This window comes from Massilia niabensis (assembly GCF_042655085.1).
In the GTDB taxonomy this organism is placed as follows: Bacteria; Pseudomonadota; Gammaproteobacteria; order Burkholderiales; family Burkholderiaceae_D; genus Telluria; species Telluria niabensis.
Map to the genome: position 1 here is coordinate 169,247 of NZ_JBHSMU010000009.1, position 453,017 is coordinate 622,263.

Genomic DNA, 453,017 nt, shown 5'->3' on the forward strand with positions numbered 1-453,017 from the left:
TGCCGGCGCATCTTTCGTGTCGTCCTGCGGCGCATCGTCCGAACGCCGGCTCTCGCCGTCGCGCACCTGGCTCTCGCGACGCTGCATGTAACCGTCGCGGATGAAATCGTAACGGTCGAGGGCTGCTTCTTCGAACAGGTTCGAGGCGTCGAGCAGTGCCGCGCGCTTGTCGACGACACGCACGCCGGCGCCGACGTTGCGCCAGTTGACCGGGGTCTTGTAGGCCCAGATGTCGCCCGCGAAGTCAGCCGGCAACGCAGCGGTATCGCGTACCGTAGATGGGCCCAATATCGGCAACATCAAGAAGGGACCCGAAGGAACACCCCAGACGCCAAGCGTCTGGCCAAAATCTTCGTTGTGTTTCTGCAGTCCGGCTTCCGAGGCGATGTCGAGCAGGCCGGCGATGCCGAAGGTCGAATTCAGCGCGAAACGCGTGAAATCGGTCATGCCGGCTTCGCCCTTGCCTTGCAGCAGGTTGTTAACCGAGCTCCAGGCATCCGACAAGTTACCGAAGAAATTGCTCACGCCAGTCTGCGCAAAGCCGGGAAGCACTTTTTGGTAGGCGGTGGCTGCCGGTTTCAGGGCGACACGATCGACCGTGTCGTTGAACGCGAAGCTTGCGCGGTTAAACTTTTCCAGCGGATCTTGCGGATTGCTTGGTGTGGCGCAGCCCGCCAGCACGGCGCAGGCGGCAACGGCCAGTGCAAGGCCGGTACGATGCGCGGTGCGGCCTTGGGCGGTATTCATGTTCTTGCTTTTCATTCGCCTTCCTTTCCTTCAGCCGCCTTGCTGTAGATGAACTGATTGATCAGGTCTTCCAGCACGGTGGCCGATTGCGTACGGTTAATGCGATCGCCGTCGGCGAGATTAGCCGTTTCGCCGCCCGGTTCGATGCCAATGTATTGCTCGCCCAGAAGTCCTGCCGTCAGGATCTTGAGCGACGAATCTTTCGGGAATTTATAGCTTGGATCCAGGTCAAGGCGCACCAGCGCCTGATAGGTCTTGTCGTCGAAACTGATGTCGCCTACCCGGCCGACTACGACACCGGCGCTCTTGACTGGCGCCTGTGGCTTCAATCCACCAATGTTGTCGAATTTTCCGGTCACGGCATAGGTCTCGGCAAACGAGAGCGAGCTCATGTTTCCTGCCTGCAGCGCGAGGAACAGTACGGCGGCAGCGCCCAGCAGGACGAACAATCCAACCCAGACATCGATGATTTTACGGTGCATAGTAATTCCTAGTATTCAGGCCGTCTGTGCGCGGCCAAACCAAAACAGTGATTGACTCAGTTATTGCGTAAACATCAAGGCGGTCATCACGAAGTCAAGCCCGAGCACGAGCAGGGACGCGATGACGACGGTACGGGTGGTCGCCCGGGCGACGTCGGCCGGAGTCGGCTTGACGTGGTAACCCTGGAACACCGCGGTAAAGGTGACGGCAACGCCGAACACGAAGCTCTTGATGATGCTGCTGACGACATCGCGTTGCACATCGACGCCGGCCTGCATTTGTGACCAGAAGGCGCCCTCGTCGAGGCTGAGCATCTTGACGGCGACCAGGTAGCTGCCCATGATGCCGACCGCCGAGAACACGGCGGCGAGTACCGGCATGGCGATCACGCCACCCCAGAAACGGGGCGCCAGCACGCGCTGCACGGGGTTCACCGCCATCATTTCCATGGCCGAGAGCTGCTCGCCGGCCTTCATCAGGCCGATTTCCGCCGTCAGCGAGGTGCCGGCGCGGCCTGCGAACAGGAGCGCGGTGACGACCGGGCCGAGTTCGCGGATCAGCGACAGGGCAACCAGCGAACCGAGCTTATCCTCGGCGCCGAACTGGATCAGGTTCACGTAAAACTGCAGGCCCAGCACCAGGCCGACGAACAGGCCGGACACGATGGTAATGAGCAGCGAATAATTGCCGATGAAGTGGACCTGCTCGGAAATCAAGGTCGGGCGGCGCCAGGCACCTGGCGAAAAACGCAGCAGGTTGAAGAATGCGCGCGTGGCAAAACCCAGGCTTTCGACCGACTCGCGCACGGTGGCGCCGGCGCTTTCCAGGAAACGCAGGATCATCGCTGCGCTCCCAGGCCGAGGTCGTCGGCCAGCGAAGTGCCCGGATAATGGAAGGGCACCGGACCATCCGGTTCGGCATTGACGAACTGCTTCACGTACGGATCGGTCGATACGCGCAGCTCGGCCGGCGTGCCTTCGGCGACGATTTTGCCGGCCGACATGAAGTAGACGTAATCGGCGATGGCGAAGGTTTCGTTCACATCGTGCGACACGAGAATCGAGGTCGAACCGAGCGCGTCGTTCAGGTTGCGGATCAGGCTGGCGGTCAGGCCCATCGAGATCGGGTCGAGGCCGGCGAACGGCTCGTCGTACATGATCAGTTCCGGGTCGAGCGCAATGGCGCGGGCGACCGCGACCCGGCGCGCCATGCCGCCGGAAATTTCACCCGGTTTCAGCTTCGAGGCATTGCGCAGGCCAACGGCGTTCAGCTTCATCAGCACTAGGTCGCGGATCAGCTCTTCCGACAGGTCGGTGTGCTCGCGCAGCGGGAAGGCGACATTGTCGAAAATGGTGAGGTCGGTGAACAGCGCGCCGAACTGGAACAGCATGCCCATGCGGCGGCGCAGGCGGTACAGCCCTTCGGTGTTCATCCTGTGCACGGCCTCGCCACCGACCCGCACTTCGCCGCGCTGCGGACGGATTTGCCCGCCGATCAGGCGCAGCACCGTCGTCTTGCCGCAGCCGGAGCCGCCCATGACGGCAATAAGCTTGCCGCGCGGGAAGTCCATGCGCAGGTTCGACAGGATCTTGCGATCGCCGTAGGCAAACTCGAGATCACGTATTTCTACAAGATTAGGCACAGGGGGGATAATCGTTTTGGGAATCTCGTATTGTAGTGCAGAAACCACAATGCTTGCTTGGCGCCCCTCAGTTTTGGAGGCCGGTCCGACGCGTCCCTACAACACAACTAACCGAAAAGTCAGATATTTCGTGCCGCAAGTCATTGTTTTTGTTGGGATATGCATACGCGTCAATGTTGAGATAGTTGACATGAAACAACATTGCGCTGCGGCAGCGGTATGGCGGGGGAGTTGGTAGGGTGGGCTCGTAACTCAGGCCATTGGCCTGAGTTACCCCACGCGGTGCAGCAGTCGATAGTCGAGTTGGTTCGCAACGCCAGGGCGGATTCATAGTGCAAGCGCACGAGCTCTTACCTGCGCTTGCATAAACGCGACCGCCGTAAGGCGTGGGCTCGAGAGCGGTTCGCCGCCCGGCCCACCCTACGAAAGCTGAAAAACCTTAGCGCGGCAGCACCGACGAGCCCATCAGGAACTCATCCACCGCCCGGGCGCACTGGCGTCCTTCGCGAATCGCCCACACCACCAGCGACTGTCCGCGGCGCATGTCGCCGGCCACGAACACCTTCGGCGCCGAGGTCTGGTAAGCCGTCTCTCCCTCGACCGCCGCCTTGGCATTGCCGCGCGCATCCTTCTGCACGCCGAAGGCGTCGAGCACCTGCTGGACCGGCGACACGAAGCCCATCGCCAGGAACACCAGGTCGGCCGGCATCTCGAATTCGCTGCCCGGCACTTCCGTCATCTTGCCGTCCTTCCACTCCACATGGCAGGCGACCAGTTTTTCGACTTTGCCGTTCTTGCCTTCCAGGCGCTTGGTCGCCACCGCCCAGTCGCGCTCGCAACCTTCCTCGTGCGAGGACGAGGTGCGCAGGCGGGTCGGCCAGTAGGGCCAGACCAGCGGCTTGTTCTCCTGTTCCGGCGGCTGCGGCATCAGCTCGAATTGCGTGACCGAGGCCGCGCCGTGGCGGTTCGAGGTGCCGACGCAGTCCGAGCCGGTGTCGCCACCGCCGATCACGACCACATGCTTGCCGGTCGCCTTGATCTGGTCTTTTAATTTATCTCCGGCATTCACCCGGTTTTGCTGCGGCAGGAAATCCATGGCGAAATGCACGCCCTTCAATTCGCGCCCCGGCACCGGCAGGTCGCGCGGCTGCTCGGCGCCTCCCGCCATCACGATGGCGTCGAACTGGTTATGCAAGTCTTCCGGGAAGATGGTGTCGCGCGCCATGTTGCTGACGGTGGTCGGGAAGTCCTTGCCGATCAGCACGCTGGTGCGGAAAGTGACGCCCTCGGCCTGCATCTGCTCGACGCGGCGGTCGATCAGGCCCTTCTCCATCTTGAAATCGGGGATGCCGTAACGCAGCAGGCCGCCGATGCGGTCGCTCTTTTCGAACACCGTCACGTCGTGGCCGGCGCGCGCCAGCTGCTGGGCGGCGGCCAGGCCTGCCGGGCCGGAGCCGATGACGGCCACCTTTTTCCCGGTTTTGACGAGGGGCGGCTGCGGTACTACGTGGCCGCGCTCCCAGGCAGCGTCGGCGATCTTGCGTTCGATCGACTTGATGCCGACCGGATCGTCGTTGATGCCCAGCGTGCAGGCCGCTTCACAGGGTGCGGGGCAGATGCGGCCCGTCACTTCCGGAAAGTTGTTCGTCGAGTGCAGGTTGTCGCTGGCTGCCTTGTAATTGTTGTGATAGACCAGGTCGTTCCAGTCGGGAATCATGTTGTTGACCGGGCAGCCCGTGTTGCAGAAGGGGATGCCGCAGTCCATGCAGCGCGCGCCCTGCACCTTGGCCTGGCCGTCGGTCAGGGTGATGGTGAATTCCTTGTAGTTCTTGACGCGTGTGGCGGGGTCGAGGTGATCTTCTTCCTGCCGTTCGAATTCCATGAAGCCGGTGATTTTGCCCACGTTGTTTTTCCTTTGATCTACGGTGCCGGGCACCGGTCTATTCTTTAAGCAGCACGGCTGCGCTGGTGCTGGTTGAACGCGTGGACGGCGAAGCCGTCCACCCTACAATTCCATCCAGCCTTATGCAGCGAGTTCGATCTTGTCGTTCGCTTCTTCCATGCTGCTGTTGTGCATTTCTTCCAGGGCGCGCTTGTAGTCGGTCGGGAAGACTTTCACGAACTTGCCGCGGCTGTTGGCCCAGTCGTCGAGCAACTGGCGTGCACGGGTGCTGCCGGTATGCTTGAAGTGGCGCTCGATCAGGCGGCGCAGGATGACTTCATCGGATTCGCGCTCGCTATCGCGCGCCTGGCTGTGCCAGCCGGAGATGTCGCCCTGCTCTTTGGTCGTCGTCACGCGCTCGAGATTGACCATCGTCGTGTTGCAGCGGCCCTCGAATTCGTCTTTCGGGTCGTAGACATAGGCCACGCCGCCCGACATGCCGGCTGCAAAATTGCGGCCGGTTTCGCCCAGCACCACAACGGTGCCGCCGGTCATGTATTCGCAGCCATGGTCGCCACAGCCCTCCACCACGGCGATGGCGCCCGAGTTACGCACGGCGAAGCGCTCGCCGGCCACGCCATTGAAATAAGCCTCGCCGGAAATGGCGCCGTACAGCACGGTGTTGCCGACGATGATGTTGTCGACCGCCCAGCCACGGAACTCGGTGTTCGGGCGCACGATCACGCGCCCGCCCGACAGGCCCTTGCCGACGTAGTCATTGCCCTCGCCCACCAAGTCGATCGTGATGCCCGCCGCCAGGAAGGCCGCCGCCGACTGCCCGGCGGTGCCGTGCAGCTGGATGTGGATGGTGTCGTCCGGCAGCCCGGCGTGTCCATAACGCTTGGCCACTTCGCCCGACAGCATGGTGCCGACCGTGCGGTTGACGTTTTTCACCGGCGAGATGAAGGAGACGCGCTCGCCCTTCTCCAGTGCGGCCCGTGCTTGCGTGATCAGCTTGTGGTCGAGCGCGCGGTCCAGGCCGTGGTCCTGTTCGCTCGTGTGGAACAGGTTGCGCGGTTCGTCGTTCTTCGGCTGATAGAAGATGTTCGAGAAATCGAGTCCCTGCGCCTTCCAGTGGGTCACCGCCTTCGATTTGTCGAGCAGGTCGACGCGGCCGATCAGTTCGTCATACGTGCGGATGCCGAGCTGCGCCATCAGCTGGCGCGCCTCTTCGGCGACGAAGAAGAAGTAATTGACCACGTGTTCCGGCTTGCCCTGGAACTTCGCGCGCAGCACCGGGTCTTGCGTGGCCACGCCGACCGGGCAGGTGTTCAGGTGGCACTTGCGCATCATGATGCAGCCTTCGACTACCAGCGGGGCGGTGGCGAAACCGATCTCGTCCGCGCCCAGCATGGCGGCAATCACGACGTCGCGGCCGGTCTTCATCTGGCCGTCGGCCTGCACGCGAATGCGGCTGCGCAGGCCGTTGAGCACCAGGGTTTGCTGGGTTTCGGCCAGGCCCAGTTCCCATGGCGTGCCGGCATGCTTCACCGACGACAGCGGCGATGCACCGGTGCCGCCGTCGTGGCCGGCCACGACCACGTGGTCGGCTTTCGCTTTCGACACACCCGCGGCCACCGTACCGATACCGACTTCCGACACCAGTTTCACCGAGATCGACGCGCTCGGATTTGCATTCTTCAGATCGTGGATCAGCTGCGCCAGGTCTTCGATCGAATAGATGTCGTGGTGTGGCGGCGGCGAGATCAGGCCGACGCCCGGCACCGAGAAGCGCAAGGACGCAATGTATTCCGAGACTTTATGACCTGGCAGCTGGCCGCCTTCTCCCGGTTTCGCGCCCTGCGCCATCTTGATCTGAATCTGGTCGGCCGAGCTCAGGTATTCGGCGGTGACGCCGAAGCGGCCCGATGCCACCTGCTTGATCTTCGAGCGCAGCGAGTCGCCGTCTTCCAGCGGAATGTCCACGGCCACGCGGTCGGCGCCAATCACGGATGCGAGCGTCTCGCCCTTGCGGATCTTGATGCCCTTGAATTCGTTCAGGTAGCGGCGCGGATCTTCGCCGCCCTCTCCGGTATTGCTCTTGCCGCCAATGCGGTTCATGGCAATGGCCAGCGTGGCATGCGCCTCCGTCGAGATCGAGCCGAGCGACATGGCGCCGGTGGCGAAACGCTTGACGATGTCCTTCGCCGGCTCGACTTCGCCCAGCGGAATCGCCTTGCTTGGATCGATCCGGAATTCGAACAGGCCGCGCAGGGTCAGGTGACGGCGGCTCTGGTCGTTGATGAGCTGCGCGTACTCTTTATACGTGTTGAAATTGTTGGCACGGGTCGAGTGCTGCAGCTTGGCGATCGCGTCCGGCGTCCACATGTGATCTTCGCCGCGCACCCGGAAAGCGTATTCGCCGCCGGTGTCCAGGGCATTGGCCAGCAGGGGGTCGGTGCCGAAGGCCAGGTTGTGCAGGCGCAGCGCTTCCTCGGCCACCTCGAACAGGCCGATCCCTTCCACAGTCGACGAGGTGCCGCGGAAATATTTATCCACCAGCGACTTGTTCAGGCCGACCGCTTCGAAAATCTGCGCGCCGCAATACGACATATAGGTCGAGATGCCCATCTTCGACATCACCTTCATCAAACCCTTGCCGATCGCCTTCGTGTAGTTGTAGGCGGCGGCGCTCGGGTCCATCTCGTGCGGCAGGTGCTGGGCCAGGTCGGTCAGGGTTTCCAGCGCAAGGTAGGGGTGGACTGCTTCCGCGCCATAGCCGGCCAGCAGCGCAAAATGATGCGTTTCGCGGGCCGAGCCGGTTTCCACCACGAGACCGGTCGAGGCGCGCAGGCCGCGGCCGACCAGGTGCTGGTGGATGGTCGAGGTCGCGAGCAAGGCGGGAATCGCGACCTGTTCGCTCGAGAGGTTGCGGTCCGAAACGATCAGGATGTTGTGGCCGGACTTGACCGCATCCACCGCTTCTGCGCACAGCGAGGCGAGCGAGGCTTCGATGCCGGCCTTGCCCCAGGCGACCGGGTAGCAGATGTTCAGCTCGTACGACTTGAACTTGCCGCCGGTGTGCAGGCTGATATTGCGCAGGCGCGTCATATCGTCGAAGCCGAGCACCGGCTGCGACACTTCCAGGCGCATCGGCGGGTTGACGTTATTCGTGTCGAGCAGGTTCGGCTTCGGGCCGATGAAGGACACCAGCGACATCACCATGCTCTCGCGGATCGGGTCGATCGGCGGGTTGGTCACCTGCGCAAACAGTTGCTTGAAATAGTTATACAAAGGCTTGAGCTTGTTCGACATTACCGCCAGCGGCGAGTCGTTGCCCATCGAACCGGTCGCCTCTTCGGCCAGCACGGCCATCGGCGCCATCAGGAATTTCAGGTCTTCCTGGGTGTAGCCGAAGGCTTGCTGGCGATCCAGCAGCGAGGTGACGGCCTTTTCGCCCTGCGCCGGCGCATGCGCCTGCGTCTGGGAAGCGGTCAGCTTGATTTCATTGAGCTTGATGCGCACCGACTTGATCCAGGCCTTATAGGGCTTGGCATTCGAATAGGTGTCTTTCAATTCCTTGTCGTCGATGATGCGGCCCGCTTCCAGGTCGATCAGGAACATCTTGCCTGGCTGCAGGCGCCACTTCTTGACGATGCGCGATTCCGGGATCGGCAGCACGCCGGACTCGGAGGCCATCACCACCAGGTCGTCTTCGGTGACGACATAACGGGCCGGGCGCAGGCCGTTGCGGTCGAGCGTGCCGCCGATGTGGCGGCCGTCGGTGAACGCCATCGCGGCCGGGCCGTCCCACGGCTCCATCATCGCGGCGTGGTATTCGTAGAACGCCTTGCGGTTCTCGTCCATCGAGGTGTGGTTTTCCCAGGCCTCGGGGATCATCATCATCATCGCCTGGGCGATCGGGTAGCCGGCCATCACCAGCAATTCGAGCGCATTGTCGAAGCAGGCGGTGTCGGACTGGCCTTCATAGATCAGCGGGAACAGTTTGTTCAGGTCGTCGCCCAGCACGGCCGACTTCATCATGCCTTCACGGGCGCGGGTCCAGTTGAAATTGCCCTTGACCGTGTTGATCTCGCCGTTATGGGCGATCAGGCGGTACGGGTGCGCCAGCGGCCACTCCGGGAAGGTGTTCGTCGAAAAACGCTGGTGCACCAGGGCCAGGGCCGAGACGCAGCGCGGATCCTGCAGGTCCTTGTAGTAGACGCCGACCTGGTCCGCCATCAGCAGGCCCTTGTAGACGATCGTGCGCGCCGACATCGACGGCACGAAGAATTCCTTGCCGTGCAGGAGTTTCAGAGCCTGGATCGCGTGGCCGGACGACTTGCGGATCACGTACAGCTTACGCTCCAGCGCATCGGTGACCATGATGTCCGGGCCGCGGCCGATGAAGATCTGGCGGATCACCGGCTCCTTGTCCCGCACGATCGGCGACATCGGCATGGTCTCGTCGACCGGCACGTTGCGCCAGCCGAGCACGACCTGGCCTTCGATGCGCACGGCGCGCTCGATTTCCTGTTCGCAGGCGATGCGGGACGCGTGTTCCTTCGGCAGGAACACCATGCCGACGCCGTATTCGCCGGGCGGCGGCAGTTCGACGCCCTGCTTGGCCATCTCGTCGCGGAAATACTGGTCGGGGATCTGGATCAGGATACCGGCACCGTCGCCCATCAGCGGGTCGGCGCCAACGGCGCCCCGGTGGTCCAAATTCTTAAGGATCAACAGCCCCTGATCAATGATCGAATGGCTCTTGTTGCCCTTGATATGGGCGATGAAACCAACGCCGCAGGCATCGTGTTCATTGGCGGGGTCGTATAAACCTTGGGCAATCATGAGGAACTCTCCACAGCATTTTCAGGGGTTGAAAAGCGAGAATAGTGCAATGCAGCAGAGGCGGCAAGTAGAACAATAAGGGTCGGAGTCCGATTAATTTCAGGACTGCTTGTTCAAATCTTAAATGGGGACATAGACAACAAGGGTTATAAACGGCTTTACTGGTCACCGTAAATTCGTTTTTCGTACGGCTTGGCGGCAGAATATTGCGGACGAGTTCAGGCGGCCGTACTGTCGGCTTCAGGCAGTGCGACGAGGAGCGAAAGTCGTTGAGCGGGCGGCGCTGCGCCGCATCAAGACTGGTCGGCGGGGGGTGTCTTGAACGGGCGGCCGCGCTTGGCGGGCAGGATGCGGCGCTGCGTCTGGCGTTCGAGGTCCAGCTTGAAGGCATGCGAACCGAGCGGCTTGCCGGTGTGCACAGATGCGGCAATCTGCTCCAGCTCTTCTGGCGCGATGAACTGCTGCACCAGGTCGATATAGGCGGCCTCGCGCTGGAATGGAGTATTGCCCAGCGCCCAGAACAGGGCGTGGTCGGTGATGGCGCTGTCCGGCCGCAGCCCAGCGTGATGGGGATAACTCGACCACGGGTAACTATCCGGCTCGCTGGCCTGGCCCTCGCGCACCGGCGCCAGCTCGATAAAGCGGCTGCACATCAGGAAATGGCGGTCGGTATCGACGACCGCCGTCCGGAAACGCCCCTCGAACAGCCCGCCGGCGCGCCCATACTTGCTGTTGTACCAGGGAACGTAGAAGCGGCCGAGCTTTTGCATCATCGCCGCCAGCCCTTCTTCCGACTCCGGCGTGGCCAGCAGGTGCAGCTGGGTCGGCAGCAGTGCATAGGCATGGATGGCAACCCGGTAGGAACGGCTCGCTTCCTTCAGCCAGCCGAGGAAGCGCTCGTAGTCTTCCGGCTCGCGGAAGACGAGCTGGCGGTCGTTGCCGCGCTGGACGATGTGGTGGGGCTGCTTCGGGAGGATCAGGCGGGGTTGGCGGGCCATGGTTTGACAGGAATACGGGGTATAGCCGGTATTCTAGCGCAGTCAGTGTGACCGTGTCCCCGATTAATTGCGAGGCTGCGAATTTAGCCGATGACTCTGTCCCGCTTTTCGTAGGGTGGACTCCCGAGTCCACGCGGTACGACGTGTGAAAGTCGAAACGCCCCCATCACGCCAGCGTAAACCCTGCCGATAAACTGTATCCCTCGCCATACGCACTGCGCAGCGGCAACTCCTGCCCCAGCGCCGTCCGCGTCTTCTTGCGCAGGCGGTACACCAGCATGTCGACCCGGCGGCTGGCATCCGGATCGTCACCCCCCATGCCGGCCACGATGGTGGCGCGTGGCACCGGGCGGGTGTTGATGGTCAGCAGGTGCAGGAAATTGAACTCTTTCTCAGTCAGGTCGATGACCTTGCCCATCAGTTCGAGCTGGCGCGCGCTCACGCGCAGGGTCCACTTGACCGGCATCGGCGCCGGTTCGGTCGGCTTCACGCGGCGTCCCAGGGCCTCGATATGGGCGGCCAGTTCCGGGAACTTGATCGGCTTGGTCAGATAGTGGTCGGCGCCCAACTGCAGGCCGAGGATGCGGTTGTCGAAGGCCACGCGGCCGGTGAGCACCAGCAGGCCGACTTCCGGATACAGCTGGCGCATGCGCGGGATCACCGTAAAGCCGTCTTCATCGGGCAAGCCCAGGTCGAGCACGACCACGGCGGCGGGCGTGCGCGTCAGCGCCGCCCACATGTCGGCGGCCGAGGTGGCTACCGTGACTTCATGCTCGAGTTCACGCAGGAACTCGGCCATGTCCCCTGCGTAATCGTCGTTGTCTTCAACAATCAGAATCTGCGTCATCGATTGGCCATGTTCTCTGTTTCAGGTTGCCTGTCGGTGGTGGCAGGAGCTTCGGCATCAAGGTGCGGGCGCGAACGCGGAACGCGAACGCGGTGGATTATCACTGCTGCACTGTTGTGGTGCAAGTGGCGAAGGGTGTTTCGCCGCGCCCGCCACCGGCAGCCAGATCCGGAATTCGGCGCCGCCGCCCGGCGGGTTGACGAGGTTCAGCACGCCGCCGTGGACTTCCACGATCGAGCGCGCCATGTACAGGCCCAGGCCGCTGCCGGGCAGGCCGGCCGCATTGCTGCCACGGTAGAATTTGTCGAACACGCGTTCCCGCTCGCCCGGCGGCACGCCGGGGCCGTGGTCGCGCACGCTCAGTTCGAGGCCGCTGGCGGCCAGGCGCCCGCCGAGCGCAATGTTGGCGTTCGTTGGCGAGTAGGCGATGGCGTTGTCGAGCAGCACCTTCAGCGCCAGGCGCAAGCCTTCGGGATTGCAGCGCAGCGATTCGGGCAAGTCGCGCGTGCGGATGCTGGCGACGCGGCCGGCGGCGCGCACCTGGCTGGCGCCTTCATCGAGCAACTGGCGCGGCGCCAGCGAGGTCGGCTGGCGCTCGCTGCCGATCCCGGCCATGCGTTCGGGCGACAGGTAGTCGTCGAGCATGGCGATCAGGCGGTCGGTGGCCACGGCAATCTTGCGGTAGCGCGCGCGCCGGCCTTCGTCGGCATGGCTGCTGGTCGCTTCCAGGCGCTGGATGGCGCCGTCGATGGTCGACAGCGGCGTGCGGAATTCATGGTTGAGCATGCTGGCGAAACGCTTCTGCTCGGCTTCGCGCAGGCGGCGCGCCGACAGGTCGCGCAGGATGCCGACCAGCGCTACCGGCTCGCCAGCGTCACCGCACATGATCAAGGAAATGATTTCAACCGGCACCGGGTAACCGTGTGCGCCTTGCAGCTCGGTTTCGCGCACCAGCCGCAGCCGGCTGCGGTCGCCCGCGCGCAGGCGCCGGATGCGTTCCGGCAAGCCGGCGCAGAGGGTGGCAAGCGGGCTGTCGGCGCCCGGCTTGATGCCGGCCTTCACTTCATCCAGGCTATAGCCGAGCAATTGTTCGATGGAAGGGCTAACGTAGCGCAACTCGCCGCTGGCGCAGTCGATGCTGAAGGCAATGTCGCCGCCGATCTCGGCAATGACACGGAACTGCTCGCCCATGTCCGGGCTGCTGCTGCCGGAACAGTCCTTACTCGCGCTGCGGTTCATCCAGACCCTTCCATGAATTGTGGAAACGTGGCCGACTTGGCAGTGGCCGCAGCCAAGGAGTATATCGCCGCCAGCGCCCATTTGTATAGGCAGCCTTACGGCAATAGCAATTAATTAACGACGTAGGGTATGTAAATACGTCGAATATTGTTAAACAGGGCGGCGTAAAGACCAAATCCTGTTCATGAGGTGTGCATGGACGGGCATGGACGCGCGCACCGGGATAGCGATTCGCGAGATTTTGAACAGCATGGGAAAGGGGCCATGTGACCGGCGCCGCATGACCCCTAAAACATTGCCGCTTACTGCTCCCTTATTGCTCTTCGAGCGGCGCGAAGATGGCCTGCAGGTCTTCCTGCGTGAGCGCCATCTTTTGCGATTCGCCTTCGGCCAGGATCGAGTTCGCCAGTTCCGATTTCTTCTGCTGCAGCTGCTGGATTTTTTCTTCCAGCGTGCCTTTCGCGATGAGCTTGTACACGAACACCGGCTTGTCCTGCCCGATGCGCCAGGCACGGTCGGTCGCCTGATTTTCCGCCGCCGGGTTCCACCACGGGTCGTAGTGGATGACGGTGTCGGCCGCGGTCAGGTTCAGGCCGACGCCGCCCGCTTTCAGGCTGATCAGGAAGATCGGCACCGCGCCTTGCTGGAAGGCGGCCACCTGGGCCGACCGGTCGCGGGTTTCACCGGTAAGGATGGCGTAGCGGATGCCGCGCGCGGCCAGCTCTTCCTCGATCAGCGCCAGCATGCTGGTGAACTGCGAGAACACGAGGATCTTGCGACCTTCTTCCAATAGATCGTCGACCATCTGCATCAGGTCGATCAGCTTGGCCGAAATCGCCGCCGTGTTCTTTTTCGACGGCATGGCTTTGACCAATCTCGGGTCGCAGCAGACCTGGCGCAGTTTCAGCAGTGCTTCCAGGATCACGATCTGGCTGCGCGCCACGCCCTTGCGGTCGATTTCCTCGCGCACTTTCTTGTCCATCGCCAGGCGCACGGTTTCATACAGGTCGCGCTGCGGGCCGGTCAGTTCGACGCGGCGCACCATCTCGGTCTTTTCCGGCAGTTCTTTCGCCACGTTGTCTTTCGTGCGGCGCAACAGGAAGGGACGAATCCTCCGATTTAACAACATCCGCCGCACCGGGTCGTCCTGGCGTTCGATCGGATGCCGGAACTGGGTATTGAATGCCTTTTCCTCGCCCAGCAAGCCGGGCAGCAGGAAGTGGAACTGCGACCAGAGTTCGCCCAGGTGGTTTTCCAGCGGCGTACCGGTCAGGCACAGGCGGTGGCGCGCATCGAGCGAGCCGGCCGTCTGCGCCGCTTTCGAGCGCGTGTTCTTGATGTAGTGGGATTCGTCCAGGATCACCAGGTGGTAATGGTGCTCGCGCAGCTTTTCCTCGTCGCGCGGCAGCAGCGCGTAGGTGGTCAGGACGATGTCGGCTTGCTCGATCTGGTCGAACAGGTCCATGCGTTCCTTACCCTGCAGCAGCAGCACTTTGAGACTTGGGGCGAAGCGCGCGGCTTCTTCCTGCCAGTTGGTCATCAGGCTGGTCGGCGCGATCACCAGGGCCGGGCTGGTTAATCTGCCCGCTTCCTTTTCGATCAGGATGTGCGCCAGCGTCTGCACGGTCTTGCCGAGACCCATGTCGTCGGCGAGGATGCCGGCCAGGTCGTATTCACGCAGGAACTGCATCCACGACAGGCCATCAAGCTGGTAGTCGCGCAGCGTCGCCTGCAGGCCGGCGGGCGGCGCGACCTTCTTCACCGAGCCGAACTGGCTCAGTTTACGGCCCGTTTCACGCAGCTGCTCGCCGCCGAACCAGCGCATCTCGACGCCGCGCGCGAGTTCCTCCAGGCGGCTCGCGTCCAGCGTCGACAGGCGCACCCGGCTCTTGATCTTGTCGTTGAAATACAGTTCGCCCAGCGTCGCCAGGATCGGTTTTACGCGCGCCCAGGGCAGGGCCACCCGCAAGCCTTCCGGCAGGGTCGCCAGCATCTGGTCGGTTTCGCCATGCGCGGCCAGCACGGCCGGATCGAAGTCGGTCGGTGCGTTGCGGATCAGCTGCACGAGAACGGGCAGCAGCGGCACGCGCTTGCGGTTCACCACGATGCCCAGTTCCAGCTCGAACCAGGCCTTGCCGGCCTCTTCCGGCTCGTCGATCTCGGCATACCAGTCTTCGACCGGCACCACGTCGTAGCGGTATTTGTTCGATTTCTGCAGGTGCCATCCGGCGTCCAGCAGCGCGTCGAGCTGGCTCTCGGCGAAGCGCAGCCAGCTTGCCTGGCCGTCAAGCTGCAATGCGCCGGCCACGCCCGACAAAGGCGTGGTGGCCGGCTTGCGGAAGCCCAGTTCAGTCAAGGTATCGAGCGCCCGGCTTTCCGCCGCAGCGTCGCGTTCGATGATTTCGGTGACGTCGCCGATCTGGCGCACGACGCGCTGCGACGGGTCGAAGGACACGCGCTGGCCGTCGTAATCGAAGGAGAGCACGGCGAAATCGTGCCAGCGCTGGCTGCCGGTATCGGCCAGGGCCACCGCATCCAATAACAGGAAGGGTTGCGGTTTGACGTCATCGCGCAGGCGCTGGGTCAGCGGCTGCGGCAGCGGCATCAGTTCCTGCAAGCCATGCGCCAGCAGCAGTTGCGAGACGCGCTTTTTATCGTTGCCGGTCAGGACCGGGGCTTGCGCGACCAGCGCCTGCAGTTCGGCGAGCGAAATATCGACGCCGCCACGATTGAGTTCCAGGGGGCCGCAGGACAGGTTGTCGATGTACCACGGCGGATCGGTCGGCAGCATGTAGTCGATCAGGTCGGCGCCGGGGTGATTCGCGGCGCCGTTGGCCGGTTCCACCGACCAGCCGAGCTTGGATGCGCGCCCTTCGTCGCGCCATGCGAGATTCGCCTGGCGGGTCGGGCCGGCCTGCAGCGGATACACGAGGCCATTCGCCATGTCGGCCCAGGAGTTGGCCCACAGCAGCTTACCCTGGCGCAGCAGCAGGTCGAGCAGGATCGCGCCGACCTTGCCCTTGGGCTCGGTCGCGCTGGTGCTCTGCGAGGAACCGCTGCGCATGGCGATGAAGAAGCGCACCAGGTCTTCGTCCTCGCCCTCGAGGTAGGCGGGTGGCGCGGACAGCAGCGAAAACACTTCATTGACCGGGCTGGCAGCAGCCACTTCGCCGTTCGGGCGCAGGCGTGCCTTGCACAGGCAGACGGCAACGTGGCGCCCGCCGCTGGTCGGGGCCATGACATACACAAATTTGTATTGGGTCGCCTTCGGATCGGCGATTTCGACGGTCAGTTTCGGCTGAGGATGCGCAGCCGCCTCGACCCGTTGCAGCCAGGTCGCCACCGGTGCGGGCAGTGCGGGCGCGCGTGCCGGCGTCGCGCGCGGTGCCGGGGCATCGCTCGCGTGTTCGCGTGGATAATCAACTGTGTGCATGGGTCTCTGAAGGGTGTATTAAAAAAAGCAACAAACACCATTATCTCTCATACGGGCACTTCAGTTTTGTTCGTGATCGCACGTACCGGAGAAATCTTTACGATGCGAAAGATTTCGAATCGTTCTCCCCACACTTCGGTGGGCAGCAGTCGTGGACACACGGCTGAGCCTGCACATGGTACTAATTTCTTCAGGTCATTTTTACAGTAAGTAAAATTCAAAGCAACAAATTCCAGATCAGTGGCAGCCAGGACTGGCGCAATCCGTCCACTTAGGTATCATTGCCCGCCTGACTCACGCTGAACCAGGATTCCTGCACCATGCTCCCTTCTATCGAACAACGCCTCGCCCTCGAACTGGCCGCCAAGCCGGTCCAGGTGGCCGCCGCCATCGCCCTGCTGGATGAAGGCGCCACCGTCCCGTTCATCGCGCGCTACCGCAAGGAGGCGACCGGCGGCCTCGACGACATCCAGTTGCGCCTGCTGGAAGAGCGCCTGCGCTACCTGCGCGAGCTGGAAGACCGGCGCGCCGCGATCATCGCCTCGATCACCGAGCAGAACAAGATGACGCCCGAGCTGCTGCAATCAATCGCGCTGGCCGAGGACAAGACCCGGCTCGAGGATTTGTACCTGCCCTATAAACAGAAGCGCCGCACCAAGGCGCAGATCGCGGTCGAAGCGGGCCTGGCGCCGCTGGCCGATGGCCTGCTGGAAGACCCGGCGCGCAATCCCGAGGAAGAAGCAGCCAAATACCTGGGCGACGCGTTCACGAATGCGGACGGCGTGAACAACCCGGGCGTCCCGGATACGAAAGCGGCCCTCGACGGCGCGCGCCAGATCCTGATGGAGCGTTTTGCCGAAGACGCCACCCTGCTGCAATCGCTGCGCGAATACGTGCAGGAGCACGGCGTGGTCGAATCGAAAGTGGTCGAGGGCAAGCAGGACGAAGGCGAGAAGTTCGCCGATTATTTCGATTATTCCGAGCCGCTCGCTACCGTCCCCTCGCACCGGGCGCTGGCCCTGATGCGCGGGCGCCGCGAAGGCATCCTGGATGTGGTGCTGCGCCTCGACACGGAAGCTGAAAAGCCGAAATGGGACGCGCCGCACAACCCGTGCGAAAGCCGCATCGCCGCCCGCTTCGGCATCAAGGGCGCCGGCCGCCCGGCCGACAAGTGGCTGCTCGATACCGCGCGCTGGACCTGGCGCGTGAAAAGCTTCATGTACATCGAGACCGAACTGATGGGCACCCTGCGCGAAAAGGCCGAGCTCGATGCAATCGGCGTGTTTGCGCGCAACCTGAAAGCCCTGCTGCTGGCCGCGCCCGCCGGCCAGCGCGCCACCATGGGCCTCGACCCGGGCCTGCGCACGGGCGTGAAGGTGGCCGTGGTCGACGCCACCGGCAAGGTGGTCGACACCGCCACCATCTACCCGCACCAGCCGAGGAACGACTGGGACGGTTCCCTGCACGTGCTGGGCAAGCTGGCGGCGAAACACAACGTTTCCTTGATTTCCATCGGCAACGGCACCGCCTCGCGCGAAACCGACAAGCTGGCGCAGGACCTGATCAAGCAGCAGCCGGAACTGAAACTGACCAAGATCGTCGTCTCGGAAGCCGGCGCGTCGGTGTACTCGGCCTCCGAATTCGCCTCGCGCGAACTGCCGGACATGGACGTGTCGATCCGCGGCGCGGTCTCGATCGCGCGCCGTCTGCAGGATCCGCTGGCGGAACTGGTGAAAATCGACCCGAAATCGATCGGCGTCGGCCAGTACCAGCACGACGTCTCCCAGACCCAGCTCGCGCGCTCGCTCGACGCGGTGGTGGAAGATTGCGTGAACGCGGTTGGCGTGGACGTGAACACGGCCTCGGCGCCGCTGCTGGCGCGGGTGTCGGGCTTGTCGAGCAGCGTGGCGCAGAGCATCGTCAGCTACCGCGACATGAAGGGCGCGTTCACCTCGCGCGCGGCGTTGAAGGCCGTGCCGCGCCTGGGCGACAAGACGTTTGAACAGGCGGCCGGCTTCCTGCGCGTGATGGGCGGCGAGAACCCGCTCGACGCCTCGGCGGTGCACCCGGAGTCCTACCCGGTGGTGCAAAAGATCCTGGCGGACGTAAAACGCGACATGAAGGCCGTGGTCGGCGACAGCGCCCTGATCAAGTCGCTGAACCCGGCGAAATATGCCGATGAAAAATTCGGCGTGCCGACCGTGACCGACATCCTGAAGGAACTGGAAAAGCCCGGCCGCGACCCGCGTCCGGAATTCACGACCGCGACGTTTAAAGAAGGCGTGGAAGAGATCAGCGACCTGCGGCCGGACATGATCCTGGAAGGCGTCGTCACCAACGTGGCCGCGTTCGGCGCGTTCGTCGACATCGGCGTGCACCAGGACGGGCTGGTGCACATCTCGGCCCTGTCGAATACCTTTGTCAAGGATCCGCACACGGTCGTGAAGGCGGGCCAGGTGGTGAAAGTAAAAGTGCTGGAAGTCGATCCGAAGAGGAAGCGCATTGCGCTGACCATGCGCCTGACGGATTCGGCCCCGCAGCCGGGTTCGAAGCCGGAGCAGCGTGGCGACCGCACTGACGCCAAGCGTCTGAATCAGCACCAGCGCCAGGAGCGCCCGGCGGCGAAGGCGGATGCGGGCGGCGCGATGGCGGCGGCGTTTGCCAAGCTGAAGAAGTAAGTCTTTCGTAGGGTGGGCCGGGCGGCGAACCGCTCTTGAGCCCACGCGGTCTCAGCGGAGGGTCAGTAGCGGTTCGACCGGGACGCCCGATCGTGGTGATCACACGCTTCGGGCGTTAGACGGACGCATTGCGAGTATGCATCAGTACGACCGCGTGGGCACAAGTGCCCACCCTACAAAAGCAACATCCCATTTGTGTATCAACCAAAAAACTGCGCCATCTCCGGCACGCGCTTGACCAGCACCCCAAACACATACAGCGCCAGGCAGGCCAGCCCGATGGTGTTCATGCGCTTGCGCGTCATGGAAGGCTGGCCGGTCTTCTTGATATGGAGCGCGTCGCGCAGCAGCACTGCGGCATAGATCGCCATGGCGAGACCCTTCAGGAAAACGCCCAGCCCGCCACCCGTCACGCCCTCGCCGAGGTTGAACACGCCGATCGCGCCGAGCACGGCGGCGAGCAGGAAGTTGAAGCCGGCCGACGGCGCGGCTTTGGGCGGTTGTTGCATGAAGAATCCCGAATATGAACAGAAAAGAAACCGCGCGATCATACCGCAATTGACCACGTGCGCGGCGGGCCGGTCCAATGCACCGCCGCCGTGGATTTCTTATAGAATGTCGCCATCCCACCTATTTATCACCGAAGGCAAAAATCCCATGAGCGACGTACAAACCTGGATCAAAGACACCGTGACCTCCACCCCGGTCGTGCTGTTCATGAAGGGCACCGCGCAGTTCCCGCAATGCGGCTTCTCGGGCCGCGCCATCCAGATCCTGAAAGCCTGCGGCGTGAATAACATCGCCACCGTCAACGTGCTGGACGATCCGGACGTCCGCCAGGGCATCAAGGACTACTCGAACTGGCCAACCATTCCGCAGCTGTACGTGAACGGCGAGTTCATCGGCGGCTCCGACATCATGAACGAAATGTACGAGTCGGGTGAACTGCAGGCCATGTTCCAGAAGAATGGCTGATAGCGGGCAGTCCGTCGCTGCGGCGCGCCGCATCGTCGTCGGTATCACCGGCGCGACCGGCGCGGTCTACGGCGTGCGGCTGCTGCAGCGGCTGGGCGCTGTCCCCGGCGTCGAGACCCACCTCGTGGTCTCCGACGCCGCGTCGCTGACGCTGCACCAGGAAGTGGGCATGCAAAAGCGCGACGTCGAGGCGCTGGCCCACGTCGTGCATAAAAATCGTGAAATCGGTGCGACCATCGCCAGCGGGTCTTTCCAGACCGATGGCATGGTAATCGCGCCCTGCTCGATGAAGACCCTGGCCGCCGTGGCGCATGGCTTGGCGGACAACCTGGTCTCGCGCGCGGCCGACGTGGTCCTGAAGGAACGCCGGCGCCTGATCTTGATGGTGCGCGAAACGCCGCTGAACCTGGCGCACCTGCGCAATATGACGGCGGTCACGGAAATGGGCGGGATCGTGTTCCCGCCGCTGCCGAGCTTTTACCAGCGCCCGGCCAGCATCGACGAGATGGTCGACCATACGCTTGATCGCGTGCTCGACCTGCTGGGCATCGACAATGCCGCCGCGCCACGCTGGCCCGGCATGCGCAGTATCCCGGAAGCGCCCGCTAATTAAGCCGCGGCCCGATGCATGCGTCTAGCGCCGCATGTGGTGGTCGTTATCCGCCTTCTTCAACTCCTTCGCTTCCTCCAGCATCCTGCGCTGGGCAATGCGCTTGCGCATCACCTCCGCGTGTTGAGCGGCCGTCATCGGCGGCGCGGTCATCAGTTCCTTCAGCTGGGCGGTGTTCATGTAGTTGCTTTTCATTGGTGGCACAATCCTCGGCTGTGAGACAAAATGATTATGCGCCAGTGTTGGCGTTTTGTATCGCCTTATTCGGAAGAAAGTTTGTAAGCGGAAAAGCGGATACGAAGAAGGATTTGGCTTACTTTTGGGTAGCTGGGTGGTTGATCCGTACTAGCATCCGGATGAATTCGCGCGCCAGCTGGCGGTGGTGTTCATCGAGGCGCTGCAGGTCGGCAATCAGCTTGACGTCGGCCGATTCGAAACGCGCGCTGGCGTTTTCGCCCCCCTCGCCCGGCGTTTCCGGGCCGCCGAAGCGCAGCCAGTCGGCAGGCACGCCCAGCCATTGCGCGATCATGCGCAATTTTTCCTGGGTCGGGATGGCCTCGCCCACCAGCCATTTGCGGGCCGCGTGCACGGTGATAGGCCGGCCTTCGAAGCGAATGTTAAATTCTCGCGCCAGGCGGGTCGGGCTGTCTGGCGAGTAGTGGGCGTTCTTGAGCGCTTGTTGGAGACGCTCGCTAAAGCTCTCACGTTCGTTGGTGGAGTTCATAATGTCACTATTTCACGCTCGACCATAAATGTCAGTTGTATGGCCGGTAGGACCATTTGTGACATTCATTCAGCCTTTACGTAACAAAGATGTGGAAATTGAAGAGATTTTTGTAGCTTCTGCGAATCATGCCACAAAATTTCCGGTATGAACGTATCGTACGCGTATCCTTGTGGAAATATATAGGTAGCCGCGTGCGAGACACGCGTATCCGGCCGATTTGCCTTTGAGTCTGGGCCGGAGTCAGCTTGAGAAGCGAGCTTGAGAAGCAGGCTTGGGAAGCCTGCAAGAAATCCGGCTCTGGCCGGTCAGATCAGTTGGAAACGAATGATCCCGTCGACGCCAGTTACGCGCTCCAACATACCATCATTCCAAAGTTTGTGCAGGTGCGCGAGCGCCTCGCCGAGGGCAAAACTGAGCTGGTGGGCGTCGAGCTGGCGGCGGAACATGATCGGCACGATGTCGACCGCGCTACGCGGTTCGCGGCAGGCTTCCAGCACCTCGGCCAGGCGCGCCACATGGTGCTCGCGCAGCTGGGTGATGCGCGTGTGCAGGCCGCGGAAAGGGCGGCCGTGCGAGGGCAGCACCAGGGTGTCGGCGGGCAGGCCGGCGAATTTATCCAGCGAATCGAGGTATTGCTGCAACGGGTTGCCTTCCGGTTCGACGGCGAACACGGACACGTTCGTGGAAATGCGCGGCAATACCATGTCGCCGGAGATGAGCACGTTCAGCCTGTCGCAATACAGCGAGGCGTGCTCCGGCGAGTGGCCAAAGCCGGTGATCACGCGCCAGCGGTGCGCACCGATGGTGATGGCCTGTCCATCCTGCAGCCGGGTATACGACGCGGGCACGGCGGGTACCAGCGACGGATAGTAATTGCGGCGGCTGCGCATCTGCTCGAGCATGTCCGGGTCGGTCAAACCGTGGCGCTCAAAGTGGGGAATCGCCGAGGGGCCGTCGACGCCCGGCAAGGCGGCCGCCATCATGCGCGCAAAGCCGAACTCGCCGGTGGTGGCCCAGAACGGCGCCCCGAAGCGCTCGCACAGCCAGCCGGACAGGCCGACGTGGTCCGGATGGCAATGGGTGACGAGCACACGCACTACCGGTGCATCGGCCATGGCACCTTTGAAAATGCTTTCCCAGGCGGCGCGCGTCGGGTCGGTGGCGACGCCGGTATCGATGACGGAAAAGCCCGTGCGGCCCTCGCGCTCGTCGTCGAGCAGCCACAAATTGATGTGATCCAGCGCGAACGGCAGCGGCATGCGCAGCCATGCCAATCCGGGTACCACCTCGCGTACGCTGCCCGGCGCTGGCAACTCGTCGGCGAAAGGATAGGCAAGCTGGGACTCGAGCGGATTCATATTGGGTCAATCTTTCGTATTCGTGGCAAGGCGGGCGCGCTACAATGTATTTGACGTTGACGTAAACGTCATGCGTGGAATGTGCCCGAGAGATTCTAAGCGATTCCGCGATCTGCCACTTTTACCCTGCATTCATGGCCACGACCTACACCATCGCCGAGCTGGCGCGCGAATTCGACATCACGGCACGCGCGATCCGTTTCTACGAAGACCAGGGGCTGCTCAGCCCGAGCCGCGAAGGCGTGGGCGGACGCAGCCGGGTCTACACCCCGCGCGACCGGACCCGCCTGAAACTGACCTTGCGCGGCAAGCGCCTCGGCCTGACGCTGTCGGAAATCAAGAGCATCGTCGACATGTACGAGTCGCCGAAAGACACGACCGCCCAGATCAACCGCTTCCTGGGCGTGCTGGCGCACCAGCGCGAGACGCTCGAACAGCAGCGCGCCGACATCGAAATGGCGTTGGAAGAAATTTCCGCACATGAAGAAGAGTGCCGCCGGCTGCTGGCGGACAGTCAGCCCGAACAGACCAGCAATGCTGCTTGAGCAGGCCTGCCCTAGCCCGCGCATTGCCCGAACACTGCTTGCTACTTGACGTTTACGTTAACGTCACTCAGGGGTATGATTCGGAGTGCTAAATAACCCCGATTACCGGAGACAACAACATGCTGCATCTTCCAGGCTTGACCTTTGACCATGGCGAAGACATCGCCGCGCTGCGCGAAGCAGTCCAACAGTTCGCGGCCGCCGAAATCGCGCCGCGCGCTGCCGAACTCGACCGCACCGACCAGTTCCCGATGGACCTGTGGAAGAAGATGGGCGAGCTCGGCCTGCTCGGCATCACGGTCAGCGAGGAATACGGCGGCGCCAACATGGGCTACCTGGCGCACATCATCGCCATGGAAGAAATCTCGCGCGCATCGGCGTCGGTCGGCCTGTCCTATGGCGCCCACTCGAACCTGTGCGTCAACCAGATCAAGAGGAATGGCACCGAAGAGCAGAAACAGAAATACCTGCCGAAGCTGATCTCGGGCGAACACGTCGGTGCCCTCGCCATGTCAGAGCCGAACGCCGGTTCCGACGTGGTCAGCATGAAGCTGCGCGCAGAGCTGCGCGGCGACCGCTACGTCCTGAACGGCACCAAGATGTGGATCACGAATGGTCCGGACGCCGACACCCTGGTGGTCTACGCCAAGACCGACCTCGAAGCCGGCCCGCGCGGCATGACCGCCTTCCTGATCGAAAAAGGCTATAAAGGCTTCTCGATCGCGCAAAAGCTCGACAAGCTGGGCATGCGCGGCTCGCACACGGGCGAACTGGTGTTCCAGGATTGCGAAGTGCCGGTCGAAAACGTGCTGGGCGGCCTGGGCAAGGGCGTCAACGTGCTGATGTCGGGCCTCGATTTCGAGCGCACCGTGCTGTCGGGCGGACCGCTGGGCATCATGTCGGCCTGCATGGATTCGGTGGTGCCGTACATCCACGAACGTAAACAGTTCGGCCAGGCGATCGGCGAATTCCAGCTGATGCAGGGGAAAATGGCCGACATGTACTCGACCATGATGGCCTGCCGCGCCTACGTGTATGCCGTGGGCCAGGCCTGCGACCGCGCCGACAACCCTGCCGCCGTGCGCGCCCTGCGCAAGGATGCGGCCGGCGCCATCCTGTACAGCGCCGAAAAGGCCACCTGGATGGCCGGCGAGGCGATCCAGACACTGGGCGGCAATGGCTACATCAACGAATACCCGGTCGGCCGCCTGTGGCGCGATGCCAAGCTGTATGAAATCGGCGCCGGCACCAGTGAGATTCGCCGCATGCTGATCGGCCGTGAGTTGTTTGGCGAGACGATGTAATTCGTAGGGGTGGGCTGGCCCACCCCATACAAAACCCTGGCGCGAGACGAACGATGACACAAGTTGCGTTCCCTAAACTGCTATCTTCCCAGATCGCATTTGACATCGCGCGCACCATCCTCGACGGCTTCGACAAGCACTACCGCCTGTTCCGCGAAGCCAGCCAGGCCGCCCGCCGCCATTTCGAAACCGGCGACTGGGCGACCGCCCAGGCCGCCGCCCGCGAACGCATCGATTTCTACGACAAGCGCGTGCAGGAAGCGGTCGACGTGCTGGAAGACGAATACACCCCCGAAGAACTGAGCGACAGCGTCTGGCGAGAAATCAAGCTGCACTACATCGGCCTGCTCTCGGGCCACAAGCAGCCGGAACTGGCCGAAACCTTTTTCAACTCCGTCAGCTGCAAGATCCTGCACCGCACCTACTATCACAACGATTTCATTTTCGTGCGCCCGGTGATCTCGACCGAGTACATCGAGACCGAGGAATTGCTGCCGACCTACCGCGTCTACTATCCCGCGGCGGATCGCCTGCGCTTTGCGTTAAAACGCATCGTCACCAACTTCCAGCTGGGTGCGCCGTTCGCCGCGCTCGAGCGCGACGTCGCCCTGGTCGAGGCGCGCATGGTGGAGAAGTTCGGCCTCGACAAGATGGAATCGAACCAGCAACTGCACGTGCTGTCGAACCTGTTCTTCCGCAACAAGGGCGCCTACATCGTCGGCCGCGCCGTGAACGGGGCGCGTGAATACCCGTTCGTGATCCCGGTGCTGCACAACCGCCATGGCGAACTCGTGCTCGATACGGTGCTGACCGAGGTCGAGCAGATCGCGCTGCTGTTCTCGTTCACGCGCGCCTATTTTCTGGTCGACATGGAAGTGCCGTCGGCCTATGTGCAATTCCTGCGCAACCTGTTGCCGAGGAAGCCGCGCAGCGAGATCTATACCGTGCTCGGCCTGCAAAAGCAGGGCAAGACGCTGTTCTACCGCGATTACCTGCAGCACCTCAAGCACAGCTCCGACCGCTTCCAGATCGCGCCCGGCATCCGCGGCCTGGTGATGCTGGTGTTCGAGCTGCCGTCTTTCCCCTATGTATTCAAGGTGATCAAGGATTTTTATCCGCCACCGAAAGACACGACGCGTGCGCAAATCAAAGAAAAATATTTGCTCGTAAAACACCACGACCGCGTTGGGCGCATGGCCGATACGCTGGAATACTCGGACGTGGCGTTTCCGTTAGCGAGATTTAGCGAAGAGTTATTGGCCGAACTCCAGCACCATGCGCCGTCCCTGGTCGAGCTCGAGGGCGAACGCATCATCGTGAAGCACCTGTACATCGAGCGCCGCATGGTGCCGCTGAACATGTACCTGGCGCAGGCAGAAAAGGCGGGCGACGACGCGCTGATCGAACACGGCATCCGCGAATACGGCAACGCCATCCGCGACCTGGTCGCCGCGAATATCTTCCCCGGCGATATGCTGTACAAGAATTTCGGCGTCACGCGTCAAAACCGCGTCGTGTTCTACGACTACGACGAAATCGAATACCTCACCGCCTGCAATTTCCGCGACATCCCGGAAGCGCGCAACGAGGAAGACGAAATGTCGGCCGAGCCGTGGTACTCGATTGGAAAACACGACGTCTTTCCCGAGCAGTTCGGTCGTTTCCTGCTTGGAAATAAGAAGATTCGCCACCACTTCATGCAGCAACATGCGGACCTGCTCACGCGCGCCTGGTGGCAGGCGCACAAGGAGCGCATCCTGGCCGGCGAGGTCGAAGACATTTTTCCCTACCCGCAGCACATCCGTTTCCATCCACATCCGACCACTACCCCGGCGCTGCAACCGCAGGCGCCACCCACTTTGGAGAACCTAGAACATGAATGATCCAGTCGTTATCGTTGGCGCGGCCCGTACCCCGATGGGCGCGTTCCAGGGCGATTTTTCCTCGAAAACGGCGAGCGACCTCGGTGCGGTGGCGATCAGGGCCGCGGTCGAGCGCGCCGGCGTCGATGCACAATCGGTCGAGCACGTCTACTTCGGCAACTGCTTAATGGCCGGCCAGGGACAAGCGCCCGCACGGCAGGCGCTTATCAAGGCCGGCTTACCCTTGTCGACCGGCGCGGTCACCCTGTCGAAAATGTGCGGCTCGGCGATGCAGGCCGCGATCTTCGCCCATGACCAGCTGGTGGCCGGCAGCGCCGACATCGTCGTCGCCGGCGGCATGGAATCGATGACCAACGCTCCCTACCTGATCCCGAAGGCGCGCGGCGGCTACCGCATCGGCCACGCGCCGATGTTCGACCACATGATGTACGACGGCCTGGAAGACGCCTACTCGCGCAACGAAAAGACCGGCGAAGGCCGCTCGATGGGCACCTTTGCCGAGGAATGCGTGGCCACTTACCAGTTCTCGCGTGAAGACCAGGACAATTTTGCGATCACGTCCGTGAAACGCGCCCAGGCCGCCAACAACGACGGCTCCTTCGGGTGGGAAATCGCCCCGGTCAGCGTCGCGACCCGTACCGGCGAACTGCTGGTCGAAAAGGATGAAGGCCCGATGAAGGCGAAGATCGACAAGATCCCTTCCCTGAAGCCCGCTTTTAAAAAGGAAGGCACCGTGACCGCCGCGTCGTCCTCGTCGATCAACGACGGCGCCGCGGCGCTGGTAATGATGCGCGAATCGAAGGCGAAGGAACTGGGTTTGACCCCGATCGCCCGCGTCGTCGGCCATGCCACCCACGCCCAGGAACCGAACCTGTTCACCACTGCCCCGATCGGCGCGATGCACAAGCTGTTTAAAAAGACCGGCTGGACGGCGGGCGACGTCGACCTGTTCGAGATCAACGAGGCCTTTGCTGCGGTGCCGATGGCCGCCATGCGCGACCTCGACATCCCGCACGACAAGGTCAACATCCACGGCGGCGCCTGCGCCTTGGGCCACCCGATCGGCGCCTCGGGCGCGCGCATCATCGTCACCCTGCTCGGTGCCTTGAAGAAGACCGGCGGCAAGCGCGGCGTGGCGTCGCTGTGCATTGGCGGGGGTGAAGCGACGGCGATGGCGATCGAGATGGTGTAAGTGTTGCGCTAACCAGTAGGGTGGACGGCTCTGCCGTCCACCCTACGGATGCTGCGCAAATCCACCCCAAAGGAGCCACACCATGCCCACTGCCCTCATCATCGGCGCCTCGCGCGGCATCGGCCACGAACTGGCGCGCCAATACCGCGCCGACGGCTGGCGCGTGATCGCCACCGCCCGCAAGCAGCCCGACCTCGATGAACTCGCCCAGCTCGGCGCCGAGCCGGTCGCGCTCAACGTCACGAACCCCGAGTCCATCGCCGGCCTCGGCTGGAAACTCGACGACGAAAGCATCGACGCCGCCTGGCTGGTCGCCGGCCTCTACGGCCCGCGCCACGACGGCTTTCCCACGCAGGACGAGTTCGACGCCGTCATGCACACGAATGTGCTGGCCGCGATGCGCCTGCTGCCGATCGTCGCCCCGCTGGTCGCCGTCAGGCGCGGCAAGCTCGGCGTGCTGTCCTCGCGCATGGGTTCGATCGGCGGGCGCGGCCACGGCAACGCCTCGCTCTACCGCGCCAGCAAGGCGGCCTTGAATTCGGTGCTGCGCGACACCGCCCTCGCCTTTGGCCCGCACGGCGCCACGTGCATTGCCTTCCATCCCGGCTGGGTCCAGACCGACATGGGCGGCAGCGCAGCCGATATCCCGGTCGACCAGAGCGTGCGCGACCTGCGCGCCACGCTGGCCAAGGCCCAGCCTGACGCCAACGGCACCTTCCTCGACCACGATGGCACACCGATCCCCTGGTAAGCCATCACGAGCACACGACAACACACACGAGACACCATGATCCTGACCGAAGAACACCAGATGATCCGCGACGCCCTGCGCAGTTATGCACAGGAGCGCCTGGCGCCGAACGCCGCCCGTTGGGACAAGGAACAGTATTTCCCGAAAGAGGAATTGAAGGAACTCGCCGGCCTGGGCGCTTTCGGCGTCGCGGTCCCGGAAGAATACGGCGGGGCGGGCCTCGACTACGTGTCGCTGGCGCTGGTGCTGGAAGAGATCGCGGCCGGCGACGGCGGCACCTCGACCATCATCTCGGTCAACAACTGCCCGGTATGCAGCATCGCCATGATGTACGCCAGCGAAGAACAGAAACAGCAATGGCTGGTGCCCCTGGCGCGGGGCGAGATGCTGGGCGCCTTTGCCCTGACCGAGCCGCACACGGGCAGCGACGCCGCCGCCCTGCGCACGACCGCCGTCCGTGTCAGTGGAAATGCGGGTAACGAATACGTCATCAACGGCACCAAGCAGTTCATCACCAGCGGCAAATACGGCGACGTGGCCATCGTCATGGCCGTCACCGACAAGGCGGCGGGTAAAAAGGGCATCAGCGCCTTCTGGGTGCCGACGAATGCACCCGGCTACATCGTCGCCGGCCTGGAACACAAGATGGGCCAGCATTCCTCGGACACCGCCCAGATCGTGTTCGAAAACTGCCGCATCCCGGCCGCCAACCTGATCGGCGAAGAAGGCATGGGTTACAAGATCGCCCTGTCCGGCCTGGAGGGCGGGCGCATCGGCATCGCCTCGCAATCGGTCGGCATGGCGCGCGCGGCCTTCGAGGCGGCCCTCGCGTATGCGAAAGAACGCACCAGCTTCGGCAAGGCGATTTTCGAGCACCAGTCGGTGCAGTTCCGCCTGTCGGAAATGGCGATGCAGATCGAGGCCGCGCGCCAGCTGATCCTGCACGCCGCGTCGATGAAGGATGCTGGACTGCCCTGCCTGAAAGAAGCGGCGATGGCGAAATTGTTCGCTTCCGAGATGGCCGAGCGCGTGGTGTCGAACGCGATGCAGGTCTTCGGCGGCTACGGTTACGTGTCCGACTTCCCGATCGAACGCATCTACCGCGACGTGCGCGTCTGCCAGATCTACGAAGGCACCAGCGACATCCAGAAGATCCTCATCGCGCGCGCACTGTGATGGAAAACGGGCGCCAGCAGGCAGGGCCGATCATCCGCCCTGTCGAACGGGAAGACCTCCCTGCCCTGTTCGTCTACCTCGACGACCACCTGCGCGACAACGGCCGCGACGGCACGCCGCTGTTCCAGCCGATGACGCGCGCCGAGTCCGGTTTCCCGATCGAGAAACGGGCCGGCTTCGTGGTCGGCACGGGAGCGGCGCTGGGGGAACCGGGCTGGCGCCGCGCCTGGTTCGCGCTCGACGCGGACGGCTGCATCTGCGGCCACGTCGACCTGCGCGCGCGGCCGGAACGGCTGGCGCGGCACCGCTGCTTGCTCGGCATGGGCGTGCACCGCGATCATCGCCGCCACGGCCTCGGCATGCGGCTGCTCGACACCGCGCTCGACTGGGCACGGGAGCAGGCCGGCATCGACTGGGTCGACCTCGAGGTCATGTCCAGCAACCTCCCGGCGCGCCGGCTGTACGAGCGCAGCGGGTTTGCGTTCGCCGGCGAAATGCCCGACCTGTTCCGCATCGATGGCGAACAGCTCGGTTATGTGTTCATGACGCATCGGGTCTGAGCGGCACACCCCTGTGTAACGATCCATCGCTTTACCTGCACTACAGGCGGCAGCATAATGATGCATTCAGGCACTTTTTTGCCTGCCCTGCCGAGTCCACCCATGCCCATCGCTTCGCTCTGCCGCCGCACCTTTCCCCGCCTCTCCTTTCCCCTTCTTGTGCTTGCCGCATTCGGCACCCCTGCCCTGGCCGCCGAACCGGGCTGGCTCGGCGAAGCGGACTGCCGCATTGCGCCGCTCAAGCCGACGCCCTCCGGTGCGGTGAGCTGGACGGGCGCCTGCGTCGACGGTTATGCCAGCGGCAAGGGTGTACTCGCCTGGAACGCGGCGAGCCTGAACAAGGTCACGCTCGAGGCGACGCTAGTGCGTGGCGAGGCCAGCGGCGAAGCGGTATTGAAGCGACGGGACTACACCTATACCGGCACGACCAAGAACGGCGTGCCGGAAGGCACGGGATACTTCGCCTTCCAGAATGGCAAGGGGTGGTATGAAGGCGAAGTCCTCAACGGCATGCCACATGGCAAAGGGATCTACCTGACGGCCCACCGCTCGGAATACAAGGGCGAGTTCGTCATGGGCAAGAAACATGGCTGGGGCGAGGAAACCTTTGCCACCGGCGGCAGCTATGCCGGCGGCTGGAAGAACGACGCATTCGACGGCCACGGCGCCATCGTCCATGCCGGCAGCGGCCACAAGTACGAAGGCCAGTTCAAGGACGGGCGTGTCGCCGGCCTGGCCGCACCGGAGATCGCAGCGGGCCAATACGCGATCAAGGACACGACGGTGGGAAGCCGTATTCCCGAAAACCGGCTGGTGGCCTATCTGCCCCTGACAGCGGGCTGGGACCAGCTGACACCGGCGCAGAAAAACAAGATGCGCGCGAACTATCCGGCGCTGGAAGCGGGCGACGATCCGCCATTTCCGGCTAAAGGTGAAGGTGCGTTGTTCAACAACGTGCGCCGCATCAACGAGGCCCTGGGCGCGGTCACGGGCGACCTCGCCGTGTACGTCCTGGTCGGCAAGGATGGCAAGCCGCAGCGCGTGACGACCTATGGCGCGCCCACGCCGGAGATGGTGCGGGCGGTGTCCCATCTCTTCATGCTGGAGCAGTACAAGCCTGCGCTGTGCCGGGGCGAACCCTGCGAGATGATCTACCCGGTTAACTTCAGCTTCTCGATCTCCAACTAGGCCTGCAGTCGCTAGCCGACCGCGGGCTCCAGCAGCGTCACCGTCTGCCGTTCAGTATCGAGCCTGGCGCGCAGCCCGACGGGAATCGTGAACTGGTTGCGGATGTGGCCGATCGAATAGCCCGTCACCGCCGGCACCGACAAGGGCTGCAGGTGGATGTCCAGGGTCTGGTCGAGCGTCAGGGAAATATCTTCATGCTCCGGCCCGCAATCCTCGCAGATGCCGATCATGATGCCCGCCGCTTTTGCCAAGCCGACCGACAGATCGAGCTGGGTCATCCAGCGGTCGATCCGGTACGGCGCCTCGTTCACCTCTTCCAGGAACAGGATGCTGTCCCTGAAGTCCGCCGCATACGGCGTGCCGGCCAGCGCCGCCACCATGCTCAGATTCCCGCCCATCAGCGGCCCGGTCGCCACGCCGCCGTGCACGGTGCGCATGGCGAAATGCGGCGCTTCGATGGCGCGGCGGCTGTTTTCCAGCGCCATCGGGATCGTGTATTCCGGCTGCGGATCGGACAGTACCGCCAGCATGTGCTCAACCGAGTAATCGGTCATCGTCGACGAGGCTACTGGACCGTGGAAAGTCACCAGCCGCGCATGCCGGTGGATCGCCAGGTGCAGGGCCGTGATGTCGGAGTAGCCGAGCAGGATGGTCGGGTTGGCGCGGATCAGGGCGTAATCGAGGTGGGCCAGCAGCGAGATGCAGCCGGAGCCGCCGCGGATCGGCCAGATCATTTTTATTTCCGGGTCGGCAAAGGCCGCGTGCAGGTCGAGCAGGCGCTGGTGCACGGTGCCGGCGTAGTTGCCGTTCATTTCGCGCAAAAACGCGCCTTCGCGCACCCGCAGGCCCAGTTTTTCGATGTTGGCGCGGGCCTTGGCGATCGATTTTTCGGTGGCGTAGCCGCCCGGGGCGATCAGGGCGACCGTATCGCCCTGGCGCAGGCGCGGAGGTTTAATCAAGGATGTCATGCGTGAGCGTTTGGAAGGCGTTCGCCGTGGCGCGGCCAGTGCCGTTGCCGGCAACAGCGCCGCGGCGGCCAGCAGGGCGGCGAAGGTACGGCGACTGATGGTGTGGTTGTTCGGCATGCAGGGCGATCGAACTCAAAAAAAACGGCCCGCGATGTCTCCGCGGGCCGCCCGATTTTACGCGACAGTGCTGATCAGAAGAACTTGTACGTGAGGTTCAGGGTGTAGGCGCGGCCGCGCGGGTCGGCAACACGCGGATCCCAGCCGGCACCGACGACATCATCCACGTTGTGTGCGGTGAATGGCGGGTCACGGTCGAACAGGTTCTGGATACCGAAGGTGATCGAGGTGTTCTTGAAGCCCTTGTAGGTCGTCGACAGGCCGAAGCGGGTGTAGCTCGAGACGTCCGGATCGAAGCCCGGCGGTGGCGTGCCCTTGCCCGCGTTCGGCAGCTGGTCCTTGTAGCCCGACGCGAAGTTATTGCTCACCAGGACGTTCCAGTCGCCCTGGCTCACGCTGAAGGTCGCGCTGTGCTTCCAGCGCAGGTACAGGTCGCGCGTGAAGAACAGGCCGACGTATTCCTTGTACGGCTGGCCTTCGATCTCGGCGAACTTGTAGCTGTCGGTCCAGGTGCCGTCGAGGGTGGCATTCCACTTGAAGCCGCCATCGAACTTGCCGTCGCCGCGCAGGCCGAGGTCGATGCCGCGGGTCTTGGCGCCCGCCGCGTTGATCCAGCCGGCCTGGACGTAATTGATGGTGCCGTCCGAGTTGCGGATGATGTTGCCGGACAGTGCCACCGGATTCTGCAGCACGATGGTCGGGCTGCGGTTCAGGATGCGGTCCTTCATGTTGATCGCCCACCAGTCGAGCGAGGCCGAGAAGCCCTTGAACGGCTCGACGACGACGCCCAGCGTGCCCTGCTTCGAGGTTTCCGGACGCAGGTTCTGGTTGCCGCCCGAGAGGTAGTCGAAGCGGTCCGGTGCGCAGAAGCGCGCGTCGCCAGGGTGCGCCGCGCAGCCGACGGTATCGACCACGCCGCTCGCCATTTCCTGCGGCAGCGCACCCGTGTAGAGCTGGGTGAAACTCGGCGCCAGGAAGCCCTTGTTGGCCGAACCGCGGAACAGCAGCCAGTTCGCCGGCTGGTAGCGGAAGGCGACCTTCGGGTTGGTGGTCGCGCCGATCACGCTGTAATCGTCGCGGCGCACGGCCAGCTGCAGTTCCAGGTCTTTCGTGACCGGGACGATGAACTCGGCGAACAGGGCCTTGACGTCGCGCGTGGCCTTTGGCAGGTTGGCGTTGCCCGGGGACAGCAGGATCGGCTCGGCCGCCACATCCTGGGTGTACAGGTAGCTCTCGCGACGCAGGTCGAAGCCGGCCGCCATCGCCAGCGCACCCGCCGGCAGCTGGAACAGCTCGCCCGAGACGGTACCGTCGATCTGGGCCATCGTCGTCTTGCCGGTCTGGAAGGCGCCGCGGTACTTGGTGCGCTCGATCGCATCGATCGCTGCCTTGGTCTGGCTGCCGTCGAGCGACCAAGGGTTGACGATGCCGCTGCCGAGCACGTCGTAGAATTCGCGGGTGTAGGCGTAGCCGTCGAGCAGCTCCATGCGCGTGGTGCTTTGCGCCTTCGACAGGCCGAACTTGTAGTCCCAATTCTGGACCGTGCCTTCGAAACCGACCAGCAGGCGGCCGCTCTCGGTGGTGTTTTCCTGGGTCCGGTTACCCAGCGGGTTGGCGCGCCACTTGTAGATGATCGGCAGGTTGCGGTTGTAAGTCGGAATGAAAGCCGACAGGTCCTGGTAGTACGGGCCACCGACCGGATAGGCGTTGCGGTTGGCTAGACTGGTCGAGATCTGGGCCGGGGTCAGGATCGAGATGACTTCCGAACGCGAACCGATGGCCTCGACGAACATCTTGTGGTCCGGCGCCAGTTTATAGGAGCCGCGCAGCAGCAGGTTGGCCTGCTCAGAGGGCGACTGCATCACGTAGTCGCCGCCGTAGTCGTAGGAGCACGAATAAGTCGAACGCAGCGGCGAAGTGACATCTTTCCACAACGCCGTCTGGTACTGCGACATGCCTTCAACCGTATCGCACTTGCCCTGGAAGCTCAGCGGATTGGCCTGCAGGTAGGTGTTGGCGTCGTTCGGCATCCGGAAACCGGTGCCGAGCGCGGTGCCGGCGCCGGTCAGCTGGTTGGCGAACGGGGTGCCGGTGGTGTCGGGCGACAGGCCGCGCTGCGGCTGGAAGCCGTTGGCGAACGCGCGCTGCTTCGACGCCAGCTGCTCGTTCTTGGTGAAGGCGGCGGTCGCCATCACGTTGAAGCCGTCCTCTTCCAGGTTGCCGGTACCGGCGATGATCGAACCGCGGTGAATGTTGCCGCCGCCGGCTTCGGTAATGTTCGTGTAGGCCGAGGCTTCGGCGCCTTCGTAGTCGGACTTGAGGATGATGTTCATCACGCCACCGATCGCATCGGTGCCGTAGATCGCCGAAGCGCCATCCTTCAGGATTTCGATACGGGCAATGGCCGCCATCGGAATCGTGTTCAGGTCGACCGCCTTGCCGCTCTTGCCGTGGGTCGGCGCGCGCCGGCCATTGATCAGCACCAGGGTGCTGTTTGGGCCGAGGCCGCGCAGCGAAGCGAACGAAGCGCCACCGCTGACGCGGTCGGCGTCGGCGCCAAACACGTTGTTGCCCGAGGTCGGATTATCGGCGCCGGTGCCGTTCGCGGAAATGACGCTCAACAGTTGCTCGGCCGACGTGATGCCCTGCTTTTGCAGCACATCGAAGCTGATGACCTGGACCGGCAAGGCGCCTTCCTTGGCAACGCGCTTGATGCTGCTACCGGTGACTTCGACGCGTGCCATCGGGGTATTTTGTTGCAGTTCCTGCGCAACCGCCGGGCTGACTGCGCCAATCAGGGCAATCAGGTGTGCTAGCTTCTTTAACTTCACGCGTCTCTCCTAAGGGGTATCGGGCGATCTTTGATCAGTGCGGCAATGCGTCGCTTTTGTCATCGCAATGTCATTCCATTACGGTATGGTTCGTTGCGAGAGTACGCCCGGCAGGTGGCGCCATCCAATGAATAAACCGGCGAGAAGTATAACTTCCCGGAATATTTATATACGGAAAATTGACGGGTCTAGTTGCGCTGCCGGGCTAAACGTGCCCTTTCCGCAACATCCACATCCAGATAGCGCCAGGCCGTGAATTCCACCGGATGGCGCTTGTAGTTTTTTAGCCATGGATGTCGGATATCAGCCGAGACCGCATGGGTCAGCGGCACCCAGGGGTTGTACGCGTGGATCAGCTGGTTCATCTCGAAATACAGGCGTTGACGCACCGGCCCGTCAGCCAGCTTACGGGCCTTTTCATACCGCTCGTTATAGGCGGGCAGGTTGAAGCGGGCGTAGTTGGCGCGGCCCGCGTTCGGGCCGTAGAGCAGCTGGTAAAAATTGTCGCCGTCGGGGAAGTCGGCAATCCAGTTGTTCTCGAACATCGTCACCTTGCCGAGGCGCGAAGCCTTGATGATTTCGGTTTTCTTGTCCGATCTGAACACGACGCGCAGACCGATCGAATTCAGGCATTTTCTCCACAGCTCGTCGCGCAGGCGTCCGCCGACGGTGGCCTCGCTGTGCATGGTCAGTACCAGCGGCTTGCCGTCCGGCGCACGGCGGAACCCTTCCGCGTCGCGCTTGCCATAACCGTGGCGGTCCAGTAAAGCGTTCGCCAGCGCCGGGTCATACGGCACCGGGCTGCGGTAGTTCGGATCGTAGCCGAGCACATTCGGCGGCAGCGGCGACTCGGCCTTGATGGCAAAGCCGCGTTTCAATAACGCGATGTCTTCCGCATTGTTGTAGGCCAGCGCGATGGCGCGGCGCAGGGCGATCCGGTCCCGGGTGTAGCCGCCCACGACCGGATCGTTCATGTTCATCCACATGTAATAGGTCTGCAGCACCGGAAAGCGCGACAGGCGCATGCCGCGCGCGCGCAACTCCGGTTTCAGTTGGCCGTTACGGATCACCATGTCGGTCATCGATTCGGGCACCTGTTCCAGGTAGTCGTACTCGCTGTTCAGGAAACCCAGCATGCGGCCCTGGAATTCCTCGGCAATCTTGACTTCCACCCGGTCCACGCGCGGCAGGCGCTTACCGTGCAAGGCGGCGGCAATCGCGCGGTCTTCCGGGTCCGTGCCGGGAGTGCCGTTGAACACGGCCGTCGAAGCCGGGTTGGCCAGCAGCACGATGCGGTCGCTGCGCTTCCACTCGCCAATCATGAACGGGCCGGTGCCGACCGGATGGTTGCCGGCCTGGCCGGCATACGCCTCGATGACTTCGCGCGCCACCACGCTCGATGCGGGGGTCGCCATATAAAAGAGGAAATTGTTGTCCGGTTCCTTGAGGCGGATGCGCAGGGTGTAGCGGTCCGGCGCCTCGAGGCCGGCAACCGGCGTGTCGACGCTGAAGGTGTTTTTCAGGGCCTCGTCGCCGACGATCTTGCCGTCGAACATATACGACCACGGGGACTTCAGGCTCGGGTCGTACAGGCGCTTGAGGCTGTAGACGTAGTCCTGCGCCGTCATCTCGCGCTGTTGACCTTTAAAAGCCGGGTCGGGTGTGAAATGGATGCCGGGACGGATGCGGAAGGTATAGGTGCGGCCATCGGCGCTGACCTGCGGCATGGCGGTCGCGGTGTTCGGGGCCAGCTTCACCGGGCGCGCCAGGTAGTCATAGCGCAGCAGCGGGTCGAACAGGTTTTCCAGCAGAGACAGGGTGGCGATGTCGGACGCGGCGGCCGGATCGAGCCCGGTTTCGCTGGTGGACAGGAACAGGCGCAGCACCTTCTGCGGGGCCGCCACCTGCCCTGGCGCCTGCGCGGCAGACGGCAGCGTCAGGGCCAGTGCGGTGGATGCGAGCAGCAGGGAGGAAAACGCGGTGCGGAGGTTCATGTGGGCAGGTCGTCGATGAGCCTGCGTATCATATGCGCGCCAGGTGAGCGGAGCAAACGAAACTCTCGGCGCATAACTTTTCCACATGGCGCAGATGCATTCTTTCATCCTTGCAGCTTGCTCTGCGCCTATACTCTCCGCTGCACAATCGTGCGCAGGAAGGCCGTGACCATCGTCAGCGGCTGTTGAACGTGGCGCCTCCCCCGCCGAATCGGACTGACGTTTGGTATTACATTCATGGCACTCAATTACATCTGGACTGGTTTCTTCCTTGTCGGCTTCATCGCCGCGCTTGCCCAATGGCTGTTCCTCGGCGACTCGGAAATCTTCAAGCGCGTCATCGACGGCACCTTTTCGTCGGCCAAGATGGCGGTGATGGACATCGCCCTGCCACTGGCCGGCGTGATGACGCTGTGGCTGGGCATCATGAATGTCGGCGAGAAGGCCGGCGCCATCAACCTGTTCGCCCGCATCATCGCCCCCTTCTTCTCGCGCATCTTCCCCGGCGTGCCGCGCAATCACCCGGCCAACGGCCACATGGTGATGAATTTTTCAGCAAACATCCTGGGTCTCGACAATGCGGCCACGCCCTTCGGCCTGAAGGCGATGGAGAGCCTGCAGACGCTGAACCCGCACAAGGACGAGGCCAGCGACGCCCAGATCATGTTCCTGGTCATCCAGACCTCGGGCCTGACGGTGATCCCGCTGGCGATCATGGCCCAGCGTGCCATCCTCGGCGCGGCGAATCCTGCGGATATTTTTATTCCGACCCTGATCGCGACCTTCTGCTCCACGTTCGCCGGCATCGTCGCCGTCAGCCTGCGCCAGCGCATCAACCTGTTTGACCCGGTCGTGTTCGGCTGGATCGGCGGCTTGACGGCGGCCATCGGCGGCCTCGTGTTTTACATCACCAACTACCTCGACAAGTCGCAGATCGGGCACGTGTCGGTCGTGGCAGCCAACCTGATCCTGTTCTCGATCATCGCGGCCTTCATGGTTGCGGCCTTGCTCAAGCGGGTCAACGTGTTCGAAGCCTTTATCGAGGGCGCCAAGGGCGGCATCGAAACCTCGCTGAAGATCATTCCTTACCTGGTCGGCATGCTGGTGGCCATCAGCGTGGTGCGCAACTCGGGCATCCTGGGCCTGATCGTCAACGGCTTCGCCTGGGTGTTCACGCAACTGGGCATCCCGACCGACTTTGTGGGCGCCCTGCCGACCGCGCTGATGAAGCCGCTCTCGGGCAGTGGTTCGCGCGCCATGATGATCGATGCGATGACGACCTATGGCGTCGATTCCTTCGTCGGGCGCCTGGCATCCATCCTGCAAGGCGCGGCCGACACCACCTTCTATATCGTGGCCCTGTATTTCGGCTCGGTCGGTATCCGCAAGACCCGCTACGCGATCGGCTACGGCCTGCTCGCGGACCTGGCCGGCGTCATCGGCGCCATCTTCGTCGCTTACCTCTTCTTCGGTTAAGGATCCGCGTATGTTCCGTCCGCTTTATAAGCCGAGCCTCGTCCTCGCTGCCGCCGTCCTGTCCTGCCTGCCCGCCGCCCGCGCCGAGTTGCCGGAACCGGTGCTGCGGCTGCTGGCCGAGCAAGGCCTGCCGCCGACCTCGGTCGGCGCGCTGGTGCTGCGCGGTGACCAGACCGTGTTGGCGCACGAGGCTTCGCGCCCGCTGCAGCCGGCCTCGACGATGAAACTGGTGACGACGCTGGTCGGCCTCGAGCACCTGGGGCCGGTCTTCCGCGGACGCACCGAGCTGCTGACGAATGGCGAAGTAAAAAATGGCGTGCTCGAGGGCGACCTCGTGCTGCGCGGCGGCGCCGACGCGGATTTGTCCGGCGAGGTGCTGGAAGGCATGCTGCGCACCCTGCACAATGCCGGCATCCGGCGCGTCCAGGGCAACCTGGTGCTCGACCGCGCGCTGTTCAGCCCGGCCCGCCTGGATGTCGGCGTGCCGCCCTTCGACGAGTCGCCCGAGGCCTATTACAACGTCATTCCCGATGCGCTCCTGATCAACAAGAACATGCTGCAAGTCGACATGCGCTCGACCTCGAAACGCATCGCACTCGACATGCAGCCGGCGCTGGCGGGCGTGACGATCACGTCGAAAATGACGCTGGTCGATGGCGACTGCGCCAAATGGGAAGACGGCTGGAAGCTGCCGGAGGCAGTGCGCGGGGGCGACGGCAGAGTGAAAGTTGTCCTGCACGGCACTTTCCCGAAGGACTGCGCCAAGACCAACAGCATCAACGTCGTCGACCGCGACGCCTATATCGATGGCCTGTTCCGCCTCAAGTGGAAACAACTCGGCGGCAAGCTGAGCGGCAAGACGGTCGAAGGCAATGCGCCCCTGGATGCGCGCCTGCTGGCCGAGCACAAATCGCGCGCCCTGCCGGAAATCGTGCGCGACACGAATAAACCCTCCGATAACGCCCTGGCGCGTACGGTGTTCCTCAGCATGGGCGCCCTGGAGGCGGACCCGGTACTGGGCAGCAAACCCCTGCCCCTCGTCCCCGGACAGACGACGCACAGCCGCGCCGACGCCGCGGTACGCAACTGGATGCGCGCGCGCGGCATCGACGACACGGGACTCGTGATCGAAAACGGTTCCGGCCTGTCGCGCCTGGAGCGCATCAGTCCGCTGCAAATGGGCAGGCTGCTGCAGGCGGGCTTGCGCAGCAACTGGGCGCCGGAATTCATGGCCAGCATGCCGATTGCGGCCACCGACGGTACGATGCGCCGCCGCCTGAACGGCAGCCCGGCCGCCGGCCGCGCCCGCCTCAAGACGGGAACGCTGCGCAATGTCGTGGCGGTAGCCGGTTATGTGCCGGATGCAAGCGGTGTGCAGCATGTCGTCGTCGCCATGGTCAACGATGAGCTGGCGGGCGACGGACGCGGGCGTGCCGTGGTCGATGCACTGGTGGATTGGGTAGCGCGCTCTGGCGCGGTGACGACTACGCCACCGTAAGGGGTGTTGGTTGTTTCGTAGGGCAATCGGCGCGGGAATTCCACATGCGTAGCGCCCGGCAGCGCAACGATAGCTCAACCAATCAAGCTTACCCAATTTACTCTTGTTTGCCACGCAATATTGCTGCGTTGACACGCAAATACAACGCTTATGCCGGGCGCGTTGTACGTACGAACGTCAATTGTTACTATCTTCGGTCACATCGGAAACATTCCAGATTGTGGCTGTGTGTATTCGAGGCATTCCGCTTCGCACCAACGAAAAGAGACAACATGACGAGACGACCTGCCTGCCATCCCTTCCGCCAAACCCTCCTCGCCACCGCCCTGCTCGCTGCCCTGACGCCGGCCTCGGCACAGGAAACAACCGGCCCTGCCGCGACCGCGACCACGACCGCCGGCGACGAGAACACGCCCGCCCGCGTCGTCGTGCTCGGTTCGCGCTCGAGCGCCAAGACCGCACTCGATACCGCCGCGCCCGTGGGCCTGATCAACGCGAAGGACATGCAGACCGCCGGTCCCCTCGAGCTGGGCAAGCTGCTGCAAACGCTCGACCCCTCATTCAACTTCTCGACCACCTTCATCAGCGACGGCACCGACATCATCCGTCCGGCCACCCTGCGCGGACTCGGACCCGACCAGCTGCTGGTGCTGGTCAACGGCAAGCGCCGCCACCAGCAAGCCCTGGTCAATGTACAGCAGACCATCGGCCGCGGCTCGGCCGGCACCGACATCAATGCGATCCCGATGTCGGCCATCAGCCACATCGAAGTGCTGCGCGACGGCGCCGCCGCCCAGTACGGCTCGGACGCGATCGCCGGCGTGATCAACATCGTCCTCAAGTCGCAGGTCAAGGAAACGCAAGTCAGCAGCTCGATCGGCACCACGTCGGAGGGTGACGGCGACATGATCTCGGGCAGCGCCAACACCGGTTTCGGTATCGGCGACGGCGGCTACGTCAACCTGTCGGTGGAGGGCCGCCGCCGCAACGAAACCAATCGCGCCGGCATCGACACCCTGCGCGTCAATCCGCCGCGCGTGACCCAGCGCATCGGCGACAGCCTGGCCAAGGATGCCTTCCTGTGGGTCAACTCGGCACTGCCGACGAGCAAGGACGGCGAGCTGTACGCGTTTGGCGGCGTGTCGAAGCGCACCGGCGATTCGGCCGGCTTTTTCCGTCCGCGCGAAGATGGCCGCAACGTGCCGGCGGTATATCCGAACGGCTTCCTGCCAAACATCATGACGACCGTGAAGGATGCCTCGTTTGCCCTCGGCTACCGCCACGAACTGGACAACGACTGGAAATTCGACACCAGCGTGAACCACGGGCGCAGCCAGCTCGGCTTCCATGAGCGCGAATCGATCAACGTCAGCTACTGGTACGAACCGAGGCCGGGCGGCGGCATCTATGCCGAGTCGCCATTGGAGGCCGATACCGGCACGCTGAAATTCAACCAGACCACCGTCAATGCCGACCTGCGCGGTCCGATCGACCTGGGCGGACGCAAAATATCGCTGGCCGTTGGCGCCGAGTACCGCCGCGACAACTATGCAATCGAGGCCGGCGACCCGGTGTCCTACCAGTATGGCCGCACCAACAACCCGGCGATCCGCATCCTTGACCAGACCGGCGGCATCGCCGCCTCCGGTGCGCAGGGCTTCCCGGGCTACACGCCGTCCACGGAAGTCGATGACGGCCGCCACAATATCGCCCTGTATGTCGATGCCGAGCACAACCTCACCGACAAGCTGCTGGTCGCCGGCGCGGTCCGCTACGAGCGATATTCCGACTTCGGCAGCACCACCACCGGTAAACTCAGCATGCGCTACGACCCGACGCGCACCCTCGGCCTGCGCGGCAGCGTGTCGACCGGTTTCCGTGCGCCTTCGGTCCAGCAGAAGTTCTACAGCTCGGTCTCGACCAACCTGAATGCGGCCGGCGTGCTGACCGAAACCCTGACGGCGCGCGAAGGCAGCACCGTCACCCGTGCCTTCGGCATCGCCCCGCTCAAGGAAGAAACGTCGAAGAACGCCAGCGTCGGGATCGTGCTGCGCCCGCTGCCGAACTTCTCGGTCACGGCCGACCTGTACCGGATCGACATTGACGACCGCATTGTCTTCTCCAGCAACATCGCGCCGGAATCGGGCACCTGCGCCACCGCTGCGGCCTGCCCGATCCGCGCCATCCTCGACCCGCTGAAGGTTGGTCAGGCGCAGTTCTTCACCAACGCGATCGACACCAGCACGGACGGCTTCGACGTCGTGGCCGAGCACACTACGCGCTGGCCCGGCTCCACGCTCGTGCTGTCCGGCCAGCTTGGCTTCAACAAGACCGAAGTGGAGGCGCGCCGCTCGCAGTCGCCGGTGCTCACCGGTGCCCAGCTGTTCGACGACGCGCAGGTGACGCTGATCGAACGCGGCCAGCCGCGCCAGCACCACGTGGTCGCTGCCGACTACACAACCGGGCCTTGGAACGTTAACACCCGTGCCAGTTACTTTGGCGAAGTGCAGGGTCAAGGCTTCACGGCCCCGTTTATCCAGACCTGGGAAGCGAAGTGGCTGGTCGACATGAGCGTGCGCTACGCCTTTACCAAGCGCCTGACGCTGGCAGTCGGTGCGAACAACCTGTTCGACACCTACCCGACAGAGTGGGACAAGGTGCGGGCAGCGCCCTTCCCGCAGCTGGGCTTCACCCACTGCTGGGAAACCTGCCCGATCGGCATCAACGGGCGCCAGATGTACGCGCGCGTCGACTGGGCGTTCTGAGCTGAGTCCTGGGTTGCTGCCGCCAGACAAGCGTCTGGCGGCAGTGGCCCGGGTTGGCAGCACAGCGCGGCCGAAGCGTGCGTCGTCAAAGCGCGCGCACCTGCTGGATGAAACGCAAGTTGTCGAATACGCCAATGAACAGCGCATCGCCGCTGTCGAAGCCTGCCGCCGCGCCCCCCAGTCCAGCCAGGGCCAAAGGGAGCGGCTCCTGCGCCAGCGCGGTACATGCGGCGATTGCCCCATAGGCAAGCGCCAGGGGGTATTCGGCATCGTTCTCCAGCCCGTCCTTCGATGCGTATGCCAGCGAGCAGAGTTCGGCCAGCACCATCGAGTCGAGGTAGCTGACACCGTCGTGCACGATCTCGCAGCGCCAGGCATCGGACCCGCTGTCGTGGACCGGCCCGCTAGCGACATACAGGTCGGCCGTGGTGCTGTCGTCGTCCGTCGCCGGATTGAAGAGGCCGAACCAGAGCCCCTGGTCGCCCTGGCGTACCGCCCCGCCGAGCCATGCATCGGTCAGCCATCCCTTCAGGACCGGCAGGTCTCCATCGAAGTCGATCCGGCGCATGTGCTCCCAATCGGCATGCGGTAACTGCCGCTCGCACTCGTCGATGACGGTGTGCATGCGCTGCCCGATGGTTCCGCGGGCAGCGACGGCGGCGAGGATGTGCTCAAACAAGGTCTCGTAGTCGTAAGATGGCATAGGGGTTTCCGTCAGGTGGGACGCGAGGAATCAGCCAACCGACATGCAGCCAGCCGTCCATGTCTCAGGGCTTGGCCGTATCGCCCGAACGTGGCGCGGTGCCGACCGGTTCCATCCAGGGCGCGCCGGCAACGTCGGGTTTCGCTTCCACCAGCGCCACCTGGGCGTTCGTGGTTTGCCGGATGGTGCGCACGATGTCGAGCATGGTTTTTTCAACGTATTTTTCGGGTGTCCCCAGCACCATCCCGGTGGCGCGGCGCGGCCACGCGAGCCAGCCGCCTTCCTTCTTGATGAAGGCGGCGTACATGTCGAGGTGATAGCCGCTCTTGTACGGATACAGGCAGGCGACCACCTGCACGTCCTGGCCGCCACGTACTTCCGGCGTGGCCTTGGCGGTCCAGCTGGCGCCGTCGCAATTCGGCCCGCGGGCCGCGCCGGGGGCGTCGGCCAGCTTGAAGCGGCCGGGCTGCTCCTGGAGTTCGGGCGTGTCGGCGACTGGCGTGGCCAGCGTTGCCTGCTTGATGTTGCGGTTGATGCCTTCGCTGGCGGCGCGCGCGACCGCGGGTGCGGGTGCGTCGGTCTTGATGTCGAACACCCGGACATATTCCACCGTCCGTTCCCGCGCGGCGAACATGTCGCCGCCCCCCGTGGTGCAACCGGCCAGCGCCGAACCCACGACAGCTGCCACCATAAAGCTTTTCATCACGCACCTCTCTTGTCCGTTGGAAGAATCGTTCGTGCGAGAGAGACAAAGCGGGCTGAAGCGTCAAGTGCCGGCATCAATCTCTCATCGGTATTGAGAGATTGTCCCGGTCAGAGAGTGAAGGAAGGCTGAGAAAACTCAAGTGTGCGCGCGGCCGCACGGCGATTCGCGGAGGCGCGCAGTTCTTAAAGTACGCGGTGGAAGGTGCTGCGCACGCGTTCCCGGTCGCCGCAGTCGAAATGCCACCATTCGGTGTTGATGCCGACAAAACCGGCGCCGAACATGGTATCGCGCAGCAGCCGGCGGTTGGCGACCTGCGCCTCGCGCAGCTTGCCGCAAGCAAGGAAACCTTCTTCCAGAGCCGGGTGCGACAGTTCCGTCATGTCGTCGAAACCCGTGCCCATGTCGAGTTCCGCGCCCTGCGGATCGAGGATCGTGACGTCGAGCGCCATGCCGTACGAGTGGATCGAGCCGCGCGCCGGATTGGCCAGGTACATCTGCAGGCCGGTGCCGGCCAGGGCATCCCAGAGCTGCTGCTGGACGCGCTGCGGACGCAATGCATCGAGCACCAGGATCGTGTGGCCGGGTGCGCGTTCGGCCAGCCAGGCCACCGCCGTTTCCAGCGCCGCCGCCGCATCGCGGTGCAGCCAGGCGCAGTCGAAGGGCGAATACAGGTCGCGCCCGACAAAATTATTGGCGCTGGCATAGCGCAGGTCGACCCCGATACCGGCGACTGAGTTCAGGTGCCGGAATTCCGGGCTGCCGGCAATGTCTTCGCTGGCCACGCTCAAGATCCCGCCTTGGCGAGGGGTGGCCTGGGCTGGCACATCCATACTTACTGGCATCCTTTTTCGAGACAGGCGCGGGCGGTGGCGCCGATGGCATTGGCCAGTTCGCGCGCGCCGTGCGACAGCGGCGCGTGGCTGGCAGTCAGCAGGAACAATTGCACCGGCATGGCCGGCGCCCACTGGCGGCACTGCACTTTGGCTGCGCTGGCGGAGGCGGCCGTGAACGGGTCGAGCACGGCCGTACCGGCGCCGGCCTCGACCAGCGAGCGCGCGATCTGGTAAGTCTGCACCACGGTGTGGAACACGGGCGTGACGCCCCCGGCCTCGCAGGAGGCGACGACCATTTCACCCAGCGGGTCGTTGTCGGCCAGGCCGATCAGTTCGCCCGTCAAGCCTTCCGGGCCGATCGGCTGCGCGCATTCGGCTTCGCTCCAGGTGCCGCTTGGGGCCATCACGGTCAGCATGCCCTGGGCGATCGGTTCGGCGACGATGCCGGGATGGCGCGGGTCCTGCAGCGACAGGGCAAGATCGGCTTCGCCCAGGCGCAGGGCGTTCACGATTTCGCTCGTATGGTAAGTCGCCAGTTCGCAGCGGGTCTGCGCGAACTCGCGGCGCCAGGCCGTCATCGCCTGCGGCAGCACGCTGATGGCCAGCGTCGGCGTCGACACCAGGCGCACGGTTTCGACCGCGCGCCCCTTGAGGCTGGCGGCGAGGCGGCGGATGCCCTGCAGGTCGCGGTTGAGCTTCTCGGTTTCGGCAAACAGGCGGTGCGCTTCCGGCTTCGGATAGAGCTTGCCGCGCACGCGCTCGAACAGCGGCATGCCCAGCTGTAGTTCGGCATGCTGCAGCACTTTCGTCACTGCCGGCTGGGAAATGTGGAGAACCTGGGCAGCGCCACTGATGGTGCCGACCTGCATGATTGCGTGGAAAACTTCGATGTGGCGCAGGCGCATTGCTTCAATCCTTCAACGAGACACCCGCGCAAGGCGCGGGTCGGCCGAAGGATACAGGGAAACGCAAATGACTGGGAACGTCATCGTGGGCTCGTACTCGTTACAACGGGTGCCGGCGGCGGCGTCGCCGGGACCGGCGGGACCGCGGGCACGGCGGGCACCGCGGGCGGCACGGCAGGCGATGTCGGCGGGACAGGCTCCGGCGGCACGGCCGGTGCCGGCGGCACTGGCGGTACCGGCGGTACGGTTGGCGCCGTTGGCGCTGCGGGCGCCGGCGTCACGGCCGGGTCCACAGGTACGCCCTGCTCCGGCTGGGCCGGGCGGTAGATCGGCACCGGCGCCGCCGGCACTGCCGGCAAGGGCGCGGTTGCCGGGGTGGTCAGCACTTCAAGCAGGGACGCGGTTTCCGCATCCGGTTCGCCGGCAAAGTTCGTCGGGCGATATTTCATCTGGAAGGCAGCGATGACGGTGCGGGTCGGCTGGTCGAACACGCCGGTCTGCGCCAGCGCGAAGCCGTGGCTTGCCAGTTTCTTCTGGAACCAGAAGGCGTCCGGCGCCTGGATATTAAATACCTGGCGCACCGCGCTGACGCGGTTGGGGTCGGGCCACGCCACCAGGCCGGCCCGCGCCAGCTGGTACCAGGGGAACATCGGACCCGGGTCCTGCTTGCGCAGCGGCGCGATGTCGCTGTGGGCAAGCACGTTCTCCGGCGCGATGCCGTGGCGCTCGACGATGCCTTTGATGAGCGGAACCAGGGCGTCGATCTGCGCCTGCGGGTAAGGCGGGAAGACACGGCCCGCGGGCGTGTCCTTCCAGCCGGTATTGACGATCTCGATGCCGATCGAGCTGTTGTTGAGTTGGGTGAAGTTTTTCCAGCTCGAGTTGCCGGCGTGGTAGGCGGCGCGGGTTTCGTCGACCAGCCGGTAGACGGTCGGGGTCGGGTCGTCGGTCACCAGGTAGTGGGCGCTGACCTGCTGCTGGGTCAGGATCTTGAGCGAGGCGGGTTTGTCGGCCACGGTGTAGTGCAGCACCAGGAAGCGCACGCGGCTGCTCTGGCCTTTGGCCGTATAGGTGGTGTCGATCCCGTTCGGTGCGGTGGCGCAACCGGCCAGCAGGGCGATCAGGAGGGTAACTGCAAGGTTTTTCATCACATTTCCGTCACTAGTCAGATTCAATTCGCAAATTCAATTCGAGGTGCAGTCCAGGGCTGCCAGGCGCGCGGCGGCGTGGTGGGCGCGCGTGGCGGCCTGCGTCAGGCTCGTTCCCGGCGGCAGCGCGGCGCGCATCGCGGCCGCGATCGACGGGTGCAACTCGGCGGCGCGGCCCGACAGCACGACCGGGCGCGGCCCGAAGCGGCGGATCAGCGCATGCGCCAGGCGCGCCAGTTCGCGGCCCGCTTCCCGCAGGATCGCGGCCGCTGCCGGGTCCTGCTCGCAGGTCGCGGCCACGGCCAGCGCCAGCTTGCCGACCTCTCCCCGTTCCTGGCCGTAGATGAACTGGCGCGAGAAAGCCCAGTCCGATCCGCCAACATGGTCGAACACCGCGTGCGCCAGCGGCGAGTCGACCCAGCGGCCCGGGTGTTCGTCTTCGTGGCGCCAGATGTGGCGCAGTGCTTCGCGCGCGATCCAGAAACCCCCGCCGCCATCGTCGAGCACGACACCGCGCCCGCCGGCCCGATGGAATTGTCCGTCGGCGTCAATAAAAGCGCCAATCGATCCGGTTCCAGCATAGACCAGGTAGCCTTCGCCCGGCGCAAAGCTGGCGCGGTAGGCGATGTCGATGTCGTTGCAGATGGCGACGGCATCGGGTGCGATGCCGAGCAGCTCGGCGATCCAGTGCTGCAACTGTGCGCCGTCGCCGCCGAAACCGGTCAGGCCGGCGCGCACGCCCGCCGGACGGCCATGCGCCAGCACCGCGCGCGCCAGTTCTGCGAAAGTGGCATGGACGCTGCTGCGGCCGTCGGCTTTGCCCATTTGCAGGGCCGACAGGCCGGCGACGGTTCCCTCGGCCAGGATCGTGCCGTCCCGCGCCGCCAGCGCCCAGCGCGTCTGGGTGCCACCGGCGTCGATGCCGAGGCCCATGCCCGGATCAGGGCGAAAATCAGGATCAGCGTTCAACATGGGTTCCGGAATTACGCCTTGCCCCACACCAGCACGCGGTCGCTCTCGATACCGAGGCGATCGACCGCGCCGACGAATACCGCATCGGCGGCGCCGAGGCGTGCATCATCCTGCAGCGTCCACTCCACCTTCGAGGCCGGCACGACATTGAAACGCCATTCGTTGCCGTGGCGCGCCCACACCGTGTACAGCGCGTTCGCCTTGCCGGCGGTCAGTTTTAAATCGACGCCTTTGCCGTTGCGCACCGCTTTTACGCGGGGCAGGCCCGGCTTGACGTTGCCCAGCCATGGCGTGGCCGGTACCAGGGCGGGCGTCGCATAGGTGCCCGTGCGCAGCTGGTCGCTGATGCCTTTGCGATTCTGCATCAGCGCAACCATGCTGAAGTGTACGTGCCCGCTGGACTGCGGGCGCGCACGGGTTGCGCCGATCTGGTCGACGATTTCCTGCGGCTGGTAATCCTTGCTCGGCGCGCCGATGCGGCTGGTGAACAGGCCCGGCCACATGTGGCGGCCCATCGTGTTCTGGCCGATCCAGTAGTCGAGCAGCACGTCGTAGGCCTGGGCTGCCTGGGCGCGCGGCCAGTACAGCTGCGGCGACATGTAGTCGAGCCAGCCCTTTTGCAGCCACAGCTCGGCGTCTGCATACAGCTTGTCGTATTGCGAGAAGCCATTGATGCCGGGCGGGCGGCGGTCCGGACGGCCCAGGCCGAACGGGCTGATGCCGAAGCGCACCCAGCTCTTTTCGCGGTGAATACCCTGGTACATGTTCTGGATTAGCTCATTCACGTTCTGGCGACGCCACGAAGCACGGTCGAGCTTGCCGCCTCTAGCGAGGTAGCGCTCCCAGCTTGGGGTGTCCGGGAAGTCGAGTTCAACCGCCCTGGTGGCCGGCTTGCCGTCCAGCGCCGCCTCGTTGCCGGCGACATTCGGTGTCGCCTCGATCGGATACGGATAAAAATAGTCGTCGATGTGCACGCCGTCGATGTCGTAGCGGCGCACCACGTCGAGCACCACGTCCAGGGTCTGCTTCGACGCCGCTTCCTCGCCCGGGTCCATCCACATGAACTTGCCGTATCGCCGCACCGCCGACGGGTTCGAGCGGGTAATGTGGTTCGGTGCGGCCGGCGAGCGAGCGCCGTCGTGGCGGGCGCGGTAGGGGTTGAACCAGGCGTGCAGCTCGAGGCCACGCGCATGCGCTTCGCTGACCCAGAATTTCAGCGGATCATAGAACGGCTGCGGGCCCTTGCCCTGGGCGCCGTTCAGGTATTCCGACCACGGCTCGATCTGCGAGGGATAGATGGCGTCGGCCGACGGGCGCACCTGCAGCACGATCGCATTCAGGTTCATCGCCTTCGCCCTGTCGAGGATGGCAATGGCCTCGGCCTGCTGCTGGGCCGCGTTCAGGTTCTGCTTGCTCGGCCAGTCGATGTTGGCGACCGTGGAAACCCAGGCGGCGCGGAACTCGCGCGGGGCAGCCGGCGGCAAGGCGCCGCTGGCGACAATCGTGCCGGCAGGGGTCGTCGCACCCTTCTTCGGGGTCGAACAGCTGGCCAGGAAGCCACTCATTGCCAGCACGCCGGCAAACGCCAAGGCGCGTTTTTTCAAATCAGGTTGCACTACCGCTCCCTCTTCCATTAGTCATTCAACTTTGAATCATTACACTTTAATAAACCACTTGCGGCGCCACATGGCCCAGGCAATCCCAAACATGCAGGCATTGAACAGCAGCGCGTACAGCACCGACGTGTTCACCGCGCCCAGCGGCAGGTCGCGAATCGGCGCATACAGCGTGCGGCCGAGCGACACGGTGGCGCCCTCATTCGTTACCTTGATCAAGCCGAGCATTTTCGCCACCAGCCCGGAGAACGCGAAGATGAACAGCGCATTCATGCCGTAGACCTGGAACGGCCGCGTCCAGCGTGCCGCCGCCTCGCGTACGGCCCCGTACGGGTTCACATCGAGCAGCCAGAAGAAGGCGGAGAATACCAGCAATGCCCAGCCGGTCATGATTAAGCAGTACGAGGGTGTCCACAGGCTTTTGTTGATCGGCATGAGGATGGCGTCGCAGATGACACCGAGCCAGACGAACAGCAGGCCGGCCAGCAACAGCCAGACGGTCTGTTCCATGCGGCTGAGCTTGCTGAGCAGGAAACGTCCGGCGAGCACGCCGAACAGCTGGCTGCACAGGGCGGGCAGCGTCGACACCAGGCCTTCCGGGTCCCAGGTCTTCGATTGCACCCACATGTGGCCGTCCAGCACCATGCGATCAATATACGCTCCGAAGTCCCTGCCCGGTTCCAGCACGCCGGCGCCGATGCCAGGGACTGGATACAACAGCATCAGCGCACTGTACAGCGTGAGCAGGCCGACAATGATGGCCAGTTGCAGGCGCCAGCCGCAGTAGACGACAATCGGCGCGGCCAGCAGCGTGCAGAGGGCGATACGTTGCAGCACGCCCGGGATGCGGACAGTGCCGACATTAAAATGCGGGATCAGGTTGAGCAGGAAGCCGATCAGGAAGATCAGCAGGGCGCGTTTCGCCAGTTTGAACAGCAAACGCGGTTTGTCGGCGCCGCCGGCGGCAAGGCGGCCGAGCGACAGGGCCATCGAGACGCCGCCAATGAACAGGAAGAAGGGGAAGATGGTGTCGGTGAAGGTCCAGCCATGCCATTTGGCATGGGCCAGCTGGGAATACAGGTTGCCCCAGTCACCGGGATTGTTCACCAGCACCATGGCGGCGATGGTGAAGCCGCGGAAGACGTCGAGCGAATCCAGGCGACCGGGGGCGTTCACTTCTTCCCGAACTCCGGATCAATCTTCACCAGGGCGGCCATGATGAACGCCGGAATGGTCGCCAGGCAGGTCCACACGAAGAAGTTTTTATAGCCCAGGTATTCCTGCAAATCCCCGCTCCACATGCCCGGCACCATCATGCCCAGCGCCATCAGGCCGGTGCAGATGGCGTAATGCGCCGTCTTGTGCTCGCCATCGGACACCATGATCATGTACAGCATCATGGCCGTGAAGCCGAAGCCATAACCGAACTGTTCCACCGCCAGCGAAGCGCAGATGAGATAGAAACTTTGCGGCTGGGCCTGCGACAAATACACGAACACCAGGTCCGGCAGGTGCACCGCGAACACCATCAGCCACAGGCAGCGCTTCAGGCCGAGGCGGGAGATCAGGAAGCCGCCCGCAAGTCCGCCCAGGGTCAGGGCAATGATGCCAATGGTGCCGTAGGCGATGCCGTACTCCGCCGTCGTCAAGCCGAGGCCGCCTTCGCTGAGCGGGTCTTTCAGGAAGGGCGCCACCAGTTTAAGGAGCTGCGCTTCGCCGAGGCGGAAGGTCAAAATAAAACCGAGGATCAGCCAGATGTCGCGCTTGCCGAAGAACGAGGCGAAGGTGCCGAAGAATTCGCGCAGCGGATTGGCGCCGGCCGCCACCGCATGGTCCGCTTCCGGGCGGGGCAGGACCAGCTGGTGCCAGGCAAAGGCGGCGGCAAAGAAACCTGCCAGCACGAAGAACACGATCGACCAGGCCTGGTGCGTATCGCCCAGCGTTGTTCCCAGGTAGCCGGCCAGCACCACCAGTGGTCCCTGTCCCGCCAGCGTCGCCAGCCGGTAGAAGGTGCTGCGCACGCCGACGAACGCGGCCTGGTCTTTCTGGCGCAGGCCGAGCATATAAAAGCCGTCAGCCGAAATATCGTGTGTGGCCGAGCTGAAAGCCATCAGCCACATGACGGCCAGGCTGACCACGAAAAAGGCGGGCAAATGCAGCACGGTTCCCACCGCCACCAGCGCGGCGGCCACGGCCAGCTGCAGCGTCACCGTCCAGCCGCGCTTGGTGCCGAACATGTCGACCACGGGCGACCACAGCGGCTTGATCACCCACGGCAGGTACAGCAGGCTGGTGTAAAAGGCGATGTCGGAATTCGACACGCCCATGTCCTTGTACATGATGACCGACAGCTGCATTGCCACGACATACGGAATGGCCTGGGCAAAATAGAGCGACGGCACCCACAGCCACGGACTTTTCGCTTGCGAAGTTTGCATAACTCTTTCGTGTTCGGGCAATGGGAAGGTCGAACGGCGACACAGCACGGACAAGATGCCCATGCTGCAGGTCATCAATGCTTAGCTGGCGAGCGCCTGGCGCACGCTGCCGTGTGCGGCTTCGAGCAAGGCCCGTGCTTGCTCGACACCGGTTTGTTTGGACAAGGCCACGATCGCGGTCTTGACGTGGAAATCGCACTGTTCCAGCACGGCCCGGGCTGCGGCCTCGTCGACGCCGGTGGCAAACGAGGTCAGGCGAATCGCGCGCAGCACCAGCTTGGCGTTGGTTGCCTTCAAGTCTACCATCAGGTTGCCATGAACCTTGTTCAAACGCACCATCAAGGCGCTGGAAAAAGTGTTCAAGGCAATCTTCTGCGAGGTGCCCGCTTTCAGGCGGGTGCTGCCGGAAATGACTTCCGGGCCGGTGTCGAGGGTGATGCCGATTTCGGCCTCGCCCGCGACCGGCGCGTCCGGGTTGTTGGCAAAGCCGATCGTCAGCGCCCCCGCTGCGCGCGCGGCGCGCAGGGCGCCCAGCACATACGGGGTGCCGCCGGACGCGGCGATCAGCAGCACGACGTCATCCTTCGTGATGTTCAACGAGCGCAGGTCGGCCGCGCCCTGCTCAAGGTCGTCCTCGGCGCCTTCCACCGCAACGAACATGGCGTCGGTACCGCCGGCCAGCAGGGCGACGGCCCGGCCATGCGGCCAGGAAAAAGTCGGGTACAGCTCGACGCTGTCGAGCACGCCCAGGCGGCCAGACGTACCGGCGCCGACATAAATCAGGCGCCCACCGGCCTCAACCCGCGGCAGCGCGGCCGCCACGGCGGCAGCCAGGCGCGGCGCCGCGGCGCGCACGGCATTGACCGCATTGAGCTGGTCGTCCACCAGCACGTTCACCAGTTCCACGGTCGGGTACTGGTCGAGCAGGGTGTGTTGCTGGGCTGGGGTTTCGGTGTTGAGCATGGTCGCGGCAATCTTGGCGGCGCTGGTGGCCGGATTATCAATAAAACCAGTGTAATACCAATCCTTGAAGCATTCCCATGAAAGGAACGGGCGTCATTATGACGAAAGGTTATGCGCCCAAAAATTATGCTGGCGTCCGCCGCAGTTCGGCCACGAAGTCATAGTAATCGCTGCGGCAATAGGAATGCGTCAACTCCACCGCCATGCCCGACTCGAGGTAGCCGACGCGGGTGATGAACAGCACCGCCTGCCCTTCCGGCACGCCCAGGCATGTAGCGAGCTCGAGCGGCGCATTCATCGCGCGGATGTGCTGCAAGGCGCGCACCGGCATCTGGCCGCTGGCGTCCAGGTGGGCGTAGAGCGAATTGGCCACGTCTTGCGGCTGCGGCAGGACGGCGGCGGGAATCACGCTCGTCTCGTAGGCCATCACGACCTCGTCGGCCAGGCGCAGGCGCTCCAGGCGCGCCACCCGTGCGCCGGGGGACAGGCCCAGCGCCAGCTGTTCGTCGGCGTCGGCCGCCACGATCTCGCGCCGCAGCCAGCGCGAATTCGGCGTGTAGCCGCGCTGCTGCAGCTGTTCCGAAAAGCTCGACAGGTTCGACAGTGGCTGCTCGATGCGCGGCGCGATATAGTTGCCCGACCCGCGCCGGCGCACCACCAGCCCCTGCTCGACCAATTGATCGATCGCTTTCCGGGCCGTCACGCGCGACACGCCCTGCTGCTCGGACAACGTGCGTTCCGAGGGCAGCGCCTGGTCGGCCTGGTAGCGGCCGTCGCGTACGTCCTGGGTCAGTTTGCGCGCCAGCTGCATGTACAGCGGCGAATTGTCGTTGGCGTCGACCTGGAAGTCGGGAATCGGATTGCTCATGTTTTTATATGATGGGGCTCGCGCCGCCAGTGTAAGGCAGCGTGGTGCGGGCAGCCGGAAAATTGTTCCGATATTATCCGTGCTCGGCAACATAACTAAGAGCGCCCAACAAAACCTTCAGAGCAAGGGATGCGGCCACCCGACGCGGCGACGAAGACAGTACGGCTGTACGGCGAGGAGCTGCAACGCAGCTATGGAGGTTTTGTTAGGCGCTCTAAAGCGACAAAGGACAGGCATGAACGGAAACAGGAGAACACTGCTCGGACTGGCCCTGCTGGGGGCGGTCGATCCCGTGCTGGCGGCAGTCCCCTTTTCGAGCGGCGGCCGCAACGACAAGCTCGACCGCGAACTGAGCGCCATCGTCCAGGACCCCGCCTGCGAACTGGCCAGCCTCTCGGTGCTGGCCATCCGCAAGGGCAAGCTCGCCTATGAGGGCCAGTTCGGCCGGCGCTGGATCGGCAACGCCGCGTCTCCCGACTCGGCGCCCGACCTGCCGGCGAACCGGGACACCCTGTACCGGATCGCCTCGATTTCCAAGATGATGACCACGCTCGGCCTGATGCGCCTGGTGGAAGACGGCAAGGCCGACCTCGACGCCGACGTCTCCGGCTACCTGGGTTTTACCCTGCGTAACCCGCATTACCCGGATCGCGCGATCACCCTGCGCCACCTGCTGACCCACACCTCGTCGCTGCGCGACGAGGCCGGCTACTCTTTCCCGGCCGGCACCGCCCTGCGCGAATTCGTCGTGCCCGGCAGCCGCCTCCATGCCGAGGGCAAAATGTGGGCAAAAAATGCCGGGCCGGGCGAGTATTTCACTTACTGCAACCTCGGCTGGGGCGTGATCGGTACCCTGATGGAGCGCGTGACCGGCAAGCGCTTCGACCGCCTCATGCAAGGCCTGCTGCTGCAACCACTCGGCTTGACAGCGGGCTATTACGTCGCCGGCTTGCCCGCCGCGGCGCTCGCCAACCTGGCCACGCTCTACCGCAAGCGCACGCTGGACACTGAAGTGTGGGATGCGGCCGGGTCGTGGATTGCCCAGGTCGACGAGGTGCGCACCCGCCCGCCAGCCCCGGCGCCCGGCATCGAGCGTTACGTCATCGGCGAGAACGCCACGCCCTTCAGCCCGACCGGCGGCCTGCGCATCTCCGCGCGCGACATGGGGGCCGTCATGCTGATGCTGATGAATGACGGCGTGCACGCAGGCCGGCGCATCCTCGCAAAAGAGACGCTCGAGCGCATGTTCGCGCGCCAGTGGACGGCGGACGGCAAGGGTGGCAACGGCGACACCCTGAACGGTTTCTTCAACTGCTGGGGCCTGGGTAATGCCCAGTTCCCCGCCAAGGCGGGCCTGCGCCTGGTCGAGGGGGCTTTTGACGCCGTCGGCCACCTGGGCGACGCCTACGGCCTGCGCTCGACCTTCGCCTTCGACCGGAAACGCAAGAATGGAATGATCGTGCTCATCGGAGGCTCGTCGAGCGACCCCGGCCACCACAAGGGACGCTATTCGGCGCTCGCCCGTTTCGAGGAACGGGTGCTCACGAGCATGTTCGAGCACGCGATCGCCGGCCAGGGATGATAAAACTCACCAACATTTGCATGACTACCGGTTATGGCGTGGCGTTCCACTTTCATTGGCCGTGCGCGGCCGACCGCCCTAAGCTGTTTCCTTATATTAGCGGACAAGAATAAATCGGGATGCAGCAAGGGATGGAGCACATAATTGTCATCGGTGGCGGCGTCGTCGGCCTGACCTCGGCCTGGTGGCTGCTCGAGGCGGGCTTCCGGGTGAGCCTGGTCGAGCGCGCGTCGCACGTGGCAAACGGCGCCAGCTACGGCAATGGCGGCCAGCTGAGCTACCGCTACGTGTCTCCGCTGGCCGATGCCGGCGTGCCGTTCAAAGCCATTCAGTGGCTGTTCCAGGAACACGGCCCGCTGCGCTTCAAGCCCGAGCTGGATATGCGCCAATGGACCTGGCTGGCCAGCTTCCTTGGCCAATGCAACACCACGGACAACCGCCGCACCACCGCCAAGCTGCTGCAGCTGGGCGAACTGTCGCGCGCCGGCATGAACGAACTCGGCGCCATCGTGTCACCCGAGGATTTTGACTGGCGCGACGCCGGCAAGCTGGTGGTCTACCGCTCCCCGAAAATCTTCGAACAGGCAGCCGGCAAGGCCACCGCCGGCGACATCTGGAGCGGCGCCGAATGCGCCGCGCGCGAACCAGCGCTCGCGGCCGCACGCCACCTGCTCGCCGGCGGCATCTACAACAGCGGCGAGGCGGTGGCCGACTGCCACGCCTTCTGCACCGCACTGGCCGAGCGCATTCGCACGCACCCGCGCTTTGGCGGCTTCGTGCAGGCCGAAGTGACGCGCATGGCCGCCAGCGGCGGCCGGGTGACGGGGCTCGAGACCAGCGCCGGCCCGCTCGGCGCCGATGCCTTCGTGCTCGCCGCCGGCATCCAGAGCCGCAACCTGGCCGCCCAGGTGGGCGTCAAGCTGCCGCTGTATCCCTTAAAAGGCTACAGCCTGACGGCGCCGATCCGCGCCACCGACACCGCGCCCGAAATCAGCGTCACCGACTTCGAGCGCAAGGTGCTGTATGCGCGCATCGGCGACAAGCTGCGGGTGGCGGCGATGGTCGACATCGCCGGCGAAGACCTGAGCCTGCCCCCGAAGCGCGTCGACAGTTTACAACGCCAGGTCCGGGAAACGATGCCGCATGCGGCCGATTACGACCGCTTGGAGGCCTGGGCCGGCCTGCGCCCGGCCACCCCGAACAGCGCGCCGATCATCGGCGCCTCGCCCCTGTCCAACCTGTGGCTGAACGTCGGCCACGGACCGCTTGGCTTTACCTTTGCCGCCGGCACCGCCCGCGTGCTGAGCGACCTGATGCAGGGCAAGGCGCCGCCGTTTGCGCTGGACATGCTGGCGCTGGGGCGCTGAACGCCGCCCGCCGGAAGTTCTCCGTCCCGACTTGGCCGGGCATCCCATGTGACCTTGTGCTGCTGCGCTCTTGCCAGGCATTCGGCGAACCACTGTGTATTTACGGCTGAGAAAATGTGTTAGCCTTGGCAAATGAATAAGCCATCTTTCGCGTTTGTCTCCCTGGCGGCAGGGATTGCAATGGTCGGCGTCGCGATTCATCTTGCCGCGATCGTTCTCGGGCCGGACTGGTATGCCTTTTTTGGTGCGCCGCGCCCGGTCGTCGTCTCTGCGCGGGAAGGTACATGGCTGGCGCCGGTCAGTGCCGCGGTGATCGCCTTCCTGATGGGCCTGTGTAGCGCTTACGCCTGCTCGGCGATCGGACTCATTCGTCGCCTGCCGCTCCTGCGTACCGCCTTGGCAGGCATCGCCGTAATTTGCCTCGTTCGCGCCCTGATCCTGGTGCCGCTCGCCATCCATGATCCGGCCTTGCTCACGATGTTCGAAATCGTGGCGGCAATCGTGTGGGGAATTGCCGGGATCGGTTTTGCGGCCGGCTTCCTGGTTGCCCGCCCATCACGCACTGCACTTGGCGTCGCCCGGCTCAAGGCCCTGTGATTCGTTGCAGGCGCCATCGCGGCTCAACCTGACCACATAAAAAATGGGCATCGCGCCAGCCTGAGCCGCTGTGAGAACTCGCTCCAGGCTTTATGCAACCACCATCAACGTCGGCAGCAGGTGCTCAGATCGGACCGATCAATACAGTCGACGGCTCGCTCCGGTAGGCTTGACCCGATCAAACCAGGAGGCCTTCATGAAAACCTGCCACGCTCTCGCAGGCAGCCTGTGCTGCCTGATATGGACGACCGCCGCGCAAGCCGCTCCACTGACCACTTATTTTCCCCCTACCGGTCTCGGCAGCTTTTTAGCGGAAAAATTCGACCTTGCGAGCATCCGCAGTTCGATCGGTCCACGCCGTACTCCCGCCCTACGCACTTTTTCGGACCTCGGCCTAAAACCGAACAAGGCCACCGACGACAGCGTGAGCTTCGAGCGGGAAAACTGGTTTCATGAACTGAGGATCGTCGAGCGCGGGGACGTGAACGGCGACGGCATCGAAGACCTGAAGGCGTGCTTTGTCGACCGCGCCGTGAGCGGCCCCACCTATCACGCAACGAAGGGACTGTTAATTACCCGCTATGCGCCCGATGCGTATGCGGTCGCCTTGAGCTTCAGCGTCGACGACGCCTGCGACAAACCAGCCTACCTGAGCGGGCCGACGGCACGCTGAGCCGATGGGCAGCCCCGGGCACAGGCTTGCCCCGCCCTGCTACACTGCCGGAGGCATCAGCAGACTAAGGTAAGCACCATCGCAACCGGTGGTGAGCAACTATGGCAAACGAAGACAATCCCGCGGCGCGACTGCCGCCGCGCCCCCCAGTACACGCATCACCGGAAGAGGCCCGCGCCCGCAAACAGGCACGCGAAGAGAAAGACGCGCTGGTGCGTGGCGTGAGTTCAATTGCGGAAATGCGCGAAGCCATCCGGCGCGCCGCACGCGATCTCCCTGCGATCACTGAAGTACCGCGCGTGCGCGCGCTCGATGCGGCCGCATTTCGCGCGCGCGCCGAATGCGGCCTGCCGTTCATGATCACCGGGCTGGTCGGGCGCTGGCCGCTGGCTGCCCTGACGCCGGGCGCGCTGCGCGAGCGTTTCAGCCACCTGCCGGTGCGCGCGCGGGTAGGCGACTATATCAACACGGCATTCGCGCCGGACCGGGCCATGCAGGACATGTCGATGCTGGAGTATCTGGAACTGGTCGACGCCGGCACGGAGGGTTTGCCGCCCTACCTCGGCAACCTGGAATTGCGCGAACTCAACAGCATGTGCCACTGGCCCGCCTACTTCGGCAAGATGGGGCCGCCGCGCTTCTGGCTCGGCCCTGCCGGGACGGTGACGCCCCTGCACTGCGACTATGACGACAATATCTTTGCGCAGGTCTGGGGCACCAAGCGAATTTTCCTGGCGCCGCCGCACCACGACATCTTCCTGTACCCGAGCGAAGCGAACGCAATCCTGTTCGGTTCGCCCTTCGATCCGGAAGCGCCCGATTTCGAGCGTTTTCCGCTGGCACGCCAGGCTTTGATGATCGAGTGCATCGTCGAGCCGGGGGACATGCTGTATGTGCCGGCCGGCTGGTATCACCAGGTGCGCGCGCTGAGCTTCTCCCTGTCGGCCAACCGCTGGGCCAGGGCGGTGCCGCTGGCCTTGCACGGCGACGGGACGCTGCTGCGCCCGGTCGGCTAGCCTTCCAGCGTCAGCGGCCCATCCCGCCGCCGCCCATACCGCCTGGACCGCCGCGTCCCATCATGCCAGGTCCTTGGCGTCCGCCAGCCGGGAGGGTGCCGAACCGGTACGACAGGCCCACCGTGAACATGCGTCCGTTGTTACGCTGCACGCTGTATTCGCGCAGGCGCTCGGTTTCGGTGATTGACTCGGTCTTCTGCGAATCAAAGACGTCCCTGACGTTGAGCACCAGGCTCAATGCCGGAGTCAGGTTACGGCGGTAGGTGAAATCGGCCGTCTGCACCGGCTCGCGGTAGCCTTCGCCGAACAATACCTTGCCTTGCGCGTTGAGCATCAGCTGGAACTGGTTGTTCGGGTCCATCTGGTAGCTGATGCGGGCGCGGCCGCTGAGCGAGGTGGCGCTGCGCTTGTCGTCGCTCGCGATGCCCAGCACGTTTTGCTCGGTGTAGGCCAGGTTGCCGCTGGCGTTGAGCATCAGTTTATCGGTGGCCCTTCCGCTGAAGGTGAATTCGAGGCCGCCGGAGCGGCTGGTGCCTTCGTTGTCGCGGGTGGTCAGCAGCACGTTGTCGCCGATGAAGAAGCGGCGCTCGGAAATCAGGTCGCTGTCGCGCCGCGCGTACAGGCGCACGTTGGTGTCGACCTTGCCGAGCTTGGTTTCCACGCCGAGTTCGAGCGAATCGGAATTGGTCGGCCGCAGGTTGGGATTACCCGACGACACATTGAATTCGTCGATGTAGACCACGAAGGGATTCAGGTCGCCGGCGCCGGGGCGGCGGATGCGGCGTGCATAGCTCAGGCGAATGGCCGTGTCTTCCGACCAGTCGTAGCTGAGGAAGGCGCTCGGGATGGCGTCGAAATAATCATTGCTGGCGCGGACGTTGGTCGTGACCTGGTTCAGGTCGACCTCGGTGTACTCGCCGCGCAGGCCGCCTTGCACACCCCACTTGCCCGACAGGCGCAACTGGTAAGTGCCGTACAGCGCGGCCGTGAACTCGTCGATCTCGAAGCGGTTGGTGCGCCCGGTATTGATCGATTCGACCAGGGTGCCATTGGCGATGTTGATGAAAGCGTTGTCGAAAGTATTGCTGTTGCGCGCCACCTTGTAGCCGACCCGCAGGATGCCGTTCTCGCCCGGGCGGTCATAGTCGCCGGTGAGGTCGATCACGCGCGTGTCGTTGTCGCGGTGCTGGCGGGTCAGGGCAGGATTGGCGTTGACCGGGCGCACTGTATAGGCGCTGGCCTCGCGGCCATCGCGTTCCGAGGTATTGCCCGACACGCGCAGGTCGAGTTTCAGGTTTTCCCCTGGCCGGGTTCCCTTGTGGTCATAACGGGTACTCAGGCTGTAGTTGCGTCTGCGTTCCTCGCTCTCGGTCGAACGCAGGTATTCACTGTCGACGGCGCCGGCGACATTCGTGCCACGGTAGCGCTCGATCCCATGGCTGTTGCTGGAGTTGCCGCCGAGCATGGTGGTAACCGCAAGCACATCCTTGTCGCCGATGTTGTAGCTGAACATACCGTGGACACCGGCGTTTTCGCTTTCATTCTCGCTCGTATTCACCCGGCTGCTGCTTGCGACCGCGCCGCTTGCATCGATCCGCTCACGATCAACCTCGCGCTCGGAGTCGTTTTTATGGCGTGACAGGAAGACACCACCCTGCAAGCTCATGCGGCCGCTCGTATAGCTGCCGAAAGTGTTGGCGTTGAAACGGCCTTCGGTGCCGAGGTTGGCACTGATTTGCCCCAGACCGCCGGGCCGGCGCTCGCGCCGCATGACCAGGTTGATGATCGAGCCGCCGCCGCCTTCGTTGCCGAATTGCGCGCCCGGATTGTTCAGCACTTCGACCGATTCCAGGTCGCCCGCCGGCAGGCCCTGGATCGCCGCGGCCCGGTTCTCGCCCTGCATCATGGCCGATGGCTTGCCGTCGATCAGGATCTGGACATTGCTCCTGCCGCGCAGGGTCACCGTACCGTCGGCGTCGACCGCGACCGACGGCACCTTGTTCAGGGCGTCGCTGACCGAATCGGTCGATGTGGCGGCATCGCTCTTCACATCGTAGACCTGGCGGTCGATCCGGTTCGAGGAACGGGTACCGGTGACCGAGACGGTCGCCACTCCCGGTGCGGCCTGGGCCGCATCCGCTGCCGGCGCCTGTTGTACCGGCGCCACTGTCGCCCCCTGTGCCGGCGCAGTCTGCTGTGCTGGTGCCGTCTGTTGTGCGCCCGCGACTACCGGCGCAAGCAGCGTACCGGCCAGGACCGGGCACAACACGAGGGAACGATGGCGCTGCAGGAGGGAGGCGAGGAGGTCGGGGCGATTAGTCGGTGTCATGGACGGGCGTTGGCGCAGAGAATGTGAGCAAACGCAATTGTCGCATGTAACTAGTGCAAGGATTCCCCCAAGCGCGAACGCTCAGCATGTCGAGCGTTTCGCGTGCCAAACGAGCTTGTGCAGGCTGGCCGTGGCGTGCTACGAAGGGCTGTGCGGCGGCACCCGCGTCAGCCGTATCGTATATTGCTGCGGTTTGCCGTCGGCATCCCAGCGCTGGATCGCCTCGAGCGTGTCGGCGTCGATCCGGCGCCAGTCGAATTCGCTCGGCGCGCTGACCGGCGCGAAGCGCGCGCTATCGGGGCCGATCTCCATTGCGCGCCAGCTGAATTCGCCCCATTCCGACACGACTTCCCCCTCGACGAGACGGATGGTGCTGCCGTCGCTATGCTGCTCAAAGCTGGCGTTGGGGTAACGGCGCGAGTGGAACACCGTCGGCTCGGGGCGGACGTATTCCTCATAGAATTCCTTGCCGTCGGCACTGACGCCCCTCCAGCGTCCTTCCAAAAATTTTAGCTGAGAAAAATCGTCGAAGCTGAACATGGTGGATCCCTCGCATGGTTGGGAAGTCAGGCGCTGCACACGAGCGGCATGGCAACGTAGGCCAAAGCTACCGGATCGACTATGATTGGGGCGCGCAATTACTAAAAACGCAACAAAAATATCAATGGTCCCCATGAACCAGTACACACTCGAACAAAAGTTTTTTCTTTACCTCCTGGTGGTCGTCACCCTCGCCTTCGGCTGGATCCTGCTGCCGTATTCCGGGGCGGTGTTCTGGGGCATCGTGCTGGCCATCCTGTTTTCCGGGCTGTACCGCCGGCTGCTGCGCGCCACCAAGGGCAGGCCGACGCTCGCCGCCCTGATCACGCTGGCCTCGATCGTGGTGATGGTGATCCTGCCGCTGTCGCTCATCGCCGTCTCGCTGGTGAATCAGGCGTCAACCGTGTATGCCATGATCAGTTCCGGGAATATCGATTTCGGCATGTATTTCCAGCGCATCATGCTGTCGCTGCCGCAATGGGTGATCACGGTGCTCGAGCGCTTCGACCTGACCGATTTCGCCTCGCTCCAGGCCAAGTTGCAGGAAGGCGCGGCGCAAGTCAGCCAGACCGTCGCGCGCCAGGCCCTGCATGTCGGGAGCATGACCTTCGAATTCCTGGTCGGCCTGACGGTGATGCTGTATTTGCTGTTTTTCCTGCTGCGCGACGGCCAGTCGCTGTCGAACCGGATCAAGGGCGCTTTTCCGCTGAGCCCGCACTACAAGCGGCGCCTGTTTACCAACCTGACTACCGTCATCCGCGCCACCGTGAAAGGCAACGTGCTGGTCGCCATTGCCCAGGGCGCGCTTGGCGGCCTGATCTTCTGGTTCCTCGACGTCCAGGCGCCGCTGCTGTGGGCGGTCGTGATGGCCTTCCTGTCGCTGTTGCCGGCCGTCGGCGCGGCCATCGTCTGGGTGCCGGTGGCCATCTATTTCCTGGCCACGGGCGCCATCTGGAAAGGGGTGGTCCTGATCGCCTTCGGTGTCCTCGTGATCGGCCTGGTCGACAACATCCTGCGCCCGGTGCTGGTCGGCAAGGACACGAAGATGCCGGATTACCTGGTGCTGCTGTCGACGATTGGCGGCATGGCCTTGTTCGGCCTGAACGGTTTCGTGATCGGCCCGCTGATTGCCGCGCTGTTCCTCGCATCCTGGGATTTGTTTGCCTCGACCGAGGAATTTCATCCAAAATAAGGCGGTGTCAGTGCTATCCGTGCGGTCGTGGTGAAACTGTGACATCATGCCGCACGTAAACGTTCTGTCCCGTCATTCGGGCAACTGCCTCCCGGAATCCATGTCGCGCGACCCTACCTCTCTACCCTCGGGATCCGGCTATCACGCCAGTCCTGACACGCGTTATCAAGAATTGTTCGAGCAGGCGCCGACCAGCCTCCAGATCCTGGCACCGAACGGGCAAACCGTGCGCGTCAACCGGGCATGGGAAGAACTCTGGCATATCCACGAGGGCTCGGCGCTAAAGGCCTTCGTCTTCAGTACCGAGTACAACGTATTGACCGATGCGCAACTGATCACCAGCGGCATTGTGTCTTACCTGAAGCGTGCGCTGGCCGGGGAATCGGTCGAAATTCCCGCAATCCACTACGACGTAGGCGAACTGGGCGGCTCCGAACGGTCGCGCTGGGTGACCGCACGCGCGCATCCGATCAAGGACAGCGACGGCACGGTTCTCGAAGTAATGCTGATGCATGAGGACATCACCGAGCGGCTGGCGGCGGAATCGGCCTTGCGTTCCCGCGAACAGCGCTTCCGCTCGCTCGTGATGGCCACGTCCCAAACCGTGTGGAGCACCTCCCCCGATGGCCGCGTGCTCGAGGATTCGCCTTCCTGGCGCGCCGTGACCGGCCAGAGCTATGACGAGTGGAAAGAATACGGCTGGCTCGACGCCGTGCATCCCGACGACCGCGAGAACGCCAAACGCGTCTGGCTCGACTGCGCCGCCAACCGCCCCGTCTACGAAACCGCCTACCGCCTGCGCCAGGTGGACGGCAGCTACCGCTGGACGGCGGTGAAGGGCGTCCCGATCGAGGATGCCGACGGTTCCGTGCGCGAATGGATTGGTGCCAACAAGGACATCCATGAAATGGTCACGGCCCAGGCCGAACTGTCACAGCGCCTCGAGCGCGAAAAGCGCCATTCGGCGCTGCTGTCGAAAGTTGCGCAGGCGTCGCGCACGCTGAGCAGCGCCCTGTCGAGCCAGGACATCGCCGAGGGGCTCGTCAGCGAAGTGCGCGACATCCTTGAGGTACACCAGGCAGTCGTGTCCTTGACCGAAGGAGGCAACTGGGCGCAAGCGATCAATGCAGTTTCGCTGTCCGACAAGTATGCGGGCTATCGCCACTATGATGCCAGGACCGACGGCAGCGGTATCTACGCCGAGGTGTGCCGTACTAACCGGCCTCTCAGGTTGACGCACGACGAACTGGTGGCCCACTCGGCCTGGAAGGGATTTGGCGCGCATGCCGCCCATCATCCGACCATGCGTGGCTGGCTGGCCGTGCCGCTGATCGACCGCAAGGGCAATAATATCGGCCTGATCCAGGCATCGGACAGGTTCGAGGGCGATTTCACCGAGGAGGACGAGGCGATCCTGGTGCAGCTGGCCTCGATTGCCGCGAACGGTTTCGAGAATGCGCGCCTGTACAGCTCGCTCCAGGAACAGGACCGGCGCAAGGACGAATTCCTGGCCATGCTGGCGCACGAACTGCGCAACCCGCTGGCGCCGATCGCCTCGGCCGCCGAGCTGCTGAAGATCGGCATCGCCAGCGAAGAACGGGTGCGCAAGTCGAGCGAGGTCATCAGCCGCCAGGTAAAGCACATGACTTCGCTAGTCGACGACTTGCTCGACATTTCGCGCGTCACGCGCGGGCTGATCCAGCTCGAGTGCGTGCCGCTGGAGGTGATGGCGATCGTCAGCGGCGCCGTCGAGCAGGCGCGGCCTCTGATCGAGACACGCATGCATGCGCTGACGGTCGTCCCCGACCCGGGTGGCCCACGCGTGATGGGCGACCCGAACCGCCTGGTGCAGGTCCTGGCCAACCTGCTCAACAATGCCGCGAAATACACGCCGCGTGGCGGGCAAATCGTGGTGTGGGTCGAACGCGGCGCGCAATCGGTCAGCATCCACGTCCGCGACAACGGGATCGGCATCGGCGGCGCCCTGCTGCCGCACGTGTTCGACCTGTTCACCCAGGCCGAACGCACGCCGGACCGTTCACAGGGCGGGCTCGGCATCGGCCTGGCGCTGGTCAAGAACGTCGTCACCCTGCACGGCGGCACGGTCACGGCGCACAGCGACGGGGCGGGCATGGGCAGTACCTTTACGGTGACCTTGAACACCTTGTAGGCCGCGTCATCCGTCTGCACCCACGCTCCCTGCTGTTGACGAATGATGCGCCGTTGCCCTGCAAGCAGGACAGGCTGATCCATAAAATGACCCATGAATACCTCGACTGTGGTGGCGTCTGCTTGCCCGGCCAGCAAGTGGCGCCCCTACATGAGGCGCTCGATCCTTGTCGAAAAACTTTACAGTCCTGCATCAATGCCAACGGCGCAATTCTCTAAACAATTGATTTTAAAGTAATAGTAGTTTCTGGCACGCAATTTGCTTAAAGGTAATTACACTTTCTTTCTTATAATTACCATGTTCAAAATATCTACTCTTGCCATTGCCGCCCTGTTCAGCCTGACGGGTATCGCCCACGCTTCCGTGATTAATACCGCGGCTTTTGCCAAGGAATACAGCGGTACCAATAACAGTGCAGCCAAGGCCAACTTGACGCAGCCCGAGAAAGATGGCGTCACCATCGACTTCCGCTTCATCTTTACCCCGACGAAGACCACTGGTCTTTCGGATGATCTGGAAGTGAACGACTTCCTGGGCTTCTGGTTCAACGACGCCACCAAGGGCCCGAACATCGGCCTGAAGGCCAATTGCGGCAACGGTACCTGCACGAACGACCTGTTCGTTCGTTTAGGCGGCAGCAAGGGCAGCTTCCTGACCAATAGCGAAATCGACGCCGGCAAGGAATACCATCTGTTCGGTTACCTGTACAAGAGCAAGGGCAGCCAGGTGTACGACAACTTCGATGCTTGGCTCAACCCGACTGCGTTCCAGATGCACGCTCTGACAGGAGCCCATGCAAGTGCCGTCATGCCAGCCGTTATCCCTGCTGATTACAAAACCGTCAAGTCGATTCAAACTGTCGGTTTCCGTACTGACTCCCTGAACAACGGCGTCAAGGTAACTGTCAGCAACCTCAATCTGAATGTCGACGTGGTCCCGGTGCCGGAGCCAAGCAGCCTCGCACTGCTGGGACTGGCGCTGGTTGGACTGGGCGCTGCGCGCCGCCGCAAGCAGGCTTGATCCCCTGAGATTGCGAAACGGCGCTTCGGCGCCGTTTTCTATTTTTGCCCCTACCACGTGTAAAATTTTTCGACACCGCAACGCTTATTCCATTGCAGGTCGCTGCAATACGAAAAACGCGCATTTCTGCGGACTGGACCAAGCCCGCCCAATCCCGTCGAAATCGCCGATAATTCGGCCATGTCCATTGCGCCCACTTCCCGCCCCTGTCCCTGCGGCGGCTCCTCCCTTTCCACCTGCTGCGGCCCCTTCATCGCCGGCGAAGCGCTGCCAGCCACTGCCGAAGCCCTGATGCGTTCGCGCTACACTGCCTACACCCAGCGCAACGAAGCCTACCTGCGCGCCACTTGGCATCCGCGTACGCGCCCACAAGACGCGATCATCGATCCGGACGAGAACCTGCGCTGGCTCGGCCTCGAGATAAAATCTGCTTTACGTTTACGTCAACGTAAAGCAGAATTGGCGGATCATCCAGATAGCGACACGGTCGAATTCGTCGCCCGCTTCAAGGTGGGCGGACGCGCGCATCGTTTGCACGAAACGAGCCGTTTCCTGCGCGAATCCGACCCGGACCTGGGCGGCACGCCCCGCTGGTTCTATCTGGACGGCACTTTTCCTAAGTAAGCATTAAAAACAGAGGACGGCAATGCCCCATATCGAGAGCAAACTCAACCCGCGCAGTGATGACTTCAAAGCGAATGCGGCGGCCATGCAGTTGATCGTCGACGACCTGCGGGACAAGGTGGCGGCGATCGCCAAGGGTGGCGGCGAAGCGGCCAGCGCGAAACACGTCGCGCGTGGAAAACTGCTGCCGCGCGACCGCGTGCAGATGCTGCTCGACCCGGGCACGCCCTTCCTCGAGTTTTCCCAGCTCGCTGCCTACGACATGTACAAGGATAAGGATGGACTGAGCGCAGCGCCGGCGGCCGGCATCATCACCGGCATCGGCCGCGTCGCCGGCCAGGAATGCGTCATCGTCTGCAATGACGCCACGGTAAAAGGCGGCACCTACTACCCGATGACGGTCAAAAAACACCTGCGCGCCCAGGAGATTGCCGAGCAGAACAATCTGCCGTGCATCTACCTGGTTGATTCGGGCGGCGCGAACCTGCCGAACCAGGACGACGTGTTCCCCGACCGCGACCATTTCGGCCGCATTTTCTATAACCAGGCGAATTTGTCCGCGAAAGGCATCCCGCAGATCGCGGTTGTCATGGGTTCCTGCACGGCAGGCGGCGCCTACGTGCCGGCCATGAGCGACGAGTCGATCATCGTGAAGGAACAGGGCACGATTTTCCTCGGCGGCCCGCCGCTGGTGAAAGCGGCGACCGGCGAAGTCGTCACCGCCGAGGACCTGGGCGGCGGCGACGTGCACACCCGGCTATCCGGCGTGGTCGACCACCTGGCGCAGAACGATTTACACGCGCTGTCGCTGGCGCGCACGATCGTGTCGAACCTGAACCGCACAAAAATTGTGCAGGGCACGACCCGCGAAACCGTGGAGCCAAAGTACGCGCCGCAGGAGCTGTACGGCGTGATCCCGGTCGACACCCGCAAGCCCTTCGACGTGCGCGAAGTGATTGCACGCGTGGTCGACGGCAGCGAGTTCGACGAGTTCAAGGCACGCTATGGCACCACGCTCGTCTGCGGCTTCGCCCACATTCACGGCATGAAGGTCGGCATCATCGCCAACAACGGCATTCTGTTCTCGGAATCGGCCTTGAAAGGCACGCACTTCATCGAGCTGTGCTGCCAGCGCAAGATCCCGCTGGTGTTCTTGCAGAACATTACCGGCTTCATGGTCGGCCGCAAATACGAAAACGAGGGCATTGCCCGCAACGGCGCCAAGATGGTCACCGCGGTGGCCACGGCCTCGGTGCCGAAGTTCACCGTCATCATCGGCGGCTCGTTTGGCGCCGGCAACTACGGCATGTGCGGCCGCGCCTTCTCGCCGCGCTTCCTGTGGATGTGGCCAAACGCGCGCATCTCCGTCATGGGCGGCGACCAGGCCGCATCGGTGCTGGCGACCGTCAAACGCGACGGCATCGAGGGCAAGGGCGGCCAGTGGAGTGCTGATGAGGAAGCCGCGTTCAAGCAGCCGATCAAGGAGCAGTACGAGCACCAGGGCCACCCTTATTACGCCAGCGCGCGCCTGTGGGACGACGGCGTCATCGATCCGGCCGACACACGCATGGTGCTGGGCCTGGGACTGTCGGCCGCGCTCAACGCGCCGATCGAAGAGACGAAGTTCGGCGTCTTCCGGATGTAAGGTATGAACATGGACTATGAAACCCTGACCATCGCGGTTGCCGACAAGGTCGCCACCGTTACCCTGAACCGCCCCGACCTGCGCAATGCCTTCAACGAGCAGGCCATTGCCGAGCTGGCGCTGGCATTCGACGAACTCGGCCGCAACGAGCTGGTGCGCGCGATCGTGCTGGCGGCAAACGGCTCGGCCTTCTGCGCCGGCGCCGACCTGAACTGGATGAAGAAGATGGCCGGCTACTCGCATGACGAGAACCTGGCCGACGCGTCGCGCCTGGCCGACATGCTGCGCACGATTTACCTGTGCCCGAAGCCGACGGTGGCCAAGGTGCAGGGCGACTGCTATGCGGGCGGCATGGGGCTGGTCGCGGCCTGCGACATCGTGGTGGCGGCCGTTGGAGTAAACTTCTGCCTCTCCGAAGTGAAGCTGGGGCTGATCCCCGCGACCATTTCGCCATACGTGATCAAGGCCATGGGCGAGCAGGCCGCGCGCCGCTACTTCTTGACGGCCGAGCGTTTCGACGCCGCGGCCGCGCTGCGCATGGGCTTTGCGCACGAAGTGGTGGAGCCGGACGCGCTCGACACCACGGTCGCGGGCCTGGTGAAAGCGCTGGTGTCGAACAGCCCGCATGCCGTCGCCGAAGCCAAGAAGCTGGTGCGCGAGGTGGTCGGTGCGCCGGTCACGGATGCGCTGCTGGCTGACACGGCGGGGCGCATCGCGGCGATCCGCGCCTCGAGCGAAGGACGCGAGGGCGTGGCATCCTTCCTGGAGAAGCGCAAGCCAAATTGGCTGAATTAAACAAGAATCAGGATTCATTTTGAAGCATCAAACATCGTCCGACTGGATCGCCCGCAGCCTGCGCAGCGTGTGGCACCCCTGCACGCAAATGCAGCACCACGAGGAGGTGCCGCTGATCGCCGTCAGCCACGCCAAGGGGCCGTGGCTGTACGACCACGAAGGGCGGCGCTACCTGGACGCCATCAGCTCATGGTGGGTGAACCTGTTCGGGCATGCCAACCCGCGCATCAACGCCGCGCTGAAAGACCAGCTCGACAAGCTCGAGCACGCGATGCTGGCCGGGTTTACCCACGAGCCGGTGGTCGAGCTGTCGGAACAGCTGGCCGCCCTCACCGGCCACGCGCTCGGCCACGCCTTCTACGCCTCCGACGGCGCTTCGGCGGTCGAGATCGCGATGAAGATGAGTTTCCATGCCTGGCGCAACGCGGGCTTCCCGAACAAGCAGGAATTCGTCTGCCTGCAGGGCAGCTACCACGGTGAGACCATCGGCGCGCTCTCCGTCACCGACGTGCCGCTGTTCAAGGATGCCTACGGCCCGCTGCTGCGCGCATCGCACGTCGTGGCCTCGCCCGACACGCGCCACGCCCTCGAGGGCGAGTCCAGCCAGGACGTCGCACGCCGCGCCCTGAAGGATGTCGAGCGCCTGTTCGAAGAGCGCGGCGACCGGATCGCCGCCATGATCGTCGAGCCGCTGGTGCAGTGCGCGACCGGCATGGCGATGCACGACCCGCTCTACCTGGAACTGCTGCGCGAGCTGTGCGACCGCCACCACGTGCACCTGATCGCCGACGAGATCGCGGTCGGCTGCGGGCGCACCGGCACCTTCTTCGCCTGCGAACAGGCCGCCATCTGGCCCGACTTCCTGTGCCTGTCGAAAGGCATCAGCGGCGGCTACCTGCCCCTGTCCCTGGTGCTGACCACCGACGCCATTTACCAGTCCTTCTACAGCGAAGACATCACGCGCGGCTTCCTGCACTCGCATTCGTACACCGGCAATGCGCTGGCCTGCCGCGCCGCGCTGGCCACCCTGCAGATCTTCCGCGACGACGATGTCCTGAACCGCAACCGCGAACTGGCGACCAGGCTGACGATCGCGCTGGCCCCGCTGGCCGAGCACGAGCGCGCGCACCACTTCCGCCAGCGCGGCATGATCTTCGCATTCGATGCCATCGAGCCCGATGCCGCGCGCGCGGCCAGCTTCGCGCGGCGTTTCTTTACCACCGCCGTCGACAACGAACTGCTGCTGCGCCCGATCGGCCGCACCGTGTACGTGATGCCGCCCTATGTGCTGGGCGAAGAGGAGATCGACCTGCTCGGCGCGCGCGTGAAATCCGTGTTCGAATCCGTGATGGCGGCCTGACATGGACCTGATCGATAGCGTCAACCGTAAACTCGCCGCGCTCGATGCGCAAAACCTGATCCGCCGCCGGCGCGTGGCCGACACCCGCTGCGCGCCCTTGCAGGTGGTGGACGGTCGCGCCGTGCTGGCTTTTTGCAGCAACGACTACCTCGGCCTGGCGGCGCACCCGCGCGTGGTGGCCGCGCTGCGCGAAGGCGCCCAGCTGTACGGCGCCGGCAGCGGCGCCTCGCACCTCATCAGCGGCCACAGCCGTGCCCACGCGATCCTGGAAGAGCGCCTGGCCGATTTCGCCGCGCCCCACATCGAGGACGCGCGCGCGCTTTACCTGAGTACCGGCTACATGGCCAACCTGGCTGTGCTGACCGCCCTCGGCGCGGATAGCGATGCGGCCATCTTTTCCGAACAGCTGAACCATGCCTCGCTGATCGACGGCGCCCGCCTGGCGAAAGCCGCCGTCAGCGTCTACCCGCACGGCGACCTCGCCGCGCTGGAAGCGCAACTGGCGGCCAGCAGCGCCGCCACCAAAATCGTCGCCACCGATAGCGTATTCAGCATGGATGGCGACCTGGCGCCGCTGCCGGGCTTACTGGCGCTGTGCGAGCGCCATGGCGCCTGGCTGGTGGTGGACGACGCCCATGGTTTCGGCGTGCTCGGTGCCCAGGGGCGCGGCGCGCTCGAACATTTTGGATTGCGCTCGCCGCACCTGGTATATGTCGGCACGCTCGGCAAGGCGGCCGGCGTCGGCGGCGCCTTCATCGCGGCGCACGCCAGCGTGATCGAACTGCTGGTCCAGCGCGCGCGTCCCTACATCTACACGACGGCCGCACCGCCGGCGCTGGCGCATGCGCTGCTCACCAGCCTGGACATCATCACCAGCGAGGAAGGCAATGCCCTGCGCGCCCACCTGGAGTCGCTGGTCACCCAGCTGGGCGTTGAATTGCAGCTGCAGCGCTGGGACCGTCCCGCATCGCCCACGGCGATCCAGCCGGTCCTCATCGGCAGCAACGAGGAAGCGCTGCGCGTGGCCGCCGGGCTGTATGCGAAGGGCCTGTGGGTGCCGGCGATCCGTCCGCCAACGGTGCCGCAGAACACGGCGCGCCTGCGCGTGACGCTTTCCGGCGCCCACACCCACGACGAAGTCGCGCGCCTGGCCGCCGCGCTCAACGAACTGGAGGGAGCGTCATGAAAAATTTTAACGAGCCACCCGAACCCATCGTCGAACCCGGCGTCGCTGCGCCCGCGACTGTGCCCGTCCTGCTGCCGCTGCCCGTCGAAGAACACGTCCCCGCGCCGAGCGAAGCGCTGGCGGCCGAGGGCATCCCTTCGCGCTTTTGCTGCTTCGTGACCGGCACCGATACCGAGATCGGCAAGACCCTGGTGTCGAGCGCGATCCTGCACAAGCTGGTCGAGCGCGGCCTGCGCGCCTGCGGCATGAAACCGGTGGCCGCCGGCGCCGCGCTGGTAGACGGCGAACTGCACAACGAAGACGCCGACATGCTCGCAGCAAGCGGCAACGTCCACCTGCCGCCCAACATCACGACGCCCTTCATGCTGCGCGAAGCGGCCGCCCCGCACATCGCCGCCGCTATCGAGGGGGTGCGGATCGAGGCGGTGCCCATCATCGCCGCCTATGCCGAAATCCTGGCCGCCTCCGACGCCGTCGTGGTCGAAGGGGTGGGCGGTTTCCGGGTACCCTTCAACGACGATTTCGACAGCGCCGACCTCGCCGCCCAGCTGAATTTGCCGGTGATCCTCGTCGTCGGCATGCGCCTGGGCTGCATCAGCCATGCGCTGCTCACCGTCGAAGCCATCATCGAACGCGGGCTGGTGCTGGCCGGCTGGGTCGCGAATACGGCGGATCCGGGGATGCGCTTTTTTGAGGAAAACATCGAGGCGCTGTCCGCACGCATCCCGGCCCCCCTGCTCGGGGTCGTGCCGCGCCTCGAGCACGCCAGCGCCGTGGATGCGGCCCGATTCATCGATCTCGCGGGACTGCCAGGCTGGCCGTCGACGCGGGTCCAGTAACAGACAGAAGTAATACACAAGGACTACCCCATGAATGCACCCCAAACCGTTGCCCTGCACCGCCCTGGCGCCACCATTACCGAGCGTCCCGACGCCACCTGGCCGCTGGCCGACGTGCTGGCGCTGTTCGACCTGCCGTTCAACGACCTGATGTTCCGCGCCCAGGAAGCGCACCGCGCCCACTTCCCCGACGGCGACGTCGAACTGGCGACCCTGCTGTCGATCAAGACCGGCGGCTGCGAGGAAGACTGCGGCTACTGCCCGCAGGCCGCGCGCTACGACACCGGCGTCGAAGCGAAAAAAATCCTCGACATCGACACCGTGCTCGATGCCGCGCGCCAGGCCAAAGCCAGCGGCGCCACCCGTTTCTGCATGGGCGCCGCCTGGCGCAGCCCGAAAGAACGCGACATGGCCAAGGTTGAAGAGATGGTGCGCGAAGTGAAAGCGCTGGGCATGGAAACCTGCGCCACGCTGGGCATGCTGGAAGCGGGCCAGGCCGAGCAGCTGAAAGCAGCCGGCCTCGATTTTTATAATCACAACATCGACACCGCGCCCGATTTTTATAACAACGTGATCTCGACCCGCGAATACCAGGACCGCCTCGATACCCTGGGCCGGGTTCGCCAGGCCGGACTGAAGGTCTGCTGCGGCGGCATCGTCGGCATGGGCGAGACGCGCGAGCAGCGCGCCGGCCTGATCGCGCAGCTGGCGAACCTGAACCCGTATCCGGAATCGGTCCCGGTGAACCACCTGGTGCAGGTCGAGGGCACGCCGCTGCACGGCCTCGACGCCCTGGACCCGATCGAATTCGTGCGCACCATCGCGGTCGCGCGCATCACCATGCCGCAGGCACGCGTGCGCCTGTCGGCCGGGCGGCGCCAGTTAGGAGAGTCTGTGCAGGCGATGTGCTTCATGGCCGGCGCCAATTCGATTTTCTATGGCGACAAGCTGCTCACCACGGGCAATCCGGAAGCCGACGACGACCGCGCAATGCTGGCCAAGCTGGGCCTGAAAACGCGGGCCGCCACGCTCGAATCGGCGCCCAAGGAAAGCTGCGGCTGCTAAGCCGCCCTTACTAAGAGCGCCTGACAAAATTCGCAGGGCAAGGCGCATCGTCGAAGACAGTACGCTAGTACGGCGAGACGATGCAACGCCGCCATGCGGGTTTTGTCAGGTGCGCGACCCATACAAGAACCATAAAGCGAGACAACAGCATGTTCACGAAAATCCTCATCGCCAACCGTGGCGAAATCGCCTGCCGTGTCGCCGCCACTGCGCGCCGCATGGGTATCCGTACCGTTGCCGTGTATTCGGACGCGGACGCAGGCGCGAAACACGTCGCGGTCTGCGATGAGGCAGTGTGGATCGGGCCGGCCGCCGCCAAGGAAAGCTACCTGCGCGGCGAGAAGATCATCGAGGTGGCCAAGGCGACGGGCGCCCAGGCGATCCACCCCGGCTACGGCTTCCTGTCGGAGAACGCGGAGTTCGCGGAAGCCTGCGCCGCCGCCGGGCTGGTCTTCATTGGGCCGCCGGGTTCCTCGATGCGCGCGATGGGCTCGAAGTCCGCCGCCAAGCAGCTGATGGAAGGCGCCAACGTGCCGCTGGTGCCGGGCTACCACGGCGAGAACCAGGAACCAGAGTTTTTGCGCGAGCAGGCCGACCGCATCGGCTACCCGGTCTTGCTGAAAGCCAGCGCCGGCGGCGGCGGCAAGGGCATGCGCGTGGTCGAGCGCAGCGAAGATTTCGTCGCCGCACTGGGCTCCTGCAAGCGTGAGGCGATCAGCTCCTTCGGCGACGACAAGGTGCTGGTCGAAAAATACCTGCAGCGGCCGCGCCACATCGAGATCCAGGTGTTCGCCGACACCCTGGGCAACTGCGTCTACTTGCACGAGCGCGACTGCTCGGTGCAGCGCCGCCACCAGAAGGTGCTGGAAGAAGCGCCGGCCCCCGGCATGCCGGCGGACCGCCGCGCCGCGATGGGCGAAGCGGCGGTCAATGCCGCGCACGCCGTCGGCTATGTCGGGGCCGGCACGGTGGAATTCATCGCCAACCAGGACGGCTCGTTCTACTTCATGGAGATGAACACCCGCCTGCAGGTGGAGCACCCGGTCACCGAAATGATCACCGGGACCGACCTCGTGGAATGGCAGCTGCGCGTGGCCTTTGGCGAACCGCTGCCGAAAAAGCAGCACGAGCTGGCCATCCACGGCCACGCGATCGAGGCGCGCATCTATGCCGAGAATCCGGAAAAAGGTTTTCTCCCGTCGATCGGCACGCTGCGCCACATGGACACCCCAGGCGCGGTGAGTTTCGAACTGGGCGGCACGGCTGGCGTCGAACCGGCAGCGGTGCGCATCGATTCGGGCGTGCGCGAAGGCGATGCCATTTCCCCGTTCTACGACCCGATGATCGCCAAGCTGATCGTCTGGGGCGCGGACCGCACGCAGGCGCTGGCGCGGCTGTCGCAGGCCCTGGCCGAGTTCCAGATCGTCGGGCTGGCAACCAACATCGCCTTCCTCAAGCGCCTGGTCGAGGGCGAAGCCTTCTCGACAGCCGATCTCGACACCGGCCTGATCGAGCGCAATGGTGCCTCCCTGTTCCCGCCTGTGCGCCCGGCGCCCGCCGGCGCGCTGGCACTGGCCAGCGTGGCCCTGATCGAAGCGGAAAAGCAGAAATCCGCCGGCGCCTCGCGCGTGGCCGCCGACCCATGGGGCCAGGCACAGGGCTGGCGCCTGAACGGCGAGTTCCAAAGGGTGCTGTCCTTCGGCGACGACTACGCGGCCAGCCTGGAAGGCGGCGCCTACCAGGTCGGCGTGGTCTACCACCCACAGGGCTGGGAACTCGACGTGCATGGCGCCAGGCAGCCCCTGAGCGTGACCGGCCATGAAGGCGCCACGCTGTCGATCCGCCTGGGGGAACAGTCGATGCACGGCACCGTGCGCCGCGACGGCGACCTGTTCCATGTGTTCACCAATGGCGAGCATCATGCGCTGGCCTACAACGACCCGATGGCGCACGCGGGCGAGCTTGAGGCCACCGGAGGCCGCCTGACCGCGCCGATGCCGGGCAAGGTGGTCGCGGTGATGGTCGAGGGCGGCCAGGCAGTCAAGAAGGGGGACGCGCTCGTCATCATGGAAGCGATGAAGATGGAGCACACCATCGCCGCGCCGTCCGACGGACTGGTGGAAGAGGTCCTGTATGCGGTCGGCGACCAGGTAGCGGACGGCGCGCCGCTGCTGGCCTTCAAGGCTTCCTGATATGCGCATCCTCCTGTACCGCGGCGATGGCGTCGTGACGCCCTGGACCCAGGACTTCGCGCGGGCGATGCCCGGCGTGGAGACGCTCGACTGGAAGGAAGGCGAAACGCTGCCGCCCTGCGACTACGCGGTGCTGTGGAATCCGGCACCGGCCTTGCTGGCCCAGCTGGGTGGCGTCAAGGCGGTGTTCCTGATGGGCGCCGGCGTCGACGCCGTGTTGAAATTCGGCGACGCACTGCCGCAGGTACCGATCGTGCGCCTGGGCGACGCCGGCATGGCGGTGCAGATGGCCGAGTATGTGGCGTATGCGACGCTGCGCTACTTCCGCCGCTTCGACGAGTACGAGGAGCAGGCGCGCCACGGCCTGTGGTCGCCGCTGGCGCCCCATGCGAAGGAAGACTTCACGATCGGCGTGATGGGACTCGGTAAACTCGGCCTGCGCGTGGCCGAGACCATGCGCTCGTTTGGTTTCCCGGTGCGCGGCTGGAGCCGCACCGCGAAAGAAGTCCCTGGCGTGGAGTGCTTCGCCGGCATGGCCTCGCTCGATGCATTCCTGGGCGGCACGCGCGTGCTGGTGTCGCTGCTGCCGCTGACCGCGGAGACCAGCAACCTGCTCGACCGCCGGCGCCTGGCGACACTGCCCAAGGGCGCCTACCTGATCAACGTCGCGCGCGGCGCCCAGGTGGCCGAACCGGACCTGCTGGCCCTGATTCGCTCCGGGCACATTGAAGGCGCCACGCTCGACGTGTTCCGCAACGAACCGCTGCCGGCCCCGCACCCGTTCTGGGACGAGCCGCGCATCACCATTACGCCGCACATCTCCGCGCTCACCATCCGCGGCGAAGCGGTGCGCCAGATCATCGACAAAATCGCCGCTTTCGAAGCGGGTCAACCGGTTGACGACCTTGTCGACCGCAGACTGGGTTACTGAAGGGATACTCAAATGAACAGCCAAGCTACCCTGCCGAAAAAGGTCAAAATTGTCGAAGTCGGTCCGCGCGACGGCCTGCAGAACGAAAAGGAGACCATCAGCGCCGCCGTGAAAATCGAACTGGTCGACCGCCTGTCGCGCGCCGGTTTCGCCAACGTGGAAGCGGCGTCCTTCGTCTCGCCGAAATGGGTGCCGCAGATGGCCACCAGCGCTGAAGTCATGGCGGGAATCACCCGCCTGCCCGGCACCATCTATTCCGCCCTGACGCCGAACATGCAGGGTTTCGAAGCGGCACTTGGCGCCCGTGCCGATGAAGTCGTGATCTTCGGCTCGGCCTCGGAAGCCTTCTCGCAAAAGAACATCAACTGCTCGATCGCGGAATCGATCGCGCGCTTCGAGCCGGTGGCCAGGGCCGCCAAGGCGAACGGCCTGCGCCTGCGCGGCAGCATCAGCACGGCATTTGGCTGCCCCTACCAGGGTGAGGTGCCGCTGGCTGCCGTGGCCGACGTGGTGCGCCGCATGCGCGACCTCGGCTGCGACGAAATCGACATCGCCGACACGATTGGCGTGTCGACGCCGCGCAAGACCCAGGAAGTGATGCTGGCGGCCAGCCGCGAATTCCCGCTGCAGCAGTTGTCGGGCCATTTCCACGATACCTACGGGCAGGCGCTGGCCAACATCTACGCCAGCCTGGAAGTGGGCGTGCAGATCTTCCACTCGTCGGTGTCGGGGCTGGGCGGCTGCCCGTATGCGAAAGGCGCGACCGGCAACGTCGCGACCGAAGACGTGCTGTACCTGCTGCAGGGCCTGGGCATCGAGACCGGGATCGACCTCGACCAGGTGGTCGATGCGGGGCAATTCATCTCGCAGCAGCTGGGGCGCAAGAGCGCGAGCCGCACCGGGAACGCGCTGGTGGCCAAGCGCCAGGGCTGAACCAACGAAAAAGCCCCGTGTCGAAGCTTGTTCGACCCGGGGCTTTTTTGTCATTCTCCGTCGGCGACACCTCAGTGACAAATAAAAACGAAAAAAGCCGACAACTTTCGCTGTCGGCTTTTCTCTTAATGCTGGTCGGAGTACAAGGATTCGAACCTTGGACCCCCTGGTCCCAAACCAGGTGCGCTACCGGGCTGCGCTACACTCCGAAGACAGCAATGATAGTCCACGGGCGGCATTCGGTCAAGGCGGCTGAGAAAAATTAGCGCATCTTTTTGGGTTTTTCACGCGACACGAAAGGGACAATGTGAATCTGGCAGCCACAGGGATCGACATGCGCGGCATGGAGCGGCGCATGACGCAGCGCATCGCGGCCGGCGTCGCCGTATCGCTGGCCGTGCATGTGCTGATGCTCGCGAGCTGGCGCGGCGTGGACCGGGCGCCCGAGCTGCCGCCAGAGCCGCCGCGCCCGCTCGCCATCCGCGTGCAGCCGCCCCCGCCGCCGCCGTTACGTATTGAAACGCCGCCACCGCCACCACCGCCTGCCGCGGCCAAGGCGCCCGCGCGACCTGCGACACCACGCAAGCCGCGGCCGGTGATTGCGGTGCCGCCCGAACCGGCAGCGCCCGCGGCACCCGATCCCTTCGTCGTCGAGCAGGCACCGCGGGTTCCGGTAGAGCCGCCGCCGGCGGACACCCCGCGCTTCGACCTCGACGCCGCGCGCAAGACGGCACGCTCGCTCGCCAACCTGCGCGACCCGGCACGCGAGGGCACGGCCGTCGCCCAGTTTCCGGAAAAACCGCTGGAGACGGAAAGCCGCGCAGCGCGTGCGATTGGCGCGGCCAAACGGCGCAATTGCAAGGATGGGATACCGGGGGGATTGCTGGCGCCGCTGCTGCTGTTGGCGGACAAGAAGGATAGCGGGTGCAAGTGGTGAAAACTACAGGCGACATCCAATATCGTAGGGTGGGCACTTGTGCCCACGCGGTACGACGCTCGCGTATCGATAGCGCATTCTAACGACGGAACGGGACCCACGGTCAAGCTGACACAGATCAGATGGCGAAACCGCGTGGGCTCAAGAGCCCACCCTACAAAAACTACTCGCCCTTGATCTGCAGCGCCCGCTCATACAGCGCATTCTTCTTGCGCCCGGTAATTTGCGCCGTCAGGTTCGCCGCCTGCTTGACGCTGCATTCGCCCAATAAGATATTCAGGATGCGCTCGGCTTCCGCATCCTGCGCATCGGTCTCGACCGTCGCGCCTTCGACCAGCACCACGAATTCGCCGCGCTCGCGGTGCTGGTCCGACTTGACCCAGTCCAGCGCCTCGCCCAGCGGGCAGCGGTGCACTTCCTCGAACATCTTGGTCAGCTCGCGTGCGAAGACGACCTGGCGGGCCGGCTCGAACACGCTGGCCAGGGCTTCGACGCAATCGACGATGCGATGCGGCGCCTCATAAATGACCAGGGTCGCCGGTTCGCGCGCCAGCGCCATCAGCGCCGATTCGCGCTGCTTCGATTTGGCGGGCAGGAAGCCGACAAAATTGAAACGGTCGTTGACCAGTCCGCTGGCGGAAAGCGCCGCCACTGCCGCCGAGGCGCCCGGCAGCGGGATCACGCGCAGGCCCGCTGCGCGCACCGCGTCGACGATGCGCGCGCCGGGATCGGACACGGCCGGGGTGCCGGCGTCCGACACCAGCGCCACCCGTTCGCCGGCGCGCAGGCGGGCGACGAGCTTGTCGGCCACCTCGCGCTCGTTGTGCTGGTGGGCCGCCACCATCTGTTTGTTCAAGCCGTAACGGGTGAGCAGGGCACCGGTTTTACGCGTATCCTCACAGGCAACCACGTCTGCCAGCGCCAGCAGGTGCAGCGCGCGCAGCGTGATGTCGGTTGCGTTGCCGATTGGCGTGGCGACAACGTACAATGTTGCCGTGGGATAAGACTGCTGGGCTGCCTCGGCCATCACGGGGAGCTGGGCAATATCGATGGACTGCTTGTCAGTCATGTTATCGGTCATGTTGGGGGTGTAATGCTAATAAAAAATCTAAAAGGCCTGATCGCAACGAGCGTGCTCATCCTGATCGCAGGTTGCGGCAGCACGCCGCTGCCGCCCGATCTCGGATGCGGGGTACCGGGCGGATTGTGCGCCCCCGCCCTGCCAAACACAAGTGCGCCACGGCCGGCGCCACCGCCGGCGGAACCGCGGCCCTCGGAGACGGTCACCTCGCCGGTCGAGCTGTATCCCGGCACCGGCGGCTCGGCGGCGCGGACGGCGACGGGCAACGGCAGCGCCCGCATCGCCCTGCTGCTGCCGCTGCAATCGAACGCGCTCGGCCAGGCGGCCGAAGCGGTGCGTGCCGGCTTTTTGGCCGGACACGAACGCGACCGCGTGGGGATCGAGGTCAGCGTGATTCCCAGCGGCGATTCGCCCGAGTCCACCCTCGACGCCTATGCCCAGGCCGTCGAACGCAACGACATCATCGTCGGTCCGCTCGCCCGTTCCGCCGTCGCCGCGGTCGCCGCCAGCAATACCGTGAGTAAGCCGACCCTGGCGCTGGCCCATCCGCAACTCGACCGCCCGCTGCCGCCGCAGATGCTGGTGGTCGGCCTGTCGCTCGAAGACGAAGCGCGGCAGGTGGCCGACTGGGCCGCGAACGAACACCCGGCCGGGCGCGCGCTCGTGCTGGGTGGGAGCGCTCCCTGGCAGCAGCGCGTGGTGGGCGCCTTCTCGGCGCGCTGGTCGCGCCTGGGCCATCAGAACGCCACCGTCGAACTGCCGGTGCAGGATGGCTATGTCGACGGCAATGCGCTGGCCGAACTGCGCGCGCGCCTCGACACCGACCGTCCGCAACTCGTGTTCGCCGCGCTCGACGCCGGCCAGCTGCGCCAGGTGCGCAGCGCCCTCGGCACCTCAATTCCCACCTATGGCGTGTCGGTCGCCAACCCGGGCCGCACGCCCGGGATGTCGGTCCCGGAACTGGACGGCATCCGCCTGCTCGACGTGCCGTGGACGGTGCAGCCCGACCATCCGCAGGTGATGGTCTATCCGCGCCCGGTCGATGCGCAGTTGTTCGACAACTCGCTCGACATGCAGCGCCTGTACGCGCTCGGCATCGACGCCTTTCGCGTCGCGCGCGAAGTGGCGCTGCGCCCCGGCGCGGACTTCGAGCTCGATGGCGTCACGGGCCGCCTCTCGGTACGCATGAACAATGGCGCCTGGACCCTGCGGCGTGACGAGGCGGCGGCCGTCTACCGCGACGGCATCGGTTTCGAATCGGTGACGGCCAGGCAATGACATGTGGTCGCCGCGCTTGTCCGAGAAGCAGGCCCAGGGCCGCGACTGGGAACAGGCGGCGCTGCGCCACCTGAAACGCCACGGCCTGGCGCCGGTCGAGGCCAATTTCACGTGTAAAGGCGGCGAGATCGACCTCATCATGCGCGACGGCGACACGCTCGTTTTTGTCGAGGTACGCCAGCGCGCCGACGGCCGCCACGGCGGGGCCGCCGCCAGCATCACCCCGGCCAAGATCCGACGCCTGGTGCGCGCCGCCCAGGTCTACCTGCAACGCCTGCCCAGTACGCCTCCCTGCCGCTTCGACGTGGTGGCAATCGACGGCGACAAGCTGGAATGGATCCGCAACGCGATTGAGGCTTAGGGAGCCTAACAAACCCTCCATGGCTGCGTTGCAGCGTCTCGCCGTACTAATCGTACTGTCTTCGACGCCGCGCCTTGCCTTGAAGGGCTTGTTAGGCTCCCTTAACTTCGCCTTAAGTGTAAGCAATTCTTAAAAGGCTTTTCCGCCTGTGCCGAGTACTACACTATAATCTTCGGCTATGAATACTCAACGCATCCTTGCCCACTTCCAGGAGAGCGCCGATCTCAAACTGAGGTCGGCCGCGGCCCTGTCGCAACCCATTTCGCAGGCGATCGAACTGATGTTCGGCGCCCTGTCCAACGGCAACAAGATCCTGGCCTGCGGTAACGGCGGTTCGGCTGCCGACTGCCAGCACTTCGCCGCCGAACTGGTCGGCCGCTTCGAGCGCGAGCGCTTCCCGCTGCCGGCCATTGCCCTGACCACCGACACGTCGATCCTGACCGCCGTCGCCAACGACTACAGCTACCGCGAGATCTTCTCGAAGCAGGTGCAGGCCTTCGGCCAGGCCGGCGACATCCTGCTGGCGATTTCGACTTCCGGCAACTCGGGCAACGTGCTGGCGGCCGTGGAAGCGGCGCTCGAACGCGAGATGCGGGTCGTGGCCTTTACCGGCAAGGACGGCGGCGCGCTGGCCAAGCTGCTGACCGATGCCGACGTTCACATCAACGTGCAGCACAACCGTACCGCGCGCATCCAGGAAGTGCATCTGGTCGCGATCCATGCTATTTGCGACGGCATCGACGTCGCACTTTTCGGAGGAGACGAGAATGATTAAACCCGGCCTGAACGCCCGTCCGCTGGCGAAAGCCGTCCTGGTTGTTGCGCTGCTCGGTTCACTGCAGGGCTGCGTGCCGCTGATCGTCGGCGGCGCCGCCATGGGTGCGGCTGCAACGATGGACCGCCGTACGCTGGGCGCGCAGACCGAGGACAAGTCGATCACGGTCAAGGCCGAGGTGCAGGTGCCGAAACTGGTCGGCAGCGCCGGCCACGTCAACATCGCCAGCTACAACCGCAAGGTGCTGCTGACCGGCGAAGTGCGTGACGAAGCGATGAAGGCTGCAGTCGAAAACGAAGTGCGCCGCATCGAGAACGTCCAGGCCGTCATCAACGAACTCGTGATCGCCGGGCCGTCGAGCTACACCTCGCGCTCGTCGGACGCGCTGATCACCGCCAACGTCAAGGGCAGCCTGGTCGAGATGAAGACGATTTCGGCCACCTCGTTCAAGGTCGTCACCGAACGCGGCACCGTCTACCTGATGGGCCGCGTGACCCAGCGCGAAGGCGACCTGGGCGCCAAGATCGCCCAGAGCGTCGCGGGTGTCCAGCGCGTCGTCAAACTCTTCGAGTACATGAGCGAAGACGAATTGCGTACGCAATTCCCGAAGTCCTCGACGGTCGCCCTGTAATCCTGGCGGGGCGAGGAGACTCTCGACATCGGCTCCTCTCCCGCTTTTTTACGTTAACGCCATGACTGCTCCTACCCGTTCCTGGATCAAGCCTGCCGCGATTGCGGCAAGCGTGCTTGCGCTGGCGGGCGTCGGCTATGCCACGCTGGCACAAGGCGAAAAGGCGCCCGACGTCACCTTCATCAGCATTGCCGGCGACAAGATCAGCACGGCCAACCTGCGCGGCAAGGTGGTGATGGTCAATTTTTGGGCGACCTCCTGCGTGAGCTGCGTGCGCGAGATGCCGGCCATGGTCGACACCTATAACAAGTTCAAGGGCCAGGGCCTGGAATTCGTGGCCGTGGCGATGCAGTACGACCCGCCCAACTACGTCCTCAACTTCACCGAAACGCGCAAGCTGCCCTTCATCGTTGCGCTCGACTCGGGCGGCGACCTGGCCAAATCCTTTGGCGATGTGACCCTGACCCCGACCACCTTCGTCATCGCCAAGGACGGCACCATCCTCAAGCGCTATGTCGGCGAACCCGACTTTTCTGAAGTGCACGCGCTGCTGCAGAAAGCGCTGGCAGCGGGCTGAGCGCGCGATACGGACGCGCTTGCCTTGCGGGCATGACGATCTGACATTAAACTGGATCTGTATATAGTGACCGGCCCGGCGGCGCGCCGTGGTGCTGCGCGCCAAGGCGAGGCGCCGAGGCGGTGCGCCAAGGCGGTGTTTATATACCACAGCACGCCTGACTTAACTCAAGCCTGCAACGTCGGAATCGGCCAAGCTTGATGCGTCCGCTGCACGGGGACGTACGGTCATGCTCGCAAAGGAGATGCAATGGGTCACTTTTTCCGCAGGATGGGCATCGTTGCCGCGCTCGTGGGCTTGAGCGCGTGTGCCGGTCCAAAGCCGAAAGCCGTGGCTGTCCTGCATTACCAGCACGTGGCCAACGCGCACGAGATCCGCTTCACCAACCCGATTCCGCTGTCGGCCGCGCTGTACCGGGTCGGCCATCTGTCGCCGGTCGATAGCGGCGGCTTCTGGGCCATTTTCGTCCTGTGCAATGTCGACGTCACCCCGTATGCGCGCCGCGGCTTCCACTACAACGTCAACAATTTCCGCGTCCTGTACGAAAAACGCGAATTCGGCGGGCTGCCGCCCTACTCCCTGCGTTACCAGGGCCAGGTCGACCTGAACAACGCCGGCGACACGCTGCCGATCCTCGACGCCATTGCCGCCGAGATCCAGGAAGGCCCGCCCGAACAGATCTTCCAGAGTGGTTTTTACCCGGACCTGAATTACCGCTTCGCCGTCTTCGTGCCGAAGGCGCTCGTCAAGTATGCCGGCGAGGAATTGAAGTTGACCTACAAGGGACAGCCAGCCATCCTGGTCGGCAACGGCAAAGCGCCATCGGACCTGCCTGCGGTGGGCGGCACGGCGGCCGGGGTGGCGGCGGCCTGCGTGCCGTCACCCTGAGTTTATTTAGGATATAAAATCATCTGGGTGCAGCGGAACAGTGCGATCGTCTTGCCGTTGGCCTCGTTCGTCACCGTCACGTCCCACACCTGGGTCGTGCGCCCTATGTGCGCCGCCGTCGCCACGCAGGCGATCGCGCCTTCGCGTGCCGTGCCGACATGGTTCGATTTCAGTTCGATCGTCGTAAAATTGGTCGCCCCTTCCGGCAGGTGCACGATGCAGGCATAGCCGGCAGCCGTATCGGCCAGCGAGACGATGCTGCCCGCGTGCAGGTAGCCGTTCGGCGCCAGCAAGTGCGGTTTGATCGGCAACCGGGCAGCCAGGCGCCCCTCGCCGACTTCGGTGATTTCGATGCCGAGGTAGCCGGGGAAGGTGCCGGTGCCGCGTTGGTTCAGGCTCTCAAGGGTGTGCTTGTTCATGTCGGCATTGTACGTGACGAAAACGAACCATTACGCCCGGCGCTTTGGTTTGCCGGCCGTACCCTGGCGCTTGCGGGTGGCCGCATTCTGCTGCTGCAGCAGCGAATCGACCCGCTCCGACGCCTCGCGCGCCAGACGTTGCGCTTCCTCGATGCTCGGGAAGAAGTCCGGCTGGCGATAGCCGAGCCAGGCATAGGCCGAATACATGCGGCAGGTGTCTTCCACCTCCTGCAGGTTTTTCCACAGCAGCCCTTCCGGGTTCGGTGTCAGACGGCTGATCTTTTTCTTGGCCAGCGACAGCGCCCAATGTTCCCAGGCGCTTTGCAGCATCGGCACCCGGCTCGAGATCGGCACCAGCGACAGCATGAATTTCTCGGCCACCGACAGGTCCAGGGTGTCAAGCCATTCGGCGCGTTCGTTCTGTTCCTCGGTGATGCGCGGATAGAAGAAGCCGTCCGGCACATCGATGTTGTGCACGAAACGTTTAAGCAGTTTCACCAGCGAGGTCTCGCCCGTCACCGACGAAATCCGGTGCAGCTGCTCGAGCGAGGGCGCCACCGCAAAACCGCTGGCCGGCACCGGCGGGATCTTTTCCTTCATCAGCGAGCGCATGACTTCGTGGGTGTCGTCGTCGTAGCCGGCGACAAACCCTTCCTCGTGCACGCCGTAGCGCCCTGCCCGCCCGGCGATCTGCTTGGCGAGCGCCGCCGAGATTTCCTCTTCCTCGACGCCGTTGTATTTCACGGCGGTCGTCATCACGATGCGCGCAATTGGCATGTTCAGGCCCATGGCGAGGGCGTCGGTACCGACCACGATGTCGGCCTGCCCTTCACGGAAGCGCTCGGCCTGGGCGCGGCGTACTTCCGGCGACAGGTTGCCGTAGACGGTTGCCACCGACAGCCCCTTCTCGGTGATCATGTCGCGCCACATCAGGACCTCACGGCGCGAGAAGGCGATCACGGCGTCGCCGCGGCGCAGGTTCGTGAGTTTGCGCACCGGCCCCGGCTCCATCGCCAGCGGCGCCATGCGTTTTAAAATGTGCACCTCGAGCGGCACCTCGAGGCGGTCGGCCAGCGCCTCGATCGCGCGCCGCGCTTCGGGTGCGCCGACCAGGTATACCGTCGAGGCAGGCGCGCCGCATACGGCCGCGGTCCAGGCGGCGCCGCGGTCGCGGTCGGCCAGCATCTGGATCTCGTCGATCACGGCCACTTCGATCGGGGTGCGCGAGTCGAGCATTTCGACGGTGCTGGCCACATGCGTGCTGCCCGGCGCGATGCGCCGTTCCTCGCCCGTGACCAGGCTGACTTTCAGCTCTTCGCCATGCGGGCGCGCGGCCAGCAGGCGCTCGTAGTTTTCCAGCGCCAGCAGGCGCAGCGGGGCGAGGTAGGCGCCGCTCGCCGCCTTCGCCAGCGCTTCCATCGCGCGGTGGGTTTTACCGGAATTCGTGGGACCGAGCAGGGCGATGAACTTGCGCGGCATGCGGCTGGCCACCTCGAACGACTCCGGGTACTCGGCCAGGTTGATGCTTTCCTTGGTGCGGGCCGCGTGGCGCTCTTCCTGCTCGCGCTCGACAGCGTGCTCGACGCGCTGGCGGATGCGCTCGAACACGTAGTCGGCCGGCTCCGAGGTTTCCAGTTCATCCAGCACGCCGAGGAAGTCGCGCGGATCGAAACCGGCGTCATCGGCCAGCTCGGCGATCTCGCGCACGAACTCCTCGGTGTCGAGCTGCAGTTCGGCCAGGGCCTTGTCGCCGGTGCGCTCCTCGATCAGTTCGCGCCGGGCGCCGAGGTCCATCTTGCGCCATTTACTCGGCTTGGCCAGCACGCCGCGCCCCGGCACCAGCGCGTAGCGCACGCGCAGGCCTTCGTATTTCACTTCGCCGGAAAAGCGCAGGAACACGCGCCCTTCCATTTTGACCAGTTCGATGCCGCGTGCGGGTAAATCCAGTTCGCGTTCGAGGAAGGCGTCGTCGCCGGTGTCCGTGTCAGTCGAGTCGTAGCGTGGGTTGCTCATGTGTGATCAGGATGATGTCTGCTTGTTATCACTATAGCGTGGATGGCGAGAAGGTCCTGTTCCCTACCGTACCGCCCGGATGCAAAAAAAAAGCGGCCTCCGAAGAGGCCGCCCGTTGTTGCTGCCGGCAGCGCGCTGCTTACGCGGCCACGCCCGCGCCGTGCGCCTGCTGGTCCGCGTGGTACGACGAACGCACCATCGCGCCGACCGCTGCGTGCACGAAGCCCATCTCGTACGCGGCTTCCTCGAACTTCTTGAACTGGTCCGGGTGCACGTAGCGGCGCACCGGCAGGTGCGAGTTCGACGGTGCCAGGTACTGGCCGATGGTCAGCATCTCGACGTTGTGCTCGCGCATGTCGCGCATCACCTGCAGGATCTCTTCGTCGGTCTCGCCCAGGCCCACCATGATGCCGGACTTGGTGACGGCCTTCGGGTACAGCGCTTTAAAATCGCGCAGCAGTTCGAGCGAGTGCTTGTAGTCGGCGCCCGGGCGCGCTTCCTTGTACAGGCGCGGCACGGTTTCCAGGTTGTGGTTCATGACGTCCGGCAGGCCGTCGGCGAAGATCGCCAGGGCTTTGGCCAGGCGGCCGCGGAAGTCCGGCACCAGCACTTCGATCTTGGTGTTCGGGCTCGATGCACGGGTCTTGCTGATGCAGTCCACGAAGTGGCCGGCGCCGCCGTCCCGCAGGTCGTCGCGGTCGACCGAGGTGATCACGACATACGACAGGCGCAGGTCGGCGATGGTCTTGGCCAAGTTGGCCGGCTCATTCACGTCGAGCGGGTCCGGGCGGCCGTGGCCGACATCGCAGAACGGGCAGCGGCGCGTGCACTTGTCGCCCATGATCATGAAGGTCGCGGTGCCCTTGCCGAAGCATTCGCCGATGTTCGGGCAGCTCGCCTCTTCGCACACGGTGACCAGGTTGTTCGCGCGCAGGATGTCCTTGATTTCGTAGAAGCGTGACGAAGCAGTCGCTGCCTTGACCCGGATCCAGTCCGGCTTTTTCAGGCGTTCGGCGTCGGCAATCGGCACGATCTTGATCGGGATGCGCGAAGTCTTGCTGGCACCCTTTTGCTTGTCGAGGGCGTTGTAGGCGGGATTCAGACCGGTTTCGGTTTCGGTAGTCATGTCGCTTCAGGCCCAGGCGGGCTTCAGTTGGAGTTGTTCGGTTCGGCAGCGTCGGAGGCAAGCTGCTGCACGAGGGCGTGCGCCAATGCGTTCTGCACATCGGCCAGCGGCGCCTCGATGCCCATCGTGCGCATGTCGACGGTGGCCAGGCCGGAATAGCCACAGGGGTTGATCCACGAGAACGGCGCCAGGTCCATCGCCACGTTCAGCGACACGCCGTGATAGGTACAGCCGTTGCCGCGCACTTTCAGGCCGAGCGCGGCGATCTTTGCGCCGCGGCGCGGGCCGTCCGCGATATAGATGCCGGGCGCGCCGGCAACGCGTTCACCGCCAAGATTATACGCCGCCAGCACGTCGATCACAGCCTGTTCGATTTTCGCCACAAATTGTCGGGCATACAATTTGCCGCCCGGCTTGTTGCGGCGCAGGTCCATCAACAGGTAAATCACGACCTGGCCGGGGCCGTGGTAAGTCACTTCGCCGCCGCGGTCGGTCTGCACCACCGGAATGGCGTGCGCCGGGACGCCGGGGCCGGCCAGCAGGTGGCCGCGGTCGGCGCCGAGCCCGAGCGTGAACACCGGCGGATGCTCGACGATCCACAGTTCGTCCGGCGTGTCGGCCGTGCGCGCATCGGTAAAGGTGCGCATGGCGGCAAACGTCGGTTCGTAGTCGGCGCGGCCCAGCTCACGGATGAGCGGGCTGGCAGGGCGGATCGGGTGCATGGGAATCCGGTCGGGAAGGTGGACAGCCCCGACATTATATGCCAGCGCCTGCGGCCCCGCCCGTGGCCGGACTCTTCTTACATGACGATCTTGACCATCGGGTGCGCCGACAGCGCGCGGTACAGGTCGTCGAGCTGGGCGCGGCTGGTGGCGCGCACGGTGCAGGTCAGGCCGGTGTAATTGCCCTTGCCCGACGGGCGCACTTCCATGCGGCCGTCGTGGAAAGTCGGGTCGAATCCGAGCACCACTTCCGTGATCGTGGTGGCAAAGGCTTCGTGGGTCGGGCCCATCACCTTGATCGGGAAGTCGCTCGGGTATTCAATGAGGGATTCTTTCGGGTCCATTGTGCAATTCCAGTGCAAAAGCACATTGTAGCCAATGCGCGGATGGTCCGTACTGTTGCCGGGAAGAAGACAAAAATGGCCGGCGTCCAGCCGGCCATTTTTTCGTTCCCTTGATTAACGCTCCATCTGGCGAACGTTGCCGCGGTGGCGCGGGCTGTCGTCGATGCGGTGGCGGGGGCCGTCGTCACCACGGTGCATGGTTTGCGGCACCGGTGCCGGGGCCGGGTGCGAGAACGCTGCCGGTGCCGGTTGCGATACCGGTGGCGGCGTCGGCATCGCCCTTGGCGGCGGCGGCGCCACCGCAGCCGGGGCCGGCCGCGCCATCTGGGCCTGGGCCCGTGCGGCGGCAGCCTCCATCGCCCCGGCCGCGCCCCCACGCTGGCTGAACGGCTGCGCTTCGGGTTGCACCGTTACCGAGCGGTGGCCCTCGTCACGCTGCCGTTCCTGGAACCGCTGCTGGCGTTCCTCGAAGGCTTCGCGCGTCATGCGCACGTCGCGGCGCTGATCGCGCTGTTCGCGCTGGAAGCCGGGCTGCGGCAGCGTCGTGATGGTGCCAGGATGGCGCACGAAACCGGGTTGCGTCATGCCCGGTTGCGCGATGCCCACCTGCGGCACCGGATTCGGCGCGGCCGGCGCGATGGTGGTGATCGGCGCCGGCTGCGCACCGACGGTGGGAGCAGGGCGGTTGTCGCCACGTCCTGCCCAGCGGCCATCGCGGCGCTCATTGTCACCATTGTCACGGCCGTCACGGCGCCCGTCCCAGCGGCCAACGCGGCGGTCGTCATCATCGCGGCGGCCATCGCGGCGCGCGTCTGCACGGCGCGCCTCGTCGGCGCGCGTGACGGCTTCGCGGATGATGCGCGGTGTCGGCGGCAGCGCCGTCGGGGCAGTGCTCCATGCCGGCGGCGGCGTCACCCGTGGCTCGCGCGACACGACGACTTCGCCGCGCTGGCCGAAGCGGTCCTGCGGCACCACAGTCAGGCCACGCTGGCGGTAGTCGTGATGCTTGCCGTCGTGCCTGTTGTCGTGCCTGCGGCCATCCCGTCCTTGCCAGTGCAGCCGGCGCAGGCGCTCGTCCGACAGGCGGTAGCCCGGCACGAAGTGGTCATGCGGCGACAGCGGATACCAGCCCTGCGCGACCGATGGCCTCGAATGGAAATTCAGGTTCCAGCCGGCGCCGCCGACCCAGCCGACCAGCGCCGGCGCCCAGACCGGATGGCGTTCGATGCGTCCCGGCGCCCAGGCCCAGCGGTTGTTCAGGTGGACCCAGCGGCCGTAGTGGAAGGGCGCATAGCCCCAGGGCGCGTTGTCGACCCAGGTCCAGCCCCAGGGGGCGACCCAGGTCCAGCGACCGTCGCGGTAGGGCACCCAGCTGGAGGCCACGTTCGGCAGCCAGAGCGCGCCATACTCGCTGTCGTCGCGCCAGCTGCCGTGGCGGTCGAGGTCTTCGTAGCCGGTCATTTCGGACGTCACATAGCGGGTGGCGCGGGTGGCGTCGGTCTCGCGGTCGCGCGCGGCCGACCATTCGTCGAAGGCATCGGCCAGGGCTTGCCGCGTCTGCAGGTCGTTGCCCTGCATTTCGGCGCTGCGGCCGGCGCGCACGGTCAGGCGCTCGCCGCCGCCTTCGACAACGGCCATGCCGTCGAACACGTTCACGGTCGTGGTATCGGCCTCGCGCCCGGCATCCACCCGCACGCGCCCCGGGCCCTGGAGCAGCACGCGCGCATCCGGCGTGGTCAGCTCGAAGCCGGCGGCGACCTCGGCGTTGATGACGCGGATGCTGGCGCTGCCGTAATGCAGGCGCAGGCGCAGCTTGTCGTCGTCGAGCTGCACCACCTCCAGCGCGGAGTCGCCGTCGAGCCGCACCGCGGTCGAGCCGACGCGCCACTCGCTGCGCGCGCCCGCTGCCGTGGAAATCGTGTTGCTGGAGGTGACCGGCCAGTTGACGAGGGCGGCGCTGGCCGCTTCGCCCGGGACGCTGATGCTGACCTGGCCCTGGGCCAGCGACACGCGGCCAACCCGGCTCGGAGGATCGTCCGCCAGCGCCAGGGTGGAAAATGCCGCGAGCGCCAGCAGCGTCGCGGTTCTCAGCGCAGTGTTCAAGATACGGAGTTTCATGGTGGGCTCCAGGCGGTGTCCCCAAGGGGGTAGGCGGAATACGTCGACCTGATTACACCGCATGGACGTACGGCGCACAATCCGGGTTACAGACGGTTTCAAATAGTGCTAAACCGAAACAAACGGATTGTACCCAAGCTGAGCGTCAGCAGTACGCCTAGGCCCCCGCCCGCTCCACAAAAAAGAGCATGGAGCCGACCACGACCAGCACAGCGCCAAAAAACCGGTTCTGGATGCGCACCGCGCGCGGGTCGCGGAACAGGCGCTGCATCGAGGCGGCGAGGGTGGCGTAACCGTGCATGACCAGGCTGTCGATGGTCACCATCGTCACGCCGAGGATCAGCAATTGCGGCAGCAGCGCGGCATCCTTCGAAATAAACTGGGGCAGCACGGCGACCATGAAGATGATGCCCTTCGGATTGGTGGCATTCGTCAGGAAGCCGGTCAGCACCCGCTTGCGCATCGATGGATGGGCGGCCAGGCCGGCGCCGCTCGCCATCGGCCCCGTTTGGTCCTTCGAGCGCCATTGCGACACGCCGAGCCAGATCAGGTACAGCGCCCCGACTACTTTGACGACAAAAAAGGCCGTGGGCGAGGCCAGCAGGAGCGAACCGACGCCGGCGCCGGCGATGGCCAGCACCAGGATCAGCCCCAGTTGCAGGCCGAACACGGTGGCGCTGGCCTTTTTGACGCCATAGGCGAGGCCATGCGACATGGACAGCACGGCGCCGGAGCCGGGCGAAATGGCGATCACGGTGCCTGCGATGACGAAGGCGATCCAGGTGGCAAAACTCATGCGGGACTCGGGAAAAAGAAAAGAAAAAAGGCATGGCGCGGCGCGGGGCCGCGGCTGCATGCCGGTACGGGAATGAATGCGGGGCTGGAATGACTTCGTGCGCGGCCTGACGACAGCCTTCAGCGTCGCGCCGGTGGCGAAACGTGCGGTGTTCTCAGTGCGCCTTTGCTAGGCTGCCTCCGGATTCAAGGAGCGGGAAGGGTAGCACAAGTGATTGCCACTTGTAATCTTCCAGCGCCCCCGAAGGCGTGCAATTACAACAGGCTCGGCTCGGCGCCGGTGCTGGCCAGGCGCAGGCGCAGGGCCGCGTTGATCAGGGTCTGGTAGCCGGTGCCGCTGCGCTCGGACAGGTTGCGGAATTCATCCAGCACCTCGTCGTCGAGGTAGATGGTGATGCGGGTCTTGCGCTTCGGCGGACGGGTGCGGCGCACCGGCGCACTGGTTTGCGCAATGGCTGGAATGGCTTGATTCACGGTCGGGGTCATCCTGGTCTCCTTCGGCTGGGCAAGGCTGGCGTACCGCAGCCTTCGATACTGACTATACGTATGCTGCAGCGAAAGGCGGTGGCGAAAGCGACGAGCTGCAGATTTCCGCGGCTGAAACGCAATTTATCGCGCTGAACCGTGTGCCTGCGGTACCTGTGCTCGGTTAAGATGCTGCCATATTGTTAATCACAGGAGCAGGTCCATGGCTGCAGGCAGTTTGCTGGCATTACTCGACGATATCGCCACCGTCCTCGACGACGTCACCGTGATGAGCAAGGTGGCGGCCAAGAAGACCGCCGGCGTGCTCGGCGACGACCTGGCGCTCAACGCCCAGCAGGTTTCGGGCGTGGACTCCAGCCGCGAACTGCCGGTGGTGTGGGCCGTGGCCAAGGGCTCGTTCTTGAACAAGGCGATCCTGGTGCCGGCGGCGCTGCTGATCTCGGCCTTCGTTCCCTGGCTGATCATTCCGCTGCTGATGATCGGCGGCGCCTTCCTGTGTTTCGAGGGCGCCGAAAAACTGGCACACAAATTCCTGCACAGCCCCGAGGAAGACGCGGCCCACAAGGAGCGCCTGGCCGCCGCGCTGGTTGGTAAGGAAGACATGGTTGCCGTCGAGAAGGACAAGATTAAGGGCGCGATCCGCACCGACTTCATCCTCTCGGCCGAGATCATCGTCATTTCGCTGGGAACGATTGCGGCCATGCCGTTCCTGCAGCAGGTGGTGGTGCTGGTCCTGCTCTCCGTGGTGTTTACCGTCGGCGTGTACGGCCTGGTCGCTGGCATCGTCAAGATCGACGACGCCGGCCTCTACCTGACCCAGAAGCCGAGCGGTCTCGCGCGCAGCCTGGGCCGCATGTTGCTGGCACTGGCGCCGCGCTTGATGAAGCTGCTGTCGGTCGTCGGCACGGCAGCCATGTTCATGGTCGGCGGCGGCATCATCAGCCACAACTGGGAGCTGCTGCACCATTATTCCGAAGGCCTGGCCGAGTGGCTGGGCGCGGTGCCAGGCGTCGGCGGCGTGCTGCACGCGATTGGCCCGGTCGTCTTCGACGCCCTGGTGGGCCTGCTGGTCGGCGCGATCATCGTGGTGGTGGTAACACTGGTAAACAAGATGCGCGGTAAGAAAGCCGTGCCAGCGCATTGAACCCGGCAGGATGCCGTTTTTACCTTACGGCATCCTGACGTAATGACAATTGTTGCATTTCGACCTAGCCCTTTCATTGCAATTTGACATGCTCGGGTGCGCCCTCCAGACTGGTTTTAGCGCTTGTCGCTAGCCAATCAACAAGAGGGAAGAAAAATGCAAAGAACCACGAAGAAAACGGTGCTGGCCCTGTCGATTGCCGCGATGTTCAGCGGCACGGCAATGGCGCAGGAGAGCACGTCGACCGAAGGCAGCACGGCCACCGTCGTGGTGACGGGCACGCGCGTGGCCAACCGCAGCGCGCTCGACACCGCCTCGGCAGTCGACATCATTTCGGCCGAGACCCTGAAAAACGCCGGCACCACCGAAATGAACCAGGCGCTGTCGGTCGCGCTGCCATCGCTGAACTTCCCCCGCCCGTCGCTGACCGACGGCACCGACACCATCCGCCCGGCCACGCTGCGCGGCATGGCGCCCGACCACAGCCTGGTGCTGGTCAATTCCAAGCGCCGCCACGCCTCCTCGCTGGTCAACCTGAACGGAAGCATGGGCCGCGGCTCGGCGGCGGTGGACATGAACACGATCCCGACCGCGATCGTCCGCAACATTGAAGTGCTGCGCGACGGCGCGGCGGCCCAGTACGGCTCGGACGCCATTGCCGGCGTGATCAACCTGCGCCTGCGCACCGACCGCACGGGTGGCGAAGCGAGCGTCACCTACGGCGCGCGCATCAGCGAATACGATCTGTGGAACGATGTACCTCCGGCGGGCAGCACCTGGAGCGGCCCGGCAAAGCGCGAGCGCACCGACGGCCATACCACGACGGTCAGCGCCTGGAAGGGCCTGGCCTGGGGCGAAACCGGCCACATCACGATTGCAGCGGAATACAAGGACCAGGCGCGCACCGAGCGCGGCGGCTACGACATGCGCCAGCAATACCCGCGCCTGGCAAACGGCAGCTTCGACCCGCGCGAAAACGTCATCAACCGCTTCAACGCCTGGTACGGCGAACCGGAGATGGAACAGTCCACCCTGTTCGTTAACGCCGGCAACGACCTCGGCAACGGCACCAAGGTGTATGGCTGGGCCAGCTACCAGAACCGCCAGGCGCGCTCGAGCGGCTTCTTCCGCCCGGCCCAGGACGTGCGCAACATCATCTCGATCTATCCGGACGGCTTCCTGCCGGTCATCGCCCCGACGGTCGACGACTTCAGCATGACCGGCGGCGTCACCTGGAGCCTGGGCAGCTGGGACATGGACGCCTCTCTCGGCTACGGCAAGAACCGGATGGAATTCGAGATCCAGAACACGCTGAACCGCTCGATCGGCCCGACCAGCAAGACCCAGTTCGACGCCGGCGGTTTCGCGTACGACCAGCTGGTGCTGAACCTGACCGGGGTGCGCTCGCTCGAAGTGGCAGGCCTGTCCTCGCCGCTGAACATTGCGGTGGGCACCGAAGTGCGGCGCGAAGGCTATGAGCTGTTTGCCGGCGAGCCGGACTCTTACCGCTACGGCGGCCAGGTGCTGGCCAACGGCACCCCGGCCGCGCCGGGCGCCCAGGTGTTTCCGGGCTTCCGCCCCGCCAACGAGATCGATACCCACCGCACCGCGGTCGGCGCCTTCGTCGACCTGGAAGCGAACATCACGCCGCAACTGCTGGCCTCGGCCGCGGTGCGCGCCGAACGCTATTCCGACTACGGGAACAGCCTGGCCGGCAAGCTGGCCGCCCGCTACGACTTCAGCAAGGCCTTCGCCCTGCGCGGCTCGGTGCAGAACGGTTTCCGCGCGCCATCGCCGCAGCAGCAGAATTTCACGTCGACCTCGACCAATTTCATCAACGGCGTGCCGTTCGAGATTACCACCTTCAAACCGACCGATCCGGTGGCCGTCGCCCTCGGCGCCCAGCCGCTCGACGCCGAGAAATCGGTCAACCTGTCGCTGGGCGCGGTACTGCGCTTCGACCCGGTCAGCATCACGATCGACGCCTACCGCATCAAGATGCGCGACCGTATCGTGTTGTCGGAAAACCTGACCCAGGCGAACGTGCGCACCTATATTGCCTCGCAAGGTTTCGTGGGCGTGGGCGGCGGGCGCTTCTTCATCAACGGCGTCGACACCACTACCGACGGCATCGATGTCGTGGTGAACGTGCCGCTCAACGCCGGCACGGCAGGGCGCTTCGACCTCACGCTGGCGGGCAACGTCAACAGCACCGACGTCACCAAAGTGCCGGTCACGGCGCAGTTGGCCGCGCTGACCCCGGCGCCGGTGCTGTTCGACCGTGCCAACATCATCGCGCTCGAGGAAGGCCAGCCGAAGAACAAGCTCAGCGCCAACCTGAACTGGAAGCTGGGAGCGTGGGGCGCCACTTTCCGCGCCACGCGCTACGGCAAGGTGATGACGCCGGGCACGGTCCCTGCCTTCGACTTCCCGCTCGGCGCACGCACCCTGGTCGACCTGGAAGCGCGCTATGCCGTCACGAAGAAGCTGACCCTGGCGCTGGGCGCGGACAACGTGTTCGACCAGTATCCGGAAACCCAGCCGCCGTCGCTGAACACGACGGGCAACACGCCGTTCTCGAACTACTCGGCGTTCGGGCGTTCGGGACGCTTCGTGTACGCGCGGGCGAATTACGGGTTCTGAAAAGTAGGGTGGACGGGAGACCCGTCCACCCTACGCGGCTTTGCGCCCACTGTGCACGGCAGCGACCCCATCGCGCACCGCCCAGGCCAATGCCGCGGCCGCCATCGCGGTGAGCACCCAGCTCGCCCAGCCGTGATGGACGCGTATCAACATCACCTCGCCCACGCGCCACTCTGCCAGCGTGAATGCGCCCAGCACGACCAGGGCGCCCAGGTTCATGAACATCAGCAGGTGCAGTACCCGCTCGGGCACCGGCAGCACGCGGATCTCGCCCTCGACGATGACGTCGCGCGCCGAGACCACCACTTCGCCCAGAAGCAGCGCGGCAATCCACCACACCAGCGCCCCGTGCCAGGCGAACCAGGCGATCGACACGAACAGGCAGGCGAAGATGAACTCGCGCGCCGCGTGCAGTCCTTCTTCCTCGGCGGCCTCGCGGCGCGCGGGCAGTTTCGCCAGCAGCTCGTGGTTCAGGAACACGTCGATGGCCCCGAGCACACCGTGCAGCAGCAGCGCATACAGAAAAGCGGAAGGTACGGAGAGCGGCACGTTTTCCCCATCTGTTCTAGACTCTGAACGCGGGACGCTGGCCCTGGACTGCGGACTTAGCGTCTATCCCGGCGCAAGGCAATCGCGCCCAGCGCCAGGCCGACCGCGAATGCGGCATAGACACCGGCCAGCGACTTCTTCGACAGGCGCATTTCATAGCCGGGGTTGATGCGTTTCGGGGTCAGCTTGTAATCGACGAAGCAGGCAAAGGCCGAGGTAGCGGCAGAGGTGGCGAGCGTGACGCGCAAGTCCTTCTTGTCGAGTTTTTCGCCGGCAAGTTTTTCGAACAGCACCGACCAGAACGTGGCACTGACGTGGTGGATCGCGTAGCCGGTGATGGTGTACTTCAGCGAAAATTCGTCGTGATCAGCGGCCTCGTCGCCCCAGATCCAGTGGCTCACGGCATTCATGGGTGCGTAGGCGCTGCCGGTTTCGGTGCGCCCGAGCAGGGCCAGCGCCGCGCTCGATACCACGCTGGAAGCGGCGCCGGACACCAGGCCGCGTTGCATTGATGTTGTCCAATCTGTCATATTCATCATCCTCCTGATATCGGGTGAAAGGAAACGCATGCGGATCTTGCTGACGGGCGCCAGTGGTTTCATCGGGCAGCACCTGCTGCAGGCGCTGCTGGCCGAAGGCCACCACGTCGTATGCGCGGTGCGCACGCCCAAAACCAGCACGGACCCGCGTTTGAGCTATGTTCATGCTGACTTCACAAAAGATACCGACAAATCCGTTTGGCTGGCGCGCCTTTCCAAGGTCGAGGCTGTCATCAACACGGTCGGCATCTTCCGCGAGTCGGGCAGCCAGACTTTCGAGCGCCTGCACCTGGAAACCCCGCGCGCCCTGTTCGCCGCCTGCGCCGAGTCCGACCACGTGCGGATGGTGATCCAGCTCTCGGCGCTCGGCGCCGACCGCGAGGCCGACACCCGCTACCATCTCAGCAAGCGCGCCGCCGATGACTACCTGGCGTCGCTCCCGGTGCGCGCCTGGATCGTCCAGCCCTCGCTGGTCTACGGCAAGGAAGGCACCAGCGCGCGCGTGTTCAAGGGCTTGGCCAGCATGCCCTTCACGCTGCGTTTCGGCAGCGCGCCGCAGCTGGTGCAGCCGGTGCACATCGACGATGTGGTCGGCGCCATCCTGGCCCTCCTGCGCGAGCGCCTGCCCATGCCGCCGGGCGTGACCTCGCTGCGGGTGCCCCTGGTCGGCCCCGAGGCGCTGCCGTTCACCGATTACCTGGCGCGGCTACGCGGCGCCATGGGGCTGGGACGGCTGCGCGTGCTGCCGCTGCCAGGCGCGCTGGCGCGGCTGATGGCGGCATGCGGGCGCTGGCTGCCCGGCGGCCTGCTCGACGAGGAAGCCCTGCGCATGCTGGACCGGGGCAATACCGGCGACCCGGCCGTCATCGCCCGCCTGCTCGGGCGGCCCTTGAAAACCATCGACGAATTCGTCACCGACCCTCGGACTGAACGCACGCTCGCCAAGCTGACCTGGCTGCTGCCGCTGCTCCGGTGGAGCATCGTCGCGGTATGGATCGCCACCGCCATCGTTTCCTTCGGCCTGTATCCGGTGGAAGCAAGTTATGAGCTGCTGGCGCGCACCGGCATCCCCCCGGCATTGCAACCGCTGATGCTGTACGGCGCGGCGAGCTTCGACCTGCTGCTCGGCCTCGGGATCGCCTTCTTGCCGCGGCGGCGCTGGCTATGGCTCGCACAATTGGCGCTGATCGGTTTTTACACGGTCGTGATAGCGTTCAAGTTGCCGGAATTCCTGCTGCACCCGTATGGACCGCTGACCAAGAATTTGCCGATGCTGGCGGCCATCTGGCTGCTGTATGAACTGGAGGAGGATACATAGTGGATTACGTCGTGGTGAAATGGTTGCACATCCTGTCGTCGACCTTCTTGTTCGGCACCGGCATCGGCTCGGCCTGGTACATGCTGTTCGTGACCATGAGCCGCGATGTGCGCGCCATTGCCGTGGTCGCCCGCAACGTCGTGATCGCCGACTGGGTGTTTACCGCCACCACCGCCGTCATCCAGCCGCTGACCGGCTTCTACCTGATCCACCTGGCCGGCTACCCGATCCACAGCAAGTGGATCATGTGGTCGATCGCCTTGTACGTGCTGGCCGGCGCCTGCTGGCTGCCGGTGGTATGGATCCAGATGCGCCTGCGCGACCTGTCGGCCGAGGCGGCGCGCACGAACAGCGAACTGCCGCCGCAGTACTGGCGTCTCTTCAAAACCTGGGTGGCGCTCGGCATACCGGCGTTTGCCGCCTTCGTCTTCATCTTCTGGCTGATGGTGGCCAAACCAATGTAAATTGAAGAACCACACGTAGTTAACGGAGGAAACAATGCGGGCTTACCAGATTCTGCCGGGCGACAACATCGACGGCTTGCAATGCGTGAACTTTCCGGAGCGCGAGCTGGCACTGGGCGAAGTACGGGTGCGCGTGCACGCGGTATCGCTGAACTACCGCGACTTGATGGTGGCCAGCGGTAATTACCTGGTCAATGTGGATAACCCGATCATTCCCTGCTCGGACGGCGCCGGCGAAGTGCTGGCCGTCGGCCATGGCGTCACTAGCCTGCAGGTCGGCGACCGGGTGGCCGCCTCGTTCTTTCCGCACTGGCAGGACGGGCGCACGGCGCCGGCGAAAATCCGGCACGCCTTAGGGGGCGATATCGACGGCATGCTGGCCGAGGAAGTCATCCTGCACGAAGACGCGCTGGTCAAGATTCCGTCGCAGCTGAGCTATATCGAGGCCTCGACCATGCCCTGCGCCGGCGTCACCGCCTGGAATGCGATTTTCAGGTCGAGCAACGACATCCAGCCGGGCGACACCGTGCTGTTGCTGGGCACCGGGGGCGTGTCGGTGCTGGGCCTGCAACTGGCGAAAGCGGCCGGGCTGCGCACCATCATCACCTCGTCGAGCGACGAAAAGCTGCAGCGCGCACGCGAACTGGGCGCGCACCACACCATCAACTACCGCGCCATTCCCGAATGGCAGGAAGAAGTGCTGCGCCTGACGCACGGCCATGGCGCCGACGTGGTGCTGGAAGTGGGCGGGCAGGGCACCGTCAACCGTTCGGTGGCATCCTGCGCGCTGGGCGGCAGCGTCGCCATCATCGGCGGCGTCAGCGGCTTCGGTGGAGAGGTCAATCCCGTATCGCTGCTGGCCGGCGCCAAGCGCATGGTCGGTATTTTTGTCGGCAGCCGCACCATGCTGGACAACGTGATGCGCTTTGCCGCCGTCTCGAACCTGGAACCGGTAGTCGACCGCGTGTTCACGTTTGACCAGGCCAAGGAAGCCTACCGCTACATGGAATCGGGCTCGCACTTCGGGAAAGTGGTGATTGCGGTGACGCCTTAACGTCCTTGGAAGCGGACGAGTTCAATCTCGAACAGCTTGGGCCAGAGCTTGCCGGTAACGTAGAGCTTGCGCCTTTTGGCATCGTAGGCAATGCCATTGAGCACGGCGTCGACCGACGCCGTGCCGCGTTTGTTCGGCGGCAGCAGATTGGTCAAATCGATCCAGCCGACCACCTTGCCGGACAGGGGGTCGATGCGCGCGATGATGTCCGTGCCCCAGACGTTTGCATACAGCTCGCCATCGACGATTTCCAGTTCGTTCAGCGAGTCGATCGGCTTGCCCTCGGCCGTCACCTGCACGCGCCGCACTTCCTTCAGCGTTTTCGGGTCGAGCACGCGGATCTGGGCGCTGCCGTCGCTCATGTACAGGTGGCGCGCGTCGCTCGCCAGGCCCCAGCCTTCGCCTTCGTAGGGAAAGCGTCCCTTCAGCGCAAAGGTCCGGGCGTCGAACACATACCCGGTCTTCGAGCGCCAGGTCAGGCCCAGGATATGCTCACCGAAGGCGGTCGAGCCCTCGCCGAACACCTCGGGCGGCAGGTCGGCCTTTTGCAGCACCTTGCCGGTTTTTAGGTCGAGCCGGCGCAGCATTGAGCGGCCGGCGATGCCGGTCGTTTCGAACAGCTGGCCATCGCGGAAGAACAAGCCTTGGGTGAACGCCTGCGGGTCGTGCGGGTAGGTGTTCTTGACGACAAAACCGTAGACGGGAATCGCTGCATGGGCGGCGTGGCAGGCGCAGCCTGCGAGGACGAGTGCGGCGATGGCGGAGGGTTTCAGCATGGTGCTCTGGCGTGTTGTTCAGAACGGTGACTGTAGCATGAAGGCGGCCGCGGCTGCCCTTGCAGCGCAGTTACAAATACGCCAGCAGGCGGCCGCAGGTGATCACGCCCAGCCAGAGCAGAATCGACAGGGCCGCCCCCAGGCGTGCCGCGGGTGGCGCGGGGCGCTCCCGATCCCAGGCGGCCACCGTGCGGTAGGGAAGCAGGTGAAACAGCAGCGCATTCACACCGGCAGCGGCGATCAGGCCGAGTTTCAGCAGGAAGGCGGGATTGTTCGCCAGCTCGACCGGATGCGCCGAAAACAGCAGCAGCCCGGCCGGGATCACCAGCAGGGTGCTCGCCAGCGCCCAGCGCAGCAAATGACGCCCGAGTTCGGCGACGGGCAGCGCGCGCGCCCAGCCGAGCACACGCAGGTCGAACAGCACGACGCTGCCGACCAGAACCGAAAAGCCGGCAATATGGACGATTTCGACGACCGGGTAGGCCCAGGCCGCGGTACGCATGGTGATGGAGACGGACGTGCCGGCCAGCCACGCCAGCCACCCCGGCGCGCCGGCCCCTGCCATCAGCGCAGCTCCGTGGTCTTGCCCTCGATCGTGATGCGTTCGGCGCGCAGTTCGTCTCCCTTGCTGCGGTGCGGGTAGCCGTGGACGGTCGCTTTCTGGCCCGCGACCAGTTTGGTGGACGGCAGGCCGCGGCTTTCCATGCGGTAGGGCGGCGCCAGCACGACCAGCCAGGTTTTATCGGCCGTTTTCAGGCGCACGAAGCCGTGCGGCTGTTCATACCCGGCCTGCTCGATGGTGCCGGACAGATCGAGCGGCTTGTCGGCCTGGTATTCGCTCCAGCCATGGTGGGCAACGGCGCTGCCGGCGGCAAGGGCAGCGAGGGTGGCGAACAGGATGAGACGTTTCATGGGTTCTCCCAAAAGAATTTTCTCGACGCGACGGCAACCGATTCTACGCCCGATATTCCCGAGCGTGCCTAATGTGTAGGCATTTGCGCAACGCTCTCCCTGTGCGCATTGATGCGGCCGAGCACCTCCAGCTTGCCGTCGCGCAGTACCGTCACCACCATCTCGCCGGGGGCGACCGACTCCCCGGTCAGCGCGCGGATGTTCACATCATGCGTGACCAGCACCAGCGGCGTCGTGTCGCGGCGGGCGGCCAGCCTGGCATGCAGGTCGCGCAGTTTCGCGCTCGCGCGGGCAGCGTCGTCGTTGAACATCGAATCCAGGCTCGGTTCCGCTTGCACGCGGCCGAAGGCAAGGCGGGCGGTATCGAGGCAGCGGCACCAGCGGCTCGACCAGACCGCGCCCGGATCGATACCGCGCCGCTGAAAGGCAGCGCCGATGCTGCGCGCGTCGCTCCGGCCCGCGTTTGACAAGTTGCGCTGGGTCGGGCACTGGCCGAGCACGAAGCCGGGCGGGTCGCCAATGCCGGGCACCGTCTGCGCGTGACGCATCAGGACCGTGACGCCACCGCTGCGCATGCGCTGCCAGAGGGCCTCATCCGGCTCTGCCGCGTGCGCAAGTGGGCCGGTGAGCGCGAGCAGAAGGACAACCCACACTGTTTTCACGACGACTCCCCGGCATGCCATGCGGCTTTAATAATACGGTTTATTCAGTTTATTTAAAATAAACCATATAAATCATAATATTGTTTATTTAGGGGTTTTTGCATTGTTTTTAGGCAAGCTTGAAAAATGCCGAAAGACAATTTAAACCCCTTGAAATCAGGCTTCAAAACCCTCCAGCACCACCTTGCCGCTGGCCGCGCCGCTCTCGATGAAGGCGTGGGCACGGCGCAGGTTGGCGGCATTGATCGGCCCGAAATGTTCGGCCAGCGTAGTGCGGATGCGGCCATCCTCGACCAGCTGCGCCACCTCGTTGAGCAGCAGGTGCTGCTCCTGCAGGTCCGGGGTGTTGAACAGCGAGCGGGTGAACATCAGCTCCCAGTGCAGGGAAATACTCTTGCGCTTGAGGAGGCGCACGTCGATCGGCTCCGGGTCGTCGATCAGCGCCAGCTTGCCCTGCGGCCTGATCGCATTTGCGAGGGCGGCGAAGTGCTTGTCCGTGTGCGTGAGGCTGATGGCGTAGTCGACCTCGCCCAGCCCGGCCTCCTGCAGCGCCGTGTCGAGCGGCCGGCTGTGGTCGATCACGTGATGGGCGCCGAGGATGCGCACCCACTCCTGGGTCTGTGGCCGCGACGCGGTGCCGATCACAGTAATGCCCGTCAACTGGCGCGCCAGCTGGACCAGAATCGAGCCGACGCCGCCGGCGGCGCCGACCACCAGCAGTTTCTGGCCATGGTGGGCGCCGAATTTCAGCTGCAAGCGGTCGAACAGCAGTTCCCAGGCCGTGATCGCGGTCAGCGGCAAGGCGGCCGCCTCGGCAAAGCCCAGGTTGGTCGGCATGCGCCCGACGATGCGCTCGTCCACCAGTTGCAGCTCGCTGTTGCTGCCGGCACGGTGAATAGCGCCGGCGTACCAGACGCGGTCGCCCGGCTTGAACAGGGTCACCTGTGGCCCGACCGCGCGCACGATGCCGCTCGCGTCCCAGCCCAGCACGCGCGGTTCCGCCTGGGGCTCGGCGGGCAGGCCACGCCGGATCTTGGTATCGACCGGATTGACGGAGACGGCGTGCACCTCGACCAGCAAATCGTGGCCAGTGGCGACCGGGTCGGGCAGGGTGATGTCCTGCAGGGCGGCGTCGTTGTTGGCGGGCAGGGACGCAAAGGCGGCGATGGCTTTCATGATTTCCTCATATCGGTTCGGATACCAGACAGTGTAGCCAGTCTGGCAGCTTCCCGTTTCCCGATGCGCGGCCGTCAACTGTGCGCAAGCGGTTGTTGAACAGTTCCATACTGGCCCTGTGATCCCGCCATCGCTATCCCATCAGGAGCCAACCGATGAGAACCGACCTGTCCTCCGCATCCGCGTCCTCCTACGATGACCTCGGCAAGCTGTTGCTGCGCGTGGTCCTTGCCCTGCTGCTGCTGTTCCACGGCATCTCCAAGCTGACCGGGGGCGTCGGCTTTATTACCGGCATGCTCGAACAAAGGGGCTTGCCGGGCGCGATCGGCTACCTCGTCTATGTAGGCGAAGTCATCGCGCCGCTGCTGATCCTGGTCGGCATATGGACGCGGGCGGCGGCGCTGGTCGTTGCCGGCAACATGATCGTTGCCGTCCTGCTGGTGCATACCGCGGAGTTCTTCACGATGTCGAAGACCGGCGGCTGGGCGCTGGAACTGCAGGGCATGTTCTTCTTCGCCGCGCTGGCGGTGGCATTACTCGGTGCGGGGCGCTACAGCATCGGCGGACGTAGGGGCAAGTGGAATTGAGGACGGCGACGGCGACGGCGACGGCGACGGCGACGGCGACGGCGAACAGTGTTCAACCCAGGTGCAGCTCGTAGTGCACGTCGTTGCGGTCCACGGCCTGCGGGCCGTCGACCAGGTAGCTGTCCCAGCCGAGGCGGCCGAGCTCGCAGCCCTCGCTCATCGTGACCGGGCGTACGTCGGCTGCGCGCAGCACCAGCTCGACTTCATACTCGAAGGAGACGCCGGTAAACATCGCGAGCAGGCTTGCCAGGGCGCGCGCCGCCAGCCCGCCCGGCAGGAAGGCGGTGAAGCCCGCATGGTCGAGCGGACCGATGACGAGGCGCAGGCGCAGGTCGCGCTGCCAGACGCGGGCGCCGGCAATGGCGCGCGTGCCGAGCGTCGCGCTGTCGCTTCCCAGCACCGTCTGCTGCGCGGCCGGCATCTCGTACCAGGCACCGATGAACTGCTGCACCTGTACTGGCTGCCTGAAATATTCGGACAGCACGCGCGCCATCTGGCTGGCCGACACTGGCCGCTGGCGCAGCGAGGCGGCGAAATAGCCGAGCGATTCGTCGCGCACGGCGCCGTTTTCGGGCAGCGCCAGGCGCTGGCGCAGCGAGGGGTTGCCGAGACCGGCCAGCCCCAGCAGCAGGGGCAGGAAGCTGTCCTGGCCCTGGACTTCGTATTTCAGGTGCAGCCGGTATTTGCGCCAGGCTTCGTAGAACAGCGCCAGCGAGCGGTTTGAAAACGTATCGAGGAAGGAGCGCGCGCCTTCGTCCTTGTCGTCCAACTGCTGCGCCGCGACCCGTTCGGTGTAATGCGGCGGCAGCACGCCGTGCCCGCCGAGCAGGCCCATGAACGAGGGCGTGATGCGGATCCAGCGCAAGGTGTTCGCATTCAGCGCTGCCGCCAGCGACGGCGCATCGTGCCCGATTTCGCGCGGCTCGGTCTGGATGGCTTCGAGCTGGCTGGCCGGAAAGCGCAGCGAGGTCGAGTTCTGGAAGCGCAGGAAATTGGCGACTAACCCTTGCTTGGAGGCGCCATGGCGGCGCAGCCAGAGTTCGAGCATGCGGACGGCCTGGAAGTACTCGAAACGGTAAGGTTCCCGGAACAGGCGCTCGATTACAGCAGGCTCAAATCGCCGCTTTTGGGTAGGCATGTGAATAATTCTTCTCCGGTTTTGGCCGAGACGATCACCAGTTGGGTAAAACTGTTGGCGTGCACATAGAGAGCGAGGAAGCGTTCGACGATGTGGGCAAAGGCGTGGATGCCGCTGCCGATGAACGCTTCCTCGTCGATGCTCAGGCGCACCTCGACGCCGCGCACCAGGCAGGTGAACGGATTGCCGGCAAGCCAGGCGCTGGCGGTGCGCTGCTCGATGGCCTGGATGCCGCCGATCTGGCGCTGCGACGAAGGAGAACGCGGCAGGTCATACAGCGCCAGCATCTCGCGGAAGGCGTCGACGCCGCCCGCGGTGAGCGACAGGTGGTTCAGCGCCAGGTGCGAGATCAGGCGCCAGTGCGCGCTGCGCCCGCTGGCGAAGCGGTAGGACCTAGTCGGTTTGCGCAGGAAACTGATCGTGCGCACGCTCGAGCCGCCCTCCAGGAACAGGTCGCCCCCGGCCTGGCCATAGCTCAGCAGGGAGGGCAGGTCGCGGTTCGAGCAGGTCAGTTCCAGGTTCAGGGTATCGGTCTCGACCGCTGCAGGGTCGAAGTCGATGTCGACGATGGTGATCTGGGTCTCGAAGCCGGGGCTGCGCTCGAGCAGGGTGTCGTCGCGCCGCATCGCCCAGTAATGGCCGTTCTGGTCCGGCGTCTGGGCGTGCTGCAGCGAATAGAAGGGACGGAACTCGACCACGGTCTCGCCCTGCGGCGTCTGGCGCACCAGGTTCACCGCATCGATCGACTGCACCTCGAAGGCAAAGGCGCGGCGCGCGTCGCCCAGCACCGGGTAGCTCGCCGTCGTGTGCGTCAGGCGGATCGGCTCGCCGCGCTGGCGGAACAGGTTGACGACCGGCGTGCATCCCAGCAGCACGTTATTCGTCGACAAGGTGCCGAGCATGCGCGCTGTGTTCGAATCGCTGCGGATGCCGCCGAGTGCCAGGTGCAGGGTGATCGACTTGCTGCCTGCCGGCAGGGCGGCGGCCAGCATGGCCAGGTCCAGGTCGAAGAAATTGAATTTCTCCGGAAAGCAGAAGTATTCGGTCAGCAGCCGGTAGGCGCCATGCGAGCGTGCCGGAAAGTCGATCAGCGACTCATCGTCTTCGAAGCCGGCGGGTTGGACGGGAATGCCGGGCAGGGCGAGCCAGCGTCCATTGCCGTCGGCCTCGGCATAGGCCGCCACCGGGCGCATGAAGAGCGCGTCGCGCAAGGCCGCGCAAAACGAGGGTTCGCCGTCGATGAAGACACGCAGCAGCGGCAGGTTCAGCTGCGCCGGCGCTACCTGATCGAGGGTGGTGGACACCGTCAGGCTGATGCTGGAGGTGGCATTGGCCGGTGCGCGCAGCGCGTCCGGGGTGCGCAGGATGTCGGAAAACGCAGCCTTCGAGATCGCCAGGGGGACGACGGCGACCGGATACACGGTACGAAAGATGCAGGCGCCGCCGCGCACCGGGCGGGTGGTGAGCCCTGTACCGCGCGGGATGGTGCCGGCCGTGGTCTGCTTGGCGGCGCCGCCGAAATCCATGTGCGCGATCGAGCACGAGGGAAAGGGACGCAGGTAGTGCGGATACAGCACGTCGAACAGCGCTTCGGTAAATTCCGGGTAATCGTCGTCGAGCCGCTTGGCGATGCGCGCATTGAGCAGCGCGAACGATTCGATCATGCGTTCGGTATGCGGGTCTTCGCAGACCTCACCGCTGATCAGGAGCCGGCCGGCAATCTTCGGATAGCGTTCGGCGAACTCGCGCAGGTTGCGGCGCAGGTAGCCGAGTTCGCTTTCGTAGTACGGCAGTAATTGTTCCAACTTAGGCTCCCGCAGGCGCCGGGCGGCCCGCCTTGTTGATGCTGTAGCTCAGCGTCGAAGGCTGGAGGACGGCGTCGAAGTTGACCGATTCCTGCGCACTATTCAAAACGAGTAATCCGGTAATCGAAAAGTCGAGCCGGTTGACGGCACCCTCGCGCATCTCCAGCGCCGCCTTCACGTTGCGCAGGCGCGGCTCGTGGCAGGCAATCGTGCTTTCGATGCAGCCGCAGATATACGCGCGGTCGGCAGGACTCGACAGCGACAGGTCGGCGAAATCGTTCATGCCATAGCTGACGAGCGAATTGCTGCACTCCGGATAGCCTTTCAACAGGCCTTCCGGCAGCACCATGCGCGTATTCAGCAGCGCCTCGAGGTCGCGCGCCACGGCATCCTTCATCTCCTCGATCGACATGCGCGACGCCGCGCTTGCCACACCTGCGGCACCTGAGCCACCTGAGGCAGCGCTGCCCGTGCGCGTCGGCGCCCCGAGCAGGCGGTCGAACAAGCCTGGCGTGAAACCTTTCATGGCGCTCCCCCGTCTGTGGATCACGCAACAGTGTTACCGCGCAAAGCTCCGTCAACCTTGAAAAAAGATAAGGAAGAGCAATCGTCCGTCGTGGCGTTGTGCAATACCGACGTTTGCGCGGGCGCAAACACCGACCGTGGAGGGCAGTGCTACTGTTTCCGTTGGTAAAAGTTGCGCTCAGTACGCCACCATCATCGACAACCTTCAGGGATGACAGCCGACATGACGAGCAAAGTACTCTGGGGCGAGGGCCTGCTGCTGCGCCCCCAGCACTTCCAGCGGCAAGACCAGTACCACGAACACTGCCTGCAAAAGGGCATCAAGGCAGTGCACCCGTATGCCTGGGGAGTGGAACGGCTGGAGGTCGACCGCGAGGCGCTCGCCAACAATGTCCTGCGCATCAACGACCTGGCGCTGCGCTTCCAGGATGGCGAACTGGTCGATGCGCCCGGCCTTGATGGGCTGCCCGACACCATTGACCTGAGCCTGCTGCAACAGTCGCAGCAAACCGTCACCTATTACGCAGCCCTGCCGGGACTGAAACCGTTCAGCGGCAATTTCACGCCTGCCGGCCAGCCGGCGCAGACGGTGCGCTTCATGCAGGCCAACCAGGAAACGGCCGACCTATACACCCAGGCCGCGCCGGTGCAGCTGGCCTACCTGAAAAAAGCGGTGCGCCTGGTGTCCGAATTCGATGCGCGCGACGCCTTCATCCATTTCCCGCTGCTGCGCCTGCGCCGCGCGACGGTCGGCGGCTTCGAGCTGGACCCGGCTTTCGTGCCGCCCAGCCTGTCGCTGGCGGCGGCGCCGGTACTGTTCCAGCAGCTGCGGCGCCTGCTCGACGCGCTGCAGGCCAAGGTCAGCGCGCTGTACGGGCACCACCGCGAGCCGAGCCGTAACGTGATCGAATTTCGCTCGGGCGACATGTCCTCGTTCTGGCTGCTGCACACGGCCAGCTCGGCCTACGCGACGCTGACCCACCATTTTCATCACCCGAGCCTGCACCCGGAACGGCTGTACGAACAGTTGCTGGATGTGGCCGGCGGCCTGATGACCTTTTCGAAAAGCTGGACCCTGGCCGACCTGCCGCCTTACCAGCACGCCGACCCGGGCCCCGCCTTTTTAAAACTGCACACGATCATCCGCGAGCTGCTCGACACGGTGATTTCCTCGAAGTATTTCGCGATCGCGCTGAACGAAGTGCGGCCCTCGTACCACATCGGCGCCCTCGACTCGGGCAAGATCGACGACAAGACGACCTTCTACATTTCGGTGGCGGCCGACATCCCGGCCGTGCAGCTGGTCGACGTGGTGCCGCTGCGCTTCAAAGTCGGCGCCCCGGACGACGTCGAAAAATTCGTGCTCTCGGCCCTGCCCGGGGTGCGCCTGCAATACACACCGCAACCCCCGGCCGCCCTCGCCTTGCGCCCCGACACCTGCTATTTTCTACTCGAATCGAAAGGGCAGATGTACGAGCGCATGCTCAAGGCGCAGTCGATCTCGGTGTATGTGCCGGCGGGGATGAAAGAGTTGAAGCTTGAGTTGCTGGCCGTCGTGTCGTAAATGACCGACTTCTGGGTTGTGTCGCCAAGATGAAATGCGCGTCGCGGATTCGGTAGTAAATCGGATAGCGCAACTGGCCGGCGAATACAAACTGCCTCACGTGTGCTATCCGGCATTGAGATTAAGTACCAAGAAGTCGTCGAAGCGACGGGACAGCACGAAGGTTAGTTTGCGGTTCTTGTCAATTCCTGTCCATCGACGACCATTTTCCATACATTGCCATCCAGATAAGGCGCTTTGCTGACTACAAAGGTGGTTGCCATCGGTCCTACGCCGACTTCAAAATCGCTCCCGTTAAATGCTTTGAGGGGACCGGCCACCGAGGTTGTGGACCCGGCTTTTAGCCGCTTATATGTGACTGACCCGTCCTGGGTAATCAGTAGATACATCGTCTTTTCTTGCCACTCGCCGACATAGGCCGCCTTCTCTGGTGGAACCGGTTTGCCGCAACCGGCCAGGGAAATCAACACAAACAGCAATGGGAGCTTGAAAGCTTTCATAGGCGTTTCCGAGTAATGTAAGGCTGATATGAGCAGTACCGACGCGATAATTCTCTTCGGTATGCAAGGGAGTCCAGCGTCAAAGCCTGTAGTAGGTAGGCGCATAATTCCGAGCAAAGACTTTTCCTGGACATGGTCAAGATACAGGAGCCGATCAGGTAACTTTTGCGCGATGTCATCGCAATTTCACAGAGGCACTATTAAATGGATATCTTCGACGCACTGGTTTATACGAATCGATAGTCTCTACAGGAGAATGCAGCTATGGCTGGTCCTTTGATCGTACTCGGTGACAAAACCTCCCACGGCGGCTCCGTCATCGAAGCTTCCCCCCACAGCGATACCGGCGGCAAGCCTATTGCCCGCATAGGCGACAAGACCGTCTGCCCGAAACACGGGCCCAATCCAATTGTCGAAGGCGACGCGACCCTGATCGTCGACGGCAAACCGGCCGCCCGCCACGGCGACAAGACCGCCTGCGGCGCCACCCTGATCGCCAGCCAGCAGGCTACGATCGACAACATCTGACCATCCGATGACTTCCACCACCCTAAGGCCGCGCCGTACAGTGCCCGGCTGGCTCAAGACCGGCCTGCTGGCCGCCCTCGTCTTCGCCCTCTGCTGGGGCGGCGCCATCGCCTGGTGGCAATCGGCTGGCAGCGAGCCCGGCGCAGGAGATTTAGCGCTGATGCTGCTGGCGCTGCCGTGCGGCCTGCTGCTGGTATTGAGGCTGGGCACAAAATTCGTCCTACCGCGCCCTGCCGTGCCTGCCGCTGCCACGCGGCCTGCTCCGGGAGCATCAACCCCGGCGGCGTCAGCGCCGTTATTGGCGATCCTGGCAACGGCGCTGCGCTCTCCGCATGGCGCATCCGCGGAAGAACTTGCTGCTGCGATCGCCGACGGCAAGGCGCGGGGCGACCTGGATCCGGAATTGGTCGACGACAAAGGGTTCCCTATCACGACTGCGCGCAGGGAAGATGCTGCGGATGAGGCATCTCAGGAAGAGATCCACGATTGGCTAGCCGCTAACAACATGGCGGATATACGCTTCAGCGACGCGCAATGGCGTGCACTGACGCTTGGGACGGCAGTCGTACGCGATCTCGCTGGCCACGCCGCATCGGAATTGCTCCCCATGGAAGGCTGGCCGTCGACGCTTCGCCTGATACCAATCTTGCCCGCGACATGGACTGTCGAGCAGCGGACTTCGGCCAGCGCCTGGTTCAAACACGTAATAGCGCAATTCGGCTGGCCGCCAGCCAGCGTCATGTGTGTCGATATCCTTGCCGCAATGGGTTCTGCCCCATCGTCGGTACTTAGCCAATTCGCTTTTCAGGCCTCGTCAGCCAGTTCGCACCTGACCGCGCTCATCATTGCCTGCGAATCGAATATCGACCAGGAGACGGCGGACCGCTGGGAAACCGACGGCGTGCTCTTCACTCCGGCGCGCTTGCAAGGCTTGATTCCGGGCGAGGGCGCCGCCGGACTGTTACTGACAGATTTGGGTTCGATAAAGTCGCAACCAGACGCTGTTTATGCGCAGCTTGATCCGTTTGTCGAGGTACGGCGCGACACATCGATCGACGAGAACAAGCGCACCGATATGACACCGCTCGCTGGCCTGGTGGAGCAGGCGTGCAAACAAGCTGCCATCGAGATATCGGCTGTAGGAATGATCGTCGCTGATACGGGGGAGCGAGCCAACCGGACACTGGAACTGATGGGACTGGCATCTTCAGCGCTGCCCCAACTCGAAAGTTCTTCCGATGTTGCATGTGTCGGTGCAAGTAGCGGCACGTGCGGCGCCGTACCCTACCTGACGGCGCTGGCGCTGGCTCATCATCATGCGCTCGAGCGCGCAGCGCCAGCGCTCTGCATGAGTAACGAAGATTCGCACCATCGCTGCGCAACACTGGTTCGTCCAGCATCTTTGCAATCGTGATGTCGCCTTTGTGCTGACAACTGCAGCACAGCCTTGTCAGTACACCTTCGCCTGCCTACGGCGGGTAACTCCTTTACGACGCCCGCATAATGCCAACTATAAAAATCCTCGTATCCGCGATCCTGATCAGCCTGCACACAGTCGCTTCGTGCTCAGAGGTGACCTCTCCTGCCGAGAAACCTGGTCCCAATGCCGATATCGATAAACGTGTTCAAGCCCTGCTCACCAAAGTGAAGCGTTCACTTCGTCCGCTGAAGGCCGGTACGTTCGAGATGGGAGATTGGGGCAACGAAGACGGAATTCCTTATGACTTCGATACACACTCGCGGCCCCTGCATAAAGTGACACTGGATGGCTTTTCGATGATGGCGTACAAAGTCACTTATGACGATTTCGACGTGTTTACCGATGCGACGGGTAACGAAAGAATCAGCATGGATGCTCAGGGCATCAAGCATCGAGCGCCAAATCGCCCTGCCGGTGTGAGCTGGCACGGAGCCAAAGCATATTGTGGCTGGCTAGCGAAGCTGGCGAAGCTCCCGTTCGACCTCCCAACCGAAGCTCAGTGGGAATATGCAGCACGATCAGGCGGCAAAAAGATGTTATTCGCCACGGATAACGGAAAAATCGAAAGAGGAAGGAATTTCCCTCACAAATGGAAATTCGGCGATCCCGAAACGATTGAAATCGGCGGCTACCCGCCAAACCCGGCTGGTCTGTATGGTATGTCCGAGGATACTAAGGAATGGGTAATTGACTGGTTCGACGCAAACTATTACAAAATTTCACCCAAACGTAATCCGACCGGTCCTGAGTCAGGTACAAAAAAGATAAAGCGCGGCAGTGTCGAAGGTTCTGCTGAAATCTCTGCCATGGTCTTCATGCGAACCGCTTGAGCTTCTCATTCGCCAGACCCGCGCCAGCGAATGCTGCGACCGCCCATGGTTTTGTGAAGGCTGACGGCAGCCGTTTCCGAATACGTCGTGCGACGCCGCCTACACCCTGTCAGCTAATGCTCCTATTGGAGACTCCAGTTAAAGGACTACCATCAACCCCACAGTCATCACGCATGAAGGAGGGTCATATGGCAGGGAACAAGGAAGTCGACGCAGGCGGGGGCAAGGCAGATGGCGTGAACAAGGGGCCTGATTCGCTGTCGGGCAGGTCGGATCCGGCCGATCCGGATACGGGCCAGACCCAGCAGACAGGGCAGGATGGCTCGCCGAACAGCGGCCATTACACCGGTAGCCAGGACGCGCAAACGGGGGCAGAGGCCGGCCGCGACGGCGGCATCGTCAGCGCACCGCCGGAGAGCAACGTCGGGCCGCCGGGAGCGCCGCAAAGCAGCCGCGGCAGTGCTGGCGAGGAACGCGCAAAGGACAGTCCGGACCAATCCGGCGGCGGCGACACCCGCTAAGCGGGCAGCTCGCCGCTATGTTGCGGGCAATGCGGCGGCGCCGTGGACCACCACCCGGTCTCGTCCGCCGCGCTTGGCGGCGTATAAAGCCTGGTCCGCCGCTTCGATCAGGGCCGGCGCATCCTGCAGTCCGCCCGGGCTGAAGCTGGCCACGCCGATACTCAGGGTCACGTACTCCCGGATCGCCGCCGGCGCGTGGGCCAGCGCCAGCGCGGCTACGTGCGCGCGGATCGCATTCGCGTGATGGCGCGCCTGCTCCGGCGAGGTATCCGGCAGGATGGCGGCAAACTCCTCGCCGCCGTAACGGGCCGCCACGTCGGCAGGGCGTTTCAGCATGCCGGATAGGGCCTGCGCCACCGTCGTCAGGCAACGATCGCCCTGCTGGTGGCCGAAGTGGTCGTTATAGGCTTTGAACGAATCAATATCCATCAACAGCAGCGCCAGCGCGCCGCCATGGCGCTGCGCGCGCCGCAATTCCCGCTCCAGCGCCACGTCGAAACCGCGCCGGTTGGCAATCCCGGTCAGTCCATCCACATACGAGCGCGCACGCAGGGATTCGGCGTGCTCGAGCAACTGGCGCTCGCGGCCTGCCGCGCCGCTGACGTCGCGGATTTCGATCATGCACAAACGCGCCTTGCCATCGGTGAAAGGCGTTATCGAGACCGCCTGGTCGATGCGCTCGCCGTCGAGACTGCCTGCCTCGCGCAGGGGAAAGGGAGCGCGGCTCTGCGACTGCGGGACATTCGTGCTGATGCCGTCGATGAGCGCGGCCAGCACCGCGCTGTCGACGCGCGAGCCGCGCAACTCCGGAAACACATCCAGCAGCAACTGCCCGCCCACCCGCGCCGCCGAGCGGCCCGAGCGCGTCACCATCCAGCGGTTCCACAGGACGATGCGGCCGTCGGCGTCGAGCACGATGATGCCGCAGTTGACGAGGTTGACCGCGTGGGAAGAGAAGGAGGCGGCAGGGTCGGGCGCGGTCGTGATCACGGGTAGTTCAATTAGAAAACTGTCGATCATACCTTCCTTTTCGATACCCACGGCGATTGGAGAACCCTCTTTATTTGCCTGCTTGTCTCTTCCCATTGACCAACTCTTATGACGCGGTTGTGGCCGCTGGAGTGGGGGCGCAATAATTGGCAGTCGAGCCACCGCTGCAGTGCGCGTACGCCTTCGTTAAGGCCAACCGCAACCTGCCCGCTGTGCTCGTCCGTGCGGTGACAATTCGATAGTCTTTTGTGAACCGGCAACAGCTACCATGCGAGCCTGTACAGCGCTGATCCGTTGCAACGCAACACCGCCGAATACACCTGCTGCACCGTCGCTTCAACCCATAAAAAAACCTGAAAGAGAAAGAACAACATGAACAACCGCCATTTCCTGCTGAGCGCTACTGCTGTCCTCGTCCTGTCCGCCTGCGGCGGCGGCGGGGGCGGTGGGGGTGGGAGCACCCCCCCACCGCCCCCGGTGTCGACGCATTCGCCGGTCACACCGGCGAATGCGACCCGGGTCGCCAGTAACGCGTATGCCGCCGCCTCCGCGATCGGTGACTCGTCGACCTCGCTCAATGGCTTCCTGACCGGCGTGAGCGTCGGCCGCGCCAACATCAGCGTGGTGTCGCCGGTACTCAAGCTGGTGAAACAGGCGTATGCGCGCGACGGCCAGCCCTTGCTGACCGGCGTCACCCTGACCGAAGCCTGCACCGGCGGCGGCACCATCACGATCGATGCCACCGTCCGCAGCCAGGACACGATCAGCAACGGCGATGCAGTCAAGATCACGGCCAACAACTGTGTCGAAGACGGCGACACCTTGAACGGCGTGCTCGGCACCACGTTTTCGAACATCACCGGGGATATGCTGAACTCGTGGACCTGGACCGCGACGATGGACGCCCGCTTCACCCAGTTCAGCATCCGCAGCGGCAGCGAAACGGTGAGCGTGAATGGCGACATGAAAATCGCGATGATCCAGACGAATGCCACCACCAGTTCGGTCACCGTTTCGGGAAGTTCCCTGCAGACGACGGAACAACGCAGCGGGATGAACCTGGCATCGCGTAACCTGAGCGATTATTCGATGACCGGCTCGACCCGTGGCAGCACCGTCACCAGCACCGCTTCGTTCACGATGTCGGGCAACACGAGCGCGCTCGGCCAGTTCTCGTATTCGGTCAGGAACTTGCAGCCTTTCGTCACGAACGGCACCGGTATGCCGAGCGCCGGCGCGCTGATCGTCGAAGGTGCATCGTCGTCGGTCACGCTGACCGTGGCTTCGGCGACCGGCGTCCGCCTCGACTTGAGCGCCAAGGGCGACGGCGTGATCACGCAAACGACGAACCTGGCCTGGGCCGAGTTCCTGATGTCGATCTGATCGCCATGGCATCCTTCCTGCGCGCCACGATCGGCATACTGCTGCCCTTGTTGACGATCGACTGCGCCAGCGCGCAATGGCTGGGCGAGGCCGGCGTGGGCGCGCGCCGCGTCAGCCACCGCGAATACGACAACAGTGGCCGCCTGCTGGTGCGGGAAACGGGCTGGCTGCCCGGGGTGGTGCTGAAAGCCTCGCGCACGGCCGGCAGTATCACCGGGTTCGGCGCGCTGGACGGATACCGGCGCGACATCGGCTATGTGGGACGCACCCAGGCCGGGGTCGGCGCCGATTCGACGACGGCGACCACACTGGCGTCGCTGCGCCTGGGCGCGAGCTATGACCTTGGCCGCGGTACTGCCCTGACTGCGGCCCTCGAGACCGACCGCTGGAAGCGCACCATCCGCGGCACCAGGACAGCCGCCGGGCTGCAGGAGCGCTACCGGTCCGAGCGCCTGATCGTCGGCGCCGGCCGCACCTGGCATCCGGCCCTGGGCGTGCTCGGGGCCGATGCCGCCCTTGTCCTGTCCACACCGGAACGCATGCGTGTCGGTTTTTCCGGGCTGCTCGATCCGGCCTCGCTGGAAACACAACGCGGGCGCGGTGCGCGCATCGGCGCACGTTTCGTCCCCGTTGCCGCCCCGGCGCTGGCATTCCACGGCACGCTGGACTCGATCCGCGTGGCCCGCAGCGAGGATGTGCCGGTCACGCGCAACGGCCAGTTTACCGGCACCATCGCGCAGCCGAAACACACGAGAACGGCACTGACACTGACTGTGTCCGCGCTGTTCTGACACCATAAAAAAAATCCACGTCCCTGAAAGAGATTCATGAAAAAGATTGTCCTCGCCACCGCCGCCGCCATTGCTGTCGGTGCACTGGCAACCGGTTGCACCGTCGTCGATACCGGTGAAGTCGGCCTGCGCGTAAACTTCGACAAGACCATCGAAGCGGAAGAACGGGTCGCCGGCAGTTTTAATCAGACCATCATCGGCAAGATCCTGACCTTCCCGGTCAAGGACGTGAGTGTCGATGTCCAGAACCTGACGCCGCTCGCCGCCGATAACTCGACGATGAAGGAATTCGACATCAGCGTCATTTACAACATCACGCCGGCGTCGGTATCGGACCTGTATATCAACAAGAGCCGCTCCTTCCACACTGTCGACAAGTCCGACGACATCTACCTGATGCACGCCTACATCTACCAGACCGCGCGCAATGCAGTGTATAAAACGGCGCGCAAGTACGAAGCGCTGAACATGAACGACAACCGCGCCCAGATCGAGCAGGAAATCCAGGAAATCATGGTTGCGACGCTGAATGACGAAAAGCTGAACGGCATCGTGATTTCGCAGGTGCGCGTCGGCAGCATGGTGCCGAGCGACGCCGTCAAGGCCAGTGCCGACAACCTGGTGCGCGCCAAGAACGAAGAAAAAACCAAGGAAGTGGAAGTGCAGATCGCAAAGAAGGAAGCCGAGCGGATTGCAGCGCTGAATGCGAATGCCGGCGCGATCAGCTATATGCAGGCACAGGCGCAGATGAAGATTGCCGAGGGGATTGCCGAAGGCAAGGTACAGACGGTCGTGATTCCGTATGATTTCAAAGGCATGGTGAATGTGGGCGTGAAATAAGGCCGAAGCCGACTTATAAAAAAAGCCCGCGCAAAGTGCCCGGGCTTTTTTACGTCCAACGATTGCGGACGACCTTAAGTGACAAATGTTGGGGAAAATTTTCCCTGTTCCGCTGACGCTACGGATAATTTCAAGGCCCTGGACCGTCGCCCACCCCGCGGCGCTGGCGGTGTTGGGCGTGGCGCGGTAGGCGAGACCGATGAGAGACTTACGCCGTTTCTGCGACTAACTCGTTCCGCAGATAGTTAAACGAGCTCGCCGATTTGTCCGGTCATGCATGCAGCATGCCATTCCAGCCCATTGGTTCGGCGGTTTCGTGCACCGATGCGTACGCTTTTTCGGAAGCCATGTGCAACTGCCATGTGCATCCGCCGTTCGCTTGCGCCACCAGTTCAAGCGACGCACCGATTGCTGCGGCCCGTTCGACCATGCCCTGGATTCCCCAATGTCCGGGCCGGCCAGATCGGTGTTGTTCCCCGATCCCGCGGCCGTCATCGCTGATGCGCATCTTAAACAGCGCGGTTCCATAGTCCAACTCGACCTTCATATTCATCGCTTGCGCGTGGGCGAAGGCGTTATGGACAGCCTCCCGGCCAATCCCCAGCACCTCTTCAAACACAGACGCTCGCAACAAGCGCGCGCTGCCATGACACGCCAACATGAAGCACGGACCGTACTGCTCGGACAACTGGTGTCCGTGCAATTCAGCGCTGTGACCAAGTCGCCGGCATCAACGCCCTCGCGCAGTCCGCCGACCTTGTTGCGCCCCTCCACCAGAACATCGACCGCCAGCGTGAGCGCCTGATCCATTAACAATTTTGTGGACGGGTCAGCGGTCCGATTCGCGACGCGCTTGAACGACAGTATCAAGCCTTGCACGGACTGCAACAGGGTGTCGTGCAGATCGCGCGCGATGCGCTCCCGTTCGGCCATACGCGCTTCGAGCGCGAAGGTGTGACGCTTTAGTGCGGCACGCACGCGTACGCGGTACAGCAGCCACGCCGCCACTCCGACAGCGGCGGCGCACAAGAGCTTGAACCAGAGCGTTTGTGTGGGCGGCGGTATCACGAAGTCGATACGCGCGCCTTTCTGGTTCCATAGCCCATCTTCGTTGGCGGCAGTGACCCGGAAGGTATAGTTGCCGGGGGCAAGCTGGGTATAAAAGGCCGCGCGCCGCGTGTCGGCGTTCTGCCATTGCTGATCGATGCCCTCCAGCTGGTAGCGGAAGCGCACCTGCTGCGGTAGTGCCATGCTCAAGGCCGTATAGTCGATCCGCACCGTCTCGGGTCTCGGCGCAAGCGTCAAGCCCGAAACGGGCCGATGCTGCTTGCCATCCGCGTTCACCGTTGTCACGTGCACCGGTGGCTCCAGCCGGTTGGTAGCGAGGCGGGCTGGATCGAAACGGAATACATTGCCCGACGTTGAGAGGAACAACTCGCCGCTGGCGCTCTGCACCATCGAAGGAATCGGCATCATGCCCGCAGCGCCGCTCTGCAAGCCATCGTTTTCGTCGAACCGGCGGAAACGCGGCTGATACCCGGGTTTGGCGCGGCTGCGCGCCAGTTCGGCCGCAGTCACCCAGACCAGCCCGCGTGCGGTGTAGGCCCACAAATCACCATTGGTGGCAATCCCGATGCCTGTCGCGCCTGAAAACTGCTGGCCACCCTCGCCGAGGAAGGGCAGGATCCGCTCGCCGTCGAAATACGCCATGCCCCCCTCGCCACCAAGGTAAGCGCCCTTGCCGACCGGCGAAACATGCAATACGCCACCGATCGTCAGGCCATCGCTGGCGTCGAAATGACGCACTATCCCATCACGCAAGACTGCCAACTTTTTCAGGGGAGAAGCGAACCAGAGTGTGCCGTCCGGACCGGCGACGATGGAAATGGCCGCAAAATCGCGCAGCTGCGCGACACTGCCATGCGGCGTCCAGATACCGTCCTGTAATCGCCAGATACCCGACGGCCCAAACGAGGCCCACAATCCCCCGCTGTCGTCCTTTGCCAGCGAAAAGATGCGGGGCCCACGCTTCGAGGCGAATGGCGCAGGCATGGGAACCCTGCTCGACACGAGTCCCTGGACCCGCCACAGCCCGTCGTAATCGGCGCGCCATACCTCACCCTGCGTGGACCGATACACCACGGTGGTCATCGTACCCAATGTCGATGCGGGCGAGAAGGCTTGGGGAGGTGCATCGGCATGGTTCAGGTACATATGGTCGATCCACAGCTCGCCGGCGGCGCTGGCGGCCAGCGGTCGGGCTTCGCCAACAAAGGAAGGCAGGGACAGCGCACGCATGCGGCTTGGCCTGAACTGGTCAAGACCGGTAGCCGTAGAAACCCATATATTGTTTTCGCGATCTTCAAACACGGCGATGGGGGAACGCCCGCTGAGCCCCTAACGGTTACTGAACGCTTCCAGGACGGCCTGCTTTCCTTCGCGCTGCTCGCGCATCAAGCTGTTAAGTTGGGGAAACCAGATATTTCCCTTGCGGTCGAAGAGATACTCATTCAACGCTATGCTGTCGACCATCGTGGTGGTACAGAGCACCCAGAGTCCGCCGCGGAGGTCCCGCAGCATGTGCCGGATACTGCTTCCTTTGGGAAGCCCCGCGCGTTCGCCTATCTCGTGCCAGCGACGGCTGCGGGCGTCGAGCTGGAAGATCCCTTTGCCGTTACCGAGCAAGATTCGACCAGCGCTATCGCCCGCGACTGCCCCGATGACCATGGGAGGCAAGCCCTGCTTACCGCCGAACTCTTCCACCACGTCGCCACGCACGAGGAGCAAGCCACCGAAGCGTGGGCTGACCCACAGGGTGCCGTCGTCGAGCACGCCAAGCTTGTCCACGGCGCCCTGCATCGCGGCGCTCCCCGGCTGGCGGTACTGGGTGAATTTCACGCCATCGAACCTGAAGAGGCCAACCGAGCTGGCCAGCCACAGCCATCCGTCAGGCGTCTGTGCGATGCCGCGAATACTCGGCGGCACGCCGTCCTTGACCAGCCAGCGAGTATGCACGTGCGGAATGAGCGGACGCGCGTCCTCACTGCCTGGAGACTGTGCGGCAACGAGCTTGCCCGGCTGGCACGTCATGGCTGCAGCAAGTATAAAAATGCCAAACAGTCGGCGCTTTCGCACGAGAGATCCCTGAGTTAGCCAATTGTCATCTGATTTTAGTTAATCAAGGGTCTACTTATCAAGCACAACAGAAAAGGGGCTGCGTGCTGACGGCTCCGGCGCAGTGCTGCCGCTGCAGCGAACGGTGCCGCGCGTTCATCCGGCGCGGGAGCTGGTGGATATGGTGGCCGCGTTACCGCAAGCGTCGACGTAGTTCGATGATGCCGCGTTCCAGCGCCATGACCACGGCATGGGTCCTGTCTCTGGCGCCGAGTTTCGCAAGCACACTCTTCATGTGCATCTTGACGGTCTCTTCGGAAATGGAGAGCTGCTCGCCGATCAGCCGGTTGGTCTTGCCCGTCGACGCCAGCTCGAGCACCTGTGCTTCACGCTCGGTCACGGCACTTGCTTGCAAGTTGCTGCTGATCGAGACCGCTACCGAAGAGGCGACATGGATCTTTCCTGCATGAACAGCCCTGATTGCGTCGACCAGTTCGTCGCCGACGCCACTCTTGAGCATGTAGCCCGATGCGCCGGCTTTCAGTGCCCGTCTCGCATGGATGTCGCCTTCAAACGTGGTCAGCATAATCACGCGCACGAGCGGGTAATCACGCCGCAGGATCGCGGTAGCCTCGATCCCGTCCAGTTCCGGCATCTGCATGTCCATGATGACGATGTCGACAGGAGTACTGCGGCAAAGGTCGACTGCCTGGCGACCGGTCGATACCGCGCCCACGACCAGCATGTCCGGCGCGTCAGAAACGATGCCTGCCACTCCATGGCGAAACAAGGGATGATCGTCTACGATCAGGACGGAGATGGGTATCATAAATTCCAGCGAAGCCTGCCATTCGGCGCAAGATTGACACTCTGATAGGCTACTCGTTCGGCACGGGACCTAGTCTTGTACGGATTGCAACAGCGTATCATGAAGCGCGTTGGCATTCCTGTCGCGCCTGGTTAGCGCGAACCTCCAACACCCATATTCGGCTGTGTCGGTACGTGAGCGGATTTCGGGTGCAGACCATGCAGGTTCAAGGCATACCCGTCCAGTTGCGCGTGGCTAAGCGGGCCGCCACCTTTGTCGATCGAGACGCAACGAGCGACATAACCGCGCGCGAGCGGACAGACTCCCAGCGCCATGCGCACGATACGCGGCAACGACAGCAGGTTTTTCGCCTGGTCCGACACGCCGAAGCTGCCTCGAATCGCGGCGCCATCCGTGAACAGGATCGAGAAGTCGCAGCTGTCCGACAAGCGCCTTGCCTGCTTCCACGCTACCAGCGCCCGATCGGCATCTGTGAATTCCGACACGATGGCAGTCATGCCGCAGCGCGGCAAACAAAGGCGTATCCTGACAATCCCGATTTTCTCGTCCGGGTCGGAGGCAGGCTCGACAGCCATACGTCCGCTGTTCACCGCGTGGCTCGAAGACTGGAAGTGGTTCGATGTCGTTTTCATCTGCCTCTCATGTGCTGGCATGTTGTTGCAGTAGCGGGACACTGGCCGGCGGTAAATTTTGCATCAAGGCGAACCGGTTGCGATACTCGCTCGGCGAGACCCCTGCCACTTCCCGGAACACTTGCGAGAAATGACTGGGACTCCGAAATCCCACCGCCATGGCAATGTCGATGATGGATTGATTTTCGCTGGACAACATGCGCTTGGCCTGTTCGATGCGCAGATGCTGGAAGTAACGGGATGGCGCCACGCCACTCGCTTTCTTGAAAGAGCGGCTGAAGTGGAAGGTACTCAATCCGGCGAGCCCGGCCAGGTGTTCCAGGTCGAACGGCTCCGTCAGCCGTTCGCGCATCGCCCGCGAGACAAGGCGAAACTTGTAGGGCGCCAATCCATGGTAATGGCTCCCGGGCTCGCGCGGCGCGCTCGCGGGACAGGACACCAGTTGCGCGACCACGGCTTGTGCGACACCGTCGACAAAAGGCGTGGAAAGCGACGTGCTCTGGCTGCGTGCCGAACGGAGTAACTCGAGAAGCGCGCGCAAGGTAGGGTCTGCGCTGCCCGTGATGGCATGCCCCGGCAATGCTGCCGCCGCGTCGCCATGATTGTTGGCGCAGCGGCTCAGTACATTCCTGCTGATGTCTACGCGAATGCCTTCAAAATCCGATCCACACTGGTGAGCGCGCCGCAACTGGACCAATTCCGACGTGGATAGATAAAAATCGCCATCGCGTAGCAGCAGCGGTCCCCAACTGCCACGCTGTGATCGCCATTCAAGGTTGACGGCGCCGCGCGCAATCCAGACGAGTGACAGCCCTTGCCCGACATGGACTTCAGCACCTGCCATGAGACGACAGGAGTCGAGAACGTCGACGATACCGCCATTGTCTGCAAGCGCTGCCGGGACCGGGGAGTCGTGCTGCAGCGATGCATCTTGGGACGAGATGACGCTCATGATTATCAATCTGTCAGAATAGCAATAATGCTATTTTGCTGGCGGGCCGTGCTGGAGTCGACCTCGTCAGGGTGTAGAGCCGATACCTCTTTCGAGGTATTTCTAAACGACCTGCGCCGCCCGCTCCGGTGGTTTCTACTTCCGAAAACCGGTTTTTCCGAGCCCTGCCTGGCCGGCAACCGAAATCTAGATCACTGACAGCAGGCCGCCATCAACCACCAGCGCAATACCGGTCACATAGCTCGACATGTCCGAGCCGAGCCACACCACGGCGTCACCGATCTCGGACGGCTTTCCCAGGCGGCGCAGCGGCGTGCGCTGGCGGAAGCCTTCGGCCGCCTCCGCGATACCCGCGCTGGTGCGCAGCAGGTGGGTGTCGATGGTGCCCGGGGCGACCGCATTGACGCGGATGCCGTCCGGTCCCAGCGCATCGGCCAGCGCCTTGGCCATCAGCACGACGCCGCCCTTGCTGGTCGAGTAGGCGACCGTCATCCCGGCGCCGACCAAGCCGCCCATGCTGGCCATCAGGACGATGCTGCCTTCCTTGCCGTTTGCCTTCATCTGGCGCGCCGCGGCCTGGGCCGAGAACAGGGTGCCGTCCAGGTTGACGGCCATCAGGCGGCGGTAGCTCTCTTCGCTGACGTCCGCGCCGTCGTCGCGCGCCGTGATGCCGGCATTCGCGACCATCACGTCGACGCCGCCGAAGGGCGCGGCCGCTTCGATCAACGCATCCACATCGGCCTTCTTGCTGACGTCCGCTTTCACGAAGCGGGTGGCGACGCCCAACGCCTCGACTTCACGGGTGGTGGGGGTGCCGCCTTCGCGCGGAATCTCGGCGATGTCCGAGACCAGCACGGCGCGCGCCCCATGCCGGGCGGCGGAGATGGCGATGGCGCGGCCGATGCCGCTGGCGGCGCCGGTGACGATAACGACTTTGTCTTTCAGCAGAGTGCTCATGATGTCCTCTTTCAGTAAGTAGTTGTGAGGTCGAATGCGTTTCAGGCGCCCGGCAGCATGGCGGGCAGCACGCCGACCTGCTGCAGCAGCGAATACAGGTGGGCCACGCCCCAGTGCTCGGTGATGCGGCCGTCCTGGACGCGCATCACGTCGACCGTGTCGAACTGCACCTTGCGGCCGGTCGGAGCGACACCGAACAGGACACCTTGGTGGGTGCCGTGGTAGGTCTTGTAGGTGGTGACGCGGTCGCCTTCGGCGGCCTGCCAGTGGATCACGGCGTGGAAGTCGGGGAAGGCCTCGCGCAGGGCGCCGTACAGCAGGCGGGCGCCGGCCTTGTCGGGCGTGCCGCCGGGTTGCGGTGTGTGGTCGACGAAATCGTCGGCGAACAGGCGGTCGAACAGGGCGAAGTCGCCGCCACCCTGGACCTCTTCGGTATTCCTGCGGACGATGGCCTTGGCGGTTTCCGCGATGGCGTGGGTATCGAGCATGGTGTTCATGGTGTTCTCCTTCAGGTTGCGGGCTCAGCCCAGTTTGACGAGGTTCACGGCCGGCAGCGGGCCGCCGGGGAATTGCTGCAGGGTGCCGCCGACTTCCAGGCTGCCCAGGTCGATGGTGGCGAAGCCGAGGCGATCGGCCAGGCCGGCGACCACGCTTTTCGCCTCGCGGTCGTCGCCCGACAGGAAGACGACGCGATGCCCACCCACCTGTTGCGGATCGCTTGCCAGCACCGAGGCGAGCAGGGTGTTGAAGGCCTTGACGACGCGCGCGCCCGGCGCCAGTTCGGTCACCACCTGGCTCGAGTTGCGCCCGCCGAGTTCGGCCAGGCGGTAGCCTGGCAGCAGCACCGGGTTGTTGGCATCAATCAGGATGCGGCCGTTCCAGTCGATCCCGTCGAGGGCGCCTTCGAGGCGCGACCAGTTCACGCTCACGAACACGATGTCGGCGGCGGCGGCCTCCTGGCGCGTGCCGGCGCGGCTGCGCGGGCCGAGCGCCTCGACCACCGGGGCGAGCGACTCGGGGCCGCGGCTGTTGCTGAGGATGACGTCGATGCCGGCCGCGGCGAGGCGCTTGGCCATGGCTTGGCCGATGGCGCCGGCGCCGATGATGCCGACGGTGCCGGTGTTGATGTTGTTGTTGCTGTTGCTGTTGCTGCTGGACATGTTCTTCTCCTTGGTCAGTAATGGCACTCGGTGCCGCTTCGTCGAGCGTGTCGTTGTGAACGCCTGATGAAGTTAGTGTAGGTTGCCCTGTAACGGTGATAAATCCGCTTATGTATGCAGCACTATTCCTGAGGGCGTGATAATCGCGACAGGTAGGGCCGCAGCTGCGCAGAAGAAGAAAAGTCCTTATAGGGAGCGGGCTGGATCGCATGCGGCGCGTGCTCCATCTGGCCCGGACTGAGCGCCGCTTTCAGGCGTACCGCTTCCTGTGTCGGCGTGCGTCCGAACAGGCGCTTGAACTCGCGGCTGAACTGCGAGTTGCTTTCGTAGCCGACCAGCCGCGAAGCATGTGCCGCGCTGACGCCTTCCCGCATCATCAAGAGACGGGCCTGCTGCAGCCGCGTGGTCTTCAGGAACTGGATCGGAGTGGTGTACGTGACCGCCTTGAAGTGCGCGTGGAAGGCGGCAATGCTCATTCCCGCTTCATTCGCCAGCGCCGCCACGTCGACGGCATCGGCATACGATTCGCGGATGCGGCGCAGGGCCTTTCCGATTCTTCGCATACTGCCCTGGTGGCTGATGGCTGCACGGATTGCAGCGCCCTGAGGGCCGGTGAGAGCCCGGTACAGGAGCTCGCGCCTGATGCCTGGTCCCAGCACCCGGGCATCGGCCGGGCAGGGCAGTGCCAAGAGCAGGCGCAGCACGGCGTCGCCCATGCCGCCGTCAAGCGGGAGCCAGGCCTGCATGCTGCTAACAGGGGCTGGATAGGAATGCGTGTCGTCGAGGGCAAGAATCAGTTCGGCGGCAACCTGCAGGTCGAGCTGCACCGACAGGCAGGCCGCCGGCCCATCCCCTGGCTCCCATGCCAATGGCTTGTGCGGCGCTAAGGCAGTCTGCACGCGATAGCAGGGCTGGAAGAATGCAGGCATACCGTCGACATGGCGGGCGCCCCTGGCGTGACCGCACAGGATGACGATGCATGCTGGGCCGCCGGACGCCCGCGCGTTCCAGAATGCGGCATCGACCAGACAGACGCCGTCGAGGGCAGGCTGCGCGCCAAGGCCCGCCTGGTCCGGCGCCGCTACGAGCTCGGCGATCCGCGCGCTGCACGACGCGGCAGTCGGTTCCTGGAGGGGGCGCAGGGCAGTCATGTGGCGATCCGGTGCTGGTCAATAGCTGTATGTTGGCCGGCCCTTGCCTCTTTGTCTGTCCGGGCCTTGCTGGGCCTGTCGGGCAGTTGCTGTTTTTTGCGCTGCAACACGAATGCATGCGACATCGCGCTTGCCGTCACCGAAAACTTATATGAATAGGCAACAGAAAAAGATGATTCGGTCTTTCCCCTGAAACAATCGCCGCCCATACTCGTTGCGTTGTTGCAATGGTGCCGCTCCGACGCTGGGCGATGGACGGTGTTTTCAAGTCATTCGAATCTCGTTATTTCTGGAGAAGTCATGTCCAAAGTCCTTGTCCTGTATTACTCGTCCTACGGCCACATCGAGCAGATGGCATATGCCGTCGCCGAAGGCGCGCGCGCCGCCGGCGCCAGCGTCGACGTCAAGCGGGTGCCAGAAACCGTGCCGCAGGAAATTGCGGCCTCGGCCCATTTCAAGACTAACCAGGACGCGCCCGTCGCCACCGTGGCCGAGCTGGAGCATTACGACGCGATCATCATCGGCGCCCCGACCCGCTACGGCCGCATGCCGTCGCAAATGGCGGCCTTCCTCGACCAGACCGGGGGCCTGTGGGCACGCGGCGCGCTGAACGGCAAGGTCGGCGCCGCCTTCACCTCGACCGCCACCCAGCACGGCGGCCAGGAACAGACCCTGTTCTCGGTGATCACCAACCTGATGCACTTCGGCATGGTTGTAGTCGGCCTGCCATACAGCCACGGGGGCCAGATGTCGATCGACGAAATCGTCGGCGGCAGCCCGTACGGCGCGAGCACGATCGCCGGCGGCCAAGGGCAGCGCCAGCCGAGCGAAATCGACCTGGCTGGCGCGCGTCACCAGGGCGAACTGGTAGCCCGCACCGCCAACAAGCTGTTCGGCTGATTCTGCATGCAGCCTTGCCGCCCCATGGCCGGCAAGGTGCATTCAACGCTTCCCGCCCGCCCTGCGCAGCGCTTGCTCGCTGTAGTTCACCGGCAGCCAGTCATACGATACCCCGCGCGCGGCAACCCTGCCGATGCCGGGGAAGCTGATATGCCCCGCCCCCACCAGATATCCCTTCGATGCCGTATCCGCCATGGCCGCCTTGCGCTGGCTGATCGCCGCCCCTTCATCGACATCGAAGCCGATCGCAATGCCCGGCGCATGGAACTGCGCATCCTTGCCGTGGATGAGGTCTCTCCATAGCACCAGTTTCTGCCCCTCGCTCTCGACTTCGTAGAACGCATGTCCCGGTGTGTGCCCGGGCGTCGGCAGCGCGCGGATGCCCGGCACGATCTCGGCGGCCCCGGCCAGGCGACGCAGCCTGCCTGAAGCGAGATACGGCGCCAGGTCGAGCCGCGCCTGGGCGAATGCATGGGCATGGCGCGGATGGCGCGCGGCGTTGGCCGGATCGAGCCAGAAGTCGGCGTCCGTTTTCTGCACGTGCACGGTCGCCCTGGGGAAGGCCGCCTTGCCCTGGATGGTCAGGCCGGCCGAATGGTCGCCATGGATGTGCGTGATCACGACGTCGGTGATGTCTTGCGGGTGGTAGCCGGCCGCATGCAGGCTTGCCACCAGCTTGCCGGCGTGCGGGAATACGGCGCCGGGGCCGGCATCGACCAGCACCAGGCGGCTGCCGGTATGGATCAGGAAGGCATTGATCGAGATCTCGGCCTTGGCTGGGTCGATGCCCGCGCGTTGCATGACTGGGGCGAGTTCGGCCGGGCTGGTATGGGTCAGCAGCTTGTCGACGGGCAGCGTCACGGTGCCATCGGACAGGGCGGTCACTTCGAATTGCCCGAGCAGCAGGCGGTAATAACCGGGGATGCTCCTGGCCTGGGCCGGGACCGCCGCCGGGGAGGGCAAGGTGGGCGCCGCTGCCGCCGGAGCGAGCAAGGCCGCGACCAGCGCGCCGAGCACACCTTCGTCATCGGCATGCCGGACTGGATAGAGATGTGGCTGGCGCCGGTCCTGTTCAGCGTGCTGCAAAAGCAGGCGCCGTCCGTACGGCTGTCGATCGTCAACACCGACCCCTTCCGCATCGCCTCCATGCTCGAGCAGGGAGAAATGGATCTGGCGGTATGCCAGACCGGCGTATTGCCATCCTGGTGCCGGCATCATGTCCTGCGCAGGATGCCGTTCAAGAGCGTCTTCGCGCCTGTGGGCATCCGCAGCGCCCGCAAGCTTTCGCTGGACGCCTACCTGGCGCGCACCCACCTGATCGTCACCTACCGGAACGCTTTCGAAGGCCCGGCCGACGCTTGGCTGGCGGCGCAGGGCAAGCGCCGCAAGGTGATGTTCGCCAGTACCCGTTTCGCCGTGCTCCCTTCCTTGCTGCGCGAACCCGCGACCATGGCCACGGTACCGGAAGCGATCGCCGCGCGCTGGCGCAGCGAGCATGGCCTGGCGGTCGTCGATTGTCCGGTGCCGCTGGACGAGGTCGTGGTTTCGGCGGCATGGCTGGCGGTGCGTGACAAAGACGCGCCGCTCCAGTGGCTGCGCGACGTGCTGCGCACTGCCGCGCAAGACCGGGCCGCCGCCGCAGGAGCGGCAGCGCGGCTGTAAACGCAACAAGGCCGTGCAGCCCTGGGGCATGCACGGCCTTGCTGGTGTGGAGACTCAGGCTGCCTGGCGGATCGCAGGGCGGCTGGTGCGTGCGTCGATGCTGAAGGCGCCGGCCCCGAAGGCCACCACCTGCAGCAGGCCGCCGGCCATCGCGAAGTTCTTCAGCAGGTGGATCAGCTGGTTCTGGTCGCCGAGCGCATTGTGGAAGGCCAGGCCGGTGACGATCGAGAACGCCGCCAGGCCCGCCGCCACCCAGCGCGTTTTCACACCGAGCACCAGCAGCAGGCCGCCGCCGAGTTCGACCGCGACGGCGATGGCGAAGCCAAGTGTCGCGAAGGGCAGGCCGACCGACTCGATATAACCGATCGTGGCGGCGGGTGCGGCGAGCTTGCCCAGCGCGCTGAAGATGAAAATGGTCGCCAGCAGGATGCGGCCGGCGGCGGACAGGAGGGCGGTGTTGTTGTTGTCGGTTGCGGTTTTCATGGTAGTTCCTTTCGTCGGGGTTGTTTTGAGTTGGCCGTCAGCGGCGGCATGGGATGAATCATAAGCCCGCCCTACCCATCGCGGAAGCCTATATAAATCGATGATTACCATCTATATCTTCGATACTTCCGCTCACGCCTTGCGGGAAGGGCACCATGCGTCCGGAGAGGATCAGGCAATCAATGGACAGGAAAGGGCATTGGCCCGCATCGGCGCGCTGGCTACGATGAAGCCTCGAATGTTCAACAAAGGAGGCCATCATGCGTACCGCCATCGGCTACATCCGGCACGAGCTGCTGCCGGGTGGGCGCTACGACGAGGCGCGCGGCAAGCGCCGCAGCGCCTACCAGGGCCGCTACTGGATCAAGGGAGACCATATCGAATACCTGGACGACACCGGCTTCACGGCGGACGGGGATTTCCGCGACGGGGTGCTATACCACGCCGGGATGGTGTTGTACCGCGAATCCGTCCCGCCGGCTACTGCACGGTGACGTAAGCCGTGGGCTGCGCCGGCAGCTGGATCAGCGCGTTCTTCATCACCGCCGCCTCGGTGGCGGGCGTGCGCCCGAAGAAGCGCTTGAATTCGCGGCTGAACTGCGAGCTGCTCTCGTAGCCCACCAGGTGCGAGGCGGTGGCTGCGCTGACGCCGTCCTGCACCATCAGGAGGCGCGCCTTGTGCAGGCGCGTCGTCTTCAGGTACTGGATCGGCGTCGAGCGCGTCACCGCCTTGAAGTGCGCGTGGAAGGCCGCCACGCTCATGCCGGCGTCCCTGGCCAGCGTGGCCACGTCCACCGGCCGGTCGAAGCTGGCGTGGATGCGGCGCAGCGCCTTGCCGATCCGGCCGAAATGGCTCTGCTGGTTCAGCGCCGCGTGCACCGCGGCGCCCTGCGGGCCGGTCAGCACCCGATAAAGCAGTTCACGCACGATGCCGGGTCCCAGGATCAGCGCATCGTCGCGCGAACTCAAGGCCGTCAACAGGCGCAGCAGCGCATCGCTCATTTCCTCGTTCAAGGGCGTCGAACAGATACCGGCGGCGGCCGACGGCTGCTGCCGGTGCCGTGCATCGAGCGCCAGTACCAGCTCGGCCGCGAGTTTCAGGTCGATCGAAATCGCCACTGCCAGCATCGGTTCCTCGCGGCTGGCCAGCGTATCCGACTCGAAGGGCAGCGGCACCGACAGCACCAGGTAGTGCTGCGGGTCATAGACATAGACGGCGTCGCCCAGGAAGCCGCGCTTGCGGCCCTGGCAGACGATCACGATGGAGGGTTCGTACAGCACCGGCACGCGCGCGATCGGGACATCGGCGCGCATGAACCTGACGCCGTCGAGGGCGGACAGGGTATAGCCTTCGCACGGCGCAAGCGCCTCGAGCAGGCGGACGATACGTTGTTGGCGTGATTCGCTCATGATTTGTAGGATCAGGCAATCAGCCAATAATATCCGATATTTTCCAGGCCGCGCGGGCGGACCATACTTCTCCCATCGACAACGCACATAGGAGAAGCACCATGAACGCAAGCACGGAACAGAAAGTCGTCCTTATCACCGGCGCCAGCAGCGGCATCGGCGAAGCCACCGCCCGGCACCTGGCGGCGCGCGGCATGCGCTTGGTCCTCGGGGCGCGCCGCACCGACCGCCTCGAGGTGCTGGCCAGCCGCATCCAGGCCGAGGGCGGGTCGGCCGCCGTGGCCCGCCTGGATGTCACGCGCCTGGACAGCATGCAGGAATTCGTCGACCTCGCATTGCGCCTGCATGGCCGCGTCGATGTCATCATCAACAATGCCGGCGTGATGCCGCTGTCGAAGCTGGAAGCGCTCAAGGTGAACGAGTGGAACCAGATGATCGACGTGAACGTGCGCGGCGTGCTGCACGGGATCGCCGCCGCGCTGCCGGTGATGCAGCGCCAGGGCTCAGGCCAGGTGATCAATATGGCTTCGATCGGCGCCTACACGGTCAGCCCGACGGCCGCCGTGTACTGCGCCACCAAGTTCGCCGTGGCTGCGATCTCCGAGGGACTGCGCCAGGAGGTCGGCGGCGACATCCGCGTCACCGTGGTGTCGCCGGGTGTGGTCGAGTCCGAACTGGCGGAGTCAATTTCGGACCCGGCCGGCCGCGAAGAGATGCGCTCCTTCCGCAAGATCGCCATCAAGCCGGACGCCGTCGCGCGCGCCATCGCCTTCGCCATCGAGCAGCCGCACGAGGTCGACGTCAGCGAAATCATCGTGCGCCCGACCGCCAGCCCCTACTGAGACCCTGACATGAAGACGGCCGGCATTATCCCCAAAATGGGAATACTGCCAGCCGCTTTTGCGTCTTTATCGCCGGGCTGGGAATGCCTACGATGGTCCTGTCAACAACGGAGGAACAGATCATGGAAAAAGATTTCAACGATAAGGTAGTACTCGTCGCCGGCGCCGGCTCGGGAATCGGCCGCGAGGCGGCGCTGCTGTTCGCCGCCCGCGGCGCGCGGGTGTATGCGGCCGACCTGAACCCCCAAGGCCTGGAAGAAACCCAGGGCCTGGCGCGCGCAGCGGGGGCGCAGCTGAGTACCGCCACCGTCAACGTGGCGCAGGAAGGCGAGATTGCGGCCCTGCTGGCACGGATCGAGCGCGAAGCCGGCCGGCTCGATGCCGCCTTCAACAATGCCGGCATCACCGGCGGCACCCACCGCATCGAGGACTACCCGGCCGACGACTTCGACCGCGTCATCGGCGTCAACCTGCGCAGCGTCTTCCTCGGCATGAAATACCAGATCCCGCTGTTGCTGCGCCAGGGCGGCACCATCGTCAACACGGCTTCGGTGGCGGCGGTCACCGGTCCCGGCGGCATGAGCGCCTATGCCGCCTCAAAACACGGGGTGCAGGGGCTGACCCGGGTGGCGGCGATGGAAAACGCGGCGCGCGGCATTCGCGTCAACGCCATCGCGCCCGGCTGGACCGAAACGCCGATGGTGGTCGCCAACAGCGCCCAGAACCCGGCCTTCGCCGCGCTCGCCAAGCAGGCGATCCCGGCCAAGCGCGGCGCCCACCCGCGCGAGATCGCCGAAGCCGCGGTATGGCTGTCGTCGCCGGCATCGAGCTACGTGCACGGCCAGCTGCTGGTGGTCGATGGCGGCATGACGATTGGTGGCTTCGAGCCCTGAGTGGGCAACTGCCGGTTTTACCGCCATCAGATCAAGCCACCTATGGTGGCTTTTTCGTCATGAGGCGGCGTGTTTCAAAGGCAATATGTCCGTTACACTGAGCTCTCTGATCCGCTGTCGGGCAAACTCCCATACGTTCGGCGGAAACATAGCGCGTCCCGCGATCCGGCACACGCGCGAGAAATCGCAAACTTCAAGCAGCTTGCCCGCGTACCGGTCGGCACCTTGCACCGGAAGCACAACTTACTGTTCAACAATCTCTTATATCGGTGGGTTATGTCTCGTCATTCCTTGGCACCTCCTACCTTGGCTTGCCTTAGTTTCCTGTTTGTGTGTGTCGATTCCATCTATTAACGCGACTGCACAACAAAAGACGCGACCTACCGAAAATTTCGGTCCGAAGTCCTGTTGAGATACGTTGCCTTGGGCGAACTTCCGCTTTCGTCCGGTCAATAGCTATCGGTCGAGGCTACGGAGGCAATGCTTGGCCTGCAAGGGCAAAAAAAAGCCCGCGCGAGGCGGGCAAATCCAGATCTCTGTACCGGCAGCCATCACATTGCGCACGCTTGGCGTCCGAAGCTAAAGGACCATCAGTGTGCCTGAGTTCACGTAGTGCGAGCAAGAGGAAGCGGTCGCGTACATAACGTTGCCCTGCCTTAACGTGTCCCGAAACTGCTCCTTTATTGCCTCTATAAAGCATTTCGTACGTCGCACCGCTCAGGCTGTTCATGCCGTTGTTCGTACGTACCAGCGAATTGACCGAGACGCCGTGGAGCGAGCGTCCTTCTGGTGCCGCTGAACATGAAGATCGTCTCCTTCAATATTATGTTTCTTGGAAACATTCCGCGCGATAATAGACGTCGCATGCATCGGTAGCGCTAATACCGTGACACGGTTGATTATGGAGGGGCGATGAGTTTGGTCAAGCGTGCTTTGGCACTGTACGGATGGTTGGTCAACGACGGTACGCCGCTGGGCAGCCGGACCGTCGCCAGCATGATCCAACGGTTCATGCTGGCCATCGCGTTCGCGGTCGTGTGGCTAGGTATGACCGACGATGTCATGGCACAGGGGGATCCTGTCGTCCTGCCGGCCGGACGACAGGTGATTCCAATGGTGCACACGCGCTGGCTCACCAAGGATGGCGTACCTCCGCAAATTCATGCCATCGCGCAGACGCCCGATGGGTGGCTGTGGATGGCCAGCACGAGCGGCCTGTTCCGCTTCGATGGCGTCGCCTTCAGCAAGTATCGACCAACGCCGGGTACGAGCCTGCCGACCAATATTACAAGGGTCGGCGTCCTTCGCGACGGAACCCTGTGGATTTCTCCGGCCTTCGGTTCGCTGTACTACCTCCGCAATGAGACGCTCGACCACTTTGACGCCAACAACAAACTGCCCGCCCACCAGGTTGATCACGTTGTCAGCGACCTGGACGGGGGCGACTGGGCCATTACCGAAACTGCACTCCTTCATAAGGAGAAAGGAGGACGAATTTGGAACGACCGCAGCACCGCCCCCGGTTTGCCCGAGAAAAGCTTGTTTCACGCGGTGTTCGTCGACAGTCGGGGAACGCTCTGGCTCAAGACCGATACTGCGGTCCTGAGGCGTGGCCGGCATGCCCTGCGCTTCGAGCGCGTTGCGGACAGCAAGTCACGTGGAGAGTTTCAGGAAGCGCCGGATGGCAGCATTTGGGCGTCGGACTTCGTGCTGGGCAGCTTGCAGCGCGTGTACACCGAGCGCGCCGATCCACGCCAGCAGCTGGTCATCGACGCACGCCATCCGTACGTGTTTCTCATCGACCGGCGCGGCAACTTCTGGACGCCAACGGACGGTGGTGTGATACGCGCTGAACTTGACCGAAAGGCGCCCAAGTTCCAAGGATTTACCCAGCATCAAGGACTGAGCGGCGCCCGCGGAGGGAAGGTGCTGGAGGACAAAGAGGGCAATATCTGGGTCACGACCGAAGGCGGCATCGATCAGTTCAGGAATGGCCGTTTGAAGGAAATTTCGTTGCCCTACTACCGGTCCTACGGTCGACCGCTTTTGGCTGGCGACAACGGCGAGCTCTGGATTGACCATGTCTACCTACGTGATCCAGAGGCCAGGCAACAGCCGTTCGGCCCATTATCCACGCTGAAAAGCCTCGAGATTTCGTTGTATCGGGACAGCAAGGGAGTGGTCTGGTCCGGCGCGCTCGACGGGTTGTGGCGCGTGGAAGGACTCAAGCGCGTCAAGGTGCCGCTGCCGCCCCCGTTCGACAAAGCGGACATGGTGAATATCTTTAGCATTGCGAGGGACACGCACGACGGTCTATGGTTGTCGTTCGGTCCAAGGGGGCTTTGGCGCCTGAAGGATGGCAAGTGGGCGCAGCACGGCGACATCGCCAGCCTTGCTGGCTTCATGCCCACCACGCTGGTCGCCGCGCCGGACGGTGCGCTCTGGCTTGGTTCTATCCGTAATACGTTCGTCATCTTGCGAGACGGTAAGGTGAACAAATTCAGCGCCGACATTGGCATCGATATCGGCACCATCCTGCAAATCGTCCCTAGCGGCGCTGGCGCCTATCTCGGCGGCGAGAGCGGCCTGGCATTCTTCGACGGCAAGCGTGCGCTGCAGATACGGGGTGAAAACGGGGAATCCTTCTCCACGGCCTCTGGCCTTGTCCTGGCGCCGGACGGGACATTGTGGGCGAATACCGCGCTGGGCCTGGTAAGCATCGCCCCGGCGGAATTGCGACGGGTCGCTGCTGACGCGGCGTACGGCGTGCGCTATCGGCGCTTCGACGGGAACGATGGACTGAAGGGATCGTCTCCGGCGCTCACGCCTCTGCCATCGCTGGTGCGCACGTCGACGGGAGAACTGGTGTTCTCGACGACCAGCAGCGTGTTCCACTTCCATCCGGACCGCAGTCCGACCAACAAGGTCGTGCCGGCCGTGCAGGTGACTGCCGTTGCGGACGGCAGGGCCGTGTTCCGGCCGGCCGCAAACCTGAAGCTGAGCGCGTCGCCGGAAACGGTCAGGATTGATTACACGGCCCTGAGCCTGTCGCTTCCCCACCGGGTACAGTTCCGCTACCGGCTCGAAGGCGTCGACAAGGCCTGGACCGACGCCGGTACGCGGCGCTCGGCTTTCTACACACAGCTGGCGCCGGGCCGCTACGTTTTTCGCGTGATAGCGGCCAACGATGACGGCCTGTGGAACAATGGGGGCGCGCAAGTCGCCTTCGAGGTTCCGCCAACGCTGACCCAGACGATGTGGTTCAAGCTGCTGTGCGCAGCGGCCCTGGCGCTGGTGGTGTGGCTGCTGCACCGACTGCGCCTGCATATCGCGTTGCGCCGCCATACCCTGGCGTTCGAAGCCCGAGCGTCCGAACGCGAACGGATTGCCCGCGACCTGCACGATACGCTGCTGCAGTCGGTACAAGGCCTGATCCTCTCATTCAAGCGTGTGGCGAACCGGGTCGCGGATGATCCTCCGACCCGGCTGATGATGGACCAGGCCCTTGCGCTGGCTACTGGCGTGCTGATCGAAGGCCGCAACAAGGTGGGTGGCTTGCGCACCGATGGCGAAACGGGCAACCTTGCCTCGGACCTCACGGCGCAAGGGAAGCTGCTGTCCGAACAGCATGGTCCACAATTCTTGCTGACCTGTCACGGCGCCACGCGGCCGCTGCGGGCAGCGGCGTTTCACGAAGTGCTGGCGATCGGGCGGGAAGCCATTCAGAATGCGTTCGTTCACGCCGGAGCACAGATCGTGAATGTCGACCTAGAGTACAGCGCCGACAGCTTCACCCTGCTGGTCCGTGACGACGGGCGCGGGATTGAGCCGCAGTACCGGGCCGGGCGCAGCGGACACTGGGGCATTCGCGGCATGGGTGAACGGGCTGCGATCCTCGGGGCCTCGCTCAACCTCGCGTCAGGAGAGGGGATGGGATGCGCCTGGCGGCTGGACATCCCGGCGCTGACCGCTTACGCGTCCGACGCTGGCACCAGCGATCCGGACGGCGCGGCACCTGACGCCAGCACCGTGGAGAACGCCGTTGCCGGCCGCAGCAAGACCAGCCTTCCTTAGGCAGCTGGTCTACCAACAGGCCAAGCGCGTGGAGCAGCTCGCTGTCTGAGCGGGCGGATGCGCCACGTCATCGTCGATGACGTGGCGCGCCTCTCAATCGGCCGCGGATGGCCGGCGCAGGCCAATTTCGCTGTAGTTCACCGGCAGCCATTCGTAGCCGCCCCCGCTTTCCAGCACCCGCCCGATGCCGGGAAAGGGAATGTGCGGCGCGCCGACCAGGTAGCCTTTGGCGGCCGCGTCGCGCAGGGCGGCCTTGCGCTGCGCCACGGCGGCGCGGCTGTCCAGGTCATAGCGAATGGCGATGCCGGGAGACCGGAACTGCAAGTCCTTGGCGTGAATCAGGTCGCCCCACAGCACCAGCGCCTTGCCCTCGCTCTCTACCCGGAAGAAGCTGTGTCCCGGCGTATGGCCTGGCGTGGCGATGGCGCGCACGCCCGGCACGATCTCGGCGTCGGCCGCGAAGCTGCGCACCCGTCCCAGGGCTTGGTAGGGGGCGAGGTCGCGTGCCGCCTGGTCGAACACGTGCGCATGGTCGGGGTGTGCGCCCTTGTTGCGCGGCTCCAGCCAGAATCGGGTGTCGTGCTGATGGACGTGCACGACGGCCTTGCCGAACACCGCCTTGCCGTCGAGCGTCAGCCCGGCCGAATGGTCGGGGTGCAGGTGGGAGATCAGGACGTCGGTGACCTGGTCCGGGCGGTAGCCCGCGGCTGCCAGGCTGGCGAGCAGCCTGCCGCTGTTGGGGAACAGCTTGCCCCCGCCCGCATCGACCAGCACCAGCCGGCTGCCGGTATGCACCAGGAAGGCATTGATCGAGGTCTCCGCCTGCTTCGGGTCGATCCCGGCACGCTGCAGCTGCGTCTGCATCTCGCGCGGACGGACGTTCGTCAGGAGTTCGGACAGGGGAATCGCCACCGTCCCGTCGGACAAGGCGGACACCTCGAATTTGCCGAGCAGGAGGCGATGGTAGCCGGGCAGTGTCCTGGCTTGCGACGGTGGCGGCGCGACCGCGGCGTCGAACGCCATGGCCGGCGCCAAGCCGCTCAGCAATGCACAGAGGAGGGCGCGCCGCAAGGGCGCTTTGAGGGAGGGCATCATGGAGTACTCCTTGATTGGTCGGTAAAGAAAACGGAGGGCGTTTCCGGCTCAGTCGATCAGGTAGCGCCATTTCGTCATATGCCGGCGCATGTCGACAGTGTCGCCGTCCACGATGAAGGCGCCGTCGCCGGCGTGGTGGATCAGGCGGCGCTCGTGCCGGGATTGATCGACCCAGATCTTGCTCACTTCGAGGATGAACAGGTTGTAGCGCTCCACCATCGTGGTATCGGCAATCTTGCATTCGAGGTTGGCGATGCACTCCTTGATGAGGGGTGCGTCAACCGTGCTGGCCGGCAACGCATGTAGGCCGAACGTGGCAAACTTGTCGACATCCTGTCCCGAACAGTTCCCGATGCGGGTGACCTGTTCGGCCAGATCGACGGTCGGTATCGAGATCACGCACTCGCCCGTCTCGCGCAGGGCGGTATAGCTATGGTCCCAGGGGCCAATCATGCAGGCCACCAGTGCCGGCTCGTGCTGCACCATCATGTGGAAGCCCATGGTCATCACGTTGTGGCCCCTGGGTCCGGACGTGGCGACCAGGACGATCGGGCCTGATTCGAGCAGGGTGTAGGCTTTCTTGGCAGGGAGTTCCTTGAACATGGCTTTTCCTTTCGATGTTCGTGTTGGCCGTATGTTCGCGCCGCGCGTGCATGCCGGTCCATCGGACGCTTGCGCCGGCTGTCGCAGGTTTGCTGTTTCTTGATACAGGGGAGGCGACATGACAGAGGTGAGAACGGAAGTAACCTCGGCCGAAGGAATGAAGGCGCACATTCCGGGGCAGATGCTGCGCGAACGCCGCGCACAGGCGGACGACGATATCTACGTCGAGATCGCCACGCGCAACGCGGTACAAGACGAGATCCTGGTGCCGGCGGTACCTGAACCGCTGCTGGTCTGGATCGCCTCCGGCGAAGCCGTGGTGGAGGAGCGCCCGCCCGGTGGCGAATGGCTGGCGGTGCCGGTACGGAAAGGCGACTTCTACCTGACCACCTCGCCGATACCGGTCGAAATGCGCTGGCGCAGCACCTCGCCGGCGCCGTTCACGGTCATGCACGTGTATGTCGGCCTGCCGCTGTTTACACGCGTGGTGCGCGCAGCGACCGGGCGGGCGCTCGGCGATTTCGCGCTGCGGGAAGTCTCGGGCGAACGCGACCCGGTACTGTGCAGCGTGCTGGAACTGCTGTACACCGTGCTTGCCGCGCCGGCGCAGCCCTCGGCCGGCTTCATCCAGGGCATGGCGCAGGCACTCACCTTTCACCTGGTCGAACATTACGAAGTCGCGGTGGATGGCCGCAAGATCGTGCGCGGAGGACTGCCGGCCCATAAACTGCACCGCATCCTCGACACCATGCGAAGCCGCCTCGCCGAGCCCTTCGAGCTCGCGCCCTTCGCCGACATGGCAGGCCTGAGCGTCTTTCACTTCAGCCGGGTGTTCAAGCAGGCGACGGGCATGGCCCCGTCGCGCTACGTGGCACGCCTGCGCCTGGAGGAAGCGCGGCGCCTGTTGTGCGAAACCGACCGCTCCGTCATCGACATCGGCCTGGCGCTCGGCTACCAGAGCCCCAGCCACTTCTCGCAGGTCTTCCGCCAGGGAACAGGCGTTACGCCGAGTGTGTATCGCAGGGAACTCGGCATCAGCCCTGGGAACAGCGGATAGCAAAATCCCGACAGCCGCGGCAAATTGCCGAAAGACCCAATCAGCGCACTGCCCGATCATGGTCCCGTGCTTCAACACATCGAAGCCAACCTTCACACATTCGAAAGGACCTGATCATGGAACTCAAAGGCAAAATCGCACTGGTGACTGGCGCATCGAGCGGCATCGGCGCCGCAACCGCAAAGAAACTGGCACAGGCAGGCGCCAAGGTCGGCGTGGCCGCCCGCCGCGTCGACCGGCTGGACGCACTGGTCGACGAGATCCGCGCCGCGGGCGGCGAGGCATTCGCGATCGAGATGGACGTGACCAACCCGGATGCCGTGCGCGGCGGGGTGGCGGCACTGGTCGACCGCTACGGCACGCTCGACATCGTATTCGCCAACGCGGGCCTGATGCCGGCTTCCGACATCGTCAGCCTGAAAGTCGACGAATGGAGCCAGATGGTCGACGTGAACATCAAGGGTGTGCTCAATACGGTCGCAGCGGCCCTGCCGATCCTGACCGCGAAGAAGTCGGGCCACATCATCACCACCTCATCGATCGCCGGCCGCAAGACGGTCCAGGGCCTGGGCGTGTACTGCGCCACCAAGCATGCCGTGGCTGCCTTCTCCGACACCTTGCGCATGGAAGTGGGCGCGCCGTACAACATCCGCGTGACCTGCCTGCAGCCGGGCGCCGTGGAAACCGAACTGTTCGAGCATGTGTCGGACAAGGGCTACCGCGAGCAGATGGAAGGCCTGAAGGATCAGATGACCTTCCTCAAGGCCGAGGACATCGGAGACGCCGTGGTGTATGCGCTGCAGGCACCCGGGCACGTCGACATCGCCGAACTCTTCATCATGCCGACGAATCAGGCCTGGTAACACCGCCGACAACCGAGTCGGCAAGAGGATCGCCGCGCGCCGCACAAGGAGCGCGCGGCCGAGGCGGGCCCGCTCGTTGCGGCCGGCCACGCCGCCCAACGGGGCCCGCCTATTCTTATATGAATGTGCAAAAGATTGCGACAATCCGGTCTTTCAGGGCGATGTCGTCTGAGGGACACTGACTCCATCATTGCAGCGCAAGCGTCCGGCATCGGTGCCGACGGTGAACCTGGTTCCGAATACCGGCTCATCAGACGCATCCGGGAAACGAAGTGCCACACTTCCGGCTCGCGCGGCGACGATTTATCCAACCGGAGGCCGCATGGAAACGCAGATTGTTCAATTTGACGTACCTATCGCTGGAATCAACGACCCCTTGCTCGGGCCCCCCCCTCGAGCAGAACGCTCAGGATCCAGGCCGTCGACATCCATGAGGTCCGCGATGGAAAAATCATCCGCACCTGGCACACCGAAGACTGGATGAGCGGACTGCGCCAACTCGGCTTTTTCGAACAGAAGGCCGCAGCCATGGCAAGCCAGTAGGCGAGGGCCCCAGACAGCAGGGCGCTCGCATGGACTGCAGCGTCTCCCTTCAAGCGAAAAATGTCCCGAAATCGAGGGCGCGGCGGGCTGCTACTGCTCCACAGGGGCAGGGCCGCTCATCGGAATCAACTTCATCGTCGACGCTGGTCCTGCTTCTGCATCCGGCAGGCCTTTCGATCGCACACCACGACCATTACTGGAGATATCCATGCCACAACAAGTCACTTCCAAAGCCGGTCTCGATGCACTGCTCACTCCCACCAACTGTGCACTGGTCCTGATCGACCACCAGCCGTTCCAGTTCGCCGGCCTGCGTAGCCACGACTCCCAGACCGTCGTCAACAATGTTGTCGGACTGGCGAAATCGGCCAAGCTGTTCAACGTGCCGACGCTCCTCACCACGGTGATGGAGGAACGGGGCGGCTACCTGATGAAGGCCTTGCAAGACGTATTCCCGGAGCAGAAGCCAATCAACCGAACGACCATCAATACTTGGGAAGATCCCAAAGTCACCGTCTGGGTAAAGGAGACCGGCAGGAAAAAGATCGTCATTGCGGCGCTGTGGACCGAGATCTGCCTGGCGATGCCGACGATCCAGGCGCTCGGCGAAGGGTACGAGGTGTATATCGTGACCGACGCATCGGGCGGCGTTACCCTGGAGGCGCACGAGATGGCAATCCTGCGGATGGTCAATGCCGGCGCGGTTCCGATCACCTGGACGGTCTTTGCATCCGAATTGCAGCGCGACTGGGCGCGCGAGGAAACTGTTCCGGCTCTGGCGCAGATGATATTCGAGCACATGGGCAATGTCGGCACCAGTCTGGCGTGGGAACTGCAGTTGCTGGAATCTGGTAAGCCGCGTTAAGCCGGCTTTTTCTGCGGCACCGTGCGGGCCTGCGCCTTACCTTTGAGGCAACGCGCAGGCCCTGCGACGTTTACATGACCCCGGCCGCGCGCAGTTCGGCCCCCAGGCGGGCGATGCCTGCTTCGCCTTTTTCCAGGGCGGCTTCGCTGGTGTGCACCGAGTAGTAGCCGGTCACCAGCGGATGCGGGTGGGTGGCGGAAGAGCCCAGCACGAACTGGGTATCGCCCCGTGCCACGAAGTCCAGCCGGCCTTCGCCCTTCTGGAACACTCCCAGCTCACCCGCCAGGCGCGCCCCGGCCGTTTCCAGCGTGCCGTCGGCAACCGCCACCCATGCCACATCGTGCCCGGCGGGCGGCGTATAGCTCCAGCGCTCGCCGTCCTTCAGCGTCACGTGCAGATAGTTGATTGGCGCGCGGGTCCGGATGTCGCTGCCGGCGCCCTCGTGGTTGCCGAGCACGACGCGCGCCGGCCCCGCCTGCTGGACGCGCTCCGGCGCCAGGTACATGCTGTGCGACGGCCCGTTCTCGTCTTCCGGGGGCAGGGCGAGCCACAGCTGGAAGCCGCGTACTGCACCGTTCTCGACCGGCCCCCCTTCGTGCCAGACGCCGCCGCCGGCGCTCATGTATTCGATGCCGCCGGTCGGCAAGGTTCCTTCGCTGCCCGTGGTTTCACGGTACTCGAGGGCGCCGTCCATGATGACGGTGACGGTGGCGATGCCGGAGTGCGGGTGCATGCCCATCTTGTGCCCGCTGGAGCGCAGGTGGAACAGATCGAGGAAGACGAATGGCTTGATGAGCCCCTCGGCACCGCTTGGGCTGATCAGGCGCGTCACACCGCCGCGGGTCGTGCCCCGGGTGCGGTAGACGATCGGGCGATGCTGGGTTGGCTGTTGGGAAGTGCGCTCAAGGCTGCGTTCGATAACGGTGTTCATGGTCGGTTCCTTTCGTGGTTGCCGGTAGAGCCCTTTCGTTGGCCGTTCGGTATGGAAGGATCTTACGAAGCCTATAACGATCTAGATAGCCTATATAATTCGATGAATACCATCTAAGGAGTCGATATATGCTCGACGGGATGTCCATGGACCAGCTGCGCACCTTCGTTGCGGCTGCGGACGAAGGGAGTTTTTCGGCAGCGGGACGCAAGCTGCGGCGCGCGCAATCGGTGGTCAGCCACACGCTGGCCAACCTGGAGCTGCAGGTCGGGTTCGCGCTGTTTGATCGAACCGGCCGCTATCCGGTATTGACCGATGCCGGCCAGGCCTTGCTGGAACAGGCAAGGTTCGCGGTCGGCAGCATGGACGCGTTCAAGGCCAGGGCACGTACATTGGCCGAAGGGCTGGAGCCGGAACTGGCGGTCGCCGTCGACGTCATGTTCCCGATCGCTAACCTGACCGCGGCGGTGCAGGCTTTCCAGAAGCAGTTTCCGACCACACCCTTGCGACTGTATGTGGAAGCGCTCGGTGCCGTGATCCAGCCGCTGCTGGCCGGCCAGTGCCGGATCGCGGTCATCGGCTCGCTCCCCGAAGTGCCAGCCGACTGCCATTCGGAATACCTGCTCGACGTGCCGTCGGTCACCGTGGTGGCGCCGGGGCATCCACTCGCGGCCAAACGCGGGATGATCCTGCGTTCGGTGCTGGAGAAGCACGTGCAGCTGGTGCTGACCGACCGATCGAGCCTGACCGCCGGCCGCAATTTCGGCGTGGTGTCGCCGAATGTGTGGCGCCTGGCCGACCTCGGCGCCAAGCATGCCTTCCTGCGCGCAGGCCTCGGTTGGGGACACATGCCGCTGCATATGGTGCAGGCCGACCTCGATGCCAGGGCGCTGGTGCGCATCAAGCTCGAGACTAGTCCGACCGCCGGACCGGGATTCGCCATGCACGCCATCCACCGCAAGGAGCAGCCTCCCGGCCCGGCGGGACGCTGGTTCGTCCAGCAGCTGCGCCAGTATCAGGAAGCGGGACCGGGCGGCAGCGTATAAGGGCTGTTGCGGAACAGGTCCAGCATCCAGTCGACGAAGACCCGCACGCGGGCGCTCAGGTGCCGGTTCGCCGGGTACACGATGTAGATCGGGACCGCGGGCGCCTGCCAGTCGCCCAGCACCTGCACCAGCGCGCCGCTGTCCACGTGGCGCCCGGTGATAAAGGCCGGGCCGTGCATGATGCCCAGGCCAGCCAGGGTTGCCGCCAGCATGGCGCTGGTGTCGTTGACCGAGACGAAATGGTTGCCCCGGACCGTGACCGATTGCCCATCGCGGGCCAGCACGATCGGCAGCTGCCGAGTCGAGCCGGCATAGGTATAGCGGATCAGCTGGTGGCCGGTCTCGAGATCGTCCGGATGGGTTGGCACGCCATGCGTTTCGAGATAGCTCGGCGTGGCCACCGTGGTCTGCGGCAGATTGCCGAGCTGGCGCGCAATCAAGGACGGGTCGCTCACGGTGCCGGCCCGGATCACGCAGTCCACCCGCTCGCCCACCATGTCCACCGGCCGGTCGCTGGCGCCGATGTCGAGCTGGACGTCGGGGTAACGCACATGGAACTGCGCCAGCGTCGGAATCAAGAGCAGCGACGCGATGGTGGTGCCCATGTCCACGCGTAGACGTCCGCGCGGATGACTGCGTGCGCGTGCCAGTTCGTCTTCGACCTCGTCCCACTCCTCCAGCAGCCGCGACATGCGCTCGTAGTAGGCGGCGCCGTCGCTGGTCATCGAGACCCGCCGTGTAGTGCGGTTGAGCAGTTTGATGCGCAGGTGGGCTTCCAGCGACTGCACCAGTTTGGTCACCGAGTTGCGCGGCAGCTGCAGCGAGTCGGCCGCCTTGGCAAAGCTGCCGCTTTCGACCACACGCACGAAGGCGCGCACCGCGGTGAGGTAATCCATTGATGCTTCTCCTTGATCAGTTCATGTTGGCCGCAAGACATTTTCAGATTATCACCTGAATGGGAATAGTGCAGCATCAAGCAGCTGGTTTATTCACAGTGCGCGATTGCCTACCATGGACTCACTCAACCACCACTGAACAGGGAGTCCACCATGAACCAGCAGATCCGCATCATCGAAACCGGCCAGCCATCCGTCATGCGCCTGGAAGCAACACCCGCCATCGGCCGTCCCGGCCGCGGCCAGGTGCACCTGCGCCACGAAGCGATCGGCGTGAATTTCGTCGACACGCTGTTCCGCTCGGGCGCCTTCAACGTGCCGCTGCCGCTGGCAATGGGCGTGGAAGGAGTCGGCGAGGTCGTCGCCGTCGGCGAGGGCGTGACGCATGTCCAGCCGGGTGACCGCGCCGCCTACTTCTTCTCCTTCGGCGCGTATTCCAGCGAACGCCTGATCGAGGCCCAGCACCTGGTCAAGCTGCCGCGCGAGATCGCCTCCGACACCGCCGCCGCCACCTTCACCAAGGGCCTGACTGCCTGGATGATGCTGTTCGGCGCGCACCGCCTGCAACCGGGCGAGACGGTGCTGGTGCACGCGGCGGCCGGCGGCGTCGGCTCGATGGTGGTGCGCTGGGCCAGGTCGCTCGGCGCGAACGTGATCGCCACCGTGGGCAGTGCCGACAAGGCCGCCCTGGTGCGTTCCTGGGGCATTGAGCACGTGCTGGACTCCGGCGACGCGCAACTGGCCGGGAAGGTGCGTGCACTGAACGGCGGCCGCGGCGTCGACGTCGTGTATGAGCTGGTCGGAAAAACGACGTTTGCCCAGTCGCTGCGTGCGCTGCGCGACGGCGGCCACCTGGTCCACGTCGGCAATGCATCGGGCAACCCGGCAGTCGACAAGGCGGAGCTCTCCGAGCGCGGGATCCGCTACGTGCAGCCTAGCACCGGCCAGTACGTGGGCGAACGCCGGGAACTAGAGCGCGCCAGTGCAACGCTCTTTGCTGCGATGAAGGACGGCGTGTTCGGCGAAGTCGCGCCGACGCGCTACCGCCTGCAAGACGCGGTCCTGGCCCACGAAGACATCGCCGCACGGCGCCTGAGCGGCGCAGCGATTCTGTTGCCTTGATTGAGCCGCAAGCGTCGCCTGCGCACGGCCGGCGGCCGTGTTATGGTGGCGACCTGCCGGCATGGGACCGTCGTCCCTTGCCGGCTTCGTTCATTTCCGTATCCAGCTTTCGCTTATGTCCTCCACCCCCGACATCCAGTTCCGCCCACTTCACCACGATGAATGGGAGGCCTTCCAGGCTTTGCGCCTGCGCTCGATCGCCGACATGCCCGAAGCGATCTATCCGACCTACAAAGAGGAAAGCAGCCGCACTCCCGAACAGGCCCGCGCGCGGATCACGGAGACAGACCACCAGGTGGTCTTCGGCGCCTACCGGGACGGCGAACTGATCGGCATTGCCGGCCTGCGCCGCGAAGCGCTGGTGCAGGTCGCGCACAAGGGGATCCTGTGGGGTGTGTTCGTGCACCCTGAGCGGCGCGGGGGCGGCATTGCGCGCCGCCTGTTGCAGGCCCTGTTCGACTACGCGCGCAGGGCCGGTGTCAGGCAAATCCATCTCAACGTCAACATCGACAACCCGCGCGCCGGTGGCTTGTACCGCTCGATGGGTTTCGAGGCGTACGGCCGGGAGCCGGATGCCATGCAGGTCGGAGGCAGGTATTACGACGAAGACCTGATGGTGCTGCGCTTGTAAGCTTCAGGTTCCGGAAACTCGTCACGCTCCAGGCGATATCCGAAGGCTTCGAGGATACGCACATTCAAACGCACGTTCTGCAGGTGGTAAGCCGCCCATCTTGGGTCTCGTACCGCTTTGTCGCGTTCGCTTTCGGTGTCGCGGCGCAAGGCTTCTATCAATGCTATCCGTTCGTTAGGCAGCAAGTATTCATTTAGTACATTCATGTTGGTCTCCTCATCGCAGACAAGGCGACAACAGCCATGCTTGCAAAAACGGCGCAGGAGCGAATGCCGGTGGCCCGCTCCCACGCCGCTGGGCTGCGGCTATTTACCCCATTCGGGGCCGCCATCGGTACAGGTTTGTCCGCCGTCGACCGGCAGCACGATGCCGGTGATCCACTGGGCTTCATCCGAGGCAAGGAAGGCGACGGCCGCGGCGACTTCCTCCGGCTGGCCGGCGCGACGCAGTGGAATCCTCTCCCAGGCTTTTTCGAGCAGCGCTTCGTCTTCCATGATGCCGTCGACCATGCCGGTCACGGTCAGGCCCGGCGCCACCGTATTGGCGCGCACGCCGAAGCGGCCCATGTCGCAGGCGGTCGAACGGGTCAGGTTGGCAACGCCGCCCTTGGCCGCGTTGTAGGCGGCATGGCTCCAGCCCCCGCCCAGCGAGGACACCGAGCCGATATTGATGATCGCCCCCTTCGATTGCATCAGGTGCGGGATCGCCGCACGACTCATGTAGAACACGCCGCTCAGGTCGGAGCCGATGCAGGCTTCCCAGTCTTCGTCCGTCGTTTCGTGGATCTTGCCGACCAAATTCATGCCGGCCGCGTTCACCAGCGTGTCGATGCGGCCAAAGCGCTCGACCGCCGCCGCGACCACGGCGTCGCAATCCGGGCGTTCCGAGACGTCGGCCGCAACCGTCAGCACCCGGTCGGCAGGAAGACCGTGAAGCGCCTCCGTGAGCCGCTTCTGGCTGCGTCCGGAAATGACCACCCTGGCGCCTTCGTCGAGCAGGCGGCGCGCGCATGCCAGGCCGATGCCGGATCCACCGCCGGTGACGATGGCTACTTTGTTCGCAAATCGTTTCATGATGTTTCCTCCTCAAGTAATGGGTAACAGGGATGAGCGTCCGTGATGGCTGCTCAGGCTTCGTTCGGTGGAAAGTCGGCGCCACGGGAAACCTGCTCCCAGCCGCTGAAGTCGGTGCGCATTTCTTCCAGCTTCGCCATGCCGACCTCCATCGCCTCGTTGCCGAGCAGGAGATAGCGCGGCGGACGTTCGGCGGTCACGGCCTGGAAGATGGCCGCGGCGGCGCGGCGCGGGTCGCCCGCCTGCTTGCCGACCGAGGCGTGGTAGGCCCGTCGCGCCGCGCCTGCGGTGCTGTCGTAATCCGCGATGGGGGTGCTGGTCTCGTTCGCGGAACCGGCCCACTCGGTGCGAAAGCCGCTCGGCTCGACGGTAAGGACCTTGACCCCCAAGGGGGCGAGCTCCTTGGCCAGGGTGTCCGACAGGCCTTCCAGCGCAAACTTGCTGGCCGAGTAGTAGCCGACCGCTTCGAAGCCGCTGATGCCGCCGATCGAGGTCAGGTTGACGATGCAGCCGCTGCGCCGTGCGCGCATCGACGGCAGCACCGCGTGGATCATGTTGGCCGCGCCGAAGAAGTTCACCTCCATCAGCTCGCGCGCCTGCTCCGCGTTGGTTTCTTCGACCGCCGCGAAGTAGCCGATCCCGGCATTGTTGACCAGGACGTCCAGCTGCCCGAAATGCGCGAGCGCCTGTGCGGCCGCCTCCTTGCACTGTGCGGCATCGGTGACGTCGAGCGCCAGCACCAGCGCCTGGCCGGGGCGCGCCAGGTCGGCGATCTTGTCGGTCTTGCGTGCCGTGACCACGACACGCTGGCCCTGCCCGAGCAGGTGTTCGGCGATATGGCGGCCAAAGCCGGTGGAGCATCCGGTCACGAACCAGACGCGTTGTTCTCGTGCGTCCATGGGTTTCTCCTTTCCGTATCAGGCGGGCGAGCGGATGTCGAGGAAGCGGATGTCCGGATCGCCCTCGCACAGTTGGGGCACCTGCTGCATGAAGGCGCCGATGTACGGGGTCGACATGTGGAAGTCGAAGGCGGCGCGGTCACGCCAGTTTTCCAGCACGATCCATTCGGCGCTGTCGTGCCGCGACTGGCAAATCTGGTAGAAGCGCGAACCTTCTTCGCGGCGGGTTGGGGTGACGAGGGACAGCAGTTGCCGCCCCAGTTCCTCGTTCTTTCCGACGCGAGCGCGGAACACCGCGACGACCGCGAGCGACGCTGTATTGGTACTCATGGAATCCTCCTGTATCGAAGTGTTTGGTGGAAGTCATGATGGAGCAGGGGGGCACTACGATCTATCGGCAGCTTGCGTGCACTGTCGATGCATTGCTATCGGCTTCGGTGGACAGGCCGTTACCCCTGGACCGGCGGCTGCCATTGCCGGCTGTCGGCATAGGCGCCGTCGGTAGCGGACGACAAGTCGCGCCAGGTATCGATGTCGGCGCGCATCCGGTCCAGCTTCTGGAGGGCGGCATCTGATGCCGCCGTGCCGGCCAGGAAGCGCAGGGACGGCTGCCGATCGTTCACCAGCGCGACCAGGGCGCGCGCCAGCCGTGCCGGATCGCCCGCCTGGAACCCGTTACGTGCCTCGAAGGATGCGCGGATCCTGTCGCGCGCGGGGTCGTAGTCTGACAGGGCCGCGGCGCCGATACGCAGCGAGCGCGGGGACAGGAAATCGGTGCGGAAGGGGCCGGGTGCGACGATCGTCACGCGGATACCGAAGGGCGCGAGCTCCTCGGCCAGGGCCTCGGAAAAGCCTTCCACCGCAAACTTGCTGGCGCAGTAGATCGAACTGAAGGCCGACCCGCGCACGCCGGCAAGCGATGACATATTAAGGATATGGCCTGCGCACGCTTCCCGCATCGAGGGTAAGACGGCGCGGGTAACTTCCATCAGGCCGAAGACGTTGCTGTCGAACTGGTCGCGGATATCCTGTGCCGTGCTCTCCTCGAAGAATCCAAGGTGGCCATAACCGGCATTGTTGACCAAGACATCGATGCCGCCGAAACGCTCTACCGCCGCATCGGCTGCCGCCCGCGCGTCCTCAAAACGGGTGACGTCGACCCGCGCGACCATCAGGCATTCGCGTTCGCCCCCGAGCGCGTCCAGCACCTGCTCCGGATCACGCCCGGTCGCCATCACGCAGTCGCCCGCTGCCAGCGCCGCCTTGGCGATCTCGACACCGAGCCCGCGGCTCGCCCCTGTGATGAACCAGCTTTTCTGCATCATGTCCTCCCATGGAATGTGTGTGATTCCATGGTAGGAGCGATCGGGGCATGATTGAACGCGTAATCCTCGCGAGCTCTTGCCTGATTCTACAAACGTCCGCCGGGCAGCACCCACCGTTGGGCGGCGTCAGCTGCGCCAGCGCTCGGAGCCCTGGTCGAAGCCCTTCGCTGGCGCTAACGTTCGACTATTATTTTGGTAGAGGATTAGGCAAGAACTGTCGAAGATCCTGTTACCGCTCGTTGGGTGACGGCTCCTATACTTTTCATCACAGCAGCGGAATATCTGGCAAGGATCTGGCAAATGGCTACCGGTTCCGCTCCCAACGTGAAATCATTGATAGAGAGGTGGAAAAATGTTGAAAAGCGCACTCGCACTAGTCCTTGGTATTGTCTGCTCCTCGACGTTCGCTGCGGACGTTCGCACTGATTGCGCGAGCACAGGGAAGGAAGGCGTCGCCCAGCTTCACCGGGACTGGCTGATGATCGGCTGGGAACGCAATACCGGCGATCCAGACTTCAATTTCAGGAAAGACCTCGGCAAATACTACGACTTCAACAGCAAGGACCTGAACCTGTTCGACGATTTCGATCCAGAACTCAAGGTACGCCACACGGCGGACGACTACGGCAAGGTCTGGTATGGCCTGGTCCCCAAGTTCAAGAGCGTGCTTCACAAGATCACCGAGCAGCCGGGCGTAGTGGCGGCTGGGCCGGGCTACAGCCACTCGGTCATGGAGTTCGTGTTCGAAGTAACGCCGAAGCAGGGAGATGCCATGTATCTGATCTCGCGTACATCGATCCTGTGGCGCTGCACTGCCGATGGATGGAAGATCTTCAAGGAACACAATTCGGCGCGGCCGACGACTGCAGCGGCGTATCAGAACGCCAGGTCGTAGAGCAACACCGATAGTCTGAGCAACTGCAGCGACAGCGCTATCGGATCGGTAGAGTCAATCACATCATTATCGTTGGAGCACAATATGTCGCGAGCCTGCATGCGGGCCAAGCGAAATGGCTTGGACCGCATGCAGCTATTGACTCCGACAGAGCACTCCTTGCCTGCACTGCAGACCTTGAAATAAGGCCGGCTTACTCTACCGTCACCGACTTCGCCAGGTTACGCGGCTTGTCGACGTCGGTGCCGCGTGCCAGCGCCGTGTGATATGCCAGCAGCTGCAGCGCGCACACGTGCAGGATCGGCGACAGTTCGCCATAGTGTTCCGGCAGGCGGATCACATGCAGGCCATCGCCCGAGGTGATGCGCGAGTCGACGTCGGCAAACACGTACAGTTGGCCGCCGCGGGCGCGCACTTCCTGCATGTTCGACTTCAGCTTTTCGAGCAGCGCGTCGTTCGGGGCGATGGTAACGACCGGCATTTCCTCGGTCACCAGGGCCAGCGGGCCGTGCTTCAGTTCGCCTGCAGGGTAGGCTTCGGCGTGGATGTACGAAATTTCTTTCAGCTTCAGCGCGCCTTCCAGGGCGATCGGGTAGTGCATGCCGCGGCCCAGGAACAGGGCGTTTTCCTTGCGCGCGAATTCCTCGGCCCAAGCGATGATCTGCGGCTCCAGCGCCAGCACCGCGGAGATGGCGACCGGCAGGTGGCGCATCTGCTTCAGGTACTTGGCTTCGTCCTCATCGTTCAGGCGGCCGTTGACCTGCGCCAGGGTCAGGGTCAGCAGGAACAGGGCGGCGAGCTGGGTGGTAAACGCCTTGGTCGAGGCCACGCCGACTTCGACGCCGGCGCGGGTGATGTAGGCCAATTCGCATTCGCGCACCATGGCGCTGGTCGAGACGTTGCAGATCGTCAGCGTGTACGGCATGCCGAGGCTGCGTGCGTGCTTCAGCGCGGCCAGGGTGTCGGCGGTTTCGCCGGACTGGGTAATGGTGACGACCAGGGTCTTCGGATGCGGCACGCTGTCCCGATAACGGTATTCGCTGGCGATCTCGACGTTGACCGGCACCTTGGCAATGCATTCGATCCAGTATTTCGCGGTGAGACCAGCGTAATAGCTGGTGCCGCAGGCCAGGATCAGGACGCGGTCGATGTCCTTGAAGATTTTATAGGCGTTGTCGCCGAACAGTTCCGGCATGATGCCGGTGACGCCTTCGAGGGTGTCGCCGATGACGCGCGGCTGCTCGAAGATTTCCTTCTGCATGTAGTGGCGGTACGGGCCCAGCTCGGCCGCGCCGGTGTGGGCGTGCACGGTTTTCACTTCGCGCTCGACTGGACGGCCTTCGCTATCGACGATCCAGTAACGCGACAGTTGCAGGTCGACGACGTCGCCTTCTTCCAGGTAAATGATCTGGTTCGTGGTGCCGGCCAGCGCCATGGCGTCGGAAGCGACAAAATTCTCGCCCTCTCCCACGCCCAGGATCAGCGGCGAGCCCTGGCGGGCGGCAACGACGCGGTGCGGTTCTTCGCGCGAGAAGACGGCAATCGCGTAGGCGCCGTGCAGGCGTTTCACGGCCTGCTGGACGGTGTCGAACAGGTCGCCGTTGTACATGTGGTCGACCAGGTGGGCGATGACTTCGGTGTCGGTCTGGCTCGTGAAGACATAGCCCAGGCCGGTCAGTTCAGTGCGCAGTTCGTCGTGGTTTTCGATGATGCCGTTGTGCACCAGTGCGATACGGGCATTCTCTTCGGTCGGCGAGAAGTGCGGGTGGGCGTTGTGCGAGGCCGGCGCGCCGTGGGTGGCCCAGCGGGTATGGGCGATACCGGTGAAGCCTTCCAGGCCGCTGCCGGCGATCTGGTTTTCGAGTTCGGCCACGCGCGAGGTGCTGCGCGAACGGGCTAGGCGGCCCTCGACGTGCAGCGCAACGCCGCAGGAATCGTAGCCACGGTATTCGAGACGTTTCAGGCCCTCGATCAGGATGGGGGTGATGTTACGCTGAGCTACTGCACCGACGATACCGCACATGGACTTACCTCGTAATAAAAAATTAGCAATAAATCGTATCGTATGGCAATACGCATGAAATATGCTTTCAGAATTCAGCTATTTTTGTCATAAAATTTCACATACGCAGTATGATGAAATAATATTACGTTTATAGCCAAATACTTTTCTGGAATTTCATGAGCACACCGCTACCACTGCTGGACGAACTTGATCGTCGCATCCTGAACGCCTTGCAAAGTGACGCATCGCATACCAATGCTGAGCTCGCCGAGCTGGTGCACGTGTCACCACCGACTTGTCTGCGCCGCGTCAAACAGCTGACCGAGAACGGCGTCATCGAGCGCCAGGTCGCCATCGTCGCGCCCGAGAAAGTCGGCGCCCGGCTCACGGCCATCGTCGAGATCACGCTCGACGTGCAAGCGGCCGAACGGATGGCGCAATTCGAAAAGCTGGCGGCGCAGGAAGATGCCGTCCTGCAATGTTACCGCGTCGCCCCTGGCCCGGATTTCGTGCTGGTGGTGCAAGTGGCGGACATGCCGGCCTACCATGCGCTGGCGCACCGGCTGTTCGCCACCCACGCCAACGTGCGCAATGTGAAGGCGTATTTCTCGACCTTCAGAAGCAAGTTCGACACGCGCATCGCGGTCTGAAGAAGGTCTAGCAGCCGCCGCTGCCTGTGGACAACTTTGTGGAAGACTATGTGGAACCACACGGGGTAAGCACTGGATAAGCCAGTGGATACCCCTGTGATTTTCCTGTCGATATCGGCAGGGATAAGCCGTGTACAGGCGGTGGATTACTTCTTCGTTTTCACTGGACGAACCCAGCCTTCGATCGTCATTTGCTTGGGACGCGAGATGGTCAGCTTGCCGGCCGGCGCGTCTTTCGTGAGCGTGGTACCGGCGCCCAGCGTGGCGCCCTTGCCGACGGTGACGGGGGCCACCAGCTGGCTGTCGCTGCCGATAAAGGCGTCGTCCTCGATCACGGTACGGAATTTGTTGGCGCCATCGTAATTGCAGGTGATGGTGCCGGCGCCGATGTTCACGCGCGAGCCGATCGTGGCGTCGCCGATATACGCCAGGTGGTTGGCCTTGCTGTGCGCGGCGACCTGGCTGTTCTTCACTTCGACGAAGTTGCCGATGTGGACATCCTGGCCGAGTTCGGTACCCGGGCGCAGGCGCGCATACGGGCCGATCTGCGACTGGGCGCCGACGACCGCATCCTCGATATGGCAGAACGGCTTGATGGTGGCACCCGCGCCGATGGTGGCATTCACCAGCACGCAATGCGGACCGACCGTGACCCCATCGGCCAGTTCGACGCGGCCTTCGAACACGCAGCCGACATCGATGGTGACATCGCGCCCGCACACCAGTTCGCCGCGCACATCGATGCGCGCCGGGTCCATCAGGGTGACGCCTTTTTCAAGCAAGGCATTCGCGATGTTGAGCTGGTGGCGGCGCTCGAGTTCGGCCAGCTGCACCTTGCTGTTCACGCCCGCCACTTCCCATTCGGCCGTGGCGGAGACCGAGGTCACCGCCACACCCTCGGCCACCGCCTGCGCGACGATGTCGGTCAGGTAGTATTCGCCCTGGGCATTGTTGTTCGACAGGGCGGACAACCAGCGCTTCAGGTGGCGGGTCGGGATGGTCATGATGCCGCTGTTGATTTCGCGAATCGCGCGTTCCGCCTCGCTCGCATCCTTTTCTTCGACGATGCGCACGATGCGCCCGTCTTCGCGCACAATGCGGCCCAGCCCGAACGGGTTGGCCTGCTCGACAGTCAGGATGCCGAGCTTGTCGGTGCCGGCGGCCTCGACCAGGCGGCGCAGCGAGGCTTCGGTGGTCAGCGGCACGTCGCCGTACAGCACCAGGGTCGGCACGGTTTCGTCGAGCTGGGGCACGGCCTGCATCACGGCGTGGCCGGTGCCCAGCTGCGGCTGCTGCAGGGCGGTGTCGATCGGCACTTGTCCGTCAGCAGCGAGCCCGGCGACCATTTCCGGCACGGCTGCGCCGCCATGCCCGTAAATCACGCATAATTTACTCAGCGTCAGGCGACTAGCCGTATCGATAACATGTTGCAGCAGCGGCTTTCCAGCCAGCGGATGCAAGACTTTTGGCAGCGCGGACTGCATCCGCTTCCCCATGCCGGCGGCAAGGATGACAACATTCATAAGCCGTACTCAAGAAAAGTTTATAAGATGGAAAAGTTTAGCATGCATCCACCCTTGCTCCAGCGCACGCGTGCGCTGTTTCTGATCGCACTGATCGCCTTGACGGCTGCCTGCAGCTCGATTCGCCTCAGCTACAACAACGGCGACACCCTACTGTACTGGTGGCTGGACGCTTATGTGGACTTTGAAGGGGAACAGTCCGATTGGGTCAAACGTGACATCCGGGAACTGTTTCAATGGCACCGCAAAACCCAGCTGCAGGACTATGCCGCGCTCTTGTCCGGCTTCCAGCGCCAGCTGGCCGGCAATCCGACCCAGGCTGATTTGCTCGCCGGTTACCGCCAGATCCGCAACCGCACCGAAACCCTGGCGATGCACGCCGTCCCCGACATGGTCGACCTGGCGCGCTCGCTCACGCCCGAGCAGATCCGCCAGATGGAAGAGCGTTTCAACAAGAAGAACGAAGAATACCGCCGCAAGTTCGTCAGCGGCAGCGTCGAAAAACGCCAGGAGGCACGCTTCGACAAATCGATGGACCAGTTCAAACTCTGGTTCGGGAGTTTTAACAACGAGCAGGAAGCGGCCTTGCGCCGGGCGTCGGACGCGCGTCCGCTCGACAGCAACGTCTGGCTCGAAGAGCGCATCCTGCGCCAGCGCAAGATCGTGGCGCTGGCACGCAAGGTGCAGCAGGAAAAGCCGAGCAAGGAGCAAACCACGGCCATGATCACCGCGCTGATGCGCGAGTTCTTCGGCCGCATGGACGCGCCCGACCGCAAGGCCTTCTACGACAGCTACGCCAACTCCACGGCGAACTACATCCTGGCCGCAATCCGCATCGCCACGCCGGCCCAGAAGGCGCATGCCCAGAATCGCATGCAGGGCTGGATCAACGACCTGAATACCCTGGCCCGGGAAGCGAAATAAAGGGGACAGCTGCGCAAGCAGCTGCCGGTTTCTCACAAGCCCGGTTGCACCCCCGTCTGCTATAGTGCGCGCCATGCAAAAACGACCCCCTAAGCCACAGGGCCAGCATGGCCGTCCACGCCTCGCCCCCCAGCAGGTGCGCATCATTGGCGGCGCCTGGAAACGGCGCCTGCTGCCGGTGCTCGATGCGCTCGGCCTGCGTCCCACGCCCGACCGCGTGCGCGAAACCGTGTTCAACTGGATCAACCACCAGCTCGGCGGCGACTGGGAGGGGGCCGATTGCCTCGACCTGTTCGCCGGCAGCGGCGCGCTGGGTTTTGAGGCGGCCAGCCGCGGCGCCCGTTCGGTCACCATGCTCGACAACCACGGCCCGGCCGCGCGCCAGCTCGAGCTGAACAAGGAAACCCTGAAGGCCGACAATGTCACCGTGCTGCGCGGCGATGCGCTCACCGTGGCACGCGACCTGGCAGCGCGCGGCCAGCGTTACGACGTGATTTTCCTCGACCCGCCTTATGGGCAAGACCTGCTTGCGCAGGCCTTGCCGGCCTGTGCGCCGCTATTGAACGAAGACGGCATGGTGTTTGTCGAAGCTGAATTCGCCCTGCCTGACGGAGACGCGGCGCCGGACTGGCTCGCTCCATGGGAGCAGCTGCGGGCCGACAAGGCGGGCATGGTTTTCTATCATCTTCTGAAGTTGCACGAAAACAAGGCGTAAGCCCGGTATTTCCGCCCAATTTGCGGGCAAACAGGGTCCCATGCTGGGGCAACTGCCGGATTTTCAGGCATAATGCGCCTTTCTATACAGGTGTATCTCCAGGGAGCCGCAATGGTTGTAGCCGTTTATCCAGGTACCTTCGACCCGCTCACCCGCGGCCATGAAGATTTGGTTCGCCGCGCGTCCGGGCTGTTCGACACCCTGGTGGTCGGTGTCGCCGATAGCAAGAACAAGAAGCCCTTCTTCTCGCTCGAGGAGCGCCTGGAGATCGCCAACGAAGTGCTGGGCCATTACCCGAACGTGAAGGTCGAAAGCTTTTCCGGCCTGCTCAAGGATTTCGTGCGCGAGCACGATGCCCGCGTGATCGTGCGCGGCCTGCGCGCCGTGTCCGACTTCGAGTACGAGTTCCAGATGGCCGGCATGAACCGCTATCTGCTGCCCGATGTCGAGACGCTGTTTTTAACCCCGTCCGATCAATACCAGTTCATTTCCGGCACCATCGTGCGCGAAATCGCGATGCTCGGCGGCGACGTCTCGAAATTCGTTTTCCCTTCGGTGGACCGCTGGCTGCAGCAGAAAATCGCCTCGCTGCCGGCGCCGCAAGCCTGATTCTTCTCCTGAACCAGGCATTTTTGTAGAGCAGTAATCATGGCCCTATTCATTACCGACGAATGCATCAATTGCGACGTGTGCGAGCCCGAGTGCCCGAACGACGCCATTTCGATGGGCGAAGAGATCTACGAGATCGATCCGCATAAGTGTACCGAGTGCGTCGGCCACTTCGACGAACCGACGTGCCAAGTGCTGTGCCCGGTCGCCTGCATTCCGTTCAATCCGGCCTGGCGCGAAACGCGCGAAGAACTGCAGGCCAAGTTCGAACGCCTCACGGCCGGCAAGAACGCCGCCTGAGCGTCGGCGCGCCGCGCACGCGGCGTCAGCCGTCCTTGTCCGATTTCACCCCCGTGTTATGCTGCTTTCATGGGTAAAGAAGACGATCTGGCGGTGCGGCTGCCGAATTCGGTGAACGAAAATATCGGCACCATCGCCGAGTATTATGCTCGCCACGAGCAGCAGGTCACCCGCCCCCAGGCCATTGTCGAAAAGATGAGCCGTTATCTCGGCCACCCGGGTTACGTCTTCGGAAATGTCATCTTCATCATTGCCTGGATTGCCTGGAACCTGGCCGCACCCGAGTTCGGTTTCGACCAGTTCGACGAGCCGCCGTTTTTCTGGCTACAAGGTTTTATTGGCCTCAACGCCCTGCTCATCTCCACCACCGTGCTGATCCGCCAGAACCGCATGGCGAAGCTGGCCGAACAGAATGCCCACCTCGACCTGCAAGTAAGCCTGCTGGCCGAGGAAAAAACCAGCAAGATCATCGCCATGCTCGAGGAATTGCGGCGCGATTCCCCCGACGTTCCCGACAAGGTCGATGACGAAGCCGAAGAACTGTCCCACTCGGCCGACACGAATACGGTGCTGGAAGCGATCGAACGCGAACACAACCACGACAACGCCCACGAGAAGCACTGATTCCCGTCCTCCCTTTGTGCTTTTGCAGCATTGACATAGCCAACCAATCTTGATTTACAACAAGATTTCGGTGCTATATTGATATTGCTGTTTTAGCACGAGCATACTTTCAGGACGGGGTTTCAGTGAACATCAATAATCTGCGTATCGGCCAGCGCATGGCCATCGGCTTTGGCATCGTGATCTCCTTGCTGGTCATGCTGGCCGGCCTGTCGTATATCCGCCTGGCCGACCTGAACGCGGAGATGGCGACGCTCGTCCACCTGCGCCATGCCGACGCTGCCAGTGCCGCCGCCATGGCTGCCGCGCTGGCGCACACCACCGCGGTCACCCGCGAAACCCAACTGCTGATCCTGATGCTTGCCAGCGTGGCCGCCGCCATCTCGCTCGGCGTGGCCTGGCTGACGACGCAAAGCATCGTGCGCCCGCTGCGCCATGTCGTGAAAATCGCGCGGCGCGTGGCCGATGGCGACCTCACCAGCGAGATCCGCGTCGAGACCGGGGACGAAGCCGGGCAGATGATGCTGGCCCTGCGCCACATGAACGAGAGCCTGCAGCGCATCGTGCTCGACGTGCGCGGCAGTACCGAGGCCATGGCGGCCGCATCGAACCAGATCGCCAGCGGCAACATGGATTTGTCGTCCCGCACCGAACTGCAGGCCGCCTCGCTCGGCAGCACCGCCGGTTCGATGCGCGCCCTGACCGGCACCGTCCAGCAGAATGCCGACAACGCGCGCCAGGCCAATGTGCTGGCGGCGCAAGCCTCGAACGTCGCCGCGCGCGGCGGCAGCGTGGTGGCCCGGGTGGTCGACACGATGGGCTCGATCACCACCTCCTCGCAACGGATCGTCGACATCATCGGCGTAATTGACGGCATCGCTTTCCAGACGAATATCCTGGCCCTGAACGCGGCGGTGGAAGCGGCGCGCGCCGGCGAGCAGGGACGCGGTTTTGCCGTCGTCGCCGCCGAGGTGCGCAGCCTGGCGCAGCGCTCGGCGGCCGCCGCCAGGGAAATCAAGGTGCTGATCGGCGACTCGGCCGACAAGGTGCGCGAAGGCAGCCTGCTGGTCGAGCAGGCCGGCACCACCATGCGCGACGTGGTCGACAGCGTGCGCCGCGTCACTGACATCATGGCTGAGATCAGCGCGGCTAGCCTGGAACAGAGCGCCGGCATTGCCCAGGTCAGCCGCAACGTGGTCGACATGGACCTGAGCACCCAGGAAAACGCGGCACTGGTCGAGGAAGCGGCGCCCGCGGCGGCGTCGATGCAGGAACAGGCGGCCCAGCTGGCACGCGCGGTCGGCATTTCTAAACTGCATACCCCGGCGCCTGCCCTGGCGGCGAATGCGGCGGTGCGCCTGCCGGCGCCAGCGGGTGCATTCGACGACGCGCGTTAATTCACAGCGTCATCGACATGAAAAAACGCGGCGCCGGGAAACCGGGGCCGCGTTTTTTTGGAGCCTGTGAGCGTCAGGCGTCAATGCCGGTGGGACCCGCCGCTGCCGCCTTGCGGCTCAGGCCGGCACGCAGGACCAGCGCCAGGGCACGCACGACGCCCTGCAACAGCGGACGAAAGAACATGAGCAGGCTCGCGAGCAAGAACAGCATGAAGGCCGCGCGCACGGTTTCAGCAAGCGACAGCATGGGGAACGAAAACTGCACGAGGGTGGACGCGAACGACATGGGCTATGAATACGGATTGTTGTTGCAAGGAACTATAGTGCATTGCAACATATAAATCTAATTCTGTTTAATGATGTGCCTTATATTGATTGTGAATGAAATCGAGTACACTTTGAGGCAGACCAATCACCGCGCGCAAGCGCCAGCGAGCGACACGCCATGAGCTTTTTGACACTGGACCTGAACCTGCTGCGCGTGTTCGACGCAGTCATGACCGAGCAAAACCTGACGCGCGCCGCCGGCCACCTGGCCATGACCCAGCCGGCCGTCTCGAACGCGATCAAGCGCCTGCGCGAGAGCCTCGGCGACGAATTACTGATCCGCACCGCCTACGGTGTAAAACCGACGCCGCGTGCCGAAGCCCTGTGGCCGGCCGTGCGCGCGGCGCTCGCTTCGCTGGAAGCGGCCGTGATGCCCGAGACCTTCGATGTCTCGAAAGCGCAAGCCACCTTCCGCATGGCGATGGCCGACGCCACCGCCGCGTATTGGCTGCCTTCCCTGATGCGCTCGATCGAAAGCGAAGCGCCGGGCGTGAATATCCGCATGGTGCCGCTGACCACGCGCGAACCGCGCCCGATGCTGCTGCGCGGCGACATCGATCTGGCCGTCGGTTTCTTCCCCGGCGTGGCGGCGCAATTGTCCTACGAAACGGGCTCGCCGATTCGCCACGAGCGCCTGTATTCGGGCCAGTATGTGTGCGTGATGCGCAAGGGCCACCCGCTGGTCAATTCCAAGCTCGACCTCGACACCTATTGCCACGCCAACCATTTACTGGTGAGCTTTTCCGGGCGCGCGCACGGCCTGGTCGACGAGGCGCTGGCGCAGATGGGGCGCGAGCGCCGCATCCTGCTGACGGTGAACCAGTTCTTCACGGCCGGGCGGGTGGTGGCGAATTCCGACTTGATCACAGTGCTGCCGAAGCACCTGATGGTCTCGACCGGCATGACGGAAGCGCTGGTCTGGCGCGAACTGCCGTTCGCGCTGCCGGCCGTGCACCTCGACATGCTCTGGCACGAACGCGACGGCCGCAGCCCGGCCCACCGCTGGCTGCGCAGCAACCTGGAAGCGACAGCGGCGATGGCGACGCAGACCAAGACCGACCGGCAAGCGGCAAGCGGCGTAGAGCACGAAACACGTCATTGAGGCCCCCGGCCTCAATGCCTCTCTACCGAATCGGCAACTTCGTCGTATTCTTGACCTCTTCCATCACTGCATACGTGTGCGTCTCGCGCACACCTTTCTGCAGCAGCGTCTTGCCGAGGAATTCGCGGTAGGCGGCCATGTCCTTCACGCGCGCCTTGACGAGGTAATCGAAGCCGCCGGCCACCATGTGGCATTCCAGCACTTCCGGAATCAGCTGCACGCTCTGCTTGAAGGCGTCGAACACTTCCGGCGTCGTGCGGTCGAGCACGACTTCGATGAAGACCAGCAGCGAGACGTCGAGCAGCTGGGGGTTGAGTTGGGCCGTATAGCCCATGATGTAGCCGGACTCGTGCAGCTTGCGCACGCGTTCGAGACAGGCCGCCGGTGACAGGTTGACGCGGGTTGCGAGCTCGACGTTGCTAATGCGTCCATCGTTCTGCAACTCGGCCAAAATCTTCTTGGAAATCTTGTCCAGCATGCCGTCTCTCTCCAACATTAATATTATTTGGTTGAATTCTCGCACCAAAAACTATCTATTGCTAGTACCCGTTAAAAACAGAATTAATCCAGAAGAATTCCTTCTACAATCAAACGATTGAAGCACGTTCCAAAACGCGCGCCGGCTGCCACGCAGCCCGGCGCGTTTTGCTGTGCGCACCCCTCTGACTTGACCCTAGTAAAGACCACCATGCAGATCGCCGCCTCCCCGGCCACCACCTTCGTTCCTTTCGACGCTTTTCAATCGGAAATCAAGCACGAGCAGACGCCGCTGCGCGCCGCCATCACCGCCGCCTACCGCCGCGACGAAACCGAAGCCGTGCAATGGCTGCTGTCGCAGGGCGCCCGTCCCAGCCTTGAAGCCAAGCCGCTGGCGCACCGCCTGGTCTCAAGCGTGCGCGCGCAACGCACGCGCGCCTCGGGCGTCGATGCGCTGATGCATGAATTCTCCCTGTCGTCCGAAGAAGGCGTGGCCCTGATGTGCCTGGCCGAAGCGCTGTTGCGTATTCCCGACAGCGCCACCGCCGACCGCCTGATTGCCGACAAAATCAGCAAGGGCGACTGGCGCAGCCACCTGGGCGAATCGCCCTCGGTGTTCGTGAATGCCGCCACCTGGGGCCTGCTCGTGACCGGCAAGCTGGTCTCGAGCAACAGCGAGCGCGGCCTCGGTTCGGCCATGACGCGCCTGATCGCGAAAGGCGGCGAGCCGCTGATCCGCAAGGGGGTCGACCTCGCCATGCGCATGCTCGGCAACCAGTTCGTCACCGGTCAGACGATTGGAGAAGCACTGAAGAACAGCCAGCCGAACGAAGCGCGCGGCTACCAGTATTCCTACGACATGCTGGGCGAAGCGGCCCTCACGGAAAGCGACGCGCGCAATTACTACGCCTCGTATGAAGCGGCGATCCATGCGATCGGCAAAGCCTCGAACGGGCGCGGCATCAAGAACGGCCCGGGCATCTCGATCAAGCTGTCGGCCCTGCACCCGCGCTACAGCCGCGCCCAATATGCGCGCGTGATGAGCGAACTGCTGCCGCGCGTGCGCAGCCTGGTGCTGCTGGCCAAGGGCTACAACATAGGCATCAACATCGACGCCGAAGAAGCGGACCGCCTGGAAATTTCGCTCGACATGCTGGAAGCGCTGGCTTTTGACGCCGAACTCGCCGGTTTCGAAGGCATCGGCCTGGTGGTGCAGGCGTATCAAAAGCGCTGCCCGTTCGTGATCGACTACCTGATCGACCTGGCAAAACGCAGCGGCCGGAAGTTCATGGTGCGGCTGGTCAAAGGCGCCTACTGGGATGCCGAGATCAAGCGCGCCCAGGTGGACGGCATGCCGGGCTATCCGGTGTACACGCGCAAGGTGTACACGGATGTGTCCTACCTCACCTGCGCGGAAAAGCTGCTCGGCGCGACGGATCTCATCTACGCCCAGTTCGCCACCCACAATGCGCACACCCTGTCCGTCATCTACACCTGGGCGAAGGAGCGCGGTGTCGAGAACTATGAATTCCAGTGCCTGCACGGCATGGGAGAAACGCTGTACGACCAGGTCGTCGGCAAGGACAACCTGGACAAGCCGTGCCGCATCTATGCGCCGGTCGGCTCGCACGAAACGCTGCTGGCCTACCTGGTGCGCCGCCTGCTGGAAAACGGCGCGAATTCCTCGTTCGTGAACCAGATCGTCGACGAAAAAGTCGCGATCGACACCCTGCTGAACGATCCCTTCGAGGTCGCCCGCGCTGCCGGCTGCCTGCCGCATACGGGCATCGCCCTGCCGCGCGCCATGTTCGGCACCGAGCGCAAGAATTCCGCCGGCATCGACCTGACGAATGAAGACGCATTGCGCACGCTCGGCGCCGAATTGTCGCGCCAGCGCACTTACCGGGCCACGCCACTGATCGCCGGCGCGGTGCAGGGCGCCGACACGCTGGCCATCGTCAATCCGGCGCAATCGGCGGACGCCGTCGGCCAGGTGCAGGAAGCCGCGGCCGTCGATGTCGAGACCGCGCTGCAGGCGGCAAGTAGCTTTGCGGGCGAATGGCAAAGGAGCGCCAACACGCAACGCGCCGCGATGCTGGACCGTGTCGCCGACCTGTTCGAGGAGCATTGCGCCGAACTGATGGCCCTGGCCGTGCGCGAAGCAGGTAAATCGCTGCCGAACGCAATCGCCGAGATCCGCGAAGCGGTCGACTTCCTGCGCTATTACGGCGCTCAGGTGAAAGACGCACCCGCGGCGGAAGCACTGGGCCCGGTGACATGCATCAGCCCGTGGAACTTCCCGCTGGCGATTTTTACGGGTCAAGTGGCCGCCGCCCTCGCAGCAGGCAACGTCGTGCTGGCCAAACCGGCCGAACAAACGCCGTTAATCGCCTACCGCGCCGTGCAACTCTTCCACGAAGCAGGCTTCCCGGCGGCCAGCCTGCAATTGCTGCCTGGCCGTGGCGAAGTCGTCGGCGCCGCCCTGACCGGCGACGCGCGCGTAAAAGGCGTGATCTTCACCGGGTCCACGGAAGTGGCGCAACTGATCAACCGCACGCTGGCCAAGCGTGCTGAAGTCGAAGGCATCGACATACCGCTGGTGGCGGAAACCGGTGGCCAGAACGCGCTGATCGTCGACTCGTCGGCGCTGCCGGAGCAGGTCGTCCAGGACGTGCTGAGTTCGGCTTTCGACAGCGCCGGCCAGCGCTGCTCGGCCCTGCGCGTGCTGTTCCTGCAACAGGATATTGCCGACAAGACGATCCGGATGCTGAAGGGTGCGTTGGGTGAACTGCGCGTCGGCAGCCCGGACCGCCTGGGCACCGACATTGGCCCGGTGATCGATGCCGAGGCCCAGCGCAACCTGCTGACCCACATTGAGCGCATGAAGGTCACGGCAAAGAACCATTTTGCGCTTGAACTGCCGGCTGCAATCACCTCGCAAGGCACCTTTGTCCCGCCGACCGTGCTGGAAATCGGTTCTTTGGCGGAACTGAAGCAGGAAGTGTTCGGCCCGGTGCTGCACGTCGTGCGCTACCGCCGCGCCGACCTGGGCAAGGTCGTTGATTCGATCAACGCCACCGGCTACGGCCTGACCCTGGGCGTGCATTCGCGCATTGATGAAACCACCGATTTCATTACCAGCCGCGCGCATGTCGGCAACATCTACGTCAACCGCAACATTGTCGGCGCGGTGGTCGGCGTCCAGCCCTTCGGCGGCGAGGGTAAATCCGGCACGGGACCGAAAGCCGGCGGTCCGCTCTACATCAAGCGCCTGCAGCGCAACGCTGCGGCCCTGCTCGAGCACGGCCGGCAGCCGTATGCCGCCATGGTCGAGCTGATGGTATGGGCGCGCACCCATGGCCATGACAAGCTGGTCAGCCTGGGGGAAAGCTACGCCCGCACCCAACTGAATGGGGTCACGCTCGATTTACCCGGCCCGACCGGTGAGCGCAACCGCCTGTCATTCAGCCCGCGCGGCGTGGTGCTGTGCGCGGCCGTGTCAACCGAAGCAATGCTGAATCAATTGGCAGCTGCGATGGCAACCGGTAACCGCGCCCTGGTACTCGCCGGCGCGCAGCTGAACATGCCGGATGACCTGCCGCCGGAAGTCAAGGACCGCATTCGATTCATCGGTGCGCAGGAGGTAGACAAGTGCGATTTCCGGATCGCGCTGGTCGAGGCGGGAATGAAAGGGGAGTTGCGCTCGCAACTGGCGGCCCGTCCGGGCTCGATCGTCAGCATCGTCGATACCGATGGCGTGGCGCCGATTGCCCTGTGGCGCCTGGTGGCTGAACGTGCCCTGTGTGTCAACACGACCGCCGCTGGCGGCAACGCAAGCCTGATGACGCTGGGACTGTAATCATGTAGATGTTTTGTCGTTTAAAAATTGGAGGAAGACATGCTAGTTGGCGTTCCAAAAGAGATAAAAAACCACGAGTACCGGGTCGGCCTGACCCCGCCTTCCGTGCGCGAACTGGTCGCACGGGGGCATGGAGTGATTGTCCAGAAGAACGCCGGCAGCGAGATCGGCCTGCTGGATGAACAATACCTGGCCGCCGGCGCATCGGTCGTGGAGACGGCGCAGGAGATTTTTTCCCGCGCTGACATGATCGTGAAGGTGAAGGAGCCGCAGCCGGGCGAATGCGCAATGCTGCGCGAAGGCCAGATTCTCTACACGTATTTGCACCTGGCCCCCGATCCGGAACAGACGGCGGCGCTGGTGAAATCAGGCGCGGTCTGCATTGCCTACGAAACCATCACCGGCCAGGGCGGTGGCTTGCCGCTGCTCGCGCCGATGAGCGAAGTGGCGGGGCGCATGTCGATCCAGGCCGGCGCCGCCCACCTCGAGAAATCGAAGGGCGGCATGGGCCTGCTGCTGGGCGGCGTGCCGGGCGTGGCGCCGGGTCATGTGGTCATCATTGGCGCCGGGGTGGTCGGCACGAATGCCTTGCAGATGGCGGTTGGCACCGGTGCCCGCGTGACCGTGCTCGATAAAAACATCGACCGCCTGCGCCAGCTCGACCTGGTTTACGGCAATCGCATCGCGACCCTGTATTCGAACGCCCATGCGATCGAGGAAGCCGTGCTCTCGAGCGATCTCGTCATTGGTGGCGTGCTGGTGCCGGGCGCGGCGGCGCCGAAACTGGTCACCCGCGACATGATTTCACGCATGAAGAAGGGCGCCGTCGTGGTCGACGTGGCGATCGACCAGGGTGGCTGTTTCGAGACTTCGCGCGCCACTACCCATGCCGACCCGACCTTCGTCGTCGATGGCGTGGTGCATTACTGCGTGGCGAACATGCCGGGCGCCGTGGCGCGCACCTCCACCTTTGCCCTGAATAACGCGACGATCGGGCACGCCGTGGCACTGGCGACCAAAGGCTGGCGGCGTGCATTGGCGGAGGATATCCACCTGCGCAATGGCCTGAACGTCGGTCTCGGTAAAGTCACCTACCAGGCCGTGGCGGAAACGCTGGGCTACGACTACGTGCCGGCCGACTCTCTGCTGGCCTGAACTTCAGTTTCAACCCTCACTTGAAACCTTATCCGCCTGCAGGCAAAAGCGCCTGACGATGTGAAAGGCATACCGCGCGGCCACTGACTTCACGAAACGCATGAAGTCGGTGGCCGCGTTTTCATTGGCGTTGTCCGAAATCGTCCTGACCACCCCACAGGGCACGCCGAGCTCGTAACACACCTGGGCCACTGCCGCCCCCTCCATTTCGACCGCCACCAGCCCGGGAAGGGCATCGTTGAGGCTGTTGATGTGGCTGGCATCGTTCACAAACTGGTCGCCGCTGGCCACCAGGCCGCGGTGGATGCGCGGTTGCACCAACCCGAACACGGTTTTTTCGCGTGCATCGATGGCTTCTTCGAAATCGCGGTCCAGGAAAGCCTGCGCCGCATCGGCCAGCCGCGTTCCCAGGCGGTGATCGGCCGGAAAATGCGACAGGCCGGTCAGCGGCACTTCAAAGCGTGGAAACAAGGGACTGGCATCCATGTCGTGCTGGACCAGCGATTCGGCCACCACGATGTCCCCCACCTGCACCGTTTTGTCCCCAGCGCCGGCAACGCCGGTAAACAGAATGTGCGTAACTCCGAACTTTTCCACAAGCGTTGTCGCTGTCATGGCTGCGGCAACCTTGCCTATACGCGACAGGACGCACACAGCGTCGATTTCAAAGAGCTTTCCGACCCAGTACTCGCGCTGACCATGGATGAGCTTGTAGGGGCCCTGCATGGCTTCCACGAGCCCCTGTTGTTCTTCGTACAGCGCGCTGATGATTCCGAGACGCATATTTTTGTTCGTTTTTTGCCAGGTTGGATGAGATACAGGCGTGTTTCAGGTGTTTTCGCCTTTGCCGGAAGCGGGTTGTCCTGCTTTTCCGCTCTTTCAGATGTTTACAGTAATAAATGTATATATAAAGCTGGTAGTAGTAGTAAACGTCGACTTTGCTGTGGATAAGAAGGGTTTACTCCACAAGATCAGCAGTTTACGTGCTGCCGAACGAGCGGGACAAGGATTGTATCGAGCTTGCACGGATGTTGGAGAAAAAAACAGTTGTCTTCAGTAAACGTGTTTCTGCACATTGGGTCTTGTGGATATGCAGGGTGTTTTCCACAGGTGAGGTGGCTCAGTTCGGGTTTTTGTTGGCAAAACGGGGTTTGCGGCTGTCTGACGGTCAACCTCGTGGAGTAATGCAGCCTAGATGCCTGCATTACGAGTCCACCCTACGTTACGCCACGGTCACTTGCTTGCGATACGAGCAGCTGGACCATGATCTCTTTTAGCCTGCAAATTGTTAGCCACGACGTTTTTGTAAAGTGGACCGGCCACGAAAGGCTCTTGAGTCCACGCTGTCGACCAGTTGCTCAGTCTGGACGTGTCTGGTTGCACCCGCTTTAGCCTCTTCTATCTCGTGCCAAACCATTGAGCAGCAAATCAGCCACGACCGTTGGCAAAACCACCAGCATTCGCGCTCCGCTTTTGAACTTTGCCTTCTTCATCTATTTAATAACAAGAGATGTATACAAAACTGGTAGTAGTAGTAAACGCCCCCCTGAACTGTGGATAACAGCGAATTTCTCCACAAGGTCAAGGGTTTACGTGATGTCGGATGTGCTGAACAAGCCTTGTATCCAGCTTGCACGGAATGCGTACAGATTTCGGGCCGGTGCAAACGGCGGCCGTTCTGCACATTCGCTCCTGTGGATATACATGAGTTTGTCCACAGCCGGCATCGGGGCAGGGCGGTCTGCAGCACAGCAGGTTGCCTGGCGCAGTGCAGCTTGCCGGCAAAGTCGACCAGTCGAGCCCGGACGAACCTGGCCGAGACCGGCTTGACGCGTCAACCCAACAATTCGAGGCCACCATGAAAAAAATTTCGAAGCGCTTCGCGCACAGCGTCTCAGGTTTACAACCAAAGTATGTATACAAGGTTAGTAGTAGTGTTAACAAGTGGCATTTTCTGTGGATAAGTCGGTTAACGGAAGTGAAATCATTGGTTTACGGGCTGTATAAGCCGTGGTTTGCTGTTGTATCGCCGAGTTGGCAAATCTGAACAAGATTTCGGGCCAGGGAAAAAGCCCCATTTCTGCACAAACCGTACCTGTGGATATCAAGAACCTTATCCACAGATGCCCCTCTGGCGTTCCGTTTACGATCTGGTAAGCTTCATTTCCTGGACTGACACTGACGAGCGGAGGGAGACATGGAATTCGAAGCATTATTCGATGTGCCTGTCATCCAGGGGCCGATGGCTGGTGGCGCTTGCACGCCCGAGCTGGTCGCTGCCGTGTCGAATGCCGGCGGACTCGGCGCGTTTCCCGGTTCGCTGCTGGCGCCGCAGGTCATCGAGGAACAGGTCGCACGCATTCGCTCGCTCACTAGTCGGCCCTTCATGCTGAATTTTTTCGTGCAGGGCACACCGGCCCCGACGGACGAGGAAGTCGAGCACGCCATCGACTTGCTGCGACCGGTCTGGACCAGCCTCGGCTGGAGCGAATTGCCGCATCCAAAGAAATGGAACGAAGACTTCGCGGCGCAGTTCGATACCCTGGTGGCGCTGCGCCCGGCGGCCGCCAGTTTTACCTTCGGCATCCTCGAAGCGGGCCAGGTGGAACGTCTGCATGCGGCCGGCATCCTCGTCGTCGGCACCGTGACCACGGTCGAGGAAGCGCTGGCATGGCAGGCGCTCGGGGCCGACGCGGTGGTCGCTTCCGGCGTCGAGGCGGGCGGGCATCGCGGCACCTTCATCGGGCGCCAGGAAGACGCAACGCTGGGGGCCAGTGAACTGTGGCCGCAGGTGGCAGCGGCAGTGGCGATTCCCGTGATCGCCGCCGGCGGCATCATGACTAGCGCCGACATCAAACGCGCACTGGCAGCAGGCGCGCGCGCCGTGCAGATGGGCACCGCCTTCCTCGTGACGGACGAGGCGGGCATCCACCCGGCCTACAAGGCACGCCTGATTGGGGGCAGCGGCAGCACCAGGCTGACGCGCAGCTTTTCCGGCCGCTATGCGCGAGGCATCGAGAACCGCTTCATGCAGCAGATGGCAGCCGTGGAGGCACGAGTGCCGCCTTATCCGATCCAGAACGCGCTCACCGGCCCGATCCGTGCGGCAGCGGCCGCCAGTGGCGATACCGAATTGATGTCGATGTGGGCCGGCACCGAATTTGCCCGGGCGCGGCCGATGCCGGCCGGGCGCCTGGTCGAGCTGCTCGCCGCCGAGTTACAGTCCTTGCAGTCCTGACAGGAGAAGCGTGCGTGGAATCGGCTGGAGAATATGACTACATCATCGTTGGAGCCGGTACCGCGGGCTGCGTGCTGGCGAATCGCCTGACGCGCAATAAAGACGTCACCGTGCTCCTGATCGAAGCCGGTGCGCGCGACGATTACCTGTGGATCCATATCCCGGTCGGCTATTTGCATTGCATCGGCAATCCGCGCACCGACTGGCTGTTCAATACCGAACCGGATCCCGGACTCGGTGGCCGCGCCCTGATCTATCCGCGCGGAAAAGTCCTGGGCGGCAGCTCGTCGATCAACGGCATGATCTACATGCGCGGCCAGCGCGGCGATTACGACCGCTGGGCCGAAGCCTGCGGCGACGATTCCTGGCGCTGGGAGCAGGTGCTGCCCTTGTTCAAAAAGAGCGAAGACCATTATCGGGGCGCCAGCGAGCTGCACGGGGCAGGGGGCGAATGGCGCGTCGAAAAGCAGAGACTGTCGTGGAAAATCCTGGATGCCTTTCGCGACGCGCTGGAAGAGACCGGGGTCGGCAAGGTCGACGATTTCAATACCGGGGACAACGCCGGTTCCTCCTATTTCGAGGTCAACCAGCGGCGCGGGATTCGCCTGAATACCGCGAAAGCGTTCTTGAAGCCGGCGGCGCAGCGGCCGAATTTGACCATCATGACCGGCTGCCATGTCGAGCGCTTGCTGGTAGAAGAATCAGGCAATGGCAAGTTTTGCCGGGGCGTGCAGTTTACCGGGGGCGGGCGCGCGTTTACCGCCGTCGCCCACCGCGAAACCCTGCTCGCCGCCGGCGCGATCGGCTCGCCCCATATCCTGCAATTGTCGGGCATCGGCGCAGCAGGCCACCTGCAGCGCCACGGGATCACGCCCGTGGTCGATGCGCCCGGGGTCGGCGAGAACCTGCAAGACCATTTGCAGTTGCGGATGGTCTATAAAGTCAGCGGTGTGAAAACCCTGAATACCAGCGCCAACAGCTGGTTCGGCAAGATGAAGATTGGCCTCGAATACGCGCTGCTGCGCAGCGGGCCGATGTCGATGGCGCCGTCGCAACTCGGTGCATTCGCGCGCTCCGGCCCAGAGCAGGCGACGCCGAACTTGCAATACCACGTCCAGCCTTTATCTCTGGAAAAATTCGGCGACCCGCTGCATGGTTTTCCCGCATTTACGGCTAGCGTCTGCAACCTGCGCCCGACTTCGCGCGGCCACGTGCGCCTGGCCGGCACCGACAGCTATGCCGCGCCGAAAATCACACCCAACTACCTGTCGACGGAGGCCGACCGCCGTACTGCCGCCGCCGCGCTGGCCCTGACGCGGCGCATCGTCGGCGCCCCGGCGCTGGCCCGCTACCAGCCGCAGGAATTCAAGCCGGGGCCGCATTACCGCACCGAGGAAGAGCTGATGCAGGCCGCCGGCCTGATCGGCACCACGATTTTCCATCCAGTCGGCACCTGCAAGATGGGGATCAGGACCGATCCGCTGGCCGTCGTCGACAGCGAACTGCGCGTGATCGGCGTCGATCGCCTGCGCGTGGTCGATGCCTCGATCATGCCCTTCATTACCTCGGGGAATACGAATGCGCCGACGCTGATGATCGCGGAAAAGGCGGCCGCGCTGATCGCTGCGGGCAATACTGCAGTCAACATCTCGGCGGTGCGCGTCCCAGCTGTTTAATTTTGCACAATCGGTGGGCGCAGACGCCTCGTTTGTGCAGCCCCGCACATCTCCACGCGTATTGTCGCCCCTGGCTGAACTGTGTAATATTTGCCAAGAGGTGCGCCGTAGCACGTGAAACAGACGTTGAATAACGACCTGGAGAGACGATGGCGGATGTGATTCTTGAAACGAAGCGCCTGACGAAGGAATTCAAGGGTTTTACAGCCGTCAATAACGTCGACCTGAGCGTGCAGCGCGGCCATATCCATGCCCTCATCGGCCCGAACGGCGCCGGCAAGACCACCTGTTTCAATCTCCTCACCAAATTCCTGGGGCCCAGTTCCGGGCAGATCCTGTTCAATGGCCGCGACATCACGCGCGCCCGCCCGGCGCAGGTGGCGCGCATGGGCATCATCCGCTCCTTCCAGATTTCCGCCGTCTTCCCCCACCTGACGGTGCTGCAGAACGTCCGTATCGGCCTGCAGCGCCAGCTCGGCACGAGCTTTCATTTCTGGCGCAGCGAACGCTCATTGCAGCAGCTGGACGCGCGCGCCATGGCCCTGCTGGGCGAGGTCGACCTGGACAACCTGGCCGACAGCGTCACCGCCGACCTGCCTTACGGCCGCAAGCGCGCGCTCGAGATCGCCACCACGCTGGCAATGGAACCGGAACTAATGCTGCTCGACGAGCCGACCCAGGGCATGGGCCACGAAGACGTGGGCCGCGTAACGGCCCTGATTAAAAAAGTGGCGCAAGGGCGCACCATCCTGATGGTCGAGCACAACATGAACGTCGTCTCCGGTATCTGCGACCGCATCTCGGTACTCCAGCGCGGCGCCGTGCTGGCCGAAGGCAGTTATGCCGAGGTGTCGAAGAACCCGCAGGTGATCGAGGCCTACATGGGCACGCCAGATGGAGCGCCCGCATGAGCCCATCCGTGAGCCCATCCATGAGCACATCCGTGGCGGCGGCGCTCGAGATCCGGAACCTGCAGGCCTGGTACGGCGAATCGCACATCCTGCACGGCATCGACCTGGCGGTGGCGCCGGGAGAAGTCGTCACCCTGCTGGGGCGCAACGGGGCCGGGCGCACGACCCTGCTGCGCGCCATCATGGGCCTGACGGGCCGGCGCAGCGGCTCGATCCGCATCCATGGCGTGGAGTCAAGCGGCCTGCCGACGCACCGCATCGCCCACCTCGGCGTCGGTTATTGCCCGGAAGAGCGGGGGATCTTCGCCTCGCTGTCGGCCGAGGAAAACCTGCTGCTGCCGCCCGCGCTGGCGAATGCCGGCAACACCATGTCGCTCGACGAGATCTACGCGATGTTCCCGAACCTGCATGAACGCCGGCACAGCCAGGGCACGCGCCTGTCGGGCGGCGAACAACAGATGCTGGCGGTCGCGCGCATCCTGCGCACCGGCGCGCGCCTGCTGCTGCTCGATGAAATCTCGGAAGGGCTGGCGCCGGTCATCGTGCAGAGCCTGGCGCGCACCATCACCACGCTCAAGGCCCGCGGCTACACGATCCTGATGGTCGAGCAGAACTTCCGCTTTGCCGCGCCGCTGGCAGACCGCTTCCACGTCGTCGAGCATGGCGCGATCGTCGAAACGGTCGAAGCGCGCGAGCTGGAAGCGCGCATGCCAGTGCTCACCGAACTGCTCGGTGTCTAAGAAGGTTTAACGTAAAACATGGAGACGACATGAAACGCACCATCCTCGCCCTTGCCGCCAGCGCGGCCCTGGCCGGCGTGAACCTGCCTGCCGCAGCCCAGATCAGCGGCGACACCATCAAGATCGGCATGATCACCGACCTGTCCGGCGTGTATTCGGATATCGACGGCAAGGGCGGCGCCGAAGCCGTGCGCATGGCCATTGCCGACCTGGGCGGTGCTATCGCCGGCAAGAAAATCCAGTTCATGGTCGCCGATCACCAGAACAAGCCCGACATTGCCGCCTCGAAGGCGCGGGAATGGTTCGACCAGGGCGGCATCGACATGCTCATCGGCGGCACGAATTCCGGCGCCAGCCTCGCCATGGCCAAGGTTGCGGCAGAAAAGAAAAAAGTGTTTATTGCCATCGGCGCCGGTTCCGCACAACTGACCAACGAACAGTGTTCCCCGTATACCGTGCACTACGCCTACGACACCGTGGCGCTGGCGCGGGGCACGGGCTCGGCCGTCATCCGGGAGGGCGGCAAGAGCTGGTATTTCCTGACGGCCGATTACGCCTTCGGCCATTCGCTCGAAAAGGACACCGCCGAGGTCATCAAGAAAAACGGCGGCACCGTGCTGGGCAGCGTGCGGCATCCGCTGTCGGCGTCCGACTTCTCCTCCTTCCTGCTGCAGGCGCAGTCGTCGAAAGCGCAGGTGCTGGGGCTGGCGAACGCGGGCGGCGACACCATCAACGCGATCAAGGCCGCACGCGAGTTCGGCCTGACGAAAAAGATGAAGATCGCCGGCCTGCTGGTGTTCATCAACGACGTCCACACGCTGGGGCTGAACACGACGCAGGGCATGTACCTGACCGACGGCTGGTACTGGGACATGAATCCCGAGACCCGGGCCTGGTCGAAGCGCTATTTCGCCACGATGAAGAAGCAGCCGTCGATGCTCCAGGCGGCCGATTACTCGGCGACGGTGAACTACCTGAACGCGGTCAAGGCGCTCGGCACGGACGACCCGACCAAGGTCATGGCGCATTTGAAGTCACGCAAGATCAACGACATGTTCGCCAAGAATGGCCAGATCCGCGGTGACGGGCGGATGGTGTACGACATGTATCTGATGCAGGTAAAAACGCCGGCCGAGTCGAAGTATCCGTGGGATTACTACAAGCGGGTGGCGATCATCCCGGGGGAGCACGCGTACACGACCAAGGCGGAAACGAAGTGCGTGGCGTGGAAGTGATTTAATTTTGAGCAATTGCCGCAGGGTTGCAAGTGTGATTTGAACGCGTGAGGTAATTCAGGCCGGGGGCCTGAATTACGAGCCGCCCACCCTAGGGCCCTCCGAGAAAAGCTAACGTTCCGCAAACCGGCGTCGGGTGGGCGGGGGGATAACAGTCCGGGGGACTATTATCCCGCCCACGCGTTCAACGAACCTTCGCACATTGCGCCATCTTTGTTTGGGCAACTATGGAAATCTTCGGAGTCCCCCTGCAAGCCCTGATGAGCCAGCTCCTGCTGGGCTTGGTCAACGGCTCGTTCTACGCCATGCTCTCGCTCGGCCTGGCGGTCATCTTCGGCCTATTAAACGTCATCAATTTCTCGCATGGCGCGCTGTACATGATGGGCGCCTTCATCGCCTTTATCGGCGTAACCTCGTATGGTCTGAACTACTGGATGATGCTGGTGCTCGCGCCGCTGGTCGTCGGCGCCTTTGGCATCCTGGTCGAAAAGACGATGCTGCGCTGGCTCTACAAGCTGGACCACCTGTATGGCCTGCTGCTGACCTTCGGCATCACGCTGCTGCTCGAGGGCCTGTTCCGCTCCTTCTTCGGTGTCTCCGGCCAGACCCTCGACGTGCCGGACAGCCTGGCCGGCGCCACCGACCTCGGCTTCATGATCCTGCCGAACTATCGCGCCTGGGTGGTCGCCGCCTCCCTGAGCGTTTGCCTCGGTACCTGGTTCGTGATCGAAAAGACGCGGCTGGGCGCCTACCTGCGCGCCGGTACCGAAAACCCGAAACTGGTCGAAGCCTTCGGCATCAATGTCCCGCGCATGGTCACGCTCACCTACGGCTTCGGCGTCGCCCTGGCCGGCCTGGCCGGGGTGCTGGCGGCGCCCGTCATCAACGTCACGCCGCTGATGGGCTCGAACCTGATCATCGTCGTGTTCGCGGTCGTCGTGATCGGCGGCATGGGCTCGATCCTGGGTTCGATCGTCACCGGCCTGCTGCTGGGCGTGATCGAGGGACTGACGCGTGTGTACTACCCGGAAGGCTCGGAAGTGGTCGTGTTCGTCGTCATGGTCATCGTGCTGCTGCTGCGTCCGGCCGGCCTGTTCGGGAAGGAGAAGTAGATGCAGAAGACATTTTTGTATGCGCTGGCGCTGGCGCTTGCCCTGGCGGCGCCGTTCTTCGGCTATCCCGTTTTCCTGATGAAGCTGCTGTGCTTCGCCCTGTTCGCCTGCGCCTTCAACCTCCTGATCGGGTTCACGGGCCTGCTCTCGTTCGGGCATGCCGCTTTTTTCGGCAGCGCCGGCTATGTCACGGGTTACCTGCTGGCGTCCTGGGGATTCTCGCCCGAGCTCGGCATCCTGGCCGGGGTGGCGGCCAGCAGCCTGCTCGGCTTCGTGGTCGGCGCGCTCGCCATCCGCCGCCAGGGCATCTATTTTTCGATGATCACGCTGGCGCTGGCGCAGATGGTGTATTTCGCGGCGCTGCGCAGCCCGTTCACCGGCGGCGAGGACGGCTTGCAGGGCGTGCCGCGCGGCCGCCTGTTCGGCGTGTTCGACCTGGCCAACGACCTGACCCTGTACTACATCGTGCTGGCCATCTGCGTTGCCGGCTTTGCCCTGATCGTGCGCGTCGTCCACTCACCCTTCGGGCAAGTACTCAAAGCCATCAAGGAAAACGAGCCGCGCGCCATTTCCCTGGGCTATGACGCCGACCGCTACAAGCTGCTGGCCTTCGTGCTGTCAGCCGCCCTCACAGGCCTTGCAGGGGCCACCAAAACGCTCGTGCTGGGCTTCGAGACCCTGACCGACGTGCACTGGACCATGTCGGGCCTGGTGGTGCTGATGACGCTGGTAGGCGGCATGGGGACGATGGCGGGGCCGGTGATCGGCGCCTTCCTGATCGTGGCGCTGGAAAACAAGCTGGGCGAGCTGGGCACGTCGCTGGCCGAGCAGACCGGCGTGGCCTGGTTCGGGTCGCTCGGCGAGTCGGTCGGGATGGTGACCGGGCTGATCTTCATCGTCTGCGTGTTGGTGTTCCGGCGCGGGATCGTCGGCGAGCTCCAGGCGCTGCTCGAGCGTGGCAAGCGCGGCCGTGACCAGGAAGGATCTAGAATGGTCTCCGTAAACGACCAGGAGACGGCATGAAGGAAGAATCGCTGCGGCTGCATGTGAACGGGCTGCACATGCATGTGCGCAGCGTAGGGCAGGGGCCGGCGGTGGTGTTACTGCACGGCTTTCCCGACACCCACATGGTCTGGCGCAAGCAGGTGGGGCCGCTGGTCGCCGCCGGCTACCGGGTGCTGGCGCCCGACCTGCGCGGCTATGGCCAGACCGATGCGCCGGCCGCCGTGTCGGCCTACCGGCTCGAGCACGTCTGCAGCGACGTGCTGGCCATGCTCGATGCGCTCGGCATTGCGAAGGCACGCCTCGTCGGCCACGACTGGGGTGCGCTGGTAGGCTGGATGCTGTGCATGGATACGCCGGAGCGCATTGAACAATACGTGGCGCTCTCGGCCGGCCACCCGGCCGCTTTTACCCGTGCCGGCATCGACCAGAAGCTGCGCACCGCTTACATGCTGTGGTTCATGGTGCCGGGGCTGGCCGAGCAGTCCTTGAGGGCCGCCGACTTTTACCTGCTGCAGCATTTCACGTCCGACCGGACGCAAGTGTCGTACTGGCGCCGCAGCCTGGCCGACCCGGGTCGGCTGACGGCGGCCCTGAATTACTACCGGGCGAACGTGCCGCGCGGCCTGATGTTCGCGACCAGGAACGAACCGGTCACGGTGCCGGTCATGGGGATCTGGGGCAGTCTCGATCCGGCGCTGGGAGAACAGCAGATGGTCGACTCGACCCGCTATGTATCGAACACCTTCCGCTACGAGCGCATCGACGGCGCCGACCACTGGCTGCAGGTCACCGCGGCCGAGCGCGTCAACGCCCTGTTGCTCGATTTTTTTGGGAGCGCGGGCACCAGGGCTGAAGCCCAGGTCCACGCCAATACAGGGCTATAGCGCGGCGGCGTAGATCGCGTAGGCATCGGCGCGCGTCAGCTCGCGCGGGTTATTGCCGAGCAGGCGGGTCTGGAGCATGGCATCGTCTGCAAGCCGGTCCAGGTCATCTTCGGTGATCCCTACCTGACCTAAACTCGTCTGGATGCCGGTCATGCGCGCCATCTGTTGCATCGCAACAATCAAGGCTTCAGTCCGCGCTTCGATGCTGCCGCTCGCATGGGGCACGACCACGCCCGCCAGTTCGGCATACAGGGGCGCCGCCTCCGGCGCGTTAAAACGCAGCACATGCGGCAGCACGAGTGAATTCGACAGCCCGTGCGGCACATGGAAAATGCCGCCGATCGGATAGGCCAGCGCATGCACCGCCGCCACCGGCGCGTTCGAGAAGGCCTGGCCGGCGAGGCAGGCGCCCAGCAGCATGGCCTGGCGCGCGGCCAGGTTGCTGCCCTGTTTACAGGCCGGAATCAGATTGCTGGACAGCAGGGTCAGCGCTTGACGCGCCAGCACGTCGGAGATCGGGTTCTTCTTGTGCTTGCTGGTATACGCTTCGATCGCATGCACCATGGCGTCGATACCGGTGGCGGCCGTCACCAGCGGCGGCAAGCCCAGCGTCAATGCCGCGTCGAGGATGGCGAGGTCGGCATACAGCTGCGGCGCCACCACGCCCATTTTGGTGGTGGCGCCGGTGGTGACGATGGCGATATTTGTCACCTCGGAGCCGGTGCCGGCCGTGGTCGGGACCTGCACCAGCGGCAACCGCTTTCCCCTTACATTGCCGATCCCGTAGATGCTGGCCAGCGGCTGCTCGTTGTCCGTCAGTACCGCGACCAGCTTGGCTACGTCCATCGAGCTGCCGCCACCAAAGCCGATGACCAGGTCGATTTCGTCGGCTCTGGCAAAGGCGACCGCGTCCATCACGATGTCCTCCGCCGGGTCGGCCACGACGCCGGAAAAGACGCTGGTCCGGATGCCGAGCTGCTCCATGCTGGCGCGCGGACCGTCGAGCAGGCCGGTGCGCAGAAAACCGGCATCGGTGACGAGCAAGGCGCGGCGCGTGCCGGCGAAGCGTTCGGTAACCAGTTGCCCTAGGCGGGCAGTGGCGTGGGCTTCGGAAACGATACTGGCGACGGTGCTGAAAGCGAAGGCGGTCATGGTCGTGTTCACGTAAGAAGATCGGGTCAGCTTACACCAGAAGCGGAACATGTGGCCGCGTTGGGCGGCCCGGTTGCCGTACAATTTCACCTCTTCAATATAGCGGGACGCAGGTGATGATTGATTTTGTGTGGCTCGGCGGCGCAGCCTTCCTCGCCGGGTTGGTGGACGCCGTGGTCGGCGGCGGCGGCTTGATCCAGGTTCCCGCGATCTTCTCCTTCCTGCCGAAAGAGGTCCCTGCCACTTTATTGGGCACGAATAAGCTGGCCAGTATTTGCGGTACCGGCGCGGCGGCCGTGAATTACGCGCGCCGGGTGCGGGTCGCCTGGAGCGCCGCCGCACCGGCGGCACTGGCCGCGTTTGCCCTGTCCTTCGTCGGTGCCTGGACGGTGACGCGGGTGCCCGGCGATTTCGTGCGCGCCTTGTTGCCCTTTATTCTGCTGGCAGTGGCCATCTATACCTTCCGCAAGAAAGACCTGGGTTCAGTCCATGCGCCGGTGCACAGCGGCGTGGCCGAGCGCTGGTGGGCGGTGGGCATCGGCGCCGCCATCGGTTTCTATGATGGCTTTTTCGGCCCGGGTACCGGCAGCTTCCTGATCTTCCTGTTCGTGCGCTTTTTCGGTTTCGATTTCCTCAGCGCCTCGGCAGCGGCGAAGATTGTCAACGTGGCCTGCAACCTGTCGGCGCTGATGTGGTTCGGGTACAGCGGACACCTGCTGTGGCAGCTCGGTCTGCTAATGGCGGGTTGCCAGATTGCCGGTTCGCTCGTCGGCACCAAGCTGGCGATCAAGCACGGCAGTGCCTTCGTGCGCAAATTATTCCTCGTCGTCGTGTCCACCTTGATCGTGAAAACGGCATTCGATGCGGTCGTAAAGCTGGCGAGCTGAGCGCTTGCACTGATTGTTTCACGTGAAACAAAGCCGGGACCTCCCGGCTTTTTTTACGACCTGGGCCGTCGCGCTGTCAAAAATGTTTCACGTGGAACGTAGTGAGAAACCCATCCGAGTGTGTTCCACGTGAAACAAAAGCAAGCCTGTTTTTTGGACGAGCTGAGTCTGCGGCGATAAAAGATCCTATAATCGCGAATTAGGCTCCCTGCCGTTCTCTTCCGATCACTCTTCCATCATGCTATTTCCAACTGAATTCGACGTCATCGTCGTCGGCGGTGGCCATGCCGGCACCGAGGCCGCGCTGGCCTCCGCGCGCATGGGACAGAAAACTCTGCTCCTCACGCACAACATTGAAACCCTGGGCCAGATGTCCTGCAATCCCTCGATTGGCGGGATCGGCAAGGGCCACCTGGTCAAGGAAGTGGACGCCCTGGGCGGCGCGATGGCGATTGCCACCGACGAGTCCGGCATCCAGTTCCGCATCCTGAACTCGTCCAAAGGCCCGGCAGTACGGGCGACGCGCGCCCAGGCTGACCGCATCCTGTACAAGGCGGCGATCCGCTCGCGCATCGAAAACCAGCCGAACCTGTGGCTGTTCCAGCAGGCCGTGGACGACCTGATGGTGGAGGGCGACCGCGTCGTTGGCGCCGTTACCCAGATCGGCCTGCAGTTCCGCGCCCGTGCCGTGGTGCTGACCGCCGGTACTTTCCTCGACGGTAAAATCCACGTCGGCCTGCAAAACCATACGGCCGGACGCGCCGGCGACCCGGCCGCCGTGGCCTTGTCGAGCCGCCTGAAGGAACTGAAGCTGCCGCAAGGGCGCCTGAAAACAGGCACGCCGCCGCGCATCGACGGGCGCAGCATCGACTTTTCCGTGCTCGCGGAACAGCCGGGCGACCTCGATCCGGTACCGGTCTTTTCATACATGGGCAATGCGGCGATGCACCCGCGCCAGGTGCCGTGCTGGGTAACGCACACGAATGCGCAAACCCATGACATCATCCGCAACGGTCTCGACCGCAGCCCGATGTATACCGGCGTCATCGAAGGGGTCGGCCCGCGCTATTGCCCGTCGATCGAAGATAAAATCCACCGCTTTGCTTCCAAGGAGTCGCACCAGATCTTCCTCGAGCCGGAAGGCCTGGACACGCACGAAATCTACCCGAACGGCATCTCGACCAGCCTGCCGTTCGACGTGCAGCTGGCCCTGGTGCGCTCGATGAAAGGCATGGAAAACGCGTTTATCCTGCGTCCCGGCTATGCCATCGAATACGATTATTTCGATCCGCGCGGCCTGAAAGCGTCGTTAGAGACCAAGGCGATTCGCGGGCTGTTCTTCGCCGGCCAGATCAACGGCACCACCGGCTATGAAGAAGCCGCGGCCCAGGGCCTGCTCGCCGGCATGAACGCCGCGCTGCAAACCAAAGGGGAACAAGCCTGGACCCCGGGCCGCTCGGAAGCCTACCTCGGCGTGCTGGTCGACGACCTCACGACCCAGGGCGTGGCCGAACCGTACCGGATGTTTACCAGCCGCGCCGAATACCGTCTGTCGCTGCGCGAAGATAATGCCGACATGCGCCTGACGGAAATCGGCCGCAAGCTCGGCGTGGTGGGCGATGCGCAGTGGGCCGCGTTTGAGACCAAGCGCGAAGCGGTCGCCCGCGAACTCGAGCGCCTGCGCTCGACCTGGGTCAACCCACGTATCCTGGCCGCCAGCGAGTCCGAACGCGTCGTGGGGCAGGCGCTCGAGCGCGAATACAACTTGGCCGACCTGCTGCGCCGGCCGAACGTTGGCTACGACACCTTGATGACGATGACGGGCAACGAAGGCCAGCCCTTGGCCGGCCCCGGCGTGGCCGATCCGGCGGTCAAGGAACAGGTGGAAATCCAGCTGAAATATGCCGGCTATATCGACCGCCAGGCAAAAGAGGTGGAGCGCCACGACCACTACGAAAACCTGAAACTGCCCGATAACCTGGACTACCTGGAGATCGGCGCCCTGTCCTTCGAGGTGCGGCAGAAGCTGGATAAACAGCGTCCGGAAACCCTCGGCCAGGCTTCGCGCATTTCCGGCGTCACCCCGGCGGCCATTTCCCTGCTGCTGGTGCACCTGAAAAAACGCGGCGCGAAAGGTTTTACCGCCACTTCCGACGAGGAGACCGCACAGTGAAGGGTTTTGACCGCGTGCGTCTCGCGCAAGTCCTGGACGACGGCATCAACGAAATGGGCCTGAACGTCGGCCCCGAGCAACGCAGCCAGCTGATGGATTATTTGGCGCTGATGGCCAAATGGAACAGTGTTTATAACCTGACCTCGCTGCGCGACCCGATGCAGATGGTGACCCACCACCTGCTGGATTCGCTTGCCGCAGTGCCGGCATTTTTCGATGCCCGCAACGTGCTCGACGTCGGGGCAGGGGGCGGGTTGCCCGGAATCGTGCTGGCCATCGCGCGCCCGGACATGAAAGTCTCGCTGATCGACACCGTGCACAAGAAAACCGCCTTCCTCACCCAGGTCAAGGCGGAACTCGGACTGGCGAACGTGACGGTGTACACGATGAAGGTGCAGGACCTGCAGGCCGGGCCCTTCGACGTGATCACCTCGCGCGCTTTTGCCGACCTGTCCGATTTCGTCAACTGGTCCGGGCACCTGCTGGCCGAGGGCGGGAAATTCATTGCCCTGAAAGGGGTGGCGCCACCGGAGGAGCAGGAGCGGCTGCCAGGCGAGTGGAAAGTACAGGAATTGCGCCCTTTGAGCGTGGCCAAACTGGAAGCGGAACGCCACCTGGTTTTCATCTCCAGATCGGCGTAACAAGCCTAACGATATAAATGATTTATACCGTTTAAACCAATTACACCGTTTATTCGGTTTAAAAGATATTAACGGTATGACCTGATGTTGCAGTGTCCGGATGAGAATAGATGGCAAAAATATTTTGCGTTGCAAACCAGAAGGGCGGCGTCGGCAAGACGACCACCAGCGTGAATCTGTCGGCAGGCCTGGCCAAGCTGAACCAGCGTGTGCTGCTGGTCGACCTTGACCCGCAGGGCAATGCGACGATGGGGGCCGGCATCAACAAGGCCTCCTTGAAGGCATCGACTTACCAGGTGCTGCTCGGCGAAGCGCAGGTGACTGATGCGCGCCTGCGTTCCGAAGCCGGCCGCTTCGACGTGCTGCCGGCCAACCGCGAACTGGCCGGCGCCGAAGTCGAGATGGTTGAGCTCGACAACCGCGAGCGCCGCCTGAAGGATGCGCTGGCCGCGGTGGACGCCGACTACGACTTCATCCTGGTCGACTGCCCGCCGGCCCTGTCGATGCTGACCCTGAACGGCCTGTGCGCCGCGCATGGCGTAATCATTCCCATGCAGTGCGAGTACTACGCGCTCGAGGGACTGTCGGACCTGGTCAACACGATCAAGAAGGTCCATGCGAACCTGAACACCGACCTGAAGATCATCGGCTTGTTGCGCGTGATGTTCGACCCGCGCATGACGCTGTCGCAGCAGGTGTCGGCCCAGCTCGAGCAGCACTTCGGCGGCAAGGTCTTCAAAACCATCATCCCGCGCAACGTGCGCCTGGCCGAAGCGCCGTCGTACGGCATACCCGGCGTCACCTTCGATCCGTCGTCGAAAGGCGCGCAGGCGTATATCGCGTTCGGGGCCGAGATGGTCGAGCGCATCAAGACAATGTAAATAAGAGAGTTATCCACAATGGCGACGAAAAAACTCAAGGGCCTCGGCCGCGGTCTCGATGCACTGCTGGGCGGTGATGCCGAACCGGCACCAGTTGGGGCGCCGTCCTCGCTGCCCATCCTCCAGCTCCAGGCCGGCAAGTACCAGCCGCGCACCCGGATGGACGAGGGCGCGCTGAACGAACTGGCCGCGTCCATCAAAAGCCAGGGCGTGATGCAGCCGGTGCTGGTGCGGCCGGTCGACGGCGGCCGCTACGAAATCATCGCCGGCGAGCGGCGCTTCCGCGCGGCGCAGATCGCCGGCCTGGCCGAGATCCCGGTGCTGGTGCGCGAAGTGGACGACCAGTCCGCCGCCGCGATGGCCCTGATCGAGAACATCCAGAGGGAAGACCTGAATCCACTGGAAGAAGCGCAGGGCATTGCGCGCCTGATCTCGGACTTCGACTTTACCCATGAGCAGGCGGCCACGGCAGTAGGGCGCTCGCGCAGCGCCGTGTCGAACCTGCTGCGCCTGGTGAACCTGGCCGGACCGGTGCAGACCATGCTGATGGCCGGCGACATCGACATGGGCCACGCCCGGGCGCTGTTATCCGTGGATAGCGCCAGCCAGATCACGCTGGCGAACCAGGTCATCGCCAAACGCCTGTCGGTGCGCGAAACCGAGAAGCTCGTCGCCAAGGCCCTGGAAGAGCAGGCCAGCGGCGCCCAGCCGCCGCGCCAGAAGGACAAGTCGGGCGACATCGTGCGCCTGGAAGAAGAACTGTCGGACAAGCTGGCGACCCCGGTCGTGTTCAAGATGGGGCCGAAGGGCCGTGGCCAGATGATCATCGATTTTGCCGACCTCGACATCCTCGAAGGCGTGCTGGCCCGGCTGCGCGCATAAACCGGTACCGCAGCCGGCACGCGGACAAATGCGAGCTGGTGCAGAAAGGCAACAGTAAAACTACTGTAGCGGCCGGCGCCTTGCCGGCCTTTTCATTTCCGCTTCCTGCACCCTGTTTTGGCCGCAAACGACAGCGAAAACGGCGCTTTCTACCAATATTTAAGTCACATTTCCAGCCCAAATGCATACTCCTGCACAACTGGAATCGTTTGACTCACAAGCACGAAGGAACTTATAATCCCGCTGATTCATGTAATTACCACACCGTAACTCGGTTCTAATGGCCAAGGCGAGAAAATAAAAATGTTGCGCCTGGTCTCCCTGCAATTGATCGCGACAGCGATGGTTGGCGTCCTCGCCGCCTTGCTGGGGGGGTGGTCTGCGGCCATTTCGGCGGTACTCGGCGGAATTTGTTGTGTGGTCCCGAACGCCATCATGGCGGTACGTCTGTTTGCCGGCACCCAAAAGCCTGGCGGGACCAACCCTGCAACATTTTTCATCTGGGAATTTGTAAAGATTGCACTGACGGTCGCCCTGTTGTGGCTGACCGCTACGCTGTACCGTGACCTGAACTGGCTGGCGCTTCTCGCCGGGTTCATCGTGGCGCTAAAAAGTTACATATTCTTATTATTTAGGCACTGATATGACGACAACCGTAGAAGGCGCAGCAAATCACGCGCCCACCGCATCAGAGTACATCAAGCACCACCTGGGCCACCTGTCGAACCACCACCAGGAAGGTCCGGTCGACTTCTCCATCATCCACTACGACACCATGTTCTGGTCGATTGCGATGGGTGTGCTGGCCCTGCTGGTCATGTGGATGGCCGCGCGCAAGGCGACTTCCGGCGTGCCGGGCCGCTTCCAGGCTGCTGTCGAAATCCTCGTCGAAATGGTGGACAACCAGTCGAAGACCATCGTCCATGGCGACCGCAGCTTCATCGCTCCGCTGGCGCTGACCGTGTTCGTCTGGGTCGCCCTGATGAACTCGCTGGACTTCCTGCCGGTCGACCTGTTCTCGGCCGCCTTCAGCGCCCTCGGCGTCGAGCACCTGTTCCCGTATCACCGCGTGGTTCCAACCGCCGACCTGAACGGCACCATCGGCATTTCGCTGGGCGTGCTCATCCTGATGATTTATTACGGCATCAAGATCAAGGGTTTCGGCGGCTGGCTCCACGAATTGTTCGCAGCACCGTTCGGCATCTGGATGGCGCCGTTCAACCTGCTGCTGAACATCATCGAATATGCAGCAAAAATGGTCTCGCTCGGTATGCGACTGTTCGGCAACATGTTTGCCGGTGAGCTGCTGTTCCTCTTGATCGCTTTGCTTGGCTCGACGGCAACCGTATTCGGTTTCGCCGGCCAGGTGATTGCCGGCTCGATCTGGGCGATCTTCCACATCCTGATCGTGTTCCTGCAGGCATTCATCTTCATGATGCTGACGCTGGTGTACCTCGGTCAGGCCCACGAAGGCCACTGATCGGCGCCGCAAGCATCGAACAAGATAGTGGTTGTAACGAAGTTGTAGTTTTTAATCTAGTTCTTAAATTAACTTTTTGGAGTAAACATGACTGACCTTTCTTTTGTTGCACTGGCTTGCGGTTTGATCATCGGCCTCGGCGCTATCGGTGCTTGTATCGGTATCGCAATCATGGGCGGTAAATACCTCGAAGCTTCTGCACGTCAGCCAGAACTGATGAACACCCTGCAGACCAAGATGTTCCTGCTGGCCGGCCTGATCGACGCGGCATTCCTGATCGGCGTTGGTATCGCCATGCTGTTCGCATTCGCAAATCCGTTCACCCCACCAGTTTAATTCCGGGGCAGTCTGGTTTTGAAGGGCCGAACCATCACGGTTCGGCGTCCGTTTTTGTGAGAAGGAAAATACCGTGAACCTTAACGCAACTCTGTTTGCACAGCTCGCCGTCTTCCTCGTCCTGGCGCTCTTCACGATGAAATTCGTGTGGCCGCCGCTGATGAAAGCGCTCGACGAGCGCGCCGACAGGATCGCCAACGGCCTGGCCGCCGCCGACCGTGGCAAGGCCGACCTCGCCGCCGCCGAAAAGCGCGTGCAAGCCGAACTGGCAACCGCCCGTGATGAAGGCCAGAAGCGCATCGCCGACGCCGAGAAGCGCGCGCAGATGATCATCGACGACGCCAAGAAGACCGCTGCTGAAGAAGCCGCCCGTATCGTTGCCGCTGCCCGCGCCGACGCCGAGCAGCAAGTGACGCGCGTGCGTGAAGAACTGCGTGGCCAGGTGGCCGCACTGGCCGTCAAAGGCGCCGAGCAGATCCTCAAGCGCGAAGTGAATGCAGATGCGCATGCCGCCCTGCTGACGCAACTGTCGGCCGAGCTGTAATCATGGCTGAACTCGCAACCGTCGCCCGTCCCTACGCCGAAGCGCTGTTCCGTGTTGCCCAACAAGGCAACATGGCAGCCTGGTCCGAACTCGTGTCCGAACTGGCACAAGTCGGCGCCAACCCTGATGTGCAGGCGTTTGCCGCCAATCCGAACGTGACGGCCCGCGACCTCGTCGCGACGCTGGGCTCGCTCGTCAAGTCGCCGTTGACCCCTGAGGCTTCGAACTTCCTGCAGATGCTGGCCGAAAATGGCCGCATCAGCCTGCTGCCGCAAATCGGCGCGCAGTTCCAGGTGCTCAAGAACGCCCAGCTTGGCGCTGCCGACGCAGACATCGCCAGCGCCTTTGCGCTTGACGATGCCCAGGTCACGCAACTGGTCGCACTGCTGGAAAAGAAATTCGGCCGCAAGCTCAATCCAACGGTCACCGTGGACCCGTCGCTGATCGGTGGCGTGCGCGTGCTGGTCGGTGATGAAGTGCTCGATACCTCGGTGCGCGCCAAGCTGCAGCAGATGCATGCTGCGCTGGTCGCCTGAAGCGGCACTTCGCACCGGAACTTTGCACCGAACTTTGCACGCCGGCCGGCATCTCACGTCCTTGCCCTACGCATCAAGAACTTATTAGGAGTTAGCACTCATGCAACTTAATTCATCTGAAATCAGCGAACTGATCAAGAGCCGCATCCAGGGCCTCGAAGGTTCGGCTGACGTTCGCAATCAAGGCACGGTGATCTCCGTCGCCGACGGTATCTGCCGCATCCATGGTCTGTCGGACGTGATGCAGGGCGAGATGCTGGAATTCCCCGGCAATACCTTCGGCCTGGCGATGAACCTCGAGCGCGACTCGGTCGGTTCGGTCATCCTGGGTGCGTACGAGCACATCTCGGAAGGCGACACCGTCAAGACGACCGGCCGCATCCTGGAAGTGCCGATCGGTCCTGAACTGCGCGGCCGCGTCGTCAACGCACTGGGCCAGCCGATCGACGGCAAGGGTCCGATCAACACGACCCTGACCGCCCCGATTGAAAAGATCGCCCCGGGCGTGATCGCCCGTGAGTCGGTGTCGCAGCCTATGCAGACCGGCATCAAGTCGATCGACGCGATGGTGCCGATCGGCCGTGGCCAGCGCGAGCTGATCATTGGCGACCGCCAGACCGGCAAGTCGGCTGTTGCAGTCGACGCGATCATCAACCAGCGCGGCCAGAACGTGACCTGCGTGTATGTCGCAATCGGCCAGAAGGCATCGACCATCAAGAACATCGTGCGCTCGCTCGAGCAGCACGGCGCGATGGAGTACACGATCGTCGTCGCCGCATCGGCGTCGGAATCGGCTGCCATGCAATACATCTCGGCCTACTCGGGCTGCGCGATGGGCGAATACTTCCGCGACCGCGGCCAGGATGCGCTGATCGTGTACGACGACCTGTCGAAGCAGGCCGTTGCCTATCGCCAGATTTCGCTGCTGCTGCGCCGCCCACCAGGCCGCGAAGCTTACCCAGGCGACGTGTTCTACCTGCACAGCCGCCTGCTCGAGCGCGCAGCACGCGTGAACGCCGACTACGTGTCGAACTTCACCGACGGCGCCGTCACCGGCAAGACCGGTTCGCTGACCGCACTGCCGATCATCGAAACGCAAGCGGGCGACGTCTCGGCCTTCGTGCCGACCAACGTGATTTCGATTACCGACGGCCAGATCTTCCTGGAGACCTCGCTGTTCAACGCCGGTATCCGTCCTGCGATCAACGCCGGTATTTCGGTCTCCCGAGTCGGTGGCGCCGCCCAGACCAAGGTCATCAAAAACCTGTCGGGCGGTATCCGTACCGACCTGGCGCAGTACCGTGAGCTTGCAGCGTTCGCGCAGTTCGCATCGGACCTGGACGAATCGACCCGCAAGCAGCTGGACCGTGGCGCGCGCGTGACCGAGCTGCTCAAGCAGCCGCAATACTCGCCGCTGCCGATCTCGCTGATGGCCGCATCGCTGTTCGCCGTCAACAAGGGCTACTTCGACGATATCGAAGTCAAGCAGGTGCTGCCGTTCGAAGCTGGCCTGCACGGCTACCTGAAGACGAAACAGGCTGCGCTCCTGTCGAAGATCGAAGAAACCAAGCAACTGGACAAGGACGCCGAAGCAGCACTCGCCGCCGCCATTGCTGATTTCAAAAAATCCGGCGCATTTTAATTTATGAAATGAAGGATCCAGCATCGCTTTTCCAAATGCGATGCTGGTGACCGGAAGGAGTAAGGACTCATGGCAGTAGGCAAAGAGATTCGTGGCAAGATCAAGAGCGTAGAAAATACGAAGAAGATCACCAAGGCGATGGAAATGGTCGCCGCATCCAAAATGCGCAAGGCGCAGGAACGGATGCGCGCGGCACGTCCCTACAGTGAAAAAATTCGGAACATCACCGCCAATCTGGCCGGCGCAAACCCGGAGTACACGCACGTGTTCATGGCGCAAGCCAAGCACGTGCAGGCAAAGGCAGTGGGTTTCATCGTCGTCACGACCGACAAGGGTCTGTGCGGCGGCATGAACACCAACATCCTGCGCCAGGTGACGGTGAAATCGCGCGAAATGGAAACGGCGGGCAACCGCGTCGAGGCAGTTGCCATTGGCAACAAGGGCCTGGGCTTCCTGAACCGTGTCGGCGTCAAGCTGGTGTCGTCCGCGACCCAGCTCGGCGATACCCCGCACCTGGACAAGCTGATCGGCCCGATCAAGGTCATGCTCGACGCATACCAGGATGGCCAGCTGGACGCCGTCTACCTGTGCTACACCAAGTTCATCAACACGATGAAACAGGAACCGGTCGTCGAGCAACTGCTCCCGCTGCCGGCCAAGCACATGGAACAAGAAAAGGGCGCGATCTCGTGGGATTACATCTACGAGCCGGAACCGCAAGTCGTGATCGACGAACTGCTGGTGCGTTATGTCGAGGCCCTGGTGTACCAGGCCGTCGCAGAAAACCTGGCGTCCGAGCAATCGGCGCGCATGGTCGCGATGAAGGCGGCAAGCGACAACGCAGGTAGCGTCATCGGCGAGCTGAAGCTGGTCTACAACAAGACCCGCCAGGCAGCGATTACCAAAGAACTCTCCGAGATCGTCGCCGGTGCGGCAGCGGTCTAAACGACAAGTAATTAACTATATCTGAAGGAACGAACATGGCTGATGGCAAAATCGTTCAGTGTATCGGCGCAGTGGTTGACGTGGAATTCCCGCGTAACGCCATGCCGAAAGTTTTCGACGCACTGAAAATGGCAGGCTCCGAACTGACCCTGGAAGTACAGCAGCAGCTGGGTGACGGCATCGTCCGTACCATTGCACTGGGCAGCTCCGAAGGCCTGCGTCGCGGCATGATGATCCAGAACACCGGCAACCCGATCATGGTGCCAGTCGGCACTGCGACCCTGGGCCGCATCATGGACGTGCTGGGCAATCCGATCGACGAATGCGGTCCGGTCAGCCATGAGCGCATGGCATCGATCCACCGTACCGCTCCTGCATACGACGAACTGTCGCCATCGCAAGACCTGCTGGAAACCGGCATCAAGGTCATCGACCTGGTCTGCCCGTTCGCCAAAGGCGGTAAAGTCGGCCTGTTCGGCGGCGCCGGCGTCGGCAAGACCGTCAACATGATGGAACTGATCAACAACATCGCCAAAGCGCACTCGGGCCTGTCCGTGTTCGCCGGCGTTGGTGAGCGTACCCGCGAAGGTAACGACTTCTACCACGAGATGGCGGACGCCAAGGTCGTCGACCTGGAAACGCCTGAAAACTCGAAGGTCGCGATGGTCTACGGCCAGATGAACGAACCACCAGGCAACCGCCTGCGCGTCGCGCTGACCGGCCTGACGATGGCCGAAGCCTTCCGTGACGAGGGTAAAGACGTCCTGTTCTTCGTCGACAACATCTACCGCTTCACGCTGGCCGGTACCGAAGTCTCGGCACTGCTGGGCCGTATGCCGTCGGCCGTGGGCTACCAGCCTACCCTGGCCGAAGAGATGGGCCGCCTGCAAGAGCGCATCACCTCGACCAAGACCGGTTCGATCACCTCGATCCAGGCCGTCTACGTCCCTGCGGATGACTTGACCGACCCGTCGCCTGCCACCACCTTCGCCCACCTGGACTCGACCGTCGTTCTGTCGCGTGACATCGCCTCGCTGGGTATCTACCCTGCGGTCGACCCGCTCGACTCGACCTCGCGCCAGCTGGACCCGCTCGTCGTCGGCCAGGAACACTACGACACCGCGCGCGCGGTCCAGGGCACCCTGCAGCGCTACAAGGAACTGCGTGACATCATCGCGATTCTGGGCATGGACGAACTGGCACCGGAAGACAAGCTGCTGGTCGCTCGCGCTCGCAAGATGCAGCGTTTCCTGTCGCAGCCGTTCCACGTCGCTGAAGTGTTTACCGGCGCACCAGGCAAGTACGTTTCGCTGAAAGACACGATCAAGGGCTTCAAGATGATCGCGTCGGGCGAACTGGACCACCTGCCGGAGCAGGCGTTCTACATGGTCGGCACCATCGAAGAAGCGGTCGAAAAAGCCAAGAAACTGGCTGCCTAAGTCGGCTCTTCAACCTGAAGGACACACATGGCAAACACATTTCACGTTGACGTGGTCTCGGCCGAAGCGGCGATCTTCTCCGGCGAAGCCGAATTCGTCGCGTTGCCGGGTGAGGCGGGCGAGCTGGGTATCTACCCGAAGCACACCCCGCTGATCACGCGGATCCGTCCGGGCGCCGTACGCATCCAGACGGTCGGCGGTAATGAAGAGTTCGTTTTCGTCGCCGGCGGCATCCTCGAGGTGCAGCCGAACGGCGTGACGGTCCTGGCCGACACCGCAATCCGCGGTGGCGACCTCGACGAAGCAAAAGCGCTGGAGGCCAAGCAGCAGGCCGAAGAGCTGATGCAATCGCAGGACGCGCAGATCGACTACGCGAAAGCCCAGGCCGAACTGGCCTCGGCGATCGCGCAGCTGGCGGCGATCCAGAGATTGCGTTCGCGCGGTCGGTAAGACTTCAACAGCAAGCAGTACGCCAAAAAGGCAGCCTTCGGGCTGCCTTTTTTATTGCCCGGGCTGCGCCGGCTGCAGCTCGTCCTGCGTTTTCGGCAGTTCGTCCGGAACGCGTTGTTCAAGATCCGCAGCGTAAGTACAGTCATCACATACCAACTCGATAAGAAGGGATGCCTGAGATGCTGAAACTTTCCGCAGTTTGCGTGGCCGTACTCGTCCTGCTCGGCGCACCGATGGCGGGCGCGCAGGAGGCAGCTGCCGCCGCTCAGCCGCAGCAGTCCCAGCAGGCGCTGGGCGCCGCCATCGACGCCAGCCTCAAGGCGTATTACAAGGCGAACGAGCCCGGCGCCACCGTCATCGTCGTCAAGGACGGCAAGACGGTATTCCGCAAGGCCTACGGCATGGCCGACACCGCCGCCAACAAGCCGATGAGCGCGGACATGAGCCTGCGCCTCGGTTCGATCACCAAGCAGTTCACGGCGGTCGCCATCCTGATGCTGGCGGAAGAGGGCAAGCTGGCACTGACCGACGACATCACGCGCTTCTTCCCGGATTACCCGACCGGCGGCAAGAAGATCACGGTCGAGCACCTGCTGACGCATACCTCGGGCATCGTCAGCTACACGGGCAAGCCGGGCTACATGACGGGCATGGCGAAAGACCTGGGCGTCGCCCAGATGATCGACAGTTTTAAAAACGACCCGCTGGAATTCGAGCCGGGTACCCGCTACCGCTACAACAACTCGGGCTACTTCCTGCTGGGCGCGATCATCGAGAAGGTATCGGGCCAACCTTACGCGAAGTTCGTGGAACAGCGGATTTTCGTCCCGCTCGGCATGCAGGACACGGCCTATGAGGGCTTCGAGCGCGGCAAGGCGCCGCGGGCGCTGGGACACTCGAGCGACGGGCAGGCCTTTGGCCGCAGCGCCACCCTCAGCATGACGCAGCCGTATGCGGCCGGATCGCTGGTGTCCAGCGTCGACGACCTGGCGCGCTGGGATGCGGCCATTTCACAGGGCAAGCTGTTGAAAGCTGCCAGCTGGCAGCGCGCCTTTACGCCCTACACGCTGGCCGACGGCAAATCCACGGGATACGGTTACGGATGGGAAGTGCGCCAGCTGCTGGGTACGCAGACAATCGCGCATGGCGGCGGCATCAACGGCTTCTCGACCTATGCCCAGCGCCTGCCCGAACACAAGGTGTTCGTGGCGGTGCTGAGCAATGCCGACGGCGGCCTGGTCAACCCGGCCGTGGTGGCGAACAAGGCCGCGGCGATCGCCATCGGCAAGCCCTACCGAGAGTTCAAGGCGGTCACCCTCGACGCCGCCGTGCTGGAGCGCTATGCCGGCGTCTACGAAATCGAAAAATCGATCACGCGCACCTTCCGCCGCGACGGCGACACCCTGACGATGCAGCGCAGCGGCCGCCCGCCGGTGCGCTTGAACGCCTATTCGCCGACCGGCTTCTACAATCCGCAGGGGCTTGAGTACTTCGAGTTCGCGCAGGGCGACAAGGGAGAAGTGACGGGCGTGACGATGGTCCAGGACGGCAACGAGGTCAAGCATCCGCGTATCGGCGCCGCGCCCGCTGCGCGCCAGGCGGTGAAGATCGCCAACGCGTCCTTCGACGCCCGCGTCGGCCGCTACCAGCTGGCGCCGAGCTTTATCCTCGCGCTCAGCCGCGAAGGCGACCGTTACTATGCTCAGGCCAGCGGCCAGCCGAAGCTGGAGATCTTCCCGGCCAGCGAGACGGCCTTCTTCTCGCGCGATGTGGAGGCTGAAGTACGCTTCGACGGGGCCGACAGCAGCTACCTGGTGCTGCACCAGAACGGCCAGCAGATCAAGGCAGCGAAGCTGTAACGGCCCGGATCAGTGTGGGGCTGTGCCAGCCGATTGGGCCAGCCGGGCGGCTACTTTCTCGCGGAAGTAGCCGCTTTGTACATAGCTGTACAGATTGGCGCCGGGGCAGACCGTCTTGCTGTCGTGGTCGCGGTGGCTGGCGATGCGCTCGACCGGCACCTTGTACTTCTTTGCCAGCATCGCCATGACGTCGACCACGGCCGCGAGCTGGGCCGCGTTCGGCTCGACCTCCTCGAAATTGCCCACCACTTCGATCAGCGCATGGCCGCTCGGGTCGTATTCAGTGTTGGTGTCGCCGGCGTAGGCGATGTCGCGCCCGGCGTAGGTCTTGCCCTCGAGGTCGATGATGTAGTGGTAGGGGATGTCGAGCCATCCCTTGGTATTCCTCGACCAGGTCTGCAGCTTGCGCAGGTACTGGCGCGGGTCGGTGCCCGCTTTGAACGGTTCGCCCTGGTGGTGCAGGGTGATGTGGGTGATGCTGTGGCGCCGCGCACGGGCCGGGTCGGCCGGTGTGCCGCCCCAGTCGGTGACGGCGACGACCGGGACGTCCACCGCTGTCGGCTTGAGCGCGCAGCCGGCAATGGCCAATGCGAAAAAAAAGGGGGTGAAAAGACGTGCGCGTGCGAGATTCATGGATGCATTCATAGGTGGGATGACCTGCCATCTTTCCACATATGGCCGGGTTCGCGCAATCAGCATACGGCGCATGCCCATGCTGGCGAAATGATGCAAACCTGTTAAGCTAGCACCGAACCCGACCCCTTGCGAGCCCCCATGAGAACGATTCCCCAAATCCTGCGAGACAGCAAAACGATCGCCATCGTCGGCCTGTCCAAGAAGCCCGAGCGCGCCAGCTTCGGCGTGGCCGACTACCTGCAGCAGCAGGGCTACCGCATCCTCCCGGTCAACCCGCAATATGCCGGCGACGAGATCCTCGGCGAACGCGTGCATGCCAGCCTGCAGGAAGCGGCCGATGCGCTCGCGCCGAGCGGCCAGCGCATCGATATCGTCGACTGCTTCCGCAAGCCGGAAGACATCCCGCCGCTGGCGCGCGACGCCATCGCGATCCGCGCCGGCTGCCTGTGGATGCAGCTCGACATCGAAAACCAGGCCGCCGCCGACCTCGCCCGCGCCGCCGGCCTCGACGTGGTGATGAACCACTGCCTGAAAATTGAACACCGCAAGCTCGACGCCTGATTTACTATACTGAGTTACTTCCTGGACCCATCATGCTGAAAACCGCCATCCTGCCTTTTGCCCTGCTTGCCGCCCTCATTGGTACCGTCTCGTCCGCGTCAGCCCAACCGACGGGCGTCGTACCGCACCGTCCGACTGTCGCCGCAGGGACCACGCCTGCCGCCTGCCCGGCGCTGCTCAAGCAGAACTTCAAGCGCCTGCAGGACGAAGCGCCGCAAGACCTCTGCCAGTACGCCGGCAAGGTGGTGCTGGTGGTGAATACCGCCAGCTATTGCGGCTTCACCAAGCAGTACGAAGGGCTGGAAAAGCTGTACGCGAAATACAGCCCGCGCGGCCTGGTGGTGCTGGGCTTCCCGTCGAACGATTTCAAGCAGGAAGCGGCCAGCACCAAAGAGATCGCCGACCTCTGCTATAACACCTATGGCGTGAAGTTCCCCATGTTCGCGCCGACGGCCGTGAGCGGCGCCGGCGCCAATCCGCTACACGCGGCGCTGGCGAAGCAGACCGGCAAGGAGCCGAAGTGGAATTTCGCGAAATACCTGATCGGGCGCGACGGTAAAGTCGTGGAGCACTTCCCGAGCAAGGTGACGCCGGAAGATCCGCAGCTGGTCAGCAAGATCGAGCAGATGCTGGCACCATAAGCAGCCGATGTAGAAGAGTTCAGGCTGGAGTTGAGCGCGTGGACGGCGAAGCCGTCCACCCTACAGGTAAGCGCGCAGCGGGCCGCGCAGGGCGTTGCACACGACGATGCCCTCGGCCCGTTCCAGCATGGCGCGCGTGATCACGCGTTCCCGAGCGTGCCAGGCGGGTGCGGCCAGCATTACGGAGCGCATCACACCCGGCAGCAACCCGCACGACAGCGGCGGCGTGAACCAGTTGCCGTCGATCCGCACGAACACATTGCTGCGTCCCCCTTCGGTCAGCTCGCCGCGCTCGTTGAAGAACAGGGCGTCGAAGGCGCCTTGCGCTTCGGCTGCGCGCCAGGCGGCGTCGTAGCGGTTGCGGATCGCCGTTTTATGGCGCAGGAAGACGTCGGCGGAATGCGTCGTCTCTTCGGCCAGGACCAGGCGCACCGGCTCGTGCAGCGGCGCTAGCGGGGCCGCCGTGATCGTCAACCCGTCGTTCGCATCCAGCGCCAGGCGCAGCCGGTGCAGGCTGGCGTCCTGCGGCAGGCCGAGGCAGGCGTCGAGCACCAGCGTGCGCGCAGCCGTCGCGTCGAACGGACGCTTGAAGTAAGCGCAGGAAGCGGCGATGCGCGCCAGATGCCCGTCGAGGTGGCGCGGTCCGTCCTGCCAGGAGGCCTTGATGGTCTCGAAGATCTCGAACGCGTTGGGCAAGCTGGTCAAAAAGCGCGCCTTGAGCTGGCATTCGGCGAATTCGGATGTCGGGTCGCTGTCGAAGACGATGCCGGCGCCCACGCCGAGCTCCCCGCGGCGCATTTCCTCATCATCCGGCGCCGGCCCCAGGGCCAGGGTGCGGATCGGTACCGACAGGCAGAAGTCGCCAAACGCGCGCGCGTCCCCGGGCGGGTCGAACCAGCCGATGGCCCCGGTATAGATGCCGCGCGCATCGGGCTCGAGTTCCTCGATGATTTCCATGGTGCGCCGCTTGGGCGCGCCCGTGATCGAGCCGCAGGGGTAGAGCGCGCCGAACACCTCGGCCAGCGAGGCGTCCGGGCGCAGGCTGGCCGTCACCGTGGAGGTCATCTGCAGCACGGCGCCGAAGCGCGTCACCTCGAACAGTTTCGGCACCGCGACGCTGCCGGTCTGCGCGATCCGCCCGAGGTCGTTGCGCAGCAGGTCGACGATCATCAGGTTTTCGGCGCGGTTCTTGGCATCCAGCGCGAGGGCGGCGGCGCGCTTTGCCGTCGTGGTCTCGTCCTCGCCGGCCGGCGCCGTGCCCTTCATCGGGCGCGTCAGCAGGGTGCCGCCCTCGGGGCCTGCCTGGTAGCGCACGAAGAGTTCAGGCGAAAACGAGAGCACGGCGCTGCCGTCGGGCAGGCCGATCAATGCGCCATACGGTACCGGCTGGCGCGCGCGCAGGCGCTGGTACAGCCCGAAGATGGAACCAAAGGCGTCGAAGCGCAGGCGGTAGGTGTAATTCACCTGGTAGGTGTCGCCGGCGGCGATGTAGTCGCGGATGCGCCCGATCGCGTCCACGAAATCCCCTTCGTCGGCATTGGCAGCAACGCCGCCAATGCCGGCCGGGGCGGCGCCGGCAGCGGCGCGCGTGGCCACCCAGGCCGCCGCGCTCTCGGCCGTCATGCGCTCGCAGCGCTCGAACAGCAGCACCCGGGCCAGCGGCCCCGCCAAAGGCTTGCACGGGATGCCGAGCAGGTGCGCGCCAAGTTCATAGGAGAGCAGGGGCACGGCGTACAGGCCGCGCGCCAAGGCCGCCTGCAACCCGGCCAGGACCGCGTTCCAGCCGGCGGCATCGGCACACTCCAGGGTGCCGGCATGGCCCGTGTACAGGCGCGAGCGCGCTTGCGCATGCCCCTCCGCGCTCGCATCGTCGAGCAATGCAAAGACCGTGTTCATCGAGAAGCCTCAGCCTGCCAGCAGCAGCGACAATTGTACGCCCGTCCCCTCGGCGGGGTTCTGGCGGAAGCCGCTCTTGGCGAAGCGGTGCCAGCGCCCGGTGACATAGCTCACCAGGAGGCTGGCGCGCGCCGGCACGTCGTCCTCGGTCCCGTGGCCCTGGGTCACGGCCAGGCGCAGCGCGCCCTTGCAGGCCAGTTCGACCTTGTCATAGAAAAGGTTCATGCGCAGTTGCAGGCGTTCGTCCTCGCCGACCAGGGCGTCGCCGATCAGCACCCGCGTCATGCCCGGATTGCTGGCGGCAAAATTCAGGAGCATGGTGAGAATGGCGTGGGCCTGGGCGACGCCGCGCTCTTCCTTTTCGACGATCTGGTTGATCACGCCGAAGACGCTCGACTCGATGAAGTCGATCAGCCCTTCGTACATTTGCGCCTTGCTGGCGAAGTGGCGGTACAGCGCCGCTTCCGACACGGCCAGGTGCGCCGCCAGCGCGGCGGTAGTGATCTTCTCGCCCTTCGGCTGTTCAAGCATGGCCGCCAGGGCCTGGAGGATTTGCAGTTTGCGCTGGCCTGGCCTGGTACTTGCCATGGGATCTCGAAGGGTTGAGTGAATGAATTAGCGGAGCCGATGCAGTTGCCTCGGCAGCTGCCGCACGGATTTTACTTTGACATCGACATAGTTGGGGCGAATCAATCTTCGCGGACGGGCCATCGCCAGCGTGCTGCGCTCTCCGCGGCGCAGGTACTGGGTGACCCAGACGGTGCCCAGACCGAGCTGCTTGGCGCTTTTCAGGTTGGCCAGCGTGTCCTCGACCAGCACGCAATCGCGCGCGGCCACGCCATGACGGCGCAGCAGGCGTGCCAACATCAGTTTCGACGGCTTCGGACGCAGCTGGCGGTGCACGTGCATCTGCTCGATGGCGATGTGGTGGGCGAAATGACGGTTGATGCCGAGGTGGCGCATGACGTGGCTCGAATAGTCCAGCGGTGCATTCGTCAGCAGGATTTTACGGCCGGGCAGGCGCCGCAGCAGGCGTCCGAGGCCCGCTTCGGAACGCATCATGGCGCGCAGGTCCTTCAGATCATGGGTCTCGCGCAGGAAGTGGGGTGCGTCGACGCCGTGGTGGCGCATCATGCCGAGCAGGGTGGCGCCGTAGCGCTTCCAGTAGCCGAGGCGCGCGGCATCGATGCGCTCCTGAGTGACCTCGTTGACGCCGTCATGCAGCACGCGCGCGATATACGTGTTCATGTTGGCGCTGATCGCCGGAAAAATCGCGTGCGAAGCGTCGTGCAGGGTGTTGTCGAGATCGAACAGCCAGACGGGAGCGGAGGGTTTATGATTTGACACGGTTCAGACACAGAGAAAAAGAGTATGCGACGCCCGATTATAGTAGTGTTCCTCAGCCTGCTCCTGATGGCGTGCCAGGCGCTGGCCGCCGAGCGCGGCGCCCTGTTCAAGGCGACCAGCAAGGGCAACACGCTCTACCTGTACGGCACCATCCACGCCGGCCGGGCCGACTTCTATCCGCTCGAGCCGCGCATCCGTGCCGCGGTGGCGGCCGCGCCGACGCTGGCGCTGGAAATTGACGCCGCGCGCGATCCGGCCGCGGTATTGGCGGCACTCCAGCAGCACGGCATGTTCCCGGCCGGCAGCCCAGGCATGGCCGGCTTGCCGGCTGCGCGCCGCCTGCGCATCGAGGCCGGCCTGAAGGGGCAGGGCGTCGACCCGGCCGCCGTGGCGCAGATGAAACCCTGGATGGTGGCGACGATGCTCGCGTTGCTCGACATGGGCAAACTGGGCTACAACCCGGCCCTGGGCGTGGATGCCCATCTGGCGCAACTGGCGCATGACAACAAGACGGGCAAGACCCGGGTCACCGAGCTCGAATCGGTGCAGTACCAGGCGGCGCTGATGAACCGCGTGCCAGACGAGGACCAGTGGCGCCTGCTGGAGGAAACGCTGGACAACATGGCATCGGGGCGCCAGCTGCGCGAGGGCCGCGAGCTGCTCGAGGCCTATGAGCGCGCCGACCAGGCCGCGCTGGACCGGATCGCGCGCCGGATCGAGCTCGATGCCACGCTCAGCGGCAGGTTCACGCGCGAGGTGCTGCTGAACAAGCGCAACGGACCGATGGCCGACAAGGCGGCGTCACTGCTGGCGCGCGAGAACAATGCGGTCGTGGCCGTGGGTTTGCTGCATCTGCTGGGAAAAAACGGACTGCCCGAACTGCTGCGCCGGCGCGGCATCAAGGTGGAGCGGGTGTACTAGGAGGGACTGAGGGGGAGATGGTGCCCTTTACGTGGATTGAACACGTGGCCTCTCCCTTACCAAGGGAGTGCTCTACCACTGAGCTAAAAGGGCGGTACTGATATGGCGGCATGGACGCCGCCACAAATGTTTAGTGCGACCGGATCATAGTGCCAAAAGCCTGTTCGGTCAAGACTTCGAGCAACAAAGAGTGCTCGATGCGGCCATCGATGATGTGCACCGTATTGACGCCCGACTTGGCCGCGTCCAGCGCCGACGAGATTTTCGGCAGCATGCCGCCGGAAATCGTGCCGTCTTCGAACATCTCGTCGATCTCGCGCGCCGACAGGTCGGTCACCAGATTGCCGGCCTTGTCCTGCACGCCCGCGATGTTGGTCATCATGATCAGCTTTTCGGCTTTCAGGATTTCCGCGATCTTGCCGGCGACGACGTCGGCATTGATGTTATAGGCCTGGCCGTCCTGGCCGAAGCCGATCGGCGAGATGATCGGGATGAAGGCGTCGTCCTGCAGCGCTTTGACGACGGCCGGATTGATCGCCTCGATCTCGCCGACAAAACCGATGTCGACGAATTCGCCCGGCTTTTCCTTGTCCGGCATGCTCATCTTGCGTGCGCGGATCAGGCCGCCGTCCTTGCCGGTCAGGCCGACTGCCTGGCCGCCGTAGTGGTTGATCAGCATGACGATGTCCTGCTGCACTTCGCCGCCCAGCACCCACTCGACCACTTCCATGGTTTCTTCGTCGGTGATGCGCATGCCCTGGACGAACGTGCCCTGCTTGCCGATCTTTTTCAGGGCGTTGTCGATCTGCGGACCGCCGCCGTGCACCACGACCGGGTTCATGCCCACCAGTTTCAACAGGATGACGTCGCGCGCGAAGCCATGCTTCAGGCGTTCGTCGGTCATGGCATTGCCGCCGTATTTGATGACGATGGTCTTGCCGTGGAAGTTACGAATGTAAGGAAGCGCCTCTGCCAGGATCTGCGCCTTGATTTGCGGCGAGACCTTGGTCAGGTCGTTGTTTTGCTCCTCGGTCTGCAGGCTGGTCAACTGAGCGTTCATGGTGAGTCCGAAATGAAAGTGGCGGAGATTTTACAGGCAACAAGGCCGCCTTTGTGGGCATTATGCAGCGATCTTGTTGTATTTTATGGCCTGACCGGGTCAGGATGGCCGCCGATGAATGCTTCAGCGATATTACACATGACGAAAACTTTCTGTCGCAGGGGTGCGCCATGAGCCAATGTTCCCGTTGCGGAGCGACCTTCGGCTGCGCCATGGCCGATGGTAGCCCGGGTCCGTGCTGGTGCACCGAACTGCCGCCCGCCTTGCCCGTGCCGGGCGTCGACACGAGCTGCTGGTGCCCGGCCTGCCTGCGCGCTCACATCGCGGCAATGGCGAACCTGCCGCCATTGGACGCACCGCAGGTGTAGTGCCTTTGCTTTAACGATGCGTGCTAAAAAAGCGCATCATCTCGCGGCTGGCATCGGGCCCCTTGCCATCCGTATAGGTGCCGCGCGCGCTGCCGCCCGACCAAGCGTGGCCGGCGCCGTGGATGACCCAGTGCTCGCCCTGCACCTTGCCGTCGGCCCGCTTGTGCATGGTGCGGGTAAAGGCGTGGCCGTCCGGCACGCGGCCCGGCTCGACCGCCATGGCGTCGGAAGCGTCACGCGCATGCACCATCAGCTCGTCGCCATTGGTCGGGTGCACGGTGTGGTCCGCGTCGCCGTGGAAGACGATGATCGGAATCGACTGGCCGGGCTTGTTCTGGCGCTGGAGCTGGCCTTTCATGGCCGCCAGCGCGGAAGGCAGGTCGTGCGCGGAGGCATACGGCAGCCCCGAGTGCACGCCGACGGCCGCGTACAGTTCCGGATACAGCGTGCCCATGATGGTGGCCATCGCGCCGCCCGCCGACAGGCCCGCCACATACACCTGGGCCGGATCGATTGAATGCTTGCCCATGATTTCGCGGGTGATGCCGGCGATGATCGACGGCTCGCCCTGGTCGCGCTTCTGGTCGACGTCGCTGAACCAGTTCCAGCAGCGCGAGGCATTCGCCTGGCGCGATTGCGCCGGGTAGACCACGAGGCAATTCATTTCCTCGGCCAGCGCGTTCATCTTGGTGCCGTGGGCGAAGTCGTCCGGGTCCTGGGTGCAGCCGTGCAGCATCACCACCAGCGGCACCTGTTCACCCTTGTAGCTGCTCGGCACATACAATTTATAGCTGCGCGTGCCGGCGCTGTTGGTGTAGCTGCCTTCGCTGAAGGTACCCGGCAGGGCAATGGCGGGCTCGTTGGCGGCAGCGACGCCCCCGACGCCGGCGCCGCCGAACTTGCGGCTCAGTTCAGCCAGCATGTCCGCCACCTCGGGCGGCATGCCTGCGGGCGTTCCGCCATTCGCCTGCGGCATGTTGCGCATCTGCTGCTGGGCAGCCTGGGTCATGGCCGAGGCGCTTTTCAGGGCATCCTGGATGACCTTGTTGGTGTCCACCGGGGGCTGCTTGCCCATCTGCTTGCCCATCAGGCTGCGGGTGGCGGCTCGCATTTGCGAGATCAATTTATTGTTCATATTCAGTTTCATGTGCTTTTCCTTTTAGTGAGCCTAGTGAATGCGCTCTGCCAATGCGGCTTTTACGGCGTTGCTGGCATGCAGCGCCCCAAGCACCGAAATCGATTCAATGGTGGCCAGCGCCAGTTCGACGCTGACGTCGTTGGCAATACTGGCCATGCCGAGTACCTGGATCTGGAGCCGGATGCCTGCCTGCTGCGCCGCTTCCAGGTCGGTGCGCGAATAGTGGTGCATGCCGAGCACGAGGCTGCGGCGGGCAACCGTTTGCCGAACCACCTCGGCATGGGTATTCAACTGGTTGCGTATCGCTGTTCGGATCAGGTCGGTACGGTTGCTGTAGAACCCCTCGCTCACGAGAAGGTCGATCTGGCCCAGGTCGATCATTCCCAGGTTGATCGTGATCTTTTCCGAATCCGCCAGCTTTTGCTTCGGCTCGTTCGTCGTCATAATTTCACCCCGCATCCTTACACCATCCTTTCAAACCATCCTCTTACCATCCACATGGATGGTGAATACATGTCGCCAGTGTACCCTCCTGAGCCTTGAGGTCAAGCGCGATCCGTTTGAATCGGGTAATCTATTTCTCCATGAGTCCAGAATTACAACCCGGCCTGCGCTTTGCGTGGCAATACACCGTCCCGCCGCGCGCCACCGTGCCGCAGCTGTACCACGACACCCCGTTTTGCCTCGACATGCCCGAGGTGCTGGCCACCGGCTACCTGGTCGGCATGATGGAACTGGCCTGCGTGCACGGCATGATGCCCTTCCTCGACTGGCCGCGCGAACAAAGCCTCGGCACCATGGTCAGCTTCCAGCACCTTGCGCCGACACCGCCCGGCATGACCCTGCGCATCGAGGGCGAAGTCATCGAGGTCGACGGTAAGCGCGTGCGCTTCAGGGTGCAGGCCTGGGACGACGTCGAGCGCATCTGCGAAGGCACGCACGAGCGTTGCGTCATCGATCCGGTGCGTTTCAATGAACGGGTAGCGCGCAAAAACGGTGGGGTGGCGGCATGAACCTCCCTCCCGAACTCCAGACGCCGGTACCATCGCCCTGCATCAGCCTGTGCGAAATGGACAAGGCAACCGGCCTATGCCGCGGCTGCCTGCGCACGATCGACGAGATCGTGGCCTGGGGTGGCGCCGGCGACGACTACAAGCGCGCGGTCTGGACCGAGATCCGGCGCCGCGAGTCGGAACTCGACTTCGGTTAAAAAAATGACATTCCAGCTGCCCGCCACGATGCAGGTCTTCGAGCGCGGCTGGCTGTCGTCGAACAATGTCCTGTTCATGGGCCGCGATGTGCAAGCTGATACGGCGCTGGTCGACAGCGGCTACCTGACCCACGCGCCGCAGACGCTGGCGCTGGTGCGCCACGCCCTGGGCGAACGCCCGCTCGCGCGCCTGCTCAACACCCACCTGCACTCGGACCATTGCGGCGGCAATGCGCTATTACAAGGCACGTATGGCTGCCATACGGCGATTCCCGCGGCGGAAGCGTCCAAGGTCGCCGCCTGGGACGAGGATGCGCTCAGCTACCGCGCGACCGGGCAGCAATGCGCCCGTTTCGGTTTCGACGCGCTGCTGGCGCTGGGCGACCGTGTATCGCTGGGCGACCTGTCCTGGGAAGTGCTGGCCGCCCCCGGCCACGATCCGCACGCGCTGCTGCTGTTCTGCGCCAGTCACGGCATCCTGATTTCCGGCGACGCGCTGTGGGAGAACGGGTTCGGGGTGATCTTTCCCGAGCTGGCCGGGGAGCCGGGTTTTGTTGAAGCGCGCGCAACGCTCGACCTGATCGCCACGCTGGACGCACAGGTCGTGATTCCGGGGCATGGGCGGATGTTCGGGGAGGTGGATGCGGCCCTGGCGCGCGCTTACTCGCGGCTTGATTACCTGGCGGGGGACCCAAGGCGCAATGCGGAAAATGCGGTGAAGGTGATGGTGAAGTTTTTGCTGCTCGAGCGGCAGCGGATTGCGCTGCTTGATTTGCCGGGCATATTGGCGTCGATCCCGGTGGTGGCCAGTGCGATGCGGCTGATGGATATGGCCACTTACACCTCCGTCTCCAACTGGGCTACCGCCTCCCTGATCCGCGCCAAGGCCGCCCGCATCGACGGCGAATGGCTGCTGGACGCCTGAATTAGAGCGCCCGGTCTAGCACGATCGTGCTTTTTTCACCCTATAATCAGGCAGCCGATCCGATCAACCACCGCCGAAAGCCGCCCATGCCGCTGCCAACCGTCCTGCAAAACCTGTCCTTACCCGTCATCGCCTCGCCGATGTTCATCGCCAGCGGTCCGGCGCTCGTCGCGGCGCAGTGCAAGGCCGGCATCGTCGGCTCCTTCCCGGCCCTGAACGCCCGCCCGGCCGAGCTGCTCGACACCTGGCTGACCGACCTGCAGCGCGAACTGGCCGACTACGCTGCCGCGAACCCGGGCGTAAAAATCGGCCCGATCGCGGTGAACCAGATCGTGCACGCCTCGAACACGCGCCTGGAGCACGACGTCGAGGTCTGCGTCAAACACCAGGTGCCGATCATCATCTCGTCGCTGCGCGCCCCGCCCCAGGAAATGCTCGACGCCGTGCACAGTTATGGCGGCATCGTCCTGCACGACGTGGTCTCGATCCGCCACGCGCAAAAGGCGCTGGAGGCGGGCGTGGATGGCCTGATCCTCGTGGCGGCCGGCGCCGGCGGCCATGCGGGCGCGCTGTCGCCGTTCGCCCTGGTGGGGGAGGTGCGCAAGTTCTTCGACGGTCCGCTGGCGCTGTCCGGGGCGATCGCCACCGGCGACGCCATCCTCGCCGCGCAGGCGATGGGCGCCGACTTCGCCTACATCGGCTCGCGCTGGCTGGCGACCCAGGAATCGAACGTCAGCGCGTCCTATCGCGAGGCGATCGTCGAATCCAGCGCGGCCGACATCGTGTACACGAACCTGTTTACTGGCGTGCACGGCAACTACCTGAAAAAATCGATCGTCAATGCCGGGCTGGACCCGGAAGCGCTGCCGGAATCGGACAAGAGCAAGATGAGCTTTGGCGACGGCACGGCGAAGGCCTGGCGCGACATCTGGGGCGCCGGCCAGGGCGTGGGCCTGATGGATGACGTGCCGACCGTCGCCGAGATGGTCGAGCGCCTGACAAGCGAATACGACGCGGCACGCCGGCGCTTGGCGCTGCGTTAATCCTTCCCGCGTCGAGCTCCCGCTTTAGGAGGCTTTTTCGTCCGGAATCGGATAGTCCGGCGCCGGGTCGGCCGTGTTCAAATCTTCCTGGCGGATCGCGTACAGGGCCGGCAGGTTACGCCAGTAGCCGTAGACATCCATGCCGAAGCCGACCACGAAGGCATTCGGCAGCGTGACGCCGACGATGTCGGCGCGGATCGGTTTATTGCGTTTCAGGTCCTTGTCCGCGAACACGGCGACGATCACCTCGGCAGCGCCCATGTCGAGCAGGCGCTGCTTGACGTGGGCGAGGGTCTCGCCTTCGTCGAGGATGTCGTCGACCACGACGATGGTGCGTCCCGCCACGTTCTGGCGCGGGATCACCTTCCACACGATTTCGCCACCCCGGTCGTCGTCGCCATAGCGGCTGACGTGGATGTAATCGAATTCGAGCGGGAAGCCGAGTTGCGGCAGCAGGGTGCCGGTGAAGACGACAGCGCCACCCATCACGCCCAGTACCAGGGGGAAGGTGGTGTTGCCGGGAGCGCCGAAGCGCTCGTTCAGGACATCGGCCACGTGCCGCACGGCGGCTTGCACTTCTTCGGGGCTGACGATCTGGCGCGCATTCGCAAGCAGCGCACGCGCGCGGGTGTGGTGGAAATCTCGCATGGTCATCGTTCTAAGAATGTCTCCAACTCGATTATGCGGCAACTTTGCAACAAACCTACGCTCGCTTGAATTTCTTGTGGAACACAGCCACGGACTGAGGTGATGAGCGCGGCGATGCGCTCGCGTGGATGAGCTGATCCTGCGCTGTTGATGTTTCTGCGCAAGATTCGCCCGCGCCATTGTCGGTGTTTGCGGCGTATCATACGTGGCTTGAATAACATCGAAGCCAGCCATGTCCACGAATGAATTCACCATCGAGTGCACTGCGGAGCGCGCAGCGCGGCTCGAACAGCTGCGCGCCGCCATGGCGCGCCACGGTATCGACGCGTTTATCCTGCCGTCGAGCGACCCCCACCTGTCCGAATACCTGCCGCGCCGCTGGCAGGGACGCGAATGGATGTCGGGCTTTACCGGCTCGGTCGGCACCTTCATCGCCACCGCCGATTTTGCCGGCGTCTGGACCGACGGGCGCTACTGGACCCAGGCCGAAACCGAACTGGCTGGCTCGAACATCGCGCTGATGAAGATTCCGTCGGGCGCCAGCCTGCTGCACATCGACTGGCTGGCTGCGAACATGCAGCCCGGGCAGACGGTGGCGGTCGACGCCCGTGTGCTGGGCCTGGCCGTGGCGCGCCTGCTGGAAGAGGCGCTGAGTGCACGCGGCGTCCTGCTCCGCACCAACCTCGACCTGCTGGACGACATCTGGACTGACCGCCCGGGCCTGCCGACGGAACCGCTCTACGAACACGAAGCGCCGTACGCGACCCTGGCGCGTGCCGACAAGCTGGCCGCCACCTGCGCCGCGATGGAAGCCCTGGGCGCCGAGCGCCTGTTCCTGTCGACGCTCGACGACATCGCGTATTTGTTCAACCTGCGCGGCGCCGACGTCAGTTTCAATCCGGTGTTCGTGGCGCACGCGCTTGTCGAGCGCGACGGGGCGACGCTGTTCGTGGCCGAAGGTAAAGTGCCGGACGCATTGCGCGCAACACTGCTGGAAGAGGGTGTCAACCTGGCCCCGTATGCCGCGGCGGCTGCAGCGCTGGCCGCGCTGCCGGACGGCAGTTCGCTGCTGCTCGACCCGCGCCGCGTCACGGCCGGCATGCGCGCCGCCGTGCCCGCGGGTGTGCGCGTGGTCGAGGCGATCAACCCGACCACGTTTGCCAAGTCGCGCAAGACGGATGCCGAGGCCGCGCACGTGCGCGCCACGATGGAGCAGGACGGCGCGGCGCTGTGCGAATTTTTCTCCTGGCTGGAGGCCACGCTGGCCGACCCCGACCTGGACCCAGACTGCGCACCCCTGACCGAACTGCTCATCGACCAGCAGATAACGGCGGCGCGTGCGCGCCGGCCGGGCTTTGTCAGCCCGAGCTTCGGCACGATCGCCGGCTTCAATGCCAACGGCGCGATCATGCACTACCGCGCGACACCGGCGGCGCACGCCGTCATCAAGGGCGACGGCCTGCTCCTGATCGATTCGGGCGGCCAGTACCTGGGCGGCACCACCGACATCACGCGCGTGGTCCCGGTCGGGACAATCACGCCGGACCACAAGCGCGATTTCACCCTGGTGCTGAAGGGGATGATGGCGCTCTCCAGTGCCCAGTTCCCGCGCGGCACCCGCTCGCCGCTGCTGGACGCCATCGCGCGCGCCCCGATCTGGGCGGCGGGCGTCGATTACGGCCACGGCACCGGCCATGGCGTCGGCTATTTTATGAACGTGCACGAAGGGCCGCAGGTCATCTCGCCATCCGCCGCGCCCGACCCGCATACGGCGATGGAGCCGGGCATGATCACCTCGATCGAACCGGGCATTTATAAACCGGGGCGCTGGGGCATCCGCATCGAGAACCTGGTGCTGAACGTCCCCTCCACACAGGGTGAATTCGGCGAGTTCCTGCGCTTCGAAACGCTGACCCTGTGCCCGATCGACACCCGCTGCCTCGACCTGGCGCTGCTCTACCCGCATGAGCTGCAGTGGCTCAACAGCTACCACGCGCAAGTGCGCGAGCGCCTGCTGCCGCACGTGTCGGGCGCCGCGCGCGACTGGCTCGTGCTGCGCACGCAGGAGGTGTGACATGGTGTCCGCCCGCTCCACCCGCGCCAGCTCCGCCGTCGATCGCCTGAAACGCCGTACCGGCCAGACCGGCTACTCGATGGCGCGCACCGCCGACGGCCTGTTCTACCTGTCCGAGACGCCCGGTTCGCCCCCCCTGTGCCCGCCGCTGGAACTGGATGACTTCGTCCAGTTCGTCAACAAGCTCGGGCCGCAGGAGGTCAAGCGCGTCAGCAAGTACGACGTCGCGTTCGAAAAACAGCTGGTCCGCAAGAAGCCTTGAGGCTTCCACAAGCCTCCACCGAAAGACGCCATGCCGACGTTTGAAGTGTTTTCCCCGTACTGGTCACCGGCCGAAATCGCAACCAATGGCGTCATCCTGCTGCACCTGGCCGGCTCCCTGTGCCTGGGCCTGCTGGTCGGCTACGAGCGCTCGTACCACGGGCGCGCCGCCGGCATGCGCACCTATGGACTGGTGTGCATGGCCTCGTGCGCGCTGACCATCGTCAGCGGCTATCCTGAAATGTGGTTCGGCGGCCAGACCGGCGCCATCGGCGTGGTCGACCCGACCCGCGTGATGCAGGGCGTGGTAACGGGCATCGGCTTCCTCGGCGCCGGCGTCATCATGCGTGAAGGTTTTAATATCAGCGGCCTGACGACTGCCGCCTCGATCTGGAATTCGTCCGTGATCGGCATCCTGGTCGGCGTCGGCTTTTACCTGGCGGCGATGGGACTGGCCTTTTTCTCGGCCATGATCATGATTTACCTGAACAAGGTCGAGGCGGTACTGCCGTCGCGCCGTGCGGTGGCGGTGATGCTGCGCTTTCGCCGCGACTTCCTGCCGCGCGAGGAAGCGCTGCGCGACGCGGCCCTCGAGCGCGGCTACACGATCGCCGGCAGCTCGCTGACGATCGCCAGCACGGCCGGCGGCCAGGAATGGCGTTTCGTGGCGCTGGCGCTGTCGCGCCATAACCGCGCCACGCTTACCGAACTGGCAGCCGAACTGTCCTCCTTCGAGGGGGTCGAAGGTTTCCAGCTCTCGCATGCAAGAAATTAAAAACAAAACGGAAATAGCACCATGACGGCTCAAGACGTACTCGATTTCTGGTTCCTGCCGCGCGCGCACGCCGGCTACGGCAAGGCGCGCCCCGAGTGGTTCCGCAAGGATGCCGCCTTCGACGCCGAGATCGCGGCGCGCTTCGGCGCGCTCATTGCCCAGGCGCTGGCCGGCGGCCTGCGCGAATGGGACCTGCAAGGCCCCGAAGGCACGCTCGCGCGCATCCTCGTGCTCGACCAGTTCACCCGCAACGCGTACCGCGGCAAGCCCGAAGCCTTTGCCGGCGACCTGCTGGCCCTGAGTGCCGCCCAAGCCGTGGTCGACAGCGGCGCCGACCGCCAGCTCGAACCCCAGCAGCGCGCCTTTGCCTACATGCCCTTCGAGCATGCCGAGGACGCGCGCATGCAGGAACGCGCGGTCGAGCTGTTCGGGCGCCTGGCGCTGGAACACGAGGGTTTTACGGAAACGCTCGACTATGCGCACCGCCACCGCGGCGTGATCGCGCGCTTTGGCCGCTTCCCGCACCGTAACCCGATCCTCGGGCGCGCTTCCACCGCCGACGAGCTGCACTACCTGGGCCAGCCGGGCACCGGGTTCTGATGGCGGCGACGCTCAACATCGTCGGCGCCGGCCATGTCGGCCGCGTGCTGGGCCGGCTGTTTGCCGCCCAGGGCGTGTTCGAAGTGCAGGACGTGCTGACCCGTTCCGCGGCCAGCGCCCACGACGCGGTGCATTTTATCGGCGCCGGCCGCGCCGCGGGCACGCTGGGCGAGCTGCGCCCGGCTGCAGTGTGGATGCTGGCGGTCAGCGACGACCAGATCGCCCCCGTGTGCGCGGCGCTGGCAGGAGCCGGGCTGTTGAAAGGCGCCATCGTGTTCCATTGCAGCGGCGCCAAGTCGTCGGGCGAGCTGCATCCGGCAAGCGAGGCCGGTGCCCAGGTCGCCAGCGTGCACCCGGTGCGCAGTTTCGCCGATCCCGCCCTGGTGGCTGCTGCCTTCGACGGCACCTGGTGCGGAATGGAAGGGGACCCAGCCGCGCTGGCCCTGCTGGCGCCGGCTTTCGAGAACATCGGCGCGTGCCTGGTTCCCATCGACGCCGCCGCCAAGACCGTCTACCACGCGGCATCGGTGTTCGCGTCGAATTACCTGGTGACGGTGCTCGACGCGGCGCTGCGCGCCTATGCGGCGGCCGGCGTACCGGAAGCGGTGGCGCGCGAGCTGGCGCATCCGCTGGCCAGCGAAACCCTGGCCAACGTGTTCCGGCTCGGGCCTGCCGGCGCCCTCAGCGGCCCGGTCGCGCGCGGCGATTTCGCCACCGTGGCGCGCCAGCACGAGGCGCTGAAAGCGTGGGACCTGCCCACCGCCGAGCTGTACGACGCCCTGGTCGACGCCACCACCGCGCTCGCGGCCCGCAAGCGGCGCGGCGAAGCCTGATCCTTCTTCATCAAGGAGTACCGATGCACCTCACTGCCTGGGCCACGCTGGCCGTCCTCGGCGTTTATGTCTGGACCGGCGTCATGGCCGGCTGGGCACGCGTCAAATACAAGGTGCCGGCCCCCCTGATGGACGGCCCGGCCGCCTTCCAGAGCGCGCAGCGGGTGCAGGCCAATACCCTGGAGCAGCTGCCGATCGTCCTGGGCCCGCTGTGGCTGTGCGCCTGGTACCTGGGCGACGCCTGGGCGGCAGGGGGCGGCCTGCTCTGGTGCGGCGCGCGCATCCTGTACGCGCTCGGCTATTACCGCGATCCGGCGCGGCGCGAAGCCGGCTTCGTGCTTGGCATGGTGGCAAGCGGCGCCTTGGTGGCCGGCACCGTCGTTGGGCTATTGACACACTAAGTGATGCACTAGAGCAAAATATATTGATCTAGGAATCGACAAATTTTCCGAACGGCAATAAGCTCTCCCGTGGAATCCGTGAGGTCCGGTGACTGGTGCGCGTCGCGCCCGGCCGGTTCGCTGCGTAGGAGGCAACATGCTGTTTTTGAAGAGTACCGCGACCACCAGGGCGCCCGGCATTTATGAAGTGGATGTGGCCGCCAAGCCGCCAGGCAAAACCTTTGGTGTCTACCTGGCGACGGATCCGGATAACGCGCCCCAGGCGGTCCTCGGGGCGCTCGCCGAGCTCGGCTTCAAGGGCACTTACCAGAAGAACTACACCCACCGCGACGGCGGCCGCGTGCTCGACCTGCATTTCGAGAAAGACGGCACCGACCTGTTCAAAGGCTGGAAGCCGGAAGAGTGCAGCGCTAACCTGGCCTCGATCGACAGCCTGTTCGGCAGCCTGGGCATCAGCGTCACGCCGCGCGTGATGACCATGGCCGAAGCCTACGCCTGAGAGCGCCTTACACAACAAATCGACGTGCGCTGCGCGCACGCCCCCATGGCGGCGTTGCGTCGTCTCGCCGTACTAGCGTACTGTCTTCGACGAGGCGCCTCGCCCTTGGGCCTTGCCCTGAGGGTCGTGTCAGGCGCTCTCATCCGCGTTCCAACCAACAGCGTCCTGATTCATGCAAGAATTGCCGTTTGCTACTCTTGCGTGATGCATTGTGGACCTGTTCAACTCCCTCGGCACCCCCGTGCCAATTCCTATCGAAGACGGTGAACTGGCGTGGCTTGCCCAGCTGCCGCTGGCGTATCCCAACGATGCCGTGTTCGCGCGCCTGCTGGCCGAGACGCCCTGGCGTGCCGAAACGGTTGTCGTGTTCGGCAAGCGCCACCCGCAGCCGCGCCTGACCGCCTGGTACGGCGACGCCAGCTATACCTATTCCGGCCTGCGCCTCGAGCCGCTGCCGTGGACGCCCTTGCTGCTGGAACTGCGCACTGCCGTCGAGGCGGCCAGCAAGGGGCGCTTCAACAGCGTACTGCTCAACCTGTACCGTAACGAGCGCGACAGCATGGGCATGCACAGCGACGACGAGCCGGAACTCGGTCCCGGGCCGGTCATCGCCTCGCTCAGTTTCGGCGCCACCCGCACCCTGATGCTGCGGCATAAACGCAACAAAGATACCCTCCGCGTCCCGTTGACCGATGGCGGCCTGTTGCTGATGGCTGGCGCCACCCAGGAAAACTGGCTCCACGGCATCAATAAATCAACCCGCCCCCTTGGTACACGCATCAACCTGACCTTCAGGTATGTCGTTTAACGCGAGCGTATATGCATGCATTTGCGGCTAAAAATAACTGAACTATAAGTCAGTAATGTTACATTCGATTACACTTCTTACGGAATACGGACGGACGTAATCTTTTTGCAGTGTTATCTTGGACACATCGCGATTCACTAGGCATCGCGAGCCAGTCCAACAACGTCATAAAGGATTCTCGTATGAAAAAGCTCATCTTTGCACTGATCGCAGGTACCGCCGCCATGGCAGCAGCCCAGGCCCAGAACATGACGCCACAGCGCGCGTACATCGGCGCCGGTGTTGCCACCGTCGAGAGCGACTATCGCATCTCGGGCGCCAACAACGTCTCCAGCAGCGGCTGGAAAGGATCGGGCAAACTGTTCGGTGGTGTGGAACTCGACCAGACCTTTGGCGTTGAAGCCGGCTATACCGACTTCCGCAAATCGCGCGCCAACTACACCGCCAATGGCGTACCCGGCGTTGCCGTAGCCGACGGCTACGGTGCTTACCTCGCCGGCAAGGCCACCATGCCGCTCAATGAGCAGACCGGCATCTACGGCAAGCTGGGCGTGGCCCACACCAAGCGCGAAATGACCGCGAATACGCCAGGCATCGCCCGCAAAGTCAGCGATAACGCCGTGTATGCAGGCGTCGGCGTGCAGCACGCGCTGAACCAGCAAGTCTCGCTGATCGCCGAGTACGAGCGCTACGGCAAGAAGACCAACTTCGGCGCCAAGCCGGACGTCCTGACCATCGGCGCGAAGTACAACTTCTAAGCGATCAAGTCAGTAGAAACAAAAAAGGGCCTGCGGGCCCTTTTTTCTTTTGGTGACGATCGATCCGGGTGGGTCATGACAACGGCGGCGCCGCTCCTATCCCCCCTGGCCGCCCCAGCGCCCAGGGCGGCGGCACCGGCACCGTTTCCGTCTCGCGCGCCATAAACCCCGACGCAATGAAGCGGTGCACCGATGACCATGGCCAGTCGCAGGCGGACGGGCACAGTCCGTGACGCACGGGGTTGGTATGCATGTAGTCGATCAGGGCGGCATAGTCGGCGTCGCCAGAGACCCGGAACTCCTGGTAATGACGTTCCCAGATGGCGCCGTCCAGCCCGGCGCCCGCGAGCGACTTGCGCAAGGCTTTCGAAAACGCAATCTTCACCGCGCGCCAGCGGCTCGAGCAGTCGTGGTCGCCCGGCGGCAGTGTCCACATCGCGTGGGCGTGGTCGGGCAGCACCACCCAGCCGTCGACATGGAAGGGCTTGCGCACGCGCGCCTGGCGGATCGCCTCGCCAAACGCGGAAATATGGTCGGTCAACAGGGTACTGCCACGGTCCAACAGCCGAACCGTGAAGAAAAAGGTTCCACCAGGAACCCGGTTGTCGCGGTAGTGAGTCATGGGCAAAGTGTGCCAATCGAGGATGATCGCCATGCCGATTGGCGCAAATGGGAGGCAGGAACTATTAGCCTCATCAGCGATTGATTCTACACACGACTTTTGCGCGACCGCGTTCCATTTCCGCGTGTAAACCATATGCCTTCGCTAGTCTGTAGCCGCACCCTGGGCGCGGGCTACCCGGCCGGACGCGGCAGTACTGCGCCGCGCCTAAGGTTGCAGCCGCTGCATGATCTTTTGCATATCAGCCGCGTAGAAATAAGGCAGGGGCTGGTAAGGCGTCCGGCACGGCACAGCCAGGGCGCTGCCGTCTTTCATGCCAAGCGTCACCGCGCCCCGCGCACGGCAGGCGGCGACCATGGCCGGCAAGGTAGCCGCGTCGCCGAACAGGGGGACGCCTTCGACGCGCTCGACGACGACATCGAGGCGGATGGTGCGGCACGCCGGCAGCGTATCGACGAGCACGCTTGTTGCGGTCGGGGTGATGCTGCTGCTGTTACAATCTTCCTCCACCAAGGCGGTGATGGCCTGCAGGGTCTGGGCATCAAGCTGTGACTGGCGGGGCGCCTGCCGTCTTGCCAGTGCGCTGGCATCGAGCATGGCGACCCACTGCGTGCGCATCGCCCCCGGTCCCGACAGCAGGGCCGGCAGCATCGCTGGCCTACAGGCCGCCGCATCTCCACATTCCATGGCCACGGCGAAATCGGGCTGGACACCACGGCCGAGCTGGCGGTAGAACGCCTCGATCCGGGCATACCCGCTGCCGCCGTCCTCGCGTGCGGCGAGCGCATAGACCAGCATCGGCAGGCCGCAGCTGTATTCGAGCCAATTAGCGCCGATCTCGCGCTGCGACAGCACGCGCCAGGGTCGCTCGCCGGTGAGGAGCATGCAGCGGGCGAGCGCTTCGTCGACTTCAAGGCCGGCTTGTTCCGGTGTCAGCCAGCCCTGCTCGAGCGACACGCGCCAGCGCAAGAATTCGCCGATGCCTTCATGGATCAGGCGGGCGTCCGGATAGGGGTCGACCGCGTCGCGCAGCTGGAAGCGATGGCTCATTTCGTGCGCTACCAGCTTGGTCATCAGCCGCGTGTGCTCGGGTTGCGGGGCACGCGGCCAGTTGAACAGGGAAAGCAGGAGGATCTCCCCGGCATTGCCGCCGATGTTGGGTCCGCCCGGTTCGCTGGCGGACGCCGCCGCGATGATGGGACGTTTGAATTCCATCCCGGACAGGCGCTTGCGCAGCAGTGCCGCCGTGTCGTCGGCGACCCTGTGGATCTGGGCCGCGGAGGCGGCGCTGAGTGCCGGGTCAATGTAATCGAGGCTGCCATTGCGTGAGCGGCGCGCCAGGAACAGCAAGGCGGGCGCGTCGCCGTCGGCAGGGGCCTCGCCGTCAAACAATGCACGCGCCGTGGCAATGCTGCCGGCCGCGGCAAAGCGGTAGCGGACCGGGCCGCACTGGGGGCCGACCGCATAGTTCGTCATATGCGCATAGATGGCTTCGCCGACCGGAAACGAACCGGGGTAACCGGTCACCTTGTCGCTGGTGACCGGTACACGAAAGCGCAGCGTAGGGGCTGTGGGCGTTGCCGCGCCGCGCGCAAGTGTATCGGCCGTGGCCGTCGCGCCGTCGAGCGACTGCCAGCGCGAGCGGATCGTCCCGGCGCCTGCACCATTCTTCAGGAAAGCGAGCCGGGTGCACCCGGGCGGCAGCGCATAGCTGATTTCAAGCGCATCAGGTGCGTTGCGCCGCACAAGGATAGCGACGCCCTCGCTCGCGGCAGCGACCGCTGTTGCCTGTGTCAACAGGAGTGCGAGCACGGCAGCAATGGACGGGATGCGCATATTTTCCTCCGAGCAATCGAAGGATGAAACATATCATATTGATAAAGATGTGAGGGGCAAACGACACGCCCGACCACGAAAAAAAAACGGGTACCGGCGCTATGCCGATACCCGCTTTCGTATGTTCACACTGCAGGAACCCTCCTCCTGCAGACGTGGCGATCAGGTCGTCAGCGGCTTGTAGCGGATCCGCTTCGGTTTTGCTCCCTCTTCGCCGAGGCGCTTCTTCTTGTCGGCTTCGTATTCCTGATAGTTACCGTCGAAGAAGGTCACCTGCGAATTGCCCTCGAAGGCCAGGATGTGCGTTGCGATCCGGTCCAGGAACCAGCGATCGTGCGAGATCACCATCACGCTGCCGGCAAATTCCAGCAGGGCGTCTTCCAGCGCGCGCAGGGTTTCCACGTCGAGGTCGTTCGACGGTTCGTCCAGCAGCAGGACGTTGCCGCCTTGCAGCAGCGTCTTCGCCAGGTGCAGGCGGCCGCGTTCGCCACCGGACAGGTTACCAACGATTTTTTGCTGGTCCGAACCTTTGAAGTTGAAGCGGCCCAGATAGGCGCGCGACGGCATTTCGAAGCGGCCGACGCTGAGCATGTCGGCGCCGGCGGTGACGTCCTCGAACACGCTCTTGTTGTTGGCCAGGTCGTCGCGGTGCTGGTCGACCAGCGAGATGCGCGCGGTCTTGCCGATGGCGACTTCACCGCTGTCCGGCTGTTCCTTGCCCGCGATCATTTTAAAGAGGGTCGATTTACCGGCGCCGTTCGGGCCGATGATGCCGACGATCGCGCCTGGCGGCACGGTGAACGACACGTTGTCGAGCAGCAGGCGATCACCAAAAGCTTTCGAGACGTTCTTGAACTCGATGACTTCGTTGCCCAGGCGTTCGGCCACAGGGATAAAAATCTCCTGGGTCTCGTTACGCTTCTGGTATTCGAATTCCGACAGTTCGTTGAACCGTGCGAGACGCGCCTTCGACTTGGCCTGGCGTGCTTTCGGATTCTGGCGCGACCATTCGAGTTCCTTCTGCAGCGCCCGCTGGCGTGCCGACTCGGTCGACTCTTCCTGTTTCAAACGCGCCTGCTTCTGGTCCAGCCAGGAAGAATAATTGCCCTTCCATGGGATGCCCGAACCGCGGTCCAGTTCCAGGATCCATTCGGCGGCATTGTCGAGGAAGTAGCGATCGTGGGTGATGCCGACCACGGTGCCCGGGAAGCGCAGCAGGAATTGCTCGAGCCACTCGACCGATTCCGCGTCCAGGTGGTTGGTCGGTTCGTCGAGCAGCAGCATGTCGGGTTTTGAGAGCAGCAGTTTGCACAGCGCCACGCGGCGCTTCTCGCCACCCGAGAGCACGCCGATTTTGGCATCCCATGGCGGCAGGCGCAGCGCGTCGGCGGCCATTTCCAGCTGCAAATTCAGGTTGCCGCCGTCGGACGACGAGATGATCGATTCCAGGCGTTCCTGCTCCTTGGCAAGGGCGTCGAAGTCCGCGTCTTCGTCGGCATAGGCCGCGTACACGGCTTCCAGCTTGGCCTGCGCTTCAAAGGCTTCGCCCAGGCCCGATTCGACTTCCTGGCGCACGGTCTTTTCCGGGTCGAGCTGGGGTTCCTGCGGCAGGTAGCCGATGTTCAGGCCCGGCATCGGGCGCGCTTCGCCCTGGATGTCGGTGTCGATGCCCGCCATGATCTTCAGCAGGGTCGACTTGCCCGAGCCGTTCAGGCCCAGCACGCCGATCTTCGCACCTGGGAAGAACGACAGCGAAATATCTTTCAGGATCTGGCGTTTCGGCGGGACGATTTTGCCCACGCGGTTCATGGTATAGACGTAATTGGCCATTTTTGTATCTGTAGAAAATCAAGGTGCACAGGATACGATAGAAGGGCGCCCGGGGGCACCCCCTAGCGCGAAACTTTCGCGGCCTGGACCGCCTAGTTGCGCTGGAACAGTCCTTCACAGGCATACAGCGCCAGCGCCGCCCAGATCATCGCGAAGCCGACCAACCGGTCGGCGCTGAACGCTTCCTTGAACAGCCACACGCCCAGCAGGAACTGGATCGTTGGCGCCAGGTATTGCAGCAATCCCAGGATCGAGAGGGGAATCTGGCGCGCGCCGCTAGCGAACAGCAGCAGCGGAATAGCCGTGATCGGCCCGGACGCCACCAGCAGCCAGCGCGTCGACTCCGAGGCGGTATTCAGGAACGCATTGTCGCCATGCAGCGTCAACCAGGCAACATAGCCTGCCGCGACCGGGAACAGCAGCATGGTTTCGAACGACAGGCCCTCGAGCGCGCCAAGCGCGGCGGTCTTGCGCAGCAAACCATAGGCGCCGAACGACGCGGCCAGGAACAGCGCGATCCATGGCACCGAACCCGATTGCCAGGTCAGCCAGGCCACGCCCATGGCGGCCAGCGCAATCGCGGTCCACTGGACGCGGCGCAGGCGCTCTTTCAGCAACAGGTAGCCAAACATGATGTTCACCAGCGGGTTGATGAAATAGCCAAGGCTGGCCTCGATCACGTGACCATTGTTCACGGCCCAGATATAGACCAGCCAGTTGGCGCTCAGCAGAACCGCCGAGGCGACGAAGTTCCAGAAAATGCGGGGCTGGCGTACCTGCCCCAGCCAGCTCCACTGACGCCGCAGCGCCAGCACGATCAGCAAAAAGGCGAGCGACCACAGCATGCGGTGCGCCAGGATTTGCATCGCCGGCACTTCTTTAACGGCATGAAAATAAATCGGGAACAGGCCCCAGCACAGGAAGGCCAGGGCGGCGGAAAAGATGCCGGTACGCATGGGGGAGAGGGACAGATTGCAGGGACAGCATTATCCCTGATATGGCAGGGCCCCGCTGGCACGGCCCCGATTTTGCACAGGTGTATGATGCCTGACGAAATCTACTTGCAATTTTATTGTCGATCTTTTATGGTGCGGCGCACCAGAATAGAAGAATGGTGCAATCTTGACGTCAGAAAATAAGAAAAGCAGCATTGCGGCACTGACCCTGTCCGCGGTCGGAATCGTGTATGGCGACATCGGCACCAGCCCCCTGTACACACTGCGCGCCATCTTCGATCCCGAGCACGGCCTGGCGCTGACCACCCCCAACATCCTGGGCATCATTTCCCTGATTTTCTGGAGCCTGACGATCATCGTCTCGCTCAAGTACGTGACGCTGGTGCTGCGCGCCGACAACCGCGGCGAGGGCGGTATCATGGCCCTGATGGCGCTGGCGCTCAATTCCGTCACGCGCCACTCCCGCTGGCACTTCCCGCTGCTCGTCATCGGCGTGCTGGGCGCCACCATGTTCTACGGTGACAGCGTGATCACCCCCGCCATTTCCGTGCTGGGCGCCATCGAGGGGCTGGAAGTGGCCGCGCCCGGCATGGCCCATTACGTGGTGCCGCTCACCATCGTCGTGCTGGTGGCCCTGTACAGCGTGCAGCGCCACGGCACCGCCGGCATCGGTCGCTTTTTCGGTCCCATCATGCTGGTCTGGTTCGTCAGCCTGGCGGCGATGGGTATCGTCAACATCATCGAGTCGCCGGTGATCCTGAACGCGCTCAACCCGTATCACGCGCTGCGCTTCATGCTGGAGAACAAATTCCTGGCCTTCGTCGCGTTGGGTGCGGTCGTGCTCGCCGTGACCGGCGCCGAAGCTCTGTACGCCGACATGGGCCACTTCGGCAAGCGGCCAATCCGCCTGGCCTGGTTCATGATCGCCTTCCCGGCGCTGACGCTGAACTACCTCGGCCAGGGCGGCCTCCTGATCGCCGATCCGACCGCGATCGACAACCCGTTCTTCCACCAGCTCGGCACCTGGAGCGTGATCCCGCTCGTGATCCTGTCGACCATGGCCGCCGTGATCGCCTCGCAGGCGACCATCTCCGGCACTTATTCAATGACCAAGCAGGCCATTGCTTTAGGCTTATTACCGCGCATGCGCATCCTGCACACCTCGGAAAGCCAGATCGGCCAGATCTACATCCCGGCCGTGAACTGGCTGCAGCTGATCGTGGTACTGATTGCCGTGATCGGCTTCGGTTCCTCGGAGGAGCTGGCCGGTGCCTACGGCATCGCCGTCACCGCGACCATGATGGCCACCACCATCCTCACCTTTTTTGTCACCCGCTACCGCTGGAAACTGCCGCTGGTACTGTGCATCGGCGCCACCGGCTTTTTCCTCGTGATCGACATCATGCTGTTCGCGTCGACCACCCTCAAACTGTTCCACGGCGGCTTTTTCCCGCTGCTGCTGGGGGCGGTGCTGCTGACCGGCATGCTGACCTGGAAGCGCGGCCGCGAACTGGTGTTCCAGAACCTGGAAAAGCATGCCATTCCGCTCGACGCCTTCCTGCAATCGCTGTTCGTGGGGCCGCCGACGCGCGTGCACGGCACCGCGATTTTCCTGCGCGGCGAGACCGATGGCGTGCCGCATGCGCTGCTGCACAACCTGCTGCACAACAAGGTGCTGCACGAGCGCGTGGTCTTCCTGACGGTGCATATCCGCGAAGAACCCTGGGTGCTGCCAGAGGAGCAGGTGCAGGTGGTCGAACTGGGCCATAACTGCTTCCAGCTCAACATCCATTACGGCTTCAAGGACGAACCCGACATCCCTGGCGTGATGAGCTATTGCGCGAATGTGGGCCTGCCGTTCGAGATGATGGAAACCTCGTTCTTCATCGCGCGCCAGACCGTGATCTCGGCGCCGGGCGGCGGTATGGCGCCATGGCGCGAACAGCTGTTCGTGATCATGTCGCGCAATGCGCGCGGCGCCGCCGACTACTACCAGATCCCGAGCAACCGCGTCATCGAACTCGGTACCCAGGTCGAGATTTGATACAAAAGCCGGACAAAAAGCGGACAGTCCGGGCAGCAGCAATCCGATAAGGTGCGTTGCTGTCCGGCTTGCACCTATTTATACCTATCTACTCCACGATTCCGATGCAAATGAAACTGACCTTCCTTGCCGCCGCCTGCGCCGTCGTCCTCAGCCTCTCCGCCTGCGGCGGTGGCGGTGACGATGACAGCGTCCCAGCCGTTGCCGTCGCCAGCCCGGCCACCCTGATCGTCACCGACAGCGTGGTCGGTACCGGCGCGGTCGCCACCGCCGGCAAGCGCCTCACCGTCACCTACACAGGCTGGCTGTACAGCACGACGGCGGTGAACAACAAGGGCACGCAGTTCGATAGCGGGACCATCAGCTTCCCGCTCGGCCAGGGCGCCGTGATTCCCGGCTGGGACCAGGGCCTGGCCGGCATGAAGGTCGGCGGCAAGCGCACCCTGGCGATTCCCGCCAGCCTCGCCTATGGCCGCACCGGCAACGGGTCGATTCCGCCTGACGCCGGGCTCGTGTTCGACGTGGAGCTCATCCGGGTCGAATGACCTGCAGGGGGGTGTGCGATCGCGCGCACACGTGAGATGGCGCAGATGTTGGCGCCGGCCCTTGCGACATCCTTGAGATTCCGCTAACGATCCCGGGGGCCGTCATGTCTCTGCGCACACGTTTGCTTGGGTGTTGTTTCCGCCGGCTGCTGGCCTCGCTGTTTGCCCCCTTACTGTTTGCCTGTGTGCACACGGCGGCGCTGGCGCAGGCCTATACCATCGTGTTCGGCCCCGAAAACTCGTCGCCTGCCGCGATCGACAAGGCCGGCCGCATCGCCGGCCAGCTGGCCGGCCGCGCGGTCGTCTTGGATGGCGCGGCCGTCCTCGACATCGGCACACTCGGCGGCGAGTCAGGCAACGCACTGGCGCTCAGCGACAACGGGCTTGTCACAGGCAGCGCCGCCCGCCCCGATGGCAGCAGCCACGCTTTCCTGTACCGGGGCGGCGCGCTGCGCGACATCGGCCAGCTCGGGGGCGCCAGCAGCGGCACCGGCGTCAATGCCAGGGGGCAGGTGGCCGGCATCTGGGTCGATGACGCCGGCGAAGACCACGCCTTCCTGTACAGCGGCGGCGTGGCCCGCGATATCGGGAATCTGGGTGCCAATTCGGCGCGCGCGACCGGCATCAACGCGGCGGGCGAGGTCGTCGGCTCCTCTTTCCTCGCCGATTTTTCGGCCTACCGCGCCTTCCTGTATCGCGACGGCGCCATGCGCGACCTCGGCACGCTCGGCGGCCCGTCGAGCGCGGCCGCGGCCATCAACGACGCCGGGGAGGTCGCCGGCACCAGTTTTATTGACGACGACATCCAGCACGCCTTCCTCTACAGCGACGGCGTCATGCAGGACATCGGCTCGCTCGGCGGCGCCCTGACCGAGGCGCGCGCCCTGAACGAGGCCGGCATGGTGGTGGGTTATTCGACCTATGCCGACCACGTGCCGGGCGTCGATTTTTCGAGCGCCTTCCTGTACCGCGACGGCACCATGTTCGACCTGAACCTGCTCGTCGAGCGCCGCGGCGAATGGACCGTGCTGGACGCCACCGGCATCAACGACGCCGGGCAGATTGCCGCGTATGCCTGCACCGCGTTCGGCGACTGCCGGGCAGTGCGGCTCGACCCGATTCCGGCCATACCCGAGCCGCAGCCGGCCGCGCTCTGGCTGGCCGGCCTCATGGGTATCGGCATGGCGGCGGCGGCGCGTCGGCGCGCCAGGGGAGGGACTTAGCGCAGCATGTCGATGTGCATGATGCCGTCTTCATCGTAAGGCGCGGAAACGGTTTCGAAGCCGAAGCCCTGGTAGAAGGCTTCCAGGTATTGCTGGGCGCCGATGCGGATGCGGTGGCCGGGATGCAGCTGTTCGGCGTACTGGATGCCGTGCGCCAGCAGCTCGCGCCCGACGCCGCCGCGGCGCGCGTCGTTCGTGGTGAGCACGCGGCCGAGCGACATCTCTGTGTATTTCGCACCCGGGGCCAGGCAGCGCAAATAGGCCACCAGCACGCGCCGCCCGCCGATGTCGCGCCAGCCGAGCAGGTGGTGCGCATCGAGGTCGTAGCCGTCGATGTCGGGATACAGGCAGGTCTGCTCCAGGATAAAAACCTGCTGGCGCTGGGCCAGCACTTCGTACAGCTGGGCACCGGTCAGCTCCGCGAAGCTGCACCACTGCCATTCGATCGAGGGTGTTTTTTGCATGATTTCTAAATATTAAGAGGGTCTAACAAAACCGTCATGGCAAGGCGCATCGTCGAAGACAGTACGATAGTACGGCGAGACGAATGCAACGCAGCCATGGCGGTTTTGTTAGGCACTCTAGGCGGACGTCTCGAAACCTTCGAGCACGTTGACCGTATGAATGCCGATGTCAGGTTGCGCCGGCCCGCCTTCGAACACGAAGGCAGTCGGCAGGCCGAGCCAGGCGAGGCGCTCGCCGATGCGTAGATAATCCGCGCCGCTCAATCCGAAGCCCGCGTCCGCTTCGGCGCAGGTATCCACGCCGAGCGAGACGACCAGGGCGTCGGGGGCGAACATGCCGAGCCGCAGGCAAGCCGTTTCCAGCGCCGCGAACCACGCGGGCGCCGAGGCGCCGCGTGCCAGCGGCAGGTTGATGTTGTAGCCGAGGCCGGCGCCAATGCCGGTTTCATCGAGGTGGCCAAGATAAAACGGGTAGTTGCTGCGCGGGTCGGCGTGGAGCGAGACGAACAGCACGTCGTTGCGGCCATAGAAAATGCCCTGGGTGCCGTTGCCGTGGTGGTAGCCGAGGTCGAGGATCGCGACCCGCCGCATGCCGTCATCAAGCAGGTGCTGGGCGGCGAGGGCCGCATTGTTCAGGAAGCAGCCGCCGCCGAAAAAATCGGCGCCGGCATGGTGGCCGGCGGGGCGGGTCAGCGCAAAGCTGCCGCGCTCGCCCAGGCGCAGCGCGTGGGCCGCGTTGATGGCGCAGTCGGCGCCGGTCTTGGCCGCGTTCCAGGTGCCGCCCGTGAGCGGCGTGGCGGCGTCCATCGAATACAGGCCGAGGCGCCCCGCAAAACTGTCGGGTTCGAGGTCGCTGCGCAGGGTGCGGATCGGCCAGTGAGAGGCGACGGCGTCGCGAGCGCTGTTGGCCGGGTCGAGCGCGATCCACTCGCTCCAGGCGCTGCGCAGGAAGTGCAGGTAACGGGGGGTGTGGATGCGTTCGAGCGAGACCAGCGGCGCGCGGTGTGGGGTGACGATCTCGCCCAGGCCGCGGCGCTGCAGTTCGGCCAGGACGAGCCCGATTTGCTCCCCTCCGACTTGCTCCCCCACCTTGGCCTGTTCATGACGAGGCACCATGTCGCCGCGGTAGGGTACAAGCGGCCCGCGGTGCTGGGCATGGTGTTCGTTATAAAAAGTGAGCAAGGGGTATTCGCGGCCAGCACGACGTCAGTGATTGCCGCACAGTGTACTGCTGTTATAAGCGGCAACGAAATCGTCGAAGCTGACCTTGTCGCTCCCCTCGATGATCGCCTGTTCCGCCAGCGAAGCGGCCGCCTGTTCGGCGAACGCCGCTTCCTCGGCCGGCATCAGGGGGCTTTCGCGGAAGTAGGCTGCGTGCAGCTCGCTCTGGCGCAAGCCAAACGCGGCGGCCGAGCCGAGTGCGCGCACTTCGGCCAGGACCCGCGCCGACGGCGTTTTCGAGGGATCGGCGACCTTCGCCTTTTGCTGCGCCAGCGCCGCTTCGTGCACGCCGGATTCGTTGTGCTCCGCGTCGAGCAGGCGCGCCAGCGGGCGGATGCGTTCGATCAGCTCGTCGGCCCAGGCCTGCAGCGGCACTTCCTCGCCGCCGCGCGTGAGGGTCAGGCCCGGACGGCGGCCTTCCTTCACGGTGCGGGCGAAATTGCGGGCGTGGACCTCGCCCTCGGCGGCGCTCAGCAGCGGGCTTTCGTCCAGCGCGCAGAACAGTAAAAAGGCGTCGAGGAAGCGGCCGGTCTCGATGCCGATGCCGATCGGCTCGAACGGGTCGACATCGAGGCAGCGCACTTCGATGTACTGCACGCCCCGGTTGCACAGCGCCTGCACCGGACGCTCGCCGGTACGGATCACACGCTTCGGGCGGATCGTCGAATAGTATTCGTTCTCGATCTGCAGCACGTTGGTCGAGAGCTGGATCCATTCGCCGTCGCGCTTGGTGCCGATGGCCGCGTAGGGCGCATATGGGCGGTTCACCGCGTCCATCAGGCTGGTGACATAGCTTTCCAGGCTGTTCTCGTGCGGGCGCAAGCCCGACTGGGCGTCGTTCTGGTAGCCCAGGTCGCTCATGCGCAGGCTGGTCGCATACGGCAGGAACAAGGTGTCGTCGGACAGCGTTTCCAGCGTGTGCGGACGGCCGCGCAGGAAGCTTTTCGTCAGCGCCGGCGAAGCGCCGAACAGGTACATCAGGAGCCAGGCGTAGCGGCGGAAGTTGCGGATGGTGGCGATGTAGCTTTCGGACTGGAAGTCGCGCAGCGCACTGCGGCGCTCCTCGGGAATGCCGTCGTTCTCGCGGATCACCTGCCACAGCTGTTCCGGCAGCGAATAGTTGTAGTGGATGCCGGCGATGCACTGCATCGCCTTGCCGTAGCGCAGGGCCAGGCCGCGTCGGTACACGTGCTTGAGCATGCCGATGTTCGATTTGCCGTACCAGCCGATCTCGATCTCTTCCTCGGGCGGCAGTTCGCCGGGCATCGATTCGCTCCACAGCATCTCGTCGCCCAGCTTCGAATACGCGAAACGGTGGATCGCGTCCAGGCGGTGCAGGGCCAGGCCGATGTCGTGCTCGGCGGGCGTGATGAATTCGAGCAGCGCTTCGGCGTAGTCGGTGGTGATCTGCGGATGGGTCAGCGCCGAGCCGAGCTGGACCGGATGAGGCGTGCGCGCGAGCCGGCCCTCGCGGTCGATGCGCAAGGTCTCGCGTTCGATGCCGCGCAGGCCCTGGCCGAGCAGGCCGCGATGGGCGTCGTCGTCCAGCAGGGCGAGGCGGCGGGTCAGTTGGTTCGACACGGGTGTTTCCTTTCTTATACTGCTCTATCAATTGGTGCAGAGAGTAACCGAAAATGCGCCAGCGTGTCGGCGGCCGGTCAATTTCTGATGGGTTCACCCGTCGTGTCGAAAAGGCTCAATGGGACGCCGGCGAAGGGGGGCTGGCAGCTTGCGGCGGGGGCGTGGACGGCAGCACGATGCCGCCTTCTGCCTTGCCGGCCTCGGTGGCATCGCCGGGAACCCTGGCAGCGGCGGGAGCGGGCGGCTTGGCGGGCGCGGCGTTGGCGCCCTTGGCGGGCGCCGGGTCCGGCACTGTGCCGTTTTTTTCGGCAGGCTGCGCGGGGAGCTGCCCGGACAGCCACCCGTCCATTTCGCGCTCGAGCAGCACCAGCGGCAGCGCGCCATTGCCGAGCAGCGCATCGTGGAAGCGCCGCAGGTCGAAGCGTGCGCCGAGCGCGGCCTGCGCCCGCTCGCGCAAGGCCTGGATGCGCAGCTGGCCGGCCTTGTAGCTCAGCGCCTGCGCCGGCTGGGCGATGTAGCGGTCGACCTCGACCTCGTTGTCCAACGGGGCGTTGGCCGTATGCGCGTTCAGGTAGTCGATCGCCTGCGCCCGCGACCAGCCGAGCGCGTGGATGCCGGTGTCGACCACCAGCCGCGCGGCGCGGAACATGTCGTCGTTCAGGTAGCCGAAGCGTGAAAACGGGTCGCGGAAAAAGCCAAGTTCCGGCCCCAGGCTCTCGGCATAGGTGGCCCAGCCTTCGCCAAAAGCGTCGTCCCAGCGGTGGCGGCGAAACGCCGGCAGCGCGCGCAGGGCTTTGGCGCGCGCCACTTGCAGGTGGTGGCCGGGCAGCGCCTCGTGCAGCGCCAGCGTCTCGACTTCCCACAAGGGGTGGGTCCTGAGGCGCTCGGTATTGACCACCAGCGCGGCGCTGCGCTGCGGCGTGCCGGCTTCGTAATAGGCGGCCACTTGCCCGGCCGCGCCTGGCTGGCCGAGCCGCTTGACGCCGATCTCCTCGACAGGAATCGTGCCGAACAGCGCAGGCAGGCGCGCGCTGGCGCGCTCGATGACGCGGCGGTAGCGGCCGAGGAGCACCTCGGGGTCGCGCGCAAACAGGCGCCGGTCGCTGCGCGCAAACGCCAGGAACTGGGGCAGGGTGCCGTTAAAGCCCGTGCGCTGCACCGCCGTGGCCATCGCGGCGCGGATGCGCGCCACTTCCTTCAGGCCGAGGGCGTGCAACTGCTCCGGCGTCAGTTCGCTGCCGGTGGCGCGCCGGGCGAGGAAAGCGTAATAACCCGGTCCGCCCGGCAGGCTGCTGGCCCCTGGCGCCTCGCGCGCCGCCGGCAGGTATTCAAGGTGCATGAACGCTTCCAGCTTGCGCAAGGCCGGCGCCGCATCCTGCGCCAGCGCGGCCATGCCGGCGGCGACCAGTTCCTCGCGCAGCTTCGCGTCCAGGGTGCCGGGAACGCGCCTGAACGGCGCCGCGAGCGGGCCTTCCGGCAGTTTCTCGCGCATCGCGCGCAGCAGGTCGGGCACGGCACGCACGCTCGCCTTTGGCGCCGTCCAGCCGGTGCGCATGCCTTCGCGCAGCTGCTCGACCAGCCCGTCGACGTGCGCCGGCAGGGCGTGCAGGCGGGCGATGTAGTTGCGGTAGTCCTCGGCGGTCGCGAAGGGCGTCTGCGCGACCAGCCGCGGCAGGCGCACGTGCAGGCCGTCCCAGGCACTCAAAGGCTGCGGGTCGAACGGGTGAAAAGCGAGCAGGGCGAGCTGGCGCTCCTTGTCGAAGATGAACAAGTCGAGCGAGAGCCGCTCCTCCGGCTCGAGCTTGGCACGCTCGATGGCGCGTGCTTCCTCGAGCATGGTTTTCGCAGTCTCGCGCGCGGCGCGGCTGGCGGCCAGCGAGGTGTCGGAGAGGCGGTCGTTATGGCGCCGGTCGCCGAGCGTGGTCGCGTATTCGGGGTGGGTGTGCAATTGCCACTGCCAGTCGCGCTCGAACAGGGCCGCTGCCTGCCCGGATGCGCCACGCGCGAGGCCGTGGAACAGGGCGGTCAAGAGGAGGAGGAGGGCGAGTAGGCGTCGCATCGGAAAGGCGGGGTGGGGGAATAGGCATTGTAGCAATGCCCGTCGGAACGCCGCGCACCGTGGGTTTTGTACTAGCCCCGGCGCCCGCCGCTGACCCGTTCGATCCCGCCCAGGTCGCGCCAGCTCTGCACGTCCGCATAGCCGGCGTCGGTTAACAAGCCACGCACCGCCTCTGCCTGGTCGTACCCGTGCTCGAGCAGCAGCCATCCCCCCGCCACCAGGTGCCCGCGCGCACCGTCGACGATCGTGCGCAGCGCCGACAGGCCGTCGACACCATCGGTCAGCGCCCCGGCGGGTTCAAAGCGCAAATCCCCCTGGGCCAGGTGGGCGTCGCCGGCCGCGATATACGGCGGGTTCGAGGCGATCAGGTCGAACATCTCGTCGCCAAGCGCTGTGAACCAGTCGCTGCGAATGAAGCGCACGTTTGCCGCATTGGCCGCCGCATTCGCGCGCGCGACCTCGAGCGCCGCCTCGCTGACATCGAGCGCGGTGACTGCCGCGTCAGGGCGCGTATGGGCGATGGCAATCGCGATGGCGCCGCTGCCGGTGCCCATGTCGAGCAGGCGCGCCGGGGGTGTCAGCGACGTGAGGCGCTCGAGCGCCAGTTCGACGATCAGTTCGGTATCGGGACGGGGAATCAGCACTGCCGGGCCGACCTGGAACGGCAGCCCGAAGAATTCGCGGGTACCCACGATGTAGGCGATGGGTTCGCCGTTCAGGCGCCGCTCGACCAGCGCGGACAGGCGCTCCGCTTCTTCCGCGGTCAAGCTGCGCTCGGACCCCGTGATCAGCCCGACCCGCGTCAGGCCCAGCACATGGCACAGCAGGATGCGGTTTTCCAGCGGCTCGAGCGGCAGGCCGGCCTGCAGCGCGCCGACCGTGGCGCCGGGTGCGATATTCATCGCTGCCGGCGTGCCGTGATGACCACCCAGACCAGGGCCAGCGTCAGCAGCACGAACCAGACGGCCGACCACTGCGGGATCGACAGGCCGAACAGGCCATCGGTCGCGTTTTCGCACAGGCCTTCGGCGCGGAACATCCAGGGCATGAATTCGGCCGTCGGGATTTTATTCAGCGTTGTTTCCATCGGATCGATACCGCAGGAAAAGCCGGGGTTGGCCAGCACGTACAGGTGCTTGCCGACCACGCCCAGCCCGCCCAGCGCGGCCAGCAGGGCGACCGCGGCGCCGGCGCGGATTTTATCCGAGAGCGCCCCGGCCAGGGCGGCGATGCCGATACCCAGGAACAGGTAGCGCTGGATCACGCACAGCGGGCAGGGCAGCATGTCTTTCGCATGCTGCAGGTACAGGGCGGCGCCGATCAGGGCGAAGCTGATGAAGGAAATGGCCAGGAGGGCGGAACGGGAACGTGGCATCTCGGTAGGGCTTTCGTGGTCAGGAAGCAAGGGATGAAGAAGGCGATTCTCGCATACGACTTGTCAAGGCGCCTCCGTATTTTCACATCAGCAATGTACGCGCCTCAATCGCCCAGCGCCGCCAGCAGCTCCGCCTGGTGCTCGGCGGCCAGCGCATTCGTCAGGTCCAGCAGGTCGCCGTCCATGATGAAATCGAGTTTATACAGCGTCAGGTTGATGCGGTGGTCGGTGAGTCTCCCCTGCGGGAAGTTGTAGGTGCGGATGCGCTCGCTGCGGTCGCCCGAGCCGATCAGGCTTTTACGGGTGGCCGCTTCTTTCGACTGCTGCTCGCGCAGCTGCACGTCCTTGATGCGCGCGGCCAGCACCTTCATCGCCTGCGCCTTGTTCTTGTGCTGGCTGCGGTCGTCCTGGCATTCGACCACGATCCCCGTTGGCAGGTGCGTCAGGCGCACGGCCGAATCGGTCTTGTTGATGTGCTGCCCGCCGGCGCCCGAGGCGCGGTAGGTGTCGATGCGCAGGTCGGCCGGGTTGATGTTCACGTCCTCGACTTCGTCGGCTTCGGGCATCACCGCCACCGTGCAGGCCGAGGTGTGGATGCGGCCTTGCGTTTCGGTGGCAGGCACGCGCTGCACCCGGTGCCCGCCCGACTCGAACTTCAGCTTCGAATACACGCCATTGCCGATCACACGGACGATGACTTCGCGGTAGCCGCCCAGGTCCGAGCTCGACTCCGACACCATCTCCACCTGCCAGCGGTTGCGCTCGGCAAAGCGTGTGTACATGCGCAGCAGGTCCCCGGCGAACAGGGCCGATTCGTCGCCGCCGGTGCCGGCACGGATCTCGAGGAAGATGTTGCGCTCGTCGTTCTCGTCCTTCGGCAGCAGCATCTTCTGCAGGTCGAGGTCGAGCGCGGCCAGGCGCGCCTTGGCCGCTTCGATTTCTTCCTGGGCGAACTCCCTCATTTCCGGGTCGGCCAGCATCTCCTGGGCAGCGGCGATGTCGCCGTTGGCGTCCTGGTACTGGCGGTAGAGGGCGACCAGCGGGCTCAGTTCCGCATGCTCGCGCGTCATCTTCCGATAATTGTCCATGTTGGCGGTAGCGCCTTCATGGGTCAGCAGTTCGTCAAGTTCGACCAGGCGGTTGGCCAGTTGGTCCAGCTTGGCCAGCATCGATGGTTTCATAGGCTATTCGGGCAGATAAGTGTGACGGAGAGGCGCAAGCGCACCGGGATACGCCGCAAGGGCGCACGGCAGGGATAAAAAAACGCTAACGGCGGCCGCGGAACAGTTGCGGCAACAGGCTGGCCAGGCGCGCGCGCTCGTCGCCCTGGGCGCGGTGCAGCGCCTGCTGCGGGCCGTGCAGGAATTTCGCGGTCAGGCCTTTCGACAGCGCCTCGAGCACCGCCTCGACATCGTCGCCGCGGGCAAGCAGCCGCCGTGCGCGCTCGAGTTCGGCCAGGCGCAGGGCCTCGCTCGATTCGTGCAGTTCCTGGATCACCGGCACCACGGCGCGGTCGCCGACCCAACTCATGAACGACTGGACGCGGCTGTCGATGATGGCTTCGGCCTGGGCGACGGCCGCCTGGCGGCTTTCCATGCCGGTCTGCACCACCTGCGCCAGGTCGTCGACGGTGTACAGGAAGACGTCGTCGAGGCGGCCGACTTCGGGTTCGATATCGCGCGGCACGGCGAGGTCGGCCATGAAGATCGGGCGGTGGCGCCGCGCCTTGATCGCGCGCTCGACCAGGCCCAGGCCGATCAGGGGCAGGGTCGACGCGGTGCAGGAGACGACGATATCGAATCCGGCCAGTTGCGCGGGCAGGTCGGCCAGGCGCATGGCGCGCCCGTTGAAGCGGGTGGCGAGCGACTCGCCGCGCTCCATCGTCCGGTTGGCGATGGTGATCGATTTCGGATGGTGCGCGGCGAAGTGGGCCGCGCACAGCTCGATCATTTCGCCGGCGCCGATGAACAGCACATGTTGATCAGAAATGCGGTCGAAGATGCGCTGCGACAGGCGCACCGCGGCGGCCGCCATCGAAACGCTGTTGGCGCCAATCGCCGTGGTGCTGCGCACTTCCTTGGCCACCGCGAAGCTGCGCTGGAACAGCTGGTGCAGGTAGGTGCCGAGCCCGCCGGCCTGTTCGGCGGTGCGCACCGCGTCCTTCATCTGGCCGAGGATCTGCGGCTCGCCCAGCACCATCGAGTCGAGCCCGGAGGCGACGCGGAAGGCATGGCGCACGCAATCGCCCTGCGGCAGCATGTACAGGTGCGGCCGCAGCTCGGCGAAATTCAGGGCGTGGTAATGCGCGAGGAACTGGGCCGAGGCGTCGAGCGGCTCGGGCACCGCGCTGGCGGCATAGAGTTCGGTGCGGTTGCAGGTAGAGAGGATGGCCGCTTCGTCGCTGCCGCGGTGCTCCTGGCCGCCAAAGCGGCCGAACCATTCGCGCGCCGAGCCGACCGCGCGCCCGAGCTGCTCGGGGCCGAGCGCCAGCTGCTCGCGCAGCGAGACCGGTGCGGTCGTGTGGTTCAGGCCAACAGCGAGCAGTTGCATTCTTGAGGGGAAGAGAGGGCGGCGTATGCGCCCATTATACCCTCATGCGAGCAGGGGTTCATGGGGCCGGCCACAGCCCTCTTTACATCGCGCCCAGCTTTTCCAGGCGATAGCCGTAGCTGTACACCGGGACCAGGCGGAATCCGTTTTCCGGGCGCAGGCTGAGCTTGTTGCGCACGCGCGATACGTGGGTGTCCATGGTGCGCGAGGGCACGGCCGTTTCACGCACCCAGACCGCCTCGTGGATATAGGCGCGCGACAACGGGCGGCCGATATTGCGGAAGAACAGCAGGGCGAGGTAGAACTCTTTCTGGGTGACGTCGATGACGCTGCCGTCCTTCAGCAGGCGGCCCGGGCGCGTCTCGAACACATACGGGCCGAACTGCAGCTGTTCGGTGCCCGCCTGCGACGGGTAGGCGCGGCGCAGCAGGGCCGAGACGCGTGCCACCAGCTCGCCGCGGCGCAGCGGCTTGACAACGTAATCGTCGGCGCCTGCCATCATGCCGGCCACGATGTCGTCCTCGGCCGAGCCGCCGACCAGGAACATCGCCGGCGCGTCCGGGGCCATCTTTTCTTTCGCGCGGCGCAGCACGTCGGCCGCTTCGAGGTCGCCGGCCGGCCAGTCCATGATCAGCAGGTCGGTGCTGTCCTTGCGCATCTGGGCCAGCATGTCCTTCCCATTGTCGAAGAATTGGCAGGTATGGCCAGACGCAGTGAGCACCTGGCAGATCAGTTCTGCCTGGCTACGGTCATTATCGAGGACGGCTATTCTCATGGAGGGCACGTAATTGTTAAAGTCGTACTGTAGGATCGCTCCTACAAAGTTAAACCGACTATAGCAGACTTTCACAAAATAATGCTAATAGTAAACTTCCGTTTTTGATCGAAATTGCTCGGCTGTCGCAGGATAAAAAAGTTTTTGATATTGCCTAGCCCGGTAAATGCTCAATTTCGGCAGTTTTATCATGTAGGAGTGTAGCTTGCCCTGATGCGGCGAAAATGCAACATTCACAACAAAAAAACAACACTATTTGACAACGACAATGCACGCCGGGTAACGCTTTGTGCGCTCGAGATAAATTGGCGTGAGTGTGGCAAGGAGGGGAAGAAGAAGGGTGTCCATGCCGCTGCTGGGGCGGACAAGACGGGCGTATCAAAAACAAACGGCAGCGCTGGGCGCTGCCGTTCAGGTGGTGGACCAGGTGTGCGGATCAGGCGTCCGGCAGCACCACGTTCACGTCGAGCACTTCCAGGTTGCCCTGGCGGTCGAGCGAAATCTTGATGTCGTCCGCGTTGACCTTGGTGTACTTCGAGATCACTTCGATCAGTTCGCGGTGCAGGGCCGGCAGGAAGTCGGGGCCGGTGCGGTTGGTGCGCTCGCGGGCGATGATGATCTGCAGCCGTTCCTTGGCCGCGTTCGCGCTCTTCTTCTTTTCGGGGAACAGGAATGAGAGCAGGGCCATGTCATTTTGTCCCAAAAATACGCTTCAGCAGGCCCGGTTTTTCGTAGGTCGTGAAGCGCAGCGGGCGCTCCTCGCCCAAGAAGCGGGCAATCACGTCCTCATAGGCTTCGGCCACGTCGGTCCCCTTGAAGTGGATCGCCGGGTTGCCCTGGTTCGAGGCGTGCAGCACCGATTCCGATTCCGGGATGATGCCGATCAGCGGAATGCGCAGGATTTCCTGCACGTCCTGGTACGACAGCATTTCGTCGTTTTCGACGCGCTTCGGCGAATAACGGGTGATCAGCAGGTGTTCCTTGACCGGCTCGCCGCCGGTCTGGGCGCGGCGCGACTTGGCCTGGATGATGCCCAGGATGCGGTCGGAATCGCGCACCGACGACACTTCCGGGTTGGTCACGATCAGCGCCTCGTCGGCAAAGGTCAGCGCCATCAGCGCGCCGTGCTCGATGCCGGCCGGCGAATCGCAGATGATGAACTCGAAGTCCATCTTGACCAGCTCGTTGAGCACGCGCTCGATGCCGTCTTCCGACAGGGCGTCCTTGTCGCGCGTCTGCGAGGCCGGCAGGATGAACAGGTTGTCGCAGTGCTTGTCCTTGATCAGGGCCTGGTTCAGCGTCGCCTCGCCATTCACGACGTTGACGAGGTCGTACACCACGCGGCGTTCGCAGCCCATGATCAGGTCGAGGTTACGCAGGCCGACGTCGAAGTCCAGCACGGCGGTCTTGTGACCGCGCAGTGCCAGGCCGGTAGCGAAACTTGCGCTCGAAGTGGTTTTTCCCACGCCGCCCTTGCCGGACGTTACAACAATAATTCTTGCCACAAAAGTGTCCTTTACAGTATCTGGTCAGTACCTGACTTACATGCGGTTCGAAACCGGAGTCAGCGATGATATATCGAGACGGTCGCCGACCAGGCGAATTTGTGCCGGCTGGCGTGCCAGCTCGGCCGGAAAGCCGTCGTCGAAGGTGCGGTAGACGCCTGCGATCGACACCAGTTCGGGTTGCAGCGACAGGCCGAAGATGCGCGACTCGGCATTGCCCGAGGCGCCCGCCAGCGCCCGGCCATGCATCGGCGCATAGACGTGGATGCTGCCGTCGGCGATGATTTCGGCGCCGTTGTTGACGGCCGCCGTGACGATCAAGTCGCAGCCGCGCGCATACACGCGCTGGCCGGCGCGCACCGGGGTATCGACGATCAGGGCCGGCAGCGCGGCGGCCGCAGCCGGCTGGGGCTGCGCGGCCGGGGCCGGGGCCGGAGCAGCTACGGGGGCCGGCGCCAGCGTCACCGCCGCCGTCGCCGCGGCCACGTCTTCGCGGGCACGCTCGGCACCGGCGGCGCCGTCGTCGAGCGCCAGGCCGAGCGCCTTGACGGCGCCCGCCATCGCCGGCGTCGCGCCGCGCACGGCCACCGCGTTCAGGCGGTATTTCTTGAGCAGGTCGACCAGCGCGCGCCAGTCGATATACGCGGTCTCGGGGCGCAGAGCGCCGACGTCGATCACCGCGAATTCATCTTCGAAAAAATCCGACGTGCCCCCGGTCATCTGCTTGAGCGCCGCATCGATGGCAATCGGATCGGCCGAGTGCAGGATCGCCGAGATGGCGACGACCGTGGAGATCTTGATTTCGATGGGCAGGGAAGACGGGGTTTTCGACATAAACGGTTCAGGTTGGATTAGCCCGTGCATTCTACTGTGAAATTTGCTGAAAGGGACAGCACTTCCCCAATCATTCCTAGGGGCAATGAGCCTTGGTTTCCGTTCCGTATTTTGCCCGTGATGGCTGTTTGAAAACCCATCGTCAACCCCGTGGAGATACAGGTTGTTTTCCGTGAATAAGCTGATAAGATTGACATCGCTCAAACGCGAACGCGGGTGTGAACTTACCATGCGAGCTTCTTTCGCCAGTGATTCATGCGGCCCGCATGGAGTGCACTCCCGCGTCGCGTTCGCATCGCCCTTTAATCCTGGCCAAGCCAGATACCGGAGACAGCAATGGAAGACGTCGTCATCGTAGCCGCAGGCCGCACCGCGGTCGGCAAATTCGGCGGGTCGCTCGCCAAGGTTCCCGCCGCCGAACTCGGCGCGCAGGTAATCCGCCAGCTGCTCGCACAAACCGGCATCGACCCGGCCACCATCAGCGAAGTGATCATGGGCCAGGTGCTGACCGCCGGCGCCGGCCAGAACCCGGCGCGCCAGGCCGTCATCAAGGCCGGGCTGCCCGACATGGTGCCGGCCTATACCATCAACAAGGTCTGCGGCAGCGGCCTGAAGGCCACCCACCTGGCGACCCAGGCGATCCGCTGCGGCGACGCCAGCATCGTCATCGCCGGTGGTCAGGAAAACATGAGCGCGTCCCCGCACGTGCTCAATGGCTCGCGCGACGGTTTCCGCATGGGCGACGCAAAACTGGTCGACACCATGATCGTCGACGGCCTGTGGGACGTGTACAACCAGTACCACATGGGCGTGACCGCCGAGAACGTCGCACGCAAGTACGACATCTCGCGCGCCGAGCAGGACGAGTTCGCGCTGCAGTCGCAGCTCAAGGCCGAGGCCGCCCAGAAGGCGGGCAAGTTCAAGGACGAGATTCTCCCGATCGAGATCCCGTCGAAAAAAGGCGCGGTCGTGTTCGACACCGACGAATACCCGAAGCTCGGCAGCACCATCGAAGCGCTCGCCAGCCTGCGCCCGGCCTTCAACAAGGAAGGCAGCGTCACGGCCGGTAACGCCTCCGGCCTGAACGATGGCGCCGCCGCCGTGATCATGATGAGCGCCTCGAAAGCGCGCGAGCTGGGCCTGACCCCGCTGGCGCGCATCAAGGCCTATTCGTCCTCGGGCCTGGACCCGACCATCATGGGCATGGGTCCGGTGTCGGCCTCGCGCCTGTGCCTGCAAAAGGCCGGCTGGACCCACGACCAGGTCGACCTGATGGAAATCAACGAGGCGTTCGCGGCGCAGGCCGTGGCCGTCAACAAGGAAATGGGCTGGGATACGTCGAAGATCAACGTCAACGGCGGCGCGATTGCACTCGGCCACCCGATCGGCGCGTCCGGCGCGCGGGTGCTGGTGACGCTGCTGCACGAAATGAAACGCCGCGACGCCAAGCGCGGCCTGGCCAGCCTGTGCATCGGCGGCGGGATGGGCGTGGCGCTGGCGGTGGAGCGCGACTGACCAGGCTCTGCAGTTGGTTGAACAAGGGCCCACGAGAGCACCAACGGCGTACTCGTGGCGCCCGCAAACGGATAAAAACACAGGAGAAGACAAATGGCACGAGTAGCACTGGTAACGGGTGGTATGGGCGGCCTGGGCGAAGCGGTTTGCATCAAGCTGGCGGCACTGGGGTACACGGTCGTCACGACCTACTCGCCGGGCAACACCAAGGCCGAGGGCTGGCTGGCATCGATGCGCGAGCAGGGCTACAACTTCAAGGCCTATCCGTGCGACGTGGCCGACTACGATTCGGCCCAGGCCTGCGTGAAGCAGGTCGAGCAGGAAGTCGGCCCGGTCGACGTGCTGGTGAATAACGCCGGCATCACGCGCGACATGACCTTCAAGAAGATGGACAAGGTCAACTGGGATGCGGTCATCAAGACCAACCTCGACTCCGTGTTCAACATGACCAAGCCGGTCTGCGACGGCATGGTCGAGCGCGGCTGGGGCCGCATCATCAACATCTCGTCCGTCAACGGCCAGAAGGGCGCCTTCGGCCAGACCAACTACTCGGCCGCGAAAGCCGGCATGCACGGCTTCACCAAGGCGCTGGCGCTGGAAGTGGCGCGCAAGGGCGTGACCGTGAACACCATTTCGCCGGGCTACATCGGCACCAAGATGGTGATGGACATCCCGAGCGAAGTGCTGGAAAGCAAGATCATCCCGCAAATCCCGATGGGCCGCCTCGGCAAGCCGGAAGAAGTCGCCGGCCTGGTGGCTTACCTGTCGTCGGACGAAGCAGCCTTCGTTACCGGCGCCAACATCGCGATCAACGGCGGCCAGCACATGTCGTAAGACAGGCGCTGCAGTATCTTGAAAGCACTGCCGCGGCAGTGCTTTTTTTATGTCAACGGGATACGGGCGGTTTTCCCCATGCCCTGGACCTCATCTGCGCACGGGAGCGCACGGCCGGCCCCGCGGTTTTTTTGTATCCTGAGGGCTGGTTCACTTCCACCACTTTCATGACCATTGATTCCCGACCAGCCGTGCTCAGCTTGCCGAAAGAGCTGCGCTACGAGCATTTCATCCGCCGCGTGGCCGATACCGGCCGGGTCTGGGGCCTGTACCGCGACGGCTGGGCCATCGGCAAGACCGACGATGGCGCCCTCGTGTTCCCGCTGTGGCCGACCGGCGAGCTGGCGCAGCAATGCGCCGTGCTCGAATGGGACGGCTACGTTCCGCACGAATTCGCCCTGCAGGAACTGTTCGACGAATTGCTGCCCCAGCTGGAAAGCGACGGCATCCTGCCCGGCATCACCTATACGCCGGACGAGTACGGGCTGACGCCGTCGCACGACCAGTTGCGGGGCGACCTGCGGGCACGCCAGCGCCAGGTCGATGCGGCCGGGCAGCGCGACCCCGAATAAGAAAGAGAGAGAACGGCACCATGCACACCCTCCCGCACGACGGCCTGGCCCTGGCTTTTCTTGAAGAACAGTTACTGCAACCCGGCATGAAGGGCTTGCCGATCACGGAACCGCTGCGCCAGGGCGCGATCGGCGTGCAGGGCTGGAATGTGCTGCATGCCGACACCAGCTTTCCGGTCGCGGTCCTGAAAACGTCCAGCCTGCTCCACAACCTCGACTGGATGCGGCGCTTTTGCGCGCGCTATAACGTGACCCTGGCGCCGCATGGCAAGACAACGATGAGCCCGCAACTGTTCGGCGCCCAGCTGGCCAACGGCGCCTGGGGCATCACGCTCGCCACCGCAACCCAGGTGCAGGTGGCGCACCGCTTCGGCGTGCGCCGCGTGCTGCTGGCAAACCAGCTGGTGGCCCCGAGCGACGTCAAGGCCGTGCTGGCGCTGCTGCGCGGCGACCCGGATTTCGAGTGCATCGTGCTGGCCGATTCGCTGGCCGGCGTGGCGCGCCTGGCCGATGCAGTCGGCACACATCCGCTGGCGCGGCCGTTGCCGGTGCTGGTCGAACTGGGCCTGGCGGGCAAGCGCGCCGGCTGCCGCACGCCTGAAGAAGCGATCACGGTGGCGCGCGCCATTGCCGGGGCGCCGGGCCTGCTGCTGGCCGGCTTCGAAGGGTATGAAGGATTGCTGGTGTCCGATGACCGCGCGGCCGACCTGGCAGCGGTCGACGCCTTCCTCGCGCAGCTGGTGGCGCTGGTGCGCAGCGCCGACGACGAGGGCTTGTTGACCGGCGCCGAGATCATCCTGTCGGCCGGCGGCTCGTCGTATTTCGACGTGGTGGCACGAGGCTTTGGTCAGGTAGGCGGGTTGTCACGGCCGGTACGGGCAGTGCTGCGCAGCGGCTGCTACCTGACGAGCGACCACGGCACCTATCACCGCCTGCTCGGGGAACTCGATGACAGGGAAGGGGGCGGCTCCGGCTTGCGCCCGGCACTGGAAGTCTGGTCGATGGTGCAGTCACGCCCGGAGCCGACGCTGGCGATCCTGACCATGGGCAAGCGCGACGCCTCCTACGACGCCGACCTGCCGATCCCGCTGCTGTATCACCGCCCCGGTCCCGGCACGCCGCACCCGGTACCGAGCAGGTGCGAGATCTTCAAGCTGAACGACCAGCACGCCTACCTGCGCCTGCCCGAGGGGCATCCCCTGTGCACCGAGCTGGGCGTGGGCGACCTGGTCGGCTGCGGCATTTCGCATCCCTGCACGACTTTCGACAAGTGGCCGCTGCTGCTGGCAGTGGACGACGATTACCACGTGCGCGGGGCAATCAATACCTGCTTCTGAAAGCGCCCGGCGGTAGGCTACAATCCTTGCCAGACCTTCAAGAGAGCCGCCATGCCTGCCACCCCGCCGTCGCTGTTCCCCCCGATTCAACCTGTCCGCCACGGCATGCTGGCCGTCGACGAGCTGCACACGATTTACTGGGAAGAAGTGGGCAACCCGAACGGCATCCCCGTGGTGTTCCTGCACGGCGGGCCGGGCGCCGGACTGTCGCCGCAGCACCGGCGCTTCTTCGACCCGCAGGCCTATCGCGTCATCCTGTTCGACCAGCGCGGCGCCGGCAAGTCGGCGCCGCTGGGCGAATGGCGCAACAACACCACCCAGCTGCTGATCGAGGACATCGAACGCCTGCGCGCGATGTTCGACATCGACCGCTGGCTCGTGTTCGGCGGCTCATGGGGCTCGACGCTGGCGCTGGCCTACGGCCAGGCCCATCCCGAGCGCTGCCTCGGCTTCGTGCTGCGCGGGATCTTCCTGTGCACGCCTGCCGAAGTCGACTGGTTCCTGCATGGCATCGAGTGGTTTTACCCGGAGCTGTACGAGGAATTCATCGCCCCGATTCCCGTGGCCGAGCGACAAAACCTGCTGCAGGCCTATACCCGCCGCCTGCTGAGCGACGATCCGGCCGTCTACTGGCCGGCCGCGCGCGCCTGGAGCCGTTTCGAGGGCCGGCGCGTGTTCCTGCTGCCGCAGGACGAGGAGCAGCCGTCCGACACGCTCGACCTGGGCGTGGGCCGGCTGGAGTCGCACTACATGGCGAATGGCGCCTTCCTCTCCGAAGACCAGCTGGTGCGCAACATCGGGCGCATCAGCCACCTGCCTGCCGTCATCGTGCAGGGCCGCTACGACGTGATCTGCCCGCCGCTGTCGGCGCACCGGCTGCATGCGGCCTGGCCGGGCGCGAAGCTGCGCATGGTGCCGGACGCCGGCCATGGCGCGCTTGAGCTGGGCATCGCGCGCGCGCTGGTCGGCGCGACCGATGCCTTCAAGCGCCACGGCCGTTTTGATTGACGCCGCGGCGGCTTCTGCACAGGAAGAGGGGGCTGCTACACTATGCCTGACACATCTACAACGCCAAACCACGTGTTTTCATGAATATCCAGATTAGCGACATCGGCCACATGATCCAGCTGGCGATCGCGCCCGTGTTCCTGCTCACGGGCGTGGCGACCAAGCTGACGGTGCTGACCAATCGCCTGGCGCGCATCATCGACCGCACCCGCGTGCTGGAAGACCGCCTGCGCATTGCCGCCAACGACGAGTACACCGAGGAGCTCGAAACCCTGTACACGCGTTCGCACCTGATCAACCACGCCATCACCTCGAGCACCTCCTGCGGCCTGCTGGTCTGCCTCGTGATCGCGATGCTGTTCCTGGGCGACAGCGCCAACATCAAGCTCGACCAGTACATTGCCGCCTCCTTCGTGCTGGCGATGTTCGGCCTGATCTTCAGCTTCGTCTTTTTCCTGCGCGAGATTTTCATCTCCTCGCGCTTCATGCGCATCCGCCACGGCGCCAGCCTGGCACCGGGCGAGCGCCGCACCTAACCATAGAAACCGGGTATCACATGCACGACTACCAGCGCCCTCCCACCCTGCACCGTTACGGTATGCGCGACGAGCTCGAACAGGCGCTCACCGCCGGGCTCTTTCGCTTGGTGCCTGCCGGTGGCTTCCTCACCGTGTCCTTCTCGCGCGCCTGGGACAAGAAGCTGTTCACGGTGCTGGGACCGGCCGACTGCTGCCTCGTCATCCACAACACCGAGCTATTCGGCGAGCGCCTGCACCGCGCCGTCCAGCGCGCGCTGCCGAACTGGGCCGGCATCGACGGCGCCGTCGAATACGGCAGCCGCTCGCCGCTGGGCGCCGCCTTTACCCAGACCGGCGCCCAGGCCCAGGAACAGGAATGGCGCTTCGCCTGGCGCTCGATGTCGCCGAACGCCAGCCTGAACCCGGTGACGGTGAAGATTGGCAGCATCGAGCAGTTCGCGGAATTGCGCGCGCCGGAAAGTTATCTGGTCTGATCGCGCACCGCGTTTAGAGCCAGCGCTCCACGGATTCCCGGCTGGATTAGCCTGATAATGCCGGGATGACATCTACCGCCTACCCCCACCTGCTCGCCCCCCTCGACCTGGGTTTCACCACGCTGAAGAACCGCGTGATCATGGGCTCGATGCATACCGGGCTCGAAGACCGTTTCTACAACTACGGGAAACTGGCCGCCTTCTACCGCGAGCGTGCGGCGGGCGGCGTCGGCCTGATCGTCACCGGCGGCATCTCGCCGAACCGCCAGGGCTGGCTGCTGCCGCTGGGGGGCACCCTGAATTTCATCGGCGACGTGCCTAACCATCGGCGCGTCACCCGCGCTGTCCACGAAGAAGGCGGCAAGATCCTGATGCAGATCCTGCACGCGGGGCGCTATGGCTACCAGCCCTTCGTCGTCTCGGCATCCCCCGTCAAATCGCCGATCTCGAAGTTCAAGCCGAAGGAACTCACCGAGCGCGGCATCGAATCGACCATTCGCGCCTATGTGCGCTGCGCAAAACTGTCGAAGCTCGCCGGCTACGACGGCGTCGAGGTGATGGGCAGCGAGGGTTACCTGCTGAACCAGTTCCTGTGCGCGCGCGTCAACCAGCGCACGGACCGCTGGGGCGGCCCGATCGAGAACCGGATGCGCCTGGCGACGGAAGTGGTAGGCCGCATCCGCGCCGCCGTCGGCGCCAACTTCATCATCATGTACCGCCACTCGGTGCTCGACCTGGTCGAAGGCGGCAATACCTGGGAAGAAGTGGCGACGGTGGCGCGCGCACTGGAAGCGGCCGGCGTCACCATCCTGAATACCGGCTACGGCTGGCACGAGGCGCGCATTCCCACCATCGTCACCTCGGTGCCGCGCGCGGCCTTTGCCAGCGTCGCGGGACGTTTGAAACGCGAGGTCGGAATCCCGGTGGTGGCCTCGAACCGGATCAACATGCCGGCCGACGCAGAAAGCCTGCTGGCGCGCGGCGACGCCGACCTGGTATCGATGGCGCGCCCCTTCCTGGCCGACCCGGCCTTCGTCATCAAAGCCGCTGCCGGTCGCGCCGACGAGATCAATACCTGCATCGGCTGCAACCAGGCCTGCCTCGACCACACCTTCGCCAACAAGCGCGCCACTTGCCTGGTCAACCCGCGCGCCTGCCACGAGACCGAACTGGTGTACGCGAAGACAGGCAAGCCGCGCCGCATCGCCGTGGTCGGCGCCGGGCCGGCCGGGCTGTCGGCAGCCACCGTCGCTGCTGAGCGTGGCCATGCGGTGACGTTGTTCGATTCGGCCAGCAGCGTCGGCGGCCAGTTCAAGGTCGCCATGCAGATCCCCGGCAAGGAGGAGTTCGCCGAGACGATCCGCTATTTCACGCGCAAGCTGGAAACGACCGGGGTCGACGTGCAGCTCGGGCGCCGCGTCACGCGCGAAGAATTGGTAGCAAGCGGATTCGACGACGTCATCGTCGCCACCGGGGTGCGGGTACGCATGCCGGCCATTCCCGGCATCGATCATCCGAAGGTGCTGTCCTATCTCGACGTCCTGCGCGACAAGGCGCCGGTCGGCAAGCGGGTGGCGATCATCGGCGCGGGCGGCATCGGTTTCGATACCGGGGAGTTTTTGCTGCATGACCCAAGCCACCCGCTGCCGCAGCCAGTATCGACCTGGACGGCGGAGTGGGGCGTCGACCTGGACGCAACGGTGGAAGGCGGACTGGTGGCGCCAAGGCCCGCGCCGCCCTACCGCCAACTGTACCTGTTGCAGCGCAAGGCCACGCGCCCGGGCGCCGGCCTCGGCAAGACCTCGGGCTGGGTGCACCGGGCAACCCTGGTGCGCGGCGGCGTGCAGATGCTTGCGGGGGTGCAGTACGACCGCATCGACGACGCCGGCCTGCACATCACGGTGGGCGGCCAGCAGCGTGTACTCGAGGTGGACAACGTCGTGGTCTGCGCCGGGCAGGAAAGCCTGGACGAGTTGACGGCCGGCGCAGCGAGCGCTGCGACGGCCTTCCATAAAATCGGTGGCGCCGTGCTGGCCGCCGAGCTCGACGCCAAGCGCGCGATCCGCGAAGGCGCCGAGCTGGCGGCGCGGCTCTAGAACCTGGCGGTGCCTAGAAATTCAGGCGCGCGTAGACCGTGCGGTGATACTCGTTAATGTAGCGCAGCAGGAAATACTGGAAATACAGGATCGAGAAGATTTCCAGGGTTTCCTCGAGCGTGACCATCAGCATGAAGGCGACGTCACGCACGCCGTTGGTCTGCGCCACATGGGCTCCCTGGATGGTCTCGATACCCATCGAGGCAAACACAAAGACCGCGCCGGCGAGGGCGAAGTTGATCGTGTAAGCCTTCTTCAGGCGCAGCAGGAAGGGGATGAAATAGATGGCCAGCACGACCAGGATCGCTGCGACCGGTACGGTCCAGGCCACGGTCAGCAGGGGCACGGCTTCGAACCCGGAGCCAGACACCCCCTTGACGGCGGTGGCCACGATGTGGCGCAGGTCGGCAAATTCATCGATCGACATGAACAGGAAGCCGGCAGACAGGATGCGCCACGGGTGGCCTGCGCTCTTGCCCTTGCCGTCGCTGCTCGACAGGCGGGCAATCGTCCACAGCAGCGCGGACGTCAACAGCAGGTTCAGCGAAGAAAAATAGGTCGGCGCGTTGTGCTCTTCATAGAAATCGAAGAGCGGCACCAGGCCGAAAACGATGTCCTTGCCTGCATAATATTTGAGCACCATGGCCCCGCAATGGGCCAGCACCAGCAGCAGGGCCAGTACCACCAGTTTGCGGTGAACGCGGTACAGGTCCGAGGGACCGACGACGACCTGTCCCGTATCGGTGCGCAGCGCCTGTGTCTCCATAATTTCTGCCATGACGATCCCCTGTAAATATTATTAGTCGGGAATCTTAGCAGAAACGATATATATTATTTTGGCAATAATGCAACAGTGTGTGGCAAAAGCAACATCTGTAGGACACAAAAAACGAAATGCCAGTCTGCGCGACGGCGGAGACTGGCAGAGACGACTGTTGACCCGGCAAAAGTCTACTTTTTGCGCACCACCACGCAGCCGATCGAATAACCCGCCCCGAACGAGCAGATCACGCCATGCGCGCCCGCCGGCAAATCGTCCTGGTAGCTGTGAAAGGCGATGATCGACCCGGCCGACGAGGTATTGGCATAGGTGTCGAGGATCACCGGCGCTTCGTTCGGCTCGGCGTCGCGTCCCAACAGGGTGCGCGCGATCAGCAGGTTCATGTTCAGGTTGGCCTGGTGCAGCCAGTAGCGCGATACCTGGCCAAGTTCCAGCCCGGCGTTTTGCACCGTGTCGCGGATCATCTCGGCGGCCATCGGGCACACTTCCTTGAACACCTTGCGGCCCTGCTGGCGGAACAGCTTGTCGTCCTTGCCCATGCCGGCTTCGTCGAAGCGGTTCATGAAACCGAAGTTGTTGCGGATGTTGTTCGAGAATTTGGTCTTCAGTTTCGATTCGAGGATCTCGAACTGGTGCTCGCCAACCGCCGTATCGGCCGCTTCGATGATGATCGCCGTGCAGGCGTCGCCAAAAATGAAGTGGCTGTCGCGGTCGCGGAAATTCAGGTGGGCGCTGGTGATTTCCGGGTTCAGCACCAGCACGGCGCGCGCCTGGCCGGTCTGCACCGCCGCCATGGCGGTCTGGATGCCGAAGGTCGCCGACGAGCAGGCCACGTTCATGTCGAAGCCGTAGCCCTCGATGCCGAGCGCTTCCTGCACCTCGACCGCCATCGCCGGGTAAGGGCGCTGCATGTTCGATGCGGCGACGAGCACCATGTCGATGTCGGCCGCCACGCGGCCGGCGCGGGTCAACGCGTCGCGGGCGGCGGCGACGCAGATTTCGGCCTGCAGCGACAGTTCGTCGTCGCCGCGCTCGGCGATGCGCGAGGTCATGCGCGTCGGGTCGAGGATGCCTTCTTTCTCCATCACGTAGCGCGACTTGATGCCGGAGGCTTTTTCGATGAACCCGCTGCTCGACGGTTCGAGGGCGGCCATGGTGCCCGCGGCAATCGCCTTGGCGTGCTCGGCGTTATGCAGCTCGACGTAGGCATTGAACGCCGTCACCAGCTCGTCGTTCGAGATGGAATACGGAGGCGTAAACAGGCCGGTGCCGCTGATGACGACAGGTTTCATGTTCAGGACTTTCAAGGACGATGACGGGGGAATCCCCGGTGAATGGGGGCGATTCTACACAATCGGCCGGGGCGTGGGAATTGTCGGGAAGACCATCCACGCCCCCGCAATCCTAGTGTTGACGTGCCAGCTTCTGTTCAGTTTGACGCTTCGACAGCTGGATTGGTTCGCCCTTCAGGTGCTTGACCGCCTGCGCCAGCTGGAAGTCGCCTTCGCTGCCGTAGTCGAGTGGCTTGCTGTCGCGCACCGAGTCGAGCAGGGCCATCTGCTCTTCGATGTCGTCCGGCCGCGTCTTCTTTTCCTGGGCGTCGTCCCCGAGCAGGTGGTGCTGGAGGTCGGCCTCGCGCAGGCGCAGCGCGTTCAGGCCATCGTTGTCGACGTTCTCGTCGACGGCGAAATCGGGGACGATGCCGCGGGCCTGGATCGAGCGCCCGTTCGGGGTGAAATAGCGCGCGGTGGTGAGCTTGACGGCGGCGTCGCGCCCGATCGGGCGGATCGTCTGCACCGAGCCCTTGCCGAAGGTCTGGCTGCCGACGATCACTGCGCGCTTGTGGTCCTGCAGGGCGCCGGCCACGATTTCGGATGCCGAGGCCGAGCCGGTATTGACCAGCACCACCAGCGGCAGCGTCTTGAACACGGCCGGCACGATCGACAGCGGGTCGCGCCCGCTGCGCAGCATGTAGTGCTCGGGCCGGCCATAGTAGCGCCCGCGCGACTCGGGCAGCTGGCCATTGGTGGAAACGATTTCCACGCCATCGGGCAGGAAGGCGGCGGCGACCCCGATCGCGCCCTGCAGCAGGCCGCCAGGATCGTTGCGCAAGTCGAGCACGAGGCCTTTCAGGTGCGGCTCGCGGCGGGCCAGTTCGGCCAGCTTCTCGGCCATGTCGTCGACGGTCGGTTCCTGGAACTGGGCGATACGCAGCCAGCCGTAGCCCGGTTCGACGATTTTCGCCTTGACGCTTTTCTGGACGATTTCCTGGCGCTCGACGGTCAGCACCAGCGGCTGCGGCGCGTCCTGGCGCGCGATGGTGAGCGTGACGCGGGTACCGGGCGTGCCGCGCATGCGCTTGACCGCTTCTTCCAGGCCCAGCCCGCGCACGTCGGCACCGTCGATGCGGGTGATCAGGTCGCCCGCCCGGATGCCGGCGCGTTCGGCCGGCGAGTCTTCCATCGGCGTGACGATTTCGACATACCCCTCGTCGCTTTCCCCGATCTCGATGCCCAGGCCGACGAACTTGCCCTCGGTGCCTTCGCGCAGCTCGCGGTAGGCAGCCGGGTCGAGGTAGGCCGAGTGCGGATCGAGCGAGTCGACCATGCCGGTGATGGCGTCGGTCAGGAGCTTGCCGCCTTCGACCGGCACGACATAGTCGGACTGGATGATGTCGACCACCTTCGCCAGTTGCTGCAACTGGTCGAGCGGCATGCTCGGCTCGACCGGTTTGTAGGCAAGGGCGGAAAACTGCATCGTGACGGCGACGCCGGCGACGACGCCGACGGCAAGCAGGCCGGTATTCTTGAGAGTAGAGGCCATAGGGTCCGGTGGTGGGGGTTCTGGTCAGTATAAACCCGAATCGGGCAGCCCCGTGGTGGCGCTGCCGCAAACCGGCGTCACATTGAACAGGGTGTAAAGCGCTTTGTACTTCCGGTAAGTAATTGTAAGACTCGGCGCGCCGCGCGGGGCGCGACCCTATAGTCAATTGCAGTGTTTTTCTCTCTCCACTCTCAGCAGTGGCTTCGCCCACGGCGCTGTCGTGGGCTTTTTTTATGGCCTAGCTTAGAACCGGTTGAGGCCGGGCTGCACCGTGTTGGGCGCCCACGCTCGTGCATCTTCGCCCGACTAGCTAGTGCTGAGGTCATATCGTGCGCAGAACAGCATTTTGTATAATTGTTAAATTGCCCTGATGGGTTTTATCAAAAAATCGTTGGCACTGCTGCAGACGTAACTTAACGGTCGCTGTTGCGTCATGCGTCGTTGCCGCTATCGCGCGCTCGCCTTTGCAGAATACCTGATGACAACTCGTGACATTCGTTTAGATTCCCTGCGTGGCTTTTTGCTAGTCATTATGACTTTCAACCACCTCGACGGTGATATCAGCCTGCTGACGGCAGAACCTTTCGGTTTCGTGTCGGCGGCCGAAGGCTTCGTGCTGCTGTCGGCCTATACCGCCGCAGTGACGTCAAAAAAGGGCGCCGTCCCGCTGGCTGCCATGTTCGCTACTGGCTTGCGCCGCGCCTGGCGTATCTATAAATACCATGCCGCGCTGCTTTTAATCCTCGCCCTGCTGGCGCTCGCTGTTCCCGCTTATGCCGGTTACTGGAGTACGACCTTCCTCACTGCCGACGGCTCGCTCGCCCGTACGGTCGTCGCAGGCCTGGCGCTGGCGCATCAGCCTACTTATTTCGACATTCTGCCAATGTATGTCCTGTTCTCCTTGCTGACACCGTTCGTGCTGCGGCTGCTGCAGGGAGGCGGCGGCGCTGTGGTGCTGCTAGCCAGTGCCGGGTTCTGGATGTTCGGGCAATCAGTGCACCCCGTGGCCGACTTGGAAACGACGGTCGGCTGGGCAACCAAGGCCGGGATGTTCAATCTGCTGAGCTGGCAGGCGCTGTGGGTGGCGGGGCTGACGATTGGGTTCGTCCATGTCCACCGCGGGGTAAATCCAGTGCTGCGCCGCCCGGCCGTGCTCCTTGGTGCTGCTGGCGTGATGCTGCTGTGCCTCCTTTGCCGCCACGAATTGATATTGCTGCCCGCGTCCCTGCTGGCGCATTTCGACAAGTCTGTTTTGGGCGTACTGCGCGTGCTGAACGTCTGCGCTCAGTTGGTGCTGGCGCTTTACGCGCTGGCGCTGCTGCAGCGCACCGCGGGGTTGCCGTGGCTACGTTTCATCGGCCGCTATTCGCTGCAAGTATTCGCCTATCACGTGTTCATCGTGTATGCGCTGATGCCGTTCGGCTGGCGCTTCAACGTAATGGGCGTTGGCGCCGAGGCTGCATACCATTTCCTGATCGTGGCCAGCCTGACCCTGCCGGCCTGGCTTTACAGGCGTTTGCGCGAGCGCCAGCGTCCCCCGGATGTGTTGTCGCCGTCGGCGCAGTCCGGTTGACGCACCATGAAGACGTCCATCGCTTCACATGACTGGGTATAAATTCCCTCAATACGGGCGTCCTACCTTTTTTACGCCGGGACGCCCGCGACTGATTTTCGCAACATCCCCTCTCGACGGATGGGTTCGGATCGGGCATGCTTGCAGGATGCCTGTATTCGTGGCGCACACGACCAGTCTGTAATGACACGTGTTTGACGCGGTGAGGGCGAAGTAACAATCCTGTTGGTGCGCATGGGCAGAAGCTTGTGGCCCGGTGCGCGTTTTCTATCGGCAAACGAGGACTTCCCTTGAAACGTACCCTTCTGAGCACCCTGATTCTGTCCGCAGTGGCGACCTTCGCCCACGCGGGCGACACCGCGCCGCAAGCTGCCAAGCCTGGCCAACCGATCTCCGGTATCGACACCCAGTTCATCGATCCCTCGGTGCGCCCGCAGGACGACTTCTTCACCCACCTGAACGGCAAGTGGCTGAAAGCCACCGAGATCCCGGCCGACAAGGCCAGCCACGGCACCTTCATGCAGCTGCGTGACGACAGCCAGATCCAGGTGCGCGCGATCGTCGAGGCGGCCCAGAAGGATCCATCGAAGAAGGCCGGCACCGATGTCCAGAAGATCGGCGACCTGTACGCCAGCTTCATGGACGAAGCGCGCCTGGAAACGCTGGGCGTGAAACCGCTGGCAAGCGAATTGCAGCGCATCCGCACCCTGAAGGACAAGAAGGCGATCCCGGGCCTGGTGGCCCACCTGTCGAAGATCGGCGTCGCGACGCCATACGGCATCCGCGTTGGCCAGGATGCGCGCGCTTCCACCAAGTACGCGACCTACATCGGCCAGGGCGGCCTCGGCATGCCGGACCGCGACTACTACCTGAAGCTCGACGACAAGCGCATGGCCGAAACCCGCGCCAAGTACGAGGCGCATGTGGCCCAGATCCTGACCCTGGCCGGCGAGAAGAATGCCGCCGCCCAGGCGAAAGCCATCGTCGACTTCGAGACCGAACTGGCCAAGGTGCAGTGGACCAAGGTCGAGAACCGCGACCCGGTCAAGCGCTACAACAAGATGAGCGTGGCCGAACTCGGGGCGCTGACCCCGGGCTACGACTGGAACGCGGCGCTGGCCGCGGCCGGCGTGGGCAACAAGCTGGACTACGTGATCGTCGCCCAGCCGAGCTACCTGACCGGTTTCAACGCCGTGCTGGCGAAGACGGATCTCGCCACCCTGAAGTCGTATTTCGAATGGCACCTGCTGCGCGAATACTCGCCTTACCTGTCGAAAGCCTTTGTTGACGCCAACTTCGCCTTCTATGGCACGACGCTGACCGGCACCACCGAAAACCGTCCGCGCTGGAAGATCGGCACCTCGCTGGTCGAAGGCGCGCTGGGCGAGGCCGCTGGCCGCCAGTATGTGGCCAAGCACTTCCCGGCCGAGCGCAAGGCGCGCATGGAAGAACTGGTCAAGAACGTCACCGCCGCCTACAAGCAAAGCATTGACGAACTCGACTGGATGACCCCGGCGACCAAGGTCGAAGCCCAAAAGAAGCTGGCCAAGTTCGTACCGAAAGTCGGCTACCCGAACAAATGGCGCGACTACACGAAGCTGTCCATCCGCAAGGATGACCTGGTCGGCAACGTCAAGCGCGCATCGGAATTCAGCTACAACCGCAACATCGCCAAGCTCGGACAACCGATCGACCGCGAAGAGTGGGGCATGACGCCGCAGACGGTCAACGCCTACTACAGCAGCTCGATGAACGAGATCGTGTTCCCGGCCGCGATCCTGCAGCCGCCGTTCTTCGACATGCGCGCCGACGACGCCGTCAACTACGGCGCCATCGGCGCCGTGATCGGCCACGAAATCGGCCACGGCTTCGACGACAAGGGCAGCAAGTCCGACGGCGAGGGCAACCTGCGCGACTGGTGGACCAAGGAAGACCGCGACGCCTTCCAGAAACGCGCCGACATGCTGGTCAAGCAGTACAACGCCTACAGCCCGCTGCCGGGCTACAACGTCAACGGCGAACTGACCCTCGGCGAAAACATCGGCGACCTGTCCGGTCTCGCGATTGCCTATAAAGCCTACAAGATCTCGCTGAACGGCAAGCCGGCGCCAGTGATCGACGGCCTGACCGGCGACCAGCGCTTCTTCATGGGCTTCGGCCAGGTGTGGCGCTCGAAGATGCGCGAAGCCCAGCAGATCGTGCAAGTGAAAACCGACCCGCACTCGCCGGGCCAGTTCCGCGCCAACGGCACCGTGATGAACCATCCGGCCTTCTATGAAGCGTTCGGCGTGAAAGAAGGCGACAAGATGTACCTGGCGCCGAAAGATCGCGTCAAGATCTGGTAAAGTCGTCGATCGGCTGGACAGGAAGCGTGACCATGCAGACATATGCATGACATGCAGATGTCCAGCCGAGGCGTTGCAGTCAAGCCGGCGCCACGAGCGCCGGTTTTCCATCCGGTCGACCAAACATAACGGACAAGAGAGAGACACATGAAAAAACAATATCTGCTGAGCGCATTGACGCTGGCCCTGGTGGCGAGCGTTGCCAATGCCGAGACGACTGCTGCCGGCGCGAGTGCGAAGAGCGCCAAGGCCCCGGTCCTGTCGGCCGGCATCGCCACCGAATTCATCGAGCCATCCGTGCGTCCGCAGGACGACTTCTTCGAATACCTGAACGGCAAGTGGCTGAAAAACACCGAGATCCCGGCCGACAAGTCGAGCTGGGGCTCGTTCGCCAAGCTGCGCGACGACACGCTGCCGCAACTGCGCACGATCATCGAGCGCGCCGCTGCCGAAAAGAGCGCCGCCGGCACCGACACCCAGAAGATCGGCGACTTCTACGCCAGCTACATGGATGAAGCGCGCCTGGAACAGCTGGGCATCTCGCCCCTGAATGCCGAGCTGGCGAAAATCGCCGCCGTCAAGGACAAATCTGAACTGCCGGCCCTGCTGGCGCGCTACGTGAAACTGGGCCTGGACGTGCCGGTCGTGTTCTACATCCACCAGGACGCCAAGGATTCAACCAAATACGTGGCCGACCTGTACCAGGCAGGCCTGGGCATGCCGGATCGCGACTACTACCTGAAAACGGATGATGCCAAGCTGGCCGACGCCCGCGCCAAATATGGCCAGCACATCGAAAAGATGCTGTCCCTGGCCGGCGACAAGAATGCCGCCGCCAACGCCAAGGCCATCCTCGCTTTCGAAACCGAGATCGCCCGCGTGCAGTGGACCAAGGTCGAGAACCGCGACCCGGTCAAGACCTACAACAAGGTCGAACTGTCGAAACTGGCCGAACTCGCGCCGGGCTTCGACTGGAAGTCGTGGATGGACGGCGCCGGCATCAGCGGCAAGGCCTCGTATGTCATCGTCAGCCAGCCGACCTACCTGAAGGGCTTCGCGCAACTGGCCGGCAAGACGCCGCTGGACACCTGGAAGGCCTACCTGCAGATGCACCTGGTCGACGCCTACGCCAGCTACCTGTCGAAGGCCTTCGTCGACCAGCGTTTCGCCTTCTACGGCACCACGCTGTCGGGCGCGCCGCAGAACGAGCCGCGCTGGAAGCGCGGCGTCGGCGTCGTCGAGCGCGGCCTGGGCGAAGCGGTCGGCAAGCAGTACGTGAAAGAGCACTTCCCGGCCGAGCGCAAGGCGCGCATGGAAAAGCTGGTGGCCAACCTGCTGGCGGCCTACAAGGACTCGATCGATACCCTCGACTGGATGAGCCCGGCAACCAAGAAGGAAGCGCAAGCCAAGCTGGCCAAGTTCACCCCGAAGATCGGCTACCCGAACAAGTGGAAGGACTATTCGGCCCTGAGCGTCAAGCGTGACGACTTGGTCGGCAACGTGATGCGCTCGCGCGAAGTCGAGTACAACCGCGAACTGAACAAGCTGGGCAAGCCGATCGACCGCGACGAGTGGGGTATGACGCCGCAGACCGTGAACGCCTACTACAACCCGGAACTGAACGAGATCGTGTTCCCGGCCTCGATCCTGCAGCCGCCGTTCTTTGACGCGAATGCCGACGATGCGGTGAATTACGGCGGCATCGGCGCCGTCATCGGCCACGAGATCAGCCACGGCTTCGACGACCAAGGCGCCCAGTACGACGGCAACGGCAACCTGCGCGACTGGTGGAGCCCGTCGGACCACAAGAACTTCAAGGCCAAGGCCAAGATGCTGGTGGACCAGTACAGCGCCTACAGCCCGCTGCCGGGCTATAAGGTCAACGGCGAACTGACGCTGGGCGAAAACATTGCCGACAACTCGGGCCTGGCGATCGCCGCCAAGGCGTATAAAATCTCGCTCAAGGGGAAAAAAGCGCCGGTGATCAACGGCTTTACCGGCGAGCAGCGCCTGTACATGGGCTGGGCCCAGGTGTGGCGCACCAAGATGCGCGAGCCGGCCCAGATCGCCCAAGTGAAGACCGACCCGCACGCGCCGGGCCAGTTCCGCGCCAACGGCACCCTGAAGAACCAGCCGGGCTTCTACGAAGCCTTCAAGGTGAAGCAGGGCGACAAGATGTACCTGGCGCCGAAGGACCGCGTGATCATCTGGTAATAAGGAGGGTAGTGCTTGCAGCGACCTTGTCGTGTGCTGCCCCATGAAGTTGAACGCAACTTCATAGCTAGTGCGTCAAGGTCATTACGGGATGGTGTTGCCGCTAATCCTTTGCAAAAAGAGCGCGTGCCCTAAGTAGAATTTTCTACTTAGGGCACGGAAAGCTCCATCTGAAGACTCCCGCTTTACCAAAAGGCAGATCATCTTTATCCCAGGCAGGCCGAAGCCGGCAGCTCTATCGGGCGCTTGCCGCGAGCACGGCATTAGCAACGTCACCTTGTACAAGTGGTACTTCAAGTTCTTCGGCATGGGTGCTGTCGTTGATAGCACGACGAAATATAAGAGTTTGCACCAACTGGTTGTGGACCTAGGATCATGATCGATCCTGTGGTGCGTGGCGGTATCACGCCAGACAGAAACTGGAACTTGCCGCTCAACTTCTACTTTTAGCAAGCACTAAAAACGGGATTAATCGATGCCATGACCACCTCCAGTTCTCAACCGGAAGCGGACTTGATTTGGCATGGCAATAGTTAGTTTGGCTCTAAAACTAGCTCAGTTCCGCCTATCTGGAAGCCAATCTTTGTGCTGGAGAGACTGATATGTTTTAGCAAGGTATAGATGAGCGTAGCCGCACCGGTCATTTCGAGACCTTCTTCAATTGTGGTCAAAATGTTGTACATGAGATCGTCCTGGCGGTACAACTCGAAATATCTCCCGCTGACCATTTCCATGCCAAGACAGCCCCCAAAGTATAGGCATCCCGAGAAAAGTAACCAGCCGCGAGTTTGCGTCGGCAACCGAAACAGGAACCTCATAAAGAATAAAGCGACAACACAAACAATGATCATGCCAGGTACGACCCACCCGAAGTAGAGGAAACCTAGATCACCCCCGCCCAACAGCACGCGCATTGGAGGGCCTAGTTGTTCGTGCACTTGGAAGACCTCGTCGTAACCGAGAAACAGGAAGCCGGCAGCAAGTACAAACCAGAAGCGGCTATCGTTTTTCCTGTTCTGCTTGTAGGAGCGGCCAACAATTGCTGCTAAGACAGCACTGCTAATGAGCATGAACGCAGAAAAAAATGTCGGAACGTTGTTCTCAAGATTTACATTAAAAAGTTGTACCAGGCCGTAGACAGAATCACGCCCAAATTCGAGGCGGCTGATCTGTCCAAGCATGCTCGCGACAAGAAGAAGCGAGATGATTGCGGACAGCGCCCACGCAACACCATGAAGATTGATGGAAAACTTAGAACTGGACATGAATTTCTTTCGTATTGTCGTCACTTCTCTGCGATGACGTCAGCAGACGTACTGGTCCCGTGACCGCACGATTTATGACAGTTTTATGACAACAAATATACCTTAAGGGAAACTAGGCGTAAATCTACTAATAGCTTGTCTGTTGTTTTAATTGCAGCTTCGATAGGTCTCTCGTACTTATGACTGTGATGCACACACTATGGCATTGATCTTCCCCGACAAAACTGGACAACTTCCTAGATGAGCTTTGGTCCAACTTTTCCTTGGGAAGAAGGACGATCATGAAACGGAAACGCTTCCCAGCGGAACAGATTGTTTCGATTCTCAGGCAGGCAGAACTTGGCATGGCGGTGAGCGACATCGTGCGCCAGCTGGGCATATCTGAGCAGACGTTTTATCGCTGGAAGACGCAGTACGCCGGCATCCAGGTGGAAGGCGTGCGTGAACTGAAAATCCTGCAGGATGAAAACGTGCGGCTGAAAAAATTGGTGGCCGAGCTCAGTCTGGATAAAGCGATTCTGCAGGACGTCGCGTCAAAAAAGTCGAACGGCCCGCGCTGAAACGGGAAGTGGTGAAGTACATCGTGAGCCACTACGGACTGAAGCTGGCGCGGGCCTGCAGACTGATGAAGCAAGTGCGCAGCACCCAATATTTGCACAGCACGAAGGACCCGAAGCTGCTGTTGCGGCAGCGTCTGAAAGAGCTGGCACAGGTACGGTTGAGATGGGGATAGCGCCGCCTGCACGTGCTTCTTAAGCGCGAAGGGTTTCAGCTCGGCGTTTAATCAGACTTATCGCTGGTATCGTCTTGAGGAGTTGCAGCTACGTTCCTGGCGCAAGAAGAGAAGCAAGACGACCATGCCACGGCAGGCACGTATGCAGCCGCTGCGCGTCAATGACGCCTAGAGCATGGATTTCGTGGCCGACCAACTTGCCGACGGAACGAAGATCCGGCTGCTGACGATCAGCGATATCCATAGCCGGGAATCGCTGGCAATCGTCGTCGGTCATCGCCTGCGCAGCGAAGACATCGTCGCAGCACTCAATCGCATCGTCGAGAAACGTTCGGCACCGAAATGCCTGTTTGTCGACAACGGCAGCGAATTCTCGGAACAACTGCTCAACTCATGGGCGTACCACCACACCAAGATCGACTTCAGTCGCCTCGGAAAGCCGACCGATAACTGTTTCATCGAGACATTCAACAGCTTGCTACACGACGAAAGCCTGAATGTCCACTGGTTCGCGTCGCTGGCCGAGGCCCCGGCCGTCGTCGAAGCCTGGCGCCGGGATTACAATGAGAGCCGTCCCCACATGGCTCTCGGGAACCGGGCACCGGATACTTTCGCCCGGGAGATGGCACTTGAAAAGGCATGAAACTGGACCTTAACCTACCAAAATCTCGTCCCCAAAGTGTCCAGTGAATCCAAGCGGATTAAACTGACGCTAACTAAGCATCAAGCTGTGTCCGGAAATAGCGGGGCAAGATCACTGCCCTTTCCCGATATGCGTGGTTATTGCGTACTCGGCGGTGAACCATTGGTCTTGGCGCCGGCAGCACGTGGCATATGGGCATTATCGAATCAGCGCCATTGTGCGGCACACCTGATGGCTACCGATCCTATGATTCCGCGCGCTGGTCAAGCAACCTAGCGCGTTTGTGGGGGCGGTGCAGGTCGCACCGAGCAAGAGACAGCACGCAACATGCTTTTCGGGTCTTCGATCAGGTGGCTCAGAAAACTCTTGCGGCGCGATGGCGGCAAATTGCGCAGCGAGTGCAGGTAGGGGCCTAGTCCGAGGCGGGATGCCTGGTAACGAAGTAGCTTGGCACGCGCGTCCGCGAAATCCTTAAGCCTCGCACGCTGTCGCGCGTTAATCTGGATGCCGGCAGAGCCATCAAGTAATGCGAGGAAACCGGCCAGTTTATGTTGGGAGGTCTGCGCTGCGCTGCCTGGATGGGTCAAGTTGTCAGCATGGCGGTGTACGCAGGCCAAATTCTCAGGAACATAAATGAAATCGCCCCGTTCGCTGAGCTTGAGCCAGAACAGCCAGTCCTCACCAGTACGAAATTGTGCTGGCATGCCTCCAACGGCGAGAGCGTCAGCACGCCGAAAGAAGCTTCCGCTGGTCGGGATCAAACTAGCTTTGAGCATTGTGCTCTTAGCATCGCGTAACCGGTAGCGCGGGCTCCCTTGGTCCAGCAATTCGCACTCGTTTACCATATCGACTTTGCTACAGAACATAGCATCGGGGATTCTTTCTGTCGGGGTAATTTTTGTGCCTTCACCAAACGATAGTACGGCGCTTGGGTTGGAGTCGAGTGCCGCAGCCAGCTTGCCGAGCGCGTCGCCCATCTGTTCGTCGTCTGAGTCGACAAACGCAATGTAGGTGGTTTCGGCCAGTTCAATGCCGCGATTACGTGCCGGCGCAGCGCCACCGTTACGTTCAAGCGCTTCGACAACGACAGGAAACCCGGTTTTGGCGGCCCAGTCCCGCACTTTGATGACTGAGTCGTCCTTGGAGGCGTCGTCAACGACGATTACCTGCTGCGGCCAGATGCGTTGGATACGGATGCTCTCTAGCGCGCGCAGGATCAAATCAGAACGGTTATAGCAGGCCATGACAACCGTCACGTCGACCATCGGTGCGGCGTTATTATCCATCAGTATTCTCTTCCCAGTCTAGCACCGCTATGTAACCTCTAGTCGCAACGCGGTCTGTGTTAATAAGTGCCGCTCTTATAACACATTTTCCTTCTCACATTCAATATACAAATTACAATAAGCTGTAGACAATACAGTTAAAAAAAAGCCGAAGGGCTCCTGCCCTTCGGACTTTCTGTGCGTATGTTGGTTTAGCGCGGCAAGATCGCGAACTGTGCACCCTTTGAATAGTCTGGTTTGACCGGACGTGCTGCGAACTTGGCCCAGGCTTCGGCACCGCGAACGTTGCCGAAGCTTGCAGCGTAGGCAAGTGCCGGCTGCATGTTGGCCGGGTAACCCATGACCGAGGTGGCATAACCGTCCATCTCGCCGACCTTGAGGTTGAGCGCGGTGGCCATTTCGGTGCTGCCGCAGGCTAGAGTGACGTAGTCCGGGCTACTAGCCTTGAACGCCTCGGCCATGGTCTTGAACAGTGGGCTCGTTTCGGTCGCACGAACATTCATCTTATACATTGCCGCACCCACCCAACACGTTCCTTCACTAAGCATACGCTCGATCGGGAAGGTCGCTTTCCATTGGAGCAGCGGAAGGGCTTTGGTGTAACCCAATTCGGCTGTATGGCCAACAGCCGAGGTGAAAAAGTCGTCCTGCCACGGCGCTACGCCAAGCTTGCTGCTGTAGACAATGGCCGAACCGCTGGTAAGCACACCCAAGGCGTTAGCGCTTGCACCGCCATTCAAGAAATTGCTGTTATACCAGTCGAGATTATTCGTCAGGATGCGGTTGTAATGCTCTTTCAAGCGGTCGGTATCCGGCGTAATATATGCCGCTTCGGCTAAGGTACGCAGGCTCCACGCCTGGCTGCGTACCTGGTTTCTGTACAGCAAGCCTAGTATGTTGCCGCGGTAACCCGGGTTGCTCTGAAAAACGTTCCACATCGCCCAGAATTGCAGCTCTTCCAGGTAATAGTAATCACCCGTGACAAGGTAGGGCAGGTAGTTAAAATTGGCCTGGTGCGAGGTGTCGTGTGTGTAAGGCGTTGCACACAGCGTACTTGGGCAGCTTGGGAACTCTTCGTATTGACCAGTCGCCCGGTTCTTCGTATCGCCGCGGTTACCCAAAATCGTCATGTACGGAAAGTCGATCAAGCTAATCGGCCGGTCGGTATTCTTGTCGCGGTAGTGCATTGACCAGCTGCCAGCCAAGTCGGCAGTGCCGAGGGTGGCATCCTTGGCGCGCTTGTCCATGCTTAGCAGGTAACTGGTCGCCCAACTCGGCAGTAGGGCGATGTCGCCGCGTCCTCCCGTGGTCGCCATGGCCTTGACGGCCAGACCGACGTTCATCGGCTCGGTGACGACGCCGCTGAACTTGGTCTTGATAGCGGCCAGCTCGGATTCGGCAATCTTGACGCTTTGGTCGTAGTTCGGCACGGCGCGGCTGGCGATCAGGTACGCCGTGTTGTGCTTCACATAGGCTTGGCCAGCGTCGCCGCCCCACCAGAACACCTTGCGCCAGCGGGCGTGGTGCAGGTGGTTCAGCGCAGGCTTCGAATACACGAGCACGCCGCGCACCATGACTTCGGCGTCATAGGTGATGTTTTGCGGGTTCGGTTCGTAGGCCCAGGCGTTTTCGATGGTGACGTCGACGCGCGCCTTCTTGATGGCGTCATACCAGCGGATCGCGAACCGCGCGGTCAGGTGCGGGTGGGCGACGCCGTCGGCCGTCGTCAGCGGGGTTGAGACATGCCACTCGTTGGCGACCCCGCCCGACAGCCAGGTCTGGTAAGGGGCGCCAGTCTTGATCAGGTCGTCGGCCGATGCGTAGTACTTCACGCCAGCGATGGTGGCATGCACGGACGAGCTGAAGCCGTTGTTCAGGAGTTCCTGCGGGCCCAGGCCGGCAGCATGCGGGGCATTCGATTTCATCAGCGACAGCGTGCGGCCTTCGCCTGCGGCCAGGCTCGGGACGATGCCGGAAACCACACCATGGCGCACCGAACCGTCAGGGTGGGTCGCCTTGACGTCGATCTGCAGCGGGATGCTGGTGCCGTTGTCGAAACTGCCGACCAGCGAATCGGCCGGCATCAGGTGGCCGACGACAAACACCTGGCCAAAGGTCACCGGCAGGTTTTGCTGGGCGACGGCGGAAGTGTTCTCGACGCGGACGTTTGTGACAACGCCGAACACGCTGTAGGTCGTGACCGTTGGCGTAGTCGCAGTGGTAAGGGCAGACGCGACCGGCTCGGAGACAACGACCGGCGCCGTGACCGGAGGCGCCGTGGTGACCGCGACGGGCGTGCCGTCTGTGGTCGTCGCGCCGGCAACTGGCGCGGTGCCATTCGTGGTCAGCGAAGGGGAGGTCGACACGGTAGATGCGCCCGGGCCGGTCGACGTCGCCGGTGCCACGCTTGCATTCGAGTCTGCGCCGCCACCGCCGCAGGCGGCAAGGGTGGTACCGAATACCGCGATTGCGGCGATTCGCATTGCAAAGTTCTGGAGTGGGAGTGTCATGGCCGTCTTCAAAGAAGTTACTGTGGGGAATAAAGTATTGCCCCAAGGAATTTCTGAAGATTACGCCAAAGCAAAATTATTGAACAGATGTAGGAAGGGTCCTACTCAATATTTTTTTCAAATACAACACAACATTGTCGGATGTTTTACGAAGATTATTCGCTATATAAGCTTCTTATCTTTTTTTTATGTTCCAGTCTCTACAGGTTGCAGAACAAAAAAAACCGCCCGATAGGGCGGTGGGTGACCTGAAGAATGACTTCGCTCAACGCGACGATGCCACCATGAAGTCCACGGCGGCCTTGACATCGGCGTCCGGCGCGCTGGAACCGCCTTTTGGCGGCATCACGCCGGCCTTGCCCTGGTAGCCCTTGATCGCGTGTTCGTACAGCACGGCATTGCCTTGCTGGATGCGCGGCGCCCAGTTGGCCTTGTCGGCCAGCTTCGGCGCGCCGGCGATACCGGCGCCGTGGCACGCAATGCAGGCGCTGTTGTAAAGGGCCTTGCCGGCGTCGGCGCTCGCGACGGCCGGACCAGCAGCGGGGGCGGCGGCGGCCGGGGCAGCCGGGGTTGCCGACGTGGCGGGCGCCGTTGGGGTGGCGCTGGCCGGGGTACCGGCAACCGGCGAGGCCGTGGCTGCGTTCACCGCAGCCGGCGCAGCGGCGACTTCGGTTCCCGCAGCCGGGGCCGCGGCAGGGGCGGCCGGCGCTGCCGGTTCCTTGAACTTGGCGCCGCTCTGGTTGGCCATGTACACGACGGCGCGTTCGACTTCGAGATTGTCCAGGTCCGGGTTGCCGCCCTTAGCCGGCATGGCGCGGATGCCTTCGATGGCATGCTTGACCAGCGTGTCGTAGCCCTGCGCGAAGCGCGCGGTCCAGTCGGCGGCAACACCAGTCTTTGGTGCGCCGGCGGCACCGGTGGCGTGGCAGGCAGCGCACACGGCGGTGTAGACCGCGCCGCCCGCTTGCAGCACCTTCGGCGCATTCGCGTCGATCAGCGTGAAGCCTTCCTCCGCGACTGGACGCATGCGCGCCGCGATCGCTTCCGGCGCATTGCTGTTGGTGCCGGCGCCTTCCAGGCTGTCGCTGGTGACAAACACGACCAGCAGGATGATGCCGATGACGATTACCAGGAAGAAGCCTGCGACTACGCCGATCAGTTGCTTGGGCGTCCGGATAAACGATTGTTCATTGTGTGCGTCGCTCATGATTTCCTTAATACGATTAAAAAAACCTGCTACCCGGCGCTTGTGCTTTCTGCATGACTTTTTGCAAAGGCCGCCAACCGGCGATTATAGTCTCAAAAGATTCCGCATGGCACATGCATTGTGAGGGAGTTATACCTTTCCATGGACGCGGACCGCGAAAGACGGTATCCTTCGCATCGCTCAGGCGTTCCGCGGGGAGTTTTCCCGGTGGAGTTCCTCGACAAGTTCCCCCGTGCGGCTGTAGCTCAGTGGATAGAGTATTGGCCTCCGAAGCCAAGGGTCGCTGGTTCGATCCCAGCCAGCCGCACCATCTTTTCAAGTACTTACCTCAGTAACCGAGCTCGGCACTAGTCTGCTGGGTTACGCCTGGGTTACTTTCCCGCTGATTTCCCGAACTTCTCCGTGCCGTCGATGACTGGAGATGTTAATGTTTCGATTTAGCAAAACTAAATTCGATTAGTCGGGAAACAAATGAATCAGCAAGCGTTGTCGTCCTTTATCTGGTCAGTCGCGGACCTTCTGCGCGGCGATTACAGGCAGAGCGAATACGGCAAAGTCATCCTCCCGTTCACCGTGCTGCGCCGGCTTGACTGTGTACTCGAAGCCACAAAGCCAGCCGTGCTGGCGGAATTCGACGCCAAGACCAAGGCAGGCCTGAACCCGGATCCCTTCCTGCTCCGCAAAGCCGGCCAGAGCTTCTACAACACCTCGCAATTGAACTTGGTCAAACTGCTGGGCGACCAGGACCATATTCGCCAGAACCTCTACGCGTACGTGCAGGCGTTCTCGCCCGCAGCACGCGACATCTTCGATCGCTTCGACTTCTACACCCAAGTCGAGCGTCTGGCGAAGGCCAACCTGCTTTACCTCGTCACCGAGAAGTTCGCCAATATCGACCTGCACCCGGACGTGGTGGACAACGCCAGTATGGGCCACGTTTTCGAGGAGTTGATTCGGAAGTTCGCCGAAATATCAAACGAGACCGCGGGGGAGCACTTTACCCCACGCGAAGTCATTCGTCTGATGGTGAACCTGCTGTTCATCGAAGATGACGATGTGCTTACGCCGGGTAATGCGGTGGTCCGCACGATCTATGACCCGACAGCCGGCACTGGCGGCATGCTGTCGGTAGCGGGTGAATACCTGCTAGAGCACAACCCGCAAGCGCGACTGACCATGTTCGGCCAGGAGCTCAATGACGAGTCCTATGCCATCTGCAAGGCCGACATGCTCATCAAGGGCCAAGACGTGGCCAATATCGTTCCTGGCAATACTCTAAGCGACGACGGGCACGGTAGCCGCAAGTTCGACTACATGCTGTCCAATCCGCCGTTTGGCGTGGAGTGGAAGAGGGTTGAGAAGGCGGTACGGCAGGAGCACGAGCAAAAAGGATTCGACGGCCGCTTTGGACCAGGTCTGCCGCGCGTGTCCGACGGCTCCATGCTGTTCCTAATGCACCTGCTGTCGAAGATGCGCCCGGCGCAGGAGGGCGGCAGCCGCTTCGGCATCGTGCTCAATGGTTCGCCTTTGTTCACCGGCGGTGCCGGCAGCGGCGAGAGCGAGATCCGCCGCTACGTGCTGGAGAACGACTTGGTGGAGGCCATCGTCGGCCTGCCCACGGACATGTTCTACAACACTGGCATTGCAACCTATGTCTGGATTCTGTCTAACAAGAAGCCGGCAGACCGTAAGGGCTATGTGCAACTTATCGACGCCAGCAGCTTCTGGCAGAAGATGCGCAAGAGCCTGGGAAGCAAGCGCAAAGAGATGAGCGACACGCACATCTCCACCGTCACGCGCCTGTTCGGGGACTTCACCGAGGCCGAACTCGTCACCGTGTTTGATACCGCTGGCATCGCGTTGACCGAGCCGCAGCTCGTCACTGGCACAGAAAATAGACCGGTCGCGCCAGAGGGGGGCAAGCTCAAGCGCGTGCCCATTTCGCGCATCTTCAGGAACGAGGAATTCGGCTACACCACGGTCACGATCGAGAGGCCATTGCGCGACGGTGCCGACGAGCTGGTGCTGGGCGTGAAGGGCAAGCAGAAGGGTAAGCCACAGCCTGACAGCGCGCTGCGCGACACCGAGAATGTGCCGCTGACCGAGGATATTCGGGCCTATTTCGAGCGCGAAGTGCTGCCTCACGCGCCCGATTCTTGGGTTGAAGAAGAGAAGAGCAAGGTCGGCTACGCGATTCCGTTCAATCGCCACTTCTATGTCTTCGAGCCGCTGCGCAGCCTGCATTCTATCGACGAAGAGTTGAAGGCTGTCTCGGCCAACATCATGAAGATGCTGGAGGAGTTGGCGGAATGAGTTTGCGGCGATATGCAGAGTACAAGGCTGGCGGTTTTAGCTGGGCGGCGGAGTTGCCTGCTCATTGGAGTACTGCGAACCTGAAGTGGCTGTGCCACCGGTACTCGGGAGGAACGCCAGATAAGAACAAGTTAGAGTTTTGGGAAGGCGGCACTATTCCCTGGCTAAACTCAGGTGCTGTAAATGATGGGCGTATATATGAAGCTTCAGCTTACATCACCCAAAAGGCCTTCGAGAATAGCAACGCGAAATGGATACCTCCAGGTGCGCTTGTTATGGCGCTAGCAGGGCAAGGCAAGACCAAAGGTATGGTTGCTCAGCTGATGTTTGCGTCCACGTGTAACCAGTCCATGGCGGCAATCGTTCCGTCTGAGCGAATTGATGCAAGATGCCTCTACTGGTGGCTCGTTTGCAACTATCAAAATATTCGGAATATGGCCGGGGGAGACCTCCGCGACGGCTTGAATCTTGACTTACTGGGGACGATACCCTGTCCATTGCCCCCACTTGCTGAGCAAATGGGCATCGCCGCCTTCCTTGACCGCGAAACCGCCAAAATCGACGTGCTTATTGCCGAGCAGGAAAAGCTCATCGCCTTGCTGGCCGAAAAGCGCCAGGCCATCATCTCGCACGCCGTGGCACGCGGCCTCAACCCCAACGTCCCGATGAAGGATTCTGGAGTGGAATGGCTGGGGGAGGTGCCGGTGCATTGGGAGGTCGCGGCTCTCAAGCGATACTGGAGTGTCACGGACTGCAAGCACATCACAGCCGAGTTCGTGGACGACGGCTATCCATTGGCAAGCATCCGGGAAGTACAGTCCAGATTCGTTTCACTTGATACTGCCAAGCGAACGACGCGCCACTTCTATGAGCAATTGATTGAAGGTGGCCGAAAGCCATTACCCGGCGACCTCATCTTCAGTCGCAATGCTACTGTTGGTGAAGTCGCTCAGGTCAACGAGCTTCATCCCCCTTTTGCTATGGGACAGGATGTGTGCTTGCTACGCCCACTTTATGAGGATTGGTCCAGCGATTTTATGCAAGCTGTGATTCGCTCAAGCATCGTTGTCGAGCAGTTGAAAAATATTATGGTGGGTTCGACGTTCAAACGAGTGAACGTGGAAGAAATCCGTAACTTGCAAGTGCCAGCACCGCCACCCGATGAGCAGGCAAAGATTGCGGAGTTCATCATCAACGAAACCAACAGACTTGACCTCCTTAAGACCGAAGCTGAGCGGGCTGTGAACCTGCTCAATGAACGCCGCTCTGCCCTCATCACCGCCGCCGTTACCGGCCAAATCGACGTGCGCGGTACTAGGCCGCAGGCTGCGGCCGCAAGCTTGGACGCCATCGCCGCATGAGCGACATCCAACTCTTCCGTCTGCATGGTAGCGGCGCCGTAACTGAACTTGCCAGCCAAGCTGCACCATTGGAGAAGACCCTGCAGACCCTCATCGAGGGCCAAATGGAAACGTTCTTGGGCGTGCGCTTCCTCGCCAGCGAATACGCCACCGGCAAAACGCACAAGGGCCGCATCGACTCCCTGGGCCTGGACGAGAATGGCTGCCCGGTCATCGTTGAGTACAAGCGCTACAGCAACGAGAATGTCATAAATCAAGGCCTGTTCTATCTCGACTGGCTGCTGGACCATCAGGCTGAATTCCGTTGGCTAGTAATGGAAAAGCTAGGCAAGGAAGTGGCCGAGCGTATTGAATGGAGCGGTACGCGCCTCTTGTGCATCGCTGCCGACTTTACGCGCTACGACCAGTATGCGGTGCAGCAAATCCCCCGTAACATCGAGCTTATCCGCTACAAGCTCTTCGGCGATGACTTGTTGTTGCTGGAGCTGGTGAACACCCAGAGCGTGCCCGATGCGATGGCCACAAAGCCTCAAGCGGCCGCTGAACAACCCCTCGAAGCTGCGCAGCCCAAGCAGGGCGGCAAGGACAAGTCGCTAGACGAGCAACTGCAGCAGGCCAATCCCGAGATTAGTGCCCTGTACGCGCAGACGATCGACTTCCTGAGCGCGTTAGGCGATGACGTGCAAGAGAAGCCCCTCAAGCTCTACATCGCTTTCCGTCGCTTGAAGAACTTCGCCTGTGTGATCGTGTATCCAAACCGCTTGCTCATCACACTCAAGCTTGAGCCAGCGACGGTGGCACTGGAAGAGGGCTTCAGTCGCGACGTTAGTCAGGTGGGTCATTGGGGCACTGGCGACTTAGAGCTGTGCCTGCGAAACGTTGCGGACCTTGAGCGTGCAAAGCCGCTGCTTCAGCGCAGCTACGTCGAAAACTAAGCGGCTATCCGACGACAAATACGCCAAAAAATAAGACGAACAAGAGGGACAGCCATGAACCAGATGAATCTGCACCAGGAGCACCACTTCGAGGAGGAAATCTGCCAGCACCTGGGCGCCAGCGGATGGCTGTATGCCGAGGGTGACGCAGCTTTATTCGACCGTACCAACGGGCTGTTTTTGCCCGATTTGCTCACGTGGATCGAAAGCACCCAGCCCCATAGCTACCAGCACCTGAGCAAGTCGCACGGATTAGCGCTGCCTTCGGTATTAGCCGAGCGCGTTCGCAAAAACCTCAACGAGCGGGGTACGCTGGATGTGCTACGCCGTGGCGTGGAGATGCTGGGTCTGAAAGAGCCGTTAATGCTGGCGCAGTTCAAGCCCGCGTTGGCCATCAACACGGCTATCCAGGCGCACTACGCTGCGAATCGCCTACGCGTGGTACGACAGGTGTGCCATTCGCCAAACAATACCAAAGCCGAGCTGGATCTGGTGTTGTTCCTCAATGGTATCGCGGTTGCCACGGCCGAATTGAAATCCGACTTCACGCAGAGCGTGCAGGACGCGGTGGACCAGTACCGTTTTGACCGCCATCCCCAGCCTAAGGGCGGGTTGGTGGAGCCGCTGCTGGGCTTCCCCGGGGGCGCGCTGGTGCATTTTGCTGTCAGCCAGTCCGAAGTAATGATGACGACCAAGCTGGCCGGCCTGGCTACTGTTTTCCTGCCGTTTAACCGCGGTAACGCAGGCGCAGCTGGCAACGCCCCCAATCCTGATGGCATTGCCACTTCCTATCTGTGGGAAGAGGTCTGGGCGCGCGAGAGCTGGCTGGACATTTTGCATCGCTACCTGATCGGCAAGCGCGACGACAAGAAACAGCTCAAGAGCGTCATTTTCCCGCGCTATCATCAGCTCGATGCAACGCGCAACCTGGTCGCCGATGTGCTCGCTAACGGTGCCGGCCACCGCTATCTGATTCAGCATTCAGCCGGATCGGGCAAGACCAACTCGATTGCCTGGACCGCGCACTTTCTGGCCGATCTGCACGACGCTTCGCACAAAAAAATGTTCGACAGCGTATTGGTGGTGAGTGACCGCACCGTGCTCGATTCGCAGCTGCGGGAAGCCATCTTCGACTTTGAGCGCACCACTGGCGTCGTGGCATCCATCACCAACGAACACGGCAGCAAAAGCGCACAGCTCTCGCAGGCGCTCAAGGACGGCAAGAAGATTATTGTCTGCACCATCCAGACTTTCCCGTTCGCCCTGCAGGCTGTGCAGGAGCTGGCGGCTACTGAGGGCAAGCATTTCGCTGTGATTGCTGACGAGGCGCACAGCTCACAGACGGGCGAAGCCGCGGCAAAGCTCAAGCAGTTACTCTCCGCCGAGGAATGGGCCGAGCTCCAGGATGGCGGAGCCGTCGATACCGAAGCGCTGCTTGCCGCACAGATGGAAGCACGAACCGGAGCGAAAGGGCTGACCTACGTGGCCTTTACCGCCACGCCCAAGCAGAAGACGCTCGAGCTGTTCGGCCGGCCCGGAGCGGACGGGTTGCCCCAACCCTTCCATGTGTACTCGATGCGTCAGGCGATCGAGGAAGGCTTCATCCTCGACGTACTGAAGAACTACACGACCTACAAACTCGCTTTCAAGCTCGCCCACGATGGTCAGGATTACGACGAAACGGAAGTAGAGCGCAACGCCGCGATGAAGGGGATCATGCAGTGGGTCCGGCTACACCCCTACAACATCTCGCAAAAGGTGCAGGTCGTCGTTGAGCATTACCGCGAAAATGTGCAAACCCTGCTGGATGGTCGCGCCAAGGCGATGGTCGTGGTGGGCAGCCGCAAGGAGGCGGTACGCTGGCAGAAGGCTATTCGCGCATACATCATCAAGCAGAACTACCCCCTTGGTGTGCTGACGGCATTCTCTGGCGAGGTCAATGACCTGGACAGCTACCCCACACCAGTGACGGAAACAAGCAAAGACCTGAATCCAGGCCTCAAGGGCCGGGACATCCGCGACGCTTTCGCCGAACCGGAATATCACCTTCTGCTGGTGGCGAACAAGTTCCAAACTGGCTTCGACCAGCCGCTGCTGTGCGGCATGTACGTCGACAAGATGTTGGGCGGCATCCAGGCAGTGCAGACGCTGTCGCGCCTGAACCGTGCGTATCCGGGCAAGGACACGACCTACATCTTGGACTTCGTCAACGAAGCGGGTGAAATCCTGAGGGCCTTCAAGACCTATTACGAGACCGCCGAGCTGGAAGCCACGACCGATCCACACCTGGTCTATGACTTGAGGGCGAAGCTCGACGCGACCGGCAATTACGACGAGTTCGAGGTAGACCGCGTCGCGAAGGTAGAGCTCGATCCAAAGGGAACGCAGGCACAGCTGAGCGCTGCCCTTGCGCCAGTGGCAGACCGCCTGCTCAAGCGTTACAAAGCGGCGCAGCAAGACAAGGCCGCGGCCGAGGTCCAAGGCGACGACAAGGTTGCCCAAGCGGCCAAGGATGTGCTTGATGCGCTTATCCTGTTCAAGAACGACATGGGTGCCTATGTGCGCCTATACGCGTTCCTGTCGCAGATTTTCGACTACGGGAACACCGACATCGAAAAGCGCTTCCTGTTCTACAAGCGGCTTATCCCCCTACTGGAGTTCGGTCGCGAGCGCGACACGGTGGACTTGTCGAAAGTAGTGCTCACCCATCACACACTAAAGAAGACGGGTAAGCAAGCGATGAACTTGAACGAGGATGGGAGCTACAAGCTGCCTCCGATGGACGCAGTGGGCAGTGGTTCGGTTCAGGAGAAGCAGCAGGCCTACCTTGCCGACATCATCCAGAAGGTAAACGGCTTGTTCGAGGGCGAGCTAACCGACGACGACCAGCTGGTCTACGTGAATGGTGTCCTTAAGGGCAAGCTCTTGGAGAACGAAACCCTGATGAAGCAAGCGGCGAGCAATAGCAAAGAACAGTTCGCGAACTCGCCCGACCTGAAGGATGCGCTGATGCACGCCATTATGGATGCGCTAGATGCGCACACGATCATGAGCACTCAGGCGCTGGGTTCAGAGCGGGTGCGCGACGGGCTAAAGGACATCTTGTTGGGTCCGGCACAGTTGTACGAAGCGTTGCGGGTAAGGTCGAGTTCAGGGGCTCGGGCCTAATTCGCATTCCCCCATCGTCACGGACACTTTCGCTCGGCGCATTTTAGATTTTCAAATTGTACTGGGCTGATACAGCCGATAGTGGAATGACGTCGGCGTGGATTGTAGAACCTTTTGATATAGTCGAACACGTCAGCGCGTAAATTATCCCTGGTCCGGTAGTGCTTTTTGCTCAGGCGCTCGGTCTCGCGCGTGGAAAAGAAGCTCTCCATTGCGGCGTTGACCCAGCAGTTTCCACGACGGCCCCGTATGACAATTGTGGCACGGAGCTAGCATGGCAGGATTATCGGCCCAATGCGTTCTGACGGTGAGCCCTGGCCCAAGCTGTGTAAAGCGTTGTCAGACATAGTCTCCGTGAAAGTCCGCCTTCCAACACGGCCGCTATGACGTTGTCGCAGGGCTTGAAATGGTAATCAGACACCGGGAAATGCGCTGGCCGCGCGTTTTTACACAGCCTCGGCCAAAAGCGGACGCGATGATGCGATACTGTGAACAATTAAATGCACAAGTATGATTGCATTTATAACTTCTCTGGCCACTATATGGGAGCTCTGAAAGAATGAACCACGTACTGGTAGAGGCAAACGAATGGCTGCTACGTCCAGGCATTAATCTATGACACCTGCTGCGCAATTTGCCTGCACGCCTATCTTAGAAAAGCTGAACAGTAAGGTTCGCCGGGGTGTCATCCAGAGGGTCGAGGCGATGGTGAGGGAACTCGACTTCCTTGTGCAGCGTGAAGACCGCTACCTTTCGCTTCTGAAGAGCGCTGGCTGGAAGGACCACCATTTCCACGTAATCTTCTTTCTCAACAGCTTCTATCAGCGCGTGTTGGGACCGCAAAAGTCAGCGGCTCGAGAGGGGCCGGAGGGACTTGGTACCTTCGTTCCGATCCATCATGGGAGCGTGGTGTTCGACCGACGGTCGGCCCAGCAAGTTAACGCGGCGGAGCGGAATTTCAACACGATGAATCAGCAGCTCAATGTAAGCGTTCACTGGCTTCATGCCAATACCTGCCGCGATTTGATCTATTTGATGGCCGGTGTGGCACTCGACGAAAGGCCAGTCGACCAGTGAACGCACTTCCACTAACACCGCCTGCACCTCCGCCAATATGGCTGGCAAGTGCATTCGACTTGATGAATTCCTTTGCCGCCGAGCATCAGCTGATCTTGGGTAAGACAGAGCGGGAGCTTTCCGCGTCATTCGAGATTGGGTGTCTGCATGCGCTCCTCAATCTCTATAAAAACCGGAAATACACGGTCACGCCGGAGAATCTCAAAGAAAACTCGTATAGGTACCTGACAACTCCGTCTGGGAACCCGACGAACTTCTCTTACGTCACGTTGAAGGGATCTGACGGGGATTTCGAAGTCAGGCAGCAAGTTCGCATCGCATCACACGTAGACCCGGACATCCAGTTCACTCCAGACATTGTCGTGATCGTAAAAGGGGCTCCGATTTCAGGCGTGATAAGCGCCAGCTATGCTAACGGGAAGAGAGCCCTTTTTTCTGTCAAAAGCGAGTTGGTGGTAGCTGCACACGAATGTAAAAGCATGAACCCCTTCCCAGAACTCATGGTGAGTTTCATCGGGATGCTGGTCACCGCGCATAAATGGCACCCTAACGGGACCGGCATACAGGCTGACCCGAAAGGGCATCTTGCTCCGACTCTTTTCGTCGGGGGCACAGCCCGCGCACTGCACTTGGACATGATTAAAGCAATGCAAACCGCCTACAACTTGAACATCGTCGTGGGGATGCATAGCGGAACTTGGAGCCTCAAGGCCGCTTCCAATGGATTCAGGTGGCTCGGCGGTGCTATGCATGCCCCGGCTGGTGTCCCGCTGGCACAGTCAACGGTCACGCTTGCGTCAAATTTGTCTTCAGCAACTTCCGTCGCTGCTAGCGTCTAGAGATCGTGTGAGCCGTTAGCGCTTAGGTTGCGCCTGCTGCATTGCGAGCTTTTGCTGAGGGGCTGCCTTGGGGGGAAGCGGCCGTTCAAGGTAGCGTTAAAATGACCATAATACTGTAGGAGGTGATATACGATGCCTCACGGATATCTGTACATCTTGTCGAACCCGACGATGCCCGGGCTGTGCAAGGTCGGCAAAACTGAACGCGAGCCGGCCCTGCGCGCGGCTGAGCTATCGGGTGCCACTGGCGTGCCTTCGCCCTTCGTCTTGCTCTATCAGCAGCCGGTAACCGACGTCAATGCTGCCGAAACTTGGGTCCATGAGGCATTATCGGCACGCGGCTGGCGTCATGCCGATAATCGCGAGTTCTTTGCGGCACCCCTACACGAGATAGTTGCGCTGGTAGCGCGAGCGGCCGACGTCGTGAACGCAGCTGACCCTAGCGCGCCGCTGGTTTTCGCTCCTACAGAAAAGGGAAACTGCCCAGATTCGGCCGATGAGCTCTCGGCGGTTTACCTGATGGGAATGGAAATAATCTACGGGGTAAAAGGCCGCCTTGCCGAGCCACGCCGTGGGATAAAGCTGGTCATGCAGGCGGCCGACTTGGGGCACTTAAACGCACGTATCACTGCAGCAGAGTTACTCATGAGTGGAGAAAACCGCATCCGGAAAGATCTTTCAAAGGCCTATGCCTATCTCACCACCGCACTCGAAGAAGGCGCGACTGAATGTCATGCGCTTCTTGCGCAGGTGATGCTAGAAAACGGCCAGCGAGACCGCGCTGAAGAACACTGGAAGAGTTACTTCGCGCATACGGCATATCGCTTGCGTGAGACCCCTTCTGACGATGTGATCCATCAGCACGCCGCACGGGATGCAGGAAAGTACGGTCGGCCTATTGCAACCTGCTATATCAACGGAAGATCGGCGACGTTGTTGACGACGACACTTTCTGTGCTCTCGTTCCGTACATCGAGTTTTTTTATCAGGAGAGACGCGAGTTGCTTGCCGGTCTGGACCTGGTGCCGTATGCCAGGTCGCGCATGGAAATCCCGCTCGATTTGGAAAGGCACCTGTTCGCGCTCAAGCGAGCCCGTTGCCCGGCGACTCCTGCCTGCTAAACGTACCGCCACGTACATGCGATTAGGTGGCGGTGGGCACTCCGATATCCTGCATTCAGTGTCAGAAAAGACCGCTTCGCAGATCCACAGGTACATCGAAATGTATGGCGAAATGCTGGTCGCACTTTTACAAGAGTTGTGGGGGCAACAGAGTGCAATGGATAGAGGATCACCGGGACGTCTTATTCATCCTGTTATTGCCCGTAAGGTGAGCGAACTCATGGGGCGTTAGCTTGTCCAATGTCCGTAACACCTGGTCAAGTGGCTTTGTGATTTCACACGCGGCAACTCGGCTGTAGCTACACCGGGTGCGTTGCTCACTTTCGAGGAAGAATTTATGCGCATAAGTACTAAACGCGAACTGACTCAAGAAGAGATAGCTATGGTTTGGGGGGGGCCGCCGCGCGAGAGCAGCCATCTTAGTGTCTCGGAGGCGTGTAACCTTGTGATGGCGGAGGAGGTAGTCTTGTACCAGTGGCAGGCGCCTTTAACTGTAGCCAGACCGGCTATCTCGAGCATATGTGGCCACATATTGCGACATGGCCAAACTTCGCTGTGCCTACGTTCCCCAACGCTGACGCATACGAAACTGCGTCAACCGCTGCGTCAGCAGTGCGTCAACTGTTCATCAGCGGGCAGCCGTTCTTCGTTTGGAGGAGTCGAGGCTAAAGTCTTTCCCTGACCGACCAGGTCATGTCTGGCACCCGCAAACGCTTTTTAGCGTCACTTGCTGTTACCGGATTCTGTTCCGGTGACGGCGACGTGACGGTGAAGTGACGCTGGTAGCGTAATAGCGAACTCAAGGTGATGGTTGCGCAGCGAGCTGGTCATGAGCAACACCATAGGGCCAAAAGCAGACTAGGCAAATAACGGCATAGCCGCCCGTTTCCTGCTTGGGCGTTGTAAGTATCGTGCAACCATGAAGAATCGCCCTATTGAAGATCGGCCAAACGCAAGGTTTGATACCATTCGCGATAGATACGGTTGAATCGGCCGACGATGGCCCGTACAAGCGCACAGCGTTCGTCGTGTGCCCCTGGCGCCTTCAGATACCACTTGTCCGAATGTGCGGGCAGGCTCTCTTGCCAGCGCACCAGTTCGTCTTTCTCGACAAACGACGCCTCCAGTTTGTGCTTCTGCTGGGTTAGACCGTAGCGGCGCTCGATCGGTGCTACGCTGTCGAGCTTGAGTTCGGGCGTGCTATCGCTGTCGGAACGGTTGATTTCGAGAGGCCAGGCGCGCAGGTTGCCAATCGAGCCATGCCAGTCCTTTATGACCTGCGGCATCCCGCGCAAGGCGTTCCCGCCCTCGCTACGCAGATAGCTTTGCGGATGAATGTGGTCGTAGTCCCATGGACGATTCTTGTCCTCCATGAACTCGGGCAGGGCAGGATTAAAATGCGGGAACCAGTTTGCGAGCCATTTACGCTGGGCGAACAGCAGGATTGGATGACAATTCCATAGCACGCCGAGGAAGTGGTCGCAGGCGGTGAGGGCTGATTCCGGGACATCGATGTCGCTGCCATCGGTGGAAGTCTTAGTGGGGTAGAGCTTGGCGCTATAGAAGGTTTTAAGTTCGGCTGCGGCAGGCTCGACGAACGATCCATACCACCCCCAATCCTTCCAGATACGGCTATCCTGTCGCGTGATCGTGTCCTGACATCCGAAGTAGCCGGTGATCCGTTTCTTGCAGATGAGATCAAGCTCATCTGCGCCTACCAAGGGGATCATATGCAGATCCAGGCGCTCGTCGAGACGGCAGATCTGGGAGAAATGCCTGCGGTTGAAGAAGTCGAGCAGCTTGCCGGCGTCCGTCTCGGCTTGAAGCGTGTCCCATAACATGGCCACGGCCTTGGTTTTGTCGAGGCCGAACCAGGCAACCGCAGTAAGGAAGCCGAGGGTGCGTCGGTGCTGGATCGCCGACTGCCTGTCGGCGGAGCTGCCGAGTTCAGTCAGCCGGTCGAGCCAGGCCAGCAGGAGGAAGAAGACGTCAGGCGCTTTCTGAGCAAGTTCGGCAGCCACGACACGGGGCAGGGCGAACGAATTCTTGCTATCAGCCAAAAACTGCCAAGCGCCCTCGAAGGTACCTGCGGCCTCTTCCTTAATGTAGCGCCGCAGTCCGTCCTGGAAGGAGGCGCTTTCGTGCCCCCGCATCAGGCGCCTGAACTCATCCACGCTTAGGCTGGCCGGAAACGCAAAGCGCTTGGAAGTGGAGCTGCTGACGGGGCCCAACCGCTGCTGCCGGGCTAACACGAGCCTGATGCACAGCATCGCGATACGTGCCGGTCCGGCAGGCTTGTGGACCAGGGTTTCGACGAAGGCAGGAGCTTCAACCCACGCCGACTTCAAGAGGGAATAGACAAGCTCTTCCCCGCCGAGTGGCGTCCCTGCGCTGTTAATGCGCACGAACAGGAGCTCGACCGGATCCTTTTTGGACGAGTCACCAGGCGGCAGTTGCGGCCTGACCGTGAAGCTGGTCGTCTCATCAAGCTCGAGGTGCAACACCGGAATCCGGTAGGGCGTATCGGACGCCAGTAGTAGCGCGAGCCGCGACATCAGGTCGTGCAGGCGCAAGCCAAGAGGGGAGAGCTCGTCTAGGAAGGCGGCAGTGATGCTATTGCGGCATGCCTCTAAGTGGCCTCGCGCAGTATCGATCGCAGAGTCCTCGTCGCCAGCTTCCTGCTCGTCGAGCAGCGTGGTCGCGTTGAACATCGGGAGCGTCTGGACGCGGTCCCATGCCAGCTTGATTGCGGCAGGTACGTCCCCGCCTGCTGCGTCGAGTGCGCTAAGCAGCATAGGCAACGGCACCGGGGCAACACTATCCCATGGCCAGGTCAGCGTCAGGGGGAAGGCCTCCGGCCGCGTCTCATGGTGTTCCGGGTTGACGGCTTGGAAAGCCTTAATCGCGGCCCGAATCTTGTTTTGAGGCAGCCGCGCATCCGGGTCAGTACGGCTGTAGCCCCATGGATGGGCTTGGGTCTGGACACGGGCAACGAAGTCGACGTCTCGCCCGCTTGGCGCGGTTCCCAAGTCGATCCAGCAGGCCGAACGCACTGGGCTATCGGTCGCCGTGCCTTTCCACACGTCGGCAAATCCCAGCGCGATGCCGGTGGCGCGTTGCTGCCCGTCGAGCAGATGGTGCGACGCCTCCGGCAGGCCATCCTGCTGCAGCTTGAATCGCTGGTGTCCTCGTTCTGCATCGATTGGCGAGACTATGAAAGCGCCGATGGGAAACTGGCGCAGCATAGAATCCCATAACTCTTCAATTTGCTTCACCTTCCACACGGCGCCCCGCTGCAGTGCCGGCAACGCGGCGACCATCGTACCCATTTGGGCGGGCGCCGAAGCGATCTGCCAAGCGGCAATCTCGGCAAGCGAAAGCATGTAATTCATTGGAAGGTGTTCCAGCTGGATGGAAAGGAGGAGCCGCTCGTCTGCGAGAAAGTTCATGGCGCTTTAAAGCAGTATTGTAACCTTGCAACGACATGGAAAACTCTCACATTGTTTCACCGGCGCAGCTCCGCAGCCTGCGCGGCAACGGCTTCCAGGGTTACGAGCACGACCGGGACGCAGCAGCACCAGGCGCTCTGCCAGCATTGGCTGCAAGAGGACATTACCAACCAGTGGCTCGAAATAGAGCGCACCGAGTACGTGATCCAGGACGTCTTCTGGTTCACGGACACTGGCGTCAGTGGCTCTACGAAGGCAGCGGAGCGCCCGCAGTTCAAGGTGCTTTTGGGCCGCATCCGTCCAAGCGAGACGCTAGTCGTCTCCAAGCTCGACCAGTTGGGCCGCGATGCACTGGACGTGAGGCAGACGGTCAAGATGCTGGTCGAGCGCTAGATCGAAGTTGTAGTGCTCCAGCTCGGCAAGATGCACTTGGCATCGCCGGCTGGGACGATGATGCTAACGATGTTGGCCGCCGTCGCCGGGGGTGAAGCGTGCTTGCTGATCGAGCGCAGTCAGGCAGGCTTGGAACGCGCTAAGACCCAAGGCAAGACGCTCAGCAGTTCAGCGTGGCGAGGCGACCATCCAAGCGATCTTAGACGCAGCGCAGCGCAGGGCGACGCGACAGCGCAAGTAGAACTCCCGTACTCCGATACCGCACTGAAGGGCGCCAAGGGCTCTAGGAAGGCAGCAACAGGCCCTTGCGCAGACTTAGGCGGCCGTAGCCTATAGCACCAGCGGAGTGATGACCATCGTAAGCGTCAAACCAGCACCGTCCAGACACTGGACGGCGTCAGCCGCAAAGTAGTCCCCATTAAAACCGAGGCGCTGCGCCGGATCGGCAAGCTGTATGCCGTCGAAAAGAATATCCGCGGCAAACCGGCGAACGAACGCCGCGTTGCACACCAACTGCACGCGACACCGCTGCTCGCCGATTTGGCGCGCTAGCTACACCCACGCTTGCAACGCTGTCGCGAAGATCTGATACAGCAGCGGCAATTCTTTATGCCCTTAAGCTGTGGCCAGCGCTGAAACATTATGTCGACGATGGCCGCATCGGGATCGACAACTCAGCCGCCGAACGGGCGCTGCGGGGTATCGTGCTAGGCCGGCGCAACTTCCTGTTCGCCAGCGCCGACAGGGCGGCGAACGCGCTGTTGCCATGTACGGGCTGATTGGAATGACCAGGCTGAACGGGATTGACCCCGAAGCCTGATTGCGCCATGTGCTAACGCATATCGCCGATCATCCTGTGAATCGGTCGACGATTTCCGGCCCTGGAACTGGGCCGCCAAGCCAGCCGGCTGAACTTCGCTTCCCAGCGATGCGGCAAGCATCATCCCCTTTTTGCTTGCCGCGCTCAAGACGTTGATGGTAAGACGCTTACTCTTGGCCAACTCCGAACGGGCGTGAAATGGCTGGAATAGCACACTAGCCGAACCTGCGCCTTATAGGGGAGTCTATACAGACAGGGCAAGCATCCTGCCGGCCCCAGCACATCTGGAGAGCAAAATGACTGGAAAAATCGCACCCAAGGACAACAGCTCCAACATGAAGAATGACAACAAGGGTACGCCTGGCACCAATCGGCAATATGACCAGGTGCAGGGCAATCGAGGCAAGCAAATGAGGAGCAGCAGTGCGCCCACTGTTAAGGCTCCAGGCCATAAGAAATAATTAGCATACTGCGGCGTAATGTTGAGAAACTAGCGCCGCCTTCAAATTGTGGGCGTACTAGTGAGCCCGACGAGGAGGACGGTGCAAATTCATCCCTCATTTTGCCAAGAGTTAGCATGGATTCAGGAAGCCAACGCAGTATCCGCGCATGACGCATTCGCTTGAGCAGCTCATACGCACTACACTCCTGCAACAGCAGCAGTCCACTGACTTCTATACCTGCAGCTATCCGCATTTCCTGTCTACTTTCGCCCGGTTCTCGGAGACGAAGACATGGGACGAGGAAGCGGTAATCTTGGGTCTGTCAGCCATGTACGCCTGGATGCCGACTACCGTTCGCAGCCATAATCCGGACGCCATTGCAGCCCTGCCTGCATTATTGAATGCGGCAAGTCCGCCGGCGGAATTGGTGCCTGTAGCGGTTCGGTGCGTCAATAATTCTCTGGTCGCAGGATCTAAGTTCCTCCATTTGTATAATCCCCCGGTCTACCCCATTGCTGATTCCAATACCGAGAGCTGGCTATGGCCGGGCACCTCGACCATGATGGCACGTCCCCGAGCTGCCCAACGGCGGTATTTTGAGTACATGGCCGCAGTCGAGGCAGTGGCGCTGGAGCTAAAGCGGCTGGCCCAGGAGTGGTCCCAGCAGTGGTTCGGCTACGAGACAACGGCTACTCGTGCGTTAAAGCGATCGTTTCTGACAGGGCATCGGTTCACCGCGAAACTTCTTGTGAGGAAATGGGCCGTCTACAATGATCCCCCTTTAACAAACTGGTGATTCATTACAGTGGACAAGTCTCTAGACTTGCTACTCGCATGCGGCGCAGTCACTGCTTAAAATGAAAAATATTGTTGCCAGCAATTTCACATTCCATCTCGTCTTTTGTGATCTTTGGAGAGATTTTCAAATAAAAAAAATTATCTAATAATCGCAATTGTGACGTTTGTGAAAATTTATTTTAACATTATATTTGTGCAGTTTGGCAACAACGTCTGAGTTGTTGCTATTGTAATTCGCGTTCCTTTGCATCAAAATAACTATCGCTAAGCGATGCAAAAAATGAACTGCGCAAGTTCAAGGGGTTGGACATATGCGTCGGAGATCTATTCGGCTTTGGCAAAACGAAGTAATCCCCCCTTGCTAAATGGCTCTAGCAGTCCAATGAATTCCCCGGAGAGTATGTGTGAACAAGGTAATGAAGGACATGCCGATCGAGTCGTGGCCAGACGAAGCAACGTCATCGGTTTGGGGGCGAGATCGACAAGGCAAGTTTTTCGCGAGAAGGTGGCAGGGTAGAGACATTGACTCCCGTTGGTCTCGTTATGACGCCGCTATCGCCGTTGGGTGTACGCTAAGCGTCAACTCAGAAGACGGCGGTACCGAAGCGGCTCCTGCCTGCTTTCCCGCTTCTTTTGGTTTTTCCCCGTTTACTGGAAAGCCATTGGTCGAAAACACTGCGAAGTTAGTCGGCTGGTTACCCCCGCATGGCAATAATGGACTGAAAACCGCCTTGGTGCGTGGCGGAAAGCTGACATGTGCGCCGTTACGCCTCCAGCCATATACGGAAGAGACAAATGCAGTCCCGGCCGAATCGTTGCCTTTTCCTGCAGTTGGAACCTTTCGCTTTCTGGTCGGCGCTTTTGGTCTGCAACGTTCCAGTTTGATCGCGCTGGACTGGAAAAATGGCGTGTTGTATTGCTGGCTCCCTGCTGACCGAGCGTGGGTGAAATTGACAGCGGCAGCAGGCTCTGTCTTTCTGGGCTCCGAGGAAATCGCCGACGAGTTTTGGAACGTTGAGTGCACCAACCTTACGCAGGATGCCTTGTTGTACTGGCCTTGCGATGCCGGTTTGGGCGTCGTGCGGATTGAACCCTTGACACTAACCTATTCCGCGCAGCTTGTAGCTGCCGGTACCTGTTATTCGCAACCGCTGGCCTTGAACGACAAGGTGTATGTCTTGATGCGTTGCCGACAGGAACAAGAGGTAAGTCTTGTCGAGGTTTCACCGGAGAATAACAATCAATGGACCGAGAAACTGAAGGGGCTTCCGAACAGTGATTGGCACCCAGCAGCGACCTCGCATGAAGTGTTATGGCTGTCATACCAGGGACATGTCGTAGCGAATCCTGCTCGCGAGCGATTCGAATTCATTACCTGGAATCCATCTGCCATCAAACCGGAGTTCCGGCTCGGTCCTCCGCACTGTGCGCGTGACGGCCGTCTCTGGCTGCAAGTTATGCACCCTGAAGGGTACGAAGGCGAACCAAGTCAGGGATTCATCTCGCTAGGACGCGCAAAGCAGGATTGGAATCCCTCTGGAGGACCACGAACCCTGAGCGGAAAAAGCTCAATCAAGGTCGAGAAACGGCTCGGCGACGAGCCATGGATCGAGCCCGACATCGTCTCCAGCGAAGCACACGACAACAACGAAGCCGTCGTCCCGCTTCTCGAGTCTGTTTCCGACGGGTCAATGCTGGTCCTGCGGGTTGATCATACGACCGGCATAAAGCAGTTTTTCGAACGGGATGAACGCTTGAGTGTCCGCTTCCAGATCATGGGACAGCATTCCGATGAACAGGGCTTCTTTGCGACGCGCATGCATCAGCCGTGGAAAACGCTGGCTTTTATTTACGAGGACTATTTGTATTTGTACCACCCGGAGATGGCGAACCTGCCCGGATGGCGCGTGGACACGGCGTCTGTCGAAACATCCAGAGCCGCGAGATAATTGATGCAAAAGTTATTTTGGCTGGTCGGCCTGACAGTGGCGCTTTGCGCACAAAGCGCTTTCGGCGTGAACCACGCGATTCTCGTGCAGAACTCCGGATGGATGGAGCCGTTCTATACGGACGGCGCGTCGCAACTGAAACCCCTGGTGGCCGCTACTGCGGAAAGAATCGCCACGGGGTCGGACCGCGTTATGGTGCTGTCTTTCAATCAGACGAGCGAAAGAAACGTATCGCCGACGCTGGTATACGACGGCCGGGCAGGCGGCGATCTTGGCGCGTCCATTTCCAAGATCGAAATCGCTTTCAAGCAGCCTGGCAAAGCGATGGCCGATACCGATTTCAACGAGGCCGTGTCGAAGACGATTTCTGGGCCGCTCAAAGGGCAACCGGGCATTCTCTGGATATTCACGAACAACAAGAACAGTCCGAACAACAGCGCGGAAACCGCCAGCAAGAACCGGGAGTTTTACAGTCTTATCCACCGTGAACCGTCGATTAAGCGCAGCCTGGCGTTTCCGTTGACGATGCCGGTCAAGGGCAAGACGTATGCTGCGAACGGACTGATGGTCTATGCGCTGGCATATGGCGACGAGGCTGACCGGGCATTGAAGGCACTGGTGGCCAGCAAACGTTTGCGGGAAGTGTTTACCCAGCAGCCGGCTCAACTGAAGCCACTCGACCGCGAATCGGTTCGTCTCCTGCCCAAATCAGTCATCAATGCGCCTAACACATCGGCGTCGCTCGGCGGTGACGGTCGGACCTTGTTGCTGGATATCGACGCGTCGCATCAGACCAATGCTGTGCAGATCGTCGCCCAGGTCGAGAACATGTTTTACCCATTCGAGATTCAAGCGGCCCAGTTGCGCGCCGACGTCCACGGCACTGGCTGGTCCAACAACCTGGCGCTTAGCCCCCGAACCATCAACTCGCTGGCGCCTGGAGCGGTGTCCGATGTGACGATTTCGCTGCCGGTCCGGGCCGACTTCCCGAACCCGTGGTCGCTCAAGGCGCTCACCGAGTTCGGACGCCAGATTGTCGTTCCCGCCAAAGTCGTGCTGCGGCTTGAAGGTCAGCAGCTGGTCGTAGACCGTGCATTCCAGGAGCGGCTCACCAAAATATTTCCTGGCGACCCATTGCCCGACGTGTTCGTTCCGCCGGCAAGTGCGGCTGTTTCGACGGTCGAGCTGCCGCTTCTCATCCGTGTGAACTACCCGCTGTATCCGCTGCTGGCCGCCATCGGTCTGTTATTTGGCGCGGCCGGCCTGCTAACGTATTTGTTGGTACGGGCACGGAAACCCGTCTCCTACGAATTGCGAGTTAACGGACTTTTGCGACGGATAAGCGTCGGCGCCTTTGCCGAGGTACCGGTTTTTAGTCCAGAGGGAAAACAGATCGCGACGATCACCCGCCGCGGCGGCGCACCGACTGTGGCTCAGGTTGCCAAGGGTCATTCCGTAGAGCTTATCTGACCAGTGTCTATCACTATAAATAAAAGGAAAACAACATGACTGAACCGAAACCGGACACAGGCTTTACACTCCCGGCACCGCAAGTGGCCCCGGCCCCGGCACCAGGTTCCAGCGCAACTGACACGGCGCCCCTCCAGCTTGAAGTGGTGCCCGCGCAAGCGCCTGAGCAAGGACCGCAACCACGCGACTACGCCATCGGTGGGGGGATCCTGTTCGTCCTGCTGCTCGCGTTCTTCTTCGTACGCGGCGCGTATGCAAACAACCTCGCACGCAAACGCGTAGCCCCGGGCCAGGCCAACGCAGCCGGCTGGTATCTCTTCATTTTCTTGGCCAGCCTAGCGACCGGATCAGTGCTCGGCTTTATCAGTCCAGGGAAATTTATGACCCCCCTGGTCTTGGCGCCCATCATGATCGTTGCGCTGGGTTCGCTCGTACTGATGTTCATTAGCGGTCGCCGTGCCTGATCCTAATAAGAAAGAAGCAAGCAATGACTGACGAGACCAATAAGCGTACCGGCACAGCTGAAATCAGCGCGGATCCGCCACGGCGATTGATGCCGGTTCTGTTCATCGGCTTGGGCGGGACCGGGATGGAAGTCATCCTGCGGGTGCGCCGACGCATCCTGCACTCGACATGGGGCAAGGGGGGCAGTGTAAGGGTGAACTCGCTGGAAGAGTTTCCTGTCGCCGAGTTCATGCACTTCGACTTGGACCAGAACGCCTTGCTGGAAGACGGGCGTTCGTCAAACACTGACCCGCTTGCGCCGTTGGTCAAGTTGCCGTCGCAGGATCGCGTGGTGTCCGGCCTGGACTTGCTGAAGTACTTCCGCGGTCCCGACGATCTTCATCGCTATCCGCATATTGCGTCGTGGTGCCCGCTGACGCAGGAGAAGATTCGCGCGCTGCAGATCGATCCTACCAAGGGGGCGGGACAGATCCGTTCGATCTCGCGCCTGTACTTCTACGACAACTATCGCCAGACACGCGATACCATCGCCCAAAAGCTTGAACACCTGAAGGCCAATCGCACCAACCAAGCGCAGCTGAACAAGCTCGGGCTGGAGGTCGACAACGAAAAGGTGCGTATCGTCGTGGTGGGCTCGGTTGCGGGCGGCACCGGATCAGGTTCCTTCCTTGACATGGGCTGGCTGGCCAAGCGCCTAGGCGAAAAGGCTTTTGGCGGCAGCGGCTACGAGGTCCAGCTAATGCTGTTCACGCCGCGCGGTTATGCCAAGGCCAACAAGGATCGCACTGAGGCCAATGGGTATGCAGCGTTGATGGAATTGGAAACCTGCATGCGCCAGTTCCCCAAATTTGTCGATACTTGGTCTCCGGAAGAAGGGCGCCAGACGCTTGATCCGACACCTTACTCCGACATCTACATCGTCGAGTCCGCCAATATGGGCCGGCACGCGCTGGAAGACGTCAAGGACATGTACGAAATGGTAGCCGACGCACTGTTCGAAGATCTTGCGAGCGAGGAATTCGCTAATCGCAAGCGCTCGATCGCCGTCAACCAGCAGCAGCACAAGGCTCTGCCGTATCATCCTCCCCTGCAGGAGACTTACGGGGAGATGAAGCTCAAGTACAACATGGGCTATTCGGCGTTCGGCCAGTCGACCCTCGACACACAGTTGTCGCAACGCCTCGATGATCAGGAAAACCGCTGGGCCGCCGCAATGCTCGAGGCGTTCTTCGGCGTATCCACGACCGACCGCAGTGCGCTCGAAGCGACTGATCGACAGCGCGACGACTTCATGCAACAGCATCTGAAGGTTGATATGGTGACCTTCGACCGCTTTCCCGATTTCGGCGCACGCAAGGAACTACAGGCGCTGTGCGCGCCGTTCCTCGACTCGCGTGCAACCGACGACCTCCTGGCGGACGAGCACGGCAGCATGGAGGAGGGCATCCAGCAGAAGATCAACGCCCTTGTAGAGACGATCAAGGCCGACCGCAGCAACGTCAAGGACTGGCCGCGGCTGCTGCGTGAACGCATTCCGGCGCTGGAACAGGACGTCATTCGCAACCAGGACACTACCGCGGCGACGAGTGAAGACCGGGTGGCGCGCCGCCATCAGCAGATGGTCCTCGAGAAGCAGGGAATCGTCACGCAGAAGCTCTACGACTACCTCGACAACCGGGAGTACGGTGGACTTGAGTTCGTCCTGTCGCTGGTCGAGCTGGTCAAGGTCGCGATCGACCATCCGTCCACCGGTCTCGCGGCCATCCTAGAGGAAAACGGCAAGCGCTATCAGCGTGTGCGCGATGCGCTCAAGACCAACCAGGTCGAAGAGACACTGCGTAATATTTCAGACGCGGCAAAGGGCGGCTTCCTCTCGGGTCCTGACGTCAAGAAGGCGGAAGCCTACTTGGACGACCTCAAAAAGGATCTGGGTGATTACCTGCGCTTCCACGTGCGCTCTGTGGCGGCGGAAAATGCCGCGGAGGTGCTGCGCCGTGTATCAATGTATCTTGGCGGGCGCAACGGTACCGACGCACGCGGCAATGCCCTGTACACCGGGTTGTTGGAAGAGTTCCACCTGGGTCGCCGCGAAGTGCTCGCGGTTGGGGAGGAAATCCGGCGCACCAGCGCCACGATCGCGGACAGTAGCGACAAAAGCCACGCGAACTACATCTATCTGCCGGCTGACATCAGCGAATCGCCATTACCGGACGGGCATGCATTGCGTGCGTGGGCTGAAGATGCGTTTCGCGACTTCGAAGGTTCACGCAAGATTTTCCCGATGTTGCGCACGGCAGAAGGGCGTGCCAAGCTGCTGGTGAAGCTGCGGGCGAAAGCCGCAAACGCGCGCATGTCCCAAAACAACAACGCGGCCGCAGCGACAGAAGATCCACTGCTCAAGAAACTGTTGGCGATGGACGCAAGCCAACGGCAGCGCGTATTTTCGGACTTCCTGCGGGCCGCGATGCCTTGGATCGACGCTAACTTCGCCGACGTTCCGCTCAAGGCCGACCGCTTCAAGTGCCTCCTCGGTGTGATGAATCCGAAGGACTGGGATCCACTTCTCGGCGAATTGCGCTCGATGCTGCCGACCTACACGGGAATCACGGCCGACCAGCTCCAGCTTTGCAAGACCGGCGTGCCGGGACGCGCGATCTGCTATTGCGAGCTGTCGGGCTTCCCGCTGCGCGTACTGCGCGGCCTGGAAAACTGGCGTGCAAGCTACCGTCTTGTTAGCAAGGATTGGCCGCTGCATACGCATATTGATCCGACACAGTTCGTGCAGCCGATGGTTCCCACGTCAGAGGAACTGAAGCAGAACGCCTACGACTTCAGGCTGTTCCTGCTGGCGGTCATGCTGCGCAAGCTGGTGCGCAACCCGCGAAAAACCATTCCGCCTGGCCAATACCAGTTCGACTTCGGCCGGGGTGACTGGCGCGACTTCGGCAATGAGCGGCGCTTCCGTATCCATGGCATCGACGCCGAATACCGGTCGCACATCGAGGGCGCGGTCAACGGTACGATGGACCAGCTCGACGCTGTGCAGCTCGCCGCGTTGGCAGGCTTGGCCCGCTATCTGCAGCGCGAAACCTATGCGCCGTCGCTGAGCAAGGATGACACCGGGGTCGAGAAACCGGTTCCCGGTTTCGCCAATGCGATCGCCGGATCGCTCGCGACCGAACTCGAACAGATGGCACGGCAACGCGGCGTGACTGCCGCCGAGGCGCAGGAAGTCGAGAACAAGCTGTGCGATTGGGGCGAGGGTTGGGCCGACGTGGTGCGTTCCTTTGGGCGTTGGACGGAAACGGTAGGAGATTCGGTCCAAGATGCGTATCCGTGGGAAATCAAGGCGGCGGACGCCGATGGTTCGGACCGCCTGAAGCGACGCGTCAGAAAAGAGTTCTTTGACGCTGGCTGGCTGCGTGCAACCCTCGATGAGGCGGCAGCCCGTTCGCAGCCGATTCAGGTTACGGCCCCGCCGGCACCCCCAGCGCCGCCGCCTCCGCCAGGGGTCGCGCCATTGTCGCTGCCAGCAGTCGAGTATCTGCTGTTCATCGGCGGACAGAACCATGGCCCCTACGCTGTGCCACTGTTAAAGCAATGGATCGCCAGCGGACAGGTGTCGCTAGCCACTGTCGCTTGGCGCCAGGGGATGGCAGGGTGGGAGCCACTCAGCTCCTTGCCGGAATTTGGCATCCACCCTGGCATTCTGGTGCCACCACCACCACCACCACCACCACCGCCGCCAACGGGCATGTAACCTGCTTCACCGCAGCCTCTCGGCCATGTTTGACACCGGAGGTTGCGATGGGCAGGTCTGAATATTTCACGCTTCTTTTCCAGGCATCGCAATGCCGCCTTTAGACAACAACGCAAAACCTCAGCCGACCCACTGTGCGAACGTGCAGTGTGGGCAGCTTCATCACTTTCACGTCGCGTATTGCCCGTTTTGCGGCACTGTGGCGGCCGCGAGCAGTGCCTCAGCGCCTCAGCAGGCACCAACATCGGCGCCCGCCAAGGCGCGGCCGCCTGTGGAGGCTGCGAGCCAGGCTCAGGCAGCAGGTGACACCCTTGGGGCGCAGCAGCCCGCGGCGCAACCCGTGCCGCCCCCTGCAGCTGCCGAACCGGCTCCCATGGCTCCGATGCCTGAAGCAGACAATACGTCCTCGGCGCGTGCGGGCGCCAAGCGACGTTCCAGAGCCGCGCCCAAAACTTCTTTGGCTGACGGCATGACCGAATCTGGACGGATGGTCGGGCCCGAACCCGTTGTTCCTCCATCGACTGGAAAGCCGGCACGGCCGCCCAAGAAGTCGAAGATGGGCATTTGGATTATCTTGCTGCTGGTTGTGTTGTACGTGATGTTCGGCCGCGATAAGACCGATTCGAGTCATACCGACGCGGCGAAGGCGCAGGCGGAAGAAACGCCCGCTGCCGCGCCTGCCGCTCTTGAACCAGCGACGCCAGACCCTGCGTCCGCCGCGCCCGAGGCCGCGGTGACAGAGGCCCCGGCGCCGCAAACGGTGTCCGAGGTGCTGAGCGCCATTCCTGTCGAGGCCGCGCAACCTTCGCTTGCAGCCATGCTTGCCGCGGCGCGCCAGCCGGACCTCGCGCCCCTGCTCCACGCTAGGAAGGGTTTTCTGCAGCTGCAGTTGCCGGCACAGGGCGACAGCGCGGCTGCGCGCGCCGCCAACAAGGAAGGGGTCGAAGCGCTGCAGGTGCAGACATACGGCGACGCGGTCGAGAGCTTCAAGAAGGCGCTCCTCGCGGATCCTCGCGATCAAGAAGCCGCTACCAACCTGGCCTACGCCCTTTATAAGCAGGGCAATTTCACCGACGCCCGGCTCGCTGCCATGGCCGCCCTGGTGCTTGGCCCGGAACAGCCTGTGGCGTGGGGGAACTTGGCCCAGGCACTAGCGGAGCACGGCGAGACCGACAACGCGGCCTCGGCCTTCCTGCTCGCGGTCCGCCTGTCGCCCGACCAGGCCAAGGCACGCGACGCGCTGCGAACGATGGCACAGGCCGGTCCTTCGCTTGCCGTGCGCGATGTCGCAGGCAAAGCCGTAGCCATGATGACCGAGGCCGCGCCTGCCGACCCGGAAGCACGTCCGCCGGCAGCGCGGGTGCCGGTGCCGTCTCCGGCACCTGCGTCACAGATTCGCGACAACAGCGTGGTTAACGGGCTTATGGACGATGCAGAGGCTTGCAGTAGTGCCCGCAAGTACGACTGCGCCATCAGCAATGCGAAAGCGGTGTTGAGGCTGGATCCGCAGCATGCCCGTGCTCGTGCCTTGCAACGCCAAGCGGAAACTGAGCAAAAGAGAGCACTAGACTCAATAACAATCGAATGAAAGAGAAAACACATGAAACAACAACAGAAAACCCGGATTGTTGCATGCGCCCTCATCGTCAGCATCGGTCTCGCCGGCTGTGCAGCACCGCAAGGCGGTAATCAGAGCGGCATGGCGCAGACGGAAACTGCCGAATGCAACCAAGCGGGCGCGGCCATATTGGGCGCCTTGCTCGGAGCCGCTGTATCCAAGGGAGATAATCGGTTACGAGGTGCCGCCGCCGGCGCAGGCCTTGCATCGCTTGCTTGCGCTGCCTTTAACTACAATACCCGTCAAACCAAGAGCGCTAATCAGGTGCAGCAGGAATACCGAACCGCCAACCGCGGGCAGTTGCCTACGCGGAACCGACTCGTGCGCTATGACACGATGATGGATGGCGGTGGACGTCTCCAGGCTGGTACCAAAATGAATGTGCGCTCGGACATCGAAGTGGTTCAGGGCAGTAGCGACCAGCCCCCACGATTGGAAGAGGAGTTCGTGCTGCACCGTCCGGACGGAAGCGAAGTCCGTCAGCGCAAGCCCGCGAACGCCAACGGTGCCGGCGCCGGCGCGTTCAGTACAAATTTCACGATGACCATGCCCCAAGGCGTGCCGCAGGGCGCCTACCCGGTTGACATGACGCTGTTCCTCGATGGCCAGGCTGTTGCGAGGCGCAAGCTGAATGCACAGATCGTGTTTCTCGAAACCGGCACAAAACTGGCCCTGCTCGACTGACAGCCTGCGGCCGGATGGCCTAACCGCGTAGCCTTTGAACGCACTGCTGGCATGGCACTGGCTTTCGGTAACCCGCTATGACGAACTTATGTCGAAGTGCTCGCTGCGCCCGCAATCTCGGCGGCCTGGTAGCTTTTTGTCCTTTTTGCGGCAGCCCGCAGCGAGCTGCGCTGCCGCGGCATCATACCCCGGCCGAATCCACGCCAGCGCATCAGGAGACGCCTGCGCAGCTGCGGCCAGCCGCCTTTTCCCCGACACCGGGGGCACATGTCCCCGTCGACCAGCTCCCTGTGCAAGCCGAGGACGGCGCTGTGCCGGTGTACGGCGTAGGCACGGGCGCGGGCGCACGCCTGCTCGTGGGCTTGAGGCAGGTCGCTCGCAGTTGGGTGTTGTTTGCCGTGCTTGCGGCGGCGGTGGTGCTGCTGGTTTGTATGGCGGCGGGTGTTGGGAGCCCTGCGATGTCCGGCGCCGCGCGCGCCGCCGGATCGTGCGACGCCGTGATCGATGCCGAGCTCGCATTTTTCGTCGATGTGCCCGGGACAGTGGACGAGTCGATGAGCAGCGAGATACTCGCCAGGCTGGGCGAGCAACTGGACGCACCGTTTGCCGGCGTGCGGCGAATCAGCCTGTTCAGCACCCGCCATCGCGGGACCACCCCGCTGATTACCGTCTGCACGCGACCGCCGCTCTTCGCCACGCTGTTCGGGCGGCAGTGGACGGAGTCGGCGCTGCGCTCGCGTCTCGCCGGCGCAGTGCGTGCCGAACTCGGGCAAACCGTGGCGCCGGCCGGGAGCCAGACACTGACGCAAGTTTTGGCGGACGTTTCTGTCAGCACATACAGCCGGAGCGCGAAGAATACGTTGGTAATTTTTTCGGGCCTCCGCGAAAAGTGGCGTGGCTTCGATCCTCGCCGCTGTGGTGGAGTCCAGGCTGCCATCGCAGCTTATCGTATGGCTCGCGCGGGAGGGGTGGAACGCCCTTCCTTTAAAAGCGTAACGATACACTTGAACGTGATCCCAGAGCCGGGCGCTGGACGCGACGTATCACGATGTCGCCGCGCGTTCTGGAACTGGTACTTCGGCGATTTTGAAGGCGAGGGCGAAGGGGTGACATGGGAATACCTGCCCGGCTCGATGTCTGACGCACAACAACTTACGGAAAAAGAATGAACAAAACCGAATTCAACAAGATGGGCAAGCTCATCCTAGCGTCGATTGCCTTGATGGGGTTGGGAACTATGCTTCTCGGCCCGATTTCCTACTTCGCCATGTTGTTTGGCTGCGGGCCGCTAGTCTGGTACCACGTCAAGGTACTGCTGCCTAAAGCGCGGGATGGGTTGACGCAGGCCGAGATCGACAGCGTGTATTACTTTGGATTTCTTATCACTGTTGGAGCTTTGAGTATCAGCGCGGTCATGGTCGGCCTGCACGGCGCGCTCGCAAGCGTGAACGGGGTTGTGATTCACTTCGGTACCGGTCTGATTGCAACAGCATATGCGGTCGTCGCACGCCTGCACCTACAGAGCCGGGGAGTTCGGATGAATGAACAGACCCTGGAAGAAGCGATGGACCGCTACGTGCTGAAGTCTGGCGAGCTGGTCAAAAATATCGACGACGCGACGCAACACCTGGCGGTATTCTCGCGCGACATCGTGAGCCGGACGATCGAGGCCGCCGAGTCGATCCAGCGTTCCGCCAACGAAAAGATGCTCGACACGGCTGCGCAGTTTTCGCGCGATATGTCTGCTACAGTCGAAGAAGCACGCCAAGGCGTACACGATTTTAGGCTGGCTCTGAACAGCACGGCGTTTGCCGCGGAGCGCAAAGAATACGTCGACAGCATGCGCGGCACGGTTGAGGCGTCGCAAAACCTGAATCGCGCAATGGTTGAGCTCGTCGCGAAAACACTGGAAAAGGTAGGTGCCACGAAGCAGAGCACCAGTGCCGCCACGGCGCTCGCCACGAGCCTGAACCAGTTTGCGCTGCAGGTCAAAGAACTCGGCGGACCACAGGGCAGCATGGTGCAATCGACCGTGTCTTTGAAAGACGCTACGGTATCAGTTGTCGAGGCGCATGCCGCAATTGCCGATACGGTCGATTCGCTGCAAGACCTGCTGGAGACGGTGGACAGCAGCGGCACGGCCCTCAAGGCGGTCCGCACCGTCAGCAAGCGTGCAACCGACCAGCTCGATGCCCTTCATGCGTCATCCGAAAAGGTTGGCGAGGTTGCCGTGCATGTTAGCGAACTCGCCAATTCGACGAAGAGCCTTGTCGAGCGTATCAGATCTCTTGACACGGTGGTCGAGGATCTGTCGTTCACGGCGGGCGCGCTTGCATCGAATCTGGAGAAAGCAGAAGTCGCCTCGAGCGGCTTCGATGAGGAGCTGGCCCGGCTACCGAAACATGCCGAAGCGGTCGAGGCATTCGGAGCGCGCATGGAAAAATCGTTTGAATCGGTCGCAAACGAAGTTAAGTCGCGTCTCACCAACTCGACCCGCGTCCTGGATGACGATATGCGGCGCTCCGCTAACTCTGCCAGCATTCTCGCGGATCAGTTAAGCGAGGCGGCGAAGGCGATCAAGGATTTCCGCGTGGAGAGCGAGCTGGCCGAAAGTAAGCCATGAAACGCAATAACGACGTCTACTTCATCACTCTGATCGACCTTCTCGTTCAGATTATCTTTCTTGCGTTATTGCTGTACGTGGTGGGCAAGGCCGGCGAGGACAAGCAGCTCGCGGCCCAGCGCTCCGCGACCGAGAAGGTGGAACGAGCGCTGAAGGCTTCCGGGGTCTCCAACATCACCGAATTGACCGACGAACTGACGAAGCTCGGCCCGATCAAGGAAATGAAAGGAACGGCCGACTTCATCAGCAGGGCCGGTGGCGCAGCTATGGCGGATCGGTTGGTCGGCATCGTTACGCAGGTAGGGGGCGTAGAACGGCTCGAAGGCAAACTCGATGAGGCAGCCAAGGTACAGGCCCTAGTGGATCGGGCTGGAGGCGGCGAAAAAGTCGAGCAGATCATCAAGAAATTTGAGGAAGGAAGCGGCAAGCCCCCGTGTCTCTTCACGATAGATCGTGAGAAAAAATCGGCCAGGGCTGTTGCCACCGTGAGCGCGAACGATGAGTCCATATCGTTTGAAGGATCAAATCCTGAGCTTGAAACCATGCTCGCACTCCTCGGTAGGTCATATTCATCTGTCCAAACTCTGTCGTTTTCCGATTTTAAATCGACATTTTCAGCACTTCCGCAGCTTAAGCCAGAGTGCCGATATACCCTTCGATTAATCGAAAAGACTAATTTGGTCCATGCACGAGATGCCGCAAGATTTGCTTTTTATTTGCATATCAGTAAGGCTCGCGAGTGAGCACTCGTCGCGCAAAAGCAGGCGGGTGACTCTATAGCGCCGAGCGCCTCGGGCATACCTTTCGGCTTGGCGCCAACAGATGAGCGAGCAGGCGAGTGGAAGAACGCCAAATGGATGTCTGCCGACCTTGACGCACACCAAACTGCGTCAATTACTGCGTCAGCGGCCAGTTGTACATCCTCTGGAGGTGCCCGGGGCAAGCTCCTCGCGCTACTGACCTATAGTACGGCATTCGGACATCATCGAAAGCCCGGTGTCGACTCCCGCATCCCGACCTATCCACGCTCGTGTGTCAGCCCAACAGCCCAACTTTATGGCCACCTCAACCAACCGATCTGTGCCAGGATATTGCCTGTACACAGCATTCTTTTAATAAATCGCGATTCTTTAAAGTTTGCCAGCGATCGGGAAGCCCTGTCATTTTTGCAAGTGAACCGATGGCCTGCATGCCCGCATTCCACACACATCAATGCGATGATCTCGTCCCTGGAGAATCTGCGCTAGACGTTTGACCTTGCCGTGGCTGAGCCAGACAATACGGACATGGCGACGGATGAGCCGCTCACGTTCAACTACCTTTGCGATTACAGATGGCAGCAACGTGGTATATGCATGGCCTTCGGATACAACAAGGAACTGGACAGCAGCTCGCTGACTGGGACTCCCGAGCATGTTAGCGCGGCCAAATCTACCTATCCTTTTGAGTGTCGCTAGTTGCACAGGCGACCAGGGTCGGTGACTAATGCTAATGTCGCTAATTCGCTAATCGCCTTCCTCTCGATTAGCGGATTAGCGACATTAGCTGCAACGGATGTCGTGGAAACGTACGCTTAAGAATCTCAAGGTGGAAAATTACAGGCGCACTTCCCATGCTTCACGCCGGGTCTTGCCGTTGTATTCGATCATGCCGTCCGAGACACGACGCACCATATAGTGATCAGCGAGCACCCCCATCAGGGAGCGAAGCATTTGCGTTTTCCTGAGCTTGGCGGGGCCATACTGAGCCAACTCGGGAAGGGTCACGTGGCGCTTACCGCGCAGTACAAGCCAGTTCCATAGCATCAATACCAGGTCCGCCTGTTCATGTTGGGGTTGGACATCGGAAAGACGCAGGGCCTCGCCAAGGTAGAACTCCACCAGGATCGCGGCACGGCGCATCGAGTCCTCACTGACCTCCGTCGCATCGGGACAAGTTACCAACGTCAGCACGGCGGCGATGCGGGCAATGTGTTCCGCTGCCTTGCTGGCCAAAGCGCGAACGGGCAGCAGCTTGCCGACGATTGCCCGCTCAATCTGGTCGTGCTGGCTCACCCATAAGTCAAGGGCTGCATCGACGATGCGCATCGACTGCGGCTGCAGTTCATGGAATTCGTTGATGGGCCAGCAACCGTTCAATAGCTCGAACATCCAACCTTCATAGGCTGCCGCCGCTGAGGACTTATCCGCCCGTTCGGCGCGAAACAGCCGCGTGCCGGCCGTGCTTTCCGGGTACGCGATCAAGCAACGCGAGAACAAACCCTGATCTTTTAGAACTGGGTTACCCAGCCATTCCAATGCCGCGCGGGGCTGGGCCATCAAGTGCAACGCGAGACGGCGATTGTAGAGCTTCGACGCGCCGTCACCCGCGCGGACACGGTCCACCGGCGCGCCGTCCCAGAACGACGAGAGTCCCGCCGCGGTACGCAAGGCCGCGTCGTCGCTCATTCCGTGTCCGCCGAGGAAGCGGCCGCCTTCGGCGCTGAACACGCCCATGCTGGGAAGGCCGCTGTGCAGCAGTTTGCACAAGCCCTCGATTGTCGGGTCCGAAGCCAGGAAGACTGCGTCACGCGGGATCTGGCCTTTCTCGATTTCAGCCTTCGGCAGGCGTTTGAGTTGCTCGATGGCCTCACGTTGCTGGTCGCTCTTAACCTTCTCGAACAATGCGTGGGGATGCAGCGCGAGCCGATCGACGGCGGATTTCCTTTCGCCCGACTCGGCGATGCTAACGAAGAACAGGCTGGTAGGGACACTCGCGCCGTGGGGCAGGGTGACATTGGCATAGGGCTGTACCGCCAGACTGGCCGCCGCCAACAACGAATTGCCGATCAGGGCGTCCGGGGCCTGCATGCAGTGCCGGATCACGTGACCGTAGTCAGCCAGCACCGGCGGGAGCGCGTCCATCGGGAAAGGCTCCGCGCGCGCTAGTTCAGCAACGAGCGGCAACGGATCGTCGGGCCAGCCGTCTACCGGAGGAATCGCGAGGACATTGTTGAGTGATGTCATTCAGCTGCTCCTACGTACACGTCGAGCCAGTCGGTACCTGCGGTCTGGGGCACGAGGACACGTACTTCGAGTCCGGCGGCGACCGCGCGCGAGGCCAAGTGCCCGGCTGCGGCCTGGCCGACACCGTGCTTGTCGTTGTCTGCGAAGATGACGAGGCTTTCCAATCCGACGGGCCAGATGAAGGACTTCATACCGCTGGCGCTCACGCAGCTCCACGTCGGAATCCCAGAACCCAGCCTGCATGCGAGTGCAGTCTCGATTCCTTCGCCTATCCCGAGCGTCAGCCTGTTGTTGATCTCTCGGGGCTGGTCCAGCTTGATCGACGCGCCCGCGAGCGGGGCGCTAGCACGCGTCAACTTCTTCGGCTGGGAGACGGGCGCCTTGTGACCGCCCGCGGTCAAGAACGTACGGTGCAGGGTTACCAGCTCGCCGTGCTGATTGGTCACGGCGCCGAGCATGGCCGGGTAGCGTCCTTTTTCAACGCCGTCTTCGTAGTAGGACAGGAAGGTAGTGCGCAAGGCACTCGGGTAGTCAACCAGTACCAATCCACGCTTCAGCAGGTAAGTGCCCGCATGCGCTTCGACGCGCATCGGGCGAGCGCGGCTCCAGATCGATGCGTTGATCCGTGCACGCTCCCGACGCTCTTGCTCGACGTTAATAGCGGGATTGCCGGACGGCTGGAAACACGAGTGTGCTGCGCGAGACCCGCGTCCCGTATCGGTCCACCAGCCCTCCACGTTCTGGCGCCAGCACCCGAAGCGGACGATGCGGTTATCCGAGCAGATAACCCAGCCGTCGGTATTCGTGCGCTGCCCGCTCGTGGAAAAGCGGGTGATACCGTCGGGATTAATGTGCTCGGGCGCGGCGCCAACCATGTCGTAAATGGCAGCGCGAAGGCTAGGCTCGAGACTGACAAAGAAGGGTTTTCGCATTAACGGTCCCGCTACATGTTTGATTTGGTGTCCAGGACCGCGAGGCGGACATTGTCGGCGAACGCGCCGGCGCCCTCCAATAAAACACTCCAGCCGCTTGGGCTGGCCAGCGACTTCTTCACCCCGTGGTATTGATAACGACGGTTAGCATTGTTCATTCATCGTCCCGCTCAGCGATTACGCAAATTTGCGCAGTGGACTAGGCAACTGGCCATTCATGCGCATAGCTCGCCTCGGTGGCGATGTTGGGGTGACAGGTTGGCGCCCTTATTCCGACAGATCGACAGTGCGGTTCGCCAGGAAAGTGTCGAGATGGTTCTTACGGTATTGGACCAAGCGGCCAACTTTGATGTAGGGGAGCGGGTAGCGCTTGGTGCAGCGCCACATTGCCAGCGTCGTTGCCGAAACACCCAGATATGCCGCTGCAGCTTCTGGGGACATGGTGTCGGGCAACGTCGAGACCGCATCGGCTTTTACGATCACAACCTTATCGTCGCCGTCTTGCCGCTTGATTTTGTCATCGGGTTTGGAAGAAGTCATAGATAGCTCCACATTTGGCACTTCAGCGCACGGTGCACTGAGTTCTGTAGAGTTATCTTAGGAACGATGAACCAGAGTGACTAGGCTAGACCTGCAGGTCTAGCCTAAAAAATTCTGTTTCCGGTTCGTACTTGCGCAGTCATCGGTTCGCGGAGGTAATGCCAGCGGCTTTCAACCGGCATACGATAGTGACGGACGCGTCCCACGACGATGGCAGCTTGTGCTTTAATCAACGTGCCTGGTTACACAGGCGGTGGTTACACAACAGGTTACACCGTTCGCGCTGTGCAAGTAGGTTGGTTAGCGAATCGTGGTTAGCGCCCAAGTTAGCGTGGAAATCGGTGTCGTACCGCTAACCTGTGCGCATGCGGCTGCAGACACGTTCACGTTACGCCACAATTCCCCAAAAGCAGATTTTTTGGTGTGATGGGTGTCGTTTCGACTGCGTCACTACGTTTTCCACCTGTGCTGCGAACTCGTTGTGAACACGGCTTCAGCCGTACGAATGCGCGGTGACTCGAGATCCTTGGCGTAATCCAGGTGCGGGCAAGGGTTCAGCAACTGTCCCGAGAAAGGCTTTCCAAAAGGCTTCAGTGAAGGCTTCTAGAAAGGATTCACGTTGCCCAATAGTGATGCGGCATCATTCGTTGGTAGCGGTGTGCGCTCGACCAGTAATTGCTTACATGGAGGCGCGAAGGCGCGCCGGACCGGGCTGGCCTGCCGCCGATGTTCGTCAACCTGTCTAACGACGTCCTCATGTCGCGCGAAGCCAGCGAATTTGCCCATGCGGCGTCTGCCTACGGTGTGACGTTTGAGCTGAGTGAAGCCCTGTCGGGCTACCGTGACCAGGCAGCGATCCCGAAGCCTGATTCCGCCATGCGCTGGCACACATGGCTGACCATCCCGTCAGCCGAGTTGACGAGTTCCTGCCCTGGCATTGCGCCAGACAGCTATCGGCTGTTTGAACACTCCGCTTCCCAGCGGCGTGATGCCATCATCGTTCAACCAGCCGTCCGGTTTCTAACCACCGAGTTCGAGCCGTCTTGCTTCTGCTCGAGTTGGTAGTCGGGTTTGAAAGAATCCACAGATAACTCCACATTTTCCGTATCAACGCATCATGCGCTGAGCTATGTGAAGTTATCCAAGGATGGCAAATCTGGCTGGCTCGGCCAGATTTAGAGGCTAGCTAAAAATTTGCACTAGGGTTCGTGCTAACGCAGTTAGCGGTTGGGGAAGGTGACGCCGGCGATCTCCAGCCAGCGCGCGATCGTGATAGGCGCATGGTAGTCGGACATCTTTACACCCACGTTTGCAGCGAAGCCGACCACCGCCTTAGCGATGCTCCGAGCGGCTTCGTGACGCGTGGTGAAGCCCCCTTCCTGGGCGAGCTTGACTGCCAGTTTCTTAACAGGATTCCACTGTTTCCGGCGCGCCTCCGCTCCCTTCCTACCATAGCTCTGCCACTGCTTGAACGCGAGCAACTTTTTCTCAGGGACGTAGTGAGTAGGCTTCCAATGTTTGCGGCGTGCTTCCGCCTCCTTCCTACCATAGCTCTGCCACTGCTCGAACGCGAGCAGCCGCTTCTTACGGACGTAGTTCATTAACACCTCCAAGAGAGTTGATTAAGTAATTTCTTCTCTACGGAAACGGGAGTAATTGCTCCCGAAAAAAAGCAACAGTTAGCTGCTAATACCGTAGAGATCCGTTACTCATCTCTTCCTCTTGGTTGTGGACTGAAGTGGCAGCCGCCATGATTGCTTTGGTGGCCCGTTCCACCGAATCGCGCACTGGATCGGCACTTAACCGCGCATAGATCAAGGTAGCGTCAACGGACTTATGACCGAGCGACTTCCCAATGATAGCGAGGGAAGCGCCAGTAATGGCCTGCCAACTACCCAAAGTGCGGCGCAAATCATGGATGCGAAGTCCGCTGATGCCTGCTTTTTCCAACAGCGATTGCACGCCTTTTTTTGGCGATTCCAGATGGCCAGACTTGCCATTGCCGGGGAAGACCCACGGGCTTCCATTATCATGGCGATCACCTAGCACAGTCATTGCCACTTCGGGCAGCTGGACAATCAGCGGATCGCCGTTTTTGGTGTCCGGGATACGCCACTCGCGGCGGTCGAAGTCAATGTCGGCCCAGCGCATCGCCATGACGTTCGATTTGCGCGCGCCGGTAAGGATCGAGAGCAGGACATAGTCCCGCATCTGGACATTGGTTGTGGCGCGCAGGGCCTCGAACAAACGGGGCAGCTCGTCCTTTTGCAGGAAGCGGTCACGCGTCGGGATTTTCAAGGTACCCAACCCTGCCGCCGGGTTCTCGCCGGTGTAGAGTTTCGCCTTGCCGAGCTGCGCGAACACCGTCCGCAATAATTTTACGGCGTGGTTCGCCGCTGCCTTGCCGGATTGCTTGGCGAGGGCAGTACGCAGATGGAGGACATCTGCGGCTCGAATCGCTGACAGCTTCTTGTGCTGCCAGTTGACCGAGCCGGCGGATTTCGTGCGCTCACGCCCCTTCGGCTTGCGCGGACCTGCCGGCAGAGCACCCAGATAACGCTCGAAATTGCCGCGCATCGCGTCAGCAGTCTTCAAACCCTGGGGCGTCGCGTGATGCTCCATGTACCACTCGAAGGCTTCGCCGAGCGTCAGCTCGCTGCGCTTCTCGCGCAGCGAGTCGGCCGGGTTCAGCCCTTGCGCGATGGCGTTGCGAACCTGAAGCGCTTTTGCCCGAGCCTGTTCAATAGTGACGTCAGGGAACGCGCCGATCGTGACGCGCTCCGGTCCACCATTCTTCGTGCGCTTGAAAACCGAGAATTGCTTCTTGCCAGTCGGGCCGACCCTCAACTGCAATCCGGGTTCGCGCACGTCGTGATAGGTCACGCGCTTCCCTGGCAAAGCAGGAGGAATTGCCTTCAGGGCTGCAACAGTGAAGTTGATGCGCGCGGTTGTCATGGTCGACGTTGGTGGGGCAGGGTGTACGTTGTAATCTGCATATGACTTTAGCATGACGAACAATCATGTCAATGCGGTGAGCATAAGTAGCTGTACTTTGTCGTCCAGTTTTCGGGCTTGCATTGGCGTGCTGAACAAGGACTTATCTGGGTCACATCTGGGTTACATTTTTGCGCGATACAGGGAGATTTTCGGCAACTTTGAGATAACTTCCAGACAACAAAAAGACTCGTCTCTCCTATGACAGCAGATGAAGCGAGAAGTTGGGATAACAAGCGCGATGACTCGACCGTGTGACTCCGAAGCCAAGGGTCGCTGGTTCGATCCCAGCCAGCCGCACCATTTCCTGCAAGTTTCCCCCATAACACCGCATCTGCTGTCCGCTTCCTCGCGGGCACGCTGCCGCCCCTGCGCCGCATTTCCCTTCGCGGCAGCTATCGATCCGATCACGTTACCATGCCGTCGCGCGCCTGTCCGGCGTGCATCGTTCCCGTGGCGCCGCCGCGCTTTCTCAACCGTATTGTCAACAAAAACAACAGCTTCCGGGATTTTTCCTGTCGAAAATGCAAGCTGAATAGTGCATCGGTTATACTTTCCCTCTTAATGACTGTCGCGGTTGCCGCTGCCGGATATCCAAGGGAATGTTGAAATGTCAGTAGAAGACCAGGTGCGGCAACGCATCGCCATGTTGCGCTTCCTGATGATTTTCGGGGTGGTCCTGCTGCATGTTCCCCCATTCGTTCCCTTCGCCGAGCTCACCAACGAACCGTTTTCCCTGATCAAGGCGTATTTGCAGCTGGCCGTGTTCCGCTGCACGGTGCCGGTGCTGACCCTGATTTCCGGCTACCTGCTGTTCCGCTCCGCGATCGACCAGGACCCGCTGCGCCTTGCTCGAAAGAAAGGTAAAACCATCCTGGTACCTTTCCTGTTTTTCAACTTGTCGTTGCTGGGCGTGGCGCTCTTGTTGCACCATGGCTTGGGCATCTCGCTGTCGAACAATATTCCTCCGGCAAACCCGAGCGGCTGGCTCGACCTCGCATTCGGCTACCGTGGCTCGCCCATCAATTATCCGCTGAACTTCCTGCGCGACCTGCTCGTGCTGATGCTGCTCGCGCCCGTCTTCGGCTGGTGCCTGCGCCGCGCGCCCTGGGTCGGGCTGGTGCTCGTGTTCGGTATTTTCATGAACAATCTCGACCGCGCCCTGCTGCTGCGCGACGTGATGGCGCCCGTGTTTTATCTCGGCGGCCTGGCGGCGGTGCGGCGCTGGAACCTGGTCGCCTTTGACCGCTTTGCCTGGCCCGCCCTGGGGGCCTTCCTGCTGGCCTGCGCCTGGATCGTGGCGATGCAGGTCGCCAATACCAATTACTTGCGCCTGGTCGCACCCTTCCTCATCTGGCCCGCCGCGGCGCTGCTGGTGCCGACCGCCTTCGGGCGCTGGATGGCGCGCATGAGCAAGTACAGTTTTTTCGTGTTCGTCGCCCATGCGCCGGTACTGCTGGCCACCTGGATCGTGTTCAAGCCGTTCTCGCCCTGGGTGCCTTACCCGGTGTACTGGGTGCTGGCGCCGTTTGTCGTGGTCGGTTTGCTGGTCGTGACCTACCGCGTGCTTGCCCGTTACCTGCCCGGATTGCTTGGTACCGTGCTCGGCACGCCGGTAAACGCGCCGCCAAAGCCGAGTGCGGCGCGGGTGGCGACCGCCGCGCCGGTGGGTAGTTGATACATTGCATATATAAATCCGGTGCGCACGATTCATTTTCAATTCGCAACTTGTTTCTTGGAAAATGCTAATATTTCAATTATCCGCTGTCGGCTGCGCCGTTTTGCCGCCGGCACATAGGTAGACGCATGATCAGACAGGCCCTGAGCCTGAATCACAAGGTGCCAGCGTGACTGGGCGCTACAATTTCCTTGCCACACTAACTAGTTGGCAAAATAGCAAAACTTTATTCGATAACGGAAGCTGATAATGAAAGCAGATCAGGTCGTCGCGGTAGTAGGACTGGGTTACGTTGGGTTACCGCTCGCAGTAGAATTCGGCAAGAAAGTACGGACGATCGGTTTCGACCTGTCGGCGTCGAAAATCGAGAACTACAAAAAATTTATTGACCCGACCGGTGAAGTCTCGACCGAGCAGTTGCAGGCCGCGCGTCATCTGGAAGTCACCACCGACGCGGCGCTGCTGGCCCAGGCCGACTACGTCGTGGTGGCCGTGCCGACCCCGGTCGACATCGCCCACAACCCGGATTTCACGCCTTTGATCGGCGCCAGCACCACTGTCGGCAAGAACCTCAAGAAGGGCGCCATCGTCATCTTCGAGTCAACCGTCTACCCGGGCGCTACCGAAGAAGTCTGCATCCCGCTGCTGGAAAAGCATTCGGGCACGCAGTGGAAAGAAGGCTTCCACGTCGGCTTCTCGCCGGAGCGCATCAATCCGGGCGACAAGGAACACACGCTGACGACGATCCTGAAGATCGTGTCGGGTGACGACGCCGAGACGCTGGAAAGCGTTGCCCAGCTGTATGAATCCGTGATCACCGCCGGCGTCCACCGCGCCTCGAGCATCAAGGTTGCGGAAGCGGCAAAAGTCATCGAAAACACCCAGCGCGACCTGAACATCGCGCTGATGAACGAACTGGCGATCATCTTTGACAAGATCGGCATCGATACCCTCGAAGTGCTGAAAGCTGCCGGCACCAAGTGGAACTTCCTGCCGTTCCGCCCGGGCCTGGTCGGCGGTCACTGCATCGGCGTCGATCCGTACTACCTGACCCACAAGGCCGAGATGGTCGGCTACCACCCGCAGGTGATCCTGGCCGGCCGCCGCATCAATGACGGTATGGCCAAGTTCGTTGCCGAAAAGACCGTGAAGTCGATGATCTCCTCGGGCTTCAACGTCAAGGGCGCGAAAGTCAACGTCATCGGCCTGACCTTCAAGGAAAACTGCCCGGACCTGCGCAACTCGAAAGTCGCCGACATCGTCCATGAGCTGCAGAGCTACGGCGTGGACGTCCACGTGTTCGACCCGCTGGCCGACGCCGGCGAAGCCGAGCACGAGTACGGCATCAAGCTGGAAAGCTGGGACAGCCTGCCAAAGGCCGACGCCATGATCGCCGCCGTGCCGCACAAGGAAGTGGTGGGCATGTCGCTCTCCGACATCCAGTCCAAGCTCAACGACGGCGGCTGCTTCATCGACGTCAAGTCGCAGTTCGATGAAGTTGCTCTGCGCGAGGCAGGCTACTGCGTCTGGCGCCTGTAAGAAGATAAGCGGTTGGACAGTATCACGGCAAGGTTCGCTAGCGGCCTTGCCGTCGGCGTCTGGGGCTACCGGACGCACAAGAACTACCTTCGTTATCAATAAAGTGTTCGGAAAATTGTGAATAAGATTCAAGACGTTAGGCAGCAGCTGGTTCAGCACAGCCATCATTGGCTGGTCACCGGCGCGGCCGGCTTCATCGGCTCGAACCTGGTCGAGACGCTTCTGGCGCTCGGCCAGCGTGTGACCGGGCTCGACAACTTTGCGACGGGAAAACGCCGTAACCTGGAGCAGGTGAAAGAATCTGTCACGCAGGAAGCCTGGACGAAATTCAATTTCATCGAAGGCGATATCCGCAATCCCGCCGACTGCGCGCAGGCGTGCGCCGGGGTCGACTTCGTCCTGCACCAGGCCGCGCTTGGCTCCGTGTCGCGCTCGATCGACAACCCGATCCTCACCAACGAAACCAACGTCACCGGCTTCCTCAACATGCTGGTCGCCGCCCGTGACGCGAAAGTGCGCCGCTTCGTCTACGCCGCCTCAAGCTCGACCTATGGCGACCACCCGGCGCTCCCGAAAGTCGAAGACGTGATCGGCAACCCGCTCTCGCCGTACGCCGTGACGAAGTATGTCAACGAGCTGTATGCGAACGTGTTCGGCCGTACCTATGGCATGGAATCGATCGGCCTGCGCTACTTCAACGTGTTCGGCCCGCGCCAGGACCCGCATGGCGCGTATGCCGCCGTGATTCCGCAGTGGGTGGCCGCGCTGATCGGCAACCAGCCCCTGCGCATCAACGGCGACGGCGAGACCAGCCGCGATTTCTGCTACATCGCCAACGTGGTGCAGGCGAACCTGCTGGCGGCCGTGGCCCCGAGCGAGGCCGCCAACCAGGTGTACAACGTGGCGCTCAACGAGCGCACCAGCCTGAACCAGCTGTACGCGATGATGCGCGACCTGCTGCGCGCGCGCTTCCCGCATGTGGACACGCACCAGCCCGAATACGTCGACTTCCGCCGCGGCGACGTGCGCCATTCGCAGGCCGACATCGGCAAGGCCACCGCGCTGCTGGGCTATGCGCCCACGCACCGCATCGGCGAAGGCCTGGCACAGGCCATGGATTGGTACGTCCGCGACCTGCTGGGTAAGGGAGCATATGAACCACCCGCGCCTGTGGTTTCCGAGTAAGCAAGAAGAATTATCAGGAGGCTGACGTGTTCAGGATTTCTAACCACTACGTGTCGAAGATCGTTTCCATGCTGCTCATCGTGGAAGTGCTGGTGCTGCTCGGCGCAGCCTATGCCGGCGCCGCGCTGCGCTACATGGACATCGGCCCCACCTTGAGCGTGCCCTCGCTCGACCATTTCTTTACCTCGGCCGCCGCGTTCGCGCTAGCAATCGTGTTCAGCATGAGCGCCATGGGCATGTACCAGCTCGATTTCGAGGAAGGCCTGCGCCACCCGTTCCTGATGAAGCTGATGCCTTCGTTCGCGATGGGCTTCCTGATCCTGACGCTGCTGTTCTATGCGGCGCCGGAGCTGGCCTTCGGGCGTAGCGTCCTGCTGCTCGTGTTCGGGCTGTCGGCGGTCGGCATCTTCACCGCGCGCATGATCTTCTTCAAGACCTCGGAAGCGCGCTTCCTGCAGTCGCGCATCATGTTCCTCGGCGGCGGCCCGCTGGCCAAGGAATGCGCCGACCTGGCGCAGCGCGCCAACCGCTATCACCGCTACAGCATCGCCGGCTTCATTCCGGCCCCGGGCGAAGAGCTGTGCGTGGCGCAGGCGAACCTGCTCAAGATGCGCGACGGCGATTCGCTGGTGAAACTGGCGCGCCAGTACAACGTGTCGGAAATCGTGGTGTCGGTGCAGAACCGGCGCGGCGGCTTCCCGATCAAGGAACTGCTCGATTGCAAGCTGCAAGGCCTGAAAGTGACCGACGCGGCCACCTTCTTTGAACGCGAAACCTGCCAGATCCGGGTCGACTCGATCCAGCCGAGCTGGCTCGTGTTCGGTGGCGGCTTCGACCAGAGTTTCGTGCGCATCTTCATGAAGCGTACCTTCGATCTCATTTGCAGCGGCGCGATCCTGGCCGTGACCTTCCCGCTGATGCTGCTGGCCGCGCTGGCGGTCCGGTTGGAGGACCGCGGCCCGGTCTTTTATTCGCAGGAACGCGTGGGCCGCGATGGCAAGAGCTTCTTCGTGCACAAGTTCCGCAGCATGCGCGCCGACGCCGAAAAGGGCGGCAAGCCGCAGTGGGCCGCGCAGAACGACCCGCGCGTCACGCGCGTGGGCAACTTCATGCGCAAGACCCGTATCGACGAGCTGCCGCAGATCCTGAACGTGTTCAAGGGCGAGATGTCGTTCGTCGGCCCGCGCCCGGAGCGTCCCTACTTCGTGGAACAGCTGATCGAAGTGGTTCCGTACTACAATGTGCGCCACAGCATCAAGCCAGGCATCACCGGCTGGGCCCAGGTGCGTTACGGCTACGGCTCCTCGGCCGAGGACGCGCTGCAAAAGCTGCAGTACGACCTGTATTACGTGAAGAACAACAGCCTGTTCCTCGACTTCCTGGTCCTGATTAACACGTTGAAGGTCGTTTTGTTCCGCAGCGGCCGGTAAGGAAAGTGCGATAAACCTACTGCGCGTCGGATCTTTGGCCTGCGATGCTCGCCGTACATGAGTACGGCTGCGCTTCTCGGCCAAACCTCCTTCCGCTCGCTACGGTTTCTTGCACTTTCCGAGACTTTGGGGCTGTTCTGGATAACGATTTGCTCCCCTCCTGCCCATGGATAGTGTTTCCCTCACCAGTATCGCCGCCTACAGCTATGGCTTAGCCGCCCTTGGCTTCCTCGGCCTGTGCGTGCCGCTCCTGACCGGTTGGCGCGGGCGCGCCTACGGCCCGGTGCTGGTGGCCGCCTGCCTGGCGTCGAGCTTCTGGGCCGGTTCCCTGGCCTGGGCCGCCAGCGACCTCCTGATGTGGACCGACCTCTCCGACGGCTTCGAGGTGGCGAGGAATGCCGCCTGGTCGCTGTTCCTCGTGGTGCTGCTGGGCGACTGGCGCAAACGGGGCAGCCGCCTGACCCTCGGCCTGCGCCCGACGCTGTTCGTGGCGGCGGTCTGCTACCTGCTGGCCCTGACTGCGGCAATGCTCGGCTACTGGGACCTGGCCCTGCTCGACAGCGTGCTGCCGGTGATGGCGCGCGTGGTGCAGGCGGTCGGCGGCATGCTGCTGGTGGAGCAGGCCTACCGCAACAAGACGGTCCAGGAACGCTGGGCCATCAAGTTCGCCTGCCTCGGCATCGGCGGCATGTTTGCCTATGACTTTTACCTTTACAGCCACGCGATGCTGTTCCGCGAAGTGGACCAGGACATCTGGATCGCGCGCGGCGTCGTCAACGCACTGACCGTGCCGCTGCTGGCGGTGTCGATGGGCCGCGCGAAATCCTGGCGCTCGCCGCTGGCGGTGTCGCGCCGCGTGATGTTCCATTCGGCCGCGCTGTTCGGTTCCGCGATCTACCTGCTGGCGATGGGCTCGGCCGGCTACTACCTGCGCTACTTCGGCGGCAGCTGGGGCACGGTGATGCAGGTGACCTTCCTGTTCGGCGCGCTGCTGCTGCTGGCCGGCATCCTGTTCTCGGGCACCTTCCGCGCCTGGCTGAAGGTCTTCATCAGCAAGCATTTCTACAGCTACGGCTACGACTACCGCGAAGAGTGGATGCGCTTTACACGCACCCTGTCGGAAGCGGGGCCGAACCTGGGCGAGCGCACGGTGCAGGCGGTCGCCGCGCTGGTCGAGAGTCCGGGCGGGGCGCTCTGGCAGCGCCGCGATGCCGGGCGCGAACCGGGCGGCGAATCGGGCCGCGAAGCGGGCGCCTTCGAACCGGTGGCCAGGTGGCAGGGGCCGGCGAGCGAGGCGATCGAGCCCGGGGACTCGGCGCTGGCGCGCTTCCTCGAGTCGACCCAGTGGGTGATCGACCTCGGCGAATATGCAGAATCGCCGGAAAAATACGATGGGTTGAAACTGCCGGAATGGCTGCTCGCCTGGCCGCGCGGCTGGCTGGTGGTGCCGCTGATGCTGGGGACCAAGCTGTTCGGTTTCGTCGTGTTGCAGACGGCGCGCAGTCCCGTCAAGCTGAACTGGGAAGTGCTGGATTTGCTGGAGATCGCCGGCAGCCAGGCCGCCAGCTACCTGGCGCAGCAGGACGCCGCCGACGGCCTGATGGTGGCGCGCCAGTTCGAGTCGTTCAACCGTATGTCGACCTTCGTCGTGCACGACCTGAAAAACCTGGTCTCGCAGCTGTCGCTGATGAACGCCAACGCCGAAAAGCACAAGCACAATCCCGAATTCCAGGCCGACATGCTGGAAACGGTGTCGCTGTCAGTGCAGAAGATGCGCCTGATGCTGCAAAAACTCTCGCGCATCGACGTCGAGGAAAAGCCGGTGCCGCTGGCGATGGAGCAGGTGGTGCGCCAGGCCGTGGCCATGAAGGCGGCGTTCGAGCCGCGCCCGACACTCGACGTGCGCGACACGGGCCTGCGCGTGCTGGCCGACCGCGAGCGGCTCGAACGCGTCGTCGGCCACCTGATCCAGAACGCGATCGAAGCCACGCCGAAAGAGGGCAGCGTCACCATCGCCCTGTCCCGCAATGGGGACTCGGTGCAGGTCGAAATCACCGACACCGGCGAAGGGATGAGCGAAGAGTTCATCCGCGACCGCCTGTTCAAGCCCTTCGAGTCGACCAAGTCGGCCGGCATGGGCATTGGCGTGTTCGAGAGCCGTGAATACATTAACGAGCTGGGCGGACGCCTGGAAGTCATCAGCCGGCCGTCGCTTGGCACCACTTTCAAAGTCATCCTGCCGCTTTACAAACAGGATGCGCTGCTCGTCGAACGAGCAGCCTGAACCGAGGATTACCGTGACACAGAATAAACAAAAACTCCTGATCATCGAAGACGACCCGGGCCTGCAAAAGCAGCTCAAATGGAGCCTGGACGCCTATGAGGTCGTGGTCGCCGGCGACCGCGAGGCGGCGCTGGCGCAAGTGCGCCGCCACGAGCCGGCGGTGGTGACCATGGACCTGGGCCTGCCGCCCGACCCGGACGGCTCGACCGAAGGCCTGGCCACGCTGCAGCAGATCCTGGCCCTCGCCCCGGACACGCGCGTCATCGTCCTGACCGGCAACCAGGACCACGCGAATGCCGTGAAAGCGATCGGCCTGGGCGCCTACGACTTCCACCAGAAGCCGTGCGACCCCGAGGTGCTGAACCTGGTGATCCAGCGCGCCTTCTTCCTGCACGAGCTGCAGCAGGAAAACCGCCGCATGCAGCAGCAGCAGGCCGACTCGCCGATGTCGGGCGTGATCTCGCGCGCGCCCACCATGCTCAAAATCTGCCGCAACGTCGAGAAGGTCGCGCCGACCTCGGCCTCGGTGATGCTGCTGGGCGAATCGGGTACCGGTAAAGAAGTGCTGGCGCGTGCCGTGCACGCCTTGTCGCCGCGTGCGAAAGAGCGCTTCATGGCGATCAACTGCGCGGCGATCCCGGAAAACCTGCTCGAGAGCGAACTGTTCGGCTACGAAAAAGGCGCATTTACCGGCGCGGCCAAGCAGACCAAGGGCAAGGTCGAAATGGCCCATGGCGGCACCTTCTTCCTCGATGAAGTCGGGGACCTGCCGATGCCGCTGCAGGCGAAATTGCTGCGCTTCCTGCAGGAGCGCGTGATCGAGCGTCTCGGCGGGCATGAAGAGATCCCGGTGGACGTGCGCATCGTCTGCGCGACCCACCAGAAACTCAAGGAGCTGTGCGCGACCGGCCGCTTCCGCGAGGACTTGTATTACCGCCTGTCCGAAATCGTGGTGACGATCCCGCCGCTGCGCGAGCGCGAGGGCGACGCGGCCCTGCTGGCGCACCACTTCAAGAACAAATTCTGCGCCGCCGAAGGGCGCCCGGCGCTGCACTTCGCGCCGGACGCGATTGCCGCGATCGAAGCCTATCCGTGGCCGGGCAATGTGCGCGAGATGGAAAACTACATCAAGCGCGCCGTCATCATGGCCGACGGGAACACCATCGTCGCCGACGACCTCGGCCTGCCGGGCGAGGGCCTGGAAGAAGAGCCGATCAACCTGCGCCAGGTGCGCGACGAAGCCGAGTACAAGGCCATCATCAAGGCGCTGGCGCGCGTCGACGGCAACATCGTCAAGGCGTCCGAGATCCTCGGCATCAGCCGTCCGACCATGTACGACCTGATGAGCCGCCACAACATCAAGACCGCCGCATGAAGCTGCTGACGGTGCTGGCCGTGCCGCTGGTGCTGGCGGCGGCCGGCGCCGCCGCCGGCGTCTTCTATCTGCAGTCCCAGGGCGTCACGCCGCGCGCGCTGGCCCCTTACCTCCTCAAGCGCACCAGTGGCCACAACGGCGTTATCGTCGGTGCCGGGCAGCTTGCCGCCAGCACCCTGTTGCGCCTGGACCGGGGGGCGGTGCAAGCCTATGCGTTGCCGCCCCTGACGCTGGGCGCCCAGCCGGAAGGACCACCGGCACCAGCCGGCAACGAGCGCCTGGTCGCCTCCGCCGACGAAGCACGGCAGGCGATTGCGAATGCCGCGGCAGGCGACATCATCACTTTCCTTCCCGGCGACTATGCGATCCGCGGCACCGTGTACGCGCGCCAGGCCGGCAGCGCCGACGCCCCGATCGTGGTGCGCGCGGTGCGCCCCGGCACGGTGACGATCGCACTGAATGCCGGTGAGGGCTTCGCCGTGTCGGCGCCCTATTGGCGTTTCGAGAACCTGACGATTCGCGGTGCCTGCCGCAGCGACAGCAGCTGCGACCATGCGTTCCACGTAGTCGGGAAGGCGCACCATTTCGTCGCCCGCAACAACACGATCAGCGACTTCAACGCTCACTTCAAGATCAACGGGATACGCGGCAGTTTTCCCGACCATGGCCTGATCGAATCGAACACCCTGGGAAACACGGCACCGCGGCGCACCACGCATCCGGTGACGCCGATCGACCTGGTGGCCGCCAGCGACTGGCGAATTCGCGCCAACCTGATCCACGACTTCGTCAAAAGCTGGGGCGACCGCATCAGCTATGGTGCCTTCGCCAAGGGCGGGGCCGAGCGTACGGTCTTCGAGCGCAACGTGGTGCTGTGCGAGCGCGCGCTGGTGGGCCAGCCGGGACAGCGTGTCGGCCTGTCGTTCGGCGGCGGCGGCACGGGAAAGCGATACTGCCGCGACGGGCGCTGCATCACCGAGCATGACGGCGGCGTCATGCGCGCCAACCTGGTGTCCGGCTGCTCGGACGTGGGGATTTACCTGAACAGTGCGGCGAATACGCAGGTCTTGCATAACACTTTGCTCGACACGGCCGGTGTCCAGGTGCGCTTCTCTGAAAGCGGAGCAACGGTCGAGGGTAACCTGGTCGATGGGGCCCTTCATTCGCGCGACGGCGGTGTGCTGCGCGTTGGGGACAACCTGACTACGGCGATTGGTTGGCTATACCTCGGGCGGCATCCGCAGCGTGTGTTGTTTGCCGAGCCGAAGCGCCTGGATTTGCGCTGGCGCGATGCTGCGCCGCGGCGCGATGGAGGGACAGGCGGAAATGACTTATGCGGTGCAACGCGCGGCAGCGGGGCGGGTTACGGCGCGTTTCAAGACTTCCATGCCTGCGTGCAGGGTGGCTTATAGGCGATCCGCTCAAGCGCCGTACTAACAACATATGTTGACTGACTGTATTCCAATCTGTTGGCAGCGCGACGACACAAACGGACGTCCGGCTGTTATAGCTGAGCCCGCTCTATCCAGGAACTCCTGACGGCATCGCGCAAGACCGGCGAAATATGCTCTGCATAGGTGGCAGTAATGTGATGGCTGTCCCGGTAGATGACCACGCCATCCTTGATTGCCCAGCACTGTGACTTGTCACAAAACTGGGCGCTCATGTCGGCGACATGCACATACAAGGGTATTTTTTTGCGCGATTCAGCAAAGCTGGTGTCATTGAGGACCTGGTTTCGCTGCTGGCCGCAAATATTCTTGTCCTCGACAATTGGAGAATATACGCAGACCGGCACATCCCTAGGCATCCAGGGATTATCGCGCAATGCGAGGATGCGGATACCGCTCGCATCGAGTTGCTTAAAGCGCGAGAGATACCCGTCCGGTACATATTCGACGCGGCCCGTCTTTCCATCGTGATGCCGAGTCGCCAGCGAAAGTACCAAATCTGGCTTCAGAGTAATAATCGCATCAATCGCGGTTGTGTTCCACTTGGCGCAAGACACGTGACGTGTGGCGAACAGCGCCGTATCGGCCGGATCAGCGAATACGCAACCGGATTTCGTCATCGAAATGATCTGCCAGTCCTCTTTTTCGGCATGCAGGACGAGCGCGGGCAGCCACTGGGCAGCATGCGATCCGCCGACTACCACAATAGTTTTCTTCGCTCCAGGCCTGCCGAAGCCGCATGACTTTAATTTTGCCGAGGTGGCGTTCTGATGGCACCCACTCTTGTAGACCGACGCATTATCTTCGCGTACGCTGAATGGCCCCGGTGCAATGAAACCGGCGCTTTCAATGTTACCGCTATCCCAGCTGCGCCCTTTACCAAGAACTTCCCGGCGCGCGAACTCGCTGGATGACGAAATCATCAACAGGAGCGAGAGAAAGCCGAGCGGAACAAGGGTTGTGCTCGACGAGACGCGCCTGGTCGAAAAACACCAGTCCACCGCTTTTTTGCTCAGCAAGGCGCAGACGATCGACAGCGCCAACAGCATGAGGCCTGCTACCAGCGGAACTTCAGCAACATGATTGACGGTGCTGTACACGACATATAGCGGCCAGTGCCAAAGGTAGACGCCGAACGAAATCATGCCAAAGTCAGCCAGCCATGGGCGCGACAGCAGCCAACTGGCGTTGAGCCGATTGTCGGGACGGCCGTAGCGGATCAGCAGGAGCGCCGCTGTAACGGGCCACAATGACGCATAGCCGGGAAAGGCCAGCGTCGATCCGATCAGGAAGCCACAGCCGAGCAAGAGTGCCAACCCCAGCCAGGACAGTGCTGCCGCACGGCTTGGCGTAGCGGTTCCCGACGCTGATCCATGCAGACCCAGCAGCGCCCCGCAACCGAATTCCCAGAAACGCGAAAAGAAGTCGAAATAAGACCTCGAAGGGGAGGTGCTGGTGCTGTACAGCGACCAAGCAAACGAAGCAAAAGAAAGAATGCAGAGGAGCAGCGTCAGCACATTGCGCGGATTGCCACCTAAGCCACGTGTCGCAAGCTGGCCCATCCTCAGGACGAACGGCCATGCAAAATAAGTCTGGCCGATCAGCGACACTGCCCAGAAATGCTGCACCAAGGTAGGAACTTCGCTTCTGGCGAGATAGTTCTGGCCTTTGCTGATGAGGCGCCAGTTTTCCAAATAAAGCGCGCTTGCGCCAATGTCACGCAGGTTGGTTGACCAGACCATGGGCGACATGAAAAAGAACAGCAACAGCACGATGCCGATGAGCGCAATGACCGCTTGCGGCGCCATCCTTAGGAGGAAATCGCGGTAGAACCGCAGTATGGGTGCAGGTTTATCTACTTCGCCTCGTTTGAGCGCATTGGACGCCAGGAAGTAACCAGAGATAACGAAAAAGACGTCTACGCCCCCTGATACTCCCGAAAAAAAAACATGGAATGTGAATACCAGCAAGGCGCCGATAACGCGAATGCCTTGAATGTCGTCACGACGCTGGCGTAAGGAAGAGGGATTACTTAACGGCGTCATAGCGTCGAGGTGACCTTAACAAGAAGAAATTATTTTATACAGTTGGCATTGTATTATCGAAAGTCTTTGAAGTTGACAATCGAGTTGGAATATTTACGCTAACTGTTGTAATTTCTTCGCCGCTACTAAGTCTTAGCTCATCGCGGCCGGATTAGCCACTGAATCGGGAGATGATCGATAGTGCGGCTGTACGACCAGATGACGGAAGTGCCCTTCGGCTTTTTAGCCATTTTTAGCCAATTAGCGGCGCTTCCGGAATGAGCACATGGGAGTCCCTCGCAAAATGGGATTTGTTAGCGCTGTAAGGTCGAAATGCTCAAAATAACAGCTGCAACAGGAGCCTTCGTTACCAGCTCCGCAGCCAGTCCCGCGTCCAATCCGACACTTGGTCCTGCCAGGGCCGGCGCGAGAACGTATGATCTGCCTTGTCGAGCTGCCGGCGCGTGAAACGCGGCGTGGACAGCAGGCGCTGCCAGGCGCCCGGACGGCTGGTCAAGCCGGCAAACTCCTGGGCCGTCAGGTCGGCGCCGCTCAGCACCACCAGCACGCGGCCACCGAAACGGGTGAGGGCGCCCTGCATGCGTTCGGGCAGCGGGGCGTCGCTCGTCACGTCGGCGGCTGCGTCTGCGTCAGGCGCAGGCTTCGACGCGAAAGCCTTGCCCACGTTTTCGCACAGCGAGCGCACCGAACCCTTCACGTCGAACTGGCCGCTGCCGATCTTTTTCCACAGGCGCGCGTCGAACAGGCGGTCTTTGTAATAGTGCTTGATGGTGGCGCGCGCTTGTCCTTCTTCGGTACGCACCCAGGGGTTCAATAACACCAGCCCCGCTACGCGCGCATCCTGCGGCGCATACATGGCGGCGGCCGAGGCGCCGTCGCACAGGCCCCACAGCACCACTTCCCGCAGGCCCGGCACTTCGGTGAAAAAGCGGTCGATGGCGGCGCGCAGGTCCTCGGCCACGTTGTCGAAATTCTGCAGGTCGCCTTCGCTGTCGCCCATGCCGCGGTAGTCGAAGCGCATGGCCGGGATGCCGGCGCTGGCGAGGTCGCGTGCGAGCAGGGTGAACTGGCGGTGGCTGCCGGCCCGGTATTGCGGGCCGCCGACGACGATCAGCACGCCGCGCGAAGACGCTTGGTTTGAAGCCTTCGGCAGGCTGAGGATCCCGTACAGCCAGGCGCCGTGGCAGGGGAAGGCGAGGGCGCGCTCGTCAGGCATTGCGTCAGGCATCGGGGGGCTCCGGGCTGGCCGGCGTGGCCGCCAGTGTGGCCTCCAACAGCGCGGGGCAATCGACCGTCTCGGGCGCGGTCCAGAATTGCGGTCCCTGCACGAGGTGCACGTCGACCCGGCTGCCCTGCAGGCGCCAGGTATCGGCCACGCGCACGGCGGCCGGCGGCAGCGGGCGCCCGGCAGCGGCGGTCACTTCGAACCAGTCGATCGGGCAGCGCGGCCCGAGCGCGCGCGCGTCGGCGCCGTCGATGCCGCCGGCCAGTTGCGGGTTGAGCGTATAACCTGCGATCTCGAGCGATTCGCCGTTGGCCAGCGCTTCGCGCAGGGCCTCGGTGCCGCCGCTGTCGCTCCCTCCGGCAAGCAGTTCGCCCGCCAGGCGCAGGCGCAGGAAGCCGTTCAGGTAGCCCGAGCCGTTGGTCACCGGCTGCCACAGCAGCAGGCGTTGCGGCGGCACCGGCGCACGCTGCGCGTGCACGACCGCCAGCAGCGCGCCCAGGCGCAAGCCCCACAGGCCGGCCCTGCGGCCCAGGCGTTCCTCGATCCAGGCGCGCGCGCAGGCGATGTCGCGCAGCCAGCCATCCCAGGTCGCGTCGCCGAAGTCGTCTGCGCTGTCGCCGCAGCCGTGCAGGTCGATCAGCAGCACGCCGACGCCCTGCGCGGCCAGCGCGCGCGCGCCCAGCGCAGCCATGCGGCGCGCGCGGTTCATCTCCTCCGCGAACGGGTGCACGTAGACCAGCGCGCCGCGGCATGCGCCAACGGGTGCATGGAACATGCAGAAGCGCTTGCCGCCGGGGGTGTCGAGGAAGAACGCGTCGGCGCTCGCGTGGCCGGGTGCGGGGGGGGCGGTCATTGCAGCGCTGTTACTCGGCGCGTTCGGCAACAAAACTGGCCAGGCTGCCGAGGGTGGCAAAGGTGCTGGCGCTGATGTCGTCGTCGTCGACGACGATGCCGAAATGCTCTTCCAGCGCGCCGATCAAGGTCACCACGGCCATCGAGTCGAGCTCGGGCAGGCTGCCCAGCAGCGGCGAGTCCGCCGTGAGCGCTTGCCCGGCCGGGCCGAGGTGGAGCACGTCGATCAGGAGTTGCTTGACTTCTTCAAGGTACTTCATAGGCTCTTTGTCGTAGTGTGCGCCGGGTGGGATTTCGCCTTGGCGCGCGCCTCCAGCAGCGTATGCAGGCGCGCAAGTCCCGGCCAGCGGTAATAGTTGACATGGTACATAGTGCGTACCTCTTCCGTCCAGCGCGTATGCCATTCCATCACGCGCCCGTAGAATTCCAGGCGATCGAATTTGCCGCCATCGCCGCCGGCGTCGAACAGGCTGCGGCAGGCTTCCTCGCGCATGAGCAGGGTCGGCGACAGGTTCGACGGCACGCTTTCGTCATAGGCCGTCTTCAGCACCACGATGCTGGTCCCGTCTTCGACGCACAGGTCCATCGCCACCAGCTGCTCGCCGAGATAATAGCGGTAGATGCTGGCCGCGCCGCGCGCCGCCATCCCTTCCAGCATTGCGCGGTAATAGCGGCCCTGGGCGTTGTCAACGCTCACGGCCGTGCCTTCGCCGCCCTTCCAGCCCGTGGTCTCGAGGCGCCCGTAGTCCGCGATGCCTTGCGCCATGGCGCCAGGATCGCGGTCCACCTGCAGGCGCGTGGCGACGCCGTCGCGCTCGAGGCGCGCGCGCTGTTTTTTCAGGTTGCCCCGTAAATTCTTGCCGCGTGCATTCCAGTAGTCCTCGAAACTGCCTGCCAGGGTCACGCGCGCGGTGTCGATGTAGTCGAGGGTACGGGTGCGCGGGCCGTCCGCCGGGCGCGCCATCAGCATCGGGTCCATCTGCGTGAGCGCGAGCATCAGCGGTGCGCCGGGCAGGGCGTTCATCAGGCTGCGCGCGAGCCCTGCCGTGTCTTCTCCTGGCGCCTGCAGCCACAGGCCGACCGGCGCCTGCGCCGGCTGGAAGGTGGTCCAGGCGCCGCGCCGGCCCGGGCGCACGATCGCCATCGCACGGATGGACGCGCCCGCGTTTGAACCATCTTGCAGACAGGCAACCAGCTCGTCCCCGCGGCCGAAGTGGTCGATCAGTGGGGCCACGAAATCGGCTGCCAGCAGCGCCGACGCGTTGCCGGGGCCGAGAGAGGCATGCAGGCGCGACCAGGCGTCACGGTGCTGCGCGCAATCATGCGCAAAACCGCGCGCGGGGGCGAAGGTCCAGCTCATGCGCTTGCCGCCTCGCGCAGGCGCGCCGCCAGCCAGGCCACTTCGCTGCTGGTGAGTTCCTGGTGGCAGGGCAGGGCCAGCACCTGGCGCGCCAGCATCGCGCTATTCGGGCAGGTAGCGGCGTCGACGCCCTGCCAGGGTGGATTGCTGAAGCGCGTCAGCGGCACGCCGAGCGCTTTCAGGCGCGCGAACAGGGCGTCGGGGTCGCTTGCTACCAGGGGGAACACCCAGGGGCAGGCGCCGTCCGGCAGCTGCGGGTGCAGCGCGCGTACGCCGGGCATGTCCCTGATCGCTTCCTCCAGGCGCGCATAGTGGCTGCGGCGCAGCGCCTGGATGCGCCCTGGCGAGGCCAGTTTCAGCATGGTGCGCGCGAAGAGCGAGGAACGTTTATCCAGCCAGCGCGGGTCGAAGTTGAAGCTGCTGTCGGAAGAGGCAGGCGCCAGCGCCGGGGCCGGGCTGGTGCGGCGGCGTTTGACCAGTCCCCACAGCGCGCCCTTGGCCCGCAGCGGCAACCACAGGGCGGCGCGCACGGCTTTCAGGCGGCCGTAGTCGAAACCGCGTTCCAGCGAATTGAGCGCCACCTTGGCCTCGAACCCGGCGCCGGCCGAACGCAGGGTGACGCCCTCGAGCGAGTGCCGCGCCGACACCAACGCACCGCCTTCGTAGACCGGCAGGAACTTCATGCTGCTGGCAATCGCATAATCTCCCCAGGCGCCGACCGGGCGGCCGCCGTGCTCGCCGATGAAGCAGTGGGCGCAGTCCTCGATCAGTTGGACGCCGCGCGCGTCGCACAGCGCGCGGATCGGCGCCATCTCCTGCGGGAAGCCGAAGTAGTGGGTGACCATCACGGCGCCGGTGGCGGGGGTGATCCTTGCGGCCAGGTCGTCGAGGTCGACCGCGGCGTTCGGGCGCACCCGGTAGAACACGGGCCGCGCGCCGCGCCACAGCACCGGCGGGATCATCGAGGGGCTGTGGTAAGCCGGCACCAGCACTTCGTCCCCCGGCTTGATGCCGATCTCGCGCAGCGCAAGCGCGATCGCCACGCGCCCGCTGGTCACGAGCCGGTAGTTGCCGGCGTCGAGCACGGTGCGTGCCCGCGCACCGCCCGCGCGCCGGAACGAGGACGCCGACAGGATCGGCGCCAGCGGAATCAGGGGCCGGACGGGAAGCGGGTTGGCAAGCATGCGGGCAGTATAAACCGGGTGTTGAAAAATTTGCCACGAAACATTCCCGGCTGGTACGAAAACGGCGTGTTCGACACGGCCAAAAAGCTGCAAGCTGTTAAGATTGCGAGCTGTGCGGCCTTCCCGTCCCGCGCGCGCACCGACCTCGCATCGACTTCGCATCGACTTGATATGGCTGACCTGATCCACGATTTTGTTTTCGATTCCGCCCGCCGCACGCCCGCTGCCGAAGCGCTGGTGTATGGCGGCACGCGCCTCGACTACGCTGCGCTGGCAGCCGGCGTCGAAGGCGCAGCCGGGGCGCTGCTCGACGCCGGTGTCCAGCCGCGCGAGCGCGTCGCCGTGTTCCTCGAAAAACGCATCGAAAACGTGGCCGCGATGTTTGGCGCGTCAAGCGCCGGCGCCGTGTTCGTGCCCGTCAATCCGCAACTCAAACCCGAGCAGGTGGCCCACATCCTGGCCGACTGCAATGTGCGTGTGCTGGTCACCTCGAACGAGCGGCTGGCGCAACTGAGCGAAGTTCTCGTGTCCTGCCCGGACCTGCGCACGGTGTTTGTCACGGGCGCGCCGTCCGAACATGCGGCCGCTGGCGTGCACATCGAGGTGCGCGGCTGGGACGCGTCGCAGCGCCCACCTGGCGCCGGCGTGCTGGCCGCGCGCCGCCCGATCGACGCCGACATGGCTGCCATCCTGTATACCTCGGGCAGCACCGGCAAACCGAAAGGCGTGGTGCTGTCGCACCGGAACATGGTGGCCGGTGCGAACAGCGTCGCCAGTTATTTGCACATGACGCCGCAGGACCGCATCCTGTCCGTGCTGCCGCTCAGCTTCGACTATGGCCTGAGCCAGCTGACCTGCGCCTTCCTCACCGGCGCAACCGCCGTCCTGATCAACCACCTGTTCGCCAAGGACATCCTGAATGCCGTGGTGGCCGAGCGCATCACCGGCCTGGCCGCGGTGCCGCCGCTGTGGTTCCAGTTGTCGACCCTGCCGTGGCCGGCGGATTGTTCGCTGCGCTATTTGACCAATTCCGGCGGCGCGCTGCCGACCACCACAGTCGCCAGCCTGCGCGCAGCCCTACCCGGCGCCGAGCTGTTCCTGATGTATGGGCTGACCGAAGCCTTCCGCTCGACTTACCTGCCGCCTGCGGAACTGGCGTGCCGCCCCGATTCGATGGGCCGCGCGATCCCGAATGCGCAAGTGCTGGTGGTGCGCCCCGACGGCACGCCCTGCGCGCCGAACGAGCCCGGCGAACTGGTGCACCGCGGCGCGCTTGTGTCGCTCGGCTACTGGAACGATCCGGCCAAGACCGCCGAGCGTTTTCGTCCGGCGCCGGGTCACGACCCGGCGCTGCCCCTGGTCGAGATGGCCGTCTGGTCGGGCGATACCGTGCGCATGGACGAGGAAGGCTTCCTGTACTTCATCGGCCGCAGCGACGACATGATCAAGGTGTCCGGCTACCGTGTCAGTCCCCTGGAAGTAGAGGAAGTCGTGCACGCGACCGGACTGGTCAGCGAAGCGGTCGCCTTCGGCGTGCCGCATCCGCAACTGGGCCAGGCCATCGTATTGCTGGCCCTCCCGAAAGACGCGGATGTCACGGGCGCCGCGCTCCTGAAGCAATGCCAGCGCCGCCTGCCGGCCTGGATGGTGCCCGCCCATGTCGCACTGCGCGATGCGTCCTTGCCGCGCAACCCGAACGGCAAGATCGACCGCAAGCTGCTGCAGCAATCCTTTATCACGATGTTCGACGTCCCTGAAAGCAAGCCATGAACGCGAAACCGGTCCACGCGGCGCAAACCCTGTTCCCGGTCGTCGACGATTGCCTGCAGGTGGGCGGCGTGCCGCTCACCCGCCTGGCCCAGCGCGTCGGCAGCACCCCTTTCTATGCCTACGACCGGCGCCTGCTGACGGAGCGGGTGGCCCAAGTACGCATGCACCTGCCTCACTCGCTCGAGCTCCATTATTCGATGAAGGCCAACCCGATGCCGGCGCTGGTCCAGCACTTGTCCACCCTGGTGGACGGCATCGATGTCGCCTCCGCCGGCGAACTGAAGGTGGCGCTCGACACCGGCATGGCGCCCGAACGGATCAGCTTTGCCGGTCCCGGTAAATCGGAGGCGGAGCTGACCCGCGCGGTGGCAGCCGGCGCCGTCGTGCATGCGGAGTCCGAGCGCGAGATCCGCGCGCTAGCGAAGATCGGCGAGCAGCTCGGTATCGAACCCCTGCTGGTCCTGCGCATCAACCCGGATTTCGAATTGAAAGGCTCGGGCATGCGCATGGGGGGAGGAGCGAAACAGTTCGGCATCGATGCCGAGGATGCGCCGCGCCTGTTGGCGCTGGCCTCGAGCCTCGGACTGGCAACCCTCGGCTTTCACATCTTCAGCGGCTCGCAGAGCCTCAAAATGGAAGCCATCATTGAGGCGCAGGCCCAGACTCTTTTGTTGGCCGAACGGCTGGCCGCGCAGGCGCGCGATCCGGTACGCATCCTGAACATCGGCGGCGGCTTTGGCATTCCGTATTTCCCGGGCGAGGCGGCACTCGACCTGGCCCCGATCGGCGCCGCGCTGGACGCAGCCCTGCCGCGCGTACACGCAGCACTGCCCCAGGCCCAGGTCTCGATCGAGCTGGGACGCTATCTGGTGGGCGAGGCCGGCGTGTACGTGGCGCGCGTGGTCGACCGCAAGGTCTCGCGCGGCCAGGTCTTCCTCGTGACCGATGGCGGCCTGCACCATCATCTTGCCGCCTCGGGCAACTTCGGCCAGGTGATCCGCAAGAATTATCCGGTCGCGCTCGGCAACCGGATGAGCGCATCGGGCGACACCGAGACCGTGTCCGTGGTCGGCCCGCTGTGCACGCCGCTCGACCTGCTGGCCGAGCGCATGGACTTGCCGGCAGCGGAAGTGGGCGACCTGGTCGTCGTGTTCCAGTCGGGCGCCTATGGCCGCTCGGCCAGCCCGCAGGGCTTCCTCAGCCATCCGGACGCGCCTGAAGTGCTGGTATGAAACAGGTGTTGGCTGGAGTGTGGACGTCTTGAAAAAATTGCGTTATCTTAAAAGTTGCCTACTTATAAATTTAGTGCGGAGTGAAGCAGCGGCAAGAGGCACCTTCCCGCACCCGCACGTGCACGCGCAGGAAGCATGACAGCCCCATTACCAGCACAACCTGCCTTGACCGGCACCGCTAAGGAACGCCTTGTGGGCGCACTTGCGCACCTGCACTCTCTGGGCTTGCCTGATGCGTCGCCGCGCCTTGCGCGCTTCCTGGGCGCCTTCGACACGCTGCGGCGCGACTCCCGCTACAAGGACGTCCCCGATGCGGCGCGCGTCATCCATGACGAGGTGCTGCGCGCCGCGGGCGAGCCTGCGGCGCGAGCGCTGCTGTTGGCGGCGCTGTTCCAGGCCGTATGCGGCAGCCTGGCCGGCACACGGCTCCCGCTGCTGCCGCCGCGCGTGCTGAACCACCAGTTACGTCAGTTCGCGCGCATCGTCGCGCACGATGACGCCTTCGCTTTCGAGTGCAGCCTCGCCAGCGACGCCTACATGAAGGAACTTGGCCTGGCGCGCCTGCGCCTGTATGCCGGCGCGTCAAACCTGATCGATCCACAGGCGGGAGTGGCGCGCTCGGTGCTATGGAAGGGCGGTCCCTTGCAGCTCTTGCGGCGCGCGCTGCTGTTCGCGCGCATCGGCGGATTCAAGCCCTATTTCGAGATCCATGCGCACAAGCTGTATATGGAAGAATTCAGCGCGGAAGGCCGACGCGAATGCTACCGCTGCTGCGCCGACCTGTATGCCCTGCATCCCGAGATGCTGGGCATGTACGCCGGCAGCTGGTTTTATGACCCGGCCGTGGCCAGATTGAGCCCACACCTGGCTTATCTGCGCGACGATGCCGTTGCCGGCGGCTGTGCCTGCCTGTTTGTCGCACACGACGAGCAGGCTGTGAGCTATTCCACCGCAAAGTCGGAGAAGAGGCGCGCGGCCTGGGCTGCAGGCACCTATCGCCCCGCCACCTATGCCCTCGTCTGGCCACGGCGCGCGCAGATCGCCTGGGCGCGCCGCGAGCCCAGCCCCATTTCATAAAAGACCTTACCGATGTCCCTCAAAAAAGCTGTCCTCACCGCCGCCAGGTCGGCCGGGTTCTTCGCGTTGATGCGCGCTGTCACACGCAAGCGTCCACGCATCCTGTGCTACCACGGCGGCAACCTGGGCGACGAGCGCGAGTACAACCCGAAACTGTTTTGCACCCCACAGCAACTGCGCGAGCGCCTAGACTGGTTGCGCAGTCACGGCTTTGTGCCGGCCACGCTCGACGAGACGCTCAAGCCCGGTGACGGGGACCGTATCCCGGTCGCGGTGACGCTCGACGACGGCTGGTATTCGTCGTACCACGACCTGCTGCCGCTGCTGGCCGAATATGGCTACCGACCGGTGCTGTACCTGCACTCCGAAGCCTATGAGCAGGGTGCGCCGATCGCGGGCGTCGCGCTGCGCTACCTCGTGTGGCGGGCGCCGCGCCGGCAGTGTCACGTGAACGGATTCACGCAGGACCTGGACGGCGGCTACGACCTGGTGCGCGATGCCGACCGCCGCATGCTGGTCGAGCGCGCCGAGCGCTGGCTGCGCAGCGTCGCTCCTTCCGACGTGGAAGCGGCGCTGGTGCGCCTGGCCGAAGCGGTCGGGGTGCCAGCGGCGACGCTGGACCTGGCCTCGCGCCGCTTCAGCTACATGACCCGCGACGAGCTGCGCCAGGCGGCTGCGAACGGCTGCGCCATCGAGCTGCACGGCCACGTGCACAGCTACGAGCCGGGTAAGCTCGAAATCAACCGCGCGAACATCGAGCGCTGCCGCGAATCGATCGTGGCGGCGGGACTGCCCAATCCCGTGCACTACTGCTATCCGAGCGGGCGCTTCGATCCCGCAGCCCCTGCGGCAATGCGCGCCGCCGGCGTGCGCACCGCGACCACCTGCCTGCCGGGACTAGTCAACATCGCGGGACCGGACGATGCATTCTTCCTGCCGCGTTTCCTGGATGGCGGAGATGTCTCGATGATCGAGTTCGAGGCCGAGATGAGCGGGGTGCTGGCGCTGGTGCGCAAGCTGGCGGCGATGGTGCCGGGACGGGCGGGGGCGCGGATGCCGGCGGTGGCCTGAAAGCCGGTAACAGCTCACATCCCCATAAAAAGATGGCGCCCTTGTGGGCGCCATTTCTTTCTCAACTCACCAGCTTGAGCCGGATACCCACTTTGCCCAGCATGCCCTGCACCCGGCGGAAGGCGAACTCCTCGGCGCCTTGCGGTTGTCCAGCCATGCGCCACAGCAGGTACATCATGACCACATACACTAGTGCGCCCGTTGCAGCGCACAGCAGCAGCGCCAGCAGGTAGTCGAGCGTTTCCTGGCGCAGCACCAGCTGGCTCTTGATCGCTACCACGACTGCCATCATTGCCAGCGACGCGATCAGGGGGCGCATCAGCTCGCGGCAGAAGCGGGTGGAGGACAGGCTCAGGCACTGAGCGACCAGGTACTGGTTCAGCGGGATCAGGAGGATCGAGGTGCCCAAGTACGACCAGGCGGCTCCCTGGGGGCCGTAGTAGTACACGGCGGGAATGAGCGCCGAGGTCTGGATCAGCACCTGGATCGACGTGATCAGGGTGATCCGCTTGGTCATGCCGAGTACCAGGTAGATGTAGCCGATGTTCGTCTGCAGCGCCTTGATGATGCCGTACACGGCCAGCAGCTGGATGATCGGGATGGCGTCCTTCCACTTCCATCCGAGCGCCGCCGGCACCAGCAGTTCGGCGACCGAAACGATGCCGATGCCCGCCGGCAGGGCGATCAGGGCAATGGAGGCGATCACTTTCAGGAAGCTGTCGCGCAGCTTGTCCATGTCGTGCGCGGCCTTGGCATAGCCGGGGAAGGCGGCGCGGTTGATCGGCGCGACCAGTTCGTTCGATGGCAGCAGCGATATTTCGGCCGCGATCGAATATACGCCGACCGACCCCGCACCGCTCAGGCGGGCGATGACGAAGGTCGGCGCGCGGTTGTGCAGGAAGTGGATGAAGTTGTTCACCATCAGCCATGCCGAGCCATGGAACATCTCGCCCTTCGCCGCCAGCGAAAAGCGCGGCCGGTAGCTGCTGACCACATACGACATCACCAGCGACAAGACGGTGCCGGCGAGCTGGCCGATCACGAGCGCCCAGTAATTGCGCAGGTAAATTGCCAGCGGAATGGTCACCAGCAGGCTCGACATGCGTTTGCTGAGCAGGAATTTGAATTCGCGGTCGAAGCGCATGTCGCGCCGGAATTTCACGGTGCCGATGTTCGAGAAGCCCTGCAGCACGAAGCCGGCGGCCATCACGTACAGGATCGTCTCGAGGCGCGGCTCGCGGTAGAAAGCGGCCGTGGCCGGGGCCAGTAGCACCATCAGGATGCCGCAGCCGGTCGCGAACATCACGTTGAAGGTCCAGGCCGTGTCGAAGTGATCGCGTCCCGCGTTCGGGTTCTGGATCAGCTGGATGTCGAAACTGAAGGACATCAGCAGCGTCATCGCCGCCAGCAGCACCATGCTCATGCTGACCAGGCCGAAGTCCTGTGGCGCCAGCATGCGCGCCAGTACCAGGGTGCTGATCAGGCCCAGGGCATTGTCGAGCATCTTGAAGCCGACCATCCATGCCGCGCCCCTGGCGATCTGCTTGTTGACACTGTCCGTGCTCACCGTGCGGCCTCGTCGAACAGTTGCGCCAGTTGCACCGCCTTGTGCGCGCGCGAGGATTGCGCCACCAGTTCCTCGCTGGCGCGGTGGGCGGTCCCGCTCCGGACTGCGGTCACAAAACGGGCAATCGCCGGCGCTAGCGCGGCGGTATCGTCGATCGGCACCATGTCGCCGAAGCCAGCGCCGCGCAGCACGCCGGCCGTTTCGCCGACGGCATCGACCAGCCCGAGGATTGGTTTGCGGGCGCGGAAGTATTCGTAGATCTTGGCTGGGATCTGGTTGTTGTAGGGCGTGCCCTGGAAGATCAGGAGGCCGTCGGCGGAGAGCATTTCGTGCAGGGCGTCGCGGTAGGGCACCGGCGGCAGCACCTCGACGATGTCTTCCACGCCATGCCTGCGCACCTTCTCGATCGTGCCCGGAATGTCGCCCGGCGCGCGCAGCACCACGCGCAGGGACGCGTCGATCGTGCCCGCCGCTTTGAGGTGCGCCAGCGCGGCCAGGAACTGCTCGGGGTTGCGCCCGGCCTCGTACAGGATGCCGCTGTGCAGCAGCGTGGTACGGGCATTCACGCTCGGGACAATGCCGTTCGTCGAGGCGGCGAAATCGTCTTCGTCGTAGCCATTCTCGATGACGTGGAACTTGGCTGGGTCGATCTGCGGGAAGCGCGTGCGGTAGGCGTTGCGTGCGTTGTCAGTGGTGAACACGGCAAAGCGGCAGCGCTGCAGCGTCTGCTTCTCCAGCCAGCCATAGATGCGCCGCTGGCGCTGGGAAGATGGATGGGCCGGCTGCAACATCGGGTCGCGGAAGTCGGCGATCCAGGGCAGGCCGGTGATGCGGTGCAGGGTCAGGGCGATCAGGTGCGCGGTAGCGATCGGGAAGGTCGACCAGATCACGGACGGCTTGTGCTGGCGGATCAAACGCAGACCGGCCAGCACGCCGTGGCCCCACCAGCTGATCCAGCGGTCGGGCAGTGCCATCAGTTCGCTGTAACGCCCGCCGAAACCAAGGTGGCGCTTGGTATCGAGCGCAAAGGCACGGCATACCACCAGGTCGGCCGGCAGGCTGGCCAGCTGCGCAGGATTGTGGGTAGCGTAAGCGCGCGGGTTGGCCGACAGGACCAGCGGATGCCAGGCGTGCGCCTGCAGGCGCTTCGAGAAGCTCAGGGTGCGCTGGACGCCGCTGCTGCCGGTCTGTGGCGGGAAGTGGAAAGCCACCATCAACGCGTGTTGTGTTTTCATGCTTGTTTCTATACCTAATAAAATCTTTGCTTATGCGGCCAACCAGCGCAACAGGCGCAGGCCGAACATCAGCGGTGTCTTGTCCCAGGGCCGGCTGCGCGCCAGCTGGAAGCGGTCATGGCCACGGGTAATCGGGCCGGGCAGGGTGGTGAAGGCGGCGTCGAAACCGGCCTCCTGCACCATGGCCGCGTGGCGGGCATCGAAATCCTTGCCGGGCTTGCCGTTCGGGTAGGCGAACAGGCGCACCGGTCGTCCGACGATCTCCTCCAGGTCGGCCTTGCCGGCAGTGATTTCGAGGCGCGCCGTGTCGTCGTCGAGGCTGGTGAGGATCGGGTGGGTCACCGTATGGGCGCCGATCTCGATGCCGCCCCGCTGCAGGTTGATGATATTCTCCGGCGTGAGCATCAGGCCGGGCGCGAGGTCGTCGCCGACCATCGACTCCAAGCGTTCCACCAGCGCGGCGCGCGCTGCCGGCGCCAGGTATTTCGAGCGCTCGGTCAGCCGGCTCAGGCTCTGCTTGCGCGCTTCCAGGGTGCCCAGCGCATAGCTGCCCAGGCCTTGGTCGGACAGGTCGAGCGTATCGTCGCTCAGGCCCTGCACCGCTTCGATGATGCGGTCGTTCCACATGTTGCCTTCGCCTATGAAGCCGCTGGTGACGAACACCGTGGCGGGCAGGCCGAATTCGCGCAGTACCGGCAGCGCCAGGTCGTGCACCGAGCGGTAGCCGTCGTCGAAGGTGATGCAGACCGCGCGCGGCGGCAGCTTGCCGGCGTCGAGCGCCGCCAGCGCCACAGGCAGCGGCAGCACGTTGAAGCAGCGCGCGAGCAGGGCCATCTGCCAGCGGAAGGTGGCGACGTCCGGCTCCGACTCGAGCAGCGGGTCAGGCACCTCGAGGATACGATGATAGTTGACCACGCATAGCCGGTTGCCGCGCCCGGCCAGCGCGATGGCCTTGCCCACCGCGTGGATCAGGCGTTCGGTCAGGTATGAATGTCGATTCAATGTCATTGGCGGGCGTTGCTGTGCGTTGCGGAGGGGGGTATGGCCTGGCCCCGGACGGTCTCGCGGCGCGGTGCCCGCCCCAGCAGTTCGGCAGGGGAACGGGGGAACAGGAAGCGCCGCGCCAGCGGCTGTTCGGCCAGCACCCGCGCCAGTGCCGCGCTGATCAGGACGGTAAGGAGCAGCGAAACGGCAAACAGCAGGCCCAGCGGCCAGTCGGCGGCAAAGCGCTGCAGGCCCTTGTACACGGCCAGCGCGACGAACGCGTGGAACAGGTACACCTGCAGGCTGTATTTGCCGCATCGTTCAAGGAAACTTCCGAGTCGCAGGCGCGCCAGCTGGAACACCATCAGCACGCCGGTGACGGCCTCCAGGTCGTTCAGCAGCAGGGCATACGGCTGACGGTAGTCCGCCACTTCTGCAAAGCCGATCTCGGCGTGCAGCCCGGCCTGCACCTGCGCATACTTGACCGCGGCGGCAATGCCGGTCGCGACCAGCAGCGCCGCCAGCGGCGCCATGCGCTCGTAGACCTTGCGGTGCAACAGGACACCGAGGTAGGCCAGCGGCACCACATACACGGCCGGCAGCAGGCCGAGCGGCAGGTAATGTTCCGCCTCGCGGGCAATGGTGCCGATAAACGGATGCGCCAGGCACAACAGGGCAATCGCGGCGACCTTGCCGGCCTGGCCGGCGTTCTCGATGGCGGTGCGCAGGGTGACCAGGGCGATGAACGACGGCAGGAACCACAGCAGCGCCATCTGCGTGACCTGCTGCAGGATGTGGGAGTTGCCGCTGTACAAAGCATGCAGCCAGAGTCCCGCCTGGCTCGCGGCGGTAACCGGGGTCAGCCAGGCGTCCAGGATCGCCATTACGGTAACGAAGACGAAGAACGGGAAGTAGAGGCGGAACAGGTAAGTCAGATAATCCTTCGACCATGGGGCGGTCGGCCTGAGGAAGGGGATCATCAGGAAGCCGACCACATGGAAGGTGAAGCCATCGAGCAGGCGCGGCAAGAGGCTGCGCACATACTCGTTATGGTCGAGTACCACGAGCAATACCAGTATCCCCTTGAGGATATTCTGGTTCATTTCACCAGCTCCACACGCGCTGGCAGGATGGGCTCGGCTGCCGGGTTGGGTGCTACCGCCAGCGCAAGCGTGGCCGGCAGCACGCGGGCTTCGAGCACGATCAGCAGCGCAAACAGTGCAAAGATGAGGTCGAAGTAAGCAAAGCTGAGCGAGGCCCCGCCCAGTGCAAACGCGAACACGCTCAGCTGCAGCATGGTCGCCAGCGTGCGCAGCCACTTCGGGCCTCCTGCGCGCTTGACGCTGAGCGCAATGCGCTTGGCCTTGCGGAAGGCGCCGATCAGGCAGGCCAGGTAGATCCCGAGCCCGACGAAGCCGTGATCCCCCATTACCTGGAAGTACACGCTGTGGGCGGCGCGCGCCACTTTCGTGTTCGGCAAGGCAGTGCCCGTGTAGAACCACTCGTAGTTGAAGAAGTCGCGCGACAGCTCGGACCAGACCGAGAACGTCTCGAGCGCCTTGAAGCCGCCACCGAAGATTGGATTTTGCACGGCCAGGATGAAGCTGAGCTTCCAGGCCACCACCCGTCCCATGAAGGACGCATCCTCATCGGCGGTTTCAAGCGTGTTCATGCGCGAGGACCACTCGTCCGACACGAGGTACGACATGCCGATCACGAGCGCCACGATCAGCAGCAGCACCGGCAGCTTGCGGTCGGTCTTGATGAACAGGTAAGCGCCGAGGCCGGCCAGCGCGATGAAGCCGCCGCGCGACTGGGTGCCGATGACGCCCGCCACCAGCAGTACCATCGTGCCGAGCAGGCCAAGCCAGATGATGCGCGAACGCTGGCCATACTCGCCCAGCAGGTAGTAGCAGATCGGCAGGGTCATCACGAACGCCACCGACAGCTCGTTGCGGTCGCCCAGCACGTGGCCAGGGAGGCCCGAGATCTTGTGGCCACCGCCGCTGAGCACGAATTTCAGCGCCTCCAGGTCGGCGTAGAAGCCCACCGACAGCACCACGCACCACAGGAAGAAGTCGACGTGCAGCTTCTTCTCGATAATCAGGAGCACGAACACGAACAGCGCGATCACTTTGGCGAAGCGGTTCCAGTACTCCCAGGAACGGTCCGGCGGCGCCAGTGTCAGCACCGTCGACACGGTCGTCCAGAGGAAGAACAGCAACACCATCGCGCCCAAGGTCCCGAGTTCGAGTTTGGGCTTGTTCTTCATGACCAGGTAGCTGACGACGGCCACGGCGGTGAACAGCAGGTTGTAGCGGATGTTGCCGGCCATGCCGTACACCCAGGCGTTGGGGAAGAACAGCGCGGTCCAGATCCACATGCCGACGCCGATGAATGGACGCTTGGCCATGAAGTACAGCATGAACGGCAGGACGCTTAACAGTACGAGGTCGCGCATGGATCAGCCCTGTCCCGATTTCTTGCGTTGCTCTTCGGCTGCGGTCTCGGCCACATCCGCGCGCAGTGCCCAGCGGCACACGAACAATAAGACCAGCAGGTCCAGGGCCCAGAGAAGTGATTCCATCGTGGTATCGGTTCGGTTAAGGCGTACGGCAAGCTAGCGCGCCGGACGGTTGGCGCTGGCGCCGGTTGAGGATGTCTTCGAACAGGCTGAGCTGTCCCGCGGTGGTGTCGTCCCAGCTGAAGCCTTCCGCATAGCGGCGGGTGGCCGCGCGGTCCGGGTAAGCGGCGCGCAGGGCGTTGACGGCATCGGCCAGCGCCTGCGGCGTGCGCTCGGCCATCAGGACACCCGCTTCCGGTGCCGCCACCACTTCCGGGGTGCCGTACACGCGGCTGGCGACCACCGGGGTGCCGCAGGCCATGGATTCTAACAGGACGTTGGCCCAGCCTTCGCGCGACGAGGCCAGCACCAGGGCGTCGGCCGCCCCGTAGTGGCTGCGCAGCTGGGCTTGCGGGACGGCGCCGAGGAAGTCGACACGATCGCTGAGGTTCAGGGTGCGCGCCAGGTCTTCCAGCATCTGCCGGTTCTGGCCGTCGCCGGCCACCACCAGGCGCACGCCGGGCAGCAGCGGCAGCGCCGCAATGATCAGTTCCTGCGCCTTGACCGGCACCAGGTGGCCGACCGTCAGCAGGGTGAATGTGTCGGTCGCAGCCGCACGTTCGGTCGGGCGGAACAGCTGCAAATCGACGCCATTCCTCAGCGAGGTCACGCGGCCGGCATCGACGCCGAGCGCGACGACTTCATCGCGCAGCGCATTGCAGACGGTAATGACGGCGTCGGCGCGCCTGGCAGCCCAGCGGATCATGCGGCGCGGCAGCGGATAGTTCGGCAGCAGCGTGATGTCCGAACCGCGCGCGGTGATGACCAGCGGCTTGTTGAAGTATTTGGCGAGCATGGCCGCGGCCACGCCGTCCGGATAAAAGTAATGGGCGTCGATCAGGTCGAAGTCATAGCCTTCGTCCAGCATGCGCGCGATCGTCGGCTTGGCCGCCTGGGCCAGCAGCAGGGGCGCGACGTTCATGCCGATTTTCGGGATCGTCGGATAGCGCGGGTGCGCCACGCGCAGGCCGTGACGCAGTTCCTCGCGCGGGACCCGCGCCTGCTTCGCATAATTGCCGAAGCGCGGATGGGTCGACGGGAACCAGGGCACCGGCGCGACCACGCGCGCCTCGACCTTGCCGCTGGCGACCAGGTGGCGCAGGCGCGTTTCGACGAAAATCCCATGGCCGGGCTTTTCGCTGTTCGGGAACAGGGTGCTGAAAGTCAGGATTTTCATGCAGCGCAGCGCCGCGTCAGGCGGCCATAGATGTCCTGGTAGCGCGCCACGCTGACCGGCCAGTTGCGCTCGGTCTCCACGTAGTGGCGGCCGTTGGCGCGCAACTGCGGCCATTGTTCCTGCTGCTCGAGCAGGGCGCCGACCTTTTCGGCCAGCGAGGCCGGATCGGCAGCCTTGAACAGCACCCCGGTCTTGCCGTCTTCGATCAGTTCCAGGTGGCCGCCGACGTCGGACGCGGCCAGGATGCGGCCCTGCGCCATCGCTTCCAGCGGCTTCAAGGGCGTGACCAGTTCGGTCAGGCGCATCGGCAGGCGCGGGTACACCAGCACGTCGAGCAGGTCGTAGTACATGTTGACCTGGTCGTGCGGCACGCGACCGGTGAACACCACCTTGTCGGCGATGTTCAGGTCCTGCGCCAGCTGGCGCAGCTGCGCATCCTGGGGACCGCCGCCCACCAACAGCACGCGCAGGTCGGGGATCCGGCTTGATAAGGCAGGCACGGCGCGCAGCAACACGTCCAGGCCTTCATAGGCGTAGAACGAGCCAATAAAACCGATCAGGCGCGCGCCGGCCAGGCCCAGGCGGCTTTTCAGGTCCTGGTCGGCAGTGCCACCAACGGCGAACTTGTCGATGTCGACCGCGTTCGGGATCACGGTCACCTTATCGGCCGGGATGCCGCGCGCGACGATGTCGCGGCGCAGGCCTTCGCAGATGGTGGTCACGGCATCGGCCTGGCGCAGCGCATAGGTCTCCAGCGCGCGCGTGGCCCGGTAGCGCAGGCCGTTTTCGGCACTGGTGCCGTGGTCGACCGCCGCGTCTTCCCAGAAGGCGCGCACTTCGTACACGACCGGGATGCCGAAGCGTTTACCCGCGCGCAGGGCGGCGATCGCGTTCAGGCTCGGCGAGTGCGCGTGCAGCACGTCGGGTTTGATCTGGGGGATGATCTCGGCCAGGCGCCGGGCCAGGCCGTCGATGACTTCCTTCTGGTTCAGCACCGGCAGGCGGGCGAGGGCTCCGGTGGATTTCGGCGTGCGGTAGAAATGCAGGCCATCCACGGTTTCTTCCAGTGCGTCGTCGGAATTCTGCTTCGAGCCGGTGACGTGGAAGGTTTCCCACCCCAGCGCGCGCTGTTCGCGCAGGATCGAGCGGGTACGGAAGGTGTAGCCGCTGTGCAGCGGGATCGAATGGTCGAGGACGTGAAGAACACGCATCAGTTGCTCCTTGGGGCGGCAGTGGTGGCTACGCCGGCGCCGTTCTTGCGCAGGAAGGCTTCGAACATCAGTACCGACCACAGCGCCGTGCTGTGGTCCTTGGTGGCGGCCTGGTGTTCGTCGACCATCTGCTTGAGAGTGTTGGGATTGAAAATGCCGGTGTCGAGCAGGGCCGGATTGAGCACCGCCGATTTCATGGCGCCGGCCAGCGGACCGCGCAGCCAGCTTGCCAGCGGGATCGAGAAGCCCATTTTTTTACGGTACAGGATGTCGTCGCCCAGGTAAGGTTTGAGCGCCTTCTTGAAGATGTACTTGCCTTCGCCGCTGCGCAGCTTGCAGGAGGACGGCAAGCCCGAGACCCATTCGACGAACTGGTGGTCTAGCAGGGGCACGCGCACTTCGAGTGCGTGCGCCATCGATGCGCGGTCGACCTTGGTGAGGATGTCGCCCGGCAGGTAGGTCTTCATGTCGATGTACTGGATCAGCGACAGCGGGTCGTCGGTCGGCGCGTTGTTCGCATAGCCGCGCATGACTTCCACCGCGCGGTAGCCCTGCAGCTTGCTCTTGAAACCGTCCGAGAACATGCCGCCGCGCACGCGGTCGTTGTTGATCGACACGCCGTGGAAGTAACCCTCGGTCAGGTCGCGCGCGAGTGCTTCGAAGGTGGTCTTGGCGCGGAACACGCGCGGCGCCCAGTCGGCCTTCGGATAGGCTTTGCCGAGCAGGCCGAATACCGGTTTGCGCAGCGCGAGCGGCAGCATCGAGCGCACGCGCTCTTCGCCCATCGCCATGCGGTGGCGGCGGTAGCCGGCAAAATTCTCGTCGCCGCCGTCGCCCGACAGTGCAACCGTCACGGTCTTGCGGGCCAGTTCGCAGACGCGGTAGGTCGGGATGGCCGAGCTGTCTGCATACGGTTCGTCGTACAGGCCGGCGAGCAGGTCGAGCAGGCCGTAATCGTCCTTGTCGACGATCTCGCTCTGGTGCTTCGTCTTGTAGCGCTCGGCCACCTGGCGCGCATAGGTCGACTCGTCGAAATCCGCTTCGTCGAAGCCGATCGAGCAGGTGTTTACCGGCTGGTTCGACAGGCCGGCCATCATCGCCACGATCGCGCTCGAATCGACGCCGCCCGACAGGAAGGCGCCGAGCGGCACGTCCGCTTCCATGTGGCTCTCGACCGCTTCACGCAGGCGGTGGATGGTTTCGCCCTCGATGTCGCCGTCGGTCATGCCGACATGCGGCGTGAACGGCACGTCCCAGTACTGCTTCGAGGCCGGCAGCGTGGCCATGCCCGGGGTCAAGGTCAGCGTGTGGCCCGGCAGCAGTTTATGGGCGCCGGTGAAAATCGTGCGCGGTTCCGGCACGTAGCCGTAGGCGAAATATTCCTCGACCGCGCAGGGGTCGATATCACGCACCAGGTTCGGCAGCGTGAGCAGGGATTTCAGTTCCGAGCCGAAGGCGAACATCCCGTCCGGCAGCAGCGCGTAGTGGAAAGGCTTGATGCCGAGGCGGTCGCGCGCCATGAACAGCACCTGTTTATTCCGGTCCCAGATCGCGAAGCCGAACATGCCGCGCAGGCGGTGCACGCACTCCTCGCCCCATTCTTCCCAGGCGTGGACGATGACTTCGGTGTCGCAGCGGGTGCGGAACTCGTGGCCCAGACCTTTCAGTTCCGTCATCAGGGCGCGGAAGTTGTAGATCTCGCCGTTGAATACGATGACCACACTGTGGTCTTCGTTGAACATCGGCTGCAGGCCCGAGGCGACGTCCATCACCGACAGGCGGCGGTGGCCGAAAGCGACGCCCGGCTCCAGGTGCAGGTCGCCCTCCGACGGACCACGGTGAAATTGCGAGTCGTTCATACGCTGCAGCAGGGCCGGGTCGATCGCTCGCCCGCCGCGCAGGTCAAAAATGCCAGTTATTCCGCACATGGTGTGATTGCTTGTTGAGGTGTTGTCTTGCTTTTGCAGAGGCGGTCGTAAAGGCCGAGATAAGCGGTCAGCATGGCCGCCATGCTATAGGAGTGTTCGATGCGCGCGCGCGCCGCGCGTCCGTGCGCCGTTGCGAGATCCGGGTTGCGCACGTAGGCGGCCAGCGCCTGCGCCAGCGCTTCCGGGTCGCCCGCCGGCACCAGCGTGCCGTTCTGGCCATGGGTCACGATTTCCGGGATGCCGCCGACGCGGCTCGCCACTACCGGCAGTTCGCTGGCCATGGCTTCCAACAAGGTCACCGGCGTGCCTTCGGCGATCGAGGGCAGGGCGAACAGCGAGAAGCCGCCCAGCACCGCGGCGACATCCGCATGCGCCCCGGCGAAGACGATGTCTGCGCCGGCACCGCTTGCGGCCGCCTGCGCTTCCAGCCGCGCGCGCAGCGGGCCGTCGCCGACCAGCACCAGGCGCAGTTTTTGATCCGGAATGCGCACCCGCAGGCGGGCGAAGGAGTCGATCAGGCCGGCGTGGTTCTTGACGTCCTGCAGGCGCCCGACCGCGCCGATGACGAAGGCGCCGTCCGCGCGCCAGGCAGCAGCTGCCGGGTTCACCGGCGCTCCGGCGTAAAAACGTTCGGTGTCGACGCCGTTGATGATGGTTTCCACCTTGCGCTGCGGCAGGCGCACGGTCGACTCGAGCCAGTGCGCGAGGTCGTTTGACACCGGCACGTAGCGGTCGATCACCTTCGCCAGCAGGCGCCGCAGCAGGTTGTGCTTGCGGTTCAGGCCTTGCGGGTCGGACGCGTCGCGGCCGTGCTCGGCGTGGATGCGCACCGGCACTCCGGCCAGCAGGGCGACCGCCTGGTATTCGATGGTGCCGAGATTATAGGTGTGCAGGATCGCCGGGCGCAGGCGGCGCAGGAGCTTGAACAGTGCCAGGTGCACCTCCGGCGCCAGTCCGGGTGCCTTGTGCAGGGCGAACAGCTCGACGTCGGGGCGCTGGATGCGCTCGGCGAAATCCGTGTAATCGGTCAGGCAGACGATCGCATGCCGGTAGCGCCCGGCCGGCATGCGGTTGATCGTGTCGACCAGCAGTGTTTCCAGGCCGCCGATGTCGAGGCGGTAGATCAGGTGCACCACAAGCGGGGCGGTGCGTTCAAGCGTTACCACAGCCATGCTTACCGTCCCCGCGTCGCCAGCAGCGTCGCCTCGATGGCGCCGCGACCGCGTTCGGCAAAGGCGCGCAACGCGGCGCGTGCCGCCTGCGGGTCGTCGTTCACGGGCGTTGCCAGCACCAGCAGCGCGCCATCGTCGCCATGGAACAGCAGCTTGGCCCGCGCCTGGTGCAGTTTGCCGACGACGTTGCTGGTCGTGTTCTGGCCATCGATCCACATCCAGTGCCAGACCAGCAGCGGACCGCCGGGACCGGCCAGGGTGCTTTCGCGCACGGCCAGTCCGCCTTCGACGCGGCCGCTGCTTGCGGTCGCATGCCAGGCATCCTTCGGGCCGGCCAGGCGGTTGAGCGAGCTGATCAGGTTTTTGCTCTTGTCCTGGTTGCGGTAGTACAGCACCTGCAGTTTGACCGGGCGGCTGCCTTGCGTGTACACACCGGCGACCCGGGCGTCCGGGGCCATGTAGTCCGGTTCCCAGCCCGGGAAGCGGGCGGCGCTGTCCAGGCCGGCCAGCTGCGGCAGGGCGAGCAGCACCGGCTGCGGATTGCGGTTGGCGCGCTCGTTGTACGCGGCAAAGGCCGGCCAGACGGCGGCCACGGCGACGATCGCCAGGGCCATCGGCAGCAGCGAGCGGGCAGGCGCGGCAGCGGAAAGCGGCGCGCCGGCACCGGCCGCTTGTGCATGCGGGGCGACCGGTGCCGGTGCTTCTTCCTGGCGCCAGTAGCTGCCGATCCAGAACATCAGGAACATCACGATGCCGAAGAACAGCCAGCCGTAGATCAGGTGGTCGACGCCGGTGGCCAGCTCCATGCCGCTCATGTGGCCGATCATGACGATCATGTAGGCGCGCAAGCCGTTGGCGATGATCGGCACGATCACGGACAGGCCGATGAACAGCGCGCGCCGCGTCGTCGAGCGGTAGGTCAGGTAGGCGTACAGGCAGCCGAGGGTGATCGAGGAGATCAGGTAGCGCACGCCGCTGCAGGCTTCGACGACCGACCAGCTGCCGGTAGGCAGGTCGAAGCGGGTGCCGTTGCGCAGCACCGGGATACCGGTCATCTGCACCGCCCAGACCGTGAAGTCGGCGGTGATGCCGATCAGCGGATCGACGAAGACTTCGCCGAAGGGCACGGCGAACAGCAGGAACAGCAGCGGGAAGGTCAGCGAGCCGGCCAGGCGCCGGCCCAGCAGGGCAAAAGCGGCCAGCGGGAACATCGCGACGAACGCGTATTGCATTACCACCTGGACGCCGGCGATGCGCGCGGCGAGCCAGCCGGCGCCGGCGACGGCGAGCAGGGCCAGTGCCGGCCAGGCCGGCTGCGCGGGAATGGCCGAAAAATTGGCGCGCCGGCGCCAGATCAGCCACAGGCTGATCGGCACGATGGCGTAGCCGTGGGCGAAGGTTTCCGAGCTGTTCCAGACGTCGACGATCGAGCGTGCGGTATCCCAGTAGAGCACCAGCGGCGCGAGCAGCGCCAGGACGATCAGGAGCAGGCTGGATGTGGCAAGTGGGCGAGCGGAGGTGGCGGTCACCCCCGGTGGCGGTTTCAGGAACATTCCAGTCGCTCCCCGATGCAGGCCAGGTTGCTCGGCCAGCTGTATTGGCGTTCGACGCAGGTGCGGGCGGCGTGCCCCATCACGTCCTGGCGCGCGTGCAGCATGCCGCTGACCGCTTCGACAAAGGCCTCGGCGCCGTCGGCCAGTACCAGCTCCGCACCCGGCCTGGCCTCGATGCCTTCGAGCGCCTGCGGCGACACCACGACCGGGGTCGCCATCGCCATTGCTTCGAGCACCTTGTTCTGGATGCCGCGCGCGATGCGCAGCGGTGCCACCGACGCCTGGGCGTGCGCGATGTACGGACGCACGTCCGGCACGGTGCCGGTCACGGTCACGCCGGGGAGGTTGCCCAGGTCGCGCACGGCCTGGGTCGGGCGGGCGCCGACGATGTAGAAGCGCAGGTCGGCGAAACGGGTGCGCAACTGCGGCAGCACCTCGCTCGAGAACCACTGGACCGCGTCCACGTTCGGCCAGTAATCCATGGCGCCGGTGAACACGATCGCGCGTTCGCCCGCCGGGTAGGGATTAGCGTACTCGGTGTGCGGGCTGAAGTAATCGGTGTCGACGCCGTTGTTGAAGAAGCCGATGCGCGCGCTGCTTTCCGGCGCCAGGTCGCGAAACAGCGCCGCTTCCGGCGCCGAGACGAACAGCGAGGCGTCGTAGTCGCGCGCGACGCGGCGTTCATACGATAACAGCTGGCGCGCCTCGTGGCGGTACAGCCAGCTCATCGGCCAGGATTTCTGGTCGGCGTACTGCCGCCATTTATCCGAATCGACGTCGCAGAAATCGACCACGCGGCGCGCCTGCGGGTATTTGTCGGCGTACTGCGCCATCGCCGACGAGAACACCAGCACGCGCGAGATATTGTGGCGAGCGACAGTGGCGTCCACCCAACGTTCCAGGCTGGCGTCGCGGTAGTAGTCGAGCGACAGCGAACGGTTTTTCAGCAGGGCGCCCAGGCTGCGCACGCGCGCCAGCGTCGGATTGAGCGGCGCGAAATGGCTGCTCGCGCACATCGCCTCGACCTTCGGCACGTGCTGCCAGTCGTCGGCGTCGTCCACAAACGTAGCGAGATGGACGCGGTACTGCCCTGCCAGGTGCTTGAGCAGGTGGTACGAGCGGATCTTGTCGCCCTTGTTCGGCGGGTAAGGGATCCGGTGGATCAATAGCAGCAGGTCTTCCACGGATTACCCCAGGTTGCGGACGATGTGTGGCCCGATCAGGTTTGCCAGTGGGATTGGCAACTTTTTCCACATCTTGATGAAGAGCTGGTATTTCGGGTTCAGCGGGTTATTATCGGGCAACGCATCGGCGCCGTACAGCTTGTATTCGTAAGGCAGGTGCTGGGCCGTGAAACCCCAGTTCTTCTTGAAGTCGTAGGCGCCGGTGCCGAGCTTGCTGCGGCCGAAATCGAACAGGCGGCAACCACGCGCGGCAGCTGCCTGCATCAGGTTCCAGTACATGAAGTCGTTGCCCGCCACTTCGCGCGCCAGGTCCATGCCGCCGCCGTAGTAGGGCACGACTTCGTCGCGCCAGTAGAAGCTCAGTACCGAGCCGACCAGGCGGCCGTCATCGGTGACGATGGTGCGCACTTCGCACTCGTCGCCGAACTCTTTTTGCAAGAGCGCGAAATACTTTTTCGGGAACACCGGGGTGCCGAGGCGGTGCACGCTGTGCGAGTAGGCCGTGAACAGGCGATCGACATGGTTGTCGACTTCGCCGCGCAGGCCGAGCTTGATCCCTTTACGGACCATCGCGCGCTGCTTGCGCGGGATCGCGTTCAGGTTTTCCTCGTCGTCGCCCGAGATCTCCTTGCGGAAGGTGACGTACAGCTCTTTCGTGTGCCAGGAGGCGTCGCCCGGGTGCGCGCGTTCCATGCCGCGGTATTCGAGGTGGCCGACGCCGAGTTCGCGCGCCAGCTTGTCGGCGGCGCCGTCGAGCAGCGCGCGTGCGCCGTCGCCGATCGCGGCCACGCCGCCGTACACGCAGAAGGGCATCGCGCCCAGCGAGTGGCCGAACAGGCGGCTCTTGATCTGCGCCAGCGGCAGCACGCCCTGGATCTGGCCGTCCTGTTCCACGTAATAGAACCAGGTCTTGATGCCGAAGGACTGCTCGATCACCGGCTGCCAGCCGGACAAGTGGAAGAAGGTGGCATCCGGGCAGCTGCGGACGAAGGCGTCCCAGCGGGCCCGGTCTTGCGGTTTCAACAGGTGCAGGGTGGCTGGGGAAGAGGACGGCACGGCATGCGCGCGCCCCGCCCGCATGACCTGCGAGTTTTCAATAATCGAATTCATGGCTTGTTCAGGAAAATGCGGTCCATCCGGTCCCACGCGAAATCGCGGGCAAGGGCGGCGAGGCGCCCTTCCATGCGATCGAGGTTGATGTAGTGGCGGAAGCGCGACTTGGCATCCAGGCCTTGCGGGCGCGGCTGGCCAGGATCGACTTCCCACGGGTGGAAGTAAAACAGCGCCGGCTCGGCATCGAGCTCGTTGACGCGCTTGACCATCCAGCGCGACAGCGCGTACGGCAGCAGGCGGAAGTAACCGCCGCCGCCGGCCGGCAGCTTGCGCCCGCCCAGCATCGCGGTCGTGATCGGGATTTCCAGCAGGCCGTCCGGGCCGTTCGGATAAAAGGCGAAGCGCGGCGCGTCCGGCATGCCGTAGTGGTCATGGGCGATCGGGTAGATGCTCGAGCTGTAGCGATAACCCGCTTCCGTCAAGGCTTCGAGCGCCCACAGGTTGCCATGGCCGATCGAGAAGCTCGGTGCGCGGTAGCCGATCACTTGCTGGCCGCCGATGTCTTCCAGCAGCGCTTTCGCGGAGCGGATGTCGTTGTCGAACTCCGCGCGGTTCTGGTCGGATGCGCGCTGGTGGCCATAGCCGTGGCTGGCCAGTTCATGGCCGGCGGCGACGATGCGGCGCACCATTTGCGGATAGCGTTCGGCGATCCAGCCGAGCGTAAAGAACGTCGCCTTGACGTCGTTTTTCTCGAACAGCGCCAGGATGCGTTCGATGTTGGCCTCGACGCGGCATTCGCGCGTCGGCCAGCTGTCGCGGCTGATGTAGGGAGCGAATGCCGAGACCTGGAAATAGTCTTCGACGTCGCAGGTCATGGCATTGCGGATGCGCTCGCCCGGCTGGCGCTGCGGCCGGGCTGCTGGGGTCTGCATCTTCATTCCTGGGTGTCCACGGGTTGTGCCGCCTGCACCCCTTGCGGGTTGGCGACGATTTTTTTCAGGATCGACAGCACCGAGACGACCGATTTCTCGAGGCGCATCATGCGCTCGTCGAGCACTTCGATGCTGTCGCGGCGTTCGCCCATGTGGCCCATGCCGTCGGCCAGCAGCTGGCCGTTCATTGCCGCGCCGGTAGCCGGTGTGTTCATGATCTCGGGCTGCTGGAATTCTTCGCTGATGTCGCCGATCACCGTCTGGATGTGCTCGCCGGTGAAGTGGTGCAGCTCTTCCAGGTAGCCCATCAGCAGCACGCGGTCGAGCAGCGTGTTGGTCTTGCGCGGAATCCCGCCTGTGTAGCCGAAAATGGCGGCATGGGCGTCGTCGTCGAAACTCGGGTCGCCGTTCCAGCCGACCGTGTGCAGGCGGTGTTCGATATAGGCGCGGGTTTCCTGCGCATCCATCGGGCCCAGGTGGTAGCTGGCGATGACGCGCTGGCGCAGCTGCTGCATGCCGGGGCTGTGCAGGGTGCCGCGGAATTCCGGCTGGCCGAGCAGGAAGGTCTGCAGCAGGGATTTTTCGTCGGTCTGGAAGTTCGACAGCATGCGCAGTTCTTCCACCGTCTTCGGGTTCAGGTTCTGCGCTTCGTCGATCACGAGCAGGGCACGCTTGCCCTGGCGGTCGACGTTGTGCAGGAACTGCTCGAGGCGGGTCAGGAGGTCGGTCTTGGTCGCGCCTTCATGGGGCAGGCCAAAGCTCGATGCCACCATGCGCAGCGTGTCGTCCGGATCCAGGTGGGTGTTGACAATGTGGGCGGCGACGATCTGCTCGTGCGTCAACTTGTTGAACAGGTTGCGCACCAGCGTGGTCTTGCCGGCGCCGACTTCGCCGGTCACGACGATGAAGCCCTCGCCCTGCGACAGGCCGTACTCGAGGTAGGCCATGGCGCGCTTGTGGCCTTTGCTGCCAAAGAAAAAGTGCGGGTCGGGGCGCAGCTGGAAAGGCTTGGCGGTGAAGCCATAATATGATTCGTACATCGTGTCACTCCACTTAAAGCTCGGCTGATAGGGTGGCGCTGATCGAATTGGCGTAATAGTGCCTGCTGGTAAGGCCGTGCTCGCCGCGCGCGTGGCGCAGCTCGACGACGCCTTGCATCTTGCGGCTGAAAATCTGCCTCATGCCCATGCTGAGCGTTTGCTGGGACCGTACGATGTCGGTATCCAGGTTACGCGAGCGCGTCGCCGTCAGGCCCGCCGTCGCGCTGGTCTTGGTGTTCAGCCGGTAGCTGTGGGCGATGTTGAAGCCGACCTGGCGCACGTTGTTGTTGAGTGCGAACAGCTCGCTGCCGACCAGGCTGTTGTCGGCCTCGCCCGTGGACAGCACAACCCGCTCGCTGGCAAACGCCGACAGGACCGTGCTGTGGGTGCTCCAGTTGTAGACCATAGACGCCCGCGCCTGCTTCTGGCGGAAGTAGCGGTTGGTCAGGTAGTTCACTTCTTCGATCAGGGTCGGCGGCAGGCCGGTGACGCGCAGGTAGGCGTCGATCGCCTCGCGCCGCGCGAACGCATCGGGAATCGTCACGGCGAACAGCGAATCGAGCATGCCCGCGGTGTCGAGCGCCGTCGGCAGTGCAAACTGCGCACGGGTGGTCGTCACGTTGTCCGAGTAGGTCAGACTGGTGACGGTATGGCGGCTGCGGTGCGAGGCCAGCAACGCGCCGGTCTTGCCCAGGAAGTGGCGCCCGGCCTCGACATCAAGCCTGGTGCGGCCCGTCGGCCGCCAGTCGAATCCGGCCGACCAGCTTTTCCCTTCGGTGCGTCCGCCCAGGGAATTGAAGTCGTAGCTGTCGTAGCCGCCGCTGGCGGTCAGCCGCAGCGTGCGGTTGAGGCGATAGTTCAGCCTCAGCTTGGCGTTTTCCGACGCGGAGTCGGGGAATTGTTTGTTGTCGACGTCCTGGCGCGCATAGCTCAGGTTCCAGCCCAGGTCCTCCCATGAGCGTCCGCTTGCCAGGGTGAACGACGGACCGTGGGCGGTGCTGCTGCCATAGCGCGACCGGTCGGCTTCGACGCCGTTCAGGGTGTAGCGCAGCGTCGCGTAGGCAAAGTTGCCGAAGCGCTGGTTGATATTCGGGCTGATGCTCCAGGTGCTGACGTCGGCGACGTTCTCGTTGCTGTAGCGGGCTTCCTTGCCCAGCAGGCCGAAGGCCGAGATCGCTTGCGTGCTGCTGCGCGCGCTCGCGTCGACGTACATGAATTCGTCGATCACCTTCAGGCGGCCGGCCGCGTCGTACTGGACGCGGTTCCTGCGCGAGGTGCCGCGGCCGCCGCCGATGTAGCCGAACAGCGAGGCGCTCGCGTTGACGCTCCCCTGCACCCACCGGTTCTGGCCGTAAGCGCTGATCCCGGGCATGACCTCGGTAATCAGGCGGGCATTCCTGTTCGTGCTGCCACGGTTGGCGTTATCGGTGAAGGTTTCGGTAATCGACAGCGATGGCGTCACGCGCCACTGGGCCTGGGCCGGCAGCACCACCAGCAGCGCCGCTGCCAGCGGCAGAAGCCGTGGCAGCCTGCCGATGATCTGCTTAGCCGTAGTTGTAGTCATACTTCTCTTCGATCCCCGGGATGTCCCGCGCCTTGTTATAGATGAGGTTAACGTTATTGCAGCCCTCGAGCTGGCGCAGCGATTCCTTGACCGCCTGCTGGGTCGTGCCCTGGGCCTCGACTACCATCACGATCTGGCCCATGTGGCTCGCCAGGACGCGCGATTCGCTTGTCAGCAGCAACGGCGGCGAATCGAAAATGATGACGCGGTCCGGATAGCGGTGGGCGATCTCGTTGACCAGGTTGCTCATTGTCGAACTGGCCAGCAGTTCGGTGGCACGCGGCGTGCTGGTGCCGGCCGGCAGGATGCTCAGCGTGTCGACGTTGGTGCGCAGCATCACGTCCGACAGGTCGAGCTTGTCGTCGACGAGGATGTCCATCAGGCCGCGTTCGGCCGGCAGGCCAAGCGTGCGCAGCACCGAAGGGCGGGCGACGTCGGCGTCGACCAGCAGCACCGTGTGGTCGAGTTCCATCGCGATGCTCATCGCCAGGTTGATCGCGCAATACGTCTTGCCTTCGCCCGGCAGCGAGCTGGTGATCATGATCAGGTTGTTCGGGCGCGCGCCCTTGGCCTGGCTGAAGGCGCGCTGCAGCAGCGGGCGCTTGATGACGCGGAAGTCTTCGAGCAGGCTGGTGCGGCCGCTGGCGGCCGTCACCAGGCCCGCTTCGCGCATCGCCGCCAGGTCGAGTTCGACCTTGCGGGTGCCCGGCTTCGGGGGCGTCATGCGCGGCGACTCGAGGTGTGGCTCGGTGCGTCCGGCGCGTGCCGGCGCCGCAGGGGAGGCGACCGCCGGGGAGGCGGCAGCAGCGGGGGGAACAGGGTTGACAGGCGCCGCATGCGGTTGCAGCACGACCACCTGGTCGTCGTGTTCGACAACGACAGGGGCCGGCGCTTGCACGCGGGTGTGGTCAATGCGGCTGGCCGCTTTTTCGATAATGCTCACATTCGCTCCTAATATTGTTCCGTTACGGCGTGCGGTGCGCGGCTTACGCCGCCGACCCGGCCAGCATGGCGGCTACGCCGACGCCGTAGGCGCCAAACAGCACCAGCAGGGCAGCGCCGAGGCCGAACAGGCGGCGCTTGCGCATCACCTTCTGGCTGCCGGTCCAGTGCATGTTGATCGATCCGAGTACCGGGACGCCCGTCGTTTCGCGCAGTGCCGCATGGCTCAGGAAGGTCGGACGTACCTGGGCCATCAGGAAGGCGCAGACCAGGCCGGCGAGCAGGGCGGCGCCGAACACGGCCGAGAACAGTGCCAGGCGGTTCGGGCCGGACGCTGTCGTGGGTACCAGCGGCGGCTCGACCACGCGGAAGGTCATCATGTTCGTGGCCGAGGTCAGGTCGCCGGACAACCTGGCCTGTTCGCGGCGCTGGACCAGCTGCTGGTAGTTTTCGCGGTTGACTTCGTAATCACGGTTCAGCTGGACCAGCTGGGCCTCGACTTCCGGCGCCGTCGTGCTCTGGGTGCGCAGGGTCGCCACGCGGTTCGAATATTCGTTGACACGGGCACGCAGGGCGGCCACGCGCGATTCGGCATCCGACAGCGACACGGTCAACTGCTGCATCATCGGGCTGGCGGCGGCAATTGCGGGGTCGGGCCGGCTCTTCTTCGCCGCTTCCTTCTTCTGGACCTGGAGCTGCTCGACCAAGCGCTTGGTGCCGATGATGTCCGGATGCTGTTCGGTGTATTGCAGGCGCAGCGTGTCGAGGTTCTTCTGGGCGGCGGCAAGGCGGCTTTCCAGTTCCGGATCGACCACGGTACCGCTGCTGGTGACGGCGCCGCCACCAGTGGCCATGCGGCGACGGATCGCGCTGGCTGACTGCTCGGCCTCGGCCAGCTCCAGGCGTGCCTGGCTCAGGGCGTTGTCGGCGGACGCAACCTTGCTGCCGAAATCGCCGCCATTCGGCAGCAAGCCCATGTTCTTGATCTTGAATTCCTTCAACCTGTTCTCGGCCGCGGCTAGCTTTTCCTCGGTGTTGCGGATCTGGTCGTCGATGAACACGATCGCCTTGTCGGATTCCTGCTTCTTGCCACCGAAACTGCCTTCCATGAAGATCGTCAGCAGCGACTGGACCACGTCCTTGGCCAGTTTCGGATCGGTCGAGGTGTAGCTGATGGTATAGATGTCGTCGCGATTGGTACCGGCCATGGTGATCTTCGACATCAGCTCGTCGACCATCCGTTCTTTTTCGTTGGCGGTCGTTGCCTTCACGTCGAGATCGGTATCACGCATCACCTTTTCAACGTTCGGGCGGCTAATCAAGGTCTGGCGCATGAACGCGACCTGTTGCTGCACGTTCGGCAGGGTGGTCATGCCGGCCAGCAGCGGCTTGAGGATACTCTGCGTGTCGACATAGACGCGCGCCGAGCTTTCGTACTGGTTCGGCAGCTTGAGCACGACTGCCCAGCCGATCAGCGCCACCAACCAGGTGATGGCTACTGCATGCCAACGGTATTTACCGATGGCCTTAAGGAAATTCAGGATTAGGGCTGTTATCTCTGCCATCTCATCAGTCTCGCCATGAGTGCCTGGCAGGAAGCCAGGCACGAACATTCAATAAAAGAACACGCATCATCGCTTGTAGTTTGTGCAATTGCAATTGCATGCCGGAAAATCGTGCTAATAAACGCCTTGCATAGAACGCGTTACAACACAAATTCCAAACTGCAACGCCGAAAACGGGCACTGGCTGGTGTCTGAAGCGCTATTATTGCCGCCAGACAAACTTCCACACACGTAAAATGTTGCGTTTCATTAATGTACTACTAGAAGCAATTCGTCCCGGACTTGAGTCCCGAACAGCGTCTTTGCTTAACATCAAGCCGAGGTATTGTAATATTGAAATTGCAAAAGGGCCTGCACGATTGATTCCCTCCCGAAATAATGAGTGCAAACTGAATAAGGTATTGCTGCACCGCCGCATGCTCACCACGTGCGCCGGCCTGGCGCTGGCTGCGCTAACGGCTGCCCCCGCCCATGCCGACGGACTGACGCGCACGATCACCGCCATCAAGCCCTCGGTCGTCGGTGTGGGCACCTTCCTCAAGACCCGCAGCCCGTCGGTCATGTTTACGGGTACCGGTTTTGCCGTCGGCGATGGGCTCTCCATCATCACGAATGCGCACGTGGTGCCGGCCGTGCTCGACGGCGCGAAGATGGAAGAGCTGGGCGTGGTGGTCGGCGCTGGCCGCGAGTTCAGCTTCCGCCCGGCGCGCCTGGTGGCGCTCGACCGCGGGCGCGACCTGGCGCACCTGCGCTTGACTAGCGGGGCGCCGCTGCCGGCGCTGGCGCTGGGCGATTCGCGCGCCGCGCTCGAAGGGCAGGCGCTGGCGTTTACCGGCTTTCCCCTCGGGATGGTGCTGGGACTGAACCATGTCACGCACCGCGCGATGCTGTCGGCGGTGACGCCGATCGTCATCCCGTCGATGAGTTCGCGCGGGCTCGATGCGCGCGCCATCACGCAGCTGCAGCGCGACCCCCTCAAGATCTTCCAGCTCGACGGCACGGCCTATCCCGGCAACAGCGGCAGCCCCGTGTACGACCCGGAGACCGGCGCCGTGCTCGGGGTGATCAATATGGTGTTCGTCAAGGGACTGAAGGAAAACGCGATTAGCAGTCCCAGCGGCATCAGCTATGCGATCCCGGTTCAGTACGTGCAGGAGCTGTTGCAGCGAAAGTAAAAAAATGAAATATTTCAATCGTGCACGCCTTATTGGCTCCCATGATTACGATACAATACGCCGGTTTGATGGCTAAATAACAATTTTTAATTTGCAATAACAACAGTTTGGCGATGCCGCCACTGCTTGTCGTGAAGGGGAATGAAGTGAGCAAGATCATGACGAATCTGACGAAACTGGCCCTGGCTTCGGCCTGTGCCCTGACCTTGTCCGGCTGCGCAGTGTGGGACAAGTTCCGGTCGCCGTCGCAGTCGGCCGTGTCGATGGCGGGCGTGGTACCAGCCGACTACCTGATTGGCCCGGGCGATGCCGTCAATATCATCGTCTGGCGCAATCCGGAAGTGTCGATGTCGGTGCCGGTCCGCCCGGACGGCAAGATCACGACCCCGCTGGTCGAAGACCTGCCGGCGGCGGGGAAAACCTCGACCGAGCTGGCGCGTGATATCGAAAAGGCACTGGCAAAGTTCATCCAGCAACCGGTCGTGACCGTCGTCGTCACCGGTTTCGTCGGCAACTACGGCGAGCAGATCCGCGTGATCGGCCAGGCCGCCAAGCCGCAAGCCCTGCCGTACCGCCGCGACATGTCGCTGATGGACGTCCTGATCGCCGTCGGCGGCGTCACCGAGTTCGCCTCGGGCAATCGCGCCAGCATCATCCGCACGGTCGATGGCCGGCAGCAAAAGCTGAATGTGCGCCTTGACGACCTGATCAAGGATGGCGACATCTCGGCCAACATGCCGATGCGCCCGGGCGACATCCTGGTGATCCCGGAGAGCTTCTTCTAAACCTCGATACTGTCGGGTTTTCTTACAACGGCGCCTCAGGGCGCCGTTTGTCATTGAAGGGCCCCTGGTTGATACCTGCAATCCTGCCGGCGGCACGCGCTCCGGCTGCGCACGCGCTGCTGTATATATGCACTGCCACCGGCGCGTGGCGCCAACAGGGCCACCATGCCACCTGCTTCAGCAAACCTTCATGTCGCCGCGGGCACGCGCCGGACTGTCAGGCGCGTGCTGCCGAGGGTGGCGTAGGAGCGTTCTTACAAAGCCACGGGAGGATTTTGTAGGAGCAACATTGTTAACTATTTCTTATAATAAAACAAAGATTCCTAAGAACATTGTAATAGAAAAATATGCTGTCGATATACTTTACAAGGGCATTGATCGGGGTCTAGATGCGTGCATTAAGTATCTGATTTTTAAAGAAAATCAAAAGCTGGCACAGCGCTTGCTAATAGGTGAGTGTGTTTGCCCAACCGATCAACTCCACTGAGGAATAGAATCATGAACTTTATGAAGAAACTGGCTTGCGCCGCCGCTGTTGCAATGTCCTTCGCTGGTGCCGCTAACGCGGAAGTCGTGCTGAACGACTGGGTCTTCAATCCAGGCGGTACCGGCTATGCAAACGGCCAGGAAGTCAATGAATACCTGGACGTGAACGGCAACGCCTTCATCCAGCTGACCCCAACCGGCGGCTCGAGCTTCACCTTCACCGAACACGCTGTGTTCAACATCGTCCAGGCTGACAGCAACGGCCAGCTGTTCCCAGTGAACTTCCCAGGCGGCAACATCAGCGCAACCTTCGAAGCGACCGGTCGCGGTAACTTCAGCGGCGCCTTCACCTTCACCGGTGGCACCATCCGCATGTACCAGAACCCGACCAATGGCCAGTACGGCACTGAGGCCGGCATCTACGGCGCGAACCTGGGCAACGAGATCGCTTCGTTCAACGTGCTGGCCGGCGGCGGGGGCGAAGTCGATGCAAGCGGCTCCCCAGTCAACAACGGTCAAGTGACCGTGCTGGCACAAGCCACCCAGATGGACGCTGGTTACTTCTTCCGTGGCAATGGCCAGGACCTGTCGCTGGAAGACATCATGGCCTTCGCCTTCACCAATGCCAACACCGTCGGTGAGCCGACCGCCCGCCTGGTGAACGAAGTCGCTTGCCAATACGCAGGCTTTACCGGCAACGGTTGCAACGGCAGCGCCTACGGCAACACCCCTGGCGCGTTCTTCGTCTCGAACAACGGCCAGTTCAAGCTGGCTGAAGTTCCAGAGCCAGGTTCGCTGGCCCTGTTCGGTATCGCGATGCTGGGTGCTGGCGTTGTCAGCCGCAAGCGCGCCAAGAAGGCCTGATTCGCCTCCTGAACGCAGTAGAGTTGGATGAAAAGAGCGGGCTTGCCCGCTCTTTTTCTTTGGCCGCTCGGTTTTGCGTATGGTTATGCCATAGCAAATAGGAATCGGTTTTCTTTACAGTCGAGTTCGCTTAGCATGAATAAAAATTATTAAGTCGTTGATTTTTAAGTACTTTACATAGCTGGCACGATGATTGCTTATATCTAAGCAGAACGCCCACTTGATCAACCTTAATAAAGAATCCTAATCATGAAATTCCTGAAAAAACTCGCTTGCGCTACCGCTGTTGCAATGTCCTTCGCTGGCGCCGCCAGCGCGGAAGTCGTGCTGAACGACTGGGTCTTCAATCCAGCCGGTACCGGCTTCGCAAACGGCCAGGAAATCAACGAATACCTGGACGTGAACGGCAATGCCTTCATCCAGCTGACCCCAACCGGCGGCTCGAGCTTCACCTTCACCGAACACGCTGTGTTCAACATCGTCCAGGCTGACAGCAACGGCCAGCTGTTCCCAGTGAACTTCCCAGGCGGCAACATCAGCGCAACCTTCGAAGCCACCGGTCGCGGTAACTTCAGCGGCGCCTTCACCTTCACCGGTGGCACCATCCGCATGTACCAGAATCCGACCAACGGCCAGTACGGCACCACCGCTGGCGTGTACGGCGCTAACCTGGGCAACGAGATCGCCTCGTTCAACGTGCTGGCCGGCGGCGGCGGTGAAGTCGATGCAAGCGGCTCGCCAGTGAACAACGGCCAGGTCAGCGTGCTGGCAGAAGTCACCAGCATGGACGCTGGTTACTTCTTCCGCGGCAACGGCAATGACCTGTCGCTGGAAGACATCATGGCCTTCGCCTTCACCAACGCCAACACCGTCGGCGAGCCGACCAACCGTCTGGTGAGCGAAGTTGCTTGCCAATACGCCGGCTTCACTGGCGCCGGCTGCAACGGCACCGCCTACGGCAACACCGCCGGCGCGTTCTTCGTCTCGAACAACGGCCAGTTCAAGCTGGCTGAAGTTCCAGAGCCAGGTTCGCTGGCCCTGTTCGGCATCGCGATGCTGGGTGCTGGCGTCATCAGCCGCAAGCGCGCCAAGCAGGCTTAATTGCCTCCTGAACGCAGTATAGTTGGATGAAAAGAGCGGGCTTGCCCGCTCTTTTTTATTGGCTGTCCGGTTTCAGGCCGGGATCCAAAATGAAAAAGCGGCGGCGACCTCGATGGTCGCCGCCGCTTCTTTTTCTGGGCGGATCGCTTGCCCTGACTGCGTCAGCGCTTCATCAGTTCGGCCAGCGGCCGGCGCACCGAGCGCGCGTCGGGGGCAGGGCCGTAGCCGAGGCGTCCCATGTACACCGGGAACAGGTCATCGTTGAAGATCAGCGCCTCGGTCTGGCCTTGCAATGCCCGGGCGGCGGCTTCCAGCTTCGGCTCGGCCGTGAAACGCGTGCCTTCGCGCGCGTATTTCGAAAAAATCAGGGGCGTCATTTCCGGCTGCATGTACAGCCCGAGCGTGGTCATGGTCAGCCAGAAGCGCTGCAGGGCGCGGCCGGCGGCCACGTAATCGTCGATCGACTGCGGCGCGCGATGGGCCTTGAGCACGAAGTGGGCGGCGCAGGCCAGGCCGGGCGCCAGGTCCATCTGCAGGCGCGGCGCCCAGGTGCCCATCAGCGTGTTGACGGTGGCCATGCGGCGCCAGCTCACCATCGCCCATTTCATCAGGTGCAGGGTCATCGTGTCGACGCCGAGCGCACCGGCCGGTACCTTGTCCGGGCTGTGCCTGCGGTTTTCCCAGTCGATGATGCTGCGGTGCGTCTCGAAGGCCTCGGGCATCGTCAAGCGCAGCCGGGCATTATTGAACATCAGCCTGGCGGCCTGCCATTTCTGGTCGCGGGTTTCCAGCCAGGTGAGGGAATAGTCGGGCGCCACGGTCGACGCCAGCACGCGCTTGTGCTCGGCGGTGAGCGGCGTGGTGCGCATCGGCCGGCGCTGTACCGTGCGCTTGTCGATGACGTCGATCAGGGGGCTGCGCGCCACGCCGGGGTCGGCGGCGAAGCGCACGTCGAACACCGGGTGCGTCTCGCGCTCGCCCGCGCGGCGCTGGGCGTCGGCGCGCAGCCCCTGGCCGCTGGCGGCAATCGCGATGGTCTCGAGCAGGGTGCCGAAGGCGATCTGGCTCGGATGGCCGTCGAGGTCGTAGACGCAATGGTCGCGCGTGTCGTAGGCATGCACGGCAAGGTGGTCGGGCGCGACAATCTCGAAGCGCCAGGTCTGCATGTTGTCGCCGCTGGGCGCCCAGCGCGCCAGCTCCAGGATCTGTTCGATCTGTGTACTCATCGTGTTGCTCCCGCAGCGGCCAGGTCGGCAGCGGCCAGGTCTTTGGCCAGCTGCTTCTTGCCGATCTTGATCATCAGGCGATGCAAGGGGTTGCGATTGCCGCCCGGGCGCCAGGTGCGCACCAGCTTGTTACGGTAGGCATCGAACTGGATGCCCCAGGGGGCTGCCAGCACGCGTCCGCGGCCGAGCAGGATCTTGAGTGCCTCGGTACCCATCACGCCGGCGCACAGCTGGCAGGCCATGATGGTCGAGGGACCGCGGCGCTCGACGAAATTGACGGCCTCGGGCAGCACCAGGTAGGGGCGGTGCAGCCCGGCCGGCGCCAGGCCGACGACGAAGTGGACGGCCTTGTCCGTTTCCGGCAGGTCGCCCCACTGGAAGTATTCCTCGAACGTCATTTGTCCCGGCAGGAAGTTAAGCAGCGCCGCGCCCATGCCGAGCGGGGCGACAGTACTGGCCGGAATGCCGAGCCGGGCGCACAGCGCAAAGGTTTTCTGGCGGATCTCGAAAGCGAAGAAATCGAGCGCGTCGACATACATGTCGGCGCCCTCCAGGAAGGCGTTCAGGTTGGCGTCGTTGATACCCTGGTCGAACACCTCGACTTCGCACTCGGGATTGACGTCGAGCAGCATGCGGCGGATGACCTCGACCTTGGGCTGGCCCAGGGTGGACACCATCGCGCCGACCTGGCGATTGAAGTTCGGGACATCGAAGGTGTCGAAATCGGCAATTCGGAATTTGGTAATGCCGAGCCGGGCCAGGGTGAGCGCATGCACGCCGCCGACCCCGCCGCCGCCCGCGATCGCAACCCGCTTGTTTCGCAACCGCGCCTGCTCCTCTCGGGTTACCCAGCCAATATTTCGAGAAAAAGCCTGCTCATAGCGAAAAGGAGTGGTCATGTGATGAAGCGGTAAAGCGGTGGGAAATGAAGCGCCATCCATGTGCACCATGGCGATGCGCGGTCCTGCTGCGCAATCGGATATTGCCTGGTGCACCAGCCTGGCGCGTTGTTTTGATGCGCCGGAGCGGGACCCCGGCGTCGGGAAGTGTTACGCAACCTGCTGTTCGTCGATGCGGCGCAGGCGGTTGATAATACCTTGCTCTTCGCGTGCCGAGAAAAAATAGGGGTAAAACGAGCGTTCGGTCGTGGTTTCGCTGAACGTGCCGCCGAATTTTTTGATCTGCTCGGTGACGTAGGACAGCTCGATCCGCAGCAGATACGCCGGCGCATTCACGCGCGGGTTTTCCTTCAAATCGCCTTCGCGTTTGAATCCGAGCATGTGCTCGTAAAAGCGCCGATGGCGCGGATTGACTTCGATGACGATATCGGTGCAGTCGTGGATATCGCGGGCGTAAATGACAGCGAGGTGAAACAGGTTGGCCAGCGAGGTTTTGGAGCGGACCGTCGGGTCAAATGCGAGCTTCGTGAATTCGCACAGCTTCGCCCCGCGTGCGCGTTGCGCGTCGAGTTCGTCCTTGAAAATCTGATCGGCCATCAGGCCGATCGGCGAGTCGATACCGAGCGTCAGGGTGCCTACCACTTCGCCTTTATCAGTGGCGGTCAGGGTAATGCGATTGGGATCGTCGCTGAACTGGTGCGAGCCAGCATAGCCGCGCCAAGCATACATCTTGTTGACCAGCATGCTGGCCGAATTGCGTCCTTTTGCCGTATCGGTAAGCCGGATTCCGTATGAATCTTGGTTCACGATAACATCCTCTAATTCTGAGTTCGCTAGTTTATCGCGATCCTCTGACACATGAGCGTTCGATAGAAATTCGGTGGAATGCTCTTCACGTTCCTGCAAATCGTCGGGATTCGTCATCGCGGCACACCCTCGTTCTGACGCGCCGCCTTGCGCAGACGGCGCCTTTTGGCATTTGCCGCACTCTATTCGCCAGGGCGAAAGGTGCGGTCCTCTTGGTTTTTTATGTCCTACAGATAGTAGACGGTTATAAAGTTTTAAGCAACGAACGCGCATCTTCCAGCTGAGCGAATGAACGGTTTTGCGCCAGCAGCGTTTCAAGCTCCTTGCGCGCGCCATTCTTGTCCCCGGATTTATGCAGGCCGACCGCCACGTGATAACGGATTTCAGGCGACGCCGGCGTTCCCGCCAGGGCTTTTTGCAACAGTGGCAGTCCGCGCGCGGTATTACCCTGTTCGACCAGCATCCAGCCCAGCGTGTCCATCACGGCGGCGTTGTTCGGCGCCGCCTTGTACGCCTGTTCGGCCGTGGCCAGCGCCCGCGGGTCTTTCGTTTGCGAGTAAGCCCAGGCCAGGTTGTTGAGCGCCGCCCCATTGCTCGGGTTGCGCTTGACCAAGCCTTCGAGGATGGCTGCGGCCGGCTTGTATTCCTGGGCAGTCAGGTGCGATTCGGCCAGGTACATCTGGACCGCGGCATCGTCCGGATTGGCACGCGCGTAGGCGGCCACGCGGGCCTGCGCTTCTTTGGCCTTGCCCATCGTCTTGAGCAGCTCGGCGGTTCGGATCGTGATCGCGCCCGACTTGGTAATGGCCAGTGCCTTGTCGTAGGCAGCCAGCGCCAGCGCCGGCTTCTTCTGCGCATTGTGCAGGTCGGCTTCCAGCAGGAAGCCGATTGGCGACTTGGGCTCCTGTACCTGCACTTCGCGCGCCAGCGCCAGCGCCTCGTCGCTGCGGCCGCGCCGCATCGCCAGTTCGACTTGGGCCACCCGTGCCTGGACCAGGCCTGGCTGCAGCGCGACGGCGCGCTTGAGCGCATCGGCCGCGGCGCTGTCGTTCTTGAGGCTGGCTTGTGCCGCGGCCAGGCGCATTTGCGCCATCGCCGATTTTGGCACCACGTTGACCAGCTTGCTGTAGCTGTCGAGCGCGCCTTGCGCATCGTCGTTCGCCAGCTGGGCCTGGCCGAGCAGGTCGAGCAGTTCGGCGTTGGCCGGATTGGCGGCCTGCACCTTGCGGACCAGCGTCAGCGCTTTCTTTTCCTGTTTCGTGGCCAGGTAATGGCTGCCCAGCTTGATGACCGGTGCGATCGCGTCCGGGTTCTCGGCCTGGGCCTTTTCCAGCCAGGTGGTCGCTTCCTCGGGACGCTTCTGCAGCATCGCCAGCTCGGCCATCGCCGCCATCGCGCCGAAGTTCTGCTTGTCCGTTGCCAGCACCGTTTCGAAACGCTTGCGCGCCGCGTCCGGCTTGTTTTCCAGCAGGTCGAGCTTGGCGAGGTTGGCGGCAGCCGGGAAGAAGGTTGGCTTCAGTTGCAGCGCCTTTTCGAACGCGGCGCGGGCGCCGGGGACGTCGCCCTTGCCGAGCATGACGGTGGCCTTCAGGTTGTAGGTCTGCGGGTCATCGCCCTTGATCTGCTCGAGCTTGGCCACGGCGGCGAGCGCCTTGTCGAAGTGCTTCAGGCCGTACTCGGCCTGCACCAGGGCGGCAAGGGCGCGGTCCGACTTCGGATCGAGTTCGGTGGCGCGTTCCAGTTCGCCGATCGCGCGGGCAGTGTCGCCCTGGCCCAGGCGCGCCAGGCCAAGCGAGGTGCGCACCACGGCCGCGTCCGGCGCCAGCTGGGCCGCCTTTTCGAAATAGGTGGTCGCCTTGCCGAAGTCGCGGGCCTGCATGTGCGATTCGCCGGCCAGCGCCAGCAGCTGCGGATCGTTGGATTTGTCGAGCATTGGCGCGAGCGTGTTGACCGCTTCGCCCGGCTGCGCGTTCTTGAGCTGGGCTTGCGCCATCAGCTTGCGCGCATGCAGGTTGTTCGGGTCGTTTTCCAGGTATTTGCGCAGGTGCATCTGCGCCTGCTCGGGGGCGTTCAGGTTCAGCTCGACGGCGCCGGCCAGCAGGATGCTCGGCATATGCTCGGGAGCGCTTTTGAGGACGCGCTGCAGCGATTCGCGCGCCGCTGCGTTCTTGCCCTCGGTGTAGTCGAGCAGGCCCTGGGCGTAGGTCACGAGCAGGCTGTTCGGCGCGGTCTTGCGGGCGGCTTCGATTTCGGCGCGTGCTTCAGGGAACTTGTTCTGGTTGATGCGGATGTATGCCTTTTCCAGGTTGGCGTTGCGGTCGCCAGGACGCAGGGCCAGCACCTTGTCGAAGGCGGCCAGCGCCTCGTCCGGCTTGTTCATGCCGCGCAGCATACCGCCGCGGAACATCCAGACCTCGGGATTGTTCGGGTCCTTTGCGACTGCCTCGCTTGCATAGCGTTCGGCCGTCGGCAGGTCCTGCTTCACCAGCGCCAGGCGCGCCAGGCCGCTGAGGGCGGCGCCGTTCGCCGGCTGCAGCGCAAGCGCCGCCTCGTAGGCCGCTTTCGCGCCGTCGATATCGTTGGTAGCCAGCAGGGCGTCGCCGCGGATTGCCGTCAGCGGCGCCGACTTGGCGGCCAGCTCCGGCTTGATTTCGGCCAGCAATTCCTTGAACTTGCCCTGGGACTGCAGCGCCTGGGCGAGCAGGGGCAGCGTGCGCTCGGCCGGCATGCCGAGGCTGACCGCCTTGCGCAGCTCCTTGTCGGCCGAGACGGCGTCGCCGGATTCCAGGTACAGCGTACCGAGCTGCAGACGTGCTTCGCCGTCTTCCGGGCTCTTGGCCACGGCATTTTTCAGCTGGATCAGGGCGGCCTTCTGGTCGCCCTTTTGTTGGTATTGCTTTGCTTCGGCCAGCAGGCTGGCGGTCGACTGGTCACGGTTGCAGCCGCCCAGGCCGGCAAGCAGCAGTGCGCCGGATACGACGGCGGTGGTGAATTTGATCTTGGAGACGTTACGGGACATGGGTTCCTCAGGTTTTACGCAGTGCAGACGCCGCCCGCACAGGGGCCAGCGAGTTTCCTCACTAACAATAATACCTCATGGAATGGCTTAGTTCCCGCACAATGCGTTTGTTGTTGCAGGGACGCGATTTCCCTATGGAAAATGATGCGGCGAGCGACGCGGCGGCACAGGCCAATCCGCTGCCGGCGGCCGCGCCTGGCGGAGCGGCGGGGACCTATTCGGACTCGCCCTTGCGCAGGCGGCTCAGCAGCGCGTCGACGTTGTCGCCGACCGGCAAACCGTGGCGGCGCAGCAGCTGCACGTGCAGCACCAGGTTTTCCAGCACCAGCTTGGCCGAGACCGCCAGCAGCGTCATCAGCCGGTCCTCGGTGCTGAAGTTTTCCATGGCGGCCGCCATCTCGCACAAGTGGTTTGCCACCAGGTCGCGCAGGTCGTCCTCGGGGAAGGGCAGGTCGGCAAAATCGATCGGGTCTTCCTGCTCGACTTCGCGCATCAGGGCGGCGAGTTGGTCCGGCTTGATCGGCATGGGATGCTCCACTCGTGGGTCATGCTTTTATTGTAGGGCAGTGGCGAAAAAAAAAGGGGAGCGACAAGCGCTCCCCAAGGTCACAGCTCTGCAGGTTTACATCAGAAGCGGTACATCACCGATGCTTCCACGGCGCGGCCGAAGATCGGGCGCGCATTGATCGGGCCGCTGCTCTGGGCGCCGGTCAGGCGCGAGTTGCCTTCGGTGAGGCCCAGTTCATTCGTCAGGTTAGTCGCCGACAAGCGCAGTTCCCAATTGTCGCCGATGCTGGCCAGGGCGCCCAGGTCGAGCGTCTGATAGGACGGCAGGTAGGACAGGTTGGCCTGGTCGGCCCAGCGGTCGCCGATGTGGGTGTAAGTACCGTACAGCTTGACGCTGTTGTCGCCCAGCGGGATGCGGTAGCTCGGCGTGAAGCGGAACTGCAGGTTCGGCTGGCGCTGCACGTCGTTGCCGGCGATGGCCGGATTGTCGCGGTACTCCGATTTCTGATAGTTGCCGGTCAGGCTGACTTGCAGGTTTTTAGTAGGGCGCAGCGCCAGTTCGAATTCGACGCCATGGCCGCGCGAGCCGCTGACCGAATTCAGGACGGCGTTGGTCGTGATCTGCTGGAACGAGATGCCGGTGAAGTCGGTATAGAACGCGTTGATGTAGGCGCTGTACAGCGGGTTGGCGGTCTTGAAGCCGATTTCGTACTGCGTCACTTCCGGGTTCGGCACGCCGTTGCGGTCGTTCAGCGCGGCCTGGGTGCCGGCATTGCGCATGTCGTCGAAGTAGATGAAGGTGTGGCCCGTGTTGGCGCGCACGAACACACTGGTGTCCTTGTTCAGCTTGTACAGACCGCCGGCGGTGAACGAATTGACGCTGTCGTCGCGTTCCAGACGCGTGAAGCTGCCGGTCGGGACCGAGGTACTGTTGTTGTACACGGTCAGCGGATTGTTGTCGGTGTCGCGCGCGGTCAGGTTCGAGACCGAGCCTTCCAGGCTCTGGCGCTCGCGGCGCAGGCCGGCATCGACGCGCAGGCGGTCGCTGATCTTCCACTCGTCGGCCAGGAACAGGGCCAGGTTGTTGCCCTTGTAGTGGGCGACCGGTGCGTAGAAGACATTGCCTTCCTTGCCGTTGCGCGCCACCACGGTGCCGTTCGCCAGGCTGACGTTGATCAGGCGCGCGTTCGGCGTGGCCGTCATCAGGTGGCTATTGCCCAGGTACCACTCGTCGTCCGATTTGTAGTTCGCATAGTAGCCGCCGGCGGTGAGGGTGTGGCCGGCGAACAGCTCGCGGCTGACGCGCAACTCGTTGGTGAACGAGGTCAGTTTCTTTTCCACCGACCAGAGGCCGGCCTGCACCACCTGCTGGTTCGGATCGACCGCGCCGCCGCCGTTCACGTAAGTCATGCTGCCGGAGCTGGCCGCTGCCAGCGGGTTGTAGCTGGCGTTGGCCGTGGCCAGGTAGTCGCGCGCTGCCAAGGGGTTGTTACCGGTGAACATCGAGATCGTGTTCAGGTCGCCATTGAAATAATTTGCCTTGTTCGACACGTCCCAGCCGGCCAGCTTTTGCTCGTAGTTCAGGCCCCACACGGCCGCCTGCATGCCGCGCCCCTCGGCCAGGTCGCGCTCGAGGGTCTTGCCTGGCGCCGCGTCGATGGTGAAGTAACGCATTTCGTTACTCATCAGGGTGCCGGTGAGCGGATCGAAACCAGGGAATTCGCTGATGTCGCGGCCCCCGTTGCTGGAAATGAGCGGCACGCCCGTATAAAAGGCGTTTTTCTCGTCGGTGGCACGCACGTACATCGTCACCGCGCCGCCCTCTAACTTGCGGGTGAGGGTGGCGGTCAGCTGGCCGCCGTCGTCGGCGAGGAACTGCGGGTCGCGCACACCATGGCTCTGGCGGTAGAAGCCGCCGAAGGTGCCGTACCAGCCTTCGGCAAGCTTGCCGCCCAGGAAAATATCACCGCGGCGCAGGTCGCCGGTGCCGGTGGTCAGGCGGATTGTGCGCTCAGGCACATCCTCGCCCGTTTTCAGGATGAAGTTCATGGTCGCGCCCGGCTGGCCGACCGAATAGATCGTGCTCGGGCCGCCGCGCAGCACCTCGACACGCTCGATGGTGTCATCGAGACGGAAGGCCGAGGTGCCCTCGAAGAAGGACAGGACCGGCACCGGGTAGACCGGGTTGCCGTTCAGCTGGACCGAGACGAAGGGCGAATCGCTGCCCGACGGGAAACCGCGCACTTCGACGTTCGCGCCCGACTGGCCGCCGGTCGATTCGGCATACACACCCGGCACCAGTTTCAGGATGTCGGCGGTGCTGCTTGGCGAAGCGGCCTTCAGCTGTTCCGCGGTGGCGGTGGTGATCGAAAACGCGGTGTCGATCTTGCGGGTGCCGCTGGCCGACGCGGTACCGGTGACGACCACCTGCTGGATTTCCTGGGCGACCTGGGCGCCGGCCGCATCCTGGGCCGTGGCCTGGGCGGCCGAAGGCGCCTGTACTGCGGCCTGTCCTGCGGCCTGGGCCTGGCTGACCAGGGTCAGCACGGCCAGTGCAACCGCGGAGCGGAGGAAGTGCTTGGAATTGTTCATGGTTGGGCTCTCGTTTTTATGGTTCAAAATCCGTCTCCTGGACACGCGGGCCGCCGGTGCGGCCCGTCGAACGCGGTGCTGTCGCAGTCTTGATCTGGCATTGGCGGGTCCGATGAAATAATAGACTCCTGTCAACATGTGGCATTGAAACAAGGAATGATATCGATGTCAATCGAATTGTTATCGATGTCATTTGTCATTCCACGAGCATTTAAATCTGTCATAATTTGCCGCAGAGTTGTTTTTCTTACCTGAAGATTCTCCATGGCGACTAACAAGACAGCGGTACGCAAGAGCGAGGCCGGCACCACGATGGAAGACCTGGCGCGGTTGGCCGGCGTCTCCACGATCACGGTATCGCGCGCCCTGCGCGACAGCCCGCTTGTGACCGAAAAGACACGCGACAAGGTACGCCGCATCGCCGAGGAGCAGGGTTACCGTCTGAACATCAGCGCGCGCAACCTGCGCATGGGCCGCAGCAATTCGGTGGCCGTCGTGGTGGAGATGACGCCGGTAAAAGGGCGCCCGATGTCAGATCCGTATCCGCTGGCGCTGCTCGGCGGGATCACTCAGGAACTGACCACCGCCGGCTATACGGTCGTGCTGACCTCGCGCCAGTTGCTCGACAGCGCGCCGGTGCGCGGCGCCGACGGCATGATCCTGCTCGGCCAGGGCTCGCACGGCGAAGCCGTCAAAGTATTGCAGAAGGCGGGCTTGCCGTTGGTGGTCTGGGGCGCGCCGGAAGAAAGCGCGTCGTATGTGGTGGTCGGCAGCGACAACCGTGCCGGCGGCGCCAGCGCCGCCGAACGCTTCATCGAGCAGCGCCGCCGCAAGCTGGTGTTCCTGGGCGACGTCGACCATGCCGAAGTGCAGCAGCGCTGCTCCGGCTTCATCGATGCCATGCGCGGCAACGGCAGCGTGCACATCATCCGCCCGAAAGCCTTTACCTTCGAAGCCGGCTTCGAGAGCATGACGACCCTGCTCAAGAAAAAGGGCGTATCTGTGGTCGACGGCGTGTTCGCCGCCAGTGACCTGCTGGCGATGGGCGCGATTCGCGCGCTGTCCGAGCACGGCCTGCGCGTGCCGGACCAGGTCTCGGTCATCGGCTACGACGACACCCCCGGCGCCGCCAGCTTCGTGCCGCCGCTGACCAGCGTCCACCAGGATCTGCGCGACGGCGGCGTGCTGTTAGGGCGCAAGATGCTCGCACTGCTCAACGACGAAGCCGTCGCTTCCGAGATGCTGCCGACCCGGCTGATGGTGCGCCAGACCTGATTTTTTAACCCCCATCCACGCTTCACCCCGGTGCGCCCGCGCGCGTGCCGGAACCCGTTTTGACTTCGATTACCGACACCACCGCTTGAGGACCCGACGTGCAGCCATCAGACAGCCCTATCCCCACTCTCCCGCTCGACCCCTGGTGCATCCGCGAAACCGGCTTCGATACCGCCTCGCACTTCCTGCGCGAGACCCTGTTTGCGCTCGGTAACGGCTACATCGGTCTGCGCGGCACCGGCGAGGAAGGCTACAGCGGCGCGGCCGGCACCTCGCTCGACGGCACCTACCTGAACGGTTTCTATGAGTCCGAGCCGATCGTCTATCCTGAGGCGGCCCATGCGCTGGCCAAGACCAACCAGTTCATGCTGAATGTCCCGAACGCGAAGGGCATCGCGCTGACGATCGACGGCGAGCGCTTCGATCCGCTGGCAGGCAAGCTCGATCGCTACGAGCGCACGCTTGACTTCCGTACAGGCGTGCTGGTGCGGGTCCTCGAGTGGACCTCGCAGTCCGGCAAGCGCATCGCCCTGCGCAGCCGGCGCGTGGTGACGTTCACCAACAAGCACCTGTTCGCGATTGAATTCGAAGTCACGGCGCTGAATTTCTCCGGGCAGGTGGTGCTGCGCTCGTTCATCGATGGCGCGGTCAAGAATCAGGAAGCGGGCGACGATCCGCGCGTCGGTTCCGCCGTGTCGGGGCCGGCCTTGCAGACGATCTCAAACGAGCAGCAGGGGTCGTTCGCGGCGCTGGTGCAGCGCACCCACAACAGCGGTTTCACCCTGGTAAGCGCGATCGACAGCAGCGTCGAAGGGATGAGCCCCTCGGCCTGGCGCGAGGGCGAGCAGGCCGGTCAGGTGTTTACCTGCGAGGCTGTTCAGGGCCAGCCGGTCTGCCTGACCAAGTTCGGCGCGTATTACTCGTCGCGCGACTATCCGGAAGGCGAGCTGCTGGCGCGCGCGCAGGACACGCTGGCCACCGCGAAAGCCGCCGGTTTCGAGGCCCTGTGCACGGCGCAGGCGGCCTACCTGGCGGACTTCTGGGCCAGCGCCGACGTCGAGATCGCCGGCGACGACGCCCTGCAGCAAGGCATCCGCTTCAACCAGTACCACCTGTTGCAATCGGTGGGCCGCGACGGGCGCACCAACATCGCCGCCAAGGGCGTGACCGGGGAGGGCTATGAGGGCCACTACTTCTGGGACACCGAGATCTACATCTTCCCGTTCTTCCTGTACTCCAAACCGGAGATAGCGCGCAAGCTGCTCGAATACCGCTACGCGGGCCTGGAGCAGGCACGCGAGCGCGCGCGCCAGATGTCGCACCCGACCGGGGCGCTGTACCCGTGGCGCACGATCGCCGGCGGCGAGTGCTCGGCCTACTTCCCGGCCGGGACCGCGCAGTACCACATCAACGCCGACATCGCCTACTCGATCAAGTCGTATTACGAAGCGACCGCGGACCTCGACTACATGGCGCAGGCCGGCCTGGAAATCGTGCTGGAAACGGCGCGCATCTGGCTTGGCATCGGCAGCTACGACCGCCAGGGGCGCTTCTGCATCAATGAAGTGACCGGCCCCGACGAATACACGGCGCTGGTCAACAACAATTACTACACCAACGCGATGGCGCGCATGCACCTGCACTTCGCGGCGGACATGGTCGACACCATCCGCGAAGAGCGCCCGGGCGACTTCGCGCGCATCACAGGCGCCACCGGGCTGGAAGCCGGCGAGGTCGACGCATGGCGCCAGGCGGCCGGCCTGATGCACCTGCCGTACGACGCGACGCTCGGCATCCACGAGCAGGACGACAGCTTCCTGGCGAAAAAGGTGTGGGACTTCGCGAACACGCCGAAAGAGAACTATCCGCTGCTGCTGAACTACCACCCGATGGTGATCTACCGCCACCAGGTGTGTAAGCAGGCCGACGTGGTGCTGGCGCTGCTGCTGCTCTCAAGCGAGTTCACCTTGCACGACAAGCGCCGCGACTTCGACTACTACGAAGCGGTGACGACCCACGACTCCTCGCTGTCCTCGTGCATCTTCAGCATCATCGCCTCCGAAGTGGGCTACCACGACAAGGCCTATGACTACTTCATGGAGACGGCGCGCCTCGACCTCGACGACACCCACGGCAACACCCACTACGGCGTGCACACCGCGGCGATGGCCGGCACCTGGATGGGCGTAGCCTATGGCTTTGGCGGCATGCGCGTCTCCCACGGCGAGCTGCGCTTCGCGCCAACGCTGCCGACACAGTGGCAGCACTACCGCTTCCAGGTCCAGCTGCGCGGCGCGACGCTGGCCGTGCGCGTCTCTGGCGATGGCACCGAGTACACGCTGGTGCAGGGCGAGGCCCTCGACTTCAACCACTTCGGCCAGGCTGTGGCCCTCACCCGCGCGGCACCGCAAGCGCGCATTCCGCTGGAGGCACAGGCATGAGCCAATTCAAAGCAGTCATCTTCGATCTCGACGGCGTCATCACCGACACCGCGCATTATCACTACCTCGCCTGGAAGGCGCTGGCAGAGTCCGAAGGCGTGCACTTCGACCACGCGTTCAACGAAAATTTAAAAGGCGTCGACCGCATGGGCTCCCTGGAGCTGATCCTGGCCGGCTCGTCGAAAACCTATTCGATGGAACAGAAGCTGGCGCTGGCCGACCGCAAGAACCGCCAGTACGTCGAGCTGATCGCGACCATGAGCGACGCAGACCTGCTGCCGGGCGCCGTCGAGGCGCTGGCGGCGGTGCGCGCGGCAGGCCTGAAAATCGGCCTGGCGTCGGTCAGCAAGAACGCGTTCACGGTACTGGATCGCCTCGGCATCCGCGACCGCTTCGACTACGTGGTCGATGCCGCCCTGATCGCCAACAGCAAGCCGCATCCGGAGATCTTCCTGAATGCTGCGGCGGCGCTCGGCGTGGCCCCCGGGGACTGCCTGGGCGTGGAAGACGCAGTGGCGGGCGTCGCCTCGATCAAGTCGGCGGGCATGGTGGCCGTGGGCGTCGGCAGCCCGGACGTGCTGACCCAGGCCGACCGGGTGATCCCGAGCCTGCTCGAATTCCGGCTCGGCGACTACTGACACGCAAGCACACACTATAAAAAACGGGAGACAGCGTGAAAAACCAGCGCATTTTGCTTGCCTTATTCCTGATCTACTTCGTGTTCGCGATCCTGCTCAACAGCGTGGGCACGGTGATCCTCCAGGTCATCAACAACTACGAAGTCAGCAAGTCGGGCGCCAGCGTACTGGAGGCCTTCAAGGACCTGCCGATCGCGGTGGTGTCCTTCCTCGTCGCCTCGTTCCTGCCGCGGCTCGGCTACAAGAAGGCGATGCTGGTCGCGCTGGCGATCGTCGCGGCGGCCTGCATCGCGATGCCGCTGCTGCCGAGCTTCCTGACGACCAAGATGCTGTTCCTGTGCGTGGGCGTGGCCTTTGCGCTGGTTAAAGTCTCGGTGTATTCGACCCTCGGCCTGATCGCCACGGATCGCAAGCACCACGCCGGCCTCATGAACACGCTGGAAGGCTTCTTCATGGTGGGTGTGCTGAGTGCCTACTGGGTGTTCGCCCACTTCATCGATTCCGCCAACCCGAAGTCGCAGAGCTGGCTGGGGGTGTACTGGGTGCTGGCCGCGCTGTGCGTGTTCACGTTCGTACTGCTTGCGGTCACGCCGTTCGACGAGCGCGATGCGCAACTGCCGGAAGGGCGCAGCCGCTGGGACGACTTCTGCGCCATGTTCAAACTGTTCTTCAAGCCGCTGGTGTGCGTGTTCGTGCTGACCGCTTTCCTGTACGTGCTGATCGAGCAGAGCGTGGGCACCTGGCTGCCGACCTTCAATAACGAAATCTTGAAACTGCCGGCAGCGATGAGCGTGCAGGTGGCCAGTATCTTTGCCGCTTGCCTGGCGATCGGGCGCCTGTCGGCCGGCGTCGTGATGCGCAAGGTGCACTGGTACACGGTGATGAACGGCTGCGTGATCGGCATGGCGGCGATGGTCTTGCTGGCGCTGCCGCTCACACGCGACCTGGCCATCGATGCGAACGTCACCTGGGCCAATGCGCCGCTGGCGACCTTCCTGTTCCCGCTGATCGGGCTGTTCATGGCGCCGATCTACCCGGGCATCAATTCGGTCATGCTCAGCTCGCTGCCGAAGAACCAGCACTCCAGCATGACCGGGCTGCTCGTGATCTTCTCGGCGCTGGGCGGCACCACCGGCTCGTATGTGACGGGCTACGTGTTCGGCAACTTCAGCGGGCATGTCGCCTTCTACCTGACGCTGGTGCCGATCACGCTGGTGCTGATCACCCTGTTCTTCTTCCGCCGCCAGGTGGAGCAGACCGGTGAGGCGGTGGCGCAGGCCGCCTGAGGCAGGCCGGCTTTTTGCGGCGCCGCTGTCCTGGCGGCGCCGACCTCATCTAGAATGGCAGGATGATGCCATCCTGCAAACTACTGAACGTTGGAATCATCGGCGCCGGCACTGCCGGGCTGGCCGCCGCCATCGCGCTCGCACGTGCCGGGCACGGGGTGACGGTCTTCGAGAAGCATGGCTCGCTCACCCCGCTCGGCGCCGGCCTGCTGATCCAGCCGCAGGGGATTGCCGCGCTCGATGCGCTGGGCGTCGGCCCGGCCTTCAGCGCGGCCAGCGTGCCGGTCACGCGGCTGCTCGGCACCAGTCACCGCAACTGGACGCTGGTCGATATCCCCTACGACGAGACCGAGGCACGCGGCGTCAGCCGCGCGGCCCTGTCCCAGGTCCTGTTCGATGCCGCGCTGGCGCTGGGCGTGCGCATCGCATACGGCAGCCCAGTCGACAGGATCGCGGTCGACGGCCAGCAGGCGGCAGTGCACGTGCATGCCGACGCATTCACTTTCGACCTGGTCGTGATCGCCGACGGCGCGGCATCGACGCTGCCGGCCCAGGCCGGGCTGGCGGTGGCGTCCACGGTGTACCGCTGGGGCGCGCTGTGGGCGATGTTCGATGTGGCCGATTGGCCGGGGCAGGCGCTGCTCGAGCAGCGCTACCACGGCACGCGCCGGATGTTCGGCCTGATGCCGACGGCCCGCGCCGGCGGCAAGCTGCGGCTCTCCATGTTCTGGAGCCTGCCCTGCGCCGGGTACGACGCCTGGCGCGCGCGCCCGATCGCGGCCTGGAAGGATGAACTGCTGGCCCTGTGGCCGCAGGCGGCGCCCGTCATCGACCAGATCGAAGGCCACGACCAGTTCACGCTGGCCACTTACCGCCACGCGCGCGCCAAGCGGCTGGCCAGCGGCCCGGTATGCGTGATCGGCGATGCAGCGCACGCGATGAGTCCCCAGCTTGGCCTGGGGAGCACGCTGGCCGTGCAGGATGCGCTGGCACTGGCGGACGCGGTCGGCGAGCGGGGAGCCATCGGCGGCGCGGCGCTGTATTCGACCCGCAGGCTATGCGCCGTGCGCAACCATCAAATGCTCAGCCGTGCGCTGACGCCGTGCTTCCAGGCCGACGGCGGCGGCTTGTGGCGCGACCTGATGTTCGCCACGGGACTTAAAATCCCGGGCGTCGCGCGGCTCATGTACCGCAGCATAGCGGCGCCGCCGGCGGCACAAAAACAAATCCCTCCGAAAGCCGTGCAGGCCTTGCGGAGGGATTGAGGGCGGCTCCTGCCGTTTCTGGTTACATATTACGGCGGTACTGCCCACCCACCTCGAACAGCGCGGTGGTGATCTGGCCCAGCGAGCAGACGCGCACGGCCTCCATCAGCTTTTCGAACACGTTCTGGTTGTCGATCGCGGCCTGCTGCAGCGCCGCCAGTGCGGCCGGGGCTTCGGCTGCGTGGCGCGTGTGGAAGGCTTCCAGGCGCGTCAGTTGCGACTGCTTCTCGTCGTCGGTTGAACGGGCCAGTTCGATCGTGGCCGGGGCCTGGCTGCCTTTCGGATTGCGGAAGGTGTTTACGCCGATGATCGGCAGCGAACCGTCGTGCTTCTTGTGCTCGTAGAGCATCGACTCTTCCTGGATCTTGCCGCGCTGGTAGCCGGTTTCCATCGCGCCCAGCACGCCGCCGCGCTCGGCGATGCGCTCGAATTCCTGCAGCACGGCTTCTTCGACGAGGTCGGTCAGTTCGTCCATGATGAACGAGCCCTGGTTCGGGTTTTCGTTCTTGGCGAGACCCCATTCGCGGTTGATGATCAGCTGGATCGCCAGTGCACGGCGCACGGATTCGTCGGTTGGCGTGGTGATCGCTTCGTCGTAGGCGTTGGTGTGCAGCGAGTTGCAGTTGTCGTAGATCGCGATCAGCGCCTGCAGCGTGGTGCGGATGTCATTAAAATCGATTTCCTGCGCGTGCAGCGAGCGGCCCGAAGTCTGGATGTGGTACTTCAGCTTTTGCGAGCGGTCGTTGGCGCCGTACTTGTCGCGCATGGAAACTGCCCAGATGCGGCGTGCGACGCGGCCCAGCACCGTGTATTCCGGGTCCATGCCGTTCGAGAAGAAGAAGGACAGGTTCGGGGCGAAATCGTCGATGTGCATGCCGCGCGCCAGGTAGGCTTCGACAAACGTAAAACCGTTCGACAGCGTGAACGCCAGCTGCGAGATCGGGTTCGCGCCCGCTTCGGCGATGTGGTAGCCCGAGATCGACACCGAGTAGAAATTGCGCACCTGGTGGTGCACGAAATACTCCTGGATGTCGCCCATGACCTTCAGCGAGAACTCGGTCGAGAAGATGCAGGTGTTCTGGCCCTGGTCTTCCTTCAGGATGTCGGCCTGCACCGTGCCGCGTACGTTGGCCAGCACCCATTCCTTGATCTTCTGCGCTTCGTCGTCGGTCGGCTGGCGACCGTTGTCCGCGACGAATTTGTCGATCTGCTGGTCGATGGCAGTGTTCATGAACATCGCCAGGATGGTCGGCGCCGGGCCGTTGATCGTCATCGAGACGGATGTGCTCGGGCTGCACAGGTCGAAACCGTCGTACAGCACCTTCATGTCGTCGAGCGTGGCGATCGAGACGCCCGAGTTGCCGACCTTGCCGTAGATGTCGGGGCGCAGCGCCGGATCAGCGCCGTACAGGGTGACCGAGTCGAAGGCGGTGGACAGGCGCTTGGCGTCCATGCCGGTGGATACCAGCTTGAACCGCTTATTCGTGCGGAAGGCGTCGCCTTCGCCGGCGAACATGCGGGTCGGGTCTTCGTTCTCGCGTTTGAAGGCGAACACGCCGGCCGTGAACGGGAACGAGCCCGGCACGTTTTCCAGCATCAGGAAGCGCAGCACTTCGCCGTGGTCTTCATACTTCGGCAGCGCGACCTTGCGGATGGTGGTGCCGGACAGGGTTTTTTGCACCAAGTTGGTACGGATTTCCTTGTCGCGGATTTTGACCACGTACTCGTCGCCGGCGTAGGCAGCCTGCATGTCGGGCCACATGGCCAGCAGTTTCCTGGCGCTGCTGTCCATCGCGCTGTCGCGTTCCAGGATCAGGTCGTCGAAGACGACTTCACGGTTGGCGGCAGCGAGCATGCGCTTGGCTTCGCTTAACTGCTGGCGCTCGCGCGCCAGTTTCACCTGTTTGGCCGTGTTCTTGTGGTAGCCGCGTACGGTGTCCGAGATCTCGGCCAGGTAGCGCGCGCGCGCCGGTGGAACGATGACGTTCTTGGCGCTCGAATGCTTTTGCGGCGGGACGGCCAGTTTCGATGGCTCGACGTGCAGGCCCAGCTCGGCCAGCTTCGGCAGCAGGCCGTGGTAGAGGGCGGTGACGCCGTCGTCGTTGAAGCGCGACGCCTGGGTGCCGAACACGGGCATCTGGTCCGGGCTCTGGCTCCACAGTTCGCGGTTGCGCTGGTACTGCTTGGAAACGTCGCGCAGCGCGTCGAGGGCGCCCTTGCGGTCGAACTTGTTGATCGCAATAAAATCGGCGAAATCGAGCATGTCGATTTTTTCGAGCTGCGAGGCGGCGCCGAATTCCGGCGTCATCACGTACATCGAGGCGTCGACGTGCGGCACGATGGCGGCGTCGCCCTGGCCGATGCCGGACGTCTCGACGATCACCAGGTCGAAACCGGCGACCTTGCAGGCGGCGATCACGTCCGGCAGCGCGTGCGAGATTTCGGAGCCGGCTTCGCGCGTGGCGAGCGAGCGCATGAAGACGCGGCTGACACCGTTCCAGGGGTTGATCGCGTTCATGCGGATGCGGTCGCCCAGCAAGGCGCCGCCGGACTTGCGGCGCGACGGGTCGATCGAGATGACGGCGATGTTCAGGCGGTCGTTCTGGTCGAGGCGGATGCGGCGGATCAGTTCATCTGTCAGCGAGGATTTACCGGCGCCGCCGGTGCCGGTGATGCCCAGTGCCGGCACTTTCAAGGCATCGGCCGCTTCGACGATCTGCTTGCGTAGTTCCGGGTCGACCTTGCCGTTTTCCAGCGCGGTGATCAGCTGGGCCAGCGGGCGGTGGCGTTCGGCCATGTCGCCTGTGCGCAGGGCGTCGATCGCGGTCGGGGCGTAGGACGAGAGGTCGATGTCGCAGGTTTCGATCATCGAGCGGATCATGCCCACCAGGCCCATGCGCTGGCCGTCTTCCGGGCTGAAGATGCGCGTGACGCCATAAGCATGCAGTTCTTCGATCTCGGAGGCGACGATGACACCGCCGCCGCCGCCGAAGACCTTGATATGGGCGCCGCCGCGCTGGCGCAGCAGGTCGATCATGTATTTGAAATACTCGACGTGGCCACCCTGGTAGCTGGAAATGGCGATGCCTTGCACGTCTTCGGCGAGGGCCGCGGTGACGACATCGTCGACCGAGCGGTTGTGGCCGAGGTGGATGACCTCGACGCCGTTCGACTGCAGGATGCGGCGCATGATGTTAATCGAGGCATCGTGGCCGTCGAACAGCGACGCGGCGGTGACGAAGCGGACCTTGTTGGCGAGCTTCGGCTGCTCCGGCAGCTCGAGCTTGGCGGCGGTGGTGATGTCGTTCATGGGTTTCCTTCTGGGTTCAAGCGCGGAAAGGTTCGATTTGTACGGTATATGACGTTAACGTTAACGTCAAGTTCAGGATGTAGTGATCAAACGGTGAAACTGCGTGGGCACACATGCCCACGCGGTACAACGCCAAAAATTACGCCGCGCGCTTTTTGACGTTGCCGCTAAGCAGCTCTGCCTTGCGTACGCGGAATTCCTCGACTGCCTTTTCCTTCACATGGCCGAAGCCGCGGATCTGCTCGGGCAGGTTCGCGAGCTCGACAGCTTGCCCAAGGTTCGCGCCATTCAGCGAAGGCAGCAACCCCTCGATCATCGCACGGTATTCGGCAATCAGGGCGCGCTCCATCTTGCGCTCGGCGGTATAGCCGAACACGTCGAAGGTGCCGCCGCGCAGGTCCTTCAGCCTGGCCAGCACTTTGAACACGGGCATCATCCACGCACCGAATTCCTTCTTGACCAGCTGGCCGTTGGCATCCTTCTTCGCGAACAGCGGCGGCGCCAGGTTGAATTTAAATTTGAAATCGCCTTCGAACTGGGATTTGACCTGCTCGAGGAAGCGGCCGTCGCTGTACAGGCGCGCCACTTCATACTCGTCCTTGTAGGCCATCAGCTTGAAATAATATTTCGCCACGGCCATCGACAGCTTGTTGCCCAGGCCCTGCGCCGACTCGGCCGCACGCACCTTGTCGACCAGGTCGGCATACACGGCAGCGTAGGCGGCGTCCTGGTAGGCGGTCAGCGACTCCACGCGCTTCTTGATGACGGTTTCCAGGCTTTGCGGCATCTGCACCAGCACTGCCTGCGTCGGGGTGGCGACTTTTTCGACGCGCTTGAAGTCGACCGCGGCGCGGCGGCCCCACAGGAAGCTCTTCTTGTTCGAGGCAACGGCCACGCCATTCAGTTCGATCGCGCGCATCAAAGCAGCTTCCGTGAGCGGAATGCGGCCCTTTTGCCAGGCGTACCCCATCAGGAACAAGTTTGTTGCGATCGAGTCGCCCATCAGCGCGGTGGCCAGTTTGGTGGCGTCGATGAAATCGGCGCCGGCGTTGCCGCCCACGGCCTCCAGGATCAGGCCGCGCACGTCTTCCGCCGGGAACTGCCAGTCGGCGTTCTGGGCGAAGGTGCCGGTCGGCTGCTCGTGCAGGTTGACGATGGCCAGCGTGCGGCCCGGGCGCATCTTCGAGATCGCGTCGGCGGCGCCCGTGGTCAGCATGTCGCAGCCCAGCACCAGGTCCGCTTCGCCGGTGGCGATGCGCTGGGCGCGCAGGCGGTCCGGCGACGCCGCCACCTTCACATGCGAGGTGACGGAGCCGTTCTTCTGGCTCATCCCGGTCATGTCGAGCACCGAGGCGCCTTTGCCTTCCAGGTGCGCGGCCATGCCCATCAGCGCGCCGACGGTGATCACGCCGGTGCCGCCGATGCCGTTGATGAGGATGTTATACGGGTGCTCGACGCTTGGCAGCACTGGGTCGAGCAGGGCACCCCAACCGTCATCGCTATCGCCCCTGGTGACGCCGGCTTTGCTCTTCTTCAGCGTGCCGCCTTCGACCGTGACGAAACTCGGGCAGAAGCCCTTCGCGCACGAATAATCCTTGTTGCAGGACGACTGGTCGATGGTGCGCTTGCGGCCGAAGTCGGTCTCTTTCGGCAGGATCGAGACGCAGTTCGACTGGATGCCGCAGTCGCCGCAGCCTTCGCACACCGATTCGTTGATGACCATGCGTTTTGCCGGGTCGGCGAATTCGCCTTTTTTCCTGCGGCGGCGCTTTTCGGCCGCGCAGGTCTGGTCGTAGATGATGACGGACACACCCGGCAGCTCACGCAATTCGCGCCCGATGGCGTCCATCTCCTTGCGGTCGTGCAGGGTGACGAGCGCCGGCAGGCTCGAACGGTCGGCATAGCGCGACAGGTCTTCGGTGACGAGGGCGATGCGTTTCACGCCCTCGGCCGCCATCTGCTGGGCGATCATCGGCACCGAGGTCTGGCCGTCGACCGGCTGGCCGCCGGTCATCGCGACCGCGTCGTTGTAGAGAATCTTGTAGGTGATGTTCACCTTGGCCGAGACCGCGGCGCGCACAGCCAGGTAGCCCGAGTGGAAGTAGGTGCCGTCGCCCAGGTTCTGGAACACGTGCGGCACCTTCGAGAACGCAGCTTGGCCGATCCATGGCGCGCCTTCGCCGCCCATGTGGGTGGTCAGCTTGTTCATCTCCGGGTAGATCGAGGTCGCCATCACGTGGCAGCCGATGCCGGCCAGCGCGAACGAGCCTTCCGGGACCTTGGTCGAGGTGTTGTGCGGGCAGCCGGAGCAGTAGAAAGCCGGGCGGAAGGGCGTGGTGATCGCCTTTTGCAGCACGGCGTCTTTCGCATCGAGGAAGGCCAGGCGGGCCTTGATGAGGTCACGCGTGCCTTCGTCTTCGACCAGGCGGGAAATGCGGCCGGCGATCACGCGCGCTACTTGCGCCACCGAGAAGTCGGCCTTTGGCGGCAGCAGCCAGTCGCCGCGCGGGGCGACCCATTCGCCCTTGTCGTCGAACTTGCCGATGATGTGCGGGCGCACGTCGTCGCGCCAGTTGTAGAGCTGCTCTTTCAACTGGTATTCGACGACTTGCCGCTTTTCTTCGACGACCAGGATCTCGTCCAGGCCCTGCGCGAATTCGCGCACGCCTTCCGGCTCGAGCGGCCAGATCATCGCGACCTTGAACAGGCGCAGGCCAACTTTGGCCGCCATGGCTTCGTCAATGCCCAGTTCTTCCAGCGCTTCCAGCACGTCGAGATAGGATTTGCCGGAAGCGATGATGCCGAGCTTGGCGTTCGGGCTGTCGATCGTCGTGTGGTTCAGCTTGTTTTCGCGGGCATAGGCCAGCGCCGCGTAGATTTTATAGTCCTGCATCAGCGCTTCCTGATTGCGCGCCTGTTGGCCCAGCGGCACCGACGACAGGCGCGTGTTCAGGCCGCCTTCGGGCATCGTGAAATCTTTTGGCAGTTTCACTTGCACGCGATGCGGGTTGGCGTCGACCGAGGCGCTCGACTCGACGGTGTCGGCCAGCGCCTTGAAGGCGACCGCGCAGCCCGAGAAACGCGACATCGCCCAGCCGTGCACGCCGAGGTCCAGGTATTCCTGGACATTGCAGGGGTAGAGCACGGGGATCATGCAGGCCGAGAAAATGTGGTCGGACTGGTGCGGCAGGGTGGATGAATATGCGCCGTGGTCGTCGCCGGCCACCAGCAGCACGCCGCCGTTCTTCGCGGTGCCGGCGTGGTTCATGTGTTTGAAGACGTCGCCGCAGCGGTCCACGCCAGGGCCTTTGCCGTACCACATGGCGAACACGCCATCGTATTTGGTCGGGCCGATCAGGTCGACCGTTTGCGTGCCCCAGACGGCGGTCGCGGCCAGGTCTTCGTTCACGCCCGGCACGAACTGGATGTGGCTCGCTTCCAGGTGACCCTTGGCCTTCCACAGCGTCTCGTCCAGCCCGCCCAGCGGCGAGCCGCGGTAGCCCGAGATGAAACCGGCGGTGTCGAGGCCGGCAGCGGCGTCGCGCTCGCGCTGCATCATCGGCAGGCGTACCAGCGCCTGGATGCCCGACAGGAAGATGTTGCCTGACTTCGCGGTGTATTTGTCGTCGAGGGTGACGGTGGTGAGGCGGGACGAGACGTCCTGCGCTTGTGGCGCGGCGGTGTCTAGCATGAGGGTCTCCAGGATCGTGTTATTTCCTGCCATTGCTGGCGCCGGATAGGCGCCGTCATGGAAGGTGGGGTGTCGCTTGTGGGCGACTGAAGTCTTGATAAACGCGGGGCTTATCGGTCGGCGTGGAGTGTAGGGGCTACGTCACCGGAGGGGAAATAGGGAATGCGGATAGGGGTATAAGAAAAAATGATACCTATTATTCATGCAGACGCGCACCCGACCATTGTTCATTTTCACACAGCATTTCAGTGACCTGACGTACTAGGCGGCTGATTGCGGTTGCCGCATTCGTGAGGGGGATGTTGCGCGAGGCGCACAAGGTCACGCGGCGCTGGATCGGCGGGTGTACCGGCGTGGCAACCAGGGCGCCGGATTCGATCTCGGCGCGCAGGGGAGCGAGCGGCAGCAGGGTGGCGCCCATGTCGGCCAGCAAGGCCGACTTCAGGATGGCGATCGAATTGATCTCGATGATGTTCGACAGCGCCAGCCCCGCACTGGCGGCTGCCTGCTCGATCAGTGGGCGCACGCCATGCTGCTGGGCCGGCAGGATCAGGGGACTGACCAGGGCCGCGCCCAGCGTGACCGGGGCCGCGGGCGGCACCCAGCTCGATGCGGCGCGGCAGATATACATCAGGTCTTCCTCGACCAGGGGCGTGCTTTCAAAGCCGCCGAGCTGGCCGTCGTCGAACAGCACGGCCAGGTTCAGGCGCCCGGATTTGAGCTGCTCTGTGAGGCTGCCGGAGATTTCCTCGGTCAGCTGCAGGGTGATCTCGGGGTAAGTCGTGCGCGCGGCGGTGAGCAGGGGCAGGGCCAGCGCGCCGGAAATGCTGTGTGGCAGGCCGAGCGTGACGCTGCCCGAAGGGCGCGTGGTCAGCTGCGTGACGGCCGAACGGGCGTCGACCACCTGCTTCAGGATCGCCTGGGCATGCTCGTAGAAGACCTTGCCGGCCTCGGTGCTGAGCACGCCATGGGCCGAGCGATGCAGGAGCTGGGCGCCGAGTTCTTCCTCGAGCTGGCGCAACTGCTGGGTCAGGGCCGGCTGCGCCACGTGCAGGACCAGGGCGGCGCGCGAAAGCGAGCCGTGGTCGACGATGGCGACGAAATAGCGAAGCTGGCGTAATTCCATGTAAGCGGGTTTTTTGTCCAGTTGCAACACTTGGATGACAAGAAGTTTATGCTCGGAAACTTAGTTGCTATACTGCATAGCCGCCGAGGTACTGGGCGCAGATTAACATACCGTCAGGCGCTAGCAATGCTCAAGAAAATCGATTCCTCCCAGCTGCGCGTGGGCATGGCCATCCACGACCTCGATTGTGGCTGGATGGAGCACCCGTTTGTCCGCGCCAGGTTTGTGTTGAGCAGCGAAGACGAGATCCGCAAGATCACCGCTGCCGACATCCGCGCCGTCGTCATCGATTGTGCGAAGGGGCTTGACGTGGAGGCGCCGACGCTGGCCGAGGTCCGGGCAGCAACCGAAGCGGAAGTGACGGCGATTGCCGCCCGGCCGGTGAAACCGCTGCGCACGACGCTCGGCGACGAAATGCAGCGCGCCGTCGGCATCCGCCGCCAGGCGGTGAGCCTGGTGCGCACCGTAATGCAGGACGCACGCCTCGGTAAAGCCGTCGAGATGGAAAACGTGTCGCCGGTGGTGGAGAACATCACCGCATCGATCCTGAGGAATTCCGGCGCCTTGCTCAGCCTGCTGCGCATCAAGACCAAGGACGATTACACTTTCCTGCACTCGGTCAGCGTCTGCACCTTGCTGGTCGCCTTCTGCCGTTCGCGCGGGATGGATGAGGAAACGATCTACCAGGCCGGCGTCGGCGGCCTGCTGCACGATACCGGCAAGGCGCTGGTGCCGGACACGATCCTGAACAAGCCGGGCCGCCTCACCGACGAGGAATTCGCGATCATCCGGAAGCATCCGCGCGACGGCTACGACATCCTGCGCCAGACGCCGGGCATCGGCGCAATCCCGCTCGACATCACGCTGCACCACCACGAGCGGCGCGACGGCAGCGGTTATCCGGAAATGCAGAACGAGGCCGGGATTTCTGACTTGGCGCAGATGGCCGCGATCGTCGACGTCTATGACGCGATCACCTCGGACCGCTGCTACCACAAGGGCATGTCGGCGGCCGATGCACTGCGCAAGATCTACGAGTGGAGCAAATTCCACTTCAACCCGACCCTGGTCCAGGAATTCATGCGCTGCGTTGGCATCTACCCGGTCGGCACGATGGTGATGCTGCAGTCCGGGCGCCTCGGCGTGGTGGTCGAGCCGCACGAAACGAACCTGCTCACGCCGAAGGTCAATGTATTTTTCAACACCAAGAGCGAGACCTATATCCGCCCGCAACTGCTGGACCTGTCGCGCGCACTCGGTTTCGGCGGCGGCGACAAGATCGTCAGCCACGAGGCGCCCGCCAAGTGGCGCGTCGATCCGGACAAATTCCTGATCCTTCCCTGACTGTTTAGAAAAACTCGGCGGTGTCGTTCGACGCCACGGTTTTCAGCAGGCCGCGCTCGACCAGCTCGTCGTAGTGGCAGGTCTGGTTGCGGCCGTTGGTCTTGGCAAAGTACAGGGCCTGGTCGGCGTGGCCGAGTGTGACCACGGGCGAATCGTAGGGGCTGATGCTGACAAATCCGATGCTCACCGTGACCCGTCCCACCTGCGGGAAGGCATAGGCTTCGACGTTGCTGCGGAAGCGGTCGATGATGCGGCGCGCATGCTCCAGCGTCGTCGAACGCAGCAGGATGACGAATTCCTCGCCGCCGAAGCGAAACACCCGGTCCCGTGAGCGGAACGACGCCTGCAGCTGGTTGGCGATCAGGATCAGCACTTCGTCGCCGTACAGGTGGCCGAAGGTGTCGTTCACCATCTTGAAATGGTCGACATCGACCACCGCCAGCCACCCCTTTTCTTCGCCATTGCTGCAGCGCCGCTCGAGCTGGCCCGGCAGCGGCGGTTCCTGCTCGCCCGGGCATTGCAGCATGCGGGCGAGCTGGTCCTCGAAGGTTTTGCGGTTGAGCAGGCCGGTGAGCGAATCGCGTTCGCTGTAGTCGAGCAGGTTCTGGAAGTTGCGGTAGACACCGACGATGCCGGCGATGGTGTGGATGGTCGCGGCCCGGAAGGGCGTATGGCGCACGATTTCGAGGCAAGTGGCGGCCTGGTCGCCCAACCAGATCGGCAGCCAGAGGGTACGCATCGATTGCGGACCGCAGGCCAGGGCGCTCGTTTCGCGGCGCGCCAGGCAGGCAGCCAGCTCGGGAAAAGCCTCCAGTGGCTGGCCCGGCAGGGCGCTGTCGTGCGCGTCTTCGACCCGGGCGCGGCCACCTGCGGCGATGCTGGCACGCATCCGCACCCAGGTGCGATCGCCGATCGTCGAAATGGACCACACCCGGGCCTGCGCGGCGGCGGCCAGTTCCTGTACCGCCGACACCACCGAGATGTCGAGCATCGCGTGATCGCGGTGGCCAGTCATGTCCACCATGTGTTTCAGAAGAGAATCCATGTCGTTCTCAGATAGGTAATCAGCCCACCACACCCCGCATTGCCGCTTTCGCAACACTGAAATTTCCGCAGAGCAAGCAAAACAGGATAATCCTTTTTTGTTATCGCGGCAATTATTCCGCCTCTTTTTATGGAATTGCGCGACGCCGGCAGGGGTCTATACGATCTGGATCAATTGTTTCCCACAGCAAATAATTCATATGAAAAAGCTTGCTAACAGTCAACTTGCTTTACGGCATCATCTTTTATAGTGAACTCACTGAAACGGAAACGACAAAGCGCAGTCAGCAGAGTCAAGGGAAGTCTCCTGCCGCTTCAGGGTTGTTCTTATAAACCACCATATGGAGTTTTCATGAAAACGATCTTTACCGCAGTGCAAGCTTTCGTTGCTGATGAAGACGGTGTGACGGCCATCGAGTATGGCCTGATCGCTGCCCTGATCGGCGTCGCGATGGCGGGTGCGGCAACGCTCTTGGGCGACCAGATCGAGCTGACGTTTAACAACGTGAAAGACAAGCTGGTCACCGCCTTGAAGCCTTAAGTAACTATTGAGGTTTGCCCTCCGGACTTTTCCGGAGGGCTTTTTTTTGGGGTAGATATGAGTTTTCAACTCCAGCTTGACCTGATATTGCTGCTCGTGGTGGTGACTGCCGCCATCATCGATCTGGCGATACGCAAGATCCCGAATAAATTGCTGCTGGCCGCAGTGTGTGCTGTGCTGGGCCTGCACATGATTGATCCGACGCAGGGTAGCCTGTCGAGCGCCCTCGGCGGTGCAGCCATCGGCTTCGCCCTGTTCGTGCCGCTTTACGCGGTGGGCGGCATGGCCGCCGGCGACGTCAAGTTGATGGCAACCGTTGGATTGTTCCTGGGACCATCCGACGCCTTATATGCCTGCATCCTGACCTGGTGCGTGGGCGGGGGGATGGCGCTGGTCATTATCCTGTTTACGCGACGCTGGTCCGCGGCTTACCACAACCTGCGCAACCTGTTGCTGCCCATCGTGCTGGGCTTGGGGCCTCCGGTTCCAGGCGCAGCGCCTGCCCGCGCAAGCGTCGGCTCGATGCCATATGGATTAGCAATTGCGTTGAGCACGCTTTGGCTGTTGATACAACGCCATCATCCCTGAAGGTAACGGCTTGCTGCTGCTCAATGGCCACAAAGACATGGCCGCTAGAATGAATTCAATGTTCTCGGGGAATGAACTCCGTGAATGCAAGGAGAACCACCATGAGCGAAACGCTCTCGTTCGCACGCCCGGGTATGGCTTCCCGTACGGCGCCGCCCCAGGCACCGGGCGAGCTGGAGGTCGCGGCAACCCTGCCGCGCCAGCCGAGGACAATCAGCGATACCGGACTCGAGCCGCGGCTGGTATGCGCCCTCGTGCTCAAGACCCTGCATGCCACCGGCCGCTCGCCGCTGCCCTTGCTGGCCGGAAAGCTCCGCCTGTCGGTCAGCGTGCTGCGCGAAGTGCTCAACATACTGACCGTTGACCAGCAAACCGAGGTGGCCTGGTCGGGCGATTCCGACATCGACGTGCAATATCAGCTGACCCCGATCGGCCAGCGCGCCGCACTGGCCTGTCTGGAAGAGTGCCGCTACGTTGGCCCGGCGCCCGTGACCCTGGCTTCTTATCGGGCGGCGGTCGAGCGCCAGTCCTTGCGCCAGGCGATGCCGGGGCGGCAGGGAGCATCCTCGTCGGCGGTGCGCGGCCCGACCCCGGGCGAACTGGCCGCCGTGCTGGCCGACGACGGACTCGATTCAGCCTTGCGCGATGTGCTTGGTGCTGCCTTGCATGCGCAGCGCCCGCTGCTGTTGCACGGCCCGACCGGCTCCGGCAAGACCACGCTCGCGCGCAAGCTGACGCGCCTGCTGCCGGGCGCGGTCGCGGTACCGTATGCCCTCCTGATTGAAGGCCACATCGTCCCGTTTCATGATCCGCTGCGCCATCCACCGCCTTTGCCCCAGGGGCGCCAGCTGGAAGAGCGGCGCAGCTGCGATGCACGCTGGGCGATCTGCCAGCGTCCACTGGTGTATGTGGGTGCGGAATTTGACGCGTCCATGCTGACGCTGCGCCCCGATCCCGAGAGCGGCATTCATCATGCGCCGCTGCAGCTGCAAGCCAACAATGGCATCTTCGTCCTCGACGACCTCGGTCGCGGACGGACGCCGGTGGCCGAACTGCTCGCCAGTCTGCTCGGTACGCTCGACGGCGGCCCGGCGCGCGTGGTGGCCGGCGGACACGGCGAGACCGTGCCATTCGACGCGATGCTCGTCTTCGTTACCAACCTGGCGCCGGCCAGCGTGTTCGACCCGGCCTTGCTGCGCCGTATGGGCTACCGCGTCGGTCTCGGGCCGCTGGCCGAACCGGCCTACCGGGCAATACTGCGACGCGCCAGCCGGCTGCACGGCCTTGAGTGCGATGAAACAGTGCTCGACCACCTGGTAACGCGGTTGCACCGCGCCAGCGGTACGCCGCTGCTGGCCTGTTATCCGCACGAGCTGCTCGGCCGTGTACTTGATTTCGCCGGCTTTGCCGGAACCGAACCACGCCTGACGATCGCTGCCCTGGAGCAGGCGTGGAACAGCATGTCCAGCGGCAGCGCCCCGGCCCCGTGCCACGTCGCAGGAATCGACCAATGAAAAACAAGCGCGCTCTTGTCGTGATGGCGGTTGCCATCCTGTTCGGCCTGACGGCCGTGGTCCTCGCTTCGCGCTGGCTGCTGCTGCAGCCCAGCACCAGCAGCGGGCACATCGCGGTAGCGGCCGCGGATATCAGCCTGGGCCAGCGCCTCACCCCGGAGATGGTCAAGCTGGCCGAGTGGCCCGCCGACAGCGTGCCGAAGGGCGCCTTTGCCGATCCGCAGAAACTGGCCGGGCGCGTCCTGAAGAGCAGTGTGCTGGCCGGGGAACCGGTCAGCGAAGCGAAGCTGGCACCGGTCGGCACGCTGGGTGGCCTGTCGGCCCTGATCACCGAAGGCAAGCGTGCGATCACGGTGCGCGTCAACGATGTCATTGGCGTGGCCGGCTTCACGCTGCCGGGCAACTACGTCGACATCATCGTCAGCACTGAAAAGGATCCGACCCCGGAAGCGGGCAACCGCCAGGAGAGCATCTCGAAGATCGTGCTGGAACGCATCCTGGTGCTGGCCGTGGCGCAGGAGGTCAACCGCGATGAGACCAAGCCGCGCGTGGTCAATGCGGTCACGCTCGAGGTAACGCCGGAACAGGCTGAAAAACTCGACCTGGCGCGCAGTGTGGGCACCCTGTCGCTGGCGCTGCGCAACCAGGTCGATCCGCAATCGGCCCAGACCGACGGCGCCACCAAACTGACCCTGCTGCCCGTTACCCCGGCCGTCAAGCCGGTCCCGGTAAAGCCGGTGGCTGCTGCGCCGCGCCGTCCCGAGAAGCCTGCCGTGCACCGGGTCGCGACACCTCCGGTGCGGCGCAACTGTGTCACCGTCATCAACGGCCTGCATTCCTCGCAAGAGTGCTTCTGATCCCTTTACCGTGCCAGGTGCAACCATGAACACACGTCCTACGAAACCGCTCCGACCGAATGCCGTGTCGCACACCGTGCGCCGTCCCCTGCTGCGCCAGGTTGCCCTCGGCGGCATGGCGCTGGTGCTGGCAGGGGGCGCACACGGCGCGCGCCCCGTCGTGCAGTCCGAAGTGATCTCCGTTGTCGGCGAGCGCAACGAAATCGGCCCGCGCTGCAAAGGCGAGGCTGCGCGTCCGGCCCAGGTCGCGCTTCAGATGGGCAAGTCGACCCTGATGCGGCTGCCGGAAGCGGTCCAGAACCGCAGTGTCGGCAATCCGGCTGTCGTGCAGGCGATGCTGGTCGCACCGGATACGATGTACATCGCCGGCGTCGACGTCGGCACGACCAACATGATCGTCCAGGGGCGCAGCGGCCTGTGCAGCGTGCTCGACATCACGGTAGCGATGGACCCGAGCGCGCTGCAGGCCACGCTTGCCGCCGTCATGCCTGAAGAAAAAGAGATCCGGGTGCTGGCCGCGGCCGATTCGCTGGTGCTGACCGGAACCGTCACCGATGCCTCTGCGGTGGCACGCGCCGCCGAGCTGGCGGCGGCCTACGTGCGCCGTCCGCTGCACGCGCTGAGTGGAGTGCCGAAGGAGCTTGAGCCGAAATCCGGTGCTGCTGGCGCAGGGGGCGGACCGCAGGTGCGCGTGGTAAACCTGCTGAGCGTCAGCGCACCGCAGCAAGTGCAGCTCGAGGTCAAGATCGCCGAAGTCTCCAAGACCCTGCTCGAACGGCTCGAGGCCAACGTCAGCTGGAGCTTCTCGCCGGGCAGCTGGGCTGCCACCGTGGCATCGGACTTCCTGAGCGGAACGGCCGGCGCGAGATTGGGCGCAACCCGCGGGAACGGCAAATCATTCGGCGTGGACGCGCAGACCCAGGACGGCCTGATACGTGTCCTGGCCGAACCGAACGTGATGGCGATCAGCGGCCAGGAAGGCAGCTTTCTTGCCGGCGGCAAATTTTATATCCCCGTGGCGCAGGACAAAGACAAGATTACGCTGGAAGAAAAGGAATTCGGCGTGGGCCTGCGCTTTACGCCGACAGTGCTCAGCGGTGGACGGATCAACCTGCGTGTGGCGCCCGAGGTATCGGAATTGTCGCGCGAAGGCATCGGCATCAACGCCACCGGCATCTCCTCCGGCACGGCGGTCCTGCCGGTGGTGACGACGCGCCGCGCCAGCACCACCGTGCAGCTGTACGACGGCCAGAGCTTTGCCATCGGCGGCCTGATCAAGAATAACCTCGTCACCAACCTGAAGGGCCTACCGATGCTGGGCCAGGTGCCAGTGCTCGGGGCGCTGTTTCGCAGTACCGACTTCCAGCAGGACCGTACCGAGCTGGTCTTCGTGATCACCGCGCGCCTGGTCAAGCCGCTCACTGCAACTGGTTACACACTCCCCACCGACAGCGTCGGTGCTCCTTCGCGCGCTGGCCTGATGCTCGGCGGGCGCCTCGAGGGCGCGCCCAGGACACCGGCGCCGGCCGCGCGCACGGGCCAGAGCGTCGACGGTTTCGAACTCAAATAGGAGGCCGCAATGGCAACCAAGACAATCGCATGTATCGCAGTGTTCGTGCTGCTCCAGGGTTGTTCGACTGCACCGCGCTTCGAGAAGAATTTCGGTGGCTCGGTGCGCGCGAACCTGGCAGCGCAGACGGTGGACCCGCGTGGCGCGGCCAACGCCAATCCTGCCAGCGGCATTGATGGACCGGCCGCGCAGGCTGCGCACGCGCGTTACCAGCAATCGTTCACCCGGCCCGAGAGCGCCGCGACATCACCGTTGCTCAACACGCTCGGCAGCGGGCAATGAGATACCGCGGCTGACCGATTCACCATCCCAGTGCTTCAACAAGGATCGTCATGAAAGCCCTATTGATCAGTCAAGACAGCCTGCTGTTTGCTGAGCTTGCGTCCCAGGGAGCGGCCCGCGTGCCGCCGCTGAACGTGGCCAACAGCCGTGTCTCGATGCGCGAGGCGCTCGATCGGCCGCTGGGCGAGGCTCCGGGACTGGTTCTTGTCGACGCCACCGAAGGTGCGCCCGACGATGCCGACCTGCTCGAACGCCTGGCGCGCCAGTATCCGGAGGCCCAGTTCATGCTGCTCACCAGCCAGCACCAGCCGGAATTCCTGATCCGTGCGATGCGTGCCGGCGTGCGCGAAGTGCTGCAGTTGCCGCTGGTGCACCGCGCCTTCCATGAAGCGATGGACCGCATTGCCTCCGCCGCCGGCGTTGCCCAGCTGCGCGAGGGCAAGGTGCTGGCCTTCATCGCCTGCAAGGGCGGCAGCGGCGCGACCTTCATCTCCACCAATTTCGGTTATGCGCTGGCGACGCTGGCCGAGAAGAAGGTGCTGCTCATTGACCTGCACGGCCAGTTCGGCGATGCCGCCCTGTATGTGTCGGACCAGAAGCCGGCCATGACCCTGTCCGACGTCTGCGAACAGATCGCGCGCATCGACGGCCCCTTTCTCGATTCCTGCCTGGTGCATGTGACGCGCGGTTTCGGGGTGCTGGCAGCGGCTGACGACCCGTCCCAGGCGAAGGCGGCCAAGCCCGAGCACATCGACGCCATCCTGCGCGTGGCACGCCAGCACTACGACTACATCGTGCTCGACGTCGGGCGCCAGATCGACGCCGTGTCGCTGCGCGCGCTCGATAGCACCGACACCATCTATCCGGTGCTGCAGCTGGCGCTACCCGACATCCGTGACGCGCGCCGCCTGCTCGACATCTTCCGCTCGCTCGGCTACCCGCTCGAGACGATCCGCCTGATCGTCAACCGCTACGAAAAAGGCGGCCGCCTGCGCTTGCCCGACCTGCACGCGGCGCTCGGCTGCGAGGTCGTGCATACCGTGCCGAACGACTACGTCGCCGTTACCGATTCAGTCAACCAGGGTGTGCCGGTACTCGAACTGTCGCGTGCGAGCGCCGCCGCGCGCAGCCTGGCCGACCTGGTGGAACTGGTTACCGCGCGGCGCGCCCCCGAAACCCGTGGCCTGCTTGACCGCCTGTTCGGCCGCGGTGAAGCCGACTATTAATCTGGAAGGAGAATCCATGTCGCTGCGCGAACGCCTTTCCGTCTCGGACGACGACCGCAAGGCCAGCGTGTTGCCGGCCGAGGTCAGCAACGGGGCTTACCAGGAGCTGAAACGGACGATGCACCAGATGATCCTCGACCGGATCGACCTGGAGCGCCTGAAGCGCCTGACTGCCGAGCAGTTCAAGCACGAGCTGGCGCTGCTGATCCAACGTATCATCGAGGAAGAACGCATCGTCCTCAACCAGCACGAGCGCCACAATCTCGTGCTCGACATCCAGCATGAAATGCTCGGCTTCGGCCCGCTCGAGCCGCTGCTGAACGACCCGACCGTGTCCGACATCCTGGTCAACACCGCCAGCCGTGTCTACGTCGAGCGCCGCGGCAAACTGGAACTCACCGACATCAGCTTCCACGACAACGCGCACCTGATGAAGATCATCGAGAAGATCGTCTCGCGCGTGGGGCGCCGCGTCGACGAGTCGAGTCCGATGGTCGATGCCCGACTGCCGGACGGTTCGCGCGTGAATGCCATCATTCCGCCGCTGGCGGTGGACGGACCGATCCTGTCGATCCGCCGCTTCAGCGCCACGCCGCTCTCGGTGCAGAACCTGCTCGACTACAAGAGCGTGACGCCGCCGATGGTCAAGGTGCTGCAGGGCCTCGGCATCGCCAAGATCAACATCCTGATCTCGGGCGGCACCGGCAGCGGCAAGACCACGCTGCTCAATCTGCTGTCGGGCTTCATCCCGGCCAACGAGCGCCTCGTCACCATCGAAGACGCGGCCGAACTGCAGCTGCGCCAGCCGCACGTGGTGCGTCTCGAGACGCGCCCGTCGAATATCGAAGGCAAGGGCGAGGTCACCCAGCGCGCGCTGGTCAAAAACGCGCTGCGCATGCGGCCGGACCGCATCATCCTGGGCGAAGTGCGCGGCGCCGAAGCGCTCGACATGCTGCAGGCGATGAATACCGGCCACGAAGGCTCGCTGGCGACGATCCACTCGAACGCCCCGCGCGATGCTCTGGCGCGCCTGGAAAACATGGTCGGCATGGCCGGGGCAAACCTGACTCCGCGCGCAATCCGCCAGCAAATCTGCTCGGCGGTAACGGTCGTGGTGCAGGCCTCACGCCTGATCGACGGCGCCCGCAAGCTGGTCAGCATCCAGGAAATCACGGGCATGGAAGGCGACATCATTTCAATGCAGGAGATCTTCCGTTTCGAGCAGACCGGCGTCGATCGCGACGGCAAGGTGCTGGGCCATTTCTCAGCCACGGGCGTGCGGCCGCGCTTTGCCGACCGCCTGAAGATGTACGGCGTCGAAATCCCCGACGACACCTTCCATCCCGACCGCATTTACCAATGAACCCGCAGGCCCTGCCTGCAGTGGAGCCGCTCCATGGACCTGCTTTTTTACAGCTTTACCGTCTTCCTGTTCGCCGCGGTCATTCTGTTGATCGAAGGCGTCTATCTTTGGTGGTCGAGCACCCATGGCAAGGCCGCGCAACGCATCGCGCGCCGGCTGCAGGTCATGTCCGGCGGCGTAGGGCGGGCAGGGGAACGCATTTCGATCCTCAAGCAGCGCCGATTCAGCGCCCATGACGGCGTCGATCGCCTGCTGCAGCAGGTCAAGCCACTGCAACGGCTCGATGCCTTGCTGGTCCAGGCCGGCAGCACGCTGACGGTCGAGCGCTTCCTCGGCTGCTCGCTGGCATCCTTCCTGCTGGTCTTCATTGCGAGCGCGCGCTGGCCACTGCCGCCGGCGCTGCGTTTCCTGGCCGCGCTGTTCGCGCTCAGCGTGCCGTACTTTCTCTTGCGGCGTGCACGCAAGCGCCGCCTGAGCCGCATCGAATACCAGCTGCCCGATGCTGCCGATTTCATCGCGCGCGCCCTGCGCGCCGGGCATTCGTTCACCAACGTCCTGCAAATCGTGGGCAATGAGCTGCCCGAACCGCTGAGCAGCGAATTTCGCGTTGCGCGCGAGGAAATCAACTACGGCGTGCCGATGGATGAAGCCCTGCACAACATGGCCGAACGCATTCCACTTACAGACCTGCGTTACCTGATCATCGCGGTGCTGATCCAGCGCGAGTCGGGCGGCAACCTGGCGGAAATCCTCGGCAATATCAGCACCATCATCCGCAGCCGCCTGAAGCTGGTGGCCCAGGTGCGCGTGCTGTCGGCGGAAGGTCGCATGTCAGCCTGGATCCTCGGCCTGCTGCCATTTGCCGTGGCGCTGGTGCTGGCCCTGGTCAACCCGAAATACGTCAGCATGCTGTGGACCGACCCGAGTGGGGTGCGCATGCTCTGGTATGCCGCCGGCATGATCCTGTTCGGGGTGGTGTGGCTGCGCAGGGTCATCCGGATCCGTGTCTGAGGAGCTGCAATGAATGTCGCACATTTATCTTTCCTGTTGATCGTTTTCGGCATCGTCTGCGCACTGGCCTGGCTGGCGATGATGCTGTTCGCCCCGGGCGCGCTACGTAGCCGCCTGCGACGCTTCAGCAGCAAATCCGATACCACGGCGCTCGAATCCGACGGCTGGGTCGAGCGCGTTGCCAAGGTCACCCAGCCCCTGATGAAACTGTCGGTGCCGGAGGAGGGCTGGGAAAATTCGGCGCTGCGTACCCGCTTCATGAATGCGGGCTGGCGCAACCCGGTGGCGCCGACCCTGTTCTTCGCGTCGAAGACGGTGCTTGCGCTGCTTGGGCCGGCAAGCATCGGCGTGCTGGTAGCGGCCTCGGTGATCGTGCTTTCGGGGAGCAAGCTGCTGTTTCTGTTGCTCCTTACCGCAACGGTCGGTTACTACCTGCCGAACTACGCGCTGAACCACATCGTGCGCCGTCGCAAGCGCGAGATTTTCGAGACATTGCCTGACGCGCTTGATTTGCTGACCGTCTGCGTCGAGGCCGGCCTGAGCCTGGAACGCGCCTTCGTCAAGGTGGCCGGTGAAATTCATATCAAGAGCGTGACGCTGGCGCAGGAACTGCAGCTTGTGCTGATGGAAATGCGCGCCGGCTTCAGCAAGGAAAAAGCCCTGCGCAACTTCGCCCTGCGCAGCGGTGTCGACGATATCGACACGCTGGTCGCGATGCTGATCCAGTCCGAACGCTTCGGCACCAGTGTCGGCGATTCGCTGCGCGTGTATTCCGAAAATCTGCGTACCAAACGCCGCATGCTGGCCGAAGAATGCGCCGCCAAGATCGGCCTGAAGCTGCTGTTCCCGCTCATTTTCTGCATTTTCCCGACCCTGCTGATGGTATTGCTGGGGCCGGCCGTAATACAGCTGAGCCGCACACTGGGTGCGATCAGCGGCACATGATGATTCGAGAGGAGTATGACCATGTCCACCTGCATGATGCTCAAGAAAATGTCGATCCTGTGTGCCGGCACCCTGCTGATCGCCTGCGCCGGCGTCACGCGCCATCCCGAACGGGCGCCGCAGGTTGACGCCGACGCAATCTACGATGGCGGGCGCCAGCACCATCTCGCCGGACGCTATGAGGACGCCATTGCCGCCTACCGCACGGTGCTCGCTACGGCGCCGCATCATGTGCGTGCGCGCAATGCGCTGGCCGCAACCTATGCGCGCAAGGGCGACTTCGCCCAGGCCATCCCGATCTGGCGCGCCCTGACCGAAGAACTGGCCACACGTACCGGCCCGGACGGCGCCTACCTGTTTGCCAACCTTGGCTATGCCTACCTGCTGGGCGGCGATTACGATAAAGCCGTCGCCGCGCTGGAACGGGCTTGCCTGCTCGATCCGCTCGATCACCGAGCCTGGCATAACCTAGGCGAATCGCTGCGCCACCTCGGCCAGGCTGATCGCGCGGCACTGATGCTGCGCCAGGCCAAGGCCCTGCGCGAGCACAATTTTCAGAGCGACCATGCCGCCGTCGGCGGCACCGCCGTGGCGGCAATCGAAGCGGCCGTCGCCATGCCGGCACGGCCGGACTCCGGCTGGGCCGCGACCGAGGTGCGTACTGCCGCCGACGGCACTCTCGAGCTGCTGCGCGTGCCGTCGCAGCAGGCCATCGCGGCAGCCCTACCGCCGCGTGCGCCCGAACCGCGTACGCCGGCGCCAGCGCAACCTGGTCTCGTGCTGCTTGAAATTCGCAATGGAAATGGCGTGACTGGCATGGCACGCGCACTGTCGCGCCAGGTCAAGGACGACGGCCTGCAGGTCACGCGCTTGAGCAACGCGAAAGGTTTCAATGTGCGCCGCACGCGCATCGAGCACGCTGCGGCTTTCCGCGGCGCCGCCGAGCGGCTGGCCGAGCGCCTTGCCGGCAACTTCGACAAGGTTCAGGTCGTGCAGGTCGATAATTGCAAGGCGTGCGACATGCGCCTGATACTCGGCCGGGACCTGGGGCGAGGGGCGCTGACGCTGCGGCCAGCGCCTGAACGCGGAGAAACCTATGCGGCTGCGCAATTGCCGCCGACGGCACCCTGACGCAGCCCCGCAAGTTACCTTTGTTCGGTATCAAACCGTGGCAACGCGCGCACCCGAAAATAGGGCGATATCACCTTATTTCACGGGAGCGTTGCCATGAACATTGCACAGCGTTTCACTGCCATCCTCGCCACCATCATGGTCTTCATGCTGGCAGGATGCGCACCGACGAGCGACCGCCAGGGTACGGGCGAGTACATCGATGACGCCGTCATCACCAGCAAGGTCAAGGCGGCCTTTGCCGCCGACCCCACCGTCAAGGCCACCGAAGTACAGGTGGAAACCTTCAAGGGCACGGTGCAGCTGAGCGGTTTCGTCGAATCGCGCGAAAGCGCACAAAAAGCGGTGCAGATCGCCCGTCAGGTCAAGGGCGTCACCGAAGTGCGCAACAACACGATCGTGAAATAGCGCCGGTGCTTAGCACCAGCCACTCAGCGCCAGGTCACCTTGCCCAGGCCGCCCGTCGTGGCGTTGCGCTGGGTCGGTTTGCCGTACACGGTGGCGGACCCCATGCCGCTCAGGTTAACGTCGATCGCCGAGCTGGCATGCACGGTCGCGCCGCCAAGGCCGGTCATGTCGAGGTCGACGGTTTCGGCGCGCAGCTTTTCCGCATCCAGATTGCCGACGCCGGCCAGCGTCGCATGCAAGGTCCGGGTCTGGCCCGTCACGGCCAGTTGCCCGGCCCCGTTCAGCGCCAGGTCCATCCGCTCCGTTTTCGCCGCGTCGATCTTCAGGCTGCCAGCGCCGCCGAGACGGGCATCGATGTTGCGGTAGCTGCCGTTGAGCGTAATGGTCCCGGCGCCGTCGAGGGCGAGCTTGATCTTGTCGCCGCCAAAGCCGCTGACCGTGCTGGCCCCGACGCCTTCGGACACGAATTCAGTCAGGTTCGGCACGGTGAGCTCGGCGCGCAGGCGTGGATTCTTGTTGCCGAAGTTCCAGTTGTTGCGGCGCTCGGTATCGATCTCCAGCGTTTCGCCACGCTGGTGCGTCGTCACGCGTGCGATATGGTCCCGTTCACCTGAAAGTACCAGCGAAGGCCTCGCTCCCTGGCGCACCACGAGGTCGACCACGCCGTCGAGCTTGACCCGCGACACGCGCGCATCGACCGCGCGCGTTTCGCGCACGATGTCGGCCGCCAGGGCGGTACCGGCGCTCAAGGTCAGGGCTGTTGCCATCAGGGTGGTGCCGAGCAGTTTGTTCATGGTGGTCTCCGTGATCGAATAGTGATTGGACTATAGATCGGTGACCGCCGGCGGGCGTGGCCCGTGCGACGGGCTGCACGATACGCGGAATGAAGCGTGCAAACGTTGACCGAACCGAGCGCCAGCAAGAAGACGGCCGCCGCCCGATGGACCGGCGCCGCCGATCAGCGCCGCAGTGACCGTCGCAGGAGCACGCCGGCCCCCACCAGGGCGAGCACGACCACGGCAAGCGCCACCCAGCCTTCGTACTCATGGATCAAGTGCGGCACGTCGCTGGCGTGCGCCTGGGCAGGGGTGGCGGTCAATATGGCGACCAGGATCGCGAGGCAGAGCGGGGCGGCAGGAACAAGGCGAGGGGCAAGGCGGCGCAGGAAGGGAGACATCAGAACTCCTTTAATTGGAAATCGGTACGAGCGGCATCGAGCAGGCCTGATGCCGGATGAATGCAACGATGTCGTCGACCCCTTTACCATCGCGCAGGCTGGTGAAGACAAACGGGCGCGCGCCACGCCATGCGGTCGCCGCCGAGGGCGACGAGCCTGACGGTGCGCACCTGTCCCGGCTCGAAACGCACGGCCGTGCCGGCGGCGATATCGAGCCGCATGCCGTAGGCCAGCGCCCGCTCGAAGCGCAGCGCCGGATTAATTTCAAAAAAGTGGAAGTGCGAGCCCACCTGCACCGGCTGGTCGCCGGCGTTCGCTACCGATATGTCAATGGTAGCGCGGCCGGCATTGAGTTCCAGCTCGCCCGGTTGGATCAGCATTTCGCCTGGAATCACGGCAGCTCCTACAGGATGGGATGGTGCACGGTCACCAGCTTGCTGCCGTCGGGGAAGGTCGCTTCGACCTGCACGTCCGGGATCATTTCCGGCACGCCCTCCATGACCTTGTCGCGCGTCAGAATGCTTGTGTCCTCGCTCATCAGTTCGGCTACCGTCTTGCCGTCGCGTGCGCCTTCCATGATCGTCGCCGAGATCAGGGCGACCGCCTCCGGATAGTTCAGCTTCAGCCCGCGCCCCTTGCGGCGTTCGGCCAGCAGGGCGGCGGTGAAGATCAGCAGCTTGTCTTTTTCGCGTGGCGTGAGTTCCATGTCGTTCTTTCAGGTGTTCCATAGGCGGGGAATCGAGACCTCGCGGCCCAGGAGGGCGGGGCGCAGGCGCCGCCAAGCCGCCAGCACCACGGCGCGCGCCGCCTCGCTGGAGTGGCCCAGGTGGCGCACGACGACGATCTGCGGCAGCTGGGTGACCCCGCTGTGGCCGCTGCAGCTGGCGATGTCGAGTTCCTGCCGTAGCTGGCGCAGCTGGTCGGCGTCGAGCGTCAGGCCACAGGCGATCAGGGTGGCGCACACCGTATTGCCGCCGAGCCCGAATGGGCTGTGCATGACGCTGCCGGCGCCGACCACCTGGCCCTGCTCATGCCAGACCAGTTCGCCTTCGCGGCGAATCGTGGTGGTCTGGTTGATCGTCCCTTCGGCGAACGTTTCGCCCGCTGCGGTGCGCCCGAAACACAGGATCTCGCTGCCGAGGTAGCGTGCACCGGCGCCCAGCGACACCTCATGGGTCAGCTCGACCCGGGCGTCGCGGTAAAACAGGGTTTTCTGCGGCAGCCATTCGAGCGCGGCGCCGTCCTTGATGTCGATTCGCACGTCCTGGCGGGAGCAGCGCCCGTTCGCGCGGTACCACTTGCCGGCGCCAGGCGTGGTCAGCAGCGCCTGCGCGCCATTGCCGGCCGAGATATCGATGTCGAGCGCATCGCCGCCGACTACCCCGCCTGGCGGATGCACGATGACCGCATGGCAGACCGGCGCACCTTCGGGGTAAAGCGGTTTTTGTACGCGTAGCGGTCCCAGGTGATGCCGTTCGAATAGCCGCGTACCGCGCGTGTCGCGGTCAAAACCGAGGCGCAGGTGTGCCTGCCAGCCGGGGGCGACGTTGGACTTGTGCGGGAAATGGTGGGCATCGTTTTCCATCTACCAGGAATTCAGCAAGAACCGTGCCGCTGCCGGCAGCCCCGCTGCCGGCGCCAACCGGCCCAGGAACGCACCTTGATGGTGCGCCAGCGGCAGGGTGATCCGCGATGGGGCAGTCATTGCACGATCAATGCCGCGGGTGCCGAGTGCGCTGTCCCCTCCTCGGTTTCCGTTCGTTTGACATCAATCAAACGCACTAAACCCCTACGCCGCATCGTGGACCTTCGCCCGAGGGCGATCTTTAAGGAGAAAAACCATGATGAAACAAATCACTGCAGGACTCGCACTCGCGTCGCTCGTTTCGCTGCCAGCCCTGGCCGCGCCCGAGCGGATGTCGAGCACCCAGCTTGACGCAGTAGTGGCCGGCACAGGTACCTACCCCTGCGGCTGCGAACCGCCACCGACGGGCAAGGAGAAAGGAAATAACGGGTGGGGCAATGGCGCCGACCCGAGCAACCCAGGTAGCGGCAGCGGTAGAACCGCGCCGTCGAAGACCAACAACGATAATCTGCCGCCGGGACAGGACCGGCCGAATACCAACCCGACCGGGTCCAGCGGACGATGACCGCTGTTCACGAGGGCAGGTCGCGGACCTGCCCTTTCCTGGCCACGTCCAGCCTGCGCTTGTGCATGCTGGCGCTGGCCTGCCAGCTGGTCGCGCTGCCCGCCCGGGCCGAGCGCCCGGTGCGCTCGCTGCTCGAAATCCGGCACGAAGCCCTGGTCGTTCAGCGCTGGGACAATAGCTGCGGAGCCGCTGCCCTCGCCACCGTGCTGCGCTACTACAAGGGCGTGCCGACCGACGAGGAAGCTGTGGCGCGCGGCATGCTGCGCCAGACCGACCCGCTGCGCGTACGCGTGCGCGGTGGCTTTTCCCTGCTCGACATGCAGCGCTACCTCGCACGCATCGGCTTGCAGGGAGACGGCTACGCCCGCATGACTCTGGCCGATCTTGCCCAGCGCGTGCCAATGATCGTGCCGATCACCCTGAACGGTTATCCACATTTCGTCGTCGTCCGCCGGGTCGCCGCGACGGGCGTCAATATCGGCGACCCCAGTTTCGGGAATTATGAGCTCGACCAATCCGTCTTCGCCGCGCAATGGAAAGGCGTCGGATTCGACATCCAATAAACCGATAGGGCGACAACATGAAATCTCTGATGGCCGGCGCACTCTTGTTCGGCGTCGCGGCGGCGTGTAGTGGCCAGGGTAACGAAGAGCTGCAACGCAAGATCGCCGAACAGGCAGCGACGATCGAGCGCCAGCAGGAACGCATTCGCCTGCTGGAGCGTGCATTGACCCCGGTCCGGATCGAAACCGGCAGGGACGCCAAAACAGCCCCCGACGATACCGCGACCGATAGCAACCGTGCGCTCGAACGTGCCCTGGTGAGGGAAAGAGCGGTATTGCTCTCGTCCGGTACGGTCGAAGTCGAGCCGAACCTCGTGGTATCGCATAGTTCGGCCGATGGCGGGTTTCGCCGCACCTCCCTGAGTCCCGGACTGACCCTGCGCGCGGGCTTGCCTGGCAAATCGCAGGTCGAAGCAACGCTGCCGTATGTGCGTGAAAGGATCAGGACCGGCAACCGGTCGACCCGTTCCGACGGCCGCGGCGACCTGTCGGTGGCAGTCTCGCACCAGTTCCTGGCCGAGACGGAGCAGCTGCCGAGCCTCACCGGAAGTCTCGGCTACCAGGCCGCAACCGGGCGTAACACCAGCTACGAACAGGGGCCGCTGGTTGCGCTGGGCAGTGGCTTTCCGTCGCTGCAAGCCTCGCTGAACACCATCAAACGCGTCGATCCGCTGGTGTTCTTCGGCAGCCTGTCGGCCACCCGTTTCCGGTCGCGTGAACGGGGCGGTGCCCACGTCGAACCCGGCAATATCTACGGGTTACGCTTCGGCACAGCGCTCGCGACGGCGCCCGCAAGCTCGCTGCGCGCCGCAGTCAGCCTGAACCTGCTGGACAAGACCCGGATCAATGGCGCAGCCGTTCCCACCGACGACGTGAACGCCTACCTCGAGCTGGGCGGCTCTGCCGTACTGACGCCGTCGACCGCCATCGACATCCTGTTCGCCGCGGGCCTGACGCGCAGTTCGACCGACTTCCGCCTGATCCTGTCGGTGCCGGTACGGTACTGAGCTTATTCGAGGATTGATTTATTCGCCAGCGGCCAGTACTGACTCGGGAAGTTCGAGGGCAGCGAGTTGCCAGCTCCACAGGCCGGTGCGTTTCAGGATAAAGCGGCCGGCGTCGTCGCCCGGCTTCGCAATGGCAACCCTGCTCCATCCTTCGTAATCGACGGCGTAATCGGGCGCACGGTCCGCCTCGTCGCCGGCTTCCGGCGCTTCCCGCTTTCCACCTGCATCTGGCAGCGGCCGCGCCTCGCCCGATTTAAACATGGCGATCACCCCGGCCGGGGAGACGGCGGCATCGACGATCGGGTTGATCAGCGCGGCGCCCATCATCTGGCCGATCCCGGCGAACGGGTTGTCGGCCATCTCCGGCCGCGACAGGCGCTTGTTCATCATGACCATCATCTGGCCCTTCACGCTCTCGCGCAGCGCCGGAAAGTCGATGTAGCTGGAAAAGCGGTCGGCATCCTTCTCGGCGATGGCCGTTTTCATCCGGTGCAGCGTCCAGTACGGACTGGCATAGCTGGACAGGGCGAGGCTTGCTACGACAGCGACCGCTGCAATCAGGACATGGCTTCGTTTCATCGGGCATCAGCTCCAGGAAGGGGTCACTTAGTATAGCCGGGCAAAAACAAAAAAGCCCAGCCGGTGAGGGCTGGGCTTTTGCGCTTGCTGTTGGTGCCGGCTGCCGGTTTCGAACTGGCCACCTGATGATTACAAATCAACTGCTCTACCAAATGAGCTAAGCCGGCGTAATCTGTACGACAGGAATTATAACGCTATTTAATCCGGGTCAGCGTCGGGCGGCCGCCTTTTTTCGGCGGGTCCGTGTCGTCGTCGGGCGAATGCGACAGGCTGGCCGTGGCCGCGTCGTTTGTCCCGCCAGGCACGGCGGACAAGTTCGGCGATGCGCTGGCCGGTTCTTCGGTCGGGGCCGGCATGTCGGCGGCGGGGGTACTCACGTCGAAGGCCATACCCTGGCCGTTTTCGTTGGCGTAGATCGCCAGCACGTTGTGCACCGGCACATAGATGTCGCGCGATACGCCGGCGAAGCGGGCGCGGAACTGGATCGCTTCGTTGTCCATCTTCAGCCCCGAGGTCGCGCCGTAGCTGATGTTGAGGATGATCTCACCCTTCTTGACGTATTCCATGGGAACCGTCGTGGATGCGTCGACCTTCACAGCAAGATACGGCGTAAAACCGCTGTCGGTGCACCACTCGTAGATGGCGCGCAGCAAGTAGGGCTTGGTGGAGATGTCAGGCATGTGGAAATAAGATAAACAATAATCCGTTAATGAGCTAGAAAACGGGACCGGCGAACGGATGCGCCGCTGCGTTCAACGCGGCAGGCAAGGGCGTGGCGCGTGGGAAGCGCGTACTTACATGAGGCGCAGTTTACTGCGAATCGCCAATCAGCGGCGGAAAACCGGCGCAAGGGAGAAAGCGTGAGGTAAAACACGGTACCGGCCGCGCAGCGGACGGCACCGTGTCGTCAACCTTCCATCAACGGCGCATGACCTTTTCCGACGGGGTGAGCGCTTCGATGTAGGCCGGGCGCGAGAAGATGCGCTCGGCGTACTTCATCAGGGGCGCTGCCGTCTTCGACAGTTCGATGCCGTAGTGGTCCAGGCGCCACAGCAGCGGGGCAATGGCCACGTCCAGCATCGAGAACTCGTCGCCCAGCATGTACTTGTTCTTCAGGAACAGGGGAGCAAGCGTCGTCAGGCGGTCGCGGATTTCGGCGCGCGCCTTGTCGTGGGCTTTTTCGTTCGTCTTGTTGCGGTCGCTTTCCAGCACGTGCACGTGGACGAACAGTTCTTTTTCGAAGTTGAACAGCATCAGGCGGGCACGGGCGCGCATCAGCGGGTCGGCCGGCATCAGCTGCGGATGCGGGAAGCGCTCGTCGATGTACTCGTTGATGATGTTCGATTCGTACAGGATCAGTTCGCGCTCGACCAGGATCGGGACCTGGCCGTAGGGGTTCATCGTCGAAATGTCTTCCGGCTTGTTGAACAGGTCGACGTCACGCACCTCGAAATCCATGCCCTTTTCGAACAGGACCAGGCGGCAGCGTTGGGAGAACGGGCACGTGGTGCCGGAGTAGAGAACCATCATGGTGGGTCGTTCCTTAAGAAACAAAGGGGTGAAGCGCCGAGCGACTCACCCCGAAAAAATGATTGCCCGTATTATAGCCAAGCGGGCAATGAAAACGAATTACTTCAGATCTTTCCAGTACGAGGCGTTCAGCCGCCAGGCCAGGAACGCAAATAACGACAGGAAAATCAACACGATAGCACCGAGCTTCTTGCGCGTTCCTTGCGCTGGCTCAGCCATCCAGCTCAGGTAGGCAACCAGGTCGGCCGTCGCGGTGTCGAACTCCGTCTGCGTCATCGTCCCCGGCGCCACTTGTTCCCAGCCGGCGAACTTGTGGATCGTCTTGCTGGCGTCGTGCGGATCCGGCGCGTCGACCATTTTGACCGTGCGTACGCCCTGCAGTTGCCACATCGCGTGCGGCATCGCCACGTTCGGCATCACCATGTTGTTCCAGCCGGTCGGGCGCGTGTCGTCCTTGTAGAAAGTGCGCAGGTAAGTGTAGAGGTAATCGGCGCCCGAGCCTGCCGGCGACGATTTGGCACGCGCGATCACCGACAAATCCGGCGGCACGGCGCCGAACCACGCCTTGGCGTCGGCCGGACGCATCGCCGTCGTCATCATCTCGCCGACCTTGTCTGCGGAGAACAACAGGTTGGTCTTGATCTGCTCGTCCGTGAGGCCAAGGTCGCGCAGGCGGTTGTAGCGCATCGATGAGGCCGAATGGCAGTTCAGGCAATAGTTGACGAACAGCTTGGCGCCGTTTTGCAGCGACACCATGTCGCTGCGTTCCGGTGCGCTGTCGAGCGGGAAAGTGCCTTCGGCCGCAAATGCCAGCCCCGGCACCAGTGCCAGGACCGCGATCAGTTTCTTCGTAAAGTTCATGGTTGTCCTTAAGCTCGGTTCCTGGGGCGGTCAGTGCGGGTGGAAGGTCACGCGCGTCGGTACCGGCTTGAAGCGGCCGGCCGTGCTCCACCATGGCATCAGGAGGAAGAAGCTGAAGTACAACAGCGTGCACATCTGCGAAATGATGGTGTACGCCGGCGTCGGCAGCTGGGTGCCGAGATAGCCCAGGGTAAGGAAGACCACGCCGAACAGGGCCAGGACCCACTTGTGCCAGGTCGGGCGGTAGCGAATTGAGCGCGCCGGCGAATGGTCGAGCCAGGGCAGGGCGCCGATGATCACCACCGACGTGCCAAACAGCACCACACCCCAGAATTTCGCTTCCAGCACCTGCGGCAGCATGCCGATGATGAGGACCAGGGCAATGACCGAAATGATCAATTTCGCCTTGGACGACAGGCGCGACTTCATCCAGATGAACACGACGTACAGCGCGACGGCCGCCATCAGCACGTACATGAAGTCGGCCGTGACGGCGCGCAGCACCGAATAGAACGGCGTGAAATACCAGGTCGGCGCGATGTGGTTCGGCGTCTTCATCGAATCGGCCGGAATGAAGTTGTTGTACTCGAGGAAGTAGCCGCCCATTTCAGGCGCGAAGAACACCACCGCCGAGAAGATCAGCAGGAACATCGACACGCCGAACAAGTCCTTGGTCGTGTAGTACGGATGCGACGGAATCGCATCGACCGGATGGCCGTCGGCGCCGATCGTGTTTTTGACCTCGATGCCGTCCGGGTTGTTCGAACCGACTTCGTGCAGGGCGATCAGGTGCGCCGCGACCAAGCCCAGCAGCACCAGCGGCAGGGCGATGACGTGGAAGGCGAAGAAGCGGTTCAGGGTCGCATCCGACACGACATAATCGCCGCGGATCCACAGCGACAGGTCAGGACCAATGACGGGGATCGCACCGAACAGGTTGACGATCACCTGGGCGCCCCAGTACGACATCTGGCCCCATGGCAGCAGGTAGCCGAAGAAGGCTTCCGCCATCAGGCACAGGAAGATCGCGAAACCGAAGAGCCAGATCAATTCGCGCGGCTTGCGGTAGGAACCGTAGAGCAGGGCGCGGGTCATATGCAGGTAGACCACGATGAAGAACGCCGAAGCGCCGGTCGAGTGCATGTAGCGCACCAGCCAGCCCCAGGGTACTTCACGCATGATGTATTCGACACTGCCGAAGGCCAGGTTGGCGTCCGGCTTGTAGTGCATCGTCAAGAAGATGCCGGTCACGATCTGCAGCACCAGGATCAGCATCGCAAGCGAGCCGAACAGGTACCAGATGTTGAAGTTTTTCGGGGCGTAGTACTTGCCCCACTGGTCGTTCCAGAGTTTCGACAGCGGGAAGCGGTCGTCGACCCAGGCCAGCGCCTTCTGCCCGGCCGGCGCGTTCGCCGGCAGTTTTGTTTCCTCGAATGCGGTGCCCATCTTATGCCTCGCCTTTCTCGTCTTTACCGATCACGATCTTGTTATCGGCGAGGTACATGTACGGAGGGATGTCCATGTTCGTCGGCGCCGGCTTGTTCTTGAACACCCGGCCGGCCAGGTCGAAAGTCGATCCATGGCAAGGGCACAGGAAGCCGCCGCGCCAGTCGTCCGGCAGGTTCGGCTGGGCGCCCGGAGCCAGGCGCGACGAGGGCGAGCAGCCCAGGTGCGAGCAGATGCCCACGGTAACGAGCACTTCCTTGTGCTCGGGCCGGGCGCGAAACTCGTTCTTCGCGTATTCCGGCATGTCGAGCTGGAAGATTTTTTCAGAGTTCGGGTCCGCAACGAGATCGGCGTTCTTCGGCAGGCTGGCCAGCATCTCCGGCGTGCGGCGCAGGATCCACACCGGCTTGCCGCGCCATTCGACGACCTTCATTTCACCCGGCTTGACGTCGGAGATATCCACTTCGACCGGAGCGCCGGCAGCCTTGGCCCGCTCGGACGGTTGGAACGTACTGACCAGCGCACCTGCCGTGGCCACACCGACGACGCCACCGGCCGCGCACGTCGCGACCAGCAAACCGCGTCGGCCTGAATCGACCTGCTTTTCATTACTCATACCAACCCCACTCCGTGAAATTACGAATCTTGAGAATCAATTAAGAGCTTGCAGCAACACAAAATTATATGTGAATGGCAATCTTTATTGGAGAAAAAATATTGGCTGTGCGTCCACGGTGGCACAGGCGTCCCGCAAGTCGCTCGGCCGCCGCCCCGGAACGGGCAATAAAGCGGGTAATAAAGCGGGCGTGCGGGCCCTCGCGGAGGCTTGCGGTATCATCACATTCGCTATTTCGATAACAGGAGAGCAGCCTTGGCAATGATGGAGGAATTCAAGCAGTTTGCCATGCGTGGCAACGTGGTTGACCTCGCAGTCGGCGTGATCATTGGCAGCGCTTTCGGGCGCATTGTCGATTCGCTGGTGCAGGATATTGTCATGCCGCCGGTCGGCAGGCTGTTGGGCGGTCTCGATTTCGCCAATTATTATATTCCCCTGAACGGCCAGGCAACCGGACTGGCGCTGGTCGAGGCCAAAAAAGCCGGCGCCGTGATTGCGTACGGTAATTTCCTCACGATCCTGCTGAATTTCGTCATCCTGGCCTTCATCATTTTCCAGATGGTGCGCCTGATGAACCGCATGCGCCGGCGTGCCTTGCCCGAGGACGAGGCAAAGGCCCTTGCGACCGCGGAAGATGTCGTGCTGCTGCGCGAAATCCGCGATGTGCTGGTGACCAACTCAGCGGCAAGCTCAGCGACCAAAAAGTGAAAGATGACGTCATCACTTCCCGCCCGGGTGCGGCGCGCCGCCTCTGGCTGCTGTTCGCCCAGACCGTAACCGTCGCGCTCGCCCTGTATTTCGTGGTCGCTGCGCTGCGGCCCGAGTGGATCGAGCGCGCGCCGGTCCAGGTACCGGTCGGTCCCGGCGCCAGCACGGTGCCGGTGCTGCAGGCCCAGTCGAGCCCGCCGACGGCCAGCTACCGCGACGCGGCCGGGCGCGCAATGCCGGCGGTCGTCAACATCCTCACCAGCAAGGCCTCGCGCGAAACCCATCCGATCCTGAAAGACCCGTTCTTCCGCCGCTTCTTCGGCGACCGCCTGCCGCCCGAAGAGCAGGTCTCGAGCCTGGGCTCGGGCGTCATCGTCAGCGGCGAGGGCTATATCATCACCAATTTCCACGTCGTGGAAGGCGCCGACCAGATCGAAGTGGGCCTGGCCGATGGTCGCAAGGCCGCGGCCCGCATCGTCGGCACCGACCCGGAAACCGATCTCGCCGTGCTGCGCATCGCCGAGCGCAACCTGCCGGTGATGGTGCTCGGCGAGCCCGACGAAGCGCGGGTTGGCGACGTCGTGCTGGCGATCGGCAACCCCTTCGGCGTCGGCCAGACCGTGACGATGGGCATCATCTCGGCCGTGGGCCGCAACAACCTGCACATCAATCACTTCGAGAACTTCATCCAGACCGATGCCGCCATCAACTTCGGCAACTCGGGCGGCGCGCTGGTCGACATCCACGGCAACCTGCTCGGCATCAACTCGGCGATCTATTCCCAGACGGGCGGCTCGGTCGGCATCGGCTTTGCCATTCCTGTCTCGACCGCGCGCAACGTGCTCGAATCGATCATCAAGCATGGCCAGGTCGTGCGCGGCTGGATCGGCATCGAGTCGCAAGACATCACGCCCGAGCTGGCCGACAGTTTCGGCCTGGCGCGCAAGAGCGGCGCCATCATCGCCGGCGTGGTGCGCAACGGCCCGGCCGACCGCGCCGGGGTGCGTCCCGGCGACATCCTGCTCGCGGTCGAGGGCAAGAAGGTCACCAGCACCGGCGAAATGCTCAACCTCATCGCCGGGCTGGCGCCAGGCGCCAAGGCCAGGCTGACACTGATGCGCCAGAATCGCGAATCGACGGTGAGCGTCACCGTCGGCAAGCGGCCGCGCCCGAAACCCCCTTAATTCTTTTCCGGACCTTCCATGCACCTGCGTGACCTGACGCAATTCCTTTCAGAACTGAGCGAAAACAACACCCGTCCCTGGTTCATCATGAACAAACCGCGCTACGACATCCTGCGCGAAGAGTTCCTCGTCGTCGTCACCGATCTGATCCGCGAACTGACCCGTTTCGACCGCCAGGTCGCCGCCGTCGATCCCAAGAAAGCGATGTTCCGCATCAACCGCGACATCCGCTTTTCGAACGACAAGACGCCCTATAAAACGCGCTTTTCGGCCGGCATCACCCCGAACAACCGGCGCCGCCCGAGCGAAGGCGGCGGTTCGACCTATTATTTCCAGATCGACGGCCACGGCACCCTCGGCATCGGCGCTGGCGAATACCTGCCGCCAGCGGCGCGCCTGAAAGCGATTCGCGAACACGTGGTCAACGATGCGACAGGTTTCGCAAAAATGTTAAAGAATAAACACCTGCGCGCGACCTATGGCGACCTGCTGGACGAAGACAAACTGCAGCGTCCGCCAAAAGGGTTCGACCCTGCGCACCCGCACATCGAACACATCAAGCTGAAAAGCTTTTTCGTGTGGACCGAATTGCCGCTGAAGGCAAACGATCCGGACAAGCTGGTGCCGCGGCTGGCGCGCGGATTCGAGGATGCCTTCGCGCTGGTGACCTGGCTGCGCGCAGTGCCCCATACGAACGAAGAAGAGTCCAACTAAAGGAGGCGACATGGCCTTGCAACACGCAGCATCGGGCGAACGGATCGCCTTGAACCGGGGCGAAGACGACATCGCCAATTTCACGTCGATTGCCCTGGCGAAGACCGAGCACATGGAACTGATCCGGCTGGTCGTCACCAAAGACAAGCCGATGCCCGAGCACCGGGTCGAGGGTGAAGTCACGCTGCTGTGCCTGGAGGGCGAAATCGCCTTCGACGCGCACGGGCGCACCGTCGTGCTGCGTCCGAACGAGATGGTCTACCTGGCCGGCGGCGAACCGCATGCGATCCGCGCCAACCAGGATGCGGTGGCGCTCATGACGATCTTGCTGGGGCCGGTGCGGACCGGCGGGCCGACGAATGCGGCGCGCGGGCAGGGGAGCTGAAGTTCAGGCGCGCGGTTCGATTCTTGTAGGGTGTGGCCGGGCCGCGCAGGCACTTGTGCCCACGCGGTCGTATTGCTGCGATCCACGGATAGCACGCCACAGGCCCGGAAAACGAAGCGTCATATGATCGGGGCATCAATCGGTGGCGGTACGGATGCTCGGCGGCCGCACCGCGTGGGCTCAAGAGCCCACCCTACCAAAGCCTACGCCAACTCATTGCGCGGATCGCGCGCCAGCAACTGTTTCGCCATCTCGGCCGCATCGTAGCCGTCAAACAGCACCGCCGCCACCGCATCGGTGATCGGCATCTCTACCCCCAGCTTCGCCGCCAGGTCGCGTACCGCCTTCGAGCAGGGCACGCCCTCGGCCACGTGGCCCAATTCCGCCACGATGGTGTCGAGCGGCTTGCCCTGCGCCAGCGCCAGGCCGACGCGGCGGTTGCGCGACAGGTCGCCGGTACAGGTGAGGATCAGGTCGCCCATCCCCGTCAAACCCATGAAGGTCGAGGCACGCCCGCCGAGCGCGGTGCCGAGGCGGGTGATCTCGGCCAGGCCGCGCGTGATCAGGGCCGCGCGCGCATTCAGCCCGAGGCCCAGGCCGTCGGCCGTGCCGGTGGCGATCGCCAGCACGTTCTTCACGGCGCCGCCCACTTCCACGCCGACCAGGTCGTCGCAGGCGTAGACGCGCAGGTTACCGCCGTGCACAGCGGCGACGACGCGGTCGCGCAATTCGGCTGAATCCGAGGCGACGGTGAGCGCGCACGGCAAGCCGCGCGCCACTTCCTGCGCGAACGACGGTCCCGACAGGGCGGCGCCCGGTACCTTGTCTCCCAGCACTTCGCGCACCACCTGGTGCGGCAGCAGGCCGGTGCCGTATTCGAAACCTTTGCAGAGCCACACCACGTTCGGGACGGCCCGCGCTTTCAATTGCTCGAGCAGGGGCCGCAGCCCGGCCACGGGGCAGGCCGCGATCAGGAGCGCGCCCGCGCCCGCACCTTCCACATGGCTGAGGGCCGCCTCGAAGTCGGCCGTGACGCGCAGCGACGTGGGCAGCGGCTGCCCCGGCAGGTAAGTCGTGTTTTCGCGCGCCGCTTCGGTGGCGGCCATTTGTTCAGGGTTGCGGCCCCATAGCAGCACGTCGTTGCGCCCTGCAATGGCGATGGCGACGGCGGTGCCCCAGGCGCCTGCGCCCAGGACGGTAATCTTGTTCATGGTTGTCAGTTCTTGCATGGTGTCGATTCAGATGCCCCAGACTTCAACGGCGCGGACAAAACCGCCAATGCCGTCCTGGTGCCGGACGCGTACCCAGTCGCCCGCCTGCGGATCGACCAGCTCGAGCAGCACGCCCTTGTCGGCGGTCATCAGGATGGCGGCGGTGTCGTCGGCGGCCGCGCGTACCCGCGCCTGTACCGCCCTGACCACGACGGTGCGGCGCGCGGACAGTCCCTTCGCTTCGGTCCAGGCCATGTCGCCGTCGATGTCGCGTACCTTGACCCAGGCGCCATAGCGGGCCAGGATCTCGACCGGCATGCCGGGCGGCGCCACATGGCGCTTGCCGCTCTTGCTGGACGGGGCATCGTACAGCACCACCGAGGCGGATCCGACCGAGCGGAAATCGGCGGCGCGGACAGGGCCGCATGCCAGCACCAGCAGCACGGCCGCAAACAGGCAGAAGGAGTGAAATCGGGTCATGGCGAGCCTTCCGGATTCGGTAGAACCAGACGCCAATAGGGAGGACGACAGGAGGAACAGGAAACACCAGCGCCGCGCCCCGGGGGCCAGGCGCTGGTGAAGAGCAGCATGTGCTGGACGACGCGCTGCTTAGTTTGCCGGTGCTGCGGCAGCGGCTTCAGCCATTGCCTGGCGGCGCTGCTGGTAGAACACTTCGAAGTTGATCTCGGCCAGGTGCACTGGCGGGAAGCCGGCACGGGTGATCACGTCGGCGATGTTCGCGCGCAGGTAAGGGTAAACGATGTTCGGGCAGCCGATGCCCAGCAGCGGATCCATCTGGTCAGCAGGGATGTTGCGTGCTTCGAAGATGCCGCCTTGCTTGCCTTCGACCAGGAAAGCGACCTTGTCCTTGACCTTGGCGGTCACGGTGATCGTCACGGTCGACTCGTAGATGCCGTCAGCGATTGCTTCAGCGCCGACATCCAGCGAGACTTCGATCGTCGGGGCTTCCTGCTCGAGGAAGATGGCCGGGGAATTCGGCTGTTCCAGCGACATGTCTTTCAGATAGACGCGTTGGATTTGGAATACTGGTTGCAGGTTTTCGTCGGACATGGAACGCTTTCGATGTGAAGTAGAAGGAGCGGCAATGCGCCGCCCCCGATGGGCTTGGCGACAAACGCAACGGCAATTGTATCAAAATCAATTTGGATGCAATAGCGGTTTGACCACGGCCCCTTCGCGGCAGTTCAGAAGGGGGGCAAGCCGTGCGGCTTGCCCGGGAGAGATGACTATGAATCAGGGCAACAGTCAGGCAAGAGCGCGCCCGCAGTGACGTGTGTCGACCCTGAAACTTATTCGCCCTTCAGCAGGGGATCGAGGCGGCCGGCCTGGTCGAGCGCATACAAATCGTCGAAGCCGCCGACGTGGGTGGCGCCCACATAGATCTGCGGCACGGTACGGCGGCCGGTTTTTTGCATCATGATCTGGCGCTGTTCCGGATCGAGGTCGACCCGGATGCGTTCGATGTCGGTCACGCCCTTCGCTTCGAGCAGGCGCTCGGCGCGTACGCAATATGGGCAGCTGGCGGTATGGTAGAGCACAACATGGGCAGTCATCGTTATTCCTTCCTGTCTTGATTTACTTGGTGACCGGCAAACCGGCAGCCGTCCAGGCCGTCATGCCGCCTTCCAGGCTCAGTGCGTCCTCGAAACCGGCAGCCTTGAGCTGGCGCACGGCCTTGTCGGAACGGGCGCCGGCCTGGCAAATGACGACGATGGTACGGCCTTTCGACTTTTCCAGTTCGCCGATGCGATTGCCCAAGTCTGCCAGCGGAACGTTTTTCGCGTCGCGCACATGACCAGCGGCAAATTCTTCAGCGCTGCGCACGTCGATCAGCGTGGTCTTGCCGCGGTTGATGAGCTGGGTAACCTGCAGCGGCGTCGCACGGCGGCCCTTCGGCGCGAGGGCCGGCCACAGCAGTGCACCACCGGAAACGGCAGCAAGTGCGACGAAGAGGATATTATCGAGGATGAATTTCACAAGGCTTCCAATGGTTGAACGCAATCCGCGCATTATAAAATAGAAGCCGGACAGGAATATTTTTTGGGATGTCGAGGATCCGCCACGCGCCGCGCGCGCCGGATGCTCCAGCTTCCCTCGCAGGTTTTTTTATCATTTGAAGAAGAGCTTATGTACAAAATCGTATTCATGCGCCACGGCGAATCCACCTGGAACCTGGCCAACCGCTTCACCGGCTGGGTCGACGTCGACCTGACCGAAAAAGGCGCCAACGAGGCACGTACCGCCGGCCGCGTCCTGCGCGAAGCGGGCTTTGCGTTCGACCTGGCGTACACGTCGGTCCTGAAGCGCGCGATCCGCACGCTGTGGCTGGCGCTCGACGAAATGGACCAGATGTACTTGCCGATCAAGAACGACTGGCGCCTGAACGAGCGTCACTACGGCGCCCTGCAGGGCCTGGACAAGGCCGAGACGGCCGCGAAATACGGCGACGAGCAGGTATTGGTCTGGCGCCGCAGCTACGACACGCCGCCGCCAGCGCTGGACCAATCCGACGAGCGTGCTTCGTTTAACGATCCGCGCTACGCCGGCCTGCCGAAAGCGAGCATTCCGCTGACGGAGTGCCTGAAAGACACGGTTGCGCGCGTGATGCCGGCCTGGGACGAAGAAATCGCCCCGGCCATCCGCGCCGGCAAGCAGATCCTGATCTCGGCCCACGGCAACAGCCTGCGCGCCCTGATCAAGATGCTGGACAACATCAGCGACGACGACATCGTCGGCCTGAACATTCCGAACGGCCAGCCGCTCGTGTATGAACTGGATGCAGATTTGAAGCCGATCCGTCATTACTACCTGGGCGACCAGGCAGCCATCGCGGCTGCCGTGGCGGCCGTGGCGAACCAAGGGAAGGCGAAGTAAGTCTTGCGTTTTCCAAAGAAGAAGTTGGCCAGCGGCGTATTCCTGTGCGCGCTGGCGCTGGGACTGGCTGCGCCGGTCGTTACCACGGCCGCGCCTGCCAAGCCCACCGAACGCAGCCGCCAGAAGGCGGCTGCCGAAGCCAAGCGTGCCGGCATCCAGCAAAAGCTCACGGCGCTCAAGAAAGAGATCAGCCGTACCGAGAGCGAAAAGGAAGATGTTGCCGATACGCTGGCCGAATCGGAAGAAGCCATTTCGAACGCCAACCGCGCCCTGCGCGACCTGGCCCAGGAGCAGCTCGACACCAACCTGCGCCTGCAGGACCTTGGCAGCGAGCAGGAGCGGCTCGCCCTCACAATTATTAGTCAGAAAAAACAATTGTCGGCACTGCTGCGCGAGCACTATGTGGCCGGCAACGAGGACCGGATCAAATTGCTGCTGTCGGGGGACAACCCGAACCGCATCAACCGCGACCTGCAGATGATGGCCTATGTGTCGCAGGCCCAGGCGAAATTGCTGGCCTCGCTGAACGCGAACCTGGCGCAGGTCGAGGAAAACCGCGCGAAGGTCGAGAATGCCAAGGTCGAGCTCGAGGAAATCGCCGGGGAGCAGCGCGACCAGAAGGCCGTGCTGGAAAAGGAAAAACTCCGCCGTGCAGCCCTGCTGAACGACCTGTCGAGCAAACTCGTTACCCAGCGCAAACAGGTCGACAGCCTGCAGCGCGACGAACAGCGCATGAGCGGCCTGGTCGACCAGCTGACGCGCCTGATCCGCGAGCAGGCCGAAGCCGAGCGCAAGCGCCAGGAAGCGCTGGCCGCGGCACGCGCCAAGGCGGCAGCCCAGGCGGCAGCCGAAGAAAAGGCGCGTGCACTGGCCCGCGCCGCCGCCAAAGCCGAACGCGACCGCCTGGCAAAGGAAGCGGCGAAAGCCGGCAAGCCGCCACCGAAGCCGCTGCCGGAAGAGCCGCGCGTGGCCGAGACGCCGAAACCGGCGCTTGAGGAGCGCACGCCGGACATCTCGCTGGCCCCGGCCGCGCCAAAAGGGGCCTTTGCCGCCATGCGCGGACGCTTGAGCGCCCCGGTCAGCGGCACCATCGCGGCGCGCTTCGGCGCCAAGCGCGGTGGCGATGGCCCGAGCTGGAAAGGCATGTTCATCAAGGCGCCGGAAGGCACCGAGGTGCGCGCGGTGGCAGTGGGCCGGGTAGTGCACTCGGGCTGGATGCGGGGCTTCGGCAACCTCATCATCATCGACCACGGCGGCGACTATCTTTCGATCTACGCCAACAACCAGACCTTGCTAAAACGGCTGGGGGATGCAGTGCGTGCGGGCGAACCGATTGCGAGCGCGGGCAACACCGGCGGTAACGAAGAATCGGGGCTATACTTTGAACTCAGGCATCTGGGCAAAGCCTTCGACCCGGCGAGCTGGGTAAAATTCTAGCAAGTACTGAGGGGCAGCGATGGGCAACAAAGTGAAAAGCATGGGGCTGGTCGGCCTGGGCGTGGTGGCCGGCGTGGCACTGACGGTGCAGGTGTCGGCCTGGGCGCAGAAGGGCGAAGGCAGCCCGCTGCCGCTTGACGAGCTGCGCCAGCTGGCCGATGTCTATGGCCTCATCAAAAGCGATTACGTGGTGCCGGTCGAGGACAAGAAACTCTTGTCCGAAGCCATCGGCGGCATGGTCGCCTCGCTCGACCCGCACTCGGTCTACCTCGACCAGAAGGCCTACCGCGAAATGCGCGAAAGCGTGGCCGGCAAGTTCGTCGGCGTCGGCATCGAAGTGGCCGCCGAAGACGGCTACGTGAAAATCGTGTCCCCGATCGAGGATTCGCCGGCCTACCGCGCCGGCATCAAGGCGGGCGACCTGATCACCCGGATCGACAACGTCCCCGTCAAGGGCCTGTCGCTGGACGACGCCGTCAAGAAAATGCGGGGCAAGCCTGGCAGCAAGGTCACGCTTACCATTGCCCGCCGCGGCGAGGACCGCCCCTGGGTGGTGCCCGTCATGCGCGAGGAAATCCGCGTGCTGAGCGTCAAGGCCAAGATGGTCGAGCCCGGTTACGCCTGGGTGCGCATCAGCCAGTTCCAGGAGGCCACTCTGGAGGAGCTGGCGACCAAGACCGCCGCCCTGTATGCGGACAACCCGGACATCAAGGGCCTCGTGCTCGACCTGCGCAACGACCCCGGCGGCCTGCTGCCGGGCGCCGTCGGCGTCTCGACTGCCTTCCTGCCGAAGGAAGAGCTGATCGTCTCGACCAAGGGCCAGTTGCCCGACTCGAACCAGAGCTATTACGGCCGCCGCGAATTCTATGCCCCGCGCGGCGCCGATCCGCTGGCGAAATTGCCGGCTGCCGTGAAAACCGTGCCGATGGTGGTGCTGGTCAACGGCGGCTCGGCTTCGGCCTCGGAAATCGTGGCCGGCGCCTTGCAGGACTACAAGCGGGCGATCGTGATGGGCAGCCAGACTTTCGGCAAGGGCTCGGTGCAGACGCTGCGTCCGTTGTCGGCAGATACCGCGATCAAACTGACCACGGCGCGCTACTACACGCCAAAGGGCCGGCCGATCCAGGCCAGCGGCATCAAACCCGACATGCTGGTCGACGAAACGCTCGAAGGCGACGGCCTGAACGCGCTGCGCGTGCGCGAAGTCGACCTGCAGCGCCACCTCACCAGCGAAGGCGACAAGGCCGGCGACAAGGCGGGCGCGGCAGCGAAGGAGGCACGCGACAGCGCCGAGCAGCGCCAGCGCGCGCTGGCCCTGCTGAAGAACCGCCAGCCGCTTGAACTGGGCGGCAAGGACGATTTTCAACTGGCCCAGGCGCTGAACCATTTCAAGGGCCTGCCGGTCAAACTGGCCAAGCCGGAAGCGGTCGAGGCCAAGGCCGAGGCCGAAGCCCCGCCGAAAGAGTTGCCCGGCGCCGAGACGAAACCGCCTGAACTGAAGGGTTCGAAGAAGTAAACCTGACCTCGTTGAATGATCGATTGCGGTCCTGTTGCCGTCGACGGCGACTGTAGGGTGGGCGCGGCCGGCGTAGGCACTCCGTGCCCACCCTACAGGTACGCTCCTTCACTGAGTCTCCGCCTCCCATGAACGACAACCAGCTCCTGCGCTACTCGCGCCACATCCTGCTCGACGAGATCGGCATCGAAGGCCAGGCGCGCCTGTTCGACGCGCACGCGCTGATCATCGGCGCCGGCGGGCTCGGTTCGCCGGCGGCGCTGTACCTGGCGGCAAGCGGCGTCGGCCACATTACCCTGGTCGACGACGACGAGGTCGATCTGACCAACCTGCAGCGCCAGGTCATGCACACAACCGCACGCATCGGCATGGCGAAGGTGGAGTCCGGCAGGGCGGCGCTGGCGGCGATCAATCCGGACGTCACGGTCACCTGCCTGCGCGAACGCGCCGGCCCCGTGCGCCTGCTCGAGCTCGTACGGGGCGCCTCGGTTGTGCTCGACTGCAGCGACAACTTCGCCACCCGCCACGCCCTGAACCGCGCCTGCGTGGCGGCCGGGGTGCCGCTGGTAGCGGGCGCCGCGATCCGCTTCGACGGCCAGCTGTCGGTGTTCGACAGCCGCCGCCCGGATTGCCCGTGCTACGCCTGCCTGTTTCCCGAGGACAGCGGTTTCGAGGATGCGGCCTGCAGCACAATGGGCGTGTTCGCGCCCCTGGTCGGGATCGTCGGCGCGGCCCAGGCCGCCGAGGCGCTGAAGGTGCTATTGAACGTGGGCGAGCCGCTGCGGGGGCGCCTGCTGCTGCTCGACGGCCGCGCCATGGAATGGACGGGCGTCAAGGTGGCGCGCAATCCGGCCTGCCCGGTCTGCGCCGCCCAACCCACCGCCCCCCCGCACGGTTGAACTGCGGCACCTTTTGTCTCTGCCTTACAATGTTGCACCCACCGGTGGCTGCTACCGCCATTCGGCCTTATACTAAGTTGATTCTTCCGACCCACCTTTCCAAGATTGACTATGCAGATCGTTTCGCACCGTGCAGTTGGCCGGCGTTTCGCGCGCGGCTTCACCCTCGTTGAAATCATGGTTGTTGTCGTCATCATCGGCATCCTGGGCGCCCTGGTCGTGCCTAAATTACTCGGCCGTACCGGCGAGTCGCGCGTCGTTGCGGCCAAGACCGACATCGCCACCCTGATGCAGGCCCTCAAACTCTACAAGCTGGACAACCAGCGCTATCCGACCACGGAGCAGGGCCTGCAGTCGCTGACGACCAAGCCCACTTCCGGCCCGTCGGCGAACGGCTGGAAAGAAGGCGGCTACGTCGAAAAGCTGCCGAAGGATCCATGGGGTAATTCCTACCAGTACCTGTCGCCCGGCATCCACGGCGAGATCGATGTCTTCTCGTTCGGCGCGGACGGCCAGGCCGGCGGCGAGGGCGAAGACGCCGACGTCGGTTCCTGGCAGGGATAACAGCACATCATGGCTGGCGTCGCGCCGGCGCGCAGGGCTGCCGGTTTTACCCTGGTGGAAATCCTGATCGTGATGACCATCATCGGCATCACGCTGGGGATGGTGTCGCTCAACGCCATTCCCAGCCCGCGCCAGGACCTTGAGAACGAAGCGAAGCGCCTGACGCTCCTATTGCAGCTGGCGCGCGACGAAGCCATCGTGCGCAACCGGCAAGTCGCCTTCGAGGCCACACCCGAGCGCTACCGTTTCCTGGTGCGCACCGAGGAGGGCTGGGTGCCGGTGACCAAGGACGACCTGCTGCGCGAGCGGCCATTTCGCAATGCGCCGATCCGCCTGCTGCTCGACCCGCCGCCACCGATTGCCAACGAATCGATGCGCGTGACTTTCGGGCGCGAGCCGGTTGACAAGCCTTTCGTGCTGACACTTGCCAGTGGCGAGCACAGCGTGGCGATCCGCGCCGATGGCGTCGGCCATTTCACGGTCATCGAACCGGGCGAACAATAAATGCGTCGAAGAATTCCTTCCCGCGGCTTTACCCTGCTCGAGGTGCTGGTGGCGCTCGTCATCGTTGGCACCGCACTCGCCGCCGGCCTGCGCGCGGTCGGCAGCCTGGCCTCGAACAGCGCCGGCCTGCGCGCTTCGATGATGGCGACCTGGTCGGCCGAGAACCGCCTCGTGCAGATTCGCCTGGGCAGGGAATTTCCGGAAGTGGGCAAGCGCAGCTACGCCTGCGGCCAGGGCGACCTGCGCCTGATGTGCCAGGAAGAGGTGCTGGTCAGCCCGAATCCGCAACTGCGCCGGGTCGAAGTGTCCGTGTACGACATGGACAACCCGAACCGCCGCATCCTCAAATTGATCCAACTCGTGCTGAGGCCGCGATGAGCACGCTGCGCAGCTTTGCCCCGCGCCTGGCCCCCGGCTTTACGCTTGTAGAGTTGCTAGTGGCGATCGCCATCCTGGCCATGGTCGCCGTGCTCGGCTGGCGCGGCCTCGACGGCATCGTCCGTGCCCGCGTCGCCCTGACCGAGCAGATGGAAATGACGCGCGGCCTGCAACTGGCCTTTGCCCAGATGCAGGCCGATTGCGAGCACGCGGCCGACACCACGCTGCTGGGGCGCCGCCCCTACCTGCACCAGGAAGACAACCGCCTGACGCTGATCCGCACCGTGTTCAACGAAAACGAGCCGGCACGGCTGCAGGTGGTGGCCTACCGGCTGGTGAACGGCAACCTGCTGCGGCGCGAGTCGATCGCCACCCGCGACCTGCTCGAGCTCGACGCCCTGTGGCAGGCCTCGGTGAGCGACACCGACAGCACGCCGCCAGTGCGCCTGCATGGCGGCGTCGATTCGATGGGCGTGCTGGTATGGCAGGACGGCGCCTGGCGCAAGCAGCCGGCGCCCGTGCCGCAAGGCGCGGTCGCCACGGCCGGCATCGCCGGGGTGCAGGTGGTGCTGGCCACGCGCGGCTATCCGCAGCCCTTGACGAAATCCTTCCTGTTGGGGAGCATCTGATGCGCCCGGCCATGCGCATCGTGCGCTCCTGGCGCCAGCGCGGCGTTGCCGTGATCACCGCCTTGCTCCTGACCACGCTCGCGATCACGATCGTCGCCAGCCTGTTCTGGCAGCAACAGGTCGAGGTGCGCTCGATGGAAAACCAGCGCCTGAACCTGCAGACGCGCTGGATCCTGCGCGGCGCCCTCGACTGGGCCACCCTGGTACTGCGCCAGGACGCCTACACCAACAAATACACCGCCCTGACCCAGGTCTGGGCCACGCCCCTGGCCGAAACCCGGCTCGACCAGTACATCGAACGCGAGCGCGTCGAAGGCGAAGTGTTCGACGCCAGCCTGTCGGGCGACATCATGGACGCCACCTCGCGCTACAATCTGCGGAACTTGGAAAATGGAAACAGGATCGACAAGGCACAGCTGGAGATTTTCCAGCGCCTGCTGACCAACCTGCGCCTCAATCCGGCGCTGGCGCGCACCACGGCGAACCTGGTGGCGGCCAGCCAGCCGGTGATCATGCCAGAAGGTGTCGATCCGTACACGAACGAGGAGGTCGGTGGCCAGGAGCGCGACCCGACCGCAGGCGGCAATCCGGGAGGCGAGGGCGCCGGGGGCGCGGGCGGTGGCGGCCTGGGCGCCGGCCGCGATAGCGACAATACCGGCGCCGAGGCGACCGCGCAGAATACGCTGCCGGTGTCGCGCGAAGGCATCGGCACGCCGATCAAGTTCATGGAAGTCGATGATTTGCTGGCAGTAAAAGGTATTACGCCGGAAATGCTGGAGCGGCTGCGTCCCTTCGTGGTCGTGCTTCCCCAGCGCACGCCAGTGAATGTGAACACGGCCACGCCCGAAGTGCTGGCGGCCGTGATCCCGAACTTTTCGCTGTCCGAAGCCAATGCACTGCTCGCCCGGCGGCGTAATGTTCCCTGGAGCGAGATCGGCATGTTCACTGCCGAGCTCGGCGCCAACCGCACGGTGGTGCCTGACTCCTTGAGCGTGCAGAGCAGCTGGTTCATCGTCAACAGCCGGATCCGGCTCGAGCGCGCGGCATTGAACGCGCAATCCCTGATCCAGCGCGAAGACAACACGCTCGGCGGGGGCATCGGCAGCGTCAAGGTTGTGTGGGTTCGTCAAAATTAAAAGAAAGCGAGACGGTTTGGCTACACTTTATATCCGGCATCCGGCGCGCGCAGAAGGCGAAGGCGCGCCTTGCCGTTATGCCCTCGTCGGCGACGGCGGCAAGATCGAACAAGAGGGCGAAGGCGCCTTGCGCAGCCTGACCGACATCGTCGCTGCCAGCCGCCGCGTCGTGCTGCTGCTGGCCGGCACCGACGTCAACCTGCTGTCCCTGCAGGTGCCGCCGCTGTCCGGCCCGCGCCTGCGCGCGGCACTCCCTGGCTTGGTCGAAGAACACATCCTGGGCGACCCGCTCGACTGCGTGCTGGTCGCAGCGCCCGCCAGCGCCGCCGGCACCCGCCCGGTGGCGGTGGTGGCGCGCGACTGGCTCGAACCCATGGTGCGCACGCTGCTGGCGCAAGGCGCGCGCGCGGTCTCCGCGCTGCCGGCGCAACTCTGCCTGCCCCTGGCGCCGGGGGGCGTGAGCGCCGCCATCAGCGACGGCGAGCTGCTGCTGCGCCAGGGCCAGTACGAGGGCCTTGGTATTGCGCTCGAGGCCAATCCGGCGGTCGCGCTGCAGACCGCGCGCGCGCTAGCCGGCGACGCGCCCCTGACACTGTACGTGCCGCGCGAGCAGCTTGGCGAATACGGCGTGCTGCTGGCCGAAGCCGGTCCCGGCACGGTGCTCGAGGCCGACGACTGGGCGCACTGGATCGCCGGCGCGCGCGGTGTTGCCTTTGACCTGGTGCCGGGCCTGGGCGCGGCCGGCGCGCGCCAGCGCGACTGGCGCCTCTGGCGCGTGCCGATCGCCCTGGCCTTCCTCGGCGTGGTGGTCAACCTGGCAGGCATCAACATCGAATGGCTGCGCCTGCGCGGCGAAGCAGCTGCCGTGCGCCAGCAGATGGCGCAAACCTTCCAGTCGGTGTATCCGAACCAGCCGATGGTCGATCCGGTCGCCCAGATGCGCCAGGCCATCGCCCGGGCCCAGGCCAGTACCGGCCAGGTCGGCCCCGACGAATTCATTTATCTGGCCGGCGCCCTGGGGGATGCAACACGCGAACTGCCGAGCCCACCCGGCATTACGTCAATTGAATACAAGGAACGCACTCTGCGGGTAGCGGTCAAACCGGAAACGGTCGACCCGAACGCGCTGCGCCAGCTGCAGACGGCCCTGTCCGCACGCGGCCTCACTCTGGACGCATCCGCGCCCGCCAGCTGGGTGGTGCGCAGTACGGGAGCCAAGTCATGAATTTGGGTAACACTGTCGGCCGGGCGCGTGAGCGCGCCGCCACTTACTGGATCGCGCGCACCGAGCAGGAACGCCGCTACCTCGCTGCCGGTTTCACCGTCGTCACCCTGGCGCTGGTGTATATGAGCCTGATCGAACCGGCCATCGAAGGCCGTGCCCAGCTGCAGCGCTCGCTGCCCGAACTGCGACAGCAGGCGGCGCAACTGACCAGCATGGCCGGCCAGGCGCGTGCACTCGCCGCCCAGCCGGCGGTGCCGGTCACGCCCATGACGCGCGAGACCCTGCTGGCCAGCCTGACGGCGCGCGGCATCACGCCCGGTTCGCTCACGCTGACCGGCGAATTCGCGCGCCTTCAGGTCACCGGCGTATCGTTCGCCAACCTGGTCGCCTGGCTCGATGCACAGCGCCGCGAAAACCGCATTGCCGTGCAGGAAGGCACGTTCAGCGCGCAAGACCCGGTTGGCAACGTCGACGCCAACCTGACCTTGCGCCAGGACACGGGCACCGGCGCCCGATGAAGCGAACATTGGGTTGGCTGGTTGTGCTCGTGCTGGCGGTCGCGCTGACGGTGCTCGTTTGCCTGCCGGCAAGTTGGCTCGGTACGATCGTGGAGCGCCAGACCGGCGGTCGTTTGACTCTCGGGGATGCGCAAGGTACGCTCTGGAGCGGCTCAGCCTTCGTGGGCGGCGCGGCGGGCGAGGGCGGGTCGGTCACGCCACTGTTGCCGGGACGCTTCACCTGGCGGCTGTCGCCCCTGGTCCTGTTCGGGCGCGTGCACATGGACCTTGAAAATGCCCAGGCGCTGGCAGGCCCGGTACGGATCGAGGGCAGCTGGTCGCAATGGCAGGTGAGCGAAGGCCAGTTGCTGTTGCCGGCTGAAGGCCTGGCCGGACTGGGCGCGCCGCTCAATACGCTGATGCCTTCGGGTGTCATCCGCCTGTCGTGGAACCGGCTCGACCTGGTGCGCCAGCCGGGCAGCATCTCGGTAACCGGACGCACAATCCTGTCGATGAACGACATGGGTTCGCGCATGTCGCCGGTCCGGCCGCTGGGCAGCTACGAAATGGCGATGGACTGGCGTGGCGCCCAGGCCGACCTGGTGTTGCGCACGGTGCGCGGCGCCTTGCTGTTGTCGGGAAATGGAACGTTGCAGAACGGGCGCCTGCGCTTCTCCGGGCAAGCGTCGGCTGCAGAAGGATATGAAGAGACCCTGGGCAATATGCTGAACCTGCTGGGACAGCGCCGCATGGTGAACGGTAAAAACATAATCGCATTAGAGTTTAGATAATGAAAACATCCTTCCGTAGCACCCCCCGTAGCACTTCCCGATTCCCGACGCTACGGCGTGTCGCCGCCGGCGCCCTGCTGTGCTGCGCGGCCACCACGGCGCTGCCCCCGGCCCTGGCCCAGGGACAGGAAAACGCCGCCGCCCTCAGCTTCGTGAATGCCGACATCGAGTCCGTCATCAAGGCAGTCGGCCACTACACCGGGATGACCTTCATCGTCGACCCGCGCGTGAAAGGCACGATCACCCTGCAATCGGAAAAATCCCTGACCAAGAGCCAGGCCTTTGGCCTGCTCACGTCCGCGCTGCGGCTGCAGGGCTTTGCCGTGGTCACCACCGGCGAAGGCTATGCCAAAGTGGTGCCGGAAGCCGAAGCCAAGCTGCAATCCTCGCCAACCCAGGTCGGAAAGCGCGGTACGCGCGTCCAGGGCGACCAGATCGCCACGCAAATCTTCCACCTGTCGTACGAATCGGCCGCGAACCTCACCGCCGTGCTGCGGCCGCTGATTTCGCCGAACAATTCCATCATGGCCAATCCGGGCAACAACAGCCTGGTGATCACCGACTACGCCGACAACCTGCGCCGCCTGTCGCGCATCATCGCCGCACTCGACGCGCCGGTGGCGGCCGACCTCGACGTCGTGCCGATCCGCAACGGCATCGCCAGCGACATCGCGACCCTGGTCTCGCGCCTGATGGAGCCGGCCGCCGGCGGCGACTCGGGCCGCGTCACGGTGCTGGCCGATTCGCGCACCAATTCGGTGATCGTGCGCGCGCCTTCGCAGGCACGAGCCAACCTCGCCAAGTCGCTCATCGCCAAACTCGACCAGGCAACGACCGAGCGCGGCAACATCCACGTCGTCTACCTGAAGAACGCCGATGCCAGCCGCGTCGCCCAGACCCTGCGCGCAGTGGTCTCGCAGGACGCCTCGGCAGTGCCGGTGCAGCAGCAGGGCACCTCGGGCGGCTCGATCCAGGCCGGCGCCCAGGGCGGTACCGGCGGTGCAGGCGGCCTCGGCGGCCAGCAGGGCCAGCAGAGCAGCATCGGCATGGGCGGCACCGGCAACACCTTCGGCCAGCAAAGCCAGGCGACCGGCGGTGCAGGCGGCGCCGGTGGTGGCCAGGGTTCCGGCTTTATCCAGGCCGACGCCTCCACCAACAGCCTGATCATCACCGCGCCGGACGCGGTCTACCGCAACCTGCGCGGCGTCATTGACCAGCTCGACGTGCGCCGCGCCCAGGTCTATATCGAGGCGCTGGTGGTCGAGATGAATTCGCAGAAAGCGTCGGAATTCGGCGTTCAGTGGCTGGGCCTGTCGGGAACCGACAACAGCAAGTACCGCGTCGGCGGCCTGCAGTCGTTCAGCTCCGGCAATGCCAACAACATCGTCAACCTGGCGGCTGCCGCGCGCGCCGGCTTCGGCACGGGCACGACCGCGCCGCCGTCGCTACCTGGTTTCACGCTTGGCGTGTTCAAGGCGGTCAATGGCGAGCTGGGCCTCGGTGCGGTGGCCAGCGCCCTTGAAAACGAGGGCGCCGCCAACATCTTGTCGACACCGAACATGATCACCCTCGACAACGAACTGGCGACGATCAAGGTTGGCCAGAACATCCCGATCATCACGGGTTCGTTTACGACCGGCACCAGCGGCGCAAACAATCCGTTCCAGACCGTGGACCGCAAGGACATCGGCCTGTTGATGAAGGTGCGCCCGCAGATTTCCGAGGGTGGCGTGATCAAGCTGTCGATTTACCACGAGAATTCGGGGATCGACAATTCCGTGATCCGGGACGAAGGCATCGTGACCACTGTGCGCGCGATCGAAAGCAATATCCTGGCCGACGATGGCCAGATCATCGTCCTCGGCGGCCTGATCCAGGACAACGAAGACCACGGCGAGGAAAAAGTGCGCGGCCTGGGCGACATCCCGATTGTCGGCAACCTGTTCAAATACCGTACCCGCACCCGCAACAAGACCAACCTGATGGTGTTCCTGCGCCCGGTCGTGGTGCGCAGCAAGGAACAGAACAACAGCATTTCGCTCGACCGCTACGAATACATGCGCGCCCTGGGCGCGACGACGCGCCCTGTGGATGACACCATCCTGATGGGCAATATCGGTGCGCCGGAACTACCGCCATTGACCAATGGCCAGCCGCCCCCGGGCGGTACCCTGGGCACCATGCCGCCGCCGGCGCCGCCGACCGCGCGCCCCGGGGCTGCTACCGGCCCTGCATCCGGTCCCGGCGCTGCAAACGGACGCAGCCCGGCCCAGGTCGTGCCGCGCAGCCCTGCCCAGGTGTCGCCAATGTCACCCCAGGTGCCTGAATACCGCCCGGTGACGCCACCGAACCGGAAGTGATGAACCATGACTAATTTGTTGCCTTATGCCTTCGCCCGCGACCACGGGGTGCTGGCGCGCAGCGGCGACGACCCGGGCCAGAGCGTCGAGGTGCTCGTCTCGGGCGCCACGCCGCCGGCCGCCATTGCCGAGGTGTCGCGCCGCTTCGGCCGCATCCTCCTGCGCCGCCTCGACCGCGGCGAACTCGACGACGCCATTGCCGCCGCCTACGCATCGGCCGGCGGCGACGCCAACCAGGTCGCCGACGAATTCGACGCCGACCTCGACCTGACGCGCCTGCTGCAGGACGTGCCGGCCATCGAAGACCTGCTCGAATCCTCCGACGACGCGCCGGTGATCCGCATGATCAATGCGCTGCTGACGCAGTCGCTGCGCGAAGGGGCGTCCGACATCCACATCGAACCTTTCGAGCAGACGTCGGTCGTACGTTTTCGCATCGACGGCACGCTGCGCGACATCGTGCGTCCACGCAAGGGCATCCACGCCTCGCTCATTTCGCGTATCAAGATCATGTCGCAGCTCGACATTGCTGAAAAACGCCTGCCGCAGGATGGCCGCATCACGCTGCGCATCGGCGGCAAGCCGGTCGACGTGCGCGTCTCGACCTTGCCGACCGGCCATGGCGAACGCGCCGTGCTGCGTCTGCTCGACAAGGAAGCGGGGCGCCTCGACCTGTCGCACCTCGGCATGAGCCCGGACCTGCTGCCGCAGTTCGACAAACTCATCAACCAGCCGCACGGCATCGTGCTCGTGACGGGCCCGACCGGTTCCGGCAAGACCACGACCCTGTATGCCGCGCTGTCGCGCCTGAACGCCTCGACCACCAACATCATGACGGTGGAAGACCCGATCGAGTACGACCTGAACGGCGTCGGCCAGACCCAGGTCAATGCCCGCATCGACATGACGTTTGCGAAAGCCCTGCGCGCGATCCTGCGCCAAGACCCGGACGTGATCATGATCGGCGAGATCCGCGACCTGGAAACGGCGCAGATTGCGGTCCAGGCTTCGCTCACCGGCCACCTGGTGCTGGCCACCCTGCACACCAATGACGCCGCCGCCGCCGTGACGCGCTTGCTGGACATGGGCATCGAACCGTTCCTGCTGTCCTCCTCCCTGCTGGGCGTGATGGCGCAGCGCCTCGTGCGCAAACTCTGCCCGCACTGCAAGAAGAGCGACGGCACGGTCTGGCATGCGGTGGGCTGCGAGCGCTGCGGCCACACCGGCTACCAGGGCCGGGTCGGCGTCTACGAGTTGCTGGAAACGAACGAGGGCATCCGCGCCCAGATCCACAACCAAGCGTCGGAAGCGGACATCCGCGTCGCGGCCCAGCACAGCGGCATGCGCACGATGCGCGAAGACGGCGAACGCTGGCTGCGCGAAGGTATCACCACGCAGGCCGAGTTGCTGCGCGTGACGAAGGATTGACGCATGAGCATCAACTCGTGAGGATTCACAGAATGAGGATTCACTAAGTGCCGGCATTCCGTTACGAAGCAGTGGACGTCGGCGGGGCTACCCGCAAGGGCGTGGTCAATGCCGACAGCCCGCGCGCCGCGCGCGCCGATTTACGGGTCCAGGGCCTGACGCCCCTGAACGTCGAGGCGATTTCCGCCCAGGTCGACGCCAGCGGCGCCACGCGTTCACGCGGCTTCGGCGAGCGCCTGTCCCAGGTCGAGCTGGCGCTGTTCACCCGCCAGCTGGCCAGCCTGCTCGAAGCCGGCCTGCCGCTCGAACAGGCGTTTACGGCGCTGCTGGAACAGGCCGAACGGCCCTATGTGCGCGACCTGATCGCGTCGATCCGTTCCGAGGTGATGGGCGGCATTTCGTTCTCGGATGCGCTCTCGCACCACCCGCGCGACTTCGACCAGATCTACCGCGGCCTCGTGTCGTCGGGCGAGCAGATCGGCCAGATCGCGCGCGTGCTGTCGCGCCTGGCGGACTATATCGAGCGCCGCAATGCGCTGGTTCAAAAGGTGCGCCTGGCGTTCACCTATCCGGCGATCGTCACCGTGGTCGCCTTCGCGATCGTGATTTTCCTGCTGACCTATGTGGTGCCGCAGATCGTGTCGGTGTTCGCCAACACCAAGCAAAAGCTGCCCCTGCTCACGGTCATGATGCTGGGCGTGTCGAATTTCATGCGCGACTACGGCATCATCATGGGCATCGCATTAATCTTGGCCTGGTTCGGCTGGCGCCGTGCCTTACAAAACCCGGTATTGAAACGGCGCTGGCATACCTGGCTGCTCACCGCCCCGGTGTACGGCAAGTTCGAGCGCAGCCTGAACACGGCGCGCTTTGCCAGCACGCTCGCCATTACCACCGGCTCCGGCGTGCCGATCCTGCGCGCGCTCGACACCAGCCGCGACACCCTGTCGAACGTCGCCATGCGCGAACTGGTCGAACAGGCCACCGGCAGCGTGCGCGAGGGCGTCAGCCTGGCGCGGGCGCTGTCGGCGCAAAAGCTCTTCCCGCCCATGCTGGTGCACATGATCCGCGCCGGCGAAATCACGGGCGAGCTGCCCTCCATGCTCGAGCGCGCCGCCAACTCGCAGCAGGCCGACCTGGAACGGCGCACGCTGACCATCGCCGGCCTGCTCGAGCCGGTGCTGATCCTGGCGATGGGCCTGGTGGTGCTCCTGATCGTGCTGGCGGTCCTGATGCCGATTATTGAAATCAACCAGCTGGTGCGCTAACAAGGAAACCAATGAAGCGTCTGCCTCTCCTATTCACCCTGCTTGCCCTGATCTTCCTGGCGGTCTCGGCCACCTATTGGGGCATGCAGCTGTACAAGCCACAGCAGCGGCCGATCACGACCGTGCAAACGGCCGCGCTGCCCGAGCCGTCGCCCGACGCCGCCGCGACCCTGTTCGGCGGACAACCGGTGACGAATGTCGTCAGCAATTACCAGCTGACCGGTATCGTCTCGGCCGGCCGCGACAGCGTGGCGATCCTGGTGGCCGACGGCCAGCCGCCCAAGGCCCTGAAGGTCGGGCGCGAACTGGCGCCCGGCGTGAGCGTCAGCGAAGTGCATCCGAAATACATCATGCTGTCCGAAGGCGGGGTCATGAAGCGGGTCGACCTGGTGGCGGACAGCCGGCCCGCGATCGCGCTCTCGGGTGCGCCGATGGGCGCGCCGCAGATGGCGCAACCGGTCGCCCCAGGCGCGATGCCGACCGTCGAACCGCAAACCTCGCCGGGCGCGGTCCAGGCCCCGCCGCCGCCGGGTGAAGTCAATCCCGTGGTCCCGCAGGGCCAGGAGCCGCCGCAGGAAGGCCCGCCGCCGGACATCACGCCGCCACCAGCGCCGCCAACGCCAGCGCCGAGCCCGCCGCAAATGCCGCCGCCGACCCGCTCGATCGGCAGCCCCGTCAGCGGCCAGCCGGTATCCCAGTAACTGCGACAGTAAAGGCTCTGCCCACCCCGGGCTAGCGCCGCAGCGCCGTAAACGCCGCAAACTCCCACGACCGGAATCCCACCAGCAGGGTCATGCCCTCGCGCTGGTCCGCCGGCAAGCGGCGGTCATGCCGGTGCAAACGCGTCAGCTCCGCCGCGAGTTGATGAATCTTCTGCGCCAGCTCGGCGCTGCTGGCCGGCGACAGCCGCGCCGGTAGGCACATCAAGGTTTCGCCGGCCCCGTCGAAACGCCCCGCAAAATAGTCCGGCACGATCTGCTCCCGAAAATAATGCTGCACCGGGCCGTCCGGCAGCCACTGGAAGGCGTTCGAGACACGCAGCGTATAGCGGTTCAGCGGCCGCAGTTCGATCAGTCCCAGCCGGTCGAGCTCGAGCAGTGCGCCGATGCATTCGGCGTCGGTCAGCCGATAGGTCTCGACGATCTGCTCCATGCTCCAGTAACCGAGGCAGCAGATGGCCACCAGCAGCAGGCGCGGCTTGGCGACGAGCGAGGTTTCCTGGAGCAGGGTGAGGGCGTCGAGCTGGGGCCGGGCATCGGCGGCGCGGCGCAGCACGTCCTCGAAGGCAATGCCGGCAGCCTGGCAGATCTGCGCCAGGCGCGACAGGGGCATGTCCTTCTGGCCGAACAGGCGCTTGACGCTCGACTCGCTCATGTCGATGCGTTCGGCCAGTGTTTTATAGGTGAGGTTTGCCGCACGCAATTCGGCGCGCAGCACGTCGACGATCAGCTCGGGAGAGCTCATGGGTTTCCTGTTACTAGGCAATAAGGCAATGGGTAATGGGCGGCGACCAATGTACAGGCGAATGGTCAAAACGGCAAGATGCCTCTCGGCCAGCCCGGCGCCTGCCGTCCGCAGGCCCTGGTGCACCCCGGCATCGTGCAATTTCCCCTCGCATGCCAGCTTGACTAAAACGAGCTCAGCCGTAAAAAACTTCCATTAGATTCATGGGGTTCGGTACTGGTGAACTGGCCCGGTCCCTCGCTTCGCGGGCCGGGTTACCCGTTGGCATACAGCGTGCAAAAGGAGATGGGCATGTCAAATAATCAGATTCAAACGCCTGAAGTGATTCCCACGGCCGGGTCGAGTCAGGAGGCCATGCAGGAGGTCCAGCAGGCAGCGGTGCGGCCGCTGTTCGCTGCGGCCTCGCCGCAGCCCGAGCTGAGCGGAACCGGCGTCACCTACCGGCACGACTGGGGCCTGCGCCGTGGCGACTGGGTTCTCCGGCTCAACTGGGGAGACATCAACCCCCGCTCGCAAGTGTTCGTGTCGATCGGCGAGGGGGCCCCGGGCGGGGCGGACGCCGGCAAGTTCATCGGCACGGCCCGCTACACCGTGCACAACGTGGCGCCGCGTGCCGGCGGCGTCGACATCCGGGTGAACATCGAGTGGGAAGCTGATATTTCGCTCTACGCCGATTACCTGGTGATGAACCCGGGCGGCGTGGGGGCCAGGACGGTGCAGGTCACCGTGCAACGCCACAGTACCGTTGCCTTGACCGAGGCCGATGCGGATCGGATCCTGCGCGACATGGGGACTATCCTGCAGAGCGATGAATCTCCCGCGGACGTCGCAACCCCGGTCCAGTTCGTGCGCAATGGGGCGGTCCAGGTGCTGCCGGCGGCGATCCCCGCAGCCATCCAGACCGAGGCCGACCTGACGGCGCTGCTCAATGCCGGCACCGGGGTCAAGATCGTCCAGGCGATTCGCTGGTGCGGCGGACCGGGCGGGTCGATCATCGGCTGTGCCCCGGTCGGCAGCCCGACGGTCAACCTGGCGGCCATGCGCTTCACGCCCAACCAGGAAGGGATCCTCTGGGTGCACGAGTATGGCCACAACGCCAACCTCGGCCACCGCACCGATGACCCGCGCGCCGTCATGTATCCGAGCATCGCCCCGGACCACAACGTGGTTAACGCGGCCGAAGCGGAGCGTTTCCTGAATGGCCCGGTCGCCGTCACCCGCACCGTGATGCCTGCGTCCTGTTCCCTGGGCGTCGCCATCGAGCCGCCGAAGGATGTCCGCGAGTTCGTCTCCCAACACTGGATTCAGGGCATTCCCTACGGGGCGGCGTCGCAATACACCGAGGAAGACGCCAGGCTGCTCGTGGAATGGCTGGTGAAAGAACCCGAAAAGCACGAGGAATTCCTGCCGGAGATCGTCACTACGCTCGGCTTCATCGGCAGCGAGGTCGCCGTGCAGCCGCTGATCGACTTCGTGGAAAGTGCGCGCGCCAGCCGGCCCGTGTTCAATGCGAAGAATGCCGCCCTGATCCATCTCGGCGACCTGATCAACAAGTCCGGAAGCCGCGCCGCCCTCGATTTCGTCACCCGGATCGCAAGCGATGTGGAGCGGGCGAAAACCCTGGCCATCCCCAGGACCGCCGTCGCGGCGGCCGAGGCGGCGGTAGCGGGTGTCGACGCCTCCAGCCTCGAGGTAGTGGCGGCCGAACTGGCCGTGTCCGCGACCTTCGGCCTGGCGCTGTCGGGCACGGAGGAGGCGGAGCAGGCCCTCGCGCGCCTGAAGGATACCGCAGATGCGTTTGATTCCGTCAAGAAGGCCGCAACCGAAGCGGTGGAGCTGGCGCGGACTGTCCGCGCCCAGGGCCAGAAGGCGTACTACAGCGCGAAGTGTGAAAGCAAGGGCCAGCCGTAAGGGCAGCCGTAAGCGCCTTCGATCGTAAAAAGCGCAAAAGCGGGGCATGCTCCTCCTGATGGGGAGCATGCCCCGGCTTTCAATCGTCTTCGGGAACCAGCGGCGCCTTCTTCAACTGCTGCTTGGCGGCCTGGCGCTCGGTCGACAGCGGCTTGGCATGCGCGCCCGCCGAGCGGGCCTTGGCCAGGGCCGCGACCGGATTGCGCGGCTTGCCCACTTGCTGGGCTGGTAAAGCACGCAGCATCATTTTTTGCCGCGTAGCGAGTGCTTTGTTCGCCATCTTCCTCTCTCCTTACAGCACGTAGCGCGACAGGTCCTCGTTGGCCGAGAGCACGTCGAGCCGTTCGTTGACATAAGCCGCGTCGATCAGAGCCTGTTTTTCCTGCGTGTCGCTGGCGTGGAACGAAATTTCCTCGAGCAGCTTTTCCATCACCGTGTACAGGCGGCGCGCGCCGATGTTCTCCGTGCGTTCGTTGACCGAGAACGCGATCTCGGCCAGGCGGTGGATGCCGTCCTCGGAGAACGAGATCTGCACGCCTTCGGTACCCAGCAGCGCCTCGTACTGCGTGGTCAGGCAGGCGTCGGTGCTGGTCAGGATGCGCTTGAAATCGTCGATTGAGAGCGACTCGAGTTCGACGCGGATCGGAAAACGCCCCTGCAGCTCGGGAATCAGGTCCGACGGTTTCGCCAGGTGGAAGGCGCCCGAGGCGATGAACAGGATGTGATCGGTCTTGATCATGCCGTACTTGGTGTTGACCGTCGTGCCCTCCACCAGCGGCAGCAGGTCGCGCTGCACGCCGGCGCGCGAAACGTCGGCGCTGCCGTGTTCGGAGCGCGAGGCGATCTTGTCGATCTCATCCAAAAACACGATGCCGTTGTTCTCGACGTTGTGGATCGCCTTCTGCTTCATCTCGTCTTCGTTGATGAGGCGCGCGGCTTCTTCATCGACCAGCACCTTCATCGCGTCCTTGATCTTCATCTTGCGCGGCTTCTTGCGCGTGGCGCCGACGCCGGCGAACATCGACTTGATCTGCTCGGTCATTTCTTCCATGCCCGGCGGCGCCATGATTTCCATTTGCGGCGCCGCATCGGCCACTTCGATCTCGACTTCGCGCTCGTCCAGCAAGCCCTCGCGCAGGCGCTTGCGGAAGGTCTGGCGCGTGCTGTCGCCTTCCTTGGCTTCCGCGGCGGCGCTGACGTTGAAGCCGAAGTCGCGTGCCGGCGGCACCAGGATGTCGATGACGCGGTCTTCAGCGGCGTCTTCCGCGCGCTGGCGCACCTTCTTCATTTCGCTGGCGCGGGTCTGCTTGATGCCGATGTCGATCAGGTCGCGGATGATGGTGTCGACGTCGCGCCCGACATAGCCCACTTCGGTGAACTTGGTCGCTTCGATCTTGATGAAGGGCGCATCCGCCAGGCGCGCCAGGCGGCGCGCGATCTCGGTCTTGCCGACGCCGGTCGGGCCGATCATCAGGATGTTTTTCGGGGTGATCTCGTGGCGCAGCGGCTCGGCCACCTGCTGGCGGCGCCAGCGGTTGCGCAGGGCGATGGCGACGGCGCGCTTGGCCTTGCCCTGGCCGACGACGTGCTTGTCCAGTTCCGAGACGATTTCCAGTGGGGTCATGTTCATGGTGGTGGCGCCAGTCATTCCAGTGTTTCGATGATGTGGGACAGGTTCGTGTAAATGCAGAGTTCACCCGCGATGGTCAGCGCCTTCTTGACCACTTCGGCGGGGGACAGGTCGGTATTTTCCTGTAAAGCTTTTGCCGCGGACTGGGCGTAGATGCCGCCGGAGCCGATGGCGCCGATGCCGTCCTCGGGCTCGAGCACGTCGCCGTTGCCGGTGATGATCAGGGTAACTTCCTTGTCGGCCACCAGCAGCATCGCTTCGAGCTTGCTCAGCATGCGGTCGGTGCGCCAGTCCTTGGCCAGTTCGACCGAGGAGCGCAGCAGGTTGCCCTGGTGCTTTTCCAGTTTCGCCTCGAAACGGTCGAGCAGGGTAAAGGCGTCGGCGGTGGCGCCGGCAAAGCCGCACAGGACTTTGCCCTGGTAGAGCTTGCGCACCTTGCGCGCGGAGCCCTTCATGACGACGTTACCCAGGGTAACCTGGCCATCGCCGCCCAACGCGACCTGGGCGCCGCGACGCACACTCACAATGGTGGTGCCGTGAAATTGTTCCATATCTGCCTCATGATTAACTAGCCCTCCGCAAGTGGGGGTGTTGCACAAAATTGCAAGACAGGATGAGCTTAGCCCAGGCGCTCCGCTACCGCCGCTCAGTACTTATGGGCATACAGGCGCGCGCAATCCGTGTAGTTCAGGAGGCGCAGGAGCGCCGCCACCAGGTGGTTCAGCTCGCGCAGCTCGACTTGGCGCCCGCTTGCCGCCAGCCGGCACAGGTTTCCCTGCAGGGCGCTTGCCGCGCCGAAGCCGATGCGCGCGAGATGAACGCAGTCGAGCACAACAGGCTGGAACGGATCGGCTCCGGCATAGGCGTCGAGCGCCGCCAACAGCGGCTTGACGTCGCCGTCGACGATGAGCGGCAACAGGAAACGCTGTTCAGTCGCCGCACCGGGCACTCGCGCAGCCGGCACGCCAGCGTCGGCGCGGGCTGGGGCGCCCGCTTCGAATGACGGCGGCGACACCTCGAAGGTCACGCAATAATCCATTGCCGTTTCTTCGAAGTCTTTTTCGCGCCCTAACCGTTGCAGCAGTTCAAGCAGCAGCAGCCAGGGTGCCTCGCCACCCGTGCGCTCGCCAATAGCCAGCATCGGACGCAGCACGGCGATGAGCCCGTCGGCCCCGGCCAGCACGACCTCGCGCTGCGCCATGTGCAGGCCCTGCAAGGTGGACAGGAGCGACGCGCAGCCCTCAGCGGTGACGCCAGCGATGCCGGTGAAATCGAGTCGTACTGGTGCGCCGCCGGCCGCCAGCAAGCCCTGCAGGCGCAGCGCCGCATCGGCGTCCAGCATGCCGGGGAAGCGAGCGCTCGGGACGACGCCGGCAAACGGTTTGGCCTGCATGTCCTGCGGCAGCCGCTCGGTATAAGCGGGCGGCGAGGTTTCGAAATGGCTGGCGTAGTCGATCGCGATGCTCTCGAAGTCGGCTTCGCGGCCCTGCGCCTGGTACAGGTCGAACAGCATCCACCAGGGCTGGCGCTCGCTGCGGCCGAGCACGGGCAAACTATCCAGCAGCATCTGTTCGGCAAGAACCGCCTGGCCATTCGCGTAGAGAATGGCGCTTTCCTCGACCACCGGCGCGCTGGCCGGGGCGGCGGCGGCGTCGGGCAGATCGGCCAGGGTGGCGAGTTCGCTCTCGGCCGCGGCCTCGACGACCGCCGCCGCGGCTGCCGGGGCGCGGCGCGCGCTGCCCCAGGCGGCCTCGGTGTCGGCGAACATGTCCGTCGTCATTTCCAGTTCGATGGCGTCGATCTTGGCGGCGGTGGCGCGGGCGATTTCACGCTGGCGTTCGCGCTCGGTTTCGGTAAATTGTGGAGAGCCGGGGGGCGACGTTTCTTCAGGGCGCGGGCGCGCCGCCGGCCTGGCGGCCTGCGCCTCGTTCTGTTTCTTTAAAAAGGAGAAGAAGCCCACGTCGTTCCCGTTTGTTACCGCGGCTTGCAGCGCTCATCCACGACGTTAGCATGGACGCGCCCGGGCCGTCCCGCGCACACGTGCGCCCGCGCAAAGCCTGTGCGGCGAACGCTAGTGTATCCGATGGGAAAGTTTATGAGGGCACGCACGGCTGCGGTGCGGGCATAAAGACAGGTGCAAAAATGCGAAAAGCATGCGGCGGGCGCATGCTTTTTTGAGGGCGGAGCCCGAGGGCTCGGCCCAAGGGCGCGGCCTGACAGGCTCAGTCGCCGTACAGCTTTTGCTTCAGTTCGCGGCGCTGCTGGGCTTCGAGCGACAGCGTGGCGGTCGGGCGTGCGATCAGGCGCGGGATGCCGATCGGTTCGCCGGTTTCTTCGCACCAGCCATAGTCGCCGCCTTCGATCGAGGCCAGCGATTGCTGCACCTTTTTCAGGAGCTTGCGCTCGCGGTCGCGGGTGCGCAGTTCGAGGGCGTGTTCTTCCTCGATGGTGGCGCGGTCGGCCGGGTCGGGAACGAGGACGGTCTCGCGCAGGTGTTCCGTGGTTTCGCCGGCGTTTTTCAGCAGTTCCTTCTCGAGCTGCTGCAGGCGGTCCTTGAAGAACGCGAGCTGGGCCGGGTTCATGTAGTCCTCTTCGCCCATCGCCCGAATTTCTTCTTCCGTCAAGAGTCGGGTTTCGGCCGTGGCGGCATTCGGTTTCGTTGTTTTAGTCATGACTTCACTTACCTTCGATACGACAGAGGTTTTCATTTTATCAGCTAGCTCAGCCGTAGCACCCCTTGCTCAAGGGTGCGCGCCCTTGCTGCTGCCATGACGGCCCGTGCGTGCCTGCCGTCTTCGCTGCCCGGCTACGGCAGCGGTCCATCCGGTTTCTCGCGTTCCTTCGCTGTGGAAGCAACCCGTGCTGCTAAACCGGGATAGTTTATACCAAACATTGTTCCAATCCGCGGATAAATACGTCTTTCGGTAAATTTTTACCAATAAAAACCATTTTGCTGCCGCGGGCTTCGCCGGTCTCCCACTTTGCGCCGAGGTCGCTGCCCATGATTTGATGCACGCCCTGGAACACGACCTTGCGGTCGGCACCCTGCATCGACAGCACGCCCTTGTAGCGCAGCATGCTCGGTCCGAAGACCTGCACCATGCTGCCGAGGAACTGGTCGAGGCGCTCCGGATCGAATGCGCGTTCGCTCTTGAAGACAAAGGCCGCGATGTCGTCGCTGTGGTGCGCATGGTGGTGGTCATGGCCGTGACCGCAGGCCTCGCTGTGGACGTGGCCGTGCTCCTCGCAGGCGGCGTCGTGATCATGATCGTGCTCGTCGGCGCGCAGGAAGTCGGGGTCGAGTTCGAGCTTGTCGTTCAGGTTGAAGCCGCGCAGGTCGAGCACCTCGGCGATCGGGGCACGGCCGAAGTCGGAAGTGGAGATTGGCGCGCGCGGGTTGATGCGCTTCAGGCGCGTTTTGAGCTCTTCAATTTCCGCAGCGTCGGCAAGGTCCAGTTTCGAGAGCAGGATCTTGTCGGCAAAACCGACCTGGCGCTGGGCTTCTTCGTGGCGGTCGAGCTGGTCCATGGCATGGCGTGCGTCCACCACCGTCACCACGGCATCGAGCATGTAGTGGGCGCCGACTTCTTCGTCGACGAAGAAAGTCTGGGCCACGGGGCCGGGGTTGGCCAGGCCCGTCGTTTCGATGACGACGCGGTCGAAAGCGATCTCGCCGGCCGCGCGCTTCTGCGCCAGGTTCGTCAAGGCCACGATCAGGTCGCCGCGCACGGTGCAGCAGATGCAGCCATTGTTCATCTCGACGATCTGCTCGCTGCTGTCCCGGACCAGGATTTCATTGTCGATGTTTTCCTCGCCGAACTCGTTTTCGATGACGGCGATGCGCAGGCCATGCTCCTCGCGCAGGATGCGGTTGAGGAGGGTGGTCTTGCCGGCGCCGAGGAAGCCGGTCAGGATGGTCGTTGCGATCGGTGTCGATGCGGGAGGCAGTGCAGGAGAAGACATAGGTTCGGTTCGGCCTAGTTGGGCAAGGAGAATCGGAAGATTATGCCGTAATTTGCAATCTGCCACCATCAACCGTACCGGCCTTTGCGCCAGCTCAGGCGAGCGTTTGCTTACTTCGCTTTCGCTCGCGGATGAGCTCGGTCATATACGGCGGCCAAGTGCTGGAAGTCGAGTGCCGTGTACACCTGGGTCGACGTGATGCTGGCATGGCCCAGCAGTTCCTGCACGGCGCGCAGGTCGCCCGAGGATTGCAGCAGGTGCGAGGCAAACGAGTGGCGCAGCACGTGCGGATGCACGTGGGTCGGGGAGCCGCTCCGGATCGCGTGCTGCTTCAGGCGTTGCTGCACCACGCGCGGCGTGATGCGCGTGCCGCGGGTCGACAGGAACAGGGCGGCGCTGCCGTCGCCCGCTGGCGGGCGCACCGCCAGCCAGGCGTCGAGCGCCTCGCGTGCCGGGCCGCCGACCGGTACCCGGCGCATCTTGCCGCCCTTGCCGGTCACCACGACTTCGCCGGCAGCCGCATCGAACCAGCCGAGCGAGGCCGCACCCTCCGTGCTCGTGTAGGCCAGGTCGAGCCCGGCCAGCTCGGACACCCGCAGTCCGCTCGAATACAGCAGTTCGAACATCGCACGGTTGCACAGTTCGGCAGGTTCCGGATGGCCCTGGCGGTTCGCCTCCAGCAGCTGGACGGCGGCGTCCACGGCGAGTGCCTTGGGCAGCGTTTTTGGGCGGCGCGGGGCGCGCACGCCCTCGACCGGGTTGGCCGCCAGCGGAACCTGGCGCGACAGCCAGGCATAGAAACCGCGCCAGCCGGACAGTTTGCGCGCGATCGTGCGCGGTTCCTGGCCGCCGGCGTGCAGGCGGGCGGCGAAGCGGCGCATGTCGGCATGCAGCAGCGCCGGCCAGTCGTCGTGGCCCGCAAGGGCGGCGAGTTCAAGCAGGTCGCGCCGGTAGGCCGCGACCGTGTGGCTTGATAATTGGCGCTGGGTGGCCAGTTCGCGCAGGTAGCGCCCGGCCCAGTCCTCGCGCGCGGCGCTCATCTCAAGCGCGCAGATGGGCCAGCGCAGCGCTGGCGCTCTGGCCGAGTTGGACCAGGAAGTCGGTGGCCATCGCCGGGCTGAAACGATCGTTGTCGGGCGAGCCGAGCACGAGCAGGCCAAAGGTCTTGCCATCGCTGATCAAGGGCAGCAGCACGGTCGAGCGCACGCTGTCGGCGTCGTTGAGCCAGCGCACGGCCTCGAAATCCTTGTTTGGGCCGCAGTAGGGCGCGCGCAGGCTGGACGCGAACAGGCGCGCATCTTCACTCACCCCGGCGGCAAACGGGGCGTCCGCATGTTCCGGTGCCAGGTTCCACAGGCGCAGCGCGGCCTGCGGCACGCCGAAATGCTCTACCAGGCCGGCGACCAGCGCATCGACCAAATCCGCCGCCATCGCGGCGCTGCCGCTGGACCTGAGTAAGGCCAGGTGCCAGGCGTGGAAGCGCTGCAGGAGGGCGGTGTTCTGGGCGGCCACCCGCATCAGGTCGGCCAGGCGCAGTTCGAGCGCGTTGTACTTGGCGCGCATGACTTCCATCTGGCGCTCCTGCAAGGACACCGTTTTCCCCGTCAGCGGGCTCGACAGCTTGACCTCGCCCAGCAGGCCGGCATGCTCTTGGAAAAACTGCGGATTGTCCGCCAGGAATTGTGCAACGGTGGCGGAGTCGAGGGTGACGGTCATTGGAGTGGCTTGCAAGGAATTGGGTGTGCGCAATTCTACCCGAGAGGAGGGGCGCGGCGGATAGAAAAAGGGCGCCCGCGGGCGCCCTTGTTGCTGTCTTGCCTGGTACGGCTTAGAAGCGGTGACGCACGCCGATCTGGACTGCGCGGCCGTCTTCGCCCGGCGCGCGGGTGAAGCCGCCCGGTGCACCTGCGACGCCTGGCGAGTACTGGGCTTCGCGGTCGTTCTTGATGATCGAACCGGCGATGTACACGTCGGTGCGCTTCGACAGGAAGTGGTCGTAGGCCAGTGCGTACATGTCGGCATTGCTGTCGGACACGGTCAGGTCGTTCTGGTGCGAAGCCGAAGCCATGATGCGGCCGCTGCCGAGCTTGTAGTGCACGCCCACTTGGTAGCTGTTCGCATCCTGCAGCGTGTTGTTGCGCATGATGCCTTCGAACGTAGCGCGGGCAGCGGTACGGAAGTTCACCGGCGCGCCGGCCAGCGCCGGCGCAATGCGCGCATCCCATGCAAGCAGGTAATCGGTGATCAGGGCCGAGTTCTGGTTGCGCTGGTCGTGGTAGCCGGCGAAGAACTTGAACTGGTTCAGGGTGTACGAACCGCCGACGGTACGGGTACGCAGGCTGTGGAAGCCGCGCTGGTCGAAGCCCTGGTTGTAGCCGATGCCGAGGTCGAAGCCGTTGGCCTTGTAGGTCACCGCGCCGCCCTGGAACTTGCTATAACGGCCGAGGTAGCCCGAACCTTGCTTGCCGTACATCAGCGAGCCGCCGAAGCCCGATGGATGGGCGATGCGGTACTGGACCGATTCCTGCGAGCGGATGTCCGCGCCCAGTGCGGTAAAGCCGGCGGTGCCGCCGGTGACGTGGCCCCAGGTGCCGACCATGCCCGATTCGAACGCATCGGCGGCGGCAAACACTTCGTAGCCAGGGGTGTACATGCGGCCGAACAGCACGGCGCCGCCAGGGGTGATCAGGCCGACCATTGCGGTACGGTCAAACAGCGCGCGCTCCTGGTTCACGGCCGGGGCGCCCGGGGTGTACAGCGCTGCGCGCAGGCCTGGAGCGATTGCCGGGCTGAACACATTCAGTGCATTCAGGCCGCGCTCGAGGTACAGGCCGCGGTTGTCGTTGATCAGGGTTGGCTGCTGGGTGCCGGTGTCGAGTTCGACACGGGCTTCCAGGTTGAAGATCGCCTTGAAGCCGTTGCCGATGTCTTCGGTGCCCTTGAAACCGATGCGCGAACCGTCGGCGCCGCCGCTGACGATCTTGGTCGGGCCGCCCTTTTGCCACAGGACGCCGGCGTCGGCGATGCCGTAGATCTGGACACTGGTCTCGGCCGCAGCCGGGATTGCGAAGCAGGCGCCGATCAGGCCGGCGATCAAACATTTGTTCATTGCATCTCCACTATTGTTAGTCTTCGGATGGGTGTTCCGTATTGCAAATATGCCAGTGGCGCAGAGCACTGTATACACAGCGGGCGCTGCCGCTACGCCTTTCGTTGCATGAAAACAACATTCGGGCGTCGAAAGGGGCAGGCACCGGCGACGGTGCCTGCCCCTTCTTTTCACTCTTTTTCACTCTTTTCTAGCGGGCTCGCGCCCGCATCAGCTTAGAACGAGTGGTTCACGCCCAGGTCGTAGTAGTTGACGCTGTTTTGCGCTTTCTTGCGCGATGCGTCGACGTACAGGTAGGTGCGCTTCGACAGGCTGTACTCGTAGCCCAGCGACATCTGCTTGGTCTTGACCTGGCCGTCCGGGTCTTTCTGGCCGTAGCCGGCGAGCACCTTGCCAGGGCCCAGCGCGTAGTTGGCGCCCAGCACCCATGCCTTGGTCTTCGGGTTCACGAAGACGGTATTTTCCTGGTCCTGGCGGGTAGCGGTACCCATCAGCTTCAGGTCAGGGGTGACCATGAACGAGGCGCCGACCGACATGACCTTGGTTTCGACCGCGTTGCGCTCGTAACCCAGCATCAGGGCAGCAGGACCGTTGTTGTAGGTCGCCGAGACCGAGAACGGGTTGGACGTCGCTTCGGCGCCGGCCGGGTACTGTGGCGCTGCCGCGGTGCCGCGGCCGATGACCGAGCCGCCGTTGCCTTCTTTGGTGGCGATTGCCGCGTTCAGCTGGAAGCCGCTGACGACCGGGCTGTTGTACCAGAAGGCGTTGGCCCAACGGTTGTTGCCGGTGCCGGAAGGATCGAGCGGCTGCGCGTTGTAGCCGGCGACGGTCAGGTCGGTGTAGAAGCCGCCCTGGTTCGGCACGGCGTGCCATGGATCGAAGGCGCCGATGGTTTCCCAGTACGGGGTCAGGCCGCGGCCGATGCGGACCATACCGAAATCACCCTGCAGGCCGACGCGGCTCTGGCCCTGGAACAGCGGACGGTTGGTGCGCTCGAGCGTGCCGGTGTCCGGCTCGTAGCGGATTTCGAGGTGGAACAGGGCCTTCAGGCCATTGCCCAGGTCTTCGGTACCTTTGAAGCCCAGGGTATTGGCCGCGCGCTTGCCGATGCTCAGGGTCTGGCCGGTTTGCTTCTGGATGCCTGCGTCCACGGTGCCGTAGATCTGAACGGCGGTCTGTGCATGGGCGGCGCCGGCAAATGCGCCGAGAAGGGCAGCTGCCATCAAAGATGTTTTCATTTATTTGTATCCTTAGAAGATGAATCGGAATCCAAAGAGCATTGAGAATTTTTTTTGCTGAACACTCGGATGAGTGAACCTTAAATGTTTAATGCGTCAAGATTGCCGGATTTGTTAATTATGACGGCGCGAGTTGGTGGAAAGCCAATTTAACCAATCGTGCTGTTGTATTTTTGAAACGCAGAGTTCGCTCTGCCGCGCCATCAGCGCGCTTGAATGCACTCGGATGTGCCGGGTTCCGCCCCAATCAGGTGCGCTTGTTCGATATCAATCATCGGGCTGTTCGGGACATGAGGGGGCAGGGGCTGGCTTAGACTTTTCCTGAACCGATGGGTGTGGGCGCGATTCGATCACTTCTTTTCACCGGCAACTTTTCCACGACGGCCCTGCCGTCGCGGCCTACCGCCGATCCGCGCGCGCCACGCCTCCCACCACACTGACAAAGACCGACCGATGGCAAATCGTGAAGAACTGGCGATCATTCGCGGCGCCCGCAGCGGCCGCGCCGAGGCGCAACTCGAGCTCGGCAAGCGCTATCTGTTCGGCAGCGCCGGCCTGCCGCGCAGCCTGCCTACCGCGCTGCACTGGCTCGACCGCGCGGCGCGCCAGGGCTGCGCCGAGTCGTGCGAACTGATCGGCAGCCATATCCCGTTCGACCTGGCGCGCACCCATGCGACACCGCTGGTGCCGTGGTACGAGCGCGCCTACGACAACGGCAACGTGCGCGCCGGCCTGGTCCTGGCCCAGCTGCTGCTCGCGGACGGCGGCGCCGGTTCCGGTGCGGCACAGACCAAGGCCGTGCACGCCTTGGAAGACGCGGCGCAGGCCGGCTTCACCGAGGCCCAGTGGCTGCTGGCGCGCAGGGCCGAAATGGCGGCCGCCATTTCGGCCGCAGGGGGTGCGGCGCAGGCGCGCGCGGCGCCCGGCGCCAGGGGTGGCGCGAGTGGCCAGGGCGCCGCCATGCCCGCCAATACGGCGGGCCAGCCAATGGACCGCCGCGTGGCCGGCACGGTGCCGCCGCCGGCTGCAGGGGCGCAGCCCTGGCTGCGCCGCGCCGCCGATTACGGCCTGGCCGAGGCCCAGCTCGCCCTGCTCGAACAGAGCTGGACCACCGGTGCATGGCTTGATTACCTCGAGCGTGCGCTGCCCCTGGCGCGGACGCTGGTCCACGGCGCGGGCAGCAAGCGCGGGCAGCGCCTGGCGCCGGGCGAGGTCACCCTGTTGTCGCGTACTGCGCGCCTGCTGGCCCAGGGCGAGGGCGCGGCATCCGGCGTCAGCAGCGACGAGCTGCACACCTTCTGGGAACTGGCAGCGAGCGAACACGACCGGCATGCGCAACTGGCGATGGGCCTCTGGTATGCGCGCATGCAGGTCGACGGCACCCGGATCACCAGCGGCGCCGGCGCGGCCAATTTCAAGAAAGCGATCCGCTGGCTGCTGCTGGCCGGCGAGCAGGGGCTGGCCGCAGCCTGGTACGCGCTGTCGCGCATCTACCTGAAGCCCGAATTCTCGCAACGCAATGTCGCCGATGCCCAGCGCTACCTCGAGCGCGCGGCGGAGATGGGCTACGAGGCCGCCCAGCTCGAGTGCGGCAGCAATGCCTGGCGTGCGCGCCGCGAAAACGAGAGCAACGATGTGCGCGCGGTGTTCTGGCTGCAGCAGGCGGCGGCCCAGGGCAATGCCGAGGCGCTCGCCGCCTTGCAGAAAATCGCCCCGCGTCCGGCGGACGCGGCCCACCTCGAAACGGGCGCGCTGCTGGCCTGCGTCGGCGACCTCGCTCCTTATCCCTTGCTGGCGGCGCGCCTCGAACTCGCAGCGCTGTTCGGCCTCACGCGTGCCGAAACCCTGCTGCTCGACGTGCCGGCGGCGGACCAAGGCCATTGCCTGGTGATCGACATCCGCGCCAGTTATGGGCGCAGCAAGCGCCGCCTCGTCATGATCGACACGGCGCAGGAACGCCAGTCGCTCGACCGCATCGTGCGCCTGTTTGACGGGGTCGATTGCGGCCCGGGCGGTCCGGAAGGCAATTACCGCCAGCGCCTGTATCGCCTGCGCACGCTGATCGCCGCTCCCGTGCCGGTGGGCGTTGACGGATCGGAAGACACTTTGCCGGTGCCGGCGGCTGCGCGCGCGGGCACTTCGTACGGGATTGCTGCCTAGTGAAAGCTGAAGCTGCGGCTGCCACCTGCAGCGCAACCCGCAGCTTCATCTACAGCTCGATCTCGCCTTCGAACACGGTCACGGCCGGGCCACTCAGGTAGACCGGTTCGCCTTCGCCGGCCCAGGCGATCGACAGCTCGCCGCCGCGCGCCGACACCCGTACCGGCGAATCGAGCAGGCCACGGCGAATGCCGGCGACGACGGCAGCGCAGGCGCCGGTGCCGCAGGCCAGCGTCTCGCCGGCGCCGCGTTCGTACACGCGCAGCTTCACGTGCTTGCGCTCGAGCACCTGCATGAAGCCGGCGTTGACGCGCTTCGGGAAGCGCAGGTGCTGCTCGATCTGCGGTCCCATTTCAGCGACCGGTGCGGTGTCGACGTCGTCCACGACCTGCACGGCATGCGGATTGCCCATCGATACGGTCGAGACAAGCACGGTCGTTTCCAGCACACCCTGGTGCAACGGTAGCGGCCACAGGGTATCGCGCCCTTCGAGGTGGCCTTCCAGGCCCTCGGCGTCGAACGGCACCGCGGCCGGTTCGAGCACGGGCGCCCCCATGTCGACCGTCACGCTGCCATCGTCTTCCAGGCGCGGCGCGATGATGCCCGACATCGTCTGCACCCGGATGCTGCGCTCGCGGCTCAGGCCCTTGTCGCTGACGAAACGGGCGAAGGCGCGCGCGCCGTTGCCGCACTGCTCGACTTCACCGCCGTCGCTATTAAATATGCGGTAGCGGAAATCGCAGCCGGGGACCGTCGGGCGTTCGACGACCAGGATCTGGTCGGCGCCGACGCCGAAGCGGCGGTCGGCCAGGCGGCGCCATTGTTCAGTGCTGAAATCGACCTGCTGGTTGATCGCATCAAGCACAACGAAGTCGTTGCCCGCGCCCTGCATTTTGGTGAAGGTGAGTTTCATAGTGGTTTATTCGTACAGGGAGGGCTCGCCCGGCGGGCGGGTCTTGAAGCGTTTATGGGTCCAGAAGTATTCGGCCGGTGCTTCACGCACGCGCTCTTCGATGAAGGCGTTCATGCGGCGCGTCGCCGCGATCATGTCGTCGCCAGGATAATTTTCCCAGGCGGGATAGAAGCGCACGCGCCAGCCCTGGTAATTCGGCATGAAGGTCGCCACCACCGGGATCACCTTGGCGCCGGTGGTGCCGGCGATGCGGCCGAGCGCCGTCAGGGTGGCGGCAGGCACGCCGAAGAAGGGCACGAACTCGGCATCCTTTTCGCCGAAATCCATATCCGGCAGCATGAAATAGGGCAGGCCGTCGCGCAGTGCGCGCAGGATCGGCTTGATGCCTTCTTTTCTCGTCACCAGCCGCACCGGGCCGTAGCGTTCGCGGCCATGGCGCAGCAGCGCATCAAAAGCGGCGTTCTTTTGCGGCACGTACATGCTGCAGACCGGGATCACGCGCGCCGCCACGCCGGCCACGTCCAGGCACACGAAGTGCGGGCACAGCAGGATCGTCGGCCCGTCTTCCATCGCTGCCTGCGGCACCGCGGGCTCCACATGGATCAGCTTGCGCACGCGCGCCTCGGGCGCCCACCACAGGATCGAGCGCTCGAAAATACTGCGCGAATAGCTGCGGAAGTGTTCACGCGCGATGCGGCGCCGCTCCTGCTCGGACAATTCGGGCATGCACAGGCGCAAATTGGTCAAGGCGATATGGCGCCGCTTGCCCAGCACCAGGAACAGCAGGCTGCCGACGCCCGCGCCGAAACGCCCGAGCACGGGCAGTGGCAGCCAGTGCAGCAGCCACAGGAAGGCGATCACGGCCCTCATGCCACGGCCTCGGCTTCCGGCGCGGCGACCCCATCGGGTTTTTTATAGCGGTTATAGCTCCAGAAATACTGGGCCGGGCAGCGGGCAATGAGTTCCTCCATCGCGCGGTTGATGCTGGCCGCTTGTGCAGACGCATCGCCCGACAGGTCGCCCGTGAACGGCACGAAGCGCACGGTATAGCCACGCCCGTGCGGCAGGCGCTCGGCGTACACCAGCAGGATGTCGGCGCGCCCGAGCTGGGCCAGCTTGGCCGGCAGCGTCATCGTGTAGGCGTTGCGGCCGAAAAACGGCGCCCAGACGCCTTCGCCTTCCTGCGGTACCTGGTCCGGCAGCAGGCCGATCGGCTGGCCGCTTTTGAGGGTCTTGGCCAGGATGCGCACGCCAGACAGGTTGGCCGGCGCCAGGTGCAGGTTGTGGCGGGCTCTAGCGCCTTCGACCAGTGGCTTGAGGGCGCTTTTCTTCGGCGGGCGGTACATGACGGTCAGCGCCGTGCGCAGCGCGATCTGCTGCGCGGTCATCTCGAAACAGCCCAGGTGCGGCGTCAGGAACACAATGCCGCGGCCGGCGTCGAGCACGCGCTGGACCACGTCCCAACCCTCGACGCGCGCATGGCGCGCGACGCGCTCGGGCTTGCCGCACCAGACGAAAGCGAGCTCGACGATCGCCTTGCCGGCCTCGGCGACGGCGGCGCGGCGGTGGCTGCTGAAGCCGGCCTGCGCCAGGTTGGCGTCGAGGCGGCGGCGGTAGGAAGGGGAGAGCAGGTAAACCAGCCAGCCCAGCGCGGCGCCCAGGGCGTGGAGCATGCGCAGGGGGAAGACGGACAGGGCTTTAAATAAAATAACTAGCATTCGATTGATCAGGGTTGAGGAGGAAGTGGCGCACTCCGCAAAAAATTTCTTAAAGGAGCGTAAAATACCACTTTATGCAGGATCCGCCGAGTTAATAGACAACTTGCGAAGCGGAATATAAATGTCGCTAAAGCGTCGCAGGCACGGGTTGCTGCGGCAGTTTTTGAACAGTAACTGGAGCCTTCATGTCCAACGATTATCTCTTTACTTCCGAATCCGTCTCGGAAGGCCACCCCGACAAAGTCGCCGACCAGATCTCGGACGCGATTCTCGACGCCATCCTCGAGCAGGATCCACGTGCCCGCGTGGCTGCTGAAACGCTGTGCAACACCGGCCTGGTCGTGCTCGCCGGCGAAATCACCACCCACGCCAACGTCGATTATATCGGCGTCGCGCGCAACACCATCAAGCGCATCGGTTACGACAACACCGACTTCGGCATCGACTACAAAGGCTGCGCGGTCATGGTCTGCTACGACAAGCAGTCGCCGGACATCGCCCAGGGCGTGGACGAAGGCGCAGGCCTCGACCTCGACCAGGGCGCGGGCGACCAGGGCCTGATGTTCGGCTACGCCTGCGACGAGACCGCCGAGCTGATGCCGGCCGCCATCCATTACGCGCACCGCCTGGTCGAGCGCCAGTCGCAACTGCGCAAGGACGGCCGCCTGCAATGGCTGCGCCCGGACGCGAAGAGCCAGGTCACGCTGCGCTATGTCGACGGCCGCCCGGTCTCGGTCGACACCGTCGTGCTGTCGACCCAGCACCATCCGGACGTCACCCACTCGCAGATCGAGGAAGCCGTGATCGAGGAAATCATCAAGCCGATCCTGCCGCGCGAGTGGCTGCAGAACACGAAATACCTGGTCAACCCGACCGGCCGTTTCGTCATCGGCGGCCCGCAGGGCGACTGCGGCCTGACCGGCCGCAAGATCATCGTCGACACCTACGGCGGCGCAGCCCCGCACGGCGGCGGCGCGTTCTCGGGCAAGGACCCGACCAAGGTCGACCGTTCGGCTGCCTACGCGGCGCGTTATGTGGCCAAGAACATCGTCGCCGCGGGTCTCGCGCGCCAGTGCCAGGTGCAGGTCAGCTACGCGATCGGCGTGGCGCGCCCGATCAACATCACGGTCTACACCGAAGGCACCGGCGTCATCCCTGACGACAAGATCGCCCAGCTCGTGATGGAACACTTCGACCTGCGCCCGAAAGGCATCGTCCAGATGCTCGACCTGCTGCGTCCGATCTACGCGAAGACGGCCGCCTACGGCCACTTCGGCCGCGAAGAGCCGGAATTCACCTGGGAGCGCACCGACAAGGCGGCGCTGCTGCGCGCGGAAGCCGGGCTGGCGTAACAAGCTGCAGCGTATAAGGTGCGGACGGCGTCCGCACCAGGGCGATGCTTCCATCGCCCTCGCTTCGCCGCGACGATCTCCCCGCGGCGTTTCTCCCCTCTCCTGCATGACCCATGACGTTCTGGCATGGTTGTGCCATCGGCACGACGTTCCATGCGGTACGCCTCCTGGTTTGCCGATAATGCCGACTGTTTGCACCACGTTCGCAACTTGTGGCGCATAATCCGCTCCGAGTGCTTTTGATTCAGTTAATAAATGTCCTGTCGTACATTCCCGCCTGTCCCGCACTGGCTTGTCCGCCGCCAGCCGCTCCTGTCCTCGCTCGACTTTCCTTTAACGGAAATGTTCACTTGCATATAAGAAAGGACGCCATGTCTCAGCCCATCCTGTCGATCGTCGTTGCTTGCGAGATGGATGTCATTGCTTCGCGCCAGCGGGCGCGTCAAATCGCGGCCCATTGCGGCTTCGGCCAGCACGACCAGGCACGCATCGCGACCGTCGTGTCGGAGCTTGCGCGCAACGTGTTCAGTTATGCGGGCGAAGGCAGGGTCGGCTTTTCGTTGGCTGGTGCGGCGGGACGGCAGACGCTGGTGGTGGTGGTCGAAGATGAAGGGCCGGGCATCGATGGCCTCGAGTTGCTGCTTGCGGGGAAGGAACGCGCCCAGCGCCCGGGTGGCGGCGGCCTGCTGGCGGCGCGGCGCTTCATGGACGAGTGCGATATCGACACCGGCAAGAGCGGCACGCGCATCCTGCTGACCAAAATGCTGCCGGCCAGCCCGCGCGCGATCCTTGCTGACGACATCGTCCGGGCGGTGGCGGGGGTCTCGCTGCCGAGCAATGTCGCCTTGTCCGAAGCGAATCACCAAAACCGCGAGCTGACCGATGCACTGGCAGCGTTGCAGGAGCGCCAGGACGAACTGGTCGCCGTATCGCGGCGTCTGGAGCAGACCAACGGACAGGTCGAGGAACTGAATCGACTGCTCAACGAAAAGGCAGCGTCGCTGATCTCGGCCGATCGCCAGAAGAACGAATTCCTGTCGATGCTCAGCCACGAGCTGCGCGGTCCCTTGTCGGCCGCGGCCATGGCAGCCTACCTGTTGAAAAAGAATCCGGGCGTGACGACCCAGACCGCCAGCCTGAGCGACCTCATCAATCGACAGGTGAGCCACATGAACCGGCTGGTGGAAGACTTGCTGGACGTATCGCGCATCAGCCGCGGCATGATTTCGATCGTCATGGCCGAAGTCGACCTGCGCGACGTGGTCAACGCCGCCATCGAACAGATCATGCCGGCAGCCGAACGCAAGGCGCAGCGGATCGAGGTGCTGTTGCCAGGCGTGCCGTGCACGATCGAAGGCGATGCGATCCGCTTGGTCCAGGTGGTCGGCAACCTGCTCGGCAATGCGATCCGCTACACGGGAACGGGCGGACACATCACCCTGGCGCTGGAAGAGCGCGACGGTGCCGCCGCCTTGCGGGTGGCCGACAACGGCCAGGGTATTGCTGCCGAACTCTTGCCCCATCTGTTCGATCTGTATGTGCAGGCGGAGACCTCGTCCGAACGCCAGAACGGCGGCCTGGGCCTCGGGTTGGCCCTGGTGAAAAGCCTGGTCGAACTGCATGGCGGCACGGTCAAGGCCAGCAGCGCGGGCCTGGGCCTGGGCAGCAGTTTCGATATTTGCCTGCCGCTGGCGCAACCAGGCGCAGCCCTGCCGATCACGGGCGTTGCCGCCCTGGCCTGAAGGCGGAGCGGGACCGGCCGTGCCCTGGCGGCCGGGCAGGGTCCCTGGCTGCACATGTTCCGTTGCGCATACGCAAATGCCCCTGAAGCCAGGGCCGCTGCCCCTGCCAGCTGCGCCCAGACGTGTTAAACTATTCCGTTCCGAGGAGCGTTGCGACGAGAGAATTCACTTTCGCCAGGCTCGGATCATCAACACTGCGCTCACGTTACTTTTTTCTAACTGAAAGGAGGGCGTGATGAGCGCCGTTTTGAAAACTACCCAAGACTTCCACATTGCCGACATCTCCCTGGCCGCCTGGGGCGAGAAGGAAATCCGCATCGCCGAAACGGAGATGCCGGGCCTGATGGCCATCCAGGAAGAATTTGCCGCTGCGCAGCCCCTGAAGGGCGCGCGCATCACCGGCTCGCTGCACATGACCATCCAGACCGCCGTGCTGATCCGCACGCTGGAAGCCCTCGGCGCGCAAGTGCGCTGGGCGTCGTGCAACATCTACTCGACCCAGGACCACGCTGCCGCAGCGATTGCCGCGGTCGGCACGCCGGTGTTCGCCGTCAAGGGCGAAACCCTGGATGAGTACTGGGAATACACCCACCGCATCTTCGAGTGGCCGAACGACGCCGCCGGCAATGCCGTGTACTCGAACATGATCCTCGACGACGGCGGCGACGCCACCCTGCTGCTGCACCTGGGCGCGCGCGCCGAGACCGATATCTCGGTGCTGGCCAAGCCGGGTTCGGAAGAGGAAATCTGCCTGTTCAATGCCATCCGCGGCCGCCTCGCCGTCGATCCGCACTGGTACTCGAAGCGCCTGCCGCAGATCCTTGGCGTGACCGAAGAAACGACCACCGGCGTGCACCGCCTGTACCAGATGCATCAGGAAGGCAAGCTGGCCTTCCCGGCGATCAACGTCAACGATTCCGTCACCAAGTCGAAGTTCGACAACCTGTATGGTTGCCGCGAGTCGCTGGTCGACGGTATCAAGCGCGCCACCGACGTCATGATCGCCGGCAAAGTGGCCGTCATCGCCGGTTACGGTGACGTCGGCAAGGGCTCGGCCCAGGCCATGCGCGCCCTGTCGGCCCAGGTGTGGGTCACGGAAATCGACCCGATCTGCGCGCTGCAGGCGGCAATGGAAGGCTACCGCGTCGTGACGATGGATTACGCCGCCGAACATGGCGACATTTTTGTTACCTGCACCGGCAACTATCACATCCTGACCGAACAGCACATGCTGCGCATGAAGGATCAGGCGATCGTCTGCAACATCGGTCACTTCGACAACGAAATCGATGTCGCCTCGCTTAAGAAATACGAGTGGGAAAACATCAAGCCGCAGGTCGACCACGTCATCTTCCCTGATGGCAAGCGCATCATCCTGCTGGCCGAAGGCCGCCTGGTGAACCTGGGCTGCGGTACGGGCCACCCGTCGTACGTGATGAGCTCGTCGTTCGCGAACCAGACCATCGCCCAGATCGAACTGTTCGCCAACACCGACCAGTACCCGGTCGGCGTCTACACGCTGCCGAAGCACCTCGACGAGAAGGTGGCGCGCCTGCAGCTGAAAAAGCTTAACGCCCAGCTGACCGAACTGACCGAGGAGCAGGCGGCCTACATCTCGGTGAAGAAGGAAGGCCCTTACAAGCCTGACCACTACCGTTATTGATAGGTAGCAGTAAGCAGTAAGCGGCCCTCGTTGCCGCCATGCCCTGGACTCGGTGCGGGTCCAGGGCGCTTCCCAAGTTCGTCTCCAATAACAAGAAACGCACCACGAAAGCTGAACATGCGCCTGCTCCTGACCTGGCTGATCAACGCTGCCGCGCTGATGGCCCTGCCTTACCTGATGCATTCCGTGTCCGTCACCAACGTCGGCACCGCCCTCATCGCGGCGCTCGTGCTGGGACTGGTCAACACGCTGATCCGGCCCCTGCTGGTGTTGCTGACTATGCCTGTCACCCTGCTGTCGATGGGGTTCTTTATCCTGGTCATCAATGCCGTCCTGTTCTGGCTGGTGTCGACCATGATCGAGGGCTTCGAGGTGGCGGGATTCTGGTCTGCCTTCCTGGCGGCGATCCTGTACAGCGTCATTTCGTGGGCACTTTCAACCTTGCTCCTGAGTAAAAATGGAAACTCATAATTTCAGTATCGAGTTTTTCCCGCCCAAGACGCCCGAGGGCGCCGATAAACTGCGCGTCACGCGTCGCAAGCTGGCCGAACTGCATCCGAAGTATTTTTCGGTGACCTTCGGGGCGGGCGGCTCCACCCAGCAGGGTACGCTCGACACGGTGCTCGACATCATGGCCGACGGCCAGCTGGCCGCGCCCCACCTGTCGTGCATCGGTGCGACACGCACCTCGATCCGCGCGCTGCTGCAGCAGTTCCAGGCGCACGGCATCCGCCGCCTGGTGGCGCTGCGCGGCGATTTGCCGAGCGGCTACGGCGGCGCCGGCGAGCTGCGCTACGCCAACGAACTGGTCGAGTTCATCCGGCTTGAGACCGGCGACTGGTTTCATATCGAAGTGGCGGCCTATCCGGAAATGCACCCGCAGGCCAGGTCCCCGCAGGACGACCTGCTGAACTTTGAACGCAAGGTCAAGGCCGGGGCCAACGCCGCCATTACCCAGTATTTCTACAACGCCGACGCCTATTTCCAGTTCGTCGAGAATGCGCAGAAACTGGGCGTCGAGGTGCCGATCGTGGCCGGCATCATGCCGATCACGAACTACACGCAGCTGATGCGTTTTTCCGAGATGTGCGGCGCCGAAATCCCGCGCTGGGTGCGCCTGAAACTGGCCAGTTTCGGCGACGACAGCGCCTCGATCAAGGCCTTCGGGCTGGATGTGGTGACCGGGCTGTGCGAACGCCTGCTCGCAGGCGGCGCCCCGGGCCTGCATTTTTACAGCATGAACCAGGCCGCGGCGACGACCGCGATCTGGGAGCGCCTGGTGGCAAAATAAGCGTTGCGCAAGAACGCAGGCGGCACAAAACAATCCCGGCGACGCGCAAGCGTTTGCCGGGATTTTTTTTTGCCGTGCCGCTTACTCGACCGTAGTCGCTTCGGTCACGATGAGGTCGAGCGGCAGGTCGTGCACATCGGCCCCGAAATCGGCCTCCTGGCAGGCGTAAGCGATGCCGAGCGTGGCCGGCTTGACGCCGCCGGCCAGGGTGCGGTCATAAAACCCGCCGCCGTAGCCGAGCCGGTAGCCGTGCTCGTTAAAGCCCAGGCAGGGCACCAGCAGCGCCGGCGGACGCGGCACCGTGCGCAGCTGCGCCGGCACCGCGATCCCCATCGGATCGGTCAGCATCGGTTCGCCCGGCGTCCACGCGGCAAACGCCAGCGGCGCATGCCGTTCGACGACCACCGGCAGCGCCAGCGCGGCGCCTTCCAGCGCCAGCGCGCGGTAGGTGTCATGCAGGTCGGGCTCGCCGCTCAGGGGCCAGTAGACGGCCAGCAGGGGCGGGCGGGTACGGCGCCACCAGGCCAGCACCTGGGCGCCGATGCGCGCGTCGCGTTCACGCTTGCCGGCATCGTCGAGGCTGGCGCGCTGCGCCTTCAGCGCACGGCGCAAGGCGGCCTTGGCCGCTACCGCGCCTGCCGGTGGCAGCGGCGCGCCATCACCTTTTTGTTGCATTTCCACGTCGCCCGCTCCTGCTGCCTGTGCAGTCTTTCCGCACGCCACGCCGTCCTGTGCGATGCTGGACATTGCCTGCACCGCCGGCCGGGATTCCCCGGCCGTGCCCTCATCGCCTGCCGCCAGGGGCTCCGCTACGCTGGAGCTCGCTTGTGGCGGCACAATTGATGCGCATGGTATTCTTGATTTGCCGGTCATGTTTCGAAATGAAGGGTATAAACGCTGTGTTGTTGCTTCCATGGAAATTGATAGCCGGCGTAGTCTTCGCCGCCGCCGGCGCCTCCGTCCTGGCCCAGGTACCTGTAGCAACCGTGCCGCCCGTGCCGGGCGCCTCGACGGTTCCTGCCGCGCCGGGCGCCGCTCCTGTGAGCGACGCCTCGCGCGCCGAGGACGAAACCTTCCTGCTGCTGCGCGAAGCCGCCCGCCAGGACGACGCCGCCCGCGCCAACGCGCTCGCTTCGCGCCTGCCCAACTATGCTCTGCCTGCTTACGTGGACTATTATCGTCTCAAACCACGCCTGCGCGAGACACCGTACGAGGAAATCCGCAGCGTGCTGCGGCGCCACGAGGGCAGCGCCGTGGCCGACCGGCTGCGCACCGACTGGCTGCTGGAACTTGGCCGCCAGCGCGACTGGACCACTTTTGAGCGCGAATTCGCCCTGGCGACGCAAAACAGCGACCTGCAGGTGCGCTGCTACGCGCTCCTGATGCGCGCCGGGCGCGGCGAACCGGTCGTTGCCGAAGCGCGCACCCTGCTGGCCAATCCGCCGGCCTATGGCGAAGCCTGCGCCGCCCTGATGGCGCAACTGGCCCAGTCCGGCCAGCTCGGGCAGAACGAATTGCTGGCGCAATTGCGCCTGGCTGGAGAAATGGGGGCGACCGGCCCGTCGCGCCGCATCGCCCAGCTGCTGGGGGCTTCGGACGTGCGCGCGGCGCAGGCGGTCGATACACCGGCCGTGGCGATGGCGCGCGGCATCGGCGAGTCGCGCGCCGAGCACGAAATCTACCTGGTAGCCCTGGGCCGCATGGCGCGTACCAGCCTGAAACTGGCCACCATCGCGCTGAATAAAAACAGCGACAAGCTCACGGCCGAGGAACGCGCGGTCGGCTGGGCCAATGTCGCCCTGGCCGCCTCGATCGTGCTCTCGCCCGAAGCCCATGACTACTGGGTGCGCGCCGAAGGCGCACCGCTGACGAACTTCCAGCGCGAATGGAAAGCCCGGATGGCGCTGCGCCGCGGCGACTGGCGCGTGGTGGCCGCCACCATCGAGTCGATGCCGTCACCGCTGCGCGACGAATCGGGCTGGGTCTACTGGCTGGGGCGTGCCCACGCCGCCCAGGGCCGGCGCGAGGAGGGCGAGGCATTGTTCCGCCGCATCGCCACTCAGAACAATTTCTATGGCCAGCTCGCGATGGAAGAGCTGGGCGAGCTGGTGACGATTCCGCCGAGCGCGGCGCCGGTCCTGCCGTCCGAGGTCGATGCGGTAGCAAACCTGCCGGCCATGCGCCAGGCCATGAAATTCTACCGGCTGCGCCTGCGTGCCGAGGGCAACCGCGAATGGAACTGGGCGCTGCGCTCGCTCTCCGAGCGCCAGCTGCTGGCGGCCGCCGAATACGCGCGCCGCAACGACCTGCTCGATCGCATGGTCGAAACCTCGCTGCGCACCCGTACTGAGCTCGACTACAGCCAGCGTTTCCCGGCGCCGCACAACGAGATCCTGCAGCCGACCGCGAAGAGCCTGTCGCTCGACACGGCCTGGGTATACGGCCTGATCCGCCAGGAATCGCGTTTTATTACCGACGCCCGTTCGGGCGTGGGCGCGTCCGGGCTGATGCAGGTGATGCCGGCCACCGGTAAATGGGTGGCGGGAAAAATCGGCCTGACGGATTTCGTGCACGGCATGCTCAACGACCTGCGCACCAACATCACCCTCGGCGCCAACTACATGAACATGGTGCTCGAAAATAACGGCGGCTCGCAGGTGCTGGCCACTGCGGCCTACAACGCCGGTCCCGCGCGCTCGCGCACCTGGCGCGGCCTGCTCGAGGCACCGATGGAGGGCGCCGTGTTTGTCGAAACGATTCCCTTCAGTGAGACCCGAACCTACGTGCGCAACGTGATGTCCAACGCCACGAACTACGCGGCCCTGTTCGAACGGCGCCCGCAGTCGCTCAAGGCACGCCTCGGCACGATTACCCCGCGGGCAGGCGGTGTCGGACTTCCGTAGGGTGGTCGGCTCCACCCGGCAGCCCGCATCGACGCGGCCTGTACGCCGCCCACGCGTCCAGCGAACAGGCGAGGCGACGCGACGGTTCGGATGCCGCTTGAACGCGTGGGCGGCGCCAGCGCAGTGGATGGTCGACCACCCGGGTGTAGCCGGCCACCCTACGAAACTCATTTAGCGAGGACCCCATGCGCGACCCTCAGGTGGTGGTTTTTGGCGGTTCCGGTTTCATCGGCAGTCACCTGGTGGCGCTGCTGTCGCAGGAAAACATCCCGACGCTGGTGCCGACGCGCCATGCCGACCGCGTGCGCGAGCTGACCATGCTGCCGGGCGTGGACGTGGTCCAGGCCAATATCCACGACGGCACCGCCCTGCGCGACTTGCTGGCCGGGCGCACGGCGGCGATCAACCTGGTCGGCATCCTGCACGGCAGCCGCGTCCATCCGTATGGCCCCGAATTGCGGCGCGCCCATGTCGACCTGCCGCGCCGCATCGTCGACGCCTGCGCCGCTGCCGGCGTGCCGCACTACCTGCACATGAGCGCCCTCGGTGCCGACAGCCGCGGGCCGTCGATGTACGCGCGCTCGAAAGGGGACGGCGAGCTGGCCGCGCGCAGCCGTCCGGAAGTGGCCAGCACGATCTTCAGGCCCTCGGTGGTGTTCGGGCCGGGCGACCACCTGCTCACCACGTTCGCGAAACTGCAGCGGCGCCTGCCCGTGGTGCCGCTGGCCAGCGCCGCGACCCGGTTCCAGCCGGTGTACGTGGGCGACGTCGCCAGCGCCTACCTGCAGGCCTTGCGCGATCCCCATGCGCGCAACCAGGTGGTCCAGCTGGGCGGGCCGGCGGTGTATACCCTGGGCGAACTGGTGCAACTTGCGGGGCGCTATGCCGGCTGCGAGCGCCGCGTCATCGCACTGCCGGCCGGCCTCGCCCGGCTGCAGGCGCGGCTGTTCGAGCTGCTGCCGGGCGATCCGATCCTCACCCGCGACAACCTCGACTCGATGACGGTGGATAATGTGCTCGATCCGGCCGCGCCGGGCTTGACAGCGGCGTCGCTGGGAATCAAGCTCACTCCGCTCGAAGTGGTGGCGCCGCATTACCTGGCGCCGGGAGAACCGCTCGACAAATTGCGCACCCGCGCGGGGAGATGAACCCGCTAAACCCAACCAGGAACGACATGCAGACTACGGAACTCGACCCGGCCCTCTCGAACGCACTCGGCAAAGGGCGTTCGCCCGGCCTCACGCTCGTCATCGGCAACAAGAACATCTCCTCCTGGTCGATGCGGCCCTGGGTGGCGGCGGTCGCTTTCAACATTCCGTTCACCGAAGTGCGGCTCCTGCTCGACCAGCCCGACACCGCCGCGAAAATCGCGCAGTATTCGCACGCCGGCCGGGTGCCGGTGCTGCTGGCCGGCGAAATGACGATCTGGGACAGCCTGGCGATCTGCGAATACCTGGCCGAGCAGTTCCCCGACAAGCACATGTGGCCGCAGGACGTGGCGGCGCGCGCGCTGGCGCGATCGATCACTGCCGAGATGCACTCCGGTTTCGCGTCGCTACGCAACGACATGTCGATGAACATCCAGGCGCGCCTGCCGGGGCGCGGCCGCACCACCGGCGCCCAGGCCGACATCGGCCGCATCTGCGAGATCTGGGAAGACTGCCTGGCGCGCTTCGGCCACCGCGGTTTCCTGTTCGGCGAGTTCTCGATTGCCGACGCCTTTTACGCGCCGGTGGTGATGCGCTTCAGGACCTATGGCGTGACGCTGGCGCCGGCCCTGCAGGCCTATTGCGACCGCATGCTGGCGCATCCGGCGGTGGCGCGCTGGGTCGCCGAGGCGATGCAGGAAACCGACCCCACGCCGCTGCACGACGCCGACCTGCCCCGTGAATGACGGTGGCATGACGATGAAGACCTATGTCGTCGGCGGTGCCGTGCGCGACGAGCTGCTCGGCCTGCCGGTACAGGACCGCGACCACGTCGTCGTTGGCGCCACGCCCGAGCAGATGCTGGCGGCCGGCTTTCGCCCGGTCGGCAAGGATTTTCCGGTCTTCCTGCATCCGGACACGCACGAGGAATACGCGCTGGCCCGCACCGAGCGCAAGACCGCGCCTGGTTACCACGGCTTCGTCTTCCACACCTCGCCCGAGGTCACCCTGGAAGACGACCTGGTGCGGCGCGACCTGACCATCAATGCGATGGCGCGCGCCGAGGACGGCACGATTGTCGACCCCTACGGCGGCCAGCGCGATCTCGAGGCGCGCCTGTTCCGCCATGTGTCGGAAGCCTTTGCCGAAGACCCGGTGCGCATCCTGCGCCTGGCCCGCTTCGCCGCGCGCTTTCCGGATTTTACGGTCGCAGGCGAGACGCTGGCACTGATGAAAAAGATGGTGGCCGACGGCGAGGTCGATGCCCTGGTGCCCGAGCGCGTCTGGCAGGAACTGTCGCGCGGCCTCATGGAAGCTCACCCGTCGCGCATGCTGGCCGTGCTGCGCGACTGCGGCGCGCTGGCGCGCATCCTGCCCGAGCTCGATGCCTTGTGGGGCGTGCCGCAGCCGCCGCTGCACCATCCGGAAGTCGATACCGGCGTCCACATGATGCTGGTGATCGACGTCGCCGCCGAGCGCAAGCACACGCTGGCCGTGCGCTTCGCCGCCCTCATGCACGACCTCGGCAAGGGCATCACCCCGCCCGACAAATGGCCGGCGCACCACGGCCACGAAGGCATGGGCACCAAGCTGATTTCCGCGGTGTGCAAGCGCCTGAAGGTGCCGAACGACTGCCGCGACCTGGCCCTGATGACCGCGCGCGAGCACGGCAACGTCAGCCGCGCACAAGAACTGCGCGCCAACACCATCGTCACTCTGTTCGAGCGCTGCGACGCCTTTCGTAAACCCGAGCGCTTCGCCGACATGCTGGCGGCCGCCGAATGCGACGCCCGCGGGCGCGGCCACGAAACGCACGAGATGCGCACGCGCGCCTATCCGCAGGGGCCCTACCTGCTGGGCGCACTCGGCGCTGCGCGCGCTGTAAACGCCGGCGAGGTCGCGGCGCGCCATGCCGAGCAGCGCGACCGGATTCCCGAAGCCGTGCACCGCGAGCGCGTCAATGCCGTGTCGCGCTGGATCTACAGCGCGGCGCGCGCCGGGACGCAGCCGTAGCCTAGTCAGCGGCGCGATGGGAACGGCAAGCCAATCTGGCGCCAGATGGCATGACAACGGTGATGGTGAAAAAGCACGTATTTTGAAGCGGCATGCGTGTCATATAGTCCGTCTACATATACCGGGTGTCCGAATGGAGCGTCATGCCAAAACACGTGAACATTTTTCTAGCCATCGGCGCGCTTCTCAGCGCGAGTGCGGCGGTTCTTCATCTTTTCATGATCGTTGGCGGACCGAATTGGTATCGCTTCTTCGGTGCCGGCGAACGCTTTGCCAGGGCGGCCGCCCAAGGACGTTATTATCCAGCCGTGATCACGACCGGTATCGCAGCCGTACTGGGTTTGTGGTCCATTTACGCTCTGGCAGGAGCAGGCGCGATTCACGGATTGCCACTTCTCAGGCCTGTGCTGATCGTTATCACTACCATTTACGTCGTACGCGGGCTTGCGTTCGCGCCTGCGGTGCTCGCTGCGGGCCGCCCAGTTACGCCGTTCATTCTCTGGAGCTCAGCCATCTGCCTTGGGATCGGTATTGTCCATCTCGTGGGATTGATCCAGCGTTGGCCTGCACTTCGACCGACCTGACTGCGTCAGGCGGCATTGGCCGCTGGCGAGTGCTGCCTGTCGTGACATTAGGTGATTTTTCCGCTTTGGCAACATGCTATTCTGAGGCGGGCGGCCGCGTTTCTCTCCGCGGGTCTTCCGCTGGTACGGCTGCGTAAATGGTGTTGCCCATATTTCAGACGGGGCGGCACGACCATTCGACAGCAGCCGAACAACATCAGTCCGAACCGGTAACACCACAATCAAAACTCGACATTCCAATTCATGAAAAAGGTTCTTTGGATCCCTATGGTTCTTGTGCTGGCTCTCACCGCTTATCTTGCCTTTTGGCCGGTGCCAATTCAGCCAGTGGCCTGGCAGGCACCAAAGTTCACTGGCTTGACTGGCGCCTATGCCGAGAACAGCAAATTGGCAGACCCTGCGACCATTGACTTGGAGGGTGGGGTCGGCCCGGAGAGTGTAACGTTGGCACCTGACGGCAAGCTCTATATGGGCGTCATAGGTGGCAACATCCTGCGGTTGGCAGCCGTTGGCGGCGCTCCGGAAACCTTCGTCAATACCGGGGGCAGGCCATTAGGACTGACCGTTGACGCGCAAGGAAACCTGATTGTCGCAGATGCCTTCAAAGGATTATTGTCCATTGCCGCCGACGGCAAGCAGACCGTGTTGCTCCGCGCTGGCGCCGATGCAGAGGTCTCGTTTCCGAATGCGGTCGCCGTGTCGTCAAGTGGCAAAATTTATTTCACAGATTCGTCCAGGCGTTTTCCCGCCGCGTATTGGGGCTCAACAAACGAGGCCGCAATGCTCGAGGTTTTCGAGCAGTTGGCAAGCGGTCGGGTGATGGAATACGACCCGCAGACAAAGCACGTCCGCGTCGTCGCGGACAGGCTGAGCCTCCCGAACGGTATTGTGCTCAGCAGTGACGAGACGCGGCTGCTGGTGAGTGAAAGTGGTCGGTATCGGATATGGCAGATCGCGGCTTCTGCCGATCGGCTCGACCTGTCCCAGCCGTCCGAGTCGGCACGTGTGCTGCTGGATAATCTTCCGGCCTATCCGGACAATCTCTCACGTGGCTTGAATGGGCGGATTTGGCTGGGTCTGGCCGGACAGCGTAATGTGCTGGACCAGATGGCTGACCGTCCATTCCTGCGCCAGATGATTCTTCGAATCCCACGCTTCATGTGGTCGATGCCTAAACCATTTGGACATGTCCTTGCGTTCACCGAGGATGGTGTAGTGGTGGCTGATCTGCAGGACCCGACAGGACAGTCACCGACCACCACCGGCGCTACGGAAACAGCCGAGCATTTGTACATCCACAACGTCGACGGTAAGGGCCTGGGCTGGTTGCGACGCCAGCGTTTCGAAGCCGGATTGAAACCTTAGCTAAAGAGAAATATTGCGGCTCCCCCTAGAAACGAAAAGCGCGACTGATTGAATGGCCGCCTCGGGTTGCGGACGTCCAGGGCTGTGGCCCGCCACGTTCGTTGTTCACCAGCCTATGCATGATGAATGGACGGCCTCGCTCCTCCTTCGTATAGTCGAGTGATTTTATTCACGCGGGAGAAAACGGATGCACGCAATCGACGTCAAGGCAGGGTGGCGCGCCGTACCCTTCGGCATCGCGGGTGTGGCGCTCGCCTTTGTCTTTGCCTCGTCCCTCGCGCGCGCCATTGCCATGTTCGGCCCGTCGAGCTGGCGCGCGCTATTCATGCTGACCTGCATGGCCATGGCGGCCTTGCCCTGGCTCGTGCTCAGCCGCACGGGCCGCCGCCAGATCGGCCTGCAGCGGCCGCGCCATGTGCTCTGGCTGCCGCTGGCCCTCGCACTCGGCGTGCTGGCGGCGAGCGCCAGCTTCTGGCTTGGCGTCAGCCTCTACGGCGCCGGTGCGGATCATTGGTTCGTCAGTGTTTCGCGCAACTACCGCGCCATGCCGACCGCAGGCTGGAGCCTGTTGCAGCTGCACTTGGCGTTCACCATCGTTGCCTGCCTGTTCAGCCCGATCGGCGAAGAGATCTTCTTCCGTGGCTTCCTGCAAAAAGTGCTGGAAGACCGCCATGGCGCCGCCCGCGCCACGCTGATGGAGTCTGCCCTGTTCGCGCTGGTGCACCTGTGCCACCACGGCATCCTGGTCACAAGCACCGGCATCAGTCTGCAGCCGGTTTCGGGCGCCCTGTGGGTGGCGCAAATGTTCCTGTTGTCGCTGATGTTCGCTTGGCTACGCCTTCGATGCGATTCGATCGTGCCGGCCATCGTCGCCCACGCCGCCTTCAACGCCGCGATGAATCACTGGATTTTCACCCACCTTTGGGCTTGAGCGGCGTTTAATAGTTACATTAAGTGTTACAAGAAGTACGAAGTGCGCGAGGGGCGTGGCGCTTTTGCTATGCTCCGTGAATGAGTAGATTGTTGCGACAGAAGGACAAGTTATTCGCGGCGTTCATGCGCCGCCTGGAGACGATGCACCCCAAGCGGCGCCTGCGTGCCGCCGCCATTGCGGCACTGGCGCTGGTGGCGCTGCTCGCGTTCCTTTACACCCGCACCACCGGCGTCGACGTCGACACCCGCAACCGCGTGATGTTCGACCTGCAGGAGCTGCGCCAGCTCGACGCCGAATGGGACGCCAACCTGCTGCGCGCCCACATCGGCAGCGGCGCGGCCGATGCCCGCCTGGCGACGACGCTGCCCCAGATGAACGAACTGACCGCCAGCATCGGCGAAGCGCTGCCGCAGAAGCATGGGCGTGGTGCGGAGCGCGCGCACGCGGCGCTGGTCGATTCGCTGCGCATCAAGGCCAGCTTGGTCGCCCGCTTCCGCACGCTCAACCCGCCGCTGCGGGCGGCCCTGGTGTCGCTGCCGCCCGCGCTGGCCGACCTCAAAACAGAGCTGGGCGGCATCGAAGGCGCGCTCGCGCCCGGCCAGGTGGTGGTGCGCATCGACGCGCTGCTCAACGACCTGCTGGCCGATACCCTGCGCTACAACCTGATGCCGGCGCCCGCGCTGGCGCGCCGCATCGAAGGCAACCTGGCGCAGGTGGAGGGGCAGAAGGAGCGTTTTTCGCTGGCGGTGGCCGAACAGATCGACGCCATTGCGCGCGACACGCGCACCATCCTCACCAACCGCCCGCTTGAAAACGAGGTCGAAGGGCGCATTGCCGCGCTCGGCACCGGCGAAGCGATGGCGCGCCTCTCGCGCGAACTCGACCGCGCTTTCCAGGCCGAGGTGCTCGAGCGCCAGCGCTACCGCGGTTTCCTGTTCGCCTATTCGATCCTGCTGCTGGCCCTGCTGGCCTATGCCGGCTGGCGCCTGCGCCGCAGCTACCGCATCATCAACGACGTCAACCACCGCCTGCAGGCCGCCAACGACACGCTGGAACACCGGGTGGCCGAGCGCACCGCCGAACTCGAGGCGCAGTCGGCCAAACTGGCGCGCCTGGCGCAGCACGACAGCCTGACGGGCCTGGTGAATTATGGCCAGCTGACGCGCCTGCTGGAGCTGGCGCTGGTGCGCGCGGTGCGGCGCGACAGCGTGGTGGTCGCCATGTTCATCGACCTCGACGGCTTCAAGGGCGTGAACGACACCTGGGGCCATGCCACCGGCGACCTGGTGCTGCAGCTGGTCGCGCGCCGCGTGCAGAAAGTGCTGCGCGCCGAAGACGTGCTGGCCCGACTGGGCGGCGACGAGTTCGTGGTGCTGCTGGAAGGGGTCGGCTCGCCCGAGGGCGCCCTGCGCATTGCGCGCCTGGTGCTCGACCAGATCGAGGGCATTACGGAAGCCGACGGCAATCCCGTGTCGATCTCGGCCAGCATCGGCATTGCCGCCGCGCGCGGCCGCGCCGGCGCCGACGCGGGCGCGGCCAAGCTGCTGGCCGACGCCGACCAGGTCATGTACGCGGCCAAGCAGGCGGGCAAGGGCACCTTCGTCATCAGCCCGAAGGCGCAGTGGAAGACCGAGGCGCCGGCCGGCACAGCGTAAACTGCCTGGCGCGCGGCCGGCCGCACCCCATTCGGCTACAATGAGGCCAATGGTGCAGTGCACAAAAACGGAAGCAATGGATGCAAGACAACCCGCGCGACAAGTCACAGAAGAGCGCGCCTGGCAGCGCGATCATGAACTGGTTCGCCAGCCTGGCCGGCACGGCCGCGCGTCCGGCAGTGCTGGTCAAGGCCCTGGGCAAGCGCGACCGCCGCCGCATGCTGCGCCATTTCCTGGCGCTCGACGATGCCGACCGCCTGCTGCGCTTCGGTACCGTGCTGCCGGACGAGCAGATCCACGCCTATGTGGAGAAGATCGATTTTTCGCGCGACATCGTGTTTGGCGTGGTCAGCCGCGTGTTCCAGCTGGTCGGCGTCGGCCACCTGGCGTTTGCAGCGCGTGAAGCGGTCAAGCCTGGCGCTACGGTTAAACCCCGGGTCGCCGAGTTCGGCGTGTCGGTTTCAAAGTCGGCGCGCGGGCAGGGCGTCGGCTCGCGCCTGTTCGAGCGCGCGGCCATCCATTGCCGCAATTCCGATATCGACACCCTGTATATGCAATGCCTGTCGACCAACCGCACCATGATGCATATCGCCAAGAAAGCGGGCATGCAGATCAAGCGCGAATATGGCGAAGCCGACGCCTACCTGCACCTGCCGCCGCCTAGCCCGGGCAGCGTGATGCGCGAAGCGGTGGAAGAACAGTTTGCGTTGATCGATTACACGGTGAAGGCGAATGCGCGCGCCGCCGTGAAGTGGTTCACGCCCCGCAAACGCAGCGAATAAACTCCGGCATTACCGCGCGGGTGCTTCCCCAATCGGCAGCGCCGTCGTCTCCTTGATCCTCTGCAGCGCAAAGCTCGACTTCACATCCAGCACCGACGGGTGACGCAGCAGCGTTGCCATCATGAAGCGCGAGAAGTGGTCCATGTCCTCCACGTGCACGCGCAGCAGGAAATCCATCTCCCCGGTCATGGCATAGCAGGCCACCACTTCCGGCCAGGCCGCCACGGCCTGCGCGAACTCGAAACGCGGCGAGGTTGCCGGCACGCGCGAGTTGGCCGGACCTTCGCTGTGCTTTTCCAGGCGCACATTCACATACGCGAGCAAGCCCAGGCCGATCTTGTCCGGGTCGACCAGCGCCACGTACTGGCGGATCACGCCGGCTTCCTCGAGGCGCTTGATGCGGCGCAGGCAGGGCGAGGGCGACAGGTTCACGCGCTCGGCCACGTCCTGGTTCGACAGGCGCCCGTCGGCCTGCAGGATCTCGAGGATCTTGCGGTCGGTTTTATCCAATTCGATCTTTGACATAAATTTCCCTTCACCTCAGCAGAACCGCAATTTTATTGCGCAACTGGCTCGGCGTGGGGAATTGATTGGTATTTAATGCCGGTCCCACAAGACTATACTGATGCCGATAACGGAGGAGACATTCTCCGGGCGGCGCACCTAACAATAACGATGCCGCCATACCGAACCATAACGGAGACAACCCCCAATGAACGCACCCCTGGACCGTTCCCAGCTGCAGCCGCAGCCGGGGTCACAGCCGAACCACGCCATCGCCCTCGACGACAAATGGACGCTGGAGCGCGGCCGCGCCTTCATGACCGGCACCCAGGCGCTGATCCGCCTGCCGATGCTGCAGCGCGAGCGCGACGTCAAGGCCGGCCTGAACACCGCCGGCTACATCACCGGCTACCGCGGCTCGCCCGTCACCGCCGTCGACCAGACCGCGATGAAGGCGAAGAAGCACCTCGACGCCCACCACGTCAAATTCCACCCGGGCATGAACGAAGACCTGGCGGCGACCGCCGTCTGGGGCACCCAGCAAACCAACCTGTACAAGGACGCCAACTACGACGGCGTGTTTGCCATGTGGTACGGCAAGGGCCCGGGCGTGGACCGCTGCGGCGACGTTTTTAAACACGGCAACAACGCCGGCTCCGCCAAGAATGGCGGCGTGCTGGTGCTGGCCGGCGACGACCATGCGGCGAAATCCTCCTCCACTGCGCACCAGTCCGACCACATCCTAACCCACTGCGGCATCCCGGTGCTGTATCCATCCTCGGTGCAGGAATACATCGACTTCGGGCTGCACGCCTGGGCCATGAGCCGCTACACCGGCCTGTGGGTGTCGATGAAGTGTGTTACCGACATCATCGAGTCCGGCGCCGTGGTCGACCTCGACCCGGACCGCGTGCAAATCCAGCTGCCGACCGACTTCGAGCTGCCCGAGGGCGGCCTGAACATCCGCTGGCCGGACGCCGTGCTCGACCAGGAAGTCCGGATGAGCAACTACAAGTGGTACGCGGCGCTGGCCTATGCGCGTGCCAACAAGCTCAATAAAATCATCTGGGACAGCCCGGCGCCGAAGATCGGCATCATCACCGCCGGTAAAAGCTATGTCGACACGCGCCAGGCCCTGGCCGACCTCGGCATCGACGAACAGGCAGCCCGCGACATCGGCCTGCGCCTGTACAAGGTCGGCATGACCTGGCCGCTCGAATCCGAGGGCGTGCACGAGTTCGCGCGCGGCCTGGACGAAATCCTGGTGGTCGAAGAAAAGCGCCAGGTGATGGAATACGCGCTGAAGGAAGAGTTATATAACCTGCCCGACAGCGAGCGTCCGCGCGTGGTCGGCAAGTTCGACGACACCGGCGAGTGGCATAACAAGAACCGTACCGGCCACGGCGACTGGCTGCTGCCGGCGACCTACGAGCTGAACCCGGCGCAGATCGCCCGCGCCATCGCTTCGCGTATTTCGCACTACTGCGCCGGCCACCCGGTTGCCGAGCGCGTCAAGGAACGCATCGCCTTCCTCGAGGCGAAAGAGCTGGTGTTGAAAAACATCCCGGCCAAGGCGAATCCGGAAACCGACCGCATCCCGTACTTCTGCTCGGGCTGCCCGCACAACAGCTCGACCAAGGTGCCGGAAGGCTCGCGCGCCATGGCCGGCATCGGCTGCCACTACATGGTGCTGTGGATGGACCGCGAAACGTCCACCTTCACCCACATGGGCGCGGAAGGCACGACCTGGATCGGCCAGTCGCCGTTCACCAGCGAAAAGCACGTGTTCGTGAACCTGGGCGACGGCACCTACTTCCACTCGGGCATCCTGGCGATCCGCGCGGCCGTCGCCGCCAAGGTGAACATCACCTACAAGATCCTTTATAACGACGCGGTTGCCATGACCGGCGGCCAGAACGTCGACGGCCCGCTCGACCCGGGCATGATCACGCGCCAGATCGCGGCCGAAGGGGTGACGCCGATCATCGTCGTCACTGACGAGCCGGAAAAATACCCGAGTGACTACGCCTGGGCCGAAGGCGTCACCGTGCGCCACCGTTCCGAACTGATGGACGTGCAGCGCGAACTGCGCGAGATGCCGGGTGTCTCTGCGGTCATTTATGACCAGACCTGTGCTTCGGAAAAGCGCCGCCGCAGGAAAAAAGGCGAATTCCCCGACCCGGCCAAGCGCGCCGTCATCAACGAAGCCGTCTGCGAAGGTTGCGGCGACTGCTCGGTGCAATCGAACTGCCTGTCGGTCGAGCCGCTGGAAACGGAACTGGGCCGCAAGCGCCAGATCAACCAGTCATCGTGCAACAAGGATTTTTCCTGCGTCTCCGGCTTCTGCCCGAGTTTCGTCACCGTCGAAGGTGGCGGCCTGAAGAAGCCGAAGAAAGCCGCTACCACTGAAAACGCGCCGCCGGTCCTGCCTGAGCCAAACGTCCCGCGCGTGGATGCGCCGTTCGGCATCCTGGTGGCCGGCGTCGGCGGCACCGGCGTCGTCACCGTCGGTCAGATCCTGGCGATGGCGGCCCACGTCGAAGGCAAGGGCGCGATCGTGCTCGACCAGAGCGGCCTGGCCCAGAAGGGCGGCCCGGTGATGTCGCACGTGCGCCTGGCGCAGCACCAGTCGGACCTGCACTCGACCCGCGTCGGCACCGGCAGCGCCGACCTGGTCATCGGTTGCGACCAGATCGTCACCGCCAGCCGCGACGCACTCTCCCGCATGGGCGAGGGCCGCACCTGGGCCGCCGTCAACGGCACC

General features: G+C 63.7%; 403 protein-coding genes, 4 tRNA genes, 7 pseudogenes and 1 riboswitch (2 of these 415 running past the window's edge). Of the genes and pseudogenes, 227 read left to right on the plus strand and 187 right to left on the minus strand.

All coding sequences use genetic code 11. The features are described from left to right. The 10 genes from ACFPN5_RS08885 to ACFPN5_RS08930 all read right to left on the minus strand — a co-directional run. A protein-coding gene (locus ACFPN5_RS08885; RefSeq protein WP_379782246.1) for an MlaA family lipoprotein crosses the window boundary here: on the minus strand, nt 1–762 show its 5' portion. The gene continues 84 nt to the left of window position 1, outside the view; only the first 762 of its 846 coding nucleotides appear in the window; its start codon is at nt 760–762; its stop codon lies beyond the left edge, outside the window. Continuing rightward, nucleotides 759–1,229: an outer membrane lipid asymmetry maintenance protein MlaD gene (mlaD, locus tag ACFPN5_RS08890; protein ID WP_379782249.1), complete on the minus strand. Its 471-nt coding sequence runs from the start codon at nt 1,227–1,229 to the stop codon at nt 759–761. The genes ACFPN5_RS08885 and mlaD overlap by 4 nt, the downstream gene beginning before the upstream one ends. A gap of 60 nt (nt 1,230–1,289) precedes the next feature. Next, nucleotides 1,290–2,072 carry a lipid asymmetry maintenance ABC transporter permease subunit MlaE gene (gene mlaE, locus ACFPN5_RS08895; protein WP_379782251.1) on the minus strand — a complete coding sequence of 261 codons (783 nt, stop codon included), beginning with the start codon at nt 2,070–2,072 and terminating at the stop codon, nt 1,290–1,292. Continuing rightward, a complete protein-coding gene (locus ACFPN5_RS08900; protein ID WP_379782253.1) occupies nt 2,069–2,872 on the minus strand; it encodes an ABC transporter ATP-binding protein in 804 nt (267 codons plus the stop codon). Before ACFPN5_RS08900 ends, mlaE begins: the two co-directional genes overlap by 4 nt. Before the next feature lie 439 nt (nt 2,873–3,311). After that, the gene (locus tag ACFPN5_RS08905) at nt 3,312–4,775 is read right to left on the minus strand and encodes a glutamate synthase subunit beta (protein ID WP_379782255.1); all 1,464 of its coding nucleotides are present in this window, start codon (nt 4,773–4,775) and stop codon (nt 3,312–3,314) included. A 120-nt stretch (nt 4,776–4,895) separates the two neighbouring features. Beyond that, on the minus strand, nt 4,896–9,605 hold the full coding sequence (locus ACFPN5_RS08910; RefSeq protein WP_379782257.1) for a glutamate synthase-related protein: 4,710 nt from the start codon (nt 9,603–9,605) through the stop codon (nt 4,896–4,898). Between the two features lie 293 nt (nt 9,606–9,898). After that, entirely contained in the window at nt 9,899–10,603 is a 705-nt protein-coding gene (locus ACFPN5_RS08915) for a transposase (RefSeq protein WP_379782259.1), read from the minus strand. A 166-nt stretch (nt 10,604–10,769) separates the two neighbouring features. Then, on the minus strand, nt 10,770–11,450 hold the full coding sequence (locus ACFPN5_RS08920; RefSeq protein ID WP_379782261.1) for a response regulator transcription factor: 681 nt from the start codon (nt 11,448–11,450) through the stop codon (nt 10,770–10,772). A gap of 57 nt (nt 11,451–11,507) precedes the next feature. Continuing rightward, complete coding sequence (locus ACFPN5_RS08925; RefSeq protein WP_379782263.1) at nt 11,508–12,689, minus strand: PAS domain-containing sensor histidine kinase; 1,182 nt, start codon at nt 12,687–12,689, stop codon at nt 11,508–11,510. A 313-nt stretch (nt 12,690–13,002) separates the two neighbouring features. Then, on the minus strand, nt 13,003–16,122 hold the full coding sequence (locus ACFPN5_RS08930; RefSeq protein WP_379782265.1) for a DEAD/DEAH box helicase: 3,120 nt from the start codon (nt 16,120–16,122) through the stop codon (nt 13,003–13,005). A 320-nt stretch (nt 16,123–16,442) separates the two neighbouring features. On the opposite strand from ACFPN5_RS08930, the gene ACFPN5_RS08935 reads away from it, so the two are divergent. Then, a complete protein-coding gene (locus ACFPN5_RS08935; protein WP_379782267.1) occupies nt 16,443–18,800 on the plus strand; it encodes a Tex family protein in 2,358 nt (785 codons plus the stop codon). Nucleotides 18,801–19,000: 200 nt separating this feature from the next. Here the strand turns inward: ACFPN5_RS08935 and ACFPN5_RS08940 are convergent, their stop codons facing one another. Then, nucleotides 19,001–19,309: a hypothetical protein gene (locus ACFPN5_RS08940; RefSeq protein WP_379782269.1), complete on the minus strand. Its 309-nt coding sequence runs from the start codon at nt 19,307–19,309 to the stop codon at nt 19,001–19,003. Between the two features lie 148 nt (nt 19,310–19,457). Between ACFPN5_RS08940 and grxD the strand changes: the two genes are divergently transcribed. Both grxD and ACFPN5_RS08950 read left to right on the plus strand, forming a co-directional pair. Then, nucleotides 19,458–19,775: a Grx4 family monothiol glutaredoxin gene (grxD, locus tag ACFPN5_RS08945; RefSeq protein WP_379782271.1), complete on the plus strand. Its 318-nt coding sequence runs from the start codon at nt 19,458–19,460 to the stop codon at nt 19,773–19,775. Next, entirely contained in the window at nt 19,768–20,388 is a 621-nt protein-coding gene (locus ACFPN5_RS08950; RefSeq protein ID WP_379782273.1) for a UbiX family flavin prenyltransferase, read from the plus strand. Before grxD ends, ACFPN5_RS08950 begins: the two co-directional genes overlap by 8 nt. Before the next feature lie 21 nt (nt 20,389–20,409). Here the strand turns inward: ACFPN5_RS08950 and ACFPN5_RS08955 are convergent, their stop codons facing one another. The 3 genes from ACFPN5_RS08955 to ACFPN5_RS08965 all read right to left on the minus strand — a co-directional run bounded on the left by ACFPN5_RS08955 (nt 20,410) and on the right by ACFPN5_RS08965 (nt 22,470). Further along, the gene (locus ACFPN5_RS08955) at nt 20,410–20,580 is read right to left on the minus strand and encodes a hypothetical protein (protein ID WP_379782276.1); all 171 of its coding nucleotides are present in this window, start codon (nt 20,578–20,580) and stop codon (nt 20,410–20,412) included. A gap of 118 nt (nt 20,581–20,698) precedes the next feature. Then, nucleotides 20,699–21,109 (minus strand): hypothetical protein, encoded by a 411-nt coding sequence (locus ACFPN5_RS08960; protein ID WP_379782279.1) that lies wholly within the window; start codon nt 21,107–21,109, stop codon nt 20,699–20,701. A 308-nt stretch (nt 21,110–21,417) separates the two neighbouring features. After that, on the minus strand, nt 21,418–22,470 hold the full coding sequence (locus ACFPN5_RS08965; protein WP_379782281.1) for an MBL fold metallo-hydrolase: 1,053 nt from the start codon (nt 22,468–22,470) through the stop codon (nt 21,418–21,420). A gap of 134 nt (nt 22,471–22,604) precedes the next feature. Here ACFPN5_RS08965 and ACFPN5_RS08970 point away from each other — a divergent pair, with 134 nt between their 5' ends. The 8 genes from ACFPN5_RS08970 to ACFPN5_RS09005 all read left to right on the plus strand — a co-directional run bounded on the left by ACFPN5_RS08970 (nt 22,605) and on the right by ACFPN5_RS09005 (nt 31,069). Continuing rightward, nucleotides 22,605–23,015, plus strand: coding sequence for a MerR family transcriptional regulator (locus ACFPN5_RS08970; protein WP_379782283.1), 411 nt, complete (start codon nt 22,605–22,607; stop codon nt 23,013–23,015). A 119-nt stretch (nt 23,016–23,134) separates the two neighbouring features. After that, nucleotides 23,135–24,319 carry an isovaleryl-CoA dehydrogenase gene (locus ACFPN5_RS08975; protein ID WP_379782285.1) on the plus strand — a complete coding sequence of 395 codons (1,185 nt, stop codon included), beginning with the start codon at nt 23,135–23,137 and terminating at the stop codon, nt 24,317–24,319. Between the two features lie 53 nt (nt 24,320–24,372). Continuing rightward, nucleotides 24,373–26,202: a bifunctional isocitrate dehydrogenase kinase/phosphatase gene (gene aceK / locus ACFPN5_RS08980; protein WP_379782287.1), complete on the plus strand. Its 1,830-nt coding sequence runs from the start codon at nt 24,373–24,375 to the stop codon at nt 26,200–26,202. Continuing rightward, nucleotides 26,195–27,394 (plus strand): acetyl-CoA C-acyltransferase, encoded by a 1,200-nt coding sequence (locus ACFPN5_RS08985; protein WP_379782289.1) that lies wholly within the window; start codon nt 26,195–26,197, stop codon nt 27,392–27,394. The genes aceK and ACFPN5_RS08985 overlap by 8 nt, the downstream gene beginning before the upstream one ends. Before the next feature lie 82 nt (nt 27,395–27,476). Further along, nucleotides 27,477–28,145, plus strand: coding sequence for an SDR family oxidoreductase (locus ACFPN5_RS08990; protein ID WP_379782291.1), 669 nt, complete (start codon nt 27,477–27,479; stop codon nt 28,143–28,145). 36 nt (nt 28,146–28,181) lie between these two features. Beyond that, nucleotides 28,182–29,321: an acyl-CoA dehydrogenase family protein gene (locus ACFPN5_RS08995; protein ID WP_379782293.1), complete on the plus strand. Its 1,140-nt coding sequence runs from the start codon at nt 28,182–28,184 to the stop codon at nt 29,319–29,321. Continuing rightward, nucleotides 29,321–29,881 carry a GNAT family N-acetyltransferase gene (locus tag ACFPN5_RS09000; protein ID WP_379782295.1) on the plus strand — a complete coding sequence of 187 codons (561 nt, stop codon included), beginning with the start codon at nt 29,321–29,323 and terminating at the stop codon, nt 29,879–29,881. The genes ACFPN5_RS08995 and ACFPN5_RS09000 overlap by 1 nt, the downstream gene beginning before the upstream one ends. A gap of 102 nt (nt 29,882–29,983) precedes the next feature. After that, a complete protein-coding gene (locus ACFPN5_RS09005; RefSeq protein WP_379782297.1) occupies nt 29,984–31,069 on the plus strand; it encodes an MORN repeat-containing protein in 1,086 nt (361 codons plus the stop codon). 11 nt (nt 31,070–31,080) lie between these two features. Here the strand turns inward: ACFPN5_RS09005 and ACFPN5_RS09010 are convergent, their stop codons facing one another. The 3 genes from ACFPN5_RS09010 to ACFPN5_RS09020 form a co-directional block, all read right to left on the minus strand. Continuing rightward, on the minus strand, nt 31,081–32,154 hold the full coding sequence (locus ACFPN5_RS09010; RefSeq protein ID WP_379782299.1) for a S66 peptidase family protein: 1,074 nt from the start codon (nt 32,152–32,154) through the stop codon (nt 31,081–31,083). Nucleotides 32,155–32,228: 74 nt separating this feature from the next. Next, on the minus strand, nt 32,229–34,985 hold the full coding sequence (locus ACFPN5_RS09015) for a TonB-dependent receptor (RefSeq protein WP_379782301.1): 2,757 nt from the start codon (nt 34,983–34,985) through the stop codon (nt 32,229–32,231). Nucleotides 34,986–35,173: 188 nt separating this feature from the next. Next, complete coding sequence (locus ACFPN5_RS09020; RefSeq protein ID WP_379782303.1) at nt 35,174–36,979, minus strand: ABC transporter substrate-binding protein; 1,806 nt, start codon at nt 36,977–36,979, stop codon at nt 35,174–35,176. Nucleotides 36,980–37,216: 237 nt separating this feature from the next. Here ACFPN5_RS09020 and ACFPN5_RS09025 point away from each other — a divergent pair, with 237 nt between their 5' ends. The 3 genes from ACFPN5_RS09025 to ACFPN5_RS09035 all read left to right on the plus strand — a co-directional run bounded on the left by ACFPN5_RS09025 (nt 37,217) and on the right by ACFPN5_RS09035 (nt 42,718). Next, complete coding sequence (locus tag ACFPN5_RS09025) at nt 37,217–38,455, plus strand: nucleoside recognition domain-containing protein (protein WP_379782305.1); 1,239 nt, start codon at nt 37,217–37,219, stop codon at nt 38,453–38,455. A gap of 10 nt (nt 38,456–38,465) precedes the next feature. Further along, nucleotides 38,466–39,953, plus strand: coding sequence for a D-alanyl-D-alanine carboxypeptidase/D-alanyl-D-alanine endopeptidase (gene dacB, locus ACFPN5_RS09030; RefSeq protein ID WP_379782307.1), 1,488 nt, complete (start codon nt 38,466–38,468; stop codon nt 39,951–39,953). A gap of 272 nt (nt 39,954–40,225) precedes the next feature. Continuing rightward, nucleotides 40,226–42,718 carry a TonB-dependent receptor plug domain-containing protein gene (locus ACFPN5_RS09035; protein WP_379782309.1) on the plus strand — a complete coding sequence of 831 codons (2,493 nt, stop codon included), beginning with the start codon at nt 40,226–40,228 and terminating at the stop codon, nt 42,716–42,718. Between the two features lie 85 nt (nt 42,719–42,803). Here ACFPN5_RS09035 and ACFPN5_RS09040 read toward each other — a convergent pair whose 3' ends face one another. The 11 genes and pseudogenes from ACFPN5_RS09040 to ACFPN5_RS09090 all read right to left on the minus strand — a co-directional run bounded on the left by ACFPN5_RS09040 (nt 42,804) and on the right by ACFPN5_RS09090 (nt 53,870). Next, nucleotides 42,804–43,421 carry a hypothetical protein gene (locus ACFPN5_RS09040; RefSeq protein WP_379782311.1) on the minus strand — a complete coding sequence of 206 codons (618 nt, stop codon included), beginning with the start codon at nt 43,419–43,421 and terminating at the stop codon, nt 42,804–42,806. 64 nt (nt 43,422–43,485) lie between these two features. After that, nucleotides 43,486–44,124, minus strand: a complete 639-nt coding sequence (locus tag ACFPN5_RS09045; RefSeq protein ID WP_379782313.1) for a hypothetical protein — start codon at nt 44,122–44,124, stop codon at nt 43,486–43,488. A gap of 185 nt (nt 44,125–44,309) precedes the next feature. Continuing rightward, complete coding sequence (locus tag ACFPN5_RS09050) at nt 44,310–44,909, minus strand: M15 family metallopeptidase (protein ID WP_379782315.1); 600 nt, start codon at nt 44,907–44,909, stop codon at nt 44,310–44,312. Nucleotides 44,910–44,959: 50 nt separating this feature from the next. Beyond that, entirely contained in the window at nt 44,960–45,865 is a 906-nt protein-coding gene (locus ACFPN5_RS09055) for a LysR family transcriptional regulator (RefSeq protein WP_379782317.1), read from the minus strand. Nucleotides 45,866–46,245: 380 nt separating this feature from the next. Next, a pseudogene (locus ACFPN5_RS09060) lies at nt 46,246–47,013 on the minus strand (N-acetylmuramoyl-L-alanine amidase); the annotation flags it as partial. Between the two features lie 36 nt (nt 47,014–47,049). Next, nucleotides 47,050–47,985, minus strand: a complete 936-nt coding sequence (locus ACFPN5_RS09065) for an N-acetylglucosamine kinase (protein ID WP_379782319.1) — start codon at nt 47,983–47,985, stop codon at nt 47,050–47,052. Between the two features lie 11 nt (nt 47,986–47,996). After that, the gene (locus ACFPN5_RS09070) at nt 47,997–49,619 is read right to left on the minus strand and encodes a glycoside hydrolase family 10-like protein (RefSeq protein WP_379782321.1); all 1,623 of its coding nucleotides are present in this window, start codon (nt 49,617–49,619) and stop codon (nt 47,997–47,999) included. A gap of 21 nt (nt 49,620–49,640) precedes the next feature. Continuing rightward, the gene (locus tag ACFPN5_RS09075; protein WP_379782323.1) at nt 49,641–50,777 is read right to left on the minus strand and encodes an acyltransferase family protein; all 1,137 of its coding nucleotides are present in this window, start codon (nt 50,775–50,777) and stop codon (nt 49,641–49,643) included. Next, complete coding sequence (locus ACFPN5_RS09080; RefSeq protein WP_379782325.1) at nt 50,774–52,039, minus strand: MFS transporter; 1,266 nt, start codon at nt 52,037–52,039, stop codon at nt 50,774–50,776. Before ACFPN5_RS09080 ends, ACFPN5_RS09075 begins: the two co-directional genes overlap by 4 nt. 81 nt (nt 52,040–52,120) lie before the next feature. After that, nucleotides 52,121–53,014 (minus strand): N-acetylmuramic acid 6-phosphate etherase, encoded by an 894-nt coding sequence (murQ, locus tag ACFPN5_RS09085; RefSeq protein ID WP_379783103.1) that lies wholly within the window; start codon nt 53,012–53,014, stop codon nt 52,121–52,123. 112 nt (nt 53,015–53,126) lie between these two features. Further along, nucleotides 53,127–53,870, minus strand: coding sequence for a GntR family transcriptional regulator (locus ACFPN5_RS09090; protein ID WP_379782327.1), 744 nt, complete (start codon nt 53,868–53,870; stop codon nt 53,127–53,129). 235 nt (nt 53,871–54,105) lie between these two features. Here ACFPN5_RS09090 and ACFPN5_RS09095 point away from each other — a divergent pair, with 235 nt between their 5' ends. The 5 genes from ACFPN5_RS09095 to ACFPN5_RS09115 all read left to right on the plus strand — a co-directional run bounded on the left by ACFPN5_RS09095 (nt 54,106) and on the right by ACFPN5_RS09115 (nt 59,105). Beyond that, a complete protein-coding gene (locus tag ACFPN5_RS09095; RefSeq protein ID WP_379782329.1) occupies nt 54,106–55,452 on the plus strand; it encodes a serine hydrolase domain-containing protein in 1,347 nt (448 codons plus the stop codon). A 131-nt stretch (nt 55,453–55,583) separates the two neighbouring features. Then, the gene (locus ACFPN5_RS09100; RefSeq protein WP_379782331.1) at nt 55,584–56,819 is read left to right on the plus strand and encodes a D-amino acid dehydrogenase; all 1,236 of its coding nucleotides are present in this window, start codon (nt 55,584–55,586) and stop codon (nt 56,817–56,819) included. Nucleotides 56,820–56,999: 180 nt separating this feature from the next. Continuing rightward, entirely contained in the window at nt 57,000–57,416 is a 417-nt protein-coding gene (locus ACFPN5_RS09105) for a hypothetical protein (RefSeq protein ID WP_379782333.1), read from the plus strand. 196 nt (nt 57,417–57,612) lie between these two features. After that, nucleotides 57,613–58,089: a hypothetical protein gene (locus ACFPN5_RS09110; protein WP_379782335.1), complete on the plus strand. Its 477-nt coding sequence runs from the start codon at nt 57,613–57,615 to the stop codon at nt 58,087–58,089. Nucleotides 58,090–58,190: 101 nt separating this feature from the next. Beyond that, on the plus strand, nt 58,191–59,105 hold the full coding sequence (locus ACFPN5_RS09115) for a cupin-like domain-containing protein (protein ID WP_379782337.1): 915 nt from the start codon (nt 58,191–58,193) through the stop codon (nt 59,103–59,105). Nucleotides 59,106–59,115: 10 nt separating this feature from the next. Here the strand turns inward: ACFPN5_RS09115 and ACFPN5_RS09120 are convergent, their stop codons facing one another. Together ACFPN5_RS09120 and ACFPN5_RS09125 are read right to left on the minus strand one after the other, a co-directional pair. Beyond that, nucleotides 59,116–61,434: a TonB-dependent receptor domain-containing protein gene (locus ACFPN5_RS09120; RefSeq protein WP_379782339.1), complete on the minus strand. Its 2,319-nt coding sequence runs from the start codon at nt 61,432–61,434 to the stop codon at nt 59,116–59,118. Nucleotides 61,435–61,572: 138 nt separating this feature from the next. Further along, complete coding sequence (locus ACFPN5_RS09125; RefSeq protein WP_379782341.1) at nt 61,573–61,974, minus strand: hypothetical protein; 402 nt, start codon at nt 61,972–61,974, stop codon at nt 61,573–61,575. Between the two features lie 133 nt (nt 61,975–62,107). Between ACFPN5_RS09125 and ACFPN5_RS09130 the strand changes: the two genes are divergently transcribed. The 13 genes from ACFPN5_RS09130 to ACFPN5_RS09190 all read left to right on the plus strand — a co-directional run bounded on the left by ACFPN5_RS09130 (nt 62,108) and on the right by ACFPN5_RS09190 (nt 77,926). Next, on the plus strand, nt 62,108–63,166 hold the full coding sequence (locus tag ACFPN5_RS09130; protein WP_379782343.1) for an AI-2E family transporter: 1,059 nt from the start codon (nt 62,108–62,110) through the stop codon (nt 63,164–63,166). Between the two features lie 100 nt (nt 63,167–63,266). After that, nucleotides 63,267–65,336, plus strand: a complete 2,070-nt coding sequence (locus ACFPN5_RS09135; RefSeq protein ID WP_379782345.1) for a PAS domain-containing sensor histidine kinase — start codon at nt 63,267–63,269, stop codon at nt 65,334–65,336. Nucleotides 65,337–65,633: 297 nt separating this feature from the next. Continuing rightward, nucleotides 65,634–66,356, plus strand: a complete 723-nt coding sequence (locus ACFPN5_RS09140; protein WP_379782347.1) for a PEP-CTERM sorting domain-containing protein — start codon at nt 65,634–65,636, stop codon at nt 66,354–66,356. Between the two features lie 180 nt (nt 66,357–66,536). After that, nucleotides 66,537–66,980 carry a YchJ family protein gene (locus tag ACFPN5_RS09145; protein ID WP_379782349.1) on the plus strand — a complete coding sequence of 148 codons (444 nt, stop codon included), beginning with the start codon at nt 66,537–66,539 and terminating at the stop codon, nt 66,978–66,980. 22 nt (nt 66,981–67,002) lie between these two features. Then, nucleotides 67,003–68,625, plus strand: a complete 1,623-nt coding sequence (locus ACFPN5_RS09150) for a carboxyl transferase domain-containing protein (RefSeq protein ID WP_379782351.1) — start codon at nt 67,003–67,005, stop codon at nt 68,623–68,625. A gap of 9 nt (nt 68,626–68,634) precedes the next feature. After that, entirely contained in the window at nt 68,635–69,420 is a 786-nt protein-coding gene (locus ACFPN5_RS09155; protein ID WP_379782353.1) for an enoyl-CoA hydratase/isomerase family protein, read from the plus strand. 19 nt (nt 69,421–69,439) lie between these two features. Continuing rightward, nucleotides 69,440–70,780: an adenosylmethionine--8-amino-7-oxononanoate transaminase gene (gene bioA / locus ACFPN5_RS09160; protein ID WP_379782355.1), complete on the plus strand. Its 1,341-nt coding sequence runs from the start codon at nt 69,440–69,442 to the stop codon at nt 70,778–70,780. 1 nt (nt 70,781) lies between these two features. Further along, complete coding sequence (gene bioF, locus ACFPN5_RS09165; RefSeq protein ID WP_379782357.1) at nt 70,782–71,966, plus strand: 8-amino-7-oxononanoate synthase; 1,185 nt, start codon at nt 70,782–70,784, stop codon at nt 71,964–71,966. Continuing rightward, complete coding sequence (gene bioD, locus ACFPN5_RS09170; protein ID WP_379782359.1) at nt 71,963–72,805, plus strand: dethiobiotin synthase; 843 nt, start codon at nt 71,963–71,965, stop codon at nt 72,803–72,805. The genes bioF and bioD overlap by 4 nt, the downstream gene beginning before the upstream one ends. Before the next feature lie 30 nt (nt 72,806–72,835). Then, nucleotides 72,836–73,870: a biotin synthase BioB gene (gene bioB, locus ACFPN5_RS09175; RefSeq protein ID WP_379782361.1), complete on the plus strand. Its 1,035-nt coding sequence runs from the start codon at nt 72,836–72,838 to the stop codon at nt 73,868–73,870. 149 nt (nt 73,871–74,019) lie between these two features. After that, complete coding sequence (locus tag ACFPN5_RS09180) at nt 74,020–76,062, plus strand: acetyl-CoA carboxylase biotin carboxylase subunit (RefSeq protein WP_379782364.1); 2,043 nt, start codon at nt 74,020–74,022, stop codon at nt 76,060–76,062. Nucleotide 76,063: 1 nt separating this feature from the next. Beyond that, on the plus strand, nt 76,064–76,993 hold the full coding sequence (locus ACFPN5_RS09185; RefSeq protein ID WP_379782366.1) for a 2-hydroxyacid dehydrogenase: 930 nt from the start codon (nt 76,064–76,066) through the stop codon (nt 76,991–76,993). 12 nt (nt 76,994–77,005) lie between these two features. Continuing rightward, on the plus strand, nt 77,006–77,926 hold the full coding sequence (locus tag ACFPN5_RS09190) for a hydroxymethylglutaryl-CoA lyase (protein ID WP_379782368.1): 921 nt from the start codon (nt 77,006–77,008) through the stop codon (nt 77,924–77,926). 132 nt (nt 77,927–78,058) lie between these two features. On the opposite strand, the gene ACFPN5_RS09195 is transcribed toward ACFPN5_RS09190, so the two are convergent. Then, nucleotides 78,059–78,135, minus strand: a tRNA-Pro gene (locus ACFPN5_RS09195). 146 nt (nt 78,136–78,281) lie between these two features. Here ACFPN5_RS09195 and ACFPN5_RS09200 point away from each other — a divergent pair. Then, nucleotides 78,282–78,863 carry a hypothetical protein gene (locus ACFPN5_RS09200; RefSeq protein ID WP_379782370.1) on the plus strand — a complete coding sequence of 194 codons (582 nt, stop codon included), beginning with the start codon at nt 78,282–78,284 and terminating at the stop codon, nt 78,861–78,863. 163 nt (nt 78,864–79,026) lie between these two features. Here the strand turns inward: ACFPN5_RS09200 and rsmI are convergent, their stop codons facing one another. Beyond that, nucleotides 79,027–79,932 (minus strand): 16S rRNA (cytidine(1402)-2'-O)-methyltransferase, encoded by a 906-nt coding sequence (gene rsmI, locus ACFPN5_RS09205; protein ID WP_379782372.1) that lies wholly within the window; start codon nt 79,930–79,932, stop codon nt 79,027–79,029. A gap of 24 nt (nt 79,933–79,956) precedes the next feature. Here rsmI and ACFPN5_RS09210 point away from each other — a divergent pair, with 24 nt between their 5' ends. The 6 genes from ACFPN5_RS09210 to ACFPN5_RS09235 all read left to right on the plus strand — a co-directional run bounded on the left by ACFPN5_RS09210 (nt 79,957) and on the right by ACFPN5_RS09235 (nt 84,454). Next, the gene (locus tag ACFPN5_RS09210) at nt 79,957–81,222 is read left to right on the plus strand and encodes a penicillin-binding protein activator (RefSeq protein WP_379782374.1); all 1,266 of its coding nucleotides are present in this window, start codon (nt 79,957–79,959) and stop codon (nt 81,220–81,222) included. A gap of 1 nt (nt 81,223) precedes the next feature. Next, the gene (locus ACFPN5_RS09215) at nt 81,224–81,583 is read left to right on the plus strand and encodes a YraN family protein (RefSeq protein ID WP_379782376.1); all 360 of its coding nucleotides are present in this window, start codon (nt 81,224–81,226) and stop codon (nt 81,581–81,583) included. Between the two features lie 178 nt (nt 81,584–81,761). Next, nucleotides 81,762–82,358, plus strand: a complete 597-nt coding sequence (locus ACFPN5_RS09220; protein ID WP_379782378.1) for a phosphoheptose isomerase — start codon at nt 81,762–81,764, stop codon at nt 82,356–82,358. Continuing rightward, the gene (locus ACFPN5_RS09225; RefSeq protein WP_379782380.1) at nt 82,351–82,989 is read left to right on the plus strand and encodes a BON domain-containing protein; all 639 of its coding nucleotides are present in this window, start codon (nt 82,351–82,353) and stop codon (nt 82,987–82,989) included. Before ACFPN5_RS09220 ends, ACFPN5_RS09225 begins: the two co-directional genes overlap by 8 nt. Nucleotides 82,990–83,050: 61 nt before the next feature. Then, on the plus strand, nt 83,051–83,566 hold the full coding sequence (locus ACFPN5_RS09230; protein WP_379782382.1) for a peroxiredoxin family protein: 516 nt from the start codon (nt 83,051–83,053) through the stop codon (nt 83,564–83,566). Between the two features lie 249 nt (nt 83,567–83,815). Next, a complete protein-coding gene (locus ACFPN5_RS09235) occupies nt 83,816–84,454 on the plus strand; it encodes a hypothetical protein (protein ID WP_379782384.1) in 639 nt (212 codons plus the stop codon). Between the two features lie 2 nt (nt 84,455–84,456). Here ACFPN5_RS09235 and ACFPN5_RS09240 read toward each other — a convergent pair whose 3' ends face one another. The 8 genes from ACFPN5_RS09240 to ACFPN5_RS09275 all read right to left on the minus strand — a co-directional run bounded on the left by ACFPN5_RS09240 (nt 84,457) and on the right by ACFPN5_RS09275 (nt 92,477). After that, a complete protein-coding gene (locus ACFPN5_RS09240) occupies nt 84,457–84,873 on the minus strand; it encodes a PaaI family thioesterase (protein ID WP_379782386.1) in 417 nt (138 codons plus the stop codon). Between the two features lie 30 nt (nt 84,874–84,903). Further along, complete coding sequence (locus ACFPN5_RS09245; protein WP_379782388.1) at nt 84,904–86,886, minus strand: helicase-related protein; 1,983 nt, start codon at nt 86,884–86,886, stop codon at nt 84,904–84,906. Between the two features lie 139 nt (nt 86,887–87,025). After that, complete coding sequence (gene lipA, locus ACFPN5_RS09250) at nt 87,026–88,012, minus strand: lipoyl synthase (protein ID WP_379782390.1); 987 nt, start codon at nt 88,010–88,012, stop codon at nt 87,026–87,028. Nucleotides 88,013–88,035: 23 nt separating this feature from the next. Further along, complete coding sequence (gene lipB, locus ACFPN5_RS09255; RefSeq protein ID WP_379782392.1) at nt 88,036–88,734, minus strand: lipoyl(octanoyl) transferase LipB; 699 nt, start codon at nt 88,732–88,734, stop codon at nt 88,036–88,038. 77 nt (nt 88,735–88,811) lie between these two features. Continuing rightward, a complete protein-coding gene (locus tag ACFPN5_RS09260) occupies nt 88,812–89,078 on the minus strand; it encodes a DUF493 family protein (RefSeq protein ID WP_379782394.1) in 267 nt (88 codons plus the stop codon). Between the two features lie 114 nt (nt 89,079–89,192). Then, nucleotides 89,193–91,196 (minus strand): DUF6600 domain-containing protein, encoded by a 2,004-nt coding sequence (locus ACFPN5_RS09265; protein WP_379782396.1) that lies wholly within the window; start codon nt 91,194–91,196, stop codon nt 89,193–89,195. Nucleotides 91,197–91,353: 157 nt separating this feature from the next. Beyond that, a complete protein-coding gene (locus tag ACFPN5_RS09270) occupies nt 91,354–91,992 on the minus strand; it encodes a LysE family transporter (RefSeq protein WP_379782398.1) in 639 nt (212 codons plus the stop codon). A 254-nt stretch (nt 91,993–92,246) separates the two neighbouring features. Further along, nucleotides 92,247–92,477, minus strand: coding sequence for a BrnA antitoxin family protein (locus ACFPN5_RS09275; RefSeq protein ID WP_379782400.1), 231 nt, complete (start codon nt 92,475–92,477; stop codon nt 92,247–92,249). Between the two features lie 202 nt (nt 92,478–92,679). On the opposite strand from ACFPN5_RS09275, the gene ACFPN5_RS09280 reads away from it, so the two are divergent. Further along, the gene (locus ACFPN5_RS09280) at nt 92,680–93,621 is read left to right on the plus strand and encodes a DUF808 domain-containing protein (protein WP_379782402.1); all 942 of its coding nucleotides are present in this window, start codon (nt 92,680–92,682) and stop codon (nt 93,619–93,621) included. 156 nt (nt 93,622–93,777) lie between these two features. After that, nucleotides 93,778–96,264: a TonB-dependent receptor plug domain-containing protein gene (locus tag ACFPN5_RS09285; protein ID WP_379782404.1), complete on the plus strand. Its 2,487-nt coding sequence runs from the start codon at nt 93,778–93,780 to the stop codon at nt 96,262–96,264. Nucleotides 96,265–96,294: 30 nt separating this feature from the next. Here the strand turns inward: ACFPN5_RS09285 and ACFPN5_RS09290 are convergent, their stop codons facing one another. Further along, nucleotides 96,295–96,813 (minus strand): hypothetical protein, encoded by a 519-nt coding sequence (locus ACFPN5_RS09290; RefSeq protein ID WP_379782406.1) that lies wholly within the window; start codon nt 96,811–96,813, stop codon nt 96,295–96,297. A 56-nt stretch (nt 96,814–96,869) separates the two neighbouring features. Further along, nucleotides 96,870–97,322 carry a hypothetical protein gene (locus ACFPN5_RS09295; RefSeq protein WP_379782408.1) on the minus strand — a complete coding sequence of 151 codons (453 nt, stop codon included), beginning with the start codon at nt 97,320–97,322 and terminating at the stop codon, nt 96,870–96,872. A gap of 58 nt (nt 97,323–97,380) precedes the next feature. Between ACFPN5_RS09295 and ACFPN5_RS09300 the strand changes: the two genes are divergently transcribed. The 3 genes from ACFPN5_RS09300 to ACFPN5_RS09310 are packed head-to-tail and all read left to right on the plus strand — an operon-like array spanning nt 97,381 to nt 100,188. Next, nucleotides 97,381–98,670, plus strand: coding sequence for an SDR family oxidoreductase (locus ACFPN5_RS09300; RefSeq protein ID WP_379782410.1), 1,290 nt, complete (start codon nt 97,381–97,383; stop codon nt 98,668–98,670). Beyond that, a complete protein-coding gene (locus ACFPN5_RS09305; RefSeq protein ID WP_379782412.1) occupies nt 98,670–99,134 on the plus strand; it encodes a DUF2269 family protein in 465 nt (154 codons plus the stop codon). The genes ACFPN5_RS09300 and ACFPN5_RS09305 overlap by 1 nt, the downstream gene beginning before the upstream one ends. Nucleotides 99,135–99,168: 34 nt before the next feature. Next, nucleotides 99,169–100,188, plus strand: coding sequence for a zinc-dependent alcohol dehydrogenase family protein (locus tag ACFPN5_RS09310; RefSeq protein ID WP_379782414.1), 1,020 nt, complete (start codon nt 99,169–99,171; stop codon nt 100,186–100,188). On the opposite strand, the gene ACFPN5_RS09315 is transcribed toward ACFPN5_RS09310, so the two are convergent. The 5 genes from ACFPN5_RS09315 to ACFPN5_RS09335 all read right to left on the minus strand — a co-directional run bounded on the left by ACFPN5_RS09315 (nt 100,185) and on the right by ACFPN5_RS09335 (nt 103,714). Further along, on the minus strand, nt 100,185–100,964 hold the full coding sequence (locus ACFPN5_RS09315; RefSeq protein WP_379782416.1) for a glutaminyl-peptide cyclotransferase: 780 nt from the start codon (nt 100,962–100,964) through the stop codon (nt 100,185–100,187). The two genes, ACFPN5_RS09310 and ACFPN5_RS09315, sit on opposite strands and share 4 nt — an antisense overlap. Before the next feature lie 70 nt (nt 100,965–101,034). After that, nucleotides 101,035–101,529, minus strand: coding sequence for a hypothetical protein (locus ACFPN5_RS09320; protein WP_379782418.1), 495 nt, complete (start codon nt 101,527–101,529; stop codon nt 101,035–101,037). Beyond that, nucleotides 101,529–101,876: a DUF6152 family protein gene (locus ACFPN5_RS09325; RefSeq protein ID WP_379782420.1), complete on the minus strand. Its 348-nt coding sequence runs from the start codon at nt 101,874–101,876 to the stop codon at nt 101,529–101,531. Before ACFPN5_RS09325 ends, ACFPN5_RS09320 begins: the two co-directional genes overlap by 1 nt. 68 nt (nt 101,877–101,944) lie before the next feature. After that, nucleotides 101,945–102,538: a histidine phosphatase family protein gene (locus tag ACFPN5_RS09330; RefSeq protein ID WP_379782422.1), complete on the minus strand. Its 594-nt coding sequence runs from the start codon at nt 102,536–102,538 to the stop codon at nt 101,945–101,947. Between the two features lie 156 nt (nt 102,539–102,694). Next, nucleotides 102,695–103,714 (minus strand): zinc-binding alcohol dehydrogenase family protein, encoded by a 1,020-nt coding sequence (locus tag ACFPN5_RS09335; protein WP_379782424.1) that lies wholly within the window; start codon nt 103,712–103,714, stop codon nt 102,695–102,697. Nucleotides 103,715–103,869: 155 nt separating this feature from the next. Between ACFPN5_RS09335 and ACFPN5_RS09340 the strand changes: the two genes are divergently transcribed. Next, the gene (locus ACFPN5_RS09340) at nt 103,870–104,301 is read left to right on the plus strand and encodes a DoxX family protein (protein ID WP_379782426.1); all 432 of its coding nucleotides are present in this window, start codon (nt 103,870–103,872) and stop codon (nt 104,299–104,301) included. Between the two features lie 52 nt (nt 104,302–104,353). On the opposite strand, the gene tssG is transcribed toward ACFPN5_RS09340, so the two are convergent. Genes tssG through tssE form a run of 3 tightly spaced genes read right to left on the minus strand, consistent with a single transcriptional unit; the run spans nt 104,354 to nt 107,770 of the window. Next, complete coding sequence (tssG, locus tag ACFPN5_RS09345) at nt 104,354–105,439, minus strand: type VI secretion system baseplate subunit TssG (protein WP_379782428.1); 1,086 nt, start codon at nt 105,437–105,439, stop codon at nt 104,354–104,356. Then, nucleotides 105,403–107,244, minus strand: coding sequence for a type VI secretion system baseplate subunit TssF (gene tssF / locus ACFPN5_RS09350; RefSeq protein WP_379782430.1), 1,842 nt, complete (start codon nt 107,242–107,244; stop codon nt 105,403–105,405). Before tssF ends, tssG begins: the two co-directional genes overlap by 37 nt. Nucleotide 107,245: 1 nt before the next feature. Then, complete coding sequence (tssE, locus tag ACFPN5_RS09355; protein WP_379782432.1) at nt 107,246–107,770, minus strand: type VI secretion system baseplate subunit TssE; 525 nt, start codon at nt 107,768–107,770, stop codon at nt 107,246–107,248. Nucleotides 107,771–107,992: 222 nt separating this feature from the next. Between tssE and tssK the strand changes: the two genes are divergently transcribed. Beyond that, nucleotides 107,993–109,333, plus strand: coding sequence for a type VI secretion system baseplate subunit TssK (gene tssK, locus ACFPN5_RS09360; RefSeq protein ID WP_379782434.1), 1,341 nt, complete (start codon nt 107,993–107,995; stop codon nt 109,331–109,333). A 164-nt stretch (nt 109,334–109,497) separates the two neighbouring features. Here the strand turns inward: tssK and ACFPN5_RS09365 are convergent, their stop codons facing one another. Further along, entirely contained in the window at nt 109,498–109,833 is a 336-nt protein-coding gene (locus tag ACFPN5_RS09365) for a hypothetical protein (RefSeq protein ID WP_379782436.1), read from the minus strand. A 264-nt stretch (nt 109,834–110,097) separates the two neighbouring features. Here ACFPN5_RS09365 and ACFPN5_RS09370 point away from each other — a divergent pair, with 264 nt between their 5' ends. The 4 genes from ACFPN5_RS09370 (at nt 110,098) to ACFPN5_RS09385 (ending at nt 113,192) form a co-directional block, all read left to right on the plus strand. Continuing rightward, a complete protein-coding gene (locus ACFPN5_RS09370; protein WP_379782438.1) occupies nt 110,098–110,361 on the plus strand; it encodes a PAAR domain-containing protein in 264 nt (87 codons plus the stop codon). Between the two features lie 7 nt (nt 110,362–110,368). Next, the gene (locus tag ACFPN5_RS09375; protein ID WP_379782440.1) at nt 110,369–111,775 is read left to right on the plus strand and encodes a hypothetical protein; all 1,407 of its coding nucleotides are present in this window, start codon (nt 110,369–110,371) and stop codon (nt 111,773–111,775) included. Between the two features lie 89 nt (nt 111,776–111,864). Continuing rightward, nucleotides 111,865–112,671, plus strand: coding sequence for a formylglycine-generating enzyme family protein (locus ACFPN5_RS09380; protein WP_379782442.1), 807 nt, complete (start codon nt 111,865–111,867; stop codon nt 112,669–112,671). 188 nt (nt 112,672–112,859) lie between these two features. Then, nucleotides 112,860–113,192, plus strand: a complete 333-nt coding sequence (locus ACFPN5_RS09385) for a hypothetical protein (protein ID WP_379782444.1) — start codon at nt 112,860–112,862, stop codon at nt 113,190–113,192. Nucleotides 113,193–113,207: 15 nt separating this feature from the next. Here the strand turns inward: ACFPN5_RS09385 and ACFPN5_RS09390 are convergent, their stop codons facing one another. Beyond that, the gene (locus ACFPN5_RS09390) at nt 113,208–114,212 is read right to left on the minus strand and encodes a diguanylate cyclase domain-containing protein (protein WP_379782446.1); all 1,005 of its coding nucleotides are present in this window, start codon (nt 114,210–114,212) and stop codon (nt 113,208–113,210) included. 342 nt (nt 114,213–114,554) lie between these two features. On the opposite strand from ACFPN5_RS09390, the gene ACFPN5_RS09395 reads away from it, so the two are divergent. Genes ACFPN5_RS09395 through ACFPN5_RS09405 form a run of 3 tightly spaced genes read left to right on the plus strand, consistent with a single transcriptional unit; the run spans nt 114,555 to nt 117,196 of the window. Then, nucleotides 114,555–115,565: a hypothetical protein gene (locus ACFPN5_RS09395; RefSeq protein ID WP_379782448.1), complete on the plus strand. Its 1,011-nt coding sequence runs from the start codon at nt 114,555–114,557 to the stop codon at nt 115,563–115,565. A gap of 5 nt (nt 115,566–115,570) precedes the next feature. Further along, nucleotides 115,571–116,356 carry a hypothetical protein gene (locus tag ACFPN5_RS09400; protein WP_379782450.1) on the plus strand — a complete coding sequence of 262 codons (786 nt, stop codon included), beginning with the start codon at nt 115,571–115,573 and terminating at the stop codon, nt 116,354–116,356. 36 nt (nt 116,357–116,392) lie between these two features. Beyond that, nucleotides 116,393–117,196 (plus strand): SPFH domain-containing protein, encoded by an 804-nt coding sequence (locus ACFPN5_RS09405; RefSeq protein ID WP_379782452.1) that lies wholly within the window; start codon nt 116,393–116,395, stop codon nt 117,194–117,196. A gap of 271 nt (nt 117,197–117,467) precedes the next feature. Here the strand turns inward: ACFPN5_RS09405 and ACFPN5_RS09410 are convergent, their stop codons facing one another. From ACFPN5_RS09410 to ACFPN5_RS09455, 10 genes and pseudogenes are all read right to left on the minus strand, one after another. Further along, nucleotides 117,468–117,749 carry a sensor histidine kinase gene (locus ACFPN5_RS09410; RefSeq protein ID WP_379782454.1) on the minus strand — a complete coding sequence of 94 codons (282 nt, stop codon included), beginning with the start codon at nt 117,747–117,749 and terminating at the stop codon, nt 117,468–117,470. Continuing rightward, complete coding sequence (locus ACFPN5_RS09415) at nt 117,746–119,494, minus strand: triple tyrosine motif-containing protein (protein ID WP_379782457.1); 1,749 nt, start codon at nt 119,492–119,494, stop codon at nt 117,746–117,748. The genes ACFPN5_RS09410 and ACFPN5_RS09415 overlap by 4 nt, the downstream gene beginning before the upstream one ends. Before the next feature lie 99 nt (nt 119,495–119,593). Beyond that, nucleotides 119,594–120,331: a ligand-binding sensor domain-containing protein gene (locus ACFPN5_RS09420; RefSeq protein ID WP_379782460.1), complete on the minus strand. Its 738-nt coding sequence runs from the start codon at nt 120,329–120,331 to the stop codon at nt 119,594–119,596. A 172-nt stretch (nt 120,332–120,503) separates the two neighbouring features. Then, on the minus strand, nt 120,504–121,139 hold the full coding sequence (locus tag ACFPN5_RS09425; RefSeq protein WP_379782462.1) for a response regulator transcription factor: 636 nt from the start codon (nt 121,137–121,139) through the stop codon (nt 120,504–120,506). Between the two features lie 131 nt (nt 121,140–121,270). Next, nucleotides 121,271–121,771, minus strand: a complete 501-nt coding sequence (locus ACFPN5_RS09430; RefSeq protein ID WP_379782465.1) for a hypothetical protein — start codon at nt 121,769–121,771, stop codon at nt 121,271–121,273. Between the two features lie 7 nt (nt 121,772–121,778). Continuing rightward, entirely contained in the window at nt 121,779–122,723 is a 945-nt protein-coding gene (locus ACFPN5_RS09435; RefSeq protein ID WP_379782467.1) for a helix-turn-helix domain-containing protein, read from the minus strand. Between the two features lie 186 nt (nt 122,724–122,909). Next, nucleotides 122,910–123,680, minus strand: a complete 771-nt coding sequence (locus ACFPN5_RS09440) for an SDR family oxidoreductase (RefSeq protein WP_379782469.1) — start codon at nt 123,678–123,680, stop codon at nt 122,910–122,912. A gap of 41 nt (nt 123,681–123,721) precedes the next feature. Continuing rightward, a complete protein-coding gene (locus ACFPN5_RS09445) occupies nt 123,722–124,177 on the minus strand; it encodes an ester cyclase (protein ID WP_379782471.1) in 456 nt (151 codons plus the stop codon). Nucleotides 124,178–124,201: 24 nt separating this feature from the next. Then, nucleotides 124,202–124,882: pseudogene (locus ACFPN5_RS09450) on the minus strand (NADPH-dependent F420 reductase); the annotation flags it as partial. 80 nt (nt 124,883–124,962) lie between these two features. Next, nucleotides 124,963–125,991 (minus strand): AraC family transcriptional regulator, encoded by a 1,029-nt coding sequence (locus ACFPN5_RS09455; protein WP_379782473.1) that lies wholly within the window; start codon nt 125,989–125,991, stop codon nt 124,963–124,965. 300 nt (nt 125,992–126,291) lie between these two features. On the opposite strand from ACFPN5_RS09455, the gene wrbA reads away from it, so the two are divergent. Beyond that, nucleotides 126,292–126,891: an NAD(P)H:quinone oxidoreductase gene (gene wrbA, locus ACFPN5_RS09460; protein ID WP_379782475.1), complete on the plus strand. Its 600-nt coding sequence runs from the start codon at nt 126,292–126,294 to the stop codon at nt 126,889–126,891. A gap of 42 nt (nt 126,892–126,933) precedes the next feature. On the opposite strand, the gene ACFPN5_RS09465 is transcribed toward wrbA, so the two are convergent. Then, on the minus strand, nt 126,934–127,908 hold the full coding sequence (locus ACFPN5_RS09465) for an MBL fold metallo-hydrolase (RefSeq protein ID WP_379782477.1): 975 nt from the start codon (nt 127,906–127,908) through the stop codon (nt 126,934–126,936). Nucleotides 127,909–127,923: 15 nt separating this feature from the next. Between ACFPN5_RS09465 and ACFPN5_RS09470 the strand changes: the two genes are divergently transcribed. Then, nucleotides 127,924–128,553, plus strand: coding sequence for a LysR substrate-binding domain-containing protein (locus ACFPN5_RS09470; RefSeq protein WP_379782479.1), 630 nt, complete (start codon nt 127,924–127,926; stop codon nt 128,551–128,553). A gap of 54 nt (nt 128,554–128,607) precedes the next feature. Here ACFPN5_RS09470 and ACFPN5_RS09475 read toward each other — a convergent pair whose 3' ends face one another. Then, complete coding sequence (locus ACFPN5_RS09475; RefSeq protein ID WP_379782481.1) at nt 128,608–129,036, minus strand: DoxX family protein; 429 nt, start codon at nt 129,034–129,036, stop codon at nt 128,608–128,610. Between the two features lie 260 nt (nt 129,037–129,296). On the opposite strand from ACFPN5_RS09475, the gene ACFPN5_RS09480 reads away from it, so the two are divergent. Beyond that, nucleotides 129,297–129,530: an Atu4866 domain-containing protein gene (locus tag ACFPN5_RS09480; protein WP_379782483.1), complete on the plus strand. Its 234-nt coding sequence runs from the start codon at nt 129,297–129,299 to the stop codon at nt 129,528–129,530. Here ACFPN5_RS09480 and ACFPN5_RS09485 read toward each other — a convergent pair. Next, nucleotides 129,517–130,446: an AraC family transcriptional regulator gene (locus ACFPN5_RS09485; protein WP_379782485.1), complete on the minus strand. Its 930-nt coding sequence runs from the start codon at nt 130,444–130,446 to the stop codon at nt 129,517–129,519. The two genes, ACFPN5_RS09480 and ACFPN5_RS09485, sit on opposite strands and share 14 nt — an antisense overlap. A gap of 101 nt (nt 130,447–130,547) precedes the next feature. Here ACFPN5_RS09485 and ACFPN5_RS09490 point away from each other — a divergent pair, with 101 nt between their 5' ends. The 3 genes from ACFPN5_RS09490 to ACFPN5_RS09500 all read left to right on the plus strand — a co-directional run bounded on the left by ACFPN5_RS09490 (nt 130,548) and on the right by ACFPN5_RS09500 (nt 136,255). Then, nucleotides 130,548–131,288, plus strand: a complete 741-nt coding sequence (locus tag ACFPN5_RS09490; protein WP_379782487.1) for an SDR family oxidoreductase — start codon at nt 130,548–130,550, stop codon at nt 131,286–131,288. A gap of 122 nt (nt 131,289–131,410) precedes the next feature. Next, on the plus strand, nt 131,411–132,181 hold the full coding sequence (locus ACFPN5_RS09495; protein ID WP_379782489.1) for an SDR family NAD(P)-dependent oxidoreductase: 771 nt from the start codon (nt 131,411–131,413) through the stop codon (nt 132,179–132,181). Between the two features lie 912 nt (nt 132,182–133,093). Then, nucleotides 133,094–136,255, plus strand: a complete 3,162-nt coding sequence (locus ACFPN5_RS09500) for a sensor histidine kinase (RefSeq protein WP_379782491.1) — start codon at nt 133,094–133,096, stop codon at nt 136,253–136,255. A 93-nt stretch (nt 136,256–136,348) separates the two neighbouring features. On the opposite strand, the gene ACFPN5_RS09505 is transcribed toward ACFPN5_RS09500, so the two are convergent. Next, nucleotides 136,349–137,350: an MBL fold metallo-hydrolase gene (locus tag ACFPN5_RS09505; RefSeq protein WP_379782494.1), complete on the minus strand. Its 1,002-nt coding sequence runs from the start codon at nt 137,348–137,350 to the stop codon at nt 136,349–136,351. A gap of 48 nt (nt 137,351–137,398) precedes the next feature. Then, nucleotides 137,399–137,953 (minus strand): flavin reductase family protein, encoded by a 555-nt coding sequence (locus ACFPN5_RS09510; RefSeq protein WP_379782497.1) that lies wholly within the window; start codon nt 137,951–137,953, stop codon nt 137,399–137,401. Between the two features lie 118 nt (nt 137,954–138,071). Here ACFPN5_RS09510 and ACFPN5_RS09515 point away from each other — a divergent pair, with 118 nt between their 5' ends. The 4 genes and pseudogenes from ACFPN5_RS09515 to ACFPN5_RS09530 all read left to right on the plus strand — a co-directional run bounded on the left by ACFPN5_RS09515 (nt 138,072) and on the right by ACFPN5_RS09530 (nt 141,281). Next, a complete protein-coding gene (locus ACFPN5_RS09515) occupies nt 138,072–139,010 on the plus strand; it encodes a helix-turn-helix domain-containing protein (RefSeq protein ID WP_379782499.1) in 939 nt (312 codons plus the stop codon). Nucleotides 139,011–139,126: 116 nt separating this feature from the next. Beyond that, entirely contained in the window at nt 139,127–139,873 is a 747-nt protein-coding gene (locus tag ACFPN5_RS09520) for an SDR family oxidoreductase (protein ID WP_379782501.1), read from the plus strand. Nucleotides 139,874–140,269: 396 nt separating this feature from the next. Further along, nucleotides 140,270–140,416, plus strand: a pseudogene (locus ACFPN5_RS09525) (hypothetical protein); the annotation flags it as partial. Between the two features lie 208 nt (nt 140,417–140,624). Continuing rightward, nucleotides 140,625–141,281 (plus strand): hydrolase, encoded by a 657-nt coding sequence (locus ACFPN5_RS09530; protein WP_379782503.1) that lies wholly within the window; start codon nt 140,625–140,627, stop codon nt 141,279–141,281. Between the two features lie 70 nt (nt 141,282–141,351). Here ACFPN5_RS09530 and ACFPN5_RS09535 read toward each other — a convergent pair whose 3' ends face one another. Next, a complete protein-coding gene (locus ACFPN5_RS09535) occupies nt 141,352–142,212 on the minus strand; it encodes a pirin family protein (RefSeq protein WP_379782505.1) in 861 nt (286 codons plus the stop codon). 128 nt (nt 142,213–142,340) lie between these two features. On the opposite strand from ACFPN5_RS09535, the gene ACFPN5_RS09540 reads away from it, so the two are divergent. Continuing rightward, a complete protein-coding gene (locus ACFPN5_RS09540) occupies nt 142,341–143,258 on the plus strand; it encodes a LysR family transcriptional regulator (RefSeq protein WP_379782507.1) in 918 nt (305 codons plus the stop codon). On the opposite strand, the gene ACFPN5_RS09545 is transcribed toward ACFPN5_RS09540, so the two are convergent. Next, on the minus strand, nt 143,228–144,154 hold the full coding sequence (locus tag ACFPN5_RS09545; RefSeq protein ID WP_379782509.1) for a LysR substrate-binding domain-containing protein: 927 nt from the start codon (nt 144,152–144,154) through the stop codon (nt 143,228–143,230). The genes ACFPN5_RS09540 and ACFPN5_RS09545 overlap by 31 nt on opposite strands. 153 nt (nt 144,155–144,307) lie before the next feature. On the opposite strand from ACFPN5_RS09545, the gene ACFPN5_RS09550 reads away from it, so the two are divergent. Both ACFPN5_RS09550 and ACFPN5_RS09555 read left to right on the plus strand, forming a co-directional pair. Continuing rightward, nucleotides 144,308–145,276: a quinone oxidoreductase family protein gene (locus ACFPN5_RS09550; RefSeq protein WP_379782511.1), complete on the plus strand. Its 969-nt coding sequence runs from the start codon at nt 144,308–144,310 to the stop codon at nt 145,274–145,276. Between the two features lie 115 nt (nt 145,277–145,391). Continuing rightward, the gene (locus ACFPN5_RS09555) at nt 145,392–145,907 is read left to right on the plus strand and encodes a GNAT family N-acetyltransferase (protein WP_379782513.1); all 516 of its coding nucleotides are present in this window, start codon (nt 145,392–145,394) and stop codon (nt 145,905–145,907) included. Here ACFPN5_RS09555 and ACFPN5_RS09560 read toward each other — a convergent pair. The 5 genes from ACFPN5_RS09560 to ACFPN5_RS09580 form a co-directional block, all read right to left on the minus strand. Next, complete coding sequence (locus ACFPN5_RS09560; protein ID WP_379782515.1) at nt 145,874–146,113, minus strand: hypothetical protein; 240 nt, start codon at nt 146,111–146,113, stop codon at nt 145,874–145,876. The two genes, ACFPN5_RS09555 and ACFPN5_RS09560, sit on opposite strands and share 34 nt — an antisense overlap. A 99-nt stretch (nt 146,114–146,212) precedes the next feature. Further along, nucleotides 146,213–146,980 carry a meso-2,3-butanediol dehydrogenase gene (gene budC, locus ACFPN5_RS09565; RefSeq protein ID WP_379782517.1) on the minus strand — a complete coding sequence of 256 codons (768 nt, stop codon included), beginning with the start codon at nt 146,978–146,980 and terminating at the stop codon, nt 146,213–146,215. Nucleotides 146,981–147,033: 53 nt separating this feature from the next. Next, complete coding sequence (locus tag ACFPN5_RS09570) at nt 147,034–147,879, minus strand: oxidoreductase (protein ID WP_379782519.1); 846 nt, start codon at nt 147,877–147,879, stop codon at nt 147,034–147,036. Nucleotides 147,880–147,897: 18 nt separating this feature from the next. Beyond that, entirely contained in the window at nt 147,898–148,209 is a 312-nt protein-coding gene (locus ACFPN5_RS09575) for a putative quinol monooxygenase (protein ID WP_379782521.1), read from the minus strand. A 119-nt stretch (nt 148,210–148,328) separates the two neighbouring features. After that, nucleotides 148,329–149,204: an oxidoreductase gene (locus tag ACFPN5_RS09580; RefSeq protein ID WP_379782523.1), complete on the minus strand. Its 876-nt coding sequence runs from the start codon at nt 149,202–149,204 to the stop codon at nt 148,329–148,331. A gap of 478 nt (nt 149,205–149,682) precedes the next feature. Between ACFPN5_RS09580 and ACFPN5_RS09585 the strand changes: the two genes are divergently transcribed. Further along, the gene (locus ACFPN5_RS09585; RefSeq protein ID WP_379782525.1) at nt 149,683–150,099 is read left to right on the plus strand and encodes a Cif family virulence factor; all 417 of its coding nucleotides are present in this window, start codon (nt 149,683–149,685) and stop codon (nt 150,097–150,099) included. Nucleotides 150,100–150,292: 193 nt separating this feature from the next. On the opposite strand, the gene glmS is transcribed toward ACFPN5_RS09585, so the two are convergent. Then, nucleotides 150,293–152,122, minus strand: coding sequence for a glutamine--fructose-6-phosphate transaminase (isomerizing) (glmS, locus tag ACFPN5_RS09590; RefSeq protein ID WP_379782528.1), 1,830 nt, complete (start codon nt 152,120–152,122; stop codon nt 150,293–150,295). A 158-nt stretch (nt 152,123–152,280) separates the two neighbouring features. Here glmS and ACFPN5_RS09595 point away from each other — a divergent pair, with 158 nt between their 5' ends. Next, the gene (locus ACFPN5_RS09595) at nt 152,281–152,754 is read left to right on the plus strand and encodes an Lrp/AsnC family transcriptional regulator (RefSeq protein ID WP_379782530.1); all 474 of its coding nucleotides are present in this window, start codon (nt 152,281–152,283) and stop codon (nt 152,752–152,754) included. Nucleotides 152,755–152,900: 146 nt separating this feature from the next. Here ACFPN5_RS09595 and glmU read toward each other — a convergent pair whose 3' ends face one another. After that, nucleotides 152,901–154,277, minus strand: a complete 1,377-nt coding sequence (gene glmU, locus ACFPN5_RS09600; protein WP_379782532.1) for a bifunctional UDP-N-acetylglucosamine diphosphorylase/glucosamine-1-phosphate N-acetyltransferase GlmU — start codon at nt 154,275–154,277, stop codon at nt 152,901–152,903. 42 nt (nt 154,278–154,319) lie between these two features. On the opposite strand from glmU, the gene ACFPN5_RS09605 reads away from it, so the two are divergent. From ACFPN5_RS09605 to ACFPN5_RS09630, 6 genes are all read left to right on the plus strand, one after another. Continuing rightward, nucleotides 154,320–155,201, plus strand: a complete 882-nt coding sequence (locus ACFPN5_RS09605; RefSeq protein ID WP_379782535.1) for a DUF6279 family lipoprotein — start codon at nt 154,320–154,322, stop codon at nt 155,199–155,201. A gap of 73 nt (nt 155,202–155,274) precedes the next feature. Then, nucleotides 155,275–155,916: a 16S rRNA (guanine(966)-N(2))-methyltransferase RsmD gene (rsmD, locus tag ACFPN5_RS09610; RefSeq protein ID WP_379782537.1), complete on the plus strand. Its 642-nt coding sequence runs from the start codon at nt 155,275–155,277 to the stop codon at nt 155,914–155,916. Between the two features lie 111 nt (nt 155,917–156,027). Next, complete coding sequence (coaD, locus tag ACFPN5_RS09615; RefSeq protein ID WP_379782539.1) at nt 156,028–156,525, plus strand: pantetheine-phosphate adenylyltransferase; 498 nt, start codon at nt 156,028–156,030, stop codon at nt 156,523–156,525. Between the two features lie 39 nt (nt 156,526–156,564). Beyond that, entirely contained in the window at nt 156,565–156,825 is a 261-nt protein-coding gene (locus ACFPN5_RS09620) for a YfhL family 4Fe-4S dicluster ferredoxin (protein ID WP_379782541.1), read from the plus strand. Between the two features lie 69 nt (nt 156,826–156,894). Further along, on the plus strand, nt 156,895–157,449 hold the full coding sequence (locus ACFPN5_RS09625; RefSeq protein WP_379782543.1) for a DUF1003 domain-containing protein: 555 nt from the start codon (nt 156,895–156,897) through the stop codon (nt 157,447–157,449). A 197-nt stretch (nt 157,450–157,646) separates the two neighbouring features. Continuing rightward, a complete protein-coding gene (locus ACFPN5_RS09630) occupies nt 157,647–158,846 on the plus strand; it encodes a methyl-accepting chemotaxis protein (RefSeq protein ID WP_417568507.1) in 1,200 nt (399 codons plus the stop codon). Nucleotides 158,847–158,919: 73 nt separating this feature from the next. Here the strand turns inward: ACFPN5_RS09630 and ACFPN5_RS09635 are convergent, their stop codons facing one another. Continuing rightward, nucleotides 158,920–159,132 carry a hypothetical protein gene (locus tag ACFPN5_RS09635; protein WP_379782547.1) on the minus strand — a complete coding sequence of 71 codons (213 nt, stop codon included), beginning with the start codon at nt 159,130–159,132 and terminating at the stop codon, nt 158,920–158,922. Nucleotides 159,133–159,291: 159 nt separating this feature from the next. Here ACFPN5_RS09635 and ACFPN5_RS09640 point away from each other — a divergent pair, with 159 nt between their 5' ends. Beyond that, the gene (locus tag ACFPN5_RS09640; RefSeq protein WP_379782550.1) at nt 159,292–160,275 is read left to right on the plus strand and encodes a LysR family transcriptional regulator; all 984 of its coding nucleotides are present in this window, start codon (nt 159,292–159,294) and stop codon (nt 160,273–160,275) included. Nucleotides 160,276–160,297: 22 nt separating this feature from the next. Here the strand turns inward: ACFPN5_RS09640 and ACFPN5_RS09645 are convergent, their stop codons facing one another. Beyond that, nucleotides 160,298–160,753, minus strand: a complete 456-nt coding sequence (locus ACFPN5_RS09645) for an Lrp/AsnC ligand binding domain-containing protein (RefSeq protein WP_056340766.1) — start codon at nt 160,751–160,753, stop codon at nt 160,298–160,300. 210 nt (nt 160,754–160,963) lie between these two features. Between ACFPN5_RS09645 and putA the strand changes: the two genes are divergently transcribed. Together putA and ald are read left to right on the plus strand one after the other, a co-directional pair. After that, complete coding sequence (putA, locus tag ACFPN5_RS09650) at nt 160,964–164,611, plus strand: trifunctional transcriptional regulator/proline dehydrogenase/L-glutamate gamma-semialdehyde dehydrogenase (RefSeq protein ID WP_379783105.1); 3,648 nt, start codon at nt 160,964–160,966, stop codon at nt 164,609–164,611. 39 nt (nt 164,612–164,650) lie between these two features. Continuing rightward, nucleotides 164,651–165,766, plus strand: coding sequence for an alanine dehydrogenase (gene ald, locus ACFPN5_RS09655; RefSeq protein ID WP_379782552.1), 1,116 nt, complete (start codon nt 164,651–164,653; stop codon nt 165,764–165,766). 9 nt (nt 165,767–165,775) lie between these two features. On the opposite strand, the gene ACFPN5_RS09660 is transcribed toward ald, so the two are convergent. Then, nucleotides 165,776–166,549: a 5'-methylthioadenosine/adenosylhomocysteine nucleosidase gene (locus tag ACFPN5_RS09660; RefSeq protein ID WP_379782554.1), complete on the minus strand. Its 774-nt coding sequence runs from the start codon at nt 166,547–166,549 to the stop codon at nt 165,776–165,778. 1,414 nt (nt 166,550–167,963) lie between these two features. On the opposite strand from ACFPN5_RS09660, the gene ACFPN5_RS09665 reads away from it, so the two are divergent. The 8 genes from ACFPN5_RS09665 to ACFPN5_RS09700 all read left to right on the plus strand — a co-directional run bounded on the left by ACFPN5_RS09665 (nt 167,964) and on the right by ACFPN5_RS09700 (nt 176,567). Further along, nucleotides 167,964–169,004, plus strand: coding sequence for an NAD(P)H-dependent flavin oxidoreductase (locus ACFPN5_RS09665; RefSeq protein ID WP_379782556.1), 1,041 nt, complete (start codon nt 167,964–167,966; stop codon nt 169,002–169,004). A gap of 14 nt (nt 169,005–169,018) precedes the next feature. Beyond that, nucleotides 169,019–170,680, plus strand: a complete 1,662-nt coding sequence (locus tag ACFPN5_RS09670; RefSeq protein ID WP_379782558.1) for a GMC family oxidoreductase — start codon at nt 169,019–169,021, stop codon at nt 170,678–170,680. A 149-nt stretch (nt 170,681–170,829) separates the two neighbouring features. Further along, nucleotides 170,830–171,591, plus strand: a complete 762-nt coding sequence (locus ACFPN5_RS09675; protein WP_379782560.1) for an ABC transporter ATP-binding protein — start codon at nt 170,830–170,832, stop codon at nt 171,589–171,591. Between the two features lie 32 nt (nt 171,592–171,623). Further along, the gene (locus tag ACFPN5_RS09680; protein WP_379783107.1) at nt 171,624–172,331 is read left to right on the plus strand and encodes an ABC transporter ATP-binding protein; all 708 of its coding nucleotides are present in this window, start codon (nt 171,624–171,626) and stop codon (nt 172,329–172,331) included. 29 nt (nt 172,332–172,360) lie between these two features. Continuing rightward, complete coding sequence (locus ACFPN5_RS09685; protein ID WP_379782562.1) at nt 172,361–173,566, plus strand: ABC transporter substrate-binding protein; 1,206 nt, start codon at nt 172,361–172,363, stop codon at nt 173,564–173,566. Between the two features lie 227 nt (nt 173,567–173,793). Then, nucleotides 173,794–174,678 (plus strand): branched-chain amino acid ABC transporter permease, encoded by an 885-nt coding sequence (locus ACFPN5_RS09690; protein ID WP_379782564.1) that lies wholly within the window; start codon nt 173,794–173,796, stop codon nt 174,676–174,678. Continuing rightward, nucleotides 174,679–175,701 carry a branched-chain amino acid ABC transporter permease gene (locus ACFPN5_RS09695; RefSeq protein ID WP_379782566.1) on the plus strand — a complete coding sequence of 341 codons (1,023 nt, stop codon included), beginning with the start codon at nt 174,679–174,681 and terminating at the stop codon, nt 175,699–175,701. After that, complete coding sequence (locus tag ACFPN5_RS09700; RefSeq protein WP_379782568.1) at nt 175,698–176,567, plus strand: alpha/beta fold hydrolase; 870 nt, start codon at nt 175,698–175,700, stop codon at nt 176,565–176,567. Before ACFPN5_RS09695 ends, ACFPN5_RS09700 begins: the two co-directional genes overlap by 4 nt. Here the strand turns inward: ACFPN5_RS09700 and ACFPN5_RS09705 are convergent. Further along, nucleotides 176,562–177,719 (minus strand): iron-containing alcohol dehydrogenase, encoded by a 1,158-nt coding sequence (locus tag ACFPN5_RS09705; RefSeq protein WP_379782571.1) that lies wholly within the window; start codon nt 177,717–177,719, stop codon nt 176,562–176,564. The genes ACFPN5_RS09700 and ACFPN5_RS09705 overlap by 6 nt on opposite strands. A gap of 116 nt (nt 177,720–177,835) precedes the next feature. Between ACFPN5_RS09705 and ACFPN5_RS09710 the strand changes: the two genes are divergently transcribed. The 15 genes from ACFPN5_RS09710 (at nt 177,836) to ACFPN5_RS09780 (ending at nt 192,414) form a co-directional block, all read left to right on the plus strand. Further along, nucleotides 177,836–178,606 carry a sulfite exporter TauE/SafE family protein gene (locus ACFPN5_RS09710; protein WP_379782573.1) on the plus strand — a complete coding sequence of 257 codons (771 nt, stop codon included), beginning with the start codon at nt 177,836–177,838 and terminating at the stop codon, nt 178,604–178,606. A gap of 238 nt (nt 178,607–178,844) precedes the next feature. Continuing rightward, a complete protein-coding gene (mnmG, locus tag ACFPN5_RS09715) occupies nt 178,845–180,779 on the plus strand; it encodes a tRNA uridine-5-carboxymethylaminomethyl(34) synthesis enzyme MnmG (RefSeq protein WP_379782576.1) in 1,935 nt (644 codons plus the stop codon). Then, entirely contained in the window at nt 180,776–181,420 is a 645-nt protein-coding gene (gene rsmG, locus ACFPN5_RS09720) for a 16S rRNA (guanine(527)-N(7))-methyltransferase RsmG (RefSeq protein WP_379782578.1), read from the plus strand. The genes mnmG and rsmG overlap by 4 nt, the downstream gene beginning before the upstream one ends. 110 nt (nt 181,421–181,530) lie before the next feature. Beyond that, nucleotides 181,531–182,301 carry a ParA family protein gene (locus ACFPN5_RS09725; protein WP_379782580.1) on the plus strand — a complete coding sequence of 257 codons (771 nt, stop codon included), beginning with the start codon at nt 181,531–181,533 and terminating at the stop codon, nt 182,299–182,301. Nucleotides 182,302–182,319: 18 nt separating this feature from the next. Beyond that, complete coding sequence (locus ACFPN5_RS09730) at nt 182,320–183,183, plus strand: ParB/RepB/Spo0J family partition protein (protein ID WP_379782582.1); 864 nt, start codon at nt 182,320–182,322, stop codon at nt 183,181–183,183. 303 nt (nt 183,184–183,486) lie between these two features. Beyond that, the gene (locus tag ACFPN5_RS09735) at nt 183,487–183,825 is read left to right on the plus strand and encodes an ATP synthase subunit I (RefSeq protein WP_379782584.1); all 339 of its coding nucleotides are present in this window, start codon (nt 183,487–183,489) and stop codon (nt 183,823–183,825) included. Between the two features lies 1 nt (nt 183,826). Next, nucleotides 183,827–184,663, plus strand: a complete 837-nt coding sequence (atpB, locus tag ACFPN5_RS09740) for a F0F1 ATP synthase subunit A (protein WP_379782586.1) — start codon at nt 183,827–183,829, stop codon at nt 184,661–184,663. Nucleotides 184,664–184,750: 87 nt separating this feature from the next. Then, on the plus strand, nt 184,751–184,999 hold the full coding sequence (gene atpE, locus ACFPN5_RS09745) for a F0F1 ATP synthase subunit C (protein WP_171087272.1): 249 nt from the start codon (nt 184,751–184,753) through the stop codon (nt 184,997–184,999). A gap of 73 nt (nt 185,000–185,072) precedes the next feature. Beyond that, nucleotides 185,073–185,543, plus strand: coding sequence for a F0F1 ATP synthase subunit B (locus tag ACFPN5_RS09750; protein WP_379782588.1), 471 nt, complete (start codon nt 185,073–185,075; stop codon nt 185,541–185,543). 2 nt (nt 185,544–185,545) lie between these two features. Next, nucleotides 185,546–186,079 carry a F0F1 ATP synthase subunit delta gene (locus ACFPN5_RS09755; RefSeq protein WP_379782590.1) on the plus strand — a complete coding sequence of 178 codons (534 nt, stop codon included), beginning with the start codon at nt 185,546–185,548 and terminating at the stop codon, nt 186,077–186,079. 100 nt (nt 186,080–186,179) lie between these two features. Then, nucleotides 186,180–187,721, plus strand: coding sequence for a F0F1 ATP synthase subunit alpha (gene atpA, locus ACFPN5_RS09760; protein WP_379782592.1), 1,542 nt, complete (start codon nt 186,180–186,182; stop codon nt 187,719–187,721). 69 nt (nt 187,722–187,790) lie between these two features. Next, complete coding sequence (gene atpG, locus ACFPN5_RS09765; RefSeq protein ID WP_379782594.1) at nt 187,791–188,666, plus strand: F0F1 ATP synthase subunit gamma; 876 nt, start codon at nt 187,791–187,793, stop codon at nt 188,664–188,666. A gap of 35 nt (nt 188,667–188,701) precedes the next feature. Continuing rightward, nucleotides 188,702–190,105, plus strand: a complete 1,404-nt coding sequence (atpD, locus tag ACFPN5_RS09770; RefSeq protein WP_379782596.1) for a F0F1 ATP synthase subunit beta — start codon at nt 188,702–188,704, stop codon at nt 190,103–190,105. Nucleotides 190,106–190,132: 27 nt separating this feature from the next. After that, the gene (locus ACFPN5_RS09775; protein ID WP_379782598.1) at nt 190,133–190,555 is read left to right on the plus strand and encodes a F0F1 ATP synthase subunit epsilon; all 423 of its coding nucleotides are present in this window, start codon (nt 190,133–190,135) and stop codon (nt 190,553–190,555) included. A gap of 179 nt (nt 190,556–190,734) precedes the next feature. Then, complete coding sequence (locus tag ACFPN5_RS09780) at nt 190,735–192,414, plus strand: serine hydrolase (RefSeq protein ID WP_379782600.1); 1,680 nt, start codon at nt 190,735–190,737, stop codon at nt 192,412–192,414. Nucleotides 192,415–192,423: 9 nt separating this feature from the next. Here ACFPN5_RS09780 and ACFPN5_RS09785 read toward each other — a convergent pair whose 3' ends face one another. Then, complete coding sequence (locus tag ACFPN5_RS09785; protein ID WP_379782603.1) at nt 192,424–193,047, minus strand: peptidoglycan recognition protein family protein; 624 nt, start codon at nt 193,045–193,047, stop codon at nt 192,424–192,426. A gap of 141 nt (nt 193,048–193,188) precedes the next feature. Here ACFPN5_RS09785 and ACFPN5_RS09790 point away from each other — a divergent pair, with 141 nt between their 5' ends. Both ACFPN5_RS09790 and ACFPN5_RS09795 read left to right on the plus strand, forming a co-directional pair. Next, nucleotides 193,189–193,611, plus strand: coding sequence for a CoA-binding protein (locus tag ACFPN5_RS09790; RefSeq protein WP_379782605.1), 423 nt, complete (start codon nt 193,189–193,191; stop codon nt 193,609–193,611). 32 nt (nt 193,612–193,643) lie between these two features. Next, nucleotides 193,644–194,252 carry a glutathione peroxidase gene (locus ACFPN5_RS09795; RefSeq protein ID WP_379782607.1) on the plus strand — a complete coding sequence of 203 codons (609 nt, stop codon included), beginning with the start codon at nt 193,644–193,646 and terminating at the stop codon, nt 194,250–194,252. Nucleotides 194,253–194,312: 60 nt separating this feature from the next. On the opposite strand, the gene ACFPN5_RS09800 is transcribed toward ACFPN5_RS09795, so the two are convergent. Genes ACFPN5_RS09800 through ACFPN5_RS09810 form a run of 3 tightly spaced genes read right to left on the minus strand, consistent with a single transcriptional unit; the run spans nt 194,313 to nt 197,495 of the window. Beyond that, complete coding sequence (locus tag ACFPN5_RS09800; RefSeq protein WP_379782609.1) at nt 194,313–196,148, minus strand: chorismate-binding protein; 1,836 nt, start codon at nt 196,146–196,148, stop codon at nt 194,313–194,315. A gap of 9 nt (nt 196,149–196,157) precedes the next feature. After that, nucleotides 196,158–196,736 carry a nucleoid occlusion factor SlmA gene (gene slmA / locus ACFPN5_RS09805; protein ID WP_379782612.1) on the minus strand — a complete coding sequence of 193 codons (579 nt, stop codon included), beginning with the start codon at nt 196,734–196,736 and terminating at the stop codon, nt 196,158–196,160. Between the two features lie 27 nt (nt 196,737–196,763). Continuing rightward, nucleotides 196,764–197,495: a pyrimidine 5'-nucleotidase gene (locus ACFPN5_RS09810; protein ID WP_379782615.1), complete on the minus strand. Its 732-nt coding sequence runs from the start codon at nt 197,493–197,495 to the stop codon at nt 196,764–196,766. A gap of 24 nt (nt 197,496–197,519) precedes the next feature. Here ACFPN5_RS09810 and ACFPN5_RS09815 point away from each other — a divergent pair, with 24 nt between their 5' ends. Then, the gene (locus ACFPN5_RS09815) at nt 197,520–198,416 is read left to right on the plus strand and encodes a TraB/GumN family protein (RefSeq protein WP_379782617.1); all 897 of its coding nucleotides are present in this window, start codon (nt 197,520–197,522) and stop codon (nt 198,414–198,416) included. Between the two features lie 18 nt (nt 198,417–198,434). On the opposite strand, the gene ACFPN5_RS09820 is transcribed toward ACFPN5_RS09815, so the two are convergent. Next, nucleotides 198,435–198,509 (minus strand) — tRNA-Thr (locus tag ACFPN5_RS09820). A gap of 37 nt (nt 198,510–198,546) precedes the next feature. Next, nucleotides 198,547–199,476: an acetylglutamate kinase gene (gene argB, locus ACFPN5_RS09825; protein WP_379782618.1), complete on the minus strand. Its 930-nt coding sequence runs from the start codon at nt 199,474–199,476 to the stop codon at nt 198,547–198,549. A 170-nt stretch (nt 199,477–199,646) separates the two neighbouring features. Between argB and ACFPN5_RS09830 the strand changes: the two genes are divergently transcribed. Beyond that, a complete protein-coding gene (locus ACFPN5_RS09830; protein WP_379782620.1) occupies nt 199,647–199,844 on the plus strand; it encodes a cysteine-rich CWC family protein in 198 nt (65 codons plus the stop codon). Between the two features lie 10 nt (nt 199,845–199,854). Here the strand turns inward: ACFPN5_RS09830 and ACFPN5_RS09835 are convergent, their stop codons facing one another. Together ACFPN5_RS09835 and ACFPN5_RS09840 are read right to left on the minus strand one after the other, a co-directional pair. After that, a complete protein-coding gene (locus ACFPN5_RS09835; RefSeq protein WP_417568508.1) occupies nt 199,855–200,985 on the minus strand; it encodes an extracellular catalytic domain type 1 short-chain-length polyhydroxyalkanoate depolymerase in 1,131 nt (376 codons plus the stop codon). 27 nt (nt 200,986–201,012) lie between these two features. Then, the gene (locus ACFPN5_RS09840; protein ID WP_379782624.1) at nt 201,013–201,426 is read right to left on the minus strand and encodes a CopG family transcriptional regulator; all 414 of its coding nucleotides are present in this window, start codon (nt 201,424–201,426) and stop codon (nt 201,013–201,015) included. 140 nt (nt 201,427–201,566) lie between these two features. On the opposite strand from ACFPN5_RS09840, the gene ACFPN5_RS09845 reads away from it, so the two are divergent. From ACFPN5_RS09845 to ACFPN5_RS09860, 4 genes are all read left to right on the plus strand, one after another. Next, nucleotides 201,567–201,995 (plus strand): thioesterase family protein, encoded by a 429-nt coding sequence (locus ACFPN5_RS09845; protein WP_379782626.1) that lies wholly within the window; start codon nt 201,567–201,569, stop codon nt 201,993–201,995. Then, the gene (locus ACFPN5_RS09850) at nt 201,992–202,192 is read left to right on the plus strand and encodes a DUF1289 domain-containing protein (RefSeq protein WP_379782628.1); all 201 of its coding nucleotides are present in this window, start codon (nt 201,992–201,994) and stop codon (nt 202,190–202,192) included. The genes ACFPN5_RS09845 and ACFPN5_RS09850 overlap by 4 nt, the downstream gene beginning before the upstream one ends. A 4-nt stretch (nt 202,193–202,196) precedes the next feature. Then, nucleotides 202,197–203,117, plus strand: a complete 921-nt coding sequence (locus ACFPN5_RS09855) for an MBL fold metallo-hydrolase (RefSeq protein WP_379782630.1) — start codon at nt 202,197–202,199, stop codon at nt 203,115–203,117. Nucleotides 203,118–203,203: 86 nt separating this feature from the next. Continuing rightward, nucleotides 203,204–204,160 carry an NAD(P)H-dependent flavin oxidoreductase gene (locus tag ACFPN5_RS09860; RefSeq protein ID WP_379782632.1) on the plus strand — a complete coding sequence of 319 codons (957 nt, stop codon included), beginning with the start codon at nt 203,204–203,206 and terminating at the stop codon, nt 204,158–204,160. Nucleotides 204,161–204,184: 24 nt separating this feature from the next. On the opposite strand, the gene ACFPN5_RS09865 is transcribed toward ACFPN5_RS09860, so the two are convergent. Next, nucleotides 204,185–204,808, minus strand: a complete 624-nt coding sequence (locus ACFPN5_RS09865; RefSeq protein ID WP_379782634.1) for a hypoxanthine-guanine phosphoribosyltransferase — start codon at nt 204,806–204,808, stop codon at nt 204,185–204,187. 232 nt (nt 204,809–205,040) lie between these two features. Between ACFPN5_RS09865 and ACFPN5_RS09870 the strand changes: the two genes are divergently transcribed. The 9 genes from ACFPN5_RS09870 (at nt 205,041) to ACFPN5_RS09910 (ending at nt 211,817) form a co-directional block, all read left to right on the plus strand. Next, nucleotides 205,041–206,882, plus strand: a complete 1,842-nt coding sequence (locus ACFPN5_RS09870; protein WP_379782636.1) for an aminopeptidase P family protein — start codon at nt 205,041–205,043, stop codon at nt 206,880–206,882. Between the two features lies 1 nt (nt 206,883). After that, nucleotides 206,884–207,144 carry a hypothetical protein gene (locus ACFPN5_RS09875; RefSeq protein WP_379782638.1) on the plus strand — a complete coding sequence of 87 codons (261 nt, stop codon included), beginning with the start codon at nt 206,884–206,886 and terminating at the stop codon, nt 207,142–207,144. 30 nt (nt 207,145–207,174) lie between these two features. Continuing rightward, on the plus strand, nt 207,175–207,918 hold the full coding sequence (locus ACFPN5_RS09880; RefSeq protein ID WP_379782641.1) for an MgtC/SapB family protein: 744 nt from the start codon (nt 207,175–207,177) through the stop codon (nt 207,916–207,918). Between the two features lie 21 nt (nt 207,919–207,939). Then, complete coding sequence (locus ACFPN5_RS09885; protein WP_379782643.1) at nt 207,940–208,518, plus strand: DUF924 family protein; 579 nt, start codon at nt 207,940–207,942, stop codon at nt 208,516–208,518. Next, nucleotides 208,518–209,351, plus strand: coding sequence for a Rossmann-like and DUF2520 domain-containing protein (locus ACFPN5_RS09890; protein ID WP_379782645.1), 834 nt, complete (start codon nt 208,518–208,520; stop codon nt 209,349–209,351). The genes ACFPN5_RS09885 and ACFPN5_RS09890 overlap by 1 nt, the downstream gene beginning before the upstream one ends. A gap of 23 nt (nt 209,352–209,374) precedes the next feature. Beyond that, nucleotides 209,375–209,752 (plus strand): MAPEG family protein, encoded by a 378-nt coding sequence (locus ACFPN5_RS09895; protein WP_379782647.1) that lies wholly within the window; start codon nt 209,375–209,377, stop codon nt 209,750–209,752. A 136-nt stretch (nt 209,753–209,888) separates the two neighbouring features. Further along, nucleotides 209,889–210,251, plus strand: a complete 363-nt coding sequence (locus ACFPN5_RS09900; protein WP_379782649.1) for a hypothetical protein — start codon at nt 209,889–209,891, stop codon at nt 210,249–210,251. 208 nt (nt 210,252–210,459) lie between these two features. Then, a complete protein-coding gene (locus ACFPN5_RS09905; protein WP_379783109.1) occupies nt 210,460–211,059 on the plus strand; it encodes an alpha-ketoglutarate-dependent dioxygenase AlkB family protein in 600 nt (199 codons plus the stop codon). A 182-nt stretch (nt 211,060–211,241) separates the two neighbouring features. Further along, nucleotides 211,242–211,817 carry a porin family protein gene (locus tag ACFPN5_RS09910; RefSeq protein ID WP_379782651.1) on the plus strand — a complete coding sequence of 192 codons (576 nt, stop codon included), beginning with the start codon at nt 211,242–211,244 and terminating at the stop codon, nt 211,815–211,817. A gap of 73 nt (nt 211,818–211,890) precedes the next feature. On the opposite strand, the gene ACFPN5_RS09915 is transcribed toward ACFPN5_RS09910, so the two are convergent. The 4 genes from ACFPN5_RS09915 to rarD form a co-directional block, all read right to left on the minus strand. Then, on the minus strand, nt 211,891–212,472 hold the full coding sequence (locus tag ACFPN5_RS09915) for an REP-associated tyrosine transposase (RefSeq protein WP_417568505.1): 582 nt from the start codon (nt 212,470–212,472) through the stop codon (nt 211,891–211,893). 174 nt (nt 212,473–212,646) lie between these two features. Then, entirely contained in the window at nt 212,647–214,275 is a 1,629-nt protein-coding gene (locus ACFPN5_RS09920; RefSeq protein ID WP_379782656.1) for a hypothetical protein, read from the minus strand. 162 nt (nt 214,276–214,437) lie between these two features. Next, the gene (ettA, locus tag ACFPN5_RS09925; protein ID WP_379782659.1) at nt 214,438–216,105 is read right to left on the minus strand and encodes an energy-dependent translational throttle protein EttA; all 1,668 of its coding nucleotides are present in this window, start codon (nt 216,103–216,105) and stop codon (nt 214,438–214,440) included. A gap of 92 nt (nt 216,106–216,197) precedes the next feature. Then, entirely contained in the window at nt 216,198–217,061 is an 864-nt protein-coding gene (gene rarD, locus ACFPN5_RS09930) for an EamA family transporter RarD (protein WP_379782661.1), read from the minus strand. Between the two features lie 166 nt (nt 217,062–217,227). Here rarD and ACFPN5_RS09935 point away from each other — a divergent pair, with 166 nt between their 5' ends. The 3 genes from ACFPN5_RS09935 to ACFPN5_RS09945 all read left to right on the plus strand — a co-directional run bounded on the left by ACFPN5_RS09935 (nt 217,228) and on the right by ACFPN5_RS09945 (nt 220,873). Continuing rightward, nucleotides 217,228–219,105 (plus strand): potassium transporter Kup, encoded by a 1,878-nt coding sequence (locus ACFPN5_RS09935; protein ID WP_379782663.1) that lies wholly within the window; start codon nt 217,228–217,230, stop codon nt 219,103–219,105. A gap of 110 nt (nt 219,106–219,215) precedes the next feature. Continuing rightward, entirely contained in the window at nt 219,216–219,650 is a 435-nt protein-coding gene (locus ACFPN5_RS09940; protein WP_379782665.1) for an FKBP-type peptidyl-prolyl cis-trans isomerase, read from the plus strand. A 104-nt stretch (nt 219,651–219,754) separates the two neighbouring features. Then, nucleotides 219,755–220,873 carry a hypothetical protein gene (locus ACFPN5_RS09945; protein ID WP_379782668.1) on the plus strand — a complete coding sequence of 373 codons (1,119 nt, stop codon included), beginning with the start codon at nt 219,755–219,757 and terminating at the stop codon, nt 220,871–220,873. Here the strand turns inward: ACFPN5_RS09945 and ACFPN5_RS09950 are convergent. The 12 genes from ACFPN5_RS09950 to minC all read right to left on the minus strand — a co-directional run bounded on the left by ACFPN5_RS09950 (nt 220,870) and on the right by minC (nt 233,237). Then, nucleotides 220,870–221,337 carry a GNAT family N-acetyltransferase gene (locus tag ACFPN5_RS09950; protein ID WP_379782670.1) on the minus strand — a complete coding sequence of 156 codons (468 nt, stop codon included), beginning with the start codon at nt 221,335–221,337 and terminating at the stop codon, nt 220,870–220,872. The genes ACFPN5_RS09945 and ACFPN5_RS09950 overlap by 4 nt on opposite strands. 117 nt (nt 221,338–221,454) lie before the next feature. After that, nucleotides 221,455–222,519 carry a histone deacetylase family protein gene (locus tag ACFPN5_RS09955; RefSeq protein ID WP_379782672.1) on the minus strand — a complete coding sequence of 355 codons (1,065 nt, stop codon included), beginning with the start codon at nt 222,517–222,519 and terminating at the stop codon, nt 221,455–221,457. Between the two features lie 24 nt (nt 222,520–222,543). After that, a complete protein-coding gene (gshA, locus tag ACFPN5_RS09960; RefSeq protein WP_379782674.1) occupies nt 222,544–224,139 on the minus strand; it encodes a glutamate--cysteine ligase in 1,596 nt (531 codons plus the stop codon). A gap of 115 nt (nt 224,140–224,254) precedes the next feature. Next, a complete protein-coding gene (locus tag ACFPN5_RS09965) occupies nt 224,255–226,198 on the minus strand; it encodes a DUF885 domain-containing protein (RefSeq protein ID WP_379782676.1) in 1,944 nt (647 codons plus the stop codon). A 71-nt stretch (nt 226,199–226,269) separates the two neighbouring features. Next, a complete protein-coding gene (gene prmC, locus ACFPN5_RS09970; RefSeq protein ID WP_379782679.1) occupies nt 226,270–227,100 on the minus strand; it encodes a peptide chain release factor N(5)-glutamine methyltransferase in 831 nt (276 codons plus the stop codon). After that, a complete protein-coding gene (locus ACFPN5_RS09975) occupies nt 227,097–227,573 on the minus strand; it encodes a disulfide bond formation protein B (RefSeq protein ID WP_379782682.1) in 477 nt (158 codons plus the stop codon). The genes prmC and ACFPN5_RS09975 overlap by 4 nt, the downstream gene beginning before the upstream one ends. A gap of 104 nt (nt 227,574–227,677) precedes the next feature. Beyond that, on the minus strand, nt 227,678–228,754 hold the full coding sequence (prfA, locus tag ACFPN5_RS09980; protein ID WP_379782684.1) for a peptide chain release factor 1: 1,077 nt from the start codon (nt 228,752–228,754) through the stop codon (nt 227,678–227,680). 85 nt (nt 228,755–228,839) lie between these two features. After that, complete coding sequence (gene hemA / locus ACFPN5_RS09985) at nt 228,840–230,123, minus strand: glutamyl-tRNA reductase (RefSeq protein ID WP_379782687.1); 1,284 nt, start codon at nt 230,121–230,123, stop codon at nt 228,840–228,842. Nucleotides 230,124–230,205: 82 nt separating this feature from the next. Beyond that, complete coding sequence (locus tag ACFPN5_RS09990) at nt 230,206–230,898, minus strand: response regulator transcription factor (protein WP_379782689.1); 693 nt, start codon at nt 230,896–230,898, stop codon at nt 230,206–230,208. A gap of 436 nt (nt 230,899–231,334) precedes the next feature. After that, nucleotides 231,335–231,586 (minus strand): cell division topological specificity factor MinE, encoded by a 252-nt coding sequence (gene minE / locus ACFPN5_RS09995; RefSeq protein WP_056340553.1) that lies wholly within the window; start codon nt 231,584–231,586, stop codon nt 231,335–231,337. 1 nt (nt 231,587) lies between these two features. Then, nucleotides 231,588–232,403, minus strand: a complete 816-nt coding sequence (minD, locus tag ACFPN5_RS10000) for a septum site-determining protein MinD (protein ID WP_379782691.1) — start codon at nt 232,401–232,403, stop codon at nt 231,588–231,590. A 36-nt stretch (nt 232,404–232,439) separates the two neighbouring features. Further along, nucleotides 232,440–233,237, minus strand: a complete 798-nt coding sequence (gene minC / locus ACFPN5_RS10005) for a septum site-determining protein MinC (RefSeq protein WP_379782694.1) — start codon at nt 233,235–233,237, stop codon at nt 232,440–232,442. A gap of 336 nt (nt 233,238–233,573) precedes the next feature. Between minC and ACFPN5_RS10010 the strand changes: the two genes are divergently transcribed. From ACFPN5_RS10010 to ACFPN5_RS10045, 8 genes are all read left to right on the plus strand, one after another. Continuing rightward, on the plus strand, nt 233,574–234,752 hold the full coding sequence (locus ACFPN5_RS10010; protein WP_379782697.1) for an acetyl-CoA C-acetyltransferase: 1,179 nt from the start codon (nt 233,574–233,576) through the stop codon (nt 234,750–234,752). A gap of 93 nt (nt 234,753–234,845) precedes the next feature. Then, the gene (gene phbB / locus ACFPN5_RS10015) at nt 234,846–235,586 is read left to right on the plus strand and encodes an acetoacetyl-CoA reductase (protein ID WP_379782700.1); all 741 of its coding nucleotides are present in this window, start codon (nt 234,846–234,848) and stop codon (nt 235,584–235,586) included. A 167-nt stretch (nt 235,587–235,753) separates the two neighbouring features. Beyond that, nucleotides 235,754–236,158 carry a DUF2750 domain-containing protein gene (locus tag ACFPN5_RS10020; RefSeq protein WP_379782703.1) on the plus strand — a complete coding sequence of 135 codons (405 nt, stop codon included), beginning with the start codon at nt 235,754–235,756 and terminating at the stop codon, nt 236,156–236,158. 20 nt (nt 236,159–236,178) lie between these two features. Continuing rightward, nucleotides 236,179–237,495: an amino acid deaminase gene (locus tag ACFPN5_RS10025; RefSeq protein WP_379782705.1), complete on the plus strand. Its 1,317-nt coding sequence runs from the start codon at nt 236,179–236,181 to the stop codon at nt 237,493–237,495. Nucleotides 237,496–237,546: 51 nt separating this feature from the next. After that, the gene (pip, locus tag ACFPN5_RS10030; protein ID WP_379782708.1) at nt 237,547–238,503 is read left to right on the plus strand and encodes a prolyl aminopeptidase; all 957 of its coding nucleotides are present in this window, start codon (nt 237,547–237,549) and stop codon (nt 238,501–238,503) included. Between the two features lie 80 nt (nt 238,504–238,583). Then, nucleotides 238,584–239,039, plus strand: coding sequence for a DUF2721 domain-containing protein (locus tag ACFPN5_RS10035; RefSeq protein ID WP_379782711.1), 456 nt, complete (start codon nt 238,584–238,586; stop codon nt 239,037–239,039). A 20-nt stretch (nt 239,040–239,059) separates the two neighbouring features. Next, nucleotides 239,060–239,515, plus strand: coding sequence for a hypothetical protein (locus tag ACFPN5_RS10040; RefSeq protein ID WP_379782714.1), 456 nt, complete (start codon nt 239,060–239,062; stop codon nt 239,513–239,515). Nucleotides 239,516–239,580: 65 nt separating this feature from the next. Continuing rightward, nucleotides 239,581–241,611 (plus strand): oxidoreductase, encoded by a 2,031-nt coding sequence (locus ACFPN5_RS10045; RefSeq protein WP_379782717.1) that lies wholly within the window; start codon nt 239,581–239,583, stop codon nt 241,609–241,611. A 13-nt stretch (nt 241,612–241,624) separates the two neighbouring features. Here the strand turns inward: ACFPN5_RS10045 and ACFPN5_RS10050 are convergent, their stop codons facing one another. The 3 genes from ACFPN5_RS10050 to ACFPN5_RS10060 all read right to left on the minus strand — a co-directional run bounded on the left by ACFPN5_RS10050 (nt 241,625) and on the right by ACFPN5_RS10060 (nt 245,215). After that, nucleotides 241,625–242,389, minus strand: coding sequence for a hypothetical protein (locus ACFPN5_RS10050; protein ID WP_379782720.1), 765 nt, complete (start codon nt 242,387–242,389; stop codon nt 241,625–241,627). A 173-nt stretch (nt 242,390–242,562) separates the two neighbouring features. Then, complete coding sequence (locus ACFPN5_RS10055) at nt 242,563–243,684, minus strand: beta-ketoacyl-ACP synthase III (RefSeq protein WP_379782723.1); 1,122 nt, start codon at nt 243,682–243,684, stop codon at nt 242,563–242,565. 112 nt (nt 243,685–243,796) lie between these two features. Then, on the minus strand, nt 243,797–245,215 hold the full coding sequence (locus ACFPN5_RS10060) for a S41 family peptidase (RefSeq protein WP_379782726.1): 1,419 nt from the start codon (nt 245,213–245,215) through the stop codon (nt 243,797–243,799). Between the two features lie 478 nt (nt 245,216–245,693). On the opposite strand from ACFPN5_RS10060, the gene opgC reads away from it, so the two are divergent. From opgC to ACFPN5_RS10075, 3 genes are all read left to right on the plus strand, one after another. After that, nucleotides 245,694–246,788: an OpgC domain-containing protein gene (gene opgC / locus ACFPN5_RS10065; RefSeq protein ID WP_379782729.1), complete on the plus strand. Its 1,095-nt coding sequence runs from the start codon at nt 245,694–245,696 to the stop codon at nt 246,786–246,788. Between the two features lie 290 nt (nt 246,789–247,078). Continuing rightward, complete coding sequence (locus ACFPN5_RS10070) at nt 247,079–249,133, plus strand: M13 family metallopeptidase (RefSeq protein WP_379782732.1); 2,055 nt, start codon at nt 247,079–247,081, stop codon at nt 249,131–249,133. Nucleotides 249,134–249,280: 147 nt separating this feature from the next. Further along, complete coding sequence (locus ACFPN5_RS10075; protein WP_379782735.1) at nt 249,281–251,347, plus strand: M13 family metallopeptidase; 2,067 nt, start codon at nt 249,281–249,283, stop codon at nt 251,345–251,347. A gap of 533 nt (nt 251,348–251,880) precedes the next feature. Here the strand turns inward: ACFPN5_RS10075 and ACFPN5_RS10080 are convergent. Further along, nucleotides 251,881–252,612, minus strand: a complete 732-nt coding sequence (locus ACFPN5_RS10080; protein ID WP_379782738.1) for a hypothetical protein — start codon at nt 252,610–252,612, stop codon at nt 251,881–251,883. Nucleotides 252,613–252,893: 281 nt separating this feature from the next. On the opposite strand from ACFPN5_RS10080, the pseudogene ACFPN5_RS10085 reads away from it, so the two are divergent. Next, nucleotides 252,894–253,988, plus strand: a pseudogene (locus ACFPN5_RS10085) (IS3 family transposase). 272 nt (nt 253,989–254,260) lie between these two features. Here ACFPN5_RS10085 and ACFPN5_RS10090 read toward each other — a convergent pair. After that, nucleotides 254,261–255,274 (minus strand): glycosyltransferase family 2 protein, encoded by a 1,014-nt coding sequence (locus ACFPN5_RS10090; RefSeq protein ID WP_379782741.1) that lies wholly within the window; start codon nt 255,272–255,274, stop codon nt 254,261–254,263. Nucleotides 255,275–255,465: 191 nt separating this feature from the next. After that, complete coding sequence (locus ACFPN5_RS10095) at nt 255,466–257,460, minus strand: hypothetical protein (RefSeq protein WP_379782744.1); 1,995 nt, start codon at nt 257,458–257,460, stop codon at nt 255,466–255,468. 91 nt (nt 257,461–257,551) lie between these two features. Here ACFPN5_RS10095 and ACFPN5_RS10100 point away from each other — a divergent pair, with 91 nt between their 5' ends. Continuing rightward, nucleotides 257,552–258,019, plus strand: coding sequence for a hypothetical protein (locus tag ACFPN5_RS10100; protein WP_379782746.1), 468 nt, complete (start codon nt 257,552–257,554; stop codon nt 258,017–258,019). A 30-nt stretch (nt 258,020–258,049) separates the two neighbouring features. On the opposite strand, the gene ACFPN5_RS10105 is transcribed toward ACFPN5_RS10100, so the two are convergent. Beyond that, nucleotides 258,050–258,991, minus strand: a complete 942-nt coding sequence (locus tag ACFPN5_RS10105) for a c-type cytochrome (RefSeq protein WP_379782748.1) — start codon at nt 258,989–258,991, stop codon at nt 258,050–258,052. A 234-nt stretch (nt 258,992–259,225) separates the two neighbouring features. On the opposite strand from ACFPN5_RS10105, the gene ACFPN5_RS10110 reads away from it, so the two are divergent. The 5 genes from ACFPN5_RS10110 (at nt 259,226) to ACFPN5_RS10130 (ending at nt 266,768) form a co-directional block, all read left to right on the plus strand. Further along, nucleotides 259,226–259,301, plus strand: a tRNA-Arg gene (locus ACFPN5_RS10110). Between the two features lie 161 nt (nt 259,302–259,462). After that, nucleotides 259,463–261,304 (plus strand): type I restriction-modification system subunit M, encoded by a 1,842-nt coding sequence (locus ACFPN5_RS10115; RefSeq protein WP_379782750.1) that lies wholly within the window; start codon nt 259,463–259,465, stop codon nt 261,302–261,304. Continuing rightward, a complete protein-coding gene (locus ACFPN5_RS10120) occupies nt 261,301–262,665 on the plus strand; it encodes a restriction endonuclease subunit S (protein WP_379782752.1) in 1,365 nt (454 codons plus the stop codon). Before ACFPN5_RS10115 ends, ACFPN5_RS10120 begins: the two co-directional genes overlap by 4 nt. Beyond that, nucleotides 262,662–263,600, plus strand: coding sequence for a DUF5655 domain-containing protein (locus ACFPN5_RS10125; RefSeq protein ID WP_379782754.1), 939 nt, complete (start codon nt 262,662–262,664; stop codon nt 263,598–263,600). Before ACFPN5_RS10120 ends, ACFPN5_RS10125 begins: the two co-directional genes overlap by 4 nt. A gap of 54 nt (nt 263,601–263,654) precedes the next feature. Then, nucleotides 263,655–266,768, plus strand: coding sequence for a type I restriction endonuclease subunit R (locus tag ACFPN5_RS10130; protein ID WP_379782756.1), 3,114 nt, complete (start codon nt 263,655–263,657; stop codon nt 266,766–266,768). 17 nt (nt 266,769–266,785) lie between these two features. Here ACFPN5_RS10130 and ACFPN5_RS10135 read toward each other — a convergent pair. Next, nucleotides 266,786–267,010, minus strand: a pseudogene (locus tag ACFPN5_RS10135) (IS3 family transposase); the annotation flags it as partial. 373 nt (nt 267,011–267,383) lie between these two features. Here ACFPN5_RS10135 and ACFPN5_RS10140 point away from each other — a divergent pair. From ACFPN5_RS10140 to ACFPN5_RS10150, 3 genes are all read left to right on the plus strand, one after another. Further along, a complete protein-coding gene (locus ACFPN5_RS10140; protein ID WP_379782758.1) occupies nt 267,384–267,845 on the plus strand; it encodes a hypothetical protein in 462 nt (153 codons plus the stop codon). Nucleotides 267,846–267,907: 62 nt separating this feature from the next. Next, nucleotides 267,908–268,684 (plus strand): hypothetical protein, encoded by a 777-nt coding sequence (locus ACFPN5_RS10145; protein ID WP_379782760.1) that lies wholly within the window; start codon nt 267,908–267,910, stop codon nt 268,682–268,684. Nucleotides 268,685–268,816: 132 nt separating this feature from the next. After that, nucleotides 268,817–270,037: a GIY-YIG nuclease family protein gene (locus tag ACFPN5_RS10150; RefSeq protein WP_379782762.1), complete on the plus strand. Its 1,221-nt coding sequence runs from the start codon at nt 268,817–268,819 to the stop codon at nt 270,035–270,037. 700 nt (nt 270,038–270,737) lie between these two features. On the opposite strand, the gene ACFPN5_RS10155 is transcribed toward ACFPN5_RS10150, so the two are convergent. Next, nucleotides 270,738–273,197 (minus strand): GmrSD restriction endonuclease domain-containing protein, encoded by a 2,460-nt coding sequence (locus ACFPN5_RS10155; RefSeq protein WP_379782764.1) that lies wholly within the window; start codon nt 273,195–273,197, stop codon nt 270,738–270,740. A 6-nt stretch (nt 273,198–273,203) separates the two neighbouring features. Between ACFPN5_RS10155 and ACFPN5_RS10160 the strand changes: the two are divergent. The 12 genes and pseudogenes from ACFPN5_RS10160 (at nt 273,204) to ACFPN5_RS10215 (ending at nt 289,020) form a co-directional block, all read left to right on the plus strand. After that, nucleotides 273,204–273,983 (plus strand): annotated as a pseudogene (locus tag ACFPN5_RS10160) (recombinase family protein). 51 nt (nt 273,984–274,034) lie between these two features. Continuing rightward, nucleotides 274,035–274,559, plus strand: a pseudogene (locus ACFPN5_RS10165) (IS66 family transposase). Between the two features lie 517 nt (nt 274,560–275,076). Continuing rightward, nucleotides 275,077–275,706, plus strand: coding sequence for a hypothetical protein (locus ACFPN5_RS10170; RefSeq protein ID WP_379782766.1), 630 nt, complete (start codon nt 275,077–275,079; stop codon nt 275,704–275,706). Between the two features lie 406 nt (nt 275,707–276,112). Beyond that, nucleotides 276,113–277,657 (plus strand): hypothetical protein, encoded by a 1,545-nt coding sequence (locus tag ACFPN5_RS10175; RefSeq protein WP_379782768.1) that lies wholly within the window; start codon nt 276,113–276,115, stop codon nt 277,655–277,657. Nucleotides 277,658–277,660: 3 nt separating this feature from the next. Further along, nucleotides 277,661–279,127, plus strand: a complete 1,467-nt coding sequence (locus ACFPN5_RS10180) for a hypothetical protein (protein WP_379782770.1) — start codon at nt 277,661–277,663, stop codon at nt 279,125–279,127. 35 nt (nt 279,128–279,162) lie between these two features. After that, nucleotides 279,163–279,591, plus strand: coding sequence for a hypothetical protein (locus ACFPN5_RS10185; protein WP_379782772.1), 429 nt, complete (start codon nt 279,163–279,165; stop codon nt 279,589–279,591). A gap of 23 nt (nt 279,592–279,614) precedes the next feature. Next, the gene (locus tag ACFPN5_RS10190) at nt 279,615–283,352 is read left to right on the plus strand and encodes a tubulin-like doman-containing protein (RefSeq protein WP_379782774.1); all 3,738 of its coding nucleotides are present in this window, start codon (nt 279,615–279,617) and stop codon (nt 283,350–283,352) included. A gap of 469 nt (nt 283,353–283,821) precedes the next feature. Further along, nucleotides 283,822–284,940: a tetratricopeptide repeat protein gene (locus tag ACFPN5_RS10195; RefSeq protein WP_379782776.1), complete on the plus strand. Its 1,119-nt coding sequence runs from the start codon at nt 283,822–283,824 to the stop codon at nt 284,938–284,940. A 12-nt stretch (nt 284,941–284,952) separates the two neighbouring features. Then, complete coding sequence (locus ACFPN5_RS10200; RefSeq protein WP_379782778.1) at nt 284,953–285,654, plus strand: hypothetical protein; 702 nt, start codon at nt 284,953–284,955, stop codon at nt 285,652–285,654. 389 nt (nt 285,655–286,043) lie between these two features. Then, nucleotides 286,044–286,823: a hypothetical protein gene (locus ACFPN5_RS10205; RefSeq protein WP_379782779.1), complete on the plus strand. Its 780-nt coding sequence runs from the start codon at nt 286,044–286,046 to the stop codon at nt 286,821–286,823. Next, entirely contained in the window at nt 286,820–288,277 is a 1,458-nt protein-coding gene (locus ACFPN5_RS10210; RefSeq protein ID WP_379782781.1) for a hypothetical protein, read from the plus strand. The genes ACFPN5_RS10205 and ACFPN5_RS10210 overlap by 4 nt, the downstream gene beginning before the upstream one ends. Beyond that, on the plus strand, nt 288,274–289,020 hold the full coding sequence (locus ACFPN5_RS10215; protein WP_379782783.1) for a hypothetical protein: 747 nt from the start codon (nt 288,274–288,276) through the stop codon (nt 289,018–289,020). The genes ACFPN5_RS10210 and ACFPN5_RS10215 overlap by 4 nt, the downstream gene beginning before the upstream one ends. A gap of 852 nt (nt 289,021–289,872) precedes the next feature. Here ACFPN5_RS10215 and ACFPN5_RS10220 read toward each other — a convergent pair. From ACFPN5_RS10220 to ACFPN5_RS10235, 4 genes are all read right to left on the minus strand, one after another. Further along, nucleotides 289,873–291,282 carry a YfjI family protein gene (locus ACFPN5_RS10220; protein WP_379782785.1) on the minus strand — a complete coding sequence of 470 codons (1,410 nt, stop codon included), beginning with the start codon at nt 291,280–291,282 and terminating at the stop codon, nt 289,873–289,875. Then, a complete protein-coding gene (locus tag ACFPN5_RS10225; RefSeq protein WP_379782787.1) occupies nt 291,279–292,214 on the minus strand; it encodes a DUF7146 domain-containing protein in 936 nt (311 codons plus the stop codon). The genes ACFPN5_RS10220 and ACFPN5_RS10225 overlap by 4 nt, the downstream gene beginning before the upstream one ends. Nucleotides 292,215–292,225: 11 nt before the next feature. Next, a complete protein-coding gene (locus tag ACFPN5_RS10230; protein WP_379782789.1) occupies nt 292,226–292,372 on the minus strand; it encodes a hypothetical protein in 147 nt (48 codons plus the stop codon). 109 nt (nt 292,373–292,481) lie between these two features. After that, nucleotides 292,482–292,754, minus strand: a complete 273-nt coding sequence (locus ACFPN5_RS10235) for a helix-turn-helix domain-containing protein (protein WP_379782791.1) — start codon at nt 292,752–292,754, stop codon at nt 292,482–292,484. Nucleotides 292,755–293,480: 726 nt separating this feature from the next. Here ACFPN5_RS10235 and ACFPN5_RS10240 point away from each other — a divergent pair. After that, nucleotides 293,481–293,819, plus strand: coding sequence for a hypothetical protein (locus tag ACFPN5_RS10240; protein ID WP_379782792.1), 339 nt, complete (start codon nt 293,481–293,483; stop codon nt 293,817–293,819). Nucleotides 293,820–293,974: 155 nt separating this feature from the next. Here ACFPN5_RS10240 and ACFPN5_RS10245 read toward each other — a convergent pair whose 3' ends face one another. Further along, nucleotides 293,975–294,355 (minus strand): hypothetical protein, encoded by a 381-nt coding sequence (locus ACFPN5_RS10245; RefSeq protein ID WP_379782794.1) that lies wholly within the window; start codon nt 294,353–294,355, stop codon nt 293,975–293,977. 85 nt (nt 294,356–294,440) lie between these two features. After that, on the minus strand, nt 294,441–295,709 hold the full coding sequence (locus ACFPN5_RS10250; RefSeq protein ID WP_379782796.1) for a tyrosine-type recombinase/integrase: 1,269 nt from the start codon (nt 295,707–295,709) through the stop codon (nt 294,441–294,443). Nucleotides 295,710–296,358: 649 nt separating this feature from the next. Between ACFPN5_RS10250 and ACFPN5_RS10255 the strand changes: the two genes are divergently transcribed. The 7 genes from ACFPN5_RS10255 (at nt 296,359) to ACFPN5_RS10285 (ending at nt 306,651) form a co-directional block, all read left to right on the plus strand. After that, entirely contained in the window at nt 296,359–297,426 is a 1,068-nt protein-coding gene (locus ACFPN5_RS10255; RefSeq protein ID WP_379782798.1) for an acyltransferase family protein, read from the plus strand. Nucleotides 297,427–297,675: 249 nt separating this feature from the next. Further along, entirely contained in the window at nt 297,676–298,965 is a 1,290-nt protein-coding gene (locus ACFPN5_RS10260) for a nucleotide sugar dehydrogenase (protein WP_379782800.1), read from the plus strand. Between the two features lie 114 nt (nt 298,966–299,079). Further along, nucleotides 299,080–300,150, plus strand: a complete 1,071-nt coding sequence (locus tag ACFPN5_RS10265; RefSeq protein ID WP_379783111.1) for an SDR family oxidoreductase — start codon at nt 299,080–299,082, stop codon at nt 300,148–300,150. Nucleotides 300,151–300,176: 26 nt separating this feature from the next. Beyond that, entirely contained in the window at nt 300,177–301,580 is a 1,404-nt protein-coding gene (locus tag ACFPN5_RS10270) for a TIGR03013 family XrtA/PEP-CTERM system glycosyltransferase (RefSeq protein WP_379782802.1), read from the plus strand. Between the two features lie 166 nt (nt 301,581–301,746). Next, nucleotides 301,747–303,864, plus strand: a complete 2,118-nt coding sequence (prsK, locus tag ACFPN5_RS10275) for an XrtA/PEP-CTERM system histidine kinase PrsK (RefSeq protein ID WP_379782804.1) — start codon at nt 301,747–301,749, stop codon at nt 303,862–303,864. 13 nt (nt 303,865–303,877) lie between these two features. Then, nucleotides 303,878–305,239: a PEP-CTERM-box response regulator transcription factor gene (gene prsR, locus ACFPN5_RS10280; RefSeq protein ID WP_379782806.1), complete on the plus strand. Its 1,362-nt coding sequence runs from the start codon at nt 303,878–303,880 to the stop codon at nt 305,237–305,239. Then, a complete protein-coding gene (locus ACFPN5_RS10285; RefSeq protein ID WP_379782808.1) occupies nt 305,236–306,651 on the plus strand; it encodes a right-handed parallel beta-helix repeat-containing protein in 1,416 nt (471 codons plus the stop codon). The genes prsR and ACFPN5_RS10285 overlap by 4 nt, the downstream gene beginning before the upstream one ends. Before the next feature lie 92 nt (nt 306,652–306,743). On the opposite strand, the gene ACFPN5_RS10290 is transcribed toward ACFPN5_RS10285, so the two are convergent. The 6 genes from ACFPN5_RS10290 to ACFPN5_RS10315 form a co-directional block, all read right to left on the minus strand. Beyond that, nucleotides 306,744–308,735, minus strand: a complete 1,992-nt coding sequence (locus ACFPN5_RS10290; RefSeq protein ID WP_379782810.1) for an acyltransferase family protein — start codon at nt 308,733–308,735, stop codon at nt 306,744–306,746. Between the two features lie 346 nt (nt 308,736–309,081). Further along, nucleotides 309,082–309,963 carry a hydrolase 1, exosortase A system-associated gene (locus ACFPN5_RS10295; RefSeq protein ID WP_379782812.1) on the minus strand — a complete coding sequence of 294 codons (882 nt, stop codon included), beginning with the start codon at nt 309,961–309,963 and terminating at the stop codon, nt 309,082–309,084. Further along, on the minus strand, nt 309,956–310,813 hold the full coding sequence (locus ACFPN5_RS10300; RefSeq protein WP_379782814.1) for a hydrolase 2, exosortase A system-associated: 858 nt from the start codon (nt 310,811–310,813) through the stop codon (nt 309,956–309,958). Before ACFPN5_RS10300 ends, ACFPN5_RS10295 begins: the two co-directional genes overlap by 8 nt. Nucleotides 310,814–310,823: 10 nt before the next feature. After that, nucleotides 310,824–311,072: an acyl carrier protein gene (locus ACFPN5_RS10305; protein WP_379782816.1), complete on the minus strand. Its 249-nt coding sequence runs from the start codon at nt 311,070–311,072 to the stop codon at nt 310,824–310,826. Continuing rightward, the gene (locus ACFPN5_RS10310; protein WP_379782818.1) at nt 311,069–312,172 is read right to left on the minus strand and encodes a GNAT family N-acetyltransferase; all 1,104 of its coding nucleotides are present in this window, start codon (nt 312,170–312,172) and stop codon (nt 311,069–311,071) included. The genes ACFPN5_RS10305 and ACFPN5_RS10310 overlap by 4 nt, the downstream gene beginning before the upstream one ends. Next, nucleotides 312,169–313,356, minus strand: a complete 1,188-nt coding sequence (locus ACFPN5_RS10315) for an aminotransferase class I/II-fold pyridoxal phosphate-dependent enzyme (protein WP_379782820.1) — start codon at nt 313,354–313,356, stop codon at nt 312,169–312,171. The genes ACFPN5_RS10310 and ACFPN5_RS10315 overlap by 4 nt, the downstream gene beginning before the upstream one ends. A gap of 171 nt (nt 313,357–313,527) precedes the next feature. Here ACFPN5_RS10315 and ACFPN5_RS10320 point away from each other — a divergent pair, with 171 nt between their 5' ends. From ACFPN5_RS10320 to ACFPN5_RS10335, 4 genes are all read left to right on the plus strand, one after another. Beyond that, on the plus strand, nt 313,528–315,126 hold the full coding sequence (locus ACFPN5_RS10320) for an acyl-CoA ligase (AMP-forming), exosortase A system-associated (protein ID WP_379782822.1): 1,599 nt from the start codon (nt 313,528–313,530) through the stop codon (nt 315,124–315,126). Then, entirely contained in the window at nt 315,123–316,358 is a 1,236-nt protein-coding gene (locus ACFPN5_RS10325; protein WP_379782824.1) for a pyridoxal-dependent decarboxylase, exosortase A system-associated, read from the plus strand. Before ACFPN5_RS10320 ends, ACFPN5_RS10325 begins: the two co-directional genes overlap by 4 nt. 192 nt (nt 316,359–316,550) lie before the next feature. Then, nucleotides 316,551–317,435, plus strand: a complete 885-nt coding sequence (locus tag ACFPN5_RS10330; protein ID WP_379782826.1) for a hypothetical protein — start codon at nt 316,551–316,553, stop codon at nt 317,433–317,435. 12 nt (nt 317,436–317,447) lie between these two features. Beyond that, nucleotides 317,448–318,506 carry a polysaccharide deacetylase family protein gene (locus ACFPN5_RS10335; RefSeq protein WP_379782828.1) on the plus strand — a complete coding sequence of 353 codons (1,059 nt, stop codon included), beginning with the start codon at nt 317,448–317,450 and terminating at the stop codon, nt 318,504–318,506. Nucleotides 318,507–318,567: 61 nt separating this feature from the next. Here the strand turns inward: ACFPN5_RS10335 and ACFPN5_RS10340 are convergent, their stop codons facing one another. From ACFPN5_RS10340 to ACFPN5_RS10425, 18 genes are read right to left on the minus strand one after another with little or no spacing between them, the layout of a single operon-like run. Then, nucleotides 318,568–320,073, minus strand: a complete 1,506-nt coding sequence (locus tag ACFPN5_RS10340; RefSeq protein WP_379782830.1) for a lipopolysaccharide biosynthesis protein — start codon at nt 320,071–320,073, stop codon at nt 318,568–318,570. Next, nucleotides 320,070–321,308 (minus strand): glycosyltransferase, encoded by a 1,239-nt coding sequence (locus ACFPN5_RS10345; protein ID WP_379782832.1) that lies wholly within the window; start codon nt 321,306–321,308, stop codon nt 320,070–320,072. The genes ACFPN5_RS10340 and ACFPN5_RS10345 overlap by 4 nt, the downstream gene beginning before the upstream one ends. A 30-nt stretch (nt 321,309–321,338) precedes the next feature. Beyond that, a complete protein-coding gene (locus ACFPN5_RS10350) occupies nt 321,339–322,316 on the minus strand; it encodes a polysaccharide deacetylase family protein (protein WP_379782834.1) in 978 nt (325 codons plus the stop codon). Continuing rightward, the gene (locus ACFPN5_RS10355; RefSeq protein WP_379782836.1) at nt 322,313–323,395 is read right to left on the minus strand and encodes an acyltransferase family protein; all 1,083 of its coding nucleotides are present in this window, start codon (nt 323,393–323,395) and stop codon (nt 322,313–322,315) included. Before ACFPN5_RS10355 ends, ACFPN5_RS10350 begins: the two co-directional genes overlap by 4 nt. After that, nucleotides 323,392–324,753 carry a putative O-glycosylation ligase, exosortase A system-associated gene (locus tag ACFPN5_RS10360; protein WP_379782838.1) on the minus strand — a complete coding sequence of 454 codons (1,362 nt, stop codon included), beginning with the start codon at nt 324,751–324,753 and terminating at the stop codon, nt 323,392–323,394. Before ACFPN5_RS10360 ends, ACFPN5_RS10355 begins: the two co-directional genes overlap by 4 nt. A 3-nt stretch (nt 324,754–324,756) precedes the next feature. Further along, nucleotides 324,757–324,879, minus strand: coding sequence for a hypothetical protein (locus ACFPN5_RS10365; RefSeq protein WP_379782840.1), 123 nt, complete (start codon nt 324,877–324,879; stop codon nt 324,757–324,759). Between the two features lie 16 nt (nt 324,880–324,895). Next, nucleotides 324,896–326,092, minus strand: coding sequence for a glycosyltransferase family 4 protein (locus ACFPN5_RS10370; RefSeq protein WP_379782842.1), 1,197 nt, complete (start codon nt 326,090–326,092; stop codon nt 324,896–324,898). Then, nucleotides 326,089–327,303 carry a TIGR04063 family PEP-CTERM/XrtA system glycosyltransferase gene (locus ACFPN5_RS10375; protein WP_379782844.1) on the minus strand — a complete coding sequence of 405 codons (1,215 nt, stop codon included), beginning with the start codon at nt 327,301–327,303 and terminating at the stop codon, nt 326,089–326,091. Before ACFPN5_RS10375 ends, ACFPN5_RS10370 begins: the two co-directional genes overlap by 4 nt. Beyond that, a complete protein-coding gene (locus tag ACFPN5_RS10380) occupies nt 327,303–329,231 on the minus strand; it encodes an XrtA/PEP-CTERM system amidotransferase (protein WP_379782846.1) in 1,929 nt (642 codons plus the stop codon). The genes ACFPN5_RS10375 and ACFPN5_RS10380 overlap by 1 nt, the downstream gene beginning before the upstream one ends. After that, nucleotides 329,219–330,403 carry a TIGR03088 family PEP-CTERM/XrtA system glycosyltransferase gene (locus tag ACFPN5_RS10385; protein ID WP_379782848.1) on the minus strand — a complete coding sequence of 395 codons (1,185 nt, stop codon included), beginning with the start codon at nt 330,401–330,403 and terminating at the stop codon, nt 329,219–329,221. Before ACFPN5_RS10385 ends, ACFPN5_RS10380 begins: the two co-directional genes overlap by 13 nt. 2 nt (nt 330,404–330,405) lie before the next feature. Further along, the gene (xrtA, locus tag ACFPN5_RS10390) at nt 330,406–331,956 is read right to left on the minus strand and encodes an exosortase A (protein WP_379782850.1); all 1,551 of its coding nucleotides are present in this window, start codon (nt 331,954–331,956) and stop codon (nt 330,406–330,408) included. Further along, nucleotides 331,947–333,140: a TIGR03087 family PEP-CTERM/XrtA system glycosyltransferase gene (locus tag ACFPN5_RS10395; protein ID WP_379782852.1), complete on the minus strand. Its 1,194-nt coding sequence runs from the start codon at nt 333,138–333,140 to the stop codon at nt 331,947–331,949. Before ACFPN5_RS10395 ends, xrtA begins: the two co-directional genes overlap by 10 nt. Nucleotides 333,141–333,143: 3 nt before the next feature. Next, nucleotides 333,144–334,250, minus strand: a complete 1,107-nt coding sequence (locus tag ACFPN5_RS10400; RefSeq protein ID WP_379782854.1) for a FemAB family XrtA/PEP-CTERM system-associated protein — start codon at nt 334,248–334,250, stop codon at nt 333,144–333,146. Continuing rightward, nucleotides 334,247–335,131 (minus strand): XrtA system polysaccharide deacetylase, encoded by an 885-nt coding sequence (locus tag ACFPN5_RS10405; protein ID WP_379782856.1) that lies wholly within the window; start codon nt 335,129–335,131, stop codon nt 334,247–334,249. The genes ACFPN5_RS10400 and ACFPN5_RS10405 overlap by 4 nt, the downstream gene beginning before the upstream one ends. Then, nucleotides 335,128–336,165, minus strand: coding sequence for an XrtA/PEP-CTERM system-associated ATPase (locus ACFPN5_RS10410; protein ID WP_379782858.1), 1,038 nt, complete (start codon nt 336,163–336,165; stop codon nt 335,128–335,130). The genes ACFPN5_RS10405 and ACFPN5_RS10410 overlap by 4 nt, the downstream gene beginning before the upstream one ends. A gap of 13 nt (nt 336,166–336,178) precedes the next feature. Continuing rightward, a complete protein-coding gene (locus tag ACFPN5_RS10415) occupies nt 336,179–337,729 on the minus strand; it encodes a TIGR03016 family PEP-CTERM system-associated outer membrane protein (protein ID WP_379782860.1) in 1,551 nt (516 codons plus the stop codon). Next, nucleotides 337,710–338,672 carry an XrtA-associated tyrosine autokinase gene (locus ACFPN5_RS10420; protein ID WP_379782862.1) on the minus strand — a complete coding sequence of 321 codons (963 nt, stop codon included), beginning with the start codon at nt 338,670–338,672 and terminating at the stop codon, nt 337,710–337,712. Before ACFPN5_RS10420 ends, ACFPN5_RS10415 begins: the two co-directional genes overlap by 20 nt. A gap of 43 nt (nt 338,673–338,715) precedes the next feature. Next, nucleotides 338,716–340,236 (minus strand): XrtA system polysaccharide chain length determinant, encoded by a 1,521-nt coding sequence (locus ACFPN5_RS10425; RefSeq protein ID WP_379782864.1) that lies wholly within the window; start codon nt 340,234–340,236, stop codon nt 338,716–338,718. A gap of 416 nt (nt 340,237–340,652) precedes the next feature. Here ACFPN5_RS10425 and ACFPN5_RS10430 point away from each other — a divergent pair, with 416 nt between their 5' ends. From ACFPN5_RS10430 to pepA (ACFPN5_RS10445), 4 genes are all read left to right on the plus strand, one after another. After that, nucleotides 340,653–341,411 (plus strand): S1 family peptidase, encoded by a 759-nt coding sequence (locus ACFPN5_RS10430; protein WP_379782866.1) that lies wholly within the window; start codon nt 340,653–340,655, stop codon nt 341,409–341,411. 113 nt (nt 341,412–341,524) lie between these two features. Next, the gene (locus tag ACFPN5_RS10435; protein ID WP_379782868.1) at nt 341,525–342,196 is read left to right on the plus strand and encodes an XrtA/PEP-CTERM system exopolysaccharide export protein; all 672 of its coding nucleotides are present in this window, start codon (nt 341,525–341,527) and stop codon (nt 342,194–342,196) included. A 498-nt stretch (nt 342,197–342,694) separates the two neighbouring features. Further along, complete coding sequence (gene pepA, locus ACFPN5_RS10440; protein WP_379782870.1) at nt 342,695–343,546, plus strand: flocculation-associated PEP-CTERM protein PepA; 852 nt, start codon at nt 342,695–342,697, stop codon at nt 343,544–343,546. Between the two features lie 249 nt (nt 343,547–343,795). Beyond that, nucleotides 343,796–344,647: a flocculation-associated PEP-CTERM protein PepA gene (gene pepA, locus ACFPN5_RS10445; protein ID WP_379782872.1), complete on the plus strand. Its 852-nt coding sequence runs from the start codon at nt 343,796–343,798 to the stop codon at nt 344,645–344,647. Nucleotides 344,648–344,808: 161 nt separating this feature from the next. Here the strand turns inward: pepA (ACFPN5_RS10445) and ACFPN5_RS10450 are convergent, their stop codons facing one another. The 6 genes from ACFPN5_RS10450 to ACFPN5_RS10475 all read right to left on the minus strand — a co-directional run bounded on the left by ACFPN5_RS10450 (nt 344,809) and on the right by ACFPN5_RS10475 (nt 353,697). Beyond that, a complete protein-coding gene (locus tag ACFPN5_RS10450; protein WP_379782874.1) occupies nt 344,809–345,873 on the minus strand; it encodes a nitroreductase family protein in 1,065 nt (354 codons plus the stop codon). Next, nucleotides 345,870–346,823: a ThiF family adenylyltransferase gene (locus ACFPN5_RS10455; RefSeq protein ID WP_379782876.1), complete on the minus strand. Its 954-nt coding sequence runs from the start codon at nt 346,821–346,823 to the stop codon at nt 345,870–345,872. Before ACFPN5_RS10455 ends, ACFPN5_RS10450 begins: the two co-directional genes overlap by 4 nt. 99 nt (nt 346,824–346,922) lie before the next feature. Then, nucleotides 346,923–347,696 (minus strand): N-acyl amino acid synthase FeeM domain-containing protein, encoded by a 774-nt coding sequence (locus ACFPN5_RS10460; protein WP_379782878.1) that lies wholly within the window; start codon nt 347,694–347,696, stop codon nt 346,923–346,925. Nucleotides 347,697–347,823: 127 nt separating this feature from the next. Then, entirely contained in the window at nt 347,824–350,598 is a 2,775-nt protein-coding gene (gene prsT / locus ACFPN5_RS10465; protein WP_379782880.1) for an XrtA/PEP-CTERM system TPR-repeat protein PrsT, read from the minus strand. A gap of 214 nt (nt 350,599–350,812) precedes the next feature. Continuing rightward, the gene (locus ACFPN5_RS10470; protein WP_379782882.1) at nt 350,813–351,124 is read right to left on the minus strand and encodes a hypothetical protein; all 312 of its coding nucleotides are present in this window, start codon (nt 351,122–351,124) and stop codon (nt 350,813–350,815) included. A gap of 101 nt (nt 351,125–351,225) precedes the next feature. Next, nucleotides 351,226–353,697, minus strand: a complete 2,472-nt coding sequence (locus ACFPN5_RS10475) for a TonB-dependent receptor (protein ID WP_379782884.1) — start codon at nt 353,695–353,697, stop codon at nt 351,226–351,228. A 264-nt stretch (nt 353,698–353,961) separates the two neighbouring features. Between ACFPN5_RS10475 and ACFPN5_RS10480 the strand changes: the two genes are divergently transcribed. From ACFPN5_RS10480 to ACFPN5_RS10500, 5 genes are all read left to right on the plus strand, one after another. Then, nucleotides 353,962–354,972, plus strand: a complete 1,011-nt coding sequence (locus ACFPN5_RS10480; RefSeq protein ID WP_379782886.1) for a LacI family DNA-binding transcriptional regulator — start codon at nt 353,962–353,964, stop codon at nt 354,970–354,972. Between the two features lie 98 nt (nt 354,973–355,070). Continuing rightward, the gene (locus tag ACFPN5_RS10485) at nt 355,071–357,413 is read left to right on the plus strand and encodes a glycoside hydrolase family 65 protein (protein WP_379782888.1); all 2,343 of its coding nucleotides are present in this window, start codon (nt 355,071–355,073) and stop codon (nt 357,411–357,413) included. Then, nucleotides 357,410–358,051, plus strand: a complete 642-nt coding sequence (pgmB, locus tag ACFPN5_RS10490; protein ID WP_379782890.1) for a beta-phosphoglucomutase — start codon at nt 357,410–357,412, stop codon at nt 358,049–358,051. Before ACFPN5_RS10485 ends, pgmB begins: the two co-directional genes overlap by 4 nt. Nucleotides 358,052–358,086: 35 nt before the next feature. Beyond that, the gene (locus ACFPN5_RS10495) at nt 358,087–359,337 is read left to right on the plus strand and encodes an MFS transporter (RefSeq protein ID WP_379782892.1); all 1,251 of its coding nucleotides are present in this window, start codon (nt 358,087–358,089) and stop codon (nt 359,335–359,337) included. A gap of 65 nt (nt 359,338–359,402) precedes the next feature. After that, a complete protein-coding gene (locus ACFPN5_RS10500) occupies nt 359,403–360,602 on the plus strand; it encodes an FAD-dependent oxidoreductase (RefSeq protein WP_379783113.1) in 1,200 nt (399 codons plus the stop codon). Between the two features lie 22 nt (nt 360,603–360,624). Here ACFPN5_RS10500 and icmF read toward each other — a convergent pair whose 3' ends face one another. The 3 genes from icmF to ACFPN5_RS10515 form a co-directional block, all read right to left on the minus strand. Then, nucleotides 360,625–363,912 (minus strand): fused isobutyryl-CoA mutase/GTPase IcmF, encoded by a 3,288-nt coding sequence (gene icmF / locus ACFPN5_RS10505; protein WP_379782894.1) that lies wholly within the window; start codon nt 363,910–363,912, stop codon nt 360,625–360,627. A 139-nt stretch (nt 363,913–364,051) separates the two neighbouring features. After that, nucleotides 364,052–367,603 (minus strand): indolepyruvate ferredoxin oxidoreductase family protein, encoded by a 3,552-nt coding sequence (locus ACFPN5_RS10510; protein WP_379782896.1) that lies wholly within the window; start codon nt 367,601–367,603, stop codon nt 364,052–364,054. A 196-nt stretch (nt 367,604–367,799) separates the two neighbouring features. Next, nucleotides 367,800–368,729, minus strand: a complete 930-nt coding sequence (locus tag ACFPN5_RS10515; protein WP_379782898.1) for a LysR substrate-binding domain-containing protein — start codon at nt 368,727–368,729, stop codon at nt 367,800–367,802. 126 nt (nt 368,730–368,855) lie between these two features. Between ACFPN5_RS10515 and ACFPN5_RS10520 the strand changes: the two genes are divergently transcribed. Next, complete coding sequence (locus tag ACFPN5_RS10520; protein ID WP_379782900.1) at nt 368,856–370,073, plus strand: HD-GYP domain-containing protein; 1,218 nt, start codon at nt 368,856–368,858, stop codon at nt 370,071–370,073. 4 nt (nt 370,074–370,077) lie between these two features. Here the strand turns inward: ACFPN5_RS10520 and ACFPN5_RS10525 are convergent, their stop codons facing one another. After that, nucleotides 370,078–371,118: a GGDEF domain-containing protein gene (locus tag ACFPN5_RS10525; RefSeq protein WP_379782902.1), complete on the minus strand. Its 1,041-nt coding sequence runs from the start codon at nt 371,116–371,118 to the stop codon at nt 370,078–370,080. A gap of 351 nt (nt 371,119–371,469) precedes the next feature. Between ACFPN5_RS10525 and ACFPN5_RS10530 the strand changes: the two genes are divergently transcribed. From ACFPN5_RS10530 to ACFPN5_RS10585, 12 genes are all read left to right on the plus strand, one after another. Then, complete coding sequence (locus ACFPN5_RS10530; RefSeq protein WP_379782904.1) at nt 371,470–371,658, plus strand: Flp family type IVb pilin; 189 nt, start codon at nt 371,470–371,472, stop codon at nt 371,656–371,658. Between the two features lie 57 nt (nt 371,659–371,715). Further along, the gene (locus ACFPN5_RS10535; protein WP_379782906.1) at nt 371,716–372,246 is read left to right on the plus strand and encodes an A24 family peptidase; all 531 of its coding nucleotides are present in this window, start codon (nt 371,716–371,718) and stop codon (nt 372,244–372,246) included. Between the two features lie 101 nt (nt 372,247–372,347). Then, nucleotides 372,348–373,760, plus strand: a complete 1,413-nt coding sequence (locus tag ACFPN5_RS10540) for an ATP-binding protein (RefSeq protein ID WP_379782908.1) — start codon at nt 372,348–372,350, stop codon at nt 373,758–373,760. Continuing rightward, entirely contained in the window at nt 373,757–374,617 is an 861-nt protein-coding gene (gene cpaB, locus ACFPN5_RS10545) for a Flp pilus assembly protein CpaB (protein ID WP_379782910.1), read from the plus strand. The genes ACFPN5_RS10540 and cpaB overlap by 4 nt, the downstream gene beginning before the upstream one ends. Before the next feature lie 25 nt (nt 374,618–374,642). Continuing rightward, nucleotides 374,643–376,187: a type II and III secretion system protein family protein gene (locus ACFPN5_RS10550; RefSeq protein WP_379782912.1), complete on the plus strand. Its 1,545-nt coding sequence runs from the start codon at nt 374,643–374,645 to the stop codon at nt 376,185–376,187. Nucleotides 376,188–376,196: 9 nt separating this feature from the next. Continuing rightward, entirely contained in the window at nt 376,197–376,469 is a 273-nt protein-coding gene (locus tag ACFPN5_RS10555; protein ID WP_379782914.1) for a hypothetical protein, read from the plus strand. A 50-nt stretch (nt 376,470–376,519) separates the two neighbouring features. Beyond that, nucleotides 376,520–377,695: an AAA family ATPase gene (locus ACFPN5_RS10560; protein ID WP_379782916.1), complete on the plus strand. Its 1,176-nt coding sequence runs from the start codon at nt 376,520–376,522 to the stop codon at nt 377,693–377,695. A 16-nt stretch (nt 377,696–377,711) separates the two neighbouring features. Continuing rightward, entirely contained in the window at nt 377,712–379,058 is a 1,347-nt protein-coding gene (locus tag ACFPN5_RS10565) for a CpaF family protein (RefSeq protein WP_379782918.1), read from the plus strand. A gap of 33 nt (nt 379,059–379,091) precedes the next feature. Further along, nucleotides 379,092–380,069, plus strand: a complete 978-nt coding sequence (locus tag ACFPN5_RS10570; RefSeq protein ID WP_379782920.1) for a type II secretion system F family protein — start codon at nt 379,092–379,094, stop codon at nt 380,067–380,069. A gap of 9 nt (nt 380,070–380,078) precedes the next feature. After that, on the plus strand, nt 380,079–381,014 hold the full coding sequence (locus ACFPN5_RS10575) for a type II secretion system F family protein (protein WP_379782922.1): 936 nt from the start codon (nt 380,079–380,081) through the stop codon (nt 381,012–381,014). Between the two features lie 21 nt (nt 381,015–381,035). Continuing rightward, a complete protein-coding gene (locus ACFPN5_RS10580; protein ID WP_379782924.1) occupies nt 381,036–382,145 on the plus strand; it encodes a tetratricopeptide repeat protein in 1,110 nt (369 codons plus the stop codon). Nucleotides 382,146–382,241: 96 nt separating this feature from the next. Beyond that, nucleotides 382,242–382,553 carry a BON domain-containing protein gene (locus ACFPN5_RS10585; protein WP_379782926.1) on the plus strand — a complete coding sequence of 104 codons (312 nt, stop codon included), beginning with the start codon at nt 382,242–382,244 and terminating at the stop codon, nt 382,551–382,553. 23 nt (nt 382,554–382,576) lie between these two features. Here the strand turns inward: ACFPN5_RS10585 and ACFPN5_RS10590 are convergent, their stop codons facing one another. The 5 genes from ACFPN5_RS10590 to ACFPN5_RS10610 all read right to left on the minus strand — a co-directional run bounded on the left by ACFPN5_RS10590 (nt 382,577) and on the right by ACFPN5_RS10610 (nt 385,315). Then, nucleotides 382,577–383,347: a head GIN domain-containing protein gene (locus tag ACFPN5_RS10590; RefSeq protein WP_379782928.1), complete on the minus strand. Its 771-nt coding sequence runs from the start codon at nt 383,345–383,347 to the stop codon at nt 382,577–382,579. A gap of 164 nt (nt 383,348–383,511) precedes the next feature. Further along, nucleotides 383,512–383,730 carry a hypothetical protein gene (locus ACFPN5_RS10595; RefSeq protein WP_379782930.1) on the minus strand — a complete coding sequence of 73 codons (219 nt, stop codon included), beginning with the start codon at nt 383,728–383,730 and terminating at the stop codon, nt 383,512–383,514. Nucleotides 383,731–383,813: 83 nt separating this feature from the next. Then, nucleotides 383,814–384,125 carry an urease subunit beta gene (locus ACFPN5_RS10600; protein ID WP_379782932.1) on the minus strand — a complete coding sequence of 104 codons (312 nt, stop codon included), beginning with the start codon at nt 384,123–384,125 and terminating at the stop codon, nt 383,814–383,816. 8 nt (nt 384,126–384,133) lie between these two features. Further along, the gene (locus tag ACFPN5_RS10605) at nt 384,134–384,436 is read right to left on the minus strand and encodes an urease subunit gamma (RefSeq protein ID WP_379782934.1); all 303 of its coding nucleotides are present in this window, start codon (nt 384,434–384,436) and stop codon (nt 384,134–384,136) included. 9 nt (nt 384,437–384,445) lie between these two features. Next, the gene (locus tag ACFPN5_RS10610; RefSeq protein WP_379782936.1) at nt 384,446–385,315 is read right to left on the minus strand and encodes an urease accessory protein UreD; all 870 of its coding nucleotides are present in this window, start codon (nt 385,313–385,315) and stop codon (nt 384,446–384,448) included. A 256-nt stretch (nt 385,316–385,571) separates the two neighbouring features. Between ACFPN5_RS10610 and ACFPN5_RS10615 the strand changes: the two genes are divergently transcribed. From ACFPN5_RS10615 to ACFPN5_RS10625, 3 genes are read left to right on the plus strand one after another with little or no spacing between them, the layout of a single operon-like run. After that, nucleotides 385,572–385,880, plus strand: coding sequence for a hypothetical protein (locus ACFPN5_RS10615; RefSeq protein WP_379782938.1), 309 nt, complete (start codon nt 385,572–385,574; stop codon nt 385,878–385,880). Next, nucleotides 385,877–386,443 (plus strand): C39 family peptidase, encoded by a 567-nt coding sequence (locus tag ACFPN5_RS10620; protein ID WP_379782940.1) that lies wholly within the window; start codon nt 385,877–385,879, stop codon nt 386,441–386,443. The genes ACFPN5_RS10615 and ACFPN5_RS10620 overlap by 4 nt, the downstream gene beginning before the upstream one ends. Nucleotides 386,444–386,460: 17 nt before the next feature. Next, nucleotides 386,461–387,450 carry a hypothetical protein gene (locus tag ACFPN5_RS10625; protein WP_379782942.1) on the plus strand — a complete coding sequence of 330 codons (990 nt, stop codon included), beginning with the start codon at nt 386,461–386,463 and terminating at the stop codon, nt 387,448–387,450. A gap of 18 nt (nt 387,451–387,468) precedes the next feature. Here ACFPN5_RS10625 and ACFPN5_RS10630 read toward each other — a convergent pair whose 3' ends face one another. The 7 genes from ACFPN5_RS10630 to petA all read right to left on the minus strand — a co-directional run bounded on the left by ACFPN5_RS10630 (nt 387,469) and on the right by petA (nt 392,482). Next, nucleotides 387,469–388,029: a DUF2939 domain-containing protein gene (locus ACFPN5_RS10630; protein WP_379782944.1), complete on the minus strand. Its 561-nt coding sequence runs from the start codon at nt 388,027–388,029 to the stop codon at nt 387,469–387,471. A 91-nt stretch (nt 388,030–388,120) separates the two neighbouring features. Continuing rightward, nucleotides 388,121–388,196: transfer RNA gene (locus ACFPN5_RS10635), tRNA-Thr, on the minus strand. A gap of 27 nt (nt 388,197–388,223) precedes the next feature. Next, nucleotides 388,224–388,709 carry a ClpXP protease specificity-enhancing factor gene (locus ACFPN5_RS10640; RefSeq protein WP_379782946.1) on the minus strand — a complete coding sequence of 162 codons (486 nt, stop codon included), beginning with the start codon at nt 388,707–388,709 and terminating at the stop codon, nt 388,224–388,226. 238 nt (nt 388,710–388,947) lie between these two features. After that, nucleotides 388,948–389,559 carry a glutathione S-transferase N-terminal domain-containing protein gene (locus ACFPN5_RS10645; protein WP_056342583.1) on the minus strand — a complete coding sequence of 204 codons (612 nt, stop codon included), beginning with the start codon at nt 389,557–389,559 and terminating at the stop codon, nt 388,948–388,950. A 99-nt stretch (nt 389,560–389,658) separates the two neighbouring features. Continuing rightward, nucleotides 389,659–390,420, minus strand: coding sequence for a cytochrome c1 (locus tag ACFPN5_RS10650; RefSeq protein WP_379782948.1), 762 nt, complete (start codon nt 390,418–390,420; stop codon nt 389,659–389,661). 30 nt (nt 390,421–390,450) lie between these two features. Further along, on the minus strand, nt 390,451–391,866 hold the full coding sequence (locus ACFPN5_RS10655; protein ID WP_379782950.1) for a cytochrome b: 1,416 nt from the start codon (nt 391,864–391,866) through the stop codon (nt 390,451–390,453). Nucleotide 391,867: 1 nt separating this feature from the next. Beyond that, a complete protein-coding gene (gene petA, locus ACFPN5_RS10660; RefSeq protein WP_379782952.1) occupies nt 391,868–392,482 on the minus strand; it encodes a ubiquinol-cytochrome c reductase iron-sulfur subunit in 615 nt (204 codons plus the stop codon). A gap of 261 nt (nt 392,483–392,743) precedes the next feature. On the opposite strand from petA, the gene mscL reads away from it, so the two are divergent. Genes mscL through ACFPN5_RS10680 form a run of 4 tightly spaced genes read left to right on the plus strand, consistent with a single transcriptional unit; the run spans nt 392,744 to nt 395,473 of the window. Beyond that, nucleotides 392,744–393,190 (plus strand): large conductance mechanosensitive channel protein MscL, encoded by a 447-nt coding sequence (gene mscL / locus ACFPN5_RS10665; RefSeq protein ID WP_379783115.1) that lies wholly within the window; start codon nt 392,744–392,746, stop codon nt 393,188–393,190. After that, nucleotides 393,187–394,374 (plus strand): Do family serine endopeptidase, encoded by a 1,188-nt coding sequence (locus ACFPN5_RS10670; RefSeq protein ID WP_379782954.1) that lies wholly within the window; start codon nt 393,187–393,189, stop codon nt 394,372–394,374. The genes mscL and ACFPN5_RS10670 overlap by 4 nt, the downstream gene beginning before the upstream one ends. A gap of 18 nt (nt 394,375–394,392) precedes the next feature. Then, complete coding sequence (locus tag ACFPN5_RS10675) at nt 394,393–395,088, plus strand: DUF2461 domain-containing protein (RefSeq protein ID WP_379782956.1); 696 nt, start codon at nt 394,393–394,395, stop codon at nt 395,086–395,088. Between the two features lie 10 nt (nt 395,089–395,098). Then, nucleotides 395,099–395,473: a cupin domain-containing protein gene (locus ACFPN5_RS10680; RefSeq protein ID WP_379782958.1), complete on the plus strand. Its 375-nt coding sequence runs from the start codon at nt 395,099–395,101 to the stop codon at nt 395,471–395,473. Between the two features lie 203 nt (nt 395,474–395,676). On the opposite strand, the gene ACFPN5_RS10685 is transcribed toward ACFPN5_RS10680, so the two are convergent. From ACFPN5_RS10685 to ACFPN5_RS10705, 5 genes are all read right to left on the minus strand, one after another. Then, on the minus strand, nt 395,677–396,684 hold the full coding sequence (locus ACFPN5_RS10685; RefSeq protein WP_379782960.1) for an NAD(P)H-dependent glycerol-3-phosphate dehydrogenase: 1,008 nt from the start codon (nt 396,682–396,684) through the stop codon (nt 395,677–395,679). A 27-nt stretch (nt 396,685–396,711) separates the two neighbouring features. Further along, complete coding sequence (locus tag ACFPN5_RS10690; RefSeq protein ID WP_379782962.1) at nt 396,712–397,164, minus strand: SH3 domain-containing protein; 453 nt, start codon at nt 397,162–397,164, stop codon at nt 396,712–396,714. A 129-nt stretch (nt 397,165–397,293) separates the two neighbouring features. Beyond that, nucleotides 397,294–397,755 carry a protein-export chaperone SecB gene (secB, locus tag ACFPN5_RS10695; RefSeq protein WP_056342613.1) on the minus strand — a complete coding sequence of 154 codons (462 nt, stop codon included), beginning with the start codon at nt 397,753–397,755 and terminating at the stop codon, nt 397,294–397,296. Between the two features lie 239 nt (nt 397,756–397,994). Beyond that, entirely contained in the window at nt 397,995–398,258 is a 264-nt protein-coding gene (gene grxC / locus ACFPN5_RS10700; protein ID WP_379782964.1) for a glutaredoxin 3, read from the minus strand. A gap of 22 nt (nt 398,259–398,280) precedes the next feature. Then, on the minus strand, nt 398,281–398,682 hold the full coding sequence (locus ACFPN5_RS10705; protein ID WP_379782966.1) for a rhodanese-like domain-containing protein: 402 nt from the start codon (nt 398,680–398,682) through the stop codon (nt 398,281–398,283). A gap of 150 nt (nt 398,683–398,832) precedes the next feature. Here ACFPN5_RS10705 and gpmA point away from each other — a divergent pair, with 150 nt between their 5' ends. The 16 genes from gpmA (at nt 398,833) to ACFPN5_RS10785 (ending at nt 414,912) form a co-directional block, all read left to right on the plus strand. Continuing rightward, complete coding sequence (gene gpmA / locus ACFPN5_RS10710) at nt 398,833–399,579, plus strand: 2,3-diphosphoglycerate-dependent phosphoglycerate mutase (protein ID WP_379782968.1); 747 nt, start codon at nt 398,833–398,835, stop codon at nt 399,577–399,579. Between the two features lie 3 nt (nt 399,580–399,582). Next, nucleotides 399,583–401,016 (plus strand): murein hydrolase activator EnvC family protein, encoded by a 1,434-nt coding sequence (locus tag ACFPN5_RS10715; RefSeq protein ID WP_379782970.1) that lies wholly within the window; start codon nt 399,583–399,585, stop codon nt 401,014–401,016. Nucleotides 401,017–401,035: 19 nt separating this feature from the next. Next, entirely contained in the window at nt 401,036–402,532 is a 1,497-nt protein-coding gene (locus ACFPN5_RS10720; RefSeq protein ID WP_379782972.1) for a S41 family peptidase, read from the plus strand. 128 nt (nt 402,533–402,660) lie between these two features. Beyond that, on the plus strand, nt 402,661–403,431 hold the full coding sequence (locus ACFPN5_RS10725) for a HesA/MoeB/ThiF family protein (protein WP_379782974.1): 771 nt from the start codon (nt 402,661–402,663) through the stop codon (nt 403,429–403,431). Between the two features lie 111 nt (nt 403,432–403,542). Further along, nucleotides 403,543–403,995 (plus strand): type II secretion system major pseudopilin GspG, encoded by a 453-nt coding sequence (gene gspG, locus ACFPN5_RS10730; protein WP_379782976.1) that lies wholly within the window; start codon nt 403,543–403,545, stop codon nt 403,993–403,995. A gap of 9 nt (nt 403,996–404,004) precedes the next feature. Then, nucleotides 404,005–404,499: a GspH/FimT family pseudopilin gene (locus tag ACFPN5_RS10735; protein ID WP_379782978.1), complete on the plus strand. Its 495-nt coding sequence runs from the start codon at nt 404,005–404,007 to the stop codon at nt 404,497–404,499. Continuing rightward, a complete protein-coding gene (gspI, locus tag ACFPN5_RS10740; protein WP_379782980.1) occupies nt 404,500–404,877 on the plus strand; it encodes a type II secretion system minor pseudopilin GspI in 378 nt (125 codons plus the stop codon). After that, nucleotides 404,874–405,506 (plus strand): PulJ/GspJ family protein, encoded by a 633-nt coding sequence (locus ACFPN5_RS10745; RefSeq protein WP_379782982.1) that lies wholly within the window; start codon nt 404,874–404,876, stop codon nt 405,504–405,506. The genes gspI and ACFPN5_RS10745 overlap by 4 nt, the downstream gene beginning before the upstream one ends. After that, nucleotides 405,506–406,642: a type II secretion system minor pseudopilin GspK gene (gene gspK, locus ACFPN5_RS10750; protein ID WP_379782984.1), complete on the plus strand. Its 1,137-nt coding sequence runs from the start codon at nt 405,506–405,508 to the stop codon at nt 406,640–406,642. The genes ACFPN5_RS10745 and gspK overlap by 1 nt, the downstream gene beginning before the upstream one ends. A 16-nt stretch (nt 406,643–406,658) precedes the next feature. Continuing rightward, nucleotides 406,659–407,867, plus strand: coding sequence for a type II secretion system protein GspL (gene gspL, locus ACFPN5_RS10755; protein WP_379782986.1), 1,209 nt, complete (start codon nt 406,659–406,661; stop codon nt 407,865–407,867). Then, a complete protein-coding gene (gspM, locus tag ACFPN5_RS10760) occupies nt 407,864–408,385 on the plus strand; it encodes a type II secretion system protein GspM (protein WP_379782988.1) in 522 nt (173 codons plus the stop codon). The genes gspL and gspM overlap by 4 nt, the downstream gene beginning before the upstream one ends. Beyond that, a complete protein-coding gene (locus tag ACFPN5_RS10765) occupies nt 408,382–409,155 on the plus strand; it encodes a type II secretion system protein N (protein ID WP_379782990.1) in 774 nt (257 codons plus the stop codon). The genes gspM and ACFPN5_RS10765 overlap by 4 nt, the downstream gene beginning before the upstream one ends. After that, complete coding sequence (gene gspD, locus ACFPN5_RS10770; RefSeq protein WP_379782992.1) at nt 409,155–411,515, plus strand: type II secretion system secretin GspD; 2,361 nt, start codon at nt 409,155–409,157, stop codon at nt 411,513–411,515. Before ACFPN5_RS10765 ends, gspD begins: the two co-directional genes overlap by 1 nt. Nucleotides 411,516–411,521: 6 nt before the next feature. Then, nucleotides 411,522–412,943, plus strand: a complete 1,422-nt coding sequence (gene gspE, locus ACFPN5_RS10775) for a type II secretion system ATPase GspE (protein WP_379782994.1) — start codon at nt 411,522–411,524, stop codon at nt 412,941–412,943. A gap of 47 nt (nt 412,944–412,990) precedes the next feature. Then, nucleotides 412,991–414,211: a type II secretion system inner membrane protein GspF gene (gene gspF, locus ACFPN5_RS10780; RefSeq protein ID WP_379782996.1), complete on the plus strand. Its 1,221-nt coding sequence runs from the start codon at nt 412,991–412,993 to the stop codon at nt 414,209–414,211. Nucleotides 414,212–414,222: 11 nt separating this feature from the next. Next, nucleotides 414,223–414,912: a type II secretion system protein N gene (locus ACFPN5_RS10785; protein ID WP_379782998.1), complete on the plus strand. Its 690-nt coding sequence runs from the start codon at nt 414,223–414,225 to the stop codon at nt 414,910–414,912. A gap of 31 nt (nt 414,913–414,943) precedes the next feature. Here the strand turns inward: ACFPN5_RS10785 and ACFPN5_RS10790 are convergent, their stop codons facing one another. Continuing rightward, nucleotides 414,944–415,675, minus strand: coding sequence for a helix-turn-helix domain-containing protein (locus tag ACFPN5_RS10790; RefSeq protein ID WP_379783000.1), 732 nt, complete (start codon nt 415,673–415,675; stop codon nt 414,944–414,946). A 291-nt stretch (nt 415,676–415,966) separates the two neighbouring features. On the opposite strand from ACFPN5_RS10790, the gene ACFPN5_RS10795 reads away from it, so the two are divergent. Then, complete coding sequence (locus ACFPN5_RS10795) at nt 415,967–417,586, plus strand: hypothetical protein (RefSeq protein WP_379783002.1); 1,620 nt, start codon at nt 415,967–415,969, stop codon at nt 417,584–417,586. A 79-nt stretch (nt 417,587–417,665) separates the two neighbouring features. Here the strand turns inward: ACFPN5_RS10795 and ACFPN5_RS10800 are convergent, their stop codons facing one another. The 10 genes from ACFPN5_RS10800 to ACFPN5_RS10845 form a co-directional block, all read right to left on the minus strand. After that, entirely contained in the window at nt 417,666–417,866 is a 201-nt protein-coding gene (locus tag ACFPN5_RS10800) for a hypothetical protein (protein ID WP_379783004.1), read from the minus strand. A 12-nt stretch (nt 417,867–417,878) separates the two neighbouring features. Then, complete coding sequence (gene hslU / locus ACFPN5_RS10805) at nt 417,879–419,216, minus strand: ATP-dependent protease ATPase subunit HslU (protein WP_379783006.1); 1,338 nt, start codon at nt 419,214–419,216, stop codon at nt 417,879–417,881. 14 nt (nt 419,217–419,230) lie between these two features. Continuing rightward, nucleotides 419,231–419,767, minus strand: a complete 537-nt coding sequence (hslV, locus tag ACFPN5_RS10810; RefSeq protein WP_379783008.1) for an ATP-dependent protease subunit HslV — start codon at nt 419,765–419,767, stop codon at nt 419,231–419,233. A gap of 95 nt (nt 419,768–419,862) precedes the next feature. Continuing rightward, complete coding sequence (locus ACFPN5_RS10815; protein WP_379783010.1) at nt 419,863–421,176, minus strand: hypothetical protein; 1,314 nt, start codon at nt 421,174–421,176, stop codon at nt 419,863–419,865. 262 nt (nt 421,177–421,438) lie between these two features. Then, on the minus strand, nt 421,439–421,888 hold the full coding sequence (gene dksA / locus ACFPN5_RS10820) for an RNA polymerase-binding protein DksA (RefSeq protein ID WP_379783012.1): 450 nt from the start codon (nt 421,886–421,888) through the stop codon (nt 421,439–421,441). Between the two features lie 208 nt (nt 421,889–422,096). Continuing rightward, a complete protein-coding gene (locus ACFPN5_RS10825; RefSeq protein ID WP_379783014.1) occupies nt 422,097–423,179 on the minus strand; it encodes a CobW family GTP-binding protein in 1,083 nt (360 codons plus the stop codon). Between the two features lie 110 nt (nt 423,180–423,289). Next, on the minus strand, nt 423,290–424,219 hold the full coding sequence (locus tag ACFPN5_RS10830; protein ID WP_379783016.1) for a tyrosine recombinase XerC: 930 nt from the start codon (nt 424,217–424,219) through the stop codon (nt 423,290–423,292). Between the two features lies 1 nt (nt 424,220). After that, complete coding sequence (locus ACFPN5_RS10835; protein WP_379783018.1) at nt 424,221–424,895, minus strand: DUF484 family protein; 675 nt, start codon at nt 424,893–424,895, stop codon at nt 424,221–424,223. A 112-nt stretch (nt 424,896–425,007) separates the two neighbouring features. Further along, the gene (locus ACFPN5_RS10840) at nt 425,008–426,288 is read right to left on the minus strand and encodes a porin (RefSeq protein WP_379783020.1); all 1,281 of its coding nucleotides are present in this window, start codon (nt 426,286–426,288) and stop codon (nt 425,008–425,010) included. Between the two features lie 215 nt (nt 426,289–426,503). Next, complete coding sequence (locus ACFPN5_RS10845; RefSeq protein ID WP_379783022.1) at nt 426,504–427,526, minus strand: porin; 1,023 nt, start codon at nt 427,524–427,526, stop codon at nt 426,504–426,506. A 453-nt stretch (nt 427,527–427,979) separates the two neighbouring features. On the opposite strand from ACFPN5_RS10845, the gene ACFPN5_RS10850 reads away from it, so the two are divergent. Continuing rightward, entirely contained in the window at nt 427,980–429,686 is a 1,707-nt protein-coding gene (locus ACFPN5_RS10850; RefSeq protein ID WP_379783024.1) for a tetratricopeptide repeat protein, read from the plus strand. Between the two features lie 49 nt (nt 429,687–429,735). Here the strand turns inward: ACFPN5_RS10850 and dapF are convergent, their stop codons facing one another. From dapF to ACFPN5_RS10865, 3 genes are read right to left on the minus strand one after another with little or no spacing between them, the layout of a single operon-like run. Further along, on the minus strand, nt 429,736–430,599 hold the full coding sequence (gene dapF / locus ACFPN5_RS10855; RefSeq protein ID WP_379783026.1) for a diaminopimelate epimerase: 864 nt from the start codon (nt 430,597–430,599) through the stop codon (nt 429,736–429,738). Between the two features lie 6 nt (nt 430,600–430,605). Continuing rightward, nucleotides 430,606–431,469 (minus strand): LpxL/LpxP family acyltransferase, encoded by an 864-nt coding sequence (locus ACFPN5_RS10860; protein ID WP_379783028.1) that lies wholly within the window; start codon nt 431,467–431,469, stop codon nt 430,606–430,608. Then, entirely contained in the window at nt 431,466–432,317 is an 852-nt protein-coding gene (locus ACFPN5_RS10865) for a lysophospholipid acyltransferase family protein (protein WP_379783030.1), read from the minus strand. Before ACFPN5_RS10865 ends, ACFPN5_RS10860 begins: the two co-directional genes overlap by 4 nt. A gap of 185 nt (nt 432,318–432,502) precedes the next feature. Here ACFPN5_RS10865 and metK point away from each other — a divergent pair, with 185 nt between their 5' ends. The 5 genes from metK (at nt 432,503) to metF (ending at nt 438,365) form a co-directional block, all read left to right on the plus strand. After that, the gene (gene metK / locus ACFPN5_RS10870) at nt 432,503–433,669 is read left to right on the plus strand and encodes a methionine adenosyltransferase (RefSeq protein WP_379783032.1); all 1,167 of its coding nucleotides are present in this window, start codon (nt 432,503–432,505) and stop codon (nt 433,667–433,669) included. 371 nt (nt 433,670–434,040) lie between these two features. Then, nucleotides 434,041–435,411, plus strand: a complete 1,371-nt coding sequence (locus tag ACFPN5_RS10875; protein ID WP_379783034.1) for an ATP-binding protein — start codon at nt 434,041–434,043, stop codon at nt 435,409–435,411. Between the two features lie 136 nt (nt 435,412–435,547). After that, nucleotides 435,548–435,620: riboswitch (S-adenosyl-L-homocysteine riboswitch) on the plus strand. 26 nt (nt 435,621–435,646) lie between these two features. Then, complete coding sequence (ahcY, locus tag ACFPN5_RS10880; protein ID WP_379783036.1) at nt 435,647–437,074, plus strand: adenosylhomocysteinase; 1,428 nt, start codon at nt 435,647–435,649, stop codon at nt 437,072–437,074. A gap of 117 nt (nt 437,075–437,191) precedes the next feature. Beyond that, the gene (locus ACFPN5_RS10885) at nt 437,192–437,545 is read left to right on the plus strand and encodes a phage holin family protein (RefSeq protein WP_379783038.1); all 354 of its coding nucleotides are present in this window, start codon (nt 437,192–437,194) and stop codon (nt 437,543–437,545) included. After that, nucleotides 437,532–438,365, plus strand: a complete 834-nt coding sequence (gene metF, locus ACFPN5_RS10890) for a methylenetetrahydrofolate reductase [NAD(P)H] (RefSeq protein WP_379783040.1) — start codon at nt 437,532–437,534, stop codon at nt 438,363–438,365. Before ACFPN5_RS10885 ends, metF begins: the two co-directional genes overlap by 14 nt. 81 nt (nt 438,366–438,446) lie before the next feature. Here metF and ACFPN5_RS10895 read toward each other — a convergent pair whose 3' ends face one another. Next, entirely contained in the window at nt 438,447–439,112 is a 666-nt protein-coding gene (locus tag ACFPN5_RS10895; protein WP_379783042.1) for a 5-formyltetrahydrofolate cyclo-ligase, read from the minus strand. 134 nt (nt 439,113–439,246) lie between these two features. Here ACFPN5_RS10895 and ACFPN5_RS10900 point away from each other — a divergent pair, with 134 nt between their 5' ends. From ACFPN5_RS10900 to ACFPN5_RS10940, 9 genes are all read left to right on the plus strand, one after another. Next, nucleotides 439,247–441,268: a lytic transglycosylase domain-containing protein gene (locus tag ACFPN5_RS10900; protein ID WP_379783044.1), complete on the plus strand. Its 2,022-nt coding sequence runs from the start codon at nt 439,247–439,249 to the stop codon at nt 441,266–441,268. Between the two features lie 185 nt (nt 441,269–441,453). Next, a complete protein-coding gene (locus tag ACFPN5_RS10905; RefSeq protein ID WP_379783046.1) occupies nt 441,454–442,416 on the plus strand; it encodes a complex I NDUFA9 subunit family protein in 963 nt (320 codons plus the stop codon). Between the two features lie 26 nt (nt 442,417–442,442). Then, nucleotides 442,443–443,162, plus strand: coding sequence for a glutathione S-transferase family protein (locus ACFPN5_RS10910; RefSeq protein ID WP_379783048.1), 720 nt, complete (start codon nt 442,443–442,445; stop codon nt 443,160–443,162). A 13-nt stretch (nt 443,163–443,175) separates the two neighbouring features. Next, the gene (locus ACFPN5_RS10915; RefSeq protein ID WP_379783117.1) at nt 443,176–444,429 is read left to right on the plus strand and encodes a multifunctional CCA addition/repair protein; all 1,254 of its coding nucleotides are present in this window, start codon (nt 443,176–443,178) and stop codon (nt 444,427–444,429) included. 143 nt (nt 444,430–444,572) lie between these two features. Continuing rightward, nucleotides 444,573–445,013 carry a hypothetical protein gene (locus tag ACFPN5_RS10920; protein WP_379783050.1) on the plus strand — a complete coding sequence of 147 codons (441 nt, stop codon included), beginning with the start codon at nt 444,573–444,575 and terminating at the stop codon, nt 445,011–445,013. Nucleotides 445,014–445,256: 243 nt separating this feature from the next. Then, nucleotides 445,257–446,378 carry an SMP-30/gluconolactonase/LRE family protein gene (locus tag ACFPN5_RS10925; protein ID WP_379783052.1) on the plus strand — a complete coding sequence of 374 codons (1,122 nt, stop codon included), beginning with the start codon at nt 445,257–445,259 and terminating at the stop codon, nt 446,376–446,378. Between the two features lie 187 nt (nt 446,379–446,565). Then, nucleotides 446,566–447,309, plus strand: coding sequence for a CPBP family intramembrane glutamic endopeptidase (locus ACFPN5_RS10930; RefSeq protein WP_379783054.1), 744 nt, complete (start codon nt 446,566–446,568; stop codon nt 447,307–447,309). Between the two features lie 80 nt (nt 447,310–447,389). Further along, nucleotides 447,390–448,967, plus strand: coding sequence for a diguanylate cyclase domain-containing protein (locus tag ACFPN5_RS10935; RefSeq protein WP_379783056.1), 1,578 nt, complete (start codon nt 447,390–447,392; stop codon nt 448,965–448,967). A gap of 134 nt (nt 448,968–449,101) precedes the next feature. Further along, the gene (locus ACFPN5_RS10940) at nt 449,102–449,749 is read left to right on the plus strand and encodes a GNAT family N-acetyltransferase (RefSeq protein WP_379783119.1); all 648 of its coding nucleotides are present in this window, start codon (nt 449,102–449,104) and stop codon (nt 449,747–449,749) included. A gap of 9 nt (nt 449,750–449,758) precedes the next feature. Here ACFPN5_RS10940 and ACFPN5_RS10945 read toward each other — a convergent pair whose 3' ends face one another. Beyond that, nucleotides 449,759–450,274 carry an Lrp/AsnC family transcriptional regulator gene (locus ACFPN5_RS10945; protein WP_379783058.1) on the minus strand — a complete coding sequence of 172 codons (516 nt, stop codon included), beginning with the start codon at nt 450,272–450,274 and terminating at the stop codon, nt 449,759–449,761. 187 nt (nt 450,275–450,461) lie between these two features. Here ACFPN5_RS10945 and ACFPN5_RS10950 point away from each other — a divergent pair, with 187 nt between their 5' ends. Next, a protein-coding gene (locus ACFPN5_RS10950; protein ID WP_379783060.1) for an indolepyruvate ferredoxin oxidoreductase family protein crosses the window boundary here: on the plus strand, nt 450,462–453,017 show its 5' portion. The gene runs 1,011 nt beyond the window's last position; 2,556 of the gene's 3,567 nt are visible here — the first part of the coding sequence; it begins with the start codon at nt 450,462–450,464; its stop codon lies beyond the right edge, outside the window.

Excerpts from the sequence above, each read along its gene's own strand:
- ACFPN5_RS10930 (WP_379783054.1), top strand. The coding sequence starts at position 446,566 with ATGCACGCAATCGACGTCAAGGCAGGGTGGCGCGCCGTACCCTTCGGC.
- ettA (WP_379782659.1), bottom strand. The coding sequence starts at position 216,105 with ATGGCCAATTACGTCTATACCATGAACCGCGTGGGCAAAATCGTCCCG.
- ACFPN5_RS10515 (WP_379782898.1), bottom strand. The coding sequence starts at position 368,729 with ATGGAATTACGCCAGCTTCGCTATTTCGTCGCCATCGTCGACCACGGC.
- ACFPN5_RS10520 (WP_379782900.1), top strand. The coding sequence starts at position 368,856 with ATGCTCAAGAAAATCGATTCCTCCCAGCTGCGCGTGGGCATGGCCATC.
- ACFPN5_RS10450 (WP_379782874.1), bottom strand. The coding sequence starts at position 345,873 with ATGAGTACACAGATCGAACAGATCCTGGAGCTGGCGCGCTGGGCGCCC.
- ACFPN5_RS09150 (WP_379782351.1), top strand. The coding sequence starts at position 67,003 with ATGCCCCATATCGAGAGCAAACTCAACCCGCGCAGTGATGACTTCAAA.
- ACFPN5_RS10115 (WP_379782750.1), top strand. The coding sequence starts at position 259,463 with ATGAATCAGCAAGCGTTGTCGTCCTTTATCTGGTCAGTCGCGGACCTT.
- aceK (WP_379782287.1), top strand. The coding sequence starts at position 24,373 with ATGACACAAGTTGCGTTCCCTAAACTGCTATCTTCCCAGATCGCATTT.
- ACFPN5_RS09485 (WP_379782485.1), bottom strand. The coding sequence starts at position 130,446 with ATGAGCGAATCACGCCAACAACGTATCGTCCGCCTGCTCGAGGCGCTT.
- hslU (WP_379783006.1), bottom strand. The coding sequence starts at position 419,216 with ATGAACATGACCCCACTGGAAATCGTCTCGGAACTGGACAAGCACGTC.
- atpE (WP_171087272.1), top strand. The coding sequence starts at position 184,751 with ATGACTGACCTTTCTTTTGTTGCACTGGCTTGCGGTTTGATCATCGGC.
- ACFPN5_RS09570 (WP_379782519.1), bottom strand. The coding sequence starts at position 147,879 with ATGGACGCACGAGAACAACGCGTCTGGTTCGTGACCGGATGCTCCACC.
- ACFPN5_RS10455 (WP_379782876.1), bottom strand. The coding sequence starts at position 346,823 with ATGGTGCACATGGATGGCGCTTCATTTCCCACCGCTTTACCGCTTCAT.
- prmC (WP_379782679.1), bottom strand. The coding sequence starts at position 227,100 with ATGAATATCGCACCCGGCGCCACGGTCGGCGCGCTGCAGGCCGGCCTG.
- ACFPN5_RS10210 (WP_379782781.1), top strand. The coding sequence starts at position 286,820 with ATGAACAAAACCGAATTCAACAAGATGGGCAAGCTCATCCTAGCGTCG.
- ACFPN5_RS09965 (WP_379782676.1), bottom strand. The coding sequence starts at position 226,198 with ATGCGACGCCTACTCGCCCTCCTCCTCCTCTTGACCGCCCTGTTCCAC.
- ACFPN5_RS09405 (WP_379782452.1), top strand. The coding sequence starts at position 116,393 with ATGAAAAAGATTGTCCTCGCCACCGCCGCCGCCATTGCTGTCGGTGCA.
- ACFPN5_RS09430 (WP_379782465.1), bottom strand. The coding sequence starts at position 121,771 with ATGAAAACGACATCGAACCACTTCCAGTCTTCGAGCCACGCGGTGAAC.
- xrtA (WP_379782850.1), bottom strand. The coding sequence starts at position 331,956 with ATGTTCCTGAAACCGCCACCGGGGGTGACCGCCACCTCCGCTCGCCCA.
- ACFPN5_RS09815 (WP_379782617.1), top strand. The coding sequence starts at position 197,520 with ATGCGACGCCCGATTATAGTAGTGTTCCTCAGCCTGCTCCTGATGGCG.
- lipA (WP_379782390.1), bottom strand. The coding sequence starts at position 88,012 with ATGACTACCGAAACCGAAACCGGTCTGAATCCCGCCTACAACGCCCTC.
- ACFPN5_RS09660 (WP_379782554.1), bottom strand. The coding sequence starts at position 166,549 with ATGCGTCTCGGAATCATCAGCGCGCTGTACGAAGAACAACAGGGGCTC.
- icmF (WP_379782894.1), bottom strand. The coding sequence starts at position 363,912 with ATGAACGACATCACCACCGCCGCCAAGCTCGAGCTGCCGGAGCAGCCG.
- ACFPN5_RS10060 (WP_379782726.1), bottom strand. The coding sequence starts at position 245,215 with ATGGCCTCTACTCTCAAGAATACCGGCCTGCTTGCCGTCGGCGTCGTC.
- dksA (WP_379783012.1), bottom strand. The coding sequence starts at position 421,888 with ATGACTAAAACAACGAAACCGAATGCCGCCACGGCCGAAACCCGACTC.
- ACFPN5_RS10935 (WP_379783056.1), top strand. The coding sequence starts at position 447,390 with ATGAGTAGATTGTTGCGACAGAAGGACAAGTTATTCGCGGCGTTCATG.
- ACFPN5_RS10090 (WP_379782741.1), bottom strand. The coding sequence starts at position 255,274 with ATGGATAATAACGCCGCACCGATGGTCGACGTGACGGTTGTCATGGCC.
- ACFPN5_RS10725 (WP_379782974.1), top strand. The coding sequence starts at position 402,661 with ATGAACGACAACCAGCTCCTGCGCTACTCGCGCCACATCCTGCTCGAC.
- ACFPN5_RS10720 (WP_379782972.1), top strand. The coding sequence starts at position 401,036 with ATGGGCAACAAAGTGAAAAGCATGGGGCTGGTCGGCCTGGGCGTGGTG.
- ACFPN5_RS09870 (WP_379782636.1), top strand. The coding sequence starts at position 205,041 with ATGTCCACGAATGAATTCACCATCGAGTGCACTGCGGAGCGCGCAGCG.
- ACFPN5_RS09240 (WP_379782386.1), bottom strand. The coding sequence starts at position 84,873 with ATGAACAAGCACACCCTTGAGAGCCTGAACCAACGCGGCACCGGCACC.
- ACFPN5_RS09375 (WP_379782440.1), top strand. The coding sequence starts at position 110,369 with ATGACTTCCACCACCCTAAGGCCGCGCCGTACAGTGCCCGGCTGGCTC.
- ACFPN5_RS09910 (WP_379782651.1), top strand. The coding sequence starts at position 211,242 with ATGAAAAAGCTCATCTTTGCACTGATCGCAGGTACCGCCGCCATGGCA.
- minE (WP_056340553.1), bottom strand. The coding sequence starts at position 231,586 with ATGGCCCTGCTCTCATTCCTGTTCCCCGAAAAGAAGAAGAGCGCGAAC.
- ACFPN5_RS10385 (WP_379782848.1), bottom strand. The coding sequence starts at position 330,403 with ATGGCTGTGGTAACGCTTGAACGCACCGCCCCGCTTGTGGTGCACCTG.
- ACFPN5_RS09270 (WP_379782398.1), bottom strand. The coding sequence starts at position 91,992 with ATGAGTTTTGCCACCTGGATCGCCTTCGTCATCGCAGGCACCGTGATC.
- ACFPN5_RS09645 (WP_056340766.1), bottom strand. The coding sequence starts at position 160,753 with ATGCTGGACAAGATTTCCAAGAAGATTTTGGCCGAGTTGCAGAACGAT.
- ACFPN5_RS10655 (WP_379782950.1), bottom strand. The coding sequence starts at position 391,866 with ATGGGCACCGCATTCGAGGAAACAAAACTGCCGGCGAACGCGCCGGCC.
- ald (WP_379782552.1), top strand. The coding sequence starts at position 164,651 with ATGCTAGTTGGCGTTCCAAAAGAGATAAAAAACCACGAGTACCGGGTC.
- ACFPN5_RS09480 (WP_379782483.1), top strand. The coding sequence starts at position 129,297 with ATGCGTACCGCCATCGGCTACATCCGGCACGAGCTGCTGCCGGGTGGG.
- ACFPN5_RS10940 (WP_379783119.1), top strand. The coding sequence starts at position 449,102 with ATGAACTGGTTCGCCAGCCTGGCCGGCACGGCCGCGCGTCCGGCAGTG.
- ACFPN5_RS08970 (WP_379782283.1), top strand. The coding sequence starts at position 22,605 with ATGGCCACGACCTACACCATCGCCGAGCTGGCGCGCGAATTCGACATC.
- ACFPN5_RS10790 (WP_379783000.1), bottom strand. The coding sequence starts at position 415,675 with ATGAGCTCTCCCGAGCTGATCGTCGACGTGCTGCGCGCCGAATTGCGT.
- ACFPN5_RS09200 (WP_379782370.1), top strand. The coding sequence starts at position 78,282 with ATGACGCAGCGCATCGCGGCCGGCGTCGCCGTATCGCTGGCCGTGCAT.
- ACFPN5_RS09520 (WP_379782501.1), top strand. The coding sequence starts at position 139,127 with ATGGAACTCAAAGGCAAAATCGCACTGGTGACTGGCGCATCGAGCGGC.
- ACFPN5_RS09790 (WP_379782605.1), top strand. The coding sequence starts at position 193,189 with ATGAGAACGATTCCCCAAATCCTGCGAGACAGCAAAACGATCGCCATC.
- ACFPN5_RS10920 (WP_379783050.1), top strand. The coding sequence starts at position 444,573 with ATGCCAAAACACGTGAACATTTTTCTAGCCATCGGCGCGCTTCTCAGC.
- ACFPN5_RS10650 (WP_379782948.1), bottom strand. The coding sequence starts at position 390,420 with ATGAACTTTACGAAGAAACTGATCGCGGTCCTGGCACTGGTGCCGGGG.
- ACFPN5_RS10645 (WP_056342583.1), bottom strand. The coding sequence starts at position 389,559 with ATGATGGTTCTCTACTCCGGCACCACGTGCCCGTTCTCCCAACGCTGC.
- ACFPN5_RS09455 (WP_379782473.1), bottom strand. The coding sequence starts at position 125,991 with ATGACTGCCCTGCGCCCCCTCCAGGAACCGACTGCCGCGTCGTGCAGC.
- ACFPN5_RS09880 (WP_379782641.1), top strand. The coding sequence starts at position 207,175 with ATGCCGACGTTTGAAGTGTTTTCCCCGTACTGGTCACCGGCCGAAATC.
- ACFPN5_RS10375 (WP_379782844.1), bottom strand. The coding sequence starts at position 327,303 with ATGCGTGTTCTTCACGTCCTCGACCATTCGATCCCGCTGCACAGCGGC.
- ACFPN5_RS10565 (WP_379782918.1), top strand. The coding sequence starts at position 377,712 with ATGTCGCTGCGCGAACGCCTTTCCGTCTCGGACGACGACCGCAAGGCC.
- ACFPN5_RS09020 (WP_379782303.1), bottom strand. The coding sequence starts at position 36,979 with ATGAACCTCCGCACCGCGTTTTCCTCCCTGCTGCTCGCATCCACCGCA.
- ACFPN5_RS08930 (WP_379782265.1), bottom strand. The coding sequence starts at position 16,122 with ATGCACACAGTTGATTATCCACGCGAACACGCGAGCGATGCCCCGGCA.
- prsK (WP_379782804.1), top strand. The coding sequence starts at position 301,747 with ATGGATAGTGTTTCCCTCACCAGTATCGCCGCCTACAGCTATGGCTTA.
- ACFPN5_RS10325 (WP_379782824.1), top strand. The coding sequence starts at position 315,123 with ATGAACGCGAAACCGGTCCACGCGGCGCAAACCCTGTTCCCGGTCGTC.
- ACFPN5_RS10900 (WP_379783044.1), top strand. The coding sequence starts at position 439,247 with ATGAAGGGTATAAACGCTGTGTTGTTGCTTCCATGGAAATTGATAGCC.
- ACFPN5_RS10590 (WP_379782928.1), bottom strand. The coding sequence starts at position 383,347 with ATGAACAAACTGCTCGGCACCACCCTGATGGCAACAGCCCTGACCTTG.
- ACFPN5_RS10620 (WP_379782940.1), top strand. The coding sequence starts at position 385,877 with ATGACCGCTGTTCACGAGGGCAGGTCGCGGACCTGCCCTTTCCTGGCC.
- cpaB (WP_379782910.1), top strand. The coding sequence starts at position 373,757 with ATGAAAAACAAGCGCGCTCTTGTCGTGATGGCGGTTGCCATCCTGTTC.
- secB (WP_056342613.1), bottom strand. The coding sequence starts at position 397,755 with ATGTCCGACGAAAACCTGCAACCAGTATTCCAAATCCAACGCGTCTAT.
- ACFPN5_RS10895 (WP_379783042.1), bottom strand. The coding sequence starts at position 439,112 with ATGTCCAGCATCGCACAGGACGGCGTGGCGTGCGGAAAGACTGCACAG.
- ACFPN5_RS10120 (WP_379782752.1), top strand. The coding sequence starts at position 261,301 with ATGAGTTTGCGGCGATATGCAGAGTACAAGGCTGGCGGTTTTAGCTGG.
- ACFPN5_RS09990 (WP_379782689.1), bottom strand. The coding sequence starts at position 230,898 with ATGAGAATAGCCGTCCTCGATAATGACCGTAGCCAGGCAGAACTGATC.
- ACFPN5_RS09860 (WP_379782632.1), top strand. The coding sequence starts at position 203,204 with ATGCCGCTGCCAACCGTCCTGCAAAACCTGTCCTTACCCGTCATCGCC.
- ACFPN5_RS10150 (WP_379782762.1), top strand. The coding sequence starts at position 268,817 with ATGCCTCACGGATATCTGTACATCTTGTCGAACCCGACGATGCCCGGG.
- ACFPN5_RS09445 (WP_379782471.1), bottom strand. The coding sequence starts at position 124,177 with ATGAACACCATGCTCGATACCCACGCCATCGCGGAAACCGCCAAGGCC.
- dacB (WP_379782307.1), top strand. The coding sequence starts at position 38,466 with ATGTTCCGTCCGCTTTATAAGCCGAGCCTCGTCCTCGCTGCCGCCGTC.
- phbB (WP_379782700.1), top strand. The coding sequence starts at position 234,846 with ATGGCACGAGTAGCACTGGTAACGGGTGGTATGGGCGGCCTGGGCGAA.
- ACFPN5_RS09850 (WP_379782628.1), top strand. The coding sequence starts at position 201,992 with ATGAACCTCCCTCCCGAACTCCAGACGCCGGTACCATCGCCCTGCATC.
- ACFPN5_RS09425 (WP_379782462.1), bottom strand. The coding sequence starts at position 121,139 with ATGATACCCATCTCCGTCCTGATCGTAGACGATCATCCCTTGTTTCGC.
- ACFPN5_RS09315 (WP_379782416.1), bottom strand. The coding sequence starts at position 100,964 with ATGCTGAAACCCTCCGCCATCGCCGCACTCGTCCTCGCAGGCTGCGCC.
- ACFPN5_RS10145 (WP_379782760.1), top strand. The coding sequence starts at position 267,908 with ATGAATTCCTTTGCCGCCGAGCATCAGCTGATCTTGGGTAAGACAGAG.
- ACFPN5_RS09560 (WP_379782515.1), bottom strand. The coding sequence starts at position 146,113 with ATGAATGTACTAAATGAATACTTGCTGCCTAACGAACGGATAGCATTG.
- ACFPN5_RS10305 (WP_379782816.1), bottom strand. The coding sequence starts at position 311,072 with ATGAAGTACCTTGAAGAAGTCAAGCAACTCCTGATCGACGTGCTCCAC.
- ACFPN5_RS10260 (WP_379782800.1), top strand. The coding sequence starts at position 297,676 with ATGAAAGCAGATCAGGTCGTCGCGGTAGTAGGACTGGGTTACGTTGGG.
- ACFPN5_RS09640 (WP_379782550.1), top strand. The coding sequence starts at position 159,292 with ATGAGCTTTTTGACACTGGACCTGAACCTGCTGCGCGTGTTCGACGCA.
- ACFPN5_RS10865 (WP_379783030.1), bottom strand. The coding sequence starts at position 432,317 with ATGCTAGTTATTTTATTTAAAGCCCTGTCCGTCTTCCCCCTGCGCATG.
- ACFPN5_RS10850 (WP_379783024.1), top strand. The coding sequence starts at position 427,980 with ATGGCAAATCGTGAAGAACTGGCGATCATTCGCGGCGCCCGCAGCGGC.
- gspM (WP_379782988.1), top strand. The coding sequence starts at position 407,864 with ATGAATTTGGGTAACACTGTCGGCCGGGCGCGTGAGCGCGCCGCCACT.
- ACFPN5_RS09230 (WP_379782382.1), top strand. The coding sequence starts at position 83,051 with ATGACTGCTCCTACCCGTTCCTGGATCAAGCCTGCCGCGATTGCGGCA.
- ACFPN5_RS09155 (WP_379782353.1), top strand. The coding sequence starts at position 68,635 with ATGGACTATGAAACCCTGACCATCGCGGTTGCCGACAAGGTCGCCACC.
- opgC (WP_379782729.1), top strand. The coding sequence starts at position 245,694 with ATGACAACTCGTGACATTCGTTTAGATTCCCTGCGTGGCTTTTTGCTA.
- ACFPN5_RS10595 (WP_379782930.1), bottom strand. The coding sequence starts at position 383,730 with ATGTCTCCCTTCCTGCGCCGCCTTGCCCCTCGCCTTGTTCCTGCCGCC.
- ACFPN5_RS09675 (WP_379782560.1), top strand. The coding sequence starts at position 170,830 with ATGGCGGATGTGATTCTTGAAACGAAGCGCCTGACGAAGGAATTCAAG.
- ACFPN5_RS10350 (WP_379782834.1), bottom strand. The coding sequence starts at position 322,316 with ATGACATTGAATCGACATTCATACCTGACCGAACGCCTGATCCACGCG.
- ACFPN5_RS10765 (WP_379782990.1), top strand. The coding sequence starts at position 408,382 with ATGAAGCGAACATTGGGTTGGCTGGTTGTGCTCGTGCTGGCGGTCGCG.
- ACFPN5_RS08960 (WP_379782279.1), bottom strand. The coding sequence starts at position 21,109 with ATGAACTCCACCAACGAACGTGAGAGCTTTAGCGAGCGTCTCCAACAA.
- ACFPN5_RS09505 (WP_379782494.1), bottom strand. The coding sequence starts at position 137,350 with ATGATGCCCTCCCTCAAAGCGCCCTTGCGGCGCGCCCTCCTCTGTGCA.
- ACFPN5_RS10885 (WP_379783038.1), top strand. The coding sequence starts at position 437,192 with ATGCGCCTGCTCCTGACCTGGCTGATCAACGCTGCCGCGCTGATGGCC.
- ACFPN5_RS10460 (WP_379782878.1), bottom strand. The coding sequence starts at position 347,696 with ATGACGAATCCCGACGATTTGCAGGAACGTGAAGAGCATTCCACCGAA.
- grxC (WP_379782964.1), bottom strand. The coding sequence starts at position 398,258 with ATGACTGCCCATGTTGTGCTCTACCATACCGCCAGCTGCCCATATTGC.
- ACFPN5_RS09280 (WP_379782402.1), top strand. The coding sequence starts at position 92,680 with ATGGCTGCAGGCAGTTTGCTGGCATTACTCGACGATATCGCCACCGTC.
- ACFPN5_RS09895 (WP_379782647.1), top strand. The coding sequence starts at position 209,375 with ATGCACCTCACTGCCTGGGCCACGCTGGCCGTCCTCGGCGTTTATGTC.
- ACFPN5_RS10690 (WP_379782962.1), bottom strand. The coding sequence starts at position 397,164 with ATGACCCGATTTCACTCCTTCTGCCTGTTTGCGGCCGTGCTGCTGGTG.
- ACFPN5_RS10345 (WP_379782832.1), bottom strand. The coding sequence starts at position 321,308 with ATGAAAACACAACACGCGTTGATGGTGGCTTTCCACTTCCCGCCACAG.
- prfA (WP_379782684.1), bottom strand. The coding sequence starts at position 228,754 with ATGAAACCATCGATGCTGGCCAAGCTGGACCAACTGGCCAACCGCCTG.
- ACFPN5_RS08985 (WP_379782289.1), top strand. The coding sequence starts at position 26,195 with ATGAATGATCCAGTCGTTATCGTTGGCGCGGCCCGTACCCCGATGGGC.
- ACFPN5_RS10435 (WP_379782868.1), top strand. The coding sequence starts at position 341,525 with ATGCCGCCACTGCTTGTCGTGAAGGGGAATGAAGTGAGCAAGATCATG.
- ACFPN5_RS09110 (WP_379782335.1), top strand. The coding sequence starts at position 57,613 with ATGAAAACCTGCCACGCTCTCGCAGGCAGCCTGTGCTGCCTGATATGG.
- ACFPN5_RS09145 (WP_379782349.1), top strand. The coding sequence starts at position 66,537 with ATGTCCATTGCGCCCACTTCCCGCCCCTGTCCCTGCGGCGGCTCCTCC.
- hemA (WP_379782687.1), bottom strand. The coding sequence starts at position 230,123 with ATGCAACTGCTCGCTGTTGGCCTGAACCACACGACCGCACCGGTCTCG.
- ACFPN5_RS09045 (WP_379782313.1), bottom strand. The coding sequence starts at position 44,124 with ATGAAAAGCTTTATGGTGGCAGCTGTCGTGGGTTCGGCGCTGGCCGGT.
- ACFPN5_RS09595 (WP_379782530.1), top strand. The coding sequence starts at position 152,281 with ATGAGCACACCGCTACCACTGCTGGACGAACTTGATCGTCGCATCCTG.
- ACFPN5_RS09665 (WP_379782556.1), top strand. The coding sequence starts at position 167,964 with ATGGAATTCGAAGCATTATTCGATGTGCCTGTCATCCAGGGGCCGATG.
- ACFPN5_RS09795 (WP_379782607.1), top strand. The coding sequence starts at position 193,644 with ATGCTGAAAACCGCCATCCTGCCTTTTGCCCTGCTTGCCGCCCTCATT.
- ACFPN5_RS09400 (WP_379782450.1), top strand. The coding sequence starts at position 115,571 with ATGGCATCCTTCCTGCGCGCCACGATCGGCATACTGCTGCCCTTGTTG.
- ACFPN5_RS10125 (WP_379782754.1), top strand. The coding sequence starts at position 262,662 with ATGAGCGACATCCAACTCTTCCGTCTGCATGGTAGCGGCGCCGTAACT.
- ACFPN5_RS10580 (WP_379782924.1), top strand. The coding sequence starts at position 381,036 with ATGTCCACCTGCATGATGCTCAAGAAAATGTCGATCCTGTGTGCCGGC.
- ACFPN5_RS10230 (WP_379782789.1), bottom strand. The coding sequence starts at position 292,372 with ATGAACAATGCTAACCGTCGTTATCAATACCACGGGGTGAAGAAGTCG.
- ACFPN5_RS08915 (WP_379782259.1), bottom strand. The coding sequence starts at position 10,603 with ATGGCCCGCCAACCCCGCCTGATCCTCCCGAAGCAGCCCCACCACATC.
- ACFPN5_RS09500 (WP_379782491.1), top strand. The coding sequence starts at position 133,094 with ATGAGTTTGGTCAAGCGTGCTTTGGCACTGTACGGATGGTTGGTCAAC.
- ACFPN5_RS10910 (WP_379783048.1), top strand. The coding sequence starts at position 442,443 with ATGCAGACTACGGAACTCGACCCGGCCCTCTCGAACGCACTCGGCAAA.
- ACFPN5_RS09840 (WP_379782624.1), bottom strand. The coding sequence starts at position 201,426 with ATGACGACGAACGAGCCGAAGCAAAAGCTGGCGGATTCGGAAAAGATC.
- bioF (WP_379782357.1), top strand. The coding sequence starts at position 70,782 with ATGGACCTGATCGATAGCGTCAACCGTAAACTCGCCGCGCTCGATGCG.
- gspK (WP_379782984.1), top strand. The coding sequence starts at position 405,506 with ATGCGCCCGGCCATGCGCATCGTGCGCTCCTGGCGCCAGCGCGGCGTT.
- ACFPN5_RS10320 (WP_379782822.1), top strand. The coding sequence starts at position 313,528 with ATGGCTGACCTGATCCACGATTTTGTTTTCGATTCCGCCCGCCGCACG.
- ACFPN5_RS08935 (WP_379782267.1), top strand. The coding sequence starts at position 16,443 with ATGCTCCCTTCTATCGAACAACGCCTCGCCCTCGAACTGGCCGCCAAG.
- ACFPN5_RS10860 (WP_379783028.1), bottom strand. The coding sequence starts at position 431,469 with ATGAGGGCCGTGATCGCCTTCCTGTGGCTGCTGCACTGGCTGCCACTG.
- ACFPN5_RS09945 (WP_379782668.1), top strand. The coding sequence starts at position 219,755 with ATGTCTCTGCGCACACGTTTGCTTGGGTGTTGTTTCCGCCGGCTGCTG.
- ACFPN5_RS09950 (WP_379782670.1), bottom strand. The coding sequence starts at position 221,337 with ATGCAAAAAACACCCTCGATCGAATGGCAGTGGTGCAGCTTCGCGGAG.
- ACFPN5_RS09690 (WP_379782564.1), top strand. The coding sequence starts at position 173,794 with ATGGAAATCTTCGGAGTCCCCCTGCAAGCCCTGATGAGCCAGCTCCTG.
- ACFPN5_RS10050 (WP_379782720.1), bottom strand. The coding sequence starts at position 242,389 with ATGGCAGAAATTATGGAGACACAGGCGCTGCGCACCGATACGGGACAG.
- ACFPN5_RS09940 (WP_379782665.1), top strand. The coding sequence starts at position 219,216 with ATGAAACTGACCTTCCTTGCCGCCGCCTGCGCCGTCGTCCTCAGCCTC.
- gspI (WP_379782980.1), top strand. The coding sequence starts at position 404,500 with ATGCGTCGAAGAATTCCTTCCCGCGGCTTTACCCTGCTCGAGGTGCTG.
- ACFPN5_RS10295 (WP_379782812.1), bottom strand. The coding sequence starts at position 309,963 with ATGCCTGACGCAATGCCTGACGAGCGCGCCCTCGCCTTCCCCTGCCAC.
- tssK (WP_379782434.1), top strand. The coding sequence starts at position 107,993 with ATGACGAGCAAAGTACTCTGGGGCGAGGGCCTGCTGCTGCGCCCCCAG.
- ACFPN5_RS10875 (WP_379783034.1), top strand. The coding sequence starts at position 434,041 with ATGTCTCAGCCCATCCTGTCGATCGTCGTTGCTTGCGAGATGGATGTC.
- ACFPN5_RS10945 (WP_379783058.1), bottom strand. The coding sequence starts at position 450,274 with ATGTCAAAGATCGAATTGGATAAAACCGACCGCAAGATCCTCGAGATC.
- ahcY (WP_379783036.1), top strand. The coding sequence starts at position 435,647 with ATGAGCGCCGTTTTGAAAACTACCCAAGACTTCCACATTGCCGACATC.
- ACFPN5_RS09300 (WP_379782410.1), top strand. The coding sequence starts at position 97,381 with ATGCGGATCTTGCTGACGGGCGCCAGTGGTTTCATCGGGCAGCACCTG.
- ACFPN5_RS09295 (WP_379782408.1), bottom strand. The coding sequence starts at position 97,322 with ATGCAACGCGGCCTGGTGTCCGGCGCCGCTTCCAGCGTGGTATCGAGC.
- gpmA (WP_379782968.1), top strand. The coding sequence starts at position 398,833 with ATGTACAAAATCGTATTCATGCGCCACGGCGAATCCACCTGGAACCTG.
- ACFPN5_RS09120 (WP_379782339.1), bottom strand. The coding sequence starts at position 61,434 with ATGACACCGACTAATCGCCCCGACCTCCTCGCCTCCCTCCTGCAGCGC.
- ACFPN5_RS10410 (WP_379782858.1), bottom strand. The coding sequence starts at position 336,165 with ATGTACGAATCATATTATGGCTTCACCGCCAAGCCTTTCCAGCTGCGC.
- ACFPN5_RS09530 (WP_379782503.1), top strand. The coding sequence starts at position 140,625 with ATGCCACAACAAGTCACTTCCAAAGCCGGTCTCGATGCACTGCTCACT.
- ACFPN5_RS09135 (WP_379782345.1), top strand. The coding sequence starts at position 63,267 with ATGTCGCGCGACCCTACCTCTCTACCCTCGGGATCCGGCTATCACGCC.
- ACFPN5_RS09070 (WP_379782321.1), bottom strand. The coding sequence starts at position 49,619 with ATGGAAGAGGGAGCGGTAGTGCAACCTGATTTGAAAAAACGCGCCTTG.
- ACFPN5_RS10215 (WP_379782783.1), top strand. The coding sequence starts at position 288,274 with ATGAAACGCAATAACGACGTCTACTTCATCACTCTGATCGACCTTCTC.
- ACFPN5_RS10365 (WP_379782840.1), bottom strand. The coding sequence starts at position 324,879 with ATGGAATCACTTCTCTGGGCCCTGGACCTGCTGGTCTTATTGTTCGTG.
- ACFPN5_RS10570 (WP_379782920.1), top strand. The coding sequence starts at position 379,092 with ATGGACCTGCTTTTTTACAGCTTTACCGTCTTCCTGTTCGCCGCGGTC.
- ACFPN5_RS09710 (WP_379782573.1), top strand. The coding sequence starts at position 177,836 with ATGATTGATTTTGTGTGGCTCGGCGGCGCAGCCTTCCTCGCCGGGTTG.
- ACFPN5_RS10235 (WP_379782791.1), bottom strand. The coding sequence starts at position 292,754 with ATGACTTCTTCCAAACCCGATGACAAAATCAAGCGGCAAGACGGCGAC.
- ACFPN5_RS09490 (WP_379782487.1), top strand. The coding sequence starts at position 130,548 with ATGAACGCAAGCACGGAACAGAAAGTCGTCCTTATCACCGGCGCCAGC.
- gspG (WP_379782976.1), top strand. The coding sequence starts at position 403,543 with ATGCAGATCGTTTCGCACCGTGCAGTTGGCCGGCGTTTCGCGCGCGGC.
- ACFPN5_RS10185 (WP_379782772.1), top strand. The coding sequence starts at position 279,163 with ATGACTGAACCGAAACCGGACACAGGCTTTACACTCCCGGCACCGCAA.
- putA (WP_379783105.1), top strand. The coding sequence starts at position 160,964 with ATGCAGATCGCCGCCTCCCCGGCCACCACCTTCGTTCCTTTCGACGCT.
- metF (WP_379783040.1), top strand. The coding sequence starts at position 437,532 with ATGGAAACTCATAATTTCAGTATCGAGTTTTTCCCGCCCAAGACGCCC.
- ACFPN5_RS10335 (WP_379782828.1), top strand. The coding sequence starts at position 317,448 with ATGTCCCTCAAAAAAGCTGTCCTCACCGCCGCCAGGTCGGCCGGGTTC.
- ACFPN5_RS10315 (WP_379782820.1), bottom strand. The coding sequence starts at position 313,356 with ATGCTTGCCAACCCGCTTCCCGTCCGGCCCCTGATTCCGCTGGCGCCG.
- ACFPN5_RS10615 (WP_379782938.1), top strand. The coding sequence starts at position 385,572 with ATGATGAAACAAATCACTGCAGGACTCGCACTCGCGTCGCTCGTTTCG.
- ACFPN5_RS09440 (WP_379782469.1), bottom strand. The coding sequence starts at position 123,680 with ATGAGCACTCTGCTGAAAGACAAAGTCGTTATCGTCACCGGCGCCGCC.
- ACFPN5_RS09210 (WP_379782374.1), top strand. The coding sequence starts at position 79,957 with ATGCTAATAAAAAATCTAAAAGGCCTGATCGCAACGAGCGTGCTCATC.
- ACFPN5_RS10470 (WP_379782882.1), bottom strand. The coding sequence starts at position 351,124 with ATGCCGATCAAGCCGGACCAACTCGCCGCCCTGATGCGCGAAGTCGAG.
- pgmB (WP_379782890.1), top strand. The coding sequence starts at position 357,410 with ATGAGCCAATTCAAAGCAGTCATCTTCGATCTCGACGGCGTCATCACC.
- ACFPN5_RS10530 (WP_379782904.1), top strand. The coding sequence starts at position 371,470 with ATGAAAACGATCTTTACCGCAGTGCAAGCTTTCGTTGCTGATGAAGAC.
- ACFPN5_RS09695 (WP_379782566.1), top strand. The coding sequence starts at position 174,679 with ATGCAGAAGACATTTTTGTATGCGCTGGCGCTGGCGCTTGCCCTGGCG.
- ACFPN5_RS10745 (WP_379782982.1), top strand. The coding sequence starts at position 404,874 with ATGAGCACGCTGCGCAGCTTTGCCCCGCGCCTGGCCCCCGGCTTTACG.
- ACFPN5_RS08925 (WP_379782263.1), bottom strand. The coding sequence starts at position 12,689 with ATGAACCGCAGCGCGAGTAAGGACTGTTCCGGCAGCAGCAGCCCGGAC.
- coaD (WP_379782539.1), top strand. The coding sequence starts at position 156,028 with ATGGTTGTAGCCGTTTATCCAGGTACCTTCGACCCGCTCACCCGCGGC.
- ACFPN5_RS10925 (WP_379783052.1), top strand. The coding sequence starts at position 445,257 with ATGAAAAAGGTTCTTTGGATCCCTATGGTTCTTGTGCTGGCTCTCACC.
- petA (WP_379782952.1), bottom strand. The coding sequence starts at position 392,482 with ATGAGTAATGAAAAGCAGGTCGATTCAGGCCGACGCGGTTTGCTGGTC.
- ACFPN5_RS09580 (WP_379782523.1), bottom strand. The coding sequence starts at position 149,204 with ATGATGCAGAAAAGCTGGTTCATCACAGGGGCGAGCCGCGGGCTCGGT.
- ACFPN5_RS09855 (WP_379782630.1), top strand. The coding sequence starts at position 202,197 with ATGACATTCCAGCTGCCCGCCACGATGCAGGTCTTCGAGCGCGGCTGG.
- gspD (WP_379782992.1), top strand. The coding sequence starts at position 409,155 with ATGAAAACATCCTTCCGTAGCACCCCCCGTAGCACTTCCCGATTCCCG.
- ACFPN5_RS08975 (WP_379782285.1), top strand. The coding sequence starts at position 23,135 with ATGCTGCATCTTCCAGGCTTGACCTTTGACCATGGCGAAGACATCGCC.
- ACFPN5_RS08995 (WP_379782293.1), top strand. The coding sequence starts at position 28,182 with ATGATCCTGACCGAAGAACACCAGATGATCCGCGACGCCCTGCGCAGT.
- dapF (WP_379783026.1), bottom strand. The coding sequence starts at position 430,599 with ATGAAACTCACCTTCACCAAAATGCAGGGCGCGGGCAACGACTTCGTT.
- rarD (WP_379782661.1), bottom strand. The coding sequence starts at position 217,061 with ATGCGTACCGGCATCTTTTCCGCCGCCCTGGCCTTCCTGTGCTGGGGC.
- pepA (WP_379782872.1), top strand. The coding sequence starts at position 343,796 with ATGAAATTCCTGAAAAAACTCGCTTGCGCTACCGCTGTTGCAATGTCC.
- ACFPN5_RS10045 (WP_379782717.1), top strand. The coding sequence starts at position 239,581 with ATGACATCTACCGCCTACCCCCACCTGCTCGCCCCCCTCGACCTGGGT.
- ACFPN5_RS09215 (WP_379782376.1), top strand. The coding sequence starts at position 81,224 with ATGTGGTCGCCGCGCTTGTCCGAGAAGCAGGCCCAGGGCCGCGACTGG.
- ACFPN5_RS10355 (WP_379782836.1), bottom strand. The coding sequence starts at position 323,395 with ATGAACCAGAATATCCTCAAGGGGATACTGGTATTGCTCGTGGTACTC.
- ACFPN5_RS09475 (WP_379782481.1), bottom strand. The coding sequence starts at position 129,036 with ATGAAAACCGCAACCGACAACAACAACACCGCCCTCCTGTCCGCCGCC.
- ACFPN5_RS10310 (WP_379782818.1), bottom strand. The coding sequence starts at position 312,172 with ATGAGCTGGACCTTCGCCCCCGCGCGCGGTTTTGCGCATGATTGCGCG.
- rsmD (WP_379782537.1), top strand. The coding sequence starts at position 155,275 with ATGCAAAAACGACCCCCTAAGCCACAGGGCCAGCATGGCCGTCCACGC.
- ACFPN5_RS10640 (WP_379782946.1), bottom strand. The coding sequence starts at position 388,709 with ATGCCTGACATCTCCACCAAGCCCTACTTGCTGCGCGCCATCTACGAG.
- ACFPN5_RS09260 (WP_379782394.1), bottom strand. The coding sequence starts at position 89,078 with ATGGACCCGAAAGAATCCCTCATTGAATACCCGAGCGACTTCCCGATC.
- ACFPN5_RS10240 (WP_379782792.1), top strand. The coding sequence starts at position 293,481 with ATGTTCGTCAACCTGTCTAACGACGTCCTCATGTCGCGCGAAGCCAGC.
- ACFPN5_RS09435 (WP_379782467.1), bottom strand. The coding sequence starts at position 122,723 with ATGAGCGTCATCTCGTCCCAAGATGCATCGCTGCAGCACGACTCCCCG.
- ACFPN5_RS09130 (WP_379782343.1), top strand. The coding sequence starts at position 62,108 with ATGAACCAGTACACACTCGAACAAAAGTTTTTTCTTTACCTCCTGGTG.
- bioB (WP_379782361.1), top strand. The coding sequence starts at position 72,836 with ATGAATGCACCCCAAACCGTTGCCCTGCACCGCCCTGGCGCCACCATT.
- ACFPN5_RS09685 (WP_379782562.1), top strand. The coding sequence starts at position 172,361 with ATGAAACGCACCATCCTCGCCCTTGCCGCCAGCGCGGCCCTGGCCGGC.
- ACFPN5_RS09575 (WP_379782521.1), bottom strand. The coding sequence starts at position 148,209 with ATGAGTACCAATACAGCGTCGCTCGCGGTCGTCGCGGTGTTCCGCGCT.
- ACFPN5_RS10555 (WP_379782914.1), top strand. The coding sequence starts at position 376,197 with ATGGCAACCAAGACAATCGCATGTATCGCAGTGTTCGTGCTGCTCCAG.
- argB (WP_379782618.1), bottom strand. The coding sequence starts at position 199,476 with ATGAACGCTCAGTTGACCAGCCTGCAGACCGAGGAGCAAAACAACGAC.
- ACFPN5_RS09585 (WP_379782525.1), top strand. The coding sequence starts at position 149,683 with ATGATCGGCTGGGAACGCAATACCGGCGATCCAGACTTCAATTTCAGG.
- ACFPN5_RS09845 (WP_379782626.1), top strand. The coding sequence starts at position 201,567 with ATGAGTCCAGAATTACAACCCGGCCTGCGCTTTGCGTGGCAATACACC.
- ACFPN5_RS10180 (WP_379782770.1), top strand. The coding sequence starts at position 277,661 with ATGCAAAAGTTATTTTGGCTGGTCGGCCTGACAGTGGCGCTTTGCGCA.
- ACFPN5_RS09040 (WP_379782311.1), bottom strand. The coding sequence starts at position 43,421 with ATGCCATCTTACGACTACGAGACCTTGTTTGAGCACATCCTCGCCGCC.
- ACFPN5_RS10405 (WP_379782856.1), bottom strand. The coding sequence starts at position 335,131 with ATGAAGATGCAGACCCCAGCAGCCCGGCCGCAGCGCCAGCCGGGCGAG.
- ACFPN5_RS10795 (WP_379783002.1), top strand. The coding sequence starts at position 415,967 with ATGTCAAATAATCAGATTCAAACGCCTGAAGTGATTCCCACGGCCGGG.
- ACFPN5_RS09605 (WP_379782535.1), top strand. The coding sequence starts at position 154,320 with ATGCATCCACCCTTGCTCCAGCGCACGCGTGCGCTGTTTCTGATCGCA.
- ACFPN5_RS10130 (WP_379782756.1), top strand. The coding sequence starts at position 263,655 with ATGAACCAGATGAATCTGCACCAGGAGCACCACTTCGAGGAGGAAATC.
- atpB (WP_379782586.1), top strand. The coding sequence starts at position 183,827 with ATGACGACAACCGTAGAAGGCGCAGCAAATCACGCGCCCACCGCATCA.
- ACFPN5_RS10785 (WP_379782998.1), top strand. The coding sequence starts at position 414,223 with ATGAAGCGTCTGCCTCTCCTATTCACCCTGCTTGCCCTGATCTTCCTG.
- ACFPN5_RS10905 (WP_379783046.1), top strand. The coding sequence starts at position 441,454 with ATGCGCGACCCTCAGGTGGTGGTTTTTGGCGGTTCCGGTTTCATCGGC.
- mscL (WP_379783115.1), top strand. The coding sequence starts at position 392,744 with ATGATGGAGGAATTCAAGCAGTTTGCCATGCGTGGCAACGTGGTTGAC.
- ACFPN5_RS10055 (WP_379782723.1), bottom strand. The coding sequence starts at position 243,684 with ATGAAACCTGTCGTCATCAGCGGCACCGGCCTGTTTACGCCTCCGTAT.
- ACFPN5_RS09335 (WP_379782424.1), bottom strand. The coding sequence starts at position 103,714 with ATGAAAGCCATCGCCGCCTTTGCGTCCCTGCCCGCCAACAACGACGCC.
- ACFPN5_RS09370 (WP_379782438.1), top strand. The coding sequence starts at position 110,098 with ATGGCTGGTCCTTTGATCGTACTCGGTGACAAAACCTCCCACGGCGGC.
- ACFPN5_RS10075 (WP_379782735.1), top strand. The coding sequence starts at position 249,281 with ATGAAAAAACAATATCTGCTGAGCGCATTGACGCTGGCCCTGGTGGCG.
- ACFPN5_RS09755 (WP_379782590.1), top strand. The coding sequence starts at position 185,546 with ATGGCTGAACTCGCAACCGTCGCCCGTCCCTACGCCGAAGCGCTGTTC.
- ACFPN5_RS08940 (WP_379782269.1), bottom strand. The coding sequence starts at position 19,309 with ATGCAACAACCGCCCAAAGCCGCGCCGTCGGCCGGCTTCAACTTCCTG.
- ACFPN5_RS10840 (WP_379783020.1), bottom strand. The coding sequence starts at position 426,288 with ATGAACAAATGTTTGATCGCCGGCCTGATCGGCGCCTGCTTCGCAATC.
- ACFPN5_RS10500 (WP_379783113.1), top strand. The coding sequence starts at position 359,403 with ATGCCATCCTGCAAACTACTGAACGTTGGAATCATCGGCGCCGGCACT.
- ACFPN5_RS08910 (WP_379782257.1), bottom strand. The coding sequence starts at position 9,605 with ATGATTGCCCAAGGTTTATACGACCCCGCCAATGAACACGATGCCTGC.
- ACFPN5_RS09470 (WP_379782479.1), top strand. The coding sequence starts at position 127,924 with ATGCCGGACTGGATAGAGATGTGGCTGGCGCCGGTCCTGTTCAGCGTG.
- ACFPN5_RS09340 (WP_379782426.1), top strand. The coding sequence starts at position 103,870 with ATGAGAACCGACCTGTCCTCCGCATCCGCGTCCTCCTACGATGACCTC.
- ACFPN5_RS10415 (WP_379782860.1), bottom strand. The coding sequence starts at position 337,729 with ATGACTACAACTACGGCTAAGCAGATCATCGGCAGGCTGCCACGGCTT.
- ACFPN5_RS10550 (WP_379782912.1), top strand. The coding sequence starts at position 374,643 with ATGAACACACGTCCTACGAAACCGCTCCGACCGAATGCCGTGTCGCAC.
- ACFPN5_RS09385 (WP_379782444.1), top strand. The coding sequence starts at position 112,860 with ATGGCAGGGAACAAGGAAGTCGACGCAGGCGGGGGCAAGGCAGATGGC.
- ACFPN5_RS10370 (WP_379782842.1), bottom strand. The coding sequence starts at position 326,092 with ATGAAAATCCTGACTTTCAGCACCCTGTTCCCGAACAGCGAAAAGCCC.
- ACFPN5_RS09800 (WP_379782609.1), bottom strand. The coding sequence starts at position 196,148 with ATGAACACGGTCTTTGCATTGCTCGACGATGCGAGCGCGGAGGGGCAT.
- ACFPN5_RS09510 (WP_379782497.1), bottom strand. The coding sequence starts at position 137,953 with ATGTTCAAGGAACTCCCTGCCAAGAAAGCCTACACCCTGCTCGAATCA.
- ACFPN5_RS09900 (WP_379782649.1), top strand. The coding sequence starts at position 209,889 with ATGCTGTTTTTGAAGAGTACCGCGACCACCAGGGCGCCCGGCATTTAT.
- ACFPN5_RS09785 (WP_379782603.1), bottom strand. The coding sequence starts at position 193,047 with ATGAATCTCGCACGCGCACGTCTTTTCACCCCCTTTTTTTTCGCATTG.
- ACFPN5_RS09875 (WP_379782638.1), top strand. The coding sequence starts at position 206,884 with ATGGTGTCCGCCCGCTCCACCCGCGCCAGCTCCGCCGTCGATCGCCTG.
- glmS (WP_379782528.1), bottom strand. The coding sequence starts at position 152,122 with ATGTGCGGTATCGTCGGTGCAGTAGCTCAGCGTAACATCACCCCCATC.
- ACFPN5_RS09395 (WP_379782448.1), top strand. The coding sequence starts at position 114,555 with ATGAACAACCGCCATTTCCTGCTGAGCGCTACTGCTGTCCTCGTCCTG.
- ACFPN5_RS10510 (WP_379782896.1), bottom strand. The coding sequence starts at position 367,603 with ATGCTAGACACCGCCGCGCCACAAGCGCAGGACGTCTCGTCCCGCCTC.
- atpG (WP_379782594.1), top strand. The coding sequence starts at position 187,791 with ATGGCAGTAGGCAAAGAGATTCGTGGCAAGATCAAGAGCGTAGAAAAT.
- ACFPN5_RS09865 (WP_379782634.1), bottom strand. The coding sequence starts at position 204,808 with ATGCGAGATTTCCACCACACCCGCGCGCGTGCGCTGCTTGCGAATGCG.
- ACFPN5_RS10605 (WP_379782934.1), bottom strand. The coding sequence starts at position 384,436 with ATGGAACTCACGCCACGCGAAAAAGACAAGCTGCTGATCTTCACCGCC.
- bioD (WP_379782359.1), top strand. The coding sequence starts at position 71,963 with ATGAAAAATTTTAACGAGCCACCCGAACCCATCGTCGAACCCGGCGTC.
- ACFPN5_RS10830 (WP_379783016.1), bottom strand. The coding sequence starts at position 424,219 with ATGAGCGCCGCGCGCGAGGACTGGGCCGGGCGCTACCTGCGCGAACTG.
- pepA (WP_379782870.1), top strand. The coding sequence starts at position 342,695 with ATGAACTTTATGAAGAAACTGGCTTGCGCCGCCGCTGTTGCAATGTCC.
- ACFPN5_RS09000 (WP_379782295.1), top strand. The coding sequence starts at position 29,321 with ATGGAAAACGGGCGCCAGCAGGCAGGGCCGATCATCCGCCCTGTCGAA.
- tssE (WP_379782432.1), bottom strand. The coding sequence starts at position 107,770 with ATGAAAGGTTTCACGCCAGGCTTGTTCGACCGCCTGCTCGGGGCGCCG.
- ACFPN5_RS09700 (WP_379782568.1), top strand. The coding sequence starts at position 175,698 with ATGAAGGAAGAATCGCTGCGGCTGCATGTGAACGGGCTGCACATGCAT.
- ACFPN5_RS10190 (WP_379782774.1), top strand. The coding sequence starts at position 279,615 with ATGACTGACGAGACCAATAAGCGTACCGGCACAGCTGAAATCAGCGCG.
- ACFPN5_RS10285 (WP_379782808.1), top strand. The coding sequence starts at position 305,236 with ATGAAGCTGCTGACGGTGCTGGCCGTGCCGCTGGTGCTGGCGGCGGCC.
- ACFPN5_RS10425 (WP_379782864.1), bottom strand. The coding sequence starts at position 340,236 with ATGGCAGAGATAACAGCCCTAATCCTGAATTTCCTTAAGGCCATCGGT.
- ACFPN5_RS09540 (WP_379782507.1), top strand. The coding sequence starts at position 142,341 with ATGCTCGACGGGATGTCCATGGACCAGCTGCGCACCTTCGTTGCGGCT.
- ACFPN5_RS09125 (WP_379782341.1), bottom strand. The coding sequence starts at position 61,974 with ATGTTCAGCTTCGACGATTTTTCTCAGCTAAAATTTTTGGAAGGACGC.
- ACFPN5_RS08990 (WP_379782291.1), top strand. The coding sequence starts at position 27,477 with ATGCCCACTGCCCTCATCATCGGCGCCTCGCGCGGCATCGGCCACGAA.
- ACFPN5_RS10025 (WP_379782705.1), top strand. The coding sequence starts at position 236,179 with ATGCACACCCTCCCGCACGACGGCCTGGCCCTGGCTTTTCTTGAAGAA.
- grxD (WP_379782271.1), top strand. The coding sequence starts at position 19,458 with ATGAGCGACGTACAAACCTGGATCAAAGACACCGTGACCTCCACCCCG.
- ACFPN5_RS09010 (WP_379782299.1), bottom strand. The coding sequence starts at position 32,154 with ATGCCGAACAACCACACCATCAGTCGCCGTACCTTCGCCGCCCTGCTG.
- ACFPN5_RS10020 (WP_379782703.1), top strand. The coding sequence starts at position 235,754 with ATGACCATTGATTCCCGACCAGCCGTGCTCAGCTTGCCGAAAGAGCTG.
- ACFPN5_RS10475 (WP_379782884.1), bottom strand. The coding sequence starts at position 353,697 with ATGAACAATTCCAAGCACTTCCTCCGCTCCGCGGTTGCACTGGCCGTG.
- ACFPN5_RS10845 (WP_379783022.1), bottom strand. The coding sequence starts at position 427,526 with ATGAAAACATCTTTGATGGCAGCTGCCCTTCTCGGCGCATTTGCCGGC.
- ACFPN5_RS09705 (WP_379782571.1), bottom strand. The coding sequence starts at position 177,719 with ATGACCGCCTTCGCTTTCAGCACCGTCGCCAGTATCGTTTCCGAAGCC.
- atpD (WP_379782596.1), top strand. The coding sequence starts at position 188,702 with ATGGCTGATGGCAAAATCGTTCAGTGTATCGGCGCAGTGGTTGACGTG.
- ACFPN5_RS09890 (WP_379782645.1), top strand. The coding sequence starts at position 208,518 with ATGGCGGCGACGCTCAACATCGTCGGCGCCGGCCATGTCGGCCGCGTG.
- ACFPN5_RS08955 (WP_379782276.1), bottom strand. The coding sequence starts at position 20,580 with ATGAAAAGCAACTACATGAACACCGCCCAGCTGAAGGAACTGATGACC.
- ACFPN5_RS09775 (WP_379782598.1), top strand. The coding sequence starts at position 190,133 with ATGGCAAACACATTTCACGTTGACGTGGTCTCGGCCGAAGCGGCGATC.
- ACFPN5_RS10195 (WP_379782776.1), top strand. The coding sequence starts at position 283,822 with ATGACCGAATCTGGACGGATGGTCGGGCCCGAACCCGTTGTTCCTCCA.
- ACFPN5_RS10525 (WP_379782902.1), bottom strand. The coding sequence starts at position 371,118 with ATGGATTCTCTTCTGAAACACATGGTGGACATGACTGGCCACCGCGAT.
- ACFPN5_RS09065 (WP_379782319.1), bottom strand. The coding sequence starts at position 47,985 with ATGTTGAACGCTGATCCTGATTTTCGCCCTGATCCGGGCATGGGCCTC.
- atpA (WP_379782592.1), top strand. The coding sequence starts at position 186,180 with ATGCAACTTAATTCATCTGAAATCAGCGAACTGATCAAGAGCCGCATC.
- ACFPN5_RS09225 (WP_379782380.1), top strand. The coding sequence starts at position 82,351 with ATGATTAAACCCGGCCTGAACGCCCGTCCGCTGGCGAAAGCCGTCCTG.
- ACFPN5_RS09100 (WP_379782331.1), top strand. The coding sequence starts at position 55,584 with ATGGAGCACATAATTGTCATCGGTGGCGGCGTCGTCGGCCTGACCTCG.
- ACFPN5_RS09025 (WP_379782305.1), top strand. The coding sequence starts at position 37,217 with ATGGCACTCAATTACATCTGGACTGGTTTCTTCCTTGTCGGCTTCATC.
- ACFPN5_RS10835 (WP_379783018.1), bottom strand. The coding sequence starts at position 424,895 with ATGACCGTCACCCTCGACTCCGCCACCGTTGCACAATTCCTGGCGGAC.
- ACFPN5_RS10010 (WP_379782697.1), top strand. The coding sequence starts at position 233,574 with ATGGAAGACGTCGTCATCGTAGCCGCAGGCCGCACCGCGGTCGGCAAA.
- ACFPN5_RS10675 (WP_379782956.1), top strand. The coding sequence starts at position 394,393 with ATGCACCTGCGTGACCTGACGCAATTCCTTTCAGAACTGAGCGAAAAC.
- ACFPN5_RS09265 (WP_379782396.1), bottom strand. The coding sequence starts at position 91,196 with ATGAAACTCCGTATCTTGAACACTGCGCTGAGAACCGCGACGCTGCTG.
- ACFPN5_RS10155 (WP_379782764.1), bottom strand. The coding sequence starts at position 273,197 with ATGAATTACATGCTTTCGCTTGCCGAGATTGCCGCTTGGCAGATCGCT.
- ACFPN5_RS09285 (WP_379782404.1), top strand. The coding sequence starts at position 93,778 with ATGCAAAGAACCACGAAGAAAACGGTGCTGGCCCTGTCGATTGCCGCG.
- ACFPN5_RS08950 (WP_379782273.1), top strand. The coding sequence starts at position 19,768 with ATGGCTGATAGCGGGCAGTCCGTCGCTGCGGCGCGCCGCATCGTCGTC.
- ACFPN5_RS09545 (WP_379782509.1), bottom strand. The coding sequence starts at position 144,154 with ATGGATTACCTCACCGCGGTGCGCGCCTTCGTGCGTGTGGTCGAAAGC.
- ACFPN5_RS10170 (WP_379782766.1), top strand. The coding sequence starts at position 275,077 with ATGACGCATTCGCTTGAGCAGCTCATACGCACTACACTCCTGCAACAG.
- ACFPN5_RS10250 (WP_379782796.1), bottom strand. The coding sequence starts at position 295,709 with ATGACAACCGCGCGCATCAACTTCACTGTTGCAGCCCTGAAGGCAATT.
- gspE (WP_379782994.1), top strand. The coding sequence starts at position 411,522 with ATGACTAATTTGTTGCCTTATGCCTTCGCCCGCGACCACGGGGTGCTG.
- ACFPN5_RS10540 (WP_379782908.1), top strand. The coding sequence starts at position 372,348 with ATGAGCGAAACGCTCTCGTTCGCACGCCCGGGTATGGCTTCCCGTACG.
- ACFPN5_RS09235 (WP_379782384.1), top strand. The coding sequence starts at position 83,816 with ATGGGTCACTTTTTCCGCAGGATGGGCATCGTTGCCGCGCTCGTGGGC.
- ACFPN5_RS09635 (WP_379782547.1), bottom strand. The coding sequence starts at position 159,132 with ATGTCGTTCGCGTCCACCCTCGTGCAGTTTTCGTTCCCCATGCTGTCG.
- ACFPN5_RS09535 (WP_379782505.1), bottom strand. The coding sequence starts at position 142,212 with ATGAACACCGTTATCGAACGCAGCCTTGAGCGCACTTCCCAACAGCCA.
- ACFPN5_RS09550 (WP_379782511.1), top strand. The coding sequence starts at position 144,308 with ATGAACCAGCAGATCCGCATCATCGAAACCGGCCAGCCATCCGTCATG.
- minC (WP_379782694.1), bottom strand. The coding sequence starts at position 233,237 with ATGTCGAAAACCCCGTCTTCCCTGCCCATCGAAATCAAGATCTCCACG.
- ACFPN5_RS10255 (WP_379782798.1), top strand. The coding sequence starts at position 296,359 with ATGTCAGTAGAAGACCAGGTGCGGCAACGCATCGCCATGTTGCGCTTC.
- ACFPN5_RS10630 (WP_379782944.1), bottom strand. The coding sequence starts at position 388,029 with ATGAAACGAAGCCATGTCCTGATTGCAGCGGTCGCTGTCGTAGCAAGC.
- ACFPN5_RS10300 (WP_379782814.1), bottom strand. The coding sequence starts at position 310,813 with ATGACCGCCCCCCCCGCACCCGGCCACGCGAGCGCCGACGCGTTCTTC.
- ACFPN5_RS10200 (WP_379782778.1), top strand. The coding sequence starts at position 284,953 with ATGAAACAACAACAGAAAACCCGGATTGTTGCATGCGCCCTCATCGTC.
- ACFPN5_RS09140 (WP_379782347.1), top strand. The coding sequence starts at position 65,634 with ATGTTCAAAATATCTACTCTTGCCATTGCCGCCCTGTTCAGCCTGACG.
- ACFPN5_RS10625 (WP_379782942.1), top strand. The coding sequence starts at position 386,461 with ATGAAATCTCTGATGGCCGGCGCACTCTTGTTCGGCGTCGCGGCGGCG.
- ACFPN5_RS09555 (WP_379782513.1), top strand. The coding sequence starts at position 145,392 with ATGTCCTCCACCCCCGACATCCAGTTCCGCCCACTTCACCACGATGAA.
- ACFPN5_RS09780 (WP_379782600.1), top strand. The coding sequence starts at position 190,735 with ATGCTGAAACTTTCCGCAGTTTGCGTGGCCGTACTCGTCCTGCTCGGC.
- ACFPN5_RS09735 (WP_379782584.1), top strand. The coding sequence starts at position 183,487 with ATGTTGCGCCTGGTCTCCCTGCAATTGATCGCGACAGCGATGGTTGGC.
- ACFPN5_RS09055 (WP_379782317.1), bottom strand. The coding sequence starts at position 45,865 with ATGCGCCTGCGCCACATCGAAGTTTTCCACGCAATCATGCAGGTCGGC.
- ACFPN5_RS09630 (WP_417568507.1), top strand. The coding sequence starts at position 157,647 with ATGCTGGCCGGCCTGTCGTATATCCGCCTGGCCGACCTGAACGCGGAG.
- ACFPN5_RS09080 (WP_379782325.1), bottom strand. The coding sequence starts at position 52,039 with ATGCAAACTTCGCAAGCGAAAAGTCCGTGGCTGTGGGTGCCGTCGCTC.
- ACFPN5_RS10585 (WP_379782926.1), top strand. The coding sequence starts at position 382,242 with ATGAACATTGCACAGCGTTTCACTGCCATCCTCGCCACCATCATGGTC.
- ACFPN5_RS09005 (WP_379782297.1), top strand. The coding sequence starts at position 29,984 with ATGCCCATCGCTTCGCTCTGCCGCCGCACCTTTCCCCGCCTCTCCTTT.
- ACFPN5_RS10035 (WP_379782711.1), top strand. The coding sequence starts at position 238,584 with ATGAATATCCAGATTAGCGACATCGGCCACATGATCCAGCTGGCGATC.
- ACFPN5_RS09275 (WP_379782400.1), bottom strand. The coding sequence starts at position 92,477 with ATGACCCCGACCGTGAATCAAGCCATTCCAGCCATTGCGCAAACCAGT.
- ACFPN5_RS10080 (WP_379782738.1), bottom strand. The coding sequence starts at position 252,612 with ATGTCCAGTTCTAAGTTTTCCATCAATCTTCATGGTGTTGCGTGGGCG.
- ACFPN5_RS10825 (WP_379783014.1), bottom strand. The coding sequence starts at position 423,179 with ATGTCTTCTCCTGCACTGCCTCCCGCATCGACACCGATCGCAACGACC.
- ACFPN5_RS10430 (WP_379782866.1), top strand. The coding sequence starts at position 340,653 with ATGCTCACCACGTGCGCCGGCCTGGCGCTGGCTGCGCTAACGGCTGCC.
- ACFPN5_RS09310 (WP_379782414.1), top strand. The coding sequence starts at position 99,169 with ATGCGGGCTTACCAGATTCTGCCGGGCGACAACATCGACGGCTTGCAA.
- ACFPN5_RS09975 (WP_379782682.1), bottom strand. The coding sequence starts at position 227,573 with ATGCCACGTTCCCGTTCCGCCCTCCTGGCCATTTCCTTCATCAGCTTC.
- ACFPN5_RS09390 (WP_379782446.1), bottom strand. The coding sequence starts at position 114,212 with ATGATCGACAGTTTTCTAATTGAACTACCCGTGATCACGACCGCGCCC.
- ACFPN5_RS09180 (WP_379782364.1), top strand. The coding sequence starts at position 74,020 with ATGTTCACGAAAATCCTCATCGCCAACCGTGGCGAAATCGCCTGCCGT.
- ACFPN5_RS10800 (WP_379783004.1), bottom strand. The coding sequence starts at position 417,866 with ATGGCGAACAAAGCACTCGCTACGCGGCAAAAAATGATGCTGCGTGCT.
- ACFPN5_RS09115 (WP_379782337.1), top strand. The coding sequence starts at position 58,191 with ATGGCAAACGAAGACAATCCCGCGGCGCGACTGCCGCCGCGCCCCCCA.
- pip (WP_379782708.1), top strand. The coding sequence starts at position 237,547 with ATGCCTGCCACCCCGCCGTCGCTGTTCCCCCCGATTCAACCTGTCCGC.
- ACFPN5_RS09380 (WP_379782442.1), top strand. The coding sequence starts at position 111,865 with ATGCCAACTATAAAAATCCTCGTATCCGCGATCCTGATCAGCCTGCAC.
- lipB (WP_379782392.1), bottom strand. The coding sequence starts at position 88,734 with ATGCACCCGATCCGCCCTGCCAGCCCGCTCATCCGTGAGCTGGGCCGC.
- ACFPN5_RS09090 (WP_379782327.1), bottom strand. The coding sequence starts at position 53,870 with ATGAGCAATCCGATTCCCGACTTCCAGGTCGACGCCAACGACAATTCG.
- wrbA (WP_379782475.1), top strand. The coding sequence starts at position 126,292 with ATGTCCAAAGTCCTTGTCCTGTATTACTCGTCCTACGGCCACATCGAG.
- ACFPN5_RS09915 (WP_417568505.1), bottom strand. The coding sequence starts at position 212,472 with ATGGCGATCATCCTCGATTGGCACACTTTGCCCATGACTCACTACCGC.
- ACFPN5_RS10380 (WP_379782846.1), bottom strand. The coding sequence starts at position 329,231 with ATGTGCGGAATAACTGGCATTTTTGACCTGCGCGGCGGGCGAGCGATC.
- slmA (WP_379782612.1), bottom strand. The coding sequence starts at position 196,736 with ATGGCAAGTACCAGGCCAGGCCAGCGCAAACTGCAAATCCTCCAGGCC.
- mlaD (WP_379782249.1), bottom strand. The coding sequence starts at position 1,229 with ATGCACCGTAAAATCATCGATGTCTGGGTTGGATTGTTCGTCCTGCTG.
- ACFPN5_RS08920 (WP_379782261.1), bottom strand. The coding sequence starts at position 11,450 with ATGACGCAGATTCTGATTGTTGAAGACAACGACGATTACGCAGGGGAC.
- ACFPN5_RS10610 (WP_379782936.1), bottom strand. The coding sequence starts at position 385,315 with ATGGAAAACGATGCCCACCATTTCCCGCACAAGTCCAACGTCGCCCCC.
- ACFPN5_RS10360 (WP_379782838.1), bottom strand. The coding sequence starts at position 324,753 with ATGCGCGACCTCGTACTGTTAAGCGTCCTGCCGTTCATGCTGTACTTC.
- ACFPN5_RS10400 (WP_379782854.1), bottom strand. The coding sequence starts at position 334,250 with ATGAATTCGATTATTGAAAACTCGCAGGTCATGCGGGCGGGGCGCGCG.
- mnmG (WP_379782576.1), top strand. The coding sequence starts at position 178,845 with ATGCTATTTCCAACTGAATTCGACGTCATCGTCGTCGGCGGTGGCCAT.
- ACFPN5_RS09725 (WP_379782580.1), top strand. The coding sequence starts at position 181,531 with ATGGCAAAAATATTTTGCGTTGCAAACCAGAAGGGCGGCGTCGGCAAG.
- mlaE (WP_379782251.1), bottom strand. The coding sequence starts at position 2,072 with ATGATCCTGCGTTTCCTGGAAAGCGCCGGCGCCACCGTGCGCGAGTCG.
- ACFPN5_RS10290 (WP_379782810.1), bottom strand. The coding sequence starts at position 308,735 with ATGACGCCGTTAAGTAATCCCTCTTCCTTACGCCAGCGTCGTGACGAC.
- ACFPN5_RS09885 (WP_379782643.1), top strand. The coding sequence starts at position 207,940 with ATGACGGCTCAAGACGTACTCGATTTCTGGTTCCTGCCGCGCGCGCAC.
- ACFPN5_RS10685 (WP_379782960.1), bottom strand. The coding sequence starts at position 396,684 with ATGAACAAGATTACCGTCCTGGGCGCAGGCGCCTGGGGCACCGCCGTC.
- ACFPN5_RS09920 (WP_379782656.1), bottom strand. The coding sequence starts at position 214,275 with ATGCGCATCCCGTCCATTGCTGCCGTGCTCGCACTCCTGTTGACACAG.
- ACFPN5_RS09625 (WP_379782543.1), top strand. The coding sequence starts at position 156,895 with ATGGGTAAAGAAGACGATCTGGCGGTGCGGCTGCCGAATTCGGTGAAC.
- ACFPN5_RS09415 (WP_379782457.1), bottom strand. The coding sequence starts at position 119,494 with ATGCGTGCGCTGTCCCTGCCTTCCTTTGTTGGCGAAGCCCGACCGCTG.
- ACFPN5_RS09190 (WP_379782368.1), top strand. The coding sequence starts at position 77,006 with ATGAACAGCCAAGCTACCCTGCCGAAAAAGGTCAAAATTGTCGAAGTC.
- ACFPN5_RS10915 (WP_379783117.1), top strand. The coding sequence starts at position 443,176 with ATGAAGACCTATGTCGTCGGCGGTGCCGTGCGCGACGAGCTGCTCGGC.
- ACFPN5_RS09830 (WP_379782620.1), top strand. The coding sequence starts at position 199,647 with ATGAGCCAATGTTCCCGTTGCGGAGCGACCTTCGGCTGCGCCATGGCC.
- ACFPN5_RS10535 (WP_379782906.1), top strand. The coding sequence starts at position 371,716 with ATGAGTTTTCAACTCCAGCTTGACCTGATATTGCTGCTCGTGGTGGTG.
- ACFPN5_RS09410 (WP_379782454.1), bottom strand. The coding sequence starts at position 117,749 with ATGAATATGAAGGTCGAGTTGGACTATGGAACCGCGCTGTTTAAGATG.
- ACFPN5_RS09095 (WP_379782329.1), top strand. The coding sequence starts at position 54,106 with ATGAACGGAAACAGGAGAACACTGCTCGGACTGGCCCTGCTGGGGGCG.
- ACFPN5_RS10680 (WP_379782958.1), top strand. The coding sequence starts at position 395,099 with ATGGCCTTGCAACACGCAGCATCGGGCGAACGGATCGCCTTGAACCGG.
- ACFPN5_RS09035 (WP_379782309.1), top strand. The coding sequence starts at position 40,226 with ATGACGAGACGACCTGCCTGCCATCCCTTCCGCCAAACCCTCCTCGCC.
- rsmI (WP_379782372.1), bottom strand. The coding sequence starts at position 79,932 with ATGACTGACAAGCAGTCCATCGATATTGCCCAGCTCCCCGTGATGGCC.
- tssG (WP_379782428.1), bottom strand. The coding sequence starts at position 105,439 with ATGCCTACCCAAAAGCGGCGATTTGAGCCTGCTGTAATCGAGCGCCTG.
- ACFPN5_RS09730 (WP_379782582.1), top strand. The coding sequence starts at position 182,320 with ATGGCGACGAAAAAACTCAAGGGCCTCGGCCGCGGTCTCGATGCACTG.
- ACFPN5_RS09185 (WP_379782366.1), top strand. The coding sequence starts at position 76,064 with ATGCGCATCCTCCTGTACCGCGGCGATGGCGTCGTGACGCCCTGGACC.
- ACFPN5_RS09320 (WP_379782418.1), bottom strand. The coding sequence starts at position 101,529 with ATGGCAGGGGCCGGCGCGCCGGGGTGGCTGGCGTGGCTGGCCGGCACG.
- ACFPN5_RS09365 (WP_379782436.1), bottom strand. The coding sequence starts at position 109,833 with ATGAAAGCTTTCAAGCTCCCATTGCTGTTTGTGTTGATTTCCCTGGCC.
- ACFPN5_RS10735 (WP_379782978.1), top strand. The coding sequence starts at position 404,005 with ATGGCTGGCGTCGCGCCGGCGCGCAGGGCTGCCGGTTTTACCCTGGTG.
- glmU (WP_379782532.1), bottom strand. The coding sequence starts at position 154,277 with ATGAATGTTGTCATCCTTGCCGCCGGCATGGGGAAGCGGATGCAGTCC.
- ACFPN5_RS09220 (WP_379782378.1), top strand. The coding sequence starts at position 81,762 with ATGAATACTCAACGCATCCTTGCCCACTTCCAGGAGAGCGCCGATCTC.
- ACFPN5_RS09325 (WP_379782420.1), bottom strand. The coding sequence starts at position 101,876 with ATGAAACGTCTCATCCTGTTCGCCACCCTCGCTGCCCTTGCCGCCGGC.
- ACFPN5_RS09105 (WP_379782333.1), top strand. The coding sequence starts at position 57,000 with ATGGTCGGCGTCGCGATTCATCTTGCCGCGATCGTTCTCGGGCCGGAC.
- hslV (WP_379783008.1), bottom strand. The coding sequence starts at position 419,767 with ATGGAACAATTTCACGGCACCACCATTGTGAGTGTGCGTCGCGGCGCC.
- ACFPN5_RS09620 (WP_379782541.1), top strand. The coding sequence starts at position 156,565 with ATGGCCCTATTCATTACCGACGAATGCATCAATTGCGACGTGTGCGAG.
- ACFPN5_RS09495 (WP_379782489.1), top strand. The coding sequence starts at position 131,411 with ATGGAAAAAGATTTCAACGATAAGGTAGTACTCGTCGCCGGCGCCGGC.
- ACFPN5_RS10220 (WP_379782785.1), bottom strand. The coding sequence starts at position 291,282 with ATGACATCACTCAACAATGTCCTCGCGATTCCTCCGGTAGACGGCTGG.
- ACFPN5_RS08965 (WP_379782281.1), bottom strand. The coding sequence starts at position 22,470 with ATGAATCCGCTCGAGTCCCAGCTTGCCTATCCTTTCGCCGACGAGTTG.
- ACFPN5_RS10560 (WP_379782916.1), top strand. The coding sequence starts at position 376,520 with ATGAAAGCCCTATTGATCAGTCAAGACAGCCTGCTGTTTGCTGAGCTT.
- ACFPN5_RS09515 (WP_379782499.1), top strand. The coding sequence starts at position 138,072 with ATGACAGAGGTGAGAACGGAAGTAACCTCGGCCGAAGGAATGAAGGCG.
- budC (WP_379782517.1), bottom strand. The coding sequence starts at position 146,980 with ATGAAACGATTTGCGAACAAAGTAGCCATCGTCACCGGCGGTGGATCC.
- ACFPN5_RS10105 (WP_379782748.1), bottom strand. The coding sequence starts at position 258,991 with ATGAGCGACGCACACAATGAACAATCGTTTATCCGGACGCCCAAGCAA.
- ACFPN5_RS09245 (WP_379782388.1), bottom strand. The coding sequence starts at position 86,886 with ATGAGCAACCCACGCTACGACTCGACTGACACGGACACCGGCGACGAC.
- metK (WP_379783032.1), top strand. The coding sequence starts at position 432,503 with ATGTCCAACGATTATCTCTTTACTTCCGAATCCGTCTCGGAAGGCCAC.
- ACFPN5_RS10245 (WP_379782794.1), bottom strand. The coding sequence starts at position 294,355 with ATGAACTACGTCCGTAAGAAGCGGCTGCTCGCGTTCGAGCAGTGGCAG.
- ACFPN5_RS10040 (WP_379782714.1), top strand. The coding sequence starts at position 239,060 with ATGCACGACTACCAGCGCCCTCCCACCCTGCACCGTTACGGTATGCGC.
- ACFPN5_RS10575 (WP_379782922.1), top strand. The coding sequence starts at position 380,079 with ATGAATGTCGCACATTTATCTTTCCTGTTGATCGTTTTCGGCATCGTC.
- ACFPN5_RS10225 (WP_379782787.1), bottom strand. The coding sequence starts at position 292,214 with ATGCGAAAACCCTTCTTTGTCAGTCTCGAGCCTAGCCTTCGCGCTGCC.
- prsT (WP_379782880.1), bottom strand. The coding sequence starts at position 350,598 with ATGTCCCGTAACGTCTCCAAGATCAAATTCACCACCGCCGTCGTATCC.
- ACFPN5_RS10480 (WP_379782886.1), top strand. The coding sequence starts at position 353,962 with ATGGCGACTAACAAGACAGCGGTACGCAAGAGCGAGGCCGGCACCACG.
- ACFPN5_RS10140 (WP_379782758.1), top strand. The coding sequence starts at position 267,384 with ATGACACCTGCTGCGCAATTTGCCTGCACGCCTATCTTAGAAAAGCTG.